The 447309-nt window shown below is 65.2% G+C and carries 450 protein-coding genes, 11 tRNA genes and 4 pseudogenes (2 of these 465 running past the window's edge); 206 read left to right on the top strand and 259 right to left on the bottom strand.

Annotated features, from left to right (window positions below; translation table 11 throughout):
* Nucleotides 1-386 carry the beginning of a mannose-1-phosphate guanylyltransferase/mannose-6-phosphate isomerase gene (locus M8312_RS03725; RefSeq protein ID WP_250119040.1) on the bottom strand. 1063 nt of this gene lie to the left of the window's left edge, so 386 of the gene's 1449 nt are visible here — the first part of the coding sequence; the start codon lies at nt 384-386; its stop codon lies beyond the left edge, outside the window.
* Nucleotides 387-586: 200 nt separating this feature from the next.
* Between M8312_RS03725 and M8312_RS03720 the strand changes: the two genes are divergently transcribed.
* The 4 genes from M8312_RS03720 to M8312_RS03705 all read left to right on the top strand — a co-directional run bounded on the left by M8312_RS03720 (nt 587) and on the right by M8312_RS03705 (nt 3145).
* Nucleotides 587-1210: a PEPxxWA-CTERM sorting domain-containing protein gene (locus M8312_RS03720; protein WP_250119039.1), complete on the top strand. Its 624-nt coding sequence runs from the start codon at nt 587-589 to the stop codon at nt 1208-1210.
* A gap of 241 nt (nt 1211-1451) precedes the next feature.
* Nucleotides 1452-1868 carry a L,D-transpeptidase family protein gene (locus M8312_RS03715; RefSeq protein ID WP_250119038.1) on the top strand — a complete coding sequence of 139 codons (417 nt, stop codon included), beginning with the start codon at nt 1452-1454 and terminating at the stop codon, nt 1866-1868.
* A gap of 52 nt (nt 1869-1920) precedes the next feature.
* Nucleotides 1921-2442 carry a CAP domain-containing protein gene (locus M8312_RS03710; protein WP_250119037.1) on the top strand — a complete coding sequence of 174 codons (522 nt, stop codon included), beginning with the start codon at nt 1921-1923 and terminating at the stop codon, nt 2440-2442.
* 139 nt (nt 2443-2581) lie between these two features.
* The gene (locus M8312_RS03705; protein WP_250119036.1) at nt 2582-3145 is read left to right on the top strand and encodes an FxDxF family PEP-CTERM protein; all 564 of its coding nucleotides are present in this window, start codon (nt 2582-2584) and stop codon (nt 3143-3145) included.
* Nucleotides 3146-3205: 60 nt separating this feature from the next.
* Here M8312_RS03705 and M8312_RS03700 read toward each other — a convergent pair whose 3' ends face one another.
* On the bottom strand, nt 3206-4156 hold the full coding sequence (locus tag M8312_RS03700) for a UDP-glucuronic acid decarboxylase family protein (RefSeq protein ID WP_250119035.1): 951 nt from the start codon (nt 4154-4156) through the stop codon (nt 3206-3208).
* A gap of 244 nt (nt 4157-4400) precedes the next feature.
* On the opposite strand from M8312_RS03700, the gene M8312_RS03695 reads away from it, so the two are divergent.
* Together M8312_RS03695 and M8312_RS03690 are read left to right on the top strand one after the other, a co-directional pair.
* Nucleotides 4401-4547: a hypothetical protein gene (locus tag M8312_RS03695; RefSeq protein WP_250119034.1), complete on the top strand. Its 147-nt coding sequence runs from the start codon at nt 4401-4403 to the stop codon at nt 4545-4547.
* A complete protein-coding gene (locus M8312_RS03690; protein ID WP_250119033.1) occupies nt 4547-5809 on the top strand; it encodes a glycosyltransferase family 4 protein in 1263 nt (420 codons plus the stop codon). The genes M8312_RS03695 and M8312_RS03690 overlap by 1 nt, the downstream gene beginning before the upstream one ends.
* Here M8312_RS03690 and M8312_RS03685 read toward each other — a convergent pair.
* Nucleotides 5739-6950 carry a glycosyltransferase family 2 protein gene (locus M8312_RS03685; RefSeq protein ID WP_250119032.1) on the bottom strand — a complete coding sequence of 404 codons (1212 nt, stop codon included), beginning with the start codon at nt 6948-6950 and terminating at the stop codon, nt 5739-5741. The genes M8312_RS03690 and M8312_RS03685 overlap by 71 nt on opposite strands.
* Before the next feature lie 101 nt (nt 6951-7051).
* Between M8312_RS03685 and xrtV the strand changes: the two genes are divergently transcribed.
* Entirely contained in the window at nt 7052-7936 is an 885-nt protein-coding gene (gene xrtV / locus M8312_RS03680; RefSeq protein WP_250119031.1) for an exosortase V, read from the top strand.
* A complete protein-coding gene (gene epsI / locus M8312_RS03675) occupies nt 7929-8624 on the top strand; it encodes an exosortase-associated protein EpsI, V-type (protein ID WP_250119030.1) in 696 nt (231 codons plus the stop codon). The genes xrtV and epsI overlap by 8 nt, the downstream gene beginning before the upstream one ends.
* Here epsI and M8312_RS03670 read toward each other — a convergent pair.
* Complete coding sequence (locus tag M8312_RS03670) at nt 8621-8875, bottom strand: XrtV sorting system accessory protein (RefSeq protein WP_250119029.1); 255 nt, start codon at nt 8873-8875, stop codon at nt 8621-8623. The genes epsI and M8312_RS03670 overlap by 4 nt on opposite strands.
* Before the next feature lie 84 nt (nt 8876-8959).
* Here M8312_RS03670 and M8312_RS03665 point away from each other — a divergent pair, with 84 nt between their 5' ends.
* Entirely contained in the window at nt 8960-9772 is an 813-nt protein-coding gene (locus tag M8312_RS03665) for a SurA N-terminal domain-containing protein (protein WP_250119028.1), read from the top strand.
* Between the two features lie 45 nt (nt 9773-9817).
* Here the strand turns inward: M8312_RS03665 and M8312_RS03660 are convergent, their stop codons facing one another.
* On the bottom strand, nt 9818-10576 hold the full coding sequence (locus M8312_RS03660) for a phosphodiester glycosidase family protein (protein WP_250119027.1): 759 nt from the start codon (nt 10574-10576) through the stop codon (nt 9818-9820).
* A 23-nt stretch (nt 10577-10599) separates the two neighbouring features.
* A complete protein-coding gene (locus M8312_RS03655; RefSeq protein WP_250119026.1) occupies nt 10600-12036 on the bottom strand; it encodes a sigma-54-dependent transcriptional regulator in 1437 nt (478 codons plus the stop codon).
* A 110-nt stretch (nt 12037-12146) separates the two neighbouring features.
* Here M8312_RS03655 and M8312_RS03650 point away from each other — a divergent pair, with 110 nt between their 5' ends.
* Together M8312_RS03650 and M8312_RS03645 are read left to right on the top strand one after the other, a co-directional pair.
* Nucleotides 12147-12296: a hypothetical protein gene (locus tag M8312_RS03650; protein WP_250119025.1), complete on the top strand. Its 150-nt coding sequence runs from the start codon at nt 12147-12149 to the stop codon at nt 12294-12296.
* 10 nt (nt 12297-12306) lie between these two features.
* Complete coding sequence (locus M8312_RS03645) at nt 12307-13434, top strand: Re/Si-specific NAD(P)(+) transhydrogenase subunit alpha (RefSeq protein WP_250119024.1); 1128 nt, start codon at nt 12307-12309, stop codon at nt 13432-13434.
* On the opposite strand, the gene M8312_RS03640 is transcribed toward M8312_RS03645, so the two are convergent.
* Together M8312_RS03640 and M8312_RS03635 are read right to left on the bottom strand one after the other, a co-directional pair.
* Nucleotides 13431-13907, bottom strand: a complete 477-nt coding sequence (locus M8312_RS03640; protein WP_250119023.1) for a YbaK/EbsC family protein — start codon at nt 13905-13907, stop codon at nt 13431-13433. The two genes, M8312_RS03645 and M8312_RS03640, sit on opposite strands and share 4 nt — an antisense overlap.
* A 1-nt stretch (nt 13908) precedes the next feature.
* The gene (locus M8312_RS03635; RefSeq protein WP_250119830.1) at nt 13909-14325 is read right to left on the bottom strand and encodes a secondary thiamine-phosphate synthase enzyme YjbQ; all 417 of its coding nucleotides are present in this window, start codon (nt 14323-14325) and stop codon (nt 13909-13911) included.
* Nucleotides 14326-14473: 148 nt separating this feature from the next.
* On the opposite strand from M8312_RS03635, the gene M8312_RS03630 reads away from it, so the two are divergent.
* The gene (locus tag M8312_RS03630; protein ID WP_250119022.1) at nt 14474-14632 is read left to right on the top strand and encodes a hypothetical protein; all 159 of its coding nucleotides are present in this window, start codon (nt 14474-14476) and stop codon (nt 14630-14632) included.
* A gap of 2 nt (nt 14633-14634) precedes the next feature.
* On the opposite strand, the gene M8312_RS03625 is transcribed toward M8312_RS03630, so the two are convergent.
* Nucleotides 14635-16935 (bottom strand): EAL domain-containing protein, encoded by a 2301-nt coding sequence (locus tag M8312_RS03625; protein WP_250119021.1) that lies wholly within the window; start codon nt 16933-16935, stop codon nt 14635-14637.
* A gap of 397 nt (nt 16936-17332) precedes the next feature.
* On the opposite strand from M8312_RS03625, the gene M8312_RS03620 reads away from it, so the two are divergent.
* The 3 genes from M8312_RS03620 (at nt 17333) to M8312_RS03610 (ending at nt 20108) form a co-directional block, all read left to right on the top strand.
* Nucleotides 17333-17614 (top strand): NAD(P) transhydrogenase subunit alpha part 2, encoded by a 282-nt coding sequence (locus M8312_RS03620; protein WP_250119020.1) that lies wholly within the window; start codon nt 17333-17335, stop codon nt 17612-17614.
* 4 nt (nt 17615-17618) lie between these two features.
* The gene (locus M8312_RS03615) at nt 17619-19169 is read left to right on the top strand and encodes an NAD(P)(+) transhydrogenase (Re/Si-specific) subunit beta (protein WP_250119019.1); all 1551 of its coding nucleotides are present in this window, start codon (nt 17619-17621) and stop codon (nt 19167-19169) included.
* A 213-nt stretch (nt 19170-19382) separates the two neighbouring features.
* Complete coding sequence (locus M8312_RS03610; RefSeq protein WP_250119018.1) at nt 19383-20108, top strand: aspartate/glutamate racemase family protein; 726 nt, start codon at nt 19383-19385, stop codon at nt 20106-20108.
* Here M8312_RS03610 and M8312_RS03605 read toward each other — a convergent pair.
* Genes M8312_RS03605 through M8312_RS03595 form a run of 3 tightly spaced genes read right to left on the bottom strand, consistent with a single transcriptional unit; the run spans nt 20105 to nt 21840 of the window.
* Complete coding sequence (locus M8312_RS03605; RefSeq protein ID WP_250119017.1) at nt 20105-20563, bottom strand: GreA/GreB family elongation factor; 459 nt, start codon at nt 20561-20563, stop codon at nt 20105-20107. The genes M8312_RS03610 and M8312_RS03605 overlap by 4 nt on opposite strands.
* Before the next feature lie 12 nt (nt 20564-20575).
* Entirely contained in the window at nt 20576-20974 is a 399-nt protein-coding gene (locus tag M8312_RS03600; protein ID WP_250119016.1) for a GFA family protein, read from the bottom strand.
* The gene (locus M8312_RS03595; protein ID WP_250119015.1) at nt 20971-21840 is read right to left on the bottom strand and encodes a hypothetical protein; all 870 of its coding nucleotides are present in this window, start codon (nt 21838-21840) and stop codon (nt 20971-20973) included. The genes M8312_RS03600 and M8312_RS03595 overlap by 4 nt, the downstream gene beginning before the upstream one ends.
* Here M8312_RS03595 and uvrC point away from each other — a divergent pair.
* The 5 genes from uvrC to M8312_RS03570 are packed head-to-tail and all read left to right on the top strand — an operon-like array spanning nt 21815 to nt 25958.
* The gene (gene uvrC / locus M8312_RS03590) at nt 21815-23821 is read left to right on the top strand and encodes an excinuclease ABC subunit UvrC (RefSeq protein ID WP_250119014.1); all 2007 of its coding nucleotides are present in this window, start codon (nt 21815-21817) and stop codon (nt 23819-23821) included. The genes M8312_RS03595 and uvrC overlap by 26 nt on opposite strands.
* The gene (gene recO / locus M8312_RS03585; protein WP_250119013.1) at nt 23818-24555 is read left to right on the top strand and encodes a DNA repair protein RecO; all 738 of its coding nucleotides are present in this window, start codon (nt 23818-23820) and stop codon (nt 24553-24555) included. The genes uvrC and recO overlap by 4 nt, the downstream gene beginning before the upstream one ends.
* Before the next feature lie 7 nt (nt 24556-24562).
* Nucleotides 24563-24967 carry a Co2+/Mg2+ efflux facilitator ApaG/CorD gene (gene apaG, locus M8312_RS03580; protein ID WP_250119012.1) on the top strand — a complete coding sequence of 135 codons (405 nt, stop codon included), beginning with the start codon at nt 24563-24565 and terminating at the stop codon, nt 24965-24967.
* Nucleotides 24968-25014: 47 nt separating this feature from the next.
* Nucleotides 25015-25446, top strand: a complete 432-nt coding sequence (locus M8312_RS03575) for a DUF488 domain-containing protein (protein WP_250119011.1) — start codon at nt 25015-25017, stop codon at nt 25444-25446.
* Between the two features lie 50 nt (nt 25447-25496).
* Complete coding sequence (locus M8312_RS03570) at nt 25497-25958, top strand: diguanylate cyclase domain-containing protein (RefSeq protein WP_250119010.1); 462 nt, start codon at nt 25497-25499, stop codon at nt 25956-25958.
* 32 nt (nt 25959-25990) lie between these two features.
* Here the strand turns inward: M8312_RS03570 and M8312_RS03565 are convergent, their stop codons facing one another.
* The 3 genes from M8312_RS03565 to M8312_RS03555 form a co-directional block, all read right to left on the bottom strand.
* The gene (locus M8312_RS03565) at nt 25991-26461 is read right to left on the bottom strand and encodes a host attachment family protein (protein ID WP_250119009.1); all 471 of its coding nucleotides are present in this window, start codon (nt 26459-26461) and stop codon (nt 25991-25993) included.
* A 58-nt stretch (nt 26462-26519) separates the two neighbouring features.
* Complete coding sequence (gene gyrA, locus M8312_RS03560; RefSeq protein ID WP_250119008.1) at nt 26520-29297, bottom strand: DNA gyrase subunit A; 2778 nt, start codon at nt 29295-29297, stop codon at nt 26520-26522.
* Nucleotides 29298-29386: 89 nt separating this feature from the next.
* A complete protein-coding gene (locus M8312_RS03555; RefSeq protein WP_250119007.1) occupies nt 29387-30142 on the bottom strand; it encodes a YaaA family protein in 756 nt (251 codons plus the stop codon).
* 202 nt (nt 30143-30344) lie between these two features.
* On the opposite strand from M8312_RS03555, the gene M8312_RS03550 reads away from it, so the two are divergent.
* The 3 genes from M8312_RS03550 to argH all read left to right on the top strand — a co-directional run bounded on the left by M8312_RS03550 (nt 30345) and on the right by argH (nt 34513).
* Nucleotides 30345-31559 carry a tetratricopeptide repeat protein gene (locus M8312_RS03550; protein ID WP_250119006.1) on the top strand — a complete coding sequence of 405 codons (1215 nt, stop codon included), beginning with the start codon at nt 30345-30347 and terminating at the stop codon, nt 31557-31559.
* 182 nt (nt 31560-31741) lie between these two features.
* Nucleotides 31742-33091 (top strand): histidine kinase dimerization/phospho-acceptor domain-containing protein, encoded by a 1350-nt coding sequence (locus M8312_RS03545; RefSeq protein WP_250119005.1) that lies wholly within the window; start codon nt 31742-31744, stop codon nt 33089-33091.
* Between the two features lie 54 nt (nt 33092-33145).
* Nucleotides 33146-34513, top strand: coding sequence for an argininosuccinate lyase (gene argH, locus M8312_RS03540; protein WP_250119829.1), 1368 nt, complete (start codon nt 33146-33148; stop codon nt 34511-34513).
* Here the strand turns inward: argH and M8312_RS03535 are convergent.
* Genes M8312_RS03535 through argC form a run of 5 tightly spaced genes read right to left on the bottom strand, consistent with a single transcriptional unit; the run spans nt 34505 to nt 39658 of the window.
* The gene (locus tag M8312_RS03535; RefSeq protein WP_250119004.1) at nt 34505-35728 is read right to left on the bottom strand and encodes an argininosuccinate synthase; all 1224 of its coding nucleotides are present in this window, start codon (nt 35726-35728) and stop codon (nt 34505-34507) included. The genes argH and M8312_RS03535 overlap by 9 nt on opposite strands.
* Nucleotides 35729-35731: 3 nt before the next feature.
* Entirely contained in the window at nt 35732-36610 is an 879-nt protein-coding gene (gene argF, locus M8312_RS03530; RefSeq protein WP_250119003.1) for an ornithine carbamoyltransferase, read from the bottom strand.
* Nucleotides 36607-37485 carry an acetylglutamate kinase gene (argB, locus tag M8312_RS03525; protein WP_250119002.1) on the bottom strand — a complete coding sequence of 293 codons (879 nt, stop codon included), beginning with the start codon at nt 37483-37485 and terminating at the stop codon, nt 36607-36609. The genes argF and argB overlap by 4 nt, the downstream gene beginning before the upstream one ends.
* Nucleotides 37482-38645 (bottom strand): bifunctional glutamate N-acetyltransferase/amino-acid acetyltransferase ArgJ, encoded by a 1164-nt coding sequence (gene argJ, locus M8312_RS03520; protein ID WP_250119001.1) that lies wholly within the window; start codon nt 38643-38645, stop codon nt 37482-37484. The genes argB and argJ overlap by 4 nt, the downstream gene beginning before the upstream one ends.
* On the bottom strand, nt 38642-39658 hold the full coding sequence (gene argC / locus M8312_RS03515; RefSeq protein WP_250119000.1) for an N-acetyl-gamma-glutamyl-phosphate reductase: 1017 nt from the start codon (nt 39656-39658) through the stop codon (nt 38642-38644). The genes argJ and argC overlap by 4 nt, the downstream gene beginning before the upstream one ends.
* Before the next feature lie 58 nt (nt 39659-39716).
* On the opposite strand from argC, the gene argR reads away from it, so the two are divergent.
* On the top strand, nt 39717-40169 hold the full coding sequence (gene argR, locus M8312_RS03510) for an arginine repressor (protein WP_250118999.1): 453 nt from the start codon (nt 39717-39719) through the stop codon (nt 40167-40169).
* Nucleotides 40170-40175: 6 nt separating this feature from the next.
* Here argR and M8312_RS03505 read toward each other — a convergent pair.
* A tRNA-Ile gene (locus M8312_RS03505) sits at nt 40176-40250 on the bottom strand.
* A 59-nt stretch (nt 40251-40309) separates the two neighbouring features.
* Here M8312_RS03505 and M8312_RS03500 point away from each other — a divergent pair.
* The 7 genes from M8312_RS03500 to M8312_RS03470 are packed head-to-tail and all read left to right on the top strand — an operon-like array spanning nt 40310 to nt 46365.
* A complete protein-coding gene (locus M8312_RS03500; protein WP_250118998.1) occupies nt 40310-40741 on the top strand; it encodes a lasso peptide biosynthesis B2 protein in 432 nt (143 codons plus the stop codon).
* A gap of 51 nt (nt 40742-40792) precedes the next feature.
* Nucleotides 40793-41881 carry an EpsG family protein gene (locus M8312_RS03495; protein WP_250118997.1) on the top strand — a complete coding sequence of 363 codons (1089 nt, stop codon included), beginning with the start codon at nt 40793-40795 and terminating at the stop codon, nt 41879-41881.
* Nucleotides 41882-41918: 37 nt separating this feature from the next.
* Nucleotides 41919-42797, top strand: a complete 879-nt coding sequence (gene rfbA, locus M8312_RS03490; RefSeq protein WP_250118996.1) for a glucose-1-phosphate thymidylyltransferase RfbA — start codon at nt 41919-41921, stop codon at nt 42795-42797.
* On the top strand, nt 42790-43344 hold the full coding sequence (rfbC, locus tag M8312_RS03485) for a dTDP-4-dehydrorhamnose 3,5-epimerase (RefSeq protein WP_250118995.1): 555 nt from the start codon (nt 42790-42792) through the stop codon (nt 43342-43344). Before rfbA ends, rfbC begins: the two co-directional genes overlap by 8 nt.
* An 8-nt stretch (nt 43345-43352) precedes the next feature.
* The gene (gene rfbB, locus M8312_RS03480) at nt 43353-44396 is read left to right on the top strand and encodes a dTDP-glucose 4,6-dehydratase (RefSeq protein WP_250119828.1); all 1044 of its coding nucleotides are present in this window, start codon (nt 43353-43355) and stop codon (nt 44394-44396) included.
* Nucleotides 44393-45280 carry a dTDP-4-dehydrorhamnose reductase gene (gene rfbD, locus M8312_RS03475; RefSeq protein ID WP_250118994.1) on the top strand — a complete coding sequence of 296 codons (888 nt, stop codon included), beginning with the start codon at nt 44393-44395 and terminating at the stop codon, nt 45278-45280. Before rfbB ends, rfbD begins: the two co-directional genes overlap by 4 nt.
* Entirely contained in the window at nt 45277-46365 is a 1089-nt protein-coding gene (locus tag M8312_RS03470) for a glycosyltransferase family 4 protein (protein WP_250118993.1), read from the top strand. The genes rfbD and M8312_RS03470 overlap by 4 nt, the downstream gene beginning before the upstream one ends.
* Here M8312_RS03470 and M8312_RS03465 read toward each other — a convergent pair.
* Nucleotides 46319-47455 (bottom strand): glycosyltransferase family 4 protein, encoded by a 1137-nt coding sequence (locus M8312_RS03465; RefSeq protein WP_250118992.1) that lies wholly within the window; start codon nt 47453-47455, stop codon nt 46319-46321. The two genes, M8312_RS03470 and M8312_RS03465, sit on opposite strands and share 47 nt — an antisense overlap.
* 64 nt (nt 47456-47519) lie before the next feature.
* Between M8312_RS03465 and M8312_RS03460 the strand changes: the two genes are divergently transcribed.
* Complete coding sequence (locus M8312_RS03460) at nt 47520-48794, top strand: glycosyltransferase (RefSeq protein WP_250118991.1); 1275 nt, start codon at nt 47520-47522, stop codon at nt 48792-48794.
* Here the strand turns inward: M8312_RS03460 and M8312_RS03455 are convergent.
* Nucleotides 48737-49972 carry a glycosyltransferase family 4 protein gene (locus M8312_RS03455; protein ID WP_250118990.1) on the bottom strand — a complete coding sequence of 412 codons (1236 nt, stop codon included), beginning with the start codon at nt 49970-49972 and terminating at the stop codon, nt 48737-48739. The two genes, M8312_RS03460 and M8312_RS03455, sit on opposite strands and share 58 nt — an antisense overlap.
* 147 nt (nt 49973-50119) lie before the next feature.
* Between M8312_RS03455 and M8312_RS03450 the strand changes: the two genes are divergently transcribed.
* Nucleotides 50120-51853 carry an ABC transporter ATP-binding protein gene (locus tag M8312_RS03450; RefSeq protein WP_250118989.1) on the top strand — a complete coding sequence of 578 codons (1734 nt, stop codon included), beginning with the start codon at nt 50120-50122 and terminating at the stop codon, nt 51851-51853.
* Here M8312_RS03450 and M8312_RS03445 read toward each other — a convergent pair.
* The 5 genes from M8312_RS03445 to M8312_RS03420 are packed head-to-tail and all read right to left on the bottom strand — an operon-like array spanning nt 51850 to nt 56083.
* Nucleotides 51850-52734: a glycosyltransferase family 2 protein gene (locus tag M8312_RS03445; RefSeq protein WP_250118988.1), complete on the bottom strand. Its 885-nt coding sequence runs from the start codon at nt 52732-52734 to the stop codon at nt 51850-51852. The genes M8312_RS03450 and M8312_RS03445 overlap by 4 nt on opposite strands.
* Complete coding sequence (locus tag M8312_RS14420; protein ID WP_284070199.1) at nt 52731-53192, bottom strand: acyltransferase; 462 nt, start codon at nt 53190-53192, stop codon at nt 52731-52733. Before M8312_RS14420 ends, M8312_RS03445 begins: the two co-directional genes overlap by 4 nt.
* A 4-nt stretch (nt 53193-53196) precedes the next feature.
* Nucleotides 53197-54294, bottom strand: a complete 1098-nt coding sequence (locus M8312_RS03430) for a DegT/DnrJ/EryC1/StrS family aminotransferase (protein ID WP_250118987.1) — start codon at nt 54292-54294, stop codon at nt 53197-53199.
* A complete protein-coding gene (locus tag M8312_RS03425) occupies nt 54291-54749 on the bottom strand; it encodes a sugar 3,4-ketoisomerase (protein WP_250118986.1) in 459 nt (152 codons plus the stop codon). The genes M8312_RS03430 and M8312_RS03425 overlap by 4 nt, the downstream gene beginning before the upstream one ends.
* Before the next feature lie 14 nt (nt 54750-54763).
* Nucleotides 54764-56083, bottom strand: coding sequence for a UDP-glucose dehydrogenase family protein (locus tag M8312_RS03420; RefSeq protein WP_250118985.1), 1320 nt, complete (start codon nt 56081-56083; stop codon nt 54764-54766).
* Nucleotides 56084-56219: 136 nt separating this feature from the next.
* Here M8312_RS03420 and dnaE point away from each other — a divergent pair, with 136 nt between their 5' ends.
* Nucleotides 56220-59678: a DNA polymerase III subunit alpha gene (gene dnaE / locus M8312_RS03415; RefSeq protein WP_250118984.1), complete on the top strand. Its 3459-nt coding sequence runs from the start codon at nt 56220-56222 to the stop codon at nt 59676-59678.
* Nucleotides 59679-59738: 60 nt separating this feature from the next.
* On the opposite strand, the gene M8312_RS03410 is transcribed toward dnaE, so the two are convergent.
* The 6 genes and pseudogenes from M8312_RS03410 to M8312_RS03385 all read right to left on the bottom strand — a co-directional run bounded on the left by M8312_RS03410 (nt 59739) and on the right by M8312_RS03385 (nt 63748).
* Entirely contained in the window at nt 59739-60392 is a 654-nt protein-coding gene (locus M8312_RS03410) for a hemerythrin domain-containing protein (protein ID WP_250118983.1), read from the bottom strand.
* A gap of 337 nt (nt 60393-60729) precedes the next feature.
* Nucleotides 60730-61455, bottom strand: a pseudogene (gene mtgA / locus M8312_RS03405) (monofunctional biosynthetic peptidoglycan transglycosylase); the annotation flags it as partial.
* 45 nt (nt 61456-61500) lie between these two features.
* Entirely contained in the window at nt 61501-61695 is a 195-nt protein-coding gene (locus M8312_RS03400) for a hypothetical protein (protein ID WP_250118982.1), read from the bottom strand.
* Nucleotides 61696-61837: 142 nt separating this feature from the next.
* A complete protein-coding gene (locus M8312_RS03395; RefSeq protein ID WP_250118981.1) occupies nt 61838-62359 on the bottom strand; it encodes a pyridoxamine 5'-phosphate oxidase family protein in 522 nt (173 codons plus the stop codon).
* A 64-nt stretch (nt 62360-62423) separates the two neighbouring features.
* Entirely contained in the window at nt 62424-63116 is a 693-nt protein-coding gene (locus M8312_RS03390) for an NYN domain-containing protein (protein ID WP_250118980.1), read from the bottom strand.
* On the bottom strand, nt 63116-63748 hold the full coding sequence (locus tag M8312_RS03385; protein ID WP_250118979.1) for a carbonic anhydrase: 633 nt from the start codon (nt 63746-63748) through the stop codon (nt 63116-63118). Before M8312_RS03385 ends, M8312_RS03390 begins: the two co-directional genes overlap by 1 nt.
* Before the next feature lie 164 nt (nt 63749-63912).
* Between M8312_RS03385 and M8312_RS03380 the strand changes: the two genes are divergently transcribed.
* Genes M8312_RS03380 through M8312_RS03370 form a run of 3 tightly spaced genes read left to right on the top strand, consistent with a single transcriptional unit; the run spans nt 63913 to nt 65697 of the window.
* Nucleotides 63913-64248: a YMGG-like glycine zipper-containing protein gene (locus tag M8312_RS03380; protein ID WP_250118978.1), complete on the top strand. Its 336-nt coding sequence runs from the start codon at nt 63913-63915 to the stop codon at nt 64246-64248.
* Between the two features lie 56 nt (nt 64249-64304).
* Nucleotides 64305-65228: a lipoyl synthase gene (gene lipA, locus M8312_RS03375; protein WP_250119827.1), complete on the top strand. Its 924-nt coding sequence runs from the start codon at nt 64305-64307 to the stop codon at nt 65226-65228.
* Between the two features lie 7 nt (nt 65229-65235).
* Nucleotides 65236-65697 (top strand): type II toxin-antitoxin system RatA family toxin, encoded by a 462-nt coding sequence (locus M8312_RS03370; protein WP_250118977.1) that lies wholly within the window; start codon nt 65236-65238, stop codon nt 65695-65697.
* Here the strand turns inward: M8312_RS03370 and M8312_RS03365 are convergent.
* Together M8312_RS03365 and M8312_RS03360 are read right to left on the bottom strand one after the other, a co-directional pair.
* Entirely contained in the window at nt 65658-66161 is a 504-nt protein-coding gene (locus M8312_RS03365; protein ID WP_250118976.1) for a CinA family protein, read from the bottom strand. The two genes, M8312_RS03370 and M8312_RS03365, sit on opposite strands and share 40 nt — an antisense overlap.
* Nucleotides 66162-66163: 2 nt before the next feature.
* Entirely contained in the window at nt 66164-67366 is a 1203-nt protein-coding gene (locus tag M8312_RS03360; RefSeq protein WP_284070198.1) for a bifunctional 2-C-methyl-D-erythritol 4-phosphate cytidylyltransferase/2-C-methyl-D-erythritol 2,4-cyclodiphosphate synthase, read from the bottom strand.
* Nucleotides 67367-67417: 51 nt separating this feature from the next.
* Between M8312_RS03360 and dusB the strand changes: the two genes are divergently transcribed.
* The 5 genes from dusB to hflX all read left to right on the top strand — a co-directional run bounded on the left by dusB (nt 67418) and on the right by hflX (nt 73938).
* The gene (gene dusB / locus M8312_RS03355) at nt 67418-68413 is read left to right on the top strand and encodes a tRNA dihydrouridine synthase DusB (protein WP_250118975.1); all 996 of its coding nucleotides are present in this window, start codon (nt 67418-67420) and stop codon (nt 68411-68413) included.
* A 67-nt stretch (nt 68414-68480) separates the two neighbouring features.
* Entirely contained in the window at nt 68481-70739 is a 2259-nt protein-coding gene (locus M8312_RS03350) for a sensor histidine kinase NtrY-like (protein WP_250118974.1), read from the top strand.
* Nucleotides 70740-70745: 6 nt separating this feature from the next.
* A complete protein-coding gene (gene ntrX / locus M8312_RS03345) occupies nt 70746-72131 on the top strand; it encodes a nitrogen assimilation response regulator NtrX (protein WP_250118973.1) in 1386 nt (461 codons plus the stop codon).
* Nucleotides 72132-72145: 14 nt separating this feature from the next.
* Entirely contained in the window at nt 72146-72637 is a 492-nt protein-coding gene (gene hfq / locus M8312_RS03340) for an RNA chaperone Hfq (RefSeq protein WP_250118972.1), read from the top strand.
* Nucleotides 72634-73938: a GTPase HflX gene (gene hflX, locus M8312_RS03335; RefSeq protein WP_250118971.1), complete on the top strand. Its 1305-nt coding sequence runs from the start codon at nt 72634-72636 to the stop codon at nt 73936-73938. The genes hfq and hflX overlap by 4 nt, the downstream gene beginning before the upstream one ends.
* Here the strand turns inward: hflX and mazG are convergent.
* From mazG to M8312_RS03275, 12 genes are all read right to left on the bottom strand, one after another.
* Nucleotides 73901-74695 (bottom strand): nucleoside triphosphate pyrophosphohydrolase, encoded by a 795-nt coding sequence (mazG, locus tag M8312_RS03330; protein ID WP_250118970.1) that lies wholly within the window; start codon nt 74693-74695, stop codon nt 73901-73903. The two genes, hflX and mazG, sit on opposite strands and share 38 nt — an antisense overlap.
* 55 nt (nt 74696-74750) lie before the next feature.
* Nucleotides 74751-76052: an OmpP1/FadL family transporter gene (locus tag M8312_RS03325; protein ID WP_250118969.1), complete on the bottom strand. Its 1302-nt coding sequence runs from the start codon at nt 76050-76052 to the stop codon at nt 74751-74753.
* A gap of 21 nt (nt 76053-76073) precedes the next feature.
* Nucleotides 76074-76478, bottom strand: a complete 405-nt coding sequence (locus tag M8312_RS03320) for a DUF2147 domain-containing protein (RefSeq protein ID WP_250118968.1) — start codon at nt 76476-76478, stop codon at nt 76074-76076.
* A gap of 212 nt (nt 76479-76690) precedes the next feature.
* Entirely contained in the window at nt 76691-77275 is a 585-nt protein-coding gene (locus tag M8312_RS03315; protein ID WP_250118967.1) for a retropepsin-like aspartic protease family protein, read from the bottom strand.
* Nucleotides 77276-77300: 25 nt separating this feature from the next.
* Complete coding sequence (locus M8312_RS03310; protein ID WP_250118966.1) at nt 77301-77891, bottom strand: retropepsin-like aspartic protease family protein; 591 nt, start codon at nt 77889-77891, stop codon at nt 77301-77303.
* Nucleotides 77888-78652 (bottom strand): MBL fold metallo-hydrolase, encoded by a 765-nt coding sequence (locus tag M8312_RS03305; RefSeq protein ID WP_250118965.1) that lies wholly within the window; start codon nt 78650-78652, stop codon nt 77888-77890. Before M8312_RS03305 ends, M8312_RS03310 begins: the two co-directional genes overlap by 4 nt.
* A complete protein-coding gene (locus M8312_RS03300) occupies nt 78649-79419 on the bottom strand; it encodes a TatD family hydrolase (protein ID WP_250118964.1) in 771 nt (256 codons plus the stop codon). The genes M8312_RS03305 and M8312_RS03300 overlap by 4 nt, the downstream gene beginning before the upstream one ends.
* Entirely contained in the window at nt 79416-80915 is a 1500-nt protein-coding gene (gene metG, locus M8312_RS03295; RefSeq protein ID WP_250118963.1) for a methionine--tRNA ligase, read from the bottom strand. The genes M8312_RS03300 and metG overlap by 4 nt, the downstream gene beginning before the upstream one ends.
* A 10-nt stretch (nt 80916-80925) precedes the next feature.
* Complete coding sequence (locus M8312_RS03290; RefSeq protein ID WP_250118962.1) at nt 80926-81903, bottom strand: DNA polymerase III subunit delta'; 978 nt, start codon at nt 81901-81903, stop codon at nt 80926-80928.
* Complete coding sequence (tmk, locus tag M8312_RS03285; RefSeq protein WP_250118961.1) at nt 81900-82520, bottom strand: dTMP kinase; 621 nt, start codon at nt 82518-82520, stop codon at nt 81900-81902. Before tmk ends, M8312_RS03290 begins: the two co-directional genes overlap by 4 nt.
* Nucleotides 82517-83701, bottom strand: a complete 1185-nt coding sequence (locus M8312_RS03280) for a D-alanyl-D-alanine carboxypeptidase family protein (protein WP_250118960.1) — start codon at nt 83699-83701, stop codon at nt 82517-82519. Before M8312_RS03280 ends, tmk begins: the two co-directional genes overlap by 4 nt.
* A gap of 89 nt (nt 83702-83790) precedes the next feature.
* Nucleotides 83791-84945 carry a lytic murein transglycosylase gene (locus M8312_RS03275; protein ID WP_502957436.1) on the bottom strand — a complete coding sequence of 385 codons (1155 nt, stop codon included), beginning with the start codon at nt 84943-84945 and terminating at the stop codon, nt 83791-83793.
* Between the two features lie 135 nt (nt 84946-85080).
* Here M8312_RS03275 and M8312_RS03270 point away from each other — a divergent pair.
* Nucleotides 85081-85170: transfer RNA gene (locus tag M8312_RS03270), tRNA-Ser, on the top strand.
* Between the two features lie 76 nt (nt 85171-85246).
* On the opposite strand, the gene M8312_RS03265 is transcribed toward M8312_RS03270, so the two are convergent.
* The 7 genes from M8312_RS03265 to M8312_RS03235 all read right to left on the bottom strand — a co-directional run bounded on the left by M8312_RS03265 (nt 85247) and on the right by M8312_RS03235 (nt 97684).
* On the bottom strand, nt 85247-86407 hold the full coding sequence (locus tag M8312_RS03265; protein ID WP_250118959.1) for a glycosyltransferase family 4 protein: 1161 nt from the start codon (nt 86405-86407) through the stop codon (nt 85247-85249).
* 63 nt (nt 86408-86470) lie between these two features.
* Nucleotides 86471-88585 carry an NAD-dependent epimerase/dehydratase family protein gene (locus tag M8312_RS03260; RefSeq protein WP_250118958.1) on the bottom strand — a complete coding sequence of 705 codons (2115 nt, stop codon included), beginning with the start codon at nt 88583-88585 and terminating at the stop codon, nt 86471-86473.
* Between the two features lie 70 nt (nt 88586-88655).
* Nucleotides 88656-89747 (bottom strand): glycosyltransferase family 4 protein, encoded by a 1092-nt coding sequence (locus M8312_RS03255; protein WP_250118957.1) that lies wholly within the window; start codon nt 89745-89747, stop codon nt 88656-88658.
* Nucleotides 89748-89805: 58 nt separating this feature from the next.
* A complete protein-coding gene (locus M8312_RS03250; RefSeq protein WP_284070197.1) occupies nt 89806-90816 on the bottom strand; it encodes a glycosyltransferase in 1011 nt (336 codons plus the stop codon).
* A 104-nt stretch (nt 90817-90920) separates the two neighbouring features.
* Entirely contained in the window at nt 90921-92336 is a 1416-nt protein-coding gene (locus tag M8312_RS03245; RefSeq protein WP_250118955.1) for an HlyD family type I secretion periplasmic adaptor subunit, read from the bottom strand.
* A gap of 1 nt (nt 92337) precedes the next feature.
* Nucleotides 92338-94071: a type I secretion system permease/ATPase gene (locus M8312_RS03240; protein ID WP_250118954.1), complete on the bottom strand. Its 1734-nt coding sequence runs from the start codon at nt 94069-94071 to the stop codon at nt 92338-92340.
* Between the two features lie 211 nt (nt 94072-94282).
* The gene (locus M8312_RS03235; RefSeq protein ID WP_250118953.1) at nt 94283-97684 is read right to left on the bottom strand and encodes an Ig-like domain-containing protein; all 3402 of its coding nucleotides are present in this window, start codon (nt 97682-97684) and stop codon (nt 94283-94285) included.
* Between the two features lie 477 nt (nt 97685-98161).
* Here M8312_RS03235 and M8312_RS03230 point away from each other — a divergent pair, with 477 nt between their 5' ends.
* Nucleotides 98162-99379: an acyl-CoA dehydrogenase gene (locus M8312_RS03230; RefSeq protein WP_250118952.1), complete on the top strand. Its 1218-nt coding sequence runs from the start codon at nt 98162-98164 to the stop codon at nt 99377-99379.
* Between the two features lie 16 nt (nt 99380-99395).
* On the opposite strand, the gene M8312_RS03225 is transcribed toward M8312_RS03230, so the two are convergent.
* Complete coding sequence (locus tag M8312_RS03225; protein WP_250118951.1) at nt 99396-101516, bottom strand: beta propeller repeat protein; 2121 nt, start codon at nt 101514-101516, stop codon at nt 99396-99398.
* A gap of 438 nt (nt 101517-101954) precedes the next feature.
* Here M8312_RS03225 and M8312_RS03220 point away from each other — a divergent pair, with 438 nt between their 5' ends.
* From M8312_RS03220 to M8312_RS03210, 3 genes are all read left to right on the top strand, one after another.
* The gene (locus M8312_RS03220; protein WP_250118950.1) at nt 101955-103295 is read left to right on the top strand and encodes an O-antigen ligase family protein; all 1341 of its coding nucleotides are present in this window, start codon (nt 101955-101957) and stop codon (nt 103293-103295) included.
* 92 nt (nt 103296-103387) lie between these two features.
* Nucleotides 103388-104797 (top strand): oligosaccharide flippase family protein, encoded by a 1410-nt coding sequence (locus M8312_RS03215; RefSeq protein WP_250118949.1) that lies wholly within the window; start codon nt 103388-103390, stop codon nt 104795-104797.
* A 192-nt stretch (nt 104798-104989) separates the two neighbouring features.
* Nucleotides 104990-105589, top strand: a complete 600-nt coding sequence (locus M8312_RS03210) for a PEPxxWA-CTERM sorting domain-containing protein (protein ID WP_250118948.1) — start codon at nt 104990-104992, stop codon at nt 105587-105589.
* Between the two features lie 129 nt (nt 105590-105718).
* Here the strand turns inward: M8312_RS03210 and M8312_RS03205 are convergent, their stop codons facing one another.
* The 4 genes and pseudogenes from M8312_RS03205 to M8312_RS03190 all read right to left on the bottom strand — a co-directional run bounded on the left by M8312_RS03205 (nt 105719) and on the right by M8312_RS03190 (nt 110556).
* Nucleotides 105719-106894: a cell wall hydrolase gene (locus tag M8312_RS03205; RefSeq protein WP_250118947.1), complete on the bottom strand. Its 1176-nt coding sequence runs from the start codon at nt 106892-106894 to the stop codon at nt 105719-105721.
* A pseudogene (locus M8312_RS03200) lies at nt 106894-107643 on the bottom strand (WecB/TagA/CpsF family glycosyltransferase). Before M8312_RS03200 ends, M8312_RS03205 begins: the two are co-directional and overlap by 1 nt.
* Complete coding sequence (locus M8312_RS03195; protein WP_250118946.1) at nt 107633-109129, bottom strand: exopolysaccharide biosynthesis polyprenyl glycosylphosphotransferase; 1497 nt, start codon at nt 109127-109129, stop codon at nt 107633-107635. Before M8312_RS03195 ends, M8312_RS03200 begins: the two are co-directional and overlap by 11 nt.
* Nucleotides 109126-110556 carry a tetratricopeptide repeat protein gene (locus M8312_RS03190; RefSeq protein WP_250118945.1) on the bottom strand — a complete coding sequence of 477 codons (1431 nt, stop codon included), beginning with the start codon at nt 110554-110556 and terminating at the stop codon, nt 109126-109128. Before M8312_RS03190 ends, M8312_RS03195 begins: the two co-directional genes overlap by 4 nt.
* A gap of 116 nt (nt 110557-110672) precedes the next feature.
* Between M8312_RS03190 and M8312_RS03185 the strand changes: the two genes are divergently transcribed.
* The 5 genes from M8312_RS03185 (at nt 110673) to parC (ending at nt 117032) form a co-directional block, all read left to right on the top strand.
* Complete coding sequence (locus M8312_RS03185; protein ID WP_250118944.1) at nt 110673-111245, top strand: polysaccharide biosynthesis/export family protein; 573 nt, start codon at nt 110673-110675, stop codon at nt 111243-111245.
* Complete coding sequence (locus tag M8312_RS03180) at nt 111242-112453, top strand: hypothetical protein (RefSeq protein ID WP_250118943.1); 1212 nt, start codon at nt 111242-111244, stop codon at nt 112451-112453. Before M8312_RS03185 ends, M8312_RS03180 begins: the two co-directional genes overlap by 4 nt.
* Nucleotides 112450-113901 (top strand): GumC family protein, encoded by a 1452-nt coding sequence (locus tag M8312_RS03175; protein WP_250118942.1) that lies wholly within the window; start codon nt 112450-112452, stop codon nt 113899-113901. The genes M8312_RS03180 and M8312_RS03175 overlap by 4 nt, the downstream gene beginning before the upstream one ends.
* Before the next feature lie 28 nt (nt 113902-113929).
* The gene (locus M8312_RS03170) at nt 113930-114700 is read left to right on the top strand and encodes a CpsD/CapB family tyrosine-protein kinase (protein WP_250118941.1); all 771 of its coding nucleotides are present in this window, start codon (nt 113930-113932) and stop codon (nt 114698-114700) included.
* A gap of 109 nt (nt 114701-114809) precedes the next feature.
* Entirely contained in the window at nt 114810-117032 is a 2223-nt protein-coding gene (parC, locus tag M8312_RS03165) for a DNA topoisomerase IV subunit A (RefSeq protein ID WP_250118940.1), read from the top strand.
* Here the strand turns inward: parC and M8312_RS03160 are convergent.
* Complete coding sequence (locus M8312_RS03160; protein ID WP_250118939.1) at nt 117029-117928, bottom strand: LysR substrate-binding domain-containing protein; 900 nt, start codon at nt 117926-117928, stop codon at nt 117029-117031. The two genes, parC and M8312_RS03160, sit on opposite strands and share 4 nt — an antisense overlap.
* 164 nt (nt 117929-118092) lie before the next feature.
* Here M8312_RS03160 and M8312_RS03155 point away from each other — a divergent pair, with 164 nt between their 5' ends.
* From M8312_RS03155 to M8312_RS03140, 4 genes are all read left to right on the top strand, one after another.
* Nucleotides 118093-118242: a hypothetical protein gene (locus tag M8312_RS03155; protein WP_250118938.1), complete on the top strand. Its 150-nt coding sequence runs from the start codon at nt 118093-118095 to the stop codon at nt 118240-118242.
* Nucleotides 118243-118279: 37 nt separating this feature from the next.
* A complete protein-coding gene (locus M8312_RS03150) occupies nt 118280-118444 on the top strand; it encodes a hypothetical protein (RefSeq protein ID WP_250118937.1) in 165 nt (54 codons plus the stop codon).
* Nucleotides 118445-118569: 125 nt separating this feature from the next.
* Entirely contained in the window at nt 118570-119346 is a 777-nt protein-coding gene (gene purC, locus M8312_RS03145) for a phosphoribosylaminoimidazolesuccinocarboxamide synthase (RefSeq protein ID WP_250118936.1), read from the top strand.
* Between the two features lie 12 nt (nt 119347-119358).
* On the top strand, nt 119359-121527 hold the full coding sequence (locus tag M8312_RS03140) for a primosomal protein N' (RefSeq protein ID WP_250118935.1): 2169 nt from the start codon (nt 119359-119361) through the stop codon (nt 121525-121527).
* On the opposite strand, the gene M8312_RS03135 is transcribed toward M8312_RS03140, so the two are convergent.
* A complete protein-coding gene (locus tag M8312_RS03135; RefSeq protein ID WP_250118934.1) occupies nt 121524-122048 on the bottom strand; it encodes a CAP domain-containing protein in 525 nt (174 codons plus the stop codon). The genes M8312_RS03140 and M8312_RS03135 overlap by 4 nt on opposite strands.
* A 164-nt stretch (nt 122049-122212) precedes the next feature.
* On the opposite strand from M8312_RS03135, the gene M8312_RS03130 reads away from it, so the two are divergent.
* Nucleotides 122213-123766, top strand: coding sequence for a cryptochrome/photolyase family protein (locus tag M8312_RS03130; RefSeq protein WP_250118933.1), 1554 nt, complete (start codon nt 122213-122215; stop codon nt 123764-123766).
* Here the strand turns inward: M8312_RS03130 and ada are convergent.
* Both ada and M8312_RS03120 read right to left on the bottom strand, forming a co-directional pair.
* Nucleotides 123763-124803, bottom strand: coding sequence for a bifunctional DNA-binding transcriptional regulator/O6-methylguanine-DNA methyltransferase Ada (gene ada / locus M8312_RS03125; protein ID WP_250118932.1), 1041 nt, complete (start codon nt 124801-124803; stop codon nt 123763-123765). The two genes, M8312_RS03130 and ada, sit on opposite strands and share 4 nt — an antisense overlap.
* Nucleotides 124800-125264, bottom strand: a complete 465-nt coding sequence (locus M8312_RS03120; RefSeq protein ID WP_250118931.1) for a DUF1203 domain-containing protein — start codon at nt 125262-125264, stop codon at nt 124800-124802. Before M8312_RS03120 ends, ada begins: the two co-directional genes overlap by 4 nt.
* A gap of 8 nt (nt 125265-125272) precedes the next feature.
* Here M8312_RS03120 and M8312_RS03115 point away from each other — a divergent pair, with 8 nt between their 5' ends.
* The 8 genes from M8312_RS03115 (at nt 125273) to M8312_RS03080 (ending at nt 133388) form a co-directional block, all read left to right on the top strand.
* A complete protein-coding gene (locus M8312_RS03115) occupies nt 125273-125824 on the top strand; it encodes a GNAT family N-acetyltransferase (protein ID WP_250118930.1) in 552 nt (183 codons plus the stop codon).
* A gap of 115 nt (nt 125825-125939) precedes the next feature.
* Nucleotides 125940-126494 carry a F0F1 ATP synthase subunit delta gene (locus M8312_RS03110; protein WP_250118929.1) on the top strand — a complete coding sequence of 185 codons (555 nt, stop codon included), beginning with the start codon at nt 125940-125942 and terminating at the stop codon, nt 126492-126494.
* Nucleotides 126495-126496: 2 nt separating this feature from the next.
* On the top strand, nt 126497-128026 hold the full coding sequence (gene atpA / locus M8312_RS03105) for a F0F1 ATP synthase subunit alpha (RefSeq protein ID WP_250118928.1): 1530 nt from the start codon (nt 126497-126499) through the stop codon (nt 128024-128026).
* An 89-nt stretch (nt 128027-128115) separates the two neighbouring features.
* A complete protein-coding gene (locus M8312_RS03100) occupies nt 128116-129003 on the top strand; it encodes a F0F1 ATP synthase subunit gamma (RefSeq protein WP_250118927.1) in 888 nt (295 codons plus the stop codon).
* A 28-nt stretch (nt 129004-129031) separates the two neighbouring features.
* A complete protein-coding gene (gene atpD, locus M8312_RS03095; RefSeq protein WP_250118926.1) occupies nt 129032-130507 on the top strand; it encodes a F0F1 ATP synthase subunit beta in 1476 nt (491 codons plus the stop codon).
* Nucleotides 130508-130771 (top strand): ATP synthase F1 subunit epsilon, encoded by a 264-nt coding sequence (locus M8312_RS03090; RefSeq protein ID WP_250118925.1) that lies wholly within the window; start codon nt 130508-130510, stop codon nt 130769-130771. It abuts the gene before it with no gap.
* 157 nt (nt 130772-130928) lie between these two features.
* Nucleotides 130929-132431, top strand: a complete 1503-nt coding sequence (locus tag M8312_RS03085; protein WP_250118924.1) for a TadA family conjugal transfer-associated ATPase — start codon at nt 130929-130931, stop codon at nt 132429-132431.
* Nucleotides 132432-132497: 66 nt separating this feature from the next.
* Nucleotides 132498-133388, top strand: a complete 891-nt coding sequence (locus M8312_RS03080; protein ID WP_250118923.1) for a hypothetical protein — start codon at nt 132498-132500, stop codon at nt 133386-133388.
* 67 nt (nt 133389-133455) lie between these two features.
* Here the strand turns inward: M8312_RS03080 and M8312_RS03075 are convergent, their stop codons facing one another.
* The 5 genes from M8312_RS03075 to M8312_RS03055 form a co-directional block, all read right to left on the bottom strand.
* A complete protein-coding gene (locus M8312_RS03075) occupies nt 133456-134886 on the bottom strand; it encodes an NAD-dependent succinate-semialdehyde dehydrogenase (RefSeq protein ID WP_250118922.1) in 1431 nt (476 codons plus the stop codon).
* 339 nt (nt 134887-135225) lie between these two features.
* Nucleotides 135226-135993: an SIMPL domain-containing protein gene (locus M8312_RS03070; RefSeq protein ID WP_250118921.1), complete on the bottom strand. Its 768-nt coding sequence runs from the start codon at nt 135991-135993 to the stop codon at nt 135226-135228.
* 75 nt (nt 135994-136068) lie between these two features.
* Nucleotides 136069-137124 (bottom strand): LLM class flavin-dependent oxidoreductase, encoded by a 1056-nt coding sequence (locus M8312_RS03065; RefSeq protein WP_250118920.1) that lies wholly within the window; start codon nt 137122-137124, stop codon nt 136069-136071.
* The gene (locus tag M8312_RS03060) at nt 137121-138035 is read right to left on the bottom strand and encodes an ATP-grasp domain-containing protein (protein ID WP_250118919.1); all 915 of its coding nucleotides are present in this window, start codon (nt 138033-138035) and stop codon (nt 137121-137123) included. The genes M8312_RS03065 and M8312_RS03060 overlap by 4 nt, the downstream gene beginning before the upstream one ends.
* Before the next feature lie 122 nt (nt 138036-138157).
* Nucleotides 138158-140647 carry a porin family protein gene (locus M8312_RS03055; protein ID WP_250118918.1) on the bottom strand — a complete coding sequence of 830 codons (2490 nt, stop codon included), beginning with the start codon at nt 140645-140647 and terminating at the stop codon, nt 138158-138160.
* 138 nt (nt 140648-140785) lie between these two features.
* Here M8312_RS03055 and M8312_RS03050 point away from each other — a divergent pair, with 138 nt between their 5' ends.
* The 3 genes from M8312_RS03050 to M8312_RS03040 all read left to right on the top strand — a co-directional run bounded on the left by M8312_RS03050 (nt 140786) and on the right by M8312_RS03040 (nt 143903).
* A complete protein-coding gene (locus tag M8312_RS03050; RefSeq protein WP_250118917.1) occupies nt 140786-141865 on the top strand; it encodes a polysaccharide pyruvyl transferase family protein in 1080 nt (359 codons plus the stop codon).
* 82 nt (nt 141866-141947) lie between these two features.
* Entirely contained in the window at nt 141948-143240 is a 1293-nt protein-coding gene (locus M8312_RS03045; protein ID WP_250118916.1) for a Coenzyme F420 hydrogenase/dehydrogenase, beta subunit C-terminal domain, read from the top strand.
* Between the two features lie 51 nt (nt 143241-143291).
* Nucleotides 143292-143903: a TetR/AcrR family transcriptional regulator gene (locus tag M8312_RS03040; RefSeq protein WP_250118915.1), complete on the top strand. Its 612-nt coding sequence runs from the start codon at nt 143292-143294 to the stop codon at nt 143901-143903.
* A gap of 317 nt (nt 143904-144220) precedes the next feature.
* Here the strand turns inward: M8312_RS03040 and M8312_RS03035 are convergent, their stop codons facing one another.
* The 5 genes from M8312_RS03035 to cpdR all read right to left on the bottom strand — a co-directional run bounded on the left by M8312_RS03035 (nt 144221) and on the right by cpdR (nt 149704).
* On the bottom strand, nt 144221-145618 hold the full coding sequence (locus M8312_RS03035) for an ammonium transporter (protein WP_250118914.1): 1398 nt from the start codon (nt 145616-145618) through the stop codon (nt 144221-144223).
* Between the two features lie 350 nt (nt 145619-145968).
* On the bottom strand, nt 145969-147888 hold the full coding sequence (gene cysN / locus M8312_RS03030) for a sulfate adenylyltransferase subunit CysN (protein WP_250118913.1): 1920 nt from the start codon (nt 147886-147888) through the stop codon (nt 145969-145971).
* On the bottom strand, nt 147888-148799 hold the full coding sequence (cysD, locus tag M8312_RS03025; RefSeq protein ID WP_250118912.1) for a sulfate adenylyltransferase subunit CysD: 912 nt from the start codon (nt 148797-148799) through the stop codon (nt 147888-147890). The genes cysN and cysD overlap by 1 nt, the downstream gene beginning before the upstream one ends.
* A gap of 398 nt (nt 148800-149197) precedes the next feature.
* Nucleotides 149198-149272: transfer RNA gene (locus M8312_RS03020), tRNA-Val, on the bottom strand.
* Between the two features lie 54 nt (nt 149273-149326).
* Nucleotides 149327-149704 (bottom strand): cell cycle two-component system response regulator CpdR, encoded by a 378-nt coding sequence (gene cpdR / locus M8312_RS03015; RefSeq protein ID WP_250118911.1) that lies wholly within the window; start codon nt 149702-149704, stop codon nt 149327-149329.
* Between the two features lie 170 nt (nt 149705-149874).
* Here cpdR and M8312_RS03010 point away from each other — a divergent pair, with 170 nt between their 5' ends.
* Entirely contained in the window at nt 149875-150720 is an 846-nt protein-coding gene (locus tag M8312_RS03010; protein ID WP_250118910.1) for an N-formylglutamate amidohydrolase, read from the top strand.
* 167 nt (nt 150721-150887) lie between these two features.
* Here the strand turns inward: M8312_RS03010 and M8312_RS03005 are convergent, their stop codons facing one another.
* On the bottom strand, nt 150888-151685 hold the full coding sequence (locus M8312_RS03005; RefSeq protein WP_250118909.1) for a SapC family protein: 798 nt from the start codon (nt 151683-151685) through the stop codon (nt 150888-150890).
* Nucleotides 151686-151832: 147 nt separating this feature from the next.
* Between M8312_RS03005 and M8312_RS03000 the strand changes: the two genes are divergently transcribed.
* Complete coding sequence (locus M8312_RS03000) at nt 151833-152258, top strand: hypothetical protein (protein WP_250118908.1); 426 nt, start codon at nt 151833-151835, stop codon at nt 152256-152258.
* 88 nt (nt 152259-152346) lie between these two features.
* Nucleotides 152347-153780, top strand: coding sequence for a DEAD/DEAH box helicase (locus M8312_RS02995; protein ID WP_250118907.1), 1434 nt, complete (start codon nt 152347-152349; stop codon nt 153778-153780).
* Here M8312_RS02995 and M8312_RS02990 read toward each other — a convergent pair whose 3' ends face one another.
* Nucleotides 153781-155895, bottom strand: coding sequence for a ComEC/Rec2 family competence protein (locus tag M8312_RS02990; protein ID WP_250119823.1), 2115 nt, complete (start codon nt 155893-155895; stop codon nt 153781-153783).
* 56 nt (nt 155896-155951) lie between these two features.
* On the opposite strand from M8312_RS02990, the gene gltX reads away from it, so the two are divergent.
* On the top strand, nt 155952-157370 hold the full coding sequence (gene gltX, locus M8312_RS02985; RefSeq protein WP_250118906.1) for a glutamate--tRNA ligase: 1419 nt from the start codon (nt 155952-155954) through the stop codon (nt 157368-157370).
* On the top strand, nt 157370-158656 hold the full coding sequence (locus M8312_RS02980; RefSeq protein ID WP_250118905.1) for a citrate synthase: 1287 nt from the start codon (nt 157370-157372) through the stop codon (nt 158654-158656). Before gltX ends, M8312_RS02980 begins: the two co-directional genes overlap by 1 nt.
* Before the next feature lie 10 nt (nt 158657-158666).
* Here the strand turns inward: M8312_RS02980 and M8312_RS02975 are convergent, their stop codons facing one another.
* Genes M8312_RS02975 through M8312_RS02965 form a run of 3 tightly spaced genes read right to left on the bottom strand, consistent with a single transcriptional unit; the run spans nt 158667 to nt 162188 of the window.
* Nucleotides 158667-159938 (bottom strand): sensor histidine kinase, encoded by a 1272-nt coding sequence (locus M8312_RS02975; RefSeq protein ID WP_250118904.1) that lies wholly within the window; start codon nt 159936-159938, stop codon nt 158667-158669.
* Nucleotides 159939-159954: 16 nt separating this feature from the next.
* On the bottom strand, nt 159955-160968 hold the full coding sequence (locus M8312_RS02970; RefSeq protein WP_250118903.1) for a DUF2336 domain-containing protein: 1014 nt from the start codon (nt 160966-160968) through the stop codon (nt 159955-159957).
* Nucleotides 160969-161003: 35 nt separating this feature from the next.
* A complete protein-coding gene (locus M8312_RS02965; RefSeq protein WP_250118902.1) occupies nt 161004-162188 on the bottom strand; it encodes a hypothetical protein in 1185 nt (394 codons plus the stop codon).
* A 70-nt stretch (nt 162189-162258) separates the two neighbouring features.
* On the opposite strand from M8312_RS02965, the gene M8312_RS02960 reads away from it, so the two are divergent.
* The gene (locus M8312_RS02960) at nt 162259-164574 is read left to right on the top strand and encodes a coiled-coil domain-containing protein (protein WP_250118901.1); all 2316 of its coding nucleotides are present in this window, start codon (nt 162259-162261) and stop codon (nt 164572-164574) included.
* On the opposite strand, the gene M8312_RS02955 is transcribed toward M8312_RS02960, so the two are convergent.
* The 22 genes from M8312_RS02955 to M8312_RS02850 all read right to left on the bottom strand — a co-directional run bounded on the left by M8312_RS02955 (nt 164571) and on the right by M8312_RS02850 (nt 186091).
* A complete protein-coding gene (locus M8312_RS02955; RefSeq protein ID WP_250118900.1) occupies nt 164571-164837 on the bottom strand; it encodes a DUF1467 family protein in 267 nt (88 codons plus the stop codon). The two genes, M8312_RS02960 and M8312_RS02955, sit on opposite strands and share 4 nt — an antisense overlap.
* Nucleotides 164834-166468, bottom strand: a complete 1635-nt coding sequence (locus M8312_RS02950; protein ID WP_250118899.1) for a ribonuclease J — start codon at nt 166466-166468, stop codon at nt 164834-164836. The genes M8312_RS02955 and M8312_RS02950 overlap by 4 nt, the downstream gene beginning before the upstream one ends.
* A gap of 109 nt (nt 166469-166577) precedes the next feature.
* The gene (locus M8312_RS02945; protein ID WP_250118898.1) at nt 166578-167363 is read right to left on the bottom strand and encodes a type III pantothenate kinase; all 786 of its coding nucleotides are present in this window, start codon (nt 167361-167363) and stop codon (nt 166578-166580) included.
* 4 nt (nt 167364-167367) lie between these two features.
* A complete protein-coding gene (locus M8312_RS02940) occupies nt 167368-168144 on the bottom strand; it encodes a biotin--[acetyl-CoA-carboxylase] ligase (RefSeq protein WP_250118897.1) in 777 nt (258 codons plus the stop codon).
* The gene (nuoN, locus tag M8312_RS02935) at nt 168060-169487 is read right to left on the bottom strand and encodes an NADH-quinone oxidoreductase subunit NuoN (RefSeq protein WP_250118896.1); all 1428 of its coding nucleotides are present in this window, start codon (nt 169485-169487) and stop codon (nt 168060-168062) included. The genes M8312_RS02940 and nuoN overlap by 85 nt, the downstream gene beginning before the upstream one ends.
* Nucleotides 169487-171031: an NADH-quinone oxidoreductase subunit M gene (locus M8312_RS02930; RefSeq protein WP_250118895.1), complete on the bottom strand. Its 1545-nt coding sequence runs from the start codon at nt 171029-171031 to the stop codon at nt 169487-169489. Before M8312_RS02930 ends, nuoN begins: the two co-directional genes overlap by 1 nt.
* Complete coding sequence (gene nuoL, locus M8312_RS02925) at nt 171028-173079, bottom strand: NADH-quinone oxidoreductase subunit L (RefSeq protein WP_250118894.1); 2052 nt, start codon at nt 173077-173079, stop codon at nt 171028-171030. The genes M8312_RS02930 and nuoL overlap by 4 nt, the downstream gene beginning before the upstream one ends.
* 3 nt (nt 173080-173082) lie before the next feature.
* Nucleotides 173083-173388, bottom strand: a complete 306-nt coding sequence (nuoK, locus tag M8312_RS02920; protein ID WP_250118893.1) for an NADH-quinone oxidoreductase subunit NuoK — start codon at nt 173386-173388, stop codon at nt 173083-173085.
* On the bottom strand, nt 173385-173996 hold the full coding sequence (locus tag M8312_RS02915) for an NADH-quinone oxidoreductase subunit J (protein ID WP_250118892.1): 612 nt from the start codon (nt 173994-173996) through the stop codon (nt 173385-173387). Before M8312_RS02915 ends, nuoK begins: the two co-directional genes overlap by 4 nt.
* An 18-nt stretch (nt 173997-174014) precedes the next feature.
* Nucleotides 174015-174503 (bottom strand): NADH-quinone oxidoreductase subunit NuoI, encoded by a 489-nt coding sequence (gene nuoI / locus M8312_RS02910; protein ID WP_250118891.1) that lies wholly within the window; start codon nt 174501-174503, stop codon nt 174015-174017.
* Nucleotides 174504-174509: 6 nt separating this feature from the next.
* Nucleotides 174510-175559, bottom strand: coding sequence for an NADH-quinone oxidoreductase subunit NuoH (gene nuoH, locus M8312_RS02905; protein WP_250118890.1), 1050 nt, complete (start codon nt 175557-175559; stop codon nt 174510-174512).
* Nucleotides 175556-177568 (bottom strand): NADH-quinone oxidoreductase subunit NuoG, encoded by a 2013-nt coding sequence (nuoG, locus tag M8312_RS02900; protein ID WP_250118889.1) that lies wholly within the window; start codon nt 177566-177568, stop codon nt 175556-175558. Before nuoG ends, nuoH begins: the two co-directional genes overlap by 4 nt.
* Nucleotides 177568-178878 (bottom strand): NADH-quinone oxidoreductase subunit NuoF, encoded by a 1311-nt coding sequence (gene nuoF, locus M8312_RS02895; protein WP_250118888.1) that lies wholly within the window; start codon nt 178876-178878, stop codon nt 177568-177570. The genes nuoG and nuoF overlap by 1 nt, the downstream gene beginning before the upstream one ends.
* Nucleotide 178879: 1 nt before the next feature.
* Nucleotides 178880-179584, bottom strand: coding sequence for a complex I 24 kDa subunit family protein (locus M8312_RS02890; RefSeq protein ID WP_250118887.1), 705 nt, complete (start codon nt 179582-179584; stop codon nt 178880-178882).
* On the bottom strand, nt 179584-180888 hold the full coding sequence (locus tag M8312_RS02885) for an NADH-quinone oxidoreductase subunit D (RefSeq protein ID WP_250118886.1): 1305 nt from the start codon (nt 180886-180888) through the stop codon (nt 179584-179586). The genes M8312_RS02890 and M8312_RS02885 overlap by 1 nt, the downstream gene beginning before the upstream one ends.
* Nucleotides 180888-181772, bottom strand: a complete 885-nt coding sequence (locus tag M8312_RS02880; RefSeq protein ID WP_250118885.1) for an NADH-quinone oxidoreductase subunit C — start codon at nt 181770-181772, stop codon at nt 180888-180890. Before M8312_RS02880 ends, M8312_RS02885 begins: the two co-directional genes overlap by 1 nt.
* 1 nt (nt 181773) lies before the next feature.
* The gene (locus M8312_RS02875) at nt 181774-182247 is read right to left on the bottom strand and encodes a NuoB/complex I 20 kDa subunit family protein (protein WP_502957466.1); all 474 of its coding nucleotides are present in this window, start codon (nt 182245-182247) and stop codon (nt 181774-181776) included.
* A gap of 98 nt (nt 182248-182345) precedes the next feature.
* Nucleotides 182346-182723, bottom strand: a complete 378-nt coding sequence (gene ndhC, locus M8312_RS02870; RefSeq protein ID WP_250118883.1) for an NADH-quinone oxidoreductase subunit A — start codon at nt 182721-182723, stop codon at nt 182346-182348.
* 88 nt (nt 182724-182811) lie between these two features.
* Nucleotides 182812-183630, bottom strand: a complete 819-nt coding sequence (locus tag M8312_RS02865; RefSeq protein WP_250118882.1) for an inositol monophosphatase family protein — start codon at nt 183628-183630, stop codon at nt 182812-182814.
* Between the two features lie 10 nt (nt 183631-183640).
* Nucleotides 183641-184204 carry an elongation factor P gene (gene efp / locus M8312_RS02860; protein ID WP_114228990.1) on the bottom strand — a complete coding sequence of 188 codons (564 nt, stop codon included), beginning with the start codon at nt 184202-184204 and terminating at the stop codon, nt 183641-183643.
* A 45-nt stretch (nt 184205-184249) separates the two neighbouring features.
* The gene (locus M8312_RS02855) at nt 184250-184930 is read right to left on the bottom strand and encodes a M23 family metallopeptidase (protein WP_250118881.1); all 681 of its coding nucleotides are present in this window, start codon (nt 184928-184930) and stop codon (nt 184250-184252) included.
* Nucleotides 184931-184942: 12 nt separating this feature from the next.
* Entirely contained in the window at nt 184943-186091 is a 1149-nt protein-coding gene (locus tag M8312_RS02850; RefSeq protein WP_250118880.1) for a L,D-transpeptidase family protein, read from the bottom strand.
* Nucleotides 186092-186129: 38 nt separating this feature from the next.
* Here M8312_RS02850 and M8312_RS02845 point away from each other — a divergent pair.
* A pseudogene (locus M8312_RS02845) lies at nt 186130-186887 on the top strand (DUF72 domain-containing protein).
* 6 nt (nt 186888-186893) lie between these two features.
* On the top strand, nt 186894-187562 hold the full coding sequence (locus M8312_RS02840) for an HAD family hydrolase (RefSeq protein ID WP_250118878.1): 669 nt from the start codon (nt 186894-186896) through the stop codon (nt 187560-187562).
* On the opposite strand, the gene thiE is transcribed toward M8312_RS02840, so the two are convergent.
* The 6 genes from thiE to tkt are packed head-to-tail and all read right to left on the bottom strand — an operon-like array spanning nt 187537 to nt 193774.
* The gene (gene thiE / locus M8312_RS02835; RefSeq protein ID WP_250118877.1) at nt 187537-188223 is read right to left on the bottom strand and encodes a thiamine phosphate synthase; all 687 of its coding nucleotides are present in this window, start codon (nt 188221-188223) and stop codon (nt 187537-187539) included. The two genes, M8312_RS02840 and thiE, sit on opposite strands and share 26 nt — an antisense overlap.
* Entirely contained in the window at nt 188220-188639 is a 420-nt protein-coding gene (locus M8312_RS02830) for a hypothetical protein (RefSeq protein WP_250118876.1), read from the bottom strand. The genes thiE and M8312_RS02830 overlap by 4 nt, the downstream gene beginning before the upstream one ends.
* A gap of 32 nt (nt 188640-188671) precedes the next feature.
* Nucleotides 188672-189571 (bottom strand): fructose bisphosphate aldolase, encoded by a 900-nt coding sequence (locus M8312_RS02825; RefSeq protein ID WP_250118875.1) that lies wholly within the window; start codon nt 189569-189571, stop codon nt 188672-188674.
* Between the two features lie 8 nt (nt 189572-189579).
* A complete protein-coding gene (locus tag M8312_RS02820) occupies nt 189580-190779 on the bottom strand; it encodes a phosphoglycerate kinase (RefSeq protein ID WP_250118874.1) in 1200 nt (399 codons plus the stop codon).
* Nucleotides 190780-190781: 2 nt separating this feature from the next.
* Nucleotides 190782-191789, bottom strand: coding sequence for a type I glyceraldehyde-3-phosphate dehydrogenase (gap, locus tag M8312_RS02815; RefSeq protein WP_250118873.1), 1008 nt, complete (start codon nt 191787-191789; stop codon nt 190782-190784).
* Nucleotides 191786-193774 carry a transketolase gene (tkt, locus tag M8312_RS02810; RefSeq protein WP_250118872.1) on the bottom strand — a complete coding sequence of 663 codons (1989 nt, stop codon included), beginning with the start codon at nt 193772-193774 and terminating at the stop codon, nt 191786-191788. Before tkt ends, gap begins: the two co-directional genes overlap by 4 nt.
* Before the next feature lie 135 nt (nt 193775-193909).
* Between tkt and M8312_RS02805 the strand changes: the two genes are divergently transcribed.
* The 5 genes from M8312_RS02805 to M8312_RS02785 all read left to right on the top strand — a co-directional run bounded on the left by M8312_RS02805 (nt 193910) and on the right by M8312_RS02785 (nt 196599).
* Nucleotides 193910-194083: a hypothetical protein gene (locus tag M8312_RS02805; RefSeq protein WP_250118871.1), complete on the top strand. Its 174-nt coding sequence runs from the start codon at nt 193910-193912 to the stop codon at nt 194081-194083.
* A 3-nt stretch (nt 194084-194086) separates the two neighbouring features.
* On the top strand, nt 194087-194410 hold the full coding sequence (locus tag M8312_RS02800; protein WP_250118870.1) for a cell division protein ZapA: 324 nt from the start codon (nt 194087-194089) through the stop codon (nt 194408-194410).
* A 157-nt stretch (nt 194411-194567) separates the two neighbouring features.
* Nucleotides 194568-195152, top strand: a complete 585-nt coding sequence (locus M8312_RS02795) for a 5-formyltetrahydrofolate cyclo-ligase (RefSeq protein WP_250118869.1) — start codon at nt 194568-194570, stop codon at nt 195150-195152.
* On the top strand, nt 195149-195385 hold the full coding sequence (locus tag M8312_RS02790) for a DUF2842 domain-containing protein (RefSeq protein ID WP_250118868.1): 237 nt from the start codon (nt 195149-195151) through the stop codon (nt 195383-195385). The genes M8312_RS02795 and M8312_RS02790 overlap by 4 nt, the downstream gene beginning before the upstream one ends.
* A 35-nt stretch (nt 195386-195420) precedes the next feature.
* Nucleotides 195421-196599, top strand: a complete 1179-nt coding sequence (locus M8312_RS02785) for a cell wall hydrolase (RefSeq protein WP_250118867.1) — start codon at nt 195421-195423, stop codon at nt 196597-196599.
* A 59-nt stretch (nt 196600-196658) separates the two neighbouring features.
* Here M8312_RS02785 and M8312_RS02780 read toward each other — a convergent pair.
* The 5 genes from M8312_RS02780 to M8312_RS02760 form a co-directional block, all read right to left on the bottom strand.
* Nucleotides 196659-196735: transfer RNA gene (locus tag M8312_RS02780), tRNA-Asp, on the bottom strand.
* 68 nt (nt 196736-196803) lie between these two features.
* Entirely contained in the window at nt 196804-198012 is a 1209-nt protein-coding gene (locus M8312_RS02775; protein WP_250118866.1) for an AI-2E family transporter, read from the bottom strand.
* A 39-nt stretch (nt 198013-198051) separates the two neighbouring features.
* The gene (locus M8312_RS02770; protein WP_250118865.1) at nt 198052-198390 is read right to left on the bottom strand and encodes an Mpo1-like protein; all 339 of its coding nucleotides are present in this window, start codon (nt 198388-198390) and stop codon (nt 198052-198054) included.
* Nucleotides 198391-198418: 28 nt separating this feature from the next.
* Nucleotides 198419-198502 (bottom strand) — tRNA-Leu (locus tag M8312_RS02765).
* Between the two features lie 70 nt (nt 198503-198572).
* The gene (locus M8312_RS02760) at nt 198573-200081 is read right to left on the bottom strand and encodes a YifB family Mg chelatase-like AAA ATPase (protein WP_250118864.1); all 1509 of its coding nucleotides are present in this window, start codon (nt 200079-200081) and stop codon (nt 198573-198575) included.
* Between the two features lie 134 nt (nt 200082-200215).
* Between M8312_RS02760 and M8312_RS02755 the strand changes: the two genes are divergently transcribed.
* From M8312_RS02755 to M8312_RS02720, 8 genes are all read left to right on the top strand, one after another.
* A complete protein-coding gene (locus tag M8312_RS02755) occupies nt 200216-200650 on the top strand; it encodes a hypothetical protein (protein WP_250118863.1) in 435 nt (144 codons plus the stop codon).
* Nucleotides 200651-200758: 108 nt separating this feature from the next.
* A complete protein-coding gene (gene rpmH / locus M8312_RS02750; protein ID WP_029942004.1) occupies nt 200759-200893 on the top strand; it encodes a 50S ribosomal protein L34 in 135 nt (44 codons plus the stop codon).
* 56 nt (nt 200894-200949) lie between these two features.
* Nucleotides 200950-201216 carry a ribonuclease P protein component gene (rnpA, locus tag M8312_RS02745; RefSeq protein WP_250118862.1) on the top strand — a complete coding sequence of 89 codons (267 nt, stop codon included), beginning with the start codon at nt 200950-200952 and terminating at the stop codon, nt 201214-201216.
* Entirely contained in the window at nt 201213-201425 is a 213-nt protein-coding gene (yidD, locus tag M8312_RS02740) for a membrane protein insertion efficiency factor YidD (RefSeq protein WP_250118861.1), read from the top strand. Before rnpA ends, yidD begins: the two co-directional genes overlap by 4 nt.
* Nucleotides 201426-201444: 19 nt before the next feature.
* Entirely contained in the window at nt 201445-203172 is a 1728-nt protein-coding gene (gene yidC / locus M8312_RS02735; RefSeq protein WP_250118860.1) for a membrane protein insertase YidC, read from the top strand.
* Nucleotides 203172-203810 (top strand): ribosome biogenesis GTP-binding protein YihA/YsxC, encoded by a 639-nt coding sequence (yihA, locus tag M8312_RS02730; protein WP_250118859.1) that lies wholly within the window; start codon nt 203172-203174, stop codon nt 203808-203810. The genes yidC and yihA overlap by 1 nt, the downstream gene beginning before the upstream one ends.
* 1 nt (nt 203811) lies before the next feature.
* Nucleotides 203812-204480, top strand: coding sequence for a glutathione S-transferase family protein (locus M8312_RS02725; protein WP_250118858.1), 669 nt, complete (start codon nt 203812-203814; stop codon nt 204478-204480).
* 43 nt (nt 204481-204523) lie between these two features.
* A complete protein-coding gene (locus M8312_RS02720) occupies nt 204524-204880 on the top strand; it encodes a hypothetical protein (protein WP_250118857.1) in 357 nt (118 codons plus the stop codon).
* A gap of 2 nt (nt 204881-204882) precedes the next feature.
* On the opposite strand, the gene M8312_RS02715 is transcribed toward M8312_RS02720, so the two are convergent.
* A complete protein-coding gene (locus M8312_RS02715; RefSeq protein WP_250118856.1) occupies nt 204883-205347 on the bottom strand; it encodes a cupin domain-containing protein in 465 nt (154 codons plus the stop codon).
* A gap of 29 nt (nt 205348-205376) precedes the next feature.
* Between M8312_RS02715 and dapE the strand changes: the two genes are divergently transcribed.
* Entirely contained in the window at nt 205377-206507 is a 1131-nt protein-coding gene (gene dapE / locus M8312_RS02710) for a succinyl-diaminopimelate desuccinylase (RefSeq protein WP_250118855.1), read from the top strand.
* On the opposite strand, the gene M8312_RS02705 is transcribed toward dapE, so the two are convergent.
* From M8312_RS02705 to M8312_RS02690, 4 genes are all read right to left on the bottom strand, one after another.
* A complete protein-coding gene (locus M8312_RS02705) occupies nt 206504-208186 on the bottom strand; it encodes a putative bifunctional diguanylate cyclase/phosphodiesterase (protein ID WP_250118854.1) in 1683 nt (560 codons plus the stop codon). The two genes, dapE and M8312_RS02705, sit on opposite strands and share 4 nt — an antisense overlap.
* A 59-nt stretch (nt 208187-208245) precedes the next feature.
* Nucleotides 208246-208620: a Smr/MutS family protein gene (locus M8312_RS02700; RefSeq protein WP_250118853.1), complete on the bottom strand. Its 375-nt coding sequence runs from the start codon at nt 208618-208620 to the stop codon at nt 208246-208248.
* A gap of 148 nt (nt 208621-208768) precedes the next feature.
* Entirely contained in the window at nt 208769-209833 is a 1065-nt protein-coding gene (gene mltA, locus M8312_RS02695) for a murein transglycosylase A (RefSeq protein WP_250118852.1), read from the bottom strand.
* 164 nt (nt 209834-209997) lie between these two features.
* On the bottom strand, nt 209998-210654 hold the full coding sequence (locus M8312_RS02690) for a Tim44/TimA family putative adaptor protein (protein WP_250118851.1): 657 nt from the start codon (nt 210652-210654) through the stop codon (nt 209998-210000).
* A 198-nt stretch (nt 210655-210852) separates the two neighbouring features.
* Between M8312_RS02690 and secB the strand changes: the two genes are divergently transcribed.
* The 6 genes from secB to M8312_RS02660 all read left to right on the top strand — a co-directional run bounded on the left by secB (nt 210853) and on the right by M8312_RS02660 (nt 216288).
* Nucleotides 210853-211374 (top strand): protein-export chaperone SecB, encoded by a 522-nt coding sequence (gene secB / locus M8312_RS02685; RefSeq protein ID WP_250118850.1) that lies wholly within the window; start codon nt 210853-210855, stop codon nt 211372-211374.
* 4 nt (nt 211375-211378) lie between these two features.
* Nucleotides 211379-212971, top strand: coding sequence for a murein biosynthesis integral membrane protein MurJ (gene murJ / locus M8312_RS02680; protein WP_250118849.1), 1593 nt, complete (start codon nt 211379-211381; stop codon nt 212969-212971).
* An 11-nt stretch (nt 212972-212982) separates the two neighbouring features.
* Nucleotides 212983-213978 carry a tryptophan--tRNA ligase gene (trpS, locus tag M8312_RS02675; protein WP_250119822.1) on the top strand — a complete coding sequence of 332 codons (996 nt, stop codon included), beginning with the start codon at nt 212983-212985 and terminating at the stop codon, nt 213976-213978.
* An 11-nt stretch (nt 213979-213989) separates the two neighbouring features.
* Nucleotides 213990-214622 (top strand): exopolysaccharide biosynthesis protein, encoded by a 633-nt coding sequence (locus M8312_RS02670; protein ID WP_250118848.1) that lies wholly within the window; start codon nt 213990-213992, stop codon nt 214620-214622.
* Between the two features lie 152 nt (nt 214623-214774).
* Entirely contained in the window at nt 214775-215470 is a 696-nt protein-coding gene (locus tag M8312_RS02665; RefSeq protein WP_250118847.1) for a DUF4136 domain-containing protein, read from the top strand.
* A gap of 140 nt (nt 215471-215610) precedes the next feature.
* Nucleotides 215611-216288, top strand: coding sequence for a DUF2490 domain-containing protein (locus M8312_RS02660; RefSeq protein ID WP_250118846.1), 678 nt, complete (start codon nt 215611-215613; stop codon nt 216286-216288).
* 34 nt (nt 216289-216322) lie between these two features.
* On the opposite strand, the gene dnaA is transcribed toward M8312_RS02660, so the two are convergent.
* The 3 genes from dnaA to mutM all read right to left on the bottom strand — a co-directional run bounded on the left by dnaA (nt 216323) and on the right by mutM (nt 219305).
* Nucleotides 216323-217705 carry a chromosomal replication initiator protein DnaA gene (gene dnaA, locus M8312_RS02655; RefSeq protein ID WP_250118845.1) on the bottom strand — a complete coding sequence of 461 codons (1383 nt, stop codon included), beginning with the start codon at nt 217703-217705 and terminating at the stop codon, nt 216323-216325.
* Nucleotides 217706-218095: 390 nt separating this feature from the next.
* On the bottom strand, nt 218096-218359 hold the full coding sequence (gene rpsT, locus M8312_RS02650) for a 30S ribosomal protein S20 (RefSeq protein WP_250118844.1): 264 nt from the start codon (nt 218357-218359) through the stop codon (nt 218096-218098).
* 139 nt (nt 218360-218498) lie between these two features.
* The gene (gene mutM, locus M8312_RS02645; RefSeq protein ID WP_250118843.1) at nt 218499-219305 is read right to left on the bottom strand and encodes a bifunctional DNA-formamidopyrimidine glycosylase/DNA-(apurinic or apyrimidinic site) lyase; all 807 of its coding nucleotides are present in this window, start codon (nt 219303-219305) and stop codon (nt 218499-218501) included.
* 46 nt (nt 219306-219351) lie between these two features.
* Between mutM and M8312_RS02640 the strand changes: the two genes are divergently transcribed.
* From M8312_RS02640 to M8312_RS02625, 4 genes are all read left to right on the top strand, one after another.
* Complete coding sequence (locus tag M8312_RS02640) at nt 219352-220083, top strand: class I SAM-dependent methyltransferase (protein WP_250118842.1); 732 nt, start codon at nt 219352-219354, stop codon at nt 220081-220083.
* The gene (ubiB, locus tag M8312_RS02635) at nt 220080-221615 is read left to right on the top strand and encodes a 2-polyprenylphenol 6-hydroxylase (RefSeq protein WP_250118841.1); all 1536 of its coding nucleotides are present in this window, start codon (nt 220080-220082) and stop codon (nt 221613-221615) included. Before M8312_RS02640 ends, ubiB begins: the two co-directional genes overlap by 4 nt.
* Before the next feature lie 80 nt (nt 221616-221695).
* On the top strand, nt 221696-222262 hold the full coding sequence (locus tag M8312_RS02630) for a hypothetical protein (protein WP_250118840.1): 567 nt from the start codon (nt 221696-221698) through the stop codon (nt 222260-222262).
* 35 nt (nt 222263-222297) lie between these two features.
* A complete protein-coding gene (locus M8312_RS02625) occupies nt 222298-222711 on the top strand; it encodes a hypothetical protein (protein WP_250118839.1) in 414 nt (137 codons plus the stop codon).
* Here the strand turns inward: M8312_RS02625 and yghU are convergent.
* Entirely contained in the window at nt 222708-223559 is an 852-nt protein-coding gene (gene yghU / locus M8312_RS02620) for a glutathione-dependent disulfide-bond oxidoreductase (RefSeq protein ID WP_250118838.1), read from the bottom strand. The two genes, M8312_RS02625 and yghU, sit on opposite strands and share 4 nt — an antisense overlap.
* Before the next feature lie 107 nt (nt 223560-223666).
* Between yghU and coaBC the strand changes: the two genes are divergently transcribed.
* The 3 genes from coaBC to M8312_RS02605 are packed head-to-tail and all read left to right on the top strand — an operon-like array spanning nt 223667 to nt 226073.
* The gene (gene coaBC / locus M8312_RS02615; protein ID WP_250118837.1) at nt 223667-224896 is read left to right on the top strand and encodes a bifunctional phosphopantothenoylcysteine decarboxylase/phosphopantothenate--cysteine ligase CoaBC; all 1230 of its coding nucleotides are present in this window, start codon (nt 223667-223669) and stop codon (nt 224894-224896) included.
* On the top strand, nt 224893-225330 hold the full coding sequence (gene dut, locus M8312_RS02610; protein ID WP_250118836.1) for a dUTP diphosphatase: 438 nt from the start codon (nt 224893-224895) through the stop codon (nt 225328-225330). Before coaBC ends, dut begins: the two co-directional genes overlap by 4 nt.
* On the top strand, nt 225327-226073 hold the full coding sequence (locus tag M8312_RS02605) for a HesA/MoeB/ThiF family protein (protein ID WP_250118835.1): 747 nt from the start codon (nt 225327-225329) through the stop codon (nt 226071-226073). The genes dut and M8312_RS02605 overlap by 4 nt, the downstream gene beginning before the upstream one ends.
* Here M8312_RS02605 and topA read toward each other — a convergent pair.
* Genes topA through plsY form a run of 3 tightly spaced genes read right to left on the bottom strand, consistent with a single transcriptional unit; the run spans nt 226070 to nt 230321 of the window.
* Nucleotides 226070-228571: a type I DNA topoisomerase gene (topA, locus tag M8312_RS02600; protein ID WP_250118834.1), complete on the bottom strand. Its 2502-nt coding sequence runs from the start codon at nt 228569-228571 to the stop codon at nt 226070-226072. The two genes, M8312_RS02605 and topA, sit on opposite strands and share 4 nt — an antisense overlap.
* A 53-nt stretch (nt 228572-228624) precedes the next feature.
* Nucleotides 228625-229719 carry a DNA-processing protein DprA gene (gene dprA, locus M8312_RS02595; RefSeq protein ID WP_250118833.1) on the bottom strand — a complete coding sequence of 365 codons (1095 nt, stop codon included), beginning with the start codon at nt 229717-229719 and terminating at the stop codon, nt 228625-228627.
* Nucleotides 229716-230321, bottom strand: coding sequence for a glycerol-3-phosphate 1-O-acyltransferase PlsY (gene plsY, locus M8312_RS02590; protein WP_250118832.1), 606 nt, complete (start codon nt 230319-230321; stop codon nt 229716-229718). The genes dprA and plsY overlap by 4 nt, the downstream gene beginning before the upstream one ends.
* A gap of 144 nt (nt 230322-230465) precedes the next feature.
* Here plsY and murI point away from each other — a divergent pair, with 144 nt between their 5' ends.
* The 3 genes from murI (at nt 230466) to M8312_RS02575 (ending at nt 232815) form a co-directional block, all read left to right on the top strand.
* On the top strand, nt 230466-231248 hold the full coding sequence (murI, locus tag M8312_RS02585) for a glutamate racemase (RefSeq protein WP_250118831.1): 783 nt from the start codon (nt 230466-230468) through the stop codon (nt 231246-231248).
* Between the two features lie 62 nt (nt 231249-231310).
* Complete coding sequence (hemA, locus tag M8312_RS02580) at nt 231311-232522, top strand: 5-aminolevulinate synthase (RefSeq protein ID WP_250118830.1); 1212 nt, start codon at nt 231311-231313, stop codon at nt 232520-232522.
* 14 nt (nt 232523-232536) lie between these two features.
* A complete protein-coding gene (locus M8312_RS02575; RefSeq protein WP_250118829.1) occupies nt 232537-232815 on the top strand; it encodes a YdeI/OmpD-associated family protein in 279 nt (92 codons plus the stop codon).
* Between the two features lie 10 nt (nt 232816-232825).
* Here the strand turns inward: M8312_RS02575 and M8312_RS02570 are convergent, their stop codons facing one another.
* On the bottom strand, nt 232826-233260 hold the full coding sequence (locus tag M8312_RS02570) for a DUF3429 domain-containing protein (protein WP_250118828.1): 435 nt from the start codon (nt 233258-233260) through the stop codon (nt 232826-232828).
* A gap of 44 nt (nt 233261-233304) precedes the next feature.
* On the opposite strand from M8312_RS02570, the gene rpiB reads away from it, so the two are divergent.
* The 5 genes from rpiB (at nt 233305) to M8312_RS02545 (ending at nt 236566) form a co-directional block, all read left to right on the top strand.
* Complete coding sequence (gene rpiB / locus M8312_RS02565; RefSeq protein WP_250118827.1) at nt 233305-233751, top strand: ribose 5-phosphate isomerase B; 447 nt, start codon at nt 233305-233307, stop codon at nt 233749-233751.
* Nucleotides 233751-235058, top strand: coding sequence for a serine hydroxymethyltransferase (gene glyA, locus M8312_RS02560; RefSeq protein ID WP_250118826.1), 1308 nt, complete (start codon nt 233751-233753; stop codon nt 235056-235058). Before rpiB ends, glyA begins: the two co-directional genes overlap by 1 nt.
* A 3-nt stretch (nt 235059-235061) precedes the next feature.
* Nucleotides 235062-235553 (top strand): transcriptional regulator NrdR, encoded by a 492-nt coding sequence (gene nrdR, locus M8312_RS02555; protein WP_250118825.1) that lies wholly within the window; start codon nt 235062-235064, stop codon nt 235551-235553.
* Nucleotides 235550-236269 carry an RNA methyltransferase gene (locus M8312_RS02550; RefSeq protein ID WP_250118824.1) on the top strand — a complete coding sequence of 240 codons (720 nt, stop codon included), beginning with the start codon at nt 235550-235552 and terminating at the stop codon, nt 236267-236269. The genes nrdR and M8312_RS02550 overlap by 4 nt, the downstream gene beginning before the upstream one ends.
* A gap of 66 nt (nt 236270-236335) precedes the next feature.
* Entirely contained in the window at nt 236336-236566 is a 231-nt protein-coding gene (locus M8312_RS02545; protein WP_250118823.1) for a hypothetical protein, read from the top strand.
* 3 nt (nt 236567-236569) lie between these two features.
* On the opposite strand, the gene M8312_RS02540 is transcribed toward M8312_RS02545, so the two are convergent.
* Nucleotides 236570-236878 carry a chorismate mutase gene (locus M8312_RS02540; protein WP_250118822.1) on the bottom strand — a complete coding sequence of 103 codons (309 nt, stop codon included), beginning with the start codon at nt 236876-236878 and terminating at the stop codon, nt 236570-236572.
* Nucleotides 236879-237042: 164 nt separating this feature from the next.
* Here M8312_RS02540 and rpsD point away from each other — a divergent pair, with 164 nt between their 5' ends.
* Nucleotides 237043-237657, top strand: coding sequence for a 30S ribosomal protein S4 (gene rpsD, locus M8312_RS02535; RefSeq protein WP_250118821.1), 615 nt, complete (start codon nt 237043-237045; stop codon nt 237655-237657).
* A 68-nt stretch (nt 237658-237725) separates the two neighbouring features.
* Here the strand turns inward: rpsD and M8312_RS02530 are convergent, their stop codons facing one another.
* Nucleotides 237726-239645 (bottom strand): alpha/beta hydrolase family protein, encoded by a 1920-nt coding sequence (locus M8312_RS02530; RefSeq protein WP_250118820.1) that lies wholly within the window; start codon nt 239643-239645, stop codon nt 237726-237728.
* A 170-nt stretch (nt 239646-239815) separates the two neighbouring features.
* On the opposite strand from M8312_RS02530, the gene M8312_RS02525 reads away from it, so the two are divergent.
* Nucleotides 239816-240790, top strand: coding sequence for an agmatine deiminase family protein (locus tag M8312_RS02525; protein ID WP_250118819.1), 975 nt, complete (start codon nt 239816-239818; stop codon nt 240788-240790).
* 2 nt (nt 240791-240792) lie between these two features.
* Complete coding sequence (aguB, locus tag M8312_RS02520; RefSeq protein WP_250118818.1) at nt 240793-241644, top strand: N-carbamoylputrescine amidase; 852 nt, start codon at nt 240793-240795, stop codon at nt 241642-241644.
* A 171-nt stretch (nt 241645-241815) separates the two neighbouring features.
* Here aguB and M8312_RS02515 read toward each other — a convergent pair whose 3' ends face one another.
* Nucleotides 241816-242301 carry a GNAT family N-acetyltransferase gene (locus M8312_RS02515; RefSeq protein WP_250118817.1) on the bottom strand — a complete coding sequence of 162 codons (486 nt, stop codon included), beginning with the start codon at nt 242299-242301 and terminating at the stop codon, nt 241816-241818.
* Nucleotide 242302: 1 nt separating this feature from the next.
* Nucleotides 242303-242974, bottom strand: a complete 672-nt coding sequence (locus tag M8312_RS02510) for a uracil-DNA glycosylase (protein WP_250118816.1) — start codon at nt 242972-242974, stop codon at nt 242303-242305.
* A 101-nt stretch (nt 242975-243075) separates the two neighbouring features.
* Here M8312_RS02510 and folK point away from each other — a divergent pair, with 101 nt between their 5' ends.
* Entirely contained in the window at nt 243076-243558 is a 483-nt protein-coding gene (gene folK, locus M8312_RS02505; RefSeq protein WP_250118815.1) for a 2-amino-4-hydroxy-6-hydroxymethyldihydropteridine diphosphokinase, read from the top strand.
* A 24-nt stretch (nt 243559-243582) separates the two neighbouring features.
* Nucleotides 243583-243658, top strand: a tRNA-Lys gene (locus M8312_RS02500).
* Nucleotides 243659-243875: 217 nt separating this feature from the next.
* On the opposite strand, the gene M8312_RS02495 is transcribed toward M8312_RS02500, so the two are convergent.
* Together M8312_RS02495 and M8312_RS02490 are read right to left on the bottom strand one after the other, a co-directional pair.
* A complete protein-coding gene (locus M8312_RS02495; RefSeq protein ID WP_250118814.1) occupies nt 243876-245027 on the bottom strand; it encodes an SMP-30/gluconolactonase/LRE family protein in 1152 nt (383 codons plus the stop codon).
* A gap of 208 nt (nt 245028-245235) precedes the next feature.
* Nucleotides 245236-245664 (bottom strand): MarR family winged helix-turn-helix transcriptional regulator, encoded by a 429-nt coding sequence (locus M8312_RS02490; protein ID WP_250118813.1) that lies wholly within the window; start codon nt 245662-245664, stop codon nt 245236-245238.
* 366 nt (nt 245665-246030) lie between these two features.
* Here M8312_RS02490 and M8312_RS02485 point away from each other — a divergent pair, with 366 nt between their 5' ends.
* The 3 genes from M8312_RS02485 (at nt 246031) to M8312_RS02475 (ending at nt 249785) form a co-directional block, all read left to right on the top strand.
* Complete coding sequence (locus tag M8312_RS02485; protein WP_250118812.1) at nt 246031-246714, top strand: DUF4214 domain-containing protein; 684 nt, start codon at nt 246031-246033, stop codon at nt 246712-246714.
* Between the two features lie 16 nt (nt 246715-246730).
* On the top strand, nt 246731-248968 hold the full coding sequence (locus M8312_RS02480; RefSeq protein ID WP_250118811.1) for a glycosyltransferase: 2238 nt from the start codon (nt 246731-246733) through the stop codon (nt 248966-248968).
* Between the two features lie 91 nt (nt 248969-249059).
* Complete coding sequence (locus M8312_RS02475; RefSeq protein ID WP_250118810.1) at nt 249060-249785, top strand: Stf0 family sulfotransferase; 726 nt, start codon at nt 249060-249062, stop codon at nt 249783-249785.
* A 49-nt stretch (nt 249786-249834) separates the two neighbouring features.
* Here M8312_RS02475 and M8312_RS02470 read toward each other — a convergent pair whose 3' ends face one another.
* The 5 genes from M8312_RS02470 to M8312_RS02450 all read right to left on the bottom strand — a co-directional run bounded on the left by M8312_RS02470 (nt 249835) and on the right by M8312_RS02450 (nt 256603).
* The gene (locus M8312_RS02470) at nt 249835-250560 is read right to left on the bottom strand and encodes a Crp/Fnr family transcriptional regulator (RefSeq protein WP_250118809.1); all 726 of its coding nucleotides are present in this window, start codon (nt 250558-250560) and stop codon (nt 249835-249837) included.
* 182 nt (nt 250561-250742) lie between these two features.
* Entirely contained in the window at nt 250743-253925 is a 3183-nt protein-coding gene (locus tag M8312_RS02465) for an efflux RND transporter permease subunit (protein WP_250118808.1), read from the bottom strand.
* A gap of 51 nt (nt 253926-253976) precedes the next feature.
* Nucleotides 253977-255257 (bottom strand): efflux RND transporter periplasmic adaptor subunit, encoded by a 1281-nt coding sequence (locus M8312_RS02460; RefSeq protein WP_250118807.1) that lies wholly within the window; start codon nt 255255-255257, stop codon nt 253977-253979.
* Nucleotides 255254-255670, bottom strand: a complete 417-nt coding sequence (locus M8312_RS02455; RefSeq protein WP_250118806.1) for a hypothetical protein — start codon at nt 255668-255670, stop codon at nt 255254-255256. Before M8312_RS02455 ends, M8312_RS02460 begins: the two co-directional genes overlap by 4 nt.
* A 348-nt stretch (nt 255671-256018) precedes the next feature.
* Nucleotides 256019-256603: a PilZ domain-containing protein gene (locus tag M8312_RS02450; protein WP_250118805.1), complete on the bottom strand. Its 585-nt coding sequence runs from the start codon at nt 256601-256603 to the stop codon at nt 256019-256021.
* A gap of 158 nt (nt 256604-256761) precedes the next feature.
* On the opposite strand from M8312_RS02450, the gene M8312_RS02445 reads away from it, so the two are divergent.
* Complete coding sequence (locus M8312_RS02445) at nt 256762-257685, top strand: cation diffusion facilitator family transporter (RefSeq protein WP_250118804.1); 924 nt, start codon at nt 256762-256764, stop codon at nt 257683-257685.
* A gap of 211 nt (nt 257686-257896) precedes the next feature.
* On the opposite strand, the gene M8312_RS02440 is transcribed toward M8312_RS02445, so the two are convergent.
* The 5 genes from M8312_RS02440 to M8312_RS02420 all read right to left on the bottom strand — a co-directional run bounded on the left by M8312_RS02440 (nt 257897) and on the right by M8312_RS02420 (nt 262041).
* The gene (locus M8312_RS02440) at nt 257897-258769 is read right to left on the bottom strand and encodes a sigma-70 family RNA polymerase sigma factor (RefSeq protein ID WP_250118803.1); all 873 of its coding nucleotides are present in this window, start codon (nt 258767-258769) and stop codon (nt 257897-257899) included.
* 196 nt (nt 258770-258965) lie between these two features.
* Nucleotides 258966-259859: a peptidoglycan-binding protein gene (locus M8312_RS02435; RefSeq protein WP_250118802.1), complete on the bottom strand. Its 894-nt coding sequence runs from the start codon at nt 259857-259859 to the stop codon at nt 258966-258968.
* A complete protein-coding gene (locus M8312_RS02430; protein ID WP_250118801.1) occupies nt 259856-260272 on the bottom strand; it encodes a hypothetical protein in 417 nt (138 codons plus the stop codon). The genes M8312_RS02435 and M8312_RS02430 overlap by 4 nt, the downstream gene beginning before the upstream one ends.
* The gene (gene fliI, locus M8312_RS02425; protein WP_250118800.1) at nt 260269-261594 is read right to left on the bottom strand and encodes a flagellar protein export ATPase FliI; all 1326 of its coding nucleotides are present in this window, start codon (nt 261592-261594) and stop codon (nt 260269-260271) included. The genes M8312_RS02430 and fliI overlap by 4 nt, the downstream gene beginning before the upstream one ends.
* A 9-nt stretch (nt 261595-261603) precedes the next feature.
* On the bottom strand, nt 261604-262041 hold the full coding sequence (locus tag M8312_RS02420; RefSeq protein ID WP_250118799.1) for a flagellar biosynthesis repressor FlbT: 438 nt from the start codon (nt 262039-262041) through the stop codon (nt 261604-261606).
* Between the two features lie 160 nt (nt 262042-262201).
* Between M8312_RS02420 and flgE the strand changes: the two genes are divergently transcribed.
* Genes flgE through M8312_RS02405 form a run of 3 tightly spaced genes read left to right on the top strand, consistent with a single transcriptional unit; the run spans nt 262202 to nt 266528 of the window.
* Nucleotides 262202-263503, top strand: coding sequence for a flagellar hook protein FlgE (gene flgE, locus M8312_RS02415; RefSeq protein WP_284070195.1), 1302 nt, complete (start codon nt 262202-262204; stop codon nt 263501-263503).
* A 4-nt stretch (nt 263504-263507) separates the two neighbouring features.
* Nucleotides 263508-265610 carry a FlgK family flagellar hook-associated protein gene (locus tag M8312_RS02410; protein WP_250118798.1) on the top strand — a complete coding sequence of 701 codons (2103 nt, stop codon included), beginning with the start codon at nt 263508-263510 and terminating at the stop codon, nt 265608-265610.
* A 12-nt stretch (nt 265611-265622) separates the two neighbouring features.
* Nucleotides 265623-266528, top strand: a complete 906-nt coding sequence (locus M8312_RS02405) for a flagellin (RefSeq protein ID WP_250118797.1) — start codon at nt 265623-265625, stop codon at nt 266526-266528.
* Here the strand turns inward: M8312_RS02405 and M8312_RS02400 are convergent.
* Together M8312_RS02400 and M8312_RS02395 are read right to left on the bottom strand one after the other, a co-directional pair.
* On the bottom strand, nt 266525-268249 hold the full coding sequence (locus M8312_RS02400; RefSeq protein WP_250118796.1) for a hypothetical protein: 1725 nt from the start codon (nt 268247-268249) through the stop codon (nt 266525-266527). The two genes, M8312_RS02405 and M8312_RS02400, sit on opposite strands and share 4 nt — an antisense overlap.
* Nucleotides 268246-268467, bottom strand: a complete 222-nt coding sequence (locus M8312_RS02395) for a hypothetical protein (protein WP_250118795.1) — start codon at nt 268465-268467, stop codon at nt 268246-268248. The genes M8312_RS02400 and M8312_RS02395 overlap by 4 nt, the downstream gene beginning before the upstream one ends.
* Before the next feature lie 93 nt (nt 268468-268560).
* On the opposite strand from M8312_RS02395, the gene M8312_RS02390 reads away from it, so the two are divergent.
* Nucleotides 268561-268941 carry a hypothetical protein gene (locus M8312_RS02390; protein WP_250118794.1) on the top strand — a complete coding sequence of 127 codons (381 nt, stop codon included), beginning with the start codon at nt 268561-268563 and terminating at the stop codon, nt 268939-268941.
* Between the two features lie 2 nt (nt 268942-268943).
* On the opposite strand, the gene M8312_RS02385 is transcribed toward M8312_RS02390, so the two are convergent.
* From M8312_RS02385 to M8312_RS02370, 4 genes are read right to left on the bottom strand one after another with little or no spacing between them, the layout of a single operon-like run.
* Nucleotides 268944-269510, bottom strand: coding sequence for a MotE family protein (locus tag M8312_RS02385; RefSeq protein ID WP_250118793.1), 567 nt, complete (start codon nt 269508-269510; stop codon nt 268944-268946).
* Nucleotides 269507-269860: a DUF6468 domain-containing protein gene (locus M8312_RS02380; RefSeq protein WP_250118792.1), complete on the bottom strand. Its 354-nt coding sequence runs from the start codon at nt 269858-269860 to the stop codon at nt 269507-269509. The genes M8312_RS02385 and M8312_RS02380 overlap by 4 nt, the downstream gene beginning before the upstream one ends.
* Nucleotides 269857-270867 carry a FliM/FliN family flagellar motor switch protein gene (locus M8312_RS02375; RefSeq protein WP_250118791.1) on the bottom strand — a complete coding sequence of 337 codons (1011 nt, stop codon included), beginning with the start codon at nt 270865-270867 and terminating at the stop codon, nt 269857-269859. The genes M8312_RS02380 and M8312_RS02375 overlap by 4 nt, the downstream gene beginning before the upstream one ends.
* The gene (locus M8312_RS02370; RefSeq protein WP_250118790.1) at nt 270864-271397 is read right to left on the bottom strand and encodes a flagellar basal body-associated FliL family protein; all 534 of its coding nucleotides are present in this window, start codon (nt 271395-271397) and stop codon (nt 270864-270866) included. The genes M8312_RS02375 and M8312_RS02370 overlap by 4 nt, the downstream gene beginning before the upstream one ends.
* 118 nt (nt 271398-271515) lie before the next feature.
* Between M8312_RS02370 and M8312_RS02365 the strand changes: the two genes are divergently transcribed.
* From M8312_RS02365 to flgH, 4 genes are read left to right on the top strand one after another with little or no spacing between them, the layout of a single operon-like run.
* Nucleotides 271516-272265: a flagellar hook basal-body protein gene (locus M8312_RS02365; protein ID WP_250118789.1), complete on the top strand. Its 750-nt coding sequence runs from the start codon at nt 271516-271518 to the stop codon at nt 272263-272265.
* A gap of 27 nt (nt 272266-272292) precedes the next feature.
* A complete protein-coding gene (flgG, locus tag M8312_RS02360; protein ID WP_250118788.1) occupies nt 272293-273078 on the top strand; it encodes a flagellar basal-body rod protein FlgG in 786 nt (261 codons plus the stop codon).
* The gene (gene flgA, locus M8312_RS02355) at nt 273078-273482 is read left to right on the top strand and encodes a flagellar basal body P-ring formation chaperone FlgA (RefSeq protein ID WP_250118787.1); all 405 of its coding nucleotides are present in this window, start codon (nt 273078-273080) and stop codon (nt 273480-273482) included. The genes flgG and flgA overlap by 1 nt, the downstream gene beginning before the upstream one ends.
* 2 nt (nt 273483-273484) lie before the next feature.
* The gene (flgH, locus tag M8312_RS02350) at nt 273485-274255 is read left to right on the top strand and encodes a flagellar basal body L-ring protein FlgH (RefSeq protein ID WP_250119820.1); all 771 of its coding nucleotides are present in this window, start codon (nt 273485-273487) and stop codon (nt 274253-274255) included.
* Nucleotides 274256-274262: 7 nt separating this feature from the next.
* Here the strand turns inward: flgH and M8312_RS02345 are convergent, their stop codons facing one another.
* Nucleotides 274263-275288, bottom strand: a complete 1026-nt coding sequence (locus tag M8312_RS02345) for an aspartate-semialdehyde dehydrogenase (protein ID WP_250118786.1) — start codon at nt 275286-275288, stop codon at nt 274263-274265.
* A gap of 89 nt (nt 275289-275377) precedes the next feature.
* Complete coding sequence (locus M8312_RS02340) at nt 275378-277612, bottom strand: S9 family peptidase (RefSeq protein WP_250118785.1); 2235 nt, start codon at nt 277610-277612, stop codon at nt 275378-275380.
* Between the two features lie 76 nt (nt 277613-277688).
* Between M8312_RS02340 and M8312_RS02335 the strand changes: the two genes are divergently transcribed.
* On the top strand, nt 277689-279914 hold the full coding sequence (locus tag M8312_RS02335; RefSeq protein WP_250118784.1) for a M20/M25/M40 family metallo-hydrolase: 2226 nt from the start codon (nt 277689-277691) through the stop codon (nt 279912-279914).
* Nucleotides 279915-280050: 136 nt separating this feature from the next.
* Here M8312_RS02335 and rplS read toward each other — a convergent pair whose 3' ends face one another.
* The 3 genes from rplS to M8312_RS02320 are packed head-to-tail and all read right to left on the bottom strand — an operon-like array spanning nt 280051 to nt 281525.
* Nucleotides 280051-280467 (bottom strand): 50S ribosomal protein L19, encoded by a 417-nt coding sequence (gene rplS, locus M8312_RS02330; protein WP_250118783.1) that lies wholly within the window; start codon nt 280465-280467, stop codon nt 280051-280053.
* 12 nt (nt 280468-280479) lie between these two features.
* Nucleotides 280480-281202, bottom strand: coding sequence for a tRNA (guanosine(37)-N1)-methyltransferase TrmD (gene trmD / locus M8312_RS02325; RefSeq protein WP_250118782.1), 723 nt, complete (start codon nt 281200-281202; stop codon nt 280480-280482).
* Nucleotides 281202-281525, bottom strand: coding sequence for a hypothetical protein (locus M8312_RS02320; RefSeq protein ID WP_250118781.1), 324 nt, complete (start codon nt 281523-281525; stop codon nt 281202-281204). Before M8312_RS02320 ends, trmD begins: the two co-directional genes overlap by 1 nt.
* A gap of 59 nt (nt 281526-281584) precedes the next feature.
* On the opposite strand from M8312_RS02320, the gene M8312_RS02315 reads away from it, so the two are divergent.
* A complete protein-coding gene (locus tag M8312_RS02315) occupies nt 281585-282565 on the top strand; it encodes an NAD(P)/FAD-dependent oxidoreductase (RefSeq protein WP_250118780.1) in 981 nt (326 codons plus the stop codon).
* Here M8312_RS02315 and rimM read toward each other — a convergent pair.
* The 3 genes and pseudogenes from rimM to ffh form a co-directional block, all read right to left on the bottom strand.
* On the bottom strand, nt 282562-283041 hold the full coding sequence (rimM, locus tag M8312_RS02310) for a ribosome maturation factor RimM (protein WP_250118779.1): 480 nt from the start codon (nt 283039-283041) through the stop codon (nt 282562-282564). The genes M8312_RS02315 and rimM overlap by 4 nt on opposite strands.
* A 146-nt stretch (nt 283042-283187) precedes the next feature.
* Nucleotides 283188-283637 (bottom strand): annotated as a pseudogene (gene rpsP, locus M8312_RS02305) (30S ribosomal protein S16); the annotation flags it as partial.
* 30 nt (nt 283638-283667) lie between these two features.
* Nucleotides 283668-285140 carry a signal recognition particle protein gene (gene ffh, locus M8312_RS02300; RefSeq protein WP_250118777.1) on the bottom strand — a complete coding sequence of 491 codons (1473 nt, stop codon included), beginning with the start codon at nt 285138-285140 and terminating at the stop codon, nt 283668-283670.
* Nucleotides 285141-285351: 211 nt separating this feature from the next.
* Here ffh and M8312_RS02295 point away from each other — a divergent pair, with 211 nt between their 5' ends.
* Nucleotides 285352-286170 (top strand): universal stress protein, encoded by an 819-nt coding sequence (locus M8312_RS02295; protein ID WP_250118776.1) that lies wholly within the window; start codon nt 285352-285354, stop codon nt 286168-286170.
* Here M8312_RS02295 and M8312_RS02290 read toward each other — a convergent pair.
* Nucleotides 286167-286604 carry a hypothetical protein gene (locus M8312_RS02290; RefSeq protein WP_250118775.1) on the bottom strand — a complete coding sequence of 146 codons (438 nt, stop codon included), beginning with the start codon at nt 286602-286604 and terminating at the stop codon, nt 286167-286169. The two genes, M8312_RS02295 and M8312_RS02290, sit on opposite strands and share 4 nt — an antisense overlap.
* A gap of 60 nt (nt 286605-286664) precedes the next feature.
* Between M8312_RS02290 and dapF the strand changes: the two genes are divergently transcribed.
* Genes dapF through M8312_RS02260 form a run of 6 tightly spaced genes read left to right on the top strand, consistent with a single transcriptional unit; the run spans nt 286665 to nt 291819 of the window.
* Nucleotides 286665-287468 carry a diaminopimelate epimerase gene (dapF, locus tag M8312_RS02285; RefSeq protein ID WP_250118774.1) on the top strand — a complete coding sequence of 268 codons (804 nt, stop codon included), beginning with the start codon at nt 286665-286667 and terminating at the stop codon, nt 287466-287468.
* Complete coding sequence (locus tag M8312_RS02280) at nt 287465-288598, top strand: MiaB/RimO family radical SAM methylthiotransferase (protein WP_250118773.1); 1134 nt, start codon at nt 287465-287467, stop codon at nt 288596-288598. The genes dapF and M8312_RS02280 overlap by 4 nt, the downstream gene beginning before the upstream one ends.
* Entirely contained in the window at nt 288595-289509 is a 915-nt protein-coding gene (ftsY, locus tag M8312_RS02275) for a signal recognition particle-docking protein FtsY (protein ID WP_250118772.1), read from the top strand. Before M8312_RS02280 ends, ftsY begins: the two co-directional genes overlap by 4 nt.
* A complete protein-coding gene (locus M8312_RS02270; protein ID WP_250118771.1) occupies nt 289506-290126 on the top strand; it encodes a septation protein A in 621 nt (206 codons plus the stop codon). Before ftsY ends, M8312_RS02270 begins: the two co-directional genes overlap by 4 nt.
* Nucleotides 290123-291061, top strand: coding sequence for an ABC transporter ATP-binding protein (locus tag M8312_RS02265; protein ID WP_250118770.1), 939 nt, complete (start codon nt 290123-290125; stop codon nt 291059-291061). Before M8312_RS02270 ends, M8312_RS02265 begins: the two co-directional genes overlap by 4 nt.
* A complete protein-coding gene (locus M8312_RS02260) occupies nt 291058-291819 on the top strand; it encodes an ABC transporter permease (RefSeq protein WP_250118769.1) in 762 nt (253 codons plus the stop codon). The genes M8312_RS02265 and M8312_RS02260 overlap by 4 nt, the downstream gene beginning before the upstream one ends.
* A gap of 30 nt (nt 291820-291849) precedes the next feature.
* On the opposite strand, the gene M8312_RS02255 is transcribed toward M8312_RS02260, so the two are convergent.
* Together M8312_RS02255 and pspF are read right to left on the bottom strand one after the other, a co-directional pair.
* Complete coding sequence (locus tag M8312_RS02255) at nt 291850-292458, bottom strand: superoxide dismutase (RefSeq protein WP_250118768.1); 609 nt, start codon at nt 292456-292458, stop codon at nt 291850-291852.
* A gap of 74 nt (nt 292459-292532) precedes the next feature.
* Complete coding sequence (gene pspF / locus M8312_RS02250; protein WP_250118767.1) at nt 292533-293606, bottom strand: phage shock protein operon transcriptional activator; 1074 nt, start codon at nt 293604-293606, stop codon at nt 292533-292535.
* 163 nt (nt 293607-293769) lie between these two features.
* On the opposite strand from pspF, the gene pspA reads away from it, so the two are divergent.
* Genes pspA through M8312_RS02210 form a run of 8 tightly spaced genes read left to right on the top strand, consistent with a single transcriptional unit; the run spans nt 293770 to nt 296680 of the window.
* Nucleotides 293770-294438 carry a phage shock protein PspA gene (gene pspA / locus M8312_RS02245; protein ID WP_250118766.1) on the top strand — a complete coding sequence of 223 codons (669 nt, stop codon included), beginning with the start codon at nt 293770-293772 and terminating at the stop codon, nt 294436-294438.
* A gap of 3 nt (nt 294439-294441) precedes the next feature.
* Nucleotides 294442-294771: an envelope stress response membrane protein PspB gene (gene pspB, locus M8312_RS02240; RefSeq protein WP_502957435.1), complete on the top strand. Its 330-nt coding sequence runs from the start codon at nt 294442-294444 to the stop codon at nt 294769-294771.
* A complete protein-coding gene (gene pspC, locus M8312_RS02235) occupies nt 294771-295163 on the top strand; it encodes an envelope stress response membrane protein PspC (protein ID WP_250118765.1) in 393 nt (130 codons plus the stop codon). The genes pspB and pspC overlap by 1 nt, the downstream gene beginning before the upstream one ends.
* A gap of 27 nt (nt 295164-295190) precedes the next feature.
* The gene (locus M8312_RS02230; RefSeq protein WP_250118764.1) at nt 295191-295526 is read left to right on the top strand and encodes a hypothetical protein; all 336 of its coding nucleotides are present in this window, start codon (nt 295191-295193) and stop codon (nt 295524-295526) included.
* Nucleotides 295527-295531: 5 nt separating this feature from the next.
* Nucleotides 295532-295798, top strand: coding sequence for a hypothetical protein (locus tag M8312_RS02225; protein WP_250118763.1), 267 nt, complete (start codon nt 295532-295534; stop codon nt 295796-295798).
* On the top strand, nt 295791-296075 hold the full coding sequence (locus M8312_RS02220) for a hypothetical protein (protein ID WP_250118762.1): 285 nt from the start codon (nt 295791-295793) through the stop codon (nt 296073-296075). The genes M8312_RS02225 and M8312_RS02220 overlap by 8 nt, the downstream gene beginning before the upstream one ends.
* The gene (locus M8312_RS02215) at nt 296072-296344 is read left to right on the top strand and encodes a phage shock protein B (RefSeq protein ID WP_250118761.1); all 273 of its coding nucleotides are present in this window, start codon (nt 296072-296074) and stop codon (nt 296342-296344) included. Before M8312_RS02220 ends, M8312_RS02215 begins: the two co-directional genes overlap by 4 nt.
* Before the next feature lie 18 nt (nt 296345-296362).
* Nucleotides 296363-296680 (top strand): hypothetical protein, encoded by a 318-nt coding sequence (locus M8312_RS02210; protein ID WP_250118760.1) that lies wholly within the window; start codon nt 296363-296365, stop codon nt 296678-296680.
* 79 nt (nt 296681-296759) lie between these two features.
* On the opposite strand, the gene M8312_RS02205 is transcribed toward M8312_RS02210, so the two are convergent.
* The 3 genes from M8312_RS02205 to M8312_RS02195 all read right to left on the bottom strand — a co-directional run bounded on the left by M8312_RS02205 (nt 296760) and on the right by M8312_RS02195 (nt 297947).
* Entirely contained in the window at nt 296760-297044 is a 285-nt protein-coding gene (locus tag M8312_RS02205; protein ID WP_284070219.1) for a secretin GspD/PilQ domain-containing protein, read from the bottom strand.
* Nucleotides 297045-297135: 91 nt separating this feature from the next.
* Nucleotides 297136-297212 (bottom strand) — tRNA-Met (locus M8312_RS02200).
* Nucleotides 297213-297299: 87 nt separating this feature from the next.
* Complete coding sequence (locus M8312_RS02195) at nt 297300-297947, bottom strand: methyltransferase family protein (RefSeq protein WP_250118758.1); 648 nt, start codon at nt 297945-297947, stop codon at nt 297300-297302.
* Nucleotides 297948-298056: 109 nt separating this feature from the next.
* Between M8312_RS02195 and M8312_RS02190 the strand changes: the two genes are divergently transcribed.
* Complete coding sequence (locus M8312_RS02190) at nt 298057-298476, top strand: DUF3775 domain-containing protein (RefSeq protein ID WP_250118757.1); 420 nt, start codon at nt 298057-298059, stop codon at nt 298474-298476.
* A gap of 2 nt (nt 298477-298478) precedes the next feature.
* Here M8312_RS02190 and M8312_RS02185 read toward each other — a convergent pair whose 3' ends face one another.
* Genes M8312_RS02185 through M8312_RS02175 form a run of 3 tightly spaced genes read right to left on the bottom strand, consistent with a single transcriptional unit; the run spans nt 298479 to nt 301537 of the window.
* A complete protein-coding gene (locus tag M8312_RS02185; protein WP_250118756.1) occupies nt 298479-298982 on the bottom strand; it encodes a 2'-5' RNA ligase family protein in 504 nt (167 codons plus the stop codon).
* A complete protein-coding gene (locus M8312_RS02180) occupies nt 298979-299545 on the bottom strand; it encodes a PRC-barrel domain containing protein (protein WP_250118755.1) in 567 nt (188 codons plus the stop codon). The genes M8312_RS02185 and M8312_RS02180 overlap by 4 nt, the downstream gene beginning before the upstream one ends.
* 36 nt (nt 299546-299581) lie before the next feature.
* Nucleotides 299582-301537 carry a potassium transporter Kup gene (locus tag M8312_RS02175; RefSeq protein ID WP_250118754.1) on the bottom strand — a complete coding sequence of 652 codons (1956 nt, stop codon included), beginning with the start codon at nt 301535-301537 and terminating at the stop codon, nt 299582-299584.
* Between the two features lie 138 nt (nt 301538-301675).
* Between M8312_RS02175 and ald the strand changes: the two genes are divergently transcribed.
* Nucleotides 301676-302782, top strand: a complete 1107-nt coding sequence (gene ald, locus M8312_RS02170; RefSeq protein WP_250118753.1) for an alanine dehydrogenase — start codon at nt 301676-301678, stop codon at nt 302780-302782.
* A gap of 62 nt (nt 302783-302844) precedes the next feature.
* On the top strand, nt 302845-303069 hold the full coding sequence (locus M8312_RS02165; RefSeq protein WP_250118752.1) for a DUF3072 domain-containing protein: 225 nt from the start codon (nt 302845-302847) through the stop codon (nt 303067-303069).
* Here the strand turns inward: M8312_RS02165 and M8312_RS02160 are convergent.
* From M8312_RS02160 to M8312_RS02125, 9 genes are all read right to left on the bottom strand, one after another.
* Entirely contained in the window at nt 303066-303686 is a 621-nt protein-coding gene (locus M8312_RS02160) for a tetratricopeptide repeat protein (RefSeq protein WP_250118751.1), read from the bottom strand. The two genes, M8312_RS02165 and M8312_RS02160, sit on opposite strands and share 4 nt — an antisense overlap.
* Complete coding sequence (locus M8312_RS02155) at nt 303686-304063, bottom strand: cytochrome c-type biogenesis protein (protein ID WP_250119818.1); 378 nt, start codon at nt 304061-304063, stop codon at nt 303686-303688. Before M8312_RS02155 ends, M8312_RS02160 begins: the two co-directional genes overlap by 1 nt.
* 38 nt (nt 304064-304101) lie before the next feature.
* On the bottom strand, nt 304102-304635 hold the full coding sequence (locus M8312_RS02150) for a redoxin family protein (protein WP_250118750.1): 534 nt from the start codon (nt 304633-304635) through the stop codon (nt 304102-304104).
* Nucleotides 304632-306551: a heme lyase CcmF/NrfE family subunit gene (locus M8312_RS02145; protein ID WP_250118749.1), complete on the bottom strand. Its 1920-nt coding sequence runs from the start codon at nt 306549-306551 to the stop codon at nt 304632-304634. The genes M8312_RS02150 and M8312_RS02145 overlap by 4 nt, the downstream gene beginning before the upstream one ends.
* Nucleotides 306548-306997 carry a cytochrome c maturation protein CcmE gene (ccmE, locus tag M8312_RS02140; protein ID WP_250118748.1) on the bottom strand — a complete coding sequence of 150 codons (450 nt, stop codon included), beginning with the start codon at nt 306995-306997 and terminating at the stop codon, nt 306548-306550. The genes M8312_RS02145 and ccmE overlap by 4 nt, the downstream gene beginning before the upstream one ends.
* Complete coding sequence (locus tag M8312_RS14410; RefSeq protein ID WP_284070194.1) at nt 306994-307125, bottom strand: hypothetical protein; 132 nt, start codon at nt 307123-307125, stop codon at nt 306994-306996. Before M8312_RS14410 ends, ccmE begins: the two co-directional genes overlap by 4 nt.
* A complete protein-coding gene (gene ccmC, locus M8312_RS02135) occupies nt 307122-307868 on the bottom strand; it encodes a heme ABC transporter permease CcmC (RefSeq protein WP_250118747.1) in 747 nt (248 codons plus the stop codon). The genes M8312_RS14410 and ccmC overlap by 4 nt, the downstream gene beginning before the upstream one ends.
* A gap of 55 nt (nt 307869-307923) precedes the next feature.
* Nucleotides 307924-308973, bottom strand: a complete 1050-nt coding sequence (locus M8312_RS02130) for a Glu/Leu/Phe/Val family dehydrogenase (RefSeq protein WP_250118746.1) — start codon at nt 308971-308973, stop codon at nt 307924-307926.
* A 36-nt stretch (nt 308974-309009) separates the two neighbouring features.
* Nucleotides 309010-309086, bottom strand: a tRNA-His gene (locus M8312_RS02125).
* Between the two features lie 236 nt (nt 309087-309322).
* Here M8312_RS02125 and M8312_RS02120 point away from each other — a divergent pair.
* A complete protein-coding gene (locus M8312_RS02120; protein ID WP_250118745.1) occupies nt 309323-310036 on the top strand; it encodes a Crp/Fnr family transcriptional regulator in 714 nt (237 codons plus the stop codon).
* A gap of 2 nt (nt 310037-310038) precedes the next feature.
* On the opposite strand, the gene M8312_RS02115 is transcribed toward M8312_RS02120, so the two are convergent.
* The 5 genes from M8312_RS02115 to lon all read right to left on the bottom strand — a co-directional run bounded on the left by M8312_RS02115 (nt 310039) and on the right by lon (nt 315377).
* Entirely contained in the window at nt 310039-311901 is a 1863-nt protein-coding gene (locus M8312_RS02115) for an ABC-F family ATP-binding cassette domain-containing protein (RefSeq protein ID WP_250118744.1), read from the bottom strand.
* A gap of 53 nt (nt 311902-311954) precedes the next feature.
* Entirely contained in the window at nt 311955-312398 is a 444-nt protein-coding gene (locus M8312_RS02110; protein WP_250118743.1) for a DUF4126 family protein, read from the bottom strand.
* Between the two features lie 125 nt (nt 312399-312523).
* Nucleotides 312524-312598, bottom strand: a tRNA-Val gene (locus M8312_RS02105).
* A gap of 64 nt (nt 312599-312662) precedes the next feature.
* Nucleotides 312663-312935, bottom strand: a complete 273-nt coding sequence (locus M8312_RS02100) for an HU family DNA-binding protein (protein WP_250118742.1) — start codon at nt 312933-312935, stop codon at nt 312663-312665.
* A 51-nt stretch (nt 312936-312986) separates the two neighbouring features.
* Complete coding sequence (gene lon / locus M8312_RS02095; RefSeq protein ID WP_250118741.1) at nt 312987-315377, bottom strand: endopeptidase La; 2391 nt, start codon at nt 315375-315377, stop codon at nt 312987-312989.
* 153 nt (nt 315378-315530) lie between these two features.
* On the opposite strand from lon, the gene M8312_RS02090 reads away from it, so the two are divergent.
* Nucleotides 315531-315719, top strand: a complete 189-nt coding sequence (locus tag M8312_RS02090; RefSeq protein ID WP_250118740.1) for a hypothetical protein — start codon at nt 315531-315533, stop codon at nt 315717-315719.
* Between the two features lie 65 nt (nt 315720-315784).
* Here the strand turns inward: M8312_RS02090 and M8312_RS02085 are convergent, their stop codons facing one another.
* The gene (locus tag M8312_RS02085; protein WP_250118739.1) at nt 315785-316177 is read right to left on the bottom strand and encodes a hypothetical protein; all 393 of its coding nucleotides are present in this window, start codon (nt 316175-316177) and stop codon (nt 315785-315787) included.
* 175 nt (nt 316178-316352) lie between these two features.
* On the opposite strand from M8312_RS02085, the gene M8312_RS02080 reads away from it, so the two are divergent.
* The 3 genes from M8312_RS02080 to trmFO all read left to right on the top strand — a co-directional run bounded on the left by M8312_RS02080 (nt 316353) and on the right by trmFO (nt 320394).
* On the top strand, nt 316353-317624 hold the full coding sequence (locus M8312_RS02080) for a nucleotide sugar dehydrogenase (protein WP_250118738.1): 1272 nt from the start codon (nt 316353-316355) through the stop codon (nt 317622-317624).
* Nucleotides 317625-317640: 16 nt separating this feature from the next.
* Nucleotides 317641-318930: a sugar transferase gene (locus M8312_RS02075; RefSeq protein WP_250118737.1), complete on the top strand. Its 1290-nt coding sequence runs from the start codon at nt 317641-317643 to the stop codon at nt 318928-318930.
* 135 nt (nt 318931-319065) lie between these two features.
* Entirely contained in the window at nt 319066-320394 is a 1329-nt protein-coding gene (trmFO, locus tag M8312_RS02070) for a methylenetetrahydrofolate--tRNA-(uracil(54)-C(5))-methyltransferase (FADH(2)-oxidizing) TrmFO (RefSeq protein WP_250118736.1), read from the top strand.
* Here trmFO and M8312_RS02065 read toward each other — a convergent pair.
* The 6 genes from M8312_RS02065 to M8312_RS02040 all read right to left on the bottom strand — a co-directional run bounded on the left by M8312_RS02065 (nt 320391) and on the right by M8312_RS02040 (nt 324829).
* Nucleotides 320391-320813, bottom strand: coding sequence for a BLUF domain-containing protein (locus tag M8312_RS02065; RefSeq protein ID WP_250118735.1), 423 nt, complete (start codon nt 320811-320813; stop codon nt 320391-320393). The two genes, trmFO and M8312_RS02065, sit on opposite strands and share 4 nt — an antisense overlap.
* Before the next feature lie 22 nt (nt 320814-320835).
* Complete coding sequence (locus tag M8312_RS02060) at nt 320836-321291, bottom strand: EF-hand domain-containing protein (RefSeq protein WP_250118734.1); 456 nt, start codon at nt 321289-321291, stop codon at nt 320836-320838.
* Nucleotides 321292-321352: 61 nt separating this feature from the next.
* A complete protein-coding gene (locus M8312_RS02055) occupies nt 321353-321952 on the bottom strand; it encodes a hypothetical protein (protein ID WP_250118733.1) in 600 nt (199 codons plus the stop codon).
* A 54-nt stretch (nt 321953-322006) separates the two neighbouring features.
* Nucleotides 322007-323419 (bottom strand): pyruvate dehydrogenase complex E1 component subunit beta, encoded by a 1413-nt coding sequence (locus M8312_RS02050; protein WP_250118732.1) that lies wholly within the window; start codon nt 323417-323419, stop codon nt 322007-322009.
* Nucleotides 323419-324471: a pyruvate dehydrogenase (acetyl-transferring) E1 component subunit alpha gene (gene pdhA / locus M8312_RS02045; RefSeq protein WP_250118731.1), complete on the bottom strand. Its 1053-nt coding sequence runs from the start codon at nt 324469-324471 to the stop codon at nt 323419-323421. Before pdhA ends, M8312_RS02050 begins: the two co-directional genes overlap by 1 nt.
* Nucleotides 324472-324556: 85 nt before the next feature.
* The gene (locus M8312_RS02040) at nt 324557-324829 is read right to left on the bottom strand and encodes an FtsB family cell division protein (RefSeq protein WP_349773304.1); all 273 of its coding nucleotides are present in this window, start codon (nt 324827-324829) and stop codon (nt 324557-324559) included.
* 339 nt (nt 324830-325168) lie between these two features.
* Here M8312_RS02040 and M8312_RS02035 point away from each other — a divergent pair, with 339 nt between their 5' ends.
* A complete protein-coding gene (locus M8312_RS02035; RefSeq protein ID WP_250118729.1) occupies nt 325169-325621 on the top strand; it encodes an Lrp/AsnC family transcriptional regulator in 453 nt (150 codons plus the stop codon).
* A gap of 74 nt (nt 325622-325695) precedes the next feature.
* Nucleotides 325696-327009: an NRAMP family divalent metal transporter gene (locus M8312_RS02030; RefSeq protein WP_250118728.1), complete on the top strand. Its 1314-nt coding sequence runs from the start codon at nt 325696-325698 to the stop codon at nt 327007-327009.
* A 3-nt stretch (nt 327010-327012) separates the two neighbouring features.
* On the opposite strand, the gene eno is transcribed toward M8312_RS02030, so the two are convergent.
* The gene (eno, locus tag M8312_RS02025; protein ID WP_250118727.1) at nt 327013-328323 is read right to left on the bottom strand and encodes a phosphopyruvate hydratase; all 1311 of its coding nucleotides are present in this window, start codon (nt 328321-328323) and stop codon (nt 327013-327015) included.
* A gap of 149 nt (nt 328324-328472) precedes the next feature.
* Here eno and M8312_RS02020 point away from each other — a divergent pair, with 149 nt between their 5' ends.
* The 5 genes from M8312_RS02020 (at nt 328473) to M8312_RS02000 (ending at nt 330592) form a co-directional block, all read left to right on the top strand.
* Nucleotides 328473-329153, top strand: coding sequence for a hypothetical protein (locus M8312_RS02020; RefSeq protein WP_250118726.1), 681 nt, complete (start codon nt 328473-328475; stop codon nt 329151-329153).
* A gap of 5 nt (nt 329154-329158) precedes the next feature.
* A complete protein-coding gene (locus M8312_RS02015) occupies nt 329159-329512 on the top strand; it encodes a phage holin family protein (RefSeq protein WP_250118725.1) in 354 nt (117 codons plus the stop codon).
* On the top strand, nt 329509-329862 hold the full coding sequence (locus M8312_RS02010; RefSeq protein WP_250118724.1) for a hypothetical protein: 354 nt from the start codon (nt 329509-329511) through the stop codon (nt 329860-329862). Before M8312_RS02015 ends, M8312_RS02010 begins: the two co-directional genes overlap by 4 nt.
* Nucleotides 329862-330203, top strand: a complete 342-nt coding sequence (locus tag M8312_RS02005; protein ID WP_250118723.1) for a hypothetical protein — start codon at nt 329862-329864, stop codon at nt 330201-330203. The genes M8312_RS02010 and M8312_RS02005 overlap by 1 nt, the downstream gene beginning before the upstream one ends.
* A 164-nt stretch (nt 330204-330367) precedes the next feature.
* Entirely contained in the window at nt 330368-330592 is a 225-nt protein-coding gene (locus M8312_RS02000) for a DUF4170 domain-containing protein (protein ID WP_250118722.1), read from the top strand.
* A gap of 3 nt (nt 330593-330595) precedes the next feature.
* Here M8312_RS02000 and M8312_RS01995 read toward each other — a convergent pair whose 3' ends face one another.
* From M8312_RS01995 to carA, 5 genes are all read right to left on the bottom strand, one after another.
* Nucleotides 330596-331225 carry a rhomboid family intramembrane serine protease gene (locus M8312_RS01995; protein WP_250118721.1) on the bottom strand — a complete coding sequence of 210 codons (630 nt, stop codon included), beginning with the start codon at nt 331223-331225 and terminating at the stop codon, nt 330596-330598.
* A gap of 28 nt (nt 331226-331253) precedes the next feature.
* The gene (greA, locus tag M8312_RS01990; protein ID WP_250118720.1) at nt 331254-331727 is read right to left on the bottom strand and encodes a transcription elongation factor GreA; all 474 of its coding nucleotides are present in this window, start codon (nt 331725-331727) and stop codon (nt 331254-331256) included.
* A 92-nt stretch (nt 331728-331819) separates the two neighbouring features.
* Nucleotides 331820-335158: a carbamoyl-phosphate synthase large subunit gene (carB, locus tag M8312_RS01985; protein ID WP_250118719.1), complete on the bottom strand. Its 3339-nt coding sequence runs from the start codon at nt 335156-335158 to the stop codon at nt 331820-331822.
* Nucleotides 335158-335832 carry a hypothetical protein gene (locus M8312_RS01980; RefSeq protein WP_250118718.1) on the bottom strand — a complete coding sequence of 225 codons (675 nt, stop codon included), beginning with the start codon at nt 335830-335832 and terminating at the stop codon, nt 335158-335160. Before M8312_RS01980 ends, carB begins: the two co-directional genes overlap by 1 nt.
* Nucleotides 335833-335855: 23 nt before the next feature.
* Nucleotides 335856-337040: a glutamine-hydrolyzing carbamoyl-phosphate synthase small subunit gene (gene carA / locus M8312_RS01975; protein WP_250118717.1), complete on the bottom strand. Its 1185-nt coding sequence runs from the start codon at nt 337038-337040 to the stop codon at nt 335856-335858.
* A gap of 138 nt (nt 337041-337178) precedes the next feature.
* Here carA and M8312_RS01970 point away from each other — a divergent pair, with 138 nt between their 5' ends.
* The 4 genes from M8312_RS01970 to M8312_RS01955 all read left to right on the top strand — a co-directional run bounded on the left by M8312_RS01970 (nt 337179) and on the right by M8312_RS01955 (nt 342853).
* Complete coding sequence (locus M8312_RS01970; protein WP_250118716.1) at nt 337179-337631, top strand: GatB/YqeY domain-containing protein; 453 nt, start codon at nt 337179-337181, stop codon at nt 337629-337631.
* 70 nt (nt 337632-337701) lie between these two features.
* Nucleotides 337702-339558 carry a DNA primase gene (dnaG, locus tag M8312_RS01965; protein ID WP_250118715.1) on the top strand — a complete coding sequence of 619 codons (1857 nt, stop codon included), beginning with the start codon at nt 337702-337704 and terminating at the stop codon, nt 339556-339558.
* Nucleotides 339559-339569: 11 nt separating this feature from the next.
* Nucleotides 339570-341618 carry an RNA polymerase sigma factor RpoD gene (rpoD, locus tag M8312_RS01960; protein WP_250118714.1) on the top strand — a complete coding sequence of 683 codons (2049 nt, stop codon included), beginning with the start codon at nt 339570-339572 and terminating at the stop codon, nt 341616-341618.
* Nucleotides 341619-341833: 215 nt separating this feature from the next.
* A complete protein-coding gene (locus M8312_RS01955) occupies nt 341834-342853 on the top strand; it encodes an aldo/keto reductase (RefSeq protein ID WP_250118713.1) in 1020 nt (339 codons plus the stop codon).
* A gap of 1 nt (nt 342854) precedes the next feature.
* Here M8312_RS01955 and M8312_RS01950 read toward each other — a convergent pair whose 3' ends face one another.
* Both M8312_RS01950 and M8312_RS01945 read right to left on the bottom strand, forming a co-directional pair.
* Nucleotides 342855-344117, bottom strand: a complete 1263-nt coding sequence (locus M8312_RS01950) for a DNA-packaging protein (RefSeq protein ID WP_250118712.1) — start codon at nt 344115-344117, stop codon at nt 342855-342857.
* 59 nt (nt 344118-344176) lie between these two features.
* Entirely contained in the window at nt 344177-344515 is a 339-nt protein-coding gene (locus M8312_RS01945; RefSeq protein WP_250118711.1) for a hypothetical protein, read from the bottom strand.
* Between the two features lie 250 nt (nt 344516-344765).
* On the opposite strand from M8312_RS01945, the gene recA reads away from it, so the two are divergent.
* A complete protein-coding gene (gene recA / locus M8312_RS01940) occupies nt 344766-345839 on the top strand; it encodes a recombinase RecA (protein WP_284070193.1) in 1074 nt (357 codons plus the stop codon).
* A gap of 129 nt (nt 345840-345968) precedes the next feature.
* On the opposite strand, the gene M8312_RS01935 is transcribed toward recA, so the two are convergent.
* Nucleotides 345969-347237 carry a multidrug effflux MFS transporter gene (locus M8312_RS01935; protein ID WP_250118710.1) on the bottom strand — a complete coding sequence of 423 codons (1269 nt, stop codon included), beginning with the start codon at nt 347235-347237 and terminating at the stop codon, nt 345969-345971.
* A 109-nt stretch (nt 347238-347346) separates the two neighbouring features.
* Here M8312_RS01935 and M8312_RS01930 point away from each other — a divergent pair, with 109 nt between their 5' ends.
* Both M8312_RS01930 and M8312_RS01925 read left to right on the top strand, forming a co-directional pair.
* On the top strand, nt 347347-347970 hold the full coding sequence (locus M8312_RS01930; RefSeq protein WP_250118709.1) for a glutathione S-transferase family protein: 624 nt from the start codon (nt 347347-347349) through the stop codon (nt 347968-347970).
* Nucleotides 347957-349201 carry a M24 family metallopeptidase gene (locus M8312_RS01925; RefSeq protein ID WP_250119816.1) on the top strand — a complete coding sequence of 415 codons (1245 nt, stop codon included), beginning with the start codon at nt 347957-347959 and terminating at the stop codon, nt 349199-349201. Before M8312_RS01930 ends, M8312_RS01925 begins: the two co-directional genes overlap by 14 nt.
* Nucleotides 349202-349217: 16 nt before the next feature.
* On the opposite strand, the gene M8312_RS01920 is transcribed toward M8312_RS01925, so the two are convergent.
* Nucleotides 349218-350399, bottom strand: coding sequence for a vWA domain-containing protein (locus M8312_RS01920; protein ID WP_250118708.1), 1182 nt, complete (start codon nt 350397-350399; stop codon nt 349218-349220).
* A 119-nt stretch (nt 350400-350518) separates the two neighbouring features.
* Between M8312_RS01920 and M8312_RS01915 the strand changes: the two genes are divergently transcribed.
* Nucleotides 350519-351916, top strand: coding sequence for a methyl-accepting chemotaxis protein (locus M8312_RS01915; RefSeq protein ID WP_250118707.1), 1398 nt, complete (start codon nt 350519-350521; stop codon nt 351914-351916).
* A 24-nt stretch (nt 351917-351940) separates the two neighbouring features.
* Here the strand turns inward: M8312_RS01915 and M8312_RS01910 are convergent, their stop codons facing one another.
* Together M8312_RS01910 and tgt are read right to left on the bottom strand one after the other, a co-directional pair.
* Nucleotides 351941-352888, bottom strand: a complete 948-nt coding sequence (locus M8312_RS01910) for a polysaccharide deacetylase family protein (protein ID WP_250118706.1) — start codon at nt 352886-352888, stop codon at nt 351941-351943.
* 2 nt (nt 352889-352890) lie between these two features.
* A complete protein-coding gene (gene tgt, locus M8312_RS01905) occupies nt 352891-354027 on the bottom strand; it encodes a tRNA guanosine(34) transglycosylase Tgt (RefSeq protein ID WP_250118705.1) in 1137 nt (378 codons plus the stop codon).
* 47 nt (nt 354028-354074) lie between these two features.
* Between tgt and M8312_RS01900 the strand changes: the two genes are divergently transcribed.
* The 3 genes from M8312_RS01900 (at nt 354075) to M8312_RS01890 (ending at nt 356909) form a co-directional block, all read left to right on the top strand.
* Nucleotides 354075-354827, top strand: coding sequence for a TSUP family transporter (locus M8312_RS01900; protein ID WP_250118704.1), 753 nt, complete (start codon nt 354075-354077; stop codon nt 354825-354827).
* A 95-nt stretch (nt 354828-354922) separates the two neighbouring features.
* Nucleotides 354923-355672, top strand: a complete 750-nt coding sequence (locus M8312_RS01895) for a fatty acid desaturase (RefSeq protein WP_250118703.1) — start codon at nt 354923-354925, stop codon at nt 355670-355672.
* A gap of 4 nt (nt 355673-355676) precedes the next feature.
* Nucleotides 355677-356909 carry a glycosyltransferase gene (locus M8312_RS01890; protein ID WP_250118702.1) on the top strand — a complete coding sequence of 411 codons (1233 nt, stop codon included), beginning with the start codon at nt 355677-355679 and terminating at the stop codon, nt 356907-356909.
* On the opposite strand, the gene queA is transcribed toward M8312_RS01890, so the two are convergent.
* The 6 genes from queA to M8312_RS01860 all read right to left on the bottom strand — a co-directional run bounded on the left by queA (nt 356892) and on the right by M8312_RS01860 (nt 361145).
* The gene (queA, locus tag M8312_RS01885) at nt 356892-357923 is read right to left on the bottom strand and encodes a tRNA preQ1(34) S-adenosylmethionine ribosyltransferase-isomerase QueA (protein WP_250118701.1); all 1032 of its coding nucleotides are present in this window, start codon (nt 357921-357923) and stop codon (nt 356892-356894) included. The genes M8312_RS01890 and queA overlap by 18 nt on opposite strands.
* 19 nt (nt 357924-357942) lie before the next feature.
* A complete protein-coding gene (locus M8312_RS01880) occupies nt 357943-358731 on the bottom strand; it encodes a peptidylprolyl isomerase (RefSeq protein ID WP_250118700.1) in 789 nt (262 codons plus the stop codon).
* Nucleotides 358728-359234 carry a pantetheine-phosphate adenylyltransferase gene (coaD, locus tag M8312_RS01875; RefSeq protein ID WP_250118699.1) on the bottom strand — a complete coding sequence of 169 codons (507 nt, stop codon included), beginning with the start codon at nt 359232-359234 and terminating at the stop codon, nt 358728-358730. The genes M8312_RS01880 and coaD overlap by 4 nt, the downstream gene beginning before the upstream one ends.
* A gap of 3 nt (nt 359235-359237) precedes the next feature.
* Complete coding sequence (locus M8312_RS01870) at nt 359238-360182, bottom strand: polyprenyl synthetase family protein (protein ID WP_250118698.1); 945 nt, start codon at nt 360180-360182, stop codon at nt 359238-359240.
* Nucleotides 360142-360381: an exodeoxyribonuclease VII small subunit gene (locus M8312_RS01865; RefSeq protein WP_250118697.1), complete on the bottom strand. Its 240-nt coding sequence runs from the start codon at nt 360379-360381 to the stop codon at nt 360142-360144. The genes M8312_RS01870 and M8312_RS01865 overlap by 41 nt, the downstream gene beginning before the upstream one ends.
* Nucleotides 360382-360452: 71 nt before the next feature.
* The gene (locus M8312_RS01860; RefSeq protein WP_250118696.1) at nt 360453-361145 is read right to left on the bottom strand and encodes a DUF1013 domain-containing protein; all 693 of its coding nucleotides are present in this window, start codon (nt 361143-361145) and stop codon (nt 360453-360455) included.
* A gap of 89 nt (nt 361146-361234) precedes the next feature.
* Between M8312_RS01860 and M8312_RS01855 the strand changes: the two genes are divergently transcribed.
* Together M8312_RS01855 and M8312_RS01850 are read left to right on the top strand one after the other, a co-directional pair.
* A complete protein-coding gene (locus M8312_RS01855) occupies nt 361235-361723 on the top strand; it encodes an Xre family toxin-antitoxin system antitoxin (protein WP_250118695.1) in 489 nt (162 codons plus the stop codon).
* Nucleotides 361720-362145 carry an RES family NAD+ phosphorylase gene (locus M8312_RS01850; protein ID WP_250118694.1) on the top strand — a complete coding sequence of 142 codons (426 nt, stop codon included), beginning with the start codon at nt 361720-361722 and terminating at the stop codon, nt 362143-362145. The genes M8312_RS01855 and M8312_RS01850 overlap by 4 nt, the downstream gene beginning before the upstream one ends.
* A gap of 54 nt (nt 362146-362199) precedes the next feature.
* On the opposite strand, the gene M8312_RS01845 is transcribed toward M8312_RS01850, so the two are convergent.
* Entirely contained in the window at nt 362200-364302 is a 2103-nt protein-coding gene (locus M8312_RS01845) for a TonB-dependent receptor (RefSeq protein ID WP_250118693.1), read from the bottom strand.
* A 157-nt stretch (nt 364303-364459) separates the two neighbouring features.
* Entirely contained in the window at nt 364460-365464 is a 1005-nt protein-coding gene (locus tag M8312_RS01840; protein WP_250118692.1) for an NAD(P)H-quinone oxidoreductase, read from the bottom strand.
* A gap of 46 nt (nt 365465-365510) precedes the next feature.
* Between M8312_RS01840 and M8312_RS01835 the strand changes: the two genes are divergently transcribed.
* Together M8312_RS01835 and clpA are read left to right on the top strand one after the other, a co-directional pair.
* Nucleotides 365511-365705: a DUF1192 domain-containing protein gene (locus M8312_RS01835; protein WP_250118691.1), complete on the top strand. Its 195-nt coding sequence runs from the start codon at nt 365511-365513 to the stop codon at nt 365703-365705.
* Between the two features lie 104 nt (nt 365706-365809).
* A complete protein-coding gene (gene clpA, locus M8312_RS01830; RefSeq protein ID WP_250118690.1) occupies nt 365810-368227 on the top strand; it encodes an ATP-dependent Clp protease ATP-binding subunit ClpA in 2418 nt (805 codons plus the stop codon).
* A gap of 88 nt (nt 368228-368315) precedes the next feature.
* On the opposite strand, the gene M8312_RS01825 is transcribed toward clpA, so the two are convergent.
* From M8312_RS01825 to M8312_RS01815, 3 genes are read right to left on the bottom strand one after another with little or no spacing between them, the layout of a single operon-like run.
* Nucleotides 368316-368855 (bottom strand): SRPBCC family protein, encoded by a 540-nt coding sequence (locus M8312_RS01825; protein ID WP_250118689.1) that lies wholly within the window; start codon nt 368853-368855, stop codon nt 368316-368318.
* The gene (locus M8312_RS01820; RefSeq protein ID WP_250118688.1) at nt 368848-369186 is read right to left on the bottom strand and encodes an ArsR/SmtB family transcription factor; all 339 of its coding nucleotides are present in this window, start codon (nt 369184-369186) and stop codon (nt 368848-368850) included. The genes M8312_RS01825 and M8312_RS01820 overlap by 8 nt, the downstream gene beginning before the upstream one ends.
* Nucleotides 369187-369241: 55 nt before the next feature.
* Nucleotides 369242-370108: an ATP-grasp fold amidoligase family protein gene (locus M8312_RS01815; protein WP_250118687.1), complete on the bottom strand. Its 867-nt coding sequence runs from the start codon at nt 370106-370108 to the stop codon at nt 369242-369244.
* A 122-nt stretch (nt 370109-370230) separates the two neighbouring features.
* Here M8312_RS01815 and M8312_RS01810 point away from each other — a divergent pair, with 122 nt between their 5' ends.
* A complete protein-coding gene (locus M8312_RS01810) occupies nt 370231-372279 on the top strand; it encodes a S9 family peptidase (protein ID WP_250118686.1) in 2049 nt (682 codons plus the stop codon).
* A 24-nt stretch (nt 372280-372303) separates the two neighbouring features.
* Here M8312_RS01810 and M8312_RS01805 read toward each other — a convergent pair whose 3' ends face one another.
* Both M8312_RS01805 and M8312_RS01800 read right to left on the bottom strand, forming a co-directional pair.
* On the bottom strand, nt 372304-372789 hold the full coding sequence (locus M8312_RS01805) for a hypothetical protein (RefSeq protein ID WP_250118685.1): 486 nt from the start codon (nt 372787-372789) through the stop codon (nt 372304-372306).
* Nucleotides 372790-372848: 59 nt separating this feature from the next.
* Nucleotides 372849-374762, bottom strand: coding sequence for a potassium transporter Kup (locus tag M8312_RS01800; protein ID WP_250118684.1), 1914 nt, complete (start codon nt 374760-374762; stop codon nt 372849-372851).
* 200 nt (nt 374763-374962) lie between these two features.
* Between M8312_RS01800 and M8312_RS01795 the strand changes: the two genes are divergently transcribed.
* The 5 genes from M8312_RS01795 to M8312_RS01775 all read left to right on the top strand — a co-directional run bounded on the left by M8312_RS01795 (nt 374963) and on the right by M8312_RS01775 (nt 379484).
* Nucleotides 374963-376699: a M28 family metallopeptidase gene (locus M8312_RS01795; protein ID WP_250118683.1), complete on the top strand. Its 1737-nt coding sequence runs from the start codon at nt 374963-374965 to the stop codon at nt 376697-376699.
* 87 nt (nt 376700-376786) lie between these two features.
* The gene (locus tag M8312_RS01790) at nt 376787-377413 is read left to right on the top strand and encodes a glutathione S-transferase family protein (RefSeq protein ID WP_250118682.1); all 627 of its coding nucleotides are present in this window, start codon (nt 376787-376789) and stop codon (nt 377411-377413) included.
* A gap of 118 nt (nt 377414-377531) precedes the next feature.
* A complete protein-coding gene (locus M8312_RS01785) occupies nt 377532-378389 on the top strand; it encodes a dienelactone hydrolase family protein (protein ID WP_250118681.1) in 858 nt (285 codons plus the stop codon).
* A gap of 81 nt (nt 378390-378470) precedes the next feature.
* The gene (locus M8312_RS01780; RefSeq protein ID WP_250118680.1) at nt 378471-378809 is read left to right on the top strand and encodes a hypothetical protein; all 339 of its coding nucleotides are present in this window, start codon (nt 378471-378473) and stop codon (nt 378807-378809) included.
* A gap of 102 nt (nt 378810-378911) precedes the next feature.
* A complete protein-coding gene (locus tag M8312_RS01775) occupies nt 378912-379484 on the top strand; it encodes a hypothetical protein (protein WP_250118679.1) in 573 nt (190 codons plus the stop codon).
* A 70-nt stretch (nt 379485-379554) separates the two neighbouring features.
* Here M8312_RS01775 and M8312_RS01770 read toward each other — a convergent pair whose 3' ends face one another.
* Entirely contained in the window at nt 379555-380172 is a 618-nt protein-coding gene (locus tag M8312_RS01770) for a superoxide dismutase family protein (protein ID WP_250118678.1), read from the bottom strand.
* Nucleotides 380173-380285: 113 nt separating this feature from the next.
* On the opposite strand from M8312_RS01770, the gene M8312_RS01765 reads away from it, so the two are divergent.
* Nucleotides 380286-380687, top strand: coding sequence for a hypothetical protein (locus M8312_RS01765; RefSeq protein ID WP_250118677.1), 402 nt, complete (start codon nt 380286-380288; stop codon nt 380685-380687).
* Nucleotides 380688-380721: 34 nt separating this feature from the next.
* On the top strand, nt 380722-381645 hold the full coding sequence (locus tag M8312_RS01760) for a LysR family transcriptional regulator (protein WP_250118676.1): 924 nt from the start codon (nt 380722-380724) through the stop codon (nt 381643-381645).
* 3 nt (nt 381646-381648) lie between these two features.
* On the opposite strand, the gene glmS is transcribed toward M8312_RS01760, so the two are convergent.
* The 5 genes from glmS to phaR form a co-directional block, all read right to left on the bottom strand.
* Nucleotides 381649-383472: a glutamine--fructose-6-phosphate transaminase (isomerizing) gene (gene glmS / locus M8312_RS01755; protein WP_250118675.1), complete on the bottom strand. Its 1824-nt coding sequence runs from the start codon at nt 383470-383472 to the stop codon at nt 381649-381651.
* A gap of 105 nt (nt 383473-383577) precedes the next feature.
* Nucleotides 383578-384924, bottom strand: coding sequence for a bifunctional UDP-N-acetylglucosamine diphosphorylase/glucosamine-1-phosphate N-acetyltransferase GlmU (gene glmU / locus M8312_RS01750; RefSeq protein ID WP_250118674.1), 1347 nt, complete (start codon nt 384922-384924; stop codon nt 383578-383580).
* 93 nt (nt 384925-385017) lie between these two features.
* A complete protein-coding gene (locus M8312_RS01745; protein WP_250118673.1) occupies nt 385018-385785 on the bottom strand; it encodes a hypothetical protein in 768 nt (255 codons plus the stop codon).
* A gap of 328 nt (nt 385786-386113) precedes the next feature.
* The gene (locus M8312_RS01740; protein WP_250118672.1) at nt 386114-386533 is read right to left on the bottom strand and encodes a hypothetical protein; all 420 of its coding nucleotides are present in this window, start codon (nt 386531-386533) and stop codon (nt 386114-386116) included.
* Complete coding sequence (gene phaR / locus M8312_RS01735) at nt 386530-387066, bottom strand: polyhydroxyalkanoate synthesis repressor PhaR (protein WP_250118671.1); 537 nt, start codon at nt 387064-387066, stop codon at nt 386530-386532. The genes M8312_RS01740 and phaR overlap by 4 nt, the downstream gene beginning before the upstream one ends.
* Nucleotides 387067-387142: 76 nt before the next feature.
* On the opposite strand from phaR, the gene M8312_RS01730 reads away from it, so the two are divergent.
* Nucleotides 387143-388108, top strand: a complete 966-nt coding sequence (locus M8312_RS01730) for an alpha/beta fold hydrolase (protein ID WP_250118670.1) — start codon at nt 387143-387145, stop codon at nt 388106-388108.
* Here M8312_RS01730 and M8312_RS01725 read toward each other — a convergent pair.
* Nucleotides 388083-389324: a hypothetical protein gene (locus M8312_RS01725; protein ID WP_250118669.1), complete on the bottom strand. Its 1242-nt coding sequence runs from the start codon at nt 389322-389324 to the stop codon at nt 388083-388085. The genes M8312_RS01730 and M8312_RS01725 overlap by 26 nt on opposite strands.
* Nucleotides 389299-390717: an MBOAT family O-acyltransferase gene (locus tag M8312_RS01720; protein ID WP_250118668.1), complete on the bottom strand. Its 1419-nt coding sequence runs from the start codon at nt 390715-390717 to the stop codon at nt 389299-389301. Before M8312_RS01720 ends, M8312_RS01725 begins: the two co-directional genes overlap by 26 nt.
* Before the next feature lie 183 nt (nt 390718-390900).
* Here M8312_RS01720 and M8312_RS01715 point away from each other — a divergent pair.
* The 7 genes from M8312_RS01715 to M8312_RS01685 all read left to right on the top strand — a co-directional run bounded on the left by M8312_RS01715 (nt 390901) and on the right by M8312_RS01685 (nt 395740).
* Nucleotides 390901-390977, top strand: a tRNA-Arg gene (locus M8312_RS01715).
* 135 nt (nt 390978-391112) lie between these two features.
* Nucleotides 391113-391490, top strand: coding sequence for a cupredoxin domain-containing protein (locus M8312_RS01710; RefSeq protein ID WP_250118667.1), 378 nt, complete (start codon nt 391113-391115; stop codon nt 391488-391490).
* 68 nt (nt 391491-391558) lie between these two features.
* Nucleotides 391559-392428 carry a DUF1259 domain-containing protein gene (locus tag M8312_RS01705; protein ID WP_250118666.1) on the top strand — a complete coding sequence of 290 codons (870 nt, stop codon included), beginning with the start codon at nt 391559-391561 and terminating at the stop codon, nt 392426-392428.
* Nucleotides 392429-392600: 172 nt separating this feature from the next.
* On the top strand, nt 392601-393122 hold the full coding sequence (locus M8312_RS01700; protein WP_250118665.1) for a DUF4142 domain-containing protein: 522 nt from the start codon (nt 392601-392603) through the stop codon (nt 393120-393122).
* Complete coding sequence (locus tag M8312_RS01695; protein WP_250118664.1) at nt 393119-393439, top strand: cupredoxin domain-containing protein; 321 nt, start codon at nt 393119-393121, stop codon at nt 393437-393439. The genes M8312_RS01700 and M8312_RS01695 overlap by 4 nt, the downstream gene beginning before the upstream one ends.
* Nucleotides 393440-393456: 17 nt before the next feature.
* Nucleotides 393457-394110, top strand: a complete 654-nt coding sequence (locus tag M8312_RS01690; protein ID WP_250118663.1) for an RNA polymerase sigma factor — start codon at nt 393457-393459, stop codon at nt 394108-394110.
* Between the two features lie 91 nt (nt 394111-394201).
* A complete protein-coding gene (locus tag M8312_RS01685; protein ID WP_250118662.1) occupies nt 394202-395740 on the top strand; it encodes an MFS transporter in 1539 nt (512 codons plus the stop codon).
* 6 nt (nt 395741-395746) lie between these two features.
* On the opposite strand, the gene M8312_RS01680 is transcribed toward M8312_RS01685, so the two are convergent.
* From M8312_RS01680 to paaA, 11 genes are all read right to left on the bottom strand, one after another.
* Nucleotides 395747-396775: an AI-2E family transporter gene (locus tag M8312_RS01680; RefSeq protein ID WP_250118661.1), complete on the bottom strand. Its 1029-nt coding sequence runs from the start codon at nt 396773-396775 to the stop codon at nt 395747-395749.
* Nucleotides 396776-396803: 28 nt separating this feature from the next.
* On the bottom strand, nt 396804-397580 hold the full coding sequence (locus tag M8312_RS01675) for an SDR family NAD(P)-dependent oxidoreductase (RefSeq protein WP_250118660.1): 777 nt from the start codon (nt 397578-397580) through the stop codon (nt 396804-396806).
* A 12-nt stretch (nt 397581-397592) separates the two neighbouring features.
* Nucleotides 397593-398819 (bottom strand): zinc-dependent alcohol dehydrogenase, encoded by a 1227-nt coding sequence (locus tag M8312_RS01670; protein ID WP_250118659.1) that lies wholly within the window; start codon nt 398817-398819, stop codon nt 397593-397595.
* 16 nt (nt 398820-398835) lie between these two features.
* Complete coding sequence (locus M8312_RS01665) at nt 398836-399588, bottom strand: SRPBCC family protein (protein ID WP_250118658.1); 753 nt, start codon at nt 399586-399588, stop codon at nt 398836-398838.
* 63 nt (nt 399589-399651) lie between these two features.
* Nucleotides 399652-400869 carry a dihydrolipoamide acetyltransferase family protein gene (locus M8312_RS01660; RefSeq protein ID WP_250118657.1) on the bottom strand — a complete coding sequence of 406 codons (1218 nt, stop codon included), beginning with the start codon at nt 400867-400869 and terminating at the stop codon, nt 399652-399654.
* A 5-nt stretch (nt 400870-400874) separates the two neighbouring features.
* Nucleotides 400875-402926, bottom strand: a complete 2052-nt coding sequence (locus tag M8312_RS01655; RefSeq protein WP_250118656.1) for an alpha-ketoacid dehydrogenase subunit alpha/beta — start codon at nt 402924-402926, stop codon at nt 400875-400877.
* A complete protein-coding gene (locus M8312_RS01650; protein WP_250118655.1) occupies nt 402919-404127 on the bottom strand; it encodes an amino acid aminotransferase in 1209 nt (402 codons plus the stop codon). Before M8312_RS01650 ends, M8312_RS01655 begins: the two co-directional genes overlap by 8 nt.
* Nucleotides 404128-404146: 19 nt before the next feature.
* Nucleotides 404147-405223 (bottom strand): ferredoxin--NADP reductase, encoded by a 1077-nt coding sequence (locus M8312_RS01645; protein ID WP_250118654.1) that lies wholly within the window; start codon nt 405221-405223, stop codon nt 404147-404149.
* Nucleotides 405220-406041 carry a 1,2-phenylacetyl-CoA epoxidase subunit PaaC gene (gene paaC, locus M8312_RS01640; RefSeq protein ID WP_250118653.1) on the bottom strand — a complete coding sequence of 274 codons (822 nt, stop codon included), beginning with the start codon at nt 406039-406041 and terminating at the stop codon, nt 405220-405222. The genes M8312_RS01645 and paaC overlap by 4 nt, the downstream gene beginning before the upstream one ends.
* Nucleotides 406041-406322, bottom strand: coding sequence for a 1,2-phenylacetyl-CoA epoxidase subunit PaaB (gene paaB / locus M8312_RS01635; protein WP_250118652.1), 282 nt, complete (start codon nt 406320-406322; stop codon nt 406041-406043). The genes paaC and paaB overlap by 1 nt, the downstream gene beginning before the upstream one ends.
* A gap of 44 nt (nt 406323-406366) precedes the next feature.
* Entirely contained in the window at nt 406367-407365 is a 999-nt protein-coding gene (gene paaA, locus M8312_RS01630) for a 1,2-phenylacetyl-CoA epoxidase subunit PaaA (RefSeq protein WP_250118651.1), read from the bottom strand.
* Nucleotides 407366-407431: 66 nt separating this feature from the next.
* Between paaA and M8312_RS01625 the strand changes: the two genes are divergently transcribed.
* The 3 genes from M8312_RS01625 (at nt 407432) to paaG (ending at nt 410036) form a co-directional block, all read left to right on the top strand.
* Entirely contained in the window at nt 407432-408442 is a 1011-nt protein-coding gene (locus M8312_RS01625) for an LLM class flavin-dependent oxidoreductase (protein WP_250118650.1), read from the top strand.
* Nucleotides 408439-409188, top strand: coding sequence for an SDR family oxidoreductase (locus tag M8312_RS01620; protein ID WP_250118649.1), 750 nt, complete (start codon nt 408439-408441; stop codon nt 409186-409188). Before M8312_RS01625 ends, M8312_RS01620 begins: the two co-directional genes overlap by 4 nt.
* A 68-nt stretch (nt 409189-409256) precedes the next feature.
* Complete coding sequence (paaG, locus tag M8312_RS01615) at nt 409257-410036, top strand: 2-(1,2-epoxy-1,2-dihydrophenyl)acetyl-CoA isomerase PaaG (RefSeq protein WP_250118648.1); 780 nt, start codon at nt 409257-409259, stop codon at nt 410034-410036.
* Nucleotides 410037-410042: 6 nt separating this feature from the next.
* On the opposite strand, the gene M8312_RS01610 is transcribed toward paaG, so the two are convergent.
* Nucleotides 410043-410408 carry a PilZ domain-containing protein gene (locus M8312_RS01610; RefSeq protein WP_250118647.1) on the bottom strand — a complete coding sequence of 122 codons (366 nt, stop codon included), beginning with the start codon at nt 410406-410408 and terminating at the stop codon, nt 410043-410045.
* 108 nt (nt 410409-410516) lie between these two features.
* On the opposite strand from M8312_RS01610, the gene paaZ reads away from it, so the two are divergent.
* Nucleotides 410517-412541, top strand: a complete 2025-nt coding sequence (paaZ, locus tag M8312_RS01605) for a phenylacetic acid degradation bifunctional protein PaaZ (protein ID WP_250118646.1) — start codon at nt 410517-410519, stop codon at nt 412539-412541.
* A gap of 13 nt (nt 412542-412554) precedes the next feature.
* On the opposite strand, the gene M8312_RS01600 is transcribed toward paaZ, so the two are convergent.
* Nucleotides 412555-413139, bottom strand: coding sequence for a PEPxxWA-CTERM sorting domain-containing protein (locus M8312_RS01600; protein WP_250118645.1), 585 nt, complete (start codon nt 413137-413139; stop codon nt 412555-412557).
* A gap of 119 nt (nt 413140-413258) precedes the next feature.
* On the opposite strand from M8312_RS01600, the gene M8312_RS01595 reads away from it, so the two are divergent.
* Complete coding sequence (locus M8312_RS01595; RefSeq protein WP_250118644.1) at nt 413259-414761, top strand: winged helix-turn-helix domain-containing protein; 1503 nt, start codon at nt 413259-413261, stop codon at nt 414759-414761.
* A gap of 70 nt (nt 414762-414831) precedes the next feature.
* Here the strand turns inward: M8312_RS01595 and M8312_RS01590 are convergent, their stop codons facing one another.
* The 5 genes from M8312_RS01590 to M8312_RS01570 form a co-directional block, all read right to left on the bottom strand.
* Nucleotides 414832-415383 carry a F0F1 ATP synthase subunit B gene (locus M8312_RS01590; RefSeq protein ID WP_250118643.1) on the bottom strand — a complete coding sequence of 184 codons (552 nt, stop codon included), beginning with the start codon at nt 415381-415383 and terminating at the stop codon, nt 414832-414834.
* Nucleotides 415376-415870 carry a F0F1 ATP synthase subunit B family protein gene (locus tag M8312_RS01585; protein WP_250118642.1) on the bottom strand — a complete coding sequence of 165 codons (495 nt, stop codon included), beginning with the start codon at nt 415868-415870 and terminating at the stop codon, nt 415376-415378. The genes M8312_RS01590 and M8312_RS01585 overlap by 8 nt, the downstream gene beginning before the upstream one ends.
* A 106-nt stretch (nt 415871-415976) precedes the next feature.
* Nucleotides 415977-416204 (bottom strand): F0F1 ATP synthase subunit C, encoded by a 228-nt coding sequence (locus M8312_RS01580; RefSeq protein ID WP_114226461.1) that lies wholly within the window; start codon nt 416202-416204, stop codon nt 415977-415979.
* Nucleotides 416205-416234: 30 nt separating this feature from the next.
* Nucleotides 416235-417026 carry a F0F1 ATP synthase subunit A gene (locus tag M8312_RS01575; protein WP_250118641.1) on the bottom strand — a complete coding sequence of 264 codons (792 nt, stop codon included), beginning with the start codon at nt 417024-417026 and terminating at the stop codon, nt 416235-416237.
* Nucleotides 417027-417038: 12 nt separating this feature from the next.
* Nucleotides 417039-417350: an AtpZ/AtpI family protein gene (locus tag M8312_RS01570; protein ID WP_250118640.1), complete on the bottom strand. Its 312-nt coding sequence runs from the start codon at nt 417348-417350 to the stop codon at nt 417039-417041.
* Between the two features lie 173 nt (nt 417351-417523).
* Here M8312_RS01570 and M8312_RS01565 point away from each other — a divergent pair, with 173 nt between their 5' ends.
* Entirely contained in the window at nt 417524-418234 is a 711-nt protein-coding gene (locus M8312_RS01565) for a DUF4163 domain-containing protein (RefSeq protein WP_250118639.1), read from the top strand.
* Here M8312_RS01565 and M8312_RS01560 read toward each other — a convergent pair.
* From M8312_RS01560 to M8312_RS01550, 3 genes are read right to left on the bottom strand one after another with little or no spacing between them, the layout of a single operon-like run.
* Nucleotides 418216-418590 carry a YdbL family probable chaperone protein gene (locus M8312_RS01560; protein WP_250118638.1) on the bottom strand — a complete coding sequence of 125 codons (375 nt, stop codon included), beginning with the start codon at nt 418588-418590 and terminating at the stop codon, nt 418216-418218. The two genes, M8312_RS01565 and M8312_RS01560, sit on opposite strands and share 19 nt — an antisense overlap.
* Nucleotides 418590-418829 carry a YnbE family lipoprotein gene (locus M8312_RS01555; RefSeq protein WP_250118637.1) on the bottom strand — a complete coding sequence of 80 codons (240 nt, stop codon included), beginning with the start codon at nt 418827-418829 and terminating at the stop codon, nt 418590-418592. The genes M8312_RS01560 and M8312_RS01555 overlap by 1 nt, the downstream gene beginning before the upstream one ends.
* 5 nt (nt 418830-418834) lie before the next feature.
* On the bottom strand, nt 418835-422062 hold the full coding sequence (locus M8312_RS01550) for an intermembrane phospholipid transport protein YdbH family protein (protein ID WP_250118636.1): 3228 nt from the start codon (nt 422060-422062) through the stop codon (nt 418835-418837).
* 111 nt (nt 422063-422173) lie between these two features.
* Between M8312_RS01550 and radC the strand changes: the two genes are divergently transcribed.
* The gene (gene radC / locus M8312_RS01545) at nt 422174-422854 is read left to right on the top strand and encodes a RadC family protein (RefSeq protein ID WP_250118635.1); all 681 of its coding nucleotides are present in this window, start codon (nt 422174-422176) and stop codon (nt 422852-422854) included.
* Between the two features lie 43 nt (nt 422855-422897).
* On the opposite strand, the gene M8312_RS01540 is transcribed toward radC, so the two are convergent.
* Complete coding sequence (locus M8312_RS01540; RefSeq protein WP_250119815.1) at nt 422898-423599, bottom strand: type 1 glutamine amidotransferase domain-containing protein; 702 nt, start codon at nt 423597-423599, stop codon at nt 422898-422900.
* 124 nt (nt 423600-423723) lie between these two features.
* Here M8312_RS01540 and purB point away from each other — a divergent pair, with 124 nt between their 5' ends.
* The gene (purB, locus tag M8312_RS01535; RefSeq protein WP_250118634.1) at nt 423724-425046 is read left to right on the top strand and encodes an adenylosuccinate lyase; all 1323 of its coding nucleotides are present in this window, start codon (nt 423724-423726) and stop codon (nt 425044-425046) included.
* A 58-nt stretch (nt 425047-425104) separates the two neighbouring features.
* Here the strand turns inward: purB and M8312_RS01530 are convergent, their stop codons facing one another.
* From M8312_RS01530 to fabD, 5 genes are all read right to left on the bottom strand, one after another.
* Nucleotides 425105-425428: a hypothetical protein gene (locus M8312_RS01530; RefSeq protein ID WP_250118633.1), complete on the bottom strand. Its 324-nt coding sequence runs from the start codon at nt 425426-425428 to the stop codon at nt 425105-425107.
* A 120-nt stretch (nt 425429-425548) separates the two neighbouring features.
* Nucleotides 425549-426679 carry a molecular chaperone DnaJ gene (dnaJ, locus tag M8312_RS01525; RefSeq protein ID WP_250118632.1) on the bottom strand — a complete coding sequence of 377 codons (1131 nt, stop codon included), beginning with the start codon at nt 426677-426679 and terminating at the stop codon, nt 425549-425551.
* Nucleotides 426680-426738: 59 nt separating this feature from the next.
* Nucleotides 426739-428676, bottom strand: coding sequence for a molecular chaperone DnaK (gene dnaK, locus M8312_RS01520; protein ID WP_250118631.1), 1938 nt, complete (start codon nt 428674-428676; stop codon nt 426739-426741).
* 128 nt (nt 428677-428804) lie between these two features.
* Nucleotides 428805-429545, bottom strand: a complete 741-nt coding sequence (gene fabG, locus M8312_RS01515; protein WP_250119814.1) for a 3-oxoacyl-[acyl-carrier-protein] reductase — start codon at nt 429543-429545, stop codon at nt 428805-428807.
* On the bottom strand, nt 429545-430483 hold the full coding sequence (gene fabD / locus M8312_RS01510) for an ACP S-malonyltransferase (RefSeq protein WP_250118630.1): 939 nt from the start codon (nt 430481-430483) through the stop codon (nt 429545-429547). The genes fabG and fabD overlap by 1 nt, the downstream gene beginning before the upstream one ends.
* 81 nt (nt 430484-430564) lie before the next feature.
* On the opposite strand from fabD, the gene M8312_RS01505 reads away from it, so the two are divergent.
* Together M8312_RS01505 and M8312_RS01500 are read left to right on the top strand one after the other, a co-directional pair.
* Nucleotides 430565-431887 (top strand): APC family permease, encoded by a 1323-nt coding sequence (locus M8312_RS01505; protein ID WP_250118629.1) that lies wholly within the window; start codon nt 430565-430567, stop codon nt 431885-431887.
* Nucleotides 431888-431928: 41 nt separating this feature from the next.
* Nucleotides 431929-432399 (top strand): DUF4142 domain-containing protein, encoded by a 471-nt coding sequence (locus M8312_RS01500; RefSeq protein ID WP_250118628.1) that lies wholly within the window; start codon nt 431929-431931, stop codon nt 432397-432399.
* Here the strand turns inward: M8312_RS01500 and M8312_RS01495 are convergent.
* Complete coding sequence (locus M8312_RS01495) at nt 432375-433556, bottom strand: aromatic ring-hydroxylating oxygenase subunit alpha (protein ID WP_250118627.1); 1182 nt, start codon at nt 433554-433556, stop codon at nt 432375-432377. The two genes, M8312_RS01500 and M8312_RS01495, sit on opposite strands and share 25 nt — an antisense overlap.
* A 93-nt stretch (nt 433557-433649) precedes the next feature.
* On the opposite strand from M8312_RS01495, the gene M8312_RS01490 reads away from it, so the two are divergent.
* A complete protein-coding gene (locus tag M8312_RS01490) occupies nt 433650-434477 on the top strand; it encodes a nickel-binding protein (protein ID WP_250118626.1) in 828 nt (275 codons plus the stop codon).
* 1 nt (nt 434478) lies between these two features.
* On the opposite strand, the gene folE is transcribed toward M8312_RS01490, so the two are convergent.
* The 7 genes from folE to M8312_RS01455 form a co-directional block, all read right to left on the bottom strand.
* Nucleotides 434479-435099, bottom strand: coding sequence for a GTP cyclohydrolase I FolE (gene folE, locus M8312_RS01485; RefSeq protein WP_250118625.1), 621 nt, complete (start codon nt 435097-435099; stop codon nt 434479-434481).
* Entirely contained in the window at nt 435096-436409 is a 1314-nt protein-coding gene (locus M8312_RS01480; protein ID WP_250118624.1) for an FAD/NAD(P)-binding protein, read from the bottom strand. Before M8312_RS01480 ends, folE begins: the two co-directional genes overlap by 4 nt.
* The gene (locus M8312_RS01475) at nt 436399-436635 is read right to left on the bottom strand and encodes a DUF6356 family protein (RefSeq protein ID WP_250118623.1); all 237 of its coding nucleotides are present in this window, start codon (nt 436633-436635) and stop codon (nt 436399-436401) included. The genes M8312_RS01480 and M8312_RS01475 overlap by 11 nt, the downstream gene beginning before the upstream one ends.
* Nucleotides 436636-436655: 20 nt before the next feature.
* Nucleotides 436656-436732, bottom strand: a tRNA-Arg gene (locus tag M8312_RS01470).
* Between the two features lie 36 nt (nt 436733-436768).
* Nucleotides 436769-437602, bottom strand: a complete 834-nt coding sequence (locus M8312_RS01465) for a carbon-nitrogen hydrolase family protein (RefSeq protein WP_250118622.1) — start codon at nt 437600-437602, stop codon at nt 436769-436771.
* Complete coding sequence (grxC, locus tag M8312_RS01460) at nt 437599-437853, bottom strand: glutaredoxin 3 (RefSeq protein ID WP_250118621.1); 255 nt, start codon at nt 437851-437853, stop codon at nt 437599-437601. The genes M8312_RS01465 and grxC overlap by 4 nt, the downstream gene beginning before the upstream one ends.
* A 38-nt stretch (nt 437854-437891) precedes the next feature.
* On the bottom strand, nt 437892-438626 hold the full coding sequence (locus tag M8312_RS01455; protein ID WP_250118620.1) for a ComF family protein: 735 nt from the start codon (nt 438624-438626) through the stop codon (nt 437892-437894).
* Between the two features lie 40 nt (nt 438627-438666).
* Here M8312_RS01455 and M8312_RS01450 point away from each other — a divergent pair, with 40 nt between their 5' ends.
* Together M8312_RS01450 and M8312_RS01445 are read left to right on the top strand one after the other, a co-directional pair.
* Nucleotides 438667-439422, top strand: a complete 756-nt coding sequence (locus M8312_RS01450; protein ID WP_250118619.1) for a hypothetical protein — start codon at nt 438667-438669, stop codon at nt 439420-439422.
* Between the two features lie 102 nt (nt 439423-439524).
* Nucleotides 439525-439704, top strand: coding sequence for a Flp family type IVb pilin (locus M8312_RS01445; protein ID WP_250119813.1), 180 nt, complete (start codon nt 439525-439527; stop codon nt 439702-439704).
* A gap of 35 nt (nt 439705-439739) precedes the next feature.
* Here M8312_RS01445 and M8312_RS01440 read toward each other — a convergent pair whose 3' ends face one another.
* The 5 genes from M8312_RS01440 to M8312_RS01420 all read right to left on the bottom strand — a co-directional run bounded on the left by M8312_RS01440 (nt 439740) and on the right by M8312_RS01420 (nt 445080).
* Entirely contained in the window at nt 439740-441218 is a 1479-nt protein-coding gene (locus tag M8312_RS01440; protein ID WP_250118618.1) for a M48 family metalloprotease, read from the bottom strand.
* A gap of 72 nt (nt 441219-441290) precedes the next feature.
* Nucleotides 441291-442232: an acetyl-CoA carboxylase carboxyltransferase subunit alpha gene (locus tag M8312_RS01435; protein ID WP_250118617.1), complete on the bottom strand. Its 942-nt coding sequence runs from the start codon at nt 442230-442232 to the stop codon at nt 441291-441293.
* A gap of 13 nt (nt 442233-442245) precedes the next feature.
* The gene (locus M8312_RS01430; RefSeq protein ID WP_284070192.1) at nt 442246-443136 is read right to left on the bottom strand and encodes a tyrosine-type recombinase/integrase; all 891 of its coding nucleotides are present in this window, start codon (nt 443134-443136) and stop codon (nt 442246-442248) included.
* Nucleotides 443133-444935, bottom strand: coding sequence for a hypothetical protein (locus M8312_RS01425; protein WP_250118616.1), 1803 nt, complete (start codon nt 444933-444935; stop codon nt 443133-443135). The genes M8312_RS01430 and M8312_RS01425 overlap by 4 nt, the downstream gene beginning before the upstream one ends.
* A complete protein-coding gene (locus tag M8312_RS01420) occupies nt 444919-445080 on the bottom strand; it encodes a hypothetical protein (protein WP_250118615.1) in 162 nt (53 codons plus the stop codon). Before M8312_RS01420 ends, M8312_RS01425 begins: the two co-directional genes overlap by 17 nt.
* Nucleotides 445081-445129: 49 nt before the next feature.
* Between M8312_RS01420 and M8312_RS01415 the strand changes: the two genes are divergently transcribed.
* Both M8312_RS01415 and M8312_RS01410 read left to right on the top strand, forming a co-directional pair.
* Entirely contained in the window at nt 445130-445690 is a 561-nt protein-coding gene (locus M8312_RS01415) for a shikimate kinase (RefSeq protein WP_250118614.1), read from the top strand.
* A complete protein-coding gene (locus tag M8312_RS01410; RefSeq protein ID WP_250118613.1) occupies nt 445687-446757 on the top strand; it encodes a 3-dehydroquinate synthase family protein in 1071 nt (356 codons plus the stop codon). Before M8312_RS01415 ends, M8312_RS01410 begins: the two co-directional genes overlap by 4 nt.
* On the opposite strand, the gene M8312_RS01405 is transcribed toward M8312_RS01410, so the two are convergent.
* Nucleotides 446754-447309 carry the 3' end of a cation:proton antiporter domain-containing protein gene (locus tag M8312_RS01405; RefSeq protein WP_250119811.1) on the bottom strand. Its footprint extends 1181 nt past the window's final position, so 556 of the gene's 1737 nt are visible here — the last part of the coding sequence; its start codon lies off the right edge, out of view — the gene reads right to left on this strand; its stop codon occupies nt 446754-446756. The two genes, M8312_RS01410 and M8312_RS01405, sit on opposite strands and share 4 nt — an antisense overlap.

The raw sequence follows: 447309 nt of genomic DNA, 5'->3' as shown, positions 1-447309 counted from the left end.
GCCTGATCGACCGCCGCCAGGAACGCCGGTTCGTCGTCCATCACATGGTCGGACGGGAGGACCAGCATGATCTCTCCCGGTGCATGAGCCTCGATCCACTCGGCCGCGAGCGCGATCGCTGGCGCGGTGTTGCGCCCCGTCCGCTCGAGGAGCACGCATTCGGCCGCCGCGCCCATGTCCGCAATCTGATCGCGAACGACGAAGCGATGTTCCTCCCCACTGACGAGGAGCGGCGCGGCGAAGCGGGATCCCCGGACCCGTGCCACGGTCTTTTGAAGCAGCGATTGCCCATCGCCCAGGTCGGCCAGCTGCTTGGGAAAGTGCGCCCGCGATACCGGCCAGAGCCGCGCACCCATGCCGCCGCACAGAATGACTGGGCGAATCATTGCCGGCCTTGCAGACTCCGTTGCGTCCATTCGCAGCCTCGACCCGCCCTCATTAACTCTGTTGCCGCTGTTTCGACGACTGTCACCGGCAAGGCAACAGCCACATTGTCTCAAACGCAGACAGATGAACGGAAATTCTTCACAGAAACTAAATAATAGATTAACCGTTCTACCTACGGACTAAGTCTGGAGCGAACAGGGTGATCCAAGGGGCTAAGCGCAAACTGACCGTCGGAGCCATTCTTGGCCTCGGCATGGTCGCGGCCGCGGGAACGCCGGTGGCCCTGCAGACACTCGCGTCACACGGTTTCGATGTGCCGACGCTGTCAGCACCGAAAAGCCTGATGGCTCTGCTCGACTCCCGCTCCCCGGGCGAGCGGGACAAGGGGGTTCTGACCTCGACCAAGTCGCGCAAGCTCGCCAGCAACGCCGCCGCCAAGCCGCACGAGCGGGCGCTGGGCAAGATCATCCGCCCGAGCGCCGCTCCGCCGAAGGAGTTCGTCGAGGCCTTGGCGCCGCCGCCGCCGGTCGAAGCCGCGCCGTCGGTCGCGCCGCCGCCGACCCTGGCCGAGGTGCTTCCGAAGGTCACCGGCGTACCCGGCAACGCCCCGCCGCCGGGTGTGACCCTCGTCGGACCTCCGCCCGGTGGAACACCGGGAACACCGGGCACTCCCGTGACTCCCGGCACCCCAGGAACGCCGGAAGTACCGTCGGCCGTTCCCGAACCGGCAACCTGGATGACCATGCTGCTCGGGTTCGGCCTGATCGGGTCGTCCATGCGCCGCCGCCGGGCAAGTCTTTCGGGAACGCCGCGGCTCGCTTAAGGCTCGTCGCCTGATGCGGCGGCACTTGCTTCTTGTCCTGACACTACTGTTGCTCGCTGGTGGAGGCGCTGCCGGCCTTCTCCTCGCAAGTTCAGACGAGCCGCGACCTCAGCAGTCAGTACGGCCTCCGGCCCAAGCGAAAGGGCCTCGCATCGTCCTCGACCAAGCGCAGCAGCGGCAAGCGCGATCGGCCGGCGGGTTCGAACAGGCGCCGCGTTCGCTGCTGCGGGTCGACCGGCCAATGGAATATGGCGACTTCCTGTGGAACGAGACGGGTGTTCCACCTGGGCCCATCACCCTTCGCGTGGACTTGCGGACGCAGCTGATCAGCATCTTCCGTGGCGGGCATGAGATCGGCACGGCCGTGGTGCTCTACGGTGCCGACGCCAAGGAAACGCCGGTGGGCCGATTCCCGATTCTCTGGAAAGGCAAGGACCACCGCTCCAGCCTGTATGACGCGCCCATGCCTTACACCCTGCGGCTGACCGGGGATGGCGTGTCGATCCACGGTAGCGACGTTCGCTGGGGGGCGGCGACGCACGGCTGCATCGGGGTCCCAACCGAGTTCGCGGCCAAACTCTACGAGCAGGTGAAGGTCGGAGATCCCGTCAGCATCACTCGCTCGGCAAAGCCAACGGCAGCGGCGGCAAGGCGCTAACCGTCCCTTTACCCTCTTCTGGCAAAGCGGTCCCTCGTTCCCGAGGTGACACATGCCACGCACCACATCCTTCCGGCGGCTGGCCTTCATGCTTGCGGCGACACCGCTGCTGATCGGCAGCCTCGGCCCGCGCACCAACTTCAATGAACGCCTGCTGGCGGCGCAGAACCGCGAGCGTGCGATGGTTCAGGTTCCCCCGCTCGCCTGGGACGAAGACCTCGCCAAGGGCGCAGCCCAATGGGCCAAGCATCTCAGCCGCACCGGCCGTTTCGAACATTCGCCCGATGCGCCCGGCGCCGAGCCGCAGGGCGAGAATATCTGGGGCGGGACCCCCGGCTACTATCTCCCGGAAAACATGGTTGGCCTGTGGGCTGCCGAGAAGCGCGCCTTCGCACCTGGCATCTTCCCTTACGCCAGCCGGACCCGGCGCGTGGAGGACGTCAGCCACTACACGCAATTGATCTGGCGCCGGACCACTCACGTGGGCTGCGCGACCAGCGCGGCAGGGGCGGAAGAAATCCTGGTGTGCCGTTATAGGACAGCTGGAAATGTCATTGGCGAGGAAATCCTCTGATTTTCGGCTCAAGTGACGGACTTCATCGCTGAAATGGTGCAAGTGCGAAAAAGCCTCGGAACCCAAAGGTAAACACGCCGTTAACCCCCCGCTAGTCGCGCTCTGGCTTATCCATGCGCGTGCAGTGAGGGAGTGCCACATGGGAAAGTTTAAGTATCTTGTTGCCGGAGCCTTGGGCTCCATCGCGTTCGCCACGGGCGCCAGCGCTGCGGTCATCACGCCGCAGATCGATGGCAGCGCCGGTTCATTCTCCAATCCGACCGTGCAGTGCACGCCGACCGTGAACAGCTGCCCGAGCGGGCAGAGCTTCACCGACACGGTGTCCTTCACAACCCCGACTGGCTACAACACCGTTTCGGCTATCCTGAACTCGACGTTCAACACGGCCAATCCGCTGACCAACCTCAACTTCAACTCGGTCGTGCTCAACAACGGCACGTCCAACTTCGCCTTCAACATCGCCAATGGCGTGTTCGATTCGGCGAGCCGTGAGCTCATTCCGCTGACCGCCAATGCGACCAACGTGCTCACCATCAACGGCACCACCTTCGGTGACGCCAGCTACAGCGGCACGCTGTCCTTTGGTCGTACTGCCGCCGTTCCGGAGCCGGCGACCTGGGCGCTGATGCTGCTGGGCTTCGGCGCGGTCGGCTTCTCGATGCGTCGCCGTCAGGCTGGCAGCTTCCTGCAGCAAGCCGCCTAACACGCAGCATTGCGAAAAGAAGAAGGGCTCGGCCGCTCGGCCGGGCCCTTTTTCATGTCTTCAGACGATGGTGCGGAAGTAGTCGATCGTGGCATCCAGCCCCTGGTCGAGTGCTACTCCCGGCTTCCAGCCAAGATACTCCAGCGCCTTGCTGATGTCGGGCCGGCGCTGGCGGGGATCATCACTGGGCAAGGGTTCGAACACGAACTCTGACGTTCCGCCGACTTTCTGACGCACCAGTTCGGCAAGCTCGCGCATCGAGAACTCGCCGGGATTGCCAATGTTGACGGGCCCGGTGACCTCATCGCCACTGTTCATCAATCGAACTAGGCCGTCGATCAGATCGTCGACGTAGCAGAAGCTACGGGTCTGCTCGCCGGTACCATACAGGGTGATCGGCTCACCCCGCAGCGCCTGGACGATGAAGTTCGACACCACGCGCCCGTCGGCGGGATGCATGCGTGGCCCGTAAGTGTTGAAGATCCGCGCGACCTTGATCCGCAGCCCATGCTGACGGTGATAGTCGAAGAAGAGCGTCTCCGCGCAGCGCTTGCCCTCGTCATAGCAGGAGCGGATTCCGATCGGGTTGACCCGGCCCCAATATTCCTCGGTCTGGGGGTGGATGTCGGGATCACCATAGACCTCGCTGGTGGAAGCCTGGAGGATCTTCGCGCCCACTCTCTTGGCCAGCCCAAGCATGTTGATCGCGCCGTGAACGCTGGTCTTGGTCGTCTGCACGGGGTCATGCTGGTAATGCACGGGCGAGGCGGGGCAGGCGAGATTGTAGATCTCGTCTACCTCGACGAACAGCGGGAAGGTCACGTCGTGCCGCAGCAGCTCGAAATTGGGATGCTGGAGCAGATGGGCGATGTTCCGCCGCTGACCAGTGAAGAAATTATCGACGCAGATGACCTCATGGCCCTCGCCAATGAGCCGTTCGCACAGGTGCGATCCCAGGAAACCCGCACCGCCGGTGACGAGGATGCGTTTGGTGTCAGCATAGGTGCGCATGAAGATCATTCCTGTTCGGGTCGTGTGGATCCCGCTGCCACGACTTCCTTGAGAAATCGCTCATAATCGGCCGCGATGGTGGGCAATACCAAGAGCTCCGGCGAGACGGCCTCCTCCTGGTACAGGCGCCGCGCTGTAGACGGTGCAGGCCGGTCAGCGCGAGCGTGATCCCCATGACGGCGTGTTGGCAATCGCCCGGACCGCTGTAAAGCCACGACTGAGGGCGGTGAGGTACGGATCGACAATGAACATCGGAGAGATATCGATCGGGGGTGACGAGGGCGGACAAGGCGCCGCCAGCTTCCGCCAAGGACGGTCTGAGCTGCTTGGCACCGCGAAGACGCTGCTCAAGCATGGGCAGGGCGACTCCATCAGGTACAAGGGCGCCTGATGACCACTCCGCCTCCTGGACGCGAGCAAGCGTGCATCGCCTATCTGACGAGCCAATACCCTGCGTCGTCCCACACCTTCATTCGCCGCGAGGTGTCCGCGCTTCGGGAATTGGGCGTGCACCTGGAGACCTTCAGCATCCGGGCCCCATCGGCCGCGGAACTTCGCGCCGAGGAGGATCGCTCGGAAGAGTCGCGGACCTACACGCTGCTGCGACAAGGCCCAGCCTCTTATCTGAAGGGTCACCTCGCCGAGGTCCTGCGCTCGCCCGGACGTTATTTTGGCAATCTCGCTTTCGCGCTGCGGCATCGTGCGCCCGGGGTGCGCAACGGCTTGCTCGCCTTGGCGCACTTTGTCGAAGCCATGCTGCTTGCAGGCGAGTTGCGGAGGAGGGGCATCGCGCACCTTCACAATCATTTCGCCAACAGCGCCGCGACGGTCGGGCTTCTCGCCAGCCGGCAGGCGAAGATCGGATGGAGCTTCACCATCCACGGGATTTCCGAATTCGATTACCCGGCCGGGCTCACGCTGTCCGAGAAGATCGACGCCGCCGCATTCGTTGCCTGCGTCTCCTACTTCGGCCGGGCGCAAGCCGAGCGTCTGATCCCGCCGGAGGTCTGGCCAAAGCTCAAGATCGTGCGCTGCGGCCTTGAACTCGATCGTCTGCCCAAGGTGTCCACTGACGCAGGACCCTCCGTGAAGATCATCGCGGTCGGACGGTTATCCGCGGAGAAGGGGTTTGCCGGATTGATCGACGCCTTTTCGCGCCTTCCAGCGGAGCGCCTGGCGCAGGTCGATCTCGTGGGCGACGGACCGCTAAAGGAGGCGCTGGAAGCGCAGGTCGCGCGACTCGGGCTCAGCGACCGGGTGCGATTTCTCGGGCGCCTGCCGGAGGCCGAAACCCTTGAGGCGATCGCGGCCAGCGATATGCTGGTGCTTTCCAGCTTCATGGAGGGACTTCCCATCGTGCTGATGGAAGCTTTGGCGCTCGGCAAGCCAGTCATTGCCTCACGCGTCGCGGGTATTCCGGAACTTGTGCGGGAAGGGGAGACCGGTCTTCTGTTCGCCCCGTCGGATTGGGACGAGTTGGCAACCGCGCTCGATAGGCTCGTGGGCGACCCGGAGGCGCGGCAATCGATGGGCCGGCGCGGTCCCGAGGTCATCTCCTCCGAGTTCGATATCCGCAAGTCCGCTATGGCGCTTCGTGATTTGTTTCTTGCACACGCGCCGTCCGGTTCCAGCTCCGCGGAGCGCCCTTCCTGACCAGGCCAGCATACATCGGCAGCTTCCACAGCGCGTAGAGGGGGATCCTCACAAGGGCTCCGAAGCCGAGCACCTGACGTCCTTCGCGCCACCAAGCCAGCATCAATACGAATGCAGCGGCGGCACCGACGAGAATCAATGCAAGGGCAGGAGCCCAGCTGGCCAAGCCCATCGCTCCGCACAGGATAGCCACGCCAAGTGCGGCCAAGTTGACCATCGCGAACAGCGCGAGCGGCGGCACCAGCAAATCCAGTCCTGCCGCAATCGTCCCGAACGAGCGCGCGCGCACTCCGGAAGACAGCAGCCCTGGCGCGGTCGCGCGCATGGTCGCGAGAAACCCGCCTTCCCACCGGCTGCGCTGGCCAAGGGTCTGGTCGGCGGCGGCATGCGGGCTGCGCACGAAGGCGTCTTCCGCCAGCATGGGCGGTACGCCGCGTTCCGCAAGCTCGAGGCCCAGGCGCAAGTCCTCGACAATGCTGGCAGTCGCAAGATCAGCCTCGGCGAAGTTGCGCCAGGGCAGACACATGCCGGTGCCGGTCAGGTGCACACGTCCCGCCAGCCGCTGCAGCCCGCGCTGGCGAACAAGATTCTTGACCAGGAAGGCGAAGGTGGAAATCTGGACCATCGGGCTGGCCTGCGGAGCAGCGCTCAGCAAGTTCACCGCCTGCACTGCCCGCCCATTCGCCTGGCTGAGGGAAGCCAGGTTGGCGAGACTTGCGCGGTCGATCCGGCAATCCGCATCAAGCACCACCACCGATTCCGGTGGCTGCGCACCAAGCCAGTCGCGAGCGAACGCCAGTGCAAAGCCTTTGCCCCGCTTGGAAGCATCGTGCCGCTCGAGCACCGTCGCGCCGTCTGCTCTCGCGGCCTCGGCCGTCTGGTCTCCACAATTGTCGGCGACCACCAGCACGCGCATCCGCTCGCCCAGCGCTTCACTAAGGCTTGCCAGCGTCGCGCCGATTACCGCTTCCTCGTCGTGCGCGGGAATGACGATCACGACGTCTCCGTGGAGAACTGCGGTCGGCTTTTTCCGCCCCCTGGCCAGTCCTGCTGCCACTTCCGCCGCGAAAAAGGCATCGACGATCAGCAATGGGGTCAATGCGATCAGGAGCAGGATCGACACTATGTCCGTGGTGTACATTAATGGGTCGGTCCCGTGATTGCATCGCGTCGCCTGCGCGACTAGCATTCTCCATCGAGGTCCGCACCTTGCCAAACGGCAGCGGGAGTTTGCCGAAATTGTTGCTTACCAAGACTGAACAGGTCCAGCGCTCCCCGGTCCGCCTGCGTTGGTCGGACTGGCTGCTCTTCGCCGGCGCTCTCATCGCGGTGTTGCCACCGATGATCGAGGTGGCGAGGAACAACTGGTCGACAGAGCAGGGCGGGCACGGCCCGATCGTTCTTGCCACCGGGCTGTGGCTGCTGGTGCGGGAATATCGCGACGCCAGGGGGCTCCAGAGGCCGGGTAACCTTGCGCTGGGACTGGCCGCCCTGGCCGTGTTCCTTCCCGCCTTCATCCTCCTCGGAATCACGGGAATCCTCGAGCTCCAGGTCGCGGCCATGTACGCGGCACTCATCGCCGGCGCTTACCTGCTGATTGGCGGGCGCATGCTGCGGGCCATCTGGTTTCCCATCTTCTATCTGGCGTTTGCGCTGCCGCCGCCCGACACCGTTGTCGCGACGCTTACCAACCCGGTGAAGATTGCCATCTCGCGCGCCGCCGTGTCGCTGCTCCATGCCTTTGGTTTTCCGGTGGGAAGCTCGGGCGTCGTCATCCAGATCGCGCAATATGAATTGCTGGTCGCGGCAGCCTGCTCGGGCCTGAACTCGCTGATCACGCTGTCGGCGATCGGTCTCTTCTACGTCTATCTGCGCCACCGCAGCGATCCGAAAGCGCTCATCCTCATGTCGCTCGCGGTCGTGCCGGTTGCGATCCTGGCCAACTTCATACGGGTGCTGATCCTCATCCTGCTCACCTATTACGTGAGTGAGGCGGCGGCTCAGGGCTTCCTCCATGATTTCGCCGGCATCGTCACCTTCGCCGCCGCTCTGGCGACGATGATGGCGATCGAAGCTGTCTATTCACGCTTCGTCGAGCGCAAGTCTCGGGTTCCGGCCAATGGCTGATTGGACGGGATCCGAAGGACCGGCGCTCGACCGGCGCAAGGTGCTGATCGGCCTGGCGCTGGCGGGGAGTGCTGGCGTCGTCTATGCACGGCAGCCGCGTGAGGCGATCGACTATCTTGGTTCAACCAAGCTCGAGAAACTGCTTCCCGACAAGATCGGCGAGTGGGAGTTCGCCACCAGCAGCGGGCTGGTCGTCCCGCCGGAAGACGCCCTTTCCGCGGCGCTCTACTCCCAGCTTCTGACAAGGGTGTATACGAGCGGCGACGAACCGCCGATCATGCTCCTGATCGCGCAAGCCGCGGGCCAGACCGGCGTGCTCCAGATCCACCGGCCGGAATTCTGCTATCCCGCCGGCGGCTTCAGCCTTTCACCCATCGTTCCGCGCGCAATCGCCGCCAACAACGTCAGGTTCACCGCCAATCAGCTCACCGCGACCGCGCCGGGCAGGATCGAGCAGATCATCTATTGGACAAGGGTCGGCGACCAGATGCCAGCGTCGTGGCGCGCGCAGAAGATCGCCGTGGCCATCGACAATCTGAAGGGCAAGATCCCGGATGCTGTGCTGGTCCGGATCTCCACCGTGGATCCAGACGAAGAGGCCGCGTTCGCCCGCCTTCAGCGCTTCGTCACGGCCATGGTCGACGCGCTTCCAGCCAACCGCCGCAATGTTCTGGTGACGGCCGCCTAGCGCGGGCGTCCGATGGAGAACGGCTTCAGATAATGGATGATGAAGGCGATGGTCACGCCGATCATCGCGACGGCTGGCAGATGCAGGCTCTCGTTGCCAAGATAGTTGGCAAGGGCGCACCCGGCGCCGGCGAGCAGGTACATCCAAAGGGGATCATGCACTTGCTCGTCCTGGTTGGTCGATCGCTGCATGAACAAAACGATGAGACCCGCGAAGATCGCAATCGTGATCCAGTCATAGGGGGTTTTCATCTTCGCACTCCTCCGCTTACGCTGGCGCACGCCTAGCACCAATGCTAACCACGCTCGAACAAAAGTTTAATAGGGGCCCCGTTCATGCATAAGCAGCTTCTTCTTGGCCTGTCGCTCGCGGTAGCCCTTTCCGGCTGCCAGAAGAAGGCTGAAGGGCAGACCGTCGCCGTCGTCAACAAGGACGAGATCACCTCGTCCGAGCTCAACGGCGAGCTTGCCAATGCCAAGCTGCCGGCGGACGTCGACAAGAAGGAAGCCACCAACCGCATCCTGCAGGGTCTGATCGACCGCCGCCTGCTCGCTGACCAGGCGCGCCAGGAGGGGATCGACCAGTCGCCAGAGTTCATCTCGCGTCAGCGGCGGATGAACGAGGAACTGCTGATCGGCATGCTCGCCAGCCGCCAGATGGACGCCAGCAAGCTTCCGACCGACGCCGAAATCGCCGCGTTCCAGAACAAGTATCCGCAGGCATTCGCCAAGCGTGAAGTCTGGAAACTTGCGCAGGTCCAGTATCAGACCCCGGCGGACCCTGCGGTCAAGGCCAAGATCCTCCAGACCAAGAGCATCGATGAGTTGATTGCGGTCCTCACGGCGGCGCGCATTCCGTTTCAGCGTGCCAACAATCAGATCGCCACCAATGTCATCCCGCCCGACATGTACCCGCGTCTGGCCAGCATGACCTCTGGCGAGCCTTTTATCGTTCCCAATGGCACGGCATCGGTGGCAAGTTCGGTCACCTCGCGTGAACCGGCGCCACTCGTCGGGCCGCCGGCCAGAACGGAAGCGGTCAACCTCATTCGCCGTCAGCAGAGTGGCGATGCGCTGCAGCAGCGGCTCAAGGATCTCCGCAAGTCTGCCAAGATCGAATATAAGGAAGGCTTCGGGCCGCCCAAGTAAGCGATCGCTTACTTGGCCGCGCTTCGGCTCGGCGTGGGCGCTTCCCTAGCGGTGGCGAAGCGCCACAATCATCGGGCCCAGCGCTGAGAAGCTGTCCATCCGTCCGTTCGCCGGATCCCACAGTGAGCTGACGGACCCGTCAAGATAGAGCGCGTCCGGGCAGTGAAGCTGTTGGCGAAACAAGCGCGCCAGCTTTCCGAAGCTTACCGCTTCGTCGCTGATGACGAAGATCGGCTCGCCGCTGCGGTTGACGCCCACGCCGTTGCGGACGAAGCGGGAGCGGCCATCGGCGTCGAACAGCGGGTTCACGGCGCCGTCGATCACCAGCATTGGACCTGACTGGGTCGCGAGCCGGACTCCTGCCTCATGACCATAGCGAGGGGTCGGCACGATCGCCGAACTCCCGTCGTCGCGGACCAGAAAGACGCCGTTCGGTTTCAGGTGGAAATTGCCGCTACCGTCGCGCTGGTTGAGCGCGTGCAGCTTTCGCCCTTCGCTCACCGCCAGGCCGATGGGGAGGCCATCCGTGTCGAACATGCCGGCGTTCATGGCAAAGGCCACCTGAGCCGCACGGCCGCCGAGGACATGTTCCAGCGCCGGGAAGCTTCGATAAGCCCGGCCGTCGCGACCGGCGACCGCCAACTCGAGTTTCAGGCCGGCGGCAGAGCAAACCGTGAAGCGACTTCCTTCAAACAGCACCGATCGACAGGGACTTTGATCCGCCTTGGTGATCGCGGAAAGAGGCGCGGGCTCGGCCTTGCGGCAGCCGGCAAGCAGCAGAAGAAAAGCAAGAACCCAGTGCATCGCGGCCGACGCAGATGGACCGCTCAGCTGGGGTTGTCGATGCCCAGTTCGGCAAGCTTGCGGTAAAGGGTCGAGCGACCGATCCCCAGCCGCCGCGCGACCTCGGTCATCTTTCCGCGATAGTGGTTGATGGCGAGGCGGATCACGTCCGCTTCGATGTCCTCTAGGCTGCGCAGGTGTCCGTCGGCCTGCAGCAGCGTTACCCCCGGTCCGCCGGAGACAGCCGCGTCCGCGCTGGCCTTGCTGATCTCGGGAGCGATGTCGTGAGAGCGATTGGTGAAGCGTGACTGGATCGCCAGGTGCGGGAAGTCGTCGGCCGTCAGCGCCGAACCTTCGCATTGCAGGGCCGCCCGGAACAGCACGTTGCTGAGCTGGCGGACGTTGCCCGGCCAGCCGTAACGCATCAGGACTGTCAGCGCGTCATTGCCGAGAGACAGCGGGCGGATGCCGGGCTGCCCCGCGATCCGCGCCAGCAGATGGCGGGCAAGCGCGGGGATATCCTGCGTGCGCTCCCGTAGCGGCGGGACCGTCACGATGGTGGTGCACAGCCGGTCGGCGAGGCCGGGGTGGAAGTCTTCGGGCAGCGGGCTCGAACTGGTCGCGATCACGCGCACGTCAACCGAATTGCTGCCGTTGCAACCGACCGGCCGAACTTCCCCGGTAGCGAGTACGCGGTCGAGCGCTTCCTGCGTGTCGCGCGGCATCAGTGCGATCTCGTCGATCAGCAGCGTGCCGCCGTCGGTCTCGACCAGCTTGCCGACGCGCTCGGCGAAGGCGCCCGGAAAGGCGCCGGCGACATGGCCGAACAGCTCACTGTCGATGATGTTGCCGGGAGTGGCCTTGCAGTCGATCTCGAGCAACGCGCCGCGCGCCCGGTGCGACGCAGCGTGAATTGCGCGGGCAATGGTCTCCTTGCCCGAGCCCGCTTCACCGACGATCAGCAGCGGCAGGCGGTTACGCGCGGCCTTGGCGGCGATCGCCAGTGCCGAGCGGAATTCCGGAGTAGCGCCGATCAGTTCCTCAAGCGCCATCTGCGGCGCGAGCTTCTCGGACAAGGGGGCAAGCTCACCCGTGGGCCGGCGGCGGTCGGCATTGACCGCAAGTGCCTCCATCAGCCGCTCGGCCGCGACCGGGCGGGACAGGAAGTCCGAAGCGCCGGAGCGCATCGCCTCGACCGCCTGGGCAATGGAGCCAGCCTCCGACAGCACGATGATCGGCAGGCCGGGACGGTCGGCACGCAGGGCACGAACCGTGGCGGGTCCGGTCTGGCTGTTCCAGCCGCCGACCAGCACCGCCTTGACCTCATGCCCATGCGGACCCTGAAGTAGCTCCACCGCCTCGGTCGGGCCGGGAGCGCCAAGAGTGTTCCAGCCGGCGCGCAAGGCAGTCGCCGACACCAGCCGGCGCTCGTCGAGCCCGGCGTTGACCAGCAACAGAAAACGGATGGTGTCCGCGCGCATCTCCGCCTCCGTAGCGGGGAAGGGGTAAAGATTGAGTGTAGGGGCTTCGCGGCGGGGCACGCCGTTGATATGCACGCGCCCAGTTACTCTTTCGCTGAACGGAGCATTCCATGGCCATTCACACTTCGGACGAAAACACCGGCCCGGTCGACTTCAAGTCGCACGCACGGGACTATGCCAAGGTCATGGGCCTTCTGAAGTGGGGCGCCGTGGCCGCCTTTCTGATCGCGGCGTTCGTCGTGGTGCTCCTGGCCAGTTAGGGCAGGGGAGATGAAGCTCGCGGTCCTCAAGGAAACGGCACCGGGTGAAACGCGCGTCGCCGCCATTCCCGAGACGGTCAAGAAGTTCGTCGCGCTAGGCGCGTCGGTCGCCGTCGAGGGCGGAGCGGGGGCGGCTGCCTCCATCGGCGATCCCGACTATGAGGCGGCGGGCGCGACCATCGGCGGGCGCGCAGCCGTGCTTGATGGCGCGGACATCGTCCTTGGCGTGAGCGGCCCCGAGCCCTCCAGCCTCACCGGCGCGAGACCAGGCGCCCTGCTTGTCGCCTCCCTCGATCCGTTCCGCCGCCGCGAGGCCATCGACGGCTATGCCGAAGCCGGGTTCGAGGCGCTCGCACTGGAGTGGATGCCGCGTATCACCCGCGCCCAGAGCATGGATGTGCTCTCAAGCCAGTCCAATCTCGCCGGCTACAAGGCCGTGATCGAGGCGGCAGACTCTTATGGCCGCGCCTTCCCGATGATGATGACCGCGGCCGGCACTGTCAGCCCGGCGCGGGTGTTCGTCATGGGGGTGGGCGTCGCCGGCCTTCAGGCGATCGCAACCGCACGGCGCCTGGGCGCTCAGGTCAGCGCGACCGACGTCCGCTCCGCCACCCGTGAGCAGATCCAGTCGCTCGGTGCGAAGCCGATCTTCGTCGAAGGCGTGGCCGGCATCGAGGGCGAAGGGCAGGGCGGCTATGCCGGTGAGACCAGCAAGGAATATCGCCGCGCCCAGGCCGACCTCGTCTCCAGCCACATCGCCAAGCAGGACATCGTCATCACGACGGCCCTCATACCGGGCAAGCCGGCGCCGCGCCTGATCAGCGACGCCCAGCTCGCGACCATGCGCGCGGGCAGCGTGGTGGTGGACCTCGCCGCGGAAGCCGGTGGCAATGTCGAGGGCACGGTCGCCAACGAACGGGTCGAGCGGCACGGCGTCACCATTATCGGGGCTGCTAACCTGGCGCGCAGCCTGCCGGCCGACTCGAGCGCCTTGTTCGCGCGCAACATCTTCAACTTCCTGTCCGCCTTCTGGGACAAGGATCAGGGCCGACCGGTTCTGCTCGACGATGATGAGATCGTGAAGGCGGTGCGCGTGACGCAGGGTGGCCGGGTCGTGTCGGAGCGGCTTTCCAGCTAGCTGGCCTGTTCAGGCAAGACGCAGGCCTCGACCCACTCGGCGGCGGTCACCTCTGCCAGCCGTGCGGGTGTGAATTCGACCGAGCTGTTGCGGCTTCCGGCTGCCGGAAAGACCGTGTCGAACCCGCGCAGGCTCACGTCGCAATAGACGGGCAGGGGTGTAGCCAGCCCGAACGGGCACACGCCGCCAACCGGATGGCCGGTCACCGCCAGCGTCTCCTCGGCCCCAAGCATGCGCGGACGCCCGCCGAACGCCGCCTTGCACTTGGCGTTGTCCAGCCGAGCGTCCCCTCGCGTCACCAGCAGCAGCACGTCGCTATTGACGCGCAATGCCAAGGTCTTGGCGATTCGAGCCGGCTCGACGCCAAGCGCCGCCGCGGCGTCGGCCACCGTCGCGGTACTCGCATGCGCTTCGATCAGCCGGGCTTCGGGCGCATGCTCGGCAAGGAAGGCACGCACTGTCTCGAGGCTCATCTCATTCGCCGACAAGATGCAGGGCGAGCTGCCGGGGAGAGGGGGTCCGGCGGTGCTCGAACAGGTAGATGCCCTGCCAGGTGCCAAGCATCATCCGGCCATCCATCACCGGCACTGACAAGTGCGTATTGGTCAGGGCGCCGCGCAGGTGGGCAGGCATGTCGTCCGGGCCCTCGTCGTCATGCTCGTAGCTGCCGCTCTCGGGCGCCAGCATGGCGAAATAGCGCTCAAGATCACGGCGCGCTGCGGGAGCGGCATTCTCCTGGATCAGAAGGGAGGCTGACGTGTGCCGCAGGAACAAGGTCAGAAGACCGTCACTCAAACCCTGCTGGCCGAGCCATTCTCCGACCTCGCCAGTAATCTCATGCAAGCCCTGGCGGGCAGCCGTGATGGTGAGCGTGCCAAGGGCCTGTCGGATCATGCTGGCCCGCTAACGCCCAAAGAAAAAGCGCGCCAGCCTTTCGGCGGACGCGCTTTGAATTCTTTGGGTTGGTCACCCGCCTTTAGCGGGTGCCGCAGTGGCTTAACGCCAGCCGCAGCCGAGGACCCAGCTCCAGAAACCGCCCATGGTTCGTCTCCTGTTACGCAACGAATCACCGCTGCACAGACAAGGATTAACCTTAATCGATACGGTTAGCAAACAATTTACCATCTTCCTCAAGCAGGCGCAGAAGTACGCCAAAGCGGAAGCTCCGCTTTGGGTCAGGAAAGCACAGTCAAAGTGAGTTCAGGCGACCTGCCGGACGTGCCTGATCGGCAGGGACTGGACCAGTTCGCGCACGCCCATTGGGCGTCCGACCAGATAACCTTGCACGATGTCGCACTGCAGCTCGACCAACTGGTCAAGCGTGGCGCGATCCTCGACTCCTTCGGCAACGACCGTTCGGCCGAGCGAATGGGCGAGTGCGATTGTCGACTGGACCATGATTAGGTCCGAACGGTTGAGCTTCATCGCGCGGATAAAGCTCTGGTCGATCTTGAGTTCGCTTGCCGGCACCTTCTTGAGATAGTCCAGTGTCGACAGGCCGGTGCCATAATCGTCGATGGCGATCCGGACGCCGAGCCGGCGCAGGTTCTCCAGCATGGCGAGCCCATCGTCGGCGCTCTGCAGCGATTCGGTCTCGGTCAGTTCAAGCGTCAGCTTCTCTGGTGCCAGCTGATGGACGACGAGCCGTTCCTTGATGCGCTGGACCAGCCCGCGGTCGCTCAGCAGGCGCGGTGAGATGTTGACGGCGATCGTGAAGTCCTGACCCCGCCGGTTGATCGCCGACGCGGTCGAGATGGCGCGGTCCAGCACGAAGTCGGTCAGCTTGGCGATGCGGCCTTGCTGCTCGGCCGCCGCGACGAACTCCGCCGGGCTGATCGGGCCCTTGTCGGGGTGGGTCCAGCGCGCGAGCGCCTCCGCCCCGATGATCCGGTTGGTCTTGAGGTCGAGTTGTGGCTGATAGGCAATCCACACCTCGCCACGGTCGATCGCGGCGTCCAGCTCGCCGAGCAGCGACAGGCGCCAGCTTGCTTCCTCTTCGCGGGCTGGATCGTAATATTTCCAGCGCAGCCCTTCTTCCCACGCCTCGTCGGCGGCGACCAGCGCGCTGCCGAGCCGGCTGGCGTTGCCACGGTTGCTGCCAAGCTCGACCCCGAAGGTCAGCGCCACGTCGACGGAGCGGCCTTCGATGGATACCGGTGCGCGGAACAGGGTGTGCAGGGCTTCCAGGTGGTTGGTGACGGCGGGCCCGGGTTCGGCAAACCAGGCGAAGATGCCCTCGTCGCCTTGGTAGACGGTCATCGGCTTGTCGGCGACGGACAGCCGCGCGACAATCTGGCGGACCAGCTCCGCTTCACTCTCGCCTGGCAGCGTCGACGCGATCTCCGCATAGTTATGGACCCGCGCCGCGGCGAGGAGGAAACCCCCATTGCCGGTCGCTTCACGCAAGGCCGTCAGGTTGGGAAGGCCGGTCTGGGCATTCACCAGCCCACCACTCCGCCAGCGCTGCCATCCAAGCCGGACCGCGACCACGGTAATCATCACCAATGCGGGCACCACATCGAGGAAGATGAGCTTCATCTCGAGCAATAGGGGCAGCCCCAGTGCAAGAACGGCGCCGCCCATCAGCGGGAGGTCCTGAGATCGGCGGCTTTGGCCCCGGATCGACCAGATGGAAAGGATCAGGCTGCAAAGCAGAAATGGAATGAAGCCGAGGTGGTCGAAGCTCACCGGCATACCCTGCTTCAAGGTCTCGGCAGCGAGAATCGGGACATAGGCAAGTCCCATCCGCCCTTGCCCCGGGACCCACAATTGCTCGCCGAAATTCTCGCCAGTGAGGCCCAGGACGACCGACTTGCCGGCAAGAGCCTGCGCGGGCACGCGCCCGGCCAGAAGATCGGACGCGTTGACCCGAGGAACGCGAGTGGCGTCGATGGAATAATCAATCCGGAAATGACCGGAATGCGGAAGGCCGTCGCGTCCGGACAGCACCGCCGCCATGCTTGGCACCGACTGCTGCTCGAATGGGCTGCCGAAAAGGCCGAACCAGGTCGCCTGCTGGTAATTGTAGAAGATCGATACGTCCGCGACCTTCGCATTGCGCGTGAACAGCGACAGCGGACCCTCATCCGCCGCATGGCCTTCGAAACCGACCCCGCTTCGCGTCCTGACCGGAATAGTCACTCGGCCCGAAGCGGCAATCGCCTGAGCGAGGCGCTGGTCGTCAGCCGGGGTGGTGCGACCGTCGAGCGGCGTGGTCAGGAAGATGCCCTTGGCGCCGGCCTGGCTGGCTTTGTCGACGATTGTGGCAAGGCTGGAACGGGGCCAGGGCCACGCACCCTGTTCGCGGATGCTGCGATTGTTGACCTCGACCAGCACGATCTGGCCGCTGGGCGCATGCATGTGGAAGAAGTTGCGGAGGGACCGGAGCTGATCTTCCAGAATCTCACCAATGCCCATCCAGCCGATCACAGCGCAAATCAGCGTCAGCCAGAGCATCAGCTTGACTGGCTTCTTGCCCGCTTCCGCGGAGGGCAAAGGCATTTCCGAGCGCATTGACCCTGCTCTTGCCCGAATAAAGGTTATTAAATCGGAAACCTTGACGCCGTTGACGAACTTTAACGGGCCCGAAACGGATCCTTCGTTCAGTTCTGTCCTACGGGGGCTGGCTTGTGCCATCAGCTTCGCAAGGGTCCGTCCGTTCGTGTCCGGCGCAGCTTGCGGCTGCGATGGTTAACAATGTGTTGTGAAGCGAGGGCAGGCTTAACTAGGGAAACATGGAAACTTCGCCTGGGCGCGAGGGGTCGAACCAAGCAAACTTGTAGACTTAGCCGCCTCTTGATGGGTCGAACCAGGGAAACATGGAAACTTCGTCCGGCAGCTTGCCTCTTGCCGAGCGGCTCGTCTTCCCCTCTGATGGATGGCAAGGAAGAGGGAAGTCATGGACCTGATCTCGATCGTCTCGATCTTCGTGCTGGCCTGCTGCGTGGGCTATTTCGTCGTCTGGTCGGTGACCCCGGCGCTGCACACGCCGCTGATGGCGGTCACCAACGCCATTTCATCGGTCATCATCGTCGGCGCGCTGATCGCCGCGGCCGCCAGCGGCAACCCGGTCGCCAAGTGGCTGGGGCTGCTCGGCGTGGTGCTCGCCAGCATCAACATCTTCGGCGGCTTCGCGGTGACCAGCCGAATGCTCGCCATGTACAAGAAAAAGGAGCGCTAGGCGCATGACCCTTCCGGCCGTGCCCGCCGAAGCCGCCGCCCACGCCCAGCCTGGCTGGGCCCTGCTCGCCTACCTCGTCGCGGGCGTCTGCTTCATTCTCGCGCTAAGGGGCCTGTCGAGCCCCGTCAGCAGCCAGCGCGGCAACCGCCTCGGCATGATCGGCATGGCGATCGCGGTAGTGACTACGTTGGCGACTCACGTTCCGGCTTACCGCGTTGCGCAACGGTGTTTGGACATCGCGAGCGGACCAATTTGCCACGACATGGTTGGTCCTCAAGGACGGTTCATCACCGATTGGGGAGCGGTCCTCTCAATCCTGGCCGCCATCACTATCGGCGCCATCATCGGCATTGTCACCGCCCGCCGCATCCAGATGACGGCGATGCCGCAGCTGGTCGCGGCCTTTCACAGCCTCGTCGGCCTTGCCGCGGTGCTGGTCGGCGCCGCCGCCTACCTCAACCCCGAGGCGTTCGGCATCGCCGTCCGCATCACTCCGATCGCGACCCCGTCCTTCCTCGCCATCCTGCCCGTCAGCCGGATCGAGCTCGGGCTCGGCGTCGCCATCGGTGCGATCACCTTTTCGGGCTCGGTCATCGCCTTCCTCAAGTTGAACGGCAACATGAGCGGGTCGCCGATCCTCCTGCCGGGCCGGCACGTCATCAATCTCGCGGTGCTGGCCGGCATCCTTGGCCTGATCGCCTACTTCACCCAAGATCAGGCGCCGTGGGTGTTCTTCACCGTCATGGCGCTCTCCTTTGCCATCGGCTTCCTGCTGATCGTGCCCATCGGCGGCGCCGACATGCCGGTCGTGGTGTCGATGCTGAACAGCTATTCGGGCTGGGCCGCGGCGGCGATGGGCTTCACACTCCACAACAGCGCGATGATCATCACGGGCGCACTGGTCGGCAGCTCGGGCGCGATCCTCAGCTACATCATGTGCCGAGCGATGAACCGCAGCTTCATCTCGGTCATCGCCGGCGGCTTCGGCGCAACGGCGAGCAGCGGGGGCGGGGAGGTCATCGATCGGCCCTACAAGCGCGGTTCGGCCGAGGACGCGGCCTTCCTGATGAAGCAGGCCGACCAGGTGATCATCGTCCCCGGCTACGGCATGGCGGTGGCGCAGGCGCAGCACGTGCTGCGCGAGATGGCCGACCAGCTCAAGAAGGAGGGGGTTCGGGTCAAGTACGCCATCCACCCCGTGGCGGGACGCATGCCCGGCCACATGAACGTGCTGCTGGCCGAAGCGAACGTGCCCTATGACGAGGTCTTCGAGCTCGAGGACATCAACTCCGAGTTCGCGCAGACCGATGTCGCTTTCGTGATCGGCGCCAATGACGTCACCAACCCCGCCGCGAAGACGGACAAGAGCTCACCCATCTACGGGATGCCGGTGCTGGACGTCGAAAAAGCGCGCACCGTGCTCTTCATCAAGCGCTCGATGGGTGGCGCCGGTTATGCCGGCGTCGATAACGAGCTGTTCTATCGCGACAACACCATGATGCTGCTGTCCGACGCCAAGAAGATGGTCGAGGAAATCGTCAAGGCACTGGCTTGATGTCCGTCCTCCGAAGTTAACCGGCGAACGCAGCCGTAACGGTCTGTCGCTCCCCCGCAACAGCTGACAGTTGTCTCGTTAACTATTGTCGATCGCAGCTTGCCGGACCCCGCCGACTAAGGGACAAGAGTGGCATCGAGGCTCCGCTCAGGAGCCTGAATCGACTGACATTTGGGTGGCCAGGCGGGGAGCGTGGCCAGGGGAGTTGGGACAGTGCGCAAGCTCGGAATCATCGGCGGGGCGAGCTGGAACTCGACCGCACTCTATTACGACCACATCAACCGGCAGGTCGCGCAGCGGCTCGGTGGGCTGCACAGCGCTCGGCTGGTGCTCGAAAGCCTCGACTTCGAGGATGATTACGCCCGTTATCACCGCACCGGCGATTGGGCCGGCGCGGAGAAGGTCGTCGTCGACGCCTCCCAGCGTCTGAAGGCGGCGGGGGCCGAAGGCCTGCTGTTCGCCTCCAACACCATGCACAAGTCGGCCGAGGCGGCGAGCAAGGCCACTGGGCTTGAGGTCGTCGACATCCGTGAGGCGACCGCCGCGCGGATCGTGGCCGACGGCCGTAGCCGGGTCGCCCTTCTGGGCACCCGCTTCACCATGACGGAGGAATGGGCCCGCGCACCCTATATGGAGCGTGGCATCGTGATCCAGGAGCTCACGCCCGAGTGGCGGACCGAGGTAGACCGGATCATCTATGAGGAGCTGGCGGGTGGCCGCGTGGTCCGCGACAGCCAGCGCAAGCTGAAGACGCTGATCACCGAACTCGGCAAGCTCAAGGTTCAGGCGATCGTGCTCGGCTGCACTGAACTGGTGCTGGCGGTCGACACCCGCGCCAACGTTCTGCCGGTCTACGACACGACGGCGATCCACGCCGGCGCTGCTGTCCAGTGGATGCTGGCCGACGTTCAGGAAGAACAGGCCCGCGTCGCCGCTTAAGGACCAGGCGCAATGCTAAGCACGTTGAGCGTCCCGCCCGCATAGTCCACCTCGTCGCCCTCCTCGGCGCCAAGCATGGCGCGCACCAGGGGAGCGAGGAAGGAGACGCGATCGGTGGCGGGGTCGCTTTCGTCATGTCCGACGACCAGGATGGTGCGTTCCTGGCCGTCGCGCTCGAAAGTCACCCGCGTGCCGACTGCGACGGTGTCTCCGGTGGGCGTGGGCACAAGCTGGGCGCTGGCCAGGCGCTGCCGCCAGTAGCGGGCGTCGCGGAGCACTTTCTTCCGCTGCTCTTCCGGCAGATCACCGGCAAGCTGCTCCTCCAGCGCGGCTGCACGTTCCTCGATCTGCTGGAGCCCGCGCGCGGTGACGAGGTTGGGGCCGGGCGGGATCGGCAGCTCGAAACTGGGCTCGAGATGCTCGTCATCGCTCTCCCGGCGGAAAGCGACGCTCATCGCCGCGCTACCCTAGTCGTAATGCTCCGTGCCCTCACTGACGATCGCCACCCATGCGTGCTTGCGTTCTTCATACACGGAGTAAACGGGCGGCGGAAACGTCGGGTCCGCGAAGGCTCCGACCGCGATAGCGGTCAGCCCGGGAAGTCCTTCGGCCTGATAGCCGACGGTCGAACCGCATTCCGGGCAGAAGCGGAAGTCGGCACGCTGGCCGGAATCGCCGGTCGTCGACCAGGTCTTCGCCTCACCCGACCAGCAAACCTGATCGTCCGGCCAGCGCGCCTGAGCGGCGAAACTGCTGCCCGACCGTTTCTGGCAATTGAAACAGTGGCAAATGGACACGCGCACCGGCTCGCCCGTGCAGCGAGCTTGAAGCTGGCCGCAGCGGCAGGTGGCGGTGCGCTCGTTCATCCTTTGCGCATCAGCGAATAGTCGATCCGGATGCGCACCCATTCGCCCACCATCAGCTGATTATCGCGCTGGGGAGGGCGCACCCGGAACTGCCAGGCAGCGGCAAGCACCGCGCGCATCAAACCGGAATTGGAAGGATATTCGTCGAGGCCGACGCAGTTATCGACCCGGAAGTCAGGAACGGTCTTGCAGGCAATGAGTGCGAAGCTGTCGGGCTGCGCGGTCGACAGATAGCCACGAAGCTCGCTGTCATAGGGCTCGCGATACCAGGCGGCGGCGTAAAGCTTCTCACCATTGGGTCCGTGACCCTCGGCCAACGGAGTGTCGCCCTTGGACGAGCCCGGCGAAGGAGGACCAGCGGCCCGGCGCGGCGCGGCGGACGCGCTCGGCACGGAGCGGATGTCGAGGTTGGCCATTGAGCCCCTCGGCAACTCGATGATGGGTGTCGGGGCAGGCGCAGGGAGCGGCGCGGCGGAACTGGGCGCCGGCTGAGAGCTGGTCTGCTGCGGCGTGGGCGCGGGAGGCAATGTAACGGGCACCGCTGTGGCAGCGGCCTTGCTGGTCTGTTCGGCCGCGGGCGGCGCGGGCTGGTTGTCGGTTTTCTCGTTGCTGAGCTCGATACTGACAAGGTGCGGCTGTTCGGGCGCCTTGGACTGACCACGGCCGAGCGTCAGCAGGGCAAGCACCAGCAGCACTTCGATCAGCAGCGCCACGGCCCAGCCGACCGCACGCCGGCTTGCCGGAATGCGGAGAGCCTCGCGGATACTCGTGGGGCGGCTATCGACCGTGGAAACGCGCGACATGAACATGGAGGGCGCCTTGTAGAGCAGCGGCGGGCGGATGCCACTGCCGAACCAAAAGTTCACCCTCTCGCAAGGTTGGCGGCGATCACCTAAGTCAGCCAGTGTGAGCAAGGCCGACCGTCCCCATCATCCCCGCGCCGCCGAGCGCTTCAACGAGGAGCAGGCGACCTCCACTGTTCAGGGTGGGGGCGAAGCGCCCGACCTGGAGGCCGGCGTGGCGGCGATCCGTAATGTGCTGAAGACATTGCCAGCACGGCCCGGTGTCTACCGAATGCAGGATGCCAAGGGCGACGTTCTCTATGTCGGCAAGGCGCGAGCGTTGAAGCAGCGGGTGACTAACTACACCCAGGTCACAAGGCTTTCGAAGCGGCTGCAGCGGATGGTGGCCCAGACCCGTTCCATGACCATCGTCACTACGCGCACGGAGGCTGAGGCGCTGTTGCTCGAAGCGCAGCTGATCAAGCGCTTTCGGCCACCCTACAACGTCCTGCTGCGGGACGACAAAAGCTTTCCTTTCATCCTCTTGCGCGAGGATCATGCATTTCCGCGCGTGCAGAAGCACCGCGGGGCTCGGCGGGCGAAAGGCCAATATTTCGGACCGTTCGCCAGCGCGGGGTCAGTCACGAGAACACTTAATGCGCTGCAGAAGCTGTTCCTGCTAAGAAGTTGTTCCGACAGCTTTTTCCAGAACCGGTCGCGGCCTTGCCTGCTGTATCAAATCCGGCGTTGCTCAGCTCCGTGCGTGGGCCGCATCGAGCAGTCATCCTATGACGAGCTGGTCGAGGACGCGAAGAATTTCCTGGGAGGTAAGTCCACCGGGGTTCAGGCTCGACTGAGCAAGTCGATGGCCGAAGCCGCCGAGAAACAGGATTATGAGCTGGCGGCGATCTTCCGTGATCGGCTGCGTGCGCTGACCTACATTCAGGGCAGCCAGACGGTTCACGCCGAGGGTCTGGGCGATGCCGATATCTTCGGCCTCGCTTGCGCCTCGGGACAGATGTGCATCCAGGCGTTCTTCATCCGTGGTGGGCAGAATTGGGGCCACCGCGCCTTCTTCCCCAGCCATACCGCCGACGTGCCGGAGGCGGAGGTGCTGGCGAGCTTCCTGGTACAATTCTACGAAGATATGCCGCCGCCCAAGCGCGTGCTGGTCGACCGTGAGTTGCCCGAGCCCGAACTGATCGCCGAAGCCTTGTCCGAGCGGGCCGAGCGCAAGGTCCTGATCGAACGGCCCCAGCGGGGGGACCGGCGCAAGCTGATCGAGCAGGCGAGCCGCAACGCGCAGGAGGCGCTGGAGCGGCGGATGGCCGAGGGGACGACGCAGTCAAAACTGCTGCGCGAGCTGGCGGACACGTTCGAGCTGACCGACATTCCAAAGCGGATCGAGGTCTATGACAACAGCCACATCATGGGGACCAATGCGACTGGAGCGATGATCGTTGCCGGCCCCGAAGGCTTCCGCAAGAACAGCTATCGCAAGTTCAACATCAAGTCGGCCCAGACGGACGACGACTTCGGCATGATGAAGGAAGTGCTGGAGCGGCGCTTCGCCAGGCTGGAGAAGGATGATCCCGACCGGGCCAGTGGCGAGTGGCCGGATCTGCTGCTGATCGACGGCGGGCGCGGTCAGTTAAATGCGGTGCTGGAGATCATGGAGAATGCGGGCGTCCACGACATTCCGGTCGTCGGGGTTGCCAAAGGACCTCATCATGGCCGCGAGGGGCGTGAGGTCTTCCACTTGCCGAACGGGCGGGAGCTGACGCTTCCCGTCAATGCGCCCTTGCTATTCTATCTGCAGCGATTGCGGGATGAGGCGCATCGGTTTGCGATCGGAACGCACCGGGCCAAGCGGGCCAAGAGCCTGACCACCTCCACGCTGGACGAGGTGCCGGGAATTGGGCCTAACCGGAAGCGAGCACTGTTGATGCATTTCGGCACCGCACGCGCGGTGAAGGGTGCGGCGCTGGAGGACCTTGAGCGGGCACCCGGCATCAGCAAGGGTACCGCGCGTCAGCTGTACGATTACTTCCACCCGAACGGATGAGGCTGACCACAGCCGCCATCGTCCTTGGATTGCGCAGCCATGGTGAGCATGGCGCGGTGGTGCGGCTGCTGACCCCCGACGAGGGCCTGGTCACCGGCTATGTTCGGGGCGCGCGGGGCCGCCGGTTAAGTCCGGTGCTGATGGCGGGCAATCTCGTCGAGGCAGAGCTCACGGCGCGTACGGACGTGCAGTTGCCGCAAGTGACCGTGGAACTGACCAGCAGCCGCGGCCCCATGCTGAGCGAACCACTGGCCGCGGCGGCAATCGAGTGGGCAGCGGCGCTGACTGCGACGGCCTTGCCTGAACGTCAGCCATATCCACGCCTGTTTGAGGCCCTCGCGGGGCTGCTTGACGCAATCGAGGCCGCACCCTCTGCCCGGGGTTGGGCAGCGGCGCTGGTGCGCTTTGAGCTGCTGCTTCTCGCAGAGCTTGGCTTCGGCCTCGACCTTGCGGCCTGCGCCGTCAGCGGCCGAAGCGAAGAGCTGGTGGCCGTGTCGCCGCGGTCGGGCAGGGCGATCAGCGCTGCGGAAGCGGAGCCTTATGCGAACAGGCTTCTGCGCCTACCGCCATTTCTGCTCGAGGGCGGCGCGGCCGACTGGCCCGACATCATCGACGGACTGGCGCTTACCGGCCACTTCCTGTCGCGCGACCTACTCACCGAGCGGTCAGCCGGTCTCGATGATACGCGTGCGCGACTGGTCGAGCGGTTGCGGCGGGCGGCGGGCCTGCCATAAGGGCACCATGTCCTTTAGCGCCCTTGCCGTCCTGTTTCCCTACGAGGCGACGACCCGCGACATCACGGTAAGGGTGGCGGTCTCCTATCTCGCCGAACAGTCGGCGCCAGAGAATGGCCGGTGGTTCTGGTCCTACCACATTCGGCTGGAGAATGGCGGCGGCAAGAGCGTGCAGTTGCTCTCCCGGCATTGGCGGATCCTCGATGGCAGGGCGGCACTGCACGAGGTCCGGGGCGAAGGGGTAGTAGGGGAGATGCCCCTGATCGCACCGGGTGCGAGCTTCGACTATGTATCGGGCTGCCCGCTGAGCACGCCGACGGGATCGATGGAGGGTAGCTTCCGATTGGTCGACGAGGATGGCGAAGCCTTCGATGTGGCTATTCCGCGCTTCCCGCTCACCGCTCCGGCCTGACGACTCCCGCCCTTGCGGCGCGGACCGGGCAAGCACATCTGGTCCGGATGCACATCTTCACCATTGGCTATGAAGCAACCACTGTGGCCGACTTCCTTGCGGCGCTGAAAGGCGCTGGTGTCAAGCGGCTGGTCGACATTCGTGCGCTACCGCTGTCCCGCCGGCCGGGCTTTTCCAAGACCCCGCTAAAGGTTGCCCTCGCCGAGGAGCAGATCGAATATCTGCATCTAAGGGCGCTCGGAACCCCGGCAGCGGGACGTGAGGCAGCGCGCAAGGGCAGGCAAGCGGATCTGGAGCGGATCTATCGCGAACAGCTCCAATTGCCCGAAGCGATGGCAGCTACTGCGCAGCTTCGTGAGCTCGTCGCCGAGGTACCGACCGGCTTGCTCTGCTTCGAGCGGGACCCGGCTGGCTGCCACCGCTCCCTGTGGCTTCGTTGGGAAGCACCGGAAGCCGAGGTCACGCATCTGCATCCGTAACGCGAAATCCAAATCAGCCGTTTCGGACACAATAACTGCAGCGCTACAGTGTGCTCGACACGGGGCGCGAGAAGAATTTCGACCTGATCACGGGGCTGGTGCAGAACCTTCTACAGGTGCCCATCTGCGCGGTTCCGCTTACCGATGAAGACCGGCAGTGGTTCAAGTCCCAGCAGGGCCTCGAACTGCGGCCCAATGATCGCTTTGGCCGTCTGGGCGGCGAGGAGTTCGGGGTCCTGCTGACTGGAAGCAATCTGCGCCAGGCGAAGGCCTGTGCGGAGCGGCTCCGTCGTGCCTTCGAGAAGATCGCTCACCCGCTGTACGGGCCGATCACCGCCAGTTTCGAGATTGCGATGCTGGAGCGTGGCATCAGTCGTCGACGACTGGCAATTACAGGTCGATCGCGCCCTTTATTCCGCGAAGAAATCTGGGCGGAACCGCACGGTCCTGTTCGATCCCGTCCGCCACGGACCCTCGCCCGACCGGCGCCGCGATCAACGCGACCTGGTTGAGGCGTGCGCCCGGTGGCGGACGGAGGGAAGCCTTAGATGTCAGCCGGTTCGCTGGCCTTTGTCTCGCTGACGATCAACGCCTCGATATCCGGTATGGGACGGCCACTCATTTCCTTGTTGATGGTGCAGACCACGCGCTTCTCCACCTCCTTGTGCAGAGCCTTGCGAAGTACGCCGAGCGCCTTGGGTGGGGCAACGATGCACAGGTGATCGAAGTCATTCTGCAGCGCGCGCTTTTTCAGATTTTCGGCCGCTTCCTTTACCCAATTATCTTCGTCCTGCTGCTTGAAGTTCGTTTCTTCCATAGAGGATCGGCCAGAGCCGACGCTGCTGTGCGAGGTTCCGGGCGCATCGGTCTTGAGATCGCCATCGTGATTGGCGTCATCACGCTCATCATGATCCTCTGTCCGCAGGTCGATCTGGTTCTCGTCGCCTTGGTTGCGGAAGAAAAGCATCTTGCGGCCATCGACGACCAGCACGAGCGCATTGTTGGGAATTGGCATTCGGGTCTCCTCGCTACTGGCTGATCAACGCCTGCGAGAAGACCCGGTTGCGGTTCGCTCAGTCTTCGACGGGTGGATCGACCGGCTTGTCGAGTTCCTGCTCGCCAGTGGTCGCGCCATCGTCCGGCGCGGTTTCACCATCGATCGGCTCGACTTCCACCGCGTCGCTCTCGTCGATGCGGGCGACAGAGACGACATGCTCACCTTCACCGACACGGAAGATCATGACGCCCATGGTGTTGCGGCCCGCGATACGGATGGAGCCCACGGTGGTGCGGATCATCTTGCCCTGATCGGTGGCGAGCATGATCTGCTCACCTGGCTTGGCTGCGAAGCTCGCCACGACCCCGCCGTTGCGTTCGGCCGTGTCGATGTTGGTGATGCCCTGACCGCCGCGATTGGTGCGTCGGTATTCGAAGCTGGAGGTCCGCTTGCCGAAGCCATTCTCCGTGACGGTAAGGATGAACTGCTCCCGCTCCGCCATTTCCGCGACCCGGTCCGGAGACAACGTGCACTCCTGGCCCTCACGCTCGCGCCAAGGGGGGCAGCGCAGATAAGCTTCGCGTTCTTCCTGCGTGGTGCCGGCGCGCCGCAGGATGGACATGGAGATGACCTCGTCGGAGCCAAGCAGGCGCACGCCGCGCACTCCGGTCGAGGTGCGGCTCTGGAATTCGCGCACGTCTGTCGCCATGAACCGGATGGCCTTGCCATTGCGGGTGGCGAGCAGGACGTCGTCCTCTTCTGAAAGCAAGGCAACGCCGATCAGCCGGTCGGTCGTATCCTCCGCTTCGTCATCGCCGCTCTCTGCCACGGCAAAGCGCATGGCGATCTTGCCGGCGGTCGGGATGTTGCGGAAAGAGTCCATGCTGTTGCGCCGCACGGTGCCGTGCGCGGTCGCGAACATGATGTGGAGGTCACTCCAGCTCTCCTCATCCTCCGGCAGCGGGAGCACGGTGGTAATGACCTCGCCCGCTTGTAGCGGCAGCAGGTTGACCATCGGCCGGCCTCGTGCGGTCGGTCCCCCTTCGGGCAGGCGCCACACCTTCATCCGATAGACCCGGCCGAGGTTGGAGAAGAACAGCACCGGATTGTGGGTGGACGTCACGAACAGGTTAGTGACGACGTCCTCGTCCTTGGTGCTCATGCCCGAACGGCCCTTGCCGCCGCGCTTCTGCTCGCGGAAGGTCGAGAGGGCCGTGCGCTTGATGTAGCCGGTCATGGTGACCGTCACGACCATCTCTTCGCGCTCGATCAGGTCTTCGTCGTCGATCCCATCGGCGGCTGCGGCGAGCTCGGTCCGGCGCGGCGTCGCGAACTCGCGTTCGACCTCGTCGAACTCCTCGCGCATCACTTCGTAAAGGCGAGCGCGGTTGCCCAGGATTTCGAGCAGTTCGCCGATGCTCTTGGCAAGTCCCTCAAGCTCATTGCCAATCTCGTCCCGGCCCAGCGCCGTCAGCCGATGCAGGCGCAGGTCCAGGATGGCCTTCACCTGCGCTTCGCTGAGTCGATAGGTATCACCGGCGGCCTGCGGTTCCACCGCCTCGACCAGCTGGATATATGGCCGAATCTGATCGCCAGCCCACTCGCGCGACAGGAGGGCTTCCCGGGCTTCGGCCGGCGAGGCGGATCCGCGGATGATGCGTACGACCTCGTCCAGGTTGGTGACCGCGACCACCAGGCCAAGCAAGATGTGGGCGCGCTCACGGGCCTTCAGCAGCTCATACTTCGAGCGCCGAGTGATGACCTCTTCGCGAAACTTGACGAAGCTCTCGATGATGTCGCGAAGCGTCAGCGTTTCGGGCCGGCCACCGCGAATGGCCAGCATGTTGCAGGGGAAAGAGCCTTGCGCTGGCGTGTGCCGCCACAGCTGGTTGAGGACCACGTCGGGCGTCGCATCGCGCTTCAGGTCGATGACGATCCGGACGCCCTCGCGGTTGGACTCGTCGCGGATGTCGGAGACACCTTCGATGCGCTTGTCCTTGGCGGCCTCGGCGATCTTCTCGACCAGCGCGTTCTTGCCTTGCTGGAAGGGGATTTCGGTGAGGACAATCGAGCGGCGGTCGCCGCGACTATCCTCGACCTTGTAGCGGCTGCGGACGATCACTGAGCCGCGCCCGGTGGTGTAGGCACTGCGGATACCGGCCGTGCCGAGGATGATCGCGCCGTTAGGGAAGTCGGGTCCCTTGACGTGCTCCATCAGTCCTTCGGTGCTGACGGTCGGGTCATCGAGATAGGCGCGGCATGCGGCGAGCACTTCGCCAAGGTTGTGCGGCGGGATGTTGGTCGCCATGCCGACCGCGATGCCACCAGCGCCGTTGACCAGCAGGTTCGGAAAGCGCGCCGGCAGCACCTGCGGCTCACGTTCGCTGGCATCATAGTTCGGCTGGAAGTTGACCGTATCCTTGTCGAGGTCGCCCAGCAGGAAGGACGCCGCCTTCGCCAGCCGCGCCTCGGTGTAGCGCATGGCCGCGGGCGGATCGGGGTCCATCGAGCCGAAGTTACCCTGGCCGTCGATCAGCGGCAGGCGCATCGACCAGTCCTGGGTCATGCGCGCCAAGGCGTCGTAGATCGCCGTGTCGCCGTGCGGGTGGTACTTACCGATCACGTCACCGACGATGCGGGCGGACTTGCGATACGGCCGGTTGTAGACAAACCCGTTCTCGCTGGCCGAATAGAGAATGCGCCGATGAACCGGCTTCAGCCCGTCGCGGACGTCCGGCAGCGCACGGCTGACGATCACCGACATGGCGTAGTCGAGGTAGCTGGTCTTCATCTCCTCGACGATGGAGATGGGAGCAATCGCGTCGGGCGCTTCCGCCGGCGGTTGGGTGGCCAAGTTCAATCCTGCTGTTTGCTGTGCGTTTACGCGCGGGAACCCGCGGGAACCCGACTAGCAGTGCGCGCGTACGCGCGCGAGGGTTTTCATCAATCGCGGATGAAGAGCGGGCGTCCGGGAGCGCCGCCGTCCGAATCGAAGGTCCACCCGTCGCGGTCGAAGTGGGGAAGGGCGGCCGCATCGGCAATCCGCTCCTCACACACCCAGCGGGCCATGGTGCCGCGGGCGACCTTGGCCGTGAAGCTCTGGAACTGCAAACCTTTAGCAGTGCGGACGCGGAAGTCGGGCGCAATCACCTGCACGCCTTTCTTCGGAAGGTGCGGGCCGACGGCTGCATAATATTCGTTGCTGGCGAGACTGAGGAGCACGCCTGAATCGCCCGTTTTGAGGTCAGCCAGCACGGCACAGGCGACCTTCTTCCCCCAATAGTCGGTCAGCTTGCCCCCCTTGGGCGCCCAGCTGGTGCCCATCTCCAGACGGTAGGGGCGGATGGCGTCGAGGGGCCGCAGGACGCCGTAGAGGCCAGACAGAATACGCAGATGGTCCTGCGCGAAGGTGATCGTGTCCTCATCGGCGCTGGCGGCGTCGAAGCCACGATAAACGTCGCCCGCGAACGTGCGGATCGCCGGTCGCTCCGGAGCCTTTCGGAAGCCCTTGAAACGCTTGGCGTTAAGCTCGGCCAGACCCGCACTGATGTGCATCAGGGCTGAGAGGTCGGTCGGCGCCAGTTTCGCGGCCGCCCGTGCAATGCGCGCCGCGTCCGCTCCGAAGCGCGGTTCGGTCATTGCATCGGTGACGGGAGTGTCGAGATCGAGAGTCTTGGCGGGCGAGATGAGGATAATCACGCCGCTGCGCCTAGCAAGCGCTCGGCACGCTCGTCAAAGTGGTACAGAAAACCGTTTCATAACAGGCGGTTCAACGCGCGTTCACGGCGTTCATAGCAGGGCGCTGGAATGGGCGGCGGAACGGGCTTAAGGGGCCGCTTGCTCATATGGCGAATTCACGGGTCCGCGGCCGCGAGGCGGTCCGGCCACACAGGAGAGTGGGATGACGTTCTACGGCAAGATGCTGGCCGGCGTGCTGGCGCTGGGCACCATGACGGCGGCCGCGCCGCTGATCGCGCAGCAGCCCCCGGCGCAGATCAAGGTCTCAAGCAAGGCGCAGCCGGCGCTGCTCGCCTTGCAAAATGCGGTGAATGCCAACGACACCGCGAAGATCCCTGGTGCGATTGCAGCGGCCCAAGCCGCGGTGCAGACCAAGGAAGACCGCTACATGCTTGGCCAATTGCAGCTCAAGGCGGCACTTGCCGCGAAGGACGACGCGCAGATCATCGCGGCGAGCGACGTCATCCTCAACAGCGGCATGGCCACGCCGGAGCAGGTCCGGGTGTTCCGGATCAACAAGGCGAAGACCCGCTATCAGGCGAAGGATTACGCCGGTGCGCAGACTGAGCTTCAGTCGCTCTTGGCGGCCGATCCCAACAACACCGACGCCATGCTGCTTTCGGCCGAGTCCTACGAGTCGGCAGGCAACAGCCAGCAGGCGATCGCCACGTTCGAAAAGGCGATTGCGACCAAGCAGGCCGCCGGCCAGCCCGTACCCCCGGAATGGCGTAAGCGCGCGGTGTCGATTGCCTACACCCATAAGCTTCCGAACCTCAGCGCCGTGACCCTCGACTGGATCAAGGCCAGCCCGACACCTGAGAACATCCGTGATGCCTCCCGCATCATCGGCGACAGCACCGGTCTGTCCGATGCCGACCAGATCGACCTCTTCCGGCTCCAGCACCGGGCCGGTGCGCTGAAGGGTGAGAGCGACTATTACCGTTATGCCAACACGGCGCTGACCAAGGGTTTCCCGGGCGAAGCGAAGACCGTGCTTGATCAGGGCTTCGCGTCCAACGCCATCAACAAGAGCCGCCCGGTGTTCACCAGCGTCTATACCTCGGCAAGCAGCAAGGTCGCGGCCGACAAGGCCACTCTCGGCACCACCGAGAAGAATGGTCTGGCGGCAGCCACGGCCCGCCAGGCACTTGTCGCTGGCGACGTGTTCCTGGGCTATGGCGATTATGCCAAGGCCGCGGGGTTGTATCGGGCGGCTCTCACCAAGTCTGGCGCTGACGCCAATATCATCAACCTGCGCCTCGGTGAGGCGCTCGCGGGCTCTGGCGACAAGGCGGGCGCGATCGCTGCATTTGCGAAGGTCACAGGCCCGCAGCAGGCAACTGCTCAACTGTGGTCGGCCTGGGTAGCGAGCCGCTAAGCCGGGCCAAACCCGAAAACGAACAGAGGGGTGGTCCGAAAGGACCGCCCCTTTTTCTTGCCTGTCCCACAACAGGAAAGTTAACGGCTGGGTGGTATACGTTTATTAAACGAGCGCGTTAGGAGGCGTCATCTGACGATCACGCTTGCGGGGCCGGGAATTTGCGATTTGACGACCGCCTGATGACGGTACTGGCCCTGAGCGCCGAGGCTCCGCGCGATCGCGTGGTCCAGTGGCGACAGCTGGTCGAACTTGTCGCTCGCGGTGCCGGTGAGAATGACGCCTCCTTGCTGAAGAGGGCGCTTGCCCGTCTGGCCGAGATCGGCCTTGAAGTGCCCGAAGCGGTGCGGGCGGCAGCCGCACGCGCGATTGCAGCGCCGCGGTTGCCACTCCCATTACTGAGCCTCTTCGCGGCCGACCATGCCGATATCGCGGCACCCTTGCTCGAAGTGATCGAGCTTGCCGACGCTGACTGGGACACTCTTCGGGCGGCGGCGGCGAGCGACACGCGCAAGCTCATCGACACGCTGCATCCGCCTTCACCGGCTCCAGCGAGCGTCGTTCAACAAACAGAGACGCCGTTCGCGCCCGTCGCTAGCCGCTCGGCGCCCGATCTGCCCCGGTTGTTTCATTGGGAGTGCGGGCCCGAGGGTGAAATCGACTGGGTCGAAGGCGCCGCACGCGCCGCAGTGATTGGACGATCGGTTCGCGCCGACCTGCGCCAGCGCTTCGATTCAATGCAGCCGTTCCTTGACGAGCAGCTGCCGCTTGCCAGCGAAGGCAATTACGCTGGTGAGTGGCGCTGGTCCGGACAGCCCCAGTTCACTCCAGGAACGGGGCGCTTCGCGGGTTATGCCGGCGTTGCCCGCCGGGTGGCGCCGCAGGTGAGGCCGCGGCACGATCCAGTGCCGTCGCTCGCGGCCAACCTGCCGGTGGATCACGACAATCTTCGCGAGCTTATCCATGAGTTGCGTACCCCCCTGACGGCCATCATCGGCTTTGGGGAAGTTATCGAAGGTCAGTATCTGGGGCCCGCCCATCGCGCCTACCGCGACCGTGCTGGCGAGATCGTCCGTCAGGCCCGGTTGCTGCTGGCCGCGGTCGAGGATCTCGACCTGGCCGCCAAGCTGCGGTCCGGAAGCGCTACGCAGGGCGAGGGAGCATCGCTTGCGGCCCTTGCCCTGACGCTTGCCAATCGCGTCCGTGTGAAGCTTCGCGACGAAGATGTGCGGTGCGCGCTCGAGTCCGGACTGGCGGAGCGACTGCTGCGGCGCTTCGTCGGAGCGATGGCGGACGCAGCGGCGGAAGGCGAGCGCCTGCAATTGGTGATCGATCGGGTGAACGACACGGCCCTGCTGGCGATTGAGCGGCCCGAAGCAACCTTTGGGCTCAGCGAAGAGCAATTGCTCAGCGACGGGGCGGTCGGCAATCTCGGTTTCGGGCTGAGGCTCGTGCGTGGCCTCGCGCAGATTGTCGGCGGATCGCTGGATGTCGAGCCGGAGTTTGTCGTTCTCCTGCTTCCCGCTGTTTGACCTCACGCCTTCGCTGGTGAAAAGCGCTGGCCGATGAGCCAGGACAGCAACAGCATGTGGGGTGGCCGGTTCGGCGGCGGCCCAAGCGTGATCATGCAGCAGATCAACGCATCGATTCCGGTCGACAAGCGCCTTTGGCGAGAGGACATCGCGGGTTCGAAGGCGCATGCATGCATGCTCGCGGCCCAAGGCATCCTTTCCGCCGAGGACGCCGCGGCGATCATCGACGGACTCGACCGGATCTCTGAGGAGTTTGACACCCAAGGCGTGCCCGAGCGCATGGACCTCGAAGACATCCACATGACGGTCGAGCATCGGTTGAGCGAGCTGATCGGTCCAGCCGCAGGCCGGCTTCACACCGCACGGTCACGCAATGATCAGGTGGCCACCGACTTCAAGTTGTGGACCAAGCGCATGGCCGCCCGAATGGCGGATGCGATCGCCGAGCTGCAGACGGTTCTGGTGGCGCGTGCCGAGGAACATGCCGGGACGATCATGCCGGGTTTCACTCATCTGCAGGTCGCCCAGCCGGTGACGCTCGGCCATCATCTGCTGGCTTATGTCGAAATGCTGGCGCGCGATCATGCGCGCTTCCGTCAAGTCACGACGCTTGCCGGCGAGTGTCCACTTGGCGCTGCGGCGCTGGCGGGCACTGGCTTTGCGATTGATCGTGAGAGCACGGCGAGAACGCTCGGCTTCGACAAGCCTACGGCGAATAGTCTGGACAGTGTGTCCGACCGAGATTTCGCGCTCGATTTCCTGTCCGCGGCGTCGCTGTGCAGCCTGCACCTGTCGCGCCTGGCCGAAGAGCTCATCCTGTGGGCGAGCCCTCCGTTCGGCTTTGCCCGCCTGTCCGACGATTGGTCCACCGGCTCGTCCATCATGCCGCAAAAGCGCAACCCCGATGCGGCCGAACTGGTGCGCGGGCACTCGGGCCGCATCGTTGGTTTGTTCACCGGTCTGATGATCACGATGAAGGGTCTTCCGCTGGCCTATTCGAAGGACATGCAAGACGACAAGGCACCGACCTTTGAAGCGGCAGACTTGCTTGAACTCAGCCTTGCCGCGCTGGCGGGGACGGTCGAGAGCGTCACCTTCAATCCCGAGCGGATGCGAGCGCTGGCGGAAAGCGGATACGCGACGGCCACCGATCTTGCCGACTGGCTGGTCCGTGAAGCCGGCATACCCTTCCGCGAAGCCCACCACATCACGGGGCGGGCGGTGAAGGCGGCGGAGGAGCATGAATGCGACCTCGCCGGACTATCACTGGAACAGCTGCAAGCGATCGACGAGCGCATCGACGCTCGTGTCTACGACGTGCTCAGCGTGGAAGCCTCGGTCGCCAGCCGCACGAGCTACGGTGGCACCGCGCCCGTCCGGGTGCGCGAACAGGTCGCGCGCTGGAAAGAGCGCCTAGGCTAGCTTCTTCGCGCGCTGCGCGGCGATCCTCAGCCGAAGCGCGTTCAGGCGGATGAAGCCAGCGGCATCGCGCTGGTCGTAGCTGCCGCTGCCTTCCTCGAAGGTGACGAGGTCCTCGTCGTAGAGCGAAGCGGGGCTCTCGCGGCCAATCACGGTCGCGTTGCCCTTGTAGAGCTTCATCCGAACGGAGCCGGTGACATGCTCCTGGCTCTTGTCGATCAACGCCTGGAGCATCTCGCGTTCCGGCGCGAACCAGAAACCGTTGTAGATGAGGCTCGCGTAACGCGGCATCATCGCATCCTTGAGGTGCATCGCACCGCCGTCGAGCGTGATGCTCTCGATCCCGCGGTGGGCTGCCAGCAGGATCGTGCCGCCGGGGGTCTCATAGACACCGCGCGACTTCATTCCGACGAAGCGATTCTCGACCAGATCGAGCCGGCCGATGCCATTGTCATGGCCGAGCTGGTTCAGGCGGGTGAGCAGGATCGCGGGGCTGAGCCGCTCGCCATCAATGCCGACTGCATCGCCACGCTCGAACTCGATGGTGATTTCGGTGGGCTTGTCCGGTGCGTCCTCGGGCGAAATGGTGCGCTGGTGGACGTATTCCGGTGCCTCGACGCTCGGATCCTCAAGCACCTTACCCTCGCTCGAGGAGTGAAGGAGGTTGGCGTCGATTGAAAAGGGTGCGTCGCCGCGCTTGTCCTTGGCGATCGGGATCTGATTCTTCTCAGCGAAGTCGAGCAGCTGCTCCCGACTGGCGAACTGCCACTCGCGCCAAGGAGCGATGACGCGAATGTCCGGTTCGAGCGCATAATAGCCAAGTTCGAACCGAACCTGGTCGTTGCCCTTGCCGGTAGCGCCATGACAAACGGCGTCTGCGCCCACCTGGCGGGCGATCTCGATCTGCCGCTTGGCGATCAGCGGCCGCGCGATCGAGGTGCCGAGCAGATACTGTCCCTCATAAACCGTGTTCGCGCGGAACATGGGGAAAACGAAGTCGCGGACGAACTCTTCGCGCAGATCCTCGATGAAGATGTTCTCGGGACAGACTCCCAGCAGCTCCGCCTTGCGTCGCGCTGGCTCGACCTCCTCGCCTTGTCCGAGGTCGGCGGTGAAGGTCACCACTTCCGCGTCATATTCAGTCTGCAACCACTTGAGGATGATCGAAGTGTCCAGTCCACCAGAATAGGCGAGGACGACCTTGAGCTTCTTGGCCATTGTTCAGAACTCTTGTGAAGAAGGAGCGTCGAGCAGCCAGAGCATTGCGCCCCGGGCCGTGTGCATGCGGTTGATGGCCTGTTGCCAAACCGCCGATTGAGGACCGTCGATGATCTCGGCCGCGACTTCCTCACCCCGGTGCGCCGGAAGGCAATGAAGAAAGTGGGCAGCCGGTGCGCGGGCCATCAGTGCCGCATCGACCTGATAGGGCGCAAGCTCCGCCAGGCGGCGCTCACGCTGATCATCCTGCCCCATGGAAACGAACACATCGCTGTAGACGATGTCGGCTCCGCTGACGGCCTCGATTGGATCCTCGGTCTGGCGGGTGCCGGATGGTGCGTCCTTCAGCTGGTATTCGGCGGGCGCCGCGATGGTCAGCTCCGCGCCGAGCAGCGCGCAGCCTTCGGCGAGCGACCGAGCGACATTGTTGTCCCCGTCGCCGACGAAGGCGATTTTCACGCCTTCGACCCGGCCGCAGAGCTCGTCGATGGTCTTGAGGTCGGCGAGCGCCTGCAGCGGGTGATCGGTGCCTGACAGCATGTTGAGCACGGGCGCGGCGTTGATGGCCGCCATCTGCTTGAGGAGCTCATGGTCGAACACGCGCGCGGCAATCACCCGATGATAGCAGGCGAGGGTGCGCGTGACGTCAGCTACGCTCTCGCGGCTGCCCAGCCCGAGCTCCTGCGGCTGCAAATAGACCGGGTGCAGCCCTAGCTGCGCGGCCGCCAATTCCATCGAATTGCGGGTACGGGCGCTTGGCTTCTCGAAATAGAGTGCGACACCCTGGCCAGGATCAAGCTGCCGGGCTCGTCCGCTCGACAGGCCAAGAATGGTGCGGAGTTCGTCCGCCGATAAATCCGCGATGCGGAGCAGGTGCCTCACCAGTCTGCCTCCTGCTTGATCATGGTACCGATGCCGTGGGCCGTCAGCAGCTCGATCAGCAAGGCGTGTGGCACCCGCCCGTCGATGATGTGGGCGAAGCGGACGCCCTGGTCGACAGCGTCCGCACAGGCCGTGAGCTTGGGGATCATGCCGCCACCGACGCTGGAGTCGCTGATCCGATCGCGAAGTTCGGCGGCGGTGAGGCGAGGGACCAGCGTGCTCTCGTCGTTGGGATCTTCTAGCAGCCCGGGGGCAGCGGTCAGGTAGACGATCTTCTCGGCGTCCATGGCGACAGCGATGGCGCGCGCGGCCTCATCGGCGTTGACGTTGTAGGGCTGGCCCGATGGGTCGGCGCCCACAGTCGACACGACCGGCAGCAGCCCGTCGTCAAGCAGGCGATGGAGCAGTTCGGCGCGCACGTGCGTGACGTCGCCCACGAAGCCTAGCGAAGGGTCGCGCGGGGTGACGGTCAGCAAGCCGGCGTCCTCGCCTGACACGCCAACGGCCGCCGGCTCGGCACCGGCTTGGCTGTTAATGGTCGCGACCAGGTCGCGGTTGATCTTGCCGACCAGCACCATGCGAACGATCTCGAGGGTCTCGGCGTCAGTCACGCGAAGCCCGTCGCGGAACTCAGGCTCCTTGCCGACCCGGCGGAGCATCGCGTCGACCTGCGGACCGCCGCCGTGGACCAGGACGCAGCGCACCCCGACCGAACGCAGCAGCAGCACGTCCTGGGCGAGGGCAAGGTCGCTGGCCTCGTCGATGGCCGCGCCGCCGAGCTTCACGACAATCGATTTGCCGGCAAACTGCCGAATGTAGGGAAGGGCCTCGACCAAAACCTGGGCGGTGCCGCCGGGAGACAAAGCGGGCGTCATGACGTCTTCGAATTTTCCTTGATGTAACCGGGACCTAGATCGATCCCGATCATCCGGGCCGAGCCCTTGCCGGCGCCCAGGTGGACCTCGATGCTGACCTCGTCACCCATCATGTGCTCGGTGAGCGATTGCGCGTCATGTGCGATGTTGACGCCCGCTTCGGCGACGCGGATGCCGCCATAGGACACAAAGGTGCGCTCGACGTCCATGTCGGCACCGCAGGAGCCCGCGGCGGCAAGCAGGCGGCCCCAATAGGGATCGCTGCCATACCAGCTGCACTTCACCAGATTGTTTTCGGCGATCGACTTGGCCGCGATCCGCGCCTCGGCATCGCTGGCGGCGCCGGTCACGTGAAGATGCGCAATGCGAGTCATCCCTTCGGCGTCCCTGGCCATCTTCATGGTCAACTCTCGACAGGCTTGCTCCACCGCGCGGCCAAACCCGTCGAGGTCGGATGGCGCTCCCTTGCGACCGCTTGCGAACAGCATGGCGGTGTCATTGGTGCTGGTCGCTCCGTCGACGTTGAGCGTGTTGAAGGTGTTGGCCGAGGCTCCAGCCAACATGGCCTGCAACGTCTCGCGCGGCACGTCGGCGTCAGTGGTGAGAAACGCCAGCATGGTCGCCATGTTGGGCGCGATCATTCCGCAGCCCTTGGCCATTCCGCCTAGCGTCCATCCTTCACCCCGGATGAGAACTTCCTTGGCCACATGATCGGTGGTGAGGATACCACGCGCCGCGTCCTCGCCACCCTCGCGGCTGAGCTTCTTTACCAGCTTCGGGGTGGCCGCGAGGATTGGCTCCATCGGCAATGGCGTGCCGATGATTCCGGTGGAGCAAACCAGCACGTTCGTGGACTCGACCCCGAGAGCCTCGGCTGCTGCACTGCCCATCGCCTCCGCATCGGCCAAGCCCTGCGCACCGGTGCCGGCATTGGCGTTACCGCTGTTGACGATGACCGCCGCTGCCTTGCCGCCATTCCTGTCGAGCAGGCGACGATCCAGCGTGACGGGCGGAGCGGCGAACTTGTTCTGAGTGAAGACAGCGGCGCAGGTGACCGGACGCCGGTCTTCTGTCGCAAGCAGCGCCATGTCGTAACGGCGGCGCTTGATTCCTGCGTGGAGGCCAGACGCCACAAAGCCGTCGGGGGCGGTAACGCTCATGGGTAAACTCCGCACACGCTCAGACCGGTGGTCTCGGCCAGCCCGAACATCAGATTGGCACATTGGATCATCTGGCCGGCGGCTCCCTTGCCGAGGTTGTCGATCGCCGCAATGGCCAGCACGCGACCGGTGCGCTCATCGTAGCGAGCGGTCAGCTGAACGGCGTTCGATCCCGCCACCCATTTGGTCGATGGGGCGTCAGCGGTCACATGCACGAACGGTTCCGATCCGTACTGATTGCGCAATACCTGCATCGGTTCGTCGGCGTTCATCCGCCGCGCGGCCGTGCCGTAGCAGGTGGCAAGGATACCCCGCGTCATCGGTGCCAGATGCGGGGTGAACAGGACCTCGCTGCCAAGCGCCTGCTCCATTTCCGCCGTGTGCCGATGGTTGAGCAGTCCGTATGCGCTGAAGCTGCCCTCGACCGTATTGAAGCTGGTGCCCTCCTTGAGGGCGCGACCGGCTCCGCTGACGCCTGACGCGGCATCGACGATCAGCGAGCCTGGCGAGATCAGCCCGGCGTCCAGCAGCGGCTTGTTCGCGAGGATGGTTGCGGTTGGGTAGCAGCCCGCTGCAGAAACCGCGCTAGCTGAGGCGATGGCCTCGCGGTTGAGCTCCGGAATGCCGTAGACGAAACGATCGAGCAGTTCGGGCGCGGCATGCTCAAGACCGTACCAGCGCGCATAAACCGCAGGGTCGGCCAACCGGAAGTCGGCTCCAAGATCAACAAGCTTCAGGCCGCGGTCGAGGATCGGGCCAGCAATCTTCTGGCTTTCGCCATGGGGGAGAGCCGCGAAGACTAGGTCAACCCCGTCGAGCGCGTCGAGATCGAAGCGTTCAACAGAGGCGTCCGGGTAAGCCGGTCCGACATGCGGATGGACCTGGCCCAGCGCCTGCCCCGCCTTGCTGTCGCCGAACAGGCGCGTGGCGGCGATCGCCGGGTGCATGGCGAGGCAACGGAGGAGTTCGCCCCCGACATAGCCGGAAGCCCCAAGAAGTGCGGCTCGAATCATCAGGCGGTGCCCTATCGCGGCAATTGCATCTTTATGCAAGACTATGCATAATTATGTCATGAACGATGTTCGGACCCGTCGCCAGCGGCTCATCGCCGACCTGTTGCGAAGCCGCGCTGTGGCGAGCCAGGAGGCGCTGCTGGCTGCCCTTCGCGAGGAGGGCTTCTCCACCACTCAAGCGACCATCTCCCGCGACCTCGACCAGCTCGGCGCCGTGAAATTGCGGCGGGACGGGGTGACCAGTTATGCCCTTCCCGATGAAGTCAGCGTCGCCAACGCGCCCGAGCGCCGCTTGCGTTCGATACTGGCCGAGTGGGTGCGGTCGGTCGAGCCGGTTGGTCAGTTGGTAGTCATCCGAACGCCCCCCGGATCGGCTCACCTCGTGGGGGTTGCGCTCGATCAGTCACGCCTGCCGGAAGTCGCGGGGACTATCTGCGGCGACGACACGATATTTATTGCCGCTCGCAGCCCCGAGGAAGCGCAATCGCTGGCCAAGCGGCTGCAAGGCTGACGGAAGTGGTGGGCCCGGAGGGATTCGAACCCCCAACCTGGCCGTTATGAGCGGCTGGCTCTACCATTGAGCTACAGGCCCCGGCGGGTGCGATAGCGAGGAGCTTGGCAGCGGGCAATCGGCGGCGCTACCGATCATCCGTGCCACGCGCCTCGCCCTCGGAATATGCTCGCTTTCTTGAAGCGGTGCTGATGCTTGCTGGTGCAAGCATTGCGATCCGGGTCCTGCCGTTCCGCAGATTGATCCCGTTGATGGGGCGGGGAGTGCCGCCGCCGAAGCCTGTTCCTGCCGATCCGGGGCTCGTTCGCGTCGCGGTGAAGCGCGCCTCCGCGCGACTGCCGTGGAAAACGGTATGCTTCCAGGAAGGGCTGGCCGCACATTGGATGATGCGCCGGCGCGGCCTCGACAGTCGCCTTCACTACGGCATTCGGCCGGGAGCAGCGCGCCTCAGCGCACACGTCTGGATCGAGGTGGCGAATGTGATCGTGCTGGGGGAAGAGGAACAAGGGCTCTCGCACCAACGGGTTGCCGTTTTTCCGGGCGGTCAGGCGGCAGTTCCGCACGAGCGTTAGGCAATTTGTAGCCGCATGGACGGGGGTGGCAGCGCTTCCTATACCTCGCCCGTGCTTCCCTATCTTTTCCTGTTCGCGTTCTTTGCTGTCGGCGCGCTGTTCAGCCGACCTCAGGATCAAGCCGCGCCGCAGGGGCACGGTGAGATAGAAGCGCCCAACATAGCGGCGCGGCCTTCGCAAATTCCGATCATGCTGATCCTTGGCGGAATCCTGATGGCGTTGATGATTGGAACCCGCTTCCGCGTTGGCGGCGACTGGGAAACCTACACCTTCTACTGGGATTATGCCGGCGGCTCGACACTCGGCGAGATGCTCGACTTCGGCGATCCTGCCTATCAATTCTTGAACTGGCTCGGCCAGCAACTCGGGCTGGATATCTGGTCGGTAAACCTGGTCTGCGGATCCCTGTTCACCTGGGGGCTGATTCGCTTCGCTCGGACCCAGCCAATGCCGTGGCTGGTCGTCGTGGTCGCCATACCCTACCTCGTGATGGTGGTCGCCATGGGCTATACGCGCCAGGCGGTCGCGATTGGCCTCTTGCTTGGTGGGTTGGGATCGCTGTTCCGAGGCGGAAGCCTGGTTCGGTTCGCGATGTACGTGATCCTGGCTGCGCTGTTTCACAAGACAGCCGTGCTGGCGCTTCCGCTGATCATTTTCTCGCGGGAGCGCAATCGCTTGCTGACGGTCGTGGGTGGGCTGTTGCTCTTCTACGCGCTCTACGTTTCGCTGCTGGCGGACAATGTCGATCAGCTCGTCACCAACTACATCGAAGCGCAGTATCAGAGTTCGGGTGCTGCGATCCGTGTGGGATTGAGCCTGATACCCGCACTCTTGTTCCTTAGTTCTCCGGCTCGCTTCGCTTTCGACGACCTCCAACGCGGCTTCTTTCGACTGAGCAGCTGGGTGACGATCGGCTTGCTGGTGGCGCTGCTGACCACGCCTTCAAGCACCGCTGTGGACAGAATGGCGCTCTACATGTTCCCGTTGCAGTTAGCCGTGATGAGCCGCCTACCGATCGCTTACCCACGATTGGGGAGTCGCTTTGCCATTATCTGTTACGCGCTGGCCGTGCAGCTGGTCTGGCTGAACTTCGCCGACTTTGCGTACAAGTGGCTACCCTATCGGACTTATCTCCTTTAGGCGTTCCCCCGCTTGGCGGGAGCGGTGAGGTGCGGCTTTGAAAGGGATCATACTGGCGGGCGGAAGCGGCAGCCGCCTCTACCCGGCGACCTTGAGCGTCTCGAAGCAACTGCTGCCGGTCTATGACAAGCCGATGATCTATTACCCGCTTGGCGTGCTGATGCTGGCGGGGATCCGGGACATCCTCATCATCTCCACTCCGCGCGACCTCCCGGCGTTCAGGGAATTGCTTGGGGACGGGAGTGAGTACGGAATTTCGCTAAGCTATGCGGAGCAAGCGGCGCCCAACGGTCTTGCCGAAGCCTTCATCATTGGGCGCGACTTCATTGGCGACGATACGGTCGCCCTCATCCTTGGCGACAATATCTTCTACGGGGCCGGCCTCTCCGGCCTGGTCCGCGACGCTGCCAATCTGAGCCAGGGCGCACGCGTGTTCGCTTATGCCGTTGAGGACCCGGAGCGCTACGGCGTGGTGTCCTTCGACGCATCGGGTCGCGCGGTCGGGATCGAGGAGAAGCCGGATAAACCCGCCTCCCGGTGGGCAGTGACGGGGCTTTACCTCTACGACAATCGCGTGGTTGAGATCGCCGCCGGCCTGTCACCGTCTCCGCGGGGCGAGCTTGAGATTACCGACGTCAACAAGGCCTATCTGGCTGACGGTTCGCTTGAGGTGACGACGCTTGGCCGGGGCTTTGCCTGGCTCGACACCGGCACGCATGACAGCTTGCAGGACGCGGGCAGTTTCGTGCGCGCGGTCGAACATCGGCAGGGACTGAAGATCTGCTGCCTGGAAGAGATCGCGTTCGAGCAGCATTGGCTCGACGCAGCCAGTGTTCTCAGGCGAGCGGATCGGTTGGGGAAGACTCCATACGCCGCCTACCTCCGCCGCCGAGTGTCGGAACCGGCCCATGGTTGAAGTTCGCCAAACAGGTCTGCCCGGCGTGCTGGAGCTTCGACCGCTGCGGCGGGGCGACGACCGGGGTTTTTTCTCCGAAGTCTGGAACGAGGCGGAGTGGGTTGCGGCAGGCGTCAATCAGCGCTTCGTTCAGGACAATCACAGTCGCTCCGCCAAGGGTGTCCTGCGCGGGCTGCATTACCAACTTGCTCCGTTTGCGCAGGCCAAGCTGGTGAGAGTAAGCCGCGGCGCTATCTTCGACGTCGCGGTGGATGTCCGTCCTGACAGCGAGACGTTCGGCCAATGGTGCGGTGCGCTCCTCTCTGCCGCCGATTGGAACCAGCTCTTCATTCCCAGCGGCTTTGCCCACGGCTTTCTGGCGCTCGAAGACAGCAGTGAAGTCCAGTATAAGGTCGATGTGCCCTACAGCGCCGAGCATGATCGCGCGATCGATCCGTTCGATCCGGCAATCGGTGTGGAATGGCCCATTGAGCGCGAGAAGGCGATCCTGTCGGCCAAGGATCTAGCAGCGCCGCTGCTCCGCGACGCCCAGGTGGCGGGCGCGTGAAGACGGTCATGGTCACCGGTGGCGCCGGCTTCATCGGCAGCGCGGTGGTGCGCCGCTTGGTGGGGCAGGGCCGGCGGGTGATCACCCTCGACAAGCTGACCTATTCGGGTTCGCTGACGTCCCTTCGCGATGTCGAGAAGGCAGCAAGCCACCGCTTCGTGCAGGGGGACATCGGCGACACCGCGCTGGTCGGCAGCCTGCTGCGAGAGGAGCAGGTCGAGGGCATCATGCACCTCGCCGCTGAAAGCCATGTCGATCGATCCATCGATGGCCCTGGAGTTTTCGTCGAGACAAACGTCGTCGGCACTTTCCGCCTGCTCTCGGCGGCCCTCGACTACTGGCGAGGGTTGCCTGTGGAAGCGCAACAGGGCTTCCGCTTTCACCACATATCCACCGACGAGGTGTTCGGCGACCTTCCATTCGACGAAGGCGTGTTCACCGAGGAGACGCCTTATCGGCCGTCTTCGCCTTACTCCGCCTCAAAGGCGGCAAGCGATCACTTCGTTCGTGCCTGGAGTGAGACCTACGGCCTGCCCGTGGTGCTTTCCAACTGCTCGAACAACTACGGACCCTATCACTTTCCCGAGAAGCTTATTCCGCTCGTCATCCTGAATGCTCTCGAGGGCAGGGCTCTGCCAGTCTACGGGCGTGGCGAAAATGTCCGGGACTGGTTGTTCGTCGAAGATCACGCCGCCGCGCTCGAAGCGGTGCTGACGCGCGGAGTGGTCGGGGAGAGCTACAACGTCGGCGGTCGTGCGGAGCGGACAAACCTGCAGGTGGTCGAGGCGATCTGCGACCTGCTCGACGAGCGTGTACCGCTTGGGAATGGCAGGCCGCGCCGATCTCTGATCGAATTCGTTACCGACCGTCCCGGCCACGACCGTCGGTATGCAATAGAATCATCCAAGATCGAGGGGGAGCTTGGTTGGCGTGCACAGGAGAGCTTCGAGAGCGGGCTTGCCCGAACCGTCGATTGGTATCTTGCCAATGAGTGGTGGTGGCGGCCACTGCGGGAGCAGTACGCTGGGGAGCGGCTGGGACGGACTGCATGAGGCTGCTGGTGACCGGCCGCAAGGGCCAACTGGTCCGCAGCCTGGTCGAGCAGGCCGCTGGCCATCCTGACATCCAAATCGTCACTACCGGACGCCCGAAGGTAGACATGACCGAGCCAGGTTCGCTGCGAACTGCGATACTTGCTCAGTCCCCCGACCTGGTTGTGAACGCCGCGGCCTACACGCTGGTCGACCAGGCAGAGGACGAGCCGGAGTTGGCTCGACGGATCAACGGTGCCGCGGCTGGCGAAGCTGCACAGGCCGCCCGCGAGGTCGGGGCCCCGATCATCCAGATTTCGACCGATTATGTCTTCGACGGCACTGGCGAAAAGCCGATCGACGAAGACCGCCCGACTGCGCCGCTCAACAGCTATGGCGCGAGCAAGCTGGCTGGCGAGGAAGCCGTGAGGGCAGCCAATCCCGCCCACGTCATCCTTCGCACCGCATGGGTCATCAGCCCATTCGGGCGCAATTTCGTGACGTCAATGCTTGCCGCCGCTCGAAGCCGGCCTGACCTTAGCGCGGTTGCAGACCAGCGTGGGAACCCCACCAGCTCCCTTGACCTTGCCAGCGGGATCCTGCGAGCGGCCGAGTTGCTGGGGCAGGGCTGTGCGGATCTGACTGGGCGCACGTTTCATCTCGCCGGAACAGGACAGGCGACCTGGTTCGACCTGGCTACGGCGATTATGGCGGAGGCAGCGGCCAGCGGCCTTCCTCATGCGGCGGTCAGGCCCATTCTCTCATCCGAATGGCCGACACGGGCGCTTCGACCCAGCTATTCGGTACTGGATTGTGGCCGGTTTGAAGCCGCCACCGGCTTCGCCATGCCCGACTGGCGGGGATCCCTGCACACCATTGTCCGCAGGCTGGCCGGCGCCGAATGAAGGTTCTGGCGCTTACGAAATATGATCGCGAAGCGGCGAGCACCCGGCAACGCCTGCTGCAATATCTGCCCGCGCTGGCGGCTGCAGGGATTGAAGTCGATTATCAGCCGCTGCTGGATGACGCGTACATCCGCAGCCTGACTGGAAACGGCCGAGCCTCCCGCGTTGCGATCCTGAGTTCCTATCTTGCGCGACTGAAGACTCTCTCGCGGCGACCTGATGCCAACCTCATCTGGGTTTATGCGGAGCTGTTCCCCTGGTTGCCCGCATGGTTCGAGGGGCTAGTTCATCGCTGGGGAATCCCAGTCGTCTATGACTACGATGATGCTTTCTTCGTGCCGTACGATGGCCATCCGCGATCGCTGGTGCGAGGTCTGCTGACCGACAAGCTTCGCCCTCTCATCCAGGGTGCCGCCGCCTGCACCTGCGGCAACGAATATTTGCGTGAGTATGCGCAACTCTGGTGCGAGCGGAGCATGGTGGTTCCGACGGTTGTCGACACCGACCGATACGTTCCGGCTGCTCGGGCGATTGAGCAACCGGTCATCGGATGGATCGGCTCACCGACGACTTGGGCGAACGTTCGCCCGCTACTGCCGCTGCTCGCCCGCCTGCACCGCGAGACTGGCGTAAGGATCCGGGCAGTCGGAGCCGGGAAGGCGGCGGAGGCGGACCGCTTCCAAGGCCTTGAGCTTGTCGACTGGACCGAGGCGAGCGAGATCGCCGAGGTCCAGCGCTTTACCATTGGCATCATGCCGCTGCTCGATGCTCCGTTTCAGCGAGGCAAGAGCGGCTACAAACTTATCCAGTACATGGCTTGTGGGCTCCCTACGGTGGCCTCGCCTGTCGGCGTCAACCAGCAGATTGTCGTGGATGGAACCACCGGATTGCTGGCGACCACGGAGGACGAGTGGGAGAAGGCGCTGCGCCGACTCCTAGACGACCGCGCTTCGGGAATTCAGATGGGGGGAGTCGGGCGGCATCGCGCGGTTGAACATTACTCGCTAGCGAGCCAGGCGCCGCGCCTGATCAGGCTCTTTAGAGAGCTGGCGAAACAGGATCAGGAAGGCCGAGCAGCGGTCTGACCTCACGTACCCAGCGTTCCGGGCTGAAGCGCTCTTGCATCAGCGCTGCCCCGCGCTGTCCCATCGCTTCAGCGAGCTCCGGATCTCTCAGCAACCGCCGCATGCGGTCGGCTGCAGCTTCGTCATCCTCAACTGCAATCAGGAACCCCGTGACGCCATCTTCTACGATTTCGGCGGGACCGCCGCAGCGGGTGGCGATCACCGGAACACCGTGTGCGCTCGCCTCTTGGCAAGTCAGCGAAAAACTTTCCGAGTGTGACAGGACGAGGGCAGCGCGAGCCCCATCAAGGATGGCTGCGGTGTCGGTCGTGAAGTCGTGAAAGCGAATCTGCTGCGCCCCGGCACCGGACGCTGCGAGTGCCTCGAGTTCCCGTCGGTAAGTCACGTTCTTCGCCAGGCCCATGTCGCCGCCGTGGAAATGAAGTTCGGCGTCTGGAAAGTCAGCGGCGGCGCGCTGGAATGCGCGGATGGCGGTATCCTGCCCTTTGCCGCGTATGTAATTGCTGATGAAGACAAGCCGCGGAGGCCGTGGCCCGTCGATGTCAGTCCGTCGAGAGACGTTCTCGACGGGGTTCAGGAGTACCATCGGTGACGGTGCACCGCCGACTGTATCCGCAATGAAGCGGGAAACCGCGCAAAGGCGGTCGCTCCAGCGCCTCGCAACATTTAGCCATAAGCGCCCTGCCAAGCCGAAACGCCTGGTGTCGATCCGCAGCATCGCGACGATGCGCCCCTTCCAGCCGAGCGGTCGAACAAGGAAGCCAGGCAGGAGATAGAAGTCGTTTACCTGCAGCGTCTTAACCTGCCGTTCCTTTAGCAGTCGCTTCAGGTGGAGCGCCGACCGCAGGGTCGCGGGAAGGTAGGTCAGCAGGCTGGCGACCGATCGACGCAGCATCGGTAGCGGAGCGAAGACTAGGTCGACACACGCTGGCACATCCGACGGGCTCACCAGCGAACCTTCGGGCAGGATGAGCAGCGTGCGGGTTTCGCCCGCAAGCAGATTCGCACCGACGGCGACGGCCTTCAGCGCACCGGTGACGGCGATGCTGCCGTCCAGCACTGCGATCAAGGGCTTATGGGCGTTCGGCACGCCATTCGCCTTGCGTCCGCAAGGAGCGCATGGCAACCCAAGGCATCGCCATGCCGGATCGCTCGTGACCCACTCCGAAGCGGTCCCTCCCGCCGACATCCTGATGCTGATCCCCAACCTTGGCGTCGGCGGCGCACAACGCGTGTTCCAGGATCATTCGATACTACTCGCTGAACGGTATCGGGTGGTCGACGTCGCGTTCAACCGGGATGGTGGCCAGCCGTTCCCCACCGGCAATCCCTTGCTCACGCTGGACGTTGGCGGTGGTGGTGGCCTGCTCAACAAGGCAGGGAACTTCGCCCGGCGAGTAGCGGCAATGCGGCGGATCAAGCGCGAGAGCGGCGCGCGGCTCTGCATCAGCCACATGCCGGGTGCGGACTATGTGAACCTGCTGAGCAAGGGAGCTGAACGGACGATCGCGGTTGTGCACGGTTCGAAGCGGGGGGACAGGGAAGTGTCGGGCTGGTCGGGCTTCCTGCAGAATCGCCTGCTGCAGCCGTGGCTCTACCGGCGCGCCGATCGGGTGGTAACCGTCAGCCGGGACATTGCCCGTGAGCTGATTGGGTTGGGTTTGGACGCCGGACGCATCCAGGTCATCAACAACTTCTTCGATCATGACACCATTCGGTCAGGCGCAGCCGTGCCGCTGCAGCCGGATGAGCAGGCGCTGTTCGGGGAAGCGCCGGTTCTCGTGACCAGTGGTCGGCTGCATCCGCAGAAGAACCAGCGGGCGTTGATCGACATCTTCGCAGCGCTCCGAAAGCAGCGCCTAGCAACACTGATCATCCTGGGAGACGGTGAGCTGCGCGAGGCCTTGTTCGACCACGCGCAAGCCCTGGGGCTGAAGACATGGGCAGCGTGGCGCGAGGATGATCTGGCCCCAGAGTTCGATCTTTATCTGCTCGGGGCTCGGTCCAATCCCTTCCAGTGGATGGCCCAGGCCGACCTCTTCGTCTTTCCGTCCGACTGGGAGGGGTTTCCTCTTGCGCTCTGCGAAGCAATGATCTGCGGCCTACCAGTGGTCAGTGCGGACTGTCCGACTGGGCCGCGAGAAATACTCGCGCCAGCGACTGAAACGCCAGCCAGTCCGATCCGTCAGTGCGAGCCAACGCCATTCGGGCACCTGATGCCTCTGCTGGTGGAGGGTCATGGAAAGGACGCTGCCATCCGGAATTGGGTGGACACTCTTGGCATGCTCATTGACGATCCGACTGCCCGTCGGTTGGCAGGCGTTGCCGGGCGCATGCGAATGGAGGACTTTAGCCGCGAGGTAATCGGCAATCAGTGGTTCGACCTGGTCGCGGGCGTGCTCGGCGAGCCGTCGATCAGCCGCCGGTAAAGGGTGAGATAGGCTTCAACACACCGGCGCATGTCGAAGCGTTTGGCAGCCTGCGTGGCCGCCTGGCTCATGGTGAGGCGTAGGGCAGCATTGTCCATGAGCTCGGCCATGAAGCCGGCAAGCTGGATCGGTGAGACGGTGGACCGGGCGAAGTCGAGCAACCGGCCCGCCATCGTACCATCAGGCGCCGTTAGCATCGTCCTGACCTCTCCGACGTCCGTCGCAATGACAGGCTTGCCGCAGAGCAGATACTCGATGATGACCGTTGGCAGGCTCTCGTGCGGGAAGAGGGTGGGCAGCAGGCTGGCGTCGAACTGGCGAATGTAGCCCAGCGGTTCGGAAGTCGCGCCCACCAGGTGCACATTGCTGGGGAGGGGACGCGTTCGCAGTTGGTTGAGATGCGGTCCTTCTCCTACCAGGGTAAGGGTCGCTCCTGGCCGGCCAAGCAGAGCGAAGGCCTCGATCGCGACGTCCCAGCCTTTCAGCCGCACGCCGCGTGAGACCATGCCGAAACGGAACTCCGCTGCCTGCAATGGGGGCACAGGGCTTCCGGAGCTGGCTTGGTAGCCGTTCACGATTGTCTCGACCTTGCCTTCGAGCGACGGATCGATCTGCAGTAAGAAGCGACGATGTTCGTCACAGATGGCGACCACACCGTCCGTCCGATCGAGTACCGACCGAACTACCTCGCCGATGTGCAGAATCTGGGGGTCGCTCTGCCCGGCAAGGAACGGCGCGTAATCGCCGTGCATGGTGAGGACGTGCCGAAATGAAGTAGCCTGCTGAGCGCGCGTCTGAAGTGCCAGCCAGTCGGCCTTCAGCAGATGCGAATGGACGATGTCAGGCCGAAAGTCGGCGACCAGACGACTTAGCCAGCGGTGCTGTGCAGCGCGCAGGAAGGATCGGTCAAGACGCAAACGTCGCAGGGCCGTGTCCGCGCGGAACCACCAGCGCTTGGCAGGAAGGTGCAGGGCCTCGAAGAGAACTTCTGGGCTGACCGCCTGCCGCAACGGCTGCTCCACCAACTCTCCGTGCATCACCGCCAGCAGCACCTCGTGTTCGGCGGCAAGCGCGTTGGCGAGGCGGATTGCAAACAGCTCGGCGCCACCAGTCGTGAGGGTCTCAAGGAGGATCAGGATGCGCAGGCCAGGTCTCCGAACGGTTCGATGATCCGCCAAAAAAGGCTGGCGCGGGCGGGGAGTGGTGCTAACCCGCTGTCGCGCCATGCTCAATCGTCGGGCCGAGAATTTAACAGTGCTCAACGACCGGATCGATCATCTGACCATGCCGGCAGCACTCCTCAAGCTTCTTGAGCGTCGTTCTTCATGAGCGCGAAACAGGATCTCGGGCTGATCTGGCAGCATCTTCCTGGTAGCCGGAAACTGCAGGTCGGCGGAAACGCTATCCTGGTAATCGTCGGCGCGGTCGCCGAAGCTGCAATGGTCGGCGCCCTGCTGCCGCTACTCGCCTTCTTTACAGATGCCCAGCAACTCGCGCGGATACCCGTGATCGGACCCTGGCTACTGGAGATCATGGAGCGGCAAGGTCAGGGAGCGGTGGTTGCGCTCTTTTGCCTCGCCTTCCTGGTCGCCGGAGCGGTCAGGCTGTGGCTGACCTACGCCATCCAGGCGACCGCATTTGGTGTCATCAAGGACATCAACGTCTCGGCCTTCGCCCGGATGGTTCGACAACCCTACCCATTTTACAACCGGACGCACAGCGCCGACCTCATCAGCCGGTTCGAGAAGACCCACAATCTTGCTTACAGCGTGGTCCTGAGCGGTCTGCAAGCCGTCGCGGCGGTGGTCCTCTCCATCGCCCTCATGGTCCTGCTGGTCGCAGTGAACGCCCGAATGGCCCTCATCGGAGGCGGTTCGCTCATCATCGCATATCTGCTGGTGAGTCTGGTTGTTCGGCGGCCGCTTCGCCGCAACGCGACAGCCTTGGCAAACGTGTGGGGAAGGCGCGTCCAGGTGGTTCAGGAGTCGCTGGGCGGCATTCGCGACGTCCTGCTCGACCAGAGCCAGCGTGCCTTCGAAGCCCGCATGGAAGATGCCGCTGACCAGACACGCAAGGCGATGATCCTCAACAGCACCATCAACTTTGCCCCGCGTGTGGTCGTGGAGACCGTGCTGATGCTGTTCGTCGCCGCGTTCGGCTTCTACCTCAGCCGGCAACCTGGCGGTATCACTGGTTCGCTCCCATCGCTTGGGGTCATGGCACTTGGGGCGCTTCGGCTGTTGCCTCAGGTCCAAACGGCCTTTCAGGGTTGGTCGGCTTTCCTTGGCAATCAGAAAACCCTTGAGGACGTCACCGATCTTCTTCGGCTGCCTTTACCGATGGCTGAGCAAAGTACCGCTCGCGGCCATTTCTCTAGGGAGCTTGCGCTGGCCGGGGTCAGCTTCGCCTATGATCGTCGTCCAACGCTGGCCGATATCAACCTGACCATCGGCAAGGGCGAACGGGTCGGGATCGTGGGGCCGACCGGCTCGGGCAAGAGCACGCTGATGGACCTGCTTCTCGGCCTGCTGGAGCCGAACAAGGGTGATTTGCTGATCGACGGCGAGCCCGTGAGAGGGGCACGACGGCCATGGTGGCAGGCCCAGGTCGCCCATGTGCCCCAGTCCATCTTCCTGCTGGATGGTACTATCCGCCAGAACGTGGCTTTCGGCCTCGACAACCATGAGATCGACGACAGGCTGGTTGGAGAGGCACTCACCGCCGCGGGCCTAGCGTCGCTGGTCGCCGAACTGCCCGACGGTGTGGAAACTATGGTCGGTGAGCGGGGGGCAAGACTCTCCGGTGGGCAAAGACAGCGGCTCGGTATTGCTCGGGCGCTCTACAAGAAGGCATCCGTCCTGGTGTTCGATGAGGCCACGAGCGCGCTGGACAGTGAAACGGAGGCCGCCGTGATGCAGGCGATCGAGCAACTGCCGGGCGACATCACCATCATCATGATCGCGCACCGGCTCGGAACCCTTGCCGGCTGCGACAGGATTGTGGTGCTCGAGAAGGGGCGCATCGCCCGCATCGTCGGCTCGGTTGCGGAGCTGACCTAGAGGGTCTGCCGAAGCCAGTATACCGCGGTTCTCCAAAGCTGCGGATCCCAGGGGAACAGCCGGAATGCTTGCGCCAGGATCTTGCGGGCGAGGTCGAGGCGGCCCTGATCAATCGCGATTACCGCTGGCCCGCGCAGGGCGGCGGCGTAACGAGACCGCCACTGACGTCCGAACGCCGCTTGGTGCTTGGCGAAGAAGGCGTCTAAGCCTCGCGCCATGAACTCAGGATTTGCCGACGCGGTGTTGCTCGCTCGGCGATAGTTCACCAGTCGCTCGAAAACAGTGTGGACGGGGTAACGTTGGGCGAGACGAAGGAACAGGTCCCGGTCTTCGATCGGGAGCGCCTCGTCCCAAGCGCCGACTTCGAGAAGTGCGGCCCGACGATAGCAGCAACCCACGAAGAAGAACGGATCCTCTCCCACTAGGAGGGCTTCCAGCACGTCGCCGCCCCGAAACCGACCGTCATTGACGGGCACTCGTGTACCTTCGTCTTCAAAGAAGTAATAGCCGCCGCATGTGAACCAGCCCGCCTTGGTATCCACCACCGCAGCCTGGCGCATCGCCGCGACGTAGCCCGGCTCATACCAGTCGTCAGTCGAGAGCACCGCTACCAGCTCGCCGGAGGATTCATTGAGCAAGCGATTGAAGTTGGCGGAGATACCATGTGGCTGATCGTTGCTCAGCATCTTCGCGGGAAGCCCGCACTCACGAAAGAGCCGCCGGGCGATTTCCGGCGAGCCGTCGCTTGAGGCATTGTCGAGGAACAGTATCTCCACGGTCGTGCGGTCCTGAGCGGCGAGCGCCCGGATACATTGCTCAAGGTAAGGAGCGTGGTTCCAGCAAAGCAGCAGGACCGAAAGGCTCGGGGGTGCGTTGCTCACGGACGATGCGGTCTGGCCGGGTTGCCGACCCAGGTCTCGCCAGCTGGCACGTCCCTGGTGACAACCGCGCCAGCGCCGATCATGGCGCCTGCACCGATGGTCAGGCCCGGCAGAATGACGGCGCCAGCACCGATCGACGCTCCCTTGCACACGCGAGTGGCTGCAAAGCTTTGCGGCCGCTGCCGGGAGCGGGGCAGAGGATCGTTGGTGAATGTGGCGTTCGGGCCCACGAAGACATCATCTTCAAGGACAATGCCGTCCCACACGTAGACTCCGCACTTGAGCGTCACACGGTCGCCGATCCGTGCACCGCCCTCCACCAACGTAAGGGCATTAAGGTTACAGTCGCGACCCACGGTGGCACCTGCGAGCACCACGACATTCTGCCACACGCGCGTGCCGTCACCGATCTTGGCGGCAGGGTCGACATGGGCGCTCGGATGGATTGCCGCTGTCATCCCGTCAGACCGCTGCTTTGACCGCGGTGATCACATGCTCAACCTGAGCATCGGTCATATGCGGTCCGATGGGCAAGCTGAGCACCCGTTCGGCAAGCTGCTCGGCAACGGGAAAGGAGCCGGGACCGAAGCCCCAGCCGGCATAGGCTTGCTGCAGGTGTGGAGGGATGGGGTAGTGGATCAGCGTTTGCACCCCTCTGTCGCACAGGCGTTGCTGTAGCGCATTGCGGTCGTCGCTCTGGATGACGAACAGGTGCCATGCGGGTGACGCCCAGGACGGCACGGCCGGAAGTACAAGGTCGGCGTCGGCAAGTTCTGCCAGATAAAAGCTGGCAATGCGCGCACGACGGCTGTTCCATTGGTCCAGTCGGGCAAGCTTCACGTTGAGCACCGCAGCCTGAAGCGGATCAAGGCGCGAGTTCACCCCCTGCACTTCATTCACGTATCGGACATGCGACCCGTAATTGCCAAGCGTACGGATGCGGTCTGCCAGTTCGCCGTCATTGGTCGTGACGGCCCCAGCGTCACCCAAGGCGCCGAGGTTCTTGCTTGGGTAGAAGCTCCAGGCGACGGCATGGCCATGCGCGCCCACTCGCCGACCGTTGCAGGTGGCGCCATGGGCCTGCGCAGCATCCTCCAGCAGCTTGAGCCCATGTTGCGTGGCGAGCGCCAGCAGCCGGTCGAGATCAGCCGGTTGCCCGTAAAGATGGGTCGGCAGGATCACCTTCGTTCGCCGGCTGATCGCCGCTTCCACCTTCGAAGGGTCGAGATTGTGGGTGTTTGGATCAGGTTCGACCAGCACCGGCGTCGCGCCGGTCATGGTAACGGCCAGTACGGTTGCAATGTAGCTATTGCTGGCGACAATCACCTCGTCATCCGGGCCAACGTTCATCGCGCGCAAGCTAAGGTGCAGCGCGTCCAATCCGTTCGCCACGCCGACCGTGTGACTGGCACCAGTATAGCTCGCGAAGGCCTGCTCGAACTGCTTCAGCTCAGGGCCGCCGACATACCAACCCGACTCGACGGAACGAGCGATGGCCTCGTCGATCTCGCCCCGGAGCTCCTCGTACGCAGACTTGAGCTCAAGAAATGGGACCTTCATGCCTTCTCGCCCGCCAGGCGCAGGAATTCGCCATGATCGCGGATGTAGTCCGCTTCGCTGTAGGGGGCGTCGGCCAGCACCATCAGCACGCAGTCCGGGGTGAAGTCTTCCATTTCGTGCCAGACCATCGGCGGCAACGTTAGAAGCACCTCTGGACGGTCGAGCCTTATCCGGCGCTGCTCACGCCCGTCGTCGAGCAGCATGGTGCAGGCTCCGGCAACCACCACCGCTGCCTGCTGCAGCCGGCGATGGGCATGGAAGCCGCGGCGGACTCCAGGAAGGGTGCCGAACACCGTGTACACCCGTGCAATCGCAAACGGCACGTTCCGCTCGCCTTCGAACGGCATCAGCAGGCCCCGCTCGTCCCCGCGAACCATGAGAGGGATGAGCCGGCAGCCACCAGGCAGCACCCCATTATCGTCCGACCATGCCGCAGTCCCGGTTAGTTCGGACATATCGTCCCCGCGGGCTAGGCGGCGGTCACGGCGGGAACACCGATCCCGCGATAGTCGAGACCGGCCCTGATGACCTCGCCAGCCTCATAAACGTTGCGCAAATCGATGAGGGCGTTCCCGCGCATGACGCCCGCCAGCTTCTTCAGGTCCAGGGCGCGGAACTCGTCCCACTCGGTGACCAGTACGAGAGCGTCGGCGTCCGTTGCCGCGGCATAGGCGTCGCTGGTGAAGTCCACGTCCTTAAGCATCGGGCGCGCCGCTTCGATCCCGACGGGGTCGAAGGCCGCGACGGTGGCGCCGCCCTCCTGCAATTTGGCGATCAGCGAGAGGCTAGGGGCATCCCGCATGTCGTCGGTGTTGGGCTTGAACGTCAGGCCGAGCACGCCGATCCGCTTGCCTTGCAGGGTCCCACCCAGCGCTTCCCGCACGCGGTCCGCCATCTTGTTCTTGCGCTCTTCGTTGACGGCGACGACGCTGCCGACGATCCGCATCGGTACACCGTAGCTTTCACCCGTCTGCAGCAAGGCAAGCGTATCCTTTGGAAAGCAACTTCCGCCGTAGCCAGGGCCGGCGTGAAGGAACTTTGGGCCAATGCGATTGTCGAGGCCAATCCCGCGCGCCACTTCCTGGACGTCGCCGCCCACGACCTCGCACAAGTCCGCGATCTCGTTGATGAAGCTGATCTTCGTCGCCAGGAACGCGTTCGCTGCATATTTGATCAGCTCCGCTGTTCGCCGGCCGGTGAACAGGATCGGCGCCTTGTTGAGGAACAGCGGCCGGTAGATTTCCCGCAGTACTTCGCGGGCATGGTCGTCCTCGGCCCCGACGACGATGCGATCAGGGATCTTGAAGTCGCGGATGGCAGCGCCCTCGCGCAGAAACTCGGGGTTCGAGGCGACGCTGGTGCCCTCCGGCGCGCTGTTGTCCTTGAGGATTTTCGCAATCTCGTCGCCAGTGCCGACGGGCACGGTCGACTTGGTGACGATCACCGCCGGCTTCACCAGCGCGCCCGCGATTTCCTTCGCAGCGGCATAGACGTAGGTCAGATCCGCGTGCCCGTCTCCCCGCCGGGTGGGCGTGCCAACAGCAATGAAGACCGCGTCGGCAGTGTCGATCGCCGGCTTGAGCTCGGTGGTGAACGTCAGCCGGCCGCGCTGGACATTGTGGCTGACGATTGCCTCGAGCCCGGGCTCCCAGATCGGCATACGGCCTTGGTGCAGCCCGTCGATCTTGCTCGCATCCTTGTCGACGCAGGTCACCTGATGACCGAAGTCGGCGAAACAAGCCCCGGACACGAGCCCTACGTAACCGGTACCGATCATCACGATATGCATGAGAAGCGCAGCGTCCTGTTGAAGAATTGTCGGCGGCTTTAACCAGCGCGGCCGGTGCTGGCTAGGCCGCGCGAAAGCGGTGGATAAGTGATGGCGTTCAGCTTTCCCTCGGGATCAGTAGGGCTATAGTCAGGCCATGGTCTTCGTTCCGCTGCGGGTCTTCTCTTCCTTCACCATGCTCGAAGGGGCGATGGAGCCGTCCGATATCGCCAAGCAGGCCCGCAAGCTCGGCTTCCCGGCCGCCGCGCTGACCGATCGAAACGGCCTCTACGCAGCAATGGCGTTCTCGGATTACTGCAAGGGTGAAGGCGTTCAGCCGGTGATCGGCGCGACCTTGGGGATCGCGCGGCCGGCCGACCTGCCCGGCGGCGGCCTCGACTGGCTGGTGCTGCTGGCGAAGGACGAGGACGGCTATGCCAACCTCTGCCGCTTGGTTTCCACCGCGCACATGGCGCGTCCGGACACGGCGGACCCGCACGTCACTTACGCCAAGCTCGCCGAACTCAGCGAAGGATTGATTGCGCTGACCGCGGGCGGGGAGGGCACGGCCGTGCGCCTGCTAGCGGAAGGGCAGGCCGGCGCTGCGCAACGGTGGCTCGAGCGTCTGCGCCAGACGTTTGGCGACCGGCTCTATGTCGAACTCTCGCGTCGTGGCGATGCGGCGGAAGAGCAAGCCGAGGGCGCCCTGATTGATCTCGCCTACGCTCTCGACTTGCCCTTGGTCGCGACCAACCCAGCCCTGTACGCCGAACCGCATTTCCACGCGGCGCACGACGCCCTGCTCTGCATCGCCAGCTCATCGCAGGTCGATAGCGCCAACCGGGAAAGCAGCAGCGAGGATGCATGGCTGAAACCGGCAGCCCTGATGGAGGAGCTGTTCTCCGATTTGCCCGAGGCGCTCGCCAATACGGCAGTCATCGCCCAGCGCTGCGCGGTTGCGGCGCCGAAGCGCAAGCCCATCCTGCCCCGTCTCAGCGATGACGAAGATGAGCAACTGAGGCGCGATGCCCACGCTGGTCTTGACGCGCGACTGGACGGCCGAAGCGAAGAGGACCTCGCCCGCTATCGCGAACGGCTCGACTTCGAGATCGATGTCATCGCGCGGATGGGTTTCTCGGGTTATTTCCTGATCGTCGCCGATTTCATCAAGTGGGCGAAAGCCAACGACATTCCCGTCGGACCAGGGCGCGGCTCCGGCGCGGGGTCGGTCGTTGCCTGGGCGCTGACCATTACCGATCTCGATCCCTTGGCGCTCAACCTGCTGTTCGAACGCTTCCTCAATCCGGAACGCGTGTCGATGCCCGACTTCGACATCGATTTCTGCGAAACCCACCGCGACAAGGTCATCAGCTACGTCCAGCAGAAATATGGCCGTGACCGTGTAGCGCAGATCATCACCTTCGGGCGCCTCAAGGCGCGCGCGGTGCTCAAGGATACGGGCCGCGTCCTCCAGATGAGCTATGGTCATGTGGACCGACTGGCGAAGCTGGTGCCAAGTCATCCGACGGACCCCTGGACGCTTAGCCGGGCCCTTGGCCGTGACCCCAAGAAGCCGAACGACCGGGTGCCGGAACTCATCCACGAGATGGAGGCCGACGCTCAGGTCAAGCGTCTGCTGGATCTCGCGATGAAGCTCGAAGGCTTGCCGCGGCATGCCTCGACCCATGCGGCGGGTGTGGTGATCGGCGACCGGCCGCTCGAAGAGCTGGTGCCCCTCCACCGCGATCCACGCTCCGACATGCCGGTCACCCAATTCGACATGAAGCATGTCGAGGCGGCGGGGCTGGTCAAGTTCGACTTCCTCGGCCTCAAGACACTCTCCGTGCTCAAGGAGGGCCAGCGACTGCTTGGCCAGCGCGGAGTAAAGGTCGACTTCGCGGCGCTCGGCTGGGACGATCCGGCCGTCTACGAACTTCTGCAGCGTGGTGATACGGTCGGCGTATTCCAGCTCGAATCCGAAGGAATGCGGAGAACGCTTGCCGCGGTTCGCCCGACCAACTTCGGGGACATCATCGCGCTTGTGTCGCTGTACCGACCGGGGCCGATGGACAACATCCCGCTGTTCGGCGACCGCAAGAACGGGCGGGCGAAGATCGAGTATCCGCATCCCTTGCTCGAAGAGGTGCTCAAGGAAACCTACGGCATCTTCGTCTACCAGGAGCAGGTGATGCAGGCCGCACAGGTGCTGGCCGGCTACAGCCTGGGCGAGGCCGACCTGCTGCGGCGCGCCATGGGCAAGAAGATCAAGGCGGAGATGGACGCTCAGCGGGCCCGCTTCGTGGCAGGGTGCGCCGACCAGGCGATCGGCGAAGCCAAGGCAAACGAACTGTTCGATTTGATCGACAAATTCGCCGGCTACGGCTTCAACAAGAGCCACGCCGCTGCTTACGCCCTGGTGGCTTACCACACCGCATGGTTGAAGGCCCATCACCCGGCCGAATTCTTCGCCGCCTCGATGAGCTTCGACATGCACCAGACGGATAAGCTCTGCCTGTTTGCCGACGATTTGCGCAGGCTCGGCCACGAACTGCTACCACCGGACGTCAATGCTAGCGAAGCCGATTTCTCGGTGGACGATGGGAAGGTACGCTACGCGCTCGGCGCCTTGAAGGGAGTAGGTGAGGGCGCGATGGCCGATCTCGTTCGCGATCGGAAAGCCAGCGGCGCCTTCGCCAGCCTCGACGCCTTTTCCGAGCGGATCGACCCGCGCCTGCTCAACCGTCGTCAGCTTGAGAGCCTGGCGGCCGCGGGCGCATTCGATCGCCTCAACCCTGACCGGGCCGCCGTGTTCGCCGGTGCCGAATTGATCCTTGCCCACGCCGCCAGCGCGCATGAGCAGCGGACGAGCGGGCAGGGCGGGCTCTTCGGTGGTCCGGGGGACGCCCAGGTCGCGCCAATTCGGCTCCCACAAGACGCGCGTTGGTCGCTGTCTGAGCGGATGGCCGCGGAGCGCGAGGCCTTCGGTTTCTATTTCTCGGCGCACCCGGTCGATCACCACCGGCATCTGCTAAAGGCGCATCGCGTTCGCATCAGCAGCGAGCTTGGGTCCGTGCCGCTCCCGGCCGACGGCGGCCGCGCAGGCGCCGTAATGGCCGGCCTCGTCGAAGAAGCCCGCTGGCGAACCTCCCAGAAAGGCCGCCGCTTTCTCATGGCGCGGATGAGCGACAGTGGGGGGCAGTTCGACGCGACCATCTTCGACGAAGACGCTTCGGCCGCGGTCGAAGCGGCGGCGAAGGACGGCAAGTGCGGGTTGCTCACGGTCGAACTCGACCGTCGCCCCGGTGAGGAACAGCCGCGAGTAACCATCAAGCGCTTCCAGCCTCTGGACGATCTGGCCCGCCGCAGCCGGATCGAGCTCACGATCCGCTGCAGCGATCCCGCCGTAATGTCGGACCTCAGCACGGAGTTGCGCAAGGTCGAAGGCGGCACTGGCCTCGTTCGACTGGTAACCGCTCTAGCCGATGGCAGCGAAGCGGTGTTGCTGCTTGGCCGGAACTACACGCTCGACGCCGAGCTTGCGGCTCGCATCGAACGGATCGCGGGCAGTGAGGCGGTCACGCTGGGGGTGCAGGAAGCCCTGCGACTGGTCGGGTAAAAAAAGGGCGGCCGCGGCCTCAGCCGCACCCGCCCTCCTACATGCTGGGCTCTTTCAGCCTCACAGCATCTTCATGCCTTCCTTGTTCATCAGCATGGTGATCTTGGTGTTCTGCTCTTCGCTCAATTCACCCCTGAAGTGCGGAAAGACCTGCTCTTCTTCCATCCGTACATGCTCGGCGACGAGATTGCGGAACTCCCGTACCCGGTCAAGAAACTGGGGAGCGTCTTTCTCCATATTTTCAAGCTCATAGAGGAAGGTCTTCACATATCCATGCTCATGTTCGAGATGGTCGGCATCGACCGTCTCATTGGCCTGGCGAAGCGCGGGGTAGACCACCTGCTCTTCCTGATGAGCATGCTTGTTCAGCGCATAATGGATCGTCTTCACCAAGGCGGCACGCTTTCCGGTGTCGCTATCGTCCGTTGCGAGTAGCAGGTCAAATTTAGCCAGCGTCGCCTTGTGCTCAAGCTTGAGTATCTCGTCCCACTCGTTGCCGGCGGCCATCGACTCCGACTTCTGCATCAGGAACTTGCGCGCCCAATTGGCACCGAGGCCGATCGCAGCACCGGCCGCTAGGGCGCCGAGAAGAGGGGCAGCGCCAGCAGCGCTGCCTTCACCGAAGCTGAACGCGCTGCGGCTACTGTCGTTGGTACGACCAGAACGGGTCTGGCTCGAAGTCTTGCGGTCACGGGTCTCGCTACGCGTCGCCATGTCTACTCTCCTGAAAATAGGGATATGCGGGTGCAACCGTCAGGAGAGTGGCGTCGTTCCTTTTGCGAGCCGTTTTCAGTCAGTTGCTGTTCGCTGGCTCCGGTGGCGCAGAAGCGGGCTGCTCCGCCTCGTCTGTCGGCGTGCCCTCCGTTGTAGACGGAGCTTCAGGCGCGGGTCCCGCCTGCTCGGGCGTGGGTGCGGGCGTCTCGGGAAGATCTCGGGTCACGGTCTCCAGCGGAGGTAGCGGCTTGGCACTCTCATATTCGGAGCCCGGAACAACGGTCGGCTTGGCGGAAGGCGGGGCCGCGCGATTCACCGGTGCCGTGCCTCCGGCATAAACGCAGCCATCCAGACCATCGCGCGCCACAACGCCGATGCGAGCTGCAATGCTGTTGCCGTAACGACGGGTGAAGCCCTTGGGGGAAATGGCGCCGCGCTCTTTCGGCAGGGGCAGGATGGCCGCGAGCCGGGCGGCCTCGACGGCACTCATCGCGGTCGCGTCATGACCATAGTAACGCTCTGACCCGGCGTTCACACCATAAGTCCCGATGCCCGTCTCCGCGACGTTGAGATACACCTCCATGATGCGGCGCTTGCCCCACAAGTGCTCGATCAAGAAGGTGAACCAGGCCTCGATCCCCTTGCGGGCATATCCACCGCCTTGCCACAGGAAGGCGTTCTTGGCGGTCTGCTGGCTGATCGTGGAGCCGCCACGTATCCGGCCGCCCGAGGCGTTGCGTTGCATGGCCGCCTCGATGGCATCAAGATCAAAACCGTTGTGACGGCAGAACTTGCTGTCTTCGGCAGCGATCGCGGCGCGGACCATGTCGCGGTCGATATGGTCGATGCCCACCCACTCGCGTCTGGCTCCTCGGCCCGCCAGGATGTCACCCAGCATGGTGGCAGTGACCGGCGGATTGACGAACCGGTACAGCCCTACCCAAAGCACCGAGAGGAGCAGCAGGATCAGAATGGTCTTGAGGAGCAGTCCCAGCAATCGCCGTGGCCACGACCGATCCGGACGACGGCGCTTGTAACGGGGGATCGCTGGGGCTCGGGCCATAGGGCCGAGCTAACGCGAGGGCCCGTTGCTGTCGAGCGACGCGCTTTAAGATTTCAACCGGGCGGCGCTATTCTCATATTGCAGTGCCATACCACGCAGCACGTCGGCCGCTTGCCGGTCCGAGATGCCTGCAGCGAGTCGACGGCAGCGCTCCGCCTTCTCGGCCAAGGTCTCTCCGGCTTGTGGAAAAGCTTGGCTGCCGGCGGACGGCGCATGCACAGGGTGAAGGTCGGTGGCCAAGATTCCGATACCTTTGGCAAGACAGGCTCGGCCAGCGCGGACCGCTACCGAGAAACCCTGAACATGCCACCTGACGATCGGTTCCCGACCGCCAGGTGGTGTCCGACGGAAATGCGGACGCGATGCTTCGCCGCAACGTCGGTTAAAGTGCGACTTCGGCCTGGTTCTCGCGCTCATGATCCTTGCCGGGGTCGCGACCGATCATTTTGAGCGCCGCCGCGACGAGTGTCGATCCGCTCTCGGCTTTCCAGATTTCCGCTTTTTCCGTGTCAAATCGGAGGAGCTGGAGATCGGCATCGTCCTTGCCGTTCTTGTACCAGCTCGCGACGAATGGATTCCACAGTCTGTCGATCAGCGCCCGATCATTCACCGCGACGAGGGTGCCGTGAATATGCGCGAACAGGTTGTGCCCCTTGGACGCGTAGGTGCAGACGGCCCGGTTGTTCTGAGACAGACCTTCGACAATCGCTTCTGACTTGGCGCCAAAGAAATAAATGGTGCCCCCGTCCTTCTTGTCCGCTCCATCGGGTGAGTCGATCTGCGCCGTCCAGGGACGAGTCCGGCTGTCTTCCACGCCGCGCAGGCCGATCATCACGAAGGGCGAGTTCGCCAGTTCCTTCCAGAATAGCTCTTTCAGCTCCTGCGAGCGGTCGGCGTCGGCCATGAGTACATCCTTCTCGAGTGTTCGTTTGTTTGGCTTTCCGAACGGAGAAGGGGCGGGGAGGTTCCTAGCGGAGGCGTCGGACCAGCTGTGCACCGTCGCTGGTGGTGCGGACTTCGAAGTTGGGCAGCGATCGGATGAGGTCGCTCAATCGTGCGAAGCCGTAGTTTCGAGCCGCGAATGACGAAACAGCCTTGGCCCGCTGCCCCACCTCCGAGAGGGGCGCGAAGCCCTCCTCGTCGCGCTTGCTGGCCTTCCACGCCGCACCAAGCACCTTGAGGAGTTCGTCGTCCACGCTAGCGCTCTCGTCATTGCCAGCAGCAGAGTCGGCAAGCGCGGCGACATCGAAGAAACGCGTGCAGCTGTTTTGGAAGCTGATCGGCGTCTTGGCGGTCCCGAAGCCGTAAACGGGCAAGCCGTTCTCGCGGATTCGCTGGGCGAGAGGCAGGAAGTCGCTGTCGCTGCTGACAATGCCGAATCCGTCGACGTGACCGCGGTAAAGCAAGTCCATGGCATCGATCGTCATGCGCATGTCGGTTGCCGACTTGCCCTTGACCACATCGAATTGCTGAACCGGGATGATGGAGTGAGCGGTGCTGAGCTGCCCCCAGCCTTTCAGCGCCGGTTTCTGCCAGTTGCCGTACGCCCGCCGGATGTTGATGGTACCAAGCTCACCCAACACCAGCAGCACTTCGTCAAGATGATCCGGCGAGGCGTTGTCGGCATCGATCAGCAGGGCGATGTTGAGCTCATCGCTCATCAGACGGCTTCCGTTTCGTCGACGAGATGGAATGAGCCACTCGCTTCATCCAGCTCCCAAAGCTGGCCCTCCGCGATCGCGAAGTGGCAACCGTGCAGCTTGAGCTCGCCTGCATCCTCGCGTTCCCTCACAAAGGGAAAGGTGCGCAGATTCGCAAGGCTGGTCTTCACCCCTTCGAGCTCGAGCGCGTGGTGCTGGTCCGGAACGCCGCTGGCCCGAACGCGCTCGAGCGCGGGATCCAGCAGCGAAATCCACCGGTCGATGAAGATGCGGTCCGGCTCACCATGCCCATCAAGGGCAGCGGCGACCCCGCCGCAAGCACCATGACCCATGACCACAATGTGCCGCACCTGCAGTTTGGCCACCGCGAATTCGAGCGCCGAGCTCACTCCGTGGAGACCACCGCCAAGCTCGAACGGCGGTACAAGATTGGCGATGTTGCGCAGGATAAAGGCCTGGCCGGGCTCCGTGTCGAAGATGGTGGCGGGATCTACCCGGCTGTCGCAGCAGCCAATGATCATCACTGGCGGGGCCTGCCCGGTCGCGAGACTGGCCCAGCGCCGGCGTTCGGCCTCGTAGCGGTCGTGGCGGAAACGGTGATAGCCGCGAAGTAGCGCACGAAACTCTGGCACCGGTCTGATCTCCCTTTGGCGGCGAACCAACGCTGCCAGTCCGAACTGGCTCCGCCGCCCGCTACGCTCCTCGCTTTGGGATGGCAAATGGCCGATTGGGAACTTGCGGGCGGTCCATCCTTTGATGCGGAAGAGTGCAGAACCGAAACGAGGAGTTGAGGGACATGAACAAGCTATTTCTGACGGCCGCGGTTGCGGCGAGCGTTGGCCTCTCGGGCTGCGCGACGACCGACCCTTACGGCTACAATCGTCCGTACGGAAACCGTTCGACCGCCAGCGGCGCGCTGACCGGTGCCGCCGTGGGTGCGGCGACCGGCGCGGTCGTAGGAGCCGTGGTTCCGGGCGTGAGCACGGGTGCTGGCGCCATCGCCGGTGGTATTGCCGGTGCCGTGCTGGGTGCGGTGATCAACGGCCGCCAGACCTATCGCACGACGACGGGCCGGTGCTTCTACACCGACCAGTATGGCCAGGTGGTGTATCTGCCCGACAACCAGTGCTAATCGACTAAGGTGGAGTGGGGGTGGCGATTGCCGTCCCCACTCGCTATCTGGCCGGCATGAACGCTCCGGCCACTCTTCCGACGCCACCCAAGCAGCGCAAGCCCGACTGGATTCGGGTCAAGGCGCCGGTCAGCGAGGGCTATTCGCAGACGCGCAAGCTGATGCGCGATCTCAATCTCGCAACAGTCTGCGAGGAGGCAGCCTGCCCGAACATCGGGGAATGCTGGACCAAGAAGCACGCCACCGTCATGATCTTGGGCGACACCTGCACCCGTGCATGCGCCTTCTGCAACGTGAAGACCGGCATGCCGCGCGCTGTCGATGTCCTGGAGCCCCAGCATGTGGCGACCGCCGCCGCCGAGCTTGGCCTGGAGCATATCGTCGTCACCAGCGTCGATCGCGACGACCTGCCGGACGGTGGCGCCTCCCAATTCGTCAAGGTGATCGAGGCACTGCGCCGGGAAACCCCCAACACCACCATCGAAATCCTCACCCCCGATTTCCGCAACAAGTCGGAAGAGGCGGTGGCGCGGATCGTGGACGCGGGCCCGGACGTCTACAATCACAACCTCGAGACCGTCCCCAGGCTCTATCCGACCATTCGCCCGGGCGCGCGCTACTATGCTTCGCTGCGCCTGCTGGAGCAGGTCAAGCGGCTCAGCCCCACGATTTTCACGAAGTCAGGCGTGATGGTCGGGCTGGGCGAGCAGCGGCTCGAAGTGCACCAGGTAATGGATGACATGCGGTCGGCTGGAATCGATTTCCTGACCATGGGCCAATATCTTCAGCCCACGCCGCGCCATGCCACGGTGGAAGAGTTTGTCACTCCAGACGCATTCAAGGCTTACGCCTCCATCGCCCGCGCCAAGGGGTTCCTGCTGGTCGCAGCATCGCCGCTGACCCGCTCGAGCTACCATGCCGGCGACGACTTCAAGAAGATGCAAGCCTCCCGCGCGGAGCAGAGCGCCAGGACACGCTGACGACGCCATGCCGCGGCACAGCGAGGTCAAGCATCTTCCCTACACGCCCGAGCAGCTGTTCGAGCTGGTCGCCGACGTGAAGCGTTATGCCGAATTCCTGCCCTGGGTGACGGCCGTGCGCGTGCGCTCCTCATCCGAAACCGAGATGGTGGCCGACCTCATCGTCGGCTTCGGGGCATTCAAGGAGCGCTTCACCAGTCGCGTGACCAAGCATCGGCCTGATCGCATCGAGGTCGACTATGTAGAGGGCCCGCTCAAGTATCTGCACAATGACTGGCGGTTCGAGCCGGCGGCGGATGGCGGCACCGACCTCCAATTCTCGGTCGACTTTGCCTTTCGCTCGCGCATTTTCGAGGCGGTGGCGGGACAGGTGTTCGATCGCGCCCTGCGCAAGATGACTGGCGCGTTCGAAGAGCGCGCCGCCTGCCTTTACGGCTCCAGCAGTTCGAGCGCGCAGAGCGCCGCCTGAAGCCGGATCCCGCCACGTCCCTCGGCGGCGTCGAACAAGCGGCTGTCCGCGACGATCTTCTCGGGGTCCTCGTCGCGCTCCGCCCGGGCGAAGACCACCGTGCCGACCGGCTTGGTCGGGGTGCCGCCACCGGGTCCTGCGATCCCGGTAATCGCCACTGCAACATCCGCGCCTGACGACATCAGCGCGCCGCGCGCCATGGCCCAGGCCGTGGCAACGCTGACGGCGCCGAACGTGCCGACCACGTCTTCGCTGACCTTGAGCGCGGACATCTTCGCCTCGTTGGAGTAGACGACGTAGCTGGCCAGGAACACGTCGGACGACCCGGCGATCTCCGTCAGCGCCGCGCTCACCAGCCCGCCGGTGCAGCTCTCGGCCAGCGCAATGGTGCGGCCAGCGGCCCGGTTCAGCTCAAGCACCTCCCGCGCTTTGCTGACCAGACGTTCGGGGAGAAGGCTGTCCATCGTCATGCCTCGTGTGCTGTGCCGGGTGCCGCTGATGCGCTCAACTCATGGCCGAACCGAGACGGTCCATCGGGCAGGCGGATGGTGGCGACGGCCTGCGCCGCGATCCCCTCACGGCGACCGGTGAAGCCCAGTTGCTCCGTGGTTGTCGCCTTGATGCTGACCTGATCAGACCTCAGCCCCGCGATCTCTGCGACCCGGGACTGGATGGTCGCGCGATGCGGGCCAATCTTCGGCGCTTCGCAGATGACGGTGCAGTCAAGGTGATCGATGCGTCCACCCTGCTTCGTCACAAGGTCGCACGCGTGACGCAGGAAGCGATCAGACGACGCATCTTTCCATCGCGGGTCGGACGGCGGGAAGTGCTGGCCTATGTCACCGAGGGCGGCGGCGCCGAGCAAGGCGTCGGTTAGCGCGTGAAGGACGACATCGGCGTCACTATGGCCCGCGAGCCCCCGATCGTGCGGAATACTGATCCCGCCCATGACCAGCGGTCCGGGTCCGTCGAAAGCATGGACGTCGAAGCCCATGCCGGTGCGAACCACCAACTGTGCAGAAAGCATCATTTCCGCGCGTTCCCAATCCCTTGCGCTCGTAAGCTTGTGCAGCATCTCATCGCCCGCGACGGTCGCAACCTTCAGGCCAGCGCTTTGCAGAACCGTGCTCTCGTCCGTCGCGGTGCTGCTGCCGGACTCCTCCATCGCATATAGCAGGTCCTCCACCTGAAAGGCTTGCGGGGTCTGCACCCGAAGCATCTGGTGGCGGCTCACCGTGCCGCGGAGCTCGCTGTCTCCCTTGGCCAGCGTGTCAGCCACCGGAAGCACCGGGACAGCGCCATCGGCGCGCTCCAGCGCGTCGAGCAGCCGATCGATCACCTCCGCCGGGCAAAATGGGCGCGCCGCATCGTGGATGAGCACAATCCCGCCTGCCACCGCCTCGAGACCCGCGCGAACGCTGTCGGCGCGCTCCCTGCCGCCCTTGATCAACGTCCCGACATCCAGCCCGCGCAAGGCCCCTGCGGCCACCGCCTCCTGTCCCTCGCCAACAATGACTCGGACGGCGTCCACTCGGGGATGTTCAAGGAAGGGAAGGACGGCGCGGCGAAGCATCGGCACCCCGCCCAACGAACGAAACTGCTTGGGAACGTCGGCGCCCATGCGGCTGCCACTGCCGGCGGCGACGATGAGGGCGGTAACCTGGCTCACAGCCGTGCGCCTTGCCCGTTATGGAGCCTTCCTGTAAAGGCGCGCGCTCTCATGGACAGCTTCAAGCCTATCTCGATCGGCCCGGTCCGGATCGACGCGCCAGTGATACTGGCGCCGATGACCGGTGTTACCGACCTGCCATTCCGCAAGGCGGTCAAGCGCTACGGCGCCGGCCTTACCGTGTCCGAGATGATCGCCAGTCAGGCCGCCATCCGCGAAACGCGCCAGAGCCTCCAGAAGGCGCTATGGGACCCTTCGGAAGAGCCGGTCAGCCTTCAGCTCGCGGGCTGCAGCCCCGTCGAGATGGCCGAGGCCGCCAAGCTCAATGAGCAGCGCGGCGCCGCGATCATCGACATCAACATGGGCTGCCCCGTGAAGAAGGTGGTCAATGGCGATGCCGGCTCAGCGCTGATGCGCGACCTACCGCTCGCCGCCAGCATCATCGAGGCGACAGTCAAGGCCGTTTCGGTACCGGTTACCGTCAAGATGCGCATGGGCTGGTGCCATGACAGCCTGAACGCACCAGAGCTTGCGCGCATCGCGGAGGACCTTGGCGCCCAGCTGATCACCGTCCATGGGCGCACCCGCAATCAGATGTACAAAGGTTCGGCCGATTGGCGGTTTGTCCGCTCGGTGAAGGAAGCGGTGAGCCTGCCCGTGATCGTCAACGGAGACATCTGCTCGGTCGAGGACGCCCGCGATGCGCTCGCCCAGTCGGGCGCAGACGGCGTAATGGTCGGCCGCGGCGCCTATGGCCGTCCGTGGATTCTGTCACAGATCATGGCTGACCTTGCGGGTGGGCGACGGCCAGACCCCTCGATGGACGAGCAGCTGGCGCTAATCCTCGAACAATATGACGCCATGCAGTCACTCTACGGGCAGCAGACGGGGGTTAACCTCGCGCGCAAGCATATCGGCTGGTACACCAAGGGGCTGGCCGGCTCGGCCGAGTTCCGCAACCGCGTCAACACGCAGGACGACCCAGCGGTCGTGGTCGCCATGCTGCGCGAGTTCTATGCGCCATGGCTCAGCCGGCAGGCGGCCTGAAAAAAGTTAAGGCGCGCCGCAACAACTGTGTTCTTTGAGCAACGGGGCCGTGCTAGGGCTCGGCTCAATGGACGCTCGGACCAGCGGAAACAGCATCGATCAGCCGCCGAGCCTTCGTCGCTGGCTGGCGAAGGAGCGAGCCAACGGCCGCTTCTACCGGGTGGCCGAGCTGGTTGCCGCTCTGGTGCTGGTCAGCATGTTTGCGCTGAGCTTCACCCTGCTTCGCGGCGGTGACCAGGAGAGCACCCTATCACCGCCCGTCGCGGCCCTGCTGCTCGTTGGCAACCTCATTCCGGCCATTGTGCTCATGGTCCTGTTCAGCCGCCGGCGAGCGCTGCGCCGGGCGGAGGAAGGGGGGCTGGGCACCGGCCTGCTCCACACGCGTCTGGTTGCCCTGTTCTCCGTGATCGCGGCAACGCCGACGGTGCTGGTCGCCATCTTTGCATCGGTACTCTTCCAGTCAGGCATGGAATTCTGGTTCTCCGACAGGGCTCGCACGGTGCTCCAGCAAGCAGAGCGGACCTCTTCGATTTACGAGAGCGAACATCGCAATCGCCTTCGCGCCGACCTCGAGGCAATGGGCATCGACATGGTGCGCGCCATCAATCAGTTTGGCGCGGGCAGCCAGAACTTCACCACGGTCTTCATCTATCAGATCGCGACCCGCCAGCTGCGGGAGTCCGCGGTGCTGACCGCCGTTGGCAACCAATGGAACACCCAAGCGGTCATCAATTACGACGACCGCCCGATCCAGCAACGTTTCTCGCCCGCAGAGGTAAAGGACCTCAAGGCCGGACAGGTCGCGATCAAGATCGCTACGCCTGACCGGGTGGAGGGCATCATTCGGCTCGACCCCGATGTGCCGGTCTACCTGTACGGCGCGCGCGACATCAACGCGGCCGCTGTTCAAGCGCTCGGAGAGGCCAAGACGGCGGCAAGCGGCTACAAGGCCACGCTGGAGCGGGCACGAGGCCTCCAACTGCGCTTCAATGCCGCCCTTCTGCTCGGCTCCCTGATCATCGTAGGTCTGTCGATCCTCGGCGCGCTCAAACTGGCGGACCGCCTGGTGCGTCCGGTCGGTGCGCTGGTGAACGCCGCGGGCCGGGTCGAGGAGGGCGACTTCTCCACCAGGGTCCCGATTCAGAAGAGCGACGACGAAATTGGCGTGCTAGCTGCTGCTTTTAACCGGATGACCGGACGGCTGGAGGAGCAGACCGGTGCACTCAAGGCCGCCAACACCCAGCTGGACACGCGCCGCGCCTTTATTGAGGCCGTGCTCGGCAGCGTGACTGCGGGCGTGATCGCCATCGACCAGGATCGCAATGTTCTGCTGCTCAATCGCTCGGCAGGTACCCTGCTCGAACATGGCGGCGAGGCGGCGGAGGGGAGGGCGCTCTCCGATCTGTCCACCGAGCTCGATGAATTCCTGAGCGGCGACCAGCGCGAAGCCGACGTCATGGTCCGGTCCGAACATGGGCAGCGCACCCTCGCGGTGAAGCGGGTGCGTTACTCGGACGGAACGGTCCTGACCTTTGACGACATCACCGATCAGCTCGCCGACCAGCGCCGCGCGGCCTGGTCGGACATCGCGCGCCGCATCGCGCACGAGATCAAGAACCCGCTGACACCGATCCAGCTCGCGGCCGAGCGCCTGCAGCGCCGGTATGGCAAGGAAGTGCAGACGGAGCCGGAGACCTTCGGCCGGCTCACCGAAACGATCATCCGGCAGGTTGGCGACCTTCGCCGCATGGTCGATGAGTTCAGCAACTTCGCCCGCATGCCCAAGCCGGTATTCCGCGAGGAGAATGTCCATGACGTCGCCCGCACCTCGCTTTTCCTCCACGAGGTGGCTCATCCGGGCGTGAGCTTTGCGCTTGACCCGCCAAGCGGCGACATCCGCATGATCTGCGACCGTCGCCAGCTCAGCCAGGCCCTGACCAACGTGGTGAAGAACGCTGTCGAGGCGATCGAGGCGCGGCGCAATCGCGGCGAGCACAGTCTGGAAGGCGACAGGGTCAAGCTCACCATTTGCGACAGCGAGGCGCAATTGGTGATCGATGTCACCGACACCGGCATCGGCCTGCCCGAAGACCGGGAGCGACTGACCGAGCCCTACATGACGACGCGGGTGCGGGGCACGGGCCTTGGCCTCGCGATCGTCAAGAAGATCGTTGAGGAGCATGGTGGCGACATCGCCTTCCTCGACCGTTCCGGCGGGGGGACCCACGTCCGTATCGCCTTCGACAAAAGCCGGCTCAAGCTGCTGGCGGAAGCGGCCCAGGCGGCCGAGGACGAGCCTGGGCTCGTCCGCAATGAGGAGAGCTGATCGCTTATGGCGCTCGAAGTATTGGTCGTCGACGACGAGGCAGACATTCGCGAACTGGTCGCCGGCGTGCTGGAGGACGAAGGCTATTCTGTCCGCTCGGCGGCGAACAGCACCGAAGCGCTCGACGCAATCGAGGAGCGGCGGCCCAGCCTGGCGCTTCTAGATGTCTGGCTGCAAGGTTCGCGGCTTGATGGCCTGCAGCTGCTTGAGGAGATCAAACGACGGGATCCCAGCCTTCCCGTTCTGATGATTTCAGGACACGGCAATCTCGACACGGCCGTGGCCGCGATCCGCGAGGGTGCCATCGACTTTATCGAGAAGCCGTTCGAGGCCAGCCGGCTGCTCCACCTCGTCGGTCGAGCGACGGAAACGGACCGTCTGCGCAAGGAAGTGGCGTCCCTGCGGGAGCGGGCGGGCCATGACGAACAGCTCAACGGCTCGTCGGTCGCGATCAACACGGTCCGTGCAACCTTGAAGCGCGTGGCGCCGACGGGCAGCCGGGTGATGATCACCGGACCCGCGGGCGTTGGCAAGGAGATCGCCGCGCGCACCATCCACAGCTGGAGCACCCGCGCGGGAGCGCCATTCATCGTCGTCTCGGCGGCGATGATGGAGCCCGAACGGATGGAAGAGGAGCTGTTCGGCAGCGAAGGTGATGGCATCGCCCGCCCGGGCCTGTTGGAACAGGCGCATGGTGGCACGCTGTTCCTTGACGAGATCGCGGACATGCCGATCACCACTCAAGGCAAGATTCTGCGCGTGCTGACCGACCAGAGCTTCACCCGCATCGGCGGGTCGCGGCCGGTAAAGGTGGACGTTCGAGTGCTATCGGCGACCGCTCGGAATCTTCAGGAAGAAATTGCCAACAGCCGCTTCCGTGAAGACCTCTATTACCGTTTGAACGTGGTGCCGGTGCGTATTCCGCCCTTGCGCGAGCGGCGCGAGGACATCGCGGAGATCGCCAGTCACTTCCTGGCCCGCTTCGCCACGGAGCGACGGGTCGCGGTTCCAGCACTGTCGGAGGAGGCGCTGGCCGCGCTTCAGGCACATGAATGGCCCGGCAACGTCCGCCAGCTCCGCAACATCATTGAGCGCACGGTGATCCTTGCACCCACTGAGCGCCTCGGCCGGATCGACGTCGACATGCTTCCCGCGGAAGTACTCGACACTGGCGGCGCGGGTGGGCTCAACAACACCACCCTTTCCATCATGGGCTCACCGTTGCGGGAGGCACGCGAAAGCTTTGAACGAGAGTATCTTCGTGTTCAGATCAGGCGCTTTTCGGGCAACATCTCGCGCACCGCTTCGTTCATCGGCATGGAACGTTCGGCTCTTCACCGGAAGCTCAAGGCGCTTGGGCTGGGCGATAAGAGCCAGACCAGCGATGAATAAGAAAGATCACAAGTTTGGCCGATAAGCCGCTCAGTCTACAGGATCATTTCCTTAACAGCCTCCGCCGCTCCAAGACTCCGGTGATCATCTTCCTGGTCAAGGGCGTAAAGCTGCAGGGCGTCATAACGTGGTTCGACGCCTTTTCGCTGCTGCTCCGGCGGGACGGAGTCAGCCAGCTCATCTACAAGCATGCGATGTCGACCATCCTCCCGGCCGAAACGCCTGACGATATCGATCTGAACCTCTTTCAGGGCAGCCGCAACGCCGGCAAGATGACCCTTCAGGATCGCTTCCTTTCCGCGGCCATCCGGGCGGGCGAGACGATGACCGTGTTCCTGATCAATGGCGTCATGCTTCAGGGCGAAGTGCTTGCTTTCAACCGGTTCTCCATGCTGCTTGGCCGATCCGGCCAAGTCCAGCTCGTCTACAAGCATGCCGTCTCGACCATTCAGCCGCATAGCGCGTTGTCGCTTGACGATTCCGAAGAGGATGGAGCCGCCAAGTGAGTGAATTCAGCCTTTCTCGCGAGGAGGGGATCAGCCGCGGAGAGCGTGCCCTTGTCGTTTTGCCCGACCGCCACGAGGGTGCATCCAGCACCGCCCGTTCCGTCGAGGCCAAGCTGGATGAGGCAGAGGGTCTCGCGGCCGCGATCGGCATCGACGTTGTCGGCCGCAAGGCCTTCCGCATTCGCCAGCCGCGCCCTGCCACTCTGTTCGGAAAAGGCCAGGTCGAGGAGATTGGCAAACTCATCAACGAGCATGAGGCGGGGCTGCTTGTCGTCGATGCCGCGCTGTCGCCGGTTCAGCAGAAGCAGCTCGAGGACCATACCAAGGCCAAGGTCATCGATCGTACTGGCCTCATCCTGGAGATCTTCGGGGAAAGGGCGGCGACAGCGGAGGGCCGTCTGCAGGTTGAGCTTGCTCATCTCGATTACCAGGCGGGACGGCTGGTGCGCAGCTGGACCCACCTCGAGCGGCAGCGTGGCGGCTTCGGCTTCCTCGGTGGACCGGGCGAAACCCAGATCGAGGCCGACCGCCGCCTGATCCGCGACCGGATGGCCAAGATCCGCCGGGAGCTGGAGCAGGTCCGCCGCACCCGAGGCCTGCACCGCGACCGGCGTCAGCGTGCGCCGTGGCCGGTGATTGCGCTCGTTGGCTATACCAACGCTGGCAAATCGACGCTCTTCAACCGCATGACTCGGGCCGAGGTGTTTGCCGAGGACCTGCTGTTCGCGACGCTCGACCCGACCATGCGTGAGGTGAAGCTGCCCGGTTTCGACAAGGCGATCCTGTCGGATACGGTGGGATTCGTCTCCAACCTGCCGACCGAACTCATCGCCGCTTTCCGTGCCACTCTCGAGGAGGTGAACTCGGCTGACGTCATCCTCCACGTGCGTGACATCGCGCATCCGGACAGCGACGCGCAAAAGGCCGACGTTGAAGGCGTGCTGGCGTCACTGGGACTGGAAGAAGGACAGGGGCCGCCACGGATCGAAGTCTGGAACAAGATCGACCTGCTTGATGGGAGCGAGCGGGAAGCATTGCTCGCCGAGGCGACCCGCCGTGAGGACGTGGTACCCATTTCGGCCGTGACCGGTGACGGTGTAGAAAGACTCCGCGAGGAAGTCGCCCGGCGCCTTACAAAGGGGAATGTCGTTCACCAGCTCCAGCTGGCAGCCGGGGAAGGAAGCCGGCTCGCCTGGCTGCACAGCCACGGCGAAGTGCTCGATCAGCGGGTCGATGGTGATACGATGCGGCTCGCGGTGCGGCTTAGTCCGGAGAACTGGACCCGCTTTCAGTCGCTTTGACGCTCCGCCAGAGCGCTTCCTTCTCATCAAGGCTAAACGCTGAAAAGTCGGGCGCAGCCTCGATCGCACGGAAGCGGCGCTCGAATTTGGAATTGGCTTTCCGTAGAGCCTCTTCCGGTTCGATCTTCATCAATCGTGCAAGATTGACGACCGCGAACAGGAGGTCGCCGAGCTCCTCTTCACGCTCTTCCGACGGCGCCTGATCAAGCTCCTCGAGTTCCTCCAGCACCTTCGCTCTTGGCCCGCTTGGGTCAGGCCAATCGAAACCCGTTCGCGCGGCACGCTTCTGCAGCTTGGCCGCACGCTCGAGAGCGGGGAGGGCGAGGGCCACGCCGGCAAGCGCGCTCTGATCCGCGGAAGCAGCCCGCTCCTCGGCCTTGATCTGCTCCCAAAGGTGGTGGCCGCCCTCTGCCGCATCGCCGAAGATATGCGGATGGCGCCGCTCAAGCTTGTCGGAAATGCCGTTCAGGACATCTTCGAGGCTGAAGTGGCCCGCCTCGACGGCCATCTGCGCGTGGAACACGACCTGCAGGGCGAGGTCACCCAGTTCACCCTTGAGATCGGCGAGGTCCCCGCGCTGGATGGCATCGGCCACCTCATAGGCCTCCTCGATCGTGTAAGGCGCGAGGCTGGCGAAGGTCTGGACGCTGTCCCACTCGCAACCGTGCACCGGATCGCGCAGCCGTGCCATGATCGCAACGAGGCGTGCCAAGGCGGCCGAAGAGTTGGGCTGGATCGGTTCGGAGGCGCTGGTCATCGCCAGCGCCTAAGGGGAGGGAGGCTCCGGGCGCAAGTGCACCCGGAGCCGTTGGTCAGAAGTGGACCGCGCCGCCGAGCGACAGCACCACGGCGCCCGCTTTCTGCAGTTCGCCCGAGGTCAGGATGACAGTCTGCGCCGGCGTTCCGACAAAGGCCGCGGTCGTGCGGTCGACCGACGCCTTCTTGAAGTCGACATAATTGGCCGCCGCATCGATCGTGAAGGCCTTTGAAAGTGCGTAGCTGCCGCCGACGCCGACGTTCCAGCGGTTGCTATCCGGTACCCGCGCATCCCGCTGTCCATCGCGGGTAGGGGTCAGCGCTCGCTGGACGCCGGCACGCAGGGTGAGCGCAGGCGAGACGGCGTAGTCCACTCCGCCCGCCAGGCTCCAGCTGTTGCGATAATTCTGCGGCAATGCCTGATTGACCGGCGCACCGAGCCGGATGGCATCGAACTTCTTCCAGCCAAAGCGAACGAACTGCGCATTCAGTGTCAACTCGCTGGTTGCGCGATAGCGCCCAGCCACGATGATCTGGCTGGGTGTGCGGAAGGTTGCATCAACACCGTTCAGCGTGGTGTTCGATCCGGCCAGGGGGCCAAGCAAGCCGGACACGGCAAGGTCGCCGTTGAGTTTGTGCCGGATCGATGATTTGTAGGCGAGGCCGAGCGTGGCGACGTCATTGTGAAGCTGCAGGCCGGCACTCCAGCCCAGATCCCAGCCGCTGCCATTCAGTTGCTGGCTGCCGTCCGGCAGCAGCGGCGACAAGTTCGGAAGGGCATTGCTCAACGTGGCCTTGGCGTGCTCGATGTTCAAAGCGCCGCCGATCCGAAGATTGTCCGTTACCGCAACACCGACCGAGGGCTGAACGTCGATGGTGCGCAAGCTGGTCCGGTCAGCACTGTAGCGTGCCCAGCTGTGCGCATCGTAATCGGTGGTGAAGCTGTAGGGCGAGCTGATCGCCAGGCCGACGGCAATTCGGTCGGTGATCGGAAAAGCGACCGACCCTGAGGGAAGTGCGCCATTGTTGATCGGATTGCGCGCGACGGGATTGCCGCCGACGGCTGCCGGCAGCTGGCCCGGGCGAACAATGCGCGTGCCAGTATCAACCAGGCGGCCGTGCGGCAGGATCACCGAAACGCCAAGCGCGCCACTCGCTTGGGTCTGGCCGCCGATGGCGGCAGGGTTCCACCACAGGCTCTGGGAGCCGGTATCGGCCGCTTCGCCCGAGAAAGCCCGCCCGGCACCACGCACGGATTGCTCCTGGAGGTAGAAGGCCTGGCCGAACGCGGGCGTGGCGCCGAAGCCAAGAGCAAGGGTCGTCGTGGCGGCAAGGGCCGCAAATTTACGCGTGAACATGAGAACAGTCTTTCGTTTTGACTAGCGAATACGCGTCCAGGTCTGCGTCTTGCAGAGCGGAACGAAGATACAGCCGCGCACCTTCAACTGGTTGCCGGCGGGCGTCAGACGAGCGGTGTAGGTCTTGCCATCATCGGCATTATAGATCTTGCCGCCATTCCAGACGAGCCCTTCGGACTTGAAACCGCCGAGGATCAGCAGCCCTTTGAGAGGTCGGCCGCGCAAGGACGCATCCGAATTATTGACGTCCTTGAGGTTGGGATTGGCTTTGAGGCCATCGGACGTGACCAACCGTCCGCACACCGATGCGCCGCAACGGCTGATTTCAACCACGCCGTTGCGCGTCTCGGTTTTCCAGAGTCCAAGGACATTGTCGGATGGCGGCGGCGCGGCTGCGATTGCCGCAGCCATTAGAATGGAAAGCATGACGAATATCCGTGAACGAATGTGGGTGCTTGGGACCGAACGGTCTTGAGCGCGCTCTGGTTGCCGGTGTCCGAGTGGTCAAGCGAGACAACGACCAACGGTGTAACGCAGCGACAAACGGAAGGACGGAAGACGATCCGTCCGCCTGAAGCGCATTCTCCGTAAGTATGATAATATGCATTATGTAAATGTTGGCTCGTTAGAGAGGCAGTTCATGCCTCCAGGATCAGCCATCGCCCTTCGACACCCCAGCGCTGCAGCGAGGACAGCCAGTTCATCCCAAGCACGTTGATGTCGTCGTTCTCGGCCACGAACAGCGTCATGTCGCGCCGCTCGACGCCCTGAAGGTTGATCGTGTCCGCTCGCGCCCGCGCCACATTGATCACGCCATTGCCGGTGCGCACCAATTGTCCGCGTCCACCCAGCGGCTCCAAGCCGGTTTCAGCGGCCGTGGCGGCTCCAACCGTGGTCATGGTTGCGCCGCTATCGATCAGGAACTTGACCGGCACGCCGTTGACCTCGGCTTCAACCCAGAAATGCCCGTCGAGCGCCATAGGAATCCGCAACGTCTTTCCGACCTGCACTGGCGTTCCGGTTGCCTCGGACTTCAGGCGCTGCGCGACATAGCCCAGGTCATCCCGAAAGCTGAAAACGACGAAGCCGGCGGCGAAGATCGTGATCCACGCTACCATCAGGGTCAGCGCGCTGCCGAAACCGCCGCGACGACTGATCAGACTGCCGGCAAGCAGCATGACCGCCATCAGGATGTACAGGCTTCCGAGGTGCAGGTCGTTCATACAATGTCTGAAGTGGGGCGCAGCCTCACGGGATCAAGACAAGCGTCCGCCCCTCCGACCGCCAGCCGTGCAGCGAGGAAAGGAAGTTCATCCCGAGGACATTCAGGCCCTCCTGCGGCGCGATCAGTACGGGAAAGCCCTCCCGGTGGATGGGCCCGACCTGCAGCGATCCCTCGCTATGTTTCATGGTGACGGTGCCATTCGCCGTTTCGACCGGTTCGACCCGCATACCTGTCTCGAGCCTGGCTTCGTCCGCGATCGACTGTTCAACCGTCGTCGTGGTCGCGCCGCTGTCGATGAGGAAGTCCACCGGTGTTCCGTTCAGCGATCCACGGACCCAGAAATGACCATCGTCGCGCACAGGAATGCGAAGCTCGCCTCCTGCGACGCGGCCTTCGCTCGCCCCGCCAATGACAGCGGCGGTCACACGCGAACCGACTTCCTTCCACTCGTCCTTGAACGCCACGATTACGATCAAGGCGCCGAAAATGCCGACCCATGCGAGCGCCATCTTCGCGGTGTCCTTGAGCGGGAGTCGCCGGGCAGCGAGCGAGCTGCCCACCAGCACCAGGAACAGCATGAGGTAGATTGCCCTCGGCACCGTGTCGTCGTTCACCAGCCAACCTCCATTCCGTCATAGGCCGGCGTCGCCCAATCCGGCAGCTCGCGGGAAAGCTGCTGGACATCCATGCTGTTGTCCATGTGGCTGAGAACGAGTTGGCCGACCCCCAGCTCGCGCGCCCATCCGAGTACCGCGTCCAGGTGTGCGTGGGTCGGGTGCGGCCTGCGGCGCAGGCAATCGGCCACCCAGATGCCTACCCCCTGGTAAAGTGACGTCATCTCGTCCGTCATGGTGTGGAAATCGATGGCGTAAGCAATGCTGCGTTCGGCCTCGTCGAAGCGGATCCCAAGCGATGTGATCCGGCCATGCGGTTGATCGCAAAAGCGAACCCGAATCCCGCCCACGACCCACTCGCCAGTGATCGCTTCCAGGCGGGCAACTGCTGGATAGAGCGCGTTGCCGTGGAAGAGGTAACGAAAGCGCTCTTCGATGCGCTTAATCAGGTCCGGCCGTCCGAACACCCGCACTTGGTCCGCGCGATTGTGTGCGACCTGCCGAAGGTCGTCGATGCCGTGAAGATGATCGGCGTGATCGTGCGTCACGATTACACGATCGACCTCCCCCACCCCTGCGGCGTTGAGCTGTTCCCGTAGGTCCGGCCCACAGTCGATCAGGATGCGTTCGCCGCCGGCCTCGACCAGCGCGGCCGCGCGGCTGCGGCGATTGCGCGGGTCTGCGGGATCGCAGCTACCCCAGTCATTTCCCAGCCGCGGCACGCCCGACGACGTCCCGCAGCCGAGAATCCGAAGCTTCATTGCGCCGCCTTGGCGAACAGACGGAAGAAGTTGGCGCTGGTTTGCTCGGCAAGCGTGTCCGGAGTGACGTCACGCAAGGACGCCACGAAAGCAGCCGTGTCAGCGACATACGCCGGTTCGCAGGTCTTTCCACGGTGCGGCACTGGGGCGAGAAATGGCGAGTCCGTTTCGACCAGCAGCTTGTCGTCTGGAACGACTTTAGCGGTCTCCTGAAGGTCGCGCGCGTTCTTGAAGGTGACGATCCCTGACAGGCTGATCGACCAGCCCAATGCGAGCCCCTCTTCCGCCAGCCAGCGGGAGCCGGTGAAGCAATGGAGTACTCCAGTGACGTCAGGCGCGCTCTTCAGCAGGTCGACGGTATCTTCTTCAGCATCGCGGGTATGCACCACGACCGGCAGGCCGGTGCGCCGCGCGGCCTCAAGATGCGCGGCGAAGCGCTCTTTCTGAGCCCCGCGGTCAGACTTGTCGTAGAAATAGTCGAGCCCACATTCGCCGATCGCGATGACGCGCGGGTGGTCGGCAGCTGCGACCAGCGCCTCGGCGCCAAGGTCTGGATGCTGGTCGGCCTCGTGCGGATGGACCCCGATCGACGCCCAGACATCGTCGTGCCGCTCCGCGGCAGCAATGACGTCACCCCACTCACGCTGGCGGGTCGATATGTTGAGGAAACCCCTGACCCCTCGCGCTCGGGCACGGTCCAGGACTGCCTTTTCGTCTTCAACCAGGCCGGGGTAATTGAGGTGGCAGTGACTGTCGATCAGGCTCACGCCGCCGCTTCCTCGAGCTCGAGCCGCGGGAAGAGCGGCTGCGGCGCTGCGATGCGTCCGGAAGCCCGCCCCTCTTCGATATATGCCAGCAGCCGCGCCGCCGACGACGGGATGACGGGCACGACGGCCTGGGTCAGCAACTCGACCGCGAAAGCAAGCGTGCCCAGGACGGCGGCCATCCGCTCCGGGTCCGACTTCTTGAGTGCCCAGGGCGCCTGCGTGTCGACATAGGCGTTGCAGGCGAACACTGCGCCCATCCAGGCGTCGAGCCCGCTGGAAAAGCTCAGCCGCTCGAACTCGCGGGTCAGGGTTTCGCCGGCACTCCGCACCTGCTCCAGCAAAGTGGCGTCATCGCTCGCTTCACCAGCCGGCGGAAGAACGCCGTCCAAGTTCTTGCCAATCATCGAGAATGTCCGCTGCGCTAAATTGCCGAAGCTATTCGCCAGCTCGGCATTGCAACGGGTGACGATCGCCTCTTCGGAATAGCTGCCATCCTGCCCGAAGCTGATCTCACGCATCAGGAAGTAACGCAGCGCATCGGTGCCGAAGCGGCGCGCCAGCTTGAGTGGGTCGACCACATTTCCCGCGCTCTTCGACATCTTCTCACCGCGCAGGAGCACGTGCCCGTGGCCAAAAACGTGCTTGGGCAGCGGTAGATCGGCACTCATCAGGAAGGCTGGCCAGTAGACCGCGTGGAAGCGGACCACATCCTTGCCGATCAGGTGAAGGTCGGCTGGCCAGTAGCGCTGCCATTGCTCACCGCGATCGGGATAGCCGACGCCGGTGATGTAGTTGGTCAGGGCGTCCAGCCAGACGTACATGACGTGACCCGGGCTGTCGGGCACCGGAACGCCCCAGTCGAAACTTGTTCGGCTGACCGACAGATCCTGAAGTCCGCCTTCGACAAAGCGCAGGACCTCGTTCCGGCGGCTCTCGGGCAGGATGAAGTCGGGCTGCTCGGCATAGAGCTTCAGCAGCCGGTCCTGATAGGCCGAGAGCTTGAAGAACCAGCTTTCCTCGACCGTCCACTCCACCGGGGTTCCCTGAGGCGAAAGCTTCTCGCCGCCTTCCCCGCCGGTTAGCTCGGACTCTTCGTAAAAGGCCTCATCGCGGACGGAGTACCAGCCTTCGTAGCGGCCGAGGTAAAGATCCCCCTTCTCCGCCATGGCACGCCAGATGGCCTGGCTGGCGGCGTGGTGCGCCGGCTCGGTGGTTCGAATGAAGCGATCATACGAAATATCAAGAAGGTCATCCATCTCCTTGAAGATGCTGACCATTCGATCGGCCATTTCGATCGGTTCGACGCCTTCGGAACGGGCCGCCTGGGCCATCTTGAGGCCGTGTTCGTCTGTGCCGGTCTGGAAGAACACATCTCGACCCTGCGCACGGTGGAACCGCGCGATCACGTCGGCGGCAATCGCTTCGTAGGCGTGGCCGATATGCGGGCGGCCGTTGGGATAGTTGATTGCGGTGGTGATGTAATAAGGCTGGGACATTGCGTCCGCCCTACCCGCCCTGCCCTTCGGCGGCAACGGAGGCGAGGATGGTTCCCAACTGGAACACCGTTGCCTGCGGATCGAGCGAATGACGCGGGGCAAAGCTGGTCAGCTCCCTCACCTGCGCATAGGCGGCAAGCGACCGCTCACGCGTGGTCCCTTCGGACCTCCGGGCATGCTCCGCCACGAGCCCAGGAAGGAGTTCCAGATAAGCGGCATAGCGCGGCGCTGCCGCTTTGCCGCTCAGCGAGCGCGCCAGTTTGGAGCGGCGCTCATTGGCGGGGTCGCCCTCGAGGAGGATGGCCTCGGCCTCACCGCGCAGGCTGGCGAGGTCGAGTTCAGCGATGCTGACCGCTCGCCCGACACTGCCACCGGCGAGCGGAATTAGCGTGGCCCGCTCGGCAGCGCCTGCCTCAGGCAATGCCTCCGCCAGCGCGGACGTCATGGCGTCGTCGTCCAACGGCGCGAAGGTCAGCAGCCGGCAACGCGAGCGGATGGTCGGCAGCAAGCGCCCCGGTGCATGGCTGACCAGGAAGAAGATGCTGCGGCCCGGGGGCTCCTCAAGCATCTTCAACAGAGCGTTGGCCGCCCCGCCTTCGAGTTCGTCCACGCTGTCGATCACTACGGCGCGCCAATCGGACAGCGCCGGCTGCAGGGCGAACAGTTCGCCAAGCTTGCGAACCTGCGCAATGGTGATGTTGCGCCGGAGGTCGCCCTTTTCGTTCTCCGTTCGTTCCAGCCGCCGGAAGTCCGGGTGGCTTGCCGCCTCAAATAGATGCGCCACCGGGTGATCGGGCGGTGTCTCGAGACCCGGCAAGCTCACGCGGGGACCAGCAGCGTCAGCGAGCAGCCGCTCCGCAGCAAGCGTCGCAAACAGGTTCTTGCCCACCCCCCGCGGACCAGCCAGCAGCCAGGCGTGGTGCACCGCTCCACTATCCAGCGCGGCGCGGAAGGCTTGGACCGCGCGGCCATGTCCGAACAGGGTCACAACAGCTCCGCCAATTCGGTCATCAACCGCCGCGTGACCTCCTCTGGAGAACCGCTGGCATCCACCATCCGAACTCGCTTTGGCTCTGCAGCAGCGATGCTGGCGAACGCATCAGCGACGGCGGCGTGATAGGCGATGTCGCGGCCTCCGATGCGATCGCTGGCATCTCCGTCTCGCTGCCGGGCCCGCTCTTGTCCTTCAGGTAGCACCAGCACCAGCGTCCTATCCGGCAGGAAGTCGTTGCTTCCGAACCGGTGCAGGGCGCGCACTGCCTCAATCTCCAGGCCGCCTGCACCGCCCTGATAAGCGAGGCTGCTGTCCAGAAACCGATCGGACAGTACCCAGCGCCCTTCGGACAGCGCCGGTTTGATCGTCTTCTCGACGTGGTCCGCACGGGCCGCGGCGAACAGCAGTGCTTCTGCACGCATGGACCAACGGTCAGCATCACCGCCGAGAAGAAGAGACCTGATTGCTTCCGCACCCGTGCTGCCGCCCGGCTCACGAGTGGTCAGCACGTCCTTGCCTGCTGCTCGCAGTGCCGCTTCCAGCGCCCTGAGCTGGGTCGATTTGCCGACCCCCTCCCCGCCTTCCAGACTGATGAAGCGCGCTGTGCTCAAGCCATCCCCAGCAACTGCTTCAGTCCTGCCCAGAAACGCCCGAAGAAGCCCGCCTGTCCCACGTCCTCTCCGGCAACCAGCGGTGTCTGCTGCACCGTACCGTCCGGCATGGTCACGATCAGCTGCGCCACCTGCTGCCCCTTGGTGATCGGCGCCTTCAACGGCCCGTCATAACGGATCTTCAGCTTGGGATCGCCGACCGTCAGCCCCGCCGGAAAAGTAATGGCAACCGGCTTCGGCGCCACCAGCGACACGGTCGAAGCACCGCCAAGCTGCACCTGAGCTTCGCCAACCTTGGCGGCGTTGGCGAACAGCGCCTTGGTCTGCCACGCGCCGAACCCCCACTCCATCAGCCGGCGCGATTCCACGATTCGAGACCCGTAAGTCTCAAGCCCGGCGAGTACCTCGATCAGCCGACGGCCGTTCTGCTCGGCCGAACCGGTGAAGCCGTAGCCCGCCTCCTCGGTATGGCCCGTCTTCAGTCCATCGGCGCCGGGCACCGCGCCCAGGATCGGGTTGCGATTGTCCTGCTTGATGTCAGCACCTGAGCCCAGGGTCTTGCCCCAGGTGAAGCTCGGCTGCCCGTAGAATTGCTTGTAGAGCTTGGGGTGCCGCTCAATCGACGCCCGCGCCAACGCCGCCAAATCGCGCGCGGTGACATAAGTGACCCCGTTGTCCGGCCAGCCGTTGGCGGTGCCGAAATGACTGTTCTTCAGCCCCAGCTTCGCCGCCAGCGTGTTCATCTGCATGGTGAAGGCGGGCTCGGTTCCGGCGATGCACTCGGCGAGCACGACAGACGCGTCGTTGCCCGACAGCGTGACGATGCCGTGCAGCAGATTCTCGACGCTGACCTGCTCATTGGGGCTGAGGAACATGGTGGAGCCGGCCTGTGGGCCATGCCACTTCTGCCACGTCTCCGGCCGCACCGTGCAGGTCTTGGAAAGCGGCAGCTTGCCCTGGTCGATCAGCTCGAAGGCCACCTCGGTCGTCATCATCTTCGCCATCGATGCCGGCGGCATGCGGACGTCGGCATTCTTGTTGAGCAGCTCGGCTCCCGACGACAGGTCGATAAGGTAGGCAACTCGCGCCGACGTGTCGAAGGGAGGCGCCGCGGCAACACTGGCGGTCGAGGTCAGCAAAAGGCTGAGGGCGGAAGCAGCAACGGCTAAGGATCGCATCATCGGAATCAGCACAAGCTCCAGAGGGAAGACGGGATTAGCGCGGGCGAGCGGGTCCGGCGAGTGCCACGGCGCCTTCAATCGATGAAAAATCAGCGCGCGATCGCGTCGCCGAGCAGTCCGACGGACAGCGCGTAGAAGTTCGAGCAGTTGTAATCGAGAATTGCTCGATAATTGACGGTCGTGAGATAGGCCGTCGAATCCGGTCCATCCGGCTCGATCAGGCTCGCCTGCTCGTTATCCGGCAGGCTGCGTCCGGTCGGCACAATTCCGAGCGCACGCCACTCGCGCATGCTGAGCCATCGGCTGTGCCGGGCGTACACCGCCGGGCAACGCGGCGCGACCAGGGTCGAACGGACGGCAGAGCGGTTGAACCCTGCAGGAACGCGTACCGGGACGCCCCAATGAACATTCGGTTTCCAGCCGGCGTCACGCAGATAGGCGGCAATCGAAGCCAGCGCGTCGAGCTCGCTGTTCCAGATATCGGCCGTCCCGTTGGCGTCTCCGTCGGTCCTTAATCTCAGCACGACCGAGGGCATGAACTGCGGATAGCCGGTCGCCCCAGCCCAGCTGCCCTTCAATCGCCCCCGCGGCACACCCTGGTCGAGCAGTTTAAGGGAGGCGACAAACTCATCCTCGAAGAAACTCCGTCGACGGCCTTCATATGCCAGGGAGGCGAGGACCTGGGGCAAGTCGAACCCGCCTGTGACTCGGCCGAAGCTCGTCTCATGGCCGTAGATCGCCATCATGATCTGCGGCTCGACCCCGAAACGCTGCTCGATCGCCCGCAAGTAGGGGTACTGGCTGGAGAAGCGCGCACGTCCGCGAGTGATGAGGTCGGCGGTGACGTGCCTGGCGCGATAAGGCGCAAAGGGCGGAATGGCGTTGGGGTTGTTGACCTGCCCGGGCTGCGCGCGATCAAGCTCCAGCACGCGGGCATTCAGCGTCAGGTAGGGAATGACGTTCTGGATCGTGGCCTCGCGGACGCCGGCTGCGCGCGATTTCGCTGCCAGCGTTTCCCGGTAGGCCGCAAAGCCAGTCAACCGCGGTGAATACGCGTTGGCAGCCGGTGGCACACCATAATGAACGGTCACAGGCACCCGCACCGCCTGCGGGGCTGGTGAAGGCGGTGTCGGTCGACCGACGGGTTGCTGTACGACCGCTTCGGGCAAGGGGGCGAGCGGATCACGCTGCGCGCTTGCTGGCGTCAACGCCAGCGCGCCCAGGCAGGCGCCCCCAATCGCCACCCTCTTTCCCACCCTGAACGCACCCTCCCGATCCATGGGGCGTCAACGGTCGAGGCCCCTTCCCTGTTCACCAACGCCTTGCACGATGGCGCAAAAGGAGACTAGGCCGCCCAAGCTGAACCGAGCCTAGCGCGGGGATGGGTGGCCGAGTGGTTTAAGGCAGCGGTCTTGAAAACCGCCGTGGGTGAAAGCTCACCGTGGGTTCGAATCCCACCCCATCCGCCAGCGGGCGCGCGCTGCCAACAGGCCTGAGGGCGATCGCCAGATTCTTTGGCCCGCCAGGATTCGTCAGTTCGAGCCGCTACGCGTCGAGTGTGTTCGCCAGCAGGTAAGGCGCCTGGTCCCCCTGAGTGATCCAGTCGAAGATCATCGTTCGCCAGTCTGCCGTTCGTTGAAGGTCATCCCACGCCTTTTCGGCGTTCCGCGAGATCTTCTCGTACAGGGCCGGCTCGCTCATCAGGCTCCGGACACTTGCGGCAAGCTCGGAAGGTCGCCCTTCTGAGTACACCATCGCTGTGTCACGATCCTTCATGATCGGGACGAACATCGGGTGGTCGCTGCAAACGATCGGAGTTCGGCTGGCGATCGCCTCAATAAGGACGAGTGGAAAGCCTTCCGTATAGATGCGACGGCTTGGCACGACGATCACGTCGGCATCCCGGAAGAGAATCTGAACCTGCGTGTTCGAGACGAGCCCTAGGAATTCAGTCGCGTCCGCAACTCCGAGCTTTGAGGCCTGGGCCTGAAAACGATCGACGTCCCCCCGGCCGGCAATCAAGCAGCGAAGATGAGGATAGTCATTCTTGAGCAGGGCGACCCCCTCAAGGAGATTCCCGACACCCTTGTCCTCGGTCACCGACCCCGCGAATGCGATCGTAAGCCTGTCACCCGTTCCACGCTCCTTGACCGGTAGCAGGCGCGGGGATTGCGACACGGGAACGTTCCAGGGAATGAGCTTTGCTCGTTCCACACCAAAACTGGCGAGGTGCTCGGTCGCTGGGCGGCAATGATTGGACACAAAGCGAAACTTGGGACTGTTCAGCAGTCGGGCGATCTTCCAGCGCTCAAGTGCCGGCCTCACGCCGCGCCGGTTGTAACTGTTGGCGCAAATCGGGAACGATCGCCCCTCGCTTTGAGCACCCACCCTTAGCAGACCGGGGTGAGGAAAATGCAGGACGGAGTGCTGCGCCTTCGAATCGTTGAAAGCTTCGACGACGTGAGGATCGTTATATTTCGTCGCGCCAAGCTGATGGATCTTCAGCCCTTCAGCAGGATATCCAACCTCTTTAGTCGGAGTAACGAAACTGAAGACGTTCACGTCATACTTTGCCGCTGCTAGATCGAGTAGCAGGCGTGCGACTTCATTATGGGTGGCGTAGATCTGCGTCTCGCCTTCGCGATATCGCCGAATGGCGTCCACGAAGTCACCCGCATAGAAATAGAGATTCACTCGCTCTTTCATGCTGGCTCCACAGTCGCTCGATAAGACAAAGCCCAACCGTCAGTTTGGCGGATCGAAGGGGCTCTAGCTCCTCGCACGTAGCCAGCTCTTCAGAGACGCTCCAATTCCCCGTTCAATGATCTGTTCGGCCGAACCCGCAGGATTCCATGCAAGCGTTGATCGCGCCGAGTGATTGTCAAACACTGCCCTCTGAGAGCGCGACTCCCAGTCGCCGTAGCTTGGCCGCCTCTGCGCATCGGGATGCCCAACGGCGATCTTGACTGGCCACTTCATCAGGTCGTCAAGATAATAGCGCCAGATAGAGGTCGGGCGAGCGTCAACCTTGTGCCCCGCAAAGGACTCCAGCGCTCCAATATATTCGCGCGCTGAGAGCAGAGGGGCGTCCACCAGGTTGAACGCCTTGCCTTCGATATCGGGCGTGACCATTGCTTGCGCCAAACCCTTGGCAACGTCCTCGACGAGCACGAGCGGCAGCTTGTTCGCGCCGTCTCCCCATAGTTCGACCACGCCCTCGGAAGCCCACCGGCCAACTCCCCAGTGGAATGGGTTGCCCCCGCTTCCGATGACGATCCCGGGCCGGGCAACCACGACTGGCAAGCCGCGAGTGCGGTGCAGGTCGAGTAGGACAGTTTCGGCCGCCGCTTTGGCCCGCGCATAATTATTGCGACGCTTGATCGAGGGATCGAGCGGCGTCTCGTCGACGATCCGCCCGGCCTTGCTTCCGGCATAAAGGCTGTCGATCGTTCCCGTATAGATCAGCCGTTTAATGCCATGTGCCAAGCAGGCTTCACCCAAACGCCGAGCGGGCTCCACTTCCCGCTCGACAAACTGCTCCCAGGTCTTGGAATCGGTCGTAGCGAGGTGGAAGACCGTTTCGATGCCCTCCAGCATCCGCTCGATATCACCAGCGCGGCTGAAATCGCCGCGGACGAGTTCGAGCTTGTCTCCCGCGAGCGCACGGAGTGCGGGATTGTCCCCTCGGGCCGCGGCCCGAACGACATATCCGCGCCCGGTGAGCTCCGCGATCAGTGCCGTTCCGATGAAACCTGTTCCTCCGATCACAAGAACGGTGGGCTTGGCGCTTGTTCGCTGTTGGGAGGGGGTGACGGACACTGGTTGAACAAGATCGGCTCGAGCGATGATCTGCTCGCACATACCGATGACTTTGTGGCCGAACTCGCCGCTGGTGAGAGTATCGTTCCGTCGCGGGTCGATGATGCCGGCGTAGAAAGCATCGACCATCGCGTTGATGGAGCTCTGGTCGGGGTTGCCGCTTCGCCGAAGCTTGGCCTTTGTCAGCAGTGTATCGGCAATCGTCGATCGAGCTTGCGTGCGGAGCTGTTTGGCAAGCGACAGTGTGCGGGTTCGACGATCGAAGTCGAGGCTTGCCGGCGTTCTCCGATCGATGATGCAGGTGTTCGCATTGAAGTCGACCAGCGCTGTCCCCAGCATTCCGCGGGCGGACAAGGTGCGCTGCGGAAAGCCGGGGCCGAAATCGATGATGAGGTCGGCTGCAGTCCTTCCGAAATCCCCATGGATGCGCCACCGCCGATAGCCGGTGACGCCGTTCGGCATCGCGATCTCACGATCCGCCGTGACATGAAGACGGTCGGGTTCGCCGATCAGGGCGATCAGCTCGGACAGCAGATGCGGGCCGATCTCGAGCAGGGCGTTCTCCGGCTTGCGCGCGATCCAGTTGCTGAATGGGCCAGCCCTGAGCACACCCAATTCACTCAGATGCGTGATGTTGACGTAGTCGAGCTTGCCTAAGGCGCCCGCCTCCACTTCGCTCAGCAATCGCCGGTAAGCGCTGGTGAAGAGCATGTTGTGATTGACGCCAATCCTGAGGCCCCGCTCCGTGGCGACGGCCAGCAGGTCCGCGGTTTCCGCCGTCGAGACGCACATCGGCTTCTCGACGAATACGTGCACACCCGCCAGCAAGGCGGATTTGGCGAGCTCGTGATGCGAGTCTGGCGGCGTGAGGACGTGGACGACATGGGGCTGTTCACTCGTCAGCATCGCCTCGAAGTCGTTGTAGGCTTTGGCATCGTGGCTTTCGGCGAATGCTGCAGCCGCTTGTTCATTGACGTCGCAAACCGCCACAAGCTCTGCCTTCGGATGATTGCGAATGGCGCGCGCATGGAAGTCGGCAATGAAGCCGGTTCCGACAATCGCCACTCGCAAAATGTTGCCGCTGAATGAAGTAGAGGCAGAGGAAGACAAGAATAGTTCCTTAGATTGAAGTCAGTTAGGAGCTCCGGTCGCTCAGCATTGGCGCTTCGCGAAGCGGGCCGGACCCGCTCTTTTGCCGGGAGCGATGAGCCACTTCGCTCAGAAAGTCCGCATACTGTTGGGCAACGACCGGCCAGGCATAACGCGTCCGAGCCCAGTCGGCTGCGTCCTCGCTGACGTCATCGTGCTGCAAGGCATTGCGGATGGCTGCGCTCAATTCCGGTCGGTTATTGGTGTCCACCCGTCTTCCGAAGTCGCCCAGAATCCATCGGGTCACCGGATCGTCGTGAGCCACCACCGGAATTCCGCAGGCCAGCGCTTCGATGTATACGTTGCCGAACGATTCCAAGATCTTGGTATGCAGGAAAACGTCCGCGCTGCGATACAAGGCGGGCATCTCGTCATGCCTGTAAGTGCCTCGCGTGAACCGCCCCGGAAGAAGTTGCTCGGCAAGTCTCGACACCTCGTCCCGCAGCGGCCCATCTCCAGCGACCACGAGTTGCGCGTGAGGCACGTCGGCCATGGCGCGAATGGCCTCGATGACCCGTTTGCCCGGCTCGAGCGCGCTGACCATCAGGACCACCGGCAGGTCGGATCGCCAGCCAAACCGCTGCTTCTGCGAAGGGCCCGGCATGAAGCGGGCAGGATCGATGCCGTTGGGAATAAGCCGTGAGAAGAACACCTGCTTCTGACGCTCGAAGTAGACCGGATTGGTGCAGATAAGGCCTTCGCAGTCAAAGAAGCGTGGCTCGAGGCCGTTTCGTTGTGGCCCCCAATCACCATTCTGAGTGACAAAGACATGCGGCGGCCGCCCGCCTGATCGGGGCCGGCGAAGGGCCCAGTTCACATAGGGGAAACTGCAGGTCATGGTGACGTCCGCCGTGGCCACTTCAGGCAGCAATGCCAGGCGCGTGGCGAACGTCGCCTCCTCATACATGAACTCGTGGCGCGCGAAGGGCATCTTGGGCCATCGCTCGAAACGGTCGCGCGACACCGCGGGAACATGGATAAAATTGTAGGCGCGACCGGCTTCCTGCCGCCCCGAGCCGACCAAAGTGACCCGGTGCTCGCCGGTCGCAGCAATATGTTGCGCGACGGACTCGAACACGACCTCGGCGCCTCGCTTGAAGCGATGAAGACCTGGCAGAGCGAAGAGAAAGTGCATGTCAGCGATGCCGGATCTTGAGACCGCAAATTCCAAGGAACTTGCCGATGGCATGCAGAACTTGCGCAAGGGCGAACCGCATCTGCGCACTTTCACCTCGCACCAAGCGTCGCACCGGGCGGACAAGCGCTCTCATTAGCGAAGCTCCCGCGTGCACCGCGAAGCGAAGCCGTGACACGCCATTTCTCAACGAGGACAAGGCTGCGCTGTTGCCGTGCCAAAGGTAAACATAGAGTTGGTATGCCAGGTTGGCACGTTCGGGAGGCTCGTTCTCGTAAGTGTAGCCCTTCTCGGAAAAGGCAATATGAAGGCCGGCGGAGACGGCCTGCCTGAAGAAGACCACATCCTCGCCGCCGATAACGCCAAAGTGCGGATCGAAACGGACCTCCGGATGATCCACGAGCCATTTCGCCGAGAGCAGGGTGTTGAACGTCGCTCCGCTTGGCATCCATTCGCCCTCGGAATGATGATCTACGCCGAGTTCAAGGAAGGGCTCGTCGCGAATCCATGCTGGCGCCGAATCCGGTACGCGCCGGATCATTCGGCCAGTCGCAGCATCAGAGCGACTAGTTTCGAGCGTCTGCAGAAGGGCCGCCAGCCAATGAAGGGGCGGCTCACAGTCATCGTCGGTAAGCGCGACGAAATCCGCCCGGTCGATGGCGTCGTCGAGTGTCAGATTGCGGGCGATCGCGATGTTCTGTTTACCGGAAATCCGATAGGAAATGCCGAGTTCGAACCTCTTATCATAGGCTTGCGCCACTTCGCGCGCGCAGCCTTCGGAGGTGTCGTCGACCAGGGCGACCCCGACTGCCGCTTGGTCTCGCACGGCCTCCGCGCACACGACCAGCGCCTCGAGCAACCGCGCAAGGAGGTCGTTTCTCCTGTAGGTGCAGACCGCGACGATGATCGATCTCCGCTGACCGGACACCGCTATCCCTGCGCTCAAGACAAGCTCCACGACATGATCCGCTGACCTCGGATGGGGCCGCTGCAGGCAATCTGCGGCGTCCATCGACGATGGCAGTCGAAGGGGCAAGTCCTAGATGTGTACCGCCCGGCTCTGGTACACCCTCCAGATCCTGGCAGCAGTGGCCGTAATCGGACGGCTCGGAAGCCTCAGTGCTCCCGCCCGAACTTGCGGAAGGCGGCTGTCAGCGGGTCCAGCAGGTAGTCGAGCGCCGTTCGCTTGCGCACCGGAATCTCGACGGTCACGGGCATCCCCGCACGAAGCTGAAAGTCCTGGCCGCGGACTTGCTTGAGAATGTCGAGCTGCGACTGGGGCACGACCACGCTCGCCGTGAAATAGGTTTCGCCGGTCTTCTCGTCGGTGAAGCTGTCGGCCGAGACACGGGTGACCTTGCCCTCAAGAGGCTGCAACGCGCGCTCGTGCAAGAAGTCGAAGCGCACATAGGCCGTCTGGCCGGGCTGGAGGTCCTCGCCGTCCGATGGGGCGATCCGCGCCTCGATGGTCATCGGCTGCCGATCGGGAACAACGTCCATGACCCGCTGACCGGCGGCGATGACGCCACCAGGAGTGAAGACCTGGAGTCCGACCACGCTGCCGTCCACCGGACTGCGGATCTCGGTCCGGGCAAGCTGGTCACGCGCGGCCGTAAGCTTGGGCATGACTTCGCTCAGCCCCGCTTCCACGTCGCGCAATTCGCTGGCGCTGCGCTCGTTATATGTACTCGACGCCTCCATCGACTGCAGGCGCGATTCGCTCGCCTGGTCGCGGGTCTGGGCGGCGGTGGCAAGATATTGCGCCCGCTGGCCCTGAAGTTCGGCTCGGGTGCGCTCAAGCTGGCGGATCCGGCTTTGCGACACGAAACCCTTTGCGGCCACTTCGGCCAGTGAGTTCAGCTCATCCGTGATGGACTTGATCTGCTCGTCGAGGGCAGTGACCTGGCTGCTGTAGCCCTGCCCCATGCTTGTGGAGCCGGAAGTCCGGGTTCCGAAGGCACCACGCTGGGCGCGCAGTACGGCCAGGCGCGAAGTCAGCTGGGCCTGCTGGATCCGCAAGGCCTGCCCCGCGGCAGCCCGGTCTTCCGGGCTCGACAGCGTGGCGAACTCCACGGGCGCTTCAATCGTGCCGCTTCCCATTTGCTCGGCCCTAAGCCGGGCTCGCTGCGCCAGCAGCGTGATCGCCTGACCGCTGAGGGCCCGCTCCTGCGCCTCGACGTCGGCGGCCGCGAGCTTGATCAACACCTGCCCCTTGCGCACCCGCTGCCCCTCATGGACCAGCAACTGCCCAACGACGCCGCCGTCGCGATGCTGGACGGTCTGGCGCTGACCCGAAACGACCAGCTTGCCGCTCGCCATCACCGCCGCGTCTAGCGGAGCAAGCGCAGCCCAGCCGAGGAACAGCACGAAGAAGATAATCGCAACGATCGCACCCAGTCGGATATCGTGGGACGGCTCGTCCTCGCCCAGTTCCGCCGGCTGGTTCACGCGGGCAAGGATCGAGGCGAACGGACCCGACACTGCGGGCACGTTGTGCTCGCCGTCGTCCGCCGTGGCTTCAGTGGTCAGCATGTCAGGAAGCCACTCCCTTCTGTTGGGCGGGTATCGGCTGGCGTGGCGGCGCGATCTTCGCCAGCACCTCATCCCGCGGACCATAAGCCGCCAGTCGGCCAGCCTGGATGACCATCAGCCGATCCACGATCGGCAGCATGCTCATACGATGCGCCACCAGGATGACGGTGGTGCCGTTGGTCTTGGCCTGCTCCAGGCAGCGGGCAAGCTCGTGATCGCCCTCGGCGTCGAGGTTGGAGTTGGGCTCGTCGAGGATCAGCACCGCCGGCCCGCGAAACAGCGCCCGGGCAAGCGCCACCCGCTGCCCCTGCCCGGCCGACAGCCCTTGGCCACCGAGCCCCAGCAGAGTGTCATAGCCACCCGGCAACCGCTGGATCAGGTCATGGGCGCCCGCTGCGGTCGCGGCCGCGATGACGTCGGTATCGATGAGCCCGCGGTCTTCGCCAAGGCGGTTGCGGAAGCGAGCGATGTTTTCCTTGATTGTCCCGCTGAACAGCGCCGGCTCCTGCGGCATAAAGCCGACGTGCTCGGCAAGCCGTTCCGGATCCCAGTTTCGCTGGTCGGCCCCGTCGAACCGTATGACCCCATGCTCGGCCGAAATCGCACCGGCGAGCGCCCGCACCAGCGTGGACTTGCCCGCCCCGCTCGGGCCCACAATGGCAACTACTTCGCCGGCGGGTATCTCGAAGCTGATGTTGTTGAGGATCGGCTCCCGGGTCGGCGAGAAGACATGCAGCTGCTCGACCTCGAGCCGGCCGGCGGGACGCGGCAGCTGGGTGTGCGAGAACTCCGGCGGGGTCTCATCCAGCAACCGGTTCAGCGTGCGCCAGGCACCCCGTGCGGACAGGATGGTACGCCAATTGCCGACCATCTGATCGATCGGCGACAGGGCACGGCCGACGATCAGCGATCCGGCAAAGATCGCGCCCGGGCTGATCTTGCCGTCAATGGCCAGCAGCGCGCCCACCCCAAGCGCCAGCGACTGGAGCAGCTGGCGGAATGTCTTGGAGGCCGTGGTGACGCCACTTGCCGCCATGCTGGCATCGGTCTGCAGGCGCATCATGCTCGAGCGCTGCGACAAGTGACTGGCGACCATCGCCTCGCGCATGCCGAGCGCCCGAACCACGTCGGCGGAGCCGACGATCGTCTCGAAATCAGCATAGGCCCGGCCTGCCGCCTCATTGGCGCGCTGGAGGCGATCGCGGGTGACCTGTTCGTTGAGCCACGCCAGCGCAATCACGACGGCTGCGCCGACCAGTGAGAGAACCCCGAGCCACGGGTGCAGAAGAAAGGCAACCAGCACATAGACCGGCATCCAAGGTGCATCGAGGACGGCGACGATCGCTGGGCCAGTCAATGCCTGGCGAAGCGTGTCGAACTCCCGAACCGCCTGACGCGCCAGGCGCTGGCCGCTCGGATCAGACCGGGCAAGCGTTGCGTCGAAGATAGCCCCGGACAAAAGCCGGTCGAGCCGGACGCCGGCCCGAACCAGCAGCCGCGAACGGATCACGTCGAGGGACGACAGCGTCAGCAGCGCGAACAGCAGCATCAAGGTGAGGAGCAGCAGGGTCGCATGCCCACGGGTCGGAACCACCCGCTCATACACCTGAAGCATGTAGAGCATCGGCACGAGATAGAGCAGGTTGGCGAGCGCGCTGAAGAACAGCGCGTAACCGAAGTGCCGCTTGCATGCCTTGAGGGCGCGGCCAATCGCCTCATTCATCTCGAGCTTCATTGAGCTCCACTCCCCGCCCACTCACGGCATCGGCCATTCCGGAACCGGGCCGAATCCGGGCCCTGCTAGAGACTTTCGGACCACAAAAAAAGAAAAGTTTTCAGGTCGATGCCGGGTTTCGGCAAGGCGAGCCAGGGCAGCGGGAGACCGTGGCGGTGAGCGGGGCAGGAGCGCACGGGGCAAGCCCGGCACCCCTACCCTGCTCACCTGATCACGCGATCCAGTGATGGACGCCGTGCTGGTTCCAGCTTCCGACCAGGTCGATGCCGCTGTCGTCGGAGGCGTGGCTCGGAACAAAGCCGTGGCCATCCGCGCTTCCGTCCACCAGCGCCGCGGCTGCAAGCTTCAATGAGGACAGATTGCCAGACTTCATGTCGAAGGCGGTTTCGAACGTGGAGCTTGCCAATGTCAGCTTGGTCGCGCTGAAGCTGCTCGTATCGAGCAGATCGTTCGCGGCGAGGCTGTACTTGGTGAAAGTCCCAGTCGAGCTCGTGAGCGACGTTTCGCTGGTGCTGGTGCCGGTGCCGGTGCTGCTCAACGAGTAGCTGCTCATCACCGCCGCCTTCACGCCCTTTTGGTTGGAGATGGAAAGGTAGAAACCGGCCGACGGAGCACTCTTCTGTCCCGCCGCGTCCTCAACCTGGCTGGTATAGACGTGCGCACCTTTGGACACGCCCTTGTCGGCGAAGCTCCAGTCGGTGCCCGTCACACTCGCGGCGCCAAGGCGCACGCCGTCACGGTAAACCACCAGCTGCTCGCCCGTGTTGAGCGAGGCGGACAAGGTGCCCTTGAGCAGCGGTGAGGTATCGTCAGTTGTCGCTCCGCTCAGCAGATTGCCCTTCATGGTGCCGAAGTCATCAACCGCCAGCTTGATCAAGGCGGTCTCGCTCGGTGCACTCGACTTCACCTGAAGTGAGAAAGCGGCGGCTGCGGTACCCTGGTTGCCCGCCGCATCTTCCACCCGGGCCACATAGCTATGCTGACCGTCGGCGACATTGCTGTCGGCAAAGGACCAGCCGCTGCCGGACACGACGGCCGTGCCGAGGCGGACACCGTCGCGATAGACGACCAGGCTTTCGTCCGCGCCAAGTGCAGCTGACAGCGTGCCCTTGATCAGCGGCGAGTGATCGTCGGTGATCGCCCCGCTGGCGAGAGTGCCAGTGGACGCGCCAAAGTCGTCGACCGCCGACGTTGTTGCGACCGTCTGGGTCGGCGCAGTGGCGTCCACTCGCAGGTTGAAAGGCGGCGAGTAGTTGCCGCTCAGGCCGCTCGTCGATTCGACGCGCGCGGTGTAGTTATGGCTGCCATCCGTCGCGCCCGGGTCGGTGAATGCCCAGCCGGTCCCGCTCGTGGTCGCAATCCCGATCTTCACCCCATCCCGGTACACGGCGACAGTCTGATCGCTGGTCAGAGCCGCGGTCAGCGTGCCATGCAGCAAGGGCGTCTTGTCATTGGTCAACGACCCCGTCGGCATGGCGATACCCTTGGCATCGTCCGTGATGTCCATGATTGCCACCTGGGTTGTTGGGGCGACCTGGGCGGGCTGGGTGGCCGTGGTCAGGGGCGCCGAAGTCGCTCCGACATCCAAATATGCGTATCCAGAACCGGTGAAGCCTATGTAGACACGGCCAAACTGATCCATATCACCGGAGATGGTCTTGATCGTGTCCAGGCTGCCCATCGGATGATCGCCGATCTGCGTCCAGGTGGCCGCATCATCGGTGGAGTACCAGACACCATATTTGCCGTTCACCGTACCAACGATGTAGATCGTGGCAGGACCGCCTGCAGTCGCCGCGGCACCGTAGCCGAAGGTAATGGCGCCGACGCCGGTGACGGTCTGCCACGTTGCCCCACCGTCCTTTGAATGCATGAACGCCGTCGTGCTCGGCTGCGCAGACGGATCGCTGCCCTGCGGTCCGGAGGTGAAGAACAGCTCGCCTGCGGAACCCGGCACCGCCTCGATCTTAGCATTCCAATAAGACCAGTCGGAAATCTGACCGTTGTAAACCTTGGTCCAGCTCACGCCTCCGTCGGTTGTCCGATAGAGGCCGCTGTTGCAGTCATAGAGGTAGAATGTGTTGGCGAGTACCCGATCAGCTGTCACGCTGGTCCGGTCCAGGTAATAGAAATAGTTCAGACCACTCCAGTCAGTGATCCCGGCGATGTTGACGTTGGTCCAGGTCGTTCCCCCGTCCAGTGTGTACGCCGGCGGCTGGTTTCCGGTTGCCACCCAGATGAAGTTGGTGGGCGTGCTGGCTGCAATGCTGCCGCCAATGGTCGAGGTTGCCCACGACGGAAGCCCGGCAAACTTCTGCCATGTCTTTCCTCCGTCCGTGGAAAAGCCGGAATTCTCTTGGCCCCACCAATCCGATATCCCGACGACGAACGTCGAGTTCGTCGACGCGTAATCGAGCGACCAGCCCATCGAGAAACTGCCGCCACTGTAACTTGTGGCGTAGGCATCGGGGTTGCTGACATCGATGAACGCACGATCCCAGGAACCGAGGATCGGATCGCCTCCGGCAGGAGCAATGATGTCGTTGGCGACGAGTTGCTCGATACCGGCGCTGTGGGACGTCCAGGTGTAGGGCTGGTTCCACACGAGCTGAGAAGGAATCTGGGTATTCCAAACACCCACGCCGGCTGACTGCCACAGCTGACCGGGCACCAGAGGATCGAAGACCAGTCCTCCGACACCCATGTACTTGCTGGTGGTCTCCAGCCAAGGAACGTCGTTGGTTGACTCAAGCTGGCCATACCAGCTCCAGCCACTCCAACTTGCGCCGCCGTCGTGGCTCTCTTGGATGGTGCCGCCGGGCGTGCTGACCACAAGATGTGTCGAATCAAACGGGTCAATGGCAATGCCGTGAACGCCATTGTTGCTATCAGTCAGCAGCTTGGTCCAGCTGCCGTTGCTGTATTTCCAAAGCGTGCCGTCGCTGTTGCCGGTTGCATAATAACTGCCGTCGCTCGAGACCGCGGCATTCGCGACGTCCGCCGGTCCACCGATCGATTTCCAGGTCACGCCGCTATCGCTGCTCATGTACACACCGCTTCCAGCAGTGGCCACGAACACGTTCGCACCCTTTATAGTGATGCCCGTCAGATCCGTATCAGTAGTGTTGCTACCCTGCGGAACGGCGGTAATCTTGGCCCACGTGGTGCCTCCATCGCGCGTGACCCACAGGCCATCCTTCTGGGTACCGGCATAGACGACATTCGAATTGGTGGGATCGACGGCCATTTTCTCGCCGTTCATCCGGTCGTTCGTGTTCGGGTCGGTGCTATGAACCGGGAAGCTCGTCTTGATCCAGGTCCCGCCCCGATCGACCGATTTGTACAGGCCGTCGGCCATCGTCATGTAGATGACGTTCGTGTTGCTGGCAGAGATGCGAATTTCGTATACGCCGGCAGCAGCGAATGTCCCGGACGGCATGCTCGCGGCCGTAACCAGCTGGGTCCAGCCCGTGCCATTCCAGATGTAGGCACCATAAGTGTCCGTGCGCGCAACCATGGTGCCATCCGGCGCAACATCGATGCCCGTGATGAATCCGCCAGCACCAACCTTGAGGGTCTGCCAGGCAGCATCCATTGCCGAAATCGTACCCATTTAGATCTCCACCCTCCCCGACGGAGTTGCGGCAACACAGGCCGCGGTTTGACATCGAGCTCGAGGGTTGAAGTGCGTCCAAAAGGGTTAAGAATCCGCTTTGCCGCGGATAACCTCTCGGTAACTTCTTGTATTTTCTTGTAGTCATTCACCCGGTGCTGGCTGCACCGAGAGAGCCGCCCCCGACCCTCGCCCCGCGGTTGGGCTAGCCGCGAGAATATTTTGGGCCAGTGCGGACCTAATTAGTTATCGATGAGTTCGCGCGAACCATCGGCGAAACGTTTACAACGGGACCAGCCGCCCTGGACAAATTAACAGCATTGCCAGCGAGTTTAGAAAAAGCTGATTTTGATCAATTCTCCTCGGGTCTGCGCATCCATCGTCAGCAGACATTTCGAATCGCAACCGTTCTGGTCTTGCCCGCATCCTCGGTCGCGGGGACTGGCGCGGCTCGTGCAGCAGCATTAAGTGGGCTGCATGCTCAAGCCCATCGACCCCGCCCTTGCCCACGAGCCAACGTTGCTGCCGTTCGACTGGAATGATCCGTTCGGCCTCGACGAACAGCTCACCGATGAAGAACGACTGGTTCGCGATAGCGCTGCCGCCTTCGCAGCGGAGAAACTGGCACCTCGAGTCACGGACGCCTTCCTGAACGAGACCTTTGATCGCGCACTGCTCAGCGAGATGGGTGAAATGGGCCTTCTGGGTCCGACGATACCGGCCGAATATGGCGGTGCCGGCCTGGGCTATGTGGCCTATGGTCTGATTGCCCGCGAGATCGAGCGAGTTGACAGCGGTTATCGCTCGGTCATGAGCGTGCAAAGCTCGCTCGTGATGTACCCGATCTTCGCGTACGGCTCCGAAGCCCAGCGGCGTAAGTATCTGCCCGGCCTCGCCAAGGGAGAGCTGGTAGGCTGCTTCGGCCTCACCGAACCAGACGCGGGTTCCGATCCCGGTGGCATGCGCACGCGTGCCGAGAAGATCGACGGCGGCTATCGGCTGAGTGGATCCAAGATGTGGATCTCAAACTCGCCGGTGGCGGACGTTTTCGTCGTGTGGGCGAAGTCGGACGCCCATGGCGGAAAGATCCGCGGCTTCATCCTTGAAAAGGGAATGCCGGGCCTCTCAGCACCGCAGGTGAAGCAAAAGCTCAGCCTGCGCGCCTCCATTACCGGCGAGATCGTGATGGACGGGGTCGAAGTTGGCGAGGACTCGCTGCTCCCGAACGTCGAAGGCCTGAAAGGCCCGTTCGGCTGCCTGAATCGGGCGCGCTTCGGCATCGGCTGGGGCAGCATGGGGGCGGCCGAGGCCTGCTTCCATGCCGCCCGTCAGTACACGCTGGACCGCCATCAGTTCGGCCGCCCACTCGCGGCGACCCAGCTCGTCCAGCTCAAGCTTGCCAACATGGTTACGGAGATCACCCTGGGGCTTCAGGCCGCCCTGCGCGTTGGCCGCCGCCTGGAGGCGGGCGAGCTCATCCCCGAGACGATCAGCCTCATCAAGCGCAACAACGTGGGCAAGGCGCTCGACATTGCCCGCGTCGCCCGCGACATGCACGGCGGCAACGGCATCAGCGCCGAATTCCACGTCATGCGCCACCTCATGAACCTTGAAACGGTCAACACCTACGAGGGCACTCACGACGTGCACGCGCTGATCCTGGGTCGGGCGATTACGGGACTGAGCGCGTTCTGACGGAGCTCAGCTAGACCTACTGATTGACGTCGACCCTTAGGCAACCCGCGGCTGCGGTGCCGACATAGGCCCGACCAAAATGCTCTGGATCACCTGCAATGCAGGTTGGATCGGACAGCATCAGGCTGGGGAAACGGCTGAGCAGAATTGGCGGCGACGCGAACCAGTCCTGGCTGAAATACAGCCCTTTTTGCTTGCGCACTTCACCCCAGAAAAAGACGGTGGGCCGAGCCTGGCCCGCCGCGGGTTTGCCGAACCCGAAACAACTCACGTTTCGAACGGATTGGCCGACGTCTCGCCAACTCTTTCCGTCGTCTTGCGACCAGTAGAAGGAGTCGTTCTCGAAGTCGGCATGGGGAGTGTAGAGGATCTCCGCCGGCCGACCAGGAACATAGCTCAATTGGCACTGCCAAAATTGGCGTGCGTCTTGACCTTTCGCGAGGACAGCCTGCGGATCGTTGCTGCCGTCGCTGACCACGCCGCGCAACATCTGAGACCAGGTCTGGCCCCCGTCATGCGTGACCCAGATGCCGCCACGGGGTTCGGCGTACTGGTCGTTCTTGATGACCGTATAAACGAGCGCAAAGGTTCCTGGCCGGCTCTTGTCGGCAGTGATGTTCTTGCGCTGAACGTAGAAGGCGTTCGAGAAGTGCGATGTCGGGTTATTCCCGTCCAGCTTCACTGGCGACCACGACTTTCCGCCGTCGAGAGTGAAAGCACCGAAACTGTTGTTTGACGGAAGAAGTACAAGGTTCTTTCGAGTGCTCGCGGCGATGCACCCACCAACACCCCATCCGGTCGCTGGCATTCCCTCGAACGCTTGCCAGTTTCGGCCGCCATCCGCACTGAAGCCGGGAGCGGATCTGGGGCTCGGCGCGACTACGCCCACGAGATAATCAGGGTCATCGCCAGCGAAATCGAGGTAGCTCGCAGGTCCGACGAAGTCGGCAGTATGTTTCTGACCAGAAGCGACGGGGTAACGGAAGTCGTTGCGGAAACGCTGGTCGTCCTTGATGCGCCAGAACGGCTTATCCAATGCTGAGACAAAAGCGTTCCGACCGGGCACGCACATCACGTCGATGCAGCAGAGCTCTTCGATTCCAGCCGACCAGTCTTGAAGCGTGACGCCGTGATCCACGATGTCACCTCGCGCGACACCAACACCTTGAGCGATCCACATCGCTCCCTGCTTGCGGGGATCGAAAACAATCTGTGCCGGGAAGATCGTGGACAGGCCAGCCATCCACTGGATCTCTCCGCCGCCCTCCGTGAACTTGCCGGTGTCAAGGACTTCGAAGCTCTCGCCATCGTCGGTGCTGGAGAAGAACCAGCCGCCGCCATCGCTGCCGACGATGCTTCGCTCCCGATGTGGGTCGATGCCAATGACGAAGGCCTCGCGCCCGGGATCGCTTGCAGACCAGTTGCCTCCCCGCGGCAAGCGCCAGACCTTTCCTCCCTGAGCGCCTTTCGTTCGCTCGCAAACGTAGATCGAACCTTGTCGATCTCCCACCAGACATGACGCGAAAAGAGGTCCGCCGCTTACTGCGCTGAAGGTCCCGGACGGACCATTGGGGGATCGGAACAGGCCACGACCGGTGACAAAGACGTATGTCACATCGGGGTCAGCGGCGTCGAACAGGACAAGGTTCAGGCCCGCCTGCCCTTCATGCGATTTGGTCGTGGGCGGCAGGGCCGCTTGCAACCAGGATTGGCCGCCATCGGCTGAGTGCCACACGCCCTCCCCCCAGGTTCCTACGATGACCCGGTCGGGATCCCGTGGATGCACATCGATGGTTCGATTGTAGAGGCGCTGTTCACCCGTGTTCGCAAACATGGCGCGAGGCTGGAAGGCCGTCTGCACCATCGAACGACCACCGTCGGTGCTTTTCCAGATCCGCCCCCAGTAACTCGCGTAAATGACATCGGGGTTCGAAGGCGCCATGCGGATCCCCGCGACCCCGCGCCCGTCTGCCTCTGCGGGTTGCTTGTTCAAAAGCGCGATCTCGCCGGCCCGCAGGCTCGATGGGGTGAATAGCGGCCGCCACGCCTTGTCCGTACCGTCCCGAAGGAAGGCATTGTTCACGTCCGTCCTGCAAACCGTGCGATTGCCGTCCGCACTGACGTCGATACCCGTCACAAAGCCGCCGGCTCCCAGCGGAAGCTGTCGGATGGTGCAAGCAGTCGGCCCGGACCGTTCAGTCCGGCTAGGAAGCGCAGTCGCGAGCGGAATCTGCTGCTCTGGACGCAACACCGGTCGACCAGACCGGCCGCCAGCCAACCTCGCCGCAAGTCCGGCACTGGCAATACCAAGCCCAGCCAACAGCAGGGATCGGCGGCGCATGCCGGACTTCGCACCACGCGGAAGCTCGTCTGACTGCATGTAATCCGTGACCTTCCGCTGCCTTCGAACTCGACTCGGCTTCATCTTTGCCGCTGTCGCGACACTACCACACCTTCTGACCCGAGTTTTCCAGTAGCATCACACCAGTCTATTCTCGTGCCGCTTCCAGGACTGGAATTTTCCTCGCGCCCGTCTAGTGAAGCAAAGTTTGCTGAAGCCGCAGGGTGACGAGATTTGAAGTGGATTGCTCTCGCCCTGCTGCTGGTGGCCATCCCCGCGATCGCCGGATGGCTCCGAACCAGGCCGACCGGTGCTCCGATCGTCTGGGGCCTGCTGACGTTCTTGCCTTTCGTTATCACTCCCTGGCACCTCTTCGCCGCGCCATATTCCACGCCGATGTGGTCCGGCTATGTGAAGGGGTGGGAGTTCACTCTCCTTGATGCGATCGCGTTAGCCATTCTCGCCGGCAGCCCGCAGCGATGGCGCGGCCTGAAGCTCGTTGGGCCATTCGTTCTCTACCTCGTGGCCGTACTGCTTGCTGTCTTTCAAGCGCGCTTCACGAACCTTGCATTGTCCTACGCCTTTCAGCTCCTTCGAGTGGGACTGGTTCTCTTGGCTGCCACGCAAGTCATGCAGAATGATCGCGGCGAGCGAGCGCTGATCACGGGCCTGGTCCTGGGTCTCACGGTACAGGCCGCCTACGCTCTTGTCGCGCGGGCAGGCGGCGCCCTCCAGACCGGGGGCTCTCTGGGGCACCAGAATCTTCTTGGGTTTGCCTCGCACATGGCGATCATGCCCGTATTCGCTTCGCTCCTAGCCGGGCGAAATACAAAGATTGCGACCCTGGGTGTCTGCTCCGGACTTCTGGCAGTCGCGCTAACGGCATCGCGGGCCACCATCCTGATCTCTGGTACCGGCATGGTCACGACGTTGCTCATTTCCTGTTTCTTGCGGTTCAATGCGAGAAAGGGTGCGATCGCACTCGCAGGCATGATCGTTCTGGCCGGTGCATCCTGGTTAGCCTACGAAAGCCTGCAACGCCGGTTCCAGGTCCACGACATCGCTCTGCTGGAAGAAGACAGTCAGCGCATCGCCTTCGCAAGAGCTGCGGGTGATATTATCCGTGCAAAGCCGCTCGGTGTTGGCCCCAACTTCTACAATTTCATTGCGAATACGGAAGGGTACAATGCACGGGCAGGTGTAAACTGGTCGACCGGAAACCGGTCAGCCCAAGTACACAATTCCTACCTTCTTGCACTCGCCGAGACAGGGTACCCAGGCCTGGTTGCTCTCGTGATACTTTTAGGGTCGGGTATCTGGTTGGGATGTTTCCTGACTTGGCGCTTCAGGAGCCAACCTGAAAGTGAGCTTGCCCTGGGTCTTCTTATCGCTCTCCTATGCGTATGTGTTCACAGCTTCGTTGAGTGGATGCTGCTCATCTATCCGGTTCAATATCTTCTCGGTACCACGCTAGGCATGCTTGCTGGGCTTTCCATGCGGTTAAATGATACGCGTCGGCGAGCAATTTCTGTTGATTCAAGAGTACCAACCGCGCTCCGAAGGGTTCACGCGTGATTGGGGCGGGAAGTATTCTTCCCTCGCTTGATATCTCCTGACACATACACGTAAATAAAAAAGTCTCATCCATGTCGCTTCGCCGATCGCTTGTGTCGACCTATGCTGCTCAGGCGGCAATCTTCCTTATTACCTTCTCATCGACTATTGTCGTCGCAAGATTGGTCAGCCCGCGTGACTTCGGTGTCTTCGCAATGGCAAACGCCGTCTCGACAGTCATAAATGTTTTCATGCAGTTCGGTCTCGCTAAGTACGTGATGCGAGAGTCAGAGCTTGATCGTGACACTCTTCGTTCGCTGTTTACAGTGAACGTGCTCATGACTCTACTATACGTGGGCGCCATACTGGTCGGATCCGCAACAGCTGGTCGGCTATTCGGTTCGGTCGAGGTCGGCCGCTTTCTCCTGGTTTTCGCCTTGTTTCCACTGCTTGGAATGCTCGAATTCATTCCTTCTGCTATCTGCGCTCGAGATATGCGGTTCGGCATCGTCTCGGTCATCAGCGTAGCCAAGGCGACGGTCACGGCAATTGCGACAATCGTCCTCGCCAGTCGTGGTCACGCCTACATGAGTTTCGCGTGGGGGCAGATTCTCGGTTGGGCGGTCACAGCGACATGCTACAACGCAGTAGTCTGGAGGCCTGACGTTTGGCGGCTTCGCTTCAAGGGCATCCGTTCGATCCTGCACTTCGGCTCGCAGATGATTGGGATCTCCGGTCTGGCTAATCTGAGTACCCGCGCAGGCGAGATGTTGCTCGGCTCGTTTCTGGGGCTCGCGAGCCTCGGCCTTTATACGCGCGCGTCCAGCCTTCCCACGACGCTCTACCAAAACATCTATGGCGCTGGGAGCAACGTCATCTTCAGCAAACTCTCGCACGACCTACGTGAGCAAGGCGCATTCCACGAAACGTACGTCCGCTTCATGCGGCTGCTGCTTGGTCTATTGTGGCCGATGATGATCGGGCTCGCCATTCTTGCCCAGCCAGTCATTCACCTGCTCTATGGCCCCAAGTGGCAGGCCGCAGCGACTCCGCTTTCGCTGCTGACTCTGGCTTCCGCTGTGACCATCGCCATCGGAATGGTGGCCGAGGTTTTCATCCTGCGGCATGAGACAAAGCAGCAGGTCCGAATAGAAGCGATACGATCGGGAGCCGGAATCGGTTTGTTCGCCCTAGGTGCCCTGGTGAGTTTGCCGCTTGCGGCTGCCGCCAAACTGGCTGAGGCGCTGCTCGCCTTCTTGCTTTACCGCCGCCCCATGAACCGGCTTGTTGGTGGTCCGGCCGGAGAACTCCGGCGCGTCTACGCCGAAGGGCTGCTTGTTAGCGCTGCCGCCGTGCTGCCTGCGCTCGGTTTGATGCTGTGGACCAGGTTCTCGCCCGAGACAGGTCTCTTGCCGATCATCGCCAGCGTCTTGGCGGGCGTCCTGCTCTGGTCGCTGCTGCTCTTGCGGCGCAAGCATCCCATCGCAACGGAGATCCTGGCGCTCGTTAACCGAGTTCGCTGACGGCGCCGTCAATGTCTCAAGTCGGCACAACGCCTTCCCACTCCCTTGTGACAATCCGCCGATTGCACCACCAAATCCGAGTGAACTCCGCTTTACAGCTCTCGTGAGGCAGTGAAGGTGGAGTTAACAGGGATTAGGTTCTTCTAACGCTGAAAGCCGGCGGGTTGCCGGGATAAACCAAGGGGACTCGTCGTGAACTCACTGTTTCGGAAGACCGCTGTAGGCGCGGTATTCGCCATTGCGGCGCTAGCCGCTACCCCGGCTTCGGCCACCACCGAGGTGCCCGTGACCGGCACGCTCACCGGCTGCGCCACCGGCCCGATCGCGCCGCCTGCCGACAAGTGCGCCGGTTATTTCTCCGGCAACGATTTCAGCAACTTGAGCAGCGATGTCAGCATGCAGCAAAGCGCCATTAATGCACTGCTCGGCAATACCAGCTACACCGTTGACTTCAACGCCCTGAAGGACGCCGGTCTCGTGGTGTCGGGTAGTGACCTCAACGCCCTGAACAACCTGCTGGCTGGCGCCGGCGGTCAGGTGTTGCTCGGCCTTCACTGGGGCAACGTCCCGGGTGCCGCGGGTAACGTTTCGGCTTTCTATCTCTGGAACAACGCTACCCCCGGTTCGATCCACCTGACCGACACGCAGGGCTACTCGAACGCGGTCCTCTACCGCGCCACCGCCGCCGTGCCGGAGCCGGCGACCTGGGCGCTGATGCTGCTCGGTTTCGGTGGCATGGGCGTGTCGATGCGTCGCCGCCGCTTGGTCAGCGCGCTGCCGCAGATGGCCTGACGTTCGGCTTCTTGATGGTACTGGAGGGAGGTGCGGTTCGCCGCGCCTCCCTTCTTGTTAGGGCAGCGTGCTCACCATTTGATGAACGATCACGCTACCGCGAGTAGCGGCCGTTCCGTGAGCCCGCGACTAGCAGGTGGGGCTGTTGCCCACCGCCTTGAGGTCATTGGCGCCGACCGCCTTTACGCGGGAGGCTCCACCGGTGCCGCAGTCGTTGGTCGCGGCGCTGCTCTTCTTCTTTGCGGCCGGGGCAACCTCGGGTGCGGGTTCGCCAAGGATCAGCTGACCTCGTGCCAGGTCGGCCTGAAGGGTGGAACGCTCCGGCGCCGGCTTGGCCACGGTCTCTATCTGCTGAACTTGGTCTTCCTCAACCTTGGGCGCGACGGGAAGATTGGGATCGATCGCAACCGCTGGTGCCGCCGAGTCGAGCCCCTGTTCGATGAGGTCAGTTGCCGGCAACGGCGGTGGCAGTGGTTCGATCCCGGCATAACGCTGACTGAAGGCGTTACTGGCGCCATTCCCGCCACGCAGCCGGTAGAAGATGTGCCGGCCGATCACTGCGGTCTTATCGAGGGAATCGGCCCAATAGGGCAGCACGTAATTGGCATGATAATGAGTCGCGTGACCCACGGGGGCAAAAACCCGGCCGGCCAGCGCCTCGGTCGCGATCAGGCGCGAGCGAGCCCATAGATAGCCTGAAGGCACGTGGGCCAGCGAACCGTCGCAGGTGAAGGTGAACTGGCAGCCGGTCGCCTTGTTGCTCCCCTGGTAAACGACACCGCAAACGCTGTTGGGAAAACCCGGATGCCGGAGGCGGTTCAGCACCACCTGCGCGACCGCCCTGCCCCCGTCCACGCCCTCGGAAGCCGCCTCGTAATAGACGGCCTGGGTCAGGCAATCGACCGCGCGCAGCCTGCTGATCACGTCGCCGCTGAACCGGAACTTTGCCGCCGCCGTGTCCGGCCGCGTCACAATGGGCCGCTCCGCGTTCTGCGCGATTGCGTCCTCCGGCGTCAGCGGACGGAATAGGTCCGGCGGCGGCAATGCCGGCAGGACGCTGGTCGAAACCGGGCTACCCGCCGCGGCGGCGCTGGCGGCGCTCGCTGATTGCTTCGCATGCCCGCGCCAGGGTTGGAACCACCACAGCGCGGCGGCGACGGCAAGCGCCGCCATGACCACTGCGGCGATAATCAGGCGCCGCCGGCGACGGCGCGCGAGAATGGCTCGCGGCGATGGTGGCGGCGGAGGTGTCGGCGCACCCAGCTGCAGGTGGCGAGCGCCCGTACGAGTCTCGATCTGCAGCATCAGCGGTGCCGCCCCCGCTCTCGCAGCGCCATTCGGAACACGCGCGGACCTTCGACCAGATACCGACGCCACAGCCGACCCGGGTCGCTGGCCAGGCGGTAGGCCCATTCGAGGCTGAGTTGCTGGAGGATTCGCGGTGCCCGACGCTGGTCTCCGGTGATGAACTCAAGGGATGCGCCGATGCATAAGGCCATACCGCGCGCTTCGGGAAAGGAACGAACGGCGCCCGCCACCATCTCCTGCTGGGGTGAGCCTACGGCAATGAACGTGAAACGCGCCCGGGCCTGCGCGATGAAGGCCGCCGCGGATCGGCGCGCTTCGGCATCGCGACGGAGCCCCATCGGGGCGAGGTACTGGGTGAATCCGACCGCCGGGTAGCGGGCCTGGAGGGCCTGACGAAGCTCCTTGCTCCCGCCGACAATTGCGATCCGGTCGCCGGGCCGGATTACCTGTTCGAACAACCGAACGGTGAGATCACTTCCTGCCACGAGAGGCAAGTCGAGGCCGTGGATCTGGCCAAGCTTCTGGATGATGCGGCTGTCGCAGACGGATATATCCGCCGTCTCTTACAGGGGAAGCAGAAGGTCGCGGTCGGGCGCTGAATCGAGCCGCACCACATGGTCGACGTTCGGCGTGACCACATAGCCATAAGGGCTGTCGCTCGTGACCGCGGCCATCCGTTCGAGGACCTGGGTCATGGTCAACGGATCAAAACGGACACCGAGGAACGCGACCCGATCAGTAGGCATCGCTGTCCAGGAACACGGCCCGCACGGTCAGCAGCAGGATCCAGATGTCGAGGCCGACCGACCAGCGGTTGATATATTCCTGATCGAGCTCAACCCGCCGCTTGGCGCGGTCCATCGTGCGGATCTCGCCGCGCAGGCCCTTCACCTGCGCAAGGCCGGTGATACCGGGCTTGACCCGATGGCGGCCCGCGTAACCCTTGACTGCCTCCTGGTAATAGAGGTCGCCCACCCGCATGTGGGTCGCATGCGGCCGCGGGCCGACCATCGACATGTCACCCTTGAAGACATTGAGAAGCTGCGGAAGCTCATCGATGCTGAGGCGGCGGATGATGCGCCCAACCGGAGTGATGCGGGGGTCTGACTTGGTCGTGGTCTGGTGGCCGACAAGATCCGTCAGGTCGGCGTACATCGACCGGAACTTGTAGACCTGAATGACTTCGTTGTTGAAGCCGACCCGCGGCTGGACGAACAGAACCGGGCCGGCGCTGGTCAGCCGGATCAGCAGCGCGGTGAACAGCATGATCGGCGAGAGAAGGATCAGCGCGATGGTCGAGAGCACGACGTCTTCCAGGCGCTTCACAAGCCCGCTGACGTCACGCCACGGCCGCTGCCACAAGGTCAGCACCGGAAGCGTGCCGAGCAGGCGGACCCGGTAGTCCGGCGCGAGATCGACCGCCTGGTCGGGAATGAGCGAGATATCGACGCAGACCGAACTCAACCGGTCCATGATTTCGTGAAGCCGTTCGGGCGGCAGGTTCCGAACGCTGATCAGGACCTGGTCCACCTGCCCCTTACGCGCCATGCCAGCCAAGTCCTCGCTGCCGCCAAGGAATGGCATGGCGTCGATTTCCCTGATCTTGGGACGATCGTCCGCAAAGCCCACGAAGCGCAGATGGGCGAGGCCGCTGGTCCCGAGCACGCGCCTGATCGCCTCGATGGAGTCGGCATCGGCACCATAAAAGGCGATGCGCTGGCCGATCACCTCACGCCTGGCGAGGCGGTTCAGGATACCGCGGAAGATCGGCCTCGACGCGCCGAGGAGAATGACCGTGACCACGAGATAGAGCGAACTCATCCCGCGCGAGAAGCCATCCACCATGCCCGCCAGGAACACGAGGGCGGTTGCGACCAGGCCCGCAAGAAGGGCGTCGAACACCGCGCTGTCGCCGCGCTCGCTGATGGTGAACAGGTTCTGGAGGTAGCTGTCCTTGCTCGCGCGAAGCAGGATGAAGGTTCCGACCATCGCCGTGCCCGCGAACAGGTGGACGGAGATGACCAGCCGCTGGCCCACCAGCAACTCGTACAGGAAATAGGCAATCGGAACTGCCAGTGCGCAACTCAGGATGTCGCGCAGGAACAGCAGCGGCCCGACGATGTTGGACGTGAAGCGAACCGCATTGTCCACCAGGCGCGGACGCGCGGGCACGGTCGCCCGCGGCTCGGCCACTCCCGGCTCCGCCACGACCGTCTCGGTCCCAGAACTCATGCGAAGCTCCGAATCATCGCGTCGTTTCGCTGATCATTATATTCTTCCCGGAGGGACTGGGCTGCCGAAGGCCCATCCATTCGTTGAACGAAGGATTGTAACGCCTGGTAAATGGATCGGTCCGCCGGAATATCGTGAAATCCGTCCCAAAGAGTCCTTTTCGCCGCATCGGGTTGCCCGGCGGCCACATAGGTGTTGGCCAGAAGCAAGCGCGCCTCGGACGACGCACGGTCGGCCGCAACGAACTTCTGGGCGTCTTCGATGGCTCCCTGATGCTGCCCTGCCCTGCTCCGAAGCATGGCGCGACCCCGCAGGGCCTTCACGTTAGCTCCGTCCAGCGCAAGAGCTTCGTTCAGTAGTTGCACCGCCGGCCCTGCCTGACCAAGCATTCCAATCGCTGTCGCGTAGAGCGCATTGGCATTGATGTTGGTGGCGGTCACCGGCTCGGTAGCGCTGCCCTCGAGCATGTCGGCGACGAGCTTGGGCTTGCCGGCGCGAAGGATGAAGTTGGCGATCGCCACCTTCTTCTCGAGCGGCGCCTCCTCGCCCGCGCGGACGGCCACGGGAAGCGCCAGATCAGCCTGACCGGTGAGCAGCCACGGGTTCAGCAGCGCCGTTGCCTCCTGCGAGGAAGCCTGACTGAGCCCGGCCTTGAGATCCGGAAGCGCGGCTTGCGGCCTGCCGGCTCGGATTTCGGCAAGGATCAACCGTCCACGGACATCCTGATCCTTGGGCACCCAGTTGAGCAGCAGTCGGGCCGTTGAGCCCGCATCCGCCCACTGCTCGCGATACTCATAGAGCCCCAGCAGCGCCCTGAGGCTGAGCTGGTCGGACGGCTGCGCCTGTACCTGTTCCCGCAGCAGGGCGACTGCTTCGTCCGGCTTGCCTTCCTGAAGCCGCACACGCGACCGCAGCACCTTGCCGCTCGGGTCGAAGCTGTTGGCCGCCAGAATGAGTCCGGCTTGCTTGTCGGCCTCGGCAAGGTCGCCGCGCCGAAGAGCAACATAGCCATAGGTAAGCGGCACGGCGGGATCGCTGGCGTTCACCAGCTCGAGCTCGCGCGCATATTTCTCGGCCTGATCCAGCTGCCCGCCGCGAAGCGCGATCTGGGTCAGGAAGCCCAGCACGGCCGGATCGGCCCGATTGAGCTCGTAGGCGCGCTGAAAGGCGTTGAACGCGGCGCCGAGATCTCCAAGCTGGACCTGCACCTTGCCCAGTTCGACCCAATATTGCGCCTGCGTGTCATCGGCCGCGACCAGGGCAAGCAAGGCCTTCCTGATCGCTTGCACATCACCTTGGGCGACCGCTGTCTGATACTGGTTTACAGCGGTCTGGCTCTTGGCTTCCCGTGAGTTGCAAGCGGTCAGCAAGAGGCTGGCCGACAGCGTCGCAAAGAGGAACAGGGTGGAATGCAACCGAAGATTCATAGGTCGGTGCCACTAGACCTTTGAGTGAATTGTGACCAGAAGCGTGAGAGCTGGCGCTTCGGCGCATGATGGTTCGTGTGAGGGGATCTAGCGTGCGATTGCTTACTTTTTTGTTCATGATGATCGCAATGGCCGTTGGCGGCATCGCCGACACCGCCAAGGCGCAGGCCAGCGCGGCCACCCCGGGCGTCGCCTATCGCATCAACCCGGGCGACGAACTCGACATCCTAGTGTGGGGTGATGAGCGGCTCCAGCGGTCGGTTCGGGTGTTGCCGGACGGGACGTTCGCCTTCCCGCTGGTGGGACAGGTCGTGGCATCCGGCCGCCTTCCTTCGGAGCTTGAGCGGATCATTACCGCAGGCCTGCAGCCGCAATATCGCGGCCAGGTCCCGCAGGTCACCGTGTCGGTGAAGAACCCCGCCGGCTTTCAGTTCTCGGTCATCGGCAAGGTCAAGGGACCGGGCACCTTCACCCCGGGCCGCTACGTCAACGCGCTCGAAGCCTTGAGCATTGCTGGTGGGCCGACGGAGTTCGCCGACCTCAACAACATCCGCATCGTCCGCAAGGTCGGCGAAGGTCTCACCACCATTCGCATCGGGCTTGGTGACGCAATCAAGGGCAGCGGTAGCCGCATCACTCCCGCGCAGAACCCGCAGATCATGAGCGGCGACACATTGGTGGTTCCATGATGACGCGCCCACTGACCCTTGGACTGCTCGCCGCCTCGGCGCTTGCTGTACCTTCCGCGATATCGGCCAAGAGCCAGACTTACGTCGATGTGAGTGCGGGTCTTGGTTATTCGACCAACCCGCTGCTCGCCCCCGGCGGTGACACGGGAAGCGCCTTCGGGCGCTTTTCGCTCTACGGCTATCATGGCTGGACGACGGAGCGGACCAGCTCCAGCATCTCGGCCTACGTCGAGAATGACGCCTATTTCCGCCGCTACGGCAACAAGCAGGTGTTCAACCTTTCGGCCAACACGCGCTATGTCGCCAACGAGAAGGTCACGCTGTTCGGCAACCTGGGCCTGAGCGGCGATATCGGCGGTCAGCTGGGCTCGCGCTTCTATGGCGTTCCGGCAGGATCCGTCACGCCCGACCCAGCCATTCCGTCGACGGTGGTGATCGTTGATCCAAACCTGTTCGGCCTGAACCAACGCCAGTACACGCTGTCCGGCAGCGGCGGCGCTAACATCGTGCTGTCTCCGAAGGACGCGCTGAATATCACGGCCGGCGCGCAGCACTTGTTCGTGGCGGGCAGCAACGTCCTCGATTACACGTCCTACAACACCACGGTTGGCTATAATCGCCAGCTGAACGAGCGCCTCTCGGTTGGGGGCCGCCTGCTGGTGCAGTACGCCGACTACAAGTTCGGCCGCTCCATCTTCGAGATCGGGCCGCAGGCAACAGTAACCGCCCAGCTGAGCGAACATTGGGACCTGAGCGCGGCTGTCGGCTTTGTCCGCACGACGCAGGACTTCGGCGTCACGGGAATCGACAACTCGTCCAGCATCAACCTCGCGCTCGACGGCTCCCTGTGCCGCCAGCTGGAATATGAGCGGATCTGTGCCCGTGCGGCTCGACGCACCCAAAGTTCGGTGATCGGTGCGGCGCCGGTCTCGACCACTGCTTCGCTGGAATATTACCGCAAGCTTGGCCCCAAGGATTCGATCCAGGGCTCGGCCTCGGTCGCCCGGACTGGCGGGTACCGAATTGCCAACCAGACCGGCAGCTCCACTTTCTACACGGCAAGTGCCGCCTACGATCGCCTGATCAACGACCGCATCTCTGCCGGGGTTCAGGCCTCCTGGCGCAAGCTCAGCTTCGCTGGACCGGACCCGAAGACCGATGTGGGCGGCTCGGTGTACCTCCGCTACCGCTTGGGTGATATCCGATGAATGCAGTGAACGCGGTTGATTACGACGGCGGCGAGGTTGGCAGTGGCGGTATCGGGTGGTTCTTCAACCACTTGCCGACCATTTTCTGGCAGCGCCGGATGCTGGTTATCGTTCCTTTCGTCGTCCTCACGCTGGCAGCGATCGTCGCCGCTTTCTCGCTTCCTACCATTTACCGCTCGAAGGCGACGCTGCTGGTCCAGGGCCAGCAGATCCAGGGCACCTATGTCCAGGCACCGCAGGCCGGCGATATCGAACAGCGCATCGCCCGCATCCGCGAGCGGGTGCTGAGCCGCGGCGACCTCATCCAGCTTATCGAGCAGAACAACCTCTACGTCAGCGACCGACGCTCGAAGCCGCTCTCGAAGGTCGTCGAGAAGATGCGCGATGCGACCACCGTGGGCGCCCAGGCCAACGACCTTGGCGGTAATGCGGCAAGCGGTCCGAACACGGTCGCAATCGACATCAGCTTCGATTATCCAGATCCCGCCCAGGCGCAGGTCGTCCTTCAGAGTTTCGTCAACAGCTTCCTTACGATGGATACCGAGGACGTGTCGGAGCAGGCGCGCATCGGCGTTCGCTTCCTTCAGGATCAGGCCGACAAGCTCCGCGCGCAGATTTCGACAATCGAGAACCAGCTGACCGAGCTCAAGTCCCGCAATGGCTCCGCTCTCGCCAATACCAACGGTGGCGGGATGATGATGGATCTGGGCAGCTACAGCGCCCAGATCACGAGCCTTGAGACCCAGAACCGGCAGCTGCTGGTCCAGGCAAGCCGGACGGGCGGCAAGGACCCGCAGGTCGCCGCCGCCGAAAGCGCGCTCGCCGCGGCACAGGCGCTCTACAACGACAGCCACCCTGACGTTCAGGCCGCGCGCGAACGGCTCCGGGCGGTCCAGCAGATGGTCCGGGCCAACCCGGGCAGCGACGACGCCGCGATGGTTCGCGCGCAGATCGCCGCGAACAACCAGGCCATTGCCTCCCTTCAGGCGGCGCGGTCGCAAGCGATGGCGCGCGCCCAGGCGTCAATGGCGGGTTCGGCCCGGGCTCCAGCCATCCTCGAGCAGGCCATGCAGCTGGAGAACCAGGCACAGGCACTTCGTGACCAGTACAACAAGGTCTCGGATGAGTTGCTGAAGGCGCAGAACAGCGCCCGTCTCGCCAACGAACAGCGCGCCGAGCGCCTGTCCCTGGTCGAGGCGCCGAACCTTCCGGACACGCCCTACTCACCCAACCGGCCGCTGCTGATTGCGGCGGGCGCCATCGTCGGGCTGTTCCTCGGCCTGGTGCTGGCATTCGCGGTTGAGCTGCTTCGCAAGCCGCTGCGCAGCCCGGCCCAGATCGAGACCATGGGCCTGCCAATCTTGGGCGTGGTGCCGCTGATCGACGACAAGAAGCGGAAGAGCCGGTTCAGGCTTCCCTTCCGCAAGAAGGATCTGAAATTTGCCTAGCAGTTTCTCCGCGCAGCAGGAGCATGCAATGACCTCCCCCGCCGGCGTCCTCGACGATGTTCGGCGCGCGCTCGCCAATCCGCTCACCATCGAATGGGGAGCGGACAAGGCGATCGCCGGCGGGATCTATGGCTTCAACAGCATCGATCCCCGCTCACGCAGCTTCAACCTCATTCGCGGCAAGCTGCTCGAGCGCAAGCGCAAGCGCGGTCTGCGCATGGTGGGCGTGGTTTCGGCGACCCCGAACGTCGGCAAGTCCTTCGTGTCCGCCAATATCAGCGCCAGCCTCAGCCGCGACCCGCAGGTGCGGACCTTTGCGGTCGACCTCGACCTGCGCCGCGGCTCATTGAGCCAGCAGTTCGGCTTCATCCCGCAACAGGGCCTCAGCGGCTACCTCGACGGCGACGGACCGCTTGAAGTGTATGACCTGGCGGGTGAGCGCCTGCACGTGGTGCCGACCCGTGGTGGCCCGTTCCACTCGGCCGAGTTGCTCGCCAACTCGCGAGCTCAGGCACTGTTCGCCGCCATGCGTGAGAGCGATCCGACCAACATCTTCGTCTGCGATCTCCCGCCCGTTTTCGCCAATGACGATGCGGTGGCGACCATGGCCAACCTCGACAGCTACGTGCTGGTCGCCGAGGAAGGCCGGACTACGGAGCGCGAGATTCGTGACTCGGTCGAGGCGCTGGGCCGCGAGCGCTTGAGCGGCGTGATCCTCAACAAGTTCCGCGGCGGCGTGGTCAGCGATGGCTATGGCGTCGAGAGCTATTATGCGCAGGGCTACGGCGCGGAGGTCTGAGGGCACCCGCCCTGCCCCGAAACCTGCCATGTGACCGAATGGCCACCGCCGTGACGCGCGTGCATCGCCCGCTTTCGAGACTGCCGGCCGCTTGCTAGGGTCAGCCGCAATGGAACCTGACTCCTCCTCGACAATCGACACCCCCTTCGACGCCGCCCTGTCGGAGCGCTACCTAGTCTATGCGCTGTCGACGATCACCGCCCGCTCTCTCCCTGACGTCCGGGACGGTCTGAAGCCGGTTCACCGGCGCCTGCTGTGGGCCATGCGACTGCTACGGCTCGACCCCGCCGGCTCCTACAAGAAGTCGGCCCGCGTCGTTGGTGACGTGATCGGCAAATATCACCCGCATGGCGACCAGTCGGTCTATGACGCTATGGTCCGCCTCGCTCAGGATTTCGCGCTCCGCTATCCGCTGGTCGACGGTCAGGGCAACTTTGGCAACATCGACGGCGATAACGCCGCAGCCTATCGCTACACGGAAGCCAAGCTGACGCCCATCGCGATGCAGCTGATGAGCGGCCTCGACGAGGGCACCGTCGGCTTCCGGCCCACCTACAATGGCGAGGAGGAAGAGCCTGAGGTCTTCCCGGGCCTCTTTCCCAACCTGCTCGCCAACGGCGCCAGCGGGATCGCGGTCGGCATGGCGACCAGCATTCCGCCGCATAATGTCAGCGAACTGCTCGACGCGGCGACCCACCTCATCGACAATCCGCACGCGGAAACGCGCGACCTGCTGGACTTCGTGTCCGGACCGGACTTTCCGACCGGCGGTGCGGTGGTCGACAGCAAGGAGGCGATTGCCCTGGCCTATGAGACGGGACGCGGCAGCTTCCGCCTCCGGGCCACCGTCAGCCAAGAGAAGGAAAAAGGCGGCGGCTGGTACCTGCTGGTCACCGAAATCCCCTACGGCGTTCAGAAGGGCAAGTTGATCGAGCAGATCGCCGATCTCATCGCCAACAAGAAATTGCCGATCCTCGCCGACGTCCGCGACGAGAGCGCGGAAGATCTGCGCATCGTGCTTGAACCGCGCAGCCGCACGGTCGAGCCCGAGTTGCTGCTCGAGAGCCTCTACCGCCTGACCGACCTCGAGATCCGCTTCCCGCTCAACCTCAACGTCCTCGATGCGCAGCGCACGCCGGGCGTGATGAGCCTGAAGCAGTGCCTGACCGCCTGGCTGTCCTTCCAGATCGAGGTCATGCTCAACCGCTCGACCACGCGGATCGGCAAGATCGACGACCGGCTGGAGCTGCTCGACGGCTTCCTCGTCGCCTACCTCAACCTCGATCGGGTGATCGAGATCATCCGTACCGAGGACGAACCCAAGGCGGTGATGATCGCCGAGTTCAGCCTCATTGACCGGCAGGCCGAGGCGATCCTCAACATGCGCCTGCGCTCCCTGCGCAAGCTCGAGGAGTTCGAGATTGGCAAGGAGCGGGCGGCGCTTGCCAAGGAGCGCGAGGAACTCGCGAAGCTGATCGAGAGCCCGACGCGGCAGCGCACCCGGCTCAAGAAGGAACTGGGGCAGGTCCGCGACAAGTTCGGCGACGAGCGCCGCACCCGGATCGAGGAAGGTCCCGCCACGCGCGCCGAGATCGACTGGTCGCGGATGATCGAGAAGGAACCGATCACCGTTATCCTTTCCCAGCGCGGCTGGATCCGGGCCATGCGGGGCCATGTCGCGCTGGATGATGCCGAGACGCTGAAGTTCCGCGAGGGCGACGGCCTCCACAAGATCTTCCATGCCCAGACGACCGACCGCCTGCTGCTCACCGCCGAAAACGGCCGCGTCTACACGCTTGGCGGCGACAAGCTTCCGGGCGGGCGCGGCTTTGGTGAGCCGGTGCGCCTGTCGATCGACCTCCCCGCCGAGGTGGAGATCGCCGACCTGTTCGTCGTCCGCCCCGAGATGAAGCTGCTGGTCGCCTCCAGCGACGGGCGCGGGTTCATCACCAGCGGCGAAGCCGTGCTGGCCGAGACCCGCAAGGGCAAGCAGCTGCTGAACCTCCGCACCGGAGCGAAGCTCGCTTCGCTCCGTCCCATTCCCACCGATGCCGACGCGGTCGCCGTCGTTGGCGAGAACCGCAAGCTGCTGGTCTTCATGCTGACAGAACTGCCCGAGATGGGCCGTGGTTCGGGCGTTCAGCTGCAGCGCTACCGGGATGGCGGCCTGGCCGACCTCAAGCCGCTCAAGCTGTCCGAGGGCCTCAGCTGGGGCATGGGCGGCGACAGCGGCCGGACCCGCACCGAAGCCGACCTGACGGCCTGGAAGGGCATCCGCGGCGCCAGCGGCCGCATCGCGCCGCTCGGCTTTCCCCGCAGCAACCGCTTCTAGTCGGCCACGCCCAACTCGGCGAGCAGCCATTCGCGGAAGCGCTTGATCTTGGGGATGTTGCGGCGCTCGGGCGGCCACACCAGCCAGTAGGCGTAGCCCGCGGTCGATGTCTGCTCGAACGGCTGCACCAGCCGTCCGGTGCGAAGGTCCTGGCGCCACAGGAACGGCGTCAGCAGGGCGATCCCCTGCCCCGCCATCGCCGCATGTCCTTCGTTCGCCTGATTATCGAGCCGGATGCCGCCGCGCTTGGCGGTCGAATCGAAGGTCACGCCCGCGTCCGCGAACCAGATCCGCCACCATTCGTCGTGCGGACTGAGCAGCGGCAGTTCGGTGAGATCCGCCGGGCGCAACGCGTGTCCAAGATCGGTCTCGACCCGCCTGATCAGCTCAGGAGAAGCAATCGGCGTGAACTCGCTGCGGATCAGCAGGCACTGCTCCAGCCCATCCCAGTCGCCGCGGCCCGCCCTGATCGCAACGTCCGCTTCGCCCGTCCGCAGGTCGGCCAGTCGATCATCGGTATTGAGCCGCACCGCCAGGTCCGGATGCGCGATCTGGAACCGGCCCAGCGTCCACGCCAGCCAGGTGTTGGCGAAAGTATAGGTGGTCGCGATGGTCAGCAGCGCCTCGTCCTCGGCGCGCGTGCTGGCGAACGCCTGCTCGATCCGGTCGAATGCCTGGCTGAGCGCCGGCAGCAACTGGCGGCCGAGTGGAGTCAGCCGCGCACGGCCCTTTTCGCGCACGAACAAGGGCGCTCCGAGCCGGTCCTCCAGGCTTTTCACCTGATAGGAAACGGCCGCCTGCGTCATGCCCAGTTCGCTTGCAGCCGAGGTGAAATTCTCGTGCCGTGCAGCGGCCTCGAACACCCTCACGGCGGTTAGTGGCGGCAGGTTCCGCATCCTGCAGACCATAACTCCTCTTTATGGCTCATGCCAAGCGTTCGATTGGCGTAACGATCGGCAGGAGCATAGATGATCGGGGTCGCTGAAGCTGCGAACCCGCCTCCCCCAGCGCTCTTTCGCGGGCCCGGCGACGACGCAGGCGAGACAGGAAGATGATTGTCATGGCTTATGGACTGAACACCCGTATGTTCCTCGCGGCCGAGCCGCTACCCGAACGGGATTTGGCCGCCGAACGTGCCAGCGCGGTGTGGCGCCAGCTGCACGCTGACGAGCGACTGCGCGCCGTCGAGCGGCGACTTCGCGCCGCCTGACCCTGGCCCTGACCCCACACGAAAAGGAGTAAGTGCGATGCGCGATCATAATCTCGACCAGGGGTATGACGAAGGTCGGCGAGCGCTGAACCACGATTACAAGCTGCTGCTGGCGCGAGCCCGCGTTGCCCTGCGGGCGGTTGGCCGGGCCCATCACCGGGTGTTCTGGTCGTCGCCCTGGGAACGCCGGCCCGTTCGCTGATCATCGGGCAGTCGTTGCACGGCTGCCCCCGCTGCCCTATAGGGCTGAGCCAATCCGCCCCGGCCTCTCGGCATCGTCCAGAGCGGCCGGGGCGCCGTCATTTAGCGTTTGGGGAACACGCCCTTATGGCTCGTCGCCGCCAGATCTACGAAGGCAAGGCCAAGATCCTCTACGAGGGTCCCGAGCCGGGTACGCTGATCCAGTACTTCAAGGACGACGCCACCGCCTTCAACGCGCAGAAGCGCGGCACGATCAGCGGCAAGGGCGTCATCAACAACCGGATCAGCGAGCATATCTTCACCTCGCTGGCGATGATCGGCGTACCGACGCATTTCATTCGCCGTCTCAACATGCGCGAACAACTCATTCGCCAGTGCGAGATCGTGCCGATCGAGGTGGTGGTCCGCAACGTCGCCGCCGGCTCGCTGTCGAAGCGCCTCGGGATCGAGGAAGGCACCCAGCTTCCCCGCACCATCATCGAATATTACCTCAAGGACGATGCGCTCGGCGATCCGATGGTCGCGGACGAGCATATCGCCTGCTTCGGCTGGGCCAGCCAGGAGGAGATGAACGACATCGCCGACATGGCGATCCGGGTGAACGACTTCATGGCGGGGCTGTTCGCCGCCATCAACATCCGCCTGGTGGACTTCAAGCTGGAGTTCGGGCGCGTCTACGAGAACGACTTCCCGCGCATCATCCTGGCCGATGAGATCAGCCCCGATGGCTGCCGCCTGTGGGACATGAAGTCCGGTGAGAAGCTCGACAAGGACCGCTTTCGGCAGAGCCTCGGCGGAGAGGCCGAAGCCTATCAGGAGGTCGCCCGCCGCCTCGGCCTGCTGCGCGACGAGGAATTCGCGGTTCTCGACCTCGACAGCCATCGCAAGAAGAAGGGGCTCTAGTCCCCTTCCGCAATGGGGCTGCCCCGCGTCCGCATCGTTACCCTGAACGCCGCGCTGGGGCCGCTCGATTATCGGGTGCCCGACGGCGTGGAGGTGTCGCCAGGCCAGGTCGTCGTCGCGCCGCTCGGCCCGCGGCCGATGATCGGCGTGGTGTGGGAACCGGAGCGGCTGCCGACCGATGAGGTGGGCGACAACCGGCTGCGCTATCTCACCTCCGTCCTGCCGCAGCCTGTCATCCAGCCCGCGCTGCGCCGTCTGTGCGAGTGGACCGCCGATTATTACCTGAGCCCGCTCGCCGCCGTGCTGCGAATGGTCCTGCCTTCCTCCTACGCACTGCATGACCAGCGCCAGCTGACGGAATATCGCCCCACCGGACTACAGCCGGACCGCCTTACGCCCCAGCGCCGGAGCGCGCTCGAGCGACTGGAGGGCCGCCAAGGCACCATCCGCGAGCTCGCCGCCTTCGCCGAAGTCAGTGACGCCGTGCTTCGCGGGCTGGTGAACGCCGGCGCGCTCGAACCGGTGCTGGTCGACGCCGACAAACCGCTCGCCTGTCCCGACCCGGACTTCGCTCCACCGGAACTCAATCCCGAACAGGCCGATGCTTCCGCCAGCCTGGTCGCCGCCATCGGCCACGGCTTTGACCCCGTGCTGCTCGACGGAGTGACCGGCTCAGGCAAGACCGAGGTCTACTTCGAAGCCATCGCCGAGGCGCTCCGCCAAGGCAGGCAAGCCCTGATCCTGCTGCCTGAAATCGCATTGACGGAGCCTTTCCTGAAGCGCTTCGAGGCCCGCTTCGGCTGCCCGCCCACCGCCTGGCATTCGGACCTGCGCGCCTCCCAGCGCCGCCGCTCCTACCGCGCCATTGCCAGCGGCGAAGCCAAGGTCGTGATCGGCGCCCGTTCGTCCCTCTTCCTGCCCTACGCCAACCTCGGCCTGATCGTGGTCGACGAAGCGCACGAGCCGAGCTTCAAGCAGGAGGAAGGCGTTCAATATCACGCCCGCGACGTCGCCGTGATGCGCGGGCGGTTCGAGGACATTCCGGTGATCCTCTCCTCCGCCACGCCAGCCATCGAAACGCGTCACATGGTCGAGCTTGGCCGCTACCGTGAGGTCAAGCTGGCCAGCCGCTTCGCCGGGGCGCGCCTGCCGGAACTGTCGGCGATCAACCTCACCCAGGACCCACCGCCGCGAGGGCGCTGGCTAGCCCCCAGTCTCGTAACGGAGCTCGAAGCCAATCTGGAGGCAGGCGAGCAGTCCCTGCTATTCCTCAACCGCCGTGGCTTCGCGCCGCTGACCCTGTGCCGCACATGCGGGCACCGTTTTCAATGCCCCAACTGCACCGCCTGGATGGTCGAGCACCGGCTGATGCACCGGCTCGCCTGTCACCATTGCGGCCACGTCATGCCCCCGCCCCGCCTCTGCCCCGAATGCGGGGACGAGGACAGCCTGGTCGCTTGCGGGCCAGGAGTGGAGCGGATCGCCGACGAGGTTCAGGCGCTGTTCCCCGAAGCCCGCACCGCGCTGGTCACCAGCGACACCATCTGGTCGCCGGTCAAAGCCGCCGAATTCGTGGCCGCGATGGAGGCAGGCGCGATCGACATCGTGATCGGAACCCAGCTGGTGACCAAGGGCTACCACTTTCCCAACCTTACCCTGGTGGGCGTGGTGGACGCGGACCTTGGCCTGCAGGGAGGTGACCTCCGCGCCGCCGAACGCAGCTTCCAGCAGATCGCCCAGGTGGCCGGCCGCGCTGGACGGGGCGAAAAGCCCGGCCGGGTCCTGGTCCAGACCCACGACCCCGAGGCGCCGGTCATCGCCGCCCTCGTCAGCGGCGACGCGGACAGTTTCGTCGCCGCCGAAACCGAGTCCCGTCGCGAGGCGGCCATGCCCCCCTTCGGGCGATTGGCCGCGCTGATCATCTCCAGCGAAGACAAGGACGAGGCCGAGGCCGTCGCCCGCCGCATCGGCAGGGCCGCGCCCGATGTCGAAGGCATGGCGGTCTTCGGCCCCGCCCCGGCTCCGCTGGCCATGCTGCGGAACCGGTACCGCTATCGGCTGCTGGTCCACGCCGCCCGAAGCCTCGACGTGCAGGACGTCATCCGCGACTGGCTGGCCGCCGTCGAATGGGGGTCGAAGGTTCGAGTAGCGGTCGACGTCGACCCCTACAGCTTCGTCTAGACGGCGGTCCGCCCGTCGACATTGCCATGCGGCGAGTAGCGGCAGACCAGATAGTCCCACCGGCCGTTGGAGCGGATCGCACAACCGACCTTCGTCGTCTGCCGCCAGATGATCTGGGTGTAATGCCCGACGTCAGCCCAGTTGCCCGTCCGGCTGACGTAGGGAAACACGCTTGGCCGGTAATAGCCCGCTTCGCTCAGCCAGCTTCCGACCATCTGCTCCGGGCTGAAGGCGCCCCGGCTGCCCATCCACAGATTCTCTCCCTGGCCCGGCCGGCTCGTCTTTGCGCTATGGCCCCAGCGATTGGTGCGGGCCAGTTCGGCGGCATATTGGTCGGCCGCGAAAGCCAGGCTCTGGTCCCACTGCAGGGGCCCGACACCCCAGCGTGACCGCTCCACGTTCTGCGGCACCAACAGTCGCATCGTCAGCGGATAGATGATGCGGCTCTGGCCCGCCGCCGGCGCACTCGCCAGCGCCAGACCCAAGCCCGCCGCTGCTGCCAGCCCCGCACGCCACTGCATAGATTCATTCCCACCCGCGAAGGCCCCCCGGCCCTCGCCTCTTGGCCAATATGATGCGCACGGCGGATGAGAACGCAATCGTTCCGACCGGTCTTTAACGGTGAGCCGTTAGTCCAGCTGGCGTGAGCCGTTCCACATGGCGATGCGTTAACGGGCAGTACCGAATGACGACCCTCATCCCCATCCTTGGCGACCAGCTCAGCCATGACCTCGCCAGTCTGCGCGGCGCCAGTCCGGCCAGCTCGGTCGTGCTGCTGATGGAGGTGGCGGAGGAGACCGGCTACGTCCGCCACCATCCGCACAAGATCATTCTGATATTCTCGGCCATGCGCCACTTCGCCGCCGAGCTGCGGGAGCGCGGCTGGACGGTCGACTACATCGAGCTGGAAGATCCGGAAAACCGCGGCAGCTTCACCGACGAGGTCGGCCGCGCCCTCACTCGCCACGGCGCAACCAGCATTCGTGTGGTCGAGGCGGGCGAGTTTCGCGTGGCGCGGATGATCGCCGGCTGGCCGGAGCGCTTCGGCGTGCCCGTCGAGCTCCTCCCCGACGACCGCTTCATCTGCCCGCTGCCGGACTTCTTCGCCTGGGCCGGCCAGGCCGACAAGCCGATGGAGTATTTCTACCGCGACCAGCGCCGCCGCACCGGCCTGCTGATGGAGCCCGACGGCAAGCCGACGGGCGGCCATTGGAACTACGACAAGGACAACCGCTCCGGCCCGCCGCACCAAGGCGATTTCCCGAGCCGCTGTCCGGTGGAACCTGACGCCGTCACTCGCGACGTCATCGAGCTCGTCCGCCGCCGTTTCTCCGACCACTTCGGCAGCGTCGACGGCTTCGGGCTGCCGGTCACCGCCACCCAGGCGGAGGCGGCGCTCGACGAGTTCATCGCCACCCGCCTGCCCCTGTTCGGCACCTACCAGGACGCGATGGTGGTGGGCGAGGCCCTCCTCTTTCACGCCGCCATCTCCACTTCGATGAACTGCGGCCTGCTCGACCCCCTCACCGCCTGCCGCAAGGTCGAGGCGGCCTTCCGCGGGGGCAAAGCGCCCCTCAACGCCGCCGAAGGCTTCATCCGCCAGATCATCGGCTGGCGGGAATATATGCGCGGCATGTACTGGCGCGAGATGCCGGCCTTGGGCGAAGCCAATGCGCTCGCCGCGACCCGCCCGCTCCCCGATTTCTACTGGACCGGCGAGACCGACATGAAATGCCTCGCGGAATCCATCCGGAACACCCGCGACAACGCTTATGCCCACCACATCCAGCGGCTGATGGTCCTCGGCAACTTCGCCCTCCTCGCCGGGGTGGCGCCGCAGGCCATCAGCGACTGGTTCCTGGTCGTCTATGCCGACGCCTATGAATGGGTCGAGCACCCCAACGTCATCGGCATGAGCCAATGGGCCGACGGCGGCCGCATCGCCACCAAGCCCTATGCCGCCTCAGGTGCCTACATCGACCGCATGTCCGACTACTGCCAGAACTGCGTCTACGACGTGAAGAAGAAGGTCGGACCGCGCGCCTGCCCATTCAACTCGCTCTACTGGGACTTCCTCGCCCGCCACGAGCAGCGGCTTTCCGGCAACCATCGCCTTCGCAACCAGTACGCCACCTGGCGCCGGATGAGCCCAGAGAAGCAGGCCGCCTATCGCGAGTGGGCGCAGCGCTTCCTCGACAGCCTCGAACCGGCCGAGCCCGGCTGGGCTCGTACCAACTAAAGCAGCGTGGGCGACTCCAGCTCCACGCCCTCGGCGCGCAGCAGCTGGCGCTTGCGATCCAGCCCGCCGGCATAGCCGCCAAGGCTCCCGTCCGACCGAATGACACGGTGACATGGCACCAGCACGGCCACCGGGTTGGAGCCATTGGCGGTTCCGACCGCCCGGACCGCCCCCGGCTGGCCGACCGCCGCCGCGATGTCGGCATAGCTGCGGGTCTCGCCGGGGGGGATCTTGCGCAGTTCCGCCCAGACCCGCTGCTGGAAGGCGCTGCCGCTGACGTCCACCGGCAGGTCATGCCGTCGCGCGGGCTCGGCCACCGCCTCCAATGCCGCGCGGATCAGGGGTGCGTCGGGGTCGTGAACTAGCGTGGCCTTGGGGAAGCGCCGCCGAAGCGCCTCCTCCCCTTCGCCGAAGGTCAGCCGACAGATCCCGCGCCCGGTCACCGCCACCAGCAACGGTCCCACGATGCTGTCCGCAACCGCCCAGCGGATCGTCTCGCCGCGCCCGCCGTCGCGCCACGCCGATGGGGTCATGCCCAGCTGCTTGCCCGCCTCTTCGTAGAAGCGGCTCGGACCGGAATAGCCTGCCTCGTAGATCGCCTCGGTCACCGTCTCATTCTCCTCCAGGGCGCGGCGCAGCCGTTGAGCGCGAAGCGACCGGAAATAGGCCGCTGGCGACAGCCCAACCGCGCGCGTGAACAGCCGCTGGAAATGGTGCGGCGCATAGCCAACAGCCTCCGCGAGGCTTTCGAGCCGGACCGGCTCATCCGCTTCTTGCATCAGCGCGAGGGCCCGCTGCACCGCTGCTTCATCCCGCGCGACCGAGTCAGGCTGGCATCGCAGGCAGGCCCGGAAGCCCGCCGTGATTGCCTCGCCCGCCCTTTCGTAGAAGCGCACGTTCTCACGAAGTGGTCGCCGGGCGGCACAGCTTGGCCGGCAGTAGATGCGCGTGGTCAGCACCGCCACGACAAAGCACCCGTCGAACGCCCGGTCACGGCGACCGAACGCCGCCCATGCCTCGTCTTCGGACACCTTCATGATCGCTCCACTACCGCGGCAAAACAGCCACGGGTCGCATAATGAGCATGAATAAACGCGATTTCCGGATCGGCCAACAGCCGCCTGACCGCTTCATCGGCGGCGCCCGGCTGCACCAGCTCGGCGTGCAGCATGTCGAACTTCGGATCGAACGCTCGCAATGACAGCACGCGGCGGTCCAGCGCAGGCGGGATGGAGCCGACATATTCCGCCGCCTCCTCCAACCCTTCGGTCACGTAAATGGCGTGGGTGGCGCGGTACGGCCCTGAAGGCACGCTTTGGTGATTGAGCAGGAGCATCTGCTCGCCCACCTTCGCATCGTCCAGGCTCAGGCGGCATGGCGCGCCTGGCCGCTCGGTGACGGCCACCCGGCGGACACCCTGTCGGGCAAGCTCCTCGTCGCTGAGACCGAAGAGCGGGCGGAAGGTCGCGGCCTCGAGGCCTTTGATGCGATAGGTCATGCAACCTTGTGACCGATCCTGGCCGCGCCCGCTTCCCGTTCCTTGCGGTCAAACCTTCACCTCGCCGCTGGCGCGGCCTCCAGCTAGTCGGCAGCGCCATGGCGATCACCATTCATCGCGCAGAGCTGCACAGCCCTGACGTGCAGGCGTTGCTCGATCTGCATGTGGCGGCGATGCGCGGCCACTCTCCCGCCGACGCCTGCCATGTCCTGCCCGGAAGCGCCCTCGATCGCCCCGACATCCTGTTCCTGACCGCGCGCGACAACGGCGAACTGCTGGGCATGGGCGCGCTCAAGTCGCTCGACGACCACTCGGGTGAGATCAAGTCCATGCGCACCACTCCCTCGGCCGTGCGACGGGGCGTCGCCTCCACCCTCCTTCGCGCCATCGTCGCGGAGTCACGCGCACGCCATTACGACCGCCTCCTGCTGGAGACGGGCACCGGTCGCGATTTCAGCGCGGCCAATGCTCTCTACGAGCGGGCCGGCTTCACCGACGCCGGCTCCTTCGGCGGCTATCCGACGAGCCCATTCACCCGCTTCCTCGCGCTTCACCTCTGACCGCCTTGCATGAGTCGGGAGGCGCTGCTAGGGGCCTCGCAACCCAGCGGGGGCGTGCGGTTTTCACCAGTCGCGGCGCCCCGCTTTGCATATCTTTTTCGGAGCTTACAGGCGCGTGGAGACATCCGGCGGCATTCGGGCAAGCTTAGCGGGACGCTATGCCTCGGCCCTGTTCGAACTGGCTCGCGACGAGCGGCAGATCGACGCAGTCTCATCCAGCCTCAAGGCGTTCCGCGACACGCTCGCCGGCTCGGACGATCTCAAGAGCCTGATCGCCTCGCCGCTGATCCAGCGCAAGGACGCCGCCAACGCGATTGCCGCGACTGCGACCGCCCTGAAGCTGGACCAGACCACCTCGAACTTCCTCGGCGTGATCGCCCGCAACGGCCGCCTCCGCCAGCTGCCGGAGATCGTCCGCCTGTTCGACCGCCTCGCGGCCGATCATCGCGGCGAGACCACGGCGGAAGTCGTCACTGCCCGTCCGCTCGACGACGACCAGGTCGCCGCGCTCCGGGCCAACCTCCGCGCCCGCGCCGGGCGTGAGGTCACGATCGACTCCCGGGTCGATCCATCAATCCTTGGCGGCATCGTCGTCCGGCTTGGCAGCCAGATGATCGACGCTTCCATCCGCACCAAATTGAACACTCTAGCCACGGCTATGAAAGGCTGATCATGGACATCCGCGCCGCTGAAATCTCCCGCGTCATCCGCGACCAGATCGCGAACTTCGATGCCGATGCGCAGGTCTCCGAAGTCGGTCAGGTGCTGTCGGTCGGCGACGGCATCGCCCGCATCCACGGCCTCGACAACGTCCAGGCTGGCGAGATGGTCGAGTTCGAGAACGGCACCAAGGGCATGGCCCTCAATCTCGAATCCGACAATGTCGGCGTCGTGATCTTCGGCTCTGACTCCGAGATCAGCGAAGGCTCCAGCGCCAAGCGCACCGGCACCATCGTCGACGTTCCCGTCGGCCGCGGCCTGCTCGGCCGCGTGGTCGACGCGCTCGGCAACCCGATCGACGGCAAGGGCCCGATCGTCACCGACCAGCGCAGCCGCGTCGAGGTCAAGGCGCCCGGCATCATCCCGCGCAAGTCGGTGCATGAGCCGGTGCAGACCGGCCTCAAGGCACTCGACGCGCTCGTCCCCGTCGGCCGCGGCCAGCGCGAGCTGATCATCGGCGACCGCCAGACCGGCAAGACCGCCGTCGCGCTCGACACTTTCATCAACCAGAAGGCTGCCAACTCGGGCGACGACGAGAGCCAGAAGCTCTACTGCATCTACGTCGCCGTCGGTCAGAAGCGCTCCACCGTGGCGCAGATCGTCCGCGCCCTGGAAGAGAATGGCGCGATGGAATATTCCATCGTTGTCGCTGCGACCGCGTCGGAGCCGGCCCCGCTGCAGTTCCTCGCACCCTACACCGGCTGCGCGATGGGCGAATTCTTCCGCGACAACGGCATGCATGCCGTGATCGTCTATGACGATCTGTCCAAGCAGGCCGTCGCCTATCGCCAGATGTCGCTGCTGCTGCGCCGTCCGCCGGGCCGCGAAGCCTATCCGGGCGACGTCTTCTATCTCCACAGCCGCCTGCTCGAGCGCGCCGCCAAGATGAACGACGCCAACGGCAATGGCTCGCTAACCGCGCTGCCGATCATCGAGACCCAGGCGGGCGACGTGTCGGCCTACATTCCGACCAACGTCATCTCGATCACCGACGGCCAGATCTTCCTCGAGACCGACCTGTTCTATCAGGGCATCCGTCCGGCCATCAACGTCGGCCTCTCGGTCAGCCGCGTCGGCTCGGCTGCGCAGACCAAGGCCATGAAGAAGGTGGCGGGCAGCATCAAGCTCGAGCTGGCCCAGTATCGCGAAATGGCCGCCTTTGCCCAGTTTGGTTCGGACCTCGACGCCTCGACCCAGAAGCTGCTGGCTCGCGGCGCCCGTCTGACCGAGCTGCTCAAGCAGCCGCAGTATCAGCCGATGCCGGTCGAGGAGCAGGTCGCCTCCATCTACGCCGGCACCAAGGGCTTCCTCGACAAGGTCGAGACCCGCGACGTGACCCGCTACGAAGCGGCGATGCTCAGCTATCTCCGTTCGGAAAAGCCCGAAGTGCTCGCCAAGATCCGCGACACCAAGGCGCTGGATGACGACACGGCGGCGGCGCTCAACGATGCGCTGACCACCTTCGGCAACCAGTTCGCGTAACATGGGCTGCGCTCCCGCCCAGGCGGGAGCCCAGTTGTTCTTCGTCTAGGTACTGGGCGCCTGCCTAACGCAGGAGCACAAGGAAACAGATGGCAAGTCTCAAGGCCCTGAAACTCCGTATCGGCTCGGTGAAGTCGACGCAGAAGATCACCAAGGCGATGAAAATGGTCGCCGCGGCGAAGCTGCGCCGTGCGCAGAGCAATGCCGAGCATGGCAGGCCTTACTCCGCCCGCCTGTCGGACGTGGTCGCGAGCCTGGCCTCGCGGATCACCGTCGGACCGCAGAGTCCCAAGCTGATTGCCGGTACCGGCAGCGACCAGCGTCATCTGATCGTCGTCGCCGCCTCCGACCGTGGCCTTGCCGGCGCATTCAACACCAACATCGTCCGCACGGTCCGCCGCGCCGCCGATGAACTGATCGCCCAAGGCAAGGACGTCAGCTTCTATCTCGTCGGTCGCAAGGGGCGTCCCGTAATCCAGCGCCTCTATGGCGCCAAGGCGATCGTCGGCCAGTACGACACGTCGGAGATGAAAAACCCGAGCTATGCGGACGCGCAGGCGATCGCGGCCGAGGTCATGCACCGCTTCAACAGCGGCCAGTGCGACATCGTCCACCTCGCTTACTCGAACTTCCGCTCGGTGCTAGCGCAGGAGCCGACGGTCGATCAGATCATCCCGGTCAAGCCCGCCGCCGCCAATGACTCCGGCCCGGTCACCGCTTCGGCCGCCGTCGAATATGAGCCGGACGAGGAAGACATTTTGGCCGCGCTGCTGCCGCGCAACATCGCCGTGCAGGTCTACCGTGCGCTGCTGGAAAACCAGGCTGGTTTCTACGGCAGCCAGATGACCGCGATGGACAATGCCACGCGCAACGCCGGGGACATGATCAACCGCCTCTCCATTCAGTACAACCGCCAGCGCCAGGCCGCGATCACGACCGAGCTGGTGGAAATCATCTCGGGCGCCGAAGCGCTCTAACGAACAAGCAAGGCAAGGAAGCAAAGCCATGGCCACCGCCGCCGACACCATTGCCCCCACGGGCACCACCAGCAACCTGACCGGGCGCGTCGCGCAGGTCATCGGCGCCGTCGTCGACGTGTCGTTCGAGGGTGAGCTGCCGCCGATCCTGTCGGCGCTGGAAACCAGCAACAACGGCCAGCGCCTCGTCCTCGAGGTCGCCCAGCACCTCGGCGAGAACGTCGTCCGCACCATCGCCATGGACGCAACGGAGGGTCTGACCCGCGGCCAGGTGGTGAACTCGACCGGCTCGCAGATCCGCGTTCCCGTCGGTCCGATGACGCTTGGCCGGATCATGAACGTCATCGGCGAACCGATCGACGAGCGCGGCCCTATCGGCCACACCGAGACCGCCCCGATCCACGCCGAGGCTCCGCTGTTCATCGACCAGTCGACCGAGACCAGCATCCTGGTCACCGGCATCAAGGTCATCGACCTCCTCGCCCCTTACGCGAAGGGCGGCAAGATCGGCCTGTTCGGCGGCGCCGGCGTCGGCAAGACCGTGCTCATCCAGGAGCTGATCAACAACATCGCCAAGGGCCACGGCGGCACTTCGGTGTTCGCGGGCGTCGGCGAGCGGACCCGTGAGGGCAACGACCTCTACCACGAGTTCCTCGACGCGGGCGTCATCGCCAAGGACGCCGACGGCAACCCGACGCCCGAAGGCTCCAAGGTCGCCCTCGTGTTCGGCCAGATGAACGAGCCGCCGGGAGCCCGCGCCCGCGTCGCCCTCTCCGGCCTCACCCAGGCCGAATATTTCCGCGACGTCGAGGGCCAGGACGTGCTGTTCTTCGTCGACAACATCTTCCGCTTCACGCAGGCGGGTTCGGAAGTGTCGGCGCTGCTCGGCCGCATCCCCTCGGCCGTGGGCTATCAGCCCACCCTGTCGACCGACATGGGTGCGCTGCAGGAGCGGATCACCTCGACCAACAAGGGTTCGATCACCTCGGTGCAGGCGATCTACGTCCCCGCGGACGATCTGACCGACCCGGCTCCGGCCACCTCCTTCGCCCACCTGGACGCCACCACCGTGCTGTCGCGCGCCATCTCGGAGCTCGGCATCTACCCGGCGGTGGATCCGCTCGACTCGACCAGCCGCGTGCTGACCCCGTCGGTCGTCGGCCAGGAGCATTACGAGACCGCCCGCGCCGTCCAGGAAACCCTGCAGAAGTACAAGTCGCTGCAGGACATCATCGCCATCCTCGGCATGGACGAGCTGTCGGAAGAGGATAAGCTGACGGTCGCCCGCGCCCGCAAGATCCAGCGCTTCCTGTCGCAGCCGTTCCACGTCGCCGAAGTCTTCACCGGCATCCCGGGCAAGTTCGTTCCCGTCGAGGAAACGGTCAGCAGCTTCAAGGCCGTCGTGAACGGCGACTACGATCACCTCCCCGAGAGCGCCTTCTACATGGTCGGCGGCATCGAGGAGGCGAAGGCCAAGGCCGAGAAGATGGCGGCGGACGCCTAAATGGCCGAGCTGCATTTCGAACTGGTCACGCCGGAGAAGCAAGTGCTGTCGGCCGACGTCCACATGGTCGTCGTCCCCGGCAGCGAGGGTGAGTTCGGCGTCATGGCCGGCCACGCGCCCTTCATGACCACGCTGCGTGACGGTGAGCTGGCGGTCTACCGCACCGCCGGCGCTGCTCCGGAGCGAATCCAGGTGAGCGGCGGCTTCGCCGAAGTCGGGGCTGCTGGGCTGACAGTACTTGCCGAAAGCGCCGTCACGGCCTGACCCGAACGGTCTTCGTAAAAAAGCAGAAGGGCGCTTCCGAAAGGAGGCGCCCTTCTGCATCAGAAGCACTCCCCTCGCCGCAAACCGCGATTATCCATTCGTTTAAGTTTGCCGCTTATTCACCATCACCGAGAAAGCTCGGGACCCAGGTGAAACGATGAATGCATTCGGCAAGCGTGGCGGCATGAACGGAGCGGGCGCACGGCCTGCCTTCGGCGTAGCCCGGCCGATGAAGGGCGGGACGGGTTCAGGCGGAGGCGCGGAGCCCGCACCGGAACCAGCCGACGACGCGCCAACTCCTTTCGACCCCGTCATGCCGGCAAATGCCGATGCCATGGACCGCCTCAACAACCGCATGAACGGCAGCGGCGAGGCCGCTTCGTCCAAGCAGGAAGGCTTCGAGGCCAGCGTCCACAAGATCAAGGAGCAGGTCCTCCCGCGCCTGCTCGAGCGGGTCGACCCGGAAGCCGCCGCCACCCTCGGCAAGGACGAACTCGCGGAGGAATTCCGCCCGATCATCTCCGAGGTGCTGGCCGAGCTCAAGATCAACCTCAACCGGCGTGAGCAGTTCGCGCTGGAAAAGGTGCTGGTCGACGAACTTCTCGGCCTTGGGCCGCTTGAAGAGCTGCTCTCCGACCCGGCCGTCAGCGACATCATGGTCAACGGCCCGGACCAGACCTTCGTCGAGCGCAAGGGCAAGCTGGAGATCGCGCAGATCCAGTTCCGCGACGAGGAGCATCTGTTCCAGATCGCCCAGCGGATCGTGAACAAGGTCGGTCGCCGCGTCGACCAGACCACGCCACTCGCCGACGCCCGCCTCGCCGACGGCAGCCGCGTCAACGTCATCATCCCGCCGCTCTCCCTGCGCGGCACCGCCATCTCCATTCGTAAGTTTTCCGAAAAGCCGATCACGCTCGACATGATGCGTGGCTTCGGATCGATGTCGGAAAAAATGGCGACCCTGCTCAAGATCGCCGGCGCGGCGCGGATGAACATCATCATCTCGGGTGGTACCGGTTCGGGCAAGACGACCATGCTCAACGCCCTGTCGAAGATGATCGACCCGGGCGAGCGCGTGATCACGATCGAAGACGCCGCCGAACTCCGCCTGCAGCAGCCGCACTGGCTGCCGCTCGAAACCCGTCCGCCGAACCTGGAAGGCCAGGGCGCGATCACCATCCGCGACCTCGTCATCAACGCCCTGCGTATGCGTCCTGACCGCATCATCCTGGGCGAAATTCGTGGCCAGGAGGCGTTCGACCTCTTGGCCGCCATGAACACGGGTCACGACGGCTCGATGGCCACGCTCCACTCCAACTCCCCGCGCGAATGCCTCGCGCGTATGGAGAACATGGTGATGATGGGCGACATCAAGATTCCGAAGGAAGCGATCAGCCGCCAGATCGCGGACTCGGTCGACCTCATCGTCCAGGTCAAGCGCCTCCGCGACGGTTCGCGCCGCACCACCAACATCACCGAGGTGATCGGCATGGAGGGCGAGGTCATCGTCACCCAGGAGCTGTTCAAGTTCGAATATCTGGACGAGACCTCGGACGGCAAGATCATCGGCGAATATCGCTCGATGGGCCTGCGCCCCTACACGCTGGAAAAGGCGAAGCAGTACGGGTTCGACCAGCCCTACCTTGAGGCCTGCCTGTAAGGCGAACTGGTCTGGGCGCGCGCCTGCGGCTATGCTGGCCCGCGCCGAATGGGGTTGGAGTTAGTGATGCGTCGTCTCCCTCGTGAGCCGCTTCTGGCCGCGCTAGCCGCCATCGTGTCCATGGCAACCGCCGCTCCTCCGGCGGATCCGCCACGGAGCGATGAGCCGCAGACGGTCACCGTCACCGCCGCACCCGATATCGACCGGCAGGTGAAGGATTTCGTCGGCTCGCTCGCGCCGCACACCAATGAACAGATGAGCCTGCTGGCGGCGACCTTCTGCCCGATTGTTCAGGGGCTGGCCGCCAGCGATGCGGCGGCCGTCGAGGCCCGGTTGCGAACCGTGGCAAGCGCGGTCGGGGTCAAGGTCGGCGACTCGCGTTGCCGGCCCAACATGCTGCTGATCGTGACGGCGGACAAACGCGCCTTCATCCAGGCACTCGCCACGCGCAAACCGGACTATCTGGGCAACCTCGATCCGGCTCCGCTCCGGGCGTTGCTGCGGAGCCCGGGCTATGCGGCGGCCTGGCAGATCGGCGGCACGGTGGCGGACAGCGGCCAGGTTCTGACGGACGTATCGAACGACATCCCGATCAGGACGACCACGTCGGCCAGCCGCATCGGCGAGCCCGTGCGGCCCGTGTTCGACGTCGCCGTGGTGGTGGTGGAGGCCCGTGGCCTGGCCGGGCTGACGCGCAACCAGCTGGCGGATTATGCGGCCATGCGGCTGCTGAGCGGGGCCGACCCCAAGCGGGCGGAGGCTGCCAGTGCGCCGACCGTACTCAAGGTCCTCGACGCGCCGGCCAACGCCGTCGTGCCCGCTGGCCTGACCGCCTGGGACGTCGGCTTCCTCCGCGGCCTCTATTCAGCCCGCTCATTCGTCAACGGCCCGGCGCAGCGCAGTGACATCAAGCGCGCCGTCCGGGCGGGGGTTGGACAGGCGCGGGACGGACAGTGAAGCGCTCGGTAGGCCTAAGCGCCTGCTGACGACCCCAACGCTTCCTCGCCGAAACGGACGCCCCGCTCTACTCCACCCGCGTCGGCTTGGACGCCTCCAGTGCCTTCACATGCACCGCCTTGATGTTGACGAACTCGCGGATGCCATAAGCGGCGCACTCACGTCCGAAGCCGCTGTTCTTGACCCCGCCGAACGGCATGCGCGGGTCGGATCGAACGTTCTCGTTGACGAAGCTCATCCCGGCTTCGAGTTCGTTGGCGGCGATGCGGCGGCCGCGATCGAGGTCCCCGGTCAGTACGCCCGAGCCCAGTCCGAACTCACTTGCGTTGGCGATGGCGATCGCTTCCGCCTCGTCCCTCGCGGCAATGATCGCCGCCACGGGGCCGAACACCTCCTCGTCATGCGCCGGCTGGCCGGGCGCGACATCGGTCAGGACGGTCGCCGGATACCAGGCACCAGGCCGGTCGGGCACCTCGCCGCCAAGCAGCAGGCGGGCTCCATTGGCGATGCTCTTCTCGACCTGCTGGTGGATTTCGTCGCGCGCCTTGACGCTTTGCAGGGGTCCCAGGTTGGTACCCTCCTGCGCCGGGTCTCCCATCTTGAACACGGCCATCGCTTCGACCAGCGCCTGCTCGAACTGCGGCTTCACCGCCTCCAGCACGATGAAGCGCTTGCCCGCGATGCAGCTTTGCCCGCCGTTCACCATCCGCGCCGTTGCCGCCACCTTGGCGGCGGCAGGGATGTCGGCATCCTCGAGCACCAGGTAAGCGTCCGCACCGCCCAGCTCGAGCACGCATTTCTTGAGGACCGATCCCGCGGCCGTGGCCACGCTCCTGCCCGCCGGAACGCTGCCGGTCAGGGTGATGGCGGCGATGTTCTCATCCTTGATCAGCGCCTCAATCTCACTGCTCGGCAGGATCAGCGTGCGGAACAGGTCATGGGGCACGCCAGCGTCATGCAGCACCTCTTCGATCGCCAGCGCGCAGCCCGGGACATTGCTGGCGTGTTTCAGCAGCGCACCATTGCCCGCCATCAGCGCCGGTGCGGCGAAGCGGATCACCTGCCAGAACGGGAAGTTCCACGGCATGATGGCCAGCACCACGCCGATTGGGTTGAAGGTGACGAACGCCTCGCCCCCGCCAAGGTCGACCGGCTCATTCGCCAGATAGCTCTCGGCATGGTCCGCGAACCAGTCGCAGTGAAAAGCGCATTTCTCGATCTCGGCGCGACCCTCGGTCAGGGTCTTGCCCATCTCTGCCGTCATCAGCGCGGCATAGTCATCAGCGCGGGCGCGAAGCAGTTCGGCGGCCTTGCGGATGATAGCCGCACGGTCGGTAAAACTGGTCCGCCGCCATTGCCCGTACGCTGCCCGGGCCGCCTTTGCCGCGGCGCGGGCATCGTCGAGGGAATGCGCGGTGTAGCTCTTCCCCGCTTCACCGGTCGCCGGGTTCACCGTCCGCACCTGATTGCTCGCCCGATCCGCTCCGTCCGCCATCATCTGCTCCTTTGCCCGCTCAACGCGGAAGCGGGCGATAAGAGGCAGGCCTGGTCGCCCGGTCGGCCAATTTCATCCGCGCTGCCCCTCGCGCTTGAACAATAGGATTTGGCATGGCTCATTGCCCGCGCGGTCGCCCGCATCTTTGACAGTGGAACAAGCGCCCAAGTGCCAAGGAAGTCACCGCTGCATCTTCCGATGAGGGTCACACCGGGGAAACTTGGAAACTTCCGCGACACGCGCCGCCCACCGCGGAAAACCGCCAAACCGTGCTTGTGGCGAACGGCTGGAAACACCCCCACCACGGAAACTTCGTGATCCGAACGAGCTGGGAGCGCCGCTTCAGCGCTCCATCCGATATTGGAGGGTCAACGTCACGCCGGTCTCGATCTGCCCCGGTGCAATCGCGCCGTCACGCTCCGGCGCGGGCGGCGGCGGCGGCGGCGGTGCTCCCGCTGACAGGATCCGGCTCCCCGTGACCACGATATCGGTCCCGCGATAGGATACGCCCTCCTGCACCGTCAGCAGGCTCACGCGGCTGAAGCCGGCGTTGCGGGCATATTCAGTCGCCTCGGCCACCCCGCGGGCCATCGCCTGCGTCCGTGCCCGGGCCCGGATCGGAAGCGGGTCGGCGATCTCGAAATAGGGTCCGTTGATCCCCGTCGCGCCGGCGCTGGTCAGCTTGTCGAGCAGCCCGGTCAGGCGGTCCAGGTCCCGGGTTTTGATGCGCACGCTGTTGCTCGCGACATATCCCCGGAACACCCGCTGCCCGCGCCCGCTCGTCGTGACATAATCATAGTCGGCGTTGAGCGAGATGCCTTGGGTCTGGATGTCCTTGTCGGCGATACCGGCCTGGCGAATCGCCGACAGCAGGGTCTCCGTCTTGGCGCGATTATCGGCCAGGGCGTCGGTCGCCTTGAGCGCCCGCCCCTCGGTCGAAATGGTCAGCGTTGCTTGGTCAGGCACGGTCCGAAGCTGCTCGCTGATCTGGAGCGTGATGACCGGATTGGCGGCAAGCTCGGCCGGGGCGGCCCCGATGATCTGGGCGGCTGCGGGACTGCTTGCCAGCAGCAGGGCCAGCGGCAGGAACGCGGACGCGGAACGGAACATGTCAATCTCCTCAGGAAGCAGTCCGAGGCTGCCTCAGCCGAGAGGGGCTGGCAAGCAGTCAGCCTGCCAAGGGAGTCACGAGTGCGGCGTGACCGCAGCCGATTGCCGCAGCGGTGCCATCACCTGGGCGGCGAAGCGATCCATTTCCTCAGCCTGCGGGCTCATCTGGAGAAGCAGGAGGTCGAGCCCCGCCCCTTCGTAATCCGCGATACGCTGCGTTACTTGCTCGGGCGTGCCGACCAAATTGGGGCGGAGCCCACGGTTGGAGACGCTGTATTCCTGAATCTTAAGCTCGCGCTCCAATTGGGTGCCCGACAGCCATTGGTCGAAATTGGCGAAACCCGCGGGCGGGCGGGCTGGCATCTGGGTGATGCGCTCCAGCTCCCGCTTCGCCTCTGCCTCGCTGTCCCGAACAATGGTGAAGGCGGCCATGCCATATTGCATGCGGCCAAATCCGATCTTGTGTCGCCGCTCTTCCATGTCGGCGACCTTGGGGGCGATCGCGTCCACCGCGTCACCGTGCATCACATAAGCGTCGCACTGGGCCGCGATCATGTTCTTGGCCGCCTCGCTCTCGCCGCCGGCATAGATGGTCGGGCGTGGTGTGCGGAGCGGTTTGGGCTCACAGATGGCATTGTCCAGCGTGTAGCGCTCACCAGTGAAGCTGAACCGTTTCTCGCGCCAAAGGCCGTCGACCACCTGCAACCACTCGGCGGTACGGCCGTAGCGGTCATCATGCGCGTCGAACTGCAAGCCGTAGCTGCGCGCTTCCTCGGCCCACCAGCTGGAGACCACGTTGAGTGCGAGCCGACCGCCGCTGATCCGGTCGATGTTGGCCGCCTGCTTCGCGAACAGTGCCGGCTGATGGAAGTTCGGGCGAACCGCCACCATCAGCTCGATAGTGTTGCTGACCGCCGCGAGCGCTGCGGCAGTGGACCAGGCATCCAGCGCCGGTTCCTCGACGCCCTTGATGTCATTGAGATTGAGTTCGGCAATGAGGGAGAGGTCCCAGCCAGTTTCTTCCGACCGCTGGGTCAGTCGCCGGACATAATCCCAGCTCGCCTCCATACCCTCGTCCGGCAGATTGCGCAGCCAGCCGCCGAACACCGGCATCCAGTAACCGAACCTCATGCCCGTGCCCTTTCGATCCGCGCCACGAGCATGTCGACCAGCTGCTCGTGCGGGTCCCAGCCAAGCACTTCCAGCGGCTTCGCCACGAAATTGGAGAGTGCGTTGAAATCATAGAATCGCGCGCTTCCGTCGCGATCGTCAATCACGACTTCCACGCCGCCGACGTCGAGCCCGCTGGCCTGGGCGACCTGCTCCGCTGCGGCGATCAGGTCGGGTTCGGGGTCGATTGCCTTCATGCGGATGGCCGCGCGACCGGGCTGTGCGATGCAGGCGTCCGCCGGGCACAGGTCGAAGGCTTCGCCGGTTGCGACTTCAAGCGCGTAGAGGAACTTGCCACCAAGCGTCTCCATCCGCACGACAGAGCCGTCGCGCGCAGGGACATAATCCTGAAGTAGCAACACATTGTCGATGGATGTTGGCACGGCACGATCAGTCACGGCGCTGGCGAGCTCGGCCGAAGCGTCGAAACGCATGATGCCTGCCCCAGCCCCACCGATATTGGCCTTGACCAATAGCGGATAGCTCATCCCTTCGGCAGCGCCGACCAGATCGGCGGCCCGGTGCACCACGCGCGTCGCCGGGATGGCGAGGCCAAGGGAGCGGAACAGCGAGAGTTGCCGCGCCTTGTTGCTGTCGAACGCAAGCACGTCGGGGCCGTTCAGGACATCCGCCCCACCGCGACGCCAATGGTCCAGCGCGGCCGCGGCATAGAAGATCGGGTGCTCGGGCTCTCGCAGGAATGCGGACATGGCCAAACGATTGAACACAACACTGGCCGGAGGCGGCGCGGCAAGGTCGAAATGGTGGTTGCCCCACTCAATGGCGCGATAGTCGATCCCACGCCGGTCGAGCGCAGCAAACAGTGGCTCGAACCAGCGCGGGTGTTCGTAGAGAATAGCAAGATCGGTCATGCGGGCGTCCATGTGCGGCGCTCCCCGGGGCTGTGCAATAAGTGTGCGCATGAAAGCATGCTCATGCTCCCGGAACCGCTCGGCCGTGCAAGTTCCTGCTTCCTCGAGCCCAAATTCCTCGCCTAACGCGATCCTGCGCCCTCAGCCGCGGCCCGGCGGAAGAAGGATGGCGGCGGCAGGAACAGCTTGCGGATGCTGATCGAGAAGGTGCGGCCCGTCGGGTTGAGCAGGTCGGGTTGGTAATTGATCGGCACGCCACCGGCCGCGTCACGCACCTGCTGCTTAGAATCGAACAAATTGCTGACGTTCAGGCGAAGCTGAACGCCGCGCAGCCACTGGTGCTTGAGCACCATATTCGGACGCTCACCCAAGTTGGCGAAGGCAGACACGTTGATCTGCGCAAGCGGCGAGAAATCGAGCGTGCTTGTCCCGCTTCGGACGGTGCCGCCATTCTGCCACGTTCCTGCCAGCCGGAGGCCGAGCCCGTTGTTGAAGTAGCCGCTATCCAGCTCGAGCTTGTGGCGCGGGCGGAAACCGCCGCTGACCAATTCACCGTTCAAATAGCTCAGCACTGGGCCGCCCGGTCCGATCTGCGCGTCGTCGCGGAACACCCAGGTATGATATACGGAAAGCTGCAAGCGGCCTCCCTGCCGGAAGTTGCCGCCGCCACGACCGCCGCCACCGAAGCCTCCTCCCCCGCCTCGCGGACCGCCGCCGGCGCCAGGAGGAGGACCGTCGCCACCGCCGCTGGGTCGCGCGCCGCCTGCGCCGCCCGGCGCAAGGCCGAACTGCCGGCGGAAAGCGTCGATCACCGCCTGGCTCGGACGTGCGGAGGTCAACGGTTTGGAAAAGTTGATCCCCCAGCGCAGCTCATCCCTGCTGGCGCGATAGAGGTTCACCGGAGTGACATCGACCCGCAGCAGATTGCCGGTTCCGGGATCCCGGGCGATGCGGCCGGGAAAGGCGTCCTGAACCGCCTGTGTCACGCCGGGGAAATCGCTGATGACGTTGCTGGAGCGCGTGTGGCTGTAGTCCGCGCGCAGGTTGATCTCCTTGTCCGCCCACGGCTTCCAAGTGAGCCCAAGTTTGGTCACATTGCGGCGGTCCGGAGTGAGCGCCGGATTCCCGCCGCTCACCACGTCCGCAATCACGGTAGTGTTGCGGACGAAGTCGAACACCCGGCTGCCGGGCGTGACCAGCTGTGGCTGCCCGAGCTGGTTGAGTGTCGGCGCGCCCTCGTCGTGGGTGAAGCTGGCGATGAAATTGAGCGGCACCGAGGGCGACCAGGAGAGGCCTGCTCCGATCGTGCTCAACGTCCCGACGTCCGAGAAATGCTCAACATCGCCGTTGACGTTGAGCGACAGATTGCCGAGCGCGTCGAAGCCCGACCGGCGCCGCGAGATTGGCAGGTCGAGGCTGAAGCCCGCATTGGCTGACTGGCGGGTGAGGGTCGGCGGGTTCAAGCTCACGCCCTGGCGTACGGACTCGCTGTTGATCCCCTCCGCCTCGGCACCGGCTTTGAGCGTAATCGCCAGATCACCGGCCGGAACCTTGAACAGACTGCCGTTCAACACCGCGTCGACATTGCCCGCGCGCGTCGTGAACCGCGCACGATCCAAATAGGCGCTCAGGCTCGTTGTCTCGCGGTCCGTCTGGGTCCGTGTACGGCTTGACTGATAGCCGCCGGTCAGTGACCAGCGCCAATCGTACTGGTTGCCGTTGACCGCAAAGTTGAGCTGTCCCGCCCGCGTGTTGCTGTGGCGGTTGAGGCCGATGCCTGAGGTGATCAGGGATGGTCCCAGGAGATTGTTTCCGCTCTGCTGCTGTACCTGCCCGTCGATGGTGGCGGAGGCCTTGCCCAACCCGAAATTATGGCTGCCCCCTACCCGCACCAGTTCCTGCGAGCCGACCAGCGTTCGGAAGGGGCGCGGGTCGACACCCGTCCCGCCGAACTGAATGAGGCGCTCATTCTCGGTGATCGCGCTATTGCCTTCGGTGTGCGCGTTAAGGGTGGTGCGAGTGGTCTTGCCGATCTGAAGCCGGGTGACATCAAGCTCACCGCTGCTGTTCCCGCCAGAGGTCGGGACCGTGCCTTCCGCCCGCACCGATGTGGAACGGAAGCGCGGCCTCAGTACGATGTTTACCACCCGTTGGTTGGCGCTGTAGCCGTATTTGAGCGCGACTTCCTCGGGCAGGATGTCGAGCCGGAGGATGGCTTCGGGCGGGAGATCGCGGATTTCGCGGAAGCCCGAGATGCGCCGCCCGTTGAGCAGCACCACCGGCTGCTCCCCGCCCCGCCCCCGCACGCTTCCGAGCTGCGGGCCAAGTTGCTGCAAGAGTTCGGCCACGCTGCTGGCGCCATAGGCCCGAATGTCGCGCGACGAGAGAGTGTTCTCGGGGGGAATGTCGCCGATCACTGCGGTCGGGTCCCGCCGTGCGACCACCGTGATCTCCGCCGCGTCCTCATCGTCCACTCCAGCTGTCGGGTTCTCCTGGCTTGGCGTGCGAGAGTCGGCGCTGGCAGGCGCCGGCGCTGCTGCGGGAGCGGGCTGGGCGGCGGCGGGAACGGCGAGCGCCGCGGCCGCGCTGGTGGTCAGCAGAAATCGGATCATGAGCGGGCCGCTACACTATCCACGCCTGAACGCATGGTGACCGGCGGATGAGCTTCGACCAGCGGGCGGCTCCCTCCGACCGAGGGATGGGAAGCGGCGGCAAGCCTCCCGTGGGAACCGAGCCGCCGCACCTCGCGTATGATGGGAATGGCAGGCAAGCAGCGCATTGGCGTTCTCACTTTTCATCGATGTATCAACTACGGTTCCTACTGGCAGGCGCGAGCCCTAGTCGAAGGCCTGCGCGAGCGCGGTCATGACGCGGAACTGCTCGATCATCGCAACGACCGCGTGACGTCCGCCGAATGGCGCTGCGCCTTTCAGCCCACGTTGCCGGAGCGTACGCCACGCGCGGATTTTCCGCTCTACGCCGCCAAGACCCGGCGCTTCCTTCAGGCCTTCAACCAGCTACCGGAGAGTGCGCCCTTCCCGCTCGATGCGCCAGCCCTGCCCCAAACCTATGATGCGGTGGTGGTCGGCAGCGACGAAGTCTGGAACCTGTCTCACCCCTGGTATGGCGGCAAGGAGATCTTCTACGGCCACGGCCTCGGCAGCGCGCGGCTGGTCTCCTATGCGGCCAGCTTTGGTAACTACAGCTGCCATTGGGGCATCTCCGACGAGTTGGCCGGACGCTTGAAGCGTTTCGACCAGCTCTCGGTCCGGGACGAGAACAGCTACTGGCTGGTTCAAGGCGCCACCCGCCGCGACCCGGCGATGGTGCTCGACCCCGTGCTGCAATGGCCCGACGTCAGCGCCGCGGAGCTGCCTTCGGACAGGCAGCCCTACGCTCTGCTGTACGGCCACGGCTTTCCGGATTGGTATCTGCAAGCTGTCCGGGTTGCCGCCGACAAGCGTGCCCTTCGACTGATCAGCATCGGCTACCGAACTGCGATCGCCGACGAGCAGCTGCTCGATGCTGGACCGCTGGAGTTCGCGCAGGTGATGGCGGGCGCTTCGGCGGTGGCGACCAACTTCTTCCACGGCAGCGTGTTCGCGCTGCGCCACAGCAAGCCGTTCGCCGCTGTGTCGACGCCGTACCGCCACAATAAGCTGCGGGACCTGACCACCGCGACCGGCTGCGAGGAGCGGCTGATATTGGAGGAGCCCGCCGAAGGGCTGATCGTCGACCTGCTCAGCCGCCCACCGGGCGAAGCGGTAGAGGCTCGCATCGCGGAACTACGCCGGCAATCGCACGCATTCCTCGACGGCGCCCTTGGCTGAGACCATGTCGCCCCGCGATCTCGTTCGGTCGGGCCTTTGCATCGGCTGCGGCAGTTGCGCGAGCGCGGATTCGCGAGGCTCGATGCGATGGAACCGCTTCCGCCAGCTGGAGCCGCACGGATCCGTCGACTGGTTCGAGCAGCCTTCAACCGACGTGGCGCGCCGCTGCCCCTTCTCCCCTGCCGCCGCGAACGAAAACATCATCGCCGACGAGCGCTTCCCGGCCGTTCCACGTGACGAAAGACTGGGCGCGCTGACCGGCTGCTTCGTCGGGCACGTCACCGAACCGGGCTTTCGCAACAACGGAAGTTCTGGCGGGCTGGTCAGCTGGGTGGCGGCCGAGCTGCTCCGCACAGGCGCGGTCGACGCGGTCGCGCACGTCGCCCCAACCCAACCCGACAGTGGCGGCTTTTTCGCCTACGGCCTGTCCCACAGCGTCGAGGAGCTCTTCGCTGGCGCCAAGTCACGCTACCACCCCGTGGAACTGAGCGGCATCCTGCGCACCATCCGTGCAAAGCCGGGCCGATACGCCATCGTTGGCATTCCCTGCTTCATCAAGGCCGTGCACCTGGCTAGGAAGGCCGAACCGTCGTTGGCAGAGCGCATCACCCACACGCTGGGCCTGTTCTGCGGGCACATGAAAAGCGCGCGCTTCGTCGAGAGCTTTGCCTGGCAACTCCACACTCCGATGCCGGAGGTCCGCGCGGTCGATTATCGGGTGAAAGATGAAGGACGCCCGGCCAACTGGTACCGAGCGCAGCTGACACTTGCGGATGGGTCGCAACGGGCTGAGGACTGGTGGCGGCTGGCGGACGGCGACTGGGGCGCCGGTTTCTTCCAGTCCGAAGCGTGCAACTGGTGCGACGATGTAGCCGCGGAAACCGCCGACGTCGCCTTTGGTGACGCCTGGGTGGAACCATACAGCAGCGACGGCCGCGGTACGAATGTGGTGGTGACCCGCAACGCGGAGATGCTGGCGATGCTGAAGGCCGGCAGCGCCGATGGTCGCCTCGCGTTGACGCCAGTTGATGCCGACTTCGTGGCCGACACGCAGGCCGCCGGCTTCCGCCATCGCCATGAGGGCCTCGCCTATCGGCTGGGCTGGAGGTCCACGCGCCGCAAACCGGTTCAACCGCGCAAGCGCGTAGCGCCTGGTGGCAGTAGCCTGCCGCTGCGCCGTAAATTGGTCTATCGCACGCGCGCAGCCATCGCCCGCTGGAGCCATCGTCTTTCCTGGGCGGCGCACCGGTTGGACTGGCCTGCTTTATACCTGCGCCCTGCTCGCGCCGGCCTTGCCCTGTATGGCGCACTTGCCTGGGGGCATGGGCGGCTTGGCAAGGTTGCCGACCGCTGGTTAGGTGCTGCCCGGCGGTAGGCTAGGTTGTTCACTGGACATCAAGCACTTAGACAATATATACCGACCGATATGGAAACTGTCCTGCATCGTGCCTGCAAGGGCCGACCCCGCGAGTTCGATGTCGACGAGGCATTGGCGGCGGCGCTGCGCGTCTTCTGGCAGAAGGGCTATGAAGGCACCTCGCTGACGGACCTGACCGACGCGATGGGGATCACCCGGCCCAGCCTGTATGCCGCCTTCGGCAATAAGGAATCGCTCTTTCGCAAGGCGCTCGATCTCTATGAGCGTGAAAAGCTGTCGTATATCGGCGAAGCGCTTGCCGCCCCCACGTCGCGCGGCGTGGCCGAGCGGCTACTGAGGGGCGCGCTCGAGATGCAGACCAGCGAGTGTGAGCCGCGCGGGTGCCTGCGGGTGATCAGTTCGGTGACCTGCGGTGCAGAGGCCGAGTCGGTACGTGCCGACTTACAGGCGCGCCGAGTGTCGTCGCAGCAGGCTCTGGTTGACCGCATGGAGCGGGCAAAAGCCGAGGGGGACCTTCCGCCGGGCACCGACGTCCAGGGCATCACCAATTACCTTCTCGCCATCCTCCAGGGCATGTCTGTCCAGGCCGGCAGCGGGGCAAGCAAGTCGCAGCTTGAGGAAGTGGTCCGTACCAGCCTCGCGATGTGGCCCGGGCGATAATACTTTAGATCTTCGATTTGTATGATCCTCAAAGGCACAGCGCTGCCTCGCTCGTGCGAGCGGATAATGCTTACTCGGCCGCGCGGGGTCGGCGCCGTCCCTTTCCGCGGCTGGTCAGATGGAACAGTCGGCACTTGTCGCAGCGATATGGCCACAGCTGGAGTGCGGCTTTGCTAGCCGCGTCGAAAGCATCCTCTTCGAATCTATAGGACGTTTTCCGCCGACAAATGCTGAGCCGCGTTCGCACCGGGACCCGATAGCAGCTTGAACGTCCCAAAGAAGCTCAGCGTTGGTAAGAGGCGACGCCAGGCCGATGATCAAAGATTATACGCGCGTTCCCCGTGCGCGCTGATGTCCAGCCCCTCGCGCTCAGCATCTTTCGAGGGACGTAGGCCAATCGTCTTCTCGATGGCCGCGAAAAGCAGCGCGGAAAGGCCGCCGGACCACAGCAAGGTGAATGCCACGGCCTTCATCTGCGTCAGCACCTGCGAGCCCATGTGAAAGGTGCCTGGCGCGGCCGGGAGCACATTATAGTCGAGCACCCCCTGCCCTCCGAGCGCAGGAGACGCGACAATGCCGGTCCCGATCGCTCCCACAATCCCGCCGATGCAGTGAACGCCAAACACGTCGAGGGTATCGTCATAACCGAAGCGGTTTTTGACCTTCGTGACGAACAAGAAGCAGACGGCGGACGCGACCGCGCCGAGCACGATGGACGTGCTCGGCGCTCCATAGCCGGCGGCTGGCGTGATCGCGACAAGTCCGGCAACGGCTCCGGTGGCTCCACCGAGCAGGGACGACTTCCCGTGCAGCAGTTGCTCAAGCGCCGCCCAAGCCAGCGCCGCTCCCGCCGCCGCCACGAAGGTGTTGATGAATGCCAAGGCAGCCACGCCGTTCGCCTCCAGATTGGAGCCCGCATTGAACCCAAACCAGCCCACCCAGAGCAGCGAGGCGCCGATCATGGTCATGACCAACGAATGCGGCGGCAGTGGTTCGCGCTGATAGCCAAGCCGCTTGCCGATAACGAGGCAGCCGACCAAGCCCGCAATACCAGCATTGATGTGAACTACTGTTCCACCGGCAAAATCAAGTGCACCCCAGCCGAACAGAAGACCATGATCGGCGGGGTTGCTCGGCTGGGCATCGGGGCCCGCCCAATACCAAGCCATGTGCGCCACCGGAAAGTAGACGACGGTCAGCCACATCACAACGAACAGCATCAGCGGCCAGAACCGAACCCGCTCCGCGAAGGCGCCGACGATGAGCGCCGGAGTGATGCATGCGAAGGTCATCTGAAAGGCGATGAAGGCATATTCAGGGACGTACACGCCATTCGAGAAAGTCGCAGCTAAGCTCGTCGCATCGACGCCGTGAAGAAACGCTTTCGATAAGCCGCCAATGAACTCGTTTCCGCCGGTGAACGCCAAGCTGTAGCCCCAGCCGATCCAGACAAGCGAGGCGATGGCCACAATGGTCAGCACCTGCATCAGCACGGAAAGCATGTTCTTCGCCCGAACGAGGCCGCCATAGAACAAGGCAAGTCCCGGAATGGCCATGAGAAGCACAAGGGCGGACGAGACGAGCAGCCAGGCTGTGTCGCCCTTGTTTGAGGCGGGGATGATCGATGCGTGATCCTGCGCAAAAGCGGGAGCGGCCACAATCGAAGCGAGCAAGATCCCGCTGCCGAGCCGGCGAATCCGCTTGGCGACAATCATGCGTCCACCCCCCTCAGAGTGCATCATCGCCGGTGTGCGGTACGGACCGACGCTTGCTCAATCCCAAGTGATGGCCGCCGCTGTTGCGGCGCACAAGCGCCGGTGGGCTGATGAGATTATTTCACCGGGAAACGGTCGGATTGCACATTTTGGATGCTTGCGATGCGAGGATTGCGGCAGGTTCAAGGGTTGGAGTTTACTGGTTTGGGTCAGCGCATGGCCGGCAATGTGGCCCTCTGCATACCGCAGCACACTCCCCCAATCGCCTCACTCCAAGGCCCCCCTCGCGAAACTGCGGCGGTTCATTGTGCGACGCAGCAAGGACACGGAAGTTCTTTACCAGCGCCCGGCTAGGGGATGAGCCGATCGATGATCAGGTCAGCAGCCTGCTCGGGCGTCACCGTTGTCGTGTCGATCCTGATGTCCGGAGCAATGGGCGCCTCATAAGGACTGTCGATCCCCGTGAAGTTCTTCAGTTGGCCAGCCCGGGCCTTCTTGTAGAGTCCTTTCACATCCCGCGCCTCCGCCTCCTGCAGAGGCGTGTCGACATGGATTTCGAAAAACTCGCCGGGTGCCATCATTTGGCGGACCATCTCGCGCTCGGCCCGGAAGGGCGAGATGAAGGCCGCGATCACGATAACGCCGGCATCCGTCATGAGCTTGGCAACTTCGCCAACACGGCGAATGTTCTCGACGCGATCGGCATCCGTGAAGCCGAGATCCTTGTTCAGCCCATGACGCACATTGTCACCGTCCAGCAGGAAGGTGTGCCGATTCATCCGTGACAGCTTTTTCTCGACCAGGTTGGCGATGGTCGATTTGCCCGCACCCGACAGGCCCGTGAACCAGAGCACCGCGGGTTTCTGGTTCTTCAGCTCAGCGCGGCGTTCACGTGTAACATCAAGCGCTTGCCAGTGAACGTTCTGTGCGCGTCTCAGGGAGAAGTGGGTCATCCCCGCCGCGACTGTCGCATTGGACAGCTTGTCGATGAGGATGAACCCGCCCAGCGAGCGGTTCTCCGCATACGGCTCGAACACAAGGGGATGATCGGTCGTAAGGTTGGCGACGCCGATTGCATTGAGCCCCAGCGTCTTGGCTGCAAGATGCTCCATCGTGTTGATGTTGATCTGATATTTGGGCTGCTGGATGGTCGCGCCGACCGTCTGCGTGGCCAGCTTCAGCCAGTAGGACCGGCCTGGCAGCATCTCCTCGTCGGCCATCCAGACGATGGTCGCCTCGAACTGATCGGCAACTTGCGGCGGTGTTTCCGCCGTCGCAATCACATCGCCGCGGGAGCAGTCTATTTCGTCGGACAGCGTCAAGGTCACAGACTGTCCCGCAACGGCTCGCTCCAGATCCCCATCCAGCGTGACAATGCGTTCAATCGCCGACGTCTTGCCCCCGGGCAAAACCCGTATGTCCTGCCCGACCGCGATCATTCCCGAAGAAACAAGACCTGAGAAACCACGAAAGTCGAGATTAGGGCGGTTCACCCATTGAACGGGCATTCGGAAAGGCTTTTCCTGGTCGGCGGACTGATCGAGCTCGACAGTCTCGAGATGATCGATCAGCGTGGGTCCGTCGTACCAGGGCATGTTCAGCGAAAGCCTGGCAACATTGTCGCCCTTGAAGCTAGAGATTGGAATGGCGACGAAGCGCTCGATACCAATCGACGCCGCAAACCCCTCATAATCGGCGATGATCTTGTGGAACGCCGCCTGATCGTAACCGATGAGGTCCATCTTATTTACAGCTACGACGATGTTACGAATGCCAATCAGGTGGGCAAGGTAACTATGCCGTCGCGTCTGCGTCAGGACGCCCTTGCGGGCATCGATAAGGATAACGGCAAGGTCGGCGGTAGACGCGCCCGTCACCATGTTGCGGGTATATTGCTCGTGGCCCGGCGTGTCCGCGACGATGAACTTGCGCTTCTCAGTGTTGAAGAAGCGATAGGCGACGTCGATCGTGATGCCCTGCTCACGCTCCGCCGCAAGGCCGTCAACCAGCAGCGCAAAGTCGATGTCCTGGCCTTGGGTCCCGATCCTTTTGGAATCCGAACGAAGCGCTTCTAGCTGATCCTCGAAGATCATCTTCGAATCGTAGAGCAGCCTGCCGATCAGCGTCGATTTTCCGTCATCGACCGACCCGCAGGTGATGAACCTCAGCATAGTCTTGTGCTGATGGCCTTCAAGATAAGCGTCGATGTCCCGGGCAACCAGCTCGTCCATGACGTAGGATTGGTCTGCGGTGGTGACCTGCTCGGGCATCAAAAATACCCCTGCCGCTTCTTCACTTCCATGCCTGCGCCGCCGGCGTCTTTGTCGATGACCCGCCCCTGCCGTTCGCTGGTAGTAGTGAGCAGGGTCTCCTGAATCACTTCGGGCAGGGTGCTGGCCGTGCTCTCGACCGCACCCGTCAGCGGAAAGCAGCCAAGTGTGCGGAAGCGCACCGAACGTTCCGTGATCTCGGGGCGGTAGCCCAGCACGTGCTCCAGACGCTCGACGTCATCAGCCATGAACAGCTGGCCGTCCCACTCGTAGGTTGGCCGCACCGCCGCGAAGTAGAGGGGAACAATCTCAATGCCGTTGAGATGGATATATTGCCAGATGTCGAGCTCAGTCCAGTTCGAAATCGGGAAGACGCGGATGGACTCCCTCTTCTTCTTCTTGGCATTGTATAGATTCCAGAGTTCAGGCCGCTGGTTCTTCGGATCCCAACCGTGACTTGCCGATCGGAATGAAAAGATGCGCTCCTTCGCGCGGCTCTTTTCCTCGTCACGCCTTGCGCCCCCAAATGCCACGTCGAAGCCGTGCAGATCGAGGGCCTGCTTCAGACCTTCCGTTTTCCACATATCCGTGTGGACGGCGCCGTCTTTGAAGGGGTTGATTTCCCGCTCCTTCGCTTCGGGATTTTGATAGACCAGCAATTCCATGCCGCTCTCGCGAGCCATTCGGTCGCGCAATTCGTACATGGCCCTGAACTTCCAGGTCGTATCAACATGTAGCAGCGGGAACGGCGGCGGAGAGGGGTAGAAAGCCTTGCGGGCGAGATGCAGCATCACGGCCGAGTCCTTACCGACGGAATATAGCATCACCGGCTTTTCCGCTTCCGCGACCACTTCGCGTATGATGTGAATGCTCTCGGCTTCGAGCCTTTCGAGGTGCGTGAGAGTCTTCAAAGTGGTCGCTCCAAGCGGGTTACATGGCTGGCCACCGCCAAGCGATCAAAGAGACAACGGCGGGTGATCCCTCCTAGCAGTATCAGAGGCACCGCCGAAAACCATTCTCCCGCGCAAGAGGCATTCCCCGAAGAATGCGAGACAAACTGCGTCAGTGGGGATGTAGCCTACGCGGTCTTGTCCGGGGAAACTGTCGCCATCTGGCTGCCGATCACTTGAGCCCCCAAGAGCACATGGTCCACGTCCGAATGCGAGAAGCGACAAAACTGCTCTGAACGCCTGGAAAGATTCCGACCAGACGCGGCCCTACCTTCGGGTCGTCATCGGACCTTCGCGGGGGTGGTTGCAACAGTTCAGCTGCCGCAGGGTGGCCTGAGTCCCCGTTCTGACAGGGAAAATGGTGGGCGTGGCAAGGATTGAACTTGCGACCCCTGCGATGTCAACACAGTGCTCTACCACTGAGCTACACGCCCACTCGACGGGCCAACTAGTCGGACTTGGGCAGGCGCGCAACCCGTTTTACGAGGTTACAGGCGTCCGTGCTGGTCTTCGGTCTGGAAGATGCGATCAACCTCAGCGACAAGGTCCTTGAGGTGGAAGGGCTTGCTCAGCAGCTTCGCTTCCGGAGCCGTGCGGCCGCTTTGCAGTGCCACTGCCGCAAAGCCGGTGATGAACATCACGCGGATCGCCGGGTCAATGACCGCGGCCTTCTGCGCCAGCTCGATGCCATCCATCTCAGGCATCACGATATCTGTCAGGAGCAGATCGAAACGCCCCACCTCGAGCAACGGCATGGCCTCCGTTCCACAACCAACGGCGGAGACGTCGTAACCAACGCGAGTGAGGGCGCGCGCCAGATACTCGCGCATCGAAGTGTCATCTTCGGCCAGCAGGATTCGAAACATGGTGACCACTCCTATGCGCCTGCTGCTTAACATTTTCCATGCCTTGTAGTGCCTTCGCCAAAGCTACGAGGTGAATGGACGGAAAAGTCGGGCGCAGAAGAATGGCAACGGCTTGGCTGATCACCCGTTATGACAAGTGAGCAACAGTGATTCGATAAGCGCGGGAATCGATGAGCATCTTAGCAACGCCTCCCGACATCAGGCCAGGAACCGGTCGGTGGCCCATCGTTCTTTCGGTCCCGCATGCAGGCACCGATTACTCCCCGGCGCTCCTCGCGGAGGCACGACAGGGTCGGCATGTCCTTCAAACCTTGGAAGATCCGCTGGTCGATCGGCTGATCTGGCGGGCGGCGGCGCTCGGCATCGCGGCTGTCATTGCCCGCGCACCGAGGGCGCTCATCGACTGCAATCGCGGACCGCTGGAAATGGCTACAGACCTCGTGGACTCGGGGCCGGATCACGACCCGGGGGCGCGCGCTCGAGGAGGCCTAGGCCTCGTGCCGACGCGAACTCCACGGCACGGCGACTTATGGCGCCGACCGCTCACTCGGGCGGATATTCGGTCGCGATTGGAGCAGGCCTGGAGCCCCTACCACGTTCAACTCTCCAAGCAGCTGCAACTGGCTCAGCAGCGTCATGGGGAGATCTTGCTGCTGGACGTGCATTCGATGCCGGCTCGTCCGTCCGCTCTCGCACCGCTCGTGGTTGGAGACCGCCATGGCCGAAGCGCTGCCGCATGGGTGGGCGACCTCATCCGTCGAACCGCGCAGGACTCGGGTTACGCGGCAACCTTCAATGATCCCTACGCGGGCGGTCACGTCGTCGAACGCCACGGCCAGCCGAGCGCTGGCGTGCACGCCCTGCAGCTCGAACTGGATCGTGGCTGTTATCTGGCCGCGGACGGCCGATCACCTGGCCCGGGTTTCGACCGGACGGCACGGCTGATTGAGCGTCTGGCTCGTGTCGCTGGCGAGGAATTGCTCAATCGGCAGGCGCAAGCCGTGGCGGCGGAATAAAAAACGGCCACCTTGCGCGAAGCAAGGTGGCCGTATTCAGGAAGGAACGCACCTCAGCGAAGCGGCGCGTTGGCCGGACCGCGAAGGGGGGACGCGGCCCGGCCACCATTACATGGGAAGCAGGCCGTAGAGTCCAAGACCCTTCGCAGTATTCCGGCGCGCAAGGATCACGACTGGGCGGAAGAGGCCTGCGGCTGCAGCTGCGCCGGGACCGGCCCGGTGCCCTGCTGCACCTGGCGGCTGAACAGGTCGCGGACTTGGCCAAGACTGAACAGGTGCGCATAGAGCAGCGGCAACATGCCGTTCTGGTTCATCTTGCGAAGCTCGTCGCCCCGCGCCTCACGGAATTTCTCTTCATCGATCATCTGGAAGCCGCGATAGACGAACGGCTGATCGGAGCCTTCCGGCTGGATGGCGACTTCCCCGTCCATCAGGAGCCCCGACTTCTTTAGTTCCTCCATGAAGAACTGGGTGCGCTGACCGGCCTGTTCGAACTGCTCGCAGAACTCGAGAATGGCCTTGGTCGACTCGCTCGGCTGGTCGCCGTCGAACAGCGGTTGCCCTTCCGCGAAGTCACCAATCGCATTGGCGGTCGGATCGAAACAGAGGGAGAGTTCGTCGCTGTCAGGCGACAGACGGGCTAGCAGGAACGGATAGCGACGAAGGTATGCCGGCATGTAAACGCTGCTGTCGAGCGGCTTGCCGTCCTTGTCGACGAATGTGTTGAGGCCCTCATTGAGGGCCATCAGCGCCAGCGGAACTGGTTCGTCACCGACCGAGAAGATGATCGGATAATGGCGCTGCGCCGCAGCGAACTCGTCGACCGTGAGAGGAATGGCGTGGACTTGAGCAAGCGCAGGCAAGGTCTCGATCCCGCGGACCTTGAGGCTGCCGTGCGCCTGGCTGTTGAGCGGCTCAAGCTGGTTGTAGAGGATCGGCAGCGCAGTCGGCGCGGCAGTCGCCATGATCAAAAAACTCCTGGAAAAAGCCCGGTACGGACGCGGCTCGCGCTCTAAAAGCGCTTGCCGCGTCTGGCAAGGGTGGCAGGGTTCATCGAATGTTCAACGGCTTGCAACGAAGCGGGACAATCGCTTCCTGCTTGGTTTTGCCAGTTGTTCCTATCCGCCTACCCTCTTTTCTCGGCTATCCTGGCGCTGTTCGCAGCGCCACCCGAGGCGGTGAGCGTTTCGCGAGTGACGATCAGCGAGGAAGTTGTCATGCGGATTCCGGTGATCCGCCCGCACTTCGCCTGGCCGATCCGCTGGGAGGAGACGAAAGGCCCCCGCTGCATCAAGAGCGACAATATCCTGGCGACTGCGCTTGCGGACGACGGCAGCATCGACTTCCTGATGCGCTCGCGTGAACGCATTCGAGCACGTCTCGAAAACCAGTGTCCAACCCTTGATTTCTATGGCGGCCTGTACCTTCAGTCGGCCGACGGCTCGATCTGTGCGCGCCGCGACGAGGTGCGCAGCCGCATCGGTGGAGCGTGCGCGATTGAGCGCTTTCGACGCATGGTCCCCCACCCCATTCGCTAGCGATTCCTTGACTTTTCGCGCCTCCTCCCGCACGGCGCGAAGCGCCCGGAGCGATTAGCGCTCATGCGGGATTACTCCGGATATTTTCATGAACTTTGCCGATCTCGGCCTTTCTGACGAACTGCTGCGCGCTGTCGACGACAGTGGCTACTCCGAAGCGACCCCCATTCAGGAGAAGGCAATCCCCTCGGTCCTGATGGGCCGTGACCTCATTGGTATCGCCCAGACCGGGACCGGCAAGACCGCGGCCTTCGTGCTGCCGATGATCGACATCCTTGGGAACGGCCGCAGCCGGGCAAGAATGCCGCGCTCGCTGATCCTGGAGCCGACCCGCGAACTGGCCGCTCAAGTTGCCGAGAACTTCGAAAAGTACGGCAAGTATCATAAGCTTTCGATGGCGCTGCTGATTGGTGGCGTGCAGATGGGCGATCAAATCAAGGCGCTTGAAAAGGGCGTCGATGTGCTGATCGCGACGCCTGGCCGTCTGATGGACCTGTTCAGCCGTGGCAAGATCTTGCTGACCGGCTGCAACCTGCTCGTCATCGACGAGGCGGACCGGATGCTCGACATGGGGTTCATCCCTGACATCGAGGAGATCGCCTCGCGACTCCCCAAGCAGCGGCAAACCCTGCTGTTCTCGGCAACCATGCCGCCGCCAATTCAAAAGCTGGCCGCGAAATTTCTGTCGGAGCCGAAGACGGTAGAGGTTGCCCGGCCGGCGACTGCCAACGTCAACATCGATCAGAAGGTCATCGAGGTTCGCTCCGACAAAAAGCGTGACGTGCTTCGAGAACTGCTTCGTGGTGAGGGTGTCAAGAACGCCATCATCTTCAGCAATCGCAAGACGATGGTTCGCGAACTTTACACGAGTTTGAAGCGGTCAGGTTTCGCTGTCGGACAGATTCATGGTGACATGGAGCAATCGGATCGCATCGCCGAGTTCGACCGCTTCAAGAATGATAAGATCACTGTTCTGGTCGCTTCCGACGTTGCGGCACGAGGCCTCGACGTGCGCGGCGTCAGTCATGTGATCAACTTCGACGTACCGTGGCAGCCCGATGATTACGTTCACCGCATCGGCCGCACCGGTCGCGCAGGCGCCAAGGGCACGGCCATTACGCTCGCGACCAGGGAAGATGCCGAGGCGCTTGGGCGGATCGAACATCTGACCGGCACCAAGATACCGCGGATTACGCTCGGAGATGCTCCCCTGTCCGAGGTGGCGGCAGAGACTGAAGACAAGGCGCAGCGCCGGAGCCGCAAGCCCGCTGGAGAAGAAAAGGCGCCTCGACGCGGCCGGAGCAAGGCGGCGGAGCCGAAGCGAGAACCTGCGGCCGCTCAAACTGAGCGCTCACCGCTGGAAGACGCGCCGATCGAGAAGAAGCCGCGGCGGGAACGCGCCCGCACTGAGCGGGACCGTGCCGAAGATGCTCGCCCGAGAGCCGAACCGGCAATCGAGGATGCAGGCGAAGGCGGCTGGAATGGTCCCCTCCCGAGCTTTCTTTCGGTGAGTCTCAGCTAATCAGGGCGACGCACTCCAAGGGTGACCGGCGATTTCGCTGGCCACCGTGCTCAGTTCTGGCTCCACTCCCAACTTGATCGTCAGCCCCCCTGTTCTTGCAAGCTCCCGTGCGCCCAGCCGCAGGGAGCGGGCGTGGCAGGCCTGCGGAAGGCGGCGGTCGGCGATCACGATGTCGGCGTTCGTGCACGCGGCGGTCAGCTCATTCCATTCCAGCTTCTGGCCGGAGCGTACGGCCAGCACCGTCCAACGTCGCTCACCACGATCCAGTATGGCGATGCAGCTATCGAGACTGCATCTGGCCGCTGGCCAATCGTCGAGAGCTGGAAGCTCACCGTCGAACGCCGCGGTTTCGCCAAGCAGCCCGCGAATATAATCTTTCGCACGTTCTCGAAGCAGAAACGGAGTGCCGTCTTCAGCCACGATCGCGAGGTGGCGGCCATCGCCGGTTACCAGCAGGTCGGGACGAGGGCTTGAGAGCGCCGCCGCAGCGCCCGCTAGAATGGGGACAACCCCCGCAACCCGCACCCTTCCCTCGCGCCAGATTGCCAGCCACAGGCCGCCGAGTACCATTGCCGCAAAGGCCCAGTCGGGCATCTGCGGGCGTAGCGCCACTGAACCGGGCGCTTCTGCGGCGGCATGAGCAATCCAAAGCAGCAGGCTGATTGCCCATCCGGTGGCCTGCCAGAAGGGCCAGCCGCAGCCGACGACGTCGAACAGCAACGCCGCAGCTTCCAAGGGCATGATGGCGAAAGTGGTAAGCGGTATGGCGAGGAGGTTGGCAAAGACCCCATAGAGGCCCTCGCGATGGAAGTGGAACAACGCGAAGGGCATAAGCGCCAGTTCGATTGCGAGCCCGGTCATAAGCAACTCGGCAACGTGCCTGATCGCTCGCCTCGAGAGCCCGTCTTCCCGCACTTCGACGAAGCGCTTGAACCAGGGCCAGCTGAACAGCGCGACCAACGTCGTTACCGCTGCAAAACTGAGCTGGAAACTCGGCCCGTAGAGCGACTCCGGTCGCAGCATCAGGATCAGCAACGCCGCCGTGGCGATCATACGAAGGCTGATGGCCTCTCTGCCAAGCGCCGTTCCGGCCAGAACCAGCAGCGCGCCCAGACAGCTGCGGACCGTGGGCACCTGCATCCCCGTCAGCAGCGTGTAGCCAATTCCGGCGAGCGCACCTGCACCGGCGGCAATCAGCACGAGGTTGAACCGCAATGCCAGTCGCTCCGACAAGGACAATAGGCGCAAGGCAACGAAGAAGGTTGCGCCTATCGCCGCCGCGATATGCAAGCCACTGACCGAAAGCAGATGCGCCAAGCCCGACCGCCGCATTGCATCTGCGTCGGACTGGGGCAGTGCCCCCTGATCCCCGGTGACCAGCGCGGTGGCGATGCCGCCTTCGCTGGCGTTGAGCTGAGCACGAACGTGCCGATCCAGCCGCGCACGCCACTGGTCAAGGCCTGAAGCCTCCTGCGCTGGACTGAGCAGGACGACAGGGCCAAGAGCCTTGCCCATGCCCCCAATGCCTGAAAACCAGAAGTCACGGGCGTAATCATGCGCTCCGGGCAGCGGCATCTGCATCGGGCCGGTCAGCCGAGCCTTCACGCTCAGGTGGGCGCCTCCCTCCAGACCCGCAGGCACATTCTTGCTGTCGACATTGAGACGAACCAGCGGCGGCAGTAACGGATCGTCGGGACGGATCAGCAGTCGCACTAGGTCACGTGCTGGCAGCGGCTCTATGCTGCCGACGGTGCCAGTGAGTGTCAGGATCACCGGACGGTCGAGGCGGATGGTGGCAACGCTCTCGGCCCGCCACCAAACGAGGGTCAGGCCGATCGCCAGGCCCAGTGCACAGCCCACCACCGCCCGGCGTGTTCGCCCTCCAAGCGCCATTCCTGCAAGACACAAGCCGGCCGCGAGCCACATCGCCGCGATCCAGCTTCGCAGACCCGGAAGGATCAGCCAAAGCGCAATGCCGCCGCCCACACTGACGACCCACCAGAGGGGGAGTGCCTCACGCTCCCGATCGAGAAACGATTCCGCACTTGCGAAGAGCGCTCGGACGCGCCAGTGCGGGAGCACCGGAGCCCATCGCCCAAAGGTGGTGACTTGCACGCGCAAGGTCTCACTTCCATGGCGATCCGGCACCGACATCAAAGAGGAAAGCCCGCTTGAGCGCAAGCTCCGTCGTCACCCGCTTCGCCCCCTCGCCGACCGGCTTCCTGCACATCGGCGGCGCTCGAACGGCATTGTTCAATTGGCTCTTCGCAAGGGCGAACGGAGGCAAGTTCCTCCTTCGCATCGAGGACACTGACAAGGCGCGCTCCACCAAGCCCGCGATCGACGCGATTCTTGACGGGATGCGCTGGCTGAACCTCGATTGGGACGGTCACGAATATTATCAATCGCAGTTCTGGGCTCGCCATGCCGAAGTCGCGCATGCATTGCTTGCCAAGGGTCAGGCTTATCGCTGCTATCTGACGCAGGAGCAGCTTCAGGCTCAACGCGAGGCAGCTCAGGCGGAACGCCGCCCTTTCCGGATTCGCAGCGAATGGCGCGATGTCATCGAGCCACAGGGCGACAAGCCCTTCGTTGTACGTCTCCGCGCGCCGCAGAAAGGCGAAACGGTGATCGAAGACCAGGTGCAAGGTCGGGTCACGGTGCAGAATGCAGAGCTGGATGACTTCGTCCTGCTTCGTTCGGACGGAACCCCCACCTATATGCTGGCGGTGGTGGTCGACGACCATGACATGGGCGTCACCCACGTCATCCGCGGCGACGATCACCTCAACAATGCCTTTCGTCAGCTGGCGATCATCAAGGCGATGGGCTGGCCCGAGCCGGTCTACGCGCACGTCCCGCTGATCCACGGCTCAGATGGCGCCAAGCTCAGCAAACGCCATGGGGCACTTGGTGTCGACGCTTACCGCGACGAACTCGGCATCCTTCCCGAGGCGCTCAACAACTATCTGCTCCGGCTCGGCTGGGGTCATGGGGATGATGAGATCATCAGCCGTGAGCAGGCGATCGAGTGGTTCAGCCTCGACCATGTCGGAAAGTCGCCCTCTCGCTTCGACCTCAAGAAGCTTGAGAACCTCAATGGCCATTATATTCGCAGTGCCGACGACGCACGGCTCGCAGTGCTCGTGGCCGCTCGCCGCGAGGGCATGAGCGCGGACGACTTGGCGCTTCTCGAGCGGGCGCTGCCCGAGCTCAAGGCGCGGGCGAAGGACCTGAACGAGCTCGCTAGCGGGGCTGAATTCCTGTTCGCCAAGCGGCCGCTCGCAATCGAGGAAAAGGCTGCGGAGCTGTTGAGCGATCAAGGCCGGTCGCTGCTTGCCGATAGCTATGCAGCCCTCGCGCGGCTCGGTGAATGGAACCATGATTCCACTGAGGCCGCTATAAAGACGGTAGCCGAACAAGCGGGGCTCAAGCTGGGAAAAGTTGCCCAGCCATTGCGCGCCGCCTTGACCGGCCGGACCACCAGCCCAGGCATTTTTGACGTGCTCGTGCTGTTGGGGCAGGGCGAAAGCCTGGCCCGGATCGAAGACCAGATGCCCAGGAACAATCCCCAGACGGAGCGCAATTGATGTCGGACAAGACTGCAACGCTGAACCTCGAGGGCAAGGATCTCTCGATGGCTGTGCTGAGCGGCAGCGTCGGACCGGACGTGGTCGACATCCGCAAGCTGTATGGCGCGACCGGTGCCTTCACCTACGATCCCGGCTTCACCTCAACCGCCAGCTGCAGCAGCGCCATCACCTACATCGACGGTGAGGCCGGCGTCCTGCTGCATCGCGGCTATCCGATTGACCAGCTGGCGGAGCAGTCGAGCTTCATGGAGGTTTCCTACCTTCTACTCCATGGCGAGCTGCCGACCAAGGACGAGCTCGACAAGTTCACCTACACGATCAGCCGCCACACCATGGTGCATGAGCAGCTGGCGACCTTCTTCCGGGGCTTCCGCCGCGACGCGCACCCCATGGCGATCATGTGCGGCGTGGTGGGTGCGCTCTCGTCATTCTACCACGACAGCACGGACATCACCGATCCCAAGCAGCGAGAGATCGCGTCGCACCGACTAATCGCCAAGATGCCAACGATTGCTGCCATGGCGCACAAGTACAGCATCGGGCAGCCGTTCCTCTATCCAGACAATTCGCTCAGCTACACCGGCAACTTCCTGCGGATGACCTTCGGCGTCCCGGCGGAGGAATATGTCGTCAATCCGATCATTGAGCGGGCGATGGATCGGATATTCATCCTCCACGCCGATCATGAGCAGAATGCGTCGACCTCGACGGTTCGCTTGGCTGGCTCCTCTGGCGCCAACCCGTTCGCCTGTATGGCGGCTGGCATCGCCTGCCTGTGGGGTCCCGCGCACGGCGGCGCCAACGAAGCAGCGCTCAATATGCTGCGCGAGATCGGCGACGTGAAGCGCATCCCCGAGTACATCGCCCGTGCCAAGGACAAGGACGATCCCTTCCGGTTGATGGGATTCGGCCACCGGGTCTATAAGAATTTCGACCCGCGCGCGAAGGTGATGAAGCAGACCGCCGACGAGGTTTTGAAGGAACTCAACATCTCCGATCCGGTGCTTGACGTCGCCAAGGAGCTGGAGCGGATCGCATTGAGCGACGAATACTTCATCGAGAAGAAGCTCTACCCGAACGTCGACTTCTACTCAGGCGTCATATTGAACGCGATCGGCTTCCCGACCGAGATGTTCACTGCCCTGTTCGCGCTCGCCCGCACCGTCGGTTGGGTCGCGCAATGGAACGAGATGATCTCCGACCCCGAACAGAAGATCGGTCGTCCGCGCCAGCTTTACGTCGGTGCGACCCAGCGCGATTACGTGCCGGTCAGCGGCCGCTAGGCGATAATCGTCAGGCTGCGGGAAGGCGAAGGGTGAAGCGCGCACCCTTACCGGGCGCGCTTTGCACCGTGATATCTCCTCCCATCTCTCGCGCGTAGCGTCGTGAGATGGCAAGGCCCAGTCCGGCGCCGTCGGCTCGCGGCTGCGCCTGCTCGAACCGCTCGAAGATGCGCTGCTGGTCGACGGCAGCGATGCCCGGACCGTCGTCGGCAACGGTGATGCTCACGTCTGCTCCGCGAGCGCAAAGCACTCGTACGGTTGCGCCCCGGGGCGAATGGCGCACGGCATTGCCAATCAAGTTTACGAGAATCTGGGTCACTGAGCGGGCGTCGCCCAGCGCTGGTAGCGACGGCGGCCCGTCGACGTCGAAAGCGACGCCGGCTTCCACCGCCTGCACCTGCACCAGTCCAGTCGCCTCCAACGCCAAGGCGGCAAGGTCGATCCGCTCCGGCGCTGGCGGCGCACGCTCAGCCGTCATGCTCTGCAGCACATCGAGCAGGTGGCGAGCGGCAGCGGCGATGTCCGCCGCATAGCCCGCGTAGTCGCTCCGAAGCGGTCCCTCCCCTTTTTCGGAGATACGTTCCGCTTCGTCCATGATCACATCGATGGGATGACGAAGAAGATTGTCGAAGCCGTCGTCGACAACGGGCGGCGGGTCGGACTGCTCGGCAGCCGCTCCTTCCAGCCGCAGTGCAAAGCCATTGAAATTACCGTTCGGCGCGAGGCGTGGAGTTCCGCTGAGCAGCAGCTCCTGACCGTTCGACCGAGCGCGGACGCGTTGCCCTTCGAAGGCACGGCGACTTGCGACCGCTCCCAAGATCGGCAGGTCGCCTTGCTCGGAAGGTAACAGCTCCAGCGAACGCGTAAGCGGCTGGCCCCGGATCTCGGCGACCGTGCCACCCAGCTTGTCGGCAAGCTGGTCGCTGATCATTACAACCTTGAGATCGCCATCTGCTGTGATGTCCGCGCCGGAATCGGCGGTCGTGGCGTCGAGTCCTTCGATCACGCGGAAACGTCGCCGCCGCGGCGGCCGCTCCACCCAGCTTTCGATGCTGAGTGCGACGCCGTTGTTGGAGGGCTCGGCACGGACCCACAGGTCGAGGTCAGCATCGCTGGTCGCCGCCAGTGCTTGCCGCGAGAGGCTGACTCCGAGTTGGCTTGCAAGACGAGCGATGGCAGCGAGCTGAGGCACAGCTAGCATTGCGCCAAGGCCGCCGCCCGCCTCTTCCTGCAAACGGGCAAGGCGCGGATCGGCGGAGGTTAGCCGGCCGCTCGCGTCCACAAGGCCTCGGATGGGTTCAGGCGCCGCGCTGGCCATGCTTTTCCAGAGCCCTACGAGCCAAGATGAAGGCGCCCGGGAGGCGAATGTACGCCCGTGCCTCGGCGATCTCTTCGGACGACGCCATGGCGTCAAAGGCAGCCATGGCCTCGCCCGGCTCTCGCAAGCCGCGTCCGTTGCTCAGCGCGGCGATCAGTCCCGCAGCCAGCGAGCGGTTGATTTCAGCGAGGCGCAGAAGACGCCCGATGGCGTGTTCGTCGGTCCCGGTGAGCATCTGCCAGGCTACGCTGGCAGGGATTCGTGCAAGGCGGGAGAGGCCCTCCGCCAGCAGGCCCGCCTCACCGTGCGTCGCCAAAGAGAGGAGCAAGGGGCCATCAAGCCGTCCCGCCTGCTCGAGCGCCACCATCAGCCGCGCTTCGCGAGCATCCAAACGATCCCCTTCATCATGCCGAGCAAGCAAATCTACCGCTGCGGCGACCAGCGACTCTGTTGGTCCGGCAAGAGCGGCTGCGACCGCATAAGTGAGCGCCACGGCCGTCTCGGCATCACAATCGGCAAGGGTAAGTCCTGGCCGACCAAAGCGATCACGGGCGGAGGCGCGCGCGATCACCACGGCCATGGCCGCGCTGGCAATCGAGGGTTCCGGATCTGCAGCCCAGGCCTGCAACAGCCCACCTTGGTCCTGATGCAGCGCGGCGGCGCGGAAGGCGAGCAGGTCTGCCCGACGAACAAGCAGGCCAACCAGGTCACGGGTGAACAGTCCAGACGACCGAAGCTGCGCGACTAGCGCTTCGGCATCGACCTCGTCGGTTGCGCCAGGCGGAAGTCGAAGCTGCAGTTCCTCAGCGATCTGCCCGACCAGGCCCGACAGCAGGCTGAGCATCAGCGCCCTTTCCTGCTCGGACGGGCGGGCAATGGGATCGAGTGAAAGATCGACCATCGCCGCACCAAGCCGATCGACCCCGCGCGGTGTGCGCGCAGGTGCGGTCGGACGGTCTCCCTTTCGGGCCGCAGGCGATCGTGGCTCTGCCATCCCTCTTGCCTTACCAAGGCTGGGTTAACGCGTCCTCAATCGTACGACGATCGATGAACCACTTGCTGAACGACGAAAAAACTGGCCGCGGCGTAGAAGGCGAGTACCACAGGCAGCACTGCCCAGCCGCCCACCGCGGCAATCAGCAGCGCGGTGACCACCGCTGGACGCCGATCGAACAGCCAATAACCGAACGGCAGGTCACGGCCGCTCCGCTCCAACCGCAGCGCCTCGGCGAAGGCGAGCGCGGCGGCTGCGCTGGCGAGTGGTCCCCAGCCCGCTCCTTCTCGGAACATCAGCCAGCCGAGTGCCACCAGAGCCAGCCCCGCCACGGGCCAGAGCAACCGCCTCACCAGCGAGCGCGCCGGGAGGGGCTGCAGCCGAAGCTGAGCAAGGCGATCGGCAATGAGATCGAGCGGGAGGGAAAGCAGCAGCAGGGCGATGCCCGTCCACTTCCACCCCAACCATATCGCCAGCACCGCGACGGCCGTCAGCGCAAGGGCCGCCGTCATCAACCAACTCGGCTGAATGGGCGAGCGCATTAGCTGCTCGGTTGCGAGCTCCTCGGGAATCGGCAGCAGGAAGCAGGCGACCCAGTCGGGCCGCGCCTGCCGCGAGGCGACCAGCAGGCTGCGATCAAAAGCCGCCGCGCCGCCGCCGCTCTGCGCGTGATAGGGCGTCACCCCATCGATCGTCTGGATCTGCTGTGCTCCGGCCTGGATGGTCCGCCGCAGCAGGGTCGAGAGCAAGTCCCAGTCGCCGAGCATGGCAGCCGTGGAGGCGAGCGTCTGGCCATCGACCAGCGCGAGTCCGGCCCAGCGATGCTGATTGTCGATCCGCTCAAACAATTGGTGGGCGTCGTCGTCCGGGACAGTGACCACCGTGCGATGGTCGGCACAGGCGATGCGCTCCACCAGCGCCATGGCGGGTGCAATCCCATCTGCCATCTGCAGCACGCGCGCCTGCGGTTCGAACCGCGCGGCCGCTTCCTGCCCGTCGCTGACCGGGACGACCTGAACGCCTTCGCCACGCAGCCGTTCAAAGGCGGCGGCCAGCGCCACCGGCACGGTCTCGACCACGACTACGATCGGAGCGCAGCCGGCCGCAGCCGCGCACCGCGCCTGATATTCGATCAGTGTCCGGCCCGCGAGCGGCTGAAGGGCGTAGAGAACGCCTGCCCCGTCTTCCTGATACGCACCGATAAGTGCGCCAAGCGCCATATTGAACACCCTCCCCGGCCCGGCTCTCTTGCACGCTTCCGCTCTGGCTCAAAGATGGTAAGCTCGCCAAATGATGGGGCATCCGCAACGCGCCGCGCTTCGAGCCGAACCGCTCGAGCTTACCGACCGTCTTCCGCAGGAGACGGAGGCCCCTCCTGAATTCACGACCGAGCCGATGCCAGAGTTCGAGCCTGGCCCGTGGAGCTCGACCTCCCGGAACGCCGGCTTGGGTGGCCGGCGGGTCCTCGGCTGGAGCCTCGGCCTGCTGGCCGCCCTATGGACAGCCTTCGTGGCCTGGGGCGCGGGACGCGCGCTCGGCAATCAGGCGCTCACCCCAGCGATCGCCTCGCAATGGCTGGCGACCGCGGCAGGGCCGCTTGCCCTTCTTGGCCTTGTCTGGCTGATGTTCGGGCGCACTCGGCGGCAAGAGGCGGAGCGCTTTATCCACTCGGTCAAGCAAATGCGCGCCGAGGCCGGAAGTCTTGAGAGCCTGCTCGGCGTGCTTCGCCAGCGGATCGACGAGGAACAGGTGGCCCTCAAGGGTATGGCCGACCGTCTGATGAGCCTTGGCGACGAAGCCGGGCAGCGGCTTGGCGAGGTCACCCGGGATCTTAATGCAGGTGCCGATACGCTCGCGCAGCATAGCGCAGCGCTCGACCGCGCCGCTGAAAGCGCCCGCACAGACATTGGCGTCTTGCTGAGCGATCTGCCTTTGGCGGAACAATCGGCGAAAGCCATGGCCGATGAACTTCGCGGCGCCGGGCGCGATGCCGGTGAGCAGGCGCGGCTGCTCGAGGAGCGCCTGACCGGGCTCGCCGCCAAGGCCGCGGAAGCCGACCAGAGTGTTGGCGGCGCTGCCGATCGGCTCGCCACCCAGCTCGCCAGCATCGAGAGCGCGAGTGCCTCCGCCGGAAGCCGGATCAGCGAAGTAGCGAACGACGCCAATCTGAGGGTCGAGAACCTCCTCAACCGGGCAACGCAGGCCCTCGTCGACATCCGCACTGGCATCGATGGGCAATCGGACGCCGTCCATGCCCTCCTCGAGCATAGCGCCGCGACTATGGGCCGTGCGGGTGCGGAAGCGGCCGATGCGGTGGGCCAGCGACTTTCCGCCGCCAGCGCCTCCCTGGATGGCCTTTCCACCCGTATCGCCGAGCAGGATCGCGCCAGTCAGGGTCTCGTCGCCTCCATCGAGCGAAGCTTGGCCGATCTGGACCAGCGGTTCGTTGACCTCGCGGCCGAGGGCGACCTGCGGGCTGGAGCCATTGCCTCCACCATCCAGCGTGTCCGGAACGAGCTTGATGCCCTCGCCCTCCAATCCAAGTCGAGCGACGGCTCGCTGGAGGGGCTGACCGAGCGCACGAATGCGCTTCGCGAGAGCGTATCGACCTTGCACGCGGATTTGAGCGAGCGTCTCGGCAGTGCCTTGGTCGAAGCCGAAAGCGGCGCCGAGCGGCTGCTATCCTCGGTCCAGACCGCCAAGCCCGAAATAAAGTGGATGCATCAAGCCGCTTCGGAAGCCGCCGACCGGATGGCGGCCACAAGCCAAGGGCTTGGTCAGCATCAGGAGCGATTGAACGATCTTCTCTCGTCACTGGATGCAGGTGCTGGCGCGGCCGAGGGGCGGCTGGCCGGCCTGCGCGAGGCGATGGCGGCGGCGGGCGAGGAGGCCGCCAAATTACAGTCCGAAACCGCGCCCGCGCTGGTGCAGGCCATGGTTCAAGTCCGCGAAGCAGCCACCCATGCAGCCGAGCGCGCTCGCGAGGCCTTGGATCGCGCCATTCCTGACGGTGCAGAGCGGCTGTCGAAGGAAAGCCGGGCGGCGATCGAGCGGGTGATTGCCGAAACAGTGACTGCGCAGGTGGCAGAGGTCGAGCAGGTTGCTGCCCGCGCCGTTGCTGCCGCCCGCACCGCGTCCGAGCGCCTCACGGGGCAACTACTCACCATCGGTCAGACCGCAGCCGCGCTCGAAGAGCATATCGACAAGAGCCAGGAGGCCGCACGAACCGCGGAGAGCGAGGCGTTCGGCCGCCGCACGGCCATGCTGATCGACTCCATGCATTCTGCGGCAATCGATGTAGGCAAGATCCTCTCGACCGACGTCGATGATCGCAACTGGCAGGAATATCTGAAAGGCGATCGCGGGGTCTTCACGCGTCGGGCGGTGCGCCTGCTGAACCATAGCGAGCAGCGCTCGCTGGCCAGCCATTACGAGGTCGACCGGGAGTTCCAGGCGGGCGCCAACCGCTTCGTTGCCGATTTCGAAGCCATGCTCCGCCGCGTTCTGAGCGAGCGCGACGGAGGTCCACTGGCCGTCACGCTAATGAGCAGCGACATGGGCAAGCTCTACGCCGCTTTGTCGCAGGTCGTAGCGGGCCGCCGCTAGCGCGGCCGCGTGAAATCGAGGTCGTCGGTGCTGATCCACCCGTAGACGTAATTGGCATAGAACAGAGCGAAGGCGAGCGCCCCCGCAATGGCGCTGCGCAACAGGTGCCTTTTCAAGTCAAAGCGGTGGGGGGCACTTTCCGCCTGCCCTGGCACCTTTGGCGCGCCTACCTCCTCGTCGGTCTTCACCCCGAACGGCAGCAGCACGAAGCCGGCGAAGCAGAAAAAAAGAAAATAGATGGCTAGAGCAGACTGCCACTTCATGCGCGCATCACCAGCACTTCGACGATCGGCTTCTTGCCGGTCCATGCCGTTGCGCAGCGCCTAACGGCAAGGCGGACGTTCTCACGTAGCCGCTCCTCGTCCGCCCCGCGTTCGACGGCACGGGCGGCGCTGTCGACAGCGTCACCCAGGAAGTCGTCGCGGTCCGCCTCCACCGGCAGACCCACGGCCCGCACGACAGGCTGACCGAGCAGGGCATTATTCTTGCCCAAAGCGATGCTCACCATGACGATGCCCTGATACGCCAGCTTGCGCCGCTCGTTCATGGTTGAGCCGCCAGCGGGCAGGATCACATCGCCGTCAAGCACCAGCTTGCCGATGCGGGTCTCGCCAAGCTTCTTGGGCTCACCGGGTGCCAGCCGGACGATGTCGCCATCCTTCTGGAAAAAGGCCTGCGGGATGCCGCACTCTAGCCCAAACCGCGCCTGCGCCCGCAAGTGACGCGCCTCGCCGTGCACCGGGACCAGCAACTGCGGTCGGATCCAGTCGTACATCTGCTTGAGCTCCGGCCGCCCAGGGTGGCCAGAGACGTGCACATGAACCTGGCGATCCGTCACAGTAATCACGCCCAGGTCACTAAGCTGGTTCATGATTCGACCGACCGCGACCTCGTTGCCGGGTATCTGTCGCGAGGAAAAGATCACCGTGTCGCCCTCCCCAAGCTTGAGTTCATGCTGGCCCGAAGCGATGCGCCCGAGCGCAGCACGCGGCTCACCCTGCCCCCCGGTCGCGAGGATCAGCAGTTCGCGCTTAGGCAGGCGCATGGCCTCGTCGTAGCGAACCACTTCGGGGAAGTCGCCCAGATAGCCGGCGGCCTTGGCGACCTTCACGTTTCGTTCGATTGAGCGGCCCGCGAGTGCCAGCCGTCGCCCGGTTGCCTCCGCTACCCGCGCGATTGTGTCCAGCCGCGCCACATTCGAGGCGAAGGTGGTGATGAGCACTCGTCCGGGTGCCTCGCCGATCGACTTAGTGAGCCCCTCGATGACGTCCGCTTCGGACCCCGATTCTTCCAGGCTGAAGGCGTTCGTCGAGTCACAGACCAGCGCGAGAACGCCCTCATCCCCGATGCGCGTCATCATATCGGCGCTGGTCGGATTGCCGAGCACCGGCGTCCGGTCGATTTTCCAGTCGCCGGTATGGAAGACCTTGCCATACGGTGTCTCGATGAGCAGCCCATTGCCCTCCGGGATGGAGTGGGCAAGCGGTACATAGGTTACCTGGAACGGCGCCAAATCGATCGGCTCCCCTCGCTCCACGATCCGCACCGGCACCTGACCGGACAAGCCTTCCTCTTCCAGCTTGTTGGCGATCAGCCCTGCCGTGAAGCGGGTGGCATAGATTGGCACCTTGAGATCAGCAGCGAGATAGGGAATCGCGCCAATATGATCCTCGTGACCATGCGTGATCACGATCCCAACCAGGTCGCGGCGGCGTTCCTCGATGAAATCGAGGTCGGGCAAGGTGATTTCGATGCCGGGCAATTCCGGGTCACTGAAGCTGAGGCCGCAATCGACCATCAGCCACTTACCCTGACTTCCATACAGATTGACGTTCATTCCGATCTCGCCAGAGCCGCCGAGTGCGAGGAAGATCAGTTCATTTGCTGGGGTCATAAGCTCATCCCGTTCGGACCGGCGCGCCGCGGCGTGCCAGTCATACTAGCCGATGCTGAAAGTCGGCGCGGGCAGGCATCGGCATGCCACCTACGCTCATCATCTCGGGTCAGGCAGGCGAAACGCTTCGCTGCCAAAGCAGGGCCAGGCCCTGGATGGTAAGGTCGGGCTCGATCGAATCGAACGCGGCGGTATGTTGCTGGAACAGGGTGGCCAGTCCGCCTGTCGCGATGGTGGTCACCGGGCGGCCGATCTCTGCCTTCACGCGGGCAAGCAGACCCTCAATCATGGCCACATAGCCCCAGTAGATGCCGCTCAGCATCTGGCTCTGCGTTGTCCGCCCGATCACGCTATTACTCTCGGGTGCTTCGATCGCAATTCGTGGAAGCTTGGCCGCCGCCGCGACCAGCGCGTCGAGGCTGAGGTTGATACCCGGCGCGATAATCCCGCCTTTATAGGCGCCGGAATAATCAACCACGTCGAATGTTGTGGCGGTGCCGAAGTCGATCACCACCAGATCACCCTGGTGCTTGTCGTGTGCCGCAATCGCGTTGAGCGCTCGGTCCGCACCCACATTGTGCGGCTCGTCGACATCCAGCCTGATCGGCCAGGCAGCAACCCCCTGCCCCGCCACCACGGCCTCCTGGTGGAAGTATTTTTGGCTGAGGACCTGTAGATTGTGGAGCGCTCGCGGAACAACCGTGCCGATGATCACGCCGGAGATGTCGCTAGTTGCGAACCCTTCGAGAGCCAGCAACTGGTGGAGCCAGACCGCATACTCGTCAGCCGTGCGGCGAGGGTCGGTCGCAATGCGCCAGCGCGCACGGATCTGGCGCTCCGCATCAACCAGGGCGAAGACGAGATTGGTGTTTCCAGCGTCGATCGCGAGCAGCACTGCCTTACCCCAGCATCACGTCGGCAGCGTGGATGACACGCACTTCGCCGGTTTCCAAGCGCAGCCGAAGTCGGCCGTCCGGTTCAAGGCCGTCGAATGTGCCAGAAATTTTCTCATCAGGGGCCGTGTGAACGGTCAGCGGAGTGCCGATCTGGTGAGCGCTTTCGCGCCACAGTCCGATTGTCGCGGGAAGGTCGTCGCGCCAGCGCTGCAGTTCGCGCGCGAATGATGCGGCGAGCAGCGGGGCGAACGCCTCCGGACTGACCAGCGCAATTGGGGCGAGCGCGGAGGTCGCCCTACCTGGCAGGTTCGGCGCATGAGCCAAATTGACCCCGAAGCCGGCGACCACCCGCTCGCCGCTTCGTTCGAGAAGAACGCCGGCGAGCTTTCCCGGACCGAGCAGTAGGTCGTTCGGCCACTTGAGCATCAGTCCGGTGGCGGGAGCGGCTACCTCGACGGCCCGGATCAACGCGACTCCCGCGACCAGTGACAGGGTTGCGGGTGGAGCGTCGGCATCGCGAAGTTGAACGATGGTGGACCCGTGGAAATTGCCGGGAGGGCTATCCCAGCCCCGTCCTTGCCGGCCTCTACCGCCGTCCTGCTGTCCAGCGATCAGCCATTCGCCCTCGGCAGCCGCGCGGTCGGCGATCAGGTCGGCGTTGGTCGACCCGGTCCGTTCGACGAACCGCAGCCGGCTCAGAAGATGCTCGCCGCATTGGCCGCCAGACGGCCGATGGGTGTGATCAGCAGATAGCCAAGCGGACTGACGAACAGGGCGCAAGCGGCGATCAGCGCCGTCTGCAGCGGCTCGCGACGCCGAAGGTATGGGGCTGCGGGCTCATCGAAGTACATGATCTTCACGATCCTGAGGTAATAGTAGGCACCAATCACCGTTAAAACGGCGGCCGTCAGGGCCAACCACAACAGACCAGCATCCACGGCAGCCTGAAACACCATCAGCTTGGGCCAGAAGCCGAACAGCGGCGGGATGCCCGCCAGGCTGAACATGAATATGGCGATCGCAAGCGCCAGCAGAGGTTGTGTCTGCGACAGCCCCGACAGGCTGGCAAGGCTTTCCACTGGGCGGCCTTCGGAATCGCGCATCCGCATGACGCAGAGAAATGCGCCCAGGGTCATGACGACGTACACCGCGGAATAGAAGAGCACGGCCTGCGCCCCGCCTCGCCCGCCTGCCGCAAGGCCGACCAGCGCGAAGCCGACGTTGTTGATCGATGAGTAAGCGAGCAGCCGCTTTATGTTGGTCTGCCCGAACGCGGCGACCGCGCCCAGTGCGATGGACGCGATCGCAGCGAAGACGACGATCTGCCGCCACGCGTCGGTCGCTGGTCCCAGCGCCTCCAAGCAGACGCGGGTTCCAAGCAGAACGGCGGCAATTTTCGGACCGGATGCAAAGAAGGCCGTTACCGGCGTCGGCGCGCCTTCGTAGACGTCCGGCGTCCACATATGGAACGGTACGGCCGAGATCTTGAAGGCGATACCTGCCAACGTAAGCGCAAGGCCGACAATGAGCCCAAATCCGACAGGGCCGCCAGCGAACGCAGCACTGATGCCGCTGAACATTGTCGTTCCGCTGAACCCATAGAGCAACGAAATGCCGTACAGCAGGATCCCTGAGGCAAGCCCGCCAAGCACGAAATATTTGAGCCCCGCTTCGGCTGAGCGTGCGTCATGACGGCGGTAAGAGGCGAGCACATAAGCGCTCAGCGACTGCAGCTCGAGGCCGACGTACAGCATCATCAGGTCGGTCGCGGAGACCATCACCGAAGCGCCGATCGCCGACAGCAGGATCAGCACCGGATATTCGCCGCCATGCTCGAACTCACGGTCGAACCAGCCGTGCGCCATGATCACCGCAACCGCAGCCGACAGATAAATGATGACCTTCCCGAAAGCCGCGAAGCCATCGGCTGCAAACATCCCGCCGAAGATCGGACCCGCCTGTTGCGGCGCTCCCGCCAGAGCGACGGTCGAAACCAACAGCGCCGCGATGCTTAGCGAGTGCGTCAGCGATGAGCCACGGCGTGCAAATGCGGCCACCAACATCAGGACAATGGCGGCGATCCCAAGGATGAACTCGGGAAGGATGGGTGCAAGGGTGTTCATCAGTGCGCCCCCTCCGACGCGCCTTCATGAGCGGCGGTGCCAGCAGGTGCAGGGTGGCCGGGAGTTGGTAGACTATCACCGGCGGGCCGTACTCGCTCAATCCGCGTCAGCAGGTGGCCGACGTCGGCACGCATAGGTGCCATGAAGCTGTCGGGGTAGACCCCCATCCACAGTACCACCACCGCAATGGGCGCGAGCAGCCACCATTCGCGCGCGCTCAGGTCTTGCATTGCCTTCGCCTCGGCCGTGCGTGCGGTGCCGTAGCTGATGCGCCAATAGAGATAGAGCATGTAGGCAGCGCCCAGGATGATGCCCGTGGTCGCGAAGACCGCGCTCCAAGTCGACACCTGATAAGTGCCCATCATGCTCAGGAACTCGCCAACGAAACCGCTGGTGCCCGGGAGGCCCACGGCCGCCATGGTAAACAGCAGGAACAGCAGCGCGTAGCCTGGCATGTTGTCGGCGAGGCCGCCGTACTTGGCGATGTCGCGGGTATGCATGCGGTCGTAGATCACGCCGACGCACAGGAATAGCGCCCCGGAAACCAAGCCGTGGCTCAGCATCACGATCAGTGCGCCCTCGATCCCCTGCCGGTTGAAGGCAAACAGGCCGAAGGTCACGAAGGCCATGTGCGCCACCGACGAATAAGCGATCAGCTTTTTCATGTCGGCCTGCACCAGGGCCACGAGGCTCGTGTAAACGATCGCGATCGAGCTCAGGATGAAGATCAGCGGCCACAACTGGGCGCTCGCGTCCGGGAACATGGGCAGCGAGAAGCGGATAAAGCCGTAGCCGCCCATCTTGAGCAGCACGCCTGCGAGGATGACCGAACCCGCCGTCGGTGCCTGGACGTGCGCGTCCGGCAGCCAGGTGTGAACTGGCCACATCGGCATCTTGACCGCGAAGCTGGCGAAGAATGCCAGCCACAACCACGTCTGCAACCCCGGCGCGAAATCATGAGCCATCAGCGTCGGAATGTCGCCGGTGCCGGCCTGGAAGATCATGACCAGCATGGCGATCAGCATCAGCACAGAGCCGAGCAGCGTGTAGAGGAAGAACTTGTAGCTTGCCTTGATCCGCTCGGCGCCGCCCCAGATGCCGATGATCAGGTACATCGGGATGAGGCCACCCTCGAAGAAGATGTAGAACAGCAGCAGATCTTGCGCCGCGAAGACGCCGATCATCAGCGCCTCCATCAGCAGGAAGGCTGCCATGTATTCTGGCACGCGGCGCGTGATGCTGCGCCAGCTCGCGCCGATGCAGATCGGCATCAGGAAGACGCTGAGCATGATCAGCATCAACGCAATGCCGTCGATCCCTAGCGCCCAGTTGAGGTAAGGGCCGCCGATCGGCAGCCGCTCGGTGAATTGCCACTGCGGCCCGGCGGGATTGTAGCCCACCCACAGCAAGCACCCGAGCACGAACAGCAACAGGGTGGTTCCGAGCGCAATCCAGCGCGCACGGTCCGCCCGCACGAACAGGCAGGCGAGTGCCGCCAGCAGCGGCAGGGCGATCATGGTCGAGAGAATGGGGAAACCGGTCACCGGCTGACCTGCGTGATGGCCCAGGTGGCGACGGCGACAAGGCCGAGCAGCATCACCAGAGCGTAGCTGTTGAGGTAACCCGACTGAATGCGGGCAGTGATGCGGTTGCCGACACCCACCGCATAGGCAGCGCCATGCGGTCCGAAGCGATCGATCGTCTTCTCGTCACCCCGATGCCAGAACTGCCGGCCAAGCCACAGCGCCGGACGGACGAAAATGGCGTCGTAGAGCTCGTCGAAGTACCATTTGTGCATCAGGAAGGTGTGGAGCGCCCCGGTCGCAGCGATGAAGCGCGCCGGCGCCTCGGTATGGCGAATGTAGTTGTTCCAGGCGATCGCAAGCCCGATCAGCATGACAGCAAACGGAGTCCACTTCACCCATACCGGCACAGCATGCATGGCGTGAGCGAGGTGCTCGTTGAACGCGAGGCTGCCATTCCAGAAGTCGGGCGCACCCTCCGGATCGATAAACGCGTGTGAGAACGTAAAGCCCGCCGCGATCGCACCCAGTGCGAGAACGCCGAGTGGAACCAGCATCGACAAGGGGCTCTCGTGCGGGTGGTATCCAGCAGTGCCGGTCACGGGAACAGCATGGGCGTCATGACTGCTGTCGCCATGTTCCTCGTCTGGATGATCGTGATGATCGCCATGAACCGCATGCTGGATGTGCTCGGAGCCGGCCCAGCGAGCCTTGCCGAAGAAGGTCAGGAAGATGAGGCGCCACGAGTAGAAACTGGTGAGCAGCGCGGCGAAAGCACCGAGCCAGAACGCGACCGTGCCATGCACGGAGCCATTGGCAAAAGCGCTCTCCAGAATGGCATCCTTAGAGTGATAGCCCGCGAACCCGACACCGAAAATACCAACTCCGGTGATTGCTAGCGTGCCGGCGATCATCGTCCAGAAGGTGAACGGGATCTCTTTCCGCAGGGCGCCGTAGTACCGCATGTCCTGCTCATGATGCATGGCGTGGATGACCGAGCCTGCGCCCAGGAACAGCAGCGCCTTGAAGAAGGCGTGGGTGAACAGGTGGAACATTGCCGCGCCGTACGCGCCGACGCCCGCGGCGAAGAACATGTATCCGAGCTGCGAGCAGGTCGAATAAGCGATCACGCGCTTGATGTCGTTCTGCACCGTGCCGACTGTGGCCGCAAAAATGCAGGTGGCGGCGCCGACATAGGTCACCACGGTCATGGCGGTCGTTGACGTTTCGAACATCGGGGAAAGACGACAGACCATGAACACGCCGGCGGTCACCATGGTTGCGGCATGGATCAGGGCGCTGACCGGGGTCGGTCCTTCCATCGCGTCAGGCAGCCAGGTGTGCAGACCGAGCTGCGCCGACTTCCCCATCGCCCCGATGAACAGGAGCAAGCACAGCAGCGTCATTGTGTCGACGTGCATGCCGGCAAAACCGATGGTCGAGCCGGCCATTGATGGCGCGGCGGCCAATATCGCCGGGATGGACACAGTCCCGAACACCAAAAACGTGCCAAAGATGCCCAAGCTGAAGCCAAAGTCACCGACGCGGTTGACCACGAAGGCCTTCATCGCCGCCGCATTGGCGGAAGGTTTGTAATACCAGAAGCCGATCAGCAGGTAGGACGCCAGGCCCACGCCTTCCCAGCCGAAAAACATCTGGATGAGGCTGTCCGCCGTCACCAGCATCAGCATGGCGAAAGTGAATAGCGATAGATAAGCGAAGAAGCGCGGCTGACTGGGGTCCTCGGCCATGTAGCCCCAGCTGTAGAGGTGGACGAGGCTCGACACGGTGGTGATTACGACCAGCATCACGGCGGTCAGCGTATCAACCCGGAGCGACCAGCTGACGTCCAAGGCTCCTGACTGAATCCAGTGCAGCACCGGCACGACCTGCGCCTGGGCATTACCGTTCAGGAACGAGATGAAGATTGGCCAGGCCAGCGCAGCCGAGATGAAGAGCGCGCCGGTCGTCACCGCCTTGGCGGCGGTACGGCCGATCCACGGCCCAAGCAGGCCACCGATGATGGCCGCCAGAAGGGGTAAGAAAACGAGAGGTACAATGGGGTGCATGGCTTATCCGCGCATCTGGTCGGCGGCGTCGATCGCGATGGTGCCGCGACGGCGGAAGAAGATGACCATGATCGCCAGCCCGATCGCCGCCTCGGCCGCCGCTACCGTCAGCACGAACATGGCGAACACCTGTCCGGTCAGATCGCCAAGGAAGGCGCTGAACGCGACCAGGTTGATGTTTACCGCCAGCAGCAGCAACTCGATGCACATCAGCATCAGGATAACGTTGCGGCGATTAAGAAAGATGCCGAGCACGCCGATTACGAACAGAATGGCGGCGACCGTCAGATAGTGCGGAAGACCAATCACAGTGTCATTCCCTCGCCGACTGCCGGCTTTGCGATCCGGACCGCATCTTCGGGCCTGCGGGCAATCTGCCGGCTCGCGTTCTGACCGCGGCTGTCGCCACGACTGCGATGCGTCAGCACGATGGCCCCGATCATCGCCACCAGCAGGACGAAACCCGCCAGTTCAAAGATCGGGAGGTAGCGTGTGTAGAGCAGGTTCCCGAGCGCCTCGATATTGGGCACTGCGTTAGCCGGCGGTGCTCCGTTGCCCCGCGCCAACGCAGGCCCGGCCTGGTGCGCGCCGATGGCGATTACGATCTCGCTCAACAGCACCAGCGCAATCAGAAGGCCAAATGGCAGGTTGCGATTGAAGCCGGACCTTAGGCTGGCGAAATCGATGTCGAGCATCATCACCACGAACAAGAACAGCACTGCGACCGCGCCGACGTAGACGATCACCAGGAGCATCGCGATGAACTCGGCGCCCGTCAGAAGCATCAGCCCCGCGGCGTTGAAGAAGCCGACGATCAGCCACAGCACGCTGTGCACCGGATTTCGGGCGAAGATCACCAGCACGGCGGACCCGATGGTCAGCGTCGCGAAGAGGTAAAAGGCGAGAAGAGCGATCATGTCGGGTTGGCGGGCCGCTTAACGATAGGCCGCGTCAGCGGCAAGGTTGGCGGCTATCGCCTGTTCCCACATGTCGCCGTTCGCAAGTAGCTTTGCCTTGTCGTAGAGAAGCTCCTCGCGGGTTTCTGTGGAAAACTCGAGGTTCGGTCCTTCGACGATCGCATCCACCGGGCACGCCTCGGCGCACAGCCCGCAATAGATGCACTTCACCATATCGATGTCGTAGCGGGTGGTCCGCCGGCTGCCGTCTTCCCGCGGTTCGGCCTCGATGGTGATCGCCAGCGCAGGACACACCGCCTCGCACAGCTTGCACGCGATGCAACGCTCTTCGCCGTTTGGGTAACGCCGTAGCGCATGCTCGCCGCGGAAGCGCGGCGACATGGGCGTCTTCTCGTAAGGGTAGTTGATCGTCGCCTTGGGCTTGAAGAAATACTTCAGAGTGAGGGCGTGACCCTTCACCAGCTCCCACAAGGTGAACGACTTAACAAACTGGGTGACGGCATTCATGGCCGGTCAGGCTCCATAGCGGGTCAGCATGAGCCAGCCCGAGATCAGGAAAACAAAGGTGAGGCTGAGCGGCAGGAATATCTTCCAGCCTAGGCGCATCAGCTGGTCGTAGCGGTACCTCGGCACCGTCGCGCGGACCCAGCCGAAGATGAAGAAGAACAGCATCATCTTGATCAGCAGCCAGATGATGCCCGGGATGACGTAGAGCGGCGCCCAGTTCACCGGCGGCAAATAGCCGCCCCAGAACAGGATCGAGTTCAGCGCGCACATGAGGATGACGTTGCCATATTCGCCAAGCCAAAAGAGCGCGAAGCTCATTGAGCTGTATTCGGTCTGAAATCCTGCAACGAGCTCGCTCTCCGCTTCCGTCAAATCGAACGGGGTACGGAACGTCTCGGCCATGGAGCTGATCAGGAACACCACCGCCATCGGGAACAGCAAAGGATTGAACCCGAAGCCGTTGAACAGGCCGAATAGGATGTTGCCCTGCTGCGCGGCGACGATCCCGCCCAGGTTGAAGGTGCCGGCGTAGAGGACGACGCAGATCAGCACGAAGCCGATCGAAACCTCGTAGCTGACCATCTGCGCGGCCGCCCGAAGCGCCGAATAGAAGGGATATTTGGAGTTGGACGACCAGCCGGCGATAATCACGCCGTAGACGCCGAGCGAACTCGCGGCGAGAATGTAGAGCAGCCCGACGTTGACGTCAGCCAGCACCACCCCAACCTGAAACGGCACCACCGCCCAGACGATCAGCGCAACCGTGAAGCTGATGATTGGCGCCAACAGAAAAAGGCCTTTGTTGGCGCTAGTCGGGACGATGGTCTCCTTGAGAAAGACCTTCAGACCGTCGGCGAAGCTCTGCAGGAGGCCGAAAGGGCCGACCACGTTCGGACCACGGCGCAGCGCCATCGCGGCCCAGATCTTGCGCTCGGCATAAATGATCATCGCCACCGCCAGCATGAGCGGCAAGGCGATCACCAGGATGCCGATCAGCATGGACCAGAACCAAGCCCATTCGTAGCTTGCCCCGTAAGACTGGAAGAGAGCAGTCACTCGGCCGCCTCCGCGAAGCTGCGGCCGTGGATCAGTTCCTCGCTGCAACGGTGCATCGTCGGGCTGGCTCGGCAGATGGCGTTGGTCAGGTAGAAGTCTTTCACCGGCAGCCCGCATGAGCCGCTGACGTCCGCCGGGAGCGAAGGCGGCGCCCAAGGAAGATCGACCAGTCCGTCACGGCCGAGCTGCGGCACTTCGGCGATCATGGCCGCTCGCAGCTGGTCGAAACGGTCAAATGGCAGCGGCTTGCCAATCAAATCCGAGACAGCACGAAAGATGGTCCAGTCCTCCCGCGCTTCGCCGGGTGGGAAGCTGGCCTTTTCGCCGCGCTGCACCCGGCCTTCCAGGTTGACGTAGGTGCCATGCTTCTCAGTGTAGGCGGCAGCGGGAAGTACCAGGTCGGCTTGGCGCGCGCCCGCGTCGCCGTGATGGCCGATGTAGATCTTGAACGCACCGTGGAAATGAGTCGTCGCGATCTCGTCGGCACCCAGCAGGAGCACGAGCCGCGGCGCGGCATCCTCGATGTCCTTGAGCCCGCCCTTCTGCGCATAACCCAGCATGATCCCGGCCATGCGGCTCGCGGCGGTGTGAATGACGTTGAAGCCGTTCCAGTCACCCTTGATGAGCCCAAGGCTGTCGACGAGCCTGAGCGATGCACCGAGTGCGCCCGCCGCAAGCGCGCCGGGGCCCACGATTACAGCCGGCCGCTCGGCCCTGGCGAACGCCTCGGTGACATGCGCCGGCAGATTGCCGAGCAGCGACAGATCGTCGCCGATGTTGGTCACTGGATAGGCCAGGTCAGCCTGCGGTCCGACCACGAACACCTGAGCCCCCTGGCGGCGGACCGCCTTGCGGATTCGGGTGTTGACCAGCGGCGCTTCCCAGCGTGGGTTGGACCCGACCAGCAGGACAACGTCGGCGTTCTCGATCCCCGCCACGGTGGAGTTGAACGCCACCGCCGACAAGGAGGAGACGTCATAGTCCATCCCGCCCTGTCGCCCCTCAAGCAGCGTCGACCCCTGCCCTTCCAGCAACTTTCGCGCGGCAAACATTGTCTCGGCGTCGAGCAGGTCGCCCGCGATCGCCGCCACCTTGCTTCCTGCATCCTCAAGCCGGTCGGCAAGGATCTGCAGCGCCTCGGTCCAGTCGGTCGCTTGAAGCTTGCCTTCGACCCGCACCCAGGGCCGGTCGAGCCGGTTGCGGACCAGCGCGTCGGCATGGTGCCGCGTCTTGTCGCTGATCCACTCCTCGTTCACGTCCTCGTTGATGCGCGGCAGGATCCGCATCACCTGCGGGCCGCGCATGTCAAAGCGGATGTTCGAGCCCACCGCGTCCATTACGTCGATGCCCGGAACCTTCCTGAGCTCCCAAGGCCGCGCCTCGAAGCTCTGCGGCGCCTGCAGCAGCGCGCCCACCGGACAGAGGTCGGCAAGGTTGCCGCTGAGTTCGCTGGTTAGGGCGCGCTCCAGGTAAGGCGTGATCTGCGCGTCCTCGCCGCGATAGAGCATGCCCAGTTCGGGCGTGCCCGCCACTTCCTCGGCGAAGCGCACGCAGCGGGTGCACTGGATGCAGCGGGTCATCGAGGTCTTAATGACCGGGCCCATGTACTTGTCATCGACCGAGCGCTTGTTCTCGTCGAAGCGCGACACGCTGCGACCATAGGCCATGGCCTGATCCTGCAAGTCGCATTCGCCGCCTTGGTCGCAGATCGGACAATCGAGGGGGTGGTTGATGAGGAGGAACTCCATCACCCCCTCACGCGCCTTCTTGACCATCGCGCTGTCGGTACGGATCACCTGATTGTCGGCGGCGGGCAGCGCGCAGCTCGCCTGCGGCTTGGGCGGCCCCGGCGCCACCTCGACCAGGCACATCCGGCAGTTGCCGGCGATGCTCAGCCGCTCGTGATAACAGAAACGCGGGATTTCCTTGCCAGCGAGCTCACAGGCTTGGAGCACGGTGGCGCCAGCGGGGACCTCGATCTCCTGACCATCAACGGTGACCTTGGGCATTACTCGGCGGCCTCAAGTAAATTGTTCCCGCCGCGCTCGGCAATGCGACGCTCGAGCTCGGGGCGGAAGTGGCGGATAAGGCCCTGGATCGGCCACGCGGCGGCGTCCCCCAGCGCGCAGATGGTGTGGCCTTCGACCTGCTTGGTGACGTCCTGCAGACGGTCGATCATGTCGACCGTGGCGTCTCCTTCGCGCAGTCGCTCCATGATCCGCCACATCCAGCCGGTACCCTCGCGGCACGGGGTGCACTGGCCGCAGCTCTCGTGCTTGTAGAAGTAGCTGATGCGACTGATCGCGCGAACGATGTCGGTCGACTTGTCCATAACAATGACCGCTGCCGTGCCAAGGCCGCTTCCAAGCGCCTTCAGCCCGTCGAAATCCATCGGCGCGTCCATTATCTCGGCTGCTGGGACCAGCGGAACCGAGCTTCCCCCCGGGATGACCGCCAGCAGATTGTCCCAACCGCCGCGAATGCCGCCGCAATGGCGATCGATCAGCTCGCGGAAAGGAATGCTCATGCTCTCTTCGACCACGCACGGCTTGTTGACATGGCCGCTGATCTGGAAGAGCTTGGTGCCCTCGTTCTTCTCGCGCCCGAAGCCCGCGAACCAGCTGGCGCCGCGGCGCAGGATGGTGGGGACGACGGCGATGCTCTCGACGTTGTTGACCGTGGTCGGGCAGCCGTAGAGGCCCGCGCCCGCCGGGAACGGCGGCTTCAGCCGCGGCCGGCCCATCTTGCCTTCGAGACTTTCGAGCATCGCGGTCTCTTCGCCGCAGATGTAGGCGCCCGCGCCGCGATGGACGAAGCAGTCGAAGTCGTAGCCCGATCCGGCCGCATTCTTGCCCAGCAACCCGGCTGCATAGGCCTCCGCAACCGCGCGCTCGAGCGCCTCGGCCTCGCGGATATATTCGCCGCGAATGTAGATGTAGCAGGCCCGCGCCCGCATCGCGAAGCTGGCGATCAGCGCGCCTTCGAGCAGCTTGTGCGGATCGTGTCGGATGATCTCCCGGTCCTTGCAGCTGCCGGGCTCGGACTCGTCGGCGTTGATCACCAGGAAGTTTGGCTTACCCGGCTTTGGCTCCTTCGGCATGAAGCTCCACTTCATGCCGGTCGGAAAGCCCGCGCCGCCGCGGCCACGCAGACCGCTTGCCTTGACCGCGTCGATGATCGCGTCGGGTCCGACCGCCATCAGCGCCTTGGTATTGTCCCAATCGCCACGCGCCTGCGCCTCCTTTAGGTCCGGCGACTGGAAGCCATAGACGTTGGTGAAGATGCGATCCTTGTCGCTCAGGGATCCGGTGTAACCCATCTCAGGCACCCTCTCCTGCCGGCGCTGGCGCCGCTTCTGCCGACCACTGCGGGCGATAATCGTAATTGCGCTCGGCCATCTTCTTGAGGCTGGTGGGACCACCCTCCGGCGCGCTTGTCTGGCGACCGATCTGCGAGCCCGGCTTGACCGGTTCTCCAGCCGCAAGCGCATCGAGGATGGTGGTCATGCTCTCCTCGGTGAGGTCTTCAAAATTGTCGTCGTTGATCTGGACCATGGGCGCGTTGGCACAAGCGCCAAGGCATTCGACCTCGGTCAGCGTGAACAGCCCGTCAGCCGTCGTATAACCCTTCTTGAGGCCCTTCTTCTCGCACGCCCGCAGGACATCGTCCGAGCCGCGCAGCATGCACGGCGTCGTTCCGCACAGCTGCACGTGATACTTGCCCACCGGCACCAGGTTGAACATGGTGTAGAAGCTAGCGACCTCCATCGCCCGCATCGGCGGCATGCCGCACTCTGCCGCGACGAATTCAATCACGGGAATCGGCAGCCAGCCTTGGGTTCCAGTCTCCGAACCGACTTGTCGCTGGGCAAGGTCGAGCAGGGGAATCACCGCCGACATTTTGCGACCCTCGGGATATTTGCCGAGCGCCCGCGCCGCCTCGGGCGCATGCGCCTTGTCCCAGGTGAAATTTCCCCAGCGCTCACGCAACTCCGGCACGTCGGGCGCGAAATGACGTTCGGCCATTAGCGGTCGCACTCCCCGAAGACGATGTCCATCGCGCCCAGCACCGCGGTGGTGTCGGCCAGCATGTGCCCCTTCATCATGAAGTCCATCGCCTGCAGGTGGCTGAACGCCGTCGGCCGAATCTTGCAGCGGTATGGCTTGTTGGTGCCGTCGGCGACGAGATAGACGCCGAACTCGCCCTTGGGGCTCTCCGTCGCGACGTAGACCTCGCCCGCAGGCACGTGATAGCCTTCGGTGTAGAGCTTGAAATGATGGATCAGCGCTTCCATCGACTGCTTCATCTCGGCACGCTTGGGCGGGAAGACCTTGCGGTCGGCCGTGCCGATCGGGCCTTCCGGCATTTCCAGCAGACACTGCCGCGCGATGCGCCAGCTCTGACGCACTTCCTCGACCCGCACCATGAAGCGGTCGTAACAGTCGGAGTTTGTGCCCACCGGAATGTCGAAGTCCATGCGGTCGTAGACTTCGTACGGTTGGGACTTGCGGATGTCCCACGGCAAGCCCGTTGCGCGGATCATCGGGCCAGAGAAGCCCCACGCCATCGCATCCTCTCTGGACACGATGGCGATGTCGACATTACGCTGCTTGAAAATGCGGTTGTCGGCGACAAGGCTGATCGCGTCCTCAAACAGCTTCAGGCGATTGTCGAGAAACTCGCCGATGTGGTTCAGCACCTTGGGCGGGATGTCCTGGTGAACGCCGCCGACACGGAAGTAGTTGGCATGCATTCGCGCGCCTGAAACCATCTCGTAGATCTGCATCAGATCTTCGCGCAGCTCGAACAGCCATAGGTTGGGCGTCATCGCCCCCACGTCCATGATGTGCGAACCCAGGTTCAGCATGTGGTTCTTGATGCGGGTCAGTTCCGCCATCAGCACCCGGATGTACTGGGCGCGAAGTGGAATCTCGAGACCCATTAGCTTCTCGGCAGCGAGCACGAAGCTATGCTCCATGCACATCGGCGAGCAGTAATCGAGCCGGTCGAAATAGGGGATCGCCTGCGCGTAGGTCTTGTATTCGATCAGCTTCTCGGTGCCGCGGTGGAGCAGCCCGACATGCGGGTCGACCCGCTCGACGATCTCGCCGTCGAGCTCCATGATCAGCCGCAGCACGCCGTGCGCGGCCGGATGCTGCGGCCCGAAGTTGATCGTGTAGTTCTGGATCACCTCGTCGCCGGCGCTCTCGTCGCCGGAGCCAGCGATCACCCCCACCTCGACCCTGCGACTTTGCCGCTTGACACCGCCGACCTCGGAGGTCAGCGCGTCGGCCGGAGCCAACGCCACTTCCTGTTCCACTTCGCTCATCACTGCGCCTCGGGACTGTCGCGGGTGACGTTGGGGCTGTCGGGCACCGGCTCATCGGTGCCGGTGACCTTTCCGCCAGCCTGCGCCGCCTTGTCTTCGTTCGGCTTCCTGGCTTCGGCGGCGGCGGTGGCCGCGCCCTTGCGTCCGCGCTCGTCATTGTCGGAGTTGTACGGCTTCTCTTCCGGTCGCGGTCCTGCGCCGACAGCCGGCGCAACCTTAGGCGCCTCGCCCGTGGCGGGTGCCGGAGACGGCGCACCAGCGGCCTGCGGCTCCGCCTTTTCGTCGCCCGGCAGCCGGTACTCCGGCCCATTCCATGGCGTGAGGAAATCGAATGCGCGAAAATCCTGCGCCAGCTCGACCGGCTCGTAAACCACTCGCTTCTCGGTCTCCGAGTAGCGCATCTCAACGAACCCGGTCAGCGGGAAGTCCTTGCGCAGCGGGTGCCCCTCGAAACCATAGTCGGTGAGGATGCGGCGCAGGTCGGCATTGCCGGCGAACGTCACTCCATAAAGGTCGAAAACCTCACGCTCGAGCCAGCCCGCGACAGGCCACAGACCCGTGATACTCGGCACGGGGGTGCGCTCGTCGGTCAGCACCTTTACCCGCAACCGCCGGTTCCGGGTGTAACTCAGCAGGTGGTAATTAACTTCGAACCGCTCCGGCCGCTCGGGATAGTCGACCCCGGCAATCTCCATTAGCGACTGAAATTCGAGGCCGGGCGTGTCACGCAGCAGGCGGCACGCTTCGACCACGCCGTCGCGCTGCACCGTCAGCGTGATCTCGCCGACATGGTCCTTTGCGTCGACGACAAGGTCGCCAAGCGCGGCCTGCGCGGCGTCGATCAGGCCATCGTTTGATGCCATCCGAGGTGCGGAGCTCGCCATCCTAGCGCTCGATCGTCCCTTCGCGGCGGATCTTCCGCTGCAATTGCATGATCCCGTAAAGCAGCGCCTCGGCGGTGGGCGGGCAGCCGGGCACGTAGATGTCGACCGGCACGATGCGGTCGCAGCCGCGCACCACCGAATAGCTGAAATGGTAATAGCCGCCGCCGTTGGCGCAGCTGCCCATGGAGATGACGTAGCGCGGTTCCGCCATCTGGTCGTAGACCTTGCGCAGCGCCGGGGCCATCTTGTTGCACAGCGTTCCGGCCACGATCATCACGTCCGACTGCCGCGGGCTGGCGCGCGGAGCGACGCCGAACCGCTCAAGATCATAGCGCGGCATGTTGACGTGGATCATCTCCACGGCACAGCAGGCGAGCCCGAAGGTCATCCACCACAGCGAGCCGGTGCGGGCCCAGTTGAATAGGTCCTCGGTGGCTGTGACCACAAAGCCCTTGCTGTCGAGGTCGTGCCGCATCTGCTCCAGGGCCCGATGCTGGGGTGAGCCGGGGACCAGCCCGGCAGCGCGCGCAATCTCTTCCTCGGTCGGATAAGGATTGGCGGCAGGATCGAGGATCACTCCCATTCGAGTGCGCCCTTCCTCCAGGCATAAGCGAGGCCCAGCGCGAGTTCGGCGAGGAACACCATCATCGCTCCCCAGCCGACCCAACCCGTCGTCTTGAGCGTGACCGCCCACGGGAACAGGAATGCGGCTTCCAAGTCAAAAACGATGAACAGGATCGCGACGAGGTAAAAGCGAACGTCGAACTGGCTGCGCGAGTCCTCGAAAGCGGGAAAGCCGCATTCATACTCGCTCAGTTTCTCCGGGTACGGCCGGGCCGCTCCAGTCAACCGCGACACGACCATCGGAAGCACGACGAACGCTGTCGACAGTCCGAGCGCAACCGCCAGGAAGAAGAGGATCGGCAGGTAATTGGTGGCAACTGCAGCCACGAAGACTCTCCGGAAACTAGGCTCGGCGGCGCTCTAGAGCAGCACCGTGCCGGACACAACGGCTGAAAGGCCAGATTGGACCTTGCGCTCAGCCCCGAAGCGCGCCGCCGACAAGCTTGTGCAGCTTGCTGTGCAACTCGCCATTGGCGGCAAGATACTCGCGGCGCTCGGCCATCCGGTCCTGACCGCGGAAATCGCTGACAAAACCGCCTGCCTCGCGGACCAGCAAGATACCCGCCGCGGCATCCCAAACATCGAGGTCGTCTTCCCAGAACCCGTCATAACGGCCAGCGGCCAACCAAGCGAAATCAAGGGTTGCAGAGCCCAGGCGGCGAAGACCCGCCACTTCAGGTGCGATCCGGGCGTAGATGCTGGTCCATCGAGCGGCGTCCGACCGGCCGAGGTGTGGTATGCCGGTGGCAATCACCGCCTCGTCCAGATGGCGCCGGGCCGACACACGCAAGCGGCGGTCGTGCAGCCAGGCCCCCCGCCCCTTCTCGGCCCAGAAGGTCTCATCCGTGAGCGGCTGATAGACGATCCCGTGGGTGATCTCCGGCTTTCCCTGCGCTCCGCGAGGATCCTCAACCGCGATCGAGATGGCGAAGTGCGGGATGCCGTGCAGAAAGTTGGTGGTGCCGTCGAGCGGATCGACGATCCAGCGCGGCTTGTCCGGATCGCCTTCGACCAGGCCGCGCTCCTCGAGGACCATACCCCAGTCGGGCCGAGCCTGCTTCAGTTCGTCGACGATGGTCTGCTCCGACTGTTTGTCGGCCATGGTGACGAAGTCGCCGGGCCCCTTGCGGCTAACTTGCAGCTGCTCGACCTCGCCGAAGTCACGCCGGAGGCGCGGCGCCGCCTTGCGAACGGCGCGCTGCATGACGGTGATCAGACCAGAATGGGAAACCACAGAGCGTTCCTTAGTCGGCGCGGCGGACGTAAGTCTGTTCGTACACGTCGACGACAATCTTGGTTCCCGCCGAGATGTGCGGCGGAACCATCACGCGAACACCATTGTCGAGGATCGCGGGCTTGTAGCTGGACGAGGCGGTCTGCCCCTTCACCACCGCGTCAGCCTCGACGATCGTGGCTTCAATCTGGTCAGGCAGCTGAACGCTGATCGGCCGCTCCTCGTGCAACTCCATGACCACGTCCATGCCGTCCTGAAGAAAGGCCGCCGCGTCGCCGAGCAGGTCCTTGGGAAGGCTGATCTGCTCGTAAGTTTCCTTGTCCATGAAGGTCAGCATGTCGCCGTCCGCGAACAGGAACTGGAAGTCCTTGGTGTCGAGCCGGACCCGCTCCACCGTTTCGGCCGAGCGGAAACGAACGTTCGTCTTGCGGCCATCGATGAGGTTCTTCATCTCGACCTGCATGTAGGCGCCGCCCTTGCCAGGCTGGGTGTGCTGGATCTTCACCGCACGCCAGATGCCGCCTTCATATTCGATGATGTTGCCGGGACGAATGTCGACGCCGCTGATCTTCATGGATCGCCTGCCTGTGTGAACGAAGTGGAAAGAGCCGCGCGGCCTCTAGCGGGCGGCAGGCTTTCCGGCAAGCAGCGGGTAGGGATTGATCGGCTCGCCCTGCCACCAGCGCTCGCCCGGCGCCATGCGGTTGATTGCCAAGTGCAGGTGAGGACCGTCGGCGCTGGCATCTCCGGTGTGCCCGACCAGCCCGATCGGATCGCCGCGCCTGATCTTCATCCCTTCCTTGAGGTTGGCATCATAAGCGGACAGGTGGGCGTAATAGTACATCCACCGGCCGTCGTCGGAGCGAACGTAGACCGTCAGTCCTCCCTTGCCGATCGAGTTGAACAGTTTCTCGACCGTGCCGGGCGCAGCGGCGATCACGGGGCGGCCTTCGGGCGCCATGATGTCGATTGCGTTGTGAACCCGCGAGCCGCCGCCGCGTGAGGCAGCGTAGGTATCAACCAGTTCGCTGGTCTTAACGCCAGCAACCGGCAGCGCCAAGCCCGTCGGGCTTATGGTGATGTCGCCCGGACGATCAGCGTCGGTGCGCGGTGCGAATCCGGGCTTCGCAAGAGCGCTCCCGGCATCGCGCACCGCTTCGCCCATGGGCCCGTTGGAGACGACGGGCGCGGATCCGCCGCGCACGTTGCTCCAGACCAGCCAGGCACCGACCAGTAGGATGGCCAGCACGATGATGTTGCCGAACAGCCCGATCCTGCTCCTGCGCGGTGCCGTTTCCATCTCCGCTGCTCGTCACGCCTGGAAGATGGCGGTGAAGCCTGGCTTCATGATCCGCGAAAGGCGCGTCACGTCCCAATTGCTCATGCGGATGCAGCCATGGCTCTCCGCCCGCCCAATCGTCTGCGGTTCGGCGGTGCCGTGAATGCCGTAATGCTCCTTGGTGAGGTCCAGCCAAGCAACGCCGACCGGGCCATTGGGTCCGGGCGGCAACGTCTGGTCCGGCGCGCCCTTGTCCTTCGCATCCCAGAACAGGTTCGGCTGGTAGTGGAACGGCGGCATGAAGGCGTAGGTCGGCACTTTCCATTTGCCGAGCGGCAGCGGATCGTGGGTCGACCCCATAGTCACCGGAAATTGCGCGACGAGCTTGCCGGGATTATCGCCAAGGGTTGGCGGTGCGCCGCGGTTCTTCTCGGTGCTGTAGGCGCCTTCCGGAACCGGTCCCTGGAAGACCTTGAGCACGCCTTCAGACTTGTCGACCACGATGAAGTCGCCTTGCGGCTGCTGCGCGTCGACTTGGTACAGATTGAGCAGCCCCGCCTGCTTGTCGTCGATGGTTTTCCCGTATTCGCGCGAGCGCGGAAGAACGTTCGGCAATCGAAGCTCCTGTCCTACGCCGATCATCTTGTCGGGCCCATTCAAGGCCACGATCGTGTCGGGCGTGGTGTGGAAGCGCTCGGCGAGCTTCTCCAGCATGTTGCGATAGTACAAACCGGGCGCCTTCGCCTGCTCCTCCGGCTTCTTGGGGAAGGGGTAGAGGAACGGGCCGCCGACGTCGTCCGCGCTTAGGCGAAAGGTGCGGGTCGACGGACGCGTGTCCTGCAGCAGTGCCTGCCGGGTGGCGCCGTCGAGGTCACCGCTGACCCGAAGGCCCCGCGCCTGCTGATATCCGCGCAACGCCTGCTCGAACACCATGCCCTTCTTGCCGTCGATCACGCCGGTCGGAAAACCGGCCGCGTCCAGCAGCACCTGCGCATGGAAGATCGTCCCATCGATTGGCGAGCCCTTGGTGCCGGGCGGAACCCAGGCGCCCTCGCCGGCGGCTTTGTCGCCTGGCTGGGCTGTCGCTGCATGAACCTGGGTCGGCGCCTTCGCGGCAACCAGGGCGAAGGCACTTGTCAGGCACAGGGCCAGACCGATCGGGGCAACACGGGCTCTCAGCACGAAACTCTCCAACAATTCGATGTGTTGGATGCGCAACGATGCAGAGCTTCGAGGTTTCCCTACCGCATGTCGGCTGCTCCGGCTGGGTCTACCGTCACTGGCGGGAGATCTTCTATCCTGGCAACTTGCCGCAGAAGCGCTGGTTCGAGCATTACGCCGGTGAGTTCGAGACGGTCGAGATCAACGCCAGCTTCTATCGCCTTCCCCTCGCCTCCACCTTCGACGGGTGGCGCGAGAAGGCGCCTCCGGGCTTTCGTTATGCGGTCAAGGTCCACCGTTTCATCACGCACAACAAGAAGCTGCTGGACTGCGCGGAACCGCTCGGTACCTTTTGCGACCTTGCCCGGCGACTTGGACAGTCCCTCGGCCCTCTCCTCCATCAGCTGCCACCAAACCTCCGCCGCAATGACCAGCGTCTGGCCAATTACCTTGCCCTACTGCCCTCCGATCTCGAGCACGTGGTCGAGTTCCGCCATTCCAGCTGGTACGATAAGGAGGTCCTTGCCCTGCTCGACCAGAATGGCGTCGGTTTCGTCGCCCACGACTTGGCCGGGCTCGTCAGCCCCGTGTGGCGAGCGGCCGCACCGCCTACGTTCGTTTTCACGGAACAAGCGGCAAATATTGGGGGCGCTATTCGGAAGTTGACATGGCGGGCTGGGCCAAGTGGCTGACCGATCGACAAGCGCAGGGCCGGTCGGCCTGGGCTTATTTCAACAACCACATTCATGGGCACGCGCTGGATGACGCTCGAACCCTCAAGCAGTCGCTGGCAACCCTCGCTAGCGCGGGTCGTTAGCCGCTCATGCTCAAAGCCATCCTGTTCGACATCGACGGTACGCTCGTCGACAGCAACGACTTCCACGTCCTCGCCTGGGCCGAGGCCTTCAAGCAGGCCGGTCACGAGATGCGGCTGTCGACCATTCACGATCAAGTCGGTCAGGGCGGAGACAATCTCGTTCCGGCGCTGCTGCCAGACTTGTCCCCCGAAGAGTTGAAACGGCTGGAAGACTCCCATCACCAGCTGTTCGAGCAGCATTATTCCGGCCGCCTTCAGCCATTTCCAAGTGCCCGCGCCCTGCTGCGTCGGTGCAAGGAGGCTGGTTACCGGGTGGTGCTCGCCTCTTCCGCGTCAGCCGATGAAGTCGAGCGCAATCTCCAGGTGCTGGACGCGGCCGACCTCGTTGATGCAAGCACCAGCAGCGACGAGGTCGACTGCTCGAAACCCTGCCCGGACGTGTTCAATGTGGCGCTCCGCAAAGCCGGCGCCCAGTCGAACGAAGCAATCGTGGTTGGCGACACGCCGTTCGACATCAAGGCTGCGGACAAGGCGGGTTTGAGGGTGATTGCACTCCGCTCGGGCCTGTTCACCGACGCTCAGTTGAGGGGCGCAGTCGCCATCTATGACGACGTCGCTGACCTCCTTGCCCAGTTCGACGAAAGTCCGCTCAGCCGCGCTTCAACACCGGCGTGAAGGCGGCTACCGCAGCGGCGGGGTCGGCGTCGTTCCAGACGGCGCTACTGACTGCCAGGAAGTCCGCGCCAGCCTTCACCAGGTCGGCTCCGTTCTGCGGCGTGATACCACCTACTGCCACGCAGGGCAGTTCGAACACCGCCGACCACCAGCCGAGCAACGCGGTTTCGGCGCGATGCTTCACGTCCTTGGTGGTCGTGGGGAAAAAGGCGCCGAATGCGACATAGTCGGCCCCCGCCTCGCCAGCTTCCATGGCGAGATGGCGGCTGTCGTGGCAAGTCACCCCGATCTGCGCGCTGGGCCCCAGCAGCGCCCGCGCTTCGCGCGGATCACCGTCCTCCTGCCCTAGGTGCACGCCGTCAGCGCCGATCCTCTTGGCCAGGCTCATGTCATCATTGACGATGAAGGCGACGTCAGCTTCCGCGCAAATGCGCTGCAGCGGTTCGGCCAGTCGCGCCAGTTCATGCTGGTCGACACCCTTTACCCGCAACTGAAACGCTGCGACCGGCCCTGCAGCAAGCGCCAGGCGAAGCCGGTCGGGAAAGTCTCCTCCGACGTCCTGCGGGCTGATCAGGTAAAGCTGCGCATCACCACGCGGCTCGCCTCCAAAACGTTCGGCGAAGTCGGCCAGGTCCGGAAGCGCATCGTCGATTTCGGTCATGCTCGTAGGGCCAAGTCGAATGCCGCCGGATCGTCAAGAGCCAAGGCGACGCGGTGGGTCGAACGTCCCCAAAAACTCACCGGCTCTCTTAGGTCCACGATGCGGTTGGGATAGCTCAGCAGCGACAGCTTCGCGGTTCCGGCTGCCTTTACCTCCGCACTGTCAGTCACCGGCCGAACCCGCGCAATGACGTCGCGCGACACGCGCAGCGAGCGGAGATTGCCGAGCCATAATTGCAGCGCTTCATCTGACAGCTCGTGCGGACGCGTCCGGAATGAACGGATCAGCCGGACCAACCAGATGATCGACAGCAAAGTCACGGCGCTCATCGGCCAAGCCAACCGCGGCCATTTGAGTGCCGCGAACAGGTGCACGCCCAGCAATTCGATGCTGGCCAGTCCGACGAACGCCCACATCGGCGGAGCGAGCGTACGATGGTAACTGAACGTCAGGCGGGCGCCTTCGTGGTGCTGGCCGAGTAGATCTCGTCAATCGCTTGACCGAGCGTATGGTTGAACTCGCCGTCGTCGTGCTGGTGACGCAGGTCGGACAGTAGGGCCCGGCTGAAGCTGGCGATCATGCCAGGGTTCTTCGCCAGTTCGGCGCAGGCGTCCTGACGGCTGAAGCCGCCCGACAAGGCCACCACCCGCAGCACGCGCGGATGCTCCACCAGTTTGGCGAAGGTCCCCGCCTCAGCCGGGATCGATAGCTTGAGCATGACTTCCTCACCCTCAGGCAAACGGTCGAGGTGCCGCAGGATCTCGTCGCGCAGGCAAACGTCGGATGCCGCTCGGTCGGCGCTCTTGATGTTCACTTCGGGCTCGATGATCGGCACCAGACCGTGGCGGAGGACTTGGAACGCAACCTCGAATTGCTGGCCGACAATAGCGCCGATGCCCGCCTCGTTCGCCTGATTGATGACCGAACGCTCCTTGGTCCCGAACACGCCAAGGCTTTTTGCGCGGCTCAGGAGATCGTCAAGCTCCGGCATCGGCTTCATCAGCTGAACGCCATTGCGCTCCTCCTCGAGCCCCTTGTCGATCTTGATGAACGGAACGATTCCACGCTCAATCAGCGCGGCCGGGGTGGGCTTGCCGTCGACCTGCCCGTCCATGGTCCGCTCGAACAGGATCGCGCCGATGACCTTCTCGCCGGAGAAGCAGGGCGAGGTAATGATCCGCGCCCGCATGTCGTGAATCAGCCCGAACATTTCCTCGTCATTCGACCAAGCGCCTTCGTCCACGCCATAGCCGGCGAGCGCCTTCGGGGTCGATCCGCCCGACTGATCTAGCGCCGCGATGAAACCATTGCCGCCCTTGATCTTCTCACGCATCTCAGACTGATTCATCGCTCTTCCTATCGTTCAAGCGCCGCGACCCCCGGCAGGGTTCGGCCTTCCATCCATTCAAGAAACGCGCCGCCGGCGGTGGACACGAATGTGAAATCTTTAGTGACACCTGCCTGGTTAAGCGCGGCGACCGTATCGCCGCCGCCCGCGACAGAGACCAGGCTGCCATCCTGAGTCATTGCAGCTGCGGTCCGGGCGAGCGCAACGGTGGCAGCGTCGAACGGTGGCGTCTCAAACGCGCCGAGCGGTCCGTTCCAGACCAAAGTCCGGCACGTCTTCAGCGCATCGGCCAACGCCTCGACCGCGGCGGGGCCCACGTCGAGGATCATCTCGTCCTCGGCGACCTCATGGACGTTGCATGTCCGCAGGGACGGCGGATTGGCTGCGAACTCCTTCGCGACCACAACATCGTAGGGCAGGTGAACCGTGCAGCCCGCTTCGTCGGCGCGCGCCATGATGGCCTCCGCCTCGCTGGTCAGGTCGTGCTCGCATAGCGACTTGCCGATTCCGATCCCGCGCGCGGCGAGGAAGGTGTTCGCCATCCCGCCACCGATGATCAGGTGATCGACCTTGCTGACCAGATGGCCAAGCACCGCCAGCTTGGTCGAAACCTTGGCTCCGCCCACGACCGCCGCGACCGGTCGTTCGGGGCTGCCCAGTGCCTTCTGCAATGCCTTGAGTTCCGCTTCCATGGCACGCCCGGCGAAGGCCGGCAGAAGGTGCGCCAGCCCTTCTGTCGAGGAATGTGCGCGGTGGGCGGCGGAGAAAGCGTCGTTGACGTAATAGTCTCCGAGCGCCGCCATCGCGCGCGCTAGCCCGAGGTCGTTTTTTTCTTCGCCCGAATGAAAGCGGGTGTTCTCCAAGACGCCGATCGAGCCAGGCGTCATGGTCGCGATCGCCCGCTCCGCCTGCGTACCCTGGCAATCCTCGACGAACCGCACCGAACGACCTGTAAGGTCCGTCAGCGGCTTGACCAGCAGCGCCGTCGACATGTCCGGCCGGTTCTGCCCCTTGGGCCGACCGAAGTGGCTCAGCAAAAGCACGATTGCACCGCGGTCGCTCAACTCGAGCACCGTCGGGAGCAACGCCTGCAGCCGGGTCGCGTCCGACACCGCCCCGTCTTGCATCGGTACATTCAGGTCGACGCGGACGAGGACTCGCTTGCCGGTCAGATCCGGGGGTAGCTCGTCGAGGGTCTTGAACGGCATGCTCAGCCGAGCTTCGCCATCGCACAGGCGGTGTCCACCATGCGGTTCGAGAAGCCCCACTCATTGTCGTACCAGCTGACCACCCGGACCAGCGTGCCCTCGAGCACGGCAGTCTCGAGGCTGTCAACTGTCGAGCTCTGCGGGGTATGCACAATGTCGATCGAGACGAGCGGTTCGTCCGAATAGACCAGAACGCCCTTGAGCGGCCCGCTTTCGCTCGCTGCCTTAAGCGCGCCGTTCACTTCCTCGACGCTGGTCGGTCGCTTGGGCGTGAAGGTCAGGTCGATAAGGCTTCCGTCCGGCACGGGCACGCGCACGGCCGAGCCGTCCAGCTTGCCCTTGAGCTCCGGCAGCACCTCGCCCACCGCGCGGGCGGCGCCGGTGGTGGTCGGAATGATGTTCATCGCCGCCGCACGGGCGCGACGCAGGTCAGAGTGGATTTGGTCGAGGATCTTCTGGTCGTTGGTATAGGCGTGGACGGTAGTCATCAGCCCGCGCTCGATCCCGATCGCGTCGTTCAGCACCTTGGCGACCGGTGCGAGGCAGTTGGTGGTGCAGCTCGCGTTGGAGACGATCTTGTGCTCGGGCGTCAGCTTGTCGTGATTGACGCCATAGACCACCGTCAGGTCGGCGCCCTTGGCGGGAGCGGAGATCAGGACGCGCTTGGCGCCTGCGTCGAGGTGCTTCTGGCCGCCTTCCTTGTCGGTGAAGAAGCCGGTGCACTCGAGCGCCAGTTCGACGCCGAGCTCTCGGTGCGGCAGCTTCGCGGGGTCGCGTTCCGCAGTAACGCGGATGTGCTTTCCGTTGACGACAAGCGAGTCGCCTTCGGCGCTGACCTCGCCCGGAAAGGCGCCGTGGACACTGTCACGCTTGAACAACCAGGCGTTGGACTTAGCATCGGCAAGATCGTTGATCGCAACCAGTTCAAGGCCGCAATCAGGCCGCTCAAGGATCGCGCGTGCGACCAGTCGGCCGATGCGGCCGAACCCGTTGATGGCAACCTTGGTCATCTCATCTCCCTTTGATCCATGTGCGCCAGAATTCGCGACGTGATCGCGTCCGGTGTCAGTCCGAAATGTTCATAGAGGTCATGGGCCGGCGCCGAGGCGCCGAAGCCGTCAAAGCCGATCCTAAGCCCGTGCAAGCCGGTGTATCGCTCCCAGCCAATGGTAGTTCCGGCCTCGATGGAGACCCGCAGGATCTGCCGGTTGGACACGTCTGGCAGGATGTCCTCGCGGTAAGCTGGCGGCTGCGCATCGAAGCGAGTGGTCGAAGGCATGGAGACCACATCCGCGCCGATGCCCTGATCCGCCAGCCTGTCAGCGACGTCCAGCGCCAACTCGACCTCGGAGCCAGTCGCCAACAGGATGACCATACGGTTCTCGCCCGCACTGCGCAGCCGATATGCTCCCCGTGAACAACGGTTTTCGTCCGCCCCTTCCATGCGAACAGGGCGCAGGTTCTGCCGAGAAAGGGCCAGCAGCGACGGGCCGTTCTCCGCAAGTGCGAGTGCCCAGCACTCGGCGGTCTCCACTGCATCCGCCGGGCGGTAGACCTGCAGGCCAGGGATCACCCGAAGGCTCTGGAGGTGTTCGACGGGCTGATGGGTGGGCCCATCTTCGCCAAGCCCGATGCTGTCGTGGGTCATGACGTAAATAACGCGGGCGCCCTGCAGAGCCGAGACGCGGATGGCAGGACGGCAATAGTCGGAGAATACGAGGAAGGTGCCGCCATACGGCACTACGCCGCCGTGCAGCGCCATGCCGTTCATCGCCGCCGCCATACCGAACTCGCGAATGCCGTAGTAGATGTAACGCCCGGCATAATCTTCAGCGGTCAGCGGCTGCTGCGCCCGGGTCTTGGTGTTATTGGAACCGGTCAGGTCGGCCGAACCGCCGATAGTCAGCTCGGTTGCTTGATTGATCGCCTCAAGCGCCATCTCTGACGCCTTGCGGGTGGCCACCTTCGGCGGGTTGGCGATGAGCCCGTCCAGGTACGGCTTGAGCCAGGCATCCGACACCACCGCCTTCATCCGCCCATCGAACTCGCCGCGCTTGCCGCTATTCGCCAGTCGCTGCAGCCAGGCGGAGCGCTCCGCTGCGCCGCGCCCGCCGATCTCACGCCAGGCCGACAGCACGTCGTCGGGAATGGTGAACTCTGCAGGCGCCAACCCCAGTTCCGCGCGCGCCGCCTCGACTTCATCCTTGCCGAGTGCGGCGCCATGCGTCGCGGATGTGCCCTGCTTGTTGGGGGCGCCGTAGCCGATGATGGTCTTGCAGCGGATCAGGCTCGGCCGCGGGTCAGCCTTGGCCTTGTCCAGAGCCGCGGACACCTTGCCAGCGTCCATCCCGTCGCACTCGACCACATGCCAGCCGCATGCGACATGCCGCGCCACCACGTCCTCATTGCGGCTGAGCTCGGTCGAGCCGTCGATGGTGATGCGATTATCGTCCCACAGAACGATCAAACGGCCGAGCTTCAGGTGCCCGGCCAGCCCCACCGCTTCATGGTTGATGCCTTCCATGAGGCAGCCGTCGCCGGCGATTACGTAGGTGCGGTGATCAACTACCTCGTCACCATAGATGGCGTTGAGGTGCCGCTCGGCGATGGCCATGCCGACGGCCGTCGCCAAGCCCTGGCCCAGCGGCCCGGTGGTGGTCTCGACGCCGGGTAGCTCGAAGTTCTCGGGATGGCCGGCGCAGGGGCTGCCCAGCTGGCGGAAACGCTTGATGTCGTCGAGCGTGGGCCGCTCGTAACCGGTGAGATACAGCAGCGCGTAGATCAGCATCGAGCCATGGCCGGCCGAGAGCACGAAGCGGTCGCGGTCCGCCCACTTTGGGTCTTGCGGATCGAACTTGAGATGGCGTGTGAACAAGGCGGTGGCTGCATCGGCCATGCCCATGGGCATTCCCGGATGCCCCGAGTTGGCGGCCTCGACCGCGTCCATGGCCAGTGCCCGGATGGCATTGGCGAGACGGCGCTGGGTCGGCTGCATCGACACTCCAGTGGGTAGTAATGGTCCCCTGCCCTGAGATCGGAATCGACCAGGCCGGTAGCCCGGCTCCTTTGGGCGGTGAGCGGTGATGCGTCAACCTTGCCCACCGGCAAGCATGAGCCTAGCTCCGTTCCCATGACCGAACAGGCACTGGAAGCGGCCCTGACCCGCGCCGAGCGCGCGCTGGCGAGGGCCGAGCGGGCGAGCGATGCGATTGCCCGCAGCGGGCGGCGCGAGGAACAGCTGCGCGTCCGGGTCCGCGAGGCGATTGCCGAACTGGATCAACTCATTCAGCGCGCGGAGGCCTGAGACATGGCCGAAGTGAACCTGGAGATCGCCGGACGCCACTATCGTCTCGCCTGCAGGGACGGCGAAGAGGACAATCTGCGCGCCGCGGCCGACCTCATTGATGCCAAGAGCCGCGAAGCGCTGGCCGGCATGGGCGCGATGAGCGAGGCCAAGCAGCTCCTGCTCGCGGCACTGCTCGTCGCCGACCAGCTCATCGAGAAGAAGGGCGTGCAGGCTCCCGCGCCGACCATGCCGCCTGACCCGCAGATTGTCCGCCGCGTGGACGCGCTGGCCGAGCGGCTCGAGCGGCTTGCGGGAAGCCTTGAGATGACGGCCGCAACACCCTAGATCAGGTCATGACGGGTACTGTCAGGCACGAGCTCTTCGATATCCCTGAGGCTATTCCCGATCCGAGGGGGCTGTCCCTGCCTGGACCCTGGTCCGGGAAACATGGTCCCCACCTGATGCTACTGGCGTCAGAGGATTTCTGAGTAACGACCTTGTGATGGTCCCGTCACCCTCCCCTTCCGACAAGGCCACGATTCGCGCGGAGCTACGCAGTCGCCGCCGCCTGCATGTGGCGAGCCTGTCGGCGGACGAGCGCGCAGTGCTGGAGAGCAAGCTTGTTGCGGTCCTGCTGCCGCTCCTTTCCAGCGCCCGGATAGTCGGTGGCTATTCCGCGCGTGGCAGCGAGATCAGTGTCGAGCCCGTTCTTCGCTTTGCCATGAACCACGGCATCAGCGCCGCCTACCCTGCCTTCGTGTCGGCGGAGTCCCCGATGATCTTCCGGTTAGGGACATGCGCCGAAGACTGCCCGGTCGGCGGGGTTCAGCCGCCGGTCCAGGCGCGGAAGGTCACGCCCGACCTCCTCCTGGTCCCCCTTCTCGGCGCCGACCACCATGGGAATCGCATCGGGCAAGGCGGCGGTCATTACGATCGTGCGATCCCGGACCTGCGGGCAAAGGGAACGCGGATCATTGGCGTGGGCTGGAATTTCCAGCTGCTCGACACGCCACTTGTTGCTGATCCTTGGGATGCTCCTTTGGACGGGTTCGCGTCTCCCGATGGTGTGGTAGAGTTCACCGCATGAACCAGGAACTGGAGCCACGGTCGCGACCGACAGTCGGAATTTTCATGATCATGGGCGTCATCGCCATCTGGGCTCTCTTGATCGCAAGCTTCGCTGACGTGGTTGGCCGCTGGCCGGGCCTGGCACAGCTGCTCTTCTACGTGGTTGCGGGCCTGATCTGGATCCTGCCACTGAAGCCGATCATGCGCTGGAGCGAGACCGGCCGCTGGCGGGATGAACGACCCAAGTCTTGAAAACACGAGGTGAATTGCCTAAGTAACACACCCCCATGAACAGTCTGGCACTCTCTTCCACACCGGCAACGGTGCATATGTCGTTGCGGCGCGCGCGAGCCTGGATCCGCCCGCGCCGACTGGAAACCTATGGCAGCGTTGCGGTTGCAGTAGCCGTCCTCGGCAGCTTCGGCCTGATATCGCAGAGCGCGCGCAGCATTCCACGGACGCCGACTGCCGCAGAGCGCACGAACCCAGCCGAAGCAGTTGCCAAGCAGGCGCAGACCTTCACCCCTTTTCAGGTTCGCGACATCGCGCCCGACAAGGCCGTCGCGCTCAATGCGGCCGTGCCGATCGTCGACGGTCCGAACCCGCCGGCACAGCCGTTCCGTGCCGCGCCGGGCAGCAGCACCGCCTTCGCCCGGTCACTCGAGTGCCTGACCGAAGCCATTTACTACGAAGCAGCGCGTGAACCCGAGGAGGGACAACGGGCGGTGGCTCAGGTGGTGCTCAACCGAGTCCGCCATCCGGCTTTCCCGAATTCGGTCTGCGGCGTGGTCTACCAGGGCTCGGAGCGCCCGACGGGCTGTCAGTTCAGCTTCACCTGCGACGGCTCGCTCTACCGGCAGCCGATGCGTGAATATTGGGATCGCGCGAGTGCGATCGCCCGGGCAGCACTGCAGGGCTATGTGTTTGCGCCCGTCGGAATGGCCACCCATTACCACGCCAATTACGTCGTCCCCTACTGGTCACCGACGCTGAGCAAGAACGCGGCCATCGCCACGCACATCTTCTATCGGTGGAAGGGTGGCTGGGGCCAGCCGGGCGCCTTCAGCCAGCGTTACGGCCTGCGTGAGGGTGATCCGCGCGCCCTGCGCAGCCTCGCGCTCGCCGCCGAAGCCCGCGACCAGGCGATGCCAGCGGTCACGGCAGAAGTCGCTGCGGCCAAGCAGGAACTGCCGCCAGAATTGGCCGATCTGGTCAGCAGCGCCGGCGCCTTGAACGGCAAGGCTCGCATCAAGATGCGGATTCCGACCGGCCGTGCGGCCGAGATCGCAGCGCGGGAGCGGGCGGCGAACTCGGAGCTCAAGCTCGACACCGAGAGCATGCGATGGAGCATGACGGGCGATGAGGGTGCGGCGAGCCAGAAGCCGCTTGGCCGCGCGGCGGCAAAGCCGGCACCGGCAACGGCGGAAAGCGTGCCGGCGAAGCCAGCGGGCGGCGCGAGCGAGTAACTCGCCTCAGCGCGACCACAGCGAGGGCTGCGGCGCGCATTTCCACTGAAGAAAGGAAATGGCGCGAGTGACGGGGCTCGAACCCGCGACCTCCGGCGTGACAGGCCGGCGCTCTAACCAACTGAGCTACACCCGCGTGGTGTGGGCGGCCAACTAGGGTAGGCTCCCCGGCGCGTCAACCGTCGTCACGCCAGAAAACTTGCATCAGCTGTCGTCTTCTTCGCCCTCCTCGCCGGCGTGGGTCAGCGTACCCTGCTCGAACAGGAAGCCGGCGATGTCGGGGGTGCCTGCGGCGGCGAAGATGGTCTTGAGGATGATCAGCAGCGGAATGGCCAGCAGCGCACCGGTTGTGCCCCACACCCACGCCCAGAACGACAGCGAAATCAGGATCAGCAGTGGGTTGATCTTGACCCTCTTGCCGACAATCAGCGGCGTGATCGCGTTGGCTTCCACAAGGTGGAGACTTATGAAGATCGCCGGCGGCAGGACCGCGGTCCACGGATCGGGCAGAGTCATCAGCCCGCCGACGCCCAACAGAAGCGCCGCGGCGATGGGCCCAAGGTAAGGGATGTAGTTCAGCACCGCCACGATGCCGCCCCACATCAACGGCGAATCCATGCCGATCCACCACAGGATGAGCGCGGTCAGTGTTCCCAAGGTGACGTTGATGGCGGTGATCGTGCCGATGTAGGTCGAGGTGGCGTCAACCACCTGCTGGATCACTCGGGCGGTGGTCAACGCTCCCTCGAAGCTCGACCGGCCGGTGATCGTCTGCTTGCGCATCCCGGTCCACGAGGACAGGAAAAAGTAGATCACCAGCAGCGCGAAGAAGAGCTGGATCAGGGCGTGCGGGGCCGACTGGGTGAACAGGTCAAGCATGGAGTTCGGCGTTTCCAGTCGGACCACCCTGCCCGATCCACCAGGGTTGGCGGCCGGCAGCTGCTTGAAAATGCGGTCAACGAAATGGTTGAGGCTCTTGTAGAGGTTGAACACCGGCGCGAGCGCGTCCCGGACCCGGCCAATCCGCTCCGGCACCATCGCCACCCAGTCAATGGCCGGAATGACGATGGACAGCACCGCGAAGGCCGCCGCCGCCAGAAACATCAGGACGCACATCAGCGCGGACAAGGCCGATGGCAGTCCGCGCCGCTCGAACCATTCGAGCAATGGCACCAGCGCGATCGCGATCACCAGCGCGGCAGTCACCGGCAGGAAGAACTCCGCCCCGCCCCGCAAGGCGAATGGCAGTGCCACGATCAGGCCGATACTGGCTACCAGCGTCAGCGAGGCCAGCAGCCGGTCGCGCTTGATCGTCAGCCCTTCCACAAATTCAACCGCATCGGGATTGTGCGGGACCGTGGCGGGCTGTGGCGGCGGGGGAACGGGATCGACGACCGGTGCAGGAACTTCCATGGCGCCAGCGTTAACCCAACCGGCCGGGCGCGACCAGCGTCAGCGCCCCGTCACGCCCGCTGCCTCGAGGTGCGGACCAAGCCGGCCGGCCAGCGCAAGGAAGAACATCCGAAAGTCGCTGAACAAGGACCAGAGCGGATAGGTGAAGATCGCCGGCCGGTTCTTCTCGACCAGGAAGTGGGCCGCCCAGGCGAAGCCGTAACCGGCAAGCGGCAGTGCGATCCACCAGCGCCAGTCGCCGGTAAGGATCAGAACCATCGCAATGAGGATGACCAGCGTAGTTGCGGCATAGCGCAGCGCGCGTGTGCGTCGGCTGCTGTGCTCACGCAGGTAGTGCGGCCAGAATTCGGCGAAGGTGCGGTACTGGCGTTCGGCCATCCATCTGCCTCAACCATCAACCAAGCGGTGGTGCCCCTGGTCCGACTCGAACGGACACGCCTCGCGGCAATCGATTTTGAGTCGATCGCGTCTACCATTCCGCCACAGGGGCCCGCGCTCCTGCTAGCCGCGCTCGGCGTCAGGAGCAATGCCATGAAGTTCAGCGAGGCCGTCCGACACTTTCAATTGGTTGGAGCGCGCCGCCGGTAACTCAGCGCTTCGGCAATGTGGATCCGGCCAACCGTCTCGGCTCCAGCCAAGTCGGCTATCGTACGGGCGACGCGCAGCACGCGGTGGTAGCCGCGGGCCGACAGGCGCATGACCGTCGCCGCGTCGGCCAGCAGCTTGCGACCCGGTTCGTCTGGCGTAGCGACCGAATCGAGAATGGCGCCGTCGGCCTCGGCATTGGTGCGTGGCCCGCTGCCATTAAATCGCTTAGTCTGCACCGCCCTGGCATGGGCCACGCGAGCGGCGACTTCGCTGCTGCCTTCGCAGGGTGGAGGCAGGGTCAGGTCGGCGGCGCTCACCGCCTGCACGTCGACGTGAAGGTCTATCCGGTCGAGCAGCGGGCCCGACACCCGCGTCTGGTAGTCGGCCGCGCAGCGCGGCGCCCGGGCGCAGGCGAGTGCCGGTTCGCCGAGATGGCCGCAGCGGCAGGGATTCATCGCCGCCACCAGCTGGACCCGCGCGGGGAAGGTCACGTGGGTGTTGGCGCGCGCCACGCTGACATTGCCCGTCTCGAGCGGCTGACGGAGGCTGTCGAGCACGGCGCGCTGGAACTCCGGCAATTCGTCGAGGAACAGCACGCCGAGGTGGGCCAGGCTGATCTCGCCCGGGCGGACCTTGAGGCCTCCGCCGACCAGCGCCGGCATCGAGGCGCTGTGGTGCGGGGCACGGAACGGCCGACTGCGCGTCATCTTGCCGCCGTCGAGCCCGCCAGCGACGGACTGCACCATCGAGACTTCGAGCGCTTCGGCGGGCGTGAGCGGCGGCAGGATGCCGGGGAGACAGGCGGCCATCAGCGACTTGCCGGAGCCTGGCGGCCCGCTCATCAGCAGATTATGTCCGCCGGCGGCGGCGATCTCCAGCGCGCGCTTGGCGGTTTCCTGGCCCTTGACCTGCGACAGGTCGGGCCCGCTGCCGACCACCTCGGCTTCCCCGGGTTGAGGCGGCGCGATCAGGCTGGTGCCCTTGAGATGCGCCAGCAAAGCCAGCAGGTCGGGCGCGGCGACCACCTCAACCTGCCCGGCCCACGCGGCCTCTGGTCCCTGGGCGGCGGGGCAGATCAGCCCCTTGCCCTCCCCGCTGGCATGAAGGGCGGCGAGGAGCACGCCGGGGCTGGAGGCGATTCGGCCGTCCAGACCCAATTCGCCGACCGCGACATAGTGTGCGAGGCTTTCGGCATCGGCCGCACCGAGCGCCGCCAGCAGACCCAGCGCGATCGGCAGATCGAAGTGACTGCCCTCCTTGGGTAGGTCGGCCGGCGAGAGATTGACCGTGATCCGCTTGGGCGGAAGCGCCAGCCCGATCGCGGACAGGGCCGCACGGACCCGCTCGCGGCTCTCGGCCACGGCCTTGTCCGGCAATCCGACGATCGTGAACGCCGGAACATTGGTGGAAAGCTGGACCTGGACCTCAACGCCACGCGCCTCGAGTCCAAGGTAGGCGACCGTGGATACCACCGCGACCATCAGCGGCGGCCCTCACGGCCCAACACGGCAGTACGCACAGTCCCCCTAGCTCGGCGGAACCGGGTTACGCGGCTTCAACGGTTTGCTCAAGCCCTCACCTTGCACGGCTGTCTTAGCTGCCTACATCACCGGACATGATCAGCCGCGAAGCCTTGCGCGACTTCTTCGACAGCCGGCCTGCGCGGCTCTCTTTGTTCATCCTTGGCATCCTGCTGATGGTCCTGACGCCCTTCGTCGCCATCCTGCCGGGGCCTGGCGGCATCTTCGTGTTCGGCGCCGGCCTTGCGCTGACCCTACGCAACAGCGACTGGGCCAAGCGCCGCTATGTCCACTTCAAGCGGTGGCAGCCGCGCGCCGGTCGCTGGGCCGATTGGGGTCTGCGCCGCGGCTCACACCTGCGGCGGGAGGCGCGGCGAAAGGCAGACGAGCGCGCCGATGCACCGCCGCCGCATGAGGTGGAGCGGATGGACGATCCCCTGCCCTCGACTGGCTTTGATGTCGCTCCGGTCGACCCCACGCCGGGGGAACTCGCACCGGCCACGCCGCCCGGCAGCGAGCCAAAGCGTTGACTTGTGGGGTCGCTTGCCGTAACGGCCCGGCAACCCAAGTGGCTGCCCTTACCGGCGGCCCTTTTCATTTCAGTACGCAGAATATCTGCAAGTCTAGGGCAATGAGCGATGAAGCGCACCTTTCAGCCGAGCAACCTGGTCCGCAAGCGCCGTCACGGCTTCCGGTCGCGGTCGGCGACGGTGGGCGGCCGCAAGGTCCTGGCGGCGCGCCGCGCGCGCGGCCGCAAGAAGCTGAGCGCCTAGTCACCTTATCCAGGCGCGCAGACTTCCTTGCGGCCAACGCTGGCCGACGTGCGCCGATGCCCGGCTTCATCCTGCTGGTCCGCGACCGCTCCGACGGCTCGCCGGCAATGCGGGTCGGCTATACGGTGAGCAAGAAGGTCGGCAACGCGGTCGTCCGCAATCGGATGAAGCGGCGATTCCGTGCCCTTGCCCGTGAGATATTGCCGCAGGCGGGAATTACCGGCGCGGACCACATCATGATCGGTCGCCAGAGCGGGATCGAGCGGTCGTTCGCACAGCTTCGCGAGGACCTCGGCCGGGCGCTGGCGAAGGTCAGCCGATGATAGCGCGGGCGCTGATCCTGGTCGCCAAGGGCTGGCAAAAGGGACCGTCGGCGATCCTTCCGCCATCCTGCCGCTATCAACCGAGCTGTTCGGCCTATGCCATTACTGCGTGGACACGCTATGGCGCGGCCAAAGGCAGCTGGCTCGCGTTGAAGCGAATTCTGCGCTGTCACCCCTGGGGAGGGCAGGGCCACGACCCCGTGCCCTGACGAGAGGATCAACACCCAAGTGAACGATTCCAAGAACATGATCCTCGCCGTTGTGCTGTCAGCACTGGTGCTGATTGGCTGGACGACGCTCAGCGAGCGCTTCTTCCCGCAGCCCAAGCCGGCTGCGACGCAGACCGCGCCCAAGGCCGCCAATGGTCAGCCCGCGCCCGCCGCTGCCGCAGCGACCGCGCCCGCCCCGACCGCCGCGCCGGCGCTTACCGCCGCGCAGGCGTTGAACGGCGTGCCGCGGCTGCGGATCGCGACTCCCAGCCTTGAAGGCTCGATCAGCCTCAAGGGCGCGCGCTTCGACGACCTGAGGCTGGTCCGCCATGCGGGCACCCAAACTCGCGACGCGTCCGCCACCCGCCTGCTTTCGCCCGCCGGTGCTCCGGGTGCCTATTTCGCCAGCTTCGGCTGGCTTGGTCAGGGCGTTCAACTACCCGATGCCAACACCGTCTGGCAGGCGAGCGCGCCGGTGGTCAGCCCGAATAAGCCGGTGACGCTGAGCTGGACCAATCCGACCGGCCAGCGATTCGAGCTGCTCGTTTCGGTGGATGACGGCTATCTATTCACCGTTGCGCAGAAGGTCGCCAACGGCGGCAGCGGACCGGTGGCGCTGCGTCCCTACGGGCTGATCAGCCGGGCCGAAAAGTCGGCGGATCCCGACGCTTGGACTCACCATGTCGGACCGATGTCTTTCCTGAACGGGGCCGCAAACTACGGGATCAATTACAAGACGCTGGACGAGGCTGGCGCCAACGGCGAGCAGTTCAGTTCCAACGGCGGCTGGCTCGGCTTCACCGACAAATATTGGCTGACAGCCCTAGCCCCGGTCGGCGACACCCAGATCAACGCAACGCTGCGCAAGGCGCCCACGGGTGCCTACCAGGCCGACTATGCGCTCAGCCCGACCGTTCTCGCCCCAGGTCAGGCAATGACCAGCCAGACCCGCCTGTTCGCCGGCGCCAAGGAAAAGGAATGGCTCGATCGTTACGAGACGCAGGGCCTGACCAAGATTTCCAAGTCGATCGACTGGGGTTGGTTCGAATGGTTCATGCGGCCGATCTTCAACCTGCTGCTGTGGCTGTTCCACGCCCTGGGCAACTTCGGGCTGGCGATCATCGCGCTGGTGCTGATCGTCCGCGGGATCATGTACCCGATCTTCGACAAGCAGTTCCGCTCCATGGCGTCCATGCGCCGCCTCCAGCCCTTGATGAAGGAGCTGCAGGAGCGCCACAAGGACGACCGCTCACGCCTCCAGCAGGAGACGATGGACCTCTACAAGCGCGAGAAGATCAATCCGGCCGCGGGCTGCCTGCCGATGTTCCTGCAGATCCCGGTGTTCTACGCGCTCTACAAGGTGCTGACCGTCAGCGTCGAAATGCGGCACCAGCCCTTTGTGGGCTGGATCAAGGACCTGTCCGCGCCTGACCCGCTGACGCCGGTCAACCTGTTCGGGCTGCTGCCGTTTGATCCGCCTGGCATGCTTCACCTGGGCGTACTGCCGATCCTGCTTGGTTTCACCATGTGGCTGCAGTTCCGCCTCAACCCGGCCCCGATGGACCCTGTGCAGAAGCAGATCTTCAGCTTCATGCCGATCGTCATGACCTTCGTCATGGCACCCTTCGCGACCGGCCTGCAGCTCTACTGGATCGTGTCGAACATCCTCGGCATCGCCCAGCAGAAATATCTGTATCGCAAGTACGATACCGAGCGGCTGGCGGCCAAGGCCGTGGTGAGCGGCTGATGGAGCAGGATGACGCCCTCGCCGAGGACGCCCGCAAGCTGTTTGCTGGCCCGATCGAGTTCCTGAAGTCCGCGCCAGGGCTGGAATTCCTGCCTGACCCGTCCGTGCCGGAGATCGCGCTGGCCGGTCGATCCAACGTCGGCAAGTCGTCGCTGATCAACGCAGTCTGCAACCGCAAGACGCTGGCGCGGACGTCGAACACGCCGGGGCGAACGCAGGAGCTGAACTTCTTCGACGTCGGTCAACCGCTTCGGCTGCGCCTGTGCGACATGCCCGGCTATGGCTTTGCCGAGGCACCCAAGGACATGGTCAAGCGCTGGCGATTTCTGATCAACGATTATCTGCGCGGGCGCCAGGTGCTGAAGCGCACCTTCGTCCTGATCGACAGCCGGCATGGCGTGAAGCCGGTCGACAACGACATCATGGACATGCTCGACGGGGCGGCGGTCAGCTACCAGCTGGTCCTGACCAAGATCGACAAGATCAAGGCAACCGACCTCGAGGCGACCTTCGCCGCCACGGCCGATCAGGCACGCAAGCGTCCCGCAGCCCATCCCGGCCTGATCGCCACCAGCAGCGAGACCGGCCGCGGGGTCGATGAACTGCGGACCGCGATTCTCGCAGCAGCGCTGGCTTGACATGCTCAAGCTGATCATCGGCAATCGTGCCTATTCCAGCTGGTCCATGCGCGGCTGGCTGGCGCTCAAGGCTTCCGGGCTCGAGTTCGAAGAGCTGGTCGTGCCCTTGTACGACCAGAGCTGGGAGCAGCGCCGAGAAGGCGACGAGTTCGCCCCCTCTCTCGGCAAGGTACCGGTGCTTTGGGACGGCGACACGGTTGTCTGGGACAGCCTTGCGATCATCGAATATTGTGCCGACCTGACCGAGCGCGACCTGTTCTGGCCGAGTGATGTCGGTGCGCGGGGCATGGCGCGATCAATGGCGGCCGAGATGCACTCCGGCTTCGCGAACCTGCGCCGCGAGTTGCCGATGAATGTTCGAACGAATGTCGGGCCGACACCCTTGTCCGACAGCGTCCGGTCCGAGATCAACCGGATCATGACCCTGTGGGCGCAGGCCCGGGCCCGGCATGGCGGTACAGGCGATTTTCTGTTCGGCCGATGGTGTGCCGTTGACATGATGTTCGCGCCCGTCGTGACGCGGTTCGTCACTTACTCCGTCCCTGTCCCGCCCTTTGCCGCCCGCTACATGGAGGCAGTGCTGGAGCACCCGGACGTGACCAGCTGGATCGAACAGGCGCAGGACGAGCCCTGGGTCATCGAGCAGTTCGAGCCTGCGGCAAAAAGTTAGTCATTCGCGCAACCTTCGGCTTCTCCGGGCCGTTAACCCGTTGATGCGCTTCATCTTCCTTGCCGTGCCGGCGCTGACGGTCGCGGCCTGTGCAACTCCGTCGGACCGGATCAGCGATGCGCTGGTCGGCTACGGGCTCGCCCCCGATCAGGCCCGCTGCGTTGGCGATCGCCTGCAAAGCCGCTTGTCGTTGGCACAGCTGCAGGACCTTGCGCGGCTGGCCCGTGCCTATCGGGAGCAGGATCCCAATCCGAGCCAGCTCAACGCTGGCGACCTCATCCGCGTCGCCAGCCAGGTGCAGGACATCCGGGTTCCGATCGAGGTCGGCAAGGCGGCCGCCGGCTGCGGCATCGTTCCCAATACCACTCTCGGTCTGCTTAGCGCCGTCACCGGCGGCTGACCTCAGGCCGGCCGTTGCGTGTCGAAGGGCGTGCCATCCTTGCGGGTGTAGCGCCCGTCCGCCGTGAACATCATGTCGATATCGCTGTAGCCGCCGCCAGTATTCGTCCCGCCGCCGACCACCACGAACGCGCAGTCCTGTCCGCTCTCGTTGACCAGGTGGTGGCCGTTGCCGGTGCCCTTGGGAAAGGCGGCGCAATCGCCAGGGCCCAACGTGGTCCGCCCGTCATCCTCAACCAGCACGGCTTCACCGCTGATCATCACGAGGAACTCGTCCTCGCCGTCGTGCCAGTGCCGCTGGCTCGACCAGGCGCCGGGCTTCAACACCACATGGCTCGCCCCGAAGTCGGTCAGCCCGCTGGCCGGGGCCAATCGGCGATACCAGCGCCCCTGCACGGCTTCGTTGTGCGGCGGCGGATAGCCAGTACGGTTGACCTGCTCGATCGCATTCAAGTCCAGCTTCGGCATCGAGGCTCCCCTGTGCTAGCGGCTAACTCATGCTGACTATCGACCCGGTCGACCTCGCCGCCAAGCTCATTTCCACGCCGTCCGTTACCCCCGCAAGCGGCGCCGTGTTCGACGTGCTGGGGGAAGCGCTGGAGGCGCTGGGCTTTACCGTTCACCGGTTCACTTTGGGGGAAGCGCCCGACGGCCCGACCGAGAACATGGTCGCCATCCGTTCGGCCGGACCCGGCCCGCATTTCGGCTTTGCCGGCCACCTCGACGTCGTCCCGCCGGGCGAAGGCTGGAGCGGCGATCCTTTCCAGGCGCGGATAGAGGACAGCCGGCTGATCGGCCGCGGCGCCAACGACATGAAGAGCGCGATCGCGTCTTTCGTAGCCGCCGTCGCTTCCGTCGAGCAGCGGCGGGGCACCCTCTCCTTTCTCATCACCGGAGATGAGGAAGGTTATGCCACCTACGGCACGCCCCGGATCATCAATTGGTTGAATGAGCGGGGTATCCGCCCCGACATGATCCTGATCGGCGAGCCGACCAGCGAGCAAAGACTTGGCGACACCGTCAAGATCGGCCGACGCGGATCGGTCAACATGTGGCTGACGGTGCCGGGCACTCAGGGACACGTCGCTTATCCTCACAAGGCGGACAATCCCGTGGGCAAGCTCGCGCGGATCGTGGCGGCGCTGGACGCGCTCCACCTCGACGACGGCACGGCGCAATTTCCGCCCTCCAATCTTGAGTTCACCGGACTTGCAACGCCGACGCAGGCCAGCAACGTCATCCCGGGCGAGGCGACCGCCCAGCTGAACATCCGCTTCAACAACCTGCAGCGGGGGTCCGAGCTGGTCGAGCGGGTCACCGCAATCGCCAAGGGCATTGCGCCCGAAGCGACGGTGAAGGCGCGGATCTCTGGCGAAGCCTTCCTGACGCCGCCGGGCGAGCTCTACGACCTCGTGGCCGATGCCATTACGGAAGAGACCGGCGCTGCACCGGCATTATCGACCAGCGGCGGCACGTCGGATGGGCGCTTCCTCATCCAGCTTTGCCCAGTGCTCGATTTCGGCCTGCCGAATGCGACCATGCACAAGTTGGACGAGAGTGCGGCGGTGGAGGACATCCGGTCTCTCGCCCGGATCTACAGGCGGATCGTCGCCCGGCTGGTCGGCTAAGCGGCGCCGCGCAGGCCCCGCTCGCCGCCGCGCGCCCAGGCGACGAACTCGGTTTCGAACATCGGCTGGGCGAAAACAAATCCCTGAACGGTCTCGCAGCCCATGGCCCGAAGAATGTCCGCCTGAGCGACGGTTTCGACCGCCTCCGCAACCACTTCGCAGCCGACGCCCTTCACGAGGTGAACCACGGCCTGAACGATGACCCGAGCCTTTTCGCAGGTCTCGATCTCCGCAATCAGAGAGGGATCGAGCTTGACCCGGTCGATCGGCAGGTTTCGCAAGCGCGCAATGTTGGAATAGCCGGTTCCGAAATCATCAAGCGCGATCGTTGCCCCATCCGCGCGCAATGCGGCGATCTCCCGCATCACGGCGTCCGAGCATTCCATTGCTGCTGATTCGGTGAACTCCAGCTCGATCTGCGATAGCGGAACTCCGGCGTCGGCGAAGGTCTGCCGGAGCCTCGTGATGAAGTCGGTTCGATCAAGCTGGCGCGGACTGACGTTGAATGCGAGCCTCTTCTTGCGCGCGCCGCTTTCATTCCAAGAAGCAACCAGCGCGGCGACCTCCGCCACTACCCAGTCGCCGATCTCGCCAATGATGCCCGTCTGCTCGGCGATGCTGATGAACGTACCGGGCGCGCGCATCCCTTCGGTGGGATGGTTCCAGCGCAGCAACGCCTCCGCGCCCGTAATCTCGCCGGTCATCAGGCTGAGCTGCGGCTGCAAGGCGAGGAGGAATTCCCCCCGCTGCACCGCTTCGGTCAGCGCCTTTTCCGTCGCAATCTTGCTGTTGTATTCCGCCGCCAGCTCATCGCTGAACAGGCAGTGCTGGTTTCCACCGCGATTCTTGGCCCGGTACATGGCGATGTCGGCCGAGCGCATCAGCGCCTCGATCCCGACGCCGTGCTCCGGTGACATGGCGACGCCGACCGACGCGCCGATGTCGACGCTGTGTCCATGCATTTCGAAAGGCTCGCCGATGGCAAGCACGACACGGCGCGCAAGCCGCTCGGCTTCGGCCGTTCCGGACACATCGGAGAACAGCAGCGTGAACTCGTCCCCCGCCAGGCGGGCGACGAGCGCGCGCGATCCACCCGGTTTGCACTCGCCATTCACGACGACCCTGAGCCGATTGGCCACCATCACGAGAAGCTGGTCGCCACGCGCATGGCCAAGACTGTCATTGACCATCTTGAACCGGTCGAGATCGACAAACAGCAGCGCTGCCATGCCGGTCGCGGACATTCCATTGACCAGACGTTCGGCCTCCGCGCGGAAATTCAGTCGGTTCGGCAGCGAGGTCACCGGGTCATACATGCCCAGCGCATGGGCATTCTCGATCGAGGCGCGCACCTCCGCGAACAGGCGATCGACCGCGGACGCAAGCTTGGGATGAACCTCGCCGACGACCGCCGGAACAGGCGAGGTCAGGTCCCCTTCCTCCACCGCCAGCAGGCGGTCGCGCAGCGTGGCGAGTGCGCGGGCGCTTTCACTGTTGGGACGCTCTGCCGCGATGTAGCTGACCAGCAGGCAGAACATTCCAGCGACGAGACTGGCGACGATCTTCTCGTCGACCTGGGACAGAAACAGGAAGGCGAATAGCGTAAAGATGAACGACGCAAGGCCTGCCCCAGCGGACAGGACCACGTTGCTCAACTTCTGCCTGGTGCCGTCTTGCATGCCCATCGGACCACGGGACGTAAACGGGCAGCGTTAAGAAACCGTGAGAGAATGAAGGCTCAGCGGCGAAGGATGAGGTAAAGGCTGCCACCGCCTCCGTGCCGTCGATGGGCGCTTCGGACGGCAGCGATCCGGTCGGCGTGGCGAGACACGGCCAACCAGTCGTGCACGGCAGCGCGGATCTTGCCGCGTTGGACTGGAGGCTCACCCGGGCGATGATGACCCGTGACCAGCAGGACAACCCGGTCGCCGGCTCCGATGGCCTGTTCGATGACGCGATCGATTGCCTCCCAGGCGGCGTCCAACGAGTAGCCGTGGAGGTCGAGCGTACGGTCGACAGCGATTGTCCCGCCGCGCAACCGCCGTTCCCAATGGCTGTCGAGGTTGCCATGCACCGTGGGGCGTCCGCTGCTCACGGGCGGCGGCGTGCGCATCGGGGGGACTCGCCCCCTCACCTTTGGCAACGGTGCTTGAACGGGCGCCGGCTGCGAAGCGGCGACCGGGGCGGGAGATGCTGGCTTCAATGGCTCGCGGCTCAAGGGCCTGATCGTCGCGGTCACTCGCGACCAGAGTTCCGCTTCGTCAGGGTCGAGCTGGCGCACTGACCACCGCCCCCGCGGCTGCGGCAGCCTGTGCCGCCTGGACCCGGGACACGGTTCCACGCGGCAGCAGCAGCAGCGCCTCGCCCTTGCCGGTCATGCCCCCAGCCAGCGCGTGCGCGTCCTCTCCGGCGCCCCAGAACGTGTCGACGCGGTTGGCGCCCTTGATCGCTCCGCCCGTATCTTGGGCAATCCACAGACCGTTGGCCTCAGTGCGATCGAGGTTGAGCCAAACCGGCGCGCCCAGCGGGATGAACAAGGGATCGGCTGCCACGGACGAGCGTGGCGTGACCGGCACGCCCAATGCTCCAAGTGGCCCCGGACCGGTCAGCTCCTTGAAGAAGATGTAGCTGGTGTTCTCACGCATCAGCGACCGGCCACCGTCGGGCTGGCTGCGCATCCATGCCTTGATGGCGTCCGTGTTGGCTCCGCCCGGCGGAAGCAAGCCGCGCTCGCGAAGCAGGCGGCCAATGGCGATGTAGTCGCGGCCGTTCTGCCCATCATAGCCGATCCGCATCACCGAGCCGTCGGGCAGCCTCAGCCGTCCCGAACCTTGTATCTCGACAAAGAACAGCTCGATCGGGTCCGCGGCAAAGGCGAGCTCGAGCCCCATGCCCGCCAGTGCTCCGTCCTCGATCTCTGCGCGGGTGAAGTAGAGCACGCACTGGCCGGTCAGCGGATGGATCCGGCCACGCCCGGTCTGGCCGTCGGCGCGGGTGCAGCGTACCAAGTCGGGCGGCGTGCGATAGATGGGTGTCGCATATCCCGGCGCCGGCACTCGGCTGCCGAGGATCTCCGGCTCGTAATAGCCGGTCGCAAAGGCGGGATCGGTGCCGATCCGGGCCCACTCGAAACGCTGTTCGAAGAACGACTTGGCGCCGCCGGGGGACACAAGCGCCGCCTCGCTGCATAGCGGAGCCCAGTCCGCGCCAGTCGTCAGCCCGGACGTGTCGACCCGGCGGACAAGTTGCGGGCAGCTCAACCGGAACGCAGCCAAGGCTCGCTCGGCTTGCGCCGGGTCCAGCGGACGAGAGTAGGCAAGGCTCACGTTCGTAGCCGAGGCGCGCGGCGGCCTGGGCGGTAATGGCAGAGTCGGCGCCGGCGCAGGCACGACGACAGGCGGTGAGCTTACAGGCGGAAGCGGTGGCCGTGTCGCGCAAGCGGCGCTGAGCAAGGCAGCGCCCGCGGCGACCAGCAGTCGTGGACGGAAGATCACTCTTCTTCGTCGGTCTCGACGAGGATCCAGTTCGGATCGCGGCTGGCGAGATCGCGGCGGAAGGTCCACTTGTCGCGGGTCTGGACGGCGTCGGACATCGAGCCTGCAACCACCTCACCGGCACGGTCGCGGGTCACTGCGGCAATGTCCGCTTCGAAGCGCACGGTCAGCACCGCAACCGAGCGGTCGAGCGACGCGGCGGCGATCACCGAATGCTCGATCGCGACGAGGCGATTGTCCAGCCGGTGGCCGGCGCTCTCGCGCTCGGCAACCGCGTGCGTGAAGGTCGCATAGACTTCCGGGTCGACAAACTGGCGCACGGGCTCCAGTTCACCGCGCCAGAACGCCTCGAGGATCATCCGGTAGGCCGACTGAGCTCCTTCAAGGAAGCGGGCCACGTCAAAACTGTTGTCCGCGGCCAGGATAGCGCGAACGCCAGGGCCGGCGGTGGGAAGAAAGGCATCACCCGTGGGATCGGCAGCATTGGCCGGAGCGAGCGGCGACGGCGCGGCCCGCGGCGGAGCGGCGGCGTCCTGCTGCTCCGCGGGCTTGAGCGTGAGCTGCTGCTCATGACCCGTCCGCTCGCCCAGCACGCTGTAGAGGCGCAGGCCGATGAACAGAGCCACAAGGGCGAGGATGATAATCGAGGTCAAGGGTCGGTCCAGTTCCGCGAGGGTCAACGCATAACATAGGCTTTGCGCTGCATCCGTCCAAGCCCCGGCTTTGTCCGGTGCCGCATTCCGGCGCGGCATTGCGCCGCCCCGACCCGACTGCTAGTCGCGCTGACCAGCCGGGCCGGCATCGTTGCCGGCACCGCCCGACCGCAATTCATGTCAAGGTTTGAACCTCTTATGGCCGAGCAGGACACCACCCCCTCCACCAACGGCGGCGCCGCGCAGCAGGCCGCGGGCGATCAGCCGCAGGTCGCGGCGCTGGCGCAATATATCAAGGACCTCTCGGTCGAGAATCCATCCAGCCCGCAGGTCTTCCAGTGGCAGGAGCAGCCGCAGCTCGACGTGCAGTTCAACATCAACGTCAGCAAGGCCGGCGACGATCTGCACGAAGTGGTGCTGAAGATCGAGGCCTCGGCGCGCAGCCAAAGCGGCGTTCACTTCGTGGTGGACCTTTCCTACGGCGGGCTGTTCGCCATCCGCAACGTGCCTGACGACGCACTTCAGGGTTTCCTGCTGATCGATGGCCCCCGCCTCCTGTTCCCCTTTGCGCGGCAGATCATCGCCGGGGCGACCCAGGATCTCGGCTTCCCGCCGCTGATGCTGGACCCGATCGACTTTGCCGCCGCCTTCATGGCCCAGATGCAGCAACAAGAGCAGGCGGGCGGAGCGCTCGCGCAAGGCGAGCCTACCGTCCAGTAGGGCAATGAACCTCTTCAAGGCGACCGGCACGATTGGCGGGCTGACGCTGGCCAGCAGGATCCTCGCGCTCGTCCGGGACAGCCTGCAAGCCCGCTACGTCGGTGCGAACTTCGCGTCGGACGCCTTCCTGGTCGCTTTTCGCCTGCCGAACATGTTCCGCGCCTTCTTCGCCGAAGGGGCCTTCGCGTCGGCGTTCATCCCGATGTTCAATCGCAAGCTGGCCGAGGAAGGCGGCGGGCGTGGCGCAGCGTTCGACTTCGCCGAGCGCTCGCTTTCCGTGTTGTTCGCCTTCCTTGCCGCGATGACGATCATATTGATGCTGGCAGCCTGGCCGGTGACCTATCTGCTGTCCGGTTTTGGTTTCCACAAGCAGCATCCCAGCCCCGAGCAGTTCACCTTCGCGGTCCAGCTTGGACGGATCACAATCCCCTATCTGATGCTGATCTGCCTGGCCTCGCTGCTTGGTGGCATCCTGAATTCCCTGGACCGCTTCTGGGTCAATGCGGCGGCGCCTATCCTGCTCAATATCGCCATGGTCGTGGCGCTGTTCGTCTTCCACGGCACGCCGGCGGAAACCGCCCGCGCGCAGGCGATCGCGGTACCGATCGGCGGGCTGATGCAACTGGCATGGCTCTACGCCGCCTGCCGAAGCGCCGGCGTGTCGCTCCGCCCGCGCCTCCCGAAGGTCGACCCAGAGATCAAGCGGCTGATGACCCTCATCCTGCCCGCAGCCGTCGGTGCGGGTGCGGTGCAGCTCAACCTCGTCGTTTCGACTGCTTTGTCCGGATACCTGCTTGGCGAGGGCTCGATCTCGTACATCTACTACGCGGATCGGCTGAACCAGCTGCCTCTCGGCATGATCGGCATCGCCCTTGGCACCATCCTGCTGCCGACCGTTTCCCGGCTGCTTAGCGCGGGCGAGGACGCCAAGGCCATGGACACGCAGAACCGCGGCATGGAGCTGGCGCTATTCCTCACCCTTCCGGCCATGGTCGCGCTGGTGGTAGCGGCCGAGCCAATTGTGCGCGGCCTGTTCCAATACGGTCATTTCGACCAGACCGACACCATTCGCTGCTCGTGGGCGCTCGCCGGCTTCTCGATCGGGCTCCCGTCCTACGTGCTGGTGAAGGTGCTGACCCCTGGCTATTATGCGCGGCACGATACCCGGACGCCGGTCCGTTATGCGATCCAGTCGGTGGTGGTGAACCTCATCGCCAACATCATCCTGATCCCGGTGCTGGCGCAATTCGGTTTCGGCCATGTCGGACCGCCGCTCGCCACTGCACTGTCCTCGACGGTGAACGTCGTCTTCCTTTATGTCACCCTGGTCCGCCGCGGCCACTTCATCGCCGACGCTCAACTGAAGCGCCGCATCCCGCGGCTGGCGCTCGCGGCGGTGCTGATGGGGCTTGCGATCTTCGCTTTCGATCAGCTGCTGGACCCCTGGCTGAACGGCCGCCTCATTGAACGCTATGCCGCGCTGATCACGCTGGTCGCCGTGGGCGGAGCGGTCTATGCGGTTGCCTGCTTTGTCACCGGCGCCTTCGTGCTCGGTGACGTCAAGCTCCTCCTTAACCGCCGATCATCGAAAGCATGACCGAGCCCACCATGCGCGTCCTTTCCGGAATCCAGCCGACCGGCGGCCTCCACATCGGCAATCTGCTCGGCGCCATCCTTCGCTGGGTGCGGATGCAGGATGAAGCAGAGTGCTTCTTCTTCCTCGCCGATCTCCATTCGCTTTCGGACTATGTCGAGCCGTCGGTTCGCCTCGCCAATATCCGCGAGATGGCGGCGGCACTGATCGCCAGCGGCATCGATCCTGACCGTTCCGTGCTGTTCGCCCAGTCGGCGGTCCCCGCTCACGCCGAGCTGTGCTGGATCTTCAACGGTGTCGCCCGCATGGGCTGGCTCAACCGCATGACTCAGTGGAAGGACAAGGCGGGCAAGAATCGCGAAGGGGCCTCGGTTGCGCTGTTCGACTATCCGGTGCTGCAGGCGGCAGACATCCTACTCTATCTGCCGACGCACGTTCCGGTGGGCGAAGATCAGAAGCAGCATGTCGAACTGACCCGCGACATCGCCATAAAGTTCAACACCGATTTCCGGACCGAGCTGTTCACCGTTCCCGAGCCGTTCATTGGTGGCGGCACCGCGGCCCGCGTGATGTCGCTGCGCGACGGCAGCGCGAAGATGAGCAAGTCCGATCCGTCTGACATGAGCCGGATCAACCTGACCGACGACGACGACCTCATCGCACAGAAGATCCGCAAGGCGAGGACCGACCCCGAGCCGTTGCCCGAGGATCCTGCCCTGCTCGCTGACCGGCCCGAGGCTCGCAACCTTGTCGGGATCATGGCGGCCATCCAGGACCGTTCCGTGGAAGCGGTGCTCGCTGACTTTAGCGGTCAGGGCTTCGGCAAGTTCAAACCGGCGCTGGCGGACGCGCTGATCGGGTTGATCGCGCCCTTGCGATCGCGGCTCGACGACCTGCGCAGGCACCCGGACGAACTCGACCGCATTCTGGCGAAGGGTGCCGACCGGGCGAATGCGGTGGCGAACCCGGTGCTTGCCCGGGCCAAGTCGGCCGTCGGCCTGACCGCATAGCGCCAAGACCCGTGCTGCCCCACCACGATCCGCACGCCGATGCGCCAATCCCGCTGTCGAGCCAGCTGCATGAGATCATCGCCGAAGCGCCAGAGAAGCTGAGCTTCACCGAACTCGCCGAGTGGCTGGATGCCCGCGCCTGGGGCGGACTGCTGCTGGTTTTCGCCGCGATCAACATGTTGCCGCTGCCGCCAGGCACCAGCGCCTTCTTCGCATTGCCGCTGATGATCATCGCGGTGCAGATGGTGATGGGACGTGCGGCGCCCTGGTTTCCGTCCAAGCTCGACCGGCGTGGTGTCTCGAGAAAAGAGCTTGCCCGGCTTGTCGGCAAGGTCGAGTGGGTGGAGCAGAAGATCGAACGGATGTTCCGCCCACGGCTGCCGCAATTGACCGGCGCGATGGCGACGCGCCTAATCGGCCTTACCTGCTTCCTGCTCGCGCTGATTGCAGCGGTGCCAATCCCCTTGTTTCATGTCGCCCCCGCCGCAGCGATCGCCGTCTTCGGTCTTGCGCTCATCTACCGCGATGGCTTGCTGCTGATGTTTGCCTGCCTGGTCGCGGTCTTGAGCCTGGCGTTTGACGCGCTGCTCCTCGGCTCGGGACTGGAGGCGCTGGCCTACATGACCGCCTGGCTGAGGCATTAAGGCGGCGGCAGCTCAGCCCCTTGGTAATATCACGCCGGTTGCACTGGCGGACGGCTGATCGCCGAAACTTCTCGCTTCATCGACGGTTCAACTCGCAAGGTGCATAAGCCCTTGGCTTTTTATGAGTTTCTCTCGAGTCGAGGTTCGCGAACATGAACATGATGAAGAAGGTGACGGCGGCGGTCCTGTTGGGCGCCTCGGCCGTTGGCCTGGCCGGCTGCGCCACCGTGCTGCCGACCAAGGTCACCCGCTATTCCGCCATGCCCGTTCCCGCCGGACAGACCTTCGCGGTTGTGCCGGGGATAGGCGCCGCCGCACGTGGTGGCCTTGAGTTCCAGCGCTTTGCGCAGCTCGCCGCGCAGCAGCTCGAAGCCCGCGGCTATCGTCAGGTCCCCAGCCCGGCGCAGGCACAGCTGATCGTGCAGCTCGGCTATGGCGTCGATCGCGGCCAGCAGATCGTCCGCGAGGAACCCTTCAGCGGTGGCTTCGGCTACGGCGCGGGCTTTGGCCGCTTCAATCCCTACTGGGGTGTCTACTACGGCCGACCGTACTTCAGCCGCTTTGGTTATTATGGCTACCGTGACCCGTTCTTCTACGGGTGGGACGACCCGTTCTGGGCCGGCCGTGGGGTGGACGTGTACACCGAGTATCGCAGCCAGCTCGAGATGGACATTCGCGACCGCGCAACTAATCAGGCGCTGTTCGACGGCCGTGCGCAGGCCCGCTCGACGAACGACGACCTCGGACGACTGGTGCCGAGCCTGATCGAAGCGATGTTCACCGGCTTCCCCGGCCGCAACGGCGAGACGGTGCGGATCTCCATTCCGGATCGTCCGCGCCAGCGCTGATCCCGATTCCTCGTCAGAAAGTCAGCCCACCTGGATCGCTTCAGGCGGGCTTTCTTTTAGTCTCACCGCCACGGTCTCGTAACAATCAGGACATAGCGACTCTCTTGTTTCGGTTTTGAGAAATCTCGTCAGGGGACACCATGTCTACTTCGCGCCTGCTTTCACTCGCCCTCGTGGCCGCACTCGGCTGCCCAGCCACTGCCTACGCCCGCGAGGACAGCCAGTTGTGGACGGGCGCTGCCGTCAACGTGAAGCTTGGCGGCAAGTGGCGGCTGAACCAGGAAGTCGTCGTCCGCTTCAGCGACAATCGCAATGGGCTGTACGAGATCGAGAGCAATACCCTGCTGGGATATGCGGTCACTCCAACGCTCACCCTCGCGGCAGGCTACACCCATGACCCGCAATATGCGGGCGGGCATTTCACCGTGCTCGAGCGACGCGCCCGGGAGCAGGTGACGGTCGACAAGCTCCTCACCATCGGGAGGGGTTCGGTCACCGGTCGTCTCAGGGCCGAGCAGCGCTGGCGTGACGGACTGGACGGCACCGGCTGGCGTCTTCGCCCCTTTGCCCGTTATTCGTTGCCAATCGCGGGCAAGGCCAAGCTGGTCCTCAGCAATGAGACCTTCGTGAACCTCAACACGACGGTTTTCCAGCGGCAATCCGGATTCGAGCGGATGCGCAACTTCGCGGGAATCAGCGTTCCGGTGTCGAAGAAGATCAGTGTCGAAGCTGGCTACCTCAACCAGTATTTTTTCATTCGCAACGGTGAGGATCAGAGCGACCACGTGGCGTCGCTCAGCCTCAGCGGCAACTTCTGATCAAACGGGTGGCAGCGCGACAGGCGCTGCCACCTCAGCCCTCCAGCTGCCGCGTGAGCAGCCGAATTGCGGCGTCGATCTCCGGATCGAGCGCGCGCAGCTTCTCGATCTGGCGAACGGCGTGGATCACCGTCGTGTGGTCCCGCCCGCCAAAGCGACGGCCGATGTCGGGCAGCGACTTGGGGGTCAGCTGCTTCGACAGATACATGGCGACCTGCCGCGGCCGGGCGACTTCGCGGGCGCGGCGGGCGGAAGTCATCTCGGCCTTGCGGATGCGATAATGCTCCGCGACCTGGGTCTGGATCTCGTCAATGCTGATCCGCCGCTGGTTGGCGCGCAGGACATTCGCCAGCACTTCCTCCACGAACGGCACGTCGATCGTGCGCCCCGTCATCATCGCATAAGCGGCAATGCGGTTGAGCGCGCCCTCGAGCTCACGGATGGAAGCGGTCAGGCGCTTGGCCAGGAACTGCACCACGTCGGCTGCCATGGTCACGCCGGGCAGCATGGCCAGCTTCGCCAGAATGATGTTGTAGCGAAGTTCGAAATCCGCCTGATTGACATCGGCGACCAGGCCCCAGCTCAACCGGGAAAGGATGCGCGGCGCGATGCCGTCGAGGTCCTGCGGTGCCCGGTCGGAAGTGATCACCAGCCGGCGCCCGGCAGTGATGATCTCGTTCATCGTGTGGAAGAATTCTTCCTGCGTCGACTCCTTGCCGGCGATGAACTGAACGTCGTCGATGAGGAGGAGGTCGGCCGAGCGCAGGCGATGCTTGAAGCCGATCGTGTCATTCTCGCGAATGGCGCGGACGAACTCGACCATGAATTTCTCGGCTGACATCGACACCACCAGCGCGCCGGGCCGGAGCTCGAGGAAGCGCTGACCGATGGCGTGCAGCAGGTGGGTCTTGCCGCGCCCCGTGCCGCCATGGATGAACAGCGGATTGAAGGTGACGCTATCCGCCTCCGCCAAGGTCTTGGCGGCCGTGGCGGCGACCTCATTGGCCTTGCCGATGATGAAGCTTGCGAAGCTGTAGCGGGGGTCGAAGTTCGGGCGCGGGTGGACCGATGCCGGGACCGGCGCCGGGGCCGGCTCTTCTTCAAGGATCAGGAGCGGCGCAGGGCGCGGACCGCCCTCGCAGGCGACGATCTGGACGTCCCGCACGATCGGCAGGGTCGTGCGCCAGGCGAGCTGGAGCCGTTCACGGAAGTGACTGCTGACCCAGTCGGCCATGAATTGCGACGGCATGATGAGGTCGAGCGAACCGGTATCCGGGTCGAACGCCCCAAGTTCCGCCGGTTTGAGCCAGCCATCGAACGTGCGGGCACCGCAATCGCGACGCAGACCAACTCGAATCGTCTCCCACGCGGCGACCAGCGGCGGCGCCAGACCGTCACTTCCTTCATCCTGCGTCAATGACGACCGACCCTGCTGCACTGCTTATTTGCCTCCCTCGACGCCCAGTATTCCACACACAGATGGTCGATTGCGCGCGACCCGAGTCGCGCACCCATCCTGTGCCCTTGAGTGTATCCCCCCAGTGGAATCACTGCCGGAGCCGGAGGTTTTGGAAGTGTCCGCCTGCTCCGGCAAGCGCGATTTTTCACGGGAGTGAAATAAAGCGGCTTGACAGCCACTCCCCCTCGGTAACGCGAATTAACGTGAGAATTCGGCCACTTAAAGCGAACCTTCAGGTTAAAGCTGACTCCGAATCGCGGAAATCATTACGTTTTTTAGGCGAAACGAAAACGGCCGCTGGACTGGGTCCAGCGGCCGTCACGAAATGGCACAGGTTGAGAGCGCGTCTTAGCTCAGCGCGGCAACCCTCTTGGTCAGGCGCGAGAACTTCCGCGCTGCCGTGTTCTTGTGGATAACACCGCGCGCAACGCCGCGCGCGATCTCCGGCTGAGCCGCCTTGAGTGCCGCGGAAGCTGCCGCCTGGTCACCGGTGGTCAGCGCCGACTCGACGGCCTTGATGAAGGTCCGGATGCGGCTGACGCGGCTGTGGTTGATCGTCGCACGGCGATCGTTGCGACGGATGCGCTTCTTGGCTTGCGGCGTGTTCGCCATGAGGTCGTCAAATCCCTAAGCTTGCAAAAGAAAAGCGGCGCGAAGACCTGTGGTCCGCACCGGCGTGGCTGGCCCTCTATACGAGCGTCGGATTCGGGTCAACCGCGCACCACCGAAGTAACGGGCCCCGCCGCTCAAGTCAGCGCTGGCATCGCGGGCAGTACCAGGTCGATCGGCCGCCCTGCGCGAACCGCTTCACCTCGCCGCCGCACCCACACTGCTCTCCGGCCCGGTCGTAGACGGCGAAGCTCTTGGAGAAATAGCCAAGCTCTCCGTCAGGCTGGGCATAATCGCGAAGGGTTGAGCCACCGGCGGCGATCGCCTCGTCCAGCACGGCGTCGATCGCCGGAACCAGCCGCCGCAGCCGGTCGAGGCTGACCTTGCCGCCAGCCCGGTTCGGGTTGATCCCCGCCCGGTGCAGTGCCTCGCACACGTAAATGTTGCCAAGCCCCGCCACGATCCGTTGGTCGAGCAACAGCAGCTTGATCGCGGCAGTCCGCCCCGCGAGCCGGTCGCGCAGTTCCTCGGCGGTGAGGTCGAATGGCTCCGGCCCCATTTCCTCGAAACCGGCAAAGGAGGCGAGCTCAGCGGTTGGCAGCAGATCGACGCTCCCGAACCGGCGCGGATCGTTGAGCGCGAGCCGCCGCCCCTCCTCCGTCTCGACCAGCAGGTGGTCGTGCTTGTCGATCTCGCTTGGATCGATTCGCCACCGCCCGCTCATCCCGAGGTGAAAGATCAGCGTGTCGCCCCGGTCCGTGTCGATCAGGCCATATTTCGCCCGGCGCCGCAGGCTCGTCACCCGCGCGCCCGTCAGCCGCTGCCCGAGGTCCTCGGGGAATGCCCGGCGCAGGTCCGGCCGCCTCGGCTCGACCCGGGTCAGCCGCCGCCCCTGCAGCACGCGCGCCAGCCCGCGAACGGTGGTCTCGACTTCGGGAAGCTCTGGCATGCAAGGCCATATGGCGCGCTCCCCCGGTCCCCGCTAGAGCGCCGGCATGTCCGACACCGTCAACTTCGGCGACCAGCTCGTCACCCCGGAAGAGAAGACCCGCCGCGTGGGCCACGTCTTCTCCTCGGTCGCCCGCCGCTACGACGTCATGAACGATCTGATGAGCGCTGGCACGCACCGCCTCTGGAAGGACCGCTTCGTCAATCGTGTGAAGCCGCAGGCAGGCGAGCAGATTCTCGACATGGCGGGCGGAACGGGCGACATCGCCTTTCGAATGGCCAAGCGCGGCGCGCTGGTGACGGTCTCCGACATCAACGCGGACATGCTTGGCGTCGGCATGGAGCGAGCGGAGCAGCGGCGTATCGAGGGCCTGTCCTGGTCGCAGCAGAATGCCGAAACGCTGACGTTCGCCGACCGCAGCTTCGATGCCTACACCATCGCCTTCGGCATCCGGAATGTGACGGACATCCCCAAGGCACTGCGCGAAGCCCACCGCGTCCTGAAGTTCGGGGGACGCCTGTTCGTCCTGGAATTCTCGACCAGCGAGTGGCCGGGCTTCGGCCAGGCCTATGAGCTGTGGGCCGAGAAGATGATACCGCGCATTGGCAAGGCGGTGGCGGACGACGAGGAAAGCTATCGCTACCTCGTCGAAAGCATCCGCCGTTTTCCGAAGCCGGACGCCTTCCGGGCGATGATCACGCAAGCCGGCCTCCAGCAGGCGAAGGTCGAGACGCTGATGGGCGGACTGGTCTGCATCTGGTCGGGCTGGAAGGTGTGACCAGCGCCGTTACGCACCTTTCCCGGCTGCTTCGCTGGGGCCGGACGCTTGCGCGCTACGGCGCCCTCCAGGGTATCGAGCGCGATCCGCTCACCCCGCCCGGCGTTCGCCGCCTGCTGCGGGTCGCTCGGTTTGGCCTCCGCCAGCCCGCCGAGCCCGACTACGCTTCCGCGCTGCAAGCGATCGGCCCCGCAGCCATCAAGCTTGGTCAGGCGCTGGCAACGCGACCCGACCTTGTCGGCGAAGCGGCCGCTCACAATCTCCTGCGACTGCAGGATTCCCTGCCGCCTGCGCCATTTCCGCTGATTCGCAAAGCTATCGAGCAGGCGCTCGAAGCGCCGATCGAAACCCTGTTCGCCGAGATCGAAGAGGTGCCGGTGGGCGCCGCCTCCATTGCCCAGGTGCACCGGGCGGTCACCATTGAAGGGTGGCAAGTCGCGGTGAAGGTGCTTCGCCCCGGCATCGAAGAGGAGTTCGCCCGCGCCCTCGAGACCTATGAATGGGCTGCGGCCCATGTCGAGCGCCTGGGCGGCGAGGCCGAGCGGCTGCGTCCGCAGATGGTCATCGCCCATTTCCGCCAGTGGACCCGGCGCGAACTCGACCTGAATCGAGAGGCGGCTTCGGCTTCCGAGCTCAAGCAGAACATGGTTGCCGAGCCGGGTTTCTACGTCCCGGATATCGACTGGAAGCGCACCGCCCGAAGGGTGATGACGCTGGAATGGTTGGACGGTATCAAGCTGAGCAAGCGCGATGATCTGATCGCCGCCGGCCACGATCTCAACCAGCTCGCCTCCACCCTCGTCCGCGCCTTCCTGCGTCAAGCGGTGATCGATGGCTTCTTTCACGCCGACCTGCACCAGGGAAATCTGTTCGCCCTTCCGGATGGCCGCATCGGCGCCATCGACTTTGGCATCATGGGCCGGATCGACCGTCGCGCCCGGCTGTGGCTGGCCGAGATCCTCTATGGGCTCATCACCGGCAATTATCAGCGCGTGGCGGAAATCCACTTCGAAGCGCAATATGTCCCCGCCCACCACAATCTCGCGGAGTTCACGACCGCGCTGCGGGCGGTTGGTGAGCCGATCCGCGGCCTTCCGGTAAAGGACATCAGCGTCGGCCGGATGCTCGAAGGCCTGTTCACCATCACCCGCGACTTCGACATGCCGACCCAGCCGCACCTCCTGCTGCTGCAGAAGACGATGGTCATGGAGGAAGGCGTCGCCACCTACCTCGATCCCGACATCAACATGTGGGAAACAGCCGAGCCGTTCCTGCGCGACTGGATCCGCGGAGAGCTTGGCCCGGAGAGCTACTATGCCGACCGGCTGATCGAAACGGTCAGGGCACTGAAGAAGCTGCCGTCACTGATCGACCGCATCGACCATTACTTCCCGGCTCCGGGCGGCGCTCCGCCGGACCTTCCGACCGCTCAGGTCGAGGTCAAGGAATTGCCCAAGCCGCAGTGGCGTGACTTCGCCATCGCTCTGGTTGCGGCCGTGGCAGGGGCGGCGGCGGTATTGCTCCTCCGCTAAGAGGAGATTTGCGACTCACAAGCGTCATGCTAGGCGGTTAATCAGCCTTAATCGCGCAACGACTTTTCAGGGGATCAATCATGGCCGACCGCGTCACCATCACCCTCACCGACCTGCATTGCGAGGCGCAGTCGGAAGCGGGCGGATGCGAGCCCTACCTGTTCACCAGCTTCTACTCGATCAGCGGCGACCAGGTCGACGTCGAAACGCCTGCCCACCACGACGTGCGCGGCGCCTTCGCCAACGATGTCGAGGCCGGGCAAACCCTCCCTGTCCCGCAGGAGATCGGCACGGCGAGCGTCAATGCCGCCGCCGGCGCTCGGATCGGCGTCGTGGCGCTGGTCATCGACGAGGACCTTGGCCGCGATGTGGCGGTCGAAAAGGCCCACAAGGCCTTCCATGCGGAAGTGGAGAACCAGCTTCGCAGCTGTGGCGATCGGATCGACGCCGACACGCTGCGCGAAGCCGTGCTGTCGAAGGTCCGCGGCGCGGTTCACGGCACCTTCGACTATTCGGACCTCCACCGCGACCAGGACGACCACCTCGGCCTTGGCGTCCAGGAGATCAGCGGTGCTGGCGAGTTCGAGGTCCAGCTCGGCTTCGACGACGACCGCTTCATCCTGCGCGGCCGCGCCGACCACGCATAGGGCCACGCTCCGCTGAACGGTAAGGAGGGCCGCACATGCTCCAGATGCTCATCGGATCGATGATCGTCATGCGCGTCTTTCCGGATCTGCCGATCGCCCGTCAGCTGCACCGATGGCTGGTCGAAGCACCAGCCGCACGGCTGGCGAGGCTTCATCCTGTGCAGGTCATCTTCGTGATCATCGTGGGCGGCGTGCTGCTGGCTGGCGGCGAGATCATTCTCCTGATGGGCGGCGCCGAAGCGGCGATGGCTCTGTCCTGGCAGCTTTCGCTCTACCTGGATGCAGGGGCCGCCCTGGCCGTTGCCTCCACCATCGCGCGGGTGAAGCCGTTCCTCATGATGTTGAGGCCCCGACCGATGCGGCCTCGGACTGCCGCCCGCCGCCGCCGCGAACGCGTGACCTCCTCACCATTCGCGAACGACGACGACCGACCGGCAATCGCGGCCTAGGCGTTCAGCACCGCGTCGATATCCGCCGCCGAGTGCCGCTCACGCAGCTGGTGGTCGCCCCTTGTCACGTTGACGATCCGACCCCGGCTTACGCCCTCCCGAGCGTCGAGCTGCCTCGCCCAGCGCATGAGATGTTCATATTCGTGCGTCGCCAGGAACTCCGCCGCACCCTCGTACGTGCGGCCAAGCGCCATTCCGCCATACCAGGGCCAGATGGCGAAATCGGCGATGCTGATTTCCGGCCCCGCAACATATTCGCTTTCCGCCAGTCGACGGTTGAGCACGTCCAGCTGCCGCTTGGCCTCCATGGCGTAGCGGTTGATCGCATATTCGATCTTGGTCGGCGCATAGCTGAAGAAGTGGCCGAAGCCGCCACCGAGGAACGGCGCGGAGCCCATCTGCCACATCAGCCAGCTCAGCGTCCGCGCGCGTGCCGCCCCTGAGGCTGGAAGGAAGGCGCCGAACTTCTCGGCCAGGTACATCAGGATCGCCCCACTCTCGAACACCGGCACGGGCTCGCCCCCAGAGCGGTCGACCAACGCCGGGATCTTGCTGTTGGGATTGATGTCGACGAAACCGCTTCCGAACTGATCGCCTTCCATGATGTTGATCAGCCAGGCGTCATATTCCGCTTGCTTGTGCCCGGCGGCGAGCAGCTCCTCCAGCATGATCGTGACCTTCTGGCCGTTGGGCGTGCCGAGCGAGTAAAGCTGTAGGGGATGCTCTCCCACCGGCAGGATCGTGTCACGGGTCGGACCAGCAACGGGCCGGTTGATGCTGGCGAACTGCCCGCCATTCTCCCCCTCCCACGTCCAGACCTTCGGGGGCGTATAGTCGGTATCGGCCAAGTATCTTCTCCTGCTCTGGCGGAGCACACGGCAGGTAAGGTGCGCTTGACCCACTTTCCAGCGGCCCTCGACAGCGTGGGCGCCGACCCGCTAACCCGCGCCTCGATATGGCGAACATCCTGCTCATCGTCGGCGGCGGCATCGCGGCGTTCAAGGCGGCCGAGCTGATCCGCCTTGCCCGTCGGCAGGGCCATGGCGTCACGCCGGTGCTTACCGATGGCGGCAGCCACTTCATCACTCCGATGACGCTTGCGGCACTGGCCGAAAGCCCGGTCTACACGTCGCTCTGGGACCTCAAGGACGAGACGGAGATGGGGCACATCCAATTGTCGCGCGCCGCGGACCTTATCCTGGTCTGCCCGGCGACCGCCGACCTGCTCGCCAGAATGGCAGCCGGTATCGCCGACGATCTCGCCACCACCTTGCTGCTGGCGACCGACAAGTCGGTGTTCGTGGCCCCGGCGATGAACGTCCGCATGTGGCAGCACGAAGCCACCCGCGCCAACGTCGCGACGTTGCGCGCTCGCTCAGTAACGGTGATCGAGCCCACCGAAGGGGAGATGGCATGCGGAGAATATGGTCCCGGGCGACTGCCTGAGCCGACCGACATCCTGGCGCAACTCAACCTCGCACCTTCCTCGTCACTCGTGCCAGGCGAACACATGGGCGGGGTGGATCACATCCCCTCTGCCAGCGCTTCTCTTCGAGGCAAGCATATCCTGGTCACTGCGGGTCCCACCCACGAAGCCATCGACCCGGTTCGCGTCATCGCCAACCGCTCCTCCGGCCGCCAAGGGTTCGCTATTGCGGCCGCCGCTGCTCAGGCAGGGGCACGGGTCACGCTCGTTTCGGGCCCCGTCCACCTCCCCACTCCGGGCGGCGTCGCACGCATTGAGGTCGAAACCGCCGACCAGATGCAGGCCGCCGTCCAGGCCGCGTTACCTTGCGATGCCGCTATCCTGGTTGCCGCCGTCGCCGACTGGAAGGTCGCGGCCTCGGCCACCAAGCTCAAGAAGGGTGATGGAGCGCCCGAAATCCGACTGCTGCCCAATCCCGACATCCTCCGCAGCCTTGCCAAGCATCCAGATCGGCCACGCCTTTTGGTCGGATTCGCCGCGGAAACCGACGACCTGCTCGCCAACGCGGCCGCGAAGCGCGAGGCCAAGGGAGCCGACTGGATCGTCGCCAATGACGTGTCTGGCGATGTCATGGGCGGCACCCATAACCACGTTCACCTGGTCACCGCGTCCGGGACCGAAGATTGGGCCGAAGCGCCCAAGTCGGCAGTCGCCGCCCGCCTCATCGCCCGCATCGCCGAGGTACTCAGCAAAACATGATTGCTATCCAAATCGTCAGGCTGCCCCATGGGGAGGGGCTGCCCCTGCCCGCTTATGCGACGCCCGGCGCAGCCGGAATGGACGTGGTCGCTGCGGAGGACCTGGACCTGCAACCGGGCCAGCGGCACGCGGTGGCAACCGGCTTCAAGGTTGCTATTCCCGACGGTTACGAGATCCAGGTCCGACCGCGCTCGGGCCTTGCGCTCAAGCATGGCGTGTCGGTGCCGAACACGCCGGGCACCATCGACAGCGATTATCGCGGCGAGCTCAAGATCATCATGATCAACTTCGGCGACCAGCCCTTCCCGGTCCGCCGCGGCGAGCGGATCGCGCAGCTGGTGCCGGCTGCGGTCACCCAGGCGCACTGGCGCGAGGTGACCGAGCTCGACTCCACGGACCGGGGCGCTGGCGGGTTCGGCTCCACCGGCCAATGAGCCTCAGCGACGACGAACTCTCCCGCTACGCCCGCCAGATCGTCCTGCCCCAGTTCGGCGGGACCGGGCAGCAGCGCCTGAAGGCCGCTTCGGTGTGCGTGGTCGGCGCCGGCGGGATAGGCACGGCGGTCATCCCGGCGCTGGCGGGTGCAGGAGTGGGCCGGCTGACGATCATCGACGGCGACAGTGTCGATCTGTCCAACCTGCATCGGCAGCCCATCTACCGGACGCGCGAGGCAGGCGAACCGAAGGCTGCACTCGCCGCCCAGTTCGTCAGGCGCCTCAACCCGCACGTCCAGCTTGATGCGGTGGAACGGCAGATCGTCCCCGACAATGTCGAGACACTCCTCGCCGGTCACGACCTCATTATCGACGGCACGGACAATTTCGCCACACGGTTGACGGTGAGCGACGCGACAGTCCGGCTTGGCCTGACGCTGATCAGCGCCGCCGCTGTCCAGTTCCAAGGGCAGCTGGGCCTGTTCCGTGGTCAGCCCTGTTATCGCTGCTTCGTCGGCGACGCCTTCGACGTGGACGATTGCGACAATTGCGCGGAGCAAGGCGTGCTCGGCGCGGTCACGGGGCTCATGGGGAATGCTGCCGCCCTGCTCGCCATCCGCGCGCTCGCCCAGGTTGGCGAGGACCCGGCCGGCAAGCTCCAGCTGTTCGACGGCCTGACCGGCGAATGGCGCACCATGCGCCTCCCCGCCGATCCGTCCTGCCGTGCCTGCGGCAGCGCCTAGGCCTTCTTCTTGGCGGCTGCCTTCTTCGGAGCCGCCTTCTTCGCCGGGGCTTTCTTCTTTCCCTTGCCCTTCGCGGGGCCCTTCGCCGCCTTGGCGTCGATGAGGGCCACCGCCTCGTCCAGCGTTACCGCCTTCGGATCAGCGCTCTTGGGCAGGGTCGCATGAGTGGTTCCGTCGGTCACGTAGGGGCCATAGCGGCCTTCCATGACCTTCAGCTCCTTGGCGCTCTCCGGATGGGCACCTAGCACCGCCAGCGGCTCACGCGAAGCGCCTCGCCCCTTGCCGGCGCCGTTGGCCGCATCCGCCAGCTTGGCGACCGCCGCGTTCATGCCGGTCTCGAACACCTCGGCCGTACTGCCCAGCCTGGCGTATTTGCCCTGGTGCACGAGGTAAGGTCCATAGCGGCCGATCGACGCACTGATCGGTTCGCCCGTCTCGGGATGAGCGCCGATCTCCCGCGGCAGGCTAAGCAGCTTCTTCGCCCACTCAAGATCCAGGTCGGCAAGCGGCACATCCTTGGGGATCGACGCGCGCTTGTCGCCCTGCTCCACGTAAGGACCAAAGCGTCCGCTCTTGAGGACAATCCCGTCGCCCAGCTCCTGCGGGCCGTCGCTCGCGCCTTCGCCGCCGGTTTCGCCCAACTTCCGCGTAAACTTGCAGTCGGGATAGTTGGAGCAGGCGACAAAGGCGCCGAACTTGCCACCGCGCAAGGCAAGCCGGCCGTTGCCGCAATTGGGGCAGAGCCGGGGGTCGGAGCCGTCACCCTTGTCCGGGAACAGCCATGGCGCAAGGAAGTCGTCGAGCGCCGCGGTCACTTCTGACGGCTTCTGTTCGGTCACTTCACCCGCCTTGGGCTTGAAGTCCTTCCAGAAGCCCTCGAGCAGCTTGACCCAGTCGAGCCGACCGCCCGAGACGTCGTCCAGCTCCTCCTCCAGCTCGGCGGTATAATCGTAGCTGACGTACTTTTCGAAGAAGCGCTCAAGGAAAGCGGTCACCAGGCGCCCGCTCTCCTCCGGGATGAAGCGGTTCTTCTCCAGCCGCACATACTCGCGGTCCTTCAGCGTCTGGAGGGTTGCGGCATAAGTGGACGGCCGTCCGATCCCCAGCTCCTCCAGCCGCTTGACCAAGCTCGCCTCGGAAAAGCGCGGCGGCGGCTGGGTGAAGCTCTGGACGGCATCGACTGCGCGCTTGGCTGGCGCGTCGCCTTGACGAAGGTGCGGCATGCGCGCGCCTTCCTCGTCCTGCGGGTCATCGCGCCCTTCGTCATAGAGTGCCATGAAGCCGGGGAAGAGCACCACCTGCCCTGTCGCGCGGAGGCTGGCCCGGCCAGCCCCGTCGACCAGTTCCACGGTGGTGCGCTCCAGCCGGGCGCTCGCCATCTGGCTTGCCAGCGCACGGTTGTAGACCAGCTCATACAGCCGGCCGTGATCACCGCTCCCTGCCTTGGCTCGGCTGAAATCAGTGGGCCGGATTGCCTCATGCGCTTCCTGCGCGTTCTTGGCCTTGGTCGCATAATGACGCGGTTTGTCGGGCAGGTAACCGGCGTCATAGCGGGTCGCGACCGCCTTGCGCGCGGCCGAGATCGCCTCGTCGGCCATCTGCACGCCGTCCGTCCGCATGTAGGTGATCAGGCCGTCTTCATAGAGCTGCTGCGCCACTCGCATGGTATGGCTCGCGGCGAAGCCCAGCTTGCGCGCGGCCTCCTGCTGCAGGGTCGAGGTGGTGAAGGGCGGCGGCGGGTTCTTGCTGAGCGGCTTGGTCTCGACCGACTGCACGGTGAACCGGCCGGCTTCGACCACGGCCTTGGCGGCGTTGGCGCTACCCTCATCACCGATCGTCAGCCGGTCGATCTTCTTGCCGTCGAGGCCCACCAGCCGTGCGGTGAAGCTCTGCCCGTCCTGCTCCAACTGAGCCGCAATGCTCCAATATTCCTGCGGTTTGAACAGCTCGATCTCGCGCTCACGGTCAACGATCAGCCGCAGCGCGACCGACTGCACCCGCCCGGCGCTCTTGGCGCCTGGAAGCTTGCGCCACAGAATTGGGGAGAGGGTGAAGCCGACCAGATAGTCGAGTGCCCGCCGCGCGCGGTAAGCGTCGATCAGGTCGGTATCGAGCTGCCGCGGCCGGCCCATCGCCTCGGTCACCGCCGACTTGGTGATGGCATTGAACGTCACCCGCTTCACATCGGCGGGCAGGGCTTTGCGCTTCCGAAGCACTTCCTGGACGTGCCAGCTGATGGCCTCACCCTCGCGGTCGGGGTCGGTCGCCAGGATCAGCGCCGACGCCTTCTTGGCTTCATCCGTGATGGCCTTCAGCTGCTTCGCCTTGTCGGGGTAGGTCTCCCACTCCATTGCGAAGTCGTGGTCCGGATCGACGGACCCATCCTTGGGCGGCAGGTCGCGCACGTGCCCATAGGATGCGAGCACCCGGTGACCCGGCCCCAGATACTTCTCGATGGTCTTGGCCTTCGCAGGCGATTCAACGACAACCAGCTTCACTTGGAAAACCCCTCACGCATACGCACGAGGGTGAAGAGCCGCACTAGCCGTCGTCAACCCGTCCTGAGGCTCACCTGGCCGCCAGCATGGCGATCCAGCCGACCGGCCAGATCCAATTCCAGCAGGATCAGCTGCACCGCGCCGCTCGCCAAGCCCGACATGCGGACGAGGTCATCGATCGGTGCCGGCGAAGGTCCAAGTAGTTCCTCCACGCGCGCCCTTTCATCCGCTGCCGGTTCAGCCACCGGAATCGGCCCCTGAAACTGCGTAGTTGGCGACTGCACTCGCCCGCCTGCGCCTGGTCGCACGGCCTCCAGCACCTCTGCCGCATTCTGAACCAATGTCGCACCCTCGCGGATCAAGCCGTTACAGCCCTGGGCGCGCTGGTCGAGCGGGCTGCCTGGCACCGCCATCACTTCCCGCCCCATCTCCGCCGCCATTCGGGCGGTGATCAGCGAGCCGGAACGCGGAGCGGCTTCCACCACCACCGTGCCGGCGCTGAGGCCGGCAATGATGCGGTTGCGCCGCGGGAAGTCCCTGGCGCGCGGCTCGTAGCCCGGTGGAGTCTCGCTCAGCACCACGCCGACTTCGAACATGCGCCGCTGCCGTGCCTCGTTCTCGGGCGGGTAGAAGATGTCGATGCCGCCCGCCGCGCAGCCGATGGTGCCTGTTTCCATCGCTCCGTCATGCGCCGCCGTGTCGATGCCCCGCGCGAGTCCGGACACAACCACCACGTCCTCGCGACCAAGGTCCCAGGCGAGCTGGCGGGCGAAGCGGCTGGCCGCGGCACTGGCATTGCGCGCGCCGACGATGGCGATCATCGGCCGCTCGAACAGGCCAAGGTCACCCTTGGCAATAAGCAGCGGCGGCGCACCGTCCGCTTCGGCCAGCGCGCGGGGATAGAGGCCTTCGCCGATCGCAAGGTAACGGGCGCCCAACTTGCTCACCTGCTCGATTTCGCGCTGGGCGACGCTCACGTCGCAAACCGCCGGCGGTCGGCCGCCGCCGCGCGTGGCAAGGTCCGGCAAGGCGTCCAGCGCCGCTTCTGCACTGCCGAACCGCAGCAGTAGTTGGCGGTAAGTAACGGGTCCAATGCTGTTGGTCCTGATCAACCGGACCCGGGCGAGGAGGTCGGCGGCGCGGCTCAAGGCGACGCTCGTCCGACGCGAGGTTCGGTCCCCGCGCGCAGCCGAGCAAGATTTTCCTTATGCTTCCAGATGACCAGCAGGGCGAAGCCGGTGAGCATCGGCACGAGCTCGCTCCGCCCCATGATCGCCGCCACCACCGGCGCACTGACCGCCGCGGCCATTCCCGCGACGGAACTGATCCGGGCGGTCAGCAGCAGCCCGATCCAGACCACGGCGTATACGATCGCCGCCTGCCACAGCAACGGGATCAGCACGCCGAGTAAGGTCGCCACCCCCTTGCCGCCGCGAAAGCGCAGCCACACCGGATAGAGGTGCCCGATGAGCGCCCCTGCGGCGGCAAAGCGCGCGCCGTCGGGCCATTGCATCGCCACCCACACCGCTGCCGCGCCCTTCAAGGCATCGAGCAGCAGGGTCGCCGCCGCAAGTCCCTTGGAGCCCGTCCGTAGCACGTTAGTGGCACCGATATTGCCGGATCCCACCGCGCGGATGTCACCCTTGCCCGCCAGACGGGTCAGCACCAGCCCGAACGGGATGGAGCCCAGCAGATAACCGATCAGGAAGGCCAAGAACGCGAAGTAGCCGAACTCGGAAAGGGCGGGCATGGCGGGATGGTAGCACAGCGGATCGGCTCCGCAACTCCCCGCCGTTGCGAGCCGCAGGCGAAGCAATCCAGTGTTCTTCCGAGCCGCTTGCGCCGAAGAGAAGTGGATTGCTTCGTCAGTCTGCTGCTCGCAATGACAGGCCTCATGGACGCGAACGCCCCCATCCTGTTCTTCGACTCCGGCGTCGGCGGCCTGTCCGTGCTGGCCGAGGCGCGGTGCCAGCTACCCAAAGCACCCATCGTCTACGCCGCTGACAGCGCCGGCTTTCCCTATGGGACGAAGACGGAGGCTGAACTAGCCGCTCGGGTACCCGCGCTGCTCGGCCGCCTGGTGGAGCGCTATCACCCGCGGCTGGCGGTGATCGCCTGCAACACCGCCTCCACCATCGCGCTGGCCCACGTCCGCGCCGCGCTCGAAATCCCGGTTGTCGGCACCGTGCCCGCCATCAAGCCCGCCGCCGAGCTGTCCAGGACGCGCGTTATCGGCGTGCTCGGCACCGAAGCGACCGTGCGCCAGCCCTATGTCGACGATCTGACCGCCCGCTTCGCGGCTGACTGCGAAGTGCTTCGCCACGGCTCGGCCGAGCTCGTGCAGCTGGCGGAAACCAAACTGGCCGGGCAGCCGGTCGATGCCGCTGCCATTACCGCCGCCGTCGGCCCGCTCGCGGATCGCAATGACATGGACGTGGTCGTCCTCGCCTGCACCCACTTCCCGCTGCTGGCCGATGAACTTCGTGCCGCCCTCCCGCAGGCCGTCCAGGTGGACGGCGCCGCCGGGATCGCCCGCCGCATCGCCTTTCTCACGGACGGCCAGCAATGGCCCGTTCAGCCGCCGGAAGGCATTGCCGTCTTCACCGGCGCGTCGCCCTCGCCCATTCTGGCGCAGGCGCTCGCCGCCTACGGGTTAAACCGTATCCATCATCTCTGACCCGGCTGGCAAAGCAGGCGCTATAGGGTTAAGGGGCCCGCGAGAGACGAGGCGAGCGGCAGTTGGATTACAATCGCATCTTTCAGGCGGCGATCGATCGCCTGCACGTCGAAGGCCGTTACCGGGTCTTCATCGACATCCTGCGCACGCGGGGTAACTATCCCGACGCGCAATGCTTTGGCGGCAACGGCCCCAAGCCGATCACCGTCTGGTGCTCCAACGACTATCTCGGCATGGGCCAGCACCCCGTCGTGCTCGAGGCGATGGAAGAGGCGATCCGCACCACTGGCGCCGGCTCCGGCGGCACCCGCAACATCGGCGGCAACACCCATTACCATGTCGAGCTGGAGGCCGAACTCGCCTCGCTCCACAGCAAGGAAGCCGCGCTGCTGTTCACCAGCGGCTATGTCTCGAACGAGGCCGCACTTTCCACGCTGGGCAAGCTTCTGCCTGGCTGCGTGATCTTCTCGGACGAGCTCAACCATGCTTCGATGATCGCGGGCATCAAGAACAGTGGCTGCGAAAAGCGCGTCTTCCGTCACAACGACCTTGCTCACCTCGAAGAGCTGCTCGCCGCCGAAGAGCCCGAAACGCCCAAGCTGATCGCTTTCGAGAGCGTCTATTCGATGGACGGCGATGTGGCGCCGATCGAGGCGCTCTGCGACCTCGCGGACAAATATGGCGCCATCACCTACCTCGACGAGGTTCACGCCGTGGGCATGTACGGCGCGCATGGCGGCGGCATCTCGGAGCGGGACGCCATCGCCGACCGGGTGACCATCATCGAAGGCACTCTGGGCAAGGCATTCGGCGTGATGGGCGGCTACATCGCGGCCGATAAGAATATTGTCGACTGCATCCGCAGCTATGCGCCCGGCTTCATCTTCACCACCTCGCTGTCCCCGGTGCTCGTCGCGGGCGCGCTCGCCTCGGTCCGCCATCTCAAGCAGTCCGAATACGAACGCCAGGCGCAGCAGGACGCCGCCGCCATGCTCAAGCGCAAGTTCGCCGAGGCGGGCCTGCCGGTCATGCCGTCGGTGACGCACATCGTGCCGCTGCTGGTCGGTTGCCCCATCAAGGCCAAGCGGGTCAGCGACATCCTGCTCCAGGAATACGGACTCTACGTTCAGCCGATCAACTATCCGACCGTTCCGCGCGGTACGGAGCGGCTGCGCTTCACGCCCGGCCCGTGGCACGACGAGGCCAAGCAGGACGAGCTGGTTGGCGCGCTGGTCGAGATCTGGTCGCGCGACGAGCTTCGCGCCGCCGCTTGATCTCCGTCGAGCCGATGACCGCCCCGGCTTCGCTCGAATTCCGCCATGAAACACCGGACGATCTCGCCGCCGCGCTGGCGCGGGATGTGGTTCTTGCAGGTCGTTGGGACGATCTCACGGAACTCGCCCGCAACGAGTGGATCTGCTGGATGACGTCGCCCAAGACGGCAGAGACTCGCGCCAAACGCCTCGCCCGGCTCCAGGAGGACATCACCGGCGGCAAGCGGCGCCCCTGCTGCTGGCCCGGATGCCCCCATCGCCGCGAGTCGGCGCGGAAATGGGTCGCGGCCTAACTGCCCTGCCTCACCGGCAGAAGGTCACGAATAGGAGCTCGACTGCCAGCGTCAGTGACAGCGGTACGCGCAGCCGCAGCCACCAAGGCGCCGCCAGTGCCGCGCGCTGAAGCTGCAGATCCACCAGGGGTGTCAGCAGGATCAGCAAGGCGAGCCCCGTTCCCGCATTCAGCGCGTCCAGCGCCAGAAGCATTGCCCAGGCTGTGAGCGAGGGCACCACGCTGATCAGCATCAGCAACCAGCTTGGCCGTTCGGCGCGGCTCGCGAAGGCCCACCAGCTCCCTCCAAGGAAGCTGGCGATCAGTGCGGCGTAGAGCAGCGTCGCTTCGCGCGCGACATAGCCGAACCCGCCCAGATCGAGGGAGATCGCGGCGGCACTGGCGAGCGGCGGCAGCAGGCCGGCCAGGCCAAGCACCAGCGGCGCGGCGGGAATGCGTCTTTCCATGCCACGACGGTGGCATTTCGCGGTTGCGAACGCTAGATGGGCCCATGCGCATCGCCCTCGCCGCCGACCACGCCGGATTCGCTCTCAAGGACGATCTTGCCGCCTGGCTGCGCGAGCAGGGTCATGAGGTACTGGACCTCGGTACCAATAGCCCCGAGAGCGTGGATTATCCCCGCTTCGGTGCCTCGCTGGCCGAGGCACTGGCGGACGGGCGGGCGCAGCGCGGGATCGCGGTGTGCGGGTCGGGGATTGGCATCGCGATTGCCGCCAATCGCAACCCCGCCTGTCGCTGTGCCCAGGTCTCGGAGCCGCTGTCGGCCCGACTTGCCCGCAGCCACAATGACGCCAACGCTATCGCGCTCGGCGCCCGCCTGGTTGGACCGGACATGGCGCGCGCGATCGTCGAGGAATTCCTCAGCTCCGACTTTGCCGGCGGGCGCCACCAGCGCCGCGTCGACCAACTTTCACCTGCTCTTCAAGGAACCGACTGATGGCCACCGCCGCCAATCTCAACGACGTTCAGCCGCAGGGCTTCTTCACCCGTGCGCTTGCCGACGCGGACTCCGCGGTGGCCGAGGCAATCGCGGCCGAACTCACCCGCGAACAGACCCAGATTGAGCTGATCGCGTCGGAGAACATTGTCTCCAAGGCGGTTCTCGAGGCGCAGGGCTCCGTATTCACCAACAAATATGCGGAAGGCTATCCCGGGCGCCGCTACTATCAGGGCTGCGCACCGTCCGATGCGGTCGAGCAGCTTGCCATCGACCGGGCCAAGCAGCTGTTCGGCTGCGGTTTCGCCAACGTGCAGCCGCACTCGGGCGCGCAGGCCAATGGCGCCGTCTTCCTTGCCCTGCTTCAGCCCGGCGACACGATTCTCGGAATGAGCCTCGCCGCGGGCGGCCACCTGACCCACGGCGCTCCTCCGGCCCAGTCCGGCAAGTGGTTCAACGCGGTGCAATATGGCGTTCGGCTAGAAGACCAGCTGGTCGACTTCGACGAGCTTCAGCGTCTGGCGGATGAGCACAAGCCCAAGATGATCATCGCCGGCGGCTCAGCCTATCCGCGCCACCTCGACTTCGCCCGCTTCCGCCAAGTGGCGGACAGCGTCGGCGCTTACCTGATGGTCGACATGGCGCACTTCGCCGGCCTGGTCGCGGCGGGCGAACATCCCTCGCCCTTCGGCCATGCCCATGTAGTCACCACCACCACCCACAAGACGCTGCGCGGCCCGCGTGGCGGCATGGTGCTGACCGACGATGAGGCGATCGCCAAGAAGATCAACTCGGCTGTCTTCCCCGGTCTCCAGGGTGGCCCGCTGATGCACGTCATCGCTGCCAAGGCGGTGGCTTTCGGTGAGGCGCTTCAGCCCGACTTCAAGACCTATGCCCAAGCGGTCGTGCGCAACGCCCGTGCGCTGGCGAGCCGCCTGAAGGAGCGCGGGGCCGACCTGGTGGCGGGCGGTACCGACACGCATCTGGCGCTGGTCGACCTTCGCCCGCTCGGCATCACCGGCAAGGACGCGGACGAGAGCCTCGAGCGCGCGGGCATCACCTGCAACAAGAACGGCATTCCGTTCGACCCGCTGCCGCCGCTCAAGACCAGCGGCATCCGCGTCGGCTCGCCCGCCGGCACCACGCGCGGCTTTGGTGAAGCCGAGTTCCGCGAGATCGCCGACATGGTCGCCGACGTCCTCGACGGGCTGAAGGCTAACGGGCTGGATGGCAATGGCGCCGTCGAGCAGGCAGTGAACGTCCGCGTCCGCGCCCTGTGTGCCCGCTTCCCCATTTACCAGGGCTGATCCTTGCGCTGTCCATTTTGCGGCCATGAAGACAGTCAGGTGAAGGACAGCCGCTCGTCGGAAGACGGGGCGGCAATCCGGCGCCGCCGCCAGTGCGAAGGCTGCGGCGCGCGCTTCACCACCTTCGAGCGCATCCAGCTGCGCGACGTCACGGTGATCAAAAAGAATGGCCAGCGCGAGCCGTTCGATCGCAGCAAGCTTGCCCGGGCGATTGGCTTCGCCTGCCGCAAGCGCGAGATTGCGCCTGACCGCATCGAGCGGCTGGTCAGCGGCATCCAGCGCCAGCTGGAGACCCGCGGTGACGAGGTGCGCGCCGAGGAGATTGGCGAAGCGGTGATGAACGGCCTCAAGACGCTGGATCACGTCGCCTACATTCGCTTCGCCAGCATCTACAAGGACTTCAATGAAGCGAGCGACTTCGCCGAGATCGCGGGCGAGGTGGTCGAGGAACCGGACGCGCCCGCTCCGTCCACACCTGCGCCGAAGCTGCTGTGAGCGAGCCTCCCGTCATCGTTCTCGTCCGGCCGCAGCTGGGCGAGAATATCGGCAAGGCGGCGCGTGCCATGCTCAACTTCGGGCTGACGGAAATGCGGCTGGTGGCGCCGCGCGACGGCTGGCCCAATCCTGCGGCCGGACCGGCCGCCAGTGGCGCCGACGTGGTGCTCGAACAGGCCCGCGTCTATGCCACGACGGCCGAGGCGATCGCCGATTGCTCCACGGTATTCGCGGCCACCGTCCGGCGTCGCGAGCTGATGAACCCGGTCGTCGGCCCCGAGGAGATGGCCGCGACGATCCGCTCCGAAGCCGGCCGCTCAGCCATACTGTTCGGGCCGGAACGTTCGGGTCTTGAAACCGAGGACGTGGCGCTAGCCGACGCAATCGTCACCATCCCGATCAATCCCCAATTCGGCAGCATCAACCTTGCCCAGGCGGTGATCCTCCTCGCTTATGAATGGTCCAAGGGGGAGGCGCTCGCCCAGCCGACGATGCGCGAATTGGAGCCGGTCGCTCCGCACGAGGAACTCGACGGTTTCCTCGGTCAACTGGGCGAATTGTTGGAGGCGGCGGGCTACTTCAAGCCGCCGGAGCGGACGCCGGTGACCAAGAACACCCTGCGCACGATCTTCACCAAGGCGCGCTGGACCACTCGTGAAATTCGCGCCGTTCGCGGGGTGATCCGCATCCTGGCGCACCCTCGCAAGGCCGATTGACGCTGGCACGGGGTTCAGCCACCTTCCCAGCAGCCGGGCATGCCGGCGCGCTCAAGGATGTTCCTCATGTTGCTTCTGTTTACCGCCGCCACGCTTCTCATCGCTGACCCGGCTAACCCTCCTGCTCAGCCGGCGCCGGCCGCGGGTCAGAAGAAGATCTGCAAGACCTTCGAAGTGACCGGAACGCGCATGGGCAAGGATCGCGTCTGCAAGACGGCGGATGAGTGGCAGGCCGAAGAAGCGGTTCGCAATCACGAGGTCGAGGAAGCGCAGCGGGTGGCTGCAAGCCAGCGCTGAGGCTCAGCCTCGGGTGCGGTCGAACTGCTCGAATTCGTGCGCGATCGAGGTTTCGATCAGGTCCTCGTAGATACGGCTCATCAGCTCGCGATCGATGCTGGCTTCAGCAGCGGCGGCGTCCACCTTGGCCTTCACGTCGGCCTTGCGCCATTCGTCGCGGACGGCCTCCCGGTCGGGCTTGATCCGGGCTGCCGCATCCATGTAGCCGAACCGCCGGGCGATGAGCGCCACTATGCGACGGTCGACGTCGTCAACGCCGGTGCGGACTTCGGCCATGGTGGTGCAGTCATCGGGATCGCGGATGTCGTTCATGACCGCGCCCCTGCACCGGCAACCTTGACCGGCGCAAGCCTTTGCGGCTAGGGGCCGCGCTCGCAATTGGCCCCGCATGCCCGGTGAAGCGGTGGCCCTGCCCTGACCTCAGTCAGACGTAGCGCGGTTCCGGGCGTTGTAAGAAACGCAATTGAGGAATTGTCATGTCGAAGCGCACCAGCGCCAAGTATAAGCTCGACCGCCGCATGGGCGAGAACGTCTTCGGACGGCCCAAGAGCCCGGTCAATCGCCGCGAATATGGTCCCGGCCAGCACGGCCAGCGCCGCAAGGGCAAGATGTCGGACTTCGGCATCCAGCTGCGCGCGAAGCAGAAGCTCAAGGGCTATTACGGCGACGTCACCGAGAAGCAGTTCAAGCAGACCTTCCAGCAGGCGAGCCGCATGAAGGGCGACGCCAGCCAGAACCTGATTGGCCTGCTCGAGCGCCGGTTGGACATGATCGTCTATCGCGCCAAGTTCGCGCCGACGATCTGGGCCGCCCGCCAGCTGGTCAGCCATGGCCACGTTCGGGTCAATGGCATCAAGTGCAACATCGCCTCGCGCCGCTGCGACGTGGGCGACGTGATCGAGCTCGGCCCGAAGGCGCAGGAAATGGCCCTGGTGCTCGAGGCGCAGAGCCTCGCCGAGCGCGAGATCCCCGATTACGTCGTGCCGGACGGCAACACCAAGGTGACCTACACCCGCGTGCCGAAGCTCGACGAGGTGCCCTATCCGGTGCGGATGGAGCCGAACCTCGTGGTCGAGTTCTACTCGCGTTAAGCGGTTCAATCAGGACTAGGAAAAAGAGGGGCGGTACCGCAAGGCACCGCCCCTTTTCCATGCACGTCTCAGTGGCCGATAGTCTGGTCGAGCATCTTGCCGACTTCCGTAAGCAGCTCGCGCCGGGCAGCGCTGTCATCCAGCTGGTGATCCAGCGCCGGGTAGCGCAGGAACTTCACCGGAGTGCCCGCCGAGCGTAGCGCCGCATCCATCCGGACCGACTCGTCTACTCCCACGTTGAGGTCGAGATTGCCGTGCGCCAGCAGTACGGGGACCTTGATCGCGCTCGCCCGCTGAAGTGGCGAGCCCTCTCGGATGTGCGGCCCGGTGCCGATGAAACGCTCGACGACCTCATGGTTGGTGAAGCCATCCGACTCCCGCTTGAGCATCGCAAGATCAGTAACCGGTGCGACCGCCGCCACCGCCTTAAATAGCCCTGGCTGCGTTGCCGCTGATTGAAGCGCCGCATAGCCCCCGTAAGACCAGCCGACGATCGCCATCCTGTTCGGGTTGGCGATACCCTGGGCGGCCAGCCACTTGGCACCGGCTGTGATGTCCCCGATCGAGGTTTGCCAGCTCTTGAAGCCGTTCTGCATCAGCCAGGCGTCACCAAATCCGGCCGACCCACGATAATTGGGCTGCAGCACGGCATAGCCGCGTGCTGCCAAGTACTGCGCCAGCCAGTCGAAGCCCCACTCGTCACGCGCGCTTGGCCCGCCATGCGGAAGCACGACGGCCGGCAGGTTCTTGCCGTTCTTGCCCGGCGGAAGCGTCAGGTAGGCGACCATGTTCGTACCGTCCGCGACCGGGATCGAAACCGGTTGGACCGATGCCAGCGTCCGGCCGGTCAACTCGGGCCGCGTCGGCAGCACTTCGGCAAGCTGCTTCTGCGTCCGATCGAAGACATAGAAGTGGCCGGGATCGCTGTCCGATCCCGCGAACATCAGTGTCTTGGTGTCGTCGCCGCTAGAGTTGAGGAACTCGATCAAGGGCAGCTTCGGCAGGGCGCGCGCCAGCGTGTCGTGAAGCGCCTTGTAGTCCTTGTCGAAATAGACCGTCTGACGCTTGTCCTCGACCAGCGTGTAGCCAATCACCCTCGCGCCATTGGCCGAACGCACGACGTCGTCGATATCGACCCGCGGGTTGGAGGCGACCAGCTCGGTGGAGATGGGGTCCGTCAGCTTCACGCGGTACAGCGCCTGACGACCGTTGAGCGGCTTGAGCGCATACAAGCTGTCGGTGCTCGCATCCACGGCTAGCGGAACGAATGCATTGCTGTCTTGGAAGGGCGTGAGTTGCTTCCAGGTACGGGAGCCGGCGACGCGGTAGTTGTACTTGTAGTTGCCGGTGAGCTGCTCCTGATCGTCCTGCTGCATCTCCTGGATACGGACGACGCCACGGCCATCGCTGAGATAATTGGAAGCGCCGTCGCGGGGCGATTCGACTTCTTCGACCGCCAGGGTTGCCGTGTTGATCTTCACGACACCGAGGCCACGCTTGGTCCGGGTGATCTTGGTGCCGGTCCGTCCGGCCTCCGGAATGTAGATGCGCGTCATCAGGACTGATCCGCCCTGGCCGGGCAGCCAGTCGATCACCGCGCCGTCGAACTGACGGAGTTCGGCATCATAGAAGCTTGCTTCCTGGCCGAGTTCCTTTTGCCCGCTGCCGTCGATGTTGACTGCCAGCATGCGACCGAACGGGGCCAGCTGCCCCTCGACCGGGAGGATGGCGCTGTAGCGGCAAATCAGTCGGCTGTCGGTCACGAAGCGGCACCACCGCAGCGATTCACCCGGGCGAGTACCGCGCAGGAAAGGCTTGAGCTGGCCGCTTGCCAGATCGGCGGTGAACGCGATCGAACCGCTGCCTTCAGGCATTGGAGCGATGAAGGAGACGAGGCCGCCGCCCGGCGCCAGACTCATCGCGCTGACGTTCTCACGCGCCCCGAAGACGCGGGCTTCCTGGTCGCCAGCGGCCTCAGTGCTGGCCACGGCGGTGGATGTTGCAGGTCCTTGTGCGAACGATATTCCGGAAAGGGCCGAACACAGCAGCCCAAGTGACTTCAAACGCATACTTCCCCCCTGTTGAACGGCGTCAACATGCCCGAAAACGCCCGCTTGGCAACTTGGACTTGCGTGCTTGCTCTGATAGCGGCGCCAATATGGTTTCTCCTCTTCCGGAATGGGCGCCGCACAAGGCGATGTGGATCGGATTCCCGTCCGATCCCGAGCTGTGGCTGGAGGACCTCAAGCCCGCGCAGAAGGAAGTCGCGGCATTAGCCAAGGCGCTGCATGCCGAAGGCCGGGGTGAAGAGATCCGTTTGGTTGCCGCCAATGAGGTGGCCGCCCGCGCCGCTCGCCGGCTGGCGCCATTCGCGACCGTCGTCGTTGAGCCCTTCGGCGACATCTGGCTGCGCGATACTGGTCCGATCGTCATGGGCGGCGGCGGAGCCGCTAGGCGGGCGCAGGGATTCCGCTTCAATGGTTGGGGCGGCAAGTACGATCTGCCGGGTGACGAGAGCATAGGGCAGCGCCTCGCCCAGACGGAGCACCTGCCCTACCAGCGCGCCGAGTGGGTGCTCGAGGGCGGCGCGATCGATTTCGACGGATCAGGGACGGTGCTGACCACCGAGCAATGCCTGCTCAACCCCAATCGCAATCCGGAGCTCAGCCGCGCGGAGGTCGAGGAGCGGCTGCGGGAGGACCTTGGGCTGGAACGGGTCGTGTGGCTCGGCGAAGGGTTGATGAACGACCACACCGACGGCCACGTCGACAACCTGGCCCGGTTCGTGGCGCCTGGCCGCGTTGCCATTCCGGCGGCCACCAGCGCTGACCCAAACAGGGCCGCCTATGTCGATGCCGCCCGGCGTCTGGCAGCCGCGGGCCTCGACGTGGTCTCCATTCCTTCCCCCGGAGTGGTCGAGCGGGAGGGTGAGATGGTACCCGCCAGCTACATGAATTTCCTCATCGGCAACGCCGCGGTCGTGGTCCCCCTTTATGGCGCGGAGAATGACGCCGCGGCGGTTCATGCGGTGGCGGCGCTATTTCCGGGCCGCGACGTGGTCGGTCTGCGGGCCGATCACATCCTGACCGGCGGCGGGAGCTTCCATTGCATCAGCCAGCAACTACCTGAGTAGCCATGACCAAAATCACCGTCGCCGCCCTGCAGCTCGCCTTTGGTGAGGACACGGCCGAGAACATCCGCAACGTGTCCGAACTGGTCCGCGAGGCCGCCGGCAAGGGCGCCGAGGTGGTGCTTCCGCCCGAGCTGTTCGAAGGACCCTATTTCTGCAGGGTCGAGGATGAGGGGCTGTTCGCCGCGGCGAAGCCGACGGCCGAGCATCCGAGCGTGATCGCCATGCAGGCGCTGGCGAAAGAACTTGGGATCTGGATCCCGACCAGCTTCTTCGAGCGCGATGGGCCGCACCATTATAACAGCCTGGCGATGGTGGGGCCGGACGGGCAGATCGCCGGCCTCTATCGCAAGAGCCACATTCCGGATGGCCCGGGCTATGAGGAGAAGTTCTACTTCCGCCCCGGCAACACTGGCTTCAAGGTGTGGCAGGGGCCCGAGCAGACCACGTTCGGCGTGGGCGTCTGCTGGGACCAGTGGTATCCGGAAACGGCGCGCGCGATGATGCTGATGGGCGCCGAAATCCTGTTCTACCCGACAGCGATCGGGACCGAACCACACGACCCCGACCTGGACACCAGCCGCCTGTGGCGCAGGGCGATGATCGGCCATGCGGTCAGCAATGTTGTCCCCGTCGTGGCAGCGAACCGGATCGGTACGGAATGCGGCCAGCGCTTCTATGGCCACAGCTTCATCTGCGACGAACGCGGTGACCTCCTGGCCGAGTTTGGGGCGGAGGAAACCGGCGTGCTGACCGCGACGCTCGACATCGACCAGGCTCGCCGTCATCGCGCCGCCTTTGGCTTCTTCCGCGATCGTCGACCAGAGCTTTACGGACGGCTGGTGCAGGATATCTAAGCCGACTCGCTCCCGGACGAAGTTTCCAAGTTTCCCTGGTTCGGGGGTTATGCGGCGCGCAAAGTTTCCATGTTTCCCTGGTGCGCGCCGGATTCCTTCACGAGTGGCGTGGCGTGATCAACGGTCGGCCGCTCTTAGCCAATAGGGTTCGTGTAGGACAGGAAAAACGGCTTATAGCTCAAGCTTCCAGTAGATGCTGTCGCACCACTCGTCGCCGACAAGCCAGGTCCGGGCCGCGCTGCCCGTCTCGACAAAACCATGGCGCTCGAGCAGGTGGATGCTGGCGCTGTTGCGCGGGTCGGTGTCGGCCGTGAGTTCCGTCCCACCTTGCGCGCGCCGATGCTTGATGAAGGCGGCGAGCGCTTCGCTGGCATAACCCCTGCCCCACTCGGCCGGATCGAGGATATAGCCGACGTCCGGCAACCGCCAGCAGCCGAGCTTGCCGATCACCCGGCCTTCGCACTCGATGATGAAGTCGTCGCTGCCTTCGTGTGGCGGGTTCATCATGCTGTCGATGAAGGTCCGGGTGGCCGCAACATCCGGGTGCGGCAGTGTCGACCAGTAACGCATGGCGAGCGGCTGGCGCATGATCGCGTGGAGCGCGGAGACGTCGTCGGTTCGCGCTCGGCGGAGCAGCAGCCGCTCAGTGCGGAGCAAGTCAGGCTGGCCGGAGCGCGAGGGCACGGGCGAAGACCTGCTCGAACATCGGAGCGTCGAGCCGCCCGGTATTCTGGTTGTAGCGGCTGGAATGGTAGGTGCCGAGAAGGATCCGACCGTCGGGCGCAACCACCTCCGAGCCATGGCCAAACTTCGCGTGCATCGGCCGAAGCCCGAGTGCCCTCGCCGCCGCCGTGTGGGCAATGGCGCCAAGCGCAACCAGCACCTTGAGGTTGGGCAGCTGCGCCAGCCCCGCTTCGAAGTAGCTGCGGCAGGTGGCGATCTCGATCGGCTCCGGCTTGTTGGCGGGCGGCAGGCATTTCACGGCATTGAGGATCACCGCGCCATCGAGCCGCACATCGTCGGACGGGTCCGCGCGATAGGTGCCAGTGCCGAGCCCGAACTTGAGCAGGGTGGCGTAGAGGAGATCGCCGGCGAAGTCTCCGGTGAACGGGCGGCCGGTGCGGTTGGCGCCCTGCTTGCCCGGCGCCATGCCGACCACGGCAAGCCAGGCGTTCGGATCACCCCAGGCCGGGACCGGCGCATTCCACCAGCCCGGGTGCTCGGCCCGGCAATCTTCGCGGAACCGTACCAGCCGCGGGCACAAGGGGCAGTCGCGTGGCGCCTCTGCCCTGGGCACAGGGGAAACGACCGGGGGTGAGGCGAAGAGCATGTCCTCGTCATCGCGGGAGCGAAGCGCCGACGCAATCCATTCTTGCCTGCCGCGGCCACGGCTGGATTGCTTCACCGCGCCCGCAGTGACAGGGGCGAGGCATGTCTCATCTTTACGCGATCGGGATCGGCTCGAACCGACCGGACAAAAGGCATGGCTCGCCGGCCGCGATCGTCGCCGCCGCGATTGCCGAACTCGATCGCCGCTTTACCCTGTTCGACGCATCGCCGCTCCTGCTCAACGCGGCGAGCGGAGGGGCAGGCCGCGACTTCGCCAACAGCGCGGCGCTGGTCGAGACCAGCCTGGAGCCCGAATCCCTGCTGGCCGAACTCAAGGCGATGGAGCGGGCGTTCGGACGGCGCCTGGGACGGCGCTGGGGGCCGCGTGTCCTCGACCTCGACATCTTGCTGTGGAGTGGCGGCCGCTTTGCCTCGCGCAAGCTGACTGTCCCCCACCCTCGTCTGCCGCAACGCACCTTTGCACTTCAGCCGCTGCTGGCCATCGCGCCCGGCTGGCGGGTCAACGGGGCGCTGACCGTACGCCATTTGGCCGAGCGCCTTGCCGCGCGGCGTCCGCGCGACTAACTGCGCTTCGCAACGCCACAAGGCGGGCCCTTAGCTCAGTCGGTAGAGCAACTGACTTTTAATCAGTAGGTCGCTGGTTCGAACCCAGCAGGGCTCACCATCATACGGCGCGTCAGCGGGATCCCAAAACTATTCACCGGGTAAGCACGGCGAACACCGGCCGTCTGCTTTGAGCGTGGCTGGGTGAGAACCGTCCGTCGCCGAACGGTGAATCCGAGCACGTCCGGACGAATGTCCGCTTGCGACCCATTGCGGACATCTGGGTTGGGGCCGCCGTCAACGGCGCGCCCGCCTTGTTGGAGCGGGCGCGCCTACCTTCAACGTGCATAGGGTTTGATGGCAATCAGTGCTCCCCGTGTCTTCGGGCCGCCCGTAAAGGCGCCGCCATCGGTGACAACATATAGAATTTCTTCATCCGAAGAACCGCGCCCGAACACAGCATCGGTCGCGCCAATCACTTGCTGCTTCTCGCTAGCGATGATCGTGCGCCGTCCGTCCGGTGCCACCCTGACAAGTGTGTTGTAAGGGTGGGTGGTGATAAACAGCGACCCGTCATGCCCGATGGCAAAGTCGTCGCCGGGGAGGCCGTTCGCCACAAGCGCGGCCCGGTCAAAGCGACCGTCTTCGCCCAGCCGGTAGCGGAGCACCTCGGTCGAATCGGACACGGTGATGATCATGTCGCGCCCGGCAAAATGAAGGCCGTTCGCGCCTGGGGCGAGCGCGATGTAGGGCCGCGCCGCTAACCTCTTGTCCTCAACGGCGATGGTAGCCTCACCGCTGCGGGGATCGATCCGCCACACCCGCGCCAAGTTGCTATCAGGCGAGTAAAGCATTCCGTCCGGCCCGAAATCGATCCCGTTGGGCCATGCGCCGGCAGGCAGCGTCGCGAGCTTGCTGGCCCGCCCGTTCGCCTGGATGCGCCAGATCGCTGGCGCATCGCCATTGCTGGTCATGTAGAGTGTCCCGTCGGAGTCCACCGCGATCACCCCGGCGGTTGTCCCTAACGGGGTGCGGAACAGGGTCCGTTCCTTTCCGTCGGACGCACGTGCGATCACCTCGCCGACCGCGTCGCGATAGTAGCGCGCGGCGGAGAAATCGAGGTTGCGGTTGGCCGCTAGGTACAAGGTCCCGTCGGGTCCGGCCGCAATGCCCTCGAACCAAACACCCTCGGGATAAAGTTTCACGACCTTCGAAGGAGCTGCTTCAAATGGGAGCGCTGCCGCCTTTGGCAGCAGCAGTACCTTGAGTCCGAGCGGCTGAAACACCGCGACTGCGAGCGCCGCCGCGCCGATCGTGCCGGAAATGAGGAAGGCTCCGCGTGCGCTGGCCAGCCGCGCGCCGGTATGGACTGCCGCCAGTGCCACGACCGACAGCGCCGCCGAGAAGAAGGCCAAGAAGGGCACCATCGTTGCCGCCAGCATGCCTACGCCAGCCAGCGCCACCGGCACCGCGAGCAGCACACGCTTCACAGTCCCTCCTCGGACCGTCGTCGAGCGCTTTAGAATCAGGGTTCCAGCGAGAGCTAGGAGACTAAGGCCGAGCGCCGCCTCAAGCACTATGGTCACGTTTGTCATCTGGTTACTCCAGTAGGAAGCTAACAGTTTATGCAGAACCGGGCGTGAAGGTAGGAAGCTATCTTTTCAGCCGAAAAATTTGGATTATACCTGCCGCCTCGGATCAGGTGCCGAGCGCATCGAGGTTGAGTTCGACCCGCTTAAGCGCTTGCATGAACTCTTCGCGTTGGCGGGGAGAGAAACCGGCGAACATTTGTCCTACGAGCGCCTCCCCGGCCGAGCAGAAATCATCTGAGGAGCAGAGGATCCTAGCCTTGGCAGTCAGATGCAGCGTCTTGATCCGCGCATCGCCGCTGTCAGACTTGCGGTCCACCAGGCCCTCGCGCTGGAGGATGTCGACGATGTTGGTCAGGGTCGGTGAGGCGATCGCCAGCCGGCGCTGGAGCTCACGATGTTCAATTCCGTCACTGTGCATCAGCAACTGCAAGACATCGAATTGAGCACTTGTCAGCCCGAACTGCCGAACGGTCCGGTCCAGCGCGTGACGCAGGCTCAAATAGGCCTTCTTTAATTCGAGAGTCGGGTGGCTCATGTCGTTAGGATGCTACCGAAATGGGCTCGCGTCAAGAGGTGCTGATCAGCCGCCGCGAAAATGACCGCTGACTTATGTTCCAGCTCTCAAGAAAGAATGACCGCTTCCCACCCTTTGCGGACATTGGTCGGAGCCGTGGTCGACTTTGAGGCTCCGGCGCCTGTGACGTTCTTCCAAAGCGGTGATTCTCTAGCGAGCTTTGGAAGCGTGTGTCTGGCGCCACACTTTGGGGCGAAACCTGCCGAGCTCATCTTATGCTTAATCTTCCAGGAACTTTTTCCTTGGCAGAGATGGGTTGCACCCCCAACGTGAATTGGGGTTAATAATCTTCAGGAAGAAGTGATGCTTGGTACGTCCGAGCCTGTGATGCGTGTTGTGTCTGGCAAAATAACGGCGTTGGACGAACTGCTGTCCTACGAGGGCAGCGATTTTCTGAAAGTAGCCTACCTCACCATTCTTGGGCGGCAGCCGGACGCGGAAGGCGCGGGCTATTACGGGCGCCGACTGGCCAAAGGCTATGCGAAGCTGGACGTCCTTTCGGACATTTGCAGCTCGCCCGAATTCAAGCGCCGCCGATCGGGTGCCCAGGAACTTGCAAATACGCTCCGTCGCCATCGCCGGAGGTCGTTCGTGCCGAGGCAGATCCGCCAGCTGAGGCGCGGTCGCCAGATCGACCTGCCCCATGAACTGTTCGCGAGCCCCGAGGCAGCGGGCGGACACCATGACCACCAGGTCGGCTTCACCGAGCAACCGCTTGTGGCGCAGGCTGATCATCAGTGTGCTCCGTACGAGCGGGCCGACGAGCGCATCATCGAGGCACTGACCGCGGAGGTCGTCATGCTGCGCGCCCGGGTGGACGAGATGGCCCAGGCCAGGAACGCGTCCGACGAAGCCCGCGACGCAATGGCGGCGGAGGTTGCCATGCTGCGTGCCGTGGTGGACGGCCTCGGCCACGCCATTCGTGGCCTGACGGACGCTCAACTGAGGGCCATGTCGAGCACCGCGGAACTCCGCCAAAGCACTCGCCTGCAGAGCCTCGCGGCGCACTAGTTTTCGGAACTGAACCATGAAGATTTCCGTCGTCATCAATACGTTCAACCGTATCGCCTCGCTTCCGAACACGCTCGAGGCGCTCACATTCCTGCGGTATCCGGATCTTGAAGTGGTCGTGGTCAACGGGCCCAGCACGGACGGGACGGACGAATATCTCAGGGCGAATTGGGCAGACCGCATCAAGCTTTGTGATTGCGCCGAGCCCAACCTGAGCAAGTCCCGGAACATCGGCATCCAGAACGCGTCTGGCGACGTGGTCTGCTTCATCGACGACGACGGAGTTCCCGAGCCGGACTGGCTCGACGAGCTGGTCAAGGCCTATCAGGACGAACGCGTTGCTGCAGCGGGCGGTTGGGTTCGTGACCACAGCGGCGTCAACTATCAGTCCAAGTACATCGTCAGCTCCCGCACCGGTGATTCCGATTGCGGGATCGATGACCCGCTTGCCGTTCCGGAGGCGTCAGTCCACGCGGAGAGTTTCCCGGGGCTGATCGGTGTCAATTCATCCTTCCGGCGCAGTCACCTGCTCGAGGTCGGCGGCTTCGACGAGATCTACGCCTACTTCCTTGACGAGACCGATGTGCTCGCTCGGCTGGTCGACGCTGGCTACAAGGTAGCAATGGTGCCGTCGGCGCAGGTGCATCACAAATATGCGCCGAGCCACATCCGGCAGCCCAACGGAATCGCGAAGTCGTGGCTCCAGGTGATGACAAGCAAGGCCTATTTCGCGATCAAGAATGCGGTGCCTTCCCGATCGCTGGCGGACTGCCTGGCGAACATCGAGACCCACAAGCAGGAGCTGCGGGGCCACACCAACTGGTTCATCGGGGCCGGGCTGATCGATCAGCGCACGTACGATCGCCTGATGTCGGAGATCGAGGTCGGGGCCGCGACCGGCATCCGGCAAGCATTCGCGGTGCCGGAGCGCGCGCTGATCGGCGCTCACGAGGTTCCCGAATGGAAGAGCTTCCCGCGCCCCCGGCTTGAGAAGCGCAGCCGCATCGCGCTCGTCACGGGTCTCTATCCGCCTCGTCCGTGCGGCGGTGTCGCGGTCTTCATGAACACGCTGGCGCAGGAACTCGCCGCGGAAGGTCACGAAGTCACGGTAATCACGCACGCCGAGCACGACGCTCCGCACACGGTCGACTTCGAAGGCGGTGTCTGGGTGCACCGCATTCCTCCCACCGACTGTTTGGAGCCCACCTACCCCGCCGGCATGCCCGGGCTTCCGTCGAGCATCGCCGCATTCGCCGGCCGTGTCCTGACCGAGCTGGATCGCATCAACACGCATCGCAAGTTCGACTGCGTGATCGGCAGCATTTGGGACCTTGAGCTCGCCGCGGTGATCGCATCACGGCGATACCGCACCGCGATGTACCTGGTGACGAGCTACAAGCTGATGGAGAGCTCCAAGCCCGAGTGGCTCAGCAATGCTCATTTTTATCAGGAGCATGTCCTCAAGATGATCCGCGGCGAAGTCTGGGCGATCGAGAATTGCGACACGGTCATCGGCAGCACCGAGTGCATCGTCGAGGACATCGAAGCTGCCTACGACATCAGCATCCCTCGACGGCGTCTGAAGCTGATCCCGTTCGGCGTTCCCGATGCTGCTTCAGCAAATGCCTTTGCCGAAGTGCGCAATCATCAGAAGCTGCTCTTCGTTGGACGCCTCGAAGAGCGGAAGGGTGTGCGAGCGCTTCTTGAAGCGTTGCCGGCGATCATGTCGCGCAATTCCGCCGCCGTCTTCGATATCGTTGGTGACGACAGGATCGTCGACCAGGACGGCACGACCTTCCGCGCCAGGTTCGAAGCGCTTCACGGCAATGCCAGCTGGTCATCCAGGGTTCGCTTCCACGGTCATGTGAGCGACGCCGAGCTGATGGAGTTTTACGAGAACTGCTCGCTGTTCATTGCGCCCAGCCGGTATGAAAGCTTCGGCCTCATGTACGTCGAGGCCATGCGGTTCGCGAAGCCGTGCATTGGCTGCAACGTGGGCGGCATCAAGGAAGTCGTCGATCACCAGGTGACCGGTTTGCTGGTCGAGCCTGATCATGCAGGGCAGCTCGCCGATGCGGTGAATTCGCTGCTGCGTGATCCCAAGCGCCGCCTGGCGATGGGCAGGGCCGGCCGCCGCCGCTTCGAGCAGCGCTACGCAAGCGACGTCTTCGCCCGCAAGATCGTGTCGTTCGTGTGCGGCAAGCCCGATCAAGCGGTGAGCTTCGCCCCTGAAAGCAGCGTGCTGGCCGCCTAGCCCAGCAACGATCGTTGCAGGCCGCTCCACGGCCTGCTGCGCTCCGCTCGGGCCAGCCGGATGGATCGCACCATTATTTGTGGGCTTGAACATGTCGAAGGCCGAGATCGATTACCTCTTCCTTGCTTCCGACGTGCGAAGCGGAAGCACCTACGTCTCCGAACTGATCGCGTACTCGCTCGAGGAATTCGCGGACTTTCAATTGTTCGACATCACTCAAGAGAAGCTCAGTCACCTAGACGATGCAGCAACACCGGCTGCGGTGTACACGACGCTCACGTCGCTATGGACGAACCCAAACGGCATCCGGTCCACCAAGGTGATGTGTGCCGCCTTGTCGGTGGTGGTTCGGTCGGCCCGGCGCGACCAGCAATTGGCGGAGCTTGCGTTCGGGCCGAGGACGCGGTGGATCGTGGTTCGGCGGCGCGACCGCATCGCCCAGGCGGTGAGCCTCGCTTATGCTCGCCGCAGCGGGCGTTATCACGACTACGCCGAGAATCGCATCGAGGGCGACGACCGGCCAACGATGGCAGAGATAAGGGACGCCCTTCTCGCCATCAATTTGTCGGACGACTATCTGAACCTCTTCAAGAGCGTTCCCAGCACCGCCACCGAATTGTTCTATGAGGACGTACTCGCGGACCCTCAGAACAGCATTGCCAATGCGCTTGAAGAAGTCGGGTTGGTCGAACGGAATTCAGGCTTGTCGGTCGCGCAGGCCAAGCTGGTCCCGACCGACGGAGAATCCAAGCGTAGGTCGCAGGCGGAGTTCGAACACTGGCTCCTGGAGAATAATCACCGCACCGACGACGTGTGAACGCCTGGCCAGGCAGGACGTCAGGCCGGCGCGCTGCAATATTTGATGCTCACCTGAACTCAGGCAGCCGGTCGAGGTATAGGTAGGCGTCGTCGAACTCGCCCACTTCCTTCAGGGCCGCGAAGTCACAAACGCTGACGACCTTCCGATCGAAGTTGACGTACCCCGTGCGACGCAGCTCCTGAAGGGTGCGGTTGACGTGCACGGAGGTGAGGCCAAGTGTTTCGGCGAGCTCATCCTGGGTGAGCGGCAGGTCGTAGGTCCCGCCGCGGACCAGGCCGACGATGTCGAGCCGGATGTAGAGCTCGCAGAACAGGTGAGCCATCCGCGCGAGCGCGCTTCGCCGGGCAAGCGACACCACCCATTGGCGATGGATGCAGGCGTCGAGGTTGGTGTTGAACCAGTAGACCCGCGTGAGGTGGGGATATTTCTCGGTGATTTCCTGCAGGTGAGCATGGGGTACCAGCGCCAAGGTGCAGTCGCTCAAGGCGACTACGTCGTGGTCGAGGTGTTTCAAGGTGAAGCTGTGGAGGTCGAGGAAGTCGCCGGCGACGTGCAGCTCCGTCATTTGCCGCCGTCCGTCGAGCATCTCGATCTGGCGGGCCGCAATGCCGGAGAGCAGGATGGTGCTGACGTCCAGTGTCGCGCCGTGATGGGCGATGACCGTATCGGCCTTGGCCTTGATGATGGACGAAACGCCGGCCCTGATGGCCACTTCTTCTTCCGGGCTGATCAGGTCGCGACGGCGCAGCTTGAGCAGGTGCTTGTCAATCAACGTTATTGTCCTCGAGCGCCATCTTGGGGACCCGCGTAAGACAGCTCACGCCATGTGCTCAAGACTGCCTTGCGACCTCGCAAACGCAGCGCTCCGCCCAGGCTTTCGGCCTCACTTGATTCCGGATGCGACCATGGAGATCAAGGGTGTAACGAGGCATGGGGCAACAACGTTGCACCCCGTCATTCGGCAGGCACGAGCGCCCGCGCCGAACCCTCGCCGCTCCGCCGCCGCCAGAGGGCGATACGCTCTGCCAGGCTGCGGCAGACGACATAGAAGGTTGGCGTGAAGATGAGGCCGAACGCCGTCACGCCGATCATCCCGAAGAAGACGGCGGTGCCGAGCGCCTGGCGAAGTTCGGCACCGGCGCCCTTCGCCACAAGCAGCGGCAGCGAGCCGAGGATGAAGGCGAAGCTGGTCATGAGGATCGGGCGCAGCCGGTCCCTCGCCGCCCGTACCGCCGCCTCGATCGGCGACATGCCGGCGGCCTCGTCCTGCTGCGCGAATTCGACGATCAGGATGGCGTTCTTCGCCGCGAGGGCGATCAGCACGACCAGCCCGATCTGCGTCAGCACATTGTTGTCCATGCCGCGCAGGTTCACCCCCGCCATGGCCGCAAGCAGGCACATCGGCACGATCAGGATGATGCTGAGCGGCAGCACAAGGCTTTCGAACTGGGCCGCGAGCACCATGAAGACGAACAGCACCGCAAGTGCGAACACCAGCCCGGACGTGCTGCCGGCCGCTTTCTGCTGATAGGCGATGCCCGTCCATTCGGTCCGGAAGCCGGGCGGAAGGGTCTGGGCGGCAATGTCCTCCATGGCTTTCAATGATTGCCCGGACGAGTAGCCCGGCGCGGTGTCGCCATCGATCTCGACCGCCGGGAAGCCGTTGTAGCGTGACACCCGGTAGGGCCCCGTCCGGTCCTGGAAGGTCGCAACCGATCCGACCGGCACCATCGCGCCGCTGTTCGAGCGGGTGCGGAGGTTGGCGATATCCGACTCGCTGGCGCGGAACGGTGCATCCGCCTGCGCGGTCACCCGGTAGGTGCGGCCAAGCAGGTTGAAGTCGTTGACGAAGGCCGAGCCGAGGTACACCTGCAGCGCCTCGAACACCCGCTCGGGAGGCACACCCAGCATGTCCGCCTTCGCGCGGTCGATGTCCGCGAATACGCGGGGCGTCGAGATATCGAACAGGGTGTAGACCTGCTTCAGCCCCGGTGTTTGATTGGCCTTGCCGATCAGCCCCCATGAGAGGCCCGACAACTCCTGGAAGCTGTGGCCGCCAGTGTCCTGCACGATCATCCGGTAACCGCCGGCGGAGCCGATCCCCTGGATCAGCGGCGGCGGAATGATCAGCAGCCGCGCCTCGTTGATGTCGGCCGTCTTCTTCTGCGCCTCGCCCATGATGTCGGCGAGCTTCACGCCCAGCTTCTCGCGCTCCTCGAAAGACTGGAGCGGAATATAGGCGGCGGCCGCGTTGGGCGCCTGGGTCTGGGACGCACCATCGAAGCCCGCCAGCATCACCGCGCCCTTCACGCCCTTGATGGGCAGGATCCGGTCGACGACCTTGCGCATCACCGCGTCCGTTCGCTCCAGCGAAGAGCCGGCGGGGAGCTGGATGACCGTCAGAAAGTAGCCCTGATCCTGGGCCGGGATGAAGCCGGTCGGCGTGATCGAGAAGAGCCCGACAGTCATCGCGATCAGCACCGTATAGGCGACCATCATCCGCTTGGGCGCGCGCACCAGCCGGGCGGTCAGCCGGGCATAGGATTCGCTGAAGCGCTCGAACATACGGTTGAATGCGTCGCCGGCCCGCTGTGCCAGCGCCACCAGTCGGTTGCGCGGCGCCTCGTGCGAATGCGGCCGCAGCAACAGCGCCGCCAGGGCCGGCGACAGCGTCAGCGACAGCAGAAGGCTGATCAGCGTCGCGGCCGAGATGGTCACGGCGAACTGATGGTAGAAAGCACCGGACAGGCCGTTGAGGAACAGCGTCGGCAGGAACACGGCGCACAGCACCAGCACGATGGCGACCAGCGCCCCCGCGACCTCGTCCATCGAGGTCCGCGCCGCCTCCAGCGCAGTCATGCCCTTGGCCAGGTTCCGCTCGACATTCTCGACCACCACGATCGCATCATCGACCACGATGCCGATCGCCAGCACCAGCCCAAACAGCGACAGGCTGTTGAGCGAGTAGCCGACCATCTCGAGCACCGCGAAAGTGCCGATCAGCGATACCGGGATGGCAATCACCGGCACCACGGCGGCACGCCAGCGCTGCAGGAAGACAATGATCACCAGCACGACCAGGAAGATCGCCTCGAGCAAGGTGTGACCAACCGCGTCGATCGACTGCGCGATAAACTCGGTGGGATTGTAGATGACCTTATATTCCAGGCCCGGCGGGAAGCTCTTGGACGCTTCCTTCATCGTGTTCTCGACCGCTGCGGCGGCGGCGAGGGCGTTGGAGCCCGGCCGCTGGAACACGCCCAGCAGCACCGTGGGCTGACCCGACAGATAGGTGTTGGACGCATAGTCCGCCGCGCCGAGTTCTACGCGGGCGACGTCGCGCACGCGCACCTGCCGGCCGTCAGGGTCGCTGCGGATCACCACGTCGGCGAACTGCTGCGGATCGGTCAAGCGCCCCTGCGCTTCGACGTTGAGCTGGTAAGCGGCGCCGACGGCGTAGGGCGGCTGCCCCAGCGATCCGGCCGCGACCTGCACATTCTGGGTCCGCAGCGCGGCAACGATTTCGCCCGCCGTGAGGTTGAGCGCCGCCGCGCGGTCCGGATCGATCCAGACCCGCATGGCATAGTCACGGGCGCCGAACAGCCGCACGTCCCCCACCCCGTCCAGACGCGCGATGCGGTCCTGGATCTGGGTCAGCGCGTAGTTGGAGATGTAGCCGCGATCGAGCTTGTTGCCGGGTGACACCAGGTTCACCACCATGAGGAAGTCCGGCGAGGTCTTGCGCGTCACCACACCGAGCCGCTGCACCTCTTGCGGGAGACGCGGCGTCGCGATGGCAACCCGGTTCTGAACCAGCACCTGCGCCGCGTTGAGGTCCGTGCCCTGCTTGAACGTCACGGTGATCGTCAGATTGCCGTCGCCCGTCGACTGCGACGACATGTAGATCATGTTGTCGACCCCGTTGATCTCCTGCTCAATGGGGGCAGCAACGGTGGACGACACCGTCTCGGCCGAGGCGCCGGGATAGCTGGCGTTCACCGTCACCGTAGGCGGCACGATGTCGGGATATTGCGAGACCGGCAGCGCGAAATAGGCGATCCCGCCCATCACGGTGATGAGCACCGCGATGACCGCCGCGAAGATCGGCCGGGTGATGAAGAAGCGGGACAGGCGCATAGGTGGTCTCCCCGCCCCGACTGGTTCAGCCGGCGCGGTTGGTGATGGGGCTTAGCGAGTGGCGAAGGTGGCGGCGCCGGCTGGCGGAGCGGACGCGGGAGCAGCCACGGAGGGCGGCGCAACGGCGGCGATGCGGCCGGGCTGCACTTTCACCTTCATGCCGGGCATGGCGAGTTGCGCGCCGGCGATGACTACCCGCTCATTTGGATTGAGGCCGGAGCGGATCACCCGCAGGCCATCGATCAGCGGTCCGGTGACCACGGGCCGTGGGCTGAGGTTGCCGGCGCCATCGACCACGGTCACGAGCTTGCGCGCCTGATCGGTCGTGACGGCCGCGTCGGGCACGAGCAACGCGGGCACGGCCGCGCCCGTGGACAGGCGCAGGTTGCCGAACATGCCGGGCGCCAGGAACTGGCCGGCATTGGCCACCACAGCACGCAGGCGGATCGTCCCTGACCGGGTATCGAGGCCGTTGTCGGTGAAGTCCAGCCGGCCATGCCAGCGGTAGCCGGTCTCGTCCTGAAGCCGGATTTCGACCGGGGCCCCTGCCGCGCCCTGGGCGCGAGACCGCTTCGCCTTGAGGTAGAGCGCCTCGGACGCATCAAAGGCGAAGTAGAGCGGGTCGAGCGCATTGATGGTGGTCAGCAAGGTCGCTTCGCCGCCGGTGGCGCCGCCGCCGACCAGATTGCCCGGATCGATCCGCCGGTCGGACACGCGGCCCGTGATCGGCGCCCGCACCTGCGTGAACGACATGTCGAGCTCACGCGCCCGGACCCGAGCCTGAGCCGCCACGAGCTCGGCCTGCGCCGCCTGCACCTTGGCCCGCAGACGGTCGATGTCGGCCCGCGACACGAAGCCGTTGGCGACCAGCCGCTCGGACCGGCCGAGTTCGGCGTTGGCAAGCGCGAGGTCGCTGCGCGCACCGGCAACCGACGCGCGAGCCTCGGCCAGCGCCGCCGCGAACGGCCGCGGGTCGATGGTGAACAGCAGCTGCCCGGCGCGGACCACCGCTCCATCACGGAAGTGGACGCCGACGATCTGGCCTGACACGCGCGGCCGCACCTCGACCGCGCGGCTCGCCTCGAAGCGGCCGCTATATTCGTCCCACTCGGTGATCGGGCGAACCAGCGGACTTGCCGCCGTTACTGTGGCGGGCGGCGGCGCGGCCGGCGGGGCTGTTCCGCTGTTGTGAGCCAACGCCCAGGCGGACAGGCCCACCAGTGGCAACGCTGCAAGGCCGAGCTTCTGCCCGGTGCTCCAGCGCTTGAGGCCCTCGGGTGGAGGCACCCGCTCGGCGCCCTCGGCGGGCACATGCCCGGTGACCGCGTTCATCGTGCCACCCCCCGGCGACGTGCCTGCTGGCGGCTGCGCCCGATGCTGACTTGGATGAGCTCATACTGGTCGATGCTGAAGCCAGCATCGATGAAGGCCTCCAATTCGCTCGGCGGCACGTTCCATGGACTCCGCCACGCATGCACGGCCACCCGGCGCAAGCTCTCCAGCCGCGAGTCGGCCAGCTTGTTGGGCCGGCTTAGGCCGAACAGGCTTTCAAGAGCCGCGGCGATCCGGCCAGGCTCGCGCAAGCTGGCGAGGCCGTCACGCTCGGCTAGGGCAACCACCGACCATTCAAGCGCCGACAGGCGGGGCTCGGCGGCGGGGGCGCAGCGTTCAACGGGGACGATCGTGGTTGCGGGCGGCGCATAGTTGAGCGTGGCAGGCAGGCTGGCGAGAGGGAGAGAGGCCATGGGCGATGTTCCTGTAGCGGGCGAGCGAAAGGGTCTGGCGACTCGCGGTTCGCCAGCGGGTTCAAGTCGTGGGGTCGAGTGATGGCAGTCCGGCTGATGCGTCGGCCGCACCGCCGTTCAGACCGTCATGATGAATGTTTATGATGCGGGCGCTATTGCGCCGAACAGGGCTCCAGAGTCCTGCGAACGATGATCAGGATACCCTCCATACGCGTTTCAATACTGAGCGGTATATAAACGCGGAAACGACTCGTCAAGACTTCTATACCACTCGGTAGCGAAAATTTTCTGGAGAATTGATTCGCTCGTTCATCCTGGCCGGGGTCATCCCCTGCCCCTCAAAAAGGGTCAGGCGGACAAGCCGCTCAGGACGAGGCCGAACACCGCCGGGTGGATGGGCGTCTTGAAATACATGCCTGCCTGGTGATCCCTGACCCAGCGAACCTCGCTTTCGACCGCGGTTACGCCTGGCAGCTTGATCCACAGCAGATCGCCGACGCGCGGCACGTCAACGAAGCACAATCGGCAGCCGAGCGGCGACACGTCCAGGGCTTCCAGCGACTGTGCCGAGCGCCCGCTGCGGCGCGCAAGCACGGGCAGGTTGATTTGGGTTCGTGGCGCTTTGCGTTCGGTGAGCGGCGCGGCTGGCTGACTGGCGTCGAAGGATAGCCCGAAGTCACGGCCGGAGTGCCAATGCACCCGCGCATGGATGGCACCGCGCTGCTGGACGACGAGCTTGACCGCCTCACCCCGACGAAGGGGAGCCTCGGTGCGGATGCGGCACCCGCTGTAGGACAGGTTCACCATCGTGAAGTCGTGAAGGCGCGGGCTTCCGTCCGCAGCGACCCAGCCAGTCAATGCAGACGGCTCGCGGGGATCTCTGGGCCGCAAGGCATTTTCGCGCGGCGGCTCAACCGTGCTGAAGGCGTTCATCGCGCGCTTTCCCCTTTGGACCGCAACCCGGTCAAGACAAGCACGGCTGCAGACTAATCTACGATAGTGAACAGTTCGTAAGCGAGCTGTTGGCACATCGATCCTGCCTCGACGGGCAAGACTGCAACGAAGCGGTGTGTCGCCGGTTGAGCGGACCAATGGCCGAACATAGCTCCCGGACGGCGATCGTTGCCGCACTCATCGGCAATCTGTGCATTGCCGTCACCAAGGGGATCGCCGCTGCGATCAGCGGAAGCTCGGCGATGCTGAGCGAGGCGGTGCACTCGGTGGTGGATACCGGCAACGAGGTGCTGCTGCTCTACGGCCAGCATCGCTCCACCAAGCCACCCGACGACGTTCATCCGTACGGACATGGGCGAGAGCTGTACTTCTGGTCGTTCGTGGTGGCGCTGCTGATCTTCGCACTGGGCGCGGGGGTGTCCGCCTATGAAGGCGTGATCCACATCCTGCACCCGGAGCCGATCACCAAGGCGTGGATCAACTTTGCCGTACTTGGCCTGTCGTTCGTGTTTGAAGGCATCAGCTGGTGGTTCGGCTGGAAGAGCTTCGATTCCGTTCGGCGGGGCAAGCCGTTCTGGGCGGCATTCCGGTCGAGCAAGGACCCGACCACCTTCATGGTCCTGTTTGAGGATAGCGCGGCGCTGGTCGGGATCGTGATCGCGGCAGCGGCGACCGCCTTGTCCTTGTGGCTCGACGCTCCATGGATCGACGGCACGGGCTCGATCCTCATCGGCGTGCTGCTGGCGGTCGTCGCGGTGCTGCTGGCACGGGAAAGCAAGGCGTTGCTGATCGGTGAGCGGGCGTCGCCGGAACTGTCCGAGGCCATCAAGCGCATCGCCAATGCGGAGCCGTGCGTGACGCGCGTCATCTCGGTCACCACGTCGCAGCTGTCGCCCGACCAGGTGATTGCAACCATCGGCATCGACATCGACGACGAACTGCGCGTCCCGCAGGTCGAGGAACTGATCTGCTCCATCGAGCGGCAGATCGCGGCCGAACACCCCGAAGTGTACCGCATCTTCATTCGTCCAGAGCCCGCGCCTCCCGCGAAGAGCGTCTGAACCGTTCTATAATGTTGCCAGTGGCTTCACATTGGGGCGGGCGCCGCCGATGCGGCGGGCGAGACAAGGATCAGCATGCCTCGCGCGGCCGCGATCAGCGAGCGCTTCGCAGGAGGACTGGCGCGAGTTCTAGAGTTCCCCTGCTCGGGAACGCGAAAGGGCCGCGGCAGTAATGCCGCGGCCCTTTCCTGTTGGGCGCCTGGCGGGAAAGTCAGGCCGCGAGGCGCTTGCTCTTGCTCCCAGCATAGTCGGCCATCACGACAAAGCGCGGATTGCTCTCGGTGAGGTCGGCCATGGCGCGGGAAGCGCGCTTGCCGATCTGCCGGATGCGCTCCTTGCTGATGTCCGGGTCGGCCAGCTCCTCCGCGGCGTCGGCCTCGCCGAACACGCGCGTAAGGAGGATCTCGCGGTCACGGGCGAACTTCTCCTCGATCTTCTCGACCTCCGCCGGATCGATGCCGAGCATTGCGGCGTTGAGCGTGGAACCACCGGCGGCGCGAAGGCGGGCGAGCTGACGCTTGGGTTGCTGCCGGCGGAGCTGCTCAATGGCGGCGCTCCGACCTTTGCGAACGAACTCCTCGATCAGGACCTCGGTCGCGGCCCGCGCCAGGTAATCGGAAGCGGCGCGTTCGGTGAGCGCCAGCGACTCATCGTCGACTAGGGTCGATTCCAAGGTCGTTTCCTCGCCTTCCGGGCCGACCGCGACCTGGTGGAGCGAGATGGTAGTCGCCTCGACCTTCTTGGCGCTTGGCCGCTGGTCAGTCATCAGGCGGAAACGGAGCGACTGGAGTTCACCGCGGATCTGCCAGTTCACAAAGGTGGTGAACTGCGCCTTTGAAGGGTCATAGGCCTCGATCGCACGATGCACCGCGATGGCGCAGCACTGCTCCGCATCGTCCCAATGCTGGATGAGGCCATACTGCCGCACGAAGTGGCGGATGCGCGGTGCGATCAACTGAAGAATGCGGGCGAAGGCACGGTCCGTGTTGGAGCGCTGGCGCGCGCTCTGGCGCTCCCCCTCCGGCGCACGGTTGGCGATGACATCGGCGACGGCGCATTCAAGCGCGGCAGTGGTCTTGGACAATGAACAGGCTCCCCAAGTCGACGCTGCTCCCGACCCCCGGGAGCGGCGCGATGGGGTGACGATCCGGCCGCGCGGCTAATCGAACCTGAGCCATCCATCCGTTGCGGAGCAGGCTCGGCGAGGCTGATGAACGATGTGAGAGAGAGACCCGGCAAAACTTGCCGGGCATCGCGTCCGAACCGGAGGAAAGTTCGCGTCAGGTCGTAAACTTGTCGGGCGTCAGGTGCCGGTCGAGGTAGGACAACAGCCACTGGCGGTGGGCGGAGGACGCATCGCCGGCCGCTGCAATCCGCCTCCCGGCCGAAGCGGCACCCACTTGGGCCGAGAGCAGCTGACTTGACCTGGAGTCCGTCAGTCCACCGGTCAGAAAGCGCTGCGCGTCGCCGGCGCCGAGATGGTGCGCGAGCCAGGCGGTTCGAGCGACCGCCTCCACGCTGCTTCCGACCTGAAGCCCGTGCCTAGCGAGACGGTCGAGGTTCGCCCGGGCATAATCCGCGACGGCGTTGATGGAGGCGGCAGGGTCGGTTCTCAGCGCAAGCAGCGGCTCGCGCGCGGCGGCTGCAACCCTGCCGTCCGATCCCAGCCATCCACGGGCGGCGGCGAGCTGGTGGAGGAAGGTGCCGGACCGCTCGGCCTCCCCAATCCAGGTGTGATTGAGGAACTGGCCCAGCCCGGTGGCCGTGGAGCGCGGATTGCGCGCACTGCCGTTCCAGGCGCCGCCAGCGGACTTCGCCGACTCAGCATCGACGATCGCGGCGAGCGCCGCTGGCGGCAGATGGGTGCGTTCGGCGGCGGCTTCGATCTGGGGAGCAAGTGCCTGGTTGGCGCCAAGGGAAAGCGAGTCCTGCGTGCTGGACACCGCCTCCCCGTTCGGCTCCGTGACGACAGGCTGTGGGCTCAGTGCCTGGAGCAGCGACTGAAAGTCGAGCAGAGGGTTGCCGTTGCCGACGGGAGCAGTCTTCGCGGCAGGATCCGTGCGGCCCAGCGCGGCCCGCCACAATGCAAGCTCATTGCCTTGCCGAGCGGCTCCATAGATGAGCTGGGCGCGGGCCGTCGGCCCGAGGCGCTGAAGCTCCGAGGGGCTGGTCATATGGTGGTTCCCGCGAGGCAGAGGGTCGCAGCGCGGTCATCGGCGGCGGCCTGCGCTCGGCGCTCCACCTTGCGACGCGCTTCAGCCAGCAACCGCTGCTCGGCCTGCTCGAGAGCGCTGATCTGACCGAGTTCGTCTCGCATGTCGACGCGCAGCTCCTCGAGGCGCTGTTGCGAGACGGCGATGTCGCAGGCGAAGCGGTGCCGCGTCTGTCGCTGCCAGGCAAACCAGGGGTCTCCGGTCAGATCGGGAGCAAGGCTGCGCAGCCGTCGCTCCGACGAAGTCTGCGAGACCAGGGCTGCGTCTTCGGCGAGCGCCGCAGCCAGTCGCTCGTGCGTCTCGGCGATCGCCTGGCGTAACTCGCCGAGGCGATCCCGTCGGAGCCGGAGCGGCAGTGCATAGGGATTTCTCATGACGCCGACCCAAGCAGGTTCGCGAGGTCTGGAAAGCCGTCGCGAGCGGGCCCGAGATCGGACCTGTCCTGATGCAGGAGACGTTCGATCGCGGGTGATAGCGCGATGGCGCGGTCGACATCGGGGTTGCTGCCCTGCCGATAGGCGCCGAGTCGAACCAGTTCCTCCATGTCTCCGTGAACGGACAGGAGATCGCGCGCCGCCAGGCGCAATTTGTTCTGGTCCGGCGAAAGGCAGGCAGGCAAGGTCCGGCTGACCGAGCGAAGCACGTCAATCGCTGGGTAGCGGCCACGCTCTGCGATCCGACGGCTCATGACAATGTGCCCGTCGAGGATACCGCGGGCGGCATCGGCGATCGGCTCATCATGATCGTCGCCATCGACAAGGACGGTGAACAGACCGGTGATGCTACCCTGCCCGGCCCTGCCCGGACCGGCACGTTCCAGCAGGCGAGGCAGTTCGGCGAAGACCGTGGGAGTGTAGCCCTTGGTCGCGGGGGGCTCACCACTGGCCAGCCCAATCTCGCGCTGGGCCATCGCAAAGCGGGTCACCGAATCCATCACGCACAACACATGCGCGCCCGCGTCGCGGAAATGCTCGGCGATGGCGAGGGTCGCCCAGGCGGCCTGCCGACGCATGAGCGCGGGCTCGTCGGACGTGGCGACCACGACGACGCTGCGGGCGCGGCCCTCGGGACCGAGCTCTTCCTCGACGAAATCGCGCAGCTCGCGGCCACGCTCACCAACCAGACCGATGACTGCGACATCACAGTCCGTCCAGCGGGCCAGCTGTGCCATCAGCACGGACTTGCCGACACCCGAGCCGGCGAAGAGGCCGAGGCGCTGGCCACGGCACAGCGGCGCGAACAGGTCGAGCGCACGGACACCGGTGGCAACGCGCTCACCAACACGGGAACGCTCGGCAGCCGGCGGCGGCGCGGCGCGGACAGCCTGCGCGACCAAGCCCTGCGGCAGCGGGCCTCCGCCGTCGACGGGGCGGCCAAGTCCATCGACCACACGGCCAAGCCATGCGGCACATGGCCGCAACGCCACTTGCCGCGAGGCGAGTTCCACCCTCGCTCCAGCGGCGACTCCGCGCGGGTCGGCAAAACTGAGGCATTGCAGGCGGTCGGCAGTCAATCCGGTCACCTCGAGGTCGATGGCTCGACCGTCGGCGAGCACCGACAGCCGGGCACCGAGCGGCGCGGCCTGGCCGAAACCGGCGACCTCGATCAGCTGGCCGCGTACCGTGACAACCTGGCCGAAGCGCCGCTCCCGCGGCTGCTGACGAAGAACCTCCGTGAGGGCGACGAGCGCCTCCATGCCGGTCGCTCAGGCCGCTGCGGCGGTGACCGGTTCGGCGATCGCCAATGCGGGCACGTCGACTGCGGCAAGCACCTCTTTCTCCTGAGCGATAAGCTGGCGGCAATCGGTCAGCGCGCGGTAATATTGCATGCCCGCGGCATGGCCAGCGAAGCTCATCGCCAGCCTGTTGGCATCGGGTGAGGCGAGCAGCCGCGCAACCTGGCCGAGGCAGTCGACTACGCCACGCTGGTGAAGCTCGCGCCGCTCGGGATCGATGTAGGCCATCATGGTGTGAAAGTAGAGCTGCTGCGCGGGGGTGACCGCGTCTTCGGGCGACATGATCTCCCGTCCGCGGAGCAGTGCAGCCTTGCTTTCGACGAGCAGCTCGGTGCGGCCGACACTGCGCAGCACCGCGCCGTTCAGCACCACTTTCTCTCCGTCCTTGAGCGCGATGCGCAGCGTCATGGCGTGCCTCCTTGCAACTGACAGGCTCATCATAGGCGGGCAGCGCTCACCGCGACGCGAGGGGGCAATTTTTGCCTGTGTTGCGGGCGGATGCCGCGGCCTTCCTATGATGTGTCCTGAAAGCCCCGTGCAAAGCGGCCGGGTGCTGGGGAGACGTGAGTTGAGCCTTTATTCCGCACTTTATGCCGGTGTGTCGGGCCTCGGCGCGCAATCAAGCGCGATGGCGACGGTCGCCGACAACATCACCAACATCAACACGGTCGGCTACAAGGGAGTGGCGACCGAATTCAGCACACTGGTCACCGACGGACGCATGAAGAGCAGCTATTCGGCGGGCGGAGTCGCGGCCGCTCCGCAGGCGCTCATCTCCAAGCAGGGCCTGCTCCAGGCCAGCGCCAACCAGACCGACCTGGCGATCGACGGCGCGGGCTTCTTCGTGGTTCGCAGCGGTGAGGATCCGGGAAGTGACGTGGCCTTCACCCGCGCGGGCGCATTCAAGCCGGACCTCCAGGGATTCCTCCGCAACACCAGCGGCTATTATCTCCAGGGTTGGCGGCTCGACGCGCAGGGCAAATATACGGACACCGGCAACCTTGGTGCGCTTGAGCCGGTGCGGTTGAGCGAGCTGACGGGCTCGGCGACGCCCACCACCAAGATCCAGATGCGCGCCAATCTCCAATCTGACGCCACCGCGTTCAGCGGGACCTATGCCGCTGGTGACATGGCGAGTGGAACCACACCGCCGACCTTCAGCCGGACCCTCGACGTGTATGACGCTCAAGGCGGCGCGCACCGGGTGACTGTCGGTTTCCTGAAGACGGGTGCGAACAGCTGGCAGACGGAAGCGTATGCCGTGTCCGCCAGTGACGTCAGCGCGACTGGCGGGCTGCTGGTCAATGGTACGCTTGCGTTCAATCCAGACGGCAGCCTCAACGTCACCGGGTCGTCCCCTGCCCTGTTCGCGCCGATCACGCCGAGCTGGACCAACGGGGCGGGAGCGCAGCCGATCTCGCTGGCGCTGGGCAGCAACGGCGGCCTCGACGGGCTTACCCAGTTCGGCGGCACGTCGGCGCTGATCAGCTCGTCGGTGGACGGTGGATTGCTCGGCAACATCGCATCGATCGAAGTGAGCGACAAAGGCGTGGTTAGCGCCATCTTCGAGGACGGAACGGCACGCGCCGTCTACCAGCTGCCGGTCGCCACCTTCCAGAATCCGGACGGGCTGACGCGGCTGACCGGCAACGCCTATTCCGTCTCGGGCCTCAGCGGGAGCGCGGCGATCAACCAGCCCGGCGCACTCGGTTCGGGCAGTATCTCGAGCTCGACGCTGGAGGCATCAAACGTCGATCTGGCCCAGGAATTCACCAACATGATCCGCTTCCAGCGGGCCTACAGCGCGTCGTCCAAGATCATCACGACGGTGGACGACATGCTGCAGGAACTCAGCAACCTGAAGCGCTAGATCGATGTCGCTGTCGGACATCCTCGGCAGTGCGCTGAGCGGACTCAACGCCGCCCAGGCGGGGATGCGTTCCACCTCCAACAATATCGCGAACGTCTCGACGCCCGGCTACGCACGCGAGGAAATCTCGCTCAGCACGGGCGTGACCGGCGGCCGGGTGACTGGCGTGCGGGTGGGCGAGCCCGACCGGGTCGCCAACCGTTTCCTGGAGGCAAACGTCTATCGGCGCTCCGGTGACTGGGGCCAGGCGGCGGTGACGTCGGATTACCTTGGCCGGCTGCAGTCGATGTTGGGCGCCCCGGGCTCCGCTTCGAGCGTTTCGGCGCGCCTGGACGCGCTGCAGGGCGCCGCCACGACCATGACCGGCAGCGGCGCGTCGGAGCAGTCGATCCGAACCTTCACGGCGCAGGTCCAAGACTCAGTCCAGGCGCTGCAGCAGGTGGAGAGCGACGCGACCACCTTGCGGATGGACGCCGAGAGCGAAGTCGGGAATACGGTCGAGAGCATCAACGACCTGCTGGGCCGGATCAGCACCCTTAACGACACCGTGTCGCGGCAGCTGGCGCAAGGCAGCAACGCGGGCGGTGCCAAGGATCTGCGGATGAGCGCGATCGAGCAGCTGTCGTCGCTCATCAAGGTCACCACGCGCGAGCAGCCGGACGGCCGCATCTCCCTCGATACCGCAAGCGGAACGGTGCTGGTCGATCGCAAGCCGCGCATGCTGAGCTATGCCGCGGGATCGGGCGACGGGGTCGACCAGCCTTCCTATCCTTCGATCGACGTGCGCTTCGTCAATCCGGACGGCAGCCCTGGCGCCGCGACCGGCGAGCGGATCGACACTGCCGGCGTGGGCGGCAAGCTCGGCGGACTGCTGGAGTTGCGTGACCGCACGCTTCCCGAGTTCGCCAGTCAGGTCGGACAATTGTTCGGTGGGCTTGCCGAGGCGCTCAATGCAGCAAGCAATGCCAGCACCACTGTTCCGCCACCGGCAGCCCTGGCGGGTGGACAGACAGGATTATACGCAGGCGACCGGCTGGGCTTCAGCGGCAAAGCCGTGTTCGCGGTCACCTCGGCAAGCGGTGCGCTTGTTGCCCGAGCCACCGTCGACTTCGGTGCGCTTGGCGCGGGCGGCACGGTGGCCGACGCCGTTGCTGCGATCAACGCGGGCCTGGGCGGATCGGCCACAGCGACATTTTCCAACGGGCGCCTGACCTTGAATGCATCGGGCACCGGCAATGGCGTCGTGGTGGCGCAGGACAGTACCGACCCTTCGCTCCGCGCCGGCGTCGGCTTTTCGCAATTTTTCGGCCTGAACGACCTGGTCGTCGATCCGTCGCGAACCTTGACGCCGAGCGGACTGACCACTGCCGATCCGCACGGTTTCAGCACTGGGCAGACCATGCAGCTGGTGATCCGCGATCCGCGTGGTCGGACGCTCGCGCAGGAAACGCTAGCGCCGGTATCGGGTGGCACCATGGGCGACTTGGTGAGCTCGCTCAACGCCGGCCCGGCTGCCGCTTACGGGAGCTTCGCACTCGATCCGCGCGGGCGAGTGGCGTTCACCCCGGATCCGAGCATTCCCACTGCAACGGTCAGCGTCATCACGGACTCGACCGACCGGCTGGGAACGGGCCGCTCCTTCTCTTCGCTCGTCGGCCTCGATGACAGCCGTTCCACTTTGCGCGCAGCGGCGGTGCGGAGCGACATCCTCGCATCGGCCCAGCGCCTGCCGCTGGCCCGCTTCGATCAGACGGCGGCGATCGGCCAGCGCGCCCTTGGACCCGGCGACACACGCGGGGCGACGGACCTGGTTGATCAACTGGCGGCGAGCCGTGATCTCGGTCCGGCCGGTACCTTGTCAGTCAATCGCATGACGACCTTGGTATTCGGCCGGGCCGCTCAGCAATCCTCGCAGGCGGACTCCGCCCTCGGCGACAGCGAGGCCCGGAAGACCGACGCGGTCAATCGGCGCGATGAATATTCGGGCGTGAACATCGACGAGGAACTGTCGCGGCTGGTGGTGCTGCAGAACAGCTATTCGGCATCGGCCCGGGTCATGACCACGGCGACGCAAATGTACGACACGCTGCTCGGCATGGTGAAGTAAGGAACGCAACTCATGGTCCGCATCGCTACCATTCCGCTTCAGCGCACCCTGTTCGATGCCATCGGGCAGTCGCAATTGCGACTGGCAGAAGCGCAGCAGCAAATGGCCAGCGGCAAGAAGGCGACCACGCTTTCGGCCCTCGGCAGCGAGGCCGTGCGGACGCTTTCCGCCCGCAGTTTGCTTGCCCGGCAGCAATCGGAGGCGGTGGTCGCCAACCGACTGAAGAGCACGCTGGCACTGGTCGACAGTCACCTGACCGCGGCGGACGATTCCCTTGGCTCCCTCAAGACCCAGCTGCTCAAGGGTATCGGCGAGGGCCGCACCGATGGGCTTCAGGGGATCATCGACGAGGCATTCCAGACGTTCCGCGTCGCCATGAACGCCGACGAGGGCGGAGCGCCGCTGTTCGGGGGGGCGCAGGTGGATCTGCCGTTCAAGCCCGCCACACTGGCCGACACGATCGGAATGGCCACCTCCGCCGCTTTCACGAATGACCAGGTCAAGTCCACCGCGCGCGTCGCCGACGGGCTGGACGTTACGGTTGGGATCGTCGCCAGCGACATCGGTTCCGATGTCTTCGAGGCGTTCCGCACACTTGCCGAGGCAGGCACGATCGGGACGGTTCCGACCGCCGCCCAATCTGCGGCGCTGCAGACCGCTGCTGCCAAGCTCGACAGCGGAATCAAGCAGCTGCGCGCGCAATCGTCGGAGAACGGGCGACGCCAGGCCCAGGTCGACACGCTGGCAGACCGCGCCTCCGAACGCTCGACCATTCTTCAGGACCTCATCTCCAAGAACGAGGATGCCGACATGGCCGAGGTAGCCAGCAAACTGACACTGCGGCAAACGGCATTGCAGGCCAGCTATTCGGTCTTTGCCAAGCTGTCGGGCCTGAGCCTGGTGAACTACCTGCGCTAGCCGCCGCGTCTGGCGGGCGGGGAAAGCTCGATCAGGTCAGCCATGTCACCGGCCGGACTGGCGGTCGGCAGAGCCGCAAGCGCATCGCTCAGACCCGCAGCGTCGATTTCTCCCGACGGGCGGGTCAGTTGGTCGAAGGCGCGGGCGGTGGGCAGATCCGCAAAAGCCGCGGCATAGCGCTGGCGCAAGGCGGCGAGCGGCGCTTCGCGGCCGAGCATGCCAAGGGTGACCGCCTGCCTGAGGACCAGCGCCTGTTGAACCTCCGACAGGGCGTGCGGTGGCGGGAGATGCGGATCGGCGGCCGCGGCATAGGCCGCCCAGCTGTGCTGTTTCCACATGAGTTCGGCCTGCAGGGCGCCGGAGCCGGGCACGGACTGCAAGATGGCGAGCGCCTCGCCGGTGCGGCCAAGCTGGTGAAGCGCGATCGCTTCCATTCGCTGGCGCGCCTGAAGCATGGCCGGGGGGAAGATCACATCGGTCGACAAGTGCAGCGCTTCGAGCGCCCTGTCGGGGTGGCCGGCGAGGATCCACAGCCGCGCGACGCGGACTGACACCGGACCCTGCGCGACGTCACGGGCGCGCTCCACCAGCTGATGCTGGAGGAGGTCGGCGGCACGGGCGTAGAGCTGTGCTTCCTGCAATCGGTCGGCGAGTTGCCAGGCGAGCGCATCGCCCGCCGCTCCGTTCGGGCCCAGGTCACGATAGTCCCAGTAAAGGCCCGCAGCGTCGGCTAGGGATACCTTGCTTCCAGGCGTCAGCAGGCCGGCGAGGGTTTCCTGTGCGCTGGCAAGGACGGCCGCGAGACCGCCGCCCGCCGCGCGATAGCGGACGAGCGTTGCGGCGGACGAAAGCTGCGCGGAAGGGTTCCGCAGGCTGGTCGCCAATGCGAAGCGATCGAACAGCGCCTGGCGTTCGATGGCGTCGCCTCGCCAGTGAAAGGTCAAGCGACTGAGACGACCGAGCGCCGGGCTCGCTGCCAGGCGGTGCGTGGCAAGCCCGGCTTCGATGCTGCCGAGCTCGGCGGCGGAGACGATCCGCGGATCGGGGCTGGCCGCCAAACCATTGAAGATCCCAAGCGCCGCCAACCCCTGTCCTTGCGCCAGCAGCGCTCGGGCGCGGAGCAGGCGGGCCTCGGGCAGGTGCTCAGCAACGAAGCGAAGGAGGTCGAGGGCGGCGTCTGGCCGTCCAGCCGCGAGGGCAGCACGGGAGGCGGCGAGGAGGAACGCCGCGCGGTCCGGCACCGCGCGCGCCCGAAGCGCCGGCTTGGCGCAGGACAGTTCCGCGAGGGCGAGTGGCGGCGCGCCCGCCGCCTCGAAAGCGCGCAACCGCCAGGCGCAGGCTTCCGGATTGTGGGCAAGCGCCGGTCCGGACAGCACCGCAGCCGAGTCCGTTCCCCGGCCGAGTTCGGCAAGGGCGCGGCCGCGTGCAAGCTGGAATGCGGCGGAAAGGGCGAGATCGGGCTCGTCGATCTGCATCACCTGGAGCGCAGCCAGTGCAACCTCAGGGCGGCCCTCTGCCAGTGACGAAAGCGCGTATCGCCAGCGGACCTGCTGGCGTTCGGCTGGGCTTGCCACCGCGAGTGCGGCGGTGAGCTTTTCGGCGGGCTCGCGACGCCAGTCGCGAGGATCAGTGATCGCGCTGTCCTGGAGCGAGGGTGCGAGCGCTGCCAGCGGCGCGCCATGAATGACGCTGACGGACAGCAGTAGAGCAGCGACGGTCATCGAAGGAGCAGATCTTGCAGCAGCGGCACCGCAGCGCCACCCGCAACGGCGGCAATCAGGAACAGGACGACCAGCAACCACGAGACCGACGAGACCTTGGCAGCTGCTTCCACTTTTTCAGTCGCCTGAGCATTGATGGGCGGAGCGACCGTAGGACGAGCAGCGCGACCGCCTCCGTCGATCACCCGAAGCTTGGGAATGGCGTCATTGCTCATCATGCGTTCCGTTAAGGATGTCTGCTTCCACTATAGAAAGATTCGCGCGCGTAACGCGGGCGCGAACCTACAATTGCGATCCGGACCCGAACCACTGTGCTTCGTCACCGCCCCTTCATTCTGCCCATTGCGCTTGTCCTGATGGCGGCCAGCAATGGCGCTGCTCCGCCGTCGGACGCGGCCATCAAGCCGCTCGCGCCCATGGCAGTGGCAATCGTGGACAGCGGGCAGATCCAGGGGCAGCTGAAGGTGTCGCTGGCAGTGAGCGGCGCCGATGAAGCGTCGCTCGACCAGAACATCCCGCTGATCCGCGCGGCTGCAATCAGCGCCTTGAGCGAACATGCCCGGCTGCGCGCCGCGCCCTACGCCGCCGTTAACGCAGAGGCGCTGTCGCGCGACCTCGACCAGGCAGTTCGGCAGGCTGTGCCGACCGTAGCCAAGGTCCTGCTGACAAGGGTTCAAGCCCAACCCGCCTGAACTCAGCGCGGTGCCGCGGCGGGAAGCTTCGCCCCTGCCCCGGCTGCCGCATGCTCCTCCCCCGATAGCGCCATCCAGCCCGGCTTGTCGCTGCCCTGACGGGCCATCGCGGTGGTCAGTTGCGCCGCGTTGGTTGGATCCATTGCCGCCAGGATGAGCGCGGTTGAGCGTTCGCGCATCCGCCTGGCGACCTCGACCTGGAGAGTGAGCGCCAAATGCTGAAGCACCTGCGCCGCGGCCTTTGGCTTCATCGCCTGGTAGATGCGGGCAAGCTCGGCATAGCGCTGTTCGTCGCTCGCTTTCGCCGCGGCGGCTTGCGCGGATGGCGAAGGCGGAGCGGTGGGGTTGGTGCCGGAAGCGCGCAGCCGCGCCTCGGCCGCGCGGGCCGCCTGCTCGCGCAGGTCGAGCCCGCGAGCTTTCTGCGCCGCCTGCCGGTCACGGGCGGCGAGATCGTCACCGATCGAGGCACCAAGCCGGGTCGGCTCGGCGGCACCGGTGATCGCATTGGCAAGTGCCGACAGGCCAGCAGTAGCCGCGGTCATCGCCAGAAGAGAGAAGCGGATCTTCATGCTGCCGCCTTTGCCTCGCGCGAGCGGGTCGGCTTGCGCGCAGTCTTGGCCGTTTCCAGCAGCCGGTCCGCGCTGGCGTTAGCGATGCCAATCATCACGGCCAACTCATCACCGATCCGCTCCGCCTCACCCAGGGCGCGCAGCTTGGACGGGGTTTCCTCGGAAAGCAGTCGGCGAAGCTGCTCGAGCACCCGGCAGGCTTCGGTCGTCGCAGTCTCCAGCGCGGCCGCGGTACCGGGAAGGTCTGCCCGGCGGAAACCATCGAGACTTCGCATCATGCGATGGCATTGCACCAGCACAGCCAGGCAGAGGATGACGAGGACCAGGTTGACGGTGGTTGCAATGCTCATGACGCGGAACCCCAGGCAGATGTAAGACGAACGGCCGCGGCGCTGCCCTTGCGACCGATGAGTCCGGCGGCGAGCGGCAGTCCCTCGACGACGAGCGTGAGCGGATCGTCGGGTCCAACGCCAAGCGGAACGACGTCGCCGACCTGCCATTGGCGGACATCGTGATAGGCCAGTTCGCGGTCAGACAGGCGGGCCGCAAGGTCGAGCGGCATGCTCCGCAGTTCGCGCTCGAAATGGCTGGTCCAGCCCGCGTCGCCGCCCGACTTTTCGCCCATGAATCGCTGCAGCAGCTTGTCCCGCACCGGTTCGATGCAGGGATGGGGAAGCAGGACCGTGAAGCGGCCCAACTTGCCTTCGATCTCGACGCCGTAGCTGCACACGGCGGTGGTAGTGGTCGGCCCAACGATGGCCGCGAAGCGAGGGCTGGTCTCGATCCGCTCCACCACCATGCTGATGGCCGCGATCGATCCGAAGGAGGCAGCGAGCTCGTCCAGCGCGAGCTGCATGAGCTTGCCGACCAGCGCCGTCTCGATGGGCGTAAAGGCGCGGCCCTCGATGCGTTGTTGGCGCTCGCCCGATTTGCCGCCGCCAAGCAGGGCATCAACCGACGAGTAGATGAGCGCCGGCTCCACGATGATCACACCGTAGTCGTCCCATTCGGGAATGCGGAATACGCCGAACATCGCCGGCAGCGGCGCATGGTTCATCAGGTCACCGAACCGGCCCGAGCTTACCCCGTCGAGGCTGACATCGATGGTTTCGGAGGTGAGATTGCGCATCGCCGTCGCAAAGCTGCGCAGGACCCGGTCGCAGATGACCTCGAGCATCGGCAGGCGCTCCTGCCGCACCGAGTCATTCTCGATCAGCGCACGCAAGCCGGTTCGGGCGGGCGCGGTCGTTCCGACGTCACCAAACAACGCATCGATGTCGGCCTGGCCGAAGGCACCGCCCTCCCCCGCCAGTGGCGCGGCGGGCGGGTCGGGCAGGTCGAAGTCGTCGTCGGTCATTGCTGCACCAGATCCTGGATAAGGACGTCGCGAACCGACTTGGGTCCGAGCACCGCATTCGCGCGGACCAGCATTTCTTCCTTGATGCGGAAGGTCGCGGCGGAGCCGGCGATGTCTTCGGGCCGAAGTTCACGCAGGAAGGGCTGGAAAGCGTCGATCACCAACGGCAGCGCGGCGGTGATCTCTTCCTTTTTCTTGTCTCCGGGCACCAGCATCAGGTGGACTCGAAGCGTTTTCGCGCCGCCATCGCTGGTACGCAGGTTGACCGTCATTTCCGCCACGTCGACGAGCTCCTCGGCGGTGACCGGTTCGGCTTTCTGATCGTGGCTGGCCGAGGCCGGAGCCCGGAGGAAAAAGAACCAAGCGGCTCCGCCACCGCCGCCAAGCAGCAGCAGTGCCGCGGCAGCGATGATCAGCAGCTTGCTCTTGCCACCCTTTGCGGACGCCGCAACGGCGCTCTCCTCCCCTTCGGCAGTCTCCGTTGCTGCGACCGCTTCCGGCGCTTCCTTGTCCTTGTCGGCAGACGCCACTGGATCCCCCATGAGCAGAAAAGGCGGCGACGCGACCGGATGCGCCGCCACCCGACTATTATAGAGGCGGGACCCGGCAGAACTTGCCTAGCCCGCTTTTCTTGGGGTCGAGCCGCCGATGGACATTTCCAGCTACGTCCTGCTGAGCCACGAACAAGCGCTGCAACGGCGTATGGACGTGGTAGCCAACAACCTCGCCAACGTGTCGACCACCGGTTTCAAACGCGAATTGCCGATGTTCGAGGAAATGGTGAAGCCCAGCGAAGGCGAGGTCCCGCAGGACAGCAAGCCCGTGTCCTACGTGCTCGACCACGGAGCGGTGCATGACAGTCGCGGCGGCGGGTTCAACGCCACCGGCCACCCCCTGGACGTCGCCATCGATGGCCCGGGCTATCTTGGCGTGACGCTGCCTAACGGTGGCACCGCCTACACCCGGGCCGGCAGCCTTGCCGTGCAGGACGACGGAACATTGGTCACGGCGACCGGTCAGCCGGTGCGAGGTGAAGGTGGCGGCGCCATCCGCATCCCACCCGATGCCGCCGGACGGGTCGCGATCCTTACCGATGGCACCGTGAACGGGCCGAGCGGGCCACTGGGGCGGCTGTCTGTCACACGCTTCGGGGATGAAAGCGTGCTCACGGCGCGCGGCGACGGCCTGCTGGACGCCAGGTCACCGGGCAAGGAACTCTCCGCCGCGGACACCAAATTACATTCGGGCGGGCTTGAAGGGAGCAATGTCCAGCCGATCGTCGAGACGACCCAGATGATAGAGGTCCTGAGGGCCTATCAAACCTCGCAACATCTCGCCGATGCCATCGCCGACCTGCGCAAGCGGGCGCTCGATCGGCTCAGTTCCTTCCGCAACTAAGACGCAATCGAAAGACGAGGAACCGCCATGCGCAGCCTGTCCATCGCCGCCACCGGAATGCTTGCCCAGCAGACCAATGTGGATGTCATTTCCAACAATATCGCGAACATGAACACCACCGCCTACAAACGGCAGCGGGCGGAGTTTCAGGACCTGCTCTACGAGCAGGTGCAGCGGCCGGGCGCCTCGACGGGCGGTCAGGAAGCCCGCTCGCCGTCCGGCATCCAGATCGGCGCGGGCGTGCGCACGGGCGGTGTCTATCGTATCGCCGAACAGGGCGCGATGACCAGCACCTCCAACCGCTATGACGTGGCGATCCAGGGCCAGGGATATTTTCAGGTCACCATGCCGAATGGCGAGACCGCTTATACCCGCTCGGGGTCGTTCCAGCTGTCGGACCAGGGCGAGCTCGTCACGGCGGACGGCTACCCCGTGCAGCCAGGGATCACGATCCCCCCGCAAGCGACCGACGTGGTCATCAGTCCGACTGGCAAGGTCCAGGTCAAGCTGGACGGTCAGACCGACATGCAGGACGTCGGCCAGTTGCAGCTGGCGAATTTCGTCAACGAAGCGGGGCTTGAGGCGCAGGGCGGCAACCTGTTCCTGGCGACCTCGGCCAGCGGGCAGCCCAACGTGGCCAGCCCGGGTGATCCGGGCTTCGGCGGACTGCGCCAGGGCTATCTGGAGGCCAGCAACGTCAATCCGGTGAGCGAGATCACCGCGCTGATCACCGCCCAGCGCGCCTATGAGATGAACAGCCGTGTGGTGAAGACAGTGGACGAGATGCTCTCCACCTCGACGCAGATGCGCTGATGCTGGGGCTTGCACTCGCGTTGCTCGGCACGCCGCTGCCGGTGCTGGCGCACGATGTCGCGCGCGGCGATCTGCTCGGCGCGAGCGACTTCGTGCTGGAGGAGCGGCCGGCGCCCATGCTGCCGATCGCCGGACCGGCGCAGATCCTCGGCAGGGAGGCACTGAGAATGCTGCCGGCCGGAACGCTGGTTCGCGCCGCGGACGTAGCCGAGCCGCGGCTGGTGAAGCGTGGCGAGCCGGTCACCATCAGCTTCCGCTCCGGTACCCTGCTGATCCGCGCGCAAGGGCGTGCGCTAGGCGACGGGCGCAGGGGCGACCTGGTGCGGGTGGTCGCGGTACCGACCAGCCGGACGCTGGACGGGATTGTCGTCGGCAGCGGCGCGGTGCGCCTCGGGGGTGAGTGAAGATGCGCAGGATTGGTCTTCTGATTGCGTGTGCGGCGCTTGGCGGCTGCGGCGTTGCGGGTACGATCGCCAGCGTCGGCAGGCCGCCGCGCTTCTCGAAACCGACCGAGGTTCCTGCTCCGGCGATCGAGCCAAGCCTGGCAAGCAGCGGACGAAGCGACCGAGCCGCGCCAGCGCCAGCGCCTCCGCCCGTGGCTGAGCAAACTGCCCCACTGCAGACCGCATCGCTGTTCAGGCCCGGCGCGGCGGGGCTGTTCCGCGACAACCGGGCCTACGCCAAGGGCGATATCCTGACGATCAAGGTGCAGACTACCGACAAGGCCGCGATGGACAATGCCAACACCCGCAATCGGACGGGCAGCGAAACGGCCGGGATCGCCGGGCTACTCGGGCTCGACAAATTGATCGACAAGGTCCTGCCGGGCAAGAACAGCAGCGGATCGGTGACCGGCAGCAGCAAGTCGGGCAGCCAGGGCAGCGGGACCATCGCGCGATCGGAAACGATCAACCTGACCTTGGCGGCTGTCGTGACCGACGTGCTGCCCAACGGCAATCTGATGATCCGCGGACGGCAGGAAATGCGCGTGGACAATGAACTGCGCGAACTGGTGATCACCGGTCTGATCCGCCCGCAGGACATCACCCGCGACAACAGCATCAAGCACACGCAGATCGCCGAAGCGCGAGTGCTCTACGGTGGCCGTGGCCAGCTGACCAGCGCGCAGCAGGCGCGCTGGGGCCAGCAGATCTACGACGCTCTCTTCCCCTTCTGAGACTTGCTCAGGCTTTTTGGAGGTGCTTGCGGCCGAGCAGTTCGGCGATTTGCACGGCGTTCAGCGCCGCGCCCTTGCGGAGATTGTCGCTGACCACCCACAGGCTGAGGCCATTGTCTACCGTCGGGTCCTCGCGGACGCGTGAGACGAAGGTGGCATAATCGCCGACGCACTCGACAGGGGTGACGTAGCCGCCCGGCTCGCGCTTATCGACCAGCATGACGCCCGGAGCCTCACGCAGGATCTCCTGCGCCTGCTGGGCGGAGATTTCGTCCTCGAACTCGACGTTCACCGCTTCCGAGTGGCCGACGAACACCGGCACGCGAACGCAGGTGGCCGTGACCTTGATCTTGGGATCGAGGATCTTCTTGGTCTCGACCACCATCTTCCACTCTTCCTTCGTCGAGCCATCGTCGAGGAAGCTGTCGATTTGCGGAATGACGTTGAAGGCGATCTGCTTGGTGAAATGATGCGGCTCGGCACTGTCGCCGACGAAGATGTTGCGGGACTGGTTGAACAGCTCGTCCATGCCTGCCTTCCCGGCGCCCGACACCGATTGGTAGGTCGCGACCACCACCCGCTTGATGCGGGCGACGTCGTGGAGCGGCTTCAAGGCTACGACCATCTGCGCGGTCGAGCAGTTGGGATTGGCGATGATGTTCTTGGCGCGATAGGCAGTGATCGCCTCCGGGTTCACTTCGGGCACGATCAGCGGGACGTCCGGGTCCATGCGGAAGAAGGAGCTGTTGTCGATCACGGTGCAGCCCGCCGCCGCCGCGCGCGGAGCATGGACCTTGCTAACTTCGGACCCCGCGGCGAACAGCGCGATATCCCAGCCTTCGAAGTCGAAATGCTCGAGGTTGTTGACCTTCAGCGTCTCGCCCGAGTCACCGAAATCGATGATGTCACCCTGGCTGCGCGAGGAGGCGAGCGCCGCCACCTCATCGAGCGGGAACTGCCGCTCGGCTAGGATCTGCAGCATCTCGCGCCCGACACTGCCCGTCGCGCCGACCACGGCGACCCGATAACCCATGCACATTCTCCGCTAGGCCGACGCGCCATCAGGCGGTGGCGTTCCAGGCCGATATGCACACGCCGGCGCGTGGAACAAGGGCGGGCGGCTTACTGCAGAGGCTTGCGCGGAGCGATGATGTCGCGGCGGGCGAGGAAGTCCATCATCCGCTGCCACAGGTCGACCTGAATGTTCGGTCCCGCGAAGCTGTGGGTCTTGCCGGGATAGACCGCCATTTCGAACGGGACCCTGGCCTCCTGCATGGTCGCCATGAAGGCGGTCGAATTGGCGAACAAGACGTTATCGTCGCTCAGCCCATGCACCAGAAGCAGCGGGTCGGCGATCCTGGATGCATCGTGAAGCGCGTCGGAGCGGTCGTAGGCCGCGCGGTCCATCCTGGGATCGCCCATGTAATGCTCGCTGTAATGGGTGTCGTAGAGGTCCCAGCGCGTGACCGGCGCGCCGGCGATCCCGGCGGCGAAAGCGTGCGGCGCGGCCTCCAGCAGCTTCAGGGTCATGTAGCCGCCGTAGGACCAGCCGTGGACGACAACCTTGTCCGGGTCGACGCCCGGTTGCCGCTTGAGCCAGGTAAGGCCGGCGAGCTGGTCTTCGACCTCGACTCCGCCCAGCTTGCGATAGGCGGGCTTCTGGAAGGCGGTGCCCCGCCCCTCCTGCCCGCGGTTGCCGACGACGAAGACGATGAAGCCCTGGCGCACCAGCCACTGGTCGAGCGGGCTGACCCAGCCCTGCTGCACGTCCTGCGCCTGCGGGCCGCCATAGACGCGGAAGAAGACCGGCGCCTTCTGCCCTGCCGCGAGGACCGGACGCAGGATGCGATAGTCGAGCATGGTGGTGCCGTCCGCGGCCGGAAGACGGCCGAACTCAGGCCTCGCGTCGGCTGCCGCATAAGGCGCGTAAGGGTGATTGCCCGTGACGAGGTTCTGCTCGATCCAGGCCAGGCGCTTGCCATTTCCGTTGGAGAGCCAGGTCTGCGAGGGCTGGCCGGGTCCGCTGGCGGTGATCAGCGCCAGGCGGCCGGTCTTGTCCATCTTGACCGAGTTGTTGGTGCCATTGGCGGTCAACTGCACCGGCTGCGCGCGGCGCTTGGCATAGTCGAGGACGTACAGCTGCTTCTCGTAGCTTCGCTCCCGGTTGGCGGTGAAGAAGACGCGGTGGGAGGCCTCGTCGAGGCCGGTTACGCCGTCCAGCACCCAATTACCCCGTGTGAGCTGCTCCGTCCGGCCGTTGTTCCAGCGGTAGAGGTGACGGAAACCTGAGCGTTCGGAGCTGAACAGGAAACCGCCGACCTTGAGCGGCTTCAAGTCCTCGCTGAGGTTGATCCAGGTGTCGGACGTGTCGGCGAACAGCAGGGTCGAGGCGCCGGTGCGGGCGTTCACGCGAAGGTAGTCGAGGCGCTTCTGGTCGCGACTTTCGCGCTGCACGATAAGACCGCTGCCGTCGGGCAGCCAGTCGACGCGGGCGAGGTATACGTCTGGGTTGGTGCCGAGGTCGGCCTTGACCATGGCGCTGCCGTCGGGGTTGACGAGGTAGAGGTCGACGATCGCGTTTGCGGTGCCCGCGCGAGGGTAGCGCTGCTGAACGGTGGTGGTCTTCTCCGCGCCGATCGCCGTGCGGGTGGCCAGCTCAACCGGGCTTTCGTCCACCCGCGCGACGGCGATGCGGTCGTCCTTGGGCGACCACCAATGCCCGCGAAAGCGCTGCAGCTCTTCGCCGGCGATGAATTCGGCCAAGCCCCAGCTCAGCGTGTCGCTGCCCGCCGGGGTGACCTGCTTGTCGGCGCCGCTGGCGACGTCGAGCACGTGCAGTGCCTTGTCACGAACGAAGCTGACGAAGCGGCCTGTCTCACTCACGGTGGAGTCGAGCTCGGGCTCCTTGGTGGTGGTGAGGCGGCGGACATTGCCGTCAAGTCCTGCGAGATAAACGTCGCCGTCCAAGGGCACGATCAGCGACTTCCCGTCGGGCGCCCAGTCGTAGGCGACGATGCCCTTGAGATTACCGATGCGGGCGCGTTCGCGCTGCATCCGTTCTTGTTCGGTCAGCGCGGCGCCGGTGCCGAATTTCGTGCTGTCGACCAGCATTCGAGCGGCGCCGGTGGCGGGATTGATCGCCCACAGGTCGTAGCGCTCGCGGTCGTCGGCGCGGTTGCGCAGCAGGGTCACGAGCTTGCCGTCGGGCGAGAGCTTCGGCAGCCGGGGCACGCTCCCGCCGAGCGAGGGGCTGGCGAACACCCGCTCAAGCGTCAGCGTTTTCGGCTGAATGGCTGTCGTCTGGGGTGCGGGCTGGGCGGCGAGAGCGGCGGCGAGGCCGAGAATGGAAGCATACATCGGGGCATTGGCTAAACGGGTGAGAGAGCGGTAGCAAAGCAAAAAGCGTCCGCTCGGACGTGAGGGGGAGCAAGGCATGCGGCAGCGGTGGATCGTGCTGGCACTGGTGGTGGCGGGTCTCCTGCTCGGCATGGCGGCAATGCGCAGCCTCAGTCAGCCTCCCGCTCTCCGGGCAAGCAATGCGGCTGGGCAGTTCAATGCGCTCAGGGCCAAGGACCGGCTGGCGCGGGTGCTCGGCGATCAGCGTCCGCATCCGGCCGACAGCGCAGCCAGCGACGGCGTGCGCGAGCGGCTGATTGCCGAGCTGCGCTCGATGGGGCTGCAGCCGCGGGTGCAGGATCGGTTCGCCTGCAACGGCCTGTTCAAGCAGCGGGGCGTGGGCTGCGCGCGGGTGCGCAACCTGCTCGTGACCCTGGGACCGGCGACGGGGCAAAAGGCGCTGCTGATCAACTCGCACTACGACAGCGTGCCCGTGGGACCGGGTGCCAGTGACGCAGGCGTCGGTGTGGCGACGATGCTGGAGGTTGCCAGCCTGCTTAAGGACCAGCCGCTCAAGCGCCCTGTCATCCTGCTGTTCAACGAGGGCGAGGAGCTCGGATTAGTCGGCGCGCGCTCCTTCATCGACGCCGATGCCGCCGCCGCGCAGGTGGACAGCCTGATCAACCTGGAGGCGCGCGGCACGACCGGGCCCGTGAACATGTTCGAGACGTCGCTGCCCAATGCCGCCCCCGTGCGCCTGTTCAAGGACACGGTGACGCATCCCGTGGCGAGCAGCCTGGCGGTCAGCGCCTATCGCCAGATCCCCAACTACACCGACGTCAACACGTTTGAAGACCGGCGCTGGCTGACGCTCAACTTCGCGGCCATCGGTAATGAGACACGCTATCATTCGCCGGGCGACGACCTCGCCGCGCAGGATCCCCTCACCCTGCAGCACATGGGCGATCAGGTGCTGAGCGTGGCGATGCAGCTGGCGGGCGCTCCAGCCCCGGCGCAGGCCGAGGGGGAGTGGCTGTTCATGACGGTGCCCGGGCTTGGCCTGGCCGCCATGCCCATGTGGGTTGGGATTCTGGTCGGGACATTTGCTTTCGTCGTCCTGTTCATCGCGACCGTTCGGCGGAGAGGCTGGCTGAGCCTGCCGCTGCTGCTTGCGATCATTGTCGGTGGCGCCGCCGCCGCTTGGCTCGGACTGAGTATCGTCGGCGCCTTCCGGGAGGGTCAGTTCTGGCGCGCGCATCCGGTCTGGAGCGAAACTGCGGTCTATGCAGGGGTGATCGCGGTCGGACTGGGGCTCCTGGCACTAGCCCGCAGGATGGAAGTCGCGCGATTGCGCGTGGTCTATTGGCTGCTGTTCCTGGTGCTCGGCGGGCTGCTGACGCTCGCTGCAAGCGGGGCGCTGATCTACTTCCTGCTGCCGCCAGCCATCATGGCGCTTGGGCTGTTGCTCGGCAGGCTTGGCAAGGGCTGGGAAACGGTTGCCGCGATTGCCGCTGCGGTCGCCTGCTATCTGACGCTGGGTGCCATGCTGGGGCTGTTGCAGGACCTGCTGAACGGTGGACCGCTGTGGCTGTTCGCGATCTTCGGCGCGCTGGTGCTGCTGCCCTGGCTGATCGAGGCCAAGCCGCTTCTGGAGGGTGCGAAGAGGCGGACCGCGATTGGCGTTGCGGTGAGTTTCGCGCTGCTCGCCTGGATGCCGGCGCTGTTCACCCCCGCCTACTCGTCCGACCGGCAGCAGCAATGGACGCTGCAATATGTAGTGGATCCCGCGCGCAAGCAGCCGGCCTGGTCGGTGGTGAACGATCGCAAGGCGCTGCCGGCTGATTGGCGGCGGTTCGGAAATTGGCGCCTGGAGCGGGTCGAAGCGCTCGGGTCCCGGCAGCGCTGGGTTGCGCCAGCACCGGCCGTCGCCGGGATTGTTGCGGCAAATGCCATCCCGCTCGAAACCACACCCGCTCCGGGCGGACGCCGGCTTCGCCTCCGGCTGCAGACGAACGGCGCCGACAGCATGACGCTGAGCGCCGACAAGGGCGCGGCGGTGCTTGGCCTTGGCGTCCCGGGCCAGGTGCGCCCGATCAACGCCAAACAGAGCTCTGGCGCCTTTTGGCTGACCTGCACGGGACGAAGCTGTGACGGACAGGTGGTGGAACTGCTGGTCGGACCGAAGCCGCTGGTGCTGACGGTGCTTGGCACGCGCTGGTCCCTGCCGCCCGCCGCCGCTCCGCTCAAAGCCGCGCAGCCTGCGTTCGCACGGGCGCAGTATCTGCCGGATGCAACAGTGGTGGTGAGCCGGGTGCGGATCTGAACACCGTCGCAGGGTTCCTGCTCACGCACTCACCGCGGGCGGTGAAATGAATGCTCCAATAAGGTCCGCATGACGAACACGAAAAAGGGGTCACAGCCTGGCTGCGACCCCTTCCTTGTTCGTCGAGACGAAAAGCTTAGGCTTCGGTCTTCTCGGCCTGCGGCGCGGCGGCCTGCTTGCCGGCTTCGCGGCGCGGGTCGCGACGCTCGGCGATGCGGGCCGACTTACCGGTGCGGCCACGCAGGTAATAGAGCTTGGCGCGGCGGACAGCGCCGCGGCGCACCACCTCGATCGAGTCGATGGTCGGCGAGTAAAGCGGGAAGACGCGTTCCACGCCTTCGCCGAAGCTGATCTTGCGGACGGTGAAGTTGGAGCCGATGCCCTTGTTCGAGCGGGCGATGCAGACGCCTTCGAAGTTCTGGACACGGGCGCGCTCGCCTTCGATCACCTTGACGCCGACGCGCAGTGTGTCGCCGGGGCGAAATTCGGGAATGGCGCGGGCGGCGGTCAGTTCGTCGATCTGCTCGCGCTCGAGCGTTTGAATCAGGTTCATGGTCTTCAAGCCCTAATCTTCATGCCGCGCACCAGAGGGCGGTGACTGCCGGGCGCCCCCATGGCGCTCGATCAGGTCCGGCCGCCGTAGCCGTGTATCGTCGATTGCCCGGGCGTGGCGCCATGCGGCAATCTTCGCATGATCCCCCGATCGCAGCACTTCGGGGATCGTGCGCCCTTCCCAGTCAACTGGTCGGGTATAATGCGGATATTCGAGGAGCCCCTTTTCGAAGCTCTCTTCCTCACCGCTGGAGGCCGCGCCCATTACGCCGGGAAGCAGCCGAACGCAAGCATCCAGCAGCACCATCGCGCCAAGCTCGCCGCCCGACAGGACATAATCGCCAATCGACACCGGCTCCAGCGGCCGACCCTCGAAGATACGCTCGTCGAACCCCTCGAACCGGCCGCACAGCACGACGGCGCCCTGCCCCGCCGCAAGCTCCCGGACGCGGGCCTGCGTGAGCGGCGCCCCGCGCGGCGTCATGGCGAGCATCGGCCGGCCGTCGGCCACGCTGTCGAGCGCCGCGGCGAGCACATCCGGCTTAAGCACCATCCCGGCCCCGCCCCCGGCCGGAGTGTCGTCGACACTGCGATGCTTGTCCGTCGCGAAGTCACGGATGTTGCGGGCGTCGAGCGACCAGATGCCTTCGCCAAGGGCGCGACCGGCAAGGCTGATGCCAAGCGGGCCAGGGAACATCTCGGGATAAAGCGTCAGGACGGAAGCGCGAAAGGTCATCAGTTGCTGCGGCGATCGTGAAACCAGATCACGACATAGGCGGTGACGAACCCGATGACGAACGGAATGGGCGATAATGCCGCCACCATCATCGATGCCGCTACCAGCATCCCGCAGGCATCGACGCCGCATCGTTCAGCTGGAGTGAGGAGGGTGGACACGATCGCCAACGGCAGGACGGCGAACACCAGGACCGTCAGCGGCAAGGCAGCGACCAGCGCGATCCGCTGATTGGACCGGCGCGGACGGCGATGGACGAGCCACCACGCGATCACCGCCGGCAGAAACACGCACAACGCTAACAAGCCAAGTTCGACCAGCATGGGCATCGTCCTAATCCCCATGCGGCGGAACAACCATCCCCGCCCGCCATTGCCGCCGCATGGACAACAACGCACCGCTCGATTGCCTCATCGTCGGCGGCGGCCCTGCCGGGCTGACCGCCGCCATTTACCTGTCCCGCTTTCACCTCGACGTGATCGTGGTCGACGAAGGCAAGAGCCGGGCGAGCTGGATTCCGTGCAGCCACAACCACGCCGGCTATCCCGAAGGCATCAATGGCAACGAACTGCTCGGGCTGATGCGCGCCCAGGCGCAGAAATATGGCACCCGGATCGAAAGCGGGCGGGTGCACCGGATCGACAAGGATGGTGACCTGTTCACCGCGGATTGGGGCGCCGGGCCGATGCAAGCGCGAAGTGTGCTGCTGGCCACGGGCCTGTCCAACCGCAAGCCGCCGATGGATATGGAGTTGCACGACGACGCGATGGCGCGCGGGCTCATCCGATACTGCCCGATCTGCGATGGCTATGAGGTCACCGACAAGAAGGTCGGAGTGATTGGTTCAGGTAAGAATGGGGTCGGCGAGGCGCTGTTCCTGCGCAGCTACACCGCCGACGTTACGCTGATCGCGCCTGACAAGGCGATGGACCTTGCCGAGGAGGACCGGCGCAAGCTTGAGGAGGCCGGCGTGCGCCTGGTGGATGGACCGGCGGAGGCGATTGGCGTCACCGGCGCTTGCATCACCGTGGACTCGGCCGAAGGGCTGATGACATTCGACAGCATCTATCCGGCGCTCGGGTCGGACACGCATACCCAGCTGGCCGAAATGCTCGGGGCGGAATTGGCTCAGGACGGGTGCGTGCTGTGTGACGAGAAGATGCGCAGCACGGTGGAAGGATTCTACGCGGCAGGCGACGTGGTCCACGGCCTGGACCAGATCAGCCATGCTATGGGCGAAGGCGGCCAGGCGGCGACCACCATTCGCAACGACCTGGCGGCCAAGCGACCGATGCTGCGCCAACCGGCCGTGATGCTAGAGGGGAGCGAGACGGCACGGGAGGAAATCGAAGAGGGAGACTAGGCCAGGAAGACCGGGTCGATCACGACCTTGCCGTCGGTGAGGTCGGCGATGCCGGGCCGAAACGGGACCAGCGCCCGCTTTCCTTCCGCGTCCTCGACCTCGAGCAGGTCGCCGGCGCCGAAGTTCTCGACCGCCGAGACGGCTCCGAGGCTTATCCCTTCACCATCCACGCAGGGCAGGCCGATTAGGTCGGCGTGGTAATATTCGCCGTCCTCGAGCGGCGGCAGTGCGGCGCGATCGACCTCGAGCAGCTGACCACGAAGGGCCTCGGCGGCTTCGCGGCTGCTCACTCCGGACAGGCGAGCAGTTGGCGACTTGTCGGTGCCGCCAGCCCGCTCGAGGCGGTACTCACGATCACCGACGAACACCGCCTTGTGCCCAGCAAGGCTCCCCACACCATCGGTGAAGAGCTTGAGGCGAACCTCGCCGCGGACGCCATGAGCTCCGGCGATCGCGGCGAGGACGACTCTGGTCATTACTCAGCCTTTTCAGCGCCTTCCGCGGGAGCAGCGTCGTCGCTGCCTTCCGCCGGCTCCGGCTGGGTCGGGGCACCCGAACCTTCAGCCTCACCCTCGGCCGCACCTTCGGCTGGCTCGGGCTGGGTCGGAGCGGACTCGTCGGCGGCTGCCGGAGCTTCGGCGGTCGCGGCTTCGGCGGCCGGAGCCTCGGTCACTTCCGGCTCAGCCGGAGCAGCAGCGGCTTCGGCGGCGGCGGTGGCAGCTGCCTCGGCGGCTTCGGCCTGCTTGGTCGCGCGCTCTTCGGCGCGCTCGGTGGCCTTCTCGCCGGGCTTGCCCTTGTTCGGGTTGTTGCGGGCGGCGCGCTCACGAACGCCGGCGGCGTCGAGGAAGCGGGCAACGCGGTCCGACGGCTGGGCGCCGACCTTGAGCCAATGGCTGACGCGCTCGGCGTCGAGCTTCACGCGCTCGGGCGAGTCCTTCGCCAGCAGCGGGTTGTAGGTGCCGAGCTTCTCGATGAAGCGGCCGTCACGCGGGGAGCGGCTGTCGGCCACGACGATGCGGTAATAGGGCCGCTTCTTGGCGCCGCCACGGGCGAGACGAATGGAAAGTGCCATCTTGTCAGTTCCTTGCTGTGAGTTCTTGAGTTACTTCTTGCCAAATCTGTGAGCGCCGGGCGGAAGGCCTCCGGGCATTCCGGGGAGGCCAGGCAGGCCGCCACCGCCAGCACCACCGAGGCCACCGGCTCCGCCGCCCATGAGGCCGCCCATCGCGCCCTCGATGCCGCCCTTGCCGAACATGGCGGCAAGCTTGCCCAGGCCGCCCATCTTCTTCAGGCGCTTCATCATGCCTTCCATTTCCTGGTGCATCTTCAGAAGCTTGTTGACCTCTTGCACGGTCCGGCCGCTGCCCTTGGCGATGCGGATCTTGCGCTTGGCGTTGATCAGCCCGGGAACGGCCCGCTCCTTCGGGGTCATGGACGACAGCAGCGCTTCGAGGTGAACCAGCGCCTTGCCGTCGTTGGCCTTCTCCATCGCGCCCTTCATGCCCTTGAGACCGGGCATCATGCCGGCGAGCGCGCCAAGGCCGCCCATGCGCTCCATTTGCTTGAGCTGCATGCGCAGGTCGTCGAGGTCGAACTTGCCCTTGGCCATCTTGGCCGCGAGCTTCTCGGCGTCCTCGACCTGGATGGTCTCAGCGGCCCGCTCCACCAGGCTGACGACATCGCCCATGCCAAGGATGCGGCCGGCGACCCGCTGCGGGTGGAACGGCTCGATCGCGTCGAGACCCTCGCCGGTACCGGCGAACTTGATCGGCTTGCCGGTGACCGCGCGCATCGACAGCGCCGCACCGCCGCGGGCATCGCCATCCATGCGGGTCAGGATGACGCCCGAGAGCTCAACCTGGCCGGCGAAGCCGCGGGCGACGTTGACCGCATCCTGGCCCGTCAGGCTGTCGACCACGAGCAGCGTCTCGGTCGGGCGCGAGGCGGAGGCGACCGCCTTCATCTCGGCCATCAGGGCATCGTCGACGTGAAGCCGGCCGGCCGTGTCCAGCAGCAGGACATCGTAGCCCTGCAGGCGGGCCGAATTGAGCGCGCGTTCGGCGATCTGCACCGGCGTCTGGCCCGGAACGATCGGCAGCGTGTCGACGCTGGCCTGGCGACCGAGCACGGCCAGCTGCTCCTGCGCGGCCGGACGAGCGACGTCGAGCGACGCCATCAGGACCTTCTTGCGGCCCTTGTCGGTCAGGCGCCTGGCGAGCTTGGCAGTGGTGGTGGTCTTACCGGAGCCCTGCAGGCCGACCATCATGATGACGGCGGGCGGAGCGACATTGACGTTCAGCTCGGCCGTGTCGGGCCCAAGCATATCGACCAGCGCGTCGTGGACGATCTTGACGACCTGCTGGCCCGGAGTGACCGAGCGAAGCACTTCCTGGCCAACCGCCGCTTCGGTCGCCTTGTCGACGAACTCCCGCGCCACGGGCAGCGCGACGTCGGCCTCCAGCAGCGCCACGCGAACTTCGCGCATCGCCGCGCGCACGTCCGCCTCGGTCAGCGCACCGCGCCCCCTCAGCCGGTCGAAAACGCCGGAAAGCCGATCGCTCAGCGTGTCGAACATCACTCAAACTCCCAAGCGCCAAGCCAAAAACGCCGGCGGGCGAAACCTCGCCGGCCAGCGTGTCCCGAAGGACGCTTGGTGCTATATCTGTCGAAACGACTTGGCGCCCTTACGGCAGGTGGGCTGGAGGGTCAAGAATGACAAGGAATTGACCCGGATCAACGCGGTGCGCTCACCTGGGCGCGATGAAGGTGCGTGAAGGAGACCTGCGGTGAAGACCATCCTGTGCCACATCAGCGACGAAGCCTCGATCGACCAGCGGGTGCAAAGCGCCTTGGCCGTCGCGCGCTGTTTCGGAGGGCATGTCCGCTTCCTGCAGATCATGCCGTACGACGCATTCGTCGCGGCCGACGGCTTCGGCGGAATCTACGTCCTCAATGACCTGATCAAGGCCGTCGAAGAACAGCAGGAGGCCACCTCCGACCGGCTGGAGCGCGAGATGGCTCGCGAGGACGTGAGCTGGGATGTGAAGCGCGCCACCGGCTCGATCGCGCATACGATCGCCAGCTACGCGGCCTTGGCCGACCTGGTGGTCACCGGGCGCGTCCCCCGCGGCACACCCGATGCGATCAGTTCCGGCAACCTGCCCGATATCGTCCAGAAGACCCGCACCCCCGTGCTGGTGCCGGCAGCGGACTCCAAGGTCATCGACCCCACCGCTCCAGCGCTCATCGCCTGGGACCGCAGTTTCGAAGCCGCCGCGGCGATCAAGCAGGCGCTGCCGCTGCTGCGCATGGCCTCCGCCGTGCATGTCGCCACGGTCAGCAACGAACCACACGAACCCGGCAGCTTCCCTGCAACGGCGGTGCTGGAATATCTGTCCCGGCACGGGGTCCATGCGGAATTGCGCGAAGTCCGGCGCGGCGGTGACGATCCTGCCCTTCTGCTGGTCGGCACGGCTCATGACGTCGGCGCCCGGCTGGTCGTGGCCGGTGCCTACCACCACAACCGGATCGGCGAGTTCTGGATGGGCGGGGTGACCCGCACCTTGCTTGGTGATTGCCCGTTGTCGCTGCTGCTCGCCCGTTAGGGCTTGCGGGGGCCGCGCGGCTTGCCGGTCGGCGCTCCGCCGCGCGGGCGATCACCTCGCGGAGGGCCGCCCGGACCTGAAGGACGGCCTGCGCCACCGGGGCGCGGACCACCCGGGCGCGGACCACGGGGGTTGCGGCCGCCCCGGTCCACCAGTTCGCCGTGCCGCGGCGCCGGCCGTGCTGGTGTGAGATCGCGCGGCGCGACCGAGTAGCCTTCCTTCAGCAGCTGCGTGAAGGCCGTGCGCGTGCTGGCGGCGATCGCGTCCTGAAGTTCCTTGGGCAGGTCGGCGAAGGTCACGTTGTTGTGGATCGCCTGCACCTGCCGCAGCAGGTTGTTCGGAAGGCCGCCACTGGCGTCCTTGAGCGCCGCAATGGCGTCGAGCACCGCGGAAAAGATCACGGACTGCATCACGTCGTTAGCGGCTCTGGGCATTGCCCTGAAACTCCTGGCAGGTGGACTAAGGTTCCGCGCGTCCCTAAGTCGCCCGGAGCAATGACGCGCCCCTTCCACAAGATGCACGGTCTCGGCAACGACTTCGTCATTCTCGATGGCCGAAGCGAGCCGCTGACGATGAGCCCGGCGCTGGCGAAGGCGCTTGCGGACCGCCGGTTCGGGATCGGCTGCGACCAATTGATCGTGCTGGAAGCGAGCAGCCAGGCCGACGTGCGGATGCGCATCTGGAATCATGACGGCGGCGAAGTCCAGAGTTGTGGCAACGCCAGCCGCTGCGTCGTGGCACTGACCGGGGCGAGCAGCATCGAGACCGCCGGCGGAGTGATCCACGGCGGGTCTCTGGATGGTCAGGTGCAGGTCGATCTGGTTGAGCCGAGGTTCGCCTGGGACGAGATTCCCATCACTTACCCGATGGACACGGCGGCGGTGCCGATGGGCTGGGGCCCGCTGGAAAAGCCGATGGCGGTAAACGTCGGCAATCCGCATCTGATTTTCTTCGTTGATGATCTGGCGTCGATTGACCTTGGCCGCCTCGGCCCGAGCATCGAGCATGACCCCGCTTTTCCAGAGCGGATCAATGTCAACGTCGCCGAGGTGAAGGACGGGGCGATCACCCTGCGCACCTGGGAACGGGGCGCGGGCCTGACGCTCGCCTGCGGCACCGGCGCCTGCGCGACGGCGGTGGCGGCCATCAAGTCGAAGCGAGTGACCTCGCCGGTCAAGGTGACCATGCCGGGCGGCACGTTGACGGTGTCGTGGACTCCGGGAGAGCCCGTCAGGATGATCGGCGACGCCACCTACGTCTTCAAGGGCGAGATCGAGCTGGAGCGGTTCGGAGCATGAGCGTCGAGACGATCACGCTCGGCTGCCGGCTGAACTTCGCCGAAAGCGAGACGCTGAAGATGAGTGCGGCGCCCGGCACCGTGATCGTGAACAGCTGCGCGGTCACGAACGAGGCAGTCCGCCAAACACGGCAGGCGATCCGACGCGCCCGGCGCGATCGTCCGTCTGCGCGCATCATTGCAACGGGCTGTGCCGTGCAGCTCGATCCGCAGGCATTCCGGGCCATGCCGGAGGTCGACGAAGTCCGGCTGCGCGATTTCGCGGCGCCTGCGGTCACGGCGGGATTCCGCCAGCGGGTGCGCAGCTTCGTGGCGGTGCAGACCGGGTGCGATCATCGCTGTACCTTCTGCACCATCTGGCAGGCGCGCGGGCCGAGCGTCACCCTGCCCTACCCGGCCGTGCGTGACGCGGTCGCTCGAGAGCTCGACCTTGGCGCAGCGGAGATCGTGCTGACCGGCGTCGACATCACCGCCGTCGAGGGTGGGCTTGGGCGGCTCTGCGAGCGGCTGCTGGCCGACCTTCCCCAGCTCAAGCGGTTGCGGCTGTCGAGCCTCGACAGCATGGAAGTGGACGAGGCGCTGCTTGCCTTATTCGCGGGCGAGCAGCGGCTGATGCCGCATGTGCATCTGTCGCTGCAGCATGGCGACGACCTGATTCTCAAGCGGATGAAGCGACGGCACCTGCGCGCTGATGCGGTGCGTCTGGTTCAGCGTTTGAAGAAGGTCCGTCCGGACCTCACCATTGGCGCAGACCTGATCGCCGGCTTTCCCACCGAGAGTGAGGAAGCGGCCCGGAACAGCCTCACGTTGCTGGACGAATGCGACATCGTCGCCGCCCACATTTTCCCTTTTTCTCCGCGCCCGAACACGCCCGCAGCACGCATGCCGCAGCTTGCGCCCGAGGTGATCAAGGCTCGCTCTGCACGGCTTCGGGCGGCTGCGGCGGAGCGGCGCGGGGCGTGGCTCAACAGTCTCGTCGGCACTCTCCAGCCTGCGTTGATCGAAAATGGCGAGAAGGGCCACACGGATAATTTCGCGCCGCTGTTTGTCGCCGGCTCGGGTCGCAGTCACCAGGGCACAGTTCGCATCACCGGCCGCACGGCTGATCACTTACTCGGGACTTTTGAATGAGTTGGGTCGAACGCCTCGCAGGCGGTTTCAAGAAGACGGCAGACCGGCTGGGCGACAATCTGTCAGGCCTGACCAGCAAGGCCGCGCTAGACACGTCGACGCTGGACGACATCGAGGAGGCGCTGATCGCCTCCGACCTTGGGCCGGAAGCCTCCAAGCGCATCCGTAACGCCATTGCGGCTCGGCGGTTCGAGCAGTTGGACGAGCGGGGCTTGCGCACCATCCTGGCCGAGGAGATCGAAGCGATCCTCAAGCCCGTCGCGAAGCCGCTGGACGTGTGGGGCTTTCCGCGCCCGCACGTCATCCTGGTGATCGGGGTGAACGGCAGCGGCAAGACGACGACCATCGGCAAGCTCGGCCACCTGCTCAAGGAGCAGGATTATGGCGTGATGCTGGCGGCGGGTGACACCTTCCGGGCGGCCGCGATCGAGCAGCTCCGCATCTGGGGCGAGCGCATCGGTGCGCCGGTGATCGCAGGCAAGGAAGGCGGCGACGCTGCCGGGATCGTCTATGACGCGGTCAAGCAGGCGACCGGGACAGGCATTGACGCGCTGATCGTCGACACCGCCGGGCGGCTGCAGAACAAGACCCACCTGATGGAGGAGCTCTCCAAGGTTCGCCGGGTCCTTGGGCGGCTGAACCCGGAAGCGCCACACGACGTGGTGCTGGTCCTCGATGCGACCACTGGGCAGAATGCGATCAATCAGATCGAGGTGTTCCGCGATCTGGCCGGAGTGACGGGCCTGGTGATGACAAAGCTGGACGGAACCGCTCGCGGTGGTGTGCTGGTCGGGGCGGCGGAGAAGTTCGGACTGCCGATCCACGCCATTGGCGTTGGCGAAGGGGTCGAGGATCTCCGCCCGTTTGATCCCCGCGCGGTCGCTCGCGCCATTGCAGGAATTTACGAATGAGCGAGGCTGCCAAGGCCGAACCCCAGGGCGCTTCCAAGCTGTTGATCGACCTGGGGCCGCTGCTGGTCTTCTTTCTGGTCAACTTCTTTGCGCCGGTCGATCCGCTGGTGAAGATCTTCGTCGCGACGGGTGCCTTCATGGTCGCGATGGTGGCCGCGATGATCTATTCGGCCATTCGCTTCCGCTCCATCTCGCCATTGCTATGGTTCTCGGGCGTCACGGTGGTGATCCTTGGCGGCCTGACCATCTGGCTGCACGACGAAACCTTCATCAAGATGAAGCCGACGCTCTATTACCTGCTGGTAGCAGGCTTGCTCGGGTTCGGCCTGTGGTCGGGACGGCCTTTGCTGAAGCTGGTTCTGGGCAGCGCTTACCCGGGCCTGGATGCCGAGGGCTGGCGCAAGCTGACCCGCAACTGGGCGTACTTCTTCCTTGCCATGGCAGTTCTGAACGAGGCCGTGTGGCGGCACAGCACAACGAATTTCTGGGTCGGCTTCAAGCTGTGGGGCGCCATCCCCCTCACCTTCCTGTTTGCGGCGCTGAATGTCCCGATGCTCCTCCGGCACGGGCTCAACAATGAAGCGGCCGAGCCGATCGAAGCGGGACCTGTCGAATGAGTGAGTTCGCCCTATCCATTCGCGGGCTGCGCAAGGCTTATGCCAGCGGCACCGAGGCGCTGAAAGCAGTCAACCTCGACATCCAGCATGGCGAGATCTTCGCCCTGCTGGGGCCAAATGGTGCGGGCAAGACGACGCTCATCTCCATCGTCTGCGGACTGGTGACCGCCACCAGCGGAACCGTGCTGGTCGACGGCAAGCATTGGCAGGACGCTTATCGCCATGCGCGGACCCGGATCGGACTGGTGCCACAGGAGCTCAATACCGACCAGTTCGAGCCGGTGTGGAACACGGTCGCCTTCAGTCGCGAGTTGTTCGGCAAGCCCAAGAATGACGCCAAGATCGAGGAGATCCTGCGTGCACTGACCCTCTGGGACAAGCGCAAGACCATCCTGCGGGAGCTGTCCGGAGGGATGAAGCGGCGCGTGATGATTGCCAAGGCGCTGGCGCACGAGCCCGACATCCTGTTTCTCGACGAGCCGACGGCCGGTGTGGACGTGGAGCTGCGCAAGGAGATGTGGGCGATGGTCCGCACCCTTCGCGAGAGGGGCGTCACCATCATCCTGACGACCCACTACATCGAGGAGGCCGAGGAAATGGCCGACCGTGTAGGCGTGATCAATCGTGGCGAGCTCATCCTGGTCGAGGACAAGAATGAGTTGATGAAGAAGCTTGGCCGGAAGGAGCTGCACCTGCAGTTGCCAGAGCCGCTGGAGGCAGTGCCGACGGCGCTGTCCGACTGGGGATTGCAGCTGAGCGATGATGGCAAGCAGCTGACCTATGTGTTCGACGGGAAAGCAGAACGGACGGGAATCCCTTCGCTGCTATCGGCGATGCGAGACGCTGGCGTTCCCTTCAAGGACCTCGACACCAAAAGCAGCAGCCTGGAGGATATCTTCGTCGGGTTGATCCATGAGGGGAATAGCCGGCCATGAACCTTCGGGGCGCCTGGGCAATCTACAAGTTCGAGATGCACCGTTTCCGGCGAACACTGTGGACGGGTCTTGCAGTGCCGGTGATCACCACCAGCCTTTATTTCATCGTCTTCGGCTCGGCGATCGGCAGCCGCATGACGGAGATTGGCGGGGTTCCCTACGGTGCCTTCATCGTGCCGGGCCTGATGATGCTCAGCCTGTTCACCGAAAGCATCTTCAACGCGAGCTTCGGCATCCACATGCCGCGCTTCACCGGGACCATCTACGAGATCCTTTCGGCGCCATTGTCGGCGTTCGAGACGGTGCTGGGCTATGTCGGCGCGGCCGCGACCAAGGCGATGAGCGTGGCGCTGGTGATCTTCCTGACCGCCCACCTGTTCGTCCCCGTGATCGTCATTCACCCGATCTACGCGCTGCTGTTTCTGGCGCTGGTCGCCTTCACCTTCTGCATGTTCGGCTTCATCATCGGCATCTGGGCCAAGGGGTTCGAGCAGCTGCAGGTCATCCCGCTGCTGGTCGTGACGCCGCTGACCTTTCTGGGCGGTGCCTTCTACTCGATCGACATGCTTCCGCCGGCCTGGCGGCAGATCACCCTGTTCAATCCAGTGGTGTATCTGATCAACGGCTTCCGCTGGACCTTCTTCGGAACGGCCGATGTGTCGTTCGGGACCGCGCTGGCCGCAACCGCCGCCTTCGCGGCGGTGTGCCTGGGCGGGATCTGGTGGATTTTCCGGACGGGTTACCGCCTGAAAGCGTGACCTCCTCCGAAGAGGAGGCCACGCTGAAGCTCAGATCTCGGCGAAGCGCTGCTGGACCTTGTCCCAGTTCACCACATTCCACCACGCCTTCAGATAGTCTGCGCGGCGGTTCTGATAGGTGAGGTAATAAGCGTGTTCCCACACGTCGTTACCAAGGATCGGCGTGCCCTTGCGCTCGGCCAGGTCCATCAGCGGGTTGTCCTGGTTCGGGGTGGACACGATGTCGACGCCCTCGCCCGGCACCGCGATCAGCCACACCCAGCCTGAGCCGAAGCGACCAAGACCGGCCGTGTTGAACTGCTCCTGCAGCTGCTCGATGCCGCCGAATTTGGAGTTGATCGCGTCCGCCAGCGCGCCCTGCGGTCCACTGCCGTTGCCCGGGCCCATGATGTCCCAGAAGAAGGTGTGGTTCCAGTGGCCGCCGCCGTTGTTGCGCACGACGGGCGGCGCCGAGCCGGCGTTCTTGACGATCTCGTCGAGGCTCTTGCCCTGCAGGTTCGGGTCGGCGTCGACCGCCTTGTTCAGATTGTCGACATAGGCCTGGTGATGCTTGTCGTGATGCAGGCGCATGGTCTGCGCGTCGATGTACGGCTCCAGCGCTTCATAGGCGTAGGGCAGCGGGGCGACTTCGAAGGCCATGAGCTCATCTCCTGTTTGGTGATGCGGGCCATGTGGTTCGCTGTGGTGGGCAAGTCAACGACGCGACGGTGACGTCAGGCCGCCTCGCCTTCCAGCAGCTTGTGACGCTTCAGCGCATGGCGAAGCTGGTCATAGCTCAGCGACAAGGCAGCGGCGGTGGCGCGCTGGTTGTAGCGGTTGGTGCGAAGAGCTTCCTCGAGGAGAGCGCGTTCATAGCTCATGACCGCGCCGCGGAAATCGTTGGTGACCGCGGAGGGTGCGGCCGCCGCGACCGGTGCTTCGGGTGGGGCGTCCGAGGATGGCGCAGCGCTGGCCGGCGCCGCTGCGACGGGTGCCGCCGCCGCAACCGGTGCCATTGGCCCCTGTCCTGGCGCCCAGGGTGAGGCAAAGGGATCGAATTGAACCGATGCGATCGGCCGTTCGGGGTCCTCCCAGCGGTAGACGGCACGCTCCACCACGTTGCGCAGTTCGCGGACGTTACCCGGCCAGGGATAACGCTCGAGTTCCGCCTGGGCGCCCGGCGCGAAGCCCGGCCAGCCCGGCCAGTCGAGTTCCACCGCCATGCGCCGGCCGAAATGCTCGGCGAGCAGCGGCACGTCGCCTTGCCGCAGCCGTAGCGGCGGCAGGGTGATGACCTCGAAACTCAAGCGGTCGAGCAGGTCGGCACGGAAGCGCCCTTCGTCCACCAGGCGCGGCAGGTGCTCGTTGGTGGCGGCGACGATGCGAACATCGACCTTGACCGGCTTGGACGCACCGATGCGCGTGATTTCGCCATATTCGACGGCGCGAAGGAGCCGGTCTTGCGCTGGCGAGCTCAGGGTCGCGAGTTCGTCAAGGAACAGGGTTCCGCCGTCAGCCTCCTCGAAGCGGCCGTGGCGGGTCTTTGCAGCCCCGGTGAAGCTGCCCGCCTCGTGGCCGAACAGCTCGGCCTCGATGAGGTTTTCTGGAAGCGCGGCGCAGTTCATGGTGACCAGCGGCCCCGCCCAGCGCGACGACAGGTGATGAAGACGCTCGGCAATCAACTCCTTGCCCGTGCCGCGTTCGCCTATCACAAGGACGGGACGGTTGAGCGGCGCGGCACGGCTGGCCCGCTCGACCGCGTCGAGGAAGGCGAGGCTGGAGCCTATGAAATTTTGCGTCCGCTGCACCCCATCAGTTGGTGTATTTCACGCAAGCTTGGCAAGCCATTTCAACTCCGCCAGCCTCCCGTTGGTAGACGAGTTTGGCGGTTCTGCCGATTTGTCGAAATTGGCACGGACTCTGCATAGTATTGGGCATGACAGGGCCACGCTGGCTTCACGAGGGTAGTCGATGAGCATCTTTTCCCGCACCAGGGACATCATGGCAGCCAATTTCGCCGAGCTGCTCGACCGGGCTGAAGACCCCGGGCGGATGATCCGCATGATCATTCTCGAAATGGAAGAAACGCTGGTCGAGGTTCGCGCCACGGCCGCTCGTTGTATCGCGGACGCCAAGGAAATGCGCCGCGCGATGGTTCGGCTGGACGGGCTTCGCGACGGCTGGACGGAGAAGGCCGAACTGGCGCTGAGCAAGGGCCGCGAGGACCTGGCCAAGGCCGCCCTGGTCGAGCGCCAGAAGGCCGCCGACATGTCCAAGGGCCTCGAGGAAGAGATCACGGTCGTGGAAGACACGCTCAAGGGCTATGAGGCGGACATCGCCAAGCTCCAGGGCAAGCTGCGCGAGGCGCGCGCCCGGCAGAACAGCATCTCCACCCGGATCGAGAGCGCGGTCACTCGCGCCCGTGCGCGCGAGCTGCTGAACGGCAGCCGGACCGAGGACGCGTTCAGCCGTTTCGAGTTGCTCGAGCGCCGCGCCGACTTCGCCGAGGGGCGCGCGGAGGCGCTGGGGATGACCGGGCCGAAGAGCCTGGAAGAGGAAATTGCCGACCTCAAGGCCGAGGACGCGGTCGACGCGGAACTCGAGGCACTGAAGGCGCGGCTTGCGGGTAAGGGGAATTAAGCCGTGGACGAAAGCATCATCATCGCACCAATCGTGGTGGCGATCCTGTTCCTGGGCCTGCCGTGGCTCATCTTTCACTATGTCACCAGGTGGAAGACCGCCGCAACGCTGACAGGCTCGGACGAGCAGTTGCTCGACCAGCTCCACGAAACGGCGCGTCGACTGGATGATCGGCTGTGCTCGATCGAGCGGATCATGGCCGCCGACAATCCCGATTGGAAGCAGCAGTGCGCGCCCGATGCGCCGCGCCTGACCTCGACCTCGGATGAGCTTGATCTCGACGCGGAGCTCGCGCGCCTCTCGGCTCGCAGCCGCGCCAAGGAGGTACGCTGATGGCCACGCAGCCACCAAGCCGCACGAAGTTCTACCGCGACAAACGCAACGGCAAGGTTCTTGGCGTCTGCGCGGGGATTGCGGACTATACGGGGTTCGACGTCACGCTGATCCGCATCATGCTGGTGCTGGCCATCTTCATGGGGCCGGGCGCCGGGCTGCTGCCGGTCTACTTCATCGTCGGCTGGCTGGCGTCCGACAAGCCGCGGGAGCTGGCTTACGACAGCGCCGATGAACGCCGTTTCTGGCAGGGCGTCCGTCAGTCGCCGGCCCGCACGACGCGCGACATTCACGCAAGCTTCCGCGCCATCGACCGGCGCCTGGCGGACGTGGAGAGCTACGTGCTCAGCAACAATCGCAGCCTGGCCAACGAGATTGAGCAGCTGCGCTAACCACGGACAAACAGGGGAGTTCGTCCAATGGATCCGGAAGTCATCGCGGTGTTCGGCTTTCTTACGAAGGTCCTGCCGATGGTCGTTGTCATCGTCGCGGTCAGCGTCGGGGGATCGCTTCTTCACACCTGGCTGAAGGTGAAGAACGGCTATCCGCTAACCAGCAGTTGGGGCCTTCCGCTGCATCCGAAGAAGGATGAGGAGTCGGCCGAGCGTATTCGCCTGCTGACCTCGGAAAACGCACAGCTGCGCGCTGAAGTCGGGGCGATCAAGGATCGGCTGGTGACGGTGGAGCGGATCGTCACAGACGACAGCAGCCGTCTCGCCAAGGAAATCGACAGCCTTCACCTCACGCGGAACTGAGCGCCATGCAGAACCTCGGCCTGTTAGTGCCCATTCTGGCGATCCTGCTCGGGCCGCTCATGTACTGGATGCACATCAAGGAAAAAAAGATCAGCATTACCAGCGACTTGGCCGCGCAAAAGGCAGCTCAGGATGCCGCCCGAATGACTGCGCTTGAGGAGCGATTGAAGGTCGTCGAGCAGATTGTCACCGATGGCGGCTACGAGACTGCCGCGCAGATCGAAGCGCTGCGCAAGCCGAGCCTGACACAAGGAAGCAAGCTCAATGCATGATCATATTGCCAGCTGGATCTGGGTGCTGATCCCTCTCGCCGCCATCGGCATCGCGCCGTTCAAGATGTGGCTGCGGGTCAAGGAGCGGCAGCTTGATGGTCAGTCGAGCCTCGCAGCCGAGAAAGCGGCGCAATATGCGAGCCGGGTGAACGAGCTGGAGCAGCGCGTACGCGTGCTCGAGCGGATCATGACCGACGGCGGGGTCCAGACCGCCGCGCAGATCGAGGCGCTGCGTGACGTGCCCGCCTCCAGTCCCCTCACCGAAAGAGTCCGATGAACGCTCCCGAATTCATACTCGCCATCATCGTCATCACCGGCATCTTCAGCATCATCCGCGCTCGAATGGGCTTGCAGACGATGCACTCTCGCTGGCGCGATCGGCGTAACGGCTTCGTCGATGATCAGTCGGAGCGGCCCAATGCGGAGGCCGCCCGCCTGACTGAAGAAGTCCGTCAGCTGAAGGAGCGCATCCAGGTGCTCGAGCGGATTACGGTCGACAAGGAAAACAGCCTGGCTCGCCAGATCGACGAACTGCGCGACCGCTAATCAACAGGGGAAATACCAATGATGGTTCCGCAAGAAGAATTCATCGCCGCGATGATCTGCGCCATGTTCTTCGGCGCCTGCACCTTCCTGCTGGTTATTCGTACCTGGCTGCTGAAGCGGAAGATCAGAAAGTTGCAGCGGGTACAGCTCCAACAACCGAATCACGCGCCTGCCCCACCGCTGCCGCCGCTTGCGTCCCCGGTCTCTGCGCTGCAGCCGCAGCCCGATCCGCAGATCGCCGACCTCAAGGAGAGGATCAAGGTGCTGGAGCGGATCACGGTCGAGAAGGAAGGCACCCTCGCCCGCGAATTCGAGCGCCTTCGCGAGCGGCCTTGACGCGGTCTTGCGATGACGCCGTGAGCTGAAGATCTTCCCCGGCGCGCGTCGTTCGCCGGACCCATTCAATCAGGGCGAACTAACGCTCGCTCGGAGATCCCGCCGGAACGCTGGTCGTGGTCGTCGGAGCGTAGACGGGCGCGTTCCCGGAAGGCGTCGTGGGCGCACCGACATGGTGCACGACGTGCGGGGTCACGAGGAGATACAGCTCCGTCTTGGTGCTGCTCGTGCGATCGGTGCGGAACGCATGGCCGAGCAGCGGGATGTCGCCGAGCAGCGGAATCTTGCGCCTGTTCGAGATGTTCTCATCCTGCGTCAGTCTTCCGATCACGAAGGAGTCGCCGTTGCGAACGGTTCGGCGGATTAGGCGCTGTGCTCGTTCTTAAGAGCCCACGACGCGTTTTTTTCCTGAAAGCCACATGATCCAGGCTCTTCGAAGAGCCAGGCACCAGGATTGGTAGCGGAGGAGGGACTTGAACCCCCGACACGCGGATTATGATTCCGCTGCTCTAACCAGCTGAGCTACTCCGCCCCAGTGCGCTGAGGCTGCCGCCGAACGGCGCTGCGGGCGGGCATATAAGCGGGCACCCCCAGCCGGTCAACGCGCCTTTCCCTGCAATCAATAGACGCCCGGGATCAGGCGATAGCGGACCTTGGCGGCGTATTCGGCATAGGCCGGATCCTGCATCAGCCACTTCTCTTCCTCGCGGATGCGGAGCAGCTGGAAGGTCCAGGTGAGCAGGTACATAAAGGCGTTGATCAGGTTGGGATAGACCAGCATGAAACCGACGTGGGTGATGGCATAGCCCATGTACATCGGGTGCCGGATGAAGGCGTACACCCCGCCCCGGCGAACCCCGCGGTTGGCGGCAATCATGCCGAAGCTGCGATTGAGGCTGAGCTTGGCGCCAAGGCTCATCGCGAAGCCGACCCACATCAGCACCTTGCCCGCTTCAATGTAGGGAGGCATGTCGGGTGCCCGGACGAACAGCGGGATGAAGGTGCCGACGAGCGCCACGAAGATCGTCCAGGGGTGGCCGGCCATCGGTCCGGGGCGGCGGATCAAAAGCAGGCCGACGGTGAGCATCTCGCCCAGGATCAGCCCAAGGATCCAGGGATCCTGCTCCAGCGCGTGGGAAAAGCGCATCAGGAAGGGTGCGGCGGCCAGGATCAGGCAAACCCGCTCGGCGATATCGAGCCCTACCCGAAACTGATGCCCGCGCCCGCGCCCGGCGATGGGGGTCGCTTCCGCCGTCTTTGCTGTCATTTGCCTCCTCTCGCATGCGAATGGTTACCGCCGGGTTTAGTCGGTTCGTGACGGCGGCGGAACCGGGCCGTCCTGATTATTGTTCAGGCCGCAATAGGAGGAACATTGAATGGACCCGCTGACGCCTTTGGACACCTTGTGCCGCATCATTCTGCGGGCGCGCGAATATGAGGCGCAAACTCCGAGCGATTATGACGAGGGTGAAGGCGCGGACAACGTCGACGATGAGGAAGAAGGCGCCCTCTCGGTGCTCGACGACGACATGAACGATGGCATTGAGGAAGAACTGCAGGCAGCGTTCGACGACCTGGGCGAGGACCAGCTGGCCGAGGTGCTCGCCTTCTGCTGGGTCGGCCAGGGCACCTACGATACGGGTGACTGGGACGAGGCCTATGATGAGGCACTGACCGAGGTGCGAGCCAAGTCGGCGATCGAATCGCTGATGGAAATGCCGATGCTGGCGAGCGTGCTGGAAAGCGGGATGGCCGCGTTTGAGCTGACCTGCGAGGGGGTTGGTGACCTGAGCTAGGGTCAGCCCTTGAAGTTGGTCACCAGCAGTCTTTCCCACGGTCCGCCGAGGTAGCGGTGAAGGCCCAACCCGGCGATGCGCAGCGGGCGCTGCTCAAAGTTCGCGGCAAGCGCTTCCAGCAAGCGCTTGGCGTCCTTGGGCTCAGCCTTGTTCATGATCGTCACGTGGGGCCGCCACCCCTGCCCGTCCTGCGCGGTCAGCAGCCCGTGGAAATGCTGTGCGATGTCGCGGCGGATGGCTTCGAGCTCGTCCGAGACGATGCGATAGGCAACGCCGCGGCCAAGGTTCATCAGCCCAGCCACGGTAGCGCGCGGCGCCTTCCCGACGGCATGCTTCTTGAGCTCACGCCGCGCCTCCTCTTCGCATGAGGGCGGGAGCGCGTGAAACATGGTGAGGTGGGCGGCCAGCTGGTTGCGCTCCGGTGGAAAGAAGCGCTTCCGCTCGCCGTCCAGCCACGCGAAATCGGCGGCGCCGAGTTCAGCAGTGACGATCAACGCGCCGCTCACCTCCCCGGCCAGTCATTCTTGGTGAGCTCGGGCAGGCGGTCGAAGGCGGGCTGGTCGAAGGGGACGGACACGTCTCCATCCTGAATGTGCGCGTCCTTCCACTCAACCCGTCGAAAGGTCTCACCCAGCCCGGCGACCCCGCCTTGTGCGACCACCAGATAATTGAGCCGGCCCGAACCGCAGCCGATCATGGCATCGACGCAGCTGCCGAGTTGCTCACCGCCGCTGCTTTTCAACTTGGCCGATGCCAGCGATGAGGCCGGAAAGAGCGTCTCGCCCGGCATGTCGGCGCTCTTCTCTGCAGCCGCCGCAGCGCCGTCCTCGACCTTCGCCTGGCGGCCGAGCCAGCGGTAGACTCCGAACAGATTGAGCAGGGTCATGACGACGTTGGTCCACATCAGGGCCGGCTGGCCCGTGAGCAGGCCGGTCGTGAACCAGGCGATCGAGCCAATCGTGAAGATGATGAAGCCGTAGCCGGTGATCCGGCTGCCGAGATTGGAGGCGGTGAGGCAGGCGGCGAGAATGGTGGTGCCGGTCGCGACCCAGGAGGCAAGTTGATCCATGACAGGCGCAATGCTTCGCGCGGCTGCCCGGTTGCGTCAGATCTCCACCTGACTGCCCAGCTCCACCACCCGATTGGTGGGGAGCTTGAAGAACTCCATCGCGCTTTCGGCGTTGCGGAGCATCCAGCTGAACAGCTTCTCGCGCCAGATTGCCATGCCCGGCCGGGATGAGGCGATCAGGGTCTGGCGGGCAAGGAAGAAGCTGGTGTCCATCATCTTGGCCTTGGGACCGCAGCCCTGAAGCTTCTGCAGGTCGGCGGGCACGTCGATGTCTTCCATGAAGCCGTAACGCAGCATGATGCGGAAAAAGCCGGCGCCGTAATCCTCGTGGCTCAAGCGCTTGTCGGAAGTGACGAACGGCACGTCCTCGATCCGCACCGTCAGCAGCATGACCCGCTCGTGCAGCACCTTGTTGTGCTTGAGGTTGTGCAGCAGCGCGTGCGGAACGCCCTTGGCGGAGCTGGTCATGAAGACCGCCGTACCGGGCACGCGGGTCGCGCTGACCGCGGCGGACTTGATGAACACCTCCATGGGCAGGCTTGCCTCTGCCATGCGGTCGATCATCAGCTTGCGGCCCTTGGCCCAGGTGGTGAGCAGGGTAAAGGCGATGGCGCCGACCAGCAGCGGGAACCAGCCGCCGGCCGGGACCTTCAGGAGATTGGCTCCGAAGTAAGTCGTGTCGACCAGAAGGAAGAGCGCGACCAGGGGCCAGGCCTTCCAGGCCGGCCACTTCCACAGCGCACCGAACACCACTGCCAGCAGGATGGTGTCGATCGCCATCGCACCAGTGACCGCGATTCCGTAAGCGGCGGCGAGGTTGGACGAGCTGCGGAAGGTGACGACCAGCAGCACCACCATCACCATCAGCGCCCAGTTGATGACGGGAATGTAGATTTGACCCGCCGCGGTCTCGCTGGTGTGGGTGATCCGCAGGCGAGGCATGAAGCCAAGCTGGATCGCCTGCTGCGTGACCGAGAAGGCGCCGCTGATCACCGCCTGGCTGGCAATGATGGTGGCGCAGGTCGCGAGCAGCACCAGCGGAAGGCGGAAGCCTTCGGGCGCAAGAAAGAAGAACGGGTTTTTGACCGTCTCGAGCGCCTGCGCCGCCGGCTGGCTCAACAGCATCGCCCCCTGCCCCAAGTAATTGAGCAATAGGCAGACCAGCACCAGCATCCAGGCGGCGCGGATCGGCTTGCGGCCGAAATGGCCCATGTCGGCGTAGAGCGCCTCGGCGCCGGTGACCGCCAGCACGACCGAGCCCATGGCAAGGAATGCGCGCGTTGGCTCGGCGGCGAAGAAGGCAACGGCGTTGAGCGGGTTGATCATCCGCACGATCACCGCCGGATAGTCGAGCACATGGACCACGCCCAGCACGGCCAACGTGCCGAAGTAGACCAGCATGACGGGACCGAAGAGCGTTCCGACAGCCCCCGTGCCGCGGCTCTGGATCCAGAACAGGCCGATGAGAATGGCAACCGCCAGGGGAATGACGAGCGGCTCGAACACCGGGCTGACCGTCGTCAGGCCCTCTACCGCCGACAGCACCGAGATCGCCGGGGTGATCATGCTGTCGCCGTAGAAGAGCGCGGTCGCGAACACGCCGAGCATGACGATCCCCGCCGTCCACCGCCGCTTCGCCCCCGCCGTGCGGTTGATCAGCGCCAGCAAGGCGAGGCTGCCGCCCTCCCCCTTGTTGTCGGCCCGCATGATGATCGTCGTGTACTTCAGCGTCACGATGATCATCATCGACCAGAAGATCAGGCTGAGGACGCCGTAAATGTGCAACGCGTCGGGAACGAGCTTGTGGTGACCCGCGAAGGTCTCGCGGAAGGCGTAGATCGGCGAGGTGCCGATATCACCGAAGACGATTCCGACGGCACCAAGCGCCAGCTTGGCCAGCGAGCCTTGCGGCGCGTGACCGTTCGCGTGCTCGCCCTCTGGCGCCGCCTCGTGCGGGGCTGTGACAGCGGCTCCTTGGGCGGTGATATTCATGGATTTAGGCGGCGGGGCCTAGCAGGCGCCATCGGCACTCGCAATCGGTGCGCGGGGGTGCTGGCAAATGGCGGCAGAGGCAGTCTATAGGCGCGCGCGATCACATTCTTTCAACAGCTTCAAGAAAGCGACAGTTCCATGCGCATCGGTGTGCCCAAGGAGATCAAGAACCACGAATATCGGGTCGGCCTGACCCCGGCTTCGGTCAAGGAGCTGGTGGCGCACGGCCACGAACTGTTCGTGGAAACCAAGGCCGGCAGCGGCATCGATTGCCCCGACAGTGCCTACGAGAAAGCCGGTGCCAAGATCCTGGGTTCGCCCGCCGAGGTGTTCGAGGCGGCCGAGATGATCGTCAAGGTGAAGGAACCGCAGCCGTCGGAGATCGCGCTGCTGAAGCCGCACCACCTGCTGTTCACCTACCTCCACCTCGCCGCCGACAAGGCGCAGGCCGAGGGACTGATGAAGTCGGGCGCGACCTGCATTGCCTACGAAACCGTCACCAGCCGCACCGGAGCGCTGCCGCTACTCAAGCCGATGAGCGAAGTCGCCGGTCGCATGAGCGTCCAGGTCGGCGCTCATTACCTGGAGAAGGAACAGGGCGGCCGCGGCGTGCTGCTTGGCGGCGTTCCGGGCGTTGCCCCGGCCAAGGTCGCGATCCTTGGTGGCGGCGTCAGCGGCGTCAATGCGGCGCAGATGGCGGTCGGCATGCGCGCGGACGTGACCATCTACGACATCAACATGGAGCGTCTGGCCGAACTCGACATGTTCTTCTCGAGCCAGATCAAGACCGCTTATGCGACGAAGGCGACGATCGCCAAGGCCGTCGAAGAGGCCGAACTGGTGATTGGCGCGGTGCTGGTGCCGGGTGCCGCGGCGCCCAAGCTCGTCACTCGCGAGATGCTCAAGACCATGAAGCGTGGAAGCGTGCTGGTCGACATCGCCATTGACCAGGGCGGCTGCTTCGAGACCAGCCACGCAACCACCCACGACGATCCGGTGTTCGAAGTCGACGGCGTGATCCATTATTGCGTCGCCAACATGCCGGGCGCGGTGTCGCGGACCAGCGCCTTCGCGCTCAACAACGCCACCCTGCCCTTCGCGCTGAAGCTCGCCGGGCTGGGCGCGGACGAAGCCATGCGGCAGGACCCGCATCTGGCCAATGGGCTCAACGTGTCCAAGGGCAAGATCCGCCACCAGGCAGTGGCCGAAGCGCTCGACCTGCCGTTCGAACCGCTGGCGGCCTGATCGGAACACATCAAGAACATCGGCGTTGTCCTGCCAACTCAAATGATTGAGAAGGCAGGACAATGACCGATAAGCCAGACGCCGACCCGAAGGCTCATCCTACCGGCAACGCCGTCAAGGATCCGGACCATTGGGTCACGGGCGACCAACCCATGACGGGCGCCCAGGCAAGCTATCTGCAGACGCTGTCCGAGGAAGCCGGCGCGGAGTTCGATCCCGAGCTGACCAAGGCCGACGCGTCGAAGAAGATCGACGCCCTGCAGGAACAGACGGGGCGCGGCGACTAGCGCGCCGGCGGCGGCGGCGCGGCGCTGAGCGCGGTGATTCCTTCGGCGATGAACGGACGGTAGCTGGCGGTTGCGGGCGTGATCCTCAGTGCCTTCTGCCACATCGTCAGGGCCTTGTCCCGCTCGCCGCTGCGCGCCAGCGCGAGCCCTTGGAAGAAGAGCGGCGCGGGATGGTTCGGCGCGGCGGCGCGGGCGCGCTCATACGCGATGGTGGCAGCGGGTGTGATCATTCCGGCATGATCGACCAGTGCATTGCCAAGCCCGACCCACAGCGCCGGGTCATTCGGATGCGCGCGAAGCGCCGAACGGAGGATTCCGACGGCCTCGGCGGTCTCACCACGGCTCTGGTAGCTGTCCGCAATGATCAGCCAGCGGTCGGCGGAGTTGAACTGGCCGAACATGGCCTGGCGCGGCTTGACCAGGGACAACGGCGCGGGGCGCAAGCCCGCCGCCTTGGGCATGCCCGGCAGCGAGGGCCGGCCCTGCAACGCATAGCCCGCCCCTCCCACCATCAGCGCGGCGAGCGCCAGTTGCAATGACGCGCCCCGCAGGCGTCCGAAACGCCACAGGCCCAAGGTTGTGAGCAGCCCGAGTACCAGAAGCAGCACGTAGCCCATCAGCGGCCCTTTCGCAGGCGGCGCGCGGCCAGGAGTCCGCCGACCAGCAGCAGCAGGACGGGCGCGGCGTAAAGAAGCAGCGTGTCCGGTCCGAACACCGGCGCATAACTGACCCAGCTACCGTAACGGGCGATCAGCCACGCCTTGACGTCCTCCGGCTTCTCACCCGCCTGGATGCGCTGGCGGACCAGGCTGCGCATGTCTCCGGCAAGCTCGGCATCGCTGTCGGCGATCGACTGACCCTGACAGACCAGGCAACGCAATTCCTGCATCAGCGCCTTGGCCTGCGCCTCTTGGCGAGGGTCGGGCAATTGCCGATACGCATAGGGCGCTGGGGGCTGCGAGGAATCGGCGAGCGCAGGCACGGCTGAAACCATGGCGAACGCCAGGATCACCGCGGCGATGGGCGCCGCCCTCACTTCAGCTTCCCCCATTCGGCCAGCACCGCGTCCCGGTCCTGCGGCATGATCGCGCCGATGTGATGATAGCGGATGACCCCATGATCATCGATCAGGAAGCTTTCCGGCACCCCCGATGCGCCCAGCGAGATCTGTGCCTGTCCGTTGGCGTCTCCGCCGATCCGCTCATAGCCGTCGCCATTCTCGCGCAGGAAGCGCTGCAGGTCGGCGGTGGTGTCACGCACCGCGATGCCGTCGATCCGGACACCCTGACGGCGCAGGTCGGCAAGGACGGGTGCTTCGGCGATGCAGGGTACACACCAGCTGGCGAATAGGTTGACGAGCCTCGGCTGGCGGGCGGCCTGCAACTCGGTCGAGGAGACCGGGGCCTTGCCGGGCACGATGGCCGCTGTGGCAAAAGGCGGGAGCGCCTGGCCGACCAGCCTGGACTCGACCGTCGTGCTGGGCGGATCCGCCAGCCGCCATAGCGCCGCGCCCACGAACAGGGCGAAGACGAGTAGCGGCAGGGCGAGCCAAAGCCGGCCGCTCATGCCCACGCCTCCCGCGCACGGACACGCTGACGCCACTCGCGCCACAAGCGGCCGAGCATGGCCACCGCGCCACCGAGCGCGATCAGGAAACCACCCAGCCAGATGAGGGTGACGAAGGGCTTCCACCAAAGCCGCAACTGCCAGCGTCCATCGCTCTCCTGCCGTCCGAGCACGGTATAGAGTTGGCCGTCGGCAAAGGTGCGGATGGCCGCTTCGCTGGTCTCGGTCGGCGGGTCGGAGAAGGCGCGGCTCTGCGGGTCGAAGCGCTCGCTTCTGTCCCCGCGCGTGGCGCGTAGATGGCCTTCGACGGCGGTCCAGTTCGGGCCCGCGACCGGGTCGACGCCGACGAAGCGCACGGTCCACGGCCCGACGATTGCGGTCTCCCCGGGACGAACGGCGGTGAGCGTCTCGCGGGTAAAAGCGGTGTCGCAGGCTGCGCCAGCGATGGCCACGGCAACGCCCAGGTGGCTGATCACCATTCCCCAGGTCGCGAGCGGCGCGCGGCGCAGGCTGCGACCGACCAGCGGAAGGAAGGAGGCGACCGCAAGCCCAGCTGCCGTGGCAAGCCCGAGGCGGGCGAGAAGGCTCATGCTCGCGCCAGACAGGATGGTGGCCAACAACGCCAGCAGCGCCACGCCAAGGGGAAGCGCGACACGGCGCAGATTGGGGCGCCGGTCGACACGCCAGTTGAGCAGTGGCCCAATGAACAGCAGCAGCGCGAGCAGCAGCACGATCGGCCCGCTCACCGCGTTGAAATAAGGCGGACCGACCGAGATCTTCTCTCCCGCGACAGCTTCGACGAAGATGGGGTAGAGGGTACCGACGAACACCGTGCCGAGGATTACGCTCAGCAACAGATTGTTGGCGACCAGCGCGCCTTCGCGGCTGACGAGCTTGAAACGCGCACCTTCCCGCACCGTCCCGACACGCCAGGCGAACAGCGCGAGTGCGCCGCCGACGTAGAGCACGAGCAGGCCAAGGATGAAGGTGCCCCGCCGCGGGTCCACGGCAAAGCTGTGTACGCTGGTGAGGATGCCCGAGCGGACCAGGAAGGTGCCGACCATCGACATGGAAAAGGCGACCACCGCCAGCATGATGGTCCAGGCGCGAAGGCCGCCTCGCGCTGCGAGCACGTTGACGCTGTGCAGCAGGGCAGTAGCGGCCAGCCAGGGCATCAGCGAGGCATTTTCGACCGGGTCCCAGAACCACCAGCCGCCCCAGCCGAGCTCATAATAAGCCCAATAGCTGCCGGCCGTGATGCCAAGCGTCAGCAGCACCCACGCGCCGAGCACCCACGGCCGCATGGCACGGGCGAGTGCCGGACCGACATCGCGGGTGATCAGTGCACCGACGGCGAGGCTGAAGGCCACCGAAAGACCGACATAGCCGAGGTAGAGCGTCGGCGGGTGGAAGGCCAAACCGGGGTCCTGCAGCAGCGGGTTCAGCCCCTGCCCCTCCGCCGGCGCGGGATAGAGCCGGGCGAAGGGATTGGAGGCGATCAGCAGGAAGCCGAAGAAGCCGAGCGCGAGCGCCGCCTGGGCGCCGAGAGTGGCGCGGATGGTCTCGGCCGGCAGCCGCCGCTCGAGCAAGGCGAGCGCCGCACCCGCCACCGCGAGTACGGTGACCCACAGCAGCATGGACCCTTCATGGTTCCCCCACGCTCCCGAGAAGCGGTAGATGAAGGGCTTGAGACTGTGGCTGTTGGCGGCAACCAGCTGCACCGACAGGTCGGTCCGAACGAACAGCGCGATCAGCGCTGCGAAGGCGAACAGGGTGAGGAAGCCCTGCGCGACAGCGGCGGGCACGGCGATGGAACGGACGTCACCGACGCGCGGGCCAGCCAGCGCCACGCCAAGCTGCAGCAAGGCAAGCGCGGCGGCGAGCCACAGCGCTGCTAGGCCGGCTTCGGCGATCACTTCTGCACCGTCTCCCGAGTTTTCTGCTCAGCCTGGAGATTGCCCATCTGCGGCGGCATGTAGCGCTCGTCGTGCTTGGCCAGGATATTGTCGGCAACGAACACGCCGCCCTTTTGCAACCGGCCTTCCGCGACAACTCCGCCGCGCTCCTTGAACAGGTCGGGGACGATCCCGCGGAAGAGGACCGGAACGTCGGCCGGGCCATCGGTCACCACGAAGCGGATGGATACGCCATCGGGCTGCTTCTGGACCGAGCCCGCCTTGACCATTCCACCCAGGCGAAGCGGCTGGCCGATATCGGCCCGACCGGCCGCAATGTCCTGCGGCGTTCGGAAGTAAGCGGCCTTGCCCGACAGGCCCCACATGGCGAGCAGGGTCGCGCCGATCAGTGCCACGATGGCCGCCGCGACGAGTAGCAGCCGCTGGTTCTTGGGGCTGGCGGTCACTTGCGGCGGCTCAATGCATCGACCTTGGCTTCCGCCCCGCGCATGCGGATCCAGCTCACCGCCAGCAGCGCTGCCGTGCCAAGCAGCATGACCGCAAAGGCGGCGATGACGAACGGCCACTGGTTCATGCGGGCACCGGCTCGGGGTCGGCCCTGTCCGGTGCCGCAAGGCGGCGAAGGCGGGCCTCGACCCGCGTTTCGGCAAGCTCGGCGCGCATCCGCATCAGCACTGCGGCGCCGAACAGGGCGGAGAAGCCGATCATCGTGAACGGAAGCGGCCACAGCAACTCTGGCGCGATGGTCGAGCCCTTGAGGGTGATGCTTTGCCCCTGGTGAAGCGTGCGCCACCACAGGACGGAATAATGGATGACTGGCAAGTTGATCAGCCCCACCACCCCAAAAATCGCCGCCGCACGCGCTTCGGGACCACGTTCCTTCTCGGCGGATGCGAGGCCGATATAGCCGAGATAGAGGAAGAAGAGGATCAGCATGGAGGTCAGGCGGCCGTCCCATTCCCACCAGGTGCCCCAGGTTGGACGGCCCCAGATCGATCCGGTGACCAGGCACAAGAACGTGAAGGTGGCGCCAACCGGAGCGATGGCCCGGCCGGCCACTCCGGCGAGCGGATGCCGCCAGACGATGGTCGAGATGCTTGCTACGGCGATGCCGGTCCAACCCGCCATGCCGAGCCAGGCGGCAGGCACGTGGATGTGGAGAATGCGAGCGGTCTCACCTTGCAGATAATCAGGCGGAATGACGAACAGCGCACCAGCCACGCCCGCGAGTGTCAGCACCGCCCCGATCGCTAGCAGCCAGACGGTTGCCGGGCGGGCGATGCGAAGGAAGCGGGCGGGGTTGGCAAACCGGTGCATAAGCGCGGCGGCTATCTAGCGGTTGACCTCGCCGATTGCCACTAGGGACAATGCCTTAGCGACGTCCGATCAGTCGCTGTGCCATCCGGTCGGCGACTTCGGCGGGGTTGGTTCCCGTTTCGGCGCTCTCGGCCCAGATCCGCTCAAGCCGTTCAGGGATGGCCTCGATCCGCTGACGAACGACACTGGCGTCCCCGTCCTTCAGATATTCGGTTGAGACGTTGATGATGCCACCGGCGTTGATGACATAATCCGGTGCGTAGAGGATGCCGCGCGCCATCAGCCGCTCACCGTCCGCCGGAGTCGCCAGCTGGTTGTTGGCGCCCCCGGCGACGACCGGCACGTTCAGCGAAGCGATCGACTGCTCAGTCAGGATCGCGCCGAGGGCGTTGGGGCTCAGTACGTCCGCTTCAAGCGTCATGATGTCCGACGGATCGACGATGTTGGCGCCGGTCTCGGCCGCAAGCTTTGCCACCCGATCGGCATTGACGTCGGCGATGGACAGGCGGGCGCCTTCATTCGCAGCGCGGCGGGCCACGCCACTGGCGACACTGCCCGCGCCCTGCATGGCGATGTGCAAGCCGGCAAGCGAGTCCTTGCCGAGCGCGCGGCGGACCGCGGCCTTCAGGCCCAGGAACACGCCGAGCGAGGTGTGCGGACCGGGATCACCGCCAACCGCACCGTCGGCGACCGGGAGGCCCGCCACGAACTTGGTCTGGCGGCTGACCTCCAGCATGTCCGCTTCGTTGATCCCGACGTCCTCGGCGGTGACATAGCGCCCACCGAGTCCATTGATGGCGCGCCCGAACGCGGCGATCATGCCCGGCGTCTTGCGCCCGTCCGAAGGTGCCAGGATGACCCCCTTGCCGCCGCCTAGTGGCAATCCCGCCATCGCGTTCTTGTAGCTCATGCCTCGCGACAAGCGCAGGGCGTCGGTCAGCGCGGCCTCATCCTCGGCATAGTGCCAGAAGCGGCAGCCGCCGGCCGCCGGCCCAAGATGAGTGGAATGCATGGCGATGATCGCACGAAGTCCGCTGCCCTCGTCCGTGATGAAGTGCACTTCCTCGTGCGCATCGAAATCGGGCAACGCCCACAGAGCGGTCATGATCGCCAATTTTCCCGTGGATATTGAAAGGGATGGTGGGGCGATCGACGGGACTTGAACCCGCGACCCTCGGTACCACAAACCGATGCTCTAACCAACTGAGCTACGATCGCCATGGCCCGTCGTCCGGGCGCGCCGGTCCCTTACGGACGCCGGCTCCGAATGGCAAGACGAGTCGCCGGTATCCGGCCGAGCAGACATGGCCAAACCCGTGTTCCGTCCAGCAACTGCGGCAGACTCAACCCGCAGATACTTCAAGGTGTTCAAATGTCGTTTAGGCGACTGTAATCGTGGCTTGCCTAACTAGGTTGCTAAGCAGATACTGTTTCGGGGAGAGGAGGAGGTGACGATGGGCACTCGCTCGCGCGCTTTCGAGAAGTCGGGCGCTTCGCTTGCGGAGACGCTCGTCCGCGCAGGCTTGTCCGCACCATTGGCCGAGAAGCTCGAGGCCATGCCGCACCGGCTGATCGTCGTGGAGCCGCGCCGCCCCTTCCGAGAACCGGGTCACATGCGCGATGAAGTCATGTTTGTCCGATCCGGCATATTGTCGAAGTTCAAGACCGACGGTGCCGGGCGTCGGCAGATCATCGCACTGCGCATGGCCGGAGACGGAATCCTGCCGACGCACAAGGTGGCCGATTATGGCATCCAGGCGATCACGCGGGCGGACGTGATGATCGGCAGCGGCAAGGACTTCGACGCCATCGTCGACGCCAATCCGGAAATGACGCGCTTCTTCTGGGGACTCACTCAGCGGCATGCGGCGATCGGCTATGAGTGGCTGGTCAACTGCGGGCGCCGCGACAGCACCGCGCGAGTAGCCCACCTGCTCTGCGAGACGGCCGAGCGCTTCGGACTCGCGAACGAGGGCGGACGGATGCGCAATCCGTTCACGCAGCAACAGATCGCCGACATCACCGGACAGACCAGCGTCAACGTCAATCGGGTGTTCGCGGACTTGGAACGACAGGGTTTGATCGTGCGGGAAGGCCGCGAAATCATCTTCACCGATTGGGCGGAGATGCGCCGGCTGGCGAGCTTCCAGCCGGAATACCTTCACTAGGGTCAGGCGGCTTCCTGCTCCAACTGTTCGCTCGCTTCGAGCCACCGTGCTTCGGCTTTCGCCAGCTCCTCTGCAATGCGCGCACGGCGGCGGGTTAATTCGCCCATCGACAGTGATGCGAGTGCCGGGTCGGCGCCCTTGGGATCGAACATCGCATGGTCCAGGGCCGAGCAGAGGGCGGCGAGCCGCTGGCTCTCCTTCTCCGCCTCGCTTGCGGCCTTGCGCCATTGGCGCAGATCATCGCGCTCCTTGATCGCTGCCTTGCGATCACCCTTGGCTGCCTTGATCTTCGGCTCCGCCGGCTGGTTCCGGCCGAGCACCAGGTCGATATAATCCTCGATGCTGCCATTGAACTCCACCGCCTTGCCGTCGTCGACCAGCACCAGCCGGTCGGCGGTGAGCTCGACCATATGACGATCGTGGCTGATCAGGATGACGGCCCCGTCATAGTCGTTCAGCGCCTGCACCAGGGCTTCGCGAGCGTCGACGTCGAGGTGGTTGGTCGGCTCGTCGAGGATCAGCAGGTGCGGCGCGTCGCGGGTGATCAGCGCCAGCGCAAGCCGCGCCCGCTCACCGCCTGACAATCGGCTGGCCTGGGTCGTCGCCTTGTCACCCGAGAAGCCGAAACGACCAAGTTGCGCACGCACAGCACCCGGCGTGTGCCCCTCCATCGCACGGCTCATGTGCTGCAGCGGCGTGTCGTCGCCGTGCAGTTCCTCGACCTGATACTGGGTGAAATAGCCGACCTTCATTTTGCCGGACGCATTCATCGCCCCTTCCATCGCGGGCAGCTGCGCGGCGAGCAGGCGGGCCAGAGTCGTCTTCCCATTGCCGTTGCGGCCGAGCATCGCGATCCGGTCGTCGGGGTCGATCCTAAGGTTCAGAGAGCGCAAGATCGGCGTTTCGGAATAGCCCACCGCGGCCATGTCGAGCGTGATCAGCGGCGGCCGCAGCTCGGACGGACTGGGGAAAGCGAAGCTCAGGCTCGGATCTTCGGCCATTGCGGCAATTGGCTGCATCTTGGCCAGCATCTTGGCCCGTGACTGTGCCTGTTTGGCGGTCGATGCTCGGGCGCTGTTGCGGGCAATGTAGTCCTGCAGACGCGCGCGCTGAGCGTCCTGCGCGGCCTTGGCGGCGGCGAGCTGGGCGGCGCGCTCCGCCCGTTGCCGCTCAAAATCGTCGTAGCCGCCGGCGTAAAGCGTGATCTTGCCGCCCTCGAGGTGAAGAATTGTATCGACGACATTGTTGAGCAGGTCACGCTCGTGGCTGATCACCACCAGCGTACCAGCATAGGAACGCAGGAAATTTTCGAGCCACAGCGTCGCCTCGAGGTCGAGGTGGTTCGACGGCTCGTCGAGCAGCAGCACGTCGGGCTCCGAGAACAGCAAGGCGGCCAGCGCCACCCGCATCTTCCACCCACCCGAGTAGCTGTCGAGCGGACGGCCCTGCATCTCCTCGTCGAAACCAAGGCCGAGCAGAATGCGCGACGCGCGCGCAGGCGCACCATAAGCGTCGATCGCAAGCAGCCGCTCGTGAACGTCGGCGAACCGTTCCATATCGCTATGGTCTTCGGCCTCGAGCATGAGGGCGGCGCGCTCGGTGTCCGCAGCGAGCACGGTCTCGAACGGAGTGGCAGTGCCGCTCGGCGCCTCCTGCGCGATATATCCAAGCCGGGTCTTGCGCGGCATCTCGACCGAGCCGTCGTCCGGCTCAAGCTGACCGATCATCACCTTCATCAGGGTGGACTTGCCGGCGCCATTGCGGCCGATCAGCCCGACGCGGCTGCGCGGGCGAATGGCCGCTGTCGCACGGTCGAGGATGGTCCGCCCGCCGAGGCGAACCGTGATTCCATTGATGTTGAGCATGGCGGGCCCCTAGCAGCGAAGTGCGGCAGACCCAAGGCAGTGGCGGAATGGCTTCAGGCGCTGCGAACGATCGCCCCAGCCGCAGCCACGACCAATGCATCCTCGACCAGCCCCGTCGTGGTCTGACCATGACTGCGCATGGCATGCATTCGGGCGCGGAACGTCGGGAAGGAAGTCGCGATCGCCACCCCGGCGCCGAGAACCGCAGCCAGCCGCTTGCGCTTCGGCTCGAGCGCGGCGGCGGCGATCGCTCCCGTGAGGGTGCGGGCAGCAAGACCTGCGAACACGATCCGATCGGGCGCACTCTTCATCTTGTCGCCCCCAAGCTCCCCAGCGGCGAGCGCCAGCGTGCCCGCAACCACCCACTTGTTCGCGAGCAGGCCGAGGATGCCCGGCTGTGGCGAGAGGTCACCTCGTGCGGCGGTCACGCTGACCGCCGCCAGCGGGGTCATGGACCGGGCGCCCGCGGTGGCAGCGAGCAGTAGCGATGGAAGCATGGCAGACCTCTTGGGATGCAAGGCGGGTCAACGCCCCGATATCGCGTGAGGTCCGAGCCACTCTCTGTAAGCAAGAGAAAGCCTCGGAGAACCGGCTGGTTTTCCGAGGCTTTTCGAAATCGGCATGGTGGGCGCGGTAGGGATTGAACCTACGACCCCACCCGTGTGAAGGGTGTGCTCTACCACTGAGCTACGCGCCCACGCCGCGCGGTCCGGGCGGATAGATTAGCTTCTCCGCCCTGTCCAGCCGCTAGTGTGCATCCGTTATTGCACTGCGTCCTTGAGGACCTTGCCCGCGCGGAACTTGGGATTTGCGCTCGACGGAATGTCGAGCGGCTCACCGGTCCGGGGATTTCGCCCCGTCGAGGCTTTCCGGCGGGTGACCGAGAAAGCGCCGAATCCGACCAGACGCACCTCGTCCCCACGCTTGAGCGCGGACGTGATCACTTCCAGCATGGTTTCGACCGCGCGGGACGCGTCGTTGCGGTTGAGCCCGGCGCGATCCGCAACCTGGCTGATAAGGTCCTGCTTGTTCATCCCTGAAAAACTCTCCTTGCGACCGCTCTAGCCAGCGGCCGTTACGCTCCACTAATGGCGGACGACCGGGTGGCTGCCACTTACCAGCGGCGGCTCGGCCGCATGTTCGTCAGCCTCGCTCCATTCGATCGGTTCGAGCTTCGCGCTCAGCGCTTCGGCCAGACACTCGTCGACATGGGCGACCGGCACGATGCGCAGGCCCTCCTTCACATTCGCGGGCAGTTCCGCAAGGTCCTTCTCATTCTCCTTGGGGATGATCACCGTGGTTATGCCACCGCGCAGCGCGGCCAGCAGCTTCTCCTTGAGGCCTCCGATAGGCAGCACCCGGCCACGCAGCGTGACCTCCCCGGTCATGGCCACATCCCGCCGGACAGGAACGCCAGTCAGCGTCGAAATGATGGTCGTGACCATCCCGATGCCGGCGCTCGGCCCGTCCTTGGGCACCGCACCTTCGGGCAGGTGGACGTGAATGTCCTTCCTCGCGAAGATTGACGGCTTGACCCCGTAAGCGGGGGCACGGGCGCGAACGAAGCTCCACGCCGCCTGCACGCTCTCCTGCATGACGTCACCGAGCTTGCCCGTGGTCTTGATCTGGCCCTTGCCGGGAACGGTCACCGCCTCAATCGTCAGCAGTTCACCGCCAACCTCAGTCCAGGCGAGGCCCGTGACCATGCCGATCTGGTCCTCGTCTTCGCCGACGCCGTAGCGATACCGCGTGACGCCCAGGAAATCGCCGATGTTAGCTTCGGTTACCGCGACGCTGGTATAAGCGCCCTCAAGGATTTTGCGCAGTGCCTTGCGCGCAACCTTGGCCAGCTCCCGCTCAAGGGTCCGGACACCCGCCTCACGCGTGTAGTAGCGAAGGATCGCGCGAATGCCGCTATCCTCGAAGCTCAGTTCCTCGCGCTTGAGGCCATGCGCCTCCAGCTGCTTCGGAATGAGGTGACGTTCGGCGATCTCGACCTTCTCATCCTCCGTGTACCCCTCCAGCCGGATGATCTCCATCCGGTCCAGCAGCGGCTGCGGCATGTCGAGCGAGTTGGCAGTCGTCACGAACATGATGTCGGACAGATCGTAGTCGAGCTCCAGATAATGGTCCTGGAACTTGGAGTTCTGCTCCGGATCGAGCACCTCCAGCAGCGCCGAAGCGGGATCGCCTCGGAAGTCCTGCCCAAGCTTGTCGATCTCATCCAGCAGGAACAGCGGATTGCTGGTTCCCGCCTTCTTCAGGTTCGAGACGATCTTGCCCGGCAGCGAACCGATGTAGGTCCGGCGATGGCCGCGGATCTCGGCTTCATCGCGCACGCCGCCGAGGCTCTGGCGAACGAACTCCCGCCCGGTGGCCTTGGCGATGGAGCGTCCAAGCGACGTCTTGCCGACGCCGGGAGGTCCGACGAGGCAAAGGATCGGGCCCTTAAGCCTGTTGGTGCGGGCCTGGACAGCGAGATATTCGACGATCCGTTCCTTGACCTTCTCCAAGCCATAATGATCCTCGTCGAGGATCCGCTGGGCCTCCCCAATGTCACGCTTGAGCTTGCTCTTCTTGCCCCACGGCAGGCCGAGCAGCACGTCCAGATAATTGCGCGCGACGGTCGCCTCGGCGCTCATCGGCGCCATGCCCTTCAGCTTCTTCAACTCGGCATTGGCGCGGTTACGGGCTTCCTTGCTGAGCCGCGTCTTGCGGATCTTCGCGGCGAGTTCGATGAGGTCGTCCCCGCCCTCCCCGTCGTCGTTGCCAAGCTCGCGCTGGATCGCCTTCAACTGCTCATTGAGGTAATATTCGCGCTGGGTCTTCTCCATCTGGCGCTTCACGCGCGAGCGGATCTTCTTCTCGACCTGGAGGACTCCAAGCTCGCCTTCCATGAAGGCGTAGACCATTTCCAGTCGCCGCGCGGGATTGAGCTCGGCCAGCACGGCCTGCTTGTCCGCAACCTTGATCGACAGGTTGGAGGCAACCGCGTCGGCAAGCACCGAAGCGCTCTCGATCTCGCCCAACTGGATGCTGGTCTCGGCCGGCAGCCGCTTGTTCAGCTTCGCATAGCTGTCGAACTGGTCGACCACTGACCGCATCAGCGCCTGGGTTTCAGTGTTATCGCCCTCTTCTTCGGGCACGTCCTCGACCTCGGCCATGAGGTGACCCTCGGCCGGTTCGAGCGACAGCAGCCGGGCGCGGCGAACACCTTCAACCAGCACGCGCACGGTGCCGTCCGGCAGCTTCAACAGCTGCATGGCGGTGGCCACGACGCCGAGGTCATACATTGCGTCGCGGTCCGGCTCGTCCTCCGCCGGGTCTAGCTGGGCGACCAGGAAAATCTCCTTGTCGGCAGCCATGGCGGTCTCGAGCGCCGCGACCGACTTGGCGCGACCAACGAACAGGGGAACGATCCGGTGCGGGAAAACGACGATGTCGCGCAGCGGGAGAATGGGGAGACGTTGACTCATAGGTGACTTATATGGGCGGTGCCCCGGTCGCGCGCAACAAACCCGGCAAGACGACCGGAAGAAGAGGCGGGCACCGCATCGGCCAAGCGAAGAGTGGAACGACCATTGCCGCCCATGCTTTCTGACTCACACGCCGACAGGAGGAGGACTGGCATGAAGGATCGCGCCAAGATCAGCACCGGGCCGAACGAGGAAGCCATCAACGAGACCATTGCAGGGACCGGATCGGGCATTCCCGACGAGGCCGTAACTCCCGGCATGGAACTCCCGGATCCGCCGAGCGACGAGGAAGTCGCACGAATTGCCGCGAAGCTTGGCGCGCCCATCGCGCAGCCTCAATAAATAAAAAGGCCTCCCCGGCTCACGGCTGGGGAGGCCTTCACGAAAGCGGGAGAAAAGCGAGGGGCTTAGCCGCGCTCGCCAGCGGCACGCTGGGTCGGGGCGGCTGGCTGGTTGACGCCGCTCGCGAGCCAGCGAGAAGTCGCACCGCAGCTGCTGGTAGCGGTAACCGGCTGACCAGCCTGGAAGGCCTGGGTGTAGGGAAAGCACTCCGAAGCGCCGCCGCTGGAAAGGCAAAGCTTGCCGCCCGTGGCCGTCCAGTTTGCCGGGATCTGACGGCCGGACGGGGTCGCGATGCTGGCGGTGCCGTCGGCGTTGAAGCTGACCGTGTTGACCACGCCGTTCGTCTCGACCTGAACCGACTGGCCGACGATCTCGGCGCCGGGAGTCCAGCCCTGCGCCGCGGCCATGCCGCTGAGGGACAAGGCCACGATGGCGGCAGTTACCTTGGGAAGCTTCATCACCATATTCCCCTGTTCGAATATACGTCCACGACCCTACGCTGACGTACAAGGCACATCAACACTTCTCAACGCTCCTCGAGAAGCCATGGTTGCAAGGGCGAACAAGGTGCTTGCCGCGGGCGAGTGAGCGATTAGAGACGAGCAAATAACGGCATTGGCTGGATAAAAAGAATTGTCAGACGGTCCCTGCATTGCCGTTATCGGGCTTGGTTACGTGGGGCTTCCGCTGGCCGTGGCGCTCGCGCAGACCTTCGACGTGACCGGCTTCGACATCGATGAGGCCCGCATCTCCGAGCTTCGCGACGGTCACGATCGCACGCGCGAAGTCGCGGCTGACCGGTTGCAGGCTTCGAAGCTTCAGCTCACCAGCGACCCGGATGCGATCCGCGGCGCGGACGTTTACATCGTCACTGTGCCTACTCCCGTCGACGAGGCAAATCGGCCGGATCTGCGCCCCCTGCTGGCAGCGACAAGGACCGTGGCGAGCGCGCTCGAGGCGGAGCGCCAGCCGGTCGTCGTGTACGAAAGCACCGTCTATCCCGGCGTGACCGAGGACGTGTGCGGGCCCGAATTGGCCCGCCTGTCCGGTCTTGCGCAAGGACGCGATTTCCGCCTCGGCTACAGTCCGGAGCGGATCAATCCGGGCGACAAAGTCCACACGGTCGACAAGATCACCAAGGTCGTCGCCGCCGAAAACGCCGAGACCTTGGACCTGCTCGCCCGCATCTATGGAGCGATGAACGGCGGCAAGATTTTTCGCGCGGCGTCAATCAAGGCCGCCGAAGCCGCCAAGGTGATCGAGAACGCCCAGCGCGACATCAACATCGCCTTCATGAACGAACTGGCGCAGATCTTCGCCAGGATGGATGTGAGCATTTGGGACGTGCTCGACGCGGCGCAGACGAAATGGAACTTCCTGCGGTTCGAGCCCGGCCTCGTGGGGGGCCACTGCATCGGCGTCGACCCTTACTACCTATCCCACCGCGCACAGGAGTTGGGCCACCACCCGCAGGTCGTGCTCGCCGGGCGGGCTACCAATGACGGCATGGGTGCCTGGATCGCTGACCGGCTGCACGAGCGGATCGGGCCCGAGCGCAAGTCGGTGCTGGTGCTGGGCCTGACCTTCAAGGAGAATGTCCCCGACCTGCGCAACAGCCGCGTGATCGACATTGTTCGCCGTCTTGATTGGCTTGGCCACAGTGTCGACGTCGCCGATCCGCTGGCGGACCCGGCCGAGGCCGCGAAGGAATATGGGCTGACGCTGGTTGATCCGGGTGCGCGCCGCTATGCCATGGTGGTCGGCGCGGTGCCGCATGCGGCCTACCGGCAGTGGGATGCCGAGCGGCTATCGGCCCTGCTCGAACCCGGCGGCGTGGTGGCGGACATCAAGCGCGTGTGGGATCGGCAACAGTTGGGTGAGCGTCTTCCCTTGTGGACGCTTTGACGGCGACACGTCCGAGATGCTGCAACCTAGTCCACGCCAGAAGCAACAGCTGGGCCGTCGCTTCTGGTTGACCAGGCGACGGGTGCAACTGCTCGGCGCGCTCACCATCGCCGCGATGGTGCCCTTCTTCGGGCGGCTTCTGCTCACTCCCGAACTGGTCGACGCGGCCACCACCAATGCGCTTGCGGCAAACGTCATTGCGGTGGTGCTGGCGTTCTGGATGCGCCTCTCGATCGAGCCCTACCCCGGTATCCGATCAAGCTATGTCATCCTGCCGACGGCGGCGGCGGCACACGGGATGGTGCTCGCGTTCTTCTTCTTCACGCGCCTGCCTTACGATCGCTTCGCCTTCCTCGCGGGGTTCCTGCTTCACGTTCTGTGGTTCTACCTCATCTATTTCCTGGTTCAGCGCCGGGTTCGCTTGCGCATCGGCGTCGTGCCGATCGGAGAACTCGGCAAGCTGCTTGCCATCGAGGCGGTCAACTGGGTGGAGCTTGAGCAACCGCGGGCCGACCAGCTTCGCGGATTCGACGCCATCGTCGCGGACTTCGGCGCCGACCTGCCGCCGGGATGGGAAGCGTTTCTGGCAGATGCGGCGCTGGCCGGCATCATCGTCTACCAGGCCAAGCCGCTCGAGGAATCGCTGACTGGCCGCGTGCGGATTGATCACCTGTCGGAAAACAGCTTCGGAAGCCTGCTCCCGGCGCGCGGCTACTTTCACCTCAAGTCAGCGCTCGACTGGATTGCGGCGCTGGTCACTCTCCCCGTGCTGCTGCCGGTGATGGTCTTCGCGGCGCTTGCGATTCTCATCGACGATGGGGGCCCGATCTTCTTCCGCCAGGCACGGATTGGTCATCGGGGTAAGTCTTTCAAGGTCACGAAGTTTCGCACCATGCGCGTGTCCGACAACCTTGCGACCGATGCCCGCCGGGCCGCCATGACGGGCACCCTCGATCCGCGGATTACGCGCGTTGGCGCCTTCCTGCGCAAGTCACGGATCGACGAGCTCCCGCAGATCTTCAACATTCTGGCCAATGAGATGAGCTGGATCGGCCCGCGCCCCGAAGCCGCGGTGCTGTCCCAATGGTATGTCGGAGAGCTGCCGTTCTATCGTTACCGACACGTCGTGAAGCCGGGCATCTCGGGTTGGGCACAGGTTAACCAGGGCCATGTCGCTGAAGTGGCCGAAGTGCATGAGAAGCTGCACTACGACTTCTACTACATCAAATATTTCTCGCCCTGGCTCGACCTTCTGATCGTGTTCAAGACGCTGAAGACGATGCTATCCGGGTTCGGCGCGCGATAGGCGGCTCCGCCACAACGGTGGCAGAACGTTGCGACGATCGCTTGGCCGCACCGAGGGCTCCCACCCGCCCTCCATCTTTTCACCGGTACAAAGTGCCACTTCGCCTGCCGGCTGATCGGGGGTAAGGGCGCGCTCATGCACGACATTCACATCATTGGCGGCGGTCTCGCCGGGTCCGAAGCGGCGTGGCAGCTGGCCGAAGCCGGGCTGCGGGTTCGCCTGTCCGAAATGCGCGGCGGCGGGGACAATACGCCGGCGCATGAGAGCGATCGGCTGGCGGAGATGGTGTGCTCGAACAGTTTCCGCTCCGACGATGCGGAGAATAATTGCGTCGGCCTCCTCCACCAAGAGATGCGGCGCCTGGACTCACTGATCCTGCGCGAAGCCGACCGCCACCGGGTGCCGGCTGGATCCGCGCTGGCTGTCGACCGCGAGGCGTTTGCGGCGGGGGTGACTTCCGCCATCGAGGCGCACCCCAATATCGCCGTAGTGCGTGAGCGGATCGATGCCCTGCCCGCTCACCCGACCATCATCGCGACGGGTCCACTGACGTGCTCGGGCCTCGCCGCGGCAATCGCGGCCGAGACCGGCAGCGACGCCCTCGCCTTCTTCGACGCGATCGCGCCCATCGTTCACCTCGACAGCATCGACATGAGCGTCTGCTGGAAAGCTGCTCGCTGGGACAAGGGCGGCGACGACTACATCAATTGCCCGCTCACCAGGGACGAGTACCACGCCTTCGTCGAGGCTCTGCGCCAAGGCGAGAAGACCGAGTTCAAGGAGTGGGAAAAGGACACGCCCTATTTCGAGGGCTGCATGCCGATCGAGGTCATGGCGGAACGGGGCGTCGAGACGCTTCGCTTCGGGCCGATGAAGGGGGTCGGCCTCGACGATCCGCGGACCGGGCGATGGCCGTACGCCTGCGTCCAACTGAGGCAGGACAATGCATTGGGCACGTTGTGGAACATGGTCGGATTCCAGACCAAGCTCCGCCATGCCGAGCAGGTGCGCATCTTCCGCACCATACCTGGTCTGCAGAATGCCGAATTCGCACGGCTCGGCGGCATTCACCGCAACAGCTTCATTCGGTCACCGGAACTGCTCGACAGCGAACTGCGTCTGAAGAGCCGTCCCAACATCCGCTTTGCCGGACAGATCACCGGCTGCGAGGGATACGTGGAAAGCGCCGCGGTGGGCCTGCTGGCGGCCCGCTTCGCCATCGCCGAGCAGCGTGGTGAGACGCTGGCGGCATTGCCAGTGGAAACCGCGATCGGCGCCCTGCTCAACCACATCACCGGCGGAGCGACGGCACAGAGCTACCAGCCGATGAACGTCAATTTCGGCCTCATGCCACCGCTACCAAGCCGGTTCCGAAAGGCCGACCGCAAGAAGGCCTTCACCGACCGGGCGCGCGGCGCGTTCGACGTGTGGCTTGCCGATCAGCGCGAGACCATCCCCGCCTAGGACGGCTGCTTCATCATGGCCGACATGGTCATCAGCAAATCACGTACGGGGGCGGGTGTGTCACGGCGCAGGGCGCGTTCGACCGCCTCCGCATTGCCGGTCGTGCCGTCCAGCCGAAGAAAGCCCATCGTCCAGTCCGGAAAGGCACGTTGCTTGATCGTTCTCTGATCGGTTACGACCACGTCGCAATGGCGCGGATCACCAGTGATCCGCTCCATCACGTCCTCGATTGCCGGCTGAGTTCCCTCGAGCACCTGCACGAACGAACGCCCGTCATACATCAGGAAGCCGGTAATCCCGTCCAGCGCGTTGTTGACCTGGGCCCCGTACAGCATTCGCTCAATGGCACCGTCTTCGAGCGGCCCCGCCGCCTTGCTGGAGTAAGTAAGCGAATACACTTCCATACCCCGGCCTACCATTTCTTCCGGTGTTCGGAAAGGCTTAGCAGCTGCAGGTGGCGCGGCGCTTGGGTTTAGGCGGTGCGGTAGAAGCGTATTCGGTGGGGCTTAGCCAACCACTATGGTCGGCATCCGCATCCTGGACTTTGGTGATGGTCTTGGTCGCCCATTCCTCGAAACTCAGCTTGCCGTCGCCATTGGTATCCAGCTTGGCGAAGGCCTTGTGCCGTGGAGCAAGCAACTCCTGGATGTCGACCCGACCATCCTTGTTCTTGTCGGCGCGCGAGAAACGCTTCTCCTCGCGCGACTTTGGCGTGGCTTCGGGTGGGCGGAGGGTTTCGGACATTGCGAGAAGCGGCGTCGGGGAGATTCGCGCGCTGGCGAACTTTGTCGGCGTGGCGGAGAAACCGCCAAGCTCGGCGGCACGACCCTGCCAAAGCAAGAACGCACCAGTAACCATCAGAAAACAGGCTGCCACTCCGGCGAAAAAGCGTCCCATTCGGACCCCTTTACATCAACGGATTCGGCGCCCGAACGAATGCGTCAGCAAGGATGCCGTGTCAACGACCTGTCCAACGATGACGAAGCAAGGTCCAGGCGCGTGCCGGCGTGGCCTCTGGCTCAAGCTTCCCCCTGCGCGCATCGCGCTGCGCAAGCGCCGCCAAAGAGGTGAGCGGGCGGAGCGGACGCGGCGCAGGCGATACCTTGACCGGCGGCGGGACTGGCCGCCCGAAACGCCGGGCGAGATCGGCGGCGGCCCACAGGCCGGCAGCGTCGCGCAGCCCCTCGCCGCTTTGTCCAAGCAATCGGGCCGCCAGCTGGAACAGCATTACTCCGCGCGACCTCAGCCGCCCCTCCTCAGGGACTTCCTCCAGCAGCGCCGACCAGCCGTCCTCCAGCCCTGCCAGAGCTCCACCGCTCACCCCTCTGGGCAGCAGTTCACGCGCGGCCGAATGTAGTCGCGGCTCGGCCGGTGCTGGCTCATGATCGAGTCTCTCGAGATTCTCGCGCCACCAGGCGAGCTTGATCGCCGCGAGCATCGGCTCACGCGCCGTGCCGACCACCTCCGCCATGGCATCATCAATGGCGAACAGGGCATCGAACGCAGCGCGAAGCTCGGGCGGCCAGTGCAGGCGAACAAGGTCGCGATCGTTGGTCATTGAGCTGGCCCGCTCAACTCGCCCGCCTCCGCTCAAGACGAGCGAAAACGGCGCTTACCGGTAACAAACCGCCTTCACCGCCTTGACCACATCGTCCGCCTTGATCAGCGCCATCTTCTCGAGGTTGGCGGCGTAAGGCAGTGGCACATCCGCGTCAGTCACCCGCAGGACGGGGGCGTCGAGGTCATCGAAGCCTTCCTCCATGCAGATCGCCATGATCTCCGACGCGATGGAACAGGTCGGCCAGCCTTCCTCGACCACCACCATTCGGTTGGTCTTTGCGAGGGACGTCAATACCGTCTGCTTGTCGAGCGGCCGCAGGGTGCGGAGGTCGATGACCTCCGCGTCCACACCTTCGCCGGCGAGCTTATCGGCCGCTTCGAGAGCCACGCCAACGCCGATGGAGTAGCTGACCAGCGTCACGTCCTTGCCCTCGCGCATGATCCGGGCCTTGCCGATCGGAAGCACCCAATCGTCGACCTGCGGCACGTCGAAATTGTGCCCGTAGAGCAGCTCATTCTCAAGGAAGACCACGGGGTCGTCCGAGCGGATCGCAGCCTTGAGCAAACCCTTCGCGTCGGCCGCGTCATAAGGCGCAATCACCACCAGTCCCGGTACGCTGGCGTACCAGGGGCCGTAGTTCTGGCTGTGCTGCGCGCCGACCCGGCTGGCGGCGCCGTTGGGACCGCGGAACACAATCGGGCAGCGCATCTGGCCGCCCGACATGTAGTTGGTCTTGGCCGCCGAGTTGATGATGTGGTCGATCGCCTGCATGGCGAAGTTGAAGGTCATGAACTCGACGATCGGCTTCAATCCGCCCATTGCCGCGCCCGACCCCAGGCCGGCAAAGCCATATTCGGTGATCGGCGTGTCGATCACGCGCTTGGGGCCAAACTCCTCGAGCAGGCCCTGGGTGACCTTGTAGGCACCCTGATATTGCGCGACTTCCTCGCCCAGCACGAAGACGCGCTCGTCGCGGCGCATTTCCTCCGCCATCGCGTCACGCAGCGCTTCCCGCACCGTCACGCTCTGCATGGTCGCGCCGGCCGGAATCTCGCTGTCGGGCGCCACGGGCTGCTGGTTGGCCGCATCGAACAGCTGACGTGCGCCGGTTTCAGCGTGCTTGGGCGTCGGCGCGGCACTTTCGGTCTTCTGATCCGATGGCGTTGGTGGAGCCTCTGGCGAGGGTGCAGCCGCAGCCGGGCTCGCGGGCGCGGCCTCCTCGCCCTCGCCGCCCATGAGTGCAATGGCCGTACCAACCTTCACCCCGTCCGTACCTTCCGGCACGAGGATCTTGGAGATGGTCCCCTCATCGACCGCTTCGAATTCCATTGTGGCCTTGTCGGTCTCGATTTCCGCCAGGATATCGCCCGACTTCACCTGGTCGCCTTCCTTGACCAGCCACTTGGCCAGCGTGCCCTCCTCCATGGTTGGAGAAAGCGCCGGCATCTTCAGTTCAACGCCCATCAGTAGCGCTCCACCAGCACGTCGGTCGCCAGCTCGGCCGCATCGGGCTCCGGCGCCTCTTCGGCAAACTTCGCAGCGTTGACCACGATGTCCTTGATCTCCTTGTCGATCGCCTTGAGCTCTTCCTCGGCCACCCCGAGCGCCTCCAGCTCCTTGCCGGCGCGGTCGATCGGGTCGTGGTGCTCGCGGTAGCCCTGCACTTCCTCACGCGTCCGGTATTTGGCCGGATCGCTCATCGAGTGGCCGCGGTAGCGATAGGTCTTGAGCTCAAGGATGATCGGGCCCTTGCCCGAACGGGTCCATTCGAGCGCTTCCTCGGCCGCGCCGCGCACCGCCAGCACGTCCATGCCGTCGACCTGGATGCCCGGAATGCGGAAGCTTTCGCCGCGCTTGTAGAAGTCGGGCTCGGAGGATGAGCGATCGACGCTGGTGCCCATCGCATAATGATTGTTCTCGATCGCGTAGACGACCGGCAGCTTCCACAGCTCGGCCATGTTGAAGCTTTCGTAAACCTGCCCCTGGTTGGCCGCGCCGTCGCCGAAGTAGGTCAGGCAAACCCCTCCATCGCCCGAATACTGATGCTTGAACGCAAGGCCGGTGCCGAGGCTGACCTGCGCGCCAACGATGCCGTGGCCGCCGTAGAAGCCATGCTCGACGCTGAACATGTGCATGGAGCCGCCCTTGCCCTTGCTGATGCCGGCCGCGCGGCCGGTCAGCTCGGCCATGATGACCTTGGGGTCGATCCCGTAGGCGAGCATGTGGCCATGGTCGCGATAGCCGGTGATGACGCTGTCCTTGCCGACCGTCATTGCGCTCTGGAGGCCTACGGCCACGGCTTCCTGGCCGATGTAAAGGTGGCAGAAGCCGCCGATCAGGCCCAGGCCATATAATTGTCCGGCCCGCTCCTCGAAGCGGCGGATGAGCAGCATCTGCTTGTAGAATCCCAGCAGCTCGTCCTTGCTGGCCTGATAACGTTCAGGCTGCGCCGGGCGCTCGCGGTTGGAGATGGGTTCGGCCGGCGCTGCGGCCTTGGGCTTGGCGGAACGCGCCACGGCATATCCTCAAACTGATCTGGAACGGCCGGGTCTATAGGAGGGCCGCTGCCGCCCGGCAAATGCCGATTGAGCGCCCAAGCACTCAGTCTTCGAGCGGGACGATCACTTCGTCGGGACGAACCAGGCCGAGGCGGCCGCGAACCATCTCGTCCGCCATGTCCGGGTCAGCCTTGCGCGGGTCGAGCAGCGCCGAACGGTGGCGAAGCTGATCGCGCTGCGCTTCCAGCTGCGCCAACTCCGATTTGCGGGCCTTGAGATCATGGGCATAGCCGCCGAGCGCCAGCAGGCCGTTTGGACCGGCCACGGCATGGCCGGCAAACGTGCCGATGATGAGCAGAGCCAGGGCCGGCAACACTGCCCGCCTGATCAATCCCGTCGCTCGTTGTGCCGCGCCTCCCATAAAGGCACAGAATCAGAGTTGGGGAGTCTTGGCAAGGCGTTTGGGACGGCACCGTAACGTCAACAATAAAAAAAGACCCCGGAGATGCGTGTCTCCGGGGCCAGTTCCAAAGGGTGTCACCGGCGAGAATTGAAAAATTCTTGCGTGCTCCGCCAGGATCTCGCGCCGCCGATGACCCCTCTTTCCTACTTTGCCTCTTTGACCTAGCAAAGAGCCGCAAGGCAAAAAGCATGGATCAGTCGCGGCCAAAGGCGCTGCGTGCAACAATCTTCCAAAACTCACGAAAGTGGCAGCATGGACCGGACCGACACCCGTATCCTCAAGCTCCTTCAGGAGGATGCAGACCGGCCAGTGGCAGAGATCGCCTCGGCCGTCGGCCTCTCGCCGACCCCCTGCTGGCGCCGCATCCAGAAGCTCAAGGCCAGCGGGGTCATCCGCCGAACGGTGGCGATCGTCGATCCACAGGCGATCGGCCGCGGCCTCAACGTCTTCGTCGGAATCGAAGCGCGCGACCACACGCCTGACTGGCTGGAGCAGTTCACGGCAACCGTATCGCCCATGCCCGAGGTGATGGAAATCTACCGGATGGCTGGCGAACTCGACTACCTGCTCCGCATCAGCGTTCGCGACATGGCGCAGTTCGACGATTTCTATCGCCGGCTGATTGCCGCCGTCCCACTCAAGAACGTCACGAGCCATTTCGCCATGGAGCGGGTGAAGCACACCACTGCCTACCCAGTTGAATAAAGGTTCATTGGCCTTCAGACGACGGCTCACCTAGCAGCCCACCGACCACCGCCAGTCCATTGAAGAGACCAACCATGGTGACGATCCAGGAAGGACATGCGGCAGGTCACCCGCACGATCGCCGCTGGTATCGGCTGATCATCGCTGGAACGTTCGGGCGACTGGGACCCGGGCTCATTACGGGAGCGGCGGACGACGACCCGAGTGGCATCGCCACCTACTCGCAGGCGGGCGCGCAGTTCGGACTGAACATGCTCTGGACGGTGTGCTTCACCTATCCATTGATGGTCGCGGTGCAGGTGATCTGCGCCCGGGTGGGCCGGGTCAGCGGACGCGGCCTCGCGGCCAATCTGACGGAGGTATTTCCGCGCTGGGCCGTGGCACTGCTGGTGCTTGGCCTGATGATCGCGAACACGGTCAACATCGGCGCCGACGTCGGCGCCATGGGCGCTGCCGCGCAGCTGGTTACCGGAGCGCGCGATGACACGTGGTTCACCCTTGGCGCCGCGGTTGTGTCCCTGCTGCTGCAGGTGCTGGTGCCCTATCACTTTTATGTGAAGCTGCTGAAGTGGCTGACCCTGGTCCTGTTCGCCTACGTCGGGGTCGTGTTCAGTGTGGCGATCGATTGGAGCCAGGTGTTGGAGAGCACCTTCATGCCGAGCGTGAGCTGGACGCCCGAAACCATGACCATGGTGGTCGCGGTGTTCGGCACCACGATCAGCCCCTACCTGTTCTTCTGGCAGTCCGCCGAAGAAGTGGAGGACATGCAGCTGAGACACCGCGTCGCCTTGCGCGACGCCTCGCGAGCCAGTGCCCGGCGCGAGATCCGGCGCATGACGCAGGACACCTTCGCCGGCATGGGTATCTCCAACCTCATTGCCTACTTCATCATCCTGACCACCGCAGTGACCCTTCACCAGAGTGGAATGACGGACATCCAGACCTCTGCTCAGGCGGCGGAGGCGCTGCGGCCGATTGCGGGACGCCTCGCCTTCTGGCTGTTCAGCATCGGCATCGTCGGCACTGGGCTCTTGGCCATGCCGGTACTCGCCGGCTCCGCCGCTTACGCCTTGTGCGAGGTGCTGGGGCGGCCCGCGGGGCTTGAGAAGTCATTCGGCCAAGCTCGTACCTTCTATGGCATCATCGGCACGCTGATGGTGGTGGCACTCGCCGTACCGCTGTCCAGCCTCGATCCGATCAAGGCGCTGTTCTGGAGCGCGGTGCTGAACGGCGTCATCGCCGTCCCCATCATGGCCGCGACCATGTGGATCAGCGGCCGCCACGCGCAGATGGGCCGCTATGTCGCCAACCGGTGGCAGCGCTGGCTCGGTTGGGCGGCGACCTTGGTCATGGCGGCCGCCGCCATCGGCATGTTCGTGCTCGGCTGAGGTTCAGCCCGCCCGGTATGCCTTGAGCGCCGCGCGGCCGGCGTAACGTGCGGCGTCACCAAGCTCTTCCTCGATTCGGAGGAGCTGATTGTACTTGGCGGTGCGGTCCGACCGAGCCAGGCTGCCGGTCTTGATCTGCCCGCAGTCCAGCGCGACGGCGAGGTCGGCGATGGTGCTGTCCTCCGTCTCGCCCGAGCGGTGGCTCATGACGGCGGTATAGCCGCTCGACTGCGCCATCCGCACCGCGGCGATCGTCTCCGACAGCGAGCCGATCTGGTTGACCTTGATCAGGATCGAGTTGGCGATCCCGTCCTTGATCCCCTGACCGAGGCGCGACACGTTGGTCACGAACAGGTCGTCTCCAACCAGCTGTACCCGGTCGCCAAGCTTGTCGGTCAGGGCTTTCCAGCCGGCCATGTCATCCTCGGCCATTCCGTCTTCGATGGATGCGATCGGATAATCGCGAGCAAGTTCGGCAAGGAAGTCGACCATCTGCTCCGGCGACAGGTCCCGCGAATCGCCGCCGGAGCGGCCCTCCTTTTGACCCAGCTTATACTGCCCATCCTTGAAGAACTCGGTGGCCGCGCAGTCGAGCGCGATCAGCACGTCGCTGCCAAGCGTGTAGCCGGCGGCATGGGTCGCCTCGCCGATGTAGTCGAGGGCCTGACGCGGGCTTTCGATCGCAGGAGCGAAGCCGCCCTCGTCACCAACCGCGGTCGACAGGCCGGCACCGTGCAGCTTGCTCTTGAGCGCATGAAAGATCTCGGCCCCGCAGCGAAGTGCTTCGGCGAAGCTGTCGGCGCCAACCGGCATCACCATGAATTCCTGAAAGTCGATCGGATTGTCGGCGTGCGCACCGCCGTTCAGGATGTTCATCATCGGAACCGGCAACAGGTGCGCCGAAACTCCGCCGACATAACGGTAGAGCGGAAGTCCGCGAGCGTCGGCTGCCGCCTTCGCGACAGCCAGGCTGACGCCGAGAATGGCGTTGGCGCCCAGCTTTCCCTTGTTGTCGCTGCCGTCAGCGTTGATCAGCGCGGCGTCCACGTCCTGCTGGTCCTCCGCCTCGAAACCGAGGACCGCGTCGGCCAGCGGTCCGTTCACCGCGTCGACCGCCTTGGAGACACCCTTTCCGCCCCAGCGGCTCTTGTCCCCATCACGAAGCTCAACCGCTTCATGCGCGCCGGTCGAGGCGCCCGAGGGCACCGCGGCCCGGCCGAGGCTGCCGTCCTCCAGCGTGACGTCCACTTCCACGGTGGGGTTGCCGCGGCTGTCGAGGATCTGGCGGGCATGGACGTCGATGATTGCGGTCATGGAACGATAGTCTCCGGCGCGACGATGGGATAAGGTCCGGCCTCTATCGGTGCACCGCCGTGGCGGCAACATTCGCCGCGCTGCACCGGAACGTGCGTGCCGCTCCCGGGTTCTTGGGGCGAGAGTAACTCGTACCGAAGGAGAGCCATATGGCCGATACGAACAATGGCCTGCCGGAAGGCACCGACACGATTATCGAAGGCGGCGGAGCGGGCGGAAGCAGCGGCGGCACCGGCCGTAGCGGCTCAACCAGCGGCGGCGGAAGCCCATCCACGGCCAGCAACTCAACCGGAGGACGAACCGCCATGACGGCCAGCGACAGCGGCACCGATAGCCTGATCACCGGCTCCACCTCGGACCAGGGCCGAAGCACCGGCGGAAACACCAGCGGCGGGAGCAGCGATGGCTCCGGCGGCATTCGCGGGATGATCTCCACCGCGGGTACCAAGGCGCGCGACGAAGCGGCCAGCCGTGCCCGCGGCTTTGTCGAGCAGGGGCTGACCAGTAGCTCGGCCGCGCTCGGCAATGTGGCCTCGATCATCGAGGACACGGTTGAGCAGATCGGGGAGCGCCTTGGCCCACAATATGCCGACTACGCCCGCACCGCGAGCCAGACGGTCAATCGCTATGCGACCACCCTCCAGAACAAGGACCCTGATGAGCTGGTCGACGACGCACGTGAGCTGGTCCGGAAGAGCCCCGGCATCGCGCTCGCGGGTGCGGCGATCGTCGGTTTCGGCCTGGTTCGCCTGCTGAAGGCCGGCATGGAAGGCGGCAGCGACACGACGGGCGCCCGCAGCGGCGGCCGGAACAACCGTCAGTCGGACTGACGGCCATGCTCAAGCCCGCAAGCCCGCCGATCAGCGGTGACGACAGCGTTGGTGATCTGCTTCACCGGCTGGTGAACGACGGCAAGGCCTATGCCCAGGCCGAAGTCGCCTATGTGAAGACGCTCGGCTCCGAAAAGGCCGCTCAGGCCAAGCAGCCGGTCATCTACGGGGTCGCGGCACTGCTCTTCGCCCATGCCGCTTTCTTGGCGGTTTGTGCGCTCATCTGGGTGGGCCTTGCTCAGCTGATGAACGCCGCGCTTGCGGGATTGTTGACTGTGATCATCCTTGGCGCCGTCGCGGGCGTGCTTGGCTACCTGGCCTACGGCGGCGTCCGGAAGATGACGGGAGCGGCCAAATGACCGACGCCCATCAGGTCCGGATCGCCCAGGCCAGAGGCCAGGCCGATGCCGCCAAGGCGCGGCTGATGGCGACGGTCGAGGAGGTCAAGGCGCGCCTTGCCCCCAAGACCCTTGCCGGAAACGCCATGCAGGCCGCCAAGGACAAGAGCATCGTGGTTGCTGACGACACCGTCACGGCCGTCAAGGAAAAGCCGATGATGGCTGCCGGCATTGCCGGCGCCACCGCCCTGCTGATCGCCCGCAAGCCGTTGATCGCGGCCATCGGGCGCTGGTGGCGCGGCGAAGCGGACGACATCGAAAATGACAATCATGGCCGGCGCGAACGCGTCCGTGCCAAGGAGGATAAGTAATGACCAAGCGTAGCAGCACCGACTATTCGAACACCAGCCAGGCGGACGATGGTCGCTTCAGCAACCTGTCGCAGAGCGCATCCGACCAGATCGACAATTCGCCGCTGATCGCACTCGGTGCGGGCGTCGCCCTTGGCGCGGTATTGGGCGCCGTGCTTCCCGCCAGCCGCAAGGAGCGCGAGTTGCTCCAGCCGCTTGGTGCCAAGCTCAATACCGCAGGTACCGGCGCAATCGAGCGCGGCCGTGATATGGCCAAGCAGCGGTTTGACGAAATGGCGGGCGACAAGGTTCGTGAGTTCTTCGGTGCCGGGACGACCTCTGGCGGTTCCTCGAACGCCTGAGCCTCGACGCCGCAATCCGAGGATGTGCGGGTCCTGAGCGCAGCAACGCATAGCCGAAGGGCGTCTTCATCAACGCCCTTCGGCTATGGCCCCTTCGCTCTGGACGAAAGAAGAATTCAGCCAACCTTTCACCCACGTCACTTGGGTGCTATCGGCCCCGGCCCATGAGCAAGCTCCACCTCGTATTCGGCGGCCGGGTCAAGGATCCGCAGGGCCTGGACTTCGTCGATCTCAAGAAGGTCGATCTGGTCGGCCTCTTCGACAATTACGCTGACGCCGAGGAAGCCTGGCGCGCCAATGCCCAGCGCACGGTTGATGACGCGGAAATGAAGTATGTGGTGGTGCACCTGCACCGCCTGCTCGAGCCGGATGTCGAAGCCAAGGTCTGACCGTCAGGCCGAGCGATAGCGCCAGAGCAGAAGCGGCCGTTGCAGAAGCAGGCCGGTGATGAAGCCGGCGATATGAGCCGGTGTCGCCAGCATCATGCCCTCGGTCCCGGCCGCATAGCCAACCCCGATCTGGAGCACGGTCCAGGCGACTGCCAGCCAGACGATGTGGATCAGGCGATTAATCGAAGGGTTGCGGCTGACCTGCTTTGGCCTGCCGAAGCTCAGCGCATAGGCGCCGATCACGCCGCTGATCGCGCCGCTCGCGCCGATCACCGGAATGACGCCGAGCGGCAGCACCGCCCATTGCGCCAGCGCAGAAGTGACGGCGCTCACCAGATAGATCACGACCAGCCCCTGCGCCCCAAGCACCCGTTCAACCGCGATCCCGCACAGCAACAGCATCATCATGTTGAAGAGCAGGTGCAGCAGCCCGCCGTGCACCAACGTGCAGCTGAACGGCGTCAGCAGGACGGGAACTGCGGAGGACAGGTCGAGAATCCCCGACGCGCGCGCCGGAATGAACCCCATCGCGCCTGCCGCAAGTCCTTGATAGCCCGGAAGCAGGATCAACAGGGAGATGATGCTCGTCACCGCCGCGATGGCGATGGTGGGCGAACGCCAGTTGATGGTCATGCGAGAAGGTCGCTAGCCAGCGCGGGGCTCACACGAACTCGATCTGAGCTATCTCGTAATAGCGGTCACCCGAAGGCGTGGTAACCTCCACCTCATCGCCGACTTGCCGGCCGATCAGGGCGCGCCCAAGCGGACTGTTGTAGCTGATCCGGCCGATCTTCGCGTCCGCCTCCGTCTGGCCGACGAGCTGGTATTTCACCGGCTTGTCGTCCTCATCGATCAGGCTGACGGTCGCGCCGAACACGACCTTGTCGCCGGATAGCGTGGTCGGATCGATCACCAGCGCACGGGCCAGCCGATCCTCGATGTCGGCGATGTACGCCTCGATCTGACCCTGCCGCTCCTTGGCAGCGTGATATTCGGCATTCTCACTGAGATCGCCGTGTGCGCGTGCTTCCTCGATCGCATCGACGACCTGCGGACGCTCGATCTTGAGGCGCTTCAGTTCGTCTTCGAGCTGACGATAGCCTTCGGCCAGCATCGGCACCTTGTCGCTCGCCATGGGCGCATCCAGTCCTTCATATCCACTCAACAAAACCCGCCCGCCGCGCTGACCCGAGGGCCGCGTGATTGGCGGGCTGGTTCATGGGAGGTTTAGCTTTCGAGGCCGGAATAATAGGACTGAAGGGAGCGAACTTCAAGCGAATGGCCGCGCACGGCCCGGATGGCGCGGGCCACGGCGAGGCTGGCGGAGACCGTCGTGACGTAGGGCACCTTGCGGTTCAGCGCGGTCGCACGGATCGACTGGCTGTCCTTGAATGACTGCCACCCTTCGGTCGTGTTAAAGACCAGGCTCACCTCGCCGTCGACCATCTTGTCGACGACGTGCGGCCGGCCTTGCGCCACCTTGTTGACCAGCGTCACCGGCAAGCCCTTCCCCGCCAGGAAGCCGGCAGTGCCCGTGGTCGCGATGACGTCGAACCCCAATTCGATCATTAGCTGCACAGCTGGCAGGATTTGGTCCTTGTCGCTGTCTTTCACCGACACGAACAGCGTGCCGCCGTCCGGCAGCCTGGTGCCCGCGCCAAGCTGGCTTTTGGCAAAGGCGATGTCGAAGTCCTTGTCGATGCCCATGACCTCGCCGGTCGACTTCATCTCCGGGCCGAGGACGGGATCGGTGCCCGGGAAGCGGGCGAACGGGAAGACGCTCTCCTTCACCGCGACATAGCCCTGGGGCTTGCGCAAGGATGGGAGGCCGTCCAGCGCCTCGCCGGCCATCACCCGTGCCGCGATCTTCGCCACCGGGACCCCGATCGCCTTGGCGGTGAACGGCACGGTCCGGCTGGCGCGCGGGTTGACCTCGATCAGGTACACCAGCCCATCCTTCACGGCGAATTGGACGTTCATGAGGCCCTTGACCTTGAGCGCGAGGGCAAGCTCACGCGTCTGCCGCTCGATCTCGGCCACGATGTCGGGCGACAGGCTGTATGGCGGGATCGAGCAGGCGCTGTCGCCGGAGTGAACACCGGCCTCCTCGATATGCTCGAGCACGCCGGCGACCTTCACGTCCTTGCCGTCGCAGATGGCGTCGACATCGACCTCCACGGCGTCGCGCAAGTAGCGGTCGATCAACACCGGCGAGTTGCCCGACACCTCCACGGCGGTGGCGATGTAATTGTCGAGCTGGGCGGGTCCGTCGACCACCTCCATCGCCCGGCCGCCGAGCACGTAACTGGGGCGAAGCAGCACGGGATAGCCGATCTTCTCGGCCACCTGCATCGCCTCGTCCCGGCTGCGCGCGATGCCATTCTCGGGCTGGCGGAGCTTCAGCCGGGCGACCAGCGCGGCGAAGCGCTCGCGGTCCTCGGCGAGGTCGATGCTGTCGGGCGACGTGCCAAGGATCGGGATGCCTGCCGCCTGCAGCCCGGCGGCGAGCTTAAGCGGCGTCTGCCCGCCCAGCTGCACGATCACGCCCGCCAGTTCACCGCGCGCTTGCTCGCGCTTGACGATCTCCAGCACGTCTTCCTGCGTCAGCGGCTCGAAATAGAGCCGGTCCGACGTATCCGGATCGGTCGAGACCGTCTCCGGATTGCAGTTGATCATCACCGTCTCATAGCCCGCATCGCGAAGCGCGAACGCGGCGTGGCAGCAGCAATAATCGAACTCGATCCCCTGCCCGATTCGGTTCGGCCCGCCGCCCAGGATGACGACCTTCTTGCGGTCGGAAACCTCGGCCTCGTCCTCGGGCTCGCCGAACAGCGGGGCTTCGTACGTCGAGTAGAGGTAAGGCGTGGACGCATCGAACTCGGCCGCGCAGCTGTCGATCCGCTTGTAGACCGGGTGCACGCCAAGGTGCTGGCGGTGCCACCGCACCTCGTCTGCCGTCACCCCGCCCGTCATCGCCCGCATCGCCGCATGAACGATCCCACGGCCCCGCGCCTGAAGCTCGCCCATCTCCCGGTTCATGCCGGTCGAGCGCAGCGACAGCTGCGCCAGCCGGGCGTCGCTGAAGCCCATCCCCTTCAGGCGCCGCATCTCCGCAGCGTTGTTGGGCAGACCGAAGGCGCGGACCTGACCCTCGGCACGGACGATCTCGGCCAGCCGCTCCAGGAACCAGGGGTCGAAGCCGGCGATGTCGTTGATGCGGTCGACGGTGAAACCATGACGCAGCGCCTCGGCGGCGACCAGCAGCCTGTCGGGCGTCGGCGTGGCAAGCGCGGCGGCGATCTCGTCCGTGGAGGCGTCTTCCAGATGCCGCACCCGGTCGAGACCGTTCAGCCCGATTTCCAGTCCGCGCAGTGCCTTCTGCAGGCTCTCGGCGAAGGAACGGCCGATTGCCATCACCTCGCCCACCGATTTCATCGCGGTGGACAGGTTGTTCGATGCGCCCTTGAACTTCTCGAAGGTGAAGCGCGGGATCTTGGTGACGACATAGTCGATCGTCGGCTCGAAGCTGGCCGGGGTCGCGCCGCCGGTGATGTCGTTCGCGATCTCGTCCAGCGTGTAGCCGACCGCCAGCCGCGCCGCGACCTTCGCGATCGGAAAGCCGGTCGCCTTGGACGCTAGCGCCGATGAGCGCGACACGCGCGGGTTCATCTCGATTACCAGCATCCGGCCGGTCTTGGGATCGACCGCGAACTGGACGTTCGATCCGCCGGTCTCGACCCCGATCTCGCGCAGCACGGCGATGCTCGCCGAACGCATGCGCTGATATTCCTTGTCGGTCAGAGTCAGCGCGGGGGCGACGGTGATGCTGTCGCCGGTGTGGACGCCCATCGGGTCCACATTCTCGATCGAGCAGATGATGATGGCGTTGTCCGCACGGTCGCGGACCACCTCCATCTCATATTCCTTCCAACCAACGACGCTTTCGTCGATCAGCACCTCGGTCGTCGGCGAAGCTTCCAGCCCGGTTCGGACGAAGTGGAGATACTCGTCGCGGTTGTAGGCGATCCCGCCACCCGTGCCGCCCAGCGTGAAGCTGGGGCGGATGACGGCCGGCAGTCCGACGCTGTCGAGCGCGGCCATGGCTTCCTCGACCGAATGGATGATCGCCGACCTGGGGCTTTCGAGCCCGATCCGGTCCATCGCGTCGCGGAATTTCTGGCGGTCCTCGGCCTTCTCGATCGCCTCGGCATTGGCGCCGATCAGCTCGACGCCAAGCCGGTCGAGCGTGCCATCCTTGAACAGCGCCAGCGCGGTGTTGAGCGCGGTCTGCCCGCCCATGGTCGGAAGTAACGCGTCCGGCCGCTCGGCCTCGATGATCTTGGCGACGATCTCGGGCGTGACCGGCTCGATATAGGTCGCGTCGGCCCCCTCCGGATCGGTCATGATCGTCGCCGGGTTCGAGTTGACCACGATCACGCGGTAACCCTCGGCTTTCAGTGCCTTGACCGCCTGGCTGCCCGAATAATCGAACTCCGCCGCCTGGCCAATGACGATCGGGCCGGCGCCGATGATGAGGATGGACGAGATGTCGGTGCGCTTGGGCATTAGTAGTCGATCGCTCCTTCGCGTCCCCGATTGCCGATAAAGCGATGCCGCAGGTCTGGCGTCGCATCCACCACCCGCTTGACGCAGTCGAAGGACGCCGATGCGCGCCCCTGCATGTCGGCCGCGGCCAGATCGACCATGGGATGGGCGTAGTCCACCCAATTGCCTGCGATGATCTTGAACGCCTGTCCGGGCTGATACCCGCACCATGCCTCGAGCTGCGGGGCAAAAGCACTGACCGCCATGCCGGCACGGTAACGGGGATAGCTGTCGAGTTGGCCACGCCGGCGCAGCTCGTCTAGCGCCTTGCGCTTGTCGCGCTCGTTGCGCTCGGCGCCATGATAGAGCGCGGCCTCGTGAGCCTGATCCTTGTCCGCGAATTCGAACCGATATCGGCTGTCGAACATCAGCTTTGCGAGTGCGCGGTGATCAAGCTTCGCGAACTCAGCTTGAGGTACTCGCAACTGAATGATTTCGACGCCCTCGTCGTTGACCTTCCGCATCCATGCGTCATTGATGCCGAGCGAATTCAGTGCCGCGTGAAGGCCCGGTCCCTTGACGTCGGGAGACGCGTTGAACTCGGCCTCCTGCCGCTTCATGCGTTGCTGCATGGTCTCGACGTGCCCGCGTATCCCGGGTGCTTCGCGGTGGCAGCCGCTGAGAAGCGGCGTCACGGCAAGAACCGCAAGCATGCTTCTCACCGCATCATCCCCACGAACCGCTCGAACAGGTAGAAGCTGTCCTGCGGGCCCGGGCTGGCTTCGGGGTGGTACTGCACGCTGAACACCGGGCGGCCTTCCAGTTCGAGCCCGCAATTGGAGCCGTCGAACAGCGAGACGTGCGTCTCCTTGACGCCGGCCGGAAGCCCCTCGCGCTCGACTGCAAAGCCGTGGTTCATGCTGGTGATCTCGACTGCGCCGTCGGCCAGTCGCTTGACGGGGTGGTTAGCGCCGCGGTGACCCTGGAACATCTTGGACGTCCGGCCCCCGACGGCGAGAGCCAGAAGCTGGTGACCGAGGCAGATGCCGAACAAAGGCTTGCCGGTGTCCAGCATCTGGCGGATCACCGGAATGGCATACTCCCCCGTCGCCGCCGGATCGCCCGGGCCGTTCGAGAGGAAGAAGCCGTCGGGATTGTGCCCCATGATCTCGTCAAACGTCGCGGTCGCGGGCAGGATGGTGACCTCCGCACCTGCCTCGACCAGCGAGCGGAAGATGTTGCGCTTGGCGCCATAATCGATCGCGACCACATGAGCGCGCTTCGGCTCTCCGCCAGCGTGCGGCAGCGGAGCATCGCCATAGCCGATGTCCAGGTTCCAGTGGCCGCCTGACCAATGCTCCAGCTGCTCTCGGCTGACCTCCTTCGCGAGGTCCATGCCCTCGAGGCCGGGCCACTCGGCCGCCATCCGCTGCAGCGCCGGCAGGTCGAACTTGCCGTCAGCCCGATGCGCGATGACGATGGTCGGCGGGCCTTCCTTGCGCACCAGCCGGGTCAGCGCCCTCGTGTCGAGCCCGGCCAGGCCGATGCGATCGTGGCGCTTCATCCACTCTGGAAAGTCGATCGTGCTGCGAAAGTTGCTCGGTCCCGTGACCGCCTCGCGCACGATACAGCCGAGCGCATGGGGATCGTCGGCCTCGACGTCCTCGTCATTGGCGCCGACATTGCCGATGTGCGGGAAAGTGAAGGCGACCACCTGCCGGGCGTAGGAGGGATCGGTCATCACCTCCTGATAACCGGTCATGGCGGTGTTGAAGCACAACTCTCCAACCGCCTCTCCTTCCGCGCCGAACCCCTGGCCCCAGGCGACCCGGCCATCGGCGAACACCAGGACTCCGGTCGCGCCGCTGGGTTGAGGCGCAGGCGCGGGCACAGGGCTGGCCATCGGGTGGAGGCTCCTTCGGGAATGGACAACGATGTCGCTAAGCGGCGGTCGCTAAGCGCTTGCGGCGGTCCGGTCAACGGCTGGTCAGGCCGGAAAACCGCCGCTACGGCTGGCCGCTTTCCCGAACGAGACGAGACGATGATCCGAGATGACATCAAGGCCGCGCTGGTTGCGGCCATGAAGGGCGGCGACAAGAGCGCCACGGGCACGATCCGGCTGATCCAGAGCGCCATCAAGAATCGCGATATCGAACTTCGCACGAGCAGCGCGCCGGCCGACGATGACCAGGTCGTCACCGAAGTGCTGCAAAAGATGATCAAGCAGCGCCGCGAATCGGTCGACCTCTATCGCAAGGGCAACCGCGAAGAGCTGGCAGCGACCGAAGAAGCCGAGATCGCCGTCATTGAGCGTTTCCTGCCCAAGCAGTTGGACGAAGCGGAGGCGACCGCCGCGGTGCAGGCGCTGATCACCGAGCTTGGCGCGTCGAGCATGAAGGACATGGGCCGGGTCATGGCCGCCGTGAAAGAACGCTACCCCACCAGCATCGAGCCGGCGCGCGCCAGTGCGCAGGTGCGGGCGGCGCTGGCCTGAACAACCTCTCTCCCGAAAGCGATGGTGGGAAGTTAAGGTCGGGCGTGACCTGCTCCGAATCAGTGATCCGGTGACCCTCTCCCCTGCCTTTCTCGACGAATTGCGCGCCCGCACGCTGCTGTCGGCCATCATTGCCAGCCAAGTGAAGCTCACCCGCGCCGGCCGTGAATACAAAGGCTGCTGCCCGTTCCACGACGAGAAGACGCCAAGCTTCTACGTCAATGACGAGAAGGCCTTCTATCATTGCTTCGGCTGCGGCGCGCATGGCGACGCCATCCGCTTCCTGACCGAGCAGCGTGGACTGCCGTTCATGGATGCGGTGAAGGAGCTTGCTGACAAGGTCGGGATGCAGGTGCCGGCGCCGGACCCCCGAGCGCAGGAGAAGGCCAGCCGCGCGGCTACGCTGCACGACGTCATGGCGGCGGCGCAGCTCTGGTTCGCCGAGCAGCTTCAGAAAGACGAAGCCGGCGAGGCGCGGGCCTATGTGAAGAAGCGTGGCTTCTCTTCGCTCACGGTGCAGCGCTTCGGGATCGGCTTCGCGCCGGACGGCCGGACCCGGCTCAAGGCGGCTTTGAAGGAGCAGGGCGAGGACAAGCTGGTCGACTGCGGCCTGCTGATCCGGCCCGAGAAGCCGAACAAGGAGGCCTACGACCGCTTCCGCGGGCGGCTGATGATCCCAATCCGCGACGCACGCGGCCGGGTGATCGGCTTTGGCGGTCGGATCATCGGCACGGGCGAGCCGAAGTACTTGAACAGCCCCGAGACCGTCCTCTTCGACAAGGGCCGCACCCTCTACAACATCGACCGCGCATCGCCCGCCAGCCGCCAGGCCAACCGCATCATTGTGGTCGAAGGCTATATGGACGTGATCGCGCTCGACCAGGCGGGCATTGCCGAGAGCGTGGCGCCCAATGGTACCGCGCTGACCGAGGCGCAGCTGGCGATCCTGTGGCGACTCGACCCGGCGCCGATCCTCTGTTTCGACGGGGATGCGGCGGGACAGATGGCCGCCATCCGCGCCGCCCTGCGCGCCCTTCCCCACCTGGCGCCGGAACGGACCCTGCGTTTCGTCGCGCTGCCCGCCGGGCAAGATCCCGATGACCTGATCAAGGCCGGTGGCCGCGCAGCCATCGACGCTGTGCTGGCCGAGCCCGAGCCGCTGGTCGACCGGCTGTGGCGGCACGAATTCGACGCCACGCCGCTCTCCACCCCCGAAGAGCGCGCCGGGCTGAAGCAACGCCTGCTCGCCCACGCCACGGCGATCGGCGATCGCAGCCTGTCGCAGCTCTACCGCGAGGAATGGCTCGGCCGCTTCGACGCGCTGACCCAGCGCGAGCGTCCTCACCGGGGCGGCGGCTTCACTCCCCAGCGCCGCGGCAACTGGGTCAAAGGCAAGGGCTTTGTTCCGCCCGAGCCTCCCGCCAGCCCGGCCGCGCGGAGCATCGGGTCGGAGGGAATCGACCGTGCCACCGCCCGTGCGGTACTGACCGGCCTGTCGCTCTACCCCGATTCCATCGCCGAGCACTTCTCGGCGCTGCAGCGCCTGTCCTTCCGTGACCGGGCTGCCACGGAGGCCCGGGATCGCCTGCTGGACGCGGCGCTTTCCGGCCAAGCGCTTGATCGGCAAGGCATTGCCACCATATTGCGAAGTGCAGGAGCTGCGTCCTTCCTTTCCGAGGGGCGGCGCGGAGCAGGCATGAGCTTCACCTTCACCCGTCCGGACAGCGATCCCGAGCGCGCCACGCGCGACCTCGGCATCGCCATCGAGACCCTCTGCGCTCAGGCGGAAATCGCCGCCGCGCTGCGGGAAGCGACCGATCGTCTGGGCGCGGACTGGAGCGAAGAATTGGTCGGGGAACAGCAGCGGCTGCACCTCGCCAAGGACGAAACAACCAAGCGGCTGGCGGAACTGGCCGCGGGCGACTAAGTGGCGGCACGATGGCGAAAGCAGAGATTCAGGAAACCGAACCCCAGGACGGCGACGATGCGCCCCTGATCGACCTCAACGACGCTGCGATCAAGCGGTTGAAGGCGCGCGCCAAGAAGCGTGGCACCATCACCATTGATGAGATCAACGCAGCGCTGCCGGCCGACCAGAACGAGCAGATCGAAGACCTGATGTCGGAACTCAACGACATGGGCGTCCAGATCGTCGAGCGGAACGAAGGCTCCGACGACGATGAGGACGAGCAGGATTCGGACTCCTCCAACGAGGCCGAAGAGGTCGACCCGCTCGACGACGGCGGCGCGCGTCCGGCCGCCGCGGTCAAGAAGGAGCCGACCGACCGCACCGACGACCCGGTGCGCATGTACCTGCGCGAGATGGGCGCCGTTGAGCTGCTCAGCCGCGAGGGCGAGATCGCCATCGCCAAGCGCATCGAGGCTGGCCGCGACACGATGATCTGGGGTTTGTGCGACAGCCCGATCACCTTCACCTCCATCATCGAATGGTCGAACGCCCTCAACGAAGGCCGCATGCAGCTGCGCGAGATCCTCGATCTCGAAGCCATGCTGTCCAAGGGTCCCACCGCCGAGCAGATCAACGCCGCCGAGAGCGAGGATGGCGAGGGCGCGGGTGAGATCAGCGCCGCGGTCGCCGGGCCGACCATCAAGGAAGACGCGGAGCCGGAGGAAGCTCCCGCCGCCGACGACGAGGAAGACGAGTTCACCGAACGTCGCGCGCGTCCGGAAGGCGCCGCCGAGGAGGAAGAGGACGACAACACCCTCAGCCTCGCGCAGATGGAGGAAACCCTCAAGCCGCAGGCGCTCGAGAAGTTCGCCCTCATCACCGGCCACTACAAGAAGTTCGCCAAGCTGCAGGACGCGCGGCTGAACGCCATGTCGGCCGGCCAGGCCTACCCCCCGGCCGAAGAGAAGAAGTATCAGAAGCTGCGTGAACAGCTCACCGCCGAAGTCGAGGCGATGCAGTTCCACGGCTCCAAGATCGAGTATCTCGTTGAGCAGCTCTACAGCTACAACCGTCGCCTGACCGCATTGGGCGGGCAGATGCTGCGCCTGGCCGAGCGCCACCGCGTGCCGCGCAAGCAGTTCCTCGACGAATATATGGGCAATGAGCTCGACGAGGCGTGGCTGCCGCGCGTCGCCAAGCTCGACAAGAAGTGGGCCGCCTTCACTGCCGCCGAAGGCGACAGCGTCGACTGCATCCGGGTCGAGATCGGTGAGATCAGCCAGGCCACCGGCATGAACCTGGCCGAATTCCGCAAGATCGTGAACATGGTCCAGAAGGGCGAGCGCGAGGCCCGCATCGCCAAGAAGGAAATGGTCGAGGCCAACCTGCGCCTCGTCATCTCCATTGCCAAGAAGTACACCAACCGCGGCCTGCAGTTCCTGGACCTCATCCAGGAAGGCAACATCGGCCTGATGAAGGCGGTGGACAAGTTCGAGTATCGCCGCGGCTACAAGTTCTCGACCTACGCCACCTGGTGGATCCGGCAGGCGATCACCCGCTCGATCGCCGACCAGGCGCGGACCATCCGCATCCCGGTCCACATGATCGAGACGATCAATAAGCTCGTCCGCACCAGCCGCCAGTTCCTCCACGAGACGGGCCGCGAAGCGACCCCGGAAGAGCTCGCCGAGCGACTCTCCATGCCGCTCGAGAAGGTGCGCAAGGTCCTCAAGATCGCCAAGGAGCCGATCAGCCTCGAAACGCCGATCGGCGACGAGGAAGACAGCCACCTCGGCGACTTCATCGAGGACAAGAACGCCGTCATCCCGGTCGACGCCGCCATCCAGGCGAACCTCAAGGAGACGGTGACACGGGTACTGGCGTCACTCACCCCGCGCGAGGAGCGCGTGCTGCGCATGCGCTTCGGGATCGGAATGAACACCGATCACACGCTCGAAGAGGTCGGCCAGCAGTTCAGCGTGACCCGCGAGCGTATCCGGCAGATCGAGGCCAAGGCGCTGCGGAAGCTGAAGCATCCGAGCCGGTCGCGGAAGATGCGGAGCTTCCTCGACCAATAACGCCGCCCATCCCGAGCGAAGTTGAGGAGCGCCGGAGTGGCGCGCAGAAGGCGCGGCTGTCAGCTAGCCGCCCTTATCGGCACGTCCGAAGTCCTGTCGTACTCGCCGCTTAAAAGGCAAGCACGCAGGCTGGCCTGCGCATCGCTCTCTCTTCGCCTCAGGTGACAATCGCTGCGCGCTTGCCACCTTACCCTCGGCCGCTCGTTGCGCATTCCATGCACACCCGTCAGCTCGGCCGGTCCGGCCCCCTCGTCTCCGCTCTCGGCCTTGGCTGCATGGGCATTTCCCACGCTTATGGCGACCCGCTTCCCCGCGCCGAGGGCGTGGCGCTGATCCGGGCGGCGGTGGAGCGCGGGGTGACCCTGTTCGACACCGCCGAAGTCTATGGCCCGTTCGAGAACGAACGCGTAGTCGGCGAGGCGTTGAAGCCCGTCCGCGACCAAGTGGTCATCGCCACCAAGTTCGGCTTCCGCTTCGACGCCGACGGCAAGCAACTCCCCGGCACCGACAGCCGCCCCGAAACCATCCGCGCCGCGGTAGACGGCTCCTTGAAGCGTCTCGGCATCGAGACCATCGACCTCCTCTACCAGCACCGGGTCGACCCCGCGCTCCCGATCGAGGATGTGGCGGGCACCGTCCGCGACCTCATCGCCGCCGGCAAGGTCCGCCACTTCGGCCTGTCCGAGCCCGGCCCCCAGACGCTCCGCCGCGCCCACGCCGTCCAGCCGGTCGCCGCGGTGCAGAACGAATATTCGCTCTGGTGGCGCGCGCCAGAAACCAACGGCATCTTCGACGCCTGCGACGAACTCGGGATCGGCTTCGTCCCCTACTCCCCGCTCGGCCGCGGTTTCCTCACCGGCGCGCTGAAGCCCGGGCAGGCGCTGGCGCCGGACGACATGCGCGCCAAGCTGCCCCGCTTCCAGGCAGACGCCCTCGCCCGCAACCAGGACTTCGTCACCCTGCTGCAGGAGATCGCCACCGAGAAGGGCGCCACCCCCGCGCAGGTCGCGCTCGCCTGGCTGCTCGCCCAGCGCCCGCATATCGTCCCCATCCCCGGCACGACCAAGCTCCGCCGATTGGAGGAAAATATCGCCGCGGCCGATCTCACCCTCAACGACGAGGAGCTTGACCGCATCGAGGTCAGCGCGAGTGAGCTGGAGGTCGCCGGCGACCGCTACGCCCCGGCGCAGATGGCGATGGTCGGGGTCGAGGCGCCGCTCAAGCACGACGCCTGAGCTAGAGTCCCCGGACCGCCGGCGGCAGGGTCCTGGCGCCCAGCAACAGCTCCGTCAGCGCCCAGACCATCGCATCGGCGCGGTCAGGGCTGTGGCCGGGCCCCTCATAGCCGCCGCCGGCGATCAGTCCCATCAGCTGCGCCTCGAGCGAAGGAAAGGCGCCGTGAAGGAACGCACGCCCGGCCTCGAACCGCAGCGCGACCGGCTCGGCGCGGCGGCTCTTGCCTTGGGTGGCGGTGACCATGCGGACGTGAAGGTCGGGCGCGGCCGCATGCAGGACGCTGCGCACCATCTCGCCCCCTTGGTTGCGCTCCGCCACAACCAGCGCGCGGCGGTCGCTGGCCCGCTCGCCATGCAGCGCCGCCGCGTCGCCAACCGCCGCTGCCCACCGTTCCGGACGGCTCGCACTGACGCTGTGGTCGGCCAGGACATGGCCCCGGCCCTCGGGGTCGATCGCGCAGGCGACGATCCCGCACGTGCCCTCGCCGCTCGGCGGATCAACCCCGATCACCACTCGGGTGAAGGGCGGGGCGGGCGTGGCATCCGGCCAGCGGCTGGCCTCGATCATGGCGGCGGTCCACAGCGCCCCGGGCGTGTCGGCGATAAGCTCACCGTCCAGCTCTTGTCGCCCAAGGCGCGTGCCGCCGAACAGGCGCTCCATCGCCTGCCGGAATGCGGGCGACAGGTGCGGATTGGCGTTGGTCGAGCCGCCCGTGCGGACCGTGCCCCCATTGTCCAGGATCGACTGAAGCAGGCCGCCGCCCCGCGGCGTAGTGGTGATCAGCGCGCGCGGATGTGAGCCGAGGCGCAGCCCCATCTGCAGCATCTGCCAGCTTTGCTCCGCCTTCTTCCATTTGGCGAGCTCGTCACACCAGGCGATGTGATGCTCAGGCCCCCTGAAGGACTCGGGCGAAGCGCCGGAGAAGAGGCTCGCTTCCGACCCATTACGGAACAATATTCGGCGGCGGCTTGGCACCCAGCTGGCAATCAGGTCACCAGCCACCTCCCGCAGACCGCTGCGCCCCTCGACCATCACATCGCGCGCTTCCTCGAACGTCGCGCCAACCAGTGCGATGCGCAGCTTCTCTCCCCGGCGGACCTGCTCTGCGACCCACTCCGCGCCAGCCCTGGTCTTACCGAACCCGCGCCCCGCCATCAGGACCCAGGTTGACCAATTGCCCGCCGGGGCGAGTTGCTCGGGCCGCGCCCACAATCGCCAGTCGGCAAGGGTCGCCTGCATCAGCGGAGGGTCCAGCTTTTCCATGAAGTGGCGAAGCTGCTCATGGCTCAGGTCGGCAATAAGCGCCTCAAGCTCACCTTGTTTCACTCTGGGTCATCGTTCGGCGTCGAAGGATGAGCCGTCACGTGGCGCACCGCCATGATCCGCGCTGCGAGGGTTCGACGCAGTTGGGCGGGATCGACCTGCGGCAACCGACCGCCAGCAGAGGAGCGCGCGGCGCTTGCTCCGCGCAGGGTCAGCAGCTTGACCGCCGTTTCCGCACTGACCACCGGTGCTCCGTCGGGAAGGCTGCTCCCGGTCAGGGCTGATGTCGCGGCCATGACCAGCGCAAGCTCGAGCCGTTGGTAATGATGCTCGAGCGGATCGGCTGTGCCGGCGCTCTCCACCTCCGAATTCGAACGATCCGCGCCTTGATGGTTCATGCGGCGAGAAGGTCAGACGAACTCCTACATGTCAACTTTTCTCGCCTATATGGTTCTCTTTTCTAAGCTTAGCAGCCGTCGGTTCACTTTGACCTTGCGGGGGGCGACTGGTGCGGTATCAAGAGGTTGCTCGGCCCAAATATGCTGTGACCCCCATCTTTTGTTCTCTGCTTGTTCTTAAGGAACGAATAGAGTACATCGGCTCCATTGCGGAATTAATTCCGCGGGTGCTGACGAGAGGATGAGGGCGATGGCAACGCAGTTGAAGGTCGTCGGAATGAGCGGGGATGTGGTGAGCACGGATCGGCAGAAGGCATTGGACGCGGCGCTGGCGCAGATTGACCGCGCGTTCGGCAAGGGCTCGGCGATGAAGCTGGGCAGCCGCGAGAAGATGGAAATCGAAACGGTGTCGACGGGCTCGCTTGGGCTCGACATCGCGCTTGGCGTCGGTGGCCTGCCGCGCGGACGGATTATCGAGATCTACGGTCCGGAAAGCTCGGGCAAGACCACGCTTGCACTGCATTCGATTGCAGAGTCGCAGAAGATCGGCGGAACGGCGGCTTTCGTCGACGCTGAGCATGCGCTCGACCCGGTCTATGCCAAGAAGCTTGGCGTCAACATCGACGAGTTGATCGTCTCGCAACCCGACACGGGCGAGCAGGCGCTGGAGATTGTCGACACCTTGGTCCGCTCGAATGCGGTTGACGTGTTGGTGGTCGACTCCGTCGCGGCGCTGGTGCCGCGGGCCGAGATCGAGGGCGAGATGGGCGACAGCCACGTCGGCCTTCAGGCGCGTCTGATGAGCCAGGCGCTGCGAAAGCTGACCGGCTCGATCAGCCGCTCGCGCTGCACGGTCATCTTCATCAACCAGGTCCGCATGAAAATCGGCGTCATGTACGGCAATCCGGAGACGACCACCGGCGGCAACGCGCTGAAGTTCTACGCTTCCGTGCGCCTCGACATTCGCCGCACCGGGCAGATCAAGGACAAGGACGATATCGTCGGCAACACTACTCGCGTGAAGGTGGTGAAGAACAAGGTCGCGCCGCCGTTCAAGCAGGTCGAATTTGACATCATGTATGGCGAAGGTGTCAGCAAGGTGGGCGAAATCCTCGACCTCGGCGTCAAGGCCGGGCTGGTAGAGAAATCGGGCGCCTGGTTCAGCTTCGACTCGATCAGGATCGGCCAGGGCCGCGAGAATGCCAAGGTATACCTTCGCGAGCACCCCGACATTGCCGACCGCATCGAGAATGCGGTTCGCGGCCGGAAGGATGAAGTTGGCGAGGCACTAATGGTTGGCGCCGGTCCGGAGGACGACGCCTGAGTTGCCGTGACTAGGCCGGGCTTGCGCAAGCGAGTTCGGCCTGGTCGAAGTCAGCCATCCGAACGCCGGCTTGCCGTTCCGGAAAGGCCGTGGTGGATTTGCCCATGACGGTCTTTAGGCGCCAATTCCCTACTCCGCCGCAACCACCCTGGCGCCGCCCGCCCTTTTGGGCAGTCGCTCGAATAGGCGCTTACGATCAGTTAACACCACTAGCAGAGCGCCGACCCAGCCGCACACCGCCAGCCCGATCAGGAAGGGCCGCTGGGTTCCGTCAAAGCTCTGCCCAATAGCGAAACCGGCTGCCGAGGCCAGCACCGTACTGGCCAGTCCCTGGATCGAACTCGCCATTCCGGCGATGGGCGCCATCTTCTCCATCGCGAGCGTGTTGAGGTTGGAGGAGGTGAAGGCGAAGCTCGCCATCGTCAGCCCCTGCAGCACAACGAACTCCCCCAACCCCTCGCTCCAGAGCATCGCGGCCAGCGCATGGAGGCTGGTAATCACGACAAATGCGACGACCCCCAGGTGTCCCACGCGCCGGAGCCCAAGCCGTCCGACGAAGCGGCTGTTGATGAAGGCGGCCAGCGCCATCGGAGCGGCCACCGCGCCAAACACGACGCCAATCCGGCTCGCGGCATCGAAGGTATCGAAGACGATCTGCTGAATGGACGAAATATAGGCGACCAGCCCCGAAAAGAACGCCGTCTGCGCCAGCGTATAGCCCAGCGATTGGCGCTCGCTCAGCACCTTTCGCGCGGCCTCCCACAGTTCACCAAGTTTGAGGCTGCGGCGATATTCGGCGTGCAGCGTCTCCGGCAGGCGGAGATAGCTCCACACGCCCAGAAGCACGCCATAGCCTGCCAGAGCCCAGAAGATCGCCTGCCACGGTCCAATGGCGAGGATGGCCTGGCCGAAGCTTGGCGCCAGTACCGGCACCAGCATGAACACCATGAAGGTGAGGCTCATCACGCGCGCCATCGCCTCGCCTTCGAACAGGTCGCGAACCATCGCCACCACCAGCACGCGAGTTACCGCGGCGGACGCCCCCTGCAGCAATCGGCCAGCAATCAGGACCTCGAAGCTGGGAGCAATGGAGCAGAGGCTCGCGAAAACGGCGTAGGCGGTGATCCCGGCGGTGAGGATCGGCTTGCGGCCGAAGCGGTCGGCCAGTGGTCCCCATAGCAACTGCCCGAAGCCGAACCCCAGCATGTAGATAACAATGATCAGCTGTCGCCGATTCTCTTCGGTGACATGGAGGTGCGCGCCAATGTCAGGCAACGCCGGGATCATGGAATCGATGGCGATCGCGTTGAGGGCCATTAGCGCGGCCAGCAGGGCAACCATCTCGCGCGCGCCCGGTCGCGGCCCGCTGCCGGGCAGGTGGTGAAGGGTGAAAGGCATGGAAGTCAGGCCCAATGGACCGCCACACCGCCAAGTTCCAGCCAGCGTGACGATTTCGCAAGATCGTCGCCTACTGGCGTGACTAGCCAAGCCATGCCAGACTTGCCCGATGATCGTCGTCCATCATCTTGAAAACAGCCGCTCGCAGCGCATTCTCTGGCTGCTGGAGGAGCTTGGCCTGCCTTATACGATCAAGCGCTACCAACGTGATCCCAAGACGATGCTCGCGCCACCGGAACTGCGCCGGCTGCACCCGCTGGGCAAGTCTCCGGTGATCGAGGACGGCAACATGGTGATCGCCGAAAGTGGGGCGATCGTCGAATATCTGATCGAGAAGGCGGGCGGGCGCCTGGGACCGCTTGATGATCAATGCGGCAAGCTTCGCTACCGCCAGTTCCTACACTATGCGGAAGGGTCGCTGATGCCGCCGCTGCTGGTCCTGCTGGTGATCAAGCGGCTGGGGCTGTTTGGCCTCCCCGCGCGAAAACCGATCCTGCGGATGCTGGACCGCCACCTCGACTATTGCGACCAAGAGCTGTCGGGCCGACCTTATTTCGCGGGCGATGAACTGACCGGGGCCGACATCATGATGAGCTTCCCGCTTGAAGCAGCCGCCAAGCGCGCCGGGCTCGATGCCTCACGCCGGCATGTCTGGGCCTGGCTCCAGCGTATCCATGAGAGGCCGGCCTACCAGCGGGCGCTAAAGGCCGGTGGTCCCTATGCATATGCTTGAGCTCACTCGCCGCAACGCGCTGGTCGGCGGCCTGGCGACGTTGGCCGCTTCCCCGATTTCCGCGGGTGCCCAGACCCGGTCGCGCTCCGGCTCGCCGCCCCCGATCGGCGCGGCCGAACGGAAGCGGCGCCTGTCGGATGTCCAGCAGCGCATGCAGAGCCTGGGCATCGGCGCACTGGTGATCGAATCCGGTCCGGCTCTCGACTATTTCACCGGCATTCAATGGCACCGCAGCGAGCGCCCCACGATGGCCGTGGTGCCGGCGTCGGGCGCGGCGATCATCATCACGCCTTTCTTCGAGCGCCCTTCCGTCTCCGAAAGCCTGCAGCTTCCGCTTGAGATCAGGCCGTGGCAGGAGGATCAAAGCCCCTACGTTCCCGTCGCCGACTATCTCAAGAGCCGGGGCGTGGGGGCGCTTCCCATTGCCTTCGAGGAAACCACCCGAGCATTCATCGTCGATGGTGTTCGGCGTCTGCTGCCGACCGCACGGCTTGCGGACGGCGCCGCTCTGGTCCGCCCCATTCGCATGCGCAAGTCGGCGGCTGAGCTCGCGCTGATGCAGCACGCCTCGGACATTACCATCAAGGCTCTCAAGCAGACCCACGCCCAGGTGAAGCTTGGCGAATCCAACCACGACATCGCCGCGCGTTTCGAGCGGATCGTCGGCGAACTCGGCGGCTCCGACACTTGGGCGCTGGTGCTGATCGACGAAGCTGCCGCACTGCCACACGGCAGTGGACGCCCGCAGGAGGTCAAGCGCGGCAGCATCGTATTGATGGACTGCGGGTGCGCGGTGCACGGCTACCAGTCGGATATCAGCCGCACCTTCGTCTTCAGCGCGGATCCCACGCCCGAGCAACGCAAGGTTTGGGGCCAGGTCCGCCAAGGTCAGGCCATCGCCTTCGCTGCCGCCCGGGTGGGCGCTCCGGCCGGCACCGTCGATGACGCGGTGCGGCGCCAATATGAAGCGTGGGGCTATGGCCCGGGCTACGCCCTCCCAGGACTCAGCCATCGCACCGGGCACGGCATCGGTATGGAAGGCCACGAACCGGTCAACCTAGTCCACGGCGAGACCACCGCGCTGGCTCCCGGCATGTGCTTCTCGAATGAGCCGGGGATCTACATTCCCGGAAAGTTCGGCGTGCGGCTGGAGGACTGCTTCCACATGACCGCGACCGGCCCCGCCTGGTTCAGCGTGCCTCCGCCGAGCATCGATCAGCCGTTCGCCTGAACCTATCGAGGCCCGTTTACTTCTTTCGGCTGAGCTCGCGCATTGCCTCGTCGAGCCCGCTGAGCGTCAGCGAATACATCCGCTCGTTCATCAGCTGCCGGATCAGCCCGGTTGACGCGCTGTGGCCCCAATAGGCCTCAGGCGTCGGGTTGATCCACGCCGCCGCCGGGTAGGTGTCGGTCAGCCGCTTGAGCCAGACCGCCCCGCTCTCCTCGTTCATATGCTCGATCGAGCCGCCGGGATGGCTCACCTCGTAGGGGCTCATGGCGGCGTCGCCGACGATGACCAGCTTATGGTCGTGGCCAAACTTGTGGAGGATGTCCCAGGTCGGCGTCCGGTCGGTCCAGCGCCGGCGATTCTCCTTCCAGACCCCTTCGTAGATGCAGTTGTGAAAGTAGAAGTGCTCCAGATGCTTGAACTCGGTCCGGCAGGCGGAGAACAGCTCCTCCGCCACCCGCACGTGACCGTCCATCGACCCCCCGATATCCAGGAACAGCAGCACCTTTACGGCATTGTGACGCTCCGGCCGGAAGTGGACGTCCAGCCAGCCCTGTCGCGCGGTGCCGTCGATGGTGGCGTCTAGGTCCAGCTCGTCGGCCCGTCCCTCGCGCGCGAAGCGGCGGAGCCGGCGCAGCGCGACCTTGATGTTGCGGGTGCCGAGTTCGCGCGTGTCGTCTAGGTCCTTGAACTCGCGCTTCTCCCACACCTTGATCGCACGACCCTGCTTGCCGGGCCCACCGATCCGGACCCCTTCCGGATTGTAGCCGCCGTGGCCGAAGGGCGAGGTACCGCCGGTGCCGATCCACTTGGATCCGCCCTCATGGCGTTCCTGCTGCTCCTCGAGCCGCCTCTTCAGCGTCGCCATGATCTCGTCCCAGGAGCCGAGCGACTTCACCGCCTCCATCTCCTCGGGAGTGAGATAGCGTTCGGCCACCGCCCGTAGCCAGTCTTCCGGAATCTGCGCGGTCAGGTCCTCGCCTTCCGCCGGGATCAGCCCCTTGAACACTTCACCGAACACCCGGTCGAAGCGGTCGAGCTGACTTTCGTCATGTACGAAAACGGAGCGGGCAAGGTAATAGAACTCTTCCGGGGAACGCTCGATCACTGCTGCGTCGAGCGCTTCCAGAAGCATGAGATGCTCCTTCAAGCTTGCGGAAATGCCCCCGCGCCGCAGCGCATCCACGAAGGTGATGAACATGGGGCGTGGTGTAGCGGCGGACCGTCCGGATGGCGAGCGGCCGCGCAGGGTTAACCTGACGGTAGGAGGTTCGCGCCAAGAACAACCGCCAACAGTGTCGAGTGGGATGGCGAAGGCAAATGGCGACGGCCGGAATCGAGCAGATTACCGAGAATGCGATCCGTACGGTCGCCCGCGATTGCGGGTCACTGTCGATCGAATGCTCGGATGTCGCGGGCTATGTCGAGGACGTCGGCAAGCGCATCTCCGATCACCTCAAGACCCTCGACGCGCTCGAGGACGTCACCACGCGCCTGCTCGGTGACCAGGCCCGCGTGGCCGACTCGACCGACGAGGCTCGCCTCCTGTCGGAACAGGCCAAGAGCAAGCTCGACGCCGGACGGGCCGCGATCGAGGACACCATCGCCGGCTTCAAGGGCCTGACGGAACTGGTGGTCCAGCTCGGTGAGCGAATGGCCGGCTTCGCATCGGCGATGAACCAGGTCCAGACCGTCAGTTCGACCATCGAAGCGATCGCCCGCAAGACGAACATGCTCGCGCTTAACGCGACCATCGAGGCTGCCCGCGCTGGCGACGCCGGGCGCAGCTTCGCGGTGGTTGCCGCCGAAGTGAAGAAGCTCGCCCACGACACTCGCGCCGCGACCAGCCAGATCGGTCTTACCATCGGTGAGCTGACCCGCGAGGCCGGCGCCGTTACCACCGAGATCAAGACTGGCGTGGAACGCAGCCGCGCCGCGCAGAAGGGCTTCGGACAAATCGGCGACACCGTCCGCGAAGTGACCGAGATCGTCTCCATGGTCGACCGCCAGACCGAGGGCATCGCTCACTCGACCAGCATGATCCAGACCAGCGTCGACCGGGTGAAGGCGTCGCTGACCGACTTCGCCGCCGACGCTCGAGAGAATGGCGGCGCGCTGATGATCGCCCAGAAGCGCCTGTCGCAGCTGGAGATGATGAGCAACACCATGCTCGACACACTCGCCAACTCGGGCGCCGAGATCGACGATACGCCGATGATCATGCTCGCGCAGGACGCGATGAAGGCAATCGCGGCCGCCACCGAGCGCGGCGTCGCGGCGGGCGAGATCGGCATGGACGATGTGTTCGACCGCACTTACGTGCCGATCCCCGGCCGCAACCCGGTGCAATATGACAACCGCTTCTGCGATTTCGCGGACGCGCACATCCGGCCGATCCTCGACCAGTTCAAAATCCGCGATGCGCGGGTGATCGGCTCGGCCATCACCAACGTCGACGGCTTCCTGCCGACGCACCTAAGCGAGCGCTGCCAGCAGCCGGGCAGCGATCCCGTATGGAACGACGCCCACTGCCGCAACCGGCGCATCTTCATGGACGAGCAGACCCGCGCTGCGATCGCCAGCGAGAAACCGGCGATGCTGATGACCTACCGGATGGAACTGGGCGACAAGAACATCGCGGTGAAGAACGTGTTCGTGCCGTTGTTCGTCAACGGCCGCCGCTGGGGCAATTTCGAGCTCGCTTACCGCGACGAGTAAACCCGCGCTCCTTACAAGTGCTTCTCAGTTCAGATCGTTGTCGACGCGCTTGTAGGCGGCAACGATGTCGGCTGGCGGATCGTCGTTGCCCTCGTCCGGCAGGGCGATCTTTCGCGTCGACGCCCAACGCTCCAGCCAGTCGATGCCGTCGGTCCCGGCGTAGGTGCTCGGCTGGTCGTAGACCGGATCGCGCATCGCCGCTTCGACGCTCACCGGCCGCAGTCTGGCCCGGCGAAGCAGCCGGGCGAGGTCGTCGAAGGTGTCAGCATTCAGCCGCGTCGCGTGCAGCAGCATGATCTGCGCGATGTCGCGTCCGAACAGGATTCGGGCGCTGCGCTGCGACCAGGCGATGTGGCGGGCGGTGTGGGCCAGATATTCCGCCCGGATATGCTGTTGCAGCCGCTTATTGCGACGGGCGATCGCGTCGTCATATGGCTCCGCGAATTCCCAATCGTCGGCGTCGATCGTCACCGGCACGAGCTGGTAGCCGTGGTGCGCCAGCCAATTTTCCACCGCTTCGCGAATGACCGGTGTGCGCCCGGTCTCAAGGTAGGGTGGCCGGAAGTAGCGCAGACTCTGGTGACGCTCGCTCAGCATCGGGCGGGTGACTTCCTCGCCCTTGACGATGTCAGCGACATAAGCGCGAACGCCCACGTCGTTCAGCGACTCATGCGAGAATGTGTGATTGCCCAGCTCCATCCCGGCGTCGAGCCAGCGTCGGAGGTCGAGGATCTGGCGGGGTCGGTCCAGCTCATCGAGTTTGCCCTCGTTGACGAAGCCGATAGCCGGCACGCGGTTGCGGCGCAGTTTGCGGAGCAGGGTTTCGGTGAGATAATCGACATAGGACTGGTCGGGCAGGATGGTCAGTGCCGGCAGGTCGTCAAAGGTGATCGCAACCTCGCCCACGCTCGCCACCGCGCCCGTGCCCCAGCAGAGCAGCAACGCCGCCAGCAAGTGCCGAAATGCGGGCACGCTCACGCGCCCTGCCGTCGCCGGTAGCGGTCTAGGAAAGTCGCGGCATGGGCATCGAGCCGCTGGTGGGCGATGGCGCCGCGCAGATCCTTCATCAGCCGCTGGTAAAACCAGATGTTGTGCTGCGTCATCAGCATCGCGCCGAGGATCTCCCCCGAACGGACGAGGTGGTGGACATAGGCGCGGCTGTACCCGGTGCAAGCGGGGCACGGGCAGCCTGGTTCGAGCGGCTCCTGGTCTTCGGCAAAGCGCGCGTTGCGCAAATTGATCGGGCCATCCAGCGTGAACGCCTGGCCGGTCCGTCCGCTGCGGGTCGGCAGGACGCAATCGAACATGTCGATCCCGCGCCGCACTGCCTCAACAATGTCGTCCGGCTTGCCGACACCCATCAGGTAACGAGGCTTGTCCTCGGGCAGCTGGCCAGGCGCGAAGTCCAGGCAGGCCAGCATCGCCTCCTGCCCCTCGCCGACCGCCAGCCCGCCGACCGCATATCCGTCGAATCCAGTCTCCCGCAGCCCGTCGGCCGATGTCCGGCGAAGATCCTGATCGAGAGCGCCCTGCTGGATCCCGAACAACGCCGCGCCCTCCGCATGGGCTTCACCACGATCGAACTCCTCGCGGCTTCTTCTCCCCCATCGGATCGACCGCTCCATCGCGGCGCGCTGGTCTTCCGCCGATGACGTCGTCGGCACCAGCTGGTCGAACTGCATCACGATGTCGGAGCCGAGCAGCCGCTGAATCTCGATCGACCGCTCCGGGCTCAGCATGTGCCGAGTCCCGTCCAAGTGGCTCTTGAAGCTGACCCCCTCCTCCGTGACCTTGGTCAGGTCGGACAAGCTCATCACCTGATAACCGCCGCTGTCGGTCAGGATCGGCCGCTCCCAGCCGCCGAACCGGTGCAATCCGCCCAGGCGGGCAACGCGCTCGGCACCGGGACGGAGCATCAGGTGATAGGTATTGCCAAGGATGATGTCGGCGCCGGCCGCGCGAACCTCTTCCATCCGCATAGCCTTCACCGTGGCGGCAGTGCCGACCGGCATGAAGGCGGGCGTGCGGATGATGCCCCGACGCATGACGATAGTGCCGGTACGGGCGCGGCCATCCGTGGTGGCAATGTTGAAGGCAAAGCGGGAAGTCACCGGCGCGCTCCTAGCGAGTGCGGCGTCTCGCCGCTACAGCCGCGCCGATGATCCATGTCTGGCTCTATCCCGTCCTCACCGCTGTCGCTTTCATAACGGGGTTCATCGACGCCATCGCTGGCGGCGGCGGACTGATCATGATGCCCGCGCTTCTGATGAGCGGCGTGCCGCCGCTGTTCGCGCTCGGCACCAACAAGCTGCAATCCATGTTCGGCACCGCCGTCGCCATGAGCAATTACGGCTGCAAGGGTCTGATCGACTGGCGCCCCAACCTCCCCGCCGCCGTGCTGGTCTTCGTCGGCGCAGCCATCGGCGCGCTGGTTGTCCAGCAGGTCAACACGCGCTGGTTGAGCCTGATCATCCCGCTGCTGCTGCTCGGCAATGCCCTCTTCATCCTCGTGTCGCCAAGAATGACGGACGAAGACGCGCACCACCGTGTGAGCAGCCGCGGCTATGCACCCGTCGGCGGCGCGATCGGCTTCTACGACGGTTTTTTCGGACCGGGCACCGGCAGCTTCTTCTCCAGCTCGCTGGTCGCGCTAAGAGGTTACGGCCTCACCAAGGCGACCGCCCTCACCAAATTCTTCAACTGGACCAGCAATCTGGCCTCCGTTCTGCTGTTCGCGCTCGGCGGCAAAGTCATCTGGCTGCTCGGCCTGTGCATGGCCGTTGGCGCGATGAGCGGCGGCTGGCTCGGCAGCCATACGGCCATGCGGTTCGGCGCTCGGCTCATCCGGCCGCTGCTGATCATCGCCAGCGTCGGACTGACCGCGCGCTTGCTGTTGGGCTGGTTCGCTTGAACGGCGGTCGAGCTTAATCGACCCCAAGCACAGCCGCGCTCACCCGTTCCTAAGGTCTGCTTGGCCACCGGGGCGGACGGGCCTACATAAGCGGCATGCAAAGCAAGGCGGATCAGCAGTGGCAGATGAGGGTGGGCCTTGGCCTGGCCATGCTGATCATCGCCGCCTTCGTCTCGCTCCATGTGTATGCGGTCTTTTTCCACCCGTGGAGTGCGGCCGGTTTGCTCTGGGCGCCCTTGCTGGTGCCCGTGCTGACCTGGCTAAGCGTTGGGCTGTTCATCGTCGCCCATGACGCGATGCACGGCAGTCTGGCGCCCGGCCACCCGGCACTGAACCGCGCCTTCGGGCGGCTGACCCTGCTGCTCTATGCAGGGTTCTGGATGGACCGGCTGAGCCCCAAGCATTTCGACCATCACCGGCATGTCGGGACCGAGCGGGATCCCGACTTCCACGCTCCGCATCCGACCCGTTTCTGGCCCTGGTATCTGAGCTTCATGCGCCGCTATTTCGGCTGGCGTGAGGCGCTTGTGATCACGGCCGTGGTCTGGACGTACGTGCTTCTGCTCGGCGCCGATGTGCGCAACGTGCTGCTCTACTGGGCGCTGCCCGCGATCCTCTCCTCATTGCAGCTGTTCACCTTCGGCACCTGGCTTCCCCACCGCCACCAGGATCAGCCGTTCGCCGATCAACATCGCAGCCGAACCAACGATTACCGCTGGCTCGCCTCGCTGCTGACCTGCTTCCATTTTGGCTACCACCATGAGCATCATCTGAGCCCCGGCACGCCCTGGTGGCGCTTGCCGGAGGTTAGGCGGCAGCGACGCCTGTCGGTCCCGAACGTCTGACGGCATGGCGCATTTCGGGCTGATCTGCCCGCCCTTCACCGCCCACCTGAACAGCTTCGCCGCCCTCGGCGAAGAGCTGGTGCGACGGGAGCACCGGGCGACCTTCATCCTCAATGCCGGAGCCATGGTGGCCGGCACCGAGCTGCCTGTGGCCCACGTGCCCGCTCGCCCGAACGATCCGTCGGTCGCCGAGGTGCTCCGTCACGCGACAAGCCCGACGGGGCTCACCGGAACTCTTCGTACCATATCCGAAAGCGCGGCGCTCACCGGTCAGCTCTGCGCGGGCGGACCGGCGCTCCTGCGGGAGCTTGGGATCGACGTCATCATCGGCGATCAGCTGGAACCCGCCGCCGGCCTGCTCGCCCGCGCCGCACAATTGCCGCAGGTCAGCATCGCCTGCGCCCTCCCGATCAACCATGCGCCGGGGGTACCCCTTCCCTTTCTCGATTGGCCATTCGACCCCTCCCCGCGCGGGCTGCAGCGCGCGCAATTCGCCGAAAAGACCGGCGAGGTGCTCAGTTGGCGCCAACGCGCGATGCTGATCCGCTGGTCGAAGCGGCTAGGCTTCCGCCAGACCCTGCGCACACCGCATGATTGCCTCGCCCCGATCCAGATTGCTCAAGTGGTGCGCGGTTTCGACTTTCCCCGGCCGGACCCCTTGCCTTTCCACGCCGTCGGTCCACTCCGCCGCCCGGTCGACGAGCACGGCGTGCTGCCCTTCCACCCGGATGCAAGCCGTCCACTGGTCTTCGCCACCTTCGGTACCTTGCAGGGTGGCCGGGTCAGGCTTTGGCGCAGGCTGTCCGACTCGGTCCACGCTGCTGGCGCAAAGCTCGCAATTGCGCATGGCGGCCTGCTCACTCCGGCGCAGGAGAGGAAAACCGGCGCGGACCACGTCCACGCCTTTCTTCCCTACCGTGCGGTCCTCCGCCACTCTGCCCTGTGCATCACGCACGGTGGCAGCAACACGATTCTGGACGCCCTCGCCTGCGGAGTGCCTTTGCTGGTGCAGCCCTTCGCCTTCGACCAGAAGGGCAATCTCGCCCGCGTCCTGCATCATGGTCTGGGTGAGCGCCTCGCTACCCGCGACCTTTCCGCGCAGATCCGTCGTCTGCTTGCCGACGATCACACGCGAGTACGATGCCACGGCATCGCGCAGCAGATCGCGGCTGCGGGTGGAACCAGTCGCGCCGCCGACATCATCGAAACAGCGCTTGGGCTAGCCGTTCGGCAGTAGCAGGCTTGAGTCGCCGTAGCTGTAGAAGCGGTAGCCTTCCGCGATCGCATGAGCATAGGCGGCCTGCATCCGCTCCAGGCCCATCAGCGCCGAAACCAGCATGAACAGAGTCGACTTAGGCAAATGGAAATTGGTCATCAGGCCGTCGACTGCGCGAAAGCGATAGCCTGGCGTGATGAATATGGCAGTGTCTCCGGCGAACGGGCGAACAACTCCGTCCTCGCCCGTTGCGCTCTCCAACAGCCGCAGTGGCGTCGTGCCGACCGCGATCAGCCGTCCACCGGCTTGCTTCGCGGCATTCAGGTGCTCGGCAGTCTCCACGTCGATCCGCCCCCATTCGGCGTGCATCTTGTGGTCGGCGGTGTCTTCAACCTTCACCGGCAGGAAAGTGCCGGCGCCCACATGCAGGGTCAGAGTCTCGCGCTTCACTCCCGCTGCATCGAGCGCCGCAATCAGTTCAGGGGTAAAGTGCAGCGACGCGGTCGGCGCGGCCACCGCGCCATCCTTCGCCGCGAACATGGTCTGGTAATCGGCCGCGTCGGCATTATCGATCGGCCGCTTGGAGGCGATGTAGGGCGGCAGCGGCATGGTCCCGGCGCGGTGCAGCAGCACCTCGACGGGTTCGTCACCGCTGAACCGGAAGAGAATCGCACCGTCATCGCCCTTGGCCTCGGCGACTGCCTCGACGCCGCCGCCAAAAGTCACCGTATCCCCTTCCCGCACCCGCTTGGCGTTGCGGACGAAGGCCCACCAGGCGCGCAGGTCCTCGCGCTTGTGCAACGTCGCGCCAATGCTCGCTTCGCCGCGTCGACCTTCCAACTGCGCCGGAATGACACGGGTATCGTTGAACACCAGTAGGTCGCCCGCGCGCAGCAGGCTCGGCAGGTCGCGAACGACGTGATCGGCCAGACCCGCAGGCGTTACCTCGAGCAGGCGCGCACTGTCGCGCGGACGCGCTGGCCGAAGCGCGATCCGCTCTTCCGGCAGATCGAAATCGAACAGGTCGACCTTCACGGGTCGCCTCGCCGAGACGTTACTTCTTAGGCGGTGCCGGCGGGTTCGGCGCCAACTGGTCCGTGGTTCCGGGCCGACCTGGCGCAGGCACCTCGGCCGCCACCGTTGAGCCCAGGGTCGCACGAACGATGCGCGTCGGATCGGCCGGCGGCTCGCCCGGCGCGATCTGGTCGACGAAGCTCATGCCCTGAACGACCCGGCCGAACACCGTATACTTGTTGTTCAGCGAACCCTTGGGTCCGAACATGATGTAGAACTGGCTGTTGGCACTGTTCGGATCTTCGGCCCGGGCCGCGGCGACGGTGCCGCGCAGGTGCGGGATGGAATTGAACTCGGCGGGCACGTCGGGAAGGTTCGATCCGCCGGTGCCATCGCCCTTGGGATCGCCGCCCTGCGCCATGAAACCGGGGATTACCCGGTGGAATAGCAGGCCGTTGTAGAAGCCCTGGTTCACCAGCGTCTTGACCCGCGCCACCATCTGCGGTGCGGCGTCCGGACGCATCTGAATGACCACCCGACCGCCATTGGACAGTTCAAGGTTCAGAAGGTTGGAAGGGTCCGCGGTGACCTCGGCCGGCGCATTGATGGAAACGACCCGGACCGGTGGCAGCGGCGCCGGTGCTGCAACCGCATGAGCCACTGGCGCCGGCGCTGGTGCAGGCGCCTCCTGGGCGGGGGCCGTTGCCGGGGCCGGAGCGGTCTGCGACGAAGCTTCCGGCACAGGCGCAGGCGCCTCCTGAGCAGCAACAGTTGAACCGGCGATCATCGCCGCGCAGGCGGCGGCAAGCAGAATTGGGCGCAACGTCATTTTCCCCGAATCAAATCCTTGTGACCCAGCCGCGCCGCGACATCGGCGGCAACGGCGGGCGTGACAAACTTGTCGATGGCGCCCCCGTAGCGGGCGATTTCTTTCACCAGCCTTGACGCGATCGGCTGCAGCGACACGTCAGCCATCAGAAAGACGGTCTCAATTCGGTCGTTCAGCTGCTGGTTCATCCCCGCCATCTGATACTCATATTCGAAATCGGCGACCGCGCGCAGACCACGCAGGATCATGCTCGCGCCCTGCTCTTCCGCGAAGTTCATCAGCAGGCTGTCGAACTCGACAACGCTGACGTTGGGGAAATCGGCGGTCTCCCGACGGACCATGTCCATCCGCTCCGGCAGCGTGAACATGGGTTCCTTGGAAGGATTGGTCGTCACCCCGATCACCAGCCGGTCAACCAGCCGGCTGCCGCGCTGGATGATGTCGAGGTGGCCCAGCGTGACCGGATCGAAGGTCCCCGGATAAACGGCAGCGCGTTGGGTCATCACCTAGCGGTCCCGCTCGACAGCATAGCGGGCGATGGCGCGCAGCAGTTCGGCTTGCTCGCCATGATCGTGGAGGTGCTCGATCGCCTGCTCCACCAGCAGATTGGCCTGGGCCCGCGCCCGTTCCTCGCCGAGCAGGGAAACGAACGTCGCCTTGCCGGCATCCGCATCCTTCTGCAGCCGCTTACCCGCGGCCGCCTCGTCGCCGGCGTGGTCGAGCAGGTCGTCGGCAATCTGGAAGGCCAGCCCCACATTTCGGGCATATCCCTTGAGCGGCACCCGCGCCTCATGGGTCAGGCGGGCCATGATCGCGGCTGCTTCAACCGCATATTCGATCAGAGCGCCGGTCTTCAGGCTCTGCAGCCGGGTGATGGCGCCCAGGTCGAGGTCCTGCCCTTCAGCGGCCAGGTCCATCATCTGCCCGCCGGCCATGCCGTCCAGGCCCGACGCGCGGCTCAGCTCCAGCACCAGTTCCGCGCGCACGAACGGATCCTCATGCGTCGCCGGTTCGGCCAGCAGCTCGAACGCCAAGGCGTGCAAGCAGTCACCGGCCAGCACCGCCGTCGCTTCGTCATAGGCTTTGTGAACAGTCGGCTTGCCCCGGCGCAGGTCGTCGTCGTCCATGCATGGGAGGTCATCGTGGATCAGGCTGTAGACGTGGATCGCCTCAACTGCAGCGCCCGCCCGCAGCGCCCGCGCCTCATCGATCGCGAACAGCTGGGAAGCAGCGACGGTCAGCAGGGGACGGAGCCGCTTGCCGCCGCCGATGGCCGCATGGCGCATTGCTCCGCACAGTCGGTCACGACCATCGCAACGGTCGGCCAGCGCCGCCTCGAAGATGCGGTCGACTTCACCCGAGACGCGCTGCGCCTCGCTCAGCAGGTCCGCGTCGGCCGCCAGCGCCACCTTAGCTCCCGTCAAACGGCACCGTCCCGCTGGGCTGCCCATCGGGACCGAAGGCAATCGCCTCGATCCGCGCCTGGGCGGACTTCAGCCGCTCCTCGCACAGCCGCTTCAGCCGGTCGCCTTCCTGGTAGAGGTCGATCGACTGGTCGAGCGGCGCCTCGCCGCGTTCGAGCACCCGGACGATCTCCTCCAGCCGCTGCAGCGCGGCCTCGAAACTCAGGGTGTCAGGGGCAGCGTTCATAACGTGAGGCGTGGCCTAGGTGACGAGAGGAATCAAGCGTCCGCTCGTCCGGAGCGAAGCGCCAGACGACCTTACTCCGCCTTGCGGAACGGGTCGGCGATCCCCGGCATGATCTCGCCCGGGGCCAGCCCATGCTCGTCACGCTGGGCGTCGATCAGGGCTGCGTCCGCCTCGCGGGCGTGGCGCTCGCGCTCGGCGCGCAGCTCCTCGATCAGCGCGGCGCGGTCGGTATCGAGCCGGCCGTCGTCGATCCGCTCGGTGCCCGCGGCCTTCTGCGCCTTGGCAACAGCTGCATCCAGCTCGCGCTGGCTGGTCAGGCCGAGCGTCACCGGGTCCTTCGGCTGGATATTGGCGATGTTCCAGTGGCTCCGATCGCGGATCGCGGCGATGGTCGTGCGCGTCGTGCCAATGAGCTTGCCAATCGCGCCGTCGGTCACTTCCGGATGATTGCGGATGATCCAGGCGATCCCGTCCGGCTTGTCCTGGCGCTTGGACACCGGCGTGTAGCGCGGGCCCTTGGTGCGGGTGACGGGGTCCGGCGCCTTGTGCATCCTAAGGCGATAGTCGGGGTCGGCCTGACCCTTCTCGATCTCCTCATGGGTCAGCTCGCCCGAGCGGATCGGGTCGCGGCCGGTCAACTTGGTCGCCGCCGTGTCGTCGGCGATGGCCTGGACCTCCAGGATGTGGAGCCCGCAGAAGGCTGCGATCTGCTCGAAGGTCAGCGCGCTGTTGTCGACCAGCCAGGCGGCGGTCGCGTGCGGCATGAGCGGGGTCGGCGTCGGCGTCGGCGCTTGTGCCATCGCGAATAGTCTCCAGACATGAAAAGGGCCGCCCCTCACGGAGCGGCCACACCATGGTGGAGCGCTTACGCCTGTTGCCCGCGCGAGACAAGGCTGCCCTTGAATATGACAAGTGGCGGGTGCATATGCGCCATATGACGGAAGCCACCATGTTGAACGACATCGTCCGCGCCCAACCATCGGGCCACCTCGCCGCGGTTGAGGCAGGGCTTCCCGTCAAGATGCTGCGGGTGGTGATGCGGGATTACGGCTTCACCCTTGCCAGCCTCGCTGGTGTTATCGCGGTGCGCCGCACGCTCGAGCGCCGGCTCGACATTGGCGAGCGCTTCAACGTGGAAGAAAGCGAACGGCTCGCCCGGCTGATCCGCACGCTGGAGCTGGCGATGGAGGTCTTCGGCGACCGCGCCCGCGTCCGTGAGTGGCTCACCGGCGCCAAGGCCTCGTTCGACGGCCGCAGCCCATTGTCGCTGCTCCGCACCGAGGCCGGCGGCCGCTGGGTCGAGGAGCGCCTGCTTCAGCTGAAGTATGGTGTTTATTCTTGATCCTGTGGCGCGTGTCCGCCTTCGCTGACCTTAGCGGCGCGGGGGGCCTTCATGTAAGCGGCCGCTGGCACAACAAGGGCAAGCCGATCGTCTATGCTTCCGAGTCCGTGGCACTGGCACTGCTAGAGGTGCTCGCGCAGGTCGAGGACCGGGTCGAACTCCCACTGGGCTACCAACTGCTGCAAATCGAGGCTGGTCAGCTACCCGTGACCCGCTGGGACGACCCGCTCCCGCCGCTCGAGGAGAGCCGCGCCTGGGGTGATCGCTGGCTCACCGCCCAGGCCAGCCCGCTTGCCAACGTCCCCGCCGCAGTCGCCCCGCATAGCCGTAACTGGCTGATCAATCCGGCACATCCCGCTGCCGCAGCGCTGACGCTGCTCAGCGCCGAGCAATGGCAGTGGGACAATCGGCTGCTGCCCTGACGCTGCCGGAAGTCTGTCCTCCTCCAACTCCACGCCAAGGCTAAAGCAGCGGCATCAGCTCTTTGGCGCAGAGGTCGACCGGCCAAAGGTCTGCTTGATGGTCAGCCCCAGCGTGACGTGCCGATTGCGAACCCTCAATTCGCGGACGAACGGCATCGCGGCGCTGCGATTGGGAAAGAAGAACAGGCGTTCACGCTGGGCGCGGGTGTCGAACAGGTTATCGACATCGAACGTGATGGAGGTGCGTTTCGCGGGCCGCCATTCAACGAACGCCGTGCCATAGACACCACTGTTGAAGTTCGTGTCGGCCTCGTTCGCGCGGAAAAATGTGAACCGGTCTCGGTCATTGATCGTCATTCCGTAGGACCATGGGCCGGCATCCCGTCGGACTTCGACACCCCACTGCCACGCCGGAAAAAAGTCACTCCATCGGCGCTCCTGGCCCGAGATGGGGTCCAGCACTCGGGTGCGTTGCAGTTGCCCGTTGAGGCGGACGCGCACCCCCTTCAGTCCCAACTTGCCCAGCGGCGCATCGACCTCGAAGGCGATGAAGCTGCGTGTACCAGTGCCGAGGTTACCCGGCGCGGAGAAGCCTTCGGCGGTGAGGATAAGGTCCTGCAGCTTCGAGACGCGGTCGTATCCGGCGTCGAACTTGACCAGCCCTTCCCCTAGCACGGTCTTCTCAAGCGTGCCCCTGAACTCCCACGTCCTTTGCGGCAGCAGGTTCGCATTGCCAGCGTTCACGCGATCGGTGCTCAACTCCGCCACGCTGATGAAGTCGTAGAAATTGAGCTGCGCGACGGTCCTGCGAGCCGACACCCGTGCGTGCCAGCCACCCTTCGGACGCCAGTCCAGACTCAGCGTCGGCTTGAGGAACTGCAACGAACGCCGCGCTTCCGCATCTCCCATTACCTGAAGCCGGGAGAACTCATACGCCACACCACCGTCGATCCGCAGTGCCGGTGCGAGATACCTGCCGACGTTGAGGGTCAACTCACCACGCTTCTCCTCCACTTGTGCATCGGAAATAGGCAGCGGAATGGGCACCCGGAGGCCGTTCTCGTCGACGATCGCAAAGCGCGTGCTGTTATCGAGCTTGTTGAGCGCCGCCTCGCCGCCAAGTTCAACCGAGAAGCCGGCGAGGTTGGAGCGGGTCCAGCTGACCTTCGCCAGCGTCTCGGCGAGGCTGGCCTTCTGAAGCTGCTCGAAGCCGCCCACCACACTCGGAGTGTTTGCCAGCACGTCATTGCGGGCGACGTAGGCATCGAAATTGTCCCGCTTGCGGCGGGTCGCCAGCGCAACCAGCTTGATTGCTCCGCCAGCCAGGGGCCGCGTGACGTCTCCCCCGATCTCGAAGACCGGAGTACGGTATCGCTGGTAGAGGCTGTCATCGTGCGGAGCGCCCAAGGCAGGCGTCACCCGGTTTCTCTGCTCAAGGTCGAAGGTGCTTGGTTGCCAGCGCACGTTGAGGCGAAATGCGCGATCCTGTGCTCGCTCGATTGCCCAGCTGCCGCTCAGATAAGGGTCCTTGGTGAAGTAGGTGTTGACCTTGCGGCGAGTCTCCAGCCGCGATCCGGATGGCAACGCGTCAATGTAGTCATGGCCTTCTTCAATCTGGCGGTCGCGACCGGTTCCGGCTGAAAGGTTGATCGTGCTTGGCCCGCGCTTCCACTGAACAGAGCCGCTGGCATCGGTGTTGATATAGCCGCTGTAGAGCCGTTTGGCGCCGAGGGTCAGGTTTGCTTCCGTCCCCCCGGTCGCGGACAGGATCAGGTTGAGGACCTGGCTCTTGGCGGAGTAATCCGAGCCATAAAGGTCGCCAGGTCCAACCTCCACGCGGACAACGCTGCTCGCCGGAATCCGGGACAGGACTGTCTGAAGACCCTCTGCTTTCGAACTCGGCCTTGATCCGTTGATCACGACATTGCCGGCGGCCCCGGCAAATCCTCGCACGTCGGCATTGCCGGTCTCAAGAGTGAAGCCTGGCACCCGGGAAACCACGTCCAGCGCGGTGCGAGGAGCATAGGGTGCGAAGAAGGCCGGCTCATAGGCGATCACCCTGTTCGATCGCGCGGGCGGCTGCTGTGCCTGCGCCCCGGAAGAAGCGGCCGCGGCGGCTAGCTCTGCGACAGCAATGAAGACGGTCACTAGCCGCATGTTGAACTACTCCCCTGACCGCCCGGCCTTGGCAGTCAGGGGAGAGCGCAGCGAGCGGATGCCGACCGAAGACGACGTTCGTTCGGCAGCGGGCGGTCACGTTCGACGAACGGCTATCCTGCGCGACAAGCCGACAACAGGGTGCCGCTGATCCGACTCAGCCCTCGACCGTCAGCACGATCTTGCCGACATGCTCCCCCGCCTCCATCCGCGCATGGGCAGCGGCCGCTTCGGTCAGGGGGAAGGTGCGGTCCATGACCGGGCGGAGTTGCCCTGTCTCGACGAACGTCCAAACCTCCCGGCGGATTTCCTCGGCGAGACCACTCTTGAACGCCAGGGTGCGCGGACGCAGCGTCGAGCCGGTGAGCTGCAGGCGGCGCTGCATCACCGTCACGATGTTGAGCTCCGCCGTCATTCCCCGCTGGGTGGCAATGGAGACATGGCGGCCTTCCTCGGCAAGTGCCTGGAGGTTGCGGGGCAGATAATCGCCGCCGACCATGTCGAGCACGACGCTGACGCCCTTGCCGGCGGTCAGGCGCTTCACCTCCTCGACGAAGTCCTGCGTCTTGTAATTGACCGCCGCCGCCGCGCCGAATTCGAGCGCCCGCGCACACTTGTCATCGCTGCCGCAGGTGACGATCGCCTTGACCCCGAACAGCCGGCAGAGCGCGATCGCCATGGTGCCGATGCCACTGGTACCGCCATGGATCAGCGCCCACTCGCCCTCGACCGCAGCCCCGCGCTCGAACAGATTATGCCAGACGGTGAATAGTGTCTCGGGGATCGCCGCCGCCTCGGCCATGCTGAGGCCTTGAGGAACTGGCAGGCAGGTCCCGGCCGGCGCGATCGCGTATTCGGCATAGCCGCCGCCGGCGACCAATGCGCAGACCGGCTGGCCGATCAGGTGGGTCGCCCCCTCCCCAGCCGCGACCACTTCACCCGCGACCTCTAGCCCCGGCAGGTCGCTCGCGCCCGGCGGCGGCGGATAGACCCCTCGGCGCTGGAGCACATCAGGCCGGTTCACTCCGGCCGCTGCCACCTTGACCAGCACCTCGCCCGGGCCGGGACGGGGCAGCGGCCGGATCGCGGGGACCAGCGCCTCGGGTCCACCCGGCTGCTGTATCTCGATCGCCACCATCGTGGCCGGAAGATCGTTGCTCATGATCGACTCATTGACAGGGCGGCGGGCCGGGTCAACGCTTGCCGTCATGGATGACGATTTCTTCTCGTCCAAGCCGGACGATCCGCTGCTGCTCCTCGCCAGGCAGGACCTCGACCCGTTTAGCCAGCATGAGCTGGCGGAGCGGATCGAAGCCCTTCGGGCGGAGATCGCGCGGGTTGAAACACATATGAGCCGGGTCGACCAGCACCGGTCGGCAGCCGATGCGCTGTTCAAGCGATAGGGTCCACACCCGAACCGCTTTTCAAGCCCTTGATGAGGGCTGCACGCCTTACGACATACAATATAAGTCCGGGGGGCCTCCTGCCCTTTGGCAAGGAGTAATCAATGCCCAGTTTCGCCCGGGAGCTTGAACAGACCCTGCATAACGCCTTGGGAGAGGCGAGCCGGCGGCGGCATGAATATGCGACGCTCGAGCACTTGCTGATGGCGCTGATCGACGACGCCCACGCGTCCAAGGTGATGACCGCGTGCGGCGTCAACCGCGATGAGCTGAAAGCCACCGTGAAGCAGTATCTCGACGGAGAGCTTGGCGCCCTCGTCGCCGACAGCGGCACCGACCCGACGCCGACCAGCGGCTTTCAGCGGGTGGTCCAGCGCGCCATCCTTCACGTCCAGTCGTCCGGCCGGGACGAGGTCACCGGTGCCAACGTGCTGGTCGCCCTCTTCTCCGAGCGGGAGAGCTACGCCGTCTATTTCCTGCAGCAGCAGGACATGAGCCGCCTCGATGCGGTCACGTACATCAGCCATGGCGTCGGCAAGGGTGAGACCAGCGACGGGCCGCAGGCGTCCGGCGGCAATGGCGGCGGCGGCGAGCAGCCGACCGAAACCAAGAGCGCGGGCGACAAGAAGGAAAGCGCGCTCAAGCAGTTCACCGTCGACCTCAACGAGAAGGCCAAGCTCGGCAAGGTCGATCCGCTCATCGGCCGCATGGCCGAGGTCGACCGGACCATCCAGATCCTCTGCCGCCGGTCCAAGAACAACCCGCTCTATGTGGGCGATCCCGGCGTCGGCAAGACCGCCATCGCGGAAGGCCTCGCCCGCAAGATCGTCGAGGGCGACGTGCCCGAGGTGCTCAAGGAAGCGGTGATCTACTCGCTCGACATGGGCGCGCTGCTGGCGGGTACCCGGTACCGCGGCGACTTCGAAGAGCGGCTGAAGAGCGTTGTCTCGGAGCTGGAGAAGCTGCCACACGCGGTCCTCTTCATCGACGAGATTCACACGGTCATCGGCGCTGGCGCGACCAGCGGCGGCGCGATGGACGCATCCAACCTCCTTAAGCCCGCGCTGTCGAGCGGCGCGATCCGCTGCATTGGCTCGACCACCTACAAGGAGTTCCGCAACCACTTCGAGAAAGATCGGGCGCTGCTCCGGCGCTTCCAGAAGATCGACGTGAACGAGCCTTCGGTCGAGGACACGATCAAGATCATCGCGGGCCTGCGCTCTTCGTTCGAGGGGCACCACGGCGTCCGCTACACTCCCGACGCGATCAAGTCGGCGGTGGAGCTGTCGGCGCGCTACATCCATGACCGCAAGCTGCCGGACAAGGCGATCGACGTGATCGACGAGGTCGGCGCGATGCAGATGCTGGTGCCGCCTGGCAAGCGCAAGAAGGTCATCACGCCCAAGGAGATCGAGCAGGTCGTCGCGACCATGGCCCGCATCCCTCCGAAGAGCGTGTCGACCGACGACAAGAAGACGCTCGAGAACCTCGAGAGCGATTTGAAGCGCGTCGTGTTTGGGCAGGACCTGGCGATCGAGAAGCTGGCCAGCGCCATCAAGCTCAGCCGGGCGGGCCTGCGCGATCCCGACAAGCCGATCGGCAACTACCTCTTCTCGGGGCCAACCGGCGTCGGCAAGACGGAGGTGGCACGCCAGCTTGCCTCCATCATGGGCATTCCGCTGCAGCGGTTCGATATGTCGGAATATATGGAGCGGCACTCGGTCAGCCGGCTGATCGGCGCCCCTCCGGGCTATGTCGGCTATGACCAGGGTGGCCTCCTGACCGACGCCGTCGACCAGCAGCCGCACAGCGTCCTGTTGCTCGACGAGATCGAGAAGGCGCACCCCGACCTGTTCAACATCCTGCTGCAGGTCATGGACAACGGAAAGCTGACCGATCACCACGGCAAGACGGTCGATTTCCGCAACACCATCCTGATCATGACGACCAACGCCGGCGCTTCCGACATGGCGCGCGAGAGCATCGGCTTTGGCGCCATGAGCCGCGAGGACGTGCAGGAAGACGCGATCCGCAAGATGTTCACGCCCGAGTTCCGCAACCGCCTCGATGCGGTGGTGCCGTTCGGCTACCTGCCCCCGGCAGTGGTCGCGCGGGTGGTCGACAAGTTCATCCTCCAGCTGGAGCTGCAGCTGGCGGACCGCAACGTGCATATCGACCTCGACGAGCAGGCGCGGGAATGGCTGACAGCCCGCGGCTACGACAAGCTTTATGGCGCTCGGCCAATGGGTCGCCTGGTCCAAGAGAAGATCAAGCAGCCGCTGGCGGAGGAGCTGTTGTTCGGCAAGCTGGTCAACGGTGGCGAGGTGAAGATCCGGATCAAGGACAATGCCCCGACGTTCGAGATCACGCCTGCCGCGCCCAAGGCGGCAAAGGGCAAGCCGACCAAGGGCAAGGGCCGGACCGCGCGCGCGCAGGCCGTTCCCGATCCGCAGCCGGATGCGCCCGACCAGTCGGATGAGCCGCAAACGCCGGCCACTCCGGACGCCCCGTCCGCCGAGTAAGCGGCGGAATCAGGCCCCAAACATGCGGCTCCGTACCCAAGGGTGCGGAGCCGTTGTGTTATGATGAAACGATTAGCCGTTCCGGCGTTTAGCTGGCGAGCGCGGCCCTTACCTCTTCCTGCGATTGCGCATGCAACGTCCAGAAGTTCGCAACTCCAGTTCCCGCCACGCGATGCGCCAGCATCTCCAGGTGTGAAGTCCAGCCACTTCCAAAGTTCTGAGGCCCGGTCGGACTGGTAATTCCGCGGTGCGTCAGCGTCAGCAGCGTCTGACCGCCCCTGGCTTGGAGCGCATAGGTCACGATCCCCTGCTCACCGCCGCCAAAGGTGGTTTCGAGCAGGTTAGGCGGCTCAAACCGAAGGACCTTTTCGCGCATCGTCTTGCCCTTCGACGCGGCATAGCTCTCCGGATAGGGCACAACCTCGTCGGACAGGTTGTCGTGGTCGATTACCAGGTCGAACTCGCCTTGGTCTGAAGCGTCGGTCCCGCCCATGAACCAGGTCCGTCGCAGATCCGCCTCGGTAAGGTAGCGCCACACTGTTTCGATCGACGCGTCGAGCAGCCGTTCAAGACGAATGGTGTCCGGACCCATCCGCGAAATACGCGGTGCGATCAGTGTCTCAGCCACAGTGCTTCTCCTTGCTTCGGTCCTGTTTCAGTGCGGTCTCGAGTGCGTCGAGGCGGTCCGTCCAGAAGCGCTCCCATTGGCGCAACCAGCGTTCCGCCTCCGCTAGCGGTTCGGCCTGGATGGTGATGACGTGCGCGCGGCCGGCCCGGCGGCGCGTCACAAGACCTGCCTCCTCCAGCACCTTCACATGCTTGGAAGCGCCGGCAAAGCTCATCGCCAGCGGCTCCGCCAATTCACTTATCGAGCATTCGCCTGTGGCGAGTTGGGCCAGCATGCCCCGCCGCGTCGGATCGCCCAATGCCGCGAAGGTAAGATCGAGTCGTTCAACCATATAGTTGAGCGATAGGGGCCTTGGCGCTAACAGTCAACCATTTGGTTGAGCAACGCTACGCTGCGTCGGCCTCCGCCAGCGAAGGTACGGCTGAAGCGCTGGCTAGCGCGTCGCGCCAGAGCAGACCCATCAGCAGGTCAAGCCGCGGCGGCTGCACCTGCTCAAGCCCGCTGCCGGGATAGAAGGTCATTTCGCCGAACCGCGCTCGACCAGCAATCTCGTAGAAGTCGGCACGAACGAATGGAAAGCCGGCCCCCAGAGCTTCGGCCCCACGAAGCATGGCCGCAAGCGACGCCGGGCGACGAGGGTCAGGGTCTTGGGTGGCGCGCGATACCCGACGCCAATTCCGATCGAGGACGATCCAGCGGTGATCCTGCCCCCGGCCGAGGTGGACCTGCACGAAGTGAGCTTCGCCGCCGAATACGAAGATCTTGTAATCGACGGGGAGTTCGGCGCCTTCACCGATGAACGGCTCTACCAGCAACCCCGGCTCGATCTCGCCATAGAGCCACTCGTCGAGCCACGCGCCATAGTGCCCACGCATCCACTTGCGCGACCGTCGGACGGCTCCAGCATGATCCGCGGTATTCCGGATGACCAAGGACTGCTGGCACCCGTGCCGCGCTTTCACGACATACGGGAATTCCCACGCTGGCTCCGAAGGAAGCTCGGTGCCGCGCCACAGGGTCGGGGTCACCCAGCCATCCCCGAGCCGCTCGGCCACCCACTGCTTCACCGCGACCTTGTTCGCCAGCAGCGGCAGCCGCGGATCGCGGTCGTTCAGCTTGCGGTGCTGCACCCACTCGGTGAACAGCAACGGCCGCTCCAGCCGTGCGAACCGCCGATGGCGCCACCAGTAAGTGAGTTGAATTCGAAACGGGCTTGAGCCGACGGGCGTCGGCGGTGCGGAGAAGACAGGCATTGCCCGCCTTAGCGAAGGGTGGAAGCCATTCGTTCCTTCCCCGGACCAAAGACCTAGCGCTGCTCTAGCCAAGCCGCCGCCTGCTGTGCTTCTTTCCGCATCTCTTCGGGGAGGCGAAGCACATGAATCACTGGAAGCTGTTCGTTGGCGCACTGCTGGTCTCGACCGCGCCGCTATCGCCCGTCATGGCGCAGAGCGGCGAGGATGCGCCGAGCACGGTGCTCACCGGCGCTGACCTGTTCAACTTCTCGGTGGCGTCCGACCCGCAGATCAGCCCCGACGGGCGGCAGATCGCTTACGTCCGGATGACGGCCGATCCGCTCAAGGACCGCATGGCTCCGTCTATCTGGCTGATCGACGTCGCAACCGGGCAGCAGCGGCCGCTGGTGACCGGTCCGGGCGGACCGAGCAGCCCGCGCTGGTCGCCAGACGGCAAACGCCTGGCCTATGTCTCGGCGGTCGAGGGAGGGTCACCGCAGCTGTTCGTCCGCTGGATGGATCGCGGAGACAGCGTTCGCGTCACCGGCCTGCCAGACAGCCCGTCCGACATCGCCTGGTCACCCGACGGCCGCCGCATCGCGTACGTCATGCGGGTTCCAGGAGACGAGCCCAAGCTTGGCTCCGCCCCGCCCAAGCCGGAAGGCGCCCAATGGGCCAACCCGCTGCAGGTCATCGACAAGGTGACGTACCGGGCTGACGGCGCGGGATACCTTCAAGCCGGCTTCGACCACATCTTCCTGGTCGACGCGGACGGCGGTGCGCCGCGCCGCCTGACCAGCGGCAGCTTCGACCATGAAGGGCCGCTCAGCTGGACGCCGGACGGCCGCACCATCTTGTTCAGCGCCAATTTGAAGCCGGACTGGGAGATCAACGCTGTCGACAGCGAGGTCTACTCCCTTCCCGTCGACGGTGGCGCACCGGTCGCGCTGACCCGCCGCAATGGCCCCGACCAGAGCCCGCGCGTTTCGCCCGATGGGCGGCTGATCGCCTTCATCGGCTATGATGATCGCGGCAAAGGGTACGAGCAGAACCATCTCTACGTCATGAACCGCGACGGCAGCGGGGTGCGCGAACTCGCGCCCGGGCTCGACCGTAGCGTCGATCGCCTCGACTGGGCGGGCAACAGTCTGGTGGTCGGCTATGAGGAAGGCGGCAGCTATCGCGTGTCCCGCGTCGGCTTGGACGGGCGGGTGAGCTCCCTCGCCTCATCGGTGGTCGGTTCGGGGCTGGACCGCCCCTACGCAGGCGGCAGCTGGTCGGTCGCCCGCGACGGCAGCGTCGCCTTCACCAGCGGCAACACGCAAAGTCCGGCCGATGTTTCCGTGACTCGCGGTGGCTCCGCCCGCCGGCTGACCCGCCTCAACGACCTGTGGCTGGGCGCCAAGCGCCTCGGCGAAGTGCGCGCCTTCACGGCCAAGGCGCCCGACGGCGGCCAGGTGCCGAGTTGGCTGGTCCTTCCGCCGACCTATCAGCCCGGCACGCGCGTGCCGATGATCCTGGAGATTCACGGCGGACCGTACAGCAGCTATGGCCCGACCTTCTCCACCGACGACCAGCTTTACGCCGCCGCCGGTTACGCGGTGCTCTACACCAACCCGCGCGGCTCCACCGGCTATGGCCAGCGTTTCGCCGACGGCATCGAGAAGACCTATCCCGGGACCGACTCTGATGACCTGATGGCGGCGGTGGATGCAGCCATCGCGCAGGGCGTCGCCGATCCGGAAAACCTTTTCGTCACCGGCGGCTCGGGTGGGGGCGTGCTGACCGCGTGGCTGGTCGGGAAGACCAATCGCTTTCGCGCGGCGGCGGCGCAGAAGCCGGTGATCAACTGGACCAGCATGGCGCTGACTGCCGATGGCGTGCCCTTCTTTGCCAAATACTGGATGGGCAAGCTGCCGTGGCAGGATCCGCAGGGCTATTGGGCGCGATCGCCGCTGAGCCTTGTCGGCAACGTCAAGACACCGACGCTGGTGGTGGTCGGCAGCGAGGATTACCGCACCCCCGTCAGCGAGGCCGAGCAATACTATGCCGCGCTGAAGCTGGCCGGCGTGCCGACCACGCTGGTCAAGGTTCCGGGCGCCAGCCACGGTGGCCTGACCGCGCGGCCCAGCCAGTCCGCAGCCAAGGCCAGCGCCATCCTCGCCTGGTTCGATCGCTACCGGAAGCGCTGAGTCCAGCGCACCGGCGGGGCCGGCTCAGCCCTTGTTCTTGTCGTGGATGACGATGGTGCCGGCGGTGCCACCGTCACCCGGCGCCAGGCCGATGGTGAACTGCTCTCCATCTTTGCCGGTGCCGGCCAGGCCGCTTCCGTCCGCACGGGCGGTCACGCCCTTGGCCGCGAACTGATCGAGGAAGTATTTCTGAACCTCGCCGGGGTTGCCGGGCGCCGTGAACTTCATGTTGACGGTCGCGTCCTTGTCGCCGCCTGCGTCGACGTTGAAGCCAGTGACCTTGCTGCCCGGCATCAGCTTCACGCCGTCGATATCGAAATTGGCGTTGTGCATCATGCCCGAAGGCAGCTTCACCTGGCCCTTGGCGAACGGCAGGTCGAACGAGACCGAACCATTCCCGTCGCCCTGGATGTTGACCTTCTCGTCCCCATCCGCGGGGTTCTTGGTCTGGGCATGACAGCCCGCCACCATCACCAGCGACAGACCAGGGATCAGAAGTGAAAGGCGCATGAGCTTCCTCCAGCTGTATTGCTACGACAATACAGCAGGCCAACCGCTCGTCAAGTGAACTAGATGGTGACCTGGCTGCCCAGTTCGACCACCCGGTTCGGGGGCAGCTTGAAGAAATCCATCGCCGTCGCCGAATTGCGGACCATCCAGCCGAACAGCCGCTCGCGCCACATCGCCATGCCCGGCTTGTTGCTGGGCACGACCGTCTGCCGCGATAGGAAGTAGCTGGTGGTCATTGGCTTGCAAACGCCGACCTGGCTCTTGGCCAGTGCGAGCGACGACGGCACGTCGATGTCGTCCGAAAAACCATAGCGCAGCGTTACCCGCTTGAGGCCGCACCCAAGCCCCTGCACGTCGACGCGCTTCTCGTCAGGGACGAAGGGCACGTCCTTGATGCGAATGGTCGTCAGCAGCACCGTCTCGTGCAGCACCTGATTGTGCTTCAGATTGTGCAGCAGTGCCGGCGGAATGCCGCTGGCGGACGAGGTCAGGTAGATGGCGGTCCCGGGAATCCGGTGCACGCCCTTGCTGACCGACTTGACGAACAGCTCCACCGGCATGGCCGCGCTGTCCAGTTGCTCCTGAACCAGCCGGCGGCCACGCGACCAGGTAGTCAGAACCGCAAAAGCCGCCAGCGCGATCAGCACCGGGAACCAGCCCCCGTCGAAGAACTTGGTCAGGTTCGACGCGAAGTAGGTCAGGTCCACCGTCCCCAGCAATGCGATCAGCGGGACGGACACCCACTTCGGCCAGTTCCAGTAGCGCCACAGCAGCACCGCCAGCATGACCGTGGTGATGAACATGGTGCCAGTCACCGCAATGCCATAAGCGGACGCCAGGTTGGAGCTGTTGCGGAACAACAGCACCAGCACGAGCACCATCACGCACAGCGACCAGTTGACCAGCGGGATGTAGATCTGGCCTTCCGCCTTGGCGCTGGTGTGGCGGATGAGAATGCGCGGGAAAAGGCCGAGCTGGACCGCCTGCCGAACCACGCTGAAGGCGCCCGTGATCACGGCCTGGCTGGCGATCACGGTCGCCACCACGGCCAGCAGGATGAGGCCGAGCCGCCATTGTGGGCCGGCCAGCATGTAGAACGGATTGGCGATCGCCTGCGGCGTGCGCAGCAGCAGCGCCCCCTGCCCCAGATAGTTGATCATCAATGCCGGAAAGGCGAGCGCCAGCCAGGCCAGCCGGATCGGCTTGGCACCGAAGTGCCCCATGTCCGCGTAGAGCGCTTCCGCGCCGGTCACCGCCAGCACGATCGAGCCCAGCGCAAAGAAGGCGAACAGCGGATCGTGGGCGATGAAGCGAAATCCGTACAGCGGCGAAAGGCTCTGGAGGATCGCCGGACTGGCTAGGATCGACTGCACGCCCAGCACGGTCAGCACCAGGAAGTAGAACAGCATGATCGGGCCGAACAGGCTGCCGACCCGATGCGTGCCATGCTTCTGCCCCCAGAACAGGGCGATGATGATCACCACTGCGAGCGGGACGGCGAACGGGGTGAAACCGGCGTCGATCGTACTGACGCCCTCGACCGCCGAGAGGATCGACACCGCCGGGGTGATCATCGCGTCGCCGAAGAACAAAGCGGTGGCGAACACGCCGAGCATCGTCAGCCCGCCGGTCCACTTGCCCGCGCTGCCGGTGCGCGACAGCAGGGCCAGCAAGGACAGGCTGCCGCCCTCGCCCTTGTTGTCAGCGCGCATCATGATCGTGACGTATTTGAGCGTCACGACGATCATCATGGTCCAGAAGATGATGCTGATCACGCCCATCACCCGGCTCTCGACCACCGGCATCGGGTGGTGCCCGATGAAGCTCTCCTTCAGGGCGTAAAGGGGTGAGGTGCCGATGTCGCCAAACACGATGCCGATGGCGCCAAGGGTTAGCCACCCCGTCGAGGCTCGCGGGTGATCGCCCTCGGACAAGGGCTCGCCGCCCTCATCGGCGGCGGCGGTAATGGTCATCACTGCGGCGTTGCCTTTCCTGCCATCTGCTGACGGTCGTCGTCGCATGTCGGGCGGCGGCCTTGCGGCGCAGGCACATAGTGACGGCCCGCTTATGTTGCAAGTGCGAAGAGAACTGCCCTCTTTTCAGCGGCGGCAGGGCGGCGCATGAGGCGCGCCGACGTCAATTCCTCACCGAAACTAACGATGGAGCCTGGCCTGTGATTCGTCCCGCCTTCCTGCTGCTTGCCGCCACCGCATTCATTGCTCCCGCCACCGCCCAGACCGGCATGTTCACCCCGCAGCGCTTCGCCCAGCACGTGCAGACGCTCGGTTCCGACGCCTTTGAGGGGCGCGGCGTTGCCACGCGGGCCGAGACCAAGACGGTCGATTATATCGTGCAGCAGTTCCAGGCGGCTGGCCTGCAGCCCGGCGGTGTCATGGTGAACGGCAAGCGTAGTTGGACGCAGCCGGTGCCCTTGCTCAAGTCCGACCTCGTCGGCGAACCGGTGGTGACTCTGCAGACGCCCACCGGCGCACTTCGACTCGCGCAGGGCACCGACATCGCTCTTCGCTCGCCGATGAACGGCGCCACCCAAATCCGCATCACCAATGCGCCGCTGGTGTTCGCCGGCTACGGCGTTTCGGCGCCGGAGCGCGGCTGGGACGATTTCAAGAACCAGGACGTGCGCGGCAAGATCATCGTCGTCCTCGTCAACGACCCTGATTTCGAAGCTGCGGCGGGTGACCCGGTCGCGGGCAAGTTCGGCGGCAAGGCGATGACCTACTATGGCCGCTGGACCTACAAGTATGAGGAAGCCGCCAAGCGCGGCGCGGCGGGCGTCATCATCGTCCACGAAACCGCGCCGGCTTCCTACGGCTGGAACACGGTCAAGAACTCGAACACCAACACCATGTTCGACATCGTCCGGCAAAACCCCGCCGCCTCGCACACTCCGTTCGAAAGCTGGGTGACGCTCGACACCGCGCAGAAGCTGTTCCGCGCCGCCGGCCTCGACTTCACCCAGATGAAGGCGGCCGCGCGCCGGCCGGACTTCCAGCCGGTCGACCTCAAGGCGACGCTCAGCGCCACCGCCAACGCGCAGACCCAGGTGATCACCTCGCAAAACGTTGTCGGCCTGCTGCCAGGCAAGCGTCGTCCCGACGAGACGGTGATCTACTCGGCGCACTGGGATCACCTCGGCATCGGCCGTCCCGACGCGCGCGGTGACACCATCTATAATGGCGCCATCGACAATGCGACGGGCATCTCCCAGCTGATTGAGCAGGCTCGCGCTTTCGCCCGCGGTCCTCGCCCGGATCGCTCGATCGTGTTCCTGGCCGTCACTGCAGAGGAGAAGGGCCTGCTCGGCTCTGAATATTACGCCCGCAACCCGATTTACCCGCTGGGCAAGACCGTCGGCATGCTCAACACCGATTCCATGGGCGTGCACGGCCGTGCGCGCGACTTCTCGATCAGCGGCACCGCCCGGCTCGAGCTGCTCGACATCCTCACTGACGAAGCGCGCAAGCAGAACCGCGTTTTCACTCCTGACGCCCATCCGGAAAGCGGCGGCTTCTACCGCTCCGACCACTTCTCCATGGCCAAGGTCGGCGTGCCAGCCGTCAGCTATGAGAGCGGCGGCGACCTCGTGAACGGCGGCGTCGCCAGGGCCGAGGCGATCGGCAAGGAATATATTACAAACCGCTATCACCAGCCGGCCGACGAGGTTCAGCCCGACTGGGATTACAGTGGCATGGTCGAGGATGCGACGCTGCTGCACGCCGTCGGCCTGCGCCTCGCCAACAGTGATGTCTGGCCGAACTGGAGCCAGGATAGCGAGTTCCGCGCCACCCGCGACCAGAGCGCCGCGGACCGCGGAGGTGCTGCAATGCCGATGACCTCGCAGCCGCAGCCGCAGGTGCAGCCGGCAAGCAAGCCCGGGGAGCGCGGCTAAGCGTCACCAGATGCCCCGGCTGCTGCTTGAGCAGCCGAGGCATCTGCGCTATCGTTCTTGCTTCGTTCTCACAGGGGGGACACGCGCATGGCCGACCTCATCTTTTATACCAACCCGCAATCCCGCGGGCAGATCATCCGTTGGATGCTAGAGGAGGTCGGCGAACCCTATGAGACCCGGCTGCTTGACTATGCGACCACCCTCAAGGGCCCGGAATATCTCGCCATCAATCCGATGGGCAAGATTCCGGCCATCCAGCACAAGGGCAAGGTTGTGACGGAGGTCGCCGCCATCTGCGCCTATCTGGCGGATGCCTTCCCGCAGGCCGGCCTCGCACCGGACACGACCGACCGCGCGGAGTATTACCGCTGGCTGTTCTTCGCCGCCGGTCCGATCGAGCACGCCTTTTCCAACAAGGCAGCAGGGTTCGAGCCCACCACCGAACGACAGCGGATGTTCGGCTATGGCAATTTCGACCTCACCATCGACACGGCCGCCAACTTCCTGGACGGGCGCGACTATGTGACCGGCGGCAAGTTCAGCGCCGCCGATCTTTACCTGTCGTCGCAGCTCGGCTTCATGATGATGTTCGGCATGCTAGAGCCCCGCCCGGCGTTCCAATCCTATGTCGCCCGCTGCACCGGCCGCGAGGCGTATGGCCGCGCCAAGCAGCGCGACGAGCAAGCGGCCGAGGAGATGAAGGCCAGCGCCTGACGGGCTCACCGCGAGGAGTGGGGCGGAGCAATTGATTGACGTTCCGCCCGCCGCGCGGTTCGAGTACGGTCTTTCGGACCTCCGCTCGGGACGGGCGGATGCTGCTATCGGAGGACTCATGACCGACGACATCCGCCAACAGGCCATCGCACTCTACGATCGCTTTACCCATGAAGGCATGCCGCGCCGCGACTTCATGACCAGGATGGTGGCACTGGCCGGCAGTGCCGCTGCCGCCGAGGCGCTGATCGCCGGTATTGCCGCCAGCCCCGCTGCGGCTGCCGTGGTCCCAGCCGACGACAAGCGCCTGACCACGGCCACCCGCATGATCGACGGGTACAAGGCCTACTTCGCAGAGCCACGCAGCCGGTCACTCAAGGCGACCGTGCTGGTCATCCATGAGAATCGCGGTCTCAACGACCATATCCGGGACGTCGCGCGCCGCCTCGCGCTCGCCGGCTATCGCGCCGTCGCGCCCGACCTGCTCACCCCGGCCGGCGGCACCCCGGCCAACGAAGACCAGGCCCGCGACCTGATCGGCAAGCTCGACCTCGCCAAGGCGACCGCCGCCGGCGTGGCGATGCTCAAGACCCTCAAGGCGACCAGCCGCGGTGGCAAGGTGGGCGTGGTCGGCTTCTGCTGGGGAGGCGCTTATGTGAACCGGCTCGCGATCGCAGCCGGCGCCGACCTGAGCGCGGGCGTCGCTTACTACGGTCCTGCCCCTAACCCGAGCGAGGCTGCCAAGGTCCAGGCGCCGCTCCTTCTTCATTATGCCGGGCTGGACGACCGCGTGAACGCAACCGGCAAGCCGTGGGTGGCCGCCCTCCGGGCCGCGCACAAGTCGGTCGAGACCTTTACCTACCCGGGTGTCAACCACGCCTTCAACAACGACACGTCCGCCGAACGCTACAATAAGCCTGCCGCCGACATGGCGTGGAACCTCACACTCGAGTTCTTCAAGAAGCATCTGGGCTGATACGGCCGGCCGACCCCCTGCCCCCGAACGGACGAGTCATGTAAGGCTCGCTTGTTCGTTAGAGCTTGAAGGGTGCTTGCCATGAACCGTCTCGCCATCGTCGCTGCCGCCGTCGCCGGCCTCGCCATCGTCGCTGCCGCCGTTGCCGGCCTCGCCACCGCCGCCAGCGCTTCCACTCCGCAGGCCTGGGCGCAGATGAACCGGCAGGTCGACCGCGCCTGCCTGGCCGCCGCCGGCCTCGCCCGCGGCAAGGTCGTCGCCGACAAGGCGAGCTTCAACGACCGCGTTCCAATCGAACTGAGGATCGTCGAAGGCTATAATCGCCAGTCCGTGGTGGATGTGAAGCTCTGCGCCTACGACCGCCGCACCCGTCGCGCCGCGGTTACTGACGGCGTCGGCCGGCTTGGAGTCAACCGCTAGGCTAGGCGTTATCTCCTGTTCATGCATCTTGCCCGGAGATGGATCGTTTCACCTCCGAAGTCCCCCGGCACATGCCCGGCGTGGGCAACGAAGAGGTTAGTGATGAAACTTCTCCCCACCCTCGCCGCCGTTGGCGCTTTCGGCGCCATCGCGGCTCCCGCCGCGGCTCAATATTACCCGCAGCCCAACTATCCCCAGCCCAGCTACCCGCAGCCGAACTACCAGCCCAGCTACCCGCAGCCCGGCTATGGCTATCCCCAGCCCGGCTACGGCACCGGCAACCCGGTTACTGACGGGATCATCAACCAGATCACCGGCAACCGTTATGCGGTGAATGACCGGCAGGCGATCGCTCGCTGCGTCAGCGCGGCGCAGGCCCAGTTCGGCAACAGCTATCGGAATAACGCCTACGCCTACAATCAGTATGGCCAGCGCTGGAATTACAACCCGTCCTACCAGGTCAATGCCCGGGTCACCGCCGTCACGCGCGTCGAGCGCCGCAACTGGGGCGTCAAGGTGAATGGTCTGATGAGCAGCGGCCTGCCGTTCGGCGGCGGCTACAACCAGGCCAATGCGATGAGCGACCTGAGCTTCCGCTGCGACGTCAATTACAACGGCGCGGTCACCAACCTGCGGGTGAACCGCATCCAGCCGCGCCGGACACTCGGCTACTAAGAACCGGCATCACGCCGCATCGGACGGGTCCGCGCCTCGGCGCCGGACCCGTCCTTGCGTGGGGTTAGGGTCAGGCGCCGCCGATGACCGCGCAGGCAACGCGGTCACCGCTGTTACCGCTCGGGTCGGTCTTCATGTCATCCGGACCGGCATGGATGATCAGCGCGGCCCCGTCCTTGTCGATGATCGGGGTCATGCCCGAACGAAGTGCGGCCTGAAGCTTGATCGTCGTCCCACCCGACCCCGCCGGACCGATGTCGAGGTTCGGCAAATCGCCCGCATGTGAGCCCTTGGGGTTCTGGGTCCCGTGCTGCTTGTTGTCCGGGTTCCAGTGACCGCCCGCGCTTTCGAACTTTGGACCCTCGCACTTGCCGACGGCGTGGATGTGCATGCCATACTTGCCCGGCTTCATGTTCATGGCCGAGACGGTCAGGATCACGCCGCCATTCTCCTCCCGCACCGACACGTTGCCGACATCTTTGCCATCAGCGGTGCGCAACGGAGACGACTGGACCGCGGCCGCTCCCGTGGTGCTGGTGCCGAACGTGTCAGCGCCGCCGTTCACCGGCACCGGCTGGGCGTCATTCTCCATGTTGAGAACGTCATTCGCATCCTTGTTGGTCTGCGCCTTGCACGCACCAAGGATGGCCGCGCCGCACATCACGGTTGTCACCAATAAAACTCGCATTACCGTCCTCCTGTTGCAGGGCATAAGCGCTCGGACGAGCGCTTGGTTCAGCCAAGCCAGCATTACGAACGCGCTCAAGTCGGCCCCGTTGAGGTGCGAGCAGGAGATCATTGATGGACTACAAGAAAATGGACCTGGGGCTTGGCGCATTCAGCATTGCGCTCGGCGGATTGAAGGTGGCAGCGCCCGGCCGCCTTGCTCGCTTCGCCGGCCTCGACGAACAGGGTGCCGCACGTAAGACGATCTTCGCCTTCGGCCTGCGTGAACTGCTGGACGGCGGCATGCTGCTGCGCGGACCGGCGGTCTCCACCAACGTGTGGAACCGCGTCATTGGCGACGCCATGGATGCCGGCGCGCTGCTGCTGGCCTTCGGCGGCTCACGCAAGAAAGGCGCCATGACCGGCGCGCTGGCGTTCGTCGGCGGCGCCGCCGCGCTCGACTGGTACACGGCGCGCGGGCTGGACCAGCAGACCGCGCGGACCTTCCCGGTTCTCAAGGCGGACGAGCAACTCTAGCGAGCGCACCGCCGGCGGTGCTATATGCCACAGCATGCGGCGCGCGGCGGACTGGAACGACTGGCGACATTTCCTTGGCGTCGCGCGGGCGGGCAGCACGCTGCTTGCGGCGCGCGAGCTTCGGGTCAGCCAGACGACGGTCGCTCGCCGCATCGCCGCGCTCGAGGAGGCGCTCGGCCTCCCCTTATTCGAGCGTCGCCCGGCGGGCTACGCGCTGACTTCCGCAGGGGAAGCACTCGTCGGTCATGCCGAAGCGCTTGAACGCGCTGCCCTGGCCACGGAGCAGATCGCCCTGGCTCGGGGCCGCGAGGCGGCCGGAACCGTGCGCTTCACCTCCGAAGACATCTTCGTGCTCGGCCTGCTTGCGCCGCACATCGCCGAATTCCAGGCGCTTCATCCAGGTATCCGGCTTGAATTCGACTCCACGCCAGGCGTGCTCGACCTTGGCGCGGGTGAAGCCGACGTTGCGCTACGCAGCACGTCGAAGGAGCAAGCGGCCGGTATCGTCGGGCGCATTCTCTGCCACGATGACTGGACGCTCTATTGCAGCCGTGGTTACGCCGCTCGGCACGGAGTGCCGAACTCGGTCGAGCAGCTCCGCGAGCACGCCATCATCGGTGGCGGCGGCGGCGGCCTTGCTCGCGAATATGCTGAGTGGATCGACGGCGCTGGCCTCAACGACCGAGTGACGATGGAGCAGGGCTCCGCCACCGGCCTACTCACCGCCATTCGAAGCGGCCTTGGCATCGCCGTCCTGCCGACCGTGATTGCTGACGCCGACCCCGACCTTGTGCAATGCGCCCCGCCGCCGAAGCACAAGCGGGAGCTATGGCTTCTCACCCACGAGCGCGTCCGCCACAGCCCTCCGGTGAGAGCGGTGGTCGATTTCTTCTACGACAAGCTCAGCCAGCACGTCCGCGACCTCGACGCCGCTCGTGCAGCGCCAAGGGCCGCCTGAGGTTCACTCGACCGTCACGCTCTTTGCCAGGTTGCGAGGCTGGTCGACGTCGGTGCCTTTCAGCACGGCGACGTGGTAAGCGAGCAGCTGCACGGGCACCGCATAGACCAGCGGCGCGATCAGGGGGTGGACCGCCGGCATCTCGATCGTTGCCATGCACCCCTCGCCCGCTTCGGCGATCCCCGCGGCGTCGCTGATCAGCACGATCTTGCCGCCTCGCGCCCGCACTTCCTGCATGTTGCTGACCGTCTTCTCGAACAAGGGGCCAGAAGGGGCGAGCACGATCACCGGCACATTGTCGTCGATCAGCGCGATCGGCCCATGCTTCATTTCGCCAGCGGCATAGCCCTCGGCATGGATGTAGCTGATCTCCTTCAGCTTCAGCGCTCCCTCCAGCGCCATCGGATAATCGGGACCGCGGCCAAGATAGAGCACGTCGCGCGCCGGAACGATCAGCGGCGCGATCGCCAGGATTGCCTCGTCCAGCGCCAGCGCACGGCTCAGCGCCTCCGGCGCTTCCTGCAGGTGGGCGACAATCTCTTTCTCTTCCCCGGCGCTGAGCTGACCCTTGGCCCGCGCCAGGTTGGTCGCGAGCGCCGCCAGGACCGCCAGCTGGCAGGTGAACGCCTTGGTCGACGCCACTCCAATTTCAGGCCCCGCGCGGGTCGGAAGCAGCAGGTCGGCCTCGCGCGCCATGGAACTGGTGGGCACGTTCACCACGACCGCGATCTTCTGCTGCTTCTCCTTTGCGTGACGGAGCGCGGCGAGCGTGTCGGCGGTCTCACCGCTCTGGCTGATGAACAGCGCCAGCCCGCCGGGCTTGAGCACCGGATCGCGGTAACGAAATTCGCTCGCGACATCGATGTCGACCGGCACGCGGGCGAAACGCTCGATCCAATATTTGCCGACCATGCCGGCGTAGAAGCTGGTGCCGCAGGCGACCACCGTCACCTGCTCGACCGCGCTCAGGTCGAAATCGAAATTCGGAATGGCGACTTCGCCCTCGAACGCTCGGACATAGCTTTGCAGCGTCTGCGCCACGACAATCGGCTGCTCGTCGATCTCCTTGCGCATGAAGTGGGCGTGATTGCCCTTGCTGATCGTCTCGGCCGACGCGCCGCTGTCGACGATCGGGCGTTCGACAGGCTCATTATCGCGATTGAAGATCTGCACGCTGCCACGTCGCGCCGCCACCCAGTCGCCTTCGTCCAGATAGGCTATCCGCCGGGTCCACGGGGCCAGCGCGATCGCGTCGGAGCCGAGGTAATTCTCGCCCTCGCCGTAGCCGACCGTCAGCGGCGCCCCCATGCGCGCGCCAATCACCAGGTCCGGATCGTCGAGGAACAGGAAGGCAATGGCAAAGGCACCGTGCAGCCGCGGCAGGACCGCCGCTACCGCCGCCTGCGGCTCGGCCCCGCGCTCGACCTCGCGGGCGACCAGGTGGGCGACCACCTCGCTGTCCGTTTCCGACTGGAACTGGCGGCCTTCGGCTAGCAGCTCCTCGCGCAACGGCTTGAAGTTCTCGATGATCCCGTTGTGGACCAGCGCCACGCGGCCGACGATGTGCGGGTGCGCGTTGCTTTCGGTCGGCTTCCCATGCGTCGCCCAGCGGGTGTGCGCGATGCCGATGTCCCCGGCGGGGCTGTGCTCGGCAAGCTTGGCAGCGAGATGGTCGAGCTTGCCCTCCGCCCGCTGTCGTTCGAAGTGCCCATCAACGACGGTGCAGATGCCGGCACTGTCATAGCCGCGATATTCGAGCCGCTTCAGGCCCTCGAATAGGCGCTGGGCCACTGCCTCGCGGCCGACGATCGCAACGATTCCGCACATGCTTTGCTACTCACTCAATCAGACCGGTGATCCGCTCGCTAGCGCTGCCGGTGTGAACACGCACTTGTTTTCGGATGAAGCTCCGGTCAGGTCGGCGCCTGCTCGTCAGCCGTGCTTCTTGGCCTGCTGGCGCTCGCGGAAGCGCGCTGCCCAACCGGCCAGTCCCTTCTGCTCGGCCCGCGTGACGCCGAGCGAGTCCGCGTCGACATCGCGGGTGACGACCGAACCGGCGCCCACGATGGCCCCCTTGCCGATGCTGACCGGCGCGACCAGCGAGCTGTTCGAGCCGATGAAGGCTCCCTCGCCGATCTGCGTCCGATATTTGAAGAAGCCATCGTAATTGCAGGTGATGGTTCCGGCGCCGATGTTGGCCCTGGCCCCTACGTCGGCATCGCCGATGTAGCTCAGGTGATTGGCCTTCGCGCCCTCGCCCAGGCGCGCCTTCTTCACTTCAACGAAGTTGCCGACCTTGGCCCGGGCCCCAAGCACCGCGCCCGGCCGCAACCGGGCATAGGGGCCGACTTCGCAGCCCTCCCCCACCGTCGCGCCCTCAAGGTGACTGAAAGCGTGGATCGTCGCACCGTCGCCGATGCTGACCCCTGGCCCGAACACCACGTGAGGCGCGATCGCCACATCCTGCCCGACCGCCGTGTCGAAACTGAACCAGACGCTCGCCGGGTCGACGAGGGTCGCTCCTTCCGCCAGCGCACGCTGGCGGCGGCGCTGCTGCCAATCGAGTTCGAGGAGCGCCAGCTCGGCACGGCTGTTCACTCCGGCCGTCTGCCAGGCGTCGCATTCCAAAGCGACCGAATGGCGCCCCTCCTTGGCCGCGATCATCACCACGTCGGGAAGGTAAAATTCGCCCGCGGCATTGGCGTTGCCAACCTGGCCTAGCCAGCGGAACAGGTCGCCCGAACGGACCGCCATCATGCCCGAATTGCACAGCTTCACCGCGCGCTCGGCCGGGTTGGCGTCCTTAAATTCGACCATCCGCTCGATGACGTCGCCGTCGCCCAGGATCACTCGGCCATAGGCACCGGCGTCCTCGGGAGCGGATGCAAGCACCACCACGCCGGGCGCATCCGCCGCTTCCAGCCGCGCGCGCATCGCAGCAAGCGTGTCGGCCGAGACGAAGGGCGTATCACCGTAAAGAATGATGACAGTGCCATCGAAGCCGGCCAGCGCCGCTTCGGCCTGCTGCACGGCGTGCCCCGTGCCTTTCTGCTCCTCTTGCACGGCGATGCGCACGTCATGACCGGCAAGCGCCGCCTCGACCTGCTCACGGCCCTTGCCGACCACCACCACGCGCCGCTCGGCGCCGAGCTGGTCGACCGTGTCGAGTAGATGGGCGAGCATTGGCCGCCCGGCGATGGGGTGCAGCACCTTGTGCGTGGCCGAGCGCATGCGCGTGCCCTGGCCACCGGCGAGAATGACGACGGAGAACGGGTTCATGCCCGCCCGAATGGCACGTGGCGCGTGGGCTGCAAAGAGGCGAGCAACGCACCGGCAAGAACCGGCGCAGCGCCCCCTGCTCTATTCAGTCGATCAGGCCTTGCCGTCGCTGCCACCGCCTGCTGGCGGCTTGGTGCCGCCCCGGCCGCGGCCCGAACCGCTACCCCGGCGCGTGCCGCTGCCCGGCTTGGCAGTGCCCGACGAAGCGCGCGACCGCGATGTGCTGGCCGACGCCGCGCGGCTGCGCGGAGCGGCAGGCTTGGCCGCCGCGCCTTCGCCCGATCCGGTGCGTGCGGACGACTTGCGGGCGCTGGTCGCGCGGGCCGGCTTGGCCGCGCTCTTGGTCCCAGTGCTTCCGCCGCTCTTGGCCGAGCTGGAGCGCGCCCGAGTCGAACCGCTCTTGCTCGTCGTCGACGAGGTCGCCCGCTGGGCACTGGAACGGCCGCCGCTGCTGCGCGAATCACTCTTGGCGCCGGTGAAGATTTCGCCCGACAGCACTCGCTGCGCCGCATCCGCCACCGCGTCGGCGATCAATGCTCCGAGCTTGGCGACGGAGCTGCCGGCCTTGCTGGCAGTGTCGGCGGCTTCGGTGCCGGCGTCGCGGATCTTCTTGCGAACGGTTGGCGACGCGCTGATCGCGGCGGCCGCCGCGGCCAGGCCGGCGGCGAGCATCTCCTTGCTCATCGCTGCCTTGGCGAGTTTGTCGAGCGTCTCCTCGGCCGTCGTGGAGCGGCTCGAACCGCCCGATTGCCGACTCCTTGCCGAGCTTGCGCCGTGATCGCCCGCACCGCCATCCTGGTTGGTGAAGCTCGCATTTCCGCCATTGTTGTTGGATTTGCTTCCGCTGCTGCCCTTGGCCACTTGTCGCATCTCCCTGTGCTTCGTTGCGCAGAAGACGATGCAGGCGCGGAACGGTTCCGTTTGTCAAATTGCGCACTGCGGCGTTGGCCAGGCGCCAGACAAGTCGAAGGCGACCGTCACATTGCTGCGACGATCGCCTCGAGCATGGTCAGCGGCCGGAAGGTCCAGCCCGGGAGACCTGAAGCGGTCCGGTTAGAACCGCATCTCCCGAACGAACGTCACCGTGCCTCCTGCTGAACCATGAGACATCGGATCACCTCCTTTCGCTGCGTTGTAGCTGCAGTCAGAATGCCCGGAAAGGAAGATCGTTCAAGTCTTGTAATGATCTTCAGTTTCGGCAATCTTCGATGCTTCGCGCCGCTTCCGGCCAGCCCGGCAAGACCAGCCGCGGCAGCCCCGGCGCTTCCACTGACCAGCGTCCCCGCGAATAAGCGATGGCATCTAGCAACGGGTCGCGCGCGCCCAGTGTCCCGCTCGCTGGCAGGCTGCGCTCAAGGCTGGTGGTGCGCACCACCAGACTGGTCCCCGGCACTGCTCCGCTGCGCAGCAATTGCACGGTTCGGCTGGCAAGGGTGCAGCGCAGCGTGAACAAGGGTCCGGCGGCGCCCTGGAAGATCGCCTCGCTCCCGCCCGGGAAGGCGCGATAGGTCCAGCTGCCCGCATCGGGCGTGGCCGTCGTCCAGGGCTGCACCGCTGCGACGGGCGCGACCTGAAGCAAAGTCGCTGCCAGCAATGAACCAAGCATCACTGGCCGAGCCGGTCCACCTTGGCCTTGAGCGCGTCGAGTTCCGCCCGAAGCGCGTCGACCTCGCTTCCGCCGGAGGCAGGCTTGGCTGCACCCGGGGCATCCTTGCGGCCGGGCGCGGCACCACGGGTAAACTGTTCGAACAACTCCATGTTGCGGCGCGCGAGGTCCTGGAACAGGTTGGTCCCGAACGCATCGCGGAAGGCGGCATTGTTCTTCTCAAAGCTCGCCATCGCGGTCTCGAGATATTGCGGGACCATGCTCTGCATCGAATTGCCGTACATGCCGATCAGCTGGCGAAGGAAATTGACGGGAAGCATGGTCGAACCCCGCGCCTCCTCCTCGACGATGATCTGGGTGAGCACCTGCCGTGTAATGTCCTCGCCCGTCCGAGCGTCGAGCACCTCGAAGTCGCGGCCATCGCGGATCATCTGCGCCAGCCGATCGAGGGTCACATAGGCCGAGCTCTCCGTATCGTAGAGCCGGCGGTTGGCGTATTTCTTGATCGTGACCTTGGGCGCGGTCGACTTTGTCATGCTAGGTGTCCTGAAATAGATGACCGATCTAGCACCGCCCCATGATGCACCGCAACAAGCGCCGGGACCGCGTCCGTTGCCGCTGTTCCTGGAACTGGTGCGACGGGCTGGCGGGCACGACCCGGCGCTGGCGGCTGATGCGCTTAGCGGCCTGCGCGCCTATCAGCGCGCGCCGCGAGCCCCGACGACGATTCAGCGCCTGGCGGTGGCTCAGGTCGGCGCGGCCTCATTGCGCGATTGCGGCGGAAGCGGCGCTCCCATCGTGCTGGTGCCGTCGCTCATCAACCCGCCGCACATCCTCGACCTCGACCCTGACTGCTCGCTCGCCGATGCGCTGGCCGGTTCTGGGCGCATCCTGCTGGTCGACTGGGGAGCGGCGCGGGACCGGCCACTCTCGCTCACTGAACACATCAGCGAATTGCTCCTGCCCCTGCTCAGGCAGATTGGACAGCCCGCGGTATTGATCGGCTACTGCCTTGGCGGCACGCTGGCCTTGGCCGCCGCAAGCACCATCGCGACGCGCGGAGTTGCGACCCTTGCCGCCCCTTGGCGCTTCACCGGCTATCCAGACGATGCTCGCGAAGCCGTCGCTCGCCTGCGCAACGACGCCTGGCCCGGTGCACAGGCATTGGGGCTGATGCCGATGGAGGTGCTGCAGGCTGCCTTCTGGTCACTCGATCCGCAGCGCACGGTCGCCAAATTCGCGTCCTTCGGCACGCTTGATCCGGCGAGCCCCGAAGCCCGCCGTTTCGTCGCGCTGGAGGATTGGGCGAATGGCGGCGAAGCGCTCCCGCTCGCCGCCGCCGCCGAACTGGTCGACGACCTGTTCGGTGCGGACCGCAGCGGAAGCGGCACGTGGTTCGGCTTGCCGGGGGTGCCAACCCTTCACTTCACCGCCGCCAACGACCGCATCGTTCCCGCTGCGACCGCGGCGCCAGGCGCGACCGTTGCGGTGCCGTCCGGTCACGTCGGAATGATCGTCGGCCGCCGCGCCCGCGACCAGCTCCACCGCCCGCTCAACGATTGGCTGGCACGCCTTTGAGACAGTCGGCCGGCGTGAGTGGCGGCGGCGCATCGGCCCGCAACCGCAAGCGCGGCGTCAGCTGCACCAGCCGCCGGACGTAGGCGTCGGTAAAAACGCGTGCGCAAGCCCGGCTGAGGTGCGACCACTCGGGGATATAAAGCCCCTGCGCATTGGGCAGGTCATCGACGTGGATGCCCTTGGCCGGAACCCCCGCCAGCAGCGCATCCCAATTACGCGCCTTGGGCAGTCGTTTTTCCTCGTTGGCGCGGATCGGCGGAGCGCTGGGCGGTCGCAGGAACACCACGTCGCCCCCATGCCGACGCAGCGCCTCAACAGCCCGGCGGCTGTGCGCAATCACCCGACCGGTGATTGCCGGCTTCTGCACCGGCCCTTCGAAGTTGTGCCAGGCGCCGCGTGCCTGCGCACGAAGATAGCCGGGCTCCTCGATGCGGTGCCACATGAAGGTCTGCCGTCCGGGGAACGTCTCGCTGATCTTCCACACGTCGAGGTACGGACTGTCCACGCCGGCCCGCCATCCATGATCATTTCGCCGCAACAGGCTACTGAACCGCAGGTCGTCGTCGAGGAAGGCCAGCCTGCCCTGAAGCCAGCGATCGATCCACAGGCCGCTGATCTGGCTCGGCTCGCGATTGCGTTGGTAGCCGCTGATCCAGGGACCGCCGATCCCCGCCCCGTCCGGGCGGAAGAAACTCGTGTCTGCCATCCCGACGATCAGCAGTCCGCGGTAGGCAGGGTCATAGGCCAGGTCCTGCATCAGGATGCGGCCGTTGGTGCCTGGGATCGCCAGCTGCCGGGGACGCACACCGGTCAGCCGCTCGAACCAGGCAAGGTCGGTATCGAAGAAGATGCGGCTGTCGCCGACCAGGAGCACATCGTCCGGCTTCACCGCCGCGCGCTGCTCCGCCCACGCCTGCGGGCTGTCGCCAATGTCGGCGGTGCGCAGCCCATAGCTTCTCGCCCAATATTCCCAGCCGCCGACCATCACGAGCAACGCCACGGCCGCGGCGATTCCGATCCGGACCCACGGCTGGTCCGGAATGTCGCGCACCGGCACGGGCTGGGCCTGCCCGGGCCGGTCACTGGCCGTCAGCCGCAATCCCCTGGGCAGTGCCCCGTCGTGGATCCGCTCAGGGACCGCGTCGGCCTTCGGGGTGACCCGCGGCGCCGTGCGGCGCTTGCGCGGCGGCTCAGAAAGCGAAGTAGATGAAGGCATTGCCGCGCCCCTGTTCGATGATGACGAGGAAGGCCATGAGCGCCCAGGCGGCAGCAATCGCCACCGCCGGCGTGCGCTCGATCACCGCCTCGACCGTGGTGTCACGCATGGCGAAATGCGTGCCGAAGATGACCGTGATCAGCCCGAAGGCGGCAAGCAGGTCGAAGCCGGTCAGCAGGGCCGCGCCGCCCTTTCCCATCCCGGCCATGCTTTGCAGCAGCGTGCTCGCAGTGGCGAAATCATGCGCCCGGAAGAACACCCAGGTGATGTTAATGGCCATGAACGTCAGCAGCGACAACATGACCAGCTGCGCCGTGTTCGGCCGCCACCCTCCGAACCGGGCCTTCAGCCAGCGCTCGGCGGACAGATACACGCCGTGGAGCCCGCCCCACACCACGAACGTCCAATTGGCCCCGTGCCACAGGCCGCCAAGCAGCATGGTCCCCATCAACGCCGCATAGGTCCTCGCCGGACCATGGCGGTTGCCGCCCAGCGGAATGTAGAGATAGTCCCGCAGCCAGCTCGACAGGGTGATGTGCCACCGGCGCCAGAAGTCGGAAAAGCCCACCGCGCCATAGGGAAAGCGGAAGTTGTCCGGCATGGCGAAGCCCAGGCACAGCGCCACTCCGATGGCCGAAGTCGAATAGCCGGCGAAATCGCAGAAGATCTGGCCGGAAAAGGCAAGCACCCCAGCCCACGCGTCGAGAGTCAGCGGCACCTTGCCGTGGGCATCGAACACCGACTCGGCAACCGGCGACAGCAGTCCGTCCGCGATCACGACCTTCTGGAACAGCCCGAGGGTCAGCAGCGCCAAGCCGAAGAAAAGCTGGTTGGCCCTTGCGCGCCGCTCGATCTCGAACTGCGGCACAAGCTCGGTCGGCCGCATGATCGGGCCCGCCACCAGGTGCGGGAAGAAGGTCACGAACAGGGCGTAGTTCAGAAAGCTGCCCGCCGGCCGCGCGCGCCGCAGGTAGACGTCGAGCGTGTAGGACAGGGTTGCGAAGGTGTAGAAGCTGATCCCCACCGGCAGGATGATGTCCCACTTGGGTGGCTGGTAGACGACCCCCAGGGAGCCGGCGAGCAGCACGAAATTGTCGAGCAGGAAGTTGCCGTACTTGAAGAAGCCGAGCATCCCGAGGTTCACGACCACCGAGATGATCATCCAGGCCCGCCGCGTACTCTGCCGCTCCGACCGGATCATCCACTGCGCCGCCCACCAGTCGACCACGGTCGAGATCCACAGCAGGATCACGAACGGCGGGTTCCACGCCGCGTAGAACAGGTAGCTGGCAAGCAGCAGGTTGATCTTCTTCTGCCGCCAGCTGAACGGCAGATTGTGCAGCAGCAGCACGACCGCGAAGAACAGGATGAAGGTCAGCGAGTTGAAAATCATGGGCGGCGCCTCGCCCCGTGGTAGCGCCTCGCTTCGAACATGAATGTTCCCCCGGCAGCGTAGGCACGCTTCAACAGGAGAACGACTCCGCCCTCATCGGCAACATTGCGCCGAGCGGCCACGTGGCGCAAGCGCGGCCTTGCCCCGCGTGGCTGGCGCGGCTAATCGGCTGCCCAGGCACTGGCACCCATAGCTCAGCTGGATAGAGCGCTGCCCTCCGAAGGCAGAGGCCAGAGGTTCGAATCCTCTTGGGTGCGCCATCACTCACATCATCGAAGAAGCTTCGCGGGCCGCGGCGCCGCTTGAGCGTAGCGCTTCATCTGAACGAAATTTCATCGACGACAATTCGTTCGAAGAGGCGCATTTTCTGGCACACTCAGGTTGGGAGTTTCGCCATGCGCCAAATTCTTGCTGCAGCCCTTCTCGTGCTGGCCGCGGAATCTCCGGCAGCCGCACTTCCGACCGAGGCGACGGTGCAAATGAGCAATTTCCATTTCGCTCCCGCATCCCTCGTCCTGCAGGCCAACGCGCCCGTCATTCTGCACCTTCGTAATCTGGGCGCTGGCGGACATAGCTTCGACGCTCCGGCTTTCTTCGCGGCCGCGCGGCTGGACCCTGCCTCCGCGGCACTGGTGCGCGACGGCAAGGTCGAGGTGCCGGGCCATGCGACCGTCAACCTCTCGCTGACACCGGCAGCGGGCCGCTACCCGTTGAAATGCTCGCATACCCTGCACAGCACCTTCGGGATGAAGGGCACCATCACCGTCAACTGATCGCCACTTGATCGAGCCCGAACGGCTCTCAGTGCTTCAGATCGAACGCGCGGAGGAGGAGACCGATCATGAAGTTGCAGTTTGCGGCGCTCCTGCTTGCCGCGGCCGTCAGCCCGGCACAGGCGACGACAATGTGGACGAATGTCGACAAGGCGATGGGCCGGCCGGCAATGGTCCAGCCGGGGGACGTGCACCGCTACTCCTTCCCCCGCTCGGATCTGAACGTCATGCTCGACGGTGTTCGCATCCGGCCGGCCCTCGCGCTTGGATCCTGGCTGGCGTTCCGCGACATGGCCGACCATGCCGAGGTGATGGGCGACCTCGTCCTCACTCAGGAGGAGGTCAATCCCGTGCTGTCGCGCCTCCTAGCCAGCGGGCTGACCATTACCGCGCTGCACAACCATCTCCTGCGCTCCTCGCCGGCGACGATGTACATGCACGTGCACGGGATGGGCGATGCGGTGAAGCTCGCCACGGCGCTGAGGGGAGCATTGTCCGCCAGCCGAACGCCGACGGGAGCGCCGGGCGCTGCTACGCAAACGCCGCTCGGTCTGGATACGGCAGCGCTCGACTCCGCCCTCAAGAGCCAAGGCAAGGCCGCCGGGGGGACTTATCAATATTCGTTCCCGCGAGCCGAAACGGTGCGCGACGAAGGTATGCCGCTCCCCGCCGCGCTGGGGCTGGCGACCGCGATCAATTTCCAGCCAACAGGCGCCGGCCGGGCGGTGGCGACCGGCGATTTCGTCCTGATCGCGTCGGAGGTACCTTCCGTTCTGCAGGCGCTACGCAGGCATGGCATCGACGTGACCGCCCTGCACAATCACTTGGCCGGCGAGGAGCCGCGGCTCTTCTTCATGCACTTCTGGGGCAATGATCGGGCCATCATCCTCGCCCAAGGCCTTCGTGCGGCTCTGGACAGAATGAACCTGAAACGCTGAGTCATCGCCGGGGCGCCAGGGCACGGAGGCACTCCCCCTGGCTCTCACACCCGCCTTTTTCCCTTTCCTCTCGACCATCCCGGCTGTTGTTCAAGCTCTCAGGAACCTTTTTCCGGATTTTCTCTCCAACGGACGAGCAACCCGCTCCGGACTGGATGAAGGATCGAAAAAGATGACGACGTCACTTCGGATTGCTGCTGCCTCGGCCTTGCTTATCGGCGGCGGCGCTGCGGCTTACGCTGGCGGTCCAACGGACCCGCAGATCGCGCATATCGCCTACACAGCGGGCACTATCGACATTGCCGCCGCCAAGCAGGCGCTCGTCCGCTCGCACAACAAGGCCGTTCGCAGCTTCGCCCAGGAAATGGTGCGGGATCATACGGCGGTGAACGACAAGGCGCTGGCGCTGGTGAAGAAGCTGCACGTGACACCCGAAGCGAACCCGACCAGCGCAGGCTTGAGCAAGCAGGCGTCCGCCACCCTTGCACGCCTGTCCCACCTGCATGGGCGCCAGTTCGACCGGGCCTATGTCGCCAGCGAAGTGGGCTATCACAAGACCGTCAACGGCGCGCTGGCGGACACGCTGATCCCGTCGGCGAACAACGCCGAACTCAAGAGCCTGCTGCAAACCGGCCTCACTCTCTTCCGTGAGCATCAGCAGCATGCGGAACAGCTCCAGGCGGCCCTCAAGTGAGGTGCGCGCGCCTTGCCGGAGCCCTGCTCATTACAATCGCCGCCGCGGCTCCGGCGGGCGCGAAGTCGGCACCCCGGACAGTGACGGTGATCGTCGACAAGCTTGCGTTCGGGACGATCCCGGCAGGCCTGCACGTCGGTGACACCGTTCGCTGGGTCAATCGCGACCTGTTCCTGCACAGTGCGACGTCCAGCGGTCATTTCGATATAGGCCTCCCGCCGGGCGCTCAGCGGAACATGCGCCTCACAAGGGCCGGGCAGTTCGCGTTCATCTGCAAATACCATCCCGGCATGAAGGGGAAGCTGACCGTCCAATGAGGAATGCCACGGTCCAAATGGTCGCTGCCCAGGACGACCTGGCATTGGCGAGACGCTGTGCAGCGGGTGACCATGCGGCCATTCGGGAATTGGCGAGCGCCAACAACCAGCGGCTGTTCCGCGCGGCGTGGAGCATTCTGAAGGATCGCGCGGAGGCAGAAGACGCGGTCCAGTCCGCTTATCTCAACGCCTTTGCTTCGCTGGACAGATTCGAAGGGCGCTCGTCACTGTCCACCTGGCTCACCCGCATCGTGATCAACGAGGCGCTCAGTCGGCTGCGCGCAGCGAATCGGCGGCGAACTGAGCTCGAGGAGAGAGGCGTGATCATGCTGGACGAGCATCGGGTGGACGACAGCCCGGACGCCGCCCTCGCCCGCGAGCAGCTGCGCGCATTGCTCGAACGCGCGGTCGCGGCGCTTCCCACTGTCTATCGGACGGCATTCGTACTGCGCGACGTGGAAGGCTTGTCAGTCGAGGAAACGTCCGAGGCCCTGAGCATTCCCGCCGCCACCGTGAAATCGCGCCTGTTCCGGGCCCGACGTCAGCTCCAGCAGGCGCTGACGCCCGATGTCAGGAGCGCTCTTACCGGAACCTTCCCATTCGCCGGCGCCGATTGCTCCCGCTTGACAGCAGCGTTGATGGCCGCCGTCGCCACTGCAAAGGAAAGCTGAGTTCCTAAGGCTCGCTTCGTGGGAATGGCGGAACGATCGAAAATGCGCGGGCCAGCTTGTTGCGGCGGTGGTCCCTCACTAAGGCGCCCGCATGGGGGACACCAACACATCGATCATCGGTGAGCGCGGACGCTGGTTTTGGCTCGGCTGCGCGCTGATCAGCGTCGGCGTGCTGCTTCACCTGCCGATGCTGGCGATGGCGCACCGCATGGGCAGTCATTTCTCGCAGATGCCCACCGATCCCGAGATGCTGGTCGGCATGGCCGCGATCGCCCTTGGCGTGCCGCTCGCCTGCTGGGGCGCGGTTCCCGCCCGCCATCCCCGGCATGCCGATAGCGCGGGTACCGATTATGAGGCGCGCGACGACCTTCCGCTCAACCGATGGCATGTCGCAGTGCTGCTGGTGCTGACCCTCGGCCTGGTGATCGACGTGATGAAGCCGGCGACCCTTGGCTTCGTACTGCCCGGCCTGCGCGCGGAATATGGCATCACCCAGTCGACCGCCGCCCTGCTGCCGCTGGTGGCACTGACCGGCACCACGGTCGGGTCGCTACTGTGGGGCTGGCTGGCCGACGTCTACGGCCGTCGCGTTTCGATCCTGCTCTCGACCATCCTGTTCGCGGCGACCGCCATCTGCGGCGCAATGCCGACCTTCGGCTGGAACCTCGTGATGTGTTTCCTGATGGGCAGCTCCGCGGGCGGCATGCTGCCGGTCGTGTACACCCTGCTCACGGAAGTCATGCCGCCCCGCCACCGAAGCTGGGTGCTGGTGCTGGTTGGAGGCTTTGGTCTGGTCGGCGGATACCTTGCCGCGAGCGGCGCCGCCCACGCGTTCGAGCCGACGTACGGCTGGCGGGTGCTGTGGCTGCAGGGCTTCCCGACGGGGCTGCTCCTGCTCGCCCTCGCCCGCTTCATTCCCGAGACCCCACGCTTCCTCGCAGAGCAGGGTCGGACCGCGGAATTGCAGCGCATGCAGCGCCGGTTCGGGCTGGAATCCCGTCCCCGCGCCGCGGCCCCTGCGGACCTGCCCTCCCCGTCCGGTCACCGCCAATTGAACGCCGCACTGATCGTCACGGCCCTGTGCTGGAGCCTCGTCAATTTCGGCCTTCTGCTGTGGCTGCCAAGCGACCTGCGGACGCGCGGTTTCAGCGCGGATATCGCAACCGGCATCCTCGCCAAGTCGTCGCTGCTTGCACTGCCGACCGTCGCCATCGCGGCGCTATGCTACGCGCGGTTGAGCAGCAAATGGACCCTGGTCGCCACCATCCTTGTCACCTTGGTCGGGCTCGTCGGCGCCTTGCTCCCCGCCAGCCTGCTGTCCTTCCAGCCGCTACTCATCACGGTGATCGCCTTGCTGATCGTCGGCACGAACGGCACGATCGCGGTTCTGCTGCCCTACGCTGCCGAGAACACCACGTTGGGCCGGCGCGGCCGCGCGACTGGGCTGGTCGCCGGCAGCAGCAAGTTCGGCGGTGTCGCGGTGCAGGTCGCCGCGCTTGCGGGCTTCATCCCCACCCTAGTCGGCGCGGCAGTGACGCTGATCATCCCGACGGCGATTACCGCGGGCATGATCGCCTGGCTGGGCCGCGAAACCCGCGGCAGGACGCTTGGCGAACTCGAGGCCGGATAAGCAGCCTCACCCGTCCGCCGTTTGCGCGCCAGGGATCTCCGTCGGCGTGTCGAGCGCCTCCTGCACATAGAGCCGCTTCACCATCACGAACACGACCACCGTCAGTGGCGCCGCGAAGATGACACCCATGGGCCCGAACAAGGCGCCAAAGGCGAGCAGCGCAAACAGCAGCACCGCGCCCGGGATCTCGACCGCCCAGCTCTGGATGATCGGCTGCAGCGCATAGCCTTCGATGTGCTGGATGCCCACGTAAAGCAGCACCGTCCACAACGCGAGCTGCGGGTCGATGGCGAGAGCGATAAGGATGGCGGGCAGCGCTGACAGAATGGGTCCGGCGAACGGAATGAACTCAAGCAGCCCGGCGAGAACGCCGAGCGCCAGCGGACCAGGCACGCCCAGCAGCCACAGACCCACACCGGTGAGCACACCGATGACGACCATCGCCACCAGCTGCGCCTTCAGCCACAGCTGAAGTGCCCGTCCGCTGTCGGCCATCGCGTCACCGACTAACTCACGCCGCTCGGCGGGGAAAAGCTTGAGCGCACCTCTGCCATAAAAGCGGGGTGAGGCCGCGATGAAGATGCCTCCGACCACCACCAGCAGTCCGTCGGCAAGGCCGCCGCCCAGCGACATCACGAAGCCGGGAAGATTGCCCGTCAGGCTCCCGAACATGCCGCCGCTGCCAAGCTTGGCCGGTGCGGGAATTCCGAATCCCGCAAGCCGCTGCTGCAGGGATGCCCACGCCTTGGGCACGGCCTGGCTGAGGCCCTCCGCCTGGCTCATCACTTGGGCGCCGAAAAGCCACACGCCGCCGCCGAACACGGCCAGGATAGTCAGCACGGACAAGGCCAGCGCCAAGCCGTCCCGCTTGATCCCGATGCGCTTGTACTGGCCGGCCAGCGCCTGGAACAGGGTGGCGAACACCACCGCTCCAAACACCAGCAGCAATACGTCGCGCAGGGTCCACAGCAGGAACAGAAGCGCGGTGAGCGCCAGGACGATCAGCGTCCGCCGGACAAAGACGGCGTCGCTCATCGCGCCTCGATTTTCAGGCGCCGGGGGCTCACTCCTTGCCGCTGCCTGGCTCGGCTTGCCCGCGGTGTAGGACAGCGGTGACACTTTCCGGCAGCACGCCGGAGGCCAGCACCTGCGCCTTGTTCTTGAGCCCGTAGACCACGCTCTGCCTGCCGTCCTTCATCGCTTCCCAGCCGGTCTTTGCGACCTCGGCGGGATCGTCCTTCTTGGCCTGCCCCACCTTGGTATCCCCCAGGTCGGCCCGCTCGAAGAACTCGGTGTCGGTCGCGCCGGGCTTCAGGCAGGTGACGGTCACGCCGGTGTCCTTGAGCTCATTGTTCAGCGCTGCAGCGAAGCTGTCCACGAACGCCTTGGTGCCGTTATAGACCGCTTGGAACGAACCGGCGAGATGCCCGGCGATGGAGCCGGTGATGAGGATCTTGCCCTCGCCGCGTGCCACCATCTTCTTCGCCAGCGGCTGAATCAGCAGCAGCGTGCCCGTGATGTTGGTCTCAATCACATGCTGCCAGTCGCGCGGCTGCTGGTCGAGGAAAGCGTGACCCAAGCCGTGCCCCGCGTTGGCAGCCAGGACGTCCACCTGCCGGTCGCCGATGCGCTGGATCAGCTGGTTGACGCCCTGCTCGGTCGCGAGGTCCGCTTCGATCTGCTCGAAGTTCACGCCCAGGTCCTTGAGACCCGCTGCCGCATCCACGAATGGCGTGTCGGCCGCGACGATCAGGTCATAGCCTTCGCCCGCTGCCAAGCGAGCGAGTTCGAGGCCGATGCCGGACGAGGCACCGGTGACGACGGCTAGCTTATTAGCCATGTGATATACTCCTTACGCGGGTTCGCTGACGCTGGCTGGAGCCTTCGCGGCAGACGGCTGCTTGGCCATCTCGGGCTTCAGAACGATCTTGGTGTAGGTGTTCTGCTCGTCGTGCCAGTGCCGGTACATCTCGGCCGCCTGCTCCAATGGCGCGCGATGCGAGATGAACCAGGTGGTGTCGATCTCGCCCTTCTGGATGTGTTCGAGCAGCGGCTTCATCCACTTCTGCATGTGGGTCTGACCGCTCTTCACCTGCAGCCCCTTCTCCATCAGCGCGCCGATCGGGAATTTATCCACGAACCCGCCGTACACGCCGGGGATCGAGAGGCGGCCACCCTTGCGGCAGGCGATGATCATCTGGCGGAGCGCGTGCGGTCGATCAGTGCCAAGGAAGGTGTGCGCCTTCACCGTGTCCATCACGTTGTCGATGGCAAGCCCGTGGCTTTCCATGCCGACGCAGTCGATCACCGCGTCGGGCCCGATCCCCCCGGTCATCTCCTTGAGTGCTTCGAGGACGTTGACCTCGCGATAGTCGAGGATGTCGGCGCCCTTCTCCTTCGCCAGCTTCAGCCGGTTGGGATAATGGTCGATCGCGATCACCCGGTGCGCGCCGAGCAGGAAGGCCGATTGGATGGCGAATAGCCCAACCGGGCCGCAGCCGAACACCGCCACGGTATCGCCGGGCTCGATGTCGGCATTGACCGCGCCCTGATAGCCGGTCGGCAGGATGTCCGACAGGAACAGCACCTGATCGTCCTCCAGCCCATCAGGGATCACCAGCGGACCAACATCGCTATACGGCACGCGGACATATTCCGCCTGCCCGCCGGCATAGCCGCCGGTGAGGTGGGCATAGCCGAATGCCGCGCCCATAGCGTGGCCCATCAGCGTCTCGGACGCGTCCGAGGTCTCGGCCGGGTTCGAGTTGTCGCAGGCGCTGAACTGCTGCTTTTCGCAGAAGAAGCAGTTGCCACAGCTAATGGTGAACGGCACCACTACGCGCTGCCCCTTCTTGAGGGTCGACTTGGGCCCGACCTCGACCACTTCGCCCATGAACTCGTGGCCGAGGACGTCGCCGGCACGGAGCGTTGGGATGTAGGCGTCGTAAAGGTGGAGGTCGGAGCCGCAGATGGCGGTGGACGTCACCTTGATGATCGCGTCCCGCGGGTTCACGATCTCAGGGTCGGGAACGGTGTCCACGCGAACGTCGTGGCGGCCGTGCCAGGTCAATGCACGCATGTGAAAACTCCTAAACTCAAGCCTCGGTGCGCGATTCCGACTTGCGGCCCGACGGGGACGCGTTGACCGCGACCTCGCCGGTTTCCATCAGCGATTTGAAGCGGTGGAGGTCGCGCCGGGCCTGAACCTGCGGTTCGCGTTGCAGGACCTTGGCGGCGAGCCGGCCGATGGTGCCGGCCGGCGGCGTGTAGCGCATCACCAGCCGAACATAGGTGCCGCGCCCCGGAGGCGCATCGGCGAACTCGACCCGCCCGGACGTTTCGATCTGGCTGTCGGGCTCGCTGACCCAGGCGATGGTGGTGCCGGGCTCATCCTCGATGATGCGCGTCTTGACGCTTACGGTCGCCCCGGCCGGCGCCTCGATGATCCACTCGGAGACCTTGTCGTCCAGCCGCCGGATCTCGCGCACATTGTCCATGAACTCAGGGAAGCGCGTGAAGTCGCGCCACACCTGGTAGAGCTCCTGCTTGGGCTTGTTCACCGTCACCGTGCGGCCGACTAGCGCGGTGCCAGGCTCCGTGTTGCGGGCGTTCCGGAGCGCCTTGCCGCGCAGGACATGGTCGGGCGCATCGCTCAAGAGCGGTCCGTCGCCAACATCGTCTTCCCGGGCCTTGGCAAAGAAGAACGCCGCCGCGCCTGCGGTGGCAAGTCCCAGGCCCAAGCCAATCAGCGCGCGGTTGGAGCTTTCGCTCTGTCCGCTCCCGCGCCGGTTCGATTGCGAATTGCGTGGTCGCGCCGTGTCGCGCCGCTCGTCACTGCCGTCTGCCATGGAACGACTCTCCTGTCCTGCCACGCCAACGGGCCGGAAAGAGGGGCGTTCCTGTTGTTACGCCTACGGAGCGGGCCAACCCTCGATCAGCTCGACGAAGCGGGTGAGCCAGGCGTTGGTCTGGTGCCCGTCCACCACCCGGTGATCGATGGTGAGCGTGACGTAGGCCATCGGTCGGATGGCGATCGCGTCGGCGCCATCCACCTCACGAACAACCACCCGCTTCTGCAGCTTGCCGACGCCAAGGATCGCGGCCTGCCCCTGGTGCAAGATGATCGGCGCGGCGAGCAGCGAGCCCGACACGCCATGATTGGAAATGGTGAAGCTGCCCCCGCTGACGTCCGAGCGCTCCAGCCTGCCTTCGCGCGCCTTGCGGGTAAGCTCGTCCAACCTCGCACCAATCTCTTGAACGCTGAGGCGACCGCAATCGCGCACCACCGGCACCACAAGACCCTTCTCACCAAGGGCGGTGCCGACGCCAATGTCGACGTTCGGTGCAATCGCGATCCGGTCCTCGGCCCATCGCCCGTTGATCGCTGGCGCGACCGCCATCGCTTCGGCGGCGGCCTTGAGCAGGTAAGCGGTGTAGCTGAGCTTCACCCCGTCCTGCGCCAGTGCCGCCTTGTGGGCCGCAATGGCGCCGAAATCGGCCTCGAACAGCGCCGTCACATGCGGCGCCTCGCTGACCGCACGAACCATGTTCTCGGCGATGGTGCGGCGCATCCGGTCGTGCGGAATGTCGCTCCAGTTCGCCTCGGCAATGCGCGGCTGGGCCATAACCTTTGCACCAGCGTCCACGTGGCTGACGGTCGCCTGCGCCACCGCCCGGTCGACATCCTCGCGCGTGATCCGGCCAGCGCGGCCGGTGCCCTCGATCCGTGCGGGGTCGAGGTCATGCTGCAGGAGGGCCCGGCGCACCGACGGGGAAAAACGGGTTTCTTGATCTTCGTACCCCCGCTCAGGCCGGGGTCCAGAAGCGCCGTCAGCTGCGCTCTTTTCTTCGGACCGACGCACCGCCGGCGCTGCGGCCTGGTCCCCGGTCTGAGCCGGGGCATCGCTGATGATCCCCAGCAGCGCCCCCGGCACGGCCTCCGCGTCCGTATCAAGCAAGATCTCGCTCAGCACCCCTGCCGCCGGCGAAGGCACTTCCTGCGTAACCTTGTCGGTTTCGAGCTCGACCAGCGGGTCATTGACACGGACGGTCTCCCCCACCTGTTTCAGCCAGGCGCGAACCACCGCCTTGGTGCCCTCCTGCTCATCGGGGACGCGGACCTCGATCACGGCGCTCAGAACCCCACCAGCCGGTCGATCTCGGCCCGGATGCGCTCGACGCTCGGCACGGCCGCTTCCAGCAGGCTGGGATGATGCGGGCTCGGAATATCGGGCATGGTCACGCGAGCGACCGGCGCGTCGAGGTCGAGGAACGCCTCATCCGCCACCACGGCCGCGATTTCCGCGCCGAAGCCACCGGTGCGCAGATCCTCATGCACGATCAGGCAACGGCGGGTGCGGCGAACGCTTTCCAGCACCGCGGTACGATCCCAGGGCATCAGCGTGCGCAGGTCGATCACATCCGCGCTGACGCCCTCCGCGGCCGCCTCGCAACGGGGCACCATTGCGCCCCAGGTAACGATGGTGATCTTGTCGCCCTCACGGGTCTTCTTGGCGCGTCCGAATGGAAGAACGAATCCGTCCCCCGGCCACGGCCGCCGCGCCCAGCTGTCATCCAGCATCGCGCGATGTTCGAAGAACAGCACCGGATCGTGCCCGCGCAACGCCATCCGCAGCAGTCCGACCGCATCCTCGGCATTGCTTGGCACCGCCACCAGCCAGCCGGGATTATGCACGAACTGCACTTCGTTGGTCTGACTGTGCCAGGGGTCGCCGCACTTGAAGAAGCCGCCCGGCACCCGCAGCACCATCGGAGCGGCGAAATGATTGTCGGTCCGCCAGCGCATGGTGCCGATGTCGTTGATCTGCTCGGTCGCCGGCTCGGCATATTTGCGGAACTGGATCTCCGGCACTGGCAGCAGCCCGGCCATTGCCATCCCCGCCGCGCGCCCGACGATACCCTCCTCGTTGAGGCTGGTGTCGAACACCCGCGCCACACCGAACCGTTCCTGCAGCCCCAGCGTCACCGCATGGACGCCGCCTTTGGGCCCGACATCCTCGCCGAACACGGCCATCTTCGGGTTAGCGCTCAGCTCCTGCTCCAGCACGCGGCGGATGGCCGTTACCATGTTGATCCGCTGCCCGTCCGGCCGCGGCTCGTCATGCGTGCCGTCAAGGCTCAGGCCCGCCCCGCCCCCAACCCGCGAGGGCTTCCCTGAGTAAAAGACGTTGTCGGCCACCTGGTCCACCGGCAGCACGCCGCGCGCTTCGGCGTCTTCGCGTGCCTGACCGACTTCCCACGCGACCCTTTGCTCCAGCTCGGCCCAGTCGCTGTCGCCGATCTGCCGGGCGGCGCAGTGCGCTTTAAGCTTCGGCAGCGGATCGCGGGCCCATTCGGCGGCGACCACTTCCTCGCTCTTGTAGGTCTGCGTATCCTGGTAGCTGTGCCCTTCCAGCCGCGGCACGGTCAGTCGCAGCAGCGCCGGCGCCTGCTTCTGCCGCACATGGCTCACGGCAGCGTCGATCAGCCGGGCTGCCTCAACCGGGTCGGTGCCATCGCCGTTGAAGATCGTCAGCCCGCGAAAGCTCGCCAGGTTGGCAGCGATGTCCTGCCCCGGCGTCTGGTAGGTCGACGGCACCGAGATGCCGTAGCCATTGTCCTCGACATACATCAGCAACGGCAGCCGCTGGGTCGTGGCGATCGTCAGCGCCGACCAGAAACCCCCCGTCGCGCAACTCGCGTCGCCGCCGAGCACCAGTGCGATGTTATCCGCTTGCCGCTCCTTCAGCACTTCGGCCTTGTAGCGGATCGCCTGCGCCCATCCGGCGGCCGGCGTATATTGCGCGCCCACTCCGCCGCTCATCGGCAAGGCGTGCGCGCCGCCGGGATTGGGATAGTTGAACACGACACCGATATCGCGTCCGCCAGAATAACCGCCCTCGCGGCCCATGCCGGAGCCAAGCGCGTCGGCCAGCGGCACCCCGAGCGCGAGCAGCAGCGGCCGGCTGCGGTAATAGCCGCAGGCAGCATCGCCATCGCGTAAGCGCAGCCCCAGCAGCACCTGCGCCATGTCATGGCCGCGAGCGCTGAACTGATAGAGCACCTTGCGGGCTGGAACGAGTTCCTCTTCCTCGATCCGGTCCATCTCGCGGCTGGTCAGCACCAGCCGCGCCACCTCCCGCCAGTCCACCTCGGTGCCGGTAAAATGCGCGTCCGCGTCAGCCATGCGCGGGAACGGAGTCCATCGCTTCGATCACCGCGGCGCAGAAGCGGTCGATGTCCCGGTCCGCAAAGCCGACCACGTTGAAACGGCCGCTGTCGGCCATGTAGATCGCGTGCTTGTCACGCAGCGCCACGACTTGCGCCTTGGTCAGCGGCAGCATCGAGAACATGCCGAATTCGCTGGCAATATAGCCCAACCGCTGATCGCTATCGGCGATCCGACGGCGCACCTGGTTGATCCGGTTGCGCATGGCGGCGACCTCATCCAGCCACAGCGCCCGAAGATGTTCGTCCTCCAGCACGATCCGCGCCGCCGCCGCACCATGGTCGGGTGGCATCGACCAGGCCTCGCGCGCGATCTGCAGCACATGCGCCATGGCATTGGCAGTCGCCGCGGCGTCGCGGGTCTTGAGCCAGAAGCTGCCGACCCGGTCACGGTAAACGCCGAAGTTCTTGTCGCAGCTCTGCGCGACCAGCACTTCGTCGCAGGCGTCGAGCATGACCTGGACGCCATAGCCGTCCTCTTCGAACCCGCGTCCGAAGCCCTGATAGGCAAGGTCGATCAGCGGGGTCAGCTGACGCTCACGAGCAATCGCTGCAACTTCGCGCCACTCGGCTTCGCTCAGATCACCGCCGGTCGGATTGTGGCAGCAGCCATGGAGCAACAGGATGTCACCGGGAGCCGCCCGGGAGGCGGCCTCACGCAACGCCGCGAAGTCCACCATCCGAGTGGCGAAGTCATAGTGCCGGTATTCGACGATCTCGAGCCCGGCGCCCTTGATGACCGGCGGATGATTTGGCCAGGTTGGCGTTCCCACCAGCACCCGCGCGTCCGGCTTCGCCAGCTTCAGCAGCTTGGTTGCCAGGAACAAGGCGCCACAGCCGCCGGGCGTCTGGACTCCCGCGATCCGCTCGTCCCCGGCATGAGCTCCCAGCACGATCGGCCGCAGCGCCTTGGTGAAACCACGGTCACCCCAGCCGCCCAGATAGGCCTTGGTCTCCTGGCCATCGAGCAGCCGCCGCTCCGCTTCCTTGACGCTGGCCGGGATGGGCGTGCGCCCCTCGCCGTCGCGGAAGACACCGACCCCGACATCGATCTTGTTGTCCCGGGGGTCAGCCGCGATCAGCGCGATCAGGGCCAGCAGCGAGTCGCTGACAACGGGGTCGAGATCGGCGATGCCCTTGGGCGCGGCAGTGGTGAGCATGGCCGTGGCTCTAGCGTCCTTAAGCGTCGTAATCCACCGCCACGCCGTCACCCTTGGGCACCGACTGGCAGGTCAGCACATAGCCTGCGTCAATCTCCTCGTCGGTGAGGCCATAACGTGCCGCCATGCTGACCTCGCCGGCGGTCACCCGCGCCCGGCAGGTGGCGCACACGCCCGCCTTGCAGGCGAAGGGCGCCGGCAGCCCGCTGGCCCGCGCACTGTCGAGGATATTGGTGCCGTCGAACGCCACCTTGCGGGTGCGACCGTCGATCGTGACACTCATCTGCAGGCCCGACGCCTGCTGCTGCAGCTGCGCCATCTCCGCCGCCAGCGCTGCGGAGGGCCGGCCGGCGGTGAAACGTTCGATGTGAATGCGGTCAGGCGCCACTCCGCGGTCGAGCATCGCCGCTTCGGCAGCATCCATCATCGGCCCGGGACCGCAGACGAACCAGGCGTCAACCTCGGCCGGCGAGTCGACAAACGCCTCGATTGCCTGCTCGCACGTTTCGCGGTCGAGCATCCCGTTGAGGAGATCTACGTCGCCCTCCTCCTCAGACAGGAAATGGTAAAGGTCGAACCGGCCGAGGTAGCGATCCTTGAGCCCCGCCAGTTGCTCCAGGAAAATGACCGAACTCGCGTCGCGGTTGCCGTAGAACAGCGTGAAGCGGCTCCTTGGCTCGGTTTTCAGTGCTGTTCGGATCAGGCTCATGATTGGCGTGATTCCCGACCCGCCCGCGAAGGCGACGTAACGTGCGGCGCGGCTCGGATCGAAGTCGATCGTGAAGGACCCGTGCGGCGGCATGACGTCGAGCCGGTCACCGGCCTTCAACTCACGCGCCACCCAGTTGGAGAAGGCACCGCCGGCGATCTGCTTCACCGTCACCATCAGCGCGCCGTCGTCCGGCGCGACGCAGAGCGAGTAATTGCGCCGCACGTCTTGGCCGCCGATGTCGGCGCGAAGGGTCAGATGCTGCCCTGCACGGAAGCGGAAAACACTTTCGAGGTCAGGGGGCACGGCGAACCGGATCGAGCGGGCCTCATCCGTCTCCGCGACCACTTCCGCCACCTGCAGCGAGTGGAACTCCTTCGCGCTCACCAGACGGCGTCCGGATAGGTACGCGGCAGATATTGCATCAGCGCCAGCAGATGGCCGAGGTGCTCGCTATGGTGGCCGCGACGGCCGCCGAGGATCGGTCGCTGGTCGGCGGGCACCGGCAACCCCGCCTCGCCGAGCGCGCTGGCGATGGCGGCGCGATAGTCGGCCTCGAACGAACGCGGGTCGGCCGCCAGCCCGCAGCCAATCGCCGCCTCGAGTTCCTCATCGACCTCGAACAGCTCCGGCACGAAGCGCCAGCACCAGTCGAGCGCTTCCCGCGTCCGCCTGGCGCTCTCCTCCGTTCCGTCGCCCAGCCGCACGACCCAGTCGGCGGCCAGTTCGCGGTGATAGGCGACTTCCTTGACCGCCTTGGCCGCGATCCCCGCCAGTGCCGCATCGCTGCTGGCCGTCAGCCGCTGGTAAAGCAGGTGCTGCCAGGTCGAGAACAGCAGTTGCCGCACCATCGTCCGTGCGAAATCGCCATTTGGCTGCTCGACTAGCCAGCAGTTGCGAAAGTCGAGCACGTCGCGCTTGAACGCCAATTCGTCGGCATCGCCAGCTTCGGCCAGCAGCAGCGTCGCCTGCCCGATCAAGTCGAGCGACAGGTTCGCCAGGCTCAGGTCGACTTCGACGCTGGGTGCATGTCCGCACCATTCGCTGAGCCGCTGGCCGAGGATGAGCGCGTCGTCGCCAAGCCGGAGGAAATAGCCGGCGCGGACGGGGTCAGTCGCGTCCGCAGGCGCATCGAAGCTGCCGGTGCTGCGCAGGGTCGCCGCCGCGGCTTCTTCCTCGGGGCGGATCGGGGGTAGGCTCGGCATCAGATGTGCTTCACCACATCGGGAATGTCGTAGAAGGTCGGGTGCCGGTAAACCTTGTCCGCCGCCGGCTCGAACAGCTCACCTGCCTGGTCGGGATCGCTCGCGACGATGTCCGTCGAACGCACAACCCAAAGGCTGACCCCTTCCTGCCGCCGGGTATAGGTGTCGCGTGCATGGCGCAGCGCCAGCTCACTGTCAGGCGCGTGGACCGAACCCACGTGCCGGTGCGCCAAGCCGCCCTTGGCGCGGACGAACACTTCCCACAACGGCCAGTCAGACATGATATTCCTCCGTCAGCGGGCCTTCGCCGGGCCGACGGGCAAGGTCAAGCGGCCGCCTTCGCCCGCTTCTTCGCCTCATGCGCCGCGGCCGCCTCGCGGACCCAGGCGTTGCTCTCCCACGCCTCGCGCCGAGCGGTCATCCGCTCCTTCGCGACGGGGCCCTCGCCGCGCACGACCGAATAGAATTCCTCCCAGTCGATCGCGCCGAAGTCGTAGCCGCCCTTCGCCTCGTTCCACTTGAGGTGGGCATCGGGGACCGTCAGCCCAAGATACTCGGCCTGTGGCACGGTGATGTCGACGAACTTCTGCCGCAGCTCGTCATTCGTCTCGCGCTTGATCCGCCAGCGCAGGCTCTGCGCGGTGTTCGGCGAATTGTCGTCCGGCGGGCCGAACATCATCAGGCTCGGCCACCACCAACGGTTGAGCGCATCCTGCGCCATGCGCTTCTGCGCCGGCGACCCGTTCGCCATCGCCATCATGATCTCGTAGCCCTGGCGCTGGTGGAAGCTCTCTTCCTTGCACACCCGGACCATCGCCCGGGCGTAGGGCCCATAGCTGGTCCGCTGCAGCGGCACCTGGTTCATGATGGCCGCGCCGTCGACGAGCCAGCCGATCGCGCCAATATCCGCCCAGGTCAGTGTCGGATAGTTGAAGATGGTGCTGTACTTGGCCTTGCCCGAGTGCAGCGCCTCGATCATCTCCTCGCGGCTGGTGCCCAGCGTCTCGGCCGCGCAATAGAGGTAGAGCCCATGGCCCGCCTCGTCCTGCACCTTGGCCAGCAGAATTGCCTTGCGCCGCAGGCTCGGCGCCCGCGTGATCCAGTTGCCCTCCGGCAGCATCCCGACGATCTCGCTGTGCGCGTGCTGGCTGATCTGCCGGGTCAGCGTGCGGCGGTAGGCCTCCGGCATCCAGTCCTTCGGTTCGATGAACTCATCGGCAGCGACTCGCGCCTCGAATGCTTCGAGCAGCGCCGGGTCCTCGGCCGGGCCAATCGGCTGAACCTTGGAGCCCGCGCCGGACTTGGAGAGATCGGTCGTGTACATGAACTTGCATGTAGTCCCTGGCGGTCCGCGGTTCAAACTGGACGGTAGCCCACCCATGTAGGGGTCATGGCGCTTCTCTCCGTTCTCGACCTCTCGCCCGTTCCCCAGGGCTCCACCCCCGGCGACTCGCTTCGCCGCTCAGGCGCGCTCGCCGCCCATGCGGAACGGCTTGGTTATCATCGATACTGGATGGCCGAGCATCACGGCATGCCGGGCATCGCAAGCGCGGCCACGGCCGTCGCGCTCGCTTATGTCGGGTCGCGGACCAGCACGATCCGTATCGGTGCGGGCGGCATCATGCTGCCCAACCACGCGCCGCTGACCATCGCCGAGCAGTTCGGAACCCTTGAAGCCCTTTACCCCGGCCGGATCGACCTTGGGCTTGGACGTGCGCCCGGGACCGACCAGGCCACCGCGTGGGCGCTGCGGCGGAACCTGAATGCGGACGAGAACCAGTTTCCCAACGACGTTGTGGAGCTGATGGGCTATTTCAAAGGGGAAAACGGCCGCATCCGCGCCATCCCCGGCGAAGGCCAGACCGTCCCCGTGTGGATCCTGGGCTCCAGCCTGTTCGGCGCCCAACTCGCCGCCATGCTTGGCCTGCCGTACGCGTTCGCGTCGCACTTCGCCCCGCAGCAGATGGACGCGGCCATCAGGCTCTATCGCGAACGGTTCGAACCTTCCGAGCAGCTCGACAAGCCCTATGTGATGCTCGGCTTCAACGCTTTCGTCGCCGACACGGACGAGGAGGCGCAGCTGCTCGCCACTTCGGTCCAGCAAGCGTTCGTGGCTTTGCGCAGCGGCACCCCGGGTCAGCTCCCACCGCCGCGGGCCGGCTATCTCGAAAGCCTTCCAATGCAGCACCGCCTGACGCTGGAACAGGTCCTCACCTGCTCCGCCATCGGCAGCAAGGAGACCGTTCGGAGCCAGGTCGACGCCTTCCTCGCCCGCACCGGCGCGGACGAGCTCATGATCACCGCTCAGATCTTCGATCCGCACGCCAGGGAGCGTTCCTACGCCCTGCTCGCCGAAGCCATGAACAAGCCAACCGCACAACCTTTGGAGACCGCCGCATGAAGGCCACCGGCAACACCATCCTCGTCACTGGCGGCGGCTCGGGCATCGGCCGCGAACTCGCCCGCCGCTGGCACGACGCCGGCAACCACGTGATCATCGCCGGTCGCCGCGATGAGGCGCTGAGGGAAACGATCGGCGACCGGTCCAACATGGTCTCTTATGCCGTCGACGTGGACGATCCCGCAGCCCTGAGGAGCTTCGTCGAGCGCCTCCTCGCGGAGCACCCAAAGCTCAACGTGCTGGTCAACAACGCCGGGATCATGCGGGTGGAAGACATCACCGCGAGGCGTGACCTGTCCGACGCCGAAGCGACCGTCACAACCAACCTGCTCGGCCCCATTCGGCTGATCGACGCACTGATCGATCACCTGAAGGGGCAAGCTGACGCAGCGATCATCAACGTGACCTCCGGCCTTGCGACGGTACCCCTGCCCGACAGCGCCACTTACTCAGCAACAAAGGCCGCTATCCACAGCTACACGCTGGCCCTCCGCAAGCTGCTCGAAGGCAAGATCGAGGTGATCGAGCTGGTACCCCCGGGCGTGCAGACGGACCTCACCCCCGGACAGAGCACCCGCCCCGGCTACATGCCGCTGAGCGAGTTCATCTATGAAGTGATGAACCTGTTCGCCCAGCAACCCACCCCGCCCGAAATCCTGGTGGAGCGCGTGAAACCACTCCGCTTTGCCGAACGTGACGGCACCGTCGAGGAACGGCTGACGATGCTCGCCGGGCTGAAGCGTTAGCCGGTCATGGTTGTCTCCGAGCCGGCGTGGTTGCACCAAGGGCCACGTCGAATCTTCGGAGCGCCGCCATGACCTACCAGACCATCATCCTCGAGCAGGTGGACGGCGTTGCCCGGATCACCCTCAACCGGCCCGACCGGCTGAACAGTTTCACTCGGCAGATGCATGGCGAACTTTCCGACGCGCTGCGCCAGGCGGCCTCGGCGCGGGTCATCGTCCTCACCGGAGCCGGCCGCGGCTTCTGCGCGGGCCAGGACCTCAACGACCGCGCAGTTGCGCCCGGTCAGGAGGTCGACCTTGGCGAGACGGTCGAGGAAAGCTGGAATCCCCTGATCCGGCGCCTGGCCACCATCCCGCAGCCGGTGATCGCCCGCGTAAACGGCGTGGCTGCTGGGGCGGGCGCCAACGTCGCGCTGGCCTGCGACCTGGTTATCGCCGCCAGCTCGGCCAAATTCATCCAGAGCTTTTCGGCATTGGGCCTCATTCCCGACAGCGGCGGGAGCTGGCACCTGCCGCGTCTCGTCGGGCAGGCTCGCGCCCTGGGTCTTGCGCTCACCGGCGAACCCTTGTCCGCCAGCCAGGCCGCCGAATGGGGCATGATCTGGAAATGCGTCGAGGACGCGGCGCTCGATGAGACCGTTGATGGGCTCACCGCCAAGCTCGCCAGCCTGCCACCGCTAGGGCTCGCCGCGATCAAGCAGCTGGTTCGCTCCAGCTGGTCCCGCGACCTCGAGACAGAGCTCGACCTGCAGCGCGACGAGATGCGCCGCCTGGGCTTCACCGCCGACTATCGTGAGGGCGTCGCCGCCTTTCTGGAAAAGCGCCCGGCGGTCTTCACCGGGCGCTAGACCCCTCTAGCCCCGGTCGGGGCAGCGGGCGTCCAGCTTCTGGACCAGGTGGCCGAACACGGCCTCGTGCAACGGCTTCTCGAACTCGAGGCCGACCTGGCGATGACGAATCCAGCAGACCGCAGCGCCAAGCAGTTCCAGTCCTTCAAATTTGATCGACACCCGTTCATCCAGAATGGGCTCGTCTACAAAGGTGAGGCAGCATCCGTGCCGCGAGAAGTTGTCGACGTCGACCTGGAACTTGTCGCGGTTGGACCGACGCAGCAAGACCTGCGCCTTCAGCTTGCAGCGGATACCTTGACGCCAGCGCATCGGCCGGCCCGGACCGTCCGTCGCCCACAATTCACGTTGCCAAAGAGAGTCGTGGGTCATGCGGGCGGCATGCGGTGCCGGAACCCAAAGATTGCTTTCCGAAAACTCCAAAGCGGACCGGTGTCGCCTGCTCTTCGCCTGAGGCGGGACATCGCCTAGAAAGCCGCCATGAAAACTCCCCAGCTTCTCAACTACGCTCGCGGCCAGTGGACCCCCGGTGACACGGCCACCCTGACGGAATTGCCCTCGGCGGTGGACGGCAGCACCGTTGCCCTGACCGGCTCTGGCGGGCTCGACTTTGGCGCCATGGCGGCCTTCGCGCGGGACGTCGGCGGCCCCGCCCTGCGCCGCCTGACCTTCCACGAGCGCGCCCGGATGCTCAAGGCGCTCGGCCTCGCCGTCCTTGCTCGCAAGGAAGAGCTGTACGAGCTCAACTACGCCACCGGCTGCACCCGCAAGGATGGCTGGATCGACATCGAGGGCGGCGCCGGCACGCTCCTCTCCTTTTCCTCGAAGGGCCGGCGCGAGCTGCCGGACGCGCACGTGCTGCTCGATGGCCAGCTTGAGCCCCTGAGCAAGTCCGGGCTGTTCGTCGGCCAGCACATCTTCACCTCGCTGCAGGGCGTGGCGGTCCACATCAATGCCTTCAATTTCCCTGTCTGGGGTATGCTGGAGAAGCTCGCCCCGACGATCCTCGCCGGAGTTCCGGCGATCGTGAAGCCAGCCAGTGCCACCGCCTGGCTGTGCGAGGCCGCCTTTCGGGTGATGATCGAGGCCGACATCCTGCCGCTCGGCGCGGTGCAACTGATCGTCGGCGGCGTGGGCGACCTGTTCGACCATCTGTCGGGACAGGACGTGGTGAGCTTTACCGGCTCGGCGGCGACTGCGCTCAAGCTTCGAACCCATCCCGCCATCCAGCGCAACAGCGTTAAATTCATCGCCGAGCAGGACAGCCTCAACGCCTCCATCCTCGGCCCGGATGCCGCTCCCGGCACACCCGAATTCGACCTATTCGTGCAGGAAGTGGTGACCGAGATGACGGTCAAGGCGGGGCAGAAGTGCACCGCCATCCGCCGCGCGATGGCTCCAGCAGCGCACATCGACGCGGTTGAGGCCGCCATTCGCGACCGCCTCGCAGTCACCAGGGTCGGCGATCCGCGTGCCGAGGACACCCGCATGGGCGCGCTGGTCAGCCGTGCCCAGCGCGACAGCGTGCGCGAGGCGGTGAGCGCGATCACCGCCCAAGGCGCGCGGGTCGTGGCGGGCGATCTCCACGCCAGCGTCGGTCCCGATGGCGGCGCCTTCCTCTCGCCGATCCTGCTGCGCGCCGATGATCCCTGGTCGTGCGACGCGGTCCATGACGTCGAGCCGTTCGGCCCGGTCGCGACCGTGATGCCTTACCGCGACCTCAACGACGCCGTGGCGCTGGCCAATCGCGGGCGCGGCAGCCTCGTCCTGTCCCTCTTCACCCATTCGCCAGAGGCCGCGCGTGACTTCGTGCTCGGCGCGGGAAGTCATCACGGCCGGATGCTGGTCATCGACCGCACGAACGCCAAGGACTCGACCGGCCACGGTTCGCCGCTGCCGGTGCTGGTCCATGGCGGCCCCGGCCGTGCCGGCGGCGGCGAGGAGATGGGCGGCATCCGCGGCGTTGCCCACTACATGCAGCGTACGGCCATCCAGTCGTCGCCCGCCATGATCGCTGCCATCACCGACCAGTACATCCCCGGCGGGCCGAAGCATGTCATCGACGCCCACCCGTTCCGCAAGCGCATGAGCGAACTGCACATCGGCGACACGCTCAAGACCGCCAGCCGCACCGTGACGGTCGAGGACATCGAGCATTTCGCCCACTTCACCGGCGACACCTTCTACGCCCACATGGACGAGGAAGCCGCCAAGGCTTCACCGATCTTCGAAGGCCGGGTTGCCCACGGCTATCTGATCCTGAGCTTCGCCGCCGGCCTTTTTGTCGACCCAGCGCCCGGTCCCGTGCTGGCCAATACGGGCCTCGAGAACCTCCGCTTCCTGACGCCGCTCTACCCCGGCGATTCGATGCGGGTGGAGCTGACCGTCCGCTCCAAGAGTCTCAAGAGCGAGGACACCGGTGTCGTCCGCTGGGCCGTCGAGATCTTCAACCAGAAGGAAGAACTGGTCGCGACCTACGACCTGCTGACAGAGAACGTGCCGTAGGCGAACCCAGTCGTCAGGCGACCTGCTTCATCATGCTGCCGGCACCTCGACGCAGTGTGAACCCGACGCATCCGAAGCCAAGCAGCATCAGCAACCATGAACCGGGTTCCGGCACGGCGGGCGCGTTGATGTTGCCGATGAAGGAGATGGCGACTTGCGTGGGGCGCGTCCGGGCGTCCGCCAGGCCCGCTCCCTGGAACGTGCCGGACGCCCCGGCGAACCTGCCGGTGCCGCCCAGGATCGTGAAGAGCCAGGCCGTGTCACTGATCCCAGGCGTGCTGGTGGGCGTTGATCCTCCGTTGAATGTGCCATTGAAGGCGTCGACGCCGAAATCGATCGTGAACGTGCCAAAGGAACTGCCTCCGCCCGGAGAGAGGCAGGTGCTGGTACCGTAGGTGAAGTTGCCGAGTGAGGAGAAGCCCGTCGTACTAGAAGGGTTGATCACCGACCTGAAGGTAAGCGGCGCGCAACTCGCGTCCGCGCCCACCAGGCTGCTTACTCCCGTCACCGTGCCCGTGAAGGGCAACACCGCCGCAAACAGCGGCGCCGTGCTCGACAGCATGGCGCCAGCAATAATGGCTCTCGTGATCACCTGCATGGTCCTGATCTCCCTTTCTCGCCGACCCTGGGATCGGTCTGCGGGCGAAGACTTGGCGTCAGGCCGCTGTTGAGCCATGATGATTGACCGATCATCTGCCGATCAGAGGTGAGAATCGGATGGACGCGTCGGGATATGCTCCTCTTTCGCTAGCCGGCCTCGCGATCGATCCGGCGCGCCGCCGAGTCACCGGACCCGGCGGTGAAGCGGTGATCGAACCGCTTGTCATGCGACTTCTCCTGGAACTCGTTGATCGTGAGGGCGAGGTGCTGCCGCGCCGCGAGCTGTTCAATCGCCTGTGGGGTAACGCCCAGGTCGGCGATGACAGCCTTAACCGCGCGGTCGGCAACCTCCGCCGGGCACTCGACCGCACCAGTGAAGGCGAAGTCCTCATCGAAACGGTGCCGCGGGTTGGCTACCGACTGACGACCAGCCATGCGGAGGCTGGGTCCGGGCAGCGAACCGTGGGTCGTCGGGCGTTGCTCATGGGTGGAGCGGCCATGGCCCTGGCGGCTGTGGGCGCGGCAATCTTGCGCTTGCGGACCGAGCGCGAACTCACCGACGCGAAGCAGTGGACGGACCGGGGCGACGTGCTGCTGCGGGACGCGGTTCCCCTGCAGGCCGGCGCAGCGCTGCCGCCCTTGCGCAAGGCCATGACGCTCGACCCACGGAGTTCGCGAGCACTCGGCTTGATGGCGTTGGCGGAGGAGACGAGCGCGTACAACGGAGGCAGCGCCAATCCGGCCGACAGCCTGCGGCATGCGGAGACCTGCGCCCGTGACGCTCTTCAGCGTGACCCGGGAGAGCCGCATGCCAGGCTTGCAATGCTCGACCTCAATGCCGGCCGAATGGACTGGTCCGAGATCGAGGACGGGCTTCAGGCTCTGCTCGGCACGGCGCCCGACAACCTCCACGTCCTTGGAAGCCTGACGTCTTTCCTCCAGGCCGCCGGCCTCACGCGGCGATCGTGGCCAATCAACGAACGGGCGGCGGCGGCGGCGCCCAGTTCGCCGACCCCGCAATGGCGCCGTGTCCTCAGGCTCTGGACCGCCGGTCGAACCCAGGATGCCCTGGCGCTCAGCGAGCGCTTGATGCCGTTGTGGCCGTCGCATGCCCTCGTCTGGAACGCGCGCTTCATGGTGCTGGCCTACTCCGGACGAACGGCAGCGGCAGCGGAAATGCTCGGCAGCCCGGCAAACCCTGCCGCAAACGCCCATCCGATCTTGCGCAGCCAGTGGGAGCCGACCCTGGCTGCACTGGCCGACCCCAGTCAGGCGAGGGTGGCGCAGGCGCGTGAAGCCAATCTCGCGGCGGCCCAACGCAGTCCCGGGCAGGCGACCTACGCCGCGATGACGCTCAGTGCCTTGGGAGAGGTGGATGCCGCTTATCTGGTGATCGACGCCCTGCTGCGGAGCAAAGGTCCGCTCGCCGTTGGGCGACCGGTCGCCGCCCATAGCTTTGTGGCAAACGCGCCAAGCTGGTGCCGCACCCAATGGCTGTTCATGCCACCCCTCGTTGCCGTCCGACAGGATGCCAGGTTCGAAGGCCTGTGCGATGATCTCGGGCTTACCCGTTACTGGCGGAAGAGAGGAGTGGGTCCGGACACCTTTCTTCCCGGCTGAGTGTCGCTGCCCAAGAAAAAGGGCCGCCGGATGGCTCCGCGGCCCTTCTCAATTCTGATGATCGAAGCGCTTAACGTCCAAGGCCCGCGATCGCCTGATCGATGATCGCCTTGTCGGCGCTGCCGTCGTGCCGCTCGGCAATGATCCGGGCTGCGGCCTTGGCAGCGGCGTCGGCCGCCGTGGCGCGAAGCTGCTGAAGCGCGGCGCGCTCCTCGGCTGCGATCTTGTCCTCGGCCATGCGAGTGCGACGCTCCACCAGCTGGGCAGCGTCGGCCTCGGCCTTGGTGCGGATCGCGTCTGCCTCGTGACGAGCACGCTTTAGCATCGCCGCGCTTTCCTGGTCGGCGGCGGCGAAGCGTGCCTGATACTCGGCCTTGAGCGCCTCGGCTTCCTTGCGCAGCTCGGCCGCTTCGTCGAGCTGCGCGCGGATCGCTGCGATCTTGGTGTCAAGCGACTTGCCGATCGCCGCGGGAACCTTCTTCCACAGCATCAGCAGGATGACGACCAGCATCGCCAGTCCGACCAGCATGGTGGCATCAAAGCCAAGCGCACTGGGATCGACGTGATGCTCGGCGCCCGCCTCGACCTCGATGTGCGTCTTCTGGGTCACGGGATCAGCCACGGACGAGCTCCTGCTGGACGGCGGCGCGGGCGGTGCCTTCGTCGACGGTCAGTCCGGCCACCCGGGCGACCATCGCCGCCGCGGCCTCCGCCGCCACATTCTCGATCTCGGCCTGGGCCGACGAACGCGCTTCCGCGATGCGCCGTGAGGCCTCCTCGAGCTTGCCGGCGGAAACCTGATCGGCCGCTGCAACTTGCGCCTCGGTCGCTTTTGCGGCCTCGGCCTTGGCCTCGGCGGCAAGCCGTGCGGCCTCGGCCCGTCCCCGATCCATCGACTCGCGATGGTCCGCTTCAAGGCTGTCGGCCGTCGACCGCGCGCTGGCTGCTTCCGCCAGGTCAGCGGCGATTCGGGCATCCCGCGCGTCCACCGTGCCCTGGATCTTCGGCACCATGCCGAGACCCACGATCACGAAGATCGCGCCGAAAAATATCACCAGCCAGAACAGCTGGGACATGTAGATTTCGCCGATTTGCGCGATTTGAGGCATGGGTCTCGCCGAGTGTATTTGCGCTTACCCTGAGCTTGTCGAAGCTGGATCCAATGAGTGGATCGGCCTCGCCAGGCTCAGGCTGAACGCGGGGTTGTTCAGTGCGTTACGCGACGAACAGCAGGATCATCGCCACGACGAACGCCAGCAGGCCGAGAAGCTCGGCGGCGGCGAAGCCGATGAACAGACGGCCCTGCTGGCTGTCAGCGGCGGCCGGATTCCGAAGCGCGCTCTCGAGGAACGAGCCGAACACGTTGCCCACGCCCAGCGCGGCCATGCCAACGCCGATCGCGGCAAGACCGGCACCGAGAAGCTTGGCGGCATTTGCGTCCATGGTGAAAACTCCCTTTGTGTATCGTCGTTGTTAGTGAAGGTTGATGGCGTCGTTGAGGTACAGCGACGTCAACAGCGCGAAAACATAAGCCTGGATGGCCGCGACCAGCAGCTCGAGCGCGCTGATCCCGATCATCAGGATGAGCGACGGCAGGCTGACCACCGGGGCCACCCACAGTGCGTCGGCATTGAGGCCATTGATGACAAAGCCCGCGAGCACCTTGAGCAGGATGTGCCCAGCGGTCATCGCGACGAACAGCCGCAGCCCGAGGCTGAACGGGCGCACGAGGAAGCTGAACAGCTCCACCAGGAAGATGAAGGGGATCATCGGCAGCGGCGTGCCGTGCGGCACAAACAGGCTGAAGAAGTGCAGCTTGTGCTTGGCGAAGCCGACGATCAGCACGATCGAAAAGGACACGATCGCCAGCACGCCGGTGACGGTCAGGTGACTGGTGACGGTGAACGGGTGCACCCCGGGAACCACGCCGAACGGCAGCAGGCCGAGCACGTTGGCAACCAGGATGAACATGAACAGGGTGAAGACATAGGGCACATATTTGCGCCCGGCAGGGCCGATGTTGGCGTCCAGCATGTTGGTGATGAAGCCGGTCACTCCCTCGACCATCACCTGCCAGCGGCCGGGCACCAGTTCACGCTTCATGCCGCCAAGCATGAAGGCCCAGATCACGAGGCCCGTCAGCGCCATCCACAGCGCCGAGTTGGTGAAGGCGATCGAGTGACCCGCAATGGTCCAGTCCTGGCCGAACAGGGGTTCGACCTTAAACTGGTGCATCGGATCGATCTTGCCCGATTGAGCCGCCACTTGCCTCGTTCCTTAACTGCGCATCGACAATTTGATGATGCTCCAGAAGCCGCCGATCGCGCCGAGCACGACCCCAACCACCAGTGCCACATGCCCCGTCCCGAACCAGCCGTCGAACAGCCAGCCGAGCAACGCACCGCCGAGCAGACCGCCCAGCAGATAGGACAGCACCCGCTGGCCCATCTGCTCGTTGCCGTCGGCCGGCGGTCCCTTGCCGGCCCGCATATCTTCCCGCCGCTTCGCCTCGGCCACTCGCTGTTCGAGCCGGTCGAGCCGCGCGTCCGAAGAAGACGTCGGTTCCGCCCCGGGCTGTTCTTCCACCATGACCCCGTCTCCTTCATGTGCGCGGCGGCGCGGCAGAAGTCGCGCGTTCGTCGCGTAAGGCAAGGAACATGGCGGCCAAGCAGCCCGCCAAGGCGCCGCCCCTTTAGCAGCGAGGGCGCGGAGGTCAACCGTTGCCGCTGGTCGATCAAGCGAGCTGGGCGTAGGGGTGCACCATGCTGACGCTCCTTCTCGTCGCGGCCGCTCCGGTCACCATCGCCAGCAAGTCCGGGTACGTCGACTTCCGCTACCGCTGGTCCGCCGAGGCCGCTGCTGTTCCCGCACTCGATCGCCGCTTCCGCACCGATGCCGCCAGGCAGCTGAGGGATCTCCGGCGCGATGTGCTGCTTGACCGGGCGGCGCGACGGAAGATGAACTCACTCCTGGCCGATATGCGCTACTCCTTCGAGCGCGACTGGAAAACGGCGGGCCAGACACCCCGCCTCCTTTCGCTGTCGGCCTCGACCTACACCTTCACAGGCGGCGCTCACGGCAACAGTTACACCCGCGCCGTGCTGTGGGACCGTCGCCTGGCACGCGCGGTCGAGCTCGATTCGCTCCTGCAGCGCTCCGGCTGGTGGGACGGCGCCATCCGCCAGCCGTTCTGCGCGCTGCTCGACCGCGAGCGTGCCAAGCGGCGGCAGGAACCGGTGAACAAGTCGGACATGTTCGGCGACTGCCCGCCGCTGAAAGACGTCAGCCTGACCCTGGCCGACACCAACCGCAACGGGCGGCTGGATCATGTGCTGGTCACGGCCGACCCATATGTCGCCGGCGCTTATGCCGAAGGCAGCTATGAGGTCAGCCTACCGCTGACCGCCGCCATGCTCGCCCGCCTCAAGCCCGAATACCGCGCCTCGTTCGAACCTCAGCCGCCAGTGCAATAGGCCGGCACCGGCGCCGGCTGACCGGCGGACCGAATCCGCCACACGCCGTCGGCCAGCATGTAGGCCTCGCCGACTTCGACCCGCGACAGGGTTGTGCACGCCGCGGTGATCCCCACGTCCTGCGGGCTGATTCGGTGCTCGGTCCCGAACCGGGTGTAGAGCGCGCGACGGCGGATGTTCACCGCTTCCGCCTGGACGCGCGCCGCATTGCTGTCCGGCTGCCGGACGTAACCGAGGTAACCGTCGTAGCGTTCGCCGATCACTCCCTGCGCCTGGGCCTGGAGCAGAGCGCTGGCCCCCTGCGCGGCCAGCGGAGTGGCGGTCAGGGCCAGGCCGGCAAGGACAAGCCGCCGCATCAGGGCTTCGGAACTGGTTTGGTCGCCGGCGGCGTGGCCGGACCCGGCCGGGTCGGAAAGGCCTCCGGGTTCTGGTTGATGAGCTGCTCGACGTCCTTCTGCATCCGGACCACCACCTCCTGGCGGATGGCGACGTTGAGGTTGATCTCGATCGGCTTGTCCGGAGTCTTGACGCTGATGCATCCGGACAGCGCCGGGATCAGCGCTCCGGCGGCGAGCAGGGGTCGGCGGGGGATCATGGGCTTCACCTCTTCGGGCTGGCCGTCGTTTGTTCGACGGGCGTCTGGGTCTGGGTAGATTCTTCTTCCTTGCGGCGCACTTCGCTGACGATTCCCGGGCCGGTGACCGGCACGTCGAGCGTCGTCGAGATGAGGTCGCGCGGGTCACGCATGGACTTGGCCATGTTGATCAGCGCGCGGAAAGGCCCGCGGATGCTGACGTTGAATTTCAGCGGCACGTCGAACACGCGCCGGATCAGGCGCTGGGTGCCGGTGCTGCCGGCCAGCGACACGCCATCGACCGTGAGCCGGGTTCCGAACTCACCCGCCAGGTCGCCGTCCAGGCGGATGATCATCGACCGGAAGCGAAGGTCACGCAGCGCGTTGAACGCAAGGTTCCCGGCCATGCCCAGGTTCGCCTTGTTGACCACGCCATTGTAGCTCAACCGCCCGCCCGGCGACCGGCTGTCGAGCCGCCCGCCGACGATGCGGCCGCCATTCTCGTCGAAGATCATCGGCAGCACGCCGTCGAACACGCCTTCGGCCGCGATCTCCTTGAAGCCGAAACTCTGCACGAACTGGTTGGCGTCCAGCCCCTCGACCCGGAAGGTCAGCCGCTTGGCGCTGGGCTTGCCGAGATTGAGCACCGTCTCCTGAAGGATCAGCGTGCCGCCCATGAACGGCCAGCGCCCTTCCTCGATCTTGACCAGCTGGCCTGGCAGCAGCTGGTAGCGGACGGTGCCGTTCAGCACCTCGATGCCCGGGTTCAGGCTGGCGATGCTGATCGTCTGCCCCGGCGCGGTCTCCAGGCCGAGCAGGTCGGTGAAGTTGACCGTGCCCTTGAGCCCGGTCACCGGGCCGAACGCGGCGGCGAGGTCCATGTTGTCGGTCGTGAAGGAGCCCGTCGAGCTGACACTGGTCCCGTTCCAGTTGATCTGGCCGCGGCCATGCACCTCCCCGTTGACGAGGGCGATCACGCCTTCGCTCAGTCTGGTCAGCTGCTCGGGCTGGAGCCCGCCGGTGGCGAAGCGAATACCGGGCACGTCGAGGGTAGCGCCGCCCACGCCGCTAGAGAGCCGGTGACGAATTTCGACATTGGTCACCAGCGCGCCCGTCGCGGGCTGACGCAGCGATCCGCCAGCGGTGATCAGATCGTTGGCGAGGAGGAAGCGGAAGTCGTTGCTGCGCAGCGCGTAGAAGCGCGGCGGGTCGGCACCGATGTCGTTGACGGTCAGCCCGCCATTCACCGCCAGCCGTCCGCCTCCGAAACGCCAGTTCCCCCTGGCCTCGGTCATCTTGAGCGGCACCTTGCCGATCAGTCCATCGCCGCCGGTGAACGTGCCTGCGATGGCGCCGCCCGCGAAGTTGCCCTTGAGATCGGTGGCGTTGAGCAGGATCGGCGCCGCCGGGTTACCGAGGCGTGCGCGCAGATTGTCGAAGTCGAAGCCGCGCGAGCCGACCATCGCCGCCCGGCTCGCCCGCGCCATGAAGGGCGAGTTGCCGAGCCGTCCGGCCAGCGCGAACTGGTTGGTGAAGGCGCGCAGGGCGATACCACCGTCGCTCTGCCGGGTGAGGATCGCTCGTCCGGTCGCGCAGATCGGCAAGCTGGTCCGCCCGAGCTGAAGTGAGCCGAGCGTCAACGACGTGAAGCTCAGCGGCGTGCAGCCGCGGCCGAACTCGAGCGCTTGACCGGGCCCAAGGCTGCCGTTGACCGGAACCCGCAGGCCCTTGATCGTTCCACCGGCCAGCGGCCCATCGAGCAGCGCCACCGTGCTGATCGCCGTTCCGCCGTCGCGCTGCGCCGCGAAAGTGATGGGTGCCAGCGCCAGCCGCGCCCCGCCCGCCGCATAAGGCGCGATCTCCGCCCGGCCGCTGATCGGGCCGCCGCGACGCGGATTGACCAGCGCCACCCGTGCCGTCGGCAGACCTCCGCCTTGGGTCGCGATATTGCCGTCGATCCGCAGCCGATTGCCGGGCCAGTAATAGGTGATTCCGTCGCCGCCAGAGACCTGCACCCGCGCCCCGCTCGCGCTTCGCACGTTGGCGGTCTCGACCCGAACCGCACCGCCGCCGGCGAAGTTCACCAGCCGCAGCGATCCGTTGGCGGCCATGTCGCGGGTGGCATTGCCGACCGCCTGACGAAGCGCGCCGGCGAGCGGCTCGATCGGCGTACCCTTCGCCCCGCTCAGCGCGCCCGTGAATCCTGCCGTCAGCGACGGGGACAGGCTGACGCCCTGCGCCGCATAGTCCGACACCAGCGTGATCTCGCCGCGCCGGGCATTCAGCAGGTAGCTGCCGTTCAGACGCGTCCTGGCGGCGGTTACCTCGGCCAACCGGGCGCCGAGTGCCGAGACGTTGATCTTGCCCAGCGCGCGCGTCGGGTCGCCAGCGACGCTGACTTCGCCATTCATGCCCGCCAGCGCGTTCACCCCGGCGCGCACGCCGGCGGCGCTCACTCGTGACTTGCCAAGGAACCGTTCGAAGGCCTCGCTGAAGGACACGTCCACATCCAGCCGCGGCTGAGCCACGACGATGTTGCTCTTGGGACAGGTGAAGCTTGCCGCCGACACCGGCCCGCTGACCTGCGGTCGGCGTGCCGTGACCGCCACCGCCACCTGCGCCCGCATTCCGTCAAGGCTGCAGCGTCCCGGTGCCAGCCGCGGGCTGGACGCCGCCAGCCGGCCCTTGAAGCCACCGGTAAGGTTGCCCGCGCCCTCGATTGCCACGCCAAGCGGTCCGAACGGCGTTGCCAGCGAAATGGACGCGTCCGCGATATCGACGGTGATGTCGGGGAGGCTGAACGGCTTGCCGGGCGTGGACGGCTGAGGGAGGAGATTGTCGACCTGGCCCCAGCTTACCTTGTTGCCGACCACCCGGCCGTTCAGCCGCACGCCTCGGGCCGCGACCCGGTAGATTTCGACCCGCCCGTTGAGCAGGATCCGCATCTGGACCTGCGCCACCCGGGCGGTGAGATCCGGCCGCCTGGGGTCTCCGATGACCAAGTTGCTGACCTGCTGCGTGCGAAGGCCGACCCGATCCAAGTGGTAGGTCGCCTGCACCCCGCGCTTGCGCAGCTCACGAGCAAGGATGTCGGACGCGATCGGCCGCCGTTGGATCCATACGAAGGCAACGGCGATCGCCAGCAGGACCAGAAGGCCGAGCAGCAGAAAGCCAAGCAGCCGCGGCCAGCGCCGCCGACGCTCAATGACGACACGCGACTCAGCAGGCCCAACATCCTCTGGCCGCTCGGTCATTCGCTGGTGTCGATCCTCATCACCCCTTCAAACCTCGGTGAAGCCGAGCCGTTCCGCAGACGGCATGATCACGGTTGCAACCGCTGCGGCTTTGCCCTTAACCTGTCACTTATGGGCGACAAGCCGAATGGCGCCGATGGGCATCGCGCGCGCCTTCGGCAACGGCTGCTGAACGGCGGCGGCGACGCATTGCTTGACCATGAGCTGGTTGAATATCTGCTGACCACCGGCCTGCCGCGCGTCGACACCAAGGCGCGGGCCAAACAGCTGCTGGAGACTTACGGCGGCTTTGGCCGACTGCTTGATACCCCACCCGAAGTGCTGTTGCGCGAAGGCCTGTCCGAAGCGGTGGTTGGCGCGCTCGCCATCGCCCGGGCAACGGCCCAGCGCCTGCTCGAAACCCGGGTCGAGGAACGCCCCCTGCTTTCCAATTGGGAGGCGTTGGGCGACTATCTCCAGGCGACCATGGCCCACCTCACCATCGAACAGGTGCGGGTGCTATTCCTCAACGCCAAGAACATGCTGCTGTCGAATGAGGCGCTGTGGACGGGCTCCGTTGACGAAGCGGCCGTTCACGTCCGCGAAGTGATCGCGCGTGCCATCGCGCTGGGCGCCAGCGCCATCATCATCGTGCATAACCATCCCAGCGGCGACCCAACGCCAAGCCGTGCGGACATCCGCCTCACTCACGACCTCGTCGAAGCCGGCCGCCACATGAAAGTCGCCGTGCACGACCACGTCATTGTCGGAACTCAGGGCCGCACAAGCCTCCGTGCGCAGGGCCTGATGTAAGCGGTTGGCGACGGACCAAAGCCGCCGCCAGCCACTGAACTCGTCAGGCCACCGCCGGCTCGCGATGGTGTGACAGCACCTCTAGCAGCGCCTCGGCCGCTGGTTCGCTCGACGACGGGTTCTGGCCGGTGATCAGCTTGCCGTCGACCGCCACGTGCGGCTTGAAGGCGTCGACCTTGCTGTACTCGGCGCCTTGCTCCTTGAGCATGTCTTCCAGCAGGAACGGCACCACCTTCGTCAACCCGACCGCTTCCTCTTCCTCATTGGTGAAGCCGGTCACGCGCTTGCCCCTGGCGAGCGGCTGCCCATCCTCTGCCATGACGGTTTTGAGCACGGCGGGAGCGTGGCAGACCAAAGCCACCGGCCTGTCGGCACGAAGGGTCTCCTCGATGATCGCTTTGGATTTGGGATCCTCCGCCAGGTCCCACAACGGACCATGTCCGCCGGGATAGAAGACCGCGTCGAACTCACTCGCCGACACCTCGTCGAGCCTCTTGGTCGAGGCCAACTGCTGCTGCGCCTGCGCGTCGCCCTTGAAGCGCTTGGTCGCATCGGTCTGCGCGTCGGGCTCGTCGCTCTTGGGGTCGAGCGGCGGCTGCCCGCCCTTGGGGCTCGCGAGCGTGATTTGATGCCCCGCGTCCTTGAGGACGTAAAAAGGGGCGGCGAACTCCTCGAGCCAGAAGCCGGTCTTCTTGCCGGTGTCGCCCAGCTGGTCATGGCTGGTGAGAACCATCAGGATCTTCATGTCGGTGCACACTCCCGCGAAATACGTCTGCCCGCCCCAAGCGAGCAGATAGGGTGGCAACTCCACCTTTCCAGTGCGCCCGTCCGATTGTCGTTTCCGCCTGCCCCTGCTAGGCGCCCGCGCCATGGTCCCCCGTTATTCCCGTCCCGCCATGACTGCCATCTGGGAGTCGGAAAACCGCTTCCGCATCTGGTGGGATATCGAAGTCTACGCCGCCGAGGCGATGGGCCAGATCGGCATGATCCCGGCCCAGGACGCCCAGAAAATCGTCGCTGCCCACGCGTCCAAGATCATCGACCCGGTCGACGTGCCGGCCATCGACGCGATCGAGGCCGTGACCAAGCACGACGTGATCGCCTTCCTGACCTGGGTTGGTGAGCGGCTCGGCCCGGAAAAGCGCTACCTGCACCAGGGCATGACCAGCAGCGACGTGCTCGACACCGCGCTCGCCGTGCAGCTGACGCAGGCCGCCGACATCCTGCTCGGCGACCTCGACCAGCTACTTGCCGTGCTGGAACGCCGCGCCTTCGAGCACAAGCTCACCCCAACCATCGGCCGCAGCCACGGCATCCATGCCGAGCCGGTCACCTTCGGCCTCAAGCTGGCTCAGGCGCACGCCGAGTTCGCGCGCAACAGGGTCCGGCTGCAGGCCGCCCGCGCCGACATCGCGACCTGCGCCATCTCGGGCGCGGTGGGGACCTTCGCCAACATCGATCCGCGCGTTGAAGAACATGTCGCGCAGCGACTTGGCCTTACGCCCGAGCCGGTCTCAACCCAGGTCATCCCGCGCGACCGCCATGCCATGTTCTTCGCGACCCTGGGCGTGATCGCCTCGTCGATCGAGCGGCTGGCGACCGAGGTCCGCCACCTGCAGCGCACCGAGGTGCTGGAGGCCGAAGAATATTTCTCGCCCGGGCAGAAAGGCAGCTCGGCGATGCCGCACAAGCGCAATCCCGTGTTGACCGAGAACCTGACCGGTCTCGCACGGATGGTCCGCTCGGCGGTGGTGCCGGCGCTGGAGAATGTCGCCCTCTGGCATGAGCGGGACATCAGCCACTCGTCCGTCGAGCGGTTCATCGGCCCCGACGCCACCATCACGCTCGACTTCGCCCTGGTTCGCCTGACCGGCGTCATCGACAAGCTGCTGGTCTACCCCGAGCGGATGCAGAAGAACCTCGACCGCATGGGCGGCCTCGTCCATTCGCAGCGGGTGCTGCTGGCCCTGACCCAAGCCGGCCTCAGCCGAGAGGACGCCTATGCGCTGGTCCAGCGCAACGCGATGAAGGTGTGGGAATCGGACGGGAAGCTCAGCCTGCTCGACCTGCTCAAGGCCGACCCACAGGTCACCGCTGCTATCCCCCCGGCCAAGCTCGAGGAGAGCTTCGACCTTGGCTATCACCTGCGCGAAGTCGACACGATTTTCCGTCGGGTTTTCGGGCGCAGCTGACTCGACCTGAGCGGCGGACAGGAAAGCCTCCGCCGAAGCGGAGGCTTTCGTTCAAGCTTTACAGCGGCGGGTTCTCAGGATTGGAGCCGCCATGGCACGACGATCCGGGAATTCCCGGCGGGTGAGTGATTCCGCCATCAGAATGCGGAGTTTGCACGATCCCCGGGCCGTATGGGGTGTCGAACACGAAGATCGGATTACCCAGTTCGTCGAAACCGACGAGGGTGGTTCCGTCTTCCAAACCCGAATAAGAGCAAATCGAATTCGAGTGTAACGGCGCCGCGGTTCGGATGTGCCGCCCAGTCACCTCACCAGCGAACGCAGCACTACTCATACCAGCGGTGAGGGCAGTCATTACGGCCAAGGTGACGAGCTTATGCATATAAGTCTCCCTTCGAGCGGCACGTCGTGCGGGAGCGCAGTTCAGATGCCGCTCGCCGGGAGCATAGCACAAATAACCGCGTAAACGCGCGGTTAATCGAAAATCAACGGCACCCTCGGCTCAGTGCCCGAGAGCGTCCTTGATCCGGGCGAAGAAACTCTTGCTCGCCGGGCATTCCTCGCCCGTCTCCGTCTCACGGAACTGGCAGAGCAGCTCCTTCTGCTTGGCGGACAGCCTGGTCGGAGTCTCTACCAGGATACGCGTGACGAGATCGCCGCGACCACGGCCGTTGACCACGCTCATGCCGGCGCCGCGCTGGCGCAGCGTGTCGCCCGACTGGATCCCGGCCGGGATCTTGATCTCGATGTGCTGACCGTCGATCCCGGGCACCGTGATGCTGCCACCAAGCGCCGCAGTGCTGAAGCTGATCGGGCATTCGGCGATCAGCGTCGTGCCGTCGCGCTGGAACAGCGGGTGCCGCTTCAGGTGCACGAACAGGTAGAGGTCGCCGTTCGCAGCGCCGCGAACACCTGCCTCGCCCTCGCCCGCCACGCGGATCCGGGTACCCTCGTCGACGCCGGCGGGAATGCTGATCGACAGCTGGCGGCGCTTGAGGATGCGTCCCTCGCCATCGCACTGCGGGCACGGATCGGCGATGGTCACGCCATGGCCGTGGCAGGTGGGACATGCCCGCTCCACCACGAAAAAGCCCTGCTGCGCGCGAACCTTGCCCTGCCCGCCGCACGTGGCGCAGCGTTCGGGCCGGCTTTCGCCGCGTGACCCATCACCGCCGCACGGCTCGCACGCTTGCAGGGTCTCGATCTCGATCGTCGACTGCTTGCCGGCGAACGCTTCCTCGAAGCTGAGCTCAAGATCGTAGCGCAGGTCTGACCCGCGCGCGGCGCTCTGCCGTCCACCGCCGCGCTGGTCCATGAACTCGCCGAAAATTGACGAGAAGATATCGGAGAAGCCGTCGAACCCGGGCCCGCCCGCGCCAAAGGGGTCGCCGCCGCCGCCACCCTGCTGGAAGGCGGCATGGCCGAAGCGGTCATAGGCCGCGCGCTTTTGCGGATCCTTGAGGCAATCATAGGCCTCGTTGATCGCCTTGAACTTGGCTTCCTGCTCGGTGCAGCCGCCATGCCGGTCGGGATGGCACTCCATCGCCAGCTTGCGATAGGCAGCCTTGATCGTTCGGTCGTCGGCGGTCTTGGCGACCCCGAGCATCTCATAATAGTCGGTGTGTACCGTCATGGGCGAAACCTAAAAACCGCCGCCCCGGAAACACACGCCGGGGCGGCGCTCATGATGGCTTACGCCTTCTTGTCTTCGTCGACTTCGGAGAATTCCGCGTCGACCACTTCCTCGTCCCCGGCCTGGCCCGCGCCGGCCGAAGCCTGCTCCGCGCCCGCTCCGGCATCGCCGCCGGCACCCTGCTGGGTTTCGTAGATGGCCTGGCCAAGCTTCATCGCCGACTGGGTCAGCGCCTGGACCTTCGCGTTCATCGCGTCGGCGTCACCGCTTTCAACGGCAGTCTTGGCCTCGGCAACGGCGTTCTCGATCTCGCTCTTCACGTCCGCCGAGACCTTGTCACCATGCTCGGCCAGCTGGCGCTCGGTCGAGTGGATCAAGCTCTCGGCCTGGTTCTTGGCCTCGGCCGCCGCCTTGCGCTTCTTGTCGTCTTCCGCGAACTGCTCGGCCTCGCGCACCATCTTCTCGATGTCGCTGTCGTTGAGACCGCCCGACGCCTGGATGCGGATCTGCTGCTCCTTGCCGGTGCCCTTGTCCTTAGCCGACACGTTCACGATGCCGTTGGCGTCGATGTCGAAGGTGACCTCGACCTGCGGCACGCCGCGCGGCGCGGGGGGGATGCCGACCAGGTCGAACTGACCCAGAATCTTGTTGTCGGCCGCCATCTCGCGCTCACCCTGGAAGACCCGGATGGTGACGGCGTTCTGATTGTCGTCGGCGGTCGAAAAGACCTGGCTCTTCTTGGTCGGGATGGTCGTGTTGCGGTCGATCATCCGGGTGAACACGCCACCCAGCGTCTCGATGCCCAGCGACAGCGGGGTCACGTCCAGCAGCAGCACGTCCTTGACGTCGCCCTGCAGAACGCCGGCCTGGATGGCGGCGCCAATGGCGACCACCTCGTCGGGATTGACGCCGGTATGCGGCTCCTTGCCGAAGAAGTCCTTCACGACTTCACGGACGCGCGGCATGCGGGTCATGCCGCCGACCAGCACGACCTCGTCGATCGCCTTGGCCTCGATCCCGGCGTCCTTGAGGGCCTTGCGGCACGGCTCGAGCGTGCGGTTGATGAGGTCGGCGACCAGCTTCTCGAGGTCGGCGCGGGTGATCGTCTCAACGAGGTGCAGCGGAGTGGTCGAGCCACCCTCCATGCGCGCCGTGATGAACGGCTGGTTGATCTCGGTCGTCGCAGCCGACGACAGCTCGATCTTGGCCTTCTCGGCGGCTTCCTTGAGCCGCTGCAGTGCCAGGCGATCCTTCTTGAGGTCGATGCCTTCCTTCTGCTGGAACTTGTCCGCGAGATATTCGACGATCTTGGCGTCGAAATCCTCGCCGCCCAGGAAGGTGTCGCCGTTGGTCGACTTCACCTCGAACACGCCGTCGCCGATCTCCAGCACCGACACGTCGAACGTGCCGCCGCCAAGGTCATAGACCGCGATCGTCTTGTTGTTGTCCTTGTCGAGGCCGTAGGCGAGCGCCGCGGCGGTCGGCTCGTTGATGATGCGCAGCACTTCAAGGCCCGCGATCTGGCCGGCGTCCTTGGTCGCCTGGCGCTGCGCGTCGTTGAAATAGGCCGGAACCGTGATCACCGCCTGGGTGACCGTCTCACCGAGATAGGCCTCGGCCGATTCCTTCATCTTCTGGAGGGTGAAGGCGCTGATCTGCGACGGGCTGTAGTCCTTGCCGCCGGCCTGCACCCACGCGTCGCCATTGCCGCCCTTGACGATCTTGTAAGGGACCAGCTCGGTGTCCTTCTTGGTCACCGGATCGTCGAACCGGCGGCCGATCAGGCGCTTCACGGCGAAGATGGTGTTGTCGGGATTGGTCACGGCCTGACGCTTGGCGGGCTGGCCGATCAGCCGCTCACCGTCCTTGGCGAAGGCCACCACCGATGGTGTGGTCCGCGCGCCCTCCGAATTCTCGATCACCTTGGGCTTGCCGCCCTCCATCACAGCCACGCAGCTGTTGGTTGTGCCGAGGTCGATCCCGATCACTTTCGCCATGCTCTTCAACCCTTTGACTAGCCCCCGGACGCCTCAAGCCTGACGCCGGTTTTTGTTGTTCCGGCGGCGATATAGGGGTGAGTTCCACCGCCACAAGAGGTGTGGCATTCAGGTTGAAAACTGTTGCGTCAGTACATCGCCATGCCGCCGTTGACGTGCAGGGTCTGCCCCGTGACGTAACCAGCCTCCCGGCTCGCCAGATAGCAGACGGCCGCCGCTACGTCCTCGCCAGTGCCCATCGCGCCCGACGGGATCTTGCCAAGAATGGCGGAACGCTGTTGCTCATTGAGCGCATCGGTCATCGCCGAGGTCATGAAGCCCGGCGCCACGCAATTGACGGTGATCCCGCGCGTCGCCAACTCCTGTGCCACCGCCTTGCTCATTCCGACCAGCCCCGCCTTCGACGCGACATAGTTCGCCTGGCCCGGGTTGCCGGTGGCTCCGACCACGGACGTGACGCTGACGATGCGGCCAAAGCGCGCCTTCATCATCGGCTTGGCTGCCGCGCGCATCAGCCGGAAGGCGGCCTCCAGGTTGATCCGGATGACGTCCTCGAACTCCTCGTCCTTCATCCGCATCAGCAGATTGTCGCGCGTGACGCCGGCATTGTTGACCAGGATGTCGAGCTTGCCGCCAAGCGCCTCGACCGCCTGCGGAACGAGGGCGTCCACCGAAGCCGGATCGGACAGGTTGCACGGCAGCGCTACATGGTCGCCGCCCAGGCTCTCGCGGAAGGTGCCCAGCTTTTCCTCATTGCTTCCGCTCACCGCCAGCCGCGCTCCCTGCGCGCTGAGGGCCTTGGCGATTGCGCTGCCAAGGCCTCCGCTGGCGCCGGTCACCAGCGCGGTCATTCCCGAAAGATCGAACATCATGCGAGCTCCTTCGCCATCGCTTCCACATCATCGATGGACAACAGGCTTGTCACCTTCACATCCGGCGCAGTCCGCTTGACCATTGGGCCGAGCACCTTGCCGCCAAGCTCAACGAACTCTTCGACCCCGGCCGCGACCATCTCGGCCACGCTCTCACGCCAGCGGACCATGCCAGTCACCTGCTCGACCAGCAGCTCGCGGATTCGGTCCGGATCGCTGACAGGGGCGGCAATGACATTGGCGAAGACGGGAACCGCTGGCGCGCGCAGGTCCGTGCTCGCCAGTGCTTCCGCCATCCGGTCGGCGGCAGGCTTCATCAGCGGGCAGTGGAACGGCGCGGAGACGGGAAGCAGCACCGCGCGCTTGGCGCCATGCTCCTTCGCCAGCCCGACCGCGCGCTCGATGGCGCTGCGCTTGCCGGAAATGACGACCTGCGACGGATCATTGTCATTGGCGACCGTGCAGACCTCGCCCTCGGCCGCCGCGGCGGCGATCGCCTCGGCCTTCTCGAGGTCGGCACCCAGCAGCGCCGCCATGGCGCCCTCGCCCACCGGCACCGCTGCCTGCATCGCCTGCCCGCGCAGCTTCAGCAGCCGGGCGGTGGTCGATAGGTCAACGGTTCCCGCCGCACACAGCGCGCTATACTCGCCAAGGCTGTGCCCAGCGACGAAGCTCGCCGCCTTCTCCAGCGACACGCCCCCTTCGCGGGTCAGCGCGCGGAATACCGCCAGCGCATGCGCCATGATCGCGGGCTGCGCATTCTCGGTCAGGGTGAGTTGGTCCTCGGGCCCTTCGGTCATCAGCCGGAAGAGGTGCTGGCCGAGCGCTTCGTCCACCTCGGCGAACACGTCCCGCGCCGCCGCGCTGGCATCAGCCAGCGCCTTGCCCATGCCGACCGACTGGCTCCCCTGGCCTGGAAAGATGAACGCGCGCATCTGGTCTCCCCTGTAACTCCGGCGCGGTTAGGCGGATGGCGGACGATTGCCAACCCGGCGCGCCGGTGCAAAGCCGCGATCATGACCGAGCCCGACATAATCGCTCCGCCTCCGCCGCCGCCATCGAAGCGGCTCGGCGGCATCATGAGCCTGGCGATGGTGGTCGGGACCATGATCGGGTCGGGCATCTATCTGCTGCCGACCACTCTTGCTCCCTATGGCGAGAACATCGCCGTCGCCTTCGCGCTGACCATCGCGGGCACCATGCTGCTGGCAATAACCTTCGCCCGGCTTGCCCGCCGGCTGCCGGGAGGCCCGTTCATCTACGTCCGCACCGCGTTCGGCGACACAGCGGCTTTCCTGACCCTGTGGAGCTACCTCGTCTCGCAATGGACCGCGGTCGCGGCCGTGGCCGTCGCGGTCGCCGGGGCGCTCGGGCATGTCATGCCGGCCGCCGGCAGCGGCGCCGGCCTGATGGTCGTCGCCCTCGGTACGATCGCGGTGCTCACGGTCGTCAACCTCACCGGTGCGCGCTCGGCTGGTTGGGTGCAGGTCATCGCGACCCTGATCAAGATCGTGCCGCTGGTGCTCGTTGTCCTGCTGCTTGCCATTCATGTCGGCACCGGCACGCCCTTGCAGCCGCTCGCTCCAATGCCGCTTGGGCTTAGCGGCGTCGTCGCCGCGGCGGCGCTGATGCTCTTCTCTCTGACCGGCTTCGAGGCCGCCACGGTGGTCGCCAACGTTACCGACGAAGCCGGCGAGACAGTACCGCGCGCGACCATCTACGGAACGGGTGGCACGGGCCTCATCTACTTTGGTGCGACCATGGCGACGCTACTGCTGCTGCCCAGTGCACTGGCCGCCACCAGCAGCGCGCCGTTCGCCGACGCCATCGCCCCGCTGCTCGGCGCAAGGGCCGGAGCAGTGGTCGCCGTGATCGCGGCCATCAGCGCCTTTGGCACCTGCAATGCCCTGCTCCTGCTCTCGGCGGAGGTCGGCCAGTCGCTCGCCATGCCGGGGGACCTGCCGGCGCTGTTCCGCCGCACCAACGCGGCCGGCGTTCCCACCGGTTCGCTGCTGGTCGGCGCGGCCGTCGCAGCCCTGCTCGTCCTCGCGAGCAACTCGCAGAGCTTCGTGACGGTCTACGAGTTCATCGCCCTGGTCTCCACCGTCGCCGCGCTCATCCTCTACGCGGTATGCGCCGCCGCTGAGGCGAAGCTGCGGCTTGGAGGCGGCGCCATCCTGCCCGTGGTTGCCTTGATCTACGCGCTGGCCATGTTCGTCGGTGCTGGGCTCGAAGCTACCATCTGGGGTTTCGGCCTCGCGCTCGCCGGCTGGCCCATTCGCTGGCTGAGCCGCCGTGGACGTGAACAACAGGTCATGACGGGAACAACGCCAGATTGAGCCGGTTCGACTCTTAGCTCCACCTTGGAGAGGAGAAGTCCATGTTCCGTATCCTGACCGCTGGCGTCCTGCTCGCCGCCTCCACCGCAGCCTTCGCGGCGCCCGCGACCAAGTTCCTCAACAACGCCGCTCGGGGCGACAGCGGCGAGGTCCAGATGGGCCAGCTGCTCCAGCAGCGCAGCAGCAACCCTGCCGTGCGCAGCTACGGCCGAATGCTGGTCGCGGATCACGGCGCTCACCGCAGCCAGGTCGACCAGCTCGCCCGCCGCATGGGCGTCCGTGTCAGCCATAGCCCGAAGGCCGACGCGATGGCCGCGATGCGCCACCTGCGTAACCTGCACGGCCGCGCCTTCGACCGATATGCCCGCAGCCATGCGATCGAGGATCACCAGAAGGACATCGCTGAATATCAGGCGCAGGTGCGCACCGGCGACCGGGCCACGGCGCGGCTAGCCTCGGCGACGCTCCCCACCCTTCGCAAGCATCTTCAGGAAGCGCGCGCGCTCCGCTGAGTCCAGCCCGATGGCGGCGGCTGGTCGAGCCGGGCTTCCGGGATCAGCCGCCGCAGTTTCTGCGCAAAGCTGCGCAGGCACACTTCCGACGTCCCGAGCGGCCCCGGCTGATAGGTCGGCGAGGCCATGCCCTGCTGAACCCGGGTGATGAGCTCCGTGTCCTCGGCGTTCACGCGCCGGTTGATCCGCCAGTTAAGGTAGCGGGCCGCCCGCATCTCGCGCCGCTCGTCGGGCAGCGCATAGCTGATCTCGCGGATCACCGTTTCCGTCGAGCTCACCGGCAGGAACTGCATGAAGTCGACCTGGTCCGGGTAGATGTCGAACGCCACGTTCGGCCACAGCTTGTAGTAGAGCCACTTGCGTCGGTGGCTCACCGGCAGATGCTCCGCCTCCGGCAGTAGGTGCTGGTAGGCGCGCTCGGAGGGATTGGCCGAAGGTTGCTCAACCAGATCGCCCTCCATCCGGTCGACCTCGGCATGGGCCTCGATCTTGTACCCGCGTCCGAACAGCCGGGTCAGCCCGGGATGCCCGATCGGGATGTGCAGGCCGTCCGAATAATTGTCCGCGATCGTCTTCCAGTTGAGCGGCCTGGGCCGAAGCGTCACCCTCCCGATCGCGCGCAATTCCTCGAAGCGGTAGGGCGTCACCTCCTCTTCGAACGGACCCATCATCTCGGCGACACTCGGGCCGCCGGGCTCCAGCGTCACGAACAGGAACCCGTGCCAGCGTTCCAGCGGCACCGGCACCAGGCCAAGCCGCTCCGTCTCGAGGCCCGGATACTCCCGCCGGTGCGGAACGCCGACCAGCTTGCCGTCCCGCGCATAGCTCCAACCGTGATAGGGGCAGGTCAGTACCCGGACGCAGCCGCCGCTTCCGTCCACCAGTCGTGAACCGCGATGGCGGCAAACGTTGGTGAAGGCCCGGACCTCACCATCATCCCCCCGGATGACGATGATGCTCTCGCCCAGATAATCGAGGCTGCGCCATTCCCCGGGCGCCGCGATCTCGCTTTCGTGGCAGACCACCTGCGGCGCCGCGCGCAGGAACGCCCGCTGCTCCGCCACGAAGAATTCGGGATCCTGGTAGAGCCAGCCGGGCAGGCTCAGGTCGTCGAGCGGGTCGGCGGCGGGATCAACGGGGCGGAGCTTGGTGGCCATGCGCGGTTTTCTGCCACGCGCGCCAGCCTGCGGCAACGCCGCCGATGGCCAATTGCGGGCGAACGCGCTATGGTCAGCTGCTGAGGGGGTCGCATGCCGCTCTATCTCGACGTTCACACGATACCGGGCGCCAAGGCTGACGACCTCCGCAAGGCGCACCTTGCCGACCTCGATGTGCAGGCCCGCTACGGCGTCGACTACCAGCGCTATTGGCACAACGAGAAGTGCGGCAAGGCGTTCTGCCTGGTCGAAGCGCTCAATGCCGAAGCCGCGATGCTGGTCCACAAGGAAGCGCATGGCCTCGTTGCCGAAAAGATCATCGAGGTTGATCCCGACATGGTCGACGGCTTCATGGGCGCGGGCGAGGTCGATTCGGCCGGCGCGGTCTGGCTACCCGGACGCCGCGAACGGGATAATGCCGTTCGCAGCGTGCTGTTCACCGACATCGTTGGCTCGACCGAACTTGCCCAGCGTCTGGGTGATGACGTCGCCTTTGAACTTCTCACGACCCACGACGCGATCGTCCGCGCCGCCGTCGCGCAGCATGACGGCCGCGTGATCAAGCATACCGGCGACGGGATCATGGCGGTGTTCGTCTCGCCAGTGCAGGCGGTCCGTTCCGGCTGTGATATCCAGAACGCTGTGGCAGCGCTGGTCCCCGACCAGGACCGCCCGGCTTTTCAGGTCCGCATCGGCGCCGCCGCGGGCGAGCCGATCGAACGCGACAACGATTTCTTCGGCTCCACCGTGAACCTCGCCGCACGGCTTTGCGCCCATGCGGAGCCGGGCACCGTGCTGGTGACCAACGGCATCGCCGAACTGTGCCTCGGCAAGGGCATGAAATTCGCTGGCATGCGCGAGGCCGAGCTCAAGGGCTTCGATGAGCCCATCCGTCTCCGCGAGGTGGTGATCAGCTGCTGATCTAGGCGGTCGTACGCCCCATCAGCGCCAGCACTTCCTTGCGGCTGCGCTCGTCCGCGCGGAAGGTGCCCATCATCCGGCTCGTGGTCATCATCACGCCGGGCGTGTTCACTCCGCGCGCCGTCATGCAGGCATGGGTCGCCTCGATCACCACCGCCACGCCCTTGGGCTGGAGATGCTCCCAGATGCAGTCCGCGACCTCCGCGGTCAGCCGCTCCTGTACTTGGAGCCGCCGGGCAAACCCGTGCAGCACCCGCGCCAGCTTGGAGATACCGACGACCCGGTTGTGCGGCAGGTAGGCGATGTGCGCCTTGCCGATGATCGGCGCCATGTGGTGCTCGCAATGCGACTGGAACGGGATGTCCTTCAGCAGAACGATCTCGTCATAGCCGCCGACCTCCTTGAAGGTCCGGCTGAGGTGATGCGAGGGATCCTCGTCATAGCCGCGGGCATATTCCTTCCACGCCCGCGCCACCCGCTGCGGCGTGTCGAGCAATCCTTCCCGCTCCGGATCATCGCCGGCCCAGCGGATCAGCGTCCGAACGGCGTCCGCGACATGCTCCGGCACCGGCAGCTTGGGTGGCGGCCCGACCAGGTCGCCATCGTCGGGAGTGTCGCTCATGCCCTTGCCAGCTCCGCTGCAATATCCTCGGCCACTGCAGCCGCCTGGCCGCGAATATCGGGAACCGCGGTCATTTCCCAATAGCGACCTTTGGTCAGCGGGCCGAGCGCCCACAGGCGCTCGCCGGCGCGGTCGTGCCCATCGACGTCCAGCCCGATGCCGAAGCGATCAGGCCTCACCGCACCCTCGTCCAGGAGCCCGCGCAACAGTGCGTCTCGGGTCTCGGCGACTTCGCCCAGCGGTCCCGTGCAGTTGATGGCCAGGCAGAAGTTCCTCTCCACCTCGCCGTCACCCCGCCGGTGGATCCGCGCGACCACTTCGCCGTTCCGTTCATGGAGCCCCAGCAGCCGGCCGGCCATGATCCGCAGCTTGCCCTCGGCGATCAGGCCCTTGAGGCGCTCGGCGACGGCGGGCGCGATCCGGTGGCGGTGGATGTCCCACCACGGACGCGCATGGCGAATGAAACGCTGCTCCTGCGCTTCGTCGAAGCTTTGCCAGATCGCGTGACTGTGCGGGCGGAGCGAATCCACCGCAGCCCGGAAGCCGACCTCCGCAGAGCGCGTTCGCAGCCACCGTGCGAGCGTCCGCACCGACCCAAGCGGCACATCGCTCAATTGCACTGGCGCCGGGGGCGGGGGCGGATCGGCGTGCGCGCGCGGAACCAGTCCCCGCCGCGACAGCGCCGTGATCGACCCGCGATGGCCCGCCTCCACCAGCGACAGCACGGTATCGACCATGGTGAGGCCGGTGCCGATGATCAGCACGTCGCTGTCCCGGTCGGCCGCACGATCGACGGCGGCGCGCGCTTCGTCGGTCCACGGATTAGCCACATACAGGTCCGCAGGCAGGCCCTCGGCCGCGGCCAGCGGCGCCGGCGGCTGGTTGCCGTGCGCCAGGACAAGGGCCGCGACCTCGATGATCTGGCCGTCGGCAAGCGTCACCCGCCAGTCGCGGCCGCTTCGGCCCGCGGCTACGGCATTCGCTTCCACCACCTCGACCGGGCTCTCGGAGAGCTGCTCGACCAGATAGCGCCCGAAGGCCCGGCGCTCGGCGAACTCGCCCGCGCCATAGCCGCCCCACTCGGCGAAATGGTCCACCTGGTCGGGCCAGGCACTCATCTTGGCGGCGGGGACGTTCAGCACATGCGCGGGATCGCTGGTCGAATAAGCGACACCTCGCCCGGTCCGGCCAGAACCGTCGATCAGCACGGCGCCTATCCCTCGGCGCGCAAGCTGAAGCGCGGTCATCGTCCCCGAGAACCCGCCCCCGACGATGGCGACCGGCGCGGTGCCGGTCTCGTCAGATCTCATAATCGGGCCAGTCCGGACTGCCTGCGCGGCGCTTCTGCATATAGTCGTGGAGACGCACCACGGTCCGCCCGGCCGTTTCGGTAAAGAAACCTGGCACCACGGCATGGACCAGGCAGGCGGCGCCGGCACCGATCATCTCGCCCCCGATCCGCACGGCGCCAACGGCATGGCCAGCCCAGCTCATGCCAAGGGTCTTGGGGTGATCGGTGAACAGCCGGCCCAGCACCTGCCTACTCCTTCAAAATCTGGTGACCCCGAGTGGATTCGAACCACTGACCTACAGATTAGGAATCTGGCGCTCTATCCTGCTGAGCTACGGGGCCTTGCCGCGCAGCCCTACAGGAGGGGCTACCGTTGAATCAATCGACGACGCGCACCGGCGGGATGGGGCGACGATGGGAAAGCGCCGGAACCCGTCCGCGAACCTCGGATATGCGGGCGAGCTCCACCTCGGCGAAGCCAAGGCCCGGCGCGCCGTCCATCTCCAGCAACAGCTCGCCCCAGGGGCCCGCAACCAGGCTGTGGCCATAGGTCGTGCGTCCGTCCTCATGGTGGCCGGCCTGCGCGGCCGCGACGACGAACACGCCGGCCTCGATCGCCCGCGCGCGGAGCAGCGTCGCCCAATGCGCCTGTCCCGTCGGCACGGTGAAGGCCGCCGGCACCGCGATGGTCTCCGCTCCCGCCTCGGCCAGCGCGGCGAACAGCGCCGGGAAGCGCAGGTCGTAGCAGATGGTCAGGCCAAGCGCGCCGACCGGCGTCCCCTTCACGATCACCGTCCCGCCACCCGGTCGGTACACCGCCGATTCGCGCCAGCTTTCGCCGGTCGGCAGGTCGACGTCGAACAGGTGGATCTTGTCGTAGCGGGCCCTGACCTCGCCGGACGCATCGATCACGAAGCCGCGATTGGCGAGCAGTTCACCCTCCCCGCTCCGCACTGCAAGGCTACCCAGGTGGACCCACATTCCCTCGCGCGCCGCTGCGTCGCGCACGGCGGCCAGCACCGGCTCCTCTTCCTCGAGCCGCCAGTGCGCCGAAGCGCGCGCCCGCTCCTTGTCGAGCAGGCCACTCATCTCCGGCGTGAACAGCATCGCCGCGCCGCCCGCCTTCGCCTGCCGCACGGCCTCGGTGAGGTTCGCGGCATTGCGGGCCGGATCGATGCCGGTCTGCGCCTGCAGGAGCGCGATCCGGCTCATGCGCGGAGCATCGGGTCCAGCTTGCCGGCCCGCTCCAGCGCGAACAGGTCATCGCACCCGCCGACATGGCGCCCATCGATGAAGATCTGCGGCACGGTCATACGGCCGGAGCGGTTCAACATCTCGTCGCGCTTCGGCCCGCCGCCGTCGATATTATACTCTTCGGCGGCGACACCCTTGCTGTCGAGCAGCGCCTTGGCCCGGCTGCAGTAAGGACAGAAGGTCTTCGAATACATCTCGACACGGGCCACGCTGACACCTTTCACTGACTTCTGTTTCGCCAACAACGTTAACCGATGCGCTGCGGAGCCACCACCCGCGCCCAGGCCAACAGCGACACGCTCGCCGCCCCCTTGCGCTTGAGCAACCGGGCGCACGCCTCGGCGGTGCTTCCACTGGTATAGACGTCGTCCACCAGGACGAGGTGCCGCCCCTCGACACTCTTGCCGGGTCGAAGCGCGAATGCGCCCTGCACCGTCCTCCATCGCTCGGCGACCGTCATGCCCTTGAGCTTGGGTGTCCGCCGCGTCCTTGCAAGGAGGAACGGATCGGAGCGGTGCTCGGAACCCTTGGCGAGGGCGGCGGCGATCAGCGCCGCCTGGTTGAAACCGCGACTCCACAAGCGGCTTCGATGCAGCGGCACTGGAATCAGCAAGGCGTCGGCCGCGAACTCCCGCAGCGGCCGCTGCATGTAACCGGCCATTACCTTTGCCAGCGCGGTTTTCCGCCCATATTTCAGCCGCAGGACCAGCAGTCGGGCGCGCTCGTCATAGGCGACCGCGGCGCGGATCCGGTCGAGCTTGCCGGGTTCCGCAAGGCAGGCCGCGCACGTCTCTGCCTCCGTTGCGCGAAGCGGGATCCCACACCGCTGGCATCCGCCGGCCAGCCACTCCATCTGGGGCCAGCAGATCGTGCAGAACAGCCCCACCTCATCGACGATCGCGCCGCACCCGGCGCAGCGCGGCGGGAGCGCGAAGTCGAGCGCATAACGAAGTGGCCGGGAAAGCAGGGCGCCAGTGATCATCAGGCTTGTCCATCCTGAACGCGATCGGCACAGCGCCTCCATGGCCGAGACGCTGTTCGATCCGCAAGCCCTCTCCGCGCGGCAGGACCGAGCGGTTCGCCAGGGTGCGCGCACCTTCCTTGCCGAGCGGGTGATCGAAGAACTTGGCGAGCGCCTGGCGATCGTCCGGCGGCGGTTCGGACGCGGACTGCTGATCGGCTGTCCCGATCCGTCGCTCACCGGCCCGCTCGGGGGCGTCGCCGAGCAGCTGCTGCTGGCCCCCTCGCTCGACGAACTCGCCGCCTTTCCGCCAGGCAGCCTCGACCTGCTGATCGTGCTCGGCCAGCTCGACACCGCGCCTGAGCTGCCGTCGCTGCTACAGGTGGTCAGGCACCTGCTCGCGCCCGAGGCGCTGTTCGTTGGCGCCTTCCCGGGAAACGATACCCTGCCCCAGCTGCGCGCCGCAATGCTTGCGGCCGATCAAGCCGCGGGCAGCGGCATCGCGCCCCGGGTCCATCCGCGAATCGCCGCCGCCGGGTTTGCCGGCCTGCTTCAGGATGCCGGCTTTGACCTGCCCGTGGTCGACGTCGATCGCGTGCGCCTGCGTTACCGGATGCTTGACGATCTCGTCGCCGATCTTCGTGGGATGGGGGCGACCAACGCGCTAAAGCAACGCAGCCGGCGTCCGCTGACCCGCGCCGCGCTTGGCGCCGCGCGCGCCGCCTTCGCCTCGGCCGGCGACGCGCAGGGAACGGTGGAAACGGTTGAGCTCATCCACTTCTCCGCCTGGACCCCCGCTGCCGCCGAACATCCTTAATGAACAGCTAACCTGCCGGCCCCACATCTTGTTAACCTGGCCGAGCTATCCCGATCCCGTGGACGTGGACCAGAGGAGGGTGGCGTGAGCGCTATCCGATTGATGTTGCGCAGGCTGCGCCGCGACGAACGCGGTGCGACTGCGATCGAATATGGGCTCATCGTCGCCTTGCTTGCGGTCGCCTGCATTGGCGCCTTCAACTCGCTTGGCGGCGGAGCGGGCGGCATGTGGGATATCATCCAGACGAAGATCACGGCAGCCATGCAGCCCCCCGCCGCGTAAGCGGCGGAGGCGCTCAAGGGCTGGCGTGCTGATCGTCAAGCCCGGCTGCGCGCGCCCAGGACGACCAGCTTGACCTTCTGACCGGGCACCAGCCGCGCATTGGCGGCGAGCCCGTTGAGCGAGACGAATCGCTCGACCTTGAAATCGCGATACGCCATCCGGCTGCCCAGCGACTCCACCGTGTCGCCCGGCCGGACGGTGACCACGTCGATCACCTTGGGACGAATCTGCGCCGCCTCGGCCGCGCTGATCCGCCGCAGCGAATTGACCATCGGAACGAATGCTCCGACGCCCTGTCCGCCCTGCGTCAGCATGACGAAGTGATAGGCCTGCGTGGGCGAGAACTGGTAAGCGAACACGCTCACGTCGACCAGGCCCGACGATGTCTGCGCCCGCCCGACGACATAGGCGGCCGGAATGCCGTTGATCGTTGTCCGATTCGTATCGATGACCTGCAGCGGCACCTTGCCCTCGGTCAGCCCCTGCAGCACCGCCGCCATGTAGGCCTGCAGGTCGCCATTGAAGCGCCCGGTCGAGAATTGGGCCTTGCCGGCGCTCCCGCTGATCGTGACCGCGTCGGTCCCGTTCTGCATCAGGTACCCGGTCGGCACCGAGAATTGCAGCCGAAGGTCGGGGTGCGTGAAGGTCCGTCCGTCGATGATGCCCTGTGCCGGATCGTCGTCGACGACCACGCCGTCGACCTGGGCCAGGAAGGCGTCGCGATTGATGAGGCCCGTTCCCGCCCGGCCCGTGGACCGCGCCAGCTGCGCCGCCTGAACCACCCGGTTCTCGCTGTTGGGATGGGTCTGCGCCCACTCTGGCGTCTGCCGCTGGTCTCGTCCCTGCACACGCAGTTCAAGCGCATCCGCCCGGGCAAGCGCCGCCAGCATCGTGGCCGACGCGGCCGGATCATAGCCCGCCCTCGTGAGGTAAGCGACGCCCAGCTGGTCGGCCTGATATTCCTGCGCCCGGCTGAAGCTCAGCGTCCGCAGGGCCGAGCTCTGCTGCGCCAGCTGCCCGATGGCCTCGCCAAAGCCGCCACCGATCACACTGCCCAGGATCGCGCCCAGAATTCCGCCGACGCTGTTGCGTGATGCCGCTCTCTCGCGGGCCTGCGCGTGATTGGCGGCAACATGCCCGACCTCGTGACCCATCACGAAGGCCAACTCGGCCTCGTTGTTCATCAGCCCCATCAACTGACGGGTGATGTAGACGTAGCCGCCCGGCACGGAGAAGGCGTTCTCCACCGCCGAATTCAGGGTGGTGAAGCGGAACGAGCGCGGATCGACGCCCGACTGCAATGCCATCCGCCGGCCGACCTGGTCGACATAGCCCGCGCGCGGCCCTGTCTCCGCCCCGCCGAACTCGGCGATCAGCGCCGCATTGTCGCGCTGCGCCTCCTGCACATAGCGGACCGGCAGCTGGCGTCCGTAGGTCTGGGCGCTGCCCAGCCCGGGCGCGACCGCCACCGCGGCTGCGGTCAGAAACAGCAAGCTCTTCTTGATCCTGATCATGCGCGAAATCTATTCTCCGTTCCTGTCGCGCTTCTGAACGGGAGAATTTCGGCGCGGTTCCGCGCTGTCCCGTCAGCCGATGGCGAGGAACTTTTCGCGTCTTGCCTGCCGCAATTCGTCGGGTCCAAGGGCCGATAAGCCATCAAGCTCCTCGACGATCGCCTGCTTGAGCCCGGCGATGGCCGCCGCCGGATCGCGATGTGCGCCACCCAGCGGCTCGGGAACGATCCGGTCGATCACGCCCAGGCTGGCGAGGTCTCCGGCGGTGATCTTCATGGCTTCGGCCGCATCCGCCGCCTTGTCCGCGGTTCGCCACAGGATGGAGGCGCAGCCCTCTGGCGAGATGACGGAATAGACCGCATGCTCGAACATCAGCACCCGGTTGGCAGTAGCGATCGCAACCGCCCCGCCCGAACCGCCTTCGCCCACGATCACCGCCACGACGGGCACGCCCATCGCCAGGCATTGCTCGGTCGAGCGGGCGATCGCCTCGGCCTGCCCGCGCTCCTCCGCCTGCACGCCCGGAAAGGCACCAGGCGTGTCGACCAGGCTGACCAGCGGCAGGCCGAAGCGGTCGGCCAGCTGCATCAGGCGGATCGCCTTGCGATAGCCCTCGGGCTTGGCCATGCCGAAATTATGCTTGAGCCGGCTGGCGGTATCGTCGCCCTTCTCATGGCCCAGCAGCACGACCTTGCGGCCCTCGATGGTGGCCAGCCCGCCGACGATGGCCTGGTCCTCGGCGAAATTGCGGTCACCGGCCAGCGGCAGGAAATCGTCGGTAATCCCGGCGACATAATCCTTGAAGTGCGGACGTTCGCCATGGCGGGCGACCTGCGCCTTCTGCCACGGGGTCAGCCGGGCGTAGGTGTCCTTGAGGAGACGCTCGGCCTTGGTCTCGAGCCGGCCGATCTCCGCGTCGATGTCGATCTCACCGCTGCTCGCCGTGTCGCGCAATTCGGCGACACGGGTCTCCAGTTCGGCGATCGGCTTTTCAAAATCGAGGTAGGTCTTCATGGCGCCGCGGGGCCTAAGCCGGGCGGCGGTCAGTGGCAAGCGGATGCGCCCTGTTGACCAGTTCCACCAGCCGGCCGCTGTCGACGTGGGTGTAGATTTGCGTGGTCGCGATATCGGCATGACCAAGCAGTGCCTGAAGCGCCCGCAGGTCGGCGCCGCCGGCCAGCAGATGCGTGGCGAAGGCATGGCGCAGCACGTGCGGGCTGACCCGTTCGGGGGCGATTCCCGCATCCGCTGCCATCGCCCGGACGATCTGGAACAAGCGCACCCGGCTCAGATGCGCCTTGCCGCCGGGAAACAGGAACAGGCCCTTGCCCGGAACGTGCGGCAGCCATGCGGCCACCGCGCCGTGCGCCCGCTCGGAAATTGGCACCAGCCTCTCCTTGGCGCCCTTGCCCTTGAGGATCAGGAACGGCTGCCCGGGACGCAGCGCCGCGCGCGGCAGGCTGACGAGCTCCGTCGCGCGCAATCCCGAGCCATAGAGCAGCTCCAGCAGGGCAAGGTTGCGCAGCGCCGTGGGCTGTCCGCTTGCCGCGCGATCTTCGGCGGCATGGAACATCGCGTCCACTTCGTGCGGCTCGAGAATCCGGGGCAAGGGCCTGACCAGCTGCGGCCTGGGCAGCGAGGACGACGGGTCGTCGGCTCGCACCCCCTCGTCATGCAGGAAGCCGTAAAAGCGACGAAGCGCCGCCGCCCGGCGCGACACGGTCGAGGGCGCCAGCCCCATCCACGCCTCGCCCAATTTGCCAAGGTCCTCGCCGCTGGCGGCGCCAAGGTCCGGCACCGTCTCCGCCGCCGCGGCCAGGTCGGCGCGATAAGCAAGCAGGGTGTTGCGCGCGGCTCCGGCCTCCGCCGCGAGCATCTCGCAGAAGCGGTCGACCAGCTGCCGGTCTTCCGGGCTCACGTCCGGGCCAGCGCCTCGGCGGCGATCATCCGCGCATTATAGTCGAGACCCGCCATCCGCAGTGCGGTCAGCGCGTGAAAGAACTGCCAGGACGGCACGCGGGTGAAGCTTGGCGACTGAAGCCCGATCGCGGCCAGCACCGCGGCCGTCCCCGCCTGCCGCCTTTGCCCGGCGCCGTCCGCAAGCCGGGTCCACACCGACGTCGCCCCAAGACCAAGCTCATACTTGTCGTTCAACCGCGAGACCGTGTCGCCATTGATCTTGCCGGTTCCGGCCAGGCCTGCGACCAGCAGCTTGCTGCGCTGGCGATCCCGGCTGTTGTCGCGATCGATGAAGCCCTCGACGCGGCTGACGCTGAGGTCCAGGCCGCGCGCATCGGTACCCACCGCCAGCATCGCCCAGGCCCGGTCGCCCGGTCCCTCGTCCATGTCGCCCAGCACGCCGGCCCAGTGCGCCGCCTGCCGATCGTAACCGCCCGCAAGCATGGAGGCGATGAGGTCGGGAGCCTCCTTCTGCAGCTTGGCATTGGGGTTGATCCGGGTGGCGGCCAGCGCCAGCAGCGCATGACTCGCGCTTTTCTCCAGTTCACCCTCGCCCACTCTCCACAGCGCGCGCATGGCATCCAGCCGGTCGTCCACCGTATTGCCGACGAACGCCGTGCGCAGCCGGAAGGCGTCGGTTCCGGGAAGGTCAGACGGATCGGTCGCGTCGTAGATCTGCGAATACAGGTCGACCAGCGCCGCCGACGAGAAGACGCCCAGTCCCGCGGCGGTCCGCGCCGCCGGCAGTCGCGCTTCCGCGCCAAGCATGGGCGCACGCGCCGCCCAGGCCCGTACCTGCGGGCTGGTCGCGTTGAACAGCCGCGGCGGCGGCAGCATCCCCGTCGCCGCGGCCAGGCCAAAGCGCCAGCTGGTCAGCCCGTCGACCGGCTCCCATTCCACCGTCGCGGCGCGACCCGTGTTTTCACCCGCGCCGACGACCTTGTCGGCCAGCGTCAGGTCGATCCCTCCAATCCGTCCCCGCCGACGGGCCTGCTCGATCTGCGACGCGGCGGTGGCGCCCTCACCTTCGAGCGAGGCGCACATGGCCTGGACGAGCGGCGCGATTCGCGCGTCGGCGCCGCCCAGCTTGTTCTTGAGCGGGCACAGGCCCGACGGGTCGGCGCTGGCCAGCGCGGACTGCACCGCCACCTGGGTCAGCTTGGGACTGTAATCGCCCACGTCGACCCCGCTGACGATCATTCGCGCGGCATCGGCCTCGCCCATCCGCAACAATAGCCAGGCGCGCTCGGCCGCCCAGTCTGCTCCGTTCACATTCGCCGGCGCCTCGGCCCGCGCCAGCAGCGCGTTGCGCAAGGTAATCTGCAGCCAGCGTGACGGCAACGGGGTCGATTGCCGCCGCATCAGCCCGCTCAGGAACTTGCCGTCGGCCCCGCCCCACGGATTGGTGCCATAGCCCCAGCGCTGCGGATCGATCGCGCCGACCAGCCGCGGGTCGCGGCGCGACGCGTCCGGCATCTCGACCGGTGGCGGAGGCGCGGGCAGCTCCTCATTGGTCAGGTCGCTGCTCTCGACCAGGTCGCCACCCTCGCCGGTATCTTCGCTGTCGCCAGCGCTGGGCCTCGATATGCTCGATTGCTGGCCATTGCTGCTGGGCGACTGGCTGTTGGTCTGCGGCGCCGGCGTCGGCTCATTGCCGAAGCCGGGCGGCAGAATCACTTCCTGCGCCAGCGCGGGCGCCAGTGCGACTGCTCCGGCGGCGCCGGCCAGCAGCCAGAGGCGGTTAAGCCGGCTGGCCACGGGTGACGTCGACCTCGATTGGCTTGGGCTGCGTCTCGTGCGCGCTACGCGCGATCAGGACCACCGCGCCGATCACGACGACCAGCAGGACGATCAGGAAAACGGGCCCCCGAGCGGGATGGGGCGGACGCTTGTGGATAGCCATGAGGCGGGCTTTTGCCGAAGCGCCGCACGCCTGTATAGCCCCGTCCGGCATGAGTGCGCGCGATGGATCAGGTCTGACCGCCCGCCTCGACCGGCCCGTCGTGCTGGTCGGGCTGATGGGCGCTGGCAAATCGACTGTCGGCCGCCGCCTTGCCCGCCGCCTGTCCCTGCCTTTCATCGACAGCGACGCGGCGATCGAAGACGCGGTGGGCCTCACCGCCGGCGAGGTGTTCGAGCGCTACGGCGAAGAAGATTTCCGGGATGGCGAACGCCGGCTGGTGGCCCGGCTGATCGACGGGGGAGTGCGGGTCATCGCCACCGGCGGCGGCGCCTACATCAACGAGGAAACCCGCCGCCTGCTGAACGAGCGGGCGATCACCGTCTGGCTGGACGCCCCGACCGAGCTGCTGGCCGAACGCACCGCGCGTCGTCCGGAAACCCGCCCGATGCTCAACAAGGGTCCGCGCGACCAGATCCTCGAAAGCCTGATGGAACAACGCCGCCCCAAATACGCCCAGGCCCACATTCGCGTGCCGAGCATGGGCGGCAGCCATGCGGAGGTGGTGGAAACCATCGTCGCCGAGCTCGAACGCTTCCTGGACAAGAAATGACCGTCATCACCGTCACCGCCGGCGACCGCTCCTATGACGTGGTGGTCGCCCCCCTGGCCGACTCCGCATCCCGCCTTGCCGCCCTCGGCCAGGGACAGCCGCTGCCCGTGGTGACGGAGCCCAAGGTATGGGCCCTGCATGGCGCCGCCTTGCAGTCGCTCCTGCCGTGCGATCCGATCCTTGTTCCCGAGGGCGAAGAGGCCAAGCAATGGCCGCACCTCCAGGCCCTGATCGGCGCGTTCACGACCCGCAACCTCGATCGCAAGCGGCCGGTGCTGGCGTTCGGCGGTGGCGCCGTTGGCGACCTCACCGGACTTGCCGCCGGCCTGTTCAAGCGCGGGCTGCCCGTCGTGCACGTCCCCACCACCCTCCTCGCTCAAGCTGACAGTGCGGTCGGCGGCAAGACCGCCATCGACGCCGAGGGGCAGAAGAATTTGGTCGGTATCTTCCATCAGCCGGCCCTGGTCCTGGCCGACCCGGCGCTGACCCTCACCCTCGATCCGCGTCAGTCCCGGGCGGGCTATGCCGAGATCGTCAAATACGGCCTGATCGACCAGCCCGACTTCTTCGCCTGGTGCGAGGCGAACGGCGCAGCCCTCCTCGCCGGCGACCTGCCCCTGCGCAGCCATGCGGTCGCGCACAGCGTCGCCGCCAAGGCCCGCTTCGTCGCCGCCGATGTCGAGGACCGCACCGGCGTCCGCGCCCTGCTCAACCTCGGCCACACCTTTGGCCATGCGATCGAAAGCGCGGCTGGCATCGGCACCGTCCTCCACGGCGAAGCGGTCGCGCTCGGCATGGTGCTGGCCTACGACTTCTCCGCGACGCTCGGTCTCTGCCCGGTCGACGACGCCAACCGCGTCCGCTCGCATGTCGAGAGCGTCGGCCTGCCCACCCGCCTGTCGGACCTCAAGCTAGGCCGCGCCGTCCTCCTCCCGCTGATGGGCGCGGACAAGAAGAATGACGGCGGCAAGCTCAAGCTGGTCCTGGCTCGCGGCATCGGACATGCCTTCCTGAGCGACGGCGCCGACCCGGCGGCGCTGGCCGACTTCCTCACCTGCGCCGCCTAGAGCGCTGCGCCCTTGGGCGGCTCTTCGGGCAGCGACCGGTCGGGCGTGAAGCTGCGGTCCATCCCACTCCTGAGATCGCCGGTCGCGGCCTGCAGTTCCAGCCGCTCGTTGTCGCGGGCGCGATAGGCGCGCTCCACTCGCACCACTTCCCGCTCCGCCACGCCCAGCCGCCGAAGCGCCTCCCGGCCCATGGTCACGGCGCTTTCGAACACTTCCCGCTGAACCAGCGCCACGTCGAGATCGGCGATCCGCATCGCCTGCCGCCGGTCGAACACCCGCACCATCACGACCGCCTGCGGGAACGCCTCCATGATCGGCCTCAGCTGCTCCGGCCCCATCTCCGCATCGTCGTGGCAGAAGAAGATCGCCTCCGCTTCTTCCGCCCCGGCGGTGCGCAGCAGGTCGATCCGGGTCCCGTCGCCATAATAGACCTTGGTCCCGAACTCGCCCGCCAGCTCGATCTGCGTGGCCTTGAGGTCGATCAGCGTCACCGGGATGCGCTTGGCCATCAGCATCTGCGCGACCGTCTGGCCGAAGCGGCCGTAGCCGACC

It is taken from the genome of Sphingomonas sp. KRR8, from assembly GCF_023559245.1.
Taxonomy (GTDB): Bacteria; Pseudomonadota; Alphaproteobacteria; order Sphingomonadales; family Sphingomonadaceae; genus Sphingomicrobium.
The sequence above is the reverse complement of the archived record's forward strand: the minus strand, read 5'-3'. Positions and strand labels throughout refer to the sequence as shown.

Excerpts from the sequence above, each read along its gene's own strand:
- M8312_RS03715 (WP_250119038.1), top strand. The coding sequence starts at position 1,452 with ATGGAATATGGCGACTTCCTGTGGAACGAGACGGGTGTTCCACCTGGG.
- M8312_RS03710 (WP_250119037.1), top strand. The coding sequence starts at position 1,921 with ATGCCACGCACCACATCCTTCCGGCGGCTGGCCTTCATGCTTGCGGCG.
- M8312_RS03705 (WP_250119036.1), top strand. The coding sequence starts at position 2,582 with ATGGGAAAGTTTAAGTATCTTGTTGCCGGAGCCTTGGGCTCCATCGCG.
- M8312_RS03700 (WP_250119035.1), bottom strand. The coding sequence starts at position 4,156 with ATGCGCACCTATGCTGACACCAAACGCATCCTCGTCACCGGCGGTGCG.
- M8312_RS03695 (WP_250119034.1), top strand. The coding sequence starts at position 4,401 with ATGAACATCGGAGAGATATCGATCGGGGGTGACGAGGGCGGACAAGGC.
- M8312_RS03690 (WP_250119033.1), top strand. The coding sequence starts at position 4,547 with ATGACCACTCCGCCTCCTGGACGCGAGCAAGCGTGCATCGCCTATCTG.
- M8312_RS03685 (WP_250119032.1), bottom strand. The coding sequence starts at position 6,950 with ATGTACACCACGGACATAGTGTCGATCCTGCTCCTGATCGCATTGACC.
- epsI (WP_250119030.1), top strand. The coding sequence starts at position 7,929 with ATGGCTGATTGGACGGGATCCGAAGGACCGGCGCTCGACCGGCGCAAG.
- M8312_RS03670 (WP_250119029.1), bottom strand. The coding sequence starts at position 8,875 with ATGAAAACCCCCTATGACTGGATCACGATTGCGATCTTCGCGGGTCTC.
- M8312_RS03665 (WP_250119028.1), top strand. The coding sequence starts at position 8,960 with ATGCATAAGCAGCTTCTTCTTGGCCTGTCGCTCGCGGTAGCCCTTTCC.
- M8312_RS03660 (WP_250119027.1), bottom strand. The coding sequence starts at position 10,576 with ATGCACTGGGTTCTTGCTTTTCTTCTGCTGCTTGCCGGCTGCCGCAAG.
- M8312_RS03655 (WP_250119026.1), bottom strand. The coding sequence starts at position 12,036 with ATGCGCGCGGACACCATCCGTTTTCTGTTGCTGGTCAACGCCGGGCTC.
- M8312_RS03650 (WP_250119025.1), top strand. The coding sequence starts at position 12,147 with ATGGCCATTCACACTTCGGACGAAAACACCGGCCCGGTCGACTTCAAG.
- M8312_RS03645 (WP_250119024.1), top strand. The coding sequence starts at position 12,307 with ATGAAGCTCGCGGTCCTCAAGGAAACGGCACCGGGTGAAACGCGCGTC.
- M8312_RS03640 (WP_250119023.1), bottom strand. The coding sequence starts at position 13,907 with ATGAGCCTCGAGACAGTGCGTGCCTTCCTTGCCGAGCATGCGCCCGAA.
- M8312_RS03630 (WP_250119022.1), top strand. The coding sequence starts at position 14,474 with ATGGTTCGTCTCCTGTTACGCAACGAATCACCGCTGCACAGACAAGGA.
- M8312_RS03625 (WP_250119021.1), bottom strand. The coding sequence starts at position 16,935 with ATGCCTTTGCCCTCCGCGGAAGCGGGCAAGAAGCCAGTCAAGCTGATG.
- M8312_RS03620 (WP_250119020.1), top strand. The coding sequence starts at position 17,333 with ATGGACCTGATCTCGATCGTCTCGATCTTCGTGCTGGCCTGCTGCGTG.
- M8312_RS03615 (WP_250119019.1), top strand. The coding sequence starts at position 17,619 with ATGACCCTTCCGGCCGTGCCCGCCGAAGCCGCCGCCCACGCCCAGCCT.
- M8312_RS03605 (WP_250119017.1), bottom strand. The coding sequence starts at position 20,563 with ATGAGCGTCGCTTTCCGCCGGGAGAGCGATGACGAGCATCTCGAGCCC.
- M8312_RS03600 (WP_250119016.1), bottom strand. The coding sequence starts at position 20,974 with ATGAACGAGCGCACCGCCACCTGCCGCTGCGGCCAGCTTCAAGCTCGC.
- uvrC (WP_250119014.1), top strand. The coding sequence starts at position 21,815 with ATGCCACTGCCGAACCAAAAGTTCACCCTCTCGCAAGGTTGGCGGCGA.
- recO (WP_250119013.1), top strand. The coding sequence starts at position 23,818 with ATGAGGCTGACCACAGCCGCCATCGTCCTTGGATTGCGCAGCCATGGT.
- apaG (WP_250119012.1), top strand. The coding sequence starts at position 24,563 with ATGTCCTTTAGCGCCCTTGCCGTCCTGTTTCCCTACGAGGCGACGACC.
- M8312_RS03575 (WP_250119011.1), top strand. The coding sequence starts at position 25,015 with ATGCACATCTTCACCATTGGCTATGAAGCAACCACTGTGGCCGACTTC.
- M8312_RS03565 (WP_250119009.1), bottom strand. The coding sequence starts at position 26,461 with ATGCCAATTCCCAACAATGCGCTCGTGCTGGTCGTCGATGGCCGCAAG.
- M8312_RS03550 (WP_250119006.1), top strand. The coding sequence starts at position 30,345 with ATGACGTTCTACGGCAAGATGCTGGCCGGCGTGCTGGCGCTGGGCACC.
- M8312_RS03545 (WP_250119005.1), top strand. The coding sequence starts at position 31,742 with ATGACGGTACTGGCCCTGAGCGCCGAGGCTCCGCGCGATCGCGTGGTC.
- argH (WP_250119829.1), top strand. The coding sequence starts at position 33,146 with ATGTGGGGTGGCCGGTTCGGCGGCGGCCCAAGCGTGATCATGCAGCAG.
- M8312_RS03535 (WP_250119004.1), bottom strand. The coding sequence starts at position 35,728 with ATGGCCAAGAAGCTCAAGGTCGTCCTCGCCTATTCTGGTGGACTGGAC.
- argB (WP_250119002.1), bottom strand. The coding sequence starts at position 37,485 with ATGACGCCCGCTTTGTCTCCCGGCGGCACCGCCCAGGTTTTGGTCGAG.
- argJ (WP_250119001.1), bottom strand. The coding sequence starts at position 38,645 with ATGAGCGTTACCGCCCCCGACGGCTTTGTGGCGTCTGGCCTCCACGCA.
- argC (WP_250119000.1), bottom strand. The coding sequence starts at position 39,658 with ATGATTCGAGCCGCACTTCTTGGGGCTTCCGGCTATGTCGGGGGCGAA.
- argR (WP_250118999.1), top strand. The coding sequence starts at position 39,717 with ATGAACGATGTTCGGACCCGTCGCCAGCGGCTCATCGCCGACCTGTTG.
- rfbC (WP_250118995.1), top strand. The coding sequence starts at position 42,790 with ATGGTTGAAGTTCGCCAAACAGGTCTGCCCGGCGTGCTGGAGCTTCGA.
- rfbB (WP_250119828.1), top strand. The coding sequence starts at position 43,353 with ATGGTCACCGGTGGCGCCGGCTTCATCGGCAGCGCGGTGGTGCGCCGC.
- rfbD (WP_250118994.1), top strand. The coding sequence starts at position 44,393 with ATGAGGCTGCTGGTGACCGGCCGCAAGGGCCAACTGGTCCGCAGCCTG.
- M8312_RS03470 (WP_250118993.1), top strand. The coding sequence starts at position 45,277 with ATGAAGGTTCTGGCGCTTACGAAATATGATCGCGAAGCGGCGAGCACC.
- M8312_RS03450 (WP_250118989.1), top strand. The coding sequence starts at position 50,120 with ATGAGCGCGAAACAGGATCTCGGGCTGATCTGGCAGCATCTTCCTGGT.
- M8312_RS14420 (WP_284070199.1), bottom strand. The coding sequence starts at position 53,192 with ATGACAGCGGCAATCCATCCGAGCGCCCATGTCGACCCTGCCGCCAAG.
- M8312_RS03430 (WP_250118987.1), bottom strand. The coding sequence starts at position 54,294 with ATGAAGGTCCCATTTCTTGAGCTCAAGTCTGCGTACGAGGAGCTCCGG.
- M8312_RS03425 (WP_250118986.1), bottom strand. The coding sequence starts at position 54,749 with ATGTCCGAACTAACCGGGACTGCGGCATGGTCGGACGATAATGGGGTG.
- M8312_RS03420 (WP_250118985.1), bottom strand. The coding sequence starts at position 56,083 with ATGCATATCGTGATGATCGGTACCGGTTACGTAGGGCTCGTGTCCGGG.
- dnaE (WP_250118984.1), top strand. The coding sequence starts at position 56,220 with ATGGTCTTCGTTCCGCTGCGGGTCTTCTCTTCCTTCACCATGCTCGAA.
- M8312_RS03410 (WP_250118983.1), bottom strand. The coding sequence starts at position 60,392 with ATGGCGACGCGTAGCGAGACCCGTGACCGCAAGACTTCGAGCCAGACC.
- M8312_RS03395 (WP_250118981.1), bottom strand. The coding sequence starts at position 62,359 with ATGGCCGACGCCGACCGCTCGCAGGAGCTGAAAGAGCTATTCTGGAAG.
- M8312_RS03390 (WP_250118980.1), bottom strand. The coding sequence starts at position 63,116 with ATGAGCGATGAGCTCAACATCGCCCTGCTGATCGATGCCGACAACGCC.
- M8312_RS03380 (WP_250118978.1), top strand. The coding sequence starts at position 63,913 with ATGAACAAGCTATTTCTGACGGCCGCGGTTGCGGCGAGCGTTGGCCTC.
- lipA (WP_250119827.1), top strand. The coding sequence starts at position 64,305 with ATGAACGCTCCGGCCACTCTTCCGACGCCACCCAAGCAGCGCAAGCCC.
- M8312_RS03370 (WP_250118977.1), top strand. The coding sequence starts at position 65,236 with ATGCCGCGGCACAGCGAGGTCAAGCATCTTCCCTACACGCCCGAGCAG.
- M8312_RS03365 (WP_250118976.1), bottom strand. The coding sequence starts at position 66,161 with ATGGACAGCCTTCTCCCCGAACGTCTGGTCAGCAAAGCGCGGGAGGTG.
- dusB (WP_250118975.1), top strand. The coding sequence starts at position 67,418 with ATGGACAGCTTCAAGCCTATCTCGATCGGCCCGGTCCGGATCGACGCG.
- M8312_RS03350 (WP_250118974.1), top strand. The coding sequence starts at position 68,481 with ATGGACGCTCGGACCAGCGGAAACAGCATCGATCAGCCGCCGAGCCTT.
- ntrX (WP_250118973.1), top strand. The coding sequence starts at position 70,746 with ATGGCGCTCGAAGTATTGGTCGTCGACGACGAGGCAGACATTCGCGAA.
- mazG (WP_250118970.1), bottom strand. The coding sequence starts at position 74,695 with ATGACCAGCGCCTCCGAACCGATCCAGCCCAACTCTTCGGCCGCCTTG.
- M8312_RS03325 (WP_250118969.1), bottom strand. The coding sequence starts at position 76,052 with ATGTTCACGCGTAAATTTGCGGCCCTTGCCGCCACGACGACCCTTGCT.
- M8312_RS03320 (WP_250118968.1), bottom strand. The coding sequence starts at position 76,478 with ATGCTTTCCATTCTAATGGCTGCGGCAATCGCAGCCGCGCCGCCGCCA.
- M8312_RS03315 (WP_250118967.1), bottom strand. The coding sequence starts at position 77,275 with ATGAACGACCTGCACCTCGGAAGCCTGTACATCCTGATGGCGGTCATG.
- M8312_RS03305 (WP_250118965.1), bottom strand. The coding sequence starts at position 78,652 with ATGAAGCTTCGGATTCTCGGCTGCGGGACGTCGTCGGGCGTGCCGCGG.
- metG (WP_250118963.1), bottom strand. The coding sequence starts at position 80,915 with ATGTCCCAGCCTTATTACATCACCACCGCAATCAACTATCCCAACGGC.
- M8312_RS03280 (WP_250118960.1), bottom strand. The coding sequence starts at position 83,701 with ATGATGCGATCCTTAGCCGTTGCTGCTTCCGCCCTCAGCCTTTTGCTG.
- M8312_RS03265 (WP_250118959.1), bottom strand. The coding sequence starts at position 86,407 with ATGAAAGAGCGAGTGAATCTCTATTTCTATGCGGGTGACTTCGTGGAC.
- M8312_RS03250 (WP_284070197.1), bottom strand. The coding sequence starts at position 90,816 with ATGGACGCCGCAGATTGCCTGCAGCGGCCCCATCCGAGGTCAGCGGAT.
- M8312_RS03245 (WP_250118955.1), bottom strand. The coding sequence starts at position 92,336 with ATGCTGACCACTGAAGCCACGGCGGACGACGGCGAGCACAACGTGCCC.
- M8312_RS03240 (WP_250118954.1), bottom strand. The coding sequence starts at position 94,071 with ATGAAGCTCGAGATGAATGAGGCGATTGGCCGCGCCCTCAAGGCATGC.
- M8312_RS03235 (WP_250118953.1), bottom strand. The coding sequence starts at position 97,684 with ATGGGTACGATTTCGGCAATGGATGCTGCCTGGCAGACCCTCAAGGTT.
- M8312_RS03230 (WP_250118952.1), top strand. The coding sequence starts at position 98,162 with ATGCTCAAGCCCATCGACCCCGCCCTTGCCCACGAGCCAACGTTGCTG.
- M8312_RS03205 (WP_250118947.1), bottom strand. The coding sequence starts at position 106,894 with ATGCTGCAGATCGAGACTCGTACGGGCGCTCGCCACCTGCAGCTGGGT.
- M8312_RS03195 (WP_250118946.1), bottom strand. The coding sequence starts at position 109,129 with ATGAGTTCTGGGACCGAGACGGTCGTGGCGGAGCCGGGAGTGGCCGAG.
- M8312_RS03190 (WP_250118945.1), bottom strand. The coding sequence starts at position 110,556 with ATGAATCTTCGGTTGCATTCCACCCTGTTCCTCTTTGCGACGCTGTCG.
- M8312_RS03185 (WP_250118944.1), top strand. The coding sequence starts at position 110,673 with ATGATGATCGCAATGGCCGTTGGCGGCATCGCCGACACCGCCAAGGCG.
- M8312_RS03180 (WP_250118943.1), top strand. The coding sequence starts at position 111,242 with ATGATGACGCGCCCACTGACCCTTGGACTGCTCGCCGCCTCGGCGCTT.
- M8312_RS03175 (WP_250118942.1), top strand. The coding sequence starts at position 112,450 with ATGAATGCAGTGAACGCGGTTGATTACGACGGCGGCGAGGTTGGCAGT.
- M8312_RS03170 (WP_250118941.1), top strand. The coding sequence starts at position 113,930 with ATGACCTCCCCCGCCGGCGTCCTCGACGATGTTCGGCGCGCGCTCGCC.
- parC (WP_250118940.1), top strand. The coding sequence starts at position 114,810 with ATGGAACCTGACTCCTCCTCGACAATCGACACCCCCTTCGACGCCGCC.
- M8312_RS03160 (WP_250118939.1), bottom strand. The coding sequence starts at position 117,928 with ATGCGGAACCTGCCGCCACTAACCGCCGTGAGGGTGTTCGAGGCCGCT.
- M8312_RS03155 (WP_250118938.1), top strand. The coding sequence starts at position 118,093 with ATGGCTTATGGACTGAACACCCGTATGTTCCTCGCGGCCGAGCCGCTA.
- M8312_RS03150 (WP_250118937.1), top strand. The coding sequence starts at position 118,280 with ATGCGCGATCATAATCTCGACCAGGGGTATGACGAAGGTCGGCGAGCG.
- purC (WP_250118936.1), top strand. The coding sequence starts at position 118,570 with ATGGCTCGTCGCCGCCAGATCTACGAAGGCAAGGCCAAGATCCTCTAC.
- M8312_RS03140 (WP_250118935.1), top strand. The coding sequence starts at position 119,359 with ATGGGGCTGCCCCGCGTCCGCATCGTTACCCTGAACGCCGCGCTGGGG.
- M8312_RS03135 (WP_250118934.1), bottom strand. The coding sequence starts at position 122,048 with ATGCAGTGGCGTGCGGGGCTGGCAGCAGCGGCGGGCTTGGGTCTGGCG.
- M8312_RS03130 (WP_250118933.1), top strand. The coding sequence starts at position 122,213 with ATGACGACCCTCATCCCCATCCTTGGCGACCAGCTCAGCCATGACCTC.
- ada (WP_250118932.1), bottom strand. The coding sequence starts at position 124,803 with ATGAAGGTGTCCGAAGACGAGGCATGGGCGGCGTTCGGTCGCCGTGAC.
- M8312_RS03120 (WP_250118931.1), bottom strand. The coding sequence starts at position 125,264 with ATGACCTATCGCATCAAAGGCCTCGAGGCCGCGACCTTCCGCCCGCTC.
- atpA (WP_250118928.1), top strand. The coding sequence starts at position 126,497 with ATGGACATCCGCGCCGCTGAAATCTCCCGCGTCATCCGCGACCAGATC.
- M8312_RS03100 (WP_250118927.1), top strand. The coding sequence starts at position 128,116 with ATGGCAAGTCTCAAGGCCCTGAAACTCCGTATCGGCTCGGTGAAGTCG.
- atpD (WP_250118926.1), top strand. The coding sequence starts at position 129,032 with ATGGCCACCGCCGCCGACACCATTGCCCCCACGGGCACCACCAGCAAC.
- M8312_RS03090 (WP_250118925.1), top strand. The coding sequence starts at position 130,508 with ATGGCCGAGCTGCATTTCGAACTGGTCACGCCGGAGAAGCAAGTGCTG.
- M8312_RS03085 (WP_250118924.1), top strand. The coding sequence starts at position 130,929 with ATGAATGCATTCGGCAAGCGTGGCGGCATGAACGGAGCGGGCGCACGG.
- M8312_RS03080 (WP_250118923.1), top strand. The coding sequence starts at position 132,498 with ATGCGTCGTCTCCCTCGTGAGCCGCTTCTGGCCGCGCTAGCCGCCATC.
- M8312_RS03075 (WP_250118922.1), bottom strand. The coding sequence starts at position 134,886 with ATGATGGCGGACGGAGCGGATCGGGCGAGCAATCAGGTGCGGACGGTG.
- M8312_RS03070 (WP_250118921.1), bottom strand. The coding sequence starts at position 135,993 with ATGTTCCGTTCCGCGTCCGCGTTCCTGCCGCTGGCCCTGCTGCTGGCA.
- M8312_RS03065 (WP_250118920.1), bottom strand. The coding sequence starts at position 137,124 with ATGAGGTTCGGTTACTGGATGCCGGTGTTCGGCGGCTGGCTGCGCAAT.
- M8312_RS03060 (WP_250118919.1), bottom strand. The coding sequence starts at position 138,035 with ATGACCGATCTTGCTATTCTCTACGAACACCCGCGCTGGTTCGAGCCA.
- M8312_RS03055 (WP_250118918.1), bottom strand. The coding sequence starts at position 140,647 with ATGATCCGATTTCTGCTGACCACCAGCGCGGCCGCGGCGCTCGCCGTT.
- M8312_RS03050 (WP_250118917.1), top strand. The coding sequence starts at position 140,786 with ATGATGGGAATGGCAGGCAAGCAGCGCATTGGCGTTCTCACTTTTCAT.
- M8312_RS03045 (WP_250118916.1), top strand. The coding sequence starts at position 141,948 with ATGCGATGGAACCGCTTCCGCCAGCTGGAGCCGCACGGATCCGTCGAC.
- M8312_RS03040 (WP_250118915.1), top strand. The coding sequence starts at position 143,292 with ATGGAAACTGTCCTGCATCGTGCCTGCAAGGGCCGACCCCGCGAGTTC.
- M8312_RS03035 (WP_250118914.1), bottom strand. The coding sequence starts at position 145,618 with ATGATTGTCGCCAAGCGGATTCGCCGGCTCGGCAGCGGGATCTTGCTC.
- cysN (WP_250118913.1), bottom strand. The coding sequence starts at position 147,888 with ATGCCCGAGCAGGTCACCACCGCAGACCAATCCTACGTCATGGACGAG.
- cpdR (WP_250118911.1), bottom strand. The coding sequence starts at position 149,704 with ATGTTTCGAATCCTGCTGGCCGAAGATGACACTTCGATGCGCGAGTAT.
- M8312_RS03010 (WP_250118910.1), top strand. The coding sequence starts at position 149,875 with ATGAGCATCTTAGCAACGCCTCCCGACATCAGGCCAGGAACCGGTCGG.
- M8312_RS03005 (WP_250118909.1), bottom strand. The coding sequence starts at position 151,685 with ATGGCGACTGCCGCGCCGACTGCGCTGCCGATCCTCTACAACCAGCTT.
- M8312_RS02995 (WP_250118907.1), top strand. The coding sequence starts at position 152,347 with ATGAACTTTGCCGATCTCGGCCTTTCTGACGAACTGCTGCGCGCTGTC.
- M8312_RS02980 (WP_250118905.1), top strand. The coding sequence starts at position 157,370 with ATGTCGGACAAGACTGCAACGCTGAACCTCGAGGGCAAGGATCTCTCG.
- M8312_RS02970 (WP_250118903.1), bottom strand. The coding sequence starts at position 160,968 with ATGGCAGAGCCACGATCGCCTGCGGCCCGAAAGGGAGACCGTCCGACC.
- M8312_RS02965 (WP_250118902.1), bottom strand. The coding sequence starts at position 162,188 with ATGGCGCTTGGCGCACTTATCGGTGCGTATCAGGAAGACGGGGCAGGC.
- M8312_RS02960 (WP_250118901.1), top strand. The coding sequence starts at position 162,259 with ATGATGGGGCATCCGCAACGCGCCGCGCTTCGAGCCGAACCGCTCGAG.
- M8312_RS02955 (WP_250118900.1), bottom strand. The coding sequence starts at position 164,837 with ATGAAGTGGCAGTCTGCTCTAGCCATCTATTTTCTTTTTTTCTGCTTC.
- M8312_RS02950 (WP_250118899.1), bottom strand. The coding sequence starts at position 166,468 with ATGACCCCAGCAAATGAACTGATCTTCCTCGCACTCGGCGGCTCTGGC.
- nuoN (WP_250118896.1), bottom strand. The coding sequence starts at position 169,487 with ATGAACACCCTTGCACCCATCCTTCCCGAGTTCATCCTTGGGATCGCC.
- nuoL (WP_250118894.1), bottom strand. The coding sequence starts at position 173,079 with ATGCACCCCATTGTACCTCTCGTTTTCTTACCCCTTCTGGCGGCCATC.
- M8312_RS02915 (WP_250118892.1), bottom strand. The coding sequence starts at position 173,996 with ATGATCGCTCTTCTCGCCTTTTACCTCTTCGCGACGCTGACCATCGGG.
- nuoI (WP_250118891.1), bottom strand. The coding sequence starts at position 174,503 with ATGAATGCCGTCACCCAGTTTGTTAAGTCGTTCACCTTGTGGGAGCTG.
- nuoG (WP_250118889.1), bottom strand. The coding sequence starts at position 177,568 with ATGCCCAAGGTCACCGTTGATGGTCAGGAGATCGAGGTCCCCGCTGGC.
- nuoF (WP_250118888.1), bottom strand. The coding sequence starts at position 178,878 with ATGGGTTACACCGGATCCCTGAGCGACAAGGATCGCATCTTCACCAAC.
- M8312_RS02890 (WP_250118887.1), bottom strand. The coding sequence starts at position 179,584 with ATGGCCGAACGTCATTTCGCGCCCGACGTGCCGGAGTTGCGTGAGCGC.
- M8312_RS02885 (WP_250118886.1), bottom strand. The coding sequence starts at position 180,888 with ATGAGCGAAGTGGAACAGGAAGTGGCGTTGGCTCCGGCCGACGCGCTG.
- M8312_RS02880 (WP_250118885.1), bottom strand. The coding sequence starts at position 181,772 with ATGGCGAGCTCCGCACCTCGGATGGCATCAAACGATGGCCTGATCGAC.
- M8312_RS02875 (WP_502957466.1), bottom strand. The coding sequence starts at position 182,247 with ATGCGGCACGACCTCGACAGCAAGGGCTTTGTGGTCACAGCCACCGAG.
- efp (WP_114228990.1), bottom strand. The coding sequence starts at position 184,204 with ATGAAGATCAGCGGCGTCGACATTCGTCCCGGCAACATCATCGAATAT.
- M8312_RS02855 (WP_250118881.1), bottom strand. The coding sequence starts at position 184,930 with ATGGAAACGGCACCGCGCAGGAGCAGGATCGGGCTGTTCGGCAACATC.
- M8312_RS02840 (WP_250118878.1), top strand. The coding sequence starts at position 186,894 with ATGCTCAAAGCCATCCTGTTCGACATCGACGGTACGCTCGTCGACAGC.
- thiE (WP_250118877.1), bottom strand. The coding sequence starts at position 188,223 with ATGACCGAAATCGACGATGCGCTTCCGGACCTGGCCGACTTCGCCGAA.
- M8312_RS02830 (WP_250118876.1), bottom strand. The coding sequence starts at position 188,639 with ATGTGGGCGTTCGTCGGACTGGCCAGCATCGAATTGCTGGGCGTGCAC.
- M8312_RS02825 (WP_250118875.1), bottom strand. The coding sequence starts at position 189,571 with ATGAATCAGTCTGAGATGCGTGAGAAGATCAAGGGCGGCAATGGTTTC.
- M8312_RS02820 (WP_250118874.1), bottom strand. The coding sequence starts at position 190,779 with ATGCCGTTCAAGACCCTCGACGAGCTACCCCCGGATCTGACCGGCAAG.
- gap (WP_250118873.1), bottom strand. The coding sequence starts at position 191,789 with ATGACCAAGGTTGCCATCAACGGGTTCGGCCGCATCGGCCGACTGGTC.
- tkt (WP_250118872.1), bottom strand. The coding sequence starts at position 193,774 with ATGCAGCCGACCCAGCGCCGTCTCGCCAATGCCATCCGGGCACTGGCC.
- M8312_RS02805 (WP_250118871.1), top strand. The coding sequence starts at position 193,910 with ATGACCGAACAGGCACTGGAAGCGGCCCTGACCCGCGCCGAGCGCGCG.
- M8312_RS02800 (WP_250118870.1), top strand. The coding sequence starts at position 194,087 with ATGGCCGAAGTGAACCTGGAGATCGCCGGACGCCACTATCGTCTCGCC.
- M8312_RS02795 (WP_250118869.1), top strand. The coding sequence starts at position 194,568 with ATGGTCCCGTCACCCTCCCCTTCCGACAAGGCCACGATTCGCGCGGAG.
- M8312_RS02790 (WP_250118868.1), top strand. The coding sequence starts at position 195,149 with ATGAACCAGGAACTGGAGCCACGGTCGCGACCGACAGTCGGAATTTTC.
- M8312_RS02785 (WP_250118867.1), top strand. The coding sequence starts at position 195,421 with ATGAACAGTCTGGCACTCTCTTCCACACCGGCAACGGTGCATATGTCG.
- M8312_RS02775 (WP_250118866.1), bottom strand. The coding sequence starts at position 198,012 with ATGGAAGTTCCTGCACCGGTCGTCGATCCCGTTCCCCCGCCGCCACAG.
- M8312_RS02770 (WP_250118865.1), bottom strand. The coding sequence starts at position 198,390 with ATGGCCGAACGCCAGTACCGCACCTTCGCCGAATTCTGGCCGCACTAC.
- M8312_RS02760 (WP_250118864.1), bottom strand. The coding sequence starts at position 200,081 with ATGGTCGCGGTGGTATCCACGGTCGCCTACCTTGGACTCGAGGCGCGT.
- M8312_RS02755 (WP_250118863.1), top strand. The coding sequence starts at position 200,216 with ATGATCAGCCGCGAAGCCTTGCGCGACTTCTTCGACAGCCGGCCTGCG.
- rpmH (WP_029942004.1), top strand. The coding sequence starts at position 200,759 with ATGAAGCGCACCTTTCAGCCGAGCAACCTGGTCCGCAAGCGCCGTCAC.
- rnpA (WP_250118862.1), top strand. The coding sequence starts at position 200,950 with ATGCCCGGCTTCATCCTGCTGGTCCGCGACCGCTCCGACGGCTCGCCG.
- yidD (WP_250118861.1), top strand. The coding sequence starts at position 201,213 with ATGATAGCGCGGGCGCTGATCCTGGTCGCCAAGGGCTGGCAAAAGGGA.
- yihA (WP_250118859.1), top strand. The coding sequence starts at position 203,172 with ATGGAGCAGGATGACGCCCTCGCCGAGGACGCCCGCAAGCTGTTTGCT.
- M8312_RS02725 (WP_250118858.1), top strand. The coding sequence starts at position 203,812 with ATGCTCAAGCTGATCATCGGCAATCGTGCCTATTCCAGCTGGTCCATG.
- M8312_RS02720 (WP_250118857.1), top strand. The coding sequence starts at position 204,524 with ATGCGCTTCATCTTCCTTGCCGTGCCGGCGCTGACGGTCGCGGCCTGT.
- M8312_RS02715 (WP_250118856.1), bottom strand. The coding sequence starts at position 205,347 with ATGCCGAAGCTGGACTTGAATGCGATCGAGCAGGTCAACCGTACTGGC.
- dapE (WP_250118855.1), top strand. The coding sequence starts at position 205,377 with ATGCTGACTATCGACCCGGTCGACCTCGCCGCCAAGCTCATTTCCACG.
- M8312_RS02705 (WP_250118854.1), bottom strand. The coding sequence starts at position 208,186 with ATGCAAGACGGCACCAGGCAGAAGTTGAGCAACGTGGTCCTGTCCGCT.
- M8312_RS02700 (WP_250118853.1), bottom strand. The coding sequence starts at position 208,620 with ATGCGCACGCCGCCGCCCGTGAGCAGCGGACGCCCCACGGTGCATGGC.
- secB (WP_250118850.1), top strand. The coding sequence starts at position 210,853 with ATGGCCGAGCAGGACACCACCCCCTCCACCAACGGCGGCGCCGCGCAG.
- murJ (WP_250118849.1), top strand. The coding sequence starts at position 211,379 with ATGAACCTCTTCAAGGCGACCGGCACGATTGGCGGGCTGACGCTGGCC.
- trpS (WP_250119822.1), top strand. The coding sequence starts at position 212,983 with ATGCGCGTCCTTTCCGGAATCCAGCCGACCGGCGGCCTCCACATCGGC.
- M8312_RS02665 (WP_250118847.1), top strand. The coding sequence starts at position 214,775 with ATGAACATGATGAAGAAGGTGACGGCGGCGGTCCTGTTGGGCGCCTCG.
- M8312_RS02660 (WP_250118846.1), top strand. The coding sequence starts at position 215,611 with ATGTCTACTTCGCGCCTGCTTTCACTCGCCCTCGTGGCCGCACTCGGC.
- rpsT (WP_250118844.1), bottom strand. The coding sequence starts at position 218,359 with ATGGCGAACACGCCGCAAGCCAAGAAGCGCATCCGTCGCAACGATCGC.
- mutM (WP_250118843.1), bottom strand. The coding sequence starts at position 219,305 with ATGCCAGAGCTTCCCGAAGTCGAGACCACCGTTCGCGGGCTGGCGCGC.
- M8312_RS02640 (WP_250118842.1), top strand. The coding sequence starts at position 219,352 with ATGTCCGACACCGTCAACTTCGGCGACCAGCTCGTCACCCCGGAAGAG.
- M8312_RS02630 (WP_250118840.1), top strand. The coding sequence starts at position 221,696 with ATGGCCGACCGCGTCACCATCACCCTCACCGACCTGCATTGCGAGGCG.
- M8312_RS02625 (WP_250118839.1), top strand. The coding sequence starts at position 222,298 with ATGCTCCAGATGCTCATCGGATCGATGATCGTCATGCGCGTCTTTCCG.
- coaBC (WP_250118837.1), top strand. The coding sequence starts at position 223,667 with ATGGCGAACATCCTGCTCATCGTCGGCGGCGGCATCGCGGCGTTCAAG.
- dut (WP_250118836.1), top strand. The coding sequence starts at position 224,893 with ATGATTGCTATCCAAATCGTCAGGCTGCCCCATGGGGAGGGGCTGCCC.
- M8312_RS02605 (WP_250118835.1), top strand. The coding sequence starts at position 225,327 with ATGAGCCTCAGCGACGACGAACTCTCCCGCTACGCCCGCCAGATCGTC.
- plsY (WP_250118832.1), bottom strand. The coding sequence starts at position 230,321 with ATGCCCGCCCTTTCCGAGTTCGGCTACTTCGCGTTCTTGGCCTTCCTG.
- murI (WP_250118831.1), top strand. The coding sequence starts at position 230,466 with ATGGACGCGAACGCCCCCATCCTGTTCTTCGACTCCGGCGTCGGCGGC.
- M8312_RS02575 (WP_250118829.1), top strand. The coding sequence starts at position 232,537 with ATGACCGCCCCGGCTTCGCTCGAATTCCGCCATGAAACACCGGACGAT.
- M8312_RS02570 (WP_250118828.1), bottom strand. The coding sequence starts at position 233,260 with ATGGAAAGACGCATTCCCGCCGCGCCGCTGGTGCTTGGCCTGGCCGGC.
- rpiB (WP_250118827.1), top strand. The coding sequence starts at position 233,305 with ATGCGCATCGCCCTCGCCGCCGACCACGCCGGATTCGCTCTCAAGGAC.
- glyA (WP_250118826.1), top strand. The coding sequence starts at position 233,751 with ATGGCCACCGCCGCCAATCTCAACGACGTTCAGCCGCAGGGCTTCTTC.
- M8312_RS02545 (WP_250118823.1), top strand. The coding sequence starts at position 236,336 with ATGTTGCTTCTGTTTACCGCCGCCACGCTTCTCATCGCTGACCCGGCT.
- M8312_RS02540 (WP_250118822.1), bottom strand. The coding sequence starts at position 236,878 with ATGAACGACATCCGCGATCCCGATGACTGCACCACCATGGCCGAAGTC.
- rpsD (WP_250118821.1), top strand. The coding sequence starts at position 237,043 with ATGTCGAAGCGCACCAGCGCCAAGTATAAGCTCGACCGCCGCATGGGC.
- M8312_RS02525 (WP_250118819.1), top strand. The coding sequence starts at position 239,816 with ATGGTTTCTCCTCTTCCGGAATGGGCGCCGCACAAGGCGATGTGGATC.
- aguB (WP_250118818.1), top strand. The coding sequence starts at position 240,793 with ATGACCAAAATCACCGTCGCCGCCCTGCAGCTCGCCTTTGGTGAGGAC.
- M8312_RS02510 (WP_250118816.1), bottom strand. The coding sequence starts at position 242,974 with ATGCTCTTCGCCTCACCCCCGGTCGTTTCCCCTGTGCCCAGGGCAGAG.
- folK (WP_250118815.1), top strand. The coding sequence starts at position 243,076 with ATGTCTCATCTTTACGCGATCGGGATCGGCTCGAACCGACCGGACAAA.
- M8312_RS02490 (WP_250118813.1), bottom strand. The coding sequence starts at position 245,664 with ATGAGCCACCCGACTCTCGAATTAAAGAAGGCCTATTTGAGCCTGCGT.
- M8312_RS02485 (WP_250118812.1), top strand. The coding sequence starts at position 246,031 with ATGCGTGTTGTGTCTGGCAAAATAACGGCGTTGGACGAACTGCTGTCC.
- M8312_RS02480 (WP_250118811.1), top strand. The coding sequence starts at position 246,731 with ATGAAGATTTCCGTCGTCATCAATACGTTCAACCGTATCGCCTCGCTT.
- M8312_RS02475 (WP_250118810.1), top strand. The coding sequence starts at position 249,060 with ATGTCGAAGGCCGAGATCGATTACCTCTTCCTTGCTTCCGACGTGCGA.
- M8312_RS02465 (WP_250118808.1), bottom strand. The coding sequence starts at position 253,925 with ATGCGCCTGTCCCGCTTCTTCATCACCCGGCCGATCTTCGCGGCGGTC.
- M8312_RS02460 (WP_250118807.1), bottom strand. The coding sequence starts at position 255,257 with ATGAACGCGGTCACCGGGCATGTGCCCGCCGAGGGCGCCGAGCGGGTG.
- M8312_RS02455 (WP_250118806.1), bottom strand. The coding sequence starts at position 255,670 with ATGGCCTCTCTCCCTCTCGCCAGCCTGCCTGCCACGCTCAACTATGCG.
- M8312_RS02450 (WP_250118805.1), bottom strand. The coding sequence starts at position 256,603 with ATGAACGCCTTCAGCACGGTTGAGCCGCCGCGCGAAAATGCCTTGCGG.
- M8312_RS02445 (WP_250118804.1), top strand. The coding sequence starts at position 256,762 with ATGGCCGAACATAGCTCCCGGACGGCGATCGTTGCCGCACTCATCGGC.
- M8312_RS02435 (WP_250118802.1), bottom strand. The coding sequence starts at position 259,859 with ATGACCAGCCCCTCGGAGCTTCAGCGCCTCGGGCCGACGGCCCGCGCC.
- M8312_RS02430 (WP_250118801.1), bottom strand. The coding sequence starts at position 260,272 with ATGAGAAATCCCTATGCACTGCCGCTCCGGCTCCGACGGGATCGCCTC.
- fliI (WP_250118800.1), bottom strand. The coding sequence starts at position 261,594 with ATGGAGGCGCTCGTCGCCCTCACGGAGGTTCTTCGTCAGCAGCCGCGG.
- M8312_RS02420 (WP_250118799.1), bottom strand. The coding sequence starts at position 262,041 with ATGACGCTGCGCATCGCGCTCAAGGACGGAGAGAAAGTGGTGCTGAAC.
- M8312_RS02410 (WP_250118798.1), top strand. The coding sequence starts at position 263,508 with ATGTCGCTGTCGGACATCCTCGGCAGTGCGCTGAGCGGACTCAACGCC.
- M8312_RS02405 (WP_250118797.1), top strand. The coding sequence starts at position 265,623 with ATGGTCCGCATCGCTACCATTCCGCTTCAGCGCACCCTGTTCGATGCC.
- M8312_RS02400 (WP_250118796.1), bottom strand. The coding sequence starts at position 268,249 with ATGACCGTCGCTGCTCTACTGCTGTCCGTCAGCGTCATTCATGGCGCG.
- M8312_RS02395 (WP_250118795.1), bottom strand. The coding sequence starts at position 268,467 with ATGATGAGCAATGACGCCATTCCCAAGCTTCGGGTGATCGACGGAGGC.
- M8312_RS02385 (WP_250118793.1), bottom strand. The coding sequence starts at position 269,510 with ATGAAGATCCGCTTCTCTCTTCTGGCGATGACCGCGGCTACTGCTGGC.
- M8312_RS02380 (WP_250118792.1), bottom strand. The coding sequence starts at position 269,860 with ATGAGCATTGCAACCACCGTCAACCTGGTCCTCGTCATCCTCTGCCTG.
- M8312_RS02375 (WP_250118791.1), bottom strand. The coding sequence starts at position 270,867 with ATGACCGACGACGACTTCGACCTGCCCGACCCGCCCGCCGCGCCACTG.
- M8312_RS02365 (WP_250118789.1), top strand. The coding sequence starts at position 271,516 with ATGGACATTTCCAGCTACGTCCTGCTGAGCCACGAACAAGCGCTGCAA.
- flgG (WP_250118788.1), top strand. The coding sequence starts at position 272,293 with ATGCGCAGCCTGTCCATCGCCGCCACCGGAATGCTTGCCCAGCAGACC.
- flgA (WP_250118787.1), top strand. The coding sequence starts at position 273,078 with ATGCTGGGGCTTGCACTCGCGTTGCTCGGCACGCCGCTGCCGGTGCTG.
- flgH (WP_250119820.1), top strand. The coding sequence starts at position 273,485 with ATGCGCAGGATTGGTCTTCTGATTGCGTGTGCGGCGCTTGGCGGCTGC.
- M8312_RS02345 (WP_250118786.1), bottom strand. The coding sequence starts at position 275,288 with ATGGGTTATCGGGTCGCCGTGGTCGGCGCGACGGGCAGTGTCGGGCGC.
- M8312_RS02340 (WP_250118785.1), bottom strand. The coding sequence starts at position 277,612 with ATGTATGCTTCCATTCTCGGCCTCGCCGCCGCTCTCGCCGCCCAGCCC.
- M8312_RS02335 (WP_250118784.1), top strand. The coding sequence starts at position 277,689 with ATGCGGCAGCGGTGGATCGTGCTGGCACTGGTGGTGGCGGGTCTCCTG.
- rplS (WP_250118783.1), bottom strand. The coding sequence starts at position 280,467 with ATGAACCTGATTCAAACGCTCGAGCGCGAGCAGATCGACGAACTGACC.
- trmD (WP_250118782.1), bottom strand. The coding sequence starts at position 281,202 with ATGACCTTTCGCGCTTCCGTCCTGACGCTTTATCCCGAGATGTTCCCT.
- M8312_RS02320 (WP_250118781.1), bottom strand. The coding sequence starts at position 281,525 with ATGCTGGTCGAACTTGGCTTGTTAGCGTTGTGCGTGTTTCTGCCGGCG.
- M8312_RS02315 (WP_250118780.1), top strand. The coding sequence starts at position 281,585 with ATGGACAACAACGCACCGCTCGATTGCCTCATCGTCGGCGGCGGCCCT.
- rimM (WP_250118779.1), bottom strand. The coding sequence starts at position 283,041 with ATGACCAGAGTCGTCCTCGCCGCGATCGCCGGAGCTCATGGCGTCCGC.
- ffh (WP_250118777.1), bottom strand. The coding sequence starts at position 285,140 with ATGTTCGACACGCTGAGCGATCGGCTTTCCGGCGTTTTCGACCGGCTG.
- M8312_RS02290 (WP_250118775.1), bottom strand. The coding sequence starts at position 286,604 with ATGCCCAGAGCCGCTAACGACGTGATGCAGTCCGTGATCTTTTCCGCG.
- dapF (WP_250118774.1), top strand. The coding sequence starts at position 286,665 with ATGACGCGCCCCTTCCACAAGATGCACGGTCTCGGCAACGACTTCGTC.
- M8312_RS02280 (WP_250118773.1), top strand. The coding sequence starts at position 287,465 with ATGAGCGTCGAGACGATCACGCTCGGCTGCCGGCTGAACTTCGCCGAA.
- ftsY (WP_250118772.1), top strand. The coding sequence starts at position 288,595 with ATGAGTTGGGTCGAACGCCTCGCAGGCGGTTTCAAGAAGACGGCAGAC.
- M8312_RS02270 (WP_250118771.1), top strand. The coding sequence starts at position 289,506 with ATGAGCGAGGCTGCCAAGGCCGAACCCCAGGGCGCTTCCAAGCTGTTG.
- M8312_RS02265 (WP_250118770.1), top strand. The coding sequence starts at position 290,123 with ATGAGTGAGTTCGCCCTATCCATTCGCGGGCTGCGCAAGGCTTATGCC.
- M8312_RS02260 (WP_250118769.1), top strand. The coding sequence starts at position 291,058 with ATGAACCTTCGGGGCGCCTGGGCAATCTACAAGTTCGAGATGCACCGT.
- M8312_RS02255 (WP_250118768.1), bottom strand. The coding sequence starts at position 292,458 with ATGGCCTTCGAAGTCGCCCCGCTGCCCTACGCCTATGAAGCGCTGGAG.
- pspA (WP_250118766.1), top strand. The coding sequence starts at position 293,770 with ATGAGCATCTTTTCCCGCACCAGGGACATCATGGCAGCCAATTTCGCC.
- pspC (WP_250118765.1), top strand. The coding sequence starts at position 294,771 with ATGGCCACGCAGCCACCAAGCCGCACGAAGTTCTACCGCGACAAACGC.
- M8312_RS02230 (WP_250118764.1), top strand. The coding sequence starts at position 295,191 with ATGGATCCGGAAGTCATCGCGGTGTTCGGCTTTCTTACGAAGGTCCTG.
- M8312_RS02225 (WP_250118763.1), top strand. The coding sequence starts at position 295,532 with ATGCAGAACCTCGGCCTGTTAGTGCCCATTCTGGCGATCCTGCTCGGG.
- M8312_RS02220 (WP_250118762.1), top strand. The coding sequence starts at position 295,791 with ATGCATGATCATATTGCCAGCTGGATCTGGGTGCTGATCCCTCTCGCC.
- M8312_RS02215 (WP_250118761.1), top strand. The coding sequence starts at position 296,072 with ATGAACGCTCCCGAATTCATACTCGCCATCATCGTCATCACCGGCATC.
- M8312_RS02210 (WP_250118760.1), top strand. The coding sequence starts at position 296,363 with ATGATGGTTCCGCAAGAAGAATTCATCGCCGCGATGATCTGCGCCATG.
- M8312_RS02195 (WP_250118758.1), bottom strand. The coding sequence starts at position 297,947 with ATGACAGCAAAGACGGCGGAAGCGACCCCCATCGCCGGGCGCGGGCGC.
- M8312_RS02190 (WP_250118757.1), top strand. The coding sequence starts at position 298,057 with ATGGACCCGCTGACGCCTTTGGACACCTTGTGCCGCATCATTCTGCGG.
- M8312_RS02180 (WP_250118755.1), bottom strand. The coding sequence starts at position 299,545 with ATGGATCAACTTGCCTCCTGGGTCGCGACCGGCACCACCATTCTCGCC.
- M8312_RS02175 (WP_250118754.1), bottom strand. The coding sequence starts at position 301,537 with ATGAATATCACCGCCCAAGGAGCCGCTGTCACAGCCCCGCACGAGGCG.
- ald (WP_250118753.1), top strand. The coding sequence starts at position 301,676 with ATGCGCATCGGTGTGCCCAAGGAGATCAAGAACCACGAATATCGGGTC.
- M8312_RS02165 (WP_250118752.1), top strand. The coding sequence starts at position 302,845 with ATGACCGATAAGCCAGACGCCGACCCGAAGGCTCATCCTACCGGCAAC.
- M8312_RS02160 (WP_250118751.1), bottom strand. The coding sequence starts at position 303,686 with ATGGGCTACGTGCTGCTTCTGGTACTCGGGCTGCTCACAACCTTGGGC.
- M8312_RS02155 (WP_250119818.1), bottom strand. The coding sequence starts at position 304,063 with ATGGTTTCAGCCGTGCCTGCGCTCGCCGATTCCTCGCAGCCCCCAGCG.
- M8312_RS02150 (WP_250118750.1), bottom strand. The coding sequence starts at position 304,635 with ATGAGCGGCCGGCTTTGGCTCGCCCTGCCGCTACTCGTCTTCGCCCTG.
- M8312_RS14410 (WP_284070194.1), bottom strand. The coding sequence starts at position 307,125 with ATGAACCAGTGGCCGTTCGTCATCGCCGCCTTTGCGGTCATGCTGCTT.
- ccmC (WP_250118747.1), bottom strand. The coding sequence starts at position 307,868 with ATGCACCGGTTTGCCAACCCCGCCCGCTTCCTTCGCATCGCCCGCCCG.
- M8312_RS02130 (WP_250118746.1), bottom strand. The coding sequence starts at position 308,973 with ATGACCGCTCTGTGGGCGTTGCCCGATTTCGATGCGCACGAGGAAGTG.
- M8312_RS02120 (WP_250118745.1), top strand. The coding sequence starts at position 309,323 with ATGGGCACTCGCTCGCGCGCTTTCGAGAAGTCGGGCGCTTCGCTTGCG.
- M8312_RS02115 (WP_250118744.1), bottom strand. The coding sequence starts at position 311,901 with ATGCTCAACATCAATGGAATCACGGTTCGCCTCGGCGGGCGGACCATC.
- M8312_RS02110 (WP_250118743.1), bottom strand. The coding sequence starts at position 312,398 with ATGCTTCCATCGCTACTGCTCGCTGCCACCGCGGGCGCCCGGTCCATG.
- M8312_RS02100 (WP_250118742.1), bottom strand. The coding sequence starts at position 312,935 with ATGAACAAGCAGGACCTTATCAGCCAGGTTGCGGATCGCGCCGGGCTC.
- lon (WP_250118741.1), bottom strand. The coding sequence starts at position 315,377 with ATGAGTCAACGTCTCCCCATTCTCCCGCTGCGCGACATCGTCGTTTTC.
- M8312_RS02090 (WP_250118740.1), top strand. The coding sequence starts at position 315,531 with ATGAAGGATCGCGCCAAGATCAGCACCGGGCCGAACGAGGAAGCCATC.
- M8312_RS02085 (WP_250118739.1), bottom strand. The coding sequence starts at position 316,177 with ATGAAGCTTCCCAAGGTAACTGCCGCCATCGTGGCCTTGTCCCTCAGC.
- M8312_RS02075 (WP_250118737.1), top strand. The coding sequence starts at position 317,641 with ATGCTGCAACCTAGTCCACGCCAGAAGCAACAGCTGGGCCGTCGCTTC.
- trmFO (WP_250118736.1), top strand. The coding sequence starts at position 319,066 with ATGCACGACATTCACATCATTGGCGGCGGTCTCGCCGGGTCCGAAGCG.
- M8312_RS02065 (WP_250118735.1), bottom strand. The coding sequence starts at position 320,813 with ATGGTAGGCCGGGGTATGGAAGTGTATTCGCTTACTTACTCCAGCAAG.
- M8312_RS02060 (WP_250118734.1), bottom strand. The coding sequence starts at position 321,291 with ATGGGACGCTTTTTCGCCGGAGTGGCAGCCTGTTTTCTGATGGTTACT.
- M8312_RS02055 (WP_250118733.1), bottom strand. The coding sequence starts at position 321,952 with ATGACCAACGATCGCGACCTTGTTCGCCTGCACTGGCCGCCCGAGCTT.
- M8312_RS02050 (WP_250118732.1), bottom strand. The coding sequence starts at position 323,419 with ATGGGCGTTGAACTGAAGATGCCGGCGCTTTCTCCAACCATGGAGGAG.
- M8312_RS02035 (WP_250118729.1), top strand. The coding sequence starts at position 325,169 with ATGGACCGGACCGACACCCGTATCCTCAAGCTCCTTCAGGAGGATGCA.
- M8312_RS02030 (WP_250118728.1), top strand. The coding sequence starts at position 325,696 with ATGGTGACGATCCAGGAAGGACATGCGGCAGGTCACCCGCACGATCGC.
- eno (WP_250118727.1), bottom strand. The coding sequence starts at position 328,323 with ATGACCGCAATCATCGACGTCCATGCCCGCCAGATCCTCGACAGCCGC.
- M8312_RS02020 (WP_250118726.1), top strand. The coding sequence starts at position 328,473 with ATGGCCGATACGAACAATGGCCTGCCGGAAGGCACCGACACGATTATC.
- M8312_RS02015 (WP_250118725.1), top strand. The coding sequence starts at position 329,159 with ATGCTCAAGCCCGCAAGCCCGCCGATCAGCGGTGACGACAGCGTTGGT.
- M8312_RS02010 (WP_250118724.1), top strand. The coding sequence starts at position 329,509 with ATGACCGACGCCCATCAGGTCCGGATCGCCCAGGCCAGAGGCCAGGCC.
- M8312_RS02005 (WP_250118723.1), top strand. The coding sequence starts at position 329,862 with ATGACCAAGCGTAGCAGCACCGACTATTCGAACACCAGCCAGGCGGAC.
- M8312_RS02000 (WP_250118722.1), top strand. The coding sequence starts at position 330,368 with ATGAGCAAGCTCCACCTCGTATTCGGCGGCCGGGTCAAGGATCCGCAG.
- M8312_RS01995 (WP_250118721.1), bottom strand. The coding sequence starts at position 331,225 with ATGACCATCAACTGGCGTTCGCCCACCATCGCCATCGCGGCGGTGACG.
- greA (WP_250118720.1), bottom strand. The coding sequence starts at position 331,727 with ATGGCGAGCGACAAGGTGCCGATGCTGGCCGAAGGCTATCGTCAGCTC.
- carB (WP_250118719.1), bottom strand. The coding sequence starts at position 335,158 with ATGCCCAAGCGCACCGACATCTCGTCCATCCTCATCATCGGCGCCGGC.
- carA (WP_250118717.1), bottom strand. The coding sequence starts at position 337,040 with ATGGCCAGCCCTGTGCCCGCGCCTGCGCCTCAACCCAGCGGCGCGACC.
- M8312_RS01970 (WP_250118716.1), top strand. The coding sequence starts at position 337,179 with ATGATCCGAGATGACATCAAGGCCGCGCTGGTTGCGGCCATGAAGGGC.
- rpoD (WP_250118714.1), top strand. The coding sequence starts at position 339,570 with ATGGCGAAAGCAGAGATTCAGGAAACCGAACCCCAGGACGGCGACGAT.
- M8312_RS01955 (WP_250118713.1), top strand. The coding sequence starts at position 341,834 with ATGCACACCCGTCAGCTCGGCCGGTCCGGCCCCCTCGTCTCCGCTCTC.
- M8312_RS01950 (WP_250118712.1), bottom strand. The coding sequence starts at position 344,117 with ATGGAAAAGCTGGACCCTCCGCTGATGCAGGCGACCCTTGCCGACTGG.
- M8312_RS01945 (WP_250118711.1), bottom strand. The coding sequence starts at position 344,515 with ATGAACCATCAAGGCGCGGATCGTTCGAATTCGGAGGTGGAGAGCGCC.
- recA (WP_284070193.1), top strand. The coding sequence starts at position 344,766 with ATGGCAACGCAGTTGAAGGTCGTCGGAATGAGCGGGGATGTGGTGAGC.
- M8312_RS01935 (WP_250118710.1), bottom strand. The coding sequence starts at position 347,237 with ATGCCTTTCACCCTTCACCACCTGCCCGGCAGCGGGCCGCGACCGGGC.
- M8312_RS01930 (WP_250118709.1), top strand. The coding sequence starts at position 347,347 with ATGATCGTCGTCCATCATCTTGAAAACAGCCGCTCGCAGCGCATTCTC.
- M8312_RS01925 (WP_250119816.1), top strand. The coding sequence starts at position 347,957 with ATGCATATGCTTGAGCTCACTCGCCGCAACGCGCTGGTCGGCGGCCTG.
- M8312_RS01920 (WP_250118708.1), bottom strand. The coding sequence starts at position 350,399 with ATGTTCATCACCTTCGTGGATGCGCTGCGGCGCGGGGGCATTTCCGCA.
- M8312_RS01915 (WP_250118707.1), top strand. The coding sequence starts at position 350,519 with ATGGCGACGGCCGGAATCGAGCAGATTACCGAGAATGCGATCCGTACG.
- M8312_RS01900 (WP_250118704.1), top strand. The coding sequence starts at position 354,075 with ATGATCCATGTCTGGCTCTATCCCGTCCTCACCGCTGTCGCTTTCATA.
- M8312_RS01895 (WP_250118703.1), top strand. The coding sequence starts at position 354,923 with ATGCAAAGCAAGGCGGATCAGCAGTGGCAGATGAGGGTGGGCCTTGGC.
- M8312_RS01890 (WP_250118702.1), top strand. The coding sequence starts at position 355,677 with ATGGCGCATTTCGGGCTGATCTGCCCGCCCTTCACCGCCCACCTGAAC.
- M8312_RS01880 (WP_250118700.1), bottom strand. The coding sequence starts at position 358,731 with ATGACGTTGCGCCCAATTCTGCTTGCCGCCGCCTGCGCGGCGATGATC.
- coaD (WP_250118699.1), bottom strand. The coding sequence starts at position 359,234 with ATGACCCAACGCGCTGCCGTTTATCCGGGGACCTTCGATCCGGTCACG.
- M8312_RS01870 (WP_250118698.1), bottom strand. The coding sequence starts at position 360,182 with ATGGGCAGCCCAGCGGGACGGTGCCGTTTGACGGGAGCTAAGGTGGCG.
- M8312_RS01865 (WP_250118697.1), bottom strand. The coding sequence starts at position 360,381 with ATGAACGCTGCCCCTGACACCCTGAGTTTCGAGGCCGCGCTGCAGCGG.
- M8312_RS01860 (WP_250118696.1), bottom strand. The coding sequence starts at position 361,145 with ATGCCGCACGCGACCGCCGCCTGGCTGGTCGACAACAGCGCGCTGACC.
- M8312_RS01855 (WP_250118695.1), top strand. The coding sequence starts at position 361,235 with ATGGTGGAGCGCTTACGCCTGTTGCCCGCGCGAGACAAGGCTGCCCTT.
- M8312_RS01845 (WP_250118693.1), bottom strand. The coding sequence starts at position 364,302 with ATGCGGCTAGTGACCGTCTTCATTGCTGTCGCAGAGCTAGCCGCCGCG.
- M8312_RS01840 (WP_250118692.1), bottom strand. The coding sequence starts at position 365,464 with ATGAGCAACGATCTTCCGGCCACGATGGTGGCGATCGAGATACAGCAG.
- M8312_RS01835 (WP_250118691.1), top strand. The coding sequence starts at position 365,511 with ATGGATGACGATTTCTTCTCGTCCAAGCCGGACGATCCGCTGCTGCTC.
- clpA (WP_250118690.1), top strand. The coding sequence starts at position 365,810 with ATGCCCAGTTTCGCCCGGGAGCTTGAACAGACCCTGCATAACGCCTTG.
- M8312_RS01820 (WP_250118688.1), bottom strand. The coding sequence starts at position 369,186 with ATGGTTGAACGACTCGATCTTACCTTCGCGGCATTGGGCGATCCGACG.
- M8312_RS01815 (WP_250118687.1), bottom strand. The coding sequence starts at position 370,108 with ATGCCTGTCTTCTCCGCACCGCCGACGCCCGTCGGCTCAAGCCCGTTT.
- M8312_RS01810 (WP_250118686.1), top strand. The coding sequence starts at position 370,231 with ATGAATCACTGGAAGCTGTTCGTTGGCGCACTGCTGGTCTCGACCGCG.
- M8312_RS01805 (WP_250118685.1), bottom strand. The coding sequence starts at position 372,789 with ATGCGCCTTTCACTTCTGATCCCTGGTCTGTCGCTGGTGATGGTGGCG.
- M8312_RS01800 (WP_250118684.1), bottom strand. The coding sequence starts at position 374,762 with ATGACCATTACCGCCGCCGCCGATGAGGGCGGCGAGCCCTTGTCCGAG.
- M8312_RS01790 (WP_250118682.1), top strand. The coding sequence starts at position 376,787 with ATGGCCGACCTCATCTTTTATACCAACCCGCAATCCCGCGGGCAGATC.
- M8312_RS01785 (WP_250118681.1), top strand. The coding sequence starts at position 377,532 with ATGACCGACGACATCCGCCAACAGGCCATCGCACTCTACGATCGCTTT.
- M8312_RS01780 (WP_250118680.1), top strand. The coding sequence starts at position 378,471 with ATGAACCGTCTCGCCATCGTCGCTGCCGCCGTCGCCGGCCTCGCCATC.
- M8312_RS01775 (WP_250118679.1), top strand. The coding sequence starts at position 378,912 with ATGAAACTTCTCCCCACCCTCGCCGCCGTTGGCGCTTTCGGCGCCATC.
- M8312_RS01770 (WP_250118678.1), bottom strand. The coding sequence starts at position 380,172 with ATGCGAGTTTTATTGGTGACAACCGTGATGTGCGGCGCGGCCATCCTT.
- M8312_RS01765 (WP_250118677.1), top strand. The coding sequence starts at position 380,286 with ATGGACTACAAGAAAATGGACCTGGGGCTTGGCGCATTCAGCATTGCG.
- M8312_RS01760 (WP_250118676.1), top strand. The coding sequence starts at position 380,722 with ATGCGGCGCGCGGCGGACTGGAACGACTGGCGACATTTCCTTGGCGTC.
- glmS (WP_250118675.1), bottom strand. The coding sequence starts at position 383,472 with ATGTGCGGAATCGTTGCGATCGTCGGCCGCGAGGCAGTGGCCCAGCGC.
- glmU (WP_250118674.1), bottom strand. The coding sequence starts at position 384,924 with ATGAACCCGTTCTCCGTCGTCATTCTCGCCGGTGGCCAGGGCACGCGC.
- phaR (WP_250118671.1), bottom strand. The coding sequence starts at position 387,066 with ATGACAAAGTCGACCGCGCCCAAGGTCACGATCAAGAAATACGCCAAC.
- M8312_RS01725 (WP_250118669.1), bottom strand. The coding sequence starts at position 389,324 with ATGCCTTCATCTACTTCGCTTTCTGAGCCGCCGCGCAAGCGCCGCACG.
- M8312_RS01720 (WP_250118668.1), bottom strand. The coding sequence starts at position 390,717 with ATGATTTTCAACTCGCTGACCTTCATCCTGTTCTTCGCGGTCGTGCTG.
- M8312_RS01710 (WP_250118667.1), top strand. The coding sequence starts at position 391,113 with ATGCGCCAAATTCTTGCTGCAGCCCTTCTCGTGCTGGCCGCGGAATCT.
- M8312_RS01705 (WP_250118666.1), top strand. The coding sequence starts at position 391,559 with ATGAAGTTGCAGTTTGCGGCGCTCCTGCTTGCCGCGGCCGTCAGCCCG.
- M8312_RS01700 (WP_250118665.1), top strand. The coding sequence starts at position 392,601 with ATGACGACGTCACTTCGGATTGCTGCTGCCTCGGCCTTGCTTATCGGC.
- M8312_RS01690 (WP_250118663.1), top strand. The coding sequence starts at position 393,457 with ATGGTCGCTGCCCAGGACGACCTGGCATTGGCGAGACGCTGTGCAGCG.
- M8312_RS01685 (WP_250118662.1), top strand. The coding sequence starts at position 394,202 with ATGGGGGACACCAACACATCGATCATCGGTGAGCGCGGACGCTGGTTT.
- M8312_RS01680 (WP_250118661.1), bottom strand. The coding sequence starts at position 396,775 with ATGAGCGACGCCGTCTTTGTCCGGCGGACGCTGATCGTCCTGGCGCTC.
- M8312_RS01675 (WP_250118660.1), bottom strand. The coding sequence starts at position 397,580 with ATGGCTAATAAGCTAGCCGTCGTCACCGGTGCCTCGTCCGGCATCGGC.
- M8312_RS01670 (WP_250118659.1), bottom strand. The coding sequence starts at position 398,819 with ATGCGTGCATTGACCTGGCACGGCCGCCACGACGTTCGCGTGGACACC.
- M8312_RS01665 (WP_250118658.1), bottom strand. The coding sequence starts at position 399,588 with ATGGCAGACGGCAGTGACGAGCGGCGCGACACGGCGCGACCACGCAAT.
- M8312_RS01655 (WP_250118656.1), bottom strand. The coding sequence starts at position 402,926 with ATGGCTGACGCGGACGCGCATTTTACCGGCACCGAGGTGGACTGGCGG.
- M8312_RS01650 (WP_250118655.1), bottom strand. The coding sequence starts at position 404,127 with ATGCTCACCACTGCCGCGCCCAAGGGCATCGCCGATCTCGACCCCGTT.
- paaC (WP_250118653.1), bottom strand. The coding sequence starts at position 406,041 with ATGCCGAGCCTACCCCCGATCCGCCCCGAGGAAGAAGCCGCGGCGGCG.
- paaB (WP_250118652.1), bottom strand. The coding sequence starts at position 406,322 with ATGTCTGACTGGCCGTTGTGGGAAGTGTTCGTCCGCGCCAAGGGCGGC.
- paaA (WP_250118651.1), bottom strand. The coding sequence starts at position 407,365 with ATGTACACGACCGATCTCTCCAAGTCCGGCGCGGGCTCCAAGGTTCAG.
- M8312_RS01625 (WP_250118650.1), top strand. The coding sequence starts at position 407,432 with ATGGCGCTTCTCTCCGTTCTCGACCTCTCGCCCGTTCCCCAGGGCTCC.
- M8312_RS01620 (WP_250118649.1), top strand. The coding sequence starts at position 408,439 with ATGAAGGCCACCGGCAACACCATCCTCGTCACTGGCGGCGGCTCGGGC.
- paaG (WP_250118648.1), top strand. The coding sequence starts at position 409,257 with ATGACCTACCAGACCATCATCCTCGAGCAGGTGGACGGCGTTGCCCGG.
- M8312_RS01610 (WP_250118647.1), bottom strand. The coding sequence starts at position 410,408 with ATGACCCACGACTCTCTTTGGCAACGTGAATTGTGGGCGACGGACGGT.
- paaZ (WP_250118646.1), top strand. The coding sequence starts at position 410,517 with ATGAAAACTCCCCAGCTTCTCAACTACGCTCGCGGCCAGTGGACCCCC.
- M8312_RS01600 (WP_250118645.1), bottom strand. The coding sequence starts at position 413,139 with ATGCAGGTGATCACGAGAGCCATTATTGCTGGCGCCATGCTGTCGAGC.
- M8312_RS01595 (WP_250118644.1), top strand. The coding sequence starts at position 413,259 with ATGGACGCGTCGGGATATGCTCCTCTTTCGCTAGCCGGCCTCGCGATC.
- M8312_RS01585 (WP_250118642.1), bottom strand. The coding sequence starts at position 415,870 with ATGCCTCAAATCGCGCAAATCGGCGAAATCTACATGTCCCAGCTGTTC.
- M8312_RS01580 (WP_114226461.1), bottom strand. The coding sequence starts at position 416,204 with ATGGACGCAAATGCCGCCAAGCTTCTCGGTGCCGGTCTTGCCGCGATC.
- M8312_RS01570 (WP_250118640.1), bottom strand. The coding sequence starts at position 417,350 with ATGGTGGAAGAACAGCCCGGGGCGGAACCGACGTCTTCTTCGGACGCG.
- M8312_RS01565 (WP_250118639.1), top strand. The coding sequence starts at position 417,524 with ATGCTGACGCTCCTTCTCGTCGCGGCCGCTCCGGTCACCATCGCCAGC.
- M8312_RS01560 (WP_250118638.1), bottom strand. The coding sequence starts at position 418,590 with ATGCGGCGGCTTGTCCTTGCCGGCCTGGCCCTGACCGCCACTCCGCTG.
- M8312_RS01555 (WP_250118637.1), bottom strand. The coding sequence starts at position 418,829 with ATGATCCCCCGCCGACCCCTGCTCGCCGCCGGAGCGCTGATCCCGGCG.
- M8312_RS01550 (WP_250118636.1), bottom strand. The coding sequence starts at position 422,062 with ATGACCGAGCGGCCAGAGGATGTTGGGCCTGCTGAGTCGCGTGTCGTC.
- radC (WP_250118635.1), top strand. The coding sequence starts at position 422,174 with ATGGGCGACAAGCCGAATGGCGCCGATGGGCATCGCGCGCGCCTTCGG.
- M8312_RS01540 (WP_250119815.1), bottom strand. The coding sequence starts at position 423,599 with ATGAAGATCCTGATGGTTCTCACCAGCCATGACCAGCTGGGCGACACC.
- purB (WP_250118634.1), top strand. The coding sequence starts at position 423,724 with ATGGTCCCCCGTTATTCCCGTCCCGCCATGACTGCCATCTGGGAGTCG.
- M8312_RS01530 (WP_250118633.1), bottom strand. The coding sequence starts at position 425,428 with ATGCATAAGCTCGTCACCTTGGCCGTAATGACTGCCCTCACCGCTGGT.
- dnaJ (WP_250118632.1), bottom strand. The coding sequence starts at position 426,679 with ATGACGGTACACACCGACTATTATGAGATGCTCGGGGTCGCCAAGACC.
- dnaK (WP_250118631.1), bottom strand. The coding sequence starts at position 428,676 with ATGGCGAAAGTGATCGGGATCGACCTCGGCACAACCAACAGCTGCGTG.
- fabG (WP_250119814.1), bottom strand. The coding sequence starts at position 429,545 with ATGTTCGATCTTTCGGGAATGACCGCGCTGGTGACCGGCGCCAGCGGA.
- fabD (WP_250118630.1), bottom strand. The coding sequence starts at position 430,483 with ATGCGCGCGTTCATCTTTCCAGGCCAGGGGAGCCAGTCGGTCGGCATG.
- M8312_RS01505 (WP_250118629.1), top strand. The coding sequence starts at position 430,565 with ATGACCGAGCCCGACATAATCGCTCCGCCTCCGCCGCCGCCATCGAAG.
- M8312_RS01500 (WP_250118628.1), top strand. The coding sequence starts at position 431,929 with ATGTTCCGTATCCTGACCGCTGGCGTCCTGCTCGCCGCCTCCACCGCA.
- M8312_RS01495 (WP_250118627.1), bottom strand. The coding sequence starts at position 433,556 with ATGGCCACCAAGCTCCGCCCCGTTGATCCCGCCGCCGACCCGCTCGAC.
- M8312_RS01490 (WP_250118626.1), top strand. The coding sequence starts at position 433,650 with ATGCCGCTCTATCTCGACGTTCACACGATACCGGGCGCCAAGGCTGAC.
- folE (WP_250118625.1), bottom strand. The coding sequence starts at position 435,099 with ATGAGCGACACTCCCGACGATGGCGACCTGGTCGGGCCGCCACCCAAG.
- M8312_RS01480 (WP_250118624.1), bottom strand. The coding sequence starts at position 436,409 with ATGAGATCTGACGAGACCGGCACCGCGCCGGTCGCCATCGTCGGGGGC.
- M8312_RS01465 (WP_250118622.1), bottom strand. The coding sequence starts at position 437,602 with ATGAGCCGGATCGCGCTCCTGCAGGCGCAGACCGGCATCGATCCGGCC.
- M8312_RS01455 (WP_250118620.1), bottom strand. The coding sequence starts at position 438,626 with ATGATCACTGGCGCCCTGCTTTCCCGGCCACTTCGTTATGCGCTCGAC.
- M8312_RS01450 (WP_250118619.1), top strand. The coding sequence starts at position 438,667 with ATGGCCGAGACGCTGTTCGATCCGCAAGCCCTCTCCGCGCGGCAGGAC.
- M8312_RS01445 (WP_250119813.1), top strand. The coding sequence starts at position 439,525 with ATGTTGCGCAGGCTGCGCCGCGACGAACGCGGTGCGACTGCGATCGAA.
- M8312_RS01440 (WP_250118618.1), bottom strand. The coding sequence starts at position 441,218 with ATGATCAGGATCAAGAAGAGCTTGCTGTTTCTGACCGCAGCCGCGGTG.
- M8312_RS01435 (WP_250118617.1), bottom strand. The coding sequence starts at position 442,232 with ATGAAGACCTACCTCGATTTTGAAAAGCCGATCGCCGAACTGGAGACC.
- M8312_RS01420 (WP_250118615.1), bottom strand. The coding sequence starts at position 445,080 with ATGGCTATCCACAAGCGTCCGCCCCATCCCGCTCGGGGGCCCGTTTTC.
- M8312_RS01415 (WP_250118614.1), top strand. The coding sequence starts at position 445,130 with ATGAGTGCGCGCGATGGATCAGGTCTGACCGCCCGCCTCGACCGGCCC.
- M8312_RS01410 (WP_250118613.1), top strand. The coding sequence starts at position 445,687 with ATGACCGTCATCACCGTCACCGCCGGCGACCGCTCCTATGACGTGGTG.